Origin of the sequence: Paraburkholderia sp. DD10 (genome assembly GCF_049177125.1) — a bacterium.
Taxonomy (GTDB): Bacteria; Pseudomonadota; Gammaproteobacteria; order Burkholderiales; family Burkholderiaceae; genus Paraburkholderia; species Paraburkholderia terricola.
The window spans coordinates 57,672-508,429 of the sequence record NZ_CP185392.1; the positions used below are offsets into that span (position 1 = coordinate 57,672).

Genomic DNA, 450,758 nt, shown 5'->3' on the forward strand with positions numbered 1-450,758 from the left:
CTAACGCTATCAGGCCGGCTTTGCTTTGCCAGGCCCGCCAGGCGTTGGGCGCACGCCGCAGTGGAGCGGTTGCCGCCAGGCGGCATATTGGCTGCGCGCGCGGCAATGCGCGGCAATGCGCGGCAATGATTACACGCTGCACCGGATTATCGGAACCCTTAAACTACGTGGTCCTGCGGCGCGGTTTCGCGGCCGCATTACAGACTGGAATCGAGGCTCGCTGGATGGACGTCGATCAATACGAAAACTTTCCGGTCCCGAGCGTGTTGCTGCCGAAGGCGCTGCGCGCGCCCGCCGGCATTCTCTATCAGGTGGTGCGCACCGCCGCCGACATCGTGGACGAAGGCGACTGGAGCGCGGCCGAGCGGCACGCGCGCCTTGCCGACTTCCGCGCCGGTCTCGACGCGGTGGCGGCGCGCCGCGCCGCTCGCGTGCATCCGCTGCTGTTCGGCAAGCTGGCCGGCGTGGTGGCGCAATACAGGCTGCCGCTTGCGCCGTTGTACGACCTGCTGCTTGCGTGCGGGCAGGACATCGACGCCAACCGTTACGCCGACCGCGCCGCATTGCTCGATTATTGCCGGCATTCGGCGAACCCGATCGGGCATCTGCTGCTGCATCTGATGGACGCCGCCACGCCGGAGAATCTCGCCGACGCCGACGCGATCTGCACGGCGTCGCAGTTGATCAGCTTCTGGCTCGACGTCGCGGCCGACTGGAAACAGGACCGCCTGTATCTGCCGCTCGCCGACCTGCAGCGCTTTAACGTGACCGAGGCGCACATCGCCAACGGCGTCGTCGACGACGCGTGGCGCGAACTCATGGCGCACGAAGTCGCGTTCGCGCGCGAGATGCTGGTGCGCGGCGCGCCGCTCGCGTTGCGCATTCCGGGGCGGCTGGGTATCGAGCTGTGCGGCGCCGTCCACGGCGGTCTGCGTTTTCTGGAGCGCATCGAGGGGGCGGGCTACGACGTATTTCGCGCGCGCCCCGAACTCAACACGTTCGACTGGTGCGTCGTCGCGGTACGCACGGTGGTGATGCGCCTGTCGCGGCGCGTCGGCGGGCAAGCGCGTTCAATCGAGGGTAATGCTTAATGGCGGCGGTTCTGTTTCTTCTTTCGTGTCTTTCGCTGTTGATCTGGTGTGTGCTGCTGTTCGCGCGCGGCGGTTTCTGGCGCGCGCGTCCCGCCGCGCCGCTCGCGCTCGCGCCGCGCGAAACCTGGCCGGCGGTCGCCGCCGTGGTGCCCGCCCGCAATGAAGTCGACGTGATCGCCCAGGCGGTCAGCACGCTGCTTCAGCAGGACTATGCGGGCGATTTCCACGTGATCGTCGTCGACGACCACAGCACCGACGGCACCGCCGACGCGGCCCGTGCCGCCGCGCTGCAACTGCAATGCCCCGACCGCTTGACGGTGCTCGCCGCGAAACCGCTGCCGCCTGGCTGGTCCGGCAAGGTGTGGGCGCAGTCGCAAGGCATCGAGGCGGTGCGCACGCTCGGCGTGCCCGCCGATTTTCTGCTGCTGACCGACGCCGACATCGGCCATCCGGCGGATGCGCTCGCGCAACTCGTGGCTCGCGCGGATGCGGAGCAGCGCGACCTCGTCTCGCTGATGGTGCGTCTGCGCTGCGATTCGTTCTGGGAAAAGGCGCTGATTCCGGCGTTCGTGTTTTTCTTCGCCAAGCTGTATCCGTTCGCATGGGTCAACAACCCGCGCAATCGCACGGCGGCGGCGGCGGGCGGCTGCATGCTGGTGCGCCGCGGCGCGCTGGAGGAAGCGGGCGGCATCGAGTCGATCCGTGCCGAGCTGATCGACGACTGCAGTCTCGCCGCGCGGATCAAGCATCGCGGCACGGGGCGTCATCCGATTCGTCTGGACGTGGCGGCGCGCAGCGTGTCGCTGCGTCCGTACGATAGCTGGCGTGACATCTGGAACATGATCGCGCGCACCGCCTTCACGCAGTTGCATTACTCGCCGCTGCTGCTGGCGGGCACGCTGGCCGGCATGACGATCATTTACCTGATGCCGCCCGTGGCCGCGCTCGTGCTCGGTCCGGTGGGCTGGCCCGCGTGGCTGGCGTGGGCGGCCATGTGCTGCGCCTACGCGCCGATGCTCGGCTACTATCGCCGCTCGCCGTTGTGGGCGCCGTTTCTGCCGCTGGTGGCATTGTTTTATGTCGGCGCGACGTTCGCGTCGGCGGTGCGCTACTGGCGTGGCAAGGGCGGGCAATGGAAGGCGCGCGTGCAGGCGCCGGTGCAGGAGCGTTGAGGCGTCGCGCCGCGTGTTGCGAAGAACGGCTTGAACGAAAAGCGGCGCCCGGGAGCGCCGCTTTTTCATCTCAACCCTTGGTGAGCATCATGTAAAGCTGGATCACCATGTCGGGCGAGAACGTGAACGGCACCCAGCCGTGGCCGGTGTGGCGCATGACCAGCAAACGGTCGCCATTCGACTGTTTTTGCACCGCCATGACCGGATTCCTGGTCGACACGAAGCGCCAACCCGGCGGGATGCCGGGCGGCGGCTCGGGCGTCATCGACGCGCGCGCGTTCGACAATTCCTCGATCAGCTTGCCGATCTGGTCAGCACGCAACGCGACTGTCTGGCCGCCGATCGTCATGGTGATCTCGTTCTGCGCGGGGCGATTGATTTCGAGCGTGGGCTGAAGCTGCGCGGCGGACTCCTCCACGGACGCCGGCGCTTGCTCCACGGCGGCAGGTGCGGGTGTCTCGGGGATGTTTTCGGCCTGCGGGGCCACGACAGCCTGAATGAGCTGATCGACGCCCGTTTCCAGTGCGCCGAGCTGTTCGTGAAGGTTCATGCGAGGTTTCTCTGGTAAGACCCGCGATTTTACCTGCTGCGCGTAGGCTTTTACCTGTCGCAACCACGTTGACGTTGTAACAAAATGCTGACGCCCGCGCCGGGTCGTGCGGCGCGGGCGTGATCGTTCATGCACGCGTCAGCGCGTTTGTCAGGGCTTCAGGAAGCCGGCTTGCCGGAACCATTCGAGCGCATCACTCAAGCCTTCACGATAGGGCCGCGCGCGATAGCCGAGTTCGCGTTCCGCCTTCGCCGATGTGAAGTACATCTTGTTCTTCGACATCTTCAGGCCGTCGACGGTGACGAACGGTTCGCGCTTCGTGAATCTCGCAACCGCTTCCGCGCCCATCGCGAGCGGATAGAGCGGCCAGCGCGGCAAGCTCAGCGTGGGCGCCTTGCGGCCGGTCAGCGCCGCGATGTCCGCGAGCATTTGCTGAAGCGGCAGATTCTCGCCGCCGAGCACGTAGCGCTCGCCGATCTTGCCGCGTTCGAGCGCGAGAAAATGGCCGGCCGCCACGTCGTCCACGTGCACGAGGTTCAGCCCCGTATCCACGAACGCCGGAATCTTGCCGAGCGCCGCCTCCACGATGATGCGCCCGGTCGGCGTGGGCTTCACGTCGCGCGGACCGATCGGCGTGGACGGATTGACGATCACCGCCGGCAGGCCGTCCTCGGCGATCATGCGCTCCACCGCGCGCTCGGCCAGCACCTTGCTGCGCTTGTACACGCCGATGGCCTGATCGGCCTTGAGCGGCGAGGTCTCGTCCGCGGACTGGCCCGAACTGGTGACTTTCAGCGTCGCCACGCTGCTCGTATAGACGATGCGCTCCACGCCTTCGTGCAATGCCGCGCGCATGGTCGCTTCGGTGCCTTCCAGATTCGCGCGCTCGATTTCGCTTGGGTCCGGCGCCCACAGGCGATAGTCGGCGGCGACGTGCAGCAGGTAACGCACGCCGCGCAACGCGACGCGCATCGACGCTTCGTCGCGCATATCGCCCACGACGATTTCCGCGTCCAGCGCCTCGACGTTCTTGCGCGGACTGGTGGCGCGCACCAGCACGCGCACCTTGAAACCCTTTTGTTGCGCGATGCGCGCCACCGACGAGCCGACGAAGCCGGATGCGCCGGTCACGAGCACGAGATCGCGATTCTGTTCGGACATTCTGTTTCCATTTCCCGCGTGACAGTCGACGGATTGTACGTGGCGCGCGCGCCGCGTGTCGCGCGATGCGTGCCGGGCGCGTGCCGGGCGCGTGCGCAAGGCAAACCCGCAAGCCGCCGAGCAAGCTCGCCGCGACGCGACTAGAATGCCGGCTTGAAAGTTTCGTGTAGCGAGGACGGCATGGCCCCGGATCTGGATCAGCGGATCGAAACATATTACGTGCGGGTGCGCGGCATCGTGCAGGGCGTCGGTTTTCGCCACGCGACCGTGCGCCAGGCTCACGCGCTCGGTATCAAGGGATGGGTGGCGAATCTCGACGACGGTTCCGTCGAAGCGATGCTGCAAGGTTCGGCCAATCAGGTTGACCGGATGCTGTCGTGGCTGCGTCACGGCCCGCCGGCGGCGCGCGTGACCGAGGTGGCCGGCGAGGAGCGCGCGACCGAAAAACGCTTTGAGCGTTTCGAGCAGCACTGAGCGGCCATTACGAAGATCCGTAAAGGCAAAGGCGGCGGGCCATCGGGTTGATGGCCCGCCGCCTTGCTGTTTGTGCGTCTCGCGTCTCGGGGCGCTGACCGCTTATTGGCCTATTGCGCCACCAGCAAACTCTCCGCGAATCCCCATTCCTTTTCGACCCACTGATGGGTGCATGCAAAGCCGGCGTCGTCGGCGATCGGGTGCATTTCTTCCGCGCGATATTTGTGGCTGCTCTCGGTCCAGATGGTTTCGCCCGCCTTGAGCGACACCGTCAATTCGGCCGCGCCCACGCGCACGATGAGGTCGCGTGTGGCGCGCAAATGCATCTCGATGCTGCGCGCGTCCGGGTTGAAGCGCGCGACGTGCTCGAACGCATCGAGCGGGAAATCGCCGTCGAGTTCGCGATTGATGCGCGCGAGCAGATTCAGATTGAACGATGCCGTCACGCCGATCGAATCGTCATAGGCCGCGATCAGCACCGGCGTCGGTTTGATCAGATCGGTGCCGAGCAGCAACGCGTCGCCGGGCGCGAGCATGGTGCGGATGTCGCGCAGAAAACGCGTCGCCGCGAGTCTGCCGAAATTGCCGATCGTGCTGCCCAGAAACAGCACGAGCAGCCTTTCGTCCGCCGCGCGTTTCTTGCTGACTTCGGCGAGACCGGCCAGGTAATCGCGTTCATAACCGACGATCGAAATCCGCTCGATGTCGCCGAGTTCGCGCCTGCACAACTGCAACGCGCTGCGAGAAATTTCAATCGGGCAGTAAGAAGTAGGGCGCTTTTTACACAGTGCTTCCAGAATGCGCCGTGTTTTACGGCCGCTGCCGCTGCCGAGTTCGGCGACCGTGACGTCATGCGGCAAATGGGCGACGATGTCGGCGGCATGCCTCGCGAGCAGTCGCTCCTCGGCGCGCGTCACGCCGTATTCGGGCAGCACGGTGATGACTTCGAACAGCGCGGAGCCTACTTCGTCATACAGATACTTCGACGGCAGCTCTTTCTGCGGCGTATGGGTGAGTCCCGCGCGAACCTCGGCGGCGAAGGCTGAGCGCAGGTCGGGGGATGCGTCGTGCGAGAGGGCTGGCTGGGTCATGCTGGCTCCAGTAGTCACATTCGATGAGCAGGATTGCTGGCCGGGCGGCGGCATGCGGATTCGACGAAACGTTGATGCATGCCGCAGGGAAAGAAGGGGGCTCGGTCCGTGTTGACCATGTTGTAGCCGGCCCGGCTCGTTGAGGTGGCAAATGCGTTCAAACGGCGTTGCAAACGAAGTCGAGAAGCGTGTCGTCGGCAAACGATGCCGCGACAGACCGTCTAGCAAGATTCGCGCTTGAGGCATGGCGCGCGACGTTGCGGGTGAAATGTCTCCGATTCGCCCATCGCGCGTGAAGTTATGTTCTAGTGCATCGACGCGCGATGCGCACGAAATAAATTGCGGCCTGCGGCTCGACAACGCGCGAAGCGGCAAGCGGATAACCCGTCTAGAATGCCGCTTGCCTCGTGATCTGTCGAATACATCCAATGACAACAATAGCCGCCGCACCGCGCGATGTTGCGCTGCACACATCCGCATTCGCGCCTGCGTGCGCATCGCATGCGCAACGGTTCGCGCGATGAACCAGTACGACCTCAGACGCGGTATCGCACTGTCGGTGGGGGCATCGGCAATGTTCGCCTTGCTCTCGGTTTACGCGAAACTGCTCGCGCCGCTGAGCGGCCTCGACATATTCGCGTGGCGCATCGTGTGGACCGTGCCCGGCGCGCTGTTGCTGATCGTGCTACGCCAACGCATGCCGATTTTCCGGCAACTTGTTTACCGCATGGTGACGGAGCCGAAGATTGCCGCCGCGATGGTCGTGAGCGCCGCGCTGCTCGGCGCGCAACTGTGGGTGTTTCTGTGGGCGCCGTTACATGGCCGCATGCTCGAAGTCTCGCTCGGCTATTTCCTGTTGCCGCTTGCGATGGTGCTGGTGGGGCGCTTCTACTATCGCGAGCGTCTCGACGGCTTGCAGTGGCTCGCCGTTATCTGCGCCGCCGTGGGCGTGGGTCATGAACTGTGGATGACACGCGCTTTTTCGTGGCCCACCTTGCTCGTCGTGCTCGGCTATCCGCCGTATTTCGTGTTGCGCCGCAAGATCCAGCACGATTCGCTCGCGATCTTCACGGTGGAGATGGCGCTTCTGTTGCCGGCGGCGGTGGTGTTTATCCTCAGCGGCGATTCGCTGACGGTGATCGGCAGCCGCCTCGACATGTGGTGCCTGTTCTTGCCGGGCCTCGGCGCGCTCAGCACCCTTGCGCTGGCTTCCTACCTGAAGGCGAGCCGTCTGTTGCCGGTCGCATTGTTCGGCGTTCTCGGCTATGTCGAGCCCGTGTTGCTCGTGCTCGTTTCGATCACGTTGCTCGGCGAAACACTGCGCGCCGAGCAATTGGCCACCTATATTCCGATCTGGATCGCGGTCGCGCTGACCGCCTTGCATAGCGTGCGGCTCGTTCGGCTCGCGCCGACCTAGGACTTGGCCGGGTCCTGCTGCGTTGCTCAACGATGCGCCGCCGCATGATCCGCATTGATGCGAGTTGGGCCGACTTGCGCCTCGATCGCTTCGCGCAGCGCAGGCCGCCAGCCGAAAGCGAACAGCGCTTCGGCGAGAACGAATAGCGGGCCGATCAACAGGCCGATTACGTCGTCGACGAACGCCGGCTTGCGATGTTCGTAGGCCACGTGGCCTACGAACTGAAATACCCAGCCGATCACGAAGAGGCCGATGCCGGTGGCGAGCCACATGAGCGTGGATTGCGCGCCGAGCCACTGGCCGAACGCAACGCACAGCACTGAAACGAGCGCCATCATCGCGCCGAGCGGCGCGTCGAGCACGAGGTAATAGACGGTCGCCGCGCCAAACAAGATCCACGCCGGCGACAACGCAAACGGCAGCGCGCCGGCGGCGAATGCGGGCCGGCTCGACAACACCCCGAGAGCCAGCACGATTAGCGGAATGCCGATGAAATGCGTGGCGATGTTGCGCCGGTCGCGGTGATAGGCCGCGTATTGCGTAAGCTGTTGCGTCAGCGTTCTCATGGATGCCGCTCCTTTGTCAAAGTCAGCATAATCGCGGGCGGCGGAATTTGAAACCATCGGTTAGCCGACAATCGGACAGGATGCCGTCGCATGACTGCGAGTTTTGCATCGAATGAGCTTGCCGCGTTGCTTGCGCGCAGCGCGTGGTTTCGCTCCGCGCCTGCCGCCATGCGGGCACCGTTGCTGGAAGCGGGCCGCGTCGAATATCTTGCGCCGGGCGAGCGGCTCTTCACACGCGGCGATTCCGACGATGGCCTCTATTGCGTGCTCGACGCCCTGATGAGAATCGGCGCGGCCAGTGCGAGCGGCAAGGAAGCGTTGCTCGCCGTGATCGAGCCGGTGAACTGGTTCGGCGAGATCGCGTTGTTCGACAATCGCGCGCGAACCCACGATGCGTATGCCGAACGCGATTCCGCGCTGTTTCATGTGCCGTGCGCCGCGCTCGGCGCATTGCTCGAACGCACGCCCGAGTACTGGCACGCGTTCGGTTTGCTGCTGACGCAAAAGCTGCGCTCGCCTTCGATGCCATTGAAGAGGCGGCCTTGCAGCTTGTCGCGTGCCGTGCCCAGACGTTCGATGAGTTGCGCCGAGGCGCGCGTGATCGGCATGCGCGTTTCGTCGGTGAGCGGGTGATCGAACGCGAGCATCGCCTTCGTCAGCGCGCCTTTGCGAGCGTGCGCTGCCTCAACGGTCCGATCAGTGCTGCCGGAAGCGTCGAGATCAGCGTATGCAGCGTGAAATCGACGTCGTCGAGCGCAATGTCGAGCTCCACGCGAATTTCTTCGCGGACGGTTTCCATGCCGACGACATACACGCCAAGCGGGGAGTGAAGCAGTGCACGCAGAAGCGTTGCTGGAAGATCGCGCGACGAGTGCGGCAGCGTTACCTGCAAGCGGGCGCGCGACGAGCGGAAGGGAATGACGTTGTTATGCTGAACCGGCGGCGCGCTGAGCGGCTGCGCGGCGAAGCTGTTGTTCGATTGGGTGAGAGCCATATGACGCGGCATGGGTTGACGCCGTGGTGAGTCGAGACAGTGTCAGATTAGATGCATGCGAGTAAACGCAGCGCAAAAATTGCGGGGCTCGCCGCAAAAATCATGCGGTCGCCGCGTTGGTCGGCTTCACGGAATTGCGTGTCGAACGCGCATGAAAAAAGGCGAGTCGTCAGACTCGCCCCTCCCTGAACGGCACAGCTCAGCCTGAGTTATTTACGTCTGCGTGGCCGCTGCGTGCCGAAACCGTACACGTGTTATTGCGTTTTCGTCGTGTCGGTCGTTGCGCCGTCGGTTTTTACCGGGGCAGTGCTGGCCTCGTTCGCGCTCTCCGTCTTGTCCTTGGCAGCGCCGGTTTCAACGGTCTTCTTCGTGGCTTTATGCGTCTTTGCCTTGTGCGTGGTGGAGGTCTTTTTCACATGCGCCTTGCTCGCGGCCTTCGTGGGCGCTTTGCTCGTGGCGGTGCTTTCGTCCGCGGCGCCGGTTTGCGCGGCGGTGTTCGCCTTCAGATTCGCCTGACCGGCGGCTTGCGTTTGCGCGGGTTGTGCGGATTCGGTGGTCGACGGTGCGGCCGTTTGTGCAAAAGCGGTCGACACGAGCAGGGCGGAAGCAACAGCGGCGAAAAGCGTCTTCATGGTGTAACTCCTGTTTTAACCGATCTAACCGATTGGTTCTTCGGTCTTACGGTGGTTTCGTCTTCGGCGGCCGAACTGGAATGTTCAGCGCTGCCGGTTTAACGTTGACCGGAAGACAGGAGTTGACGGCGCCGTGGTGACAAAACGTAAGCTATGAAACAGGTTGGATCAGGGCGAAGGCGGCGCGCGTCTTTCCGCCTTCGCGTGACAGCCGCGGCGGGCGCCTTATTGAAACGGATTCCGCACGACGCCCGGTTTCGCATCCGGCTCGTCTTTCACTTTCGCGGGCAATTGGCTGTCCGCCTGCAATGCGGCGACGATCGCGTCCACCGCGTCCTTCAGCGCGAGCGCCGCCTTCAGTCCACGCTGGTCCCTGGTCAGTTCGAGCGTGCCGTTCACGACGACGCGCGTGGTGCCGTTGCTCACGGTCAGCGCGTCGCCCTGAATGTTGAGCACGTCGTCATCGTTCGAATAGGGTTTAAACACCTTTCAGTCCTCCCGGTCGCTGATCCTTGAGATTCTCCGGTATGCCCGGAAAGCGGATGCCCGATGCCGCTTCGAGTTCGTGAATCGTCCTGATCTCGTAACGGCTGGTCGAGACATTCTCCACCACCACGGCGAACGCCAGTTGCCGCGAAGGCACGTAGACGGCCTTGAATAACTGCGTCGGCACGAACACGCGCGTCGGCCCGATGGTCTGCAACTGCTGGCCGCTGAAAATCGGCCCGGTGACCACGTAGGTATCGTCATACGACATGGCGATCTTGCGCACCGCCGTTTCGATGCGCGACCACAAGCGCTGATTGTTCTCACGGTTTTGCGGCACGACGTTCGCCAGCGAGAACGATTGTGCCATCGCTTGCTGATTCCAGCGATTGCCCGCCGGACTCATATGACCACGATCGAAGCCGCTGCGTTTGTAGTCCGCGAGCGTTGCGCCTTCGCCGTCGGGCAGACGCCTGTCCTCGAAGAATTTGTTGGTGCGCACCATGTCTTTCGCGGCTTCGATGTGGTCGCGCGTCAAAAGCTCGGCGGACCACAGCGGACCGTGCGTGATGCCCGAATGCAGAACCGCGAAATCGCTATAGCAAAGCATGCGCGCTTTCGGCGCCATCTTCTGATTGATCAGAACCGGCCATTGCGCATTCGGTGTGAACTGGGTGCAGGAAGACGCCGCGCTCGCGTGAGCGGCGACGGCGAATAACAGACAGGCAAACCACTTCTTCATGTGTCAGTCAGTCAGGGGGATTGGGGGCGCAAGTATAGCGTCGCGACTCCGAATCGAGCGGCGCTGAACGCGGAAAAAACGCGGGGGGACGCGGTGGCGGCGAAGGGAAGCGGGCGTGCGGCGCGAACAATCCCTGCGCATGCGCCGCACAAAAAAAACGGGCCGCTTTTCAGCGACCCCAATGCGTGGATTTCCGACTCTACGCACGTCAGCTTAAGTCGAGCTTAAACACGTGGAGAACGGAGCATGACGTATCGGCCGGCGAGCGAATGCGCGCGCTTGCGCGCATTCGTGTACGTGAGCGGGAATTTCGACCGAATGGAAGAAAGCGCCGGATATTAATTTCCGAATACGCTGTGTTCAGCGTGGACCGTTTGACGATCGACCGCTTGCAGGCGCCAGAAGCCGCTGGTTTTTGCGCGCGTCGGCAAGGCAGTCCATGCGGCGGCGCCTTGCGCCGCGCTCACGCGCTGCTTGCGGTCGACGTGCAAGCCGCGCAGCGTGCACAGCGGCGCATCCGTGCTGGGCGCACAGAGCGTGGTGACGCCGTCTTCATCGTGCAACTCGCCCCACGGGGGCAGATCGATCCCCTGATGTGCTTCTCTCGACCACCGATGTTCGTCGGTATCGAGCCATAGCACAGCGTAATCGTGGTTCACGGTGGGATCGGAACCGTTGATCAGGATGGTCAGTCGCATGGCAGTTCCGTGCAATTACAGAGTGGGGCTTTAAGAGTCTATGTCGCTGCGCGTGTTATGCAAGCCGGGTGTGTGAGCGGCGCACAAAAAAATGCGGACGCCATGAAGCGCACGGCTGTACGATTGCCGCGCGGTCATCGTCGTTCGCGCAGCCGAGCCATGCGGCATCGATTTCTACAACTCGCGGCATGCATGGGATGCCTGACTACGGCAACGTTCTGCGCGCAACGGACAGCGCATCGGTGCATGCGGCGGCTCAGCGATTCGCGGCGGTTGGCGGGACTCACCAGCTAGCCGCGGCAGAGCCGCCGCCAACTGCGAGCGGCTCCGCGAACACACTGCGCGCGACGAGCGCTTAAAGCAGATCCAACGGCGCGGTCAAATCCCCGAGCGGCGCGAGCCCGTTGCTCGCAAACGCCCGGTCGCGCGCGGCCACGCCTTCGAGCGGCGCCAGTCCATGCACGCGGCTGATCAGGCGAAGAATCGAGTTGGTGTCGTACACCGTGTGATCGACATACCCCTTCCTCGCCAGCGGCGAAATCACCAGCGCGGGAATCCGCGACCCCGGACCCCAGCGGTCGCCTTTCGGCGGTGAGACCGGGTCCCACCAGCCGCCGTTTTCGTCGACGGTGACGATCACCACGGTATTCGCCCACTGCGGGCCGCGCTGAACATGCTCGATCACGTTCGCGATGTGACGGTCGCCCGATTCGACGTCCGCGTAGCCGGCATGCATATTCAGATCGCCTTGCGGCTTGTAGAACGTGACGGCCGGGAGACGTCCCGCGTCGATGTCCGCGATCAGGTGATTGCTCGACGCGTCGTTGCCGAGGCCCGCGTCGCGCAGATATTTGCGGCGTGCCGCCGTGCCCGGCGCGTAATTGGCGAAGTAGTTGAACGGTTGATGGTGATACTGGAAGTCGGGCACCGCGCCCGTGTCCTGATGCTCCAACGCGTATTGCCACGCCCCGCTGTACCAGGCCCAATCGACGCCCTTGTCCGTCAGACGGTCGCCGATCGTCGCATAGCGTTGCGGCGGCAGCACGCGCGGATTCGAGAAGTCCGCAAGGGCCGGATTGCCGCCTTCGGCCGGCCGCACGTTGCTCGGCTGATAGGGCGGCGCCATGGTATTGACGGCATAACCGTCGGCGGTGAACGTGCCGTCATTGACGAATTTCGGCGGGCCGTCGAGCGCGGAGGCGGGCGAGTCGGCCGCCTGCTTCAGCCGCGTGCCGGTCGGATCGTCGCCTTCGATCACCGACACCAGTTTCTTCGCCGGGCTATTGTGGATGTCGGGATAGAACGGCGCCTGCGCCGAGATCAGAAAGATGTGATTGAGCCACGAGCCGCCGAAGGCCGCCATGAAGAAGTTGTCGCACAGCGTGTACTGCTGCGCGAGACTCCACAGCCGCAACGTGTCGGCGGAATTGCGGTAGTGCCCCATCACGAGGCCGCCCGAATCGCCCCATGCGGCGAACTGGTTGTTGCGGCCGGCATTGATCTGCATCTGGTTCTGATAGAAGCGATGCACGAGGTCGCGCGTGATTACGCCGGCCGGCAGCGGCGCGCCTTGCGCGTCGGTGAGATGGAACGGCCCGTTTTGCAGATTGCCGATGTCCTTCTGGCCGATCATGTAGCGCTTGCCGTCCACTTCCTGCGCTTGCGGCACGAGCCCGCCCCAGATGGCGGGCAGGCGCGGCAGCGGTGTTCTGCCGTCACGGTCGAGTTGCAGATAGCGCTCGGCGCTGACCGCATCGAGCGGATGCTGAATGCCTGGAAAGTTACCGTACAGGTTCGCAAAGCTGCGGTTCTCGGCGTAGATCACCACGATATGCTTGACCTGATCGCGCAACGCCGCGTCGAGCCGCAAGTCGGCGGCACTGCGTGTCGCGTCGCCCGCCGCGGTTTGCCCGGTCTTGCAGCCGGTCAGCGCGAGTCCGATGCCGACTGCCGCGAGACCGGTCAGGACGCGGCGGCGTTCGGGATCGTTGGGGGCGTCGTCGGGGTTGGGCGGCAGGGTGGAGTCGTTGTCGTTCATCGGTAGGTTTCGAATTGTGCGTGACAGACATCGATCGCCGCCGGGGGCGGCGCGCCTGGTACGCGTTGCGGGTTCGAGAGGTGGCCGGAAGACGCCGGCGAGGGGTAGGCCAAGCGAACAGCTAAGGCAATCGACGCTTCACGCGCCAACTGTTGTGCGTTGCGTCAACGGCGAGCAGAAGCCAATGTTTTGCGTCGACGGGATGGCGTTTTTGCGTGGCGTAACCGTCCACGGATAATTCGAGTTCGTCGAATGCGCGCCGATGGCAGGTGGCATGCGCGCCGGACCCGTCCGCGAATTCGACGATCGCCTCGGCCGCACGGGCCGGCTCGGGCAGATGCGCGATGCGCACCGAGCAGCCGGGGTAAAGGTGCGAATCGGCAACCTGAACCTGAATGGATGCGGACATGGGCGTGGCCTCCAAACGCTGGTGAGCGAAAGCGCGGCGGTGAGACCTCGCGCAACCGACCGGAGGAAAGAATAGCACCGGGACCCACGATTGTTGTGCATCCGTGACGCGAATTGCAACGTCGCACGCGAGGCGTGATCCATGATTCCTTCGCGCTATCATGCTGATCTAACGACGATGACAGTAGAAACGGCAGCCAAGATGGCAAAAGAAGAGCAGACAGGAGCGGGACGCAAGCGTGCGAAGCCGCGTAACGCGGCGGCCCCGGCTTCGCAGGATGACGTGGCGATGTCCCATTCGGAGCGCGTCGCTTCCACCGATGCCGCCGACTCCGCGGAGGAAGACAACACTGGTGGCTCGACCTACCTCGTGCCGGGCCTCGAGCGCGGCCTGCGCATCCTCGCCGAATTCAGCGCGCGCGAACCGGTACTCGGCGCGCCCGAATTGTCCAAGCGCATCGGCATTCCGCGCACTACCACCTTCCGTTTATTGCAGACGCTCGAAGCACTCGGCTTTCTCGAACGGGTGAACGGCGACCGTTATTTCCGCCTGAGTGTCGCGGTGCTGCGGCTCGGCTTTGAATACCTGAACTCGCTGGAACTGACCGACGTCGGCACGCCGATCCTCGAACGCTTGCGCGATGCCACCGGTCTGAGCACGCATCTGCTGATTCGCGACCAGCGCGACGTGGTATTCGTCGCCAAGGCGCAAACCCACGCGCCGATGTTCAGTTCAGTGAAGGTGCATGTCGGCACGCGTCTGCCCGCGCACGCCACCGTGCACGGCCAGGTGCTGATGGGCGATATGAGTTTCGAGGAATTGCGTCAACTCTATCCCGAGCCGCAACTGGAGCGTTTCACTGAACGCACGCCGGCCACCGTCGAAGAACTCTATGGACGCGTGCGCGAAAGCGCGGCGCTCGGCTACGCGTTGAGCGAGGCATCGTTCGAGCGGGGCATTTCCGTGGTGAGCGCGCCAGTGCGCGATCAAAGCGGCAAGATCGCGGCCGCGTTGACCGTCACCATTCCGCGTTCGGATATCGGCGAGGCTGAAGAGCGCGAACCGCTCGTCATCGCGGTTTGCCAGGCGGCGCTCGAACTGTCCGAGCGACTCAGTTATCGCCCGCGGCCGGACGATCCGACCGCGGTTCTGGCGCGCCGCAAGCCGGTCGCGGCGCACTGATTCCGCTGGATGTCGTGCAACGGCCCGGCGGTTTTCACCGCCGGGCCGTTTGCCTGGCCGGCTTCGTTCACATCAGAACGAGTGATGGATGCCGGTCAGAACGATCGTCTGGTTCCGGCCGCTCGACACGCCCGCCGTGAAGAACGCGGCATGCGCATTCGAATTGGCATGCTGGTACAGCGCATTCACGTAGAGCTGCGTCGACTTCGACAGCGCATAGATATCGCCGATCTCGAACTGCGTCCAGCGACGGCCGGCCAGCGTCGTCGTCGCGGCGCCGCCGGAAACGCTGTTGAACGGCGTGAACTGATAATTCGCGCCCACGTCGTAGCTCTGATAGGTGTCCGAGTGTCCCGCCGATTCCAGCTTCACACGCGTGTACAGCCCATGCACCAGCAGTTTGCCGAACTGGTATGACGCGCCCGCGCCCATGTTTTCGACCTTGCTGGCGCTGTAGTTCGCTGCCGCCACGCCCTGGAAGTTGGTGATGCCGGTGGTGACGATCGACGGCGTGCGGTTGTGCTCGTTCGCATACGTGGCGCCGGCCTTGAACGGGCCGTTCGCATAGCTGAGCGCGAAACTCAGCGTCTTGCCCGTCGAGAAGTTCGTCGTGTTGCCGAGACCCATCATCGCGCCGACCGTGAAGCCGTAGAAACTCGCCGAGCGGAATTTCATCGAATTGTCGAACGGCACGACGCCGGTGTCGGCGAGCTCGTCGATATTGCCGGGGTGAAACGCGTACCAGCTCGCCGCCAGATAGGCCGTGCTCAACGGACCCAACACGTCGAAGCTGAACGGCGTTTGATGGCCGAACGTGACCGTGCCGATCTTGTCCGAACTCAGGCCGACAAAAGCGTGGCGATTGAACAGCGTGCCGGATTTCGCAAAGTTGCCGGTGTTCGTATAAAAGCCGTTTTCCAACTGGAAAACCGCCTTCAAACCGCCGCCCAGATCTTCCACGCCTTTCAGGCCCCAGCGGTCCGGCTGCATGTTGCCTTGCTCCATGATCCACTTCGAATGACCGCCTGCATTGCTGATATACGCAACGCCGGCATCCAGGCTGCCGTATAGCGTCACGCTGCTTTGCGCCCATGCGCCTGTCGTTGCGCAGGCTGCCGTCAAACCGGCTGCAATGATGTGCTTCACCGTTGGTCCTCCTGATCGCGCGGCGGATGGCGCGCGCCGATTTCGCCGTCCCTGATCCGTGCTTTTGGATTGAATGCAGCTCTGGCTCATACGCCAAACTACTGCGCTATTTGTTCCATATATGGGCGTTTGTATCGCCTATGGAAAATTATAGTGACTCAAACAGCGGTCAAAATAAAATTTTCGGGCTCGGGATAAACCCGCATGAAGGCTGTCGCAAGGAGTGCGGGAGTCACCGTAAAGCCAAGCCCATCAAGGCACACAGCCACAAATGGCGTCTTCGCAATCCACGCGGCGCAGTGTTCCGGGGTGTCACGCTCGGTGTTTTCCCCTACCAGTGGAAATTTTTATTTCTTCTCGTCGAAGCCGTTTCTATACTTATCCATACACGAACCACTGTTCCTTATATGGAACATAAGGCTTCAGGAAAAAGGCGAGAAATGACTGACCAATGGCGCTGCGCCGGCCATGCCGGCGATCTGTCCGAAGACGCGCCGCTCGAGTTCAAGCTCGACGGCACCGAGATCGGCATCTACAAGGTGGGCGACGCGCTGTACGCGCTCGAAAACGTCTGCCCCCATGCGTATGCGCTGCTCACGCAGGGGTTTGTCGACGGCGACACCGTCGAGTGCCCGCTGCATGAAGCCGTGTTCCATATCCCGACCGGCAAATGCCTGAAAGAGCCCGGTGGCCGCGACCTGAAGACGTACTCGGTGCGTCTCGCCGGCGAAGAAATCCAGATCAAGGTGGAATGACATGCGAGAGGTAGCCGTGAACTTCAATCCCTTCCTGAAGCCGTGGCTCGCGCCGCAGCCCAACAACGTGGCCGGCAAGGGCGTAATCGAAAAGCCGGGCGAGAGCGAGAACTTCATCTGGCAAACGCGTAAGGCGGAGCCGACCCAGTACGAGAACGACTTCGGCGACGCGCTCGAAAAAGTTTTCGAAGCCGGCGCGACGGAATTGCACGAGGTGGTCGACGGTTTGAATCGCGTGGGTTTCCGCACGCCGGAAGGCAATGCGTGGAACGCCGAACGCCTCGCCGCCGAATTCCGCCTGCTCGCCGAATAGGCGCGCTTTCCGAACACGTCTCACCGCTTTCGCATCCGGAGTCTTTTCATGACGTCCCCCAATACAACTCAGGGCGCGGCCGATCCGATCCAGTCTTATCTGGACAAAGGCTTGCGCAATTACTGGTATCCCGTCGCACCGAGCTGGCAAGTCGGCGACGCGCCCATCGGCATCACGCGACTGGGCGACCAGATCGTGCTGTGGCGCGACAAGGAAGGCAAAGTCCGCGCGCTCGAAGACCGCTGCCCGCATCGCGGCGCGCGTTTGTCGCTCGGCTGGAATCTCGGCGGCAGCGTCGCGTGCTGGTATCACGGCATCGAAGTCGACGGCGGCGGCACGGTCGTCAAGGTGCCGGCGGTATCGAACTGCCCGCTCGAAGGCCAGCAGTGCGTGAAGTCGTATCCGGTCGAAGAACACGCCGGCGCGATTTTCCTGTGGTTCGGCGACGACGCGCACAAGGAACCCGCGCCGCTCAAGTTGCCGGATGAACTGGTCGGTGACGAATACGCGAACTTCGTGTGCATGTCGAACTGGAAGTGCAATTACCAGTACGCGATCGACAACGTGATGGACCCGATGCACGGCGCGTATCTGCACGCGACGTCACATTCGATGGCCGAAGGCGACAAGCAGGCCGACATGCGCGTGCGCAAGACCGAGACCGGCCTGATGTTCGAAAAGATCGGCCAGCGCGACGTGAACTTCGACTGGGTCGAACTCGGCGAAACCGGCGCGCTGTGGATGCGCCTCGCGATTCCGTACCAGAAGAAGTTCGGCCCCGGCGGCAGCTTCGGGATCGTCGGCTTCGCCGTGCCCGTCGACGAAAACAACTGCCAGGTTTACTTCTGGCGCGCTCGCAAGGTGTCGGGCTGGCAGCGCGACGCGTGGCGCTTCCTGTACCGCAACCGGCTGGAAGGTCTGCATTGGGCCGTGCTCGAACAAGACCGCTACGTGCTCGAAAGCATGGCGCCGAACGCGCGCGAACATGAATTCCTTTATCAACACGACGTCGGCGTGACGCGTGTGCGCCGCATGCTGCGCCAGCGCGCGCAACAGCATTTCGCCGAACTCGACGCCTACCGCGAACAAGCGGCCGGCGCCGCGTCCGCCACCTCTGCCACGGGCCACAGCCATGCATGACGAAGCGGTCGTCGCACTCAACGGCCGGCGCGTCTTCGTGACGGGCGGCGCGCGCGGTCTCGGCGCGGCGTTCGTCCGCGCGCTGGTGCAAGCCGGCGCGCGCGTGGTGTTCGGCGACGTGCTGCACGACGAAGGCGAAGCGCTCGCCGCATCGCTCAACGGGCAGGGCCGTGAGGTCACGTATCTGCCGCTCGATCTCGCCGAGCCCGCCAGCATCCGGCAATTCGCCGAGCAGGGCGCGGCGCGGCTCGGCGGTCTGGATGCGCTGATCAACAACGCGGCGATCACCAACTCGGGCGGCAAATCGGCCGACGAATTGTCGGTCGAGACATGGGACGCCGTGATGAACGTCAACGTGCGCGGCACCTGGCTGATGAGTACGGCCGCGCTGCCTTATCTGCGTGACTCGGGGCGCGGCAGCATCGTCAACATCGCGTCGGATACGGCGGTATGGGGCGCGCCGAAACTGCTCGCGTATGTCGCGAGCAAGGGCGCGGTGATTTCGATGACGCGTTCGCTCGCGCGCGAATTCGGCGCTCATGGCGTGACGGTCAACGCGGTCGCGCCGGGCCTCACCGAAGTGGAAGCCACCGCCTACGTGCCCGCCGAGCGTCACCAGTACTACCAGCAAGGCCGCGCGCTCGCGCGCGCCCAACTGCCCGAGGACGTAACCGGGCCCGTGCTGTTTCTGTTGTCCGACGCCGCGCGCTTCGTGACCGGCCAGTTGCTGCCGGTCAACGGCGGCTTCGTGATGAATTGATCTTGCCGAATCGAAAGGAGAAAGAGATGGCGGATGTCGATATCGAACGCAAATCGTGGGACCAACCCGCGGACAAGACCTTTACCCAGTGGCTGGACAGCCGCGTCGCGCGGCTCGCCACGCGTCGCTATGACTGGGACGCGCTGAAGTTCCAGGCCGACTACGACCCGAAGTATCGCCGCGCGCAAATGCGCTATGTCGGCACGGGCGGCACCGGCGTCGCGAAAGACGTGAACACGGTGCCCGCGGGCGGCTTCACGTTCTCGACGATGTTGATCCCCGCCGGCAACATCGGCCCGAGCCACATCCACATGGACGTCGAGGAAATCTTCTTCGTGATGCGCGGCAAGATGAAAGTGATCTGCGAGAAAGACGGCGAAACGTGGGAAGCCGTGCTCGGCGAACGCGATCTGATTTCGGTGCCGCCGGGCGTGTATCGCACGGAAATCAACATCGGCCAGGAAGACGCGTTGATGTGCGTGATGCTCGGCTCGCCGAAGCCGGTCACGCCGACGTATCCGCCGGATTCGCCGTTGGCCGCGCTCAAGCGCTAAGCCGTCAACATAGTGCGTATTCACTCGCGAAGGAAACCATGTCCGCAGTCCCGTCCGCTACCGCCGATCAGAACGCCCCGCTCGAAGCCCGTCTTGCGCGCTTTCCCGCGCGGCAGATCTGGCTCGCGTCGCGACGCGCGGTGAGCTATCGCGAAGCGAACAGCGCCGCAACGAACGCGCTGCCGCTCGTGTTGCTGCACGGTATCGGTTCGGGCGTGGCTTCGTGGGTGCAGCAATTCGAAACGCTCGGCGACACGCGCCGCGTGATTGCGTGGGATGCGCCGGGTTATGGCGCCTCCACGCCGGTCACGCCTGAATCGCCCGCGGCCGCAGATTACGCAGCGGTATTGAACGAATGGCTCGACGCGCTCGGCATCGAACATTGTGTGCTGCTCGGCCATTCACTCGGCGCGATCATCGCGGGTGCGTTCGCCGTGACGTATCCGCGGCGTGTGGCCGGTTTGCTGTTGCTGTCGCCGGCGGGCGGTTATGGCGCGGCATCCGCGGCGGTACGCGAGACGAAACGCGCTCAACGCCTCGCGATGATCGAGGCGTTGGGCCCGCAAGGACTCGCCGAAAAACGCAGCGCCGCTATGTTGTCCGCTTACGCGAGCGACGAAGCGCGCGCGTGGGTGCGCTGGAACATGTCGCGCGTGATTCCGCATGGCTACGCCCAGGCGACCCATCTGCTCGCCAACGCCGATCTCGCCGCCGACCTCGTGCGTTACAGCGGCCGCGTCAACGTGGCCGTCGGCGCCGACGACACCATTACGACGCCCGCAGCCTGCGAACGACTCGCACTGGCGGCGGGCACCCCACTGCAAGTCGTGCCACGCGCGGGGCACGCCGGCTATATCGAAGCACCCGCCGCGTACACCGCGATCATCGACACGTTCTGCCGCGCGAGCGACGGACAACGGAGCCAATGAATGAAGCCCGACCTGCCCGACACAACGAACGTCAGCCGCGCTGCGGACGACGACCGCATCGGCAACGACAGCGATACCAACAATGACACCGGCTATCGCGTGCCCGGTCTCGAACGCGGCCTGAGGATTCTCACGGAGTTTTCGCCGCGCGAGCCCGTTCTCGGCGCACCGGAACTATCGAAGCGCCTGAAGATTCCTCGCACGACGGTGTTCCGTCTGCTGCAAACACTCGAATCGCTCGGCTTTCTCGAGCGCGCCGATAAGGACCGCAACTATCGCCTCGGCGTCGCGGTGCTGCGGCTCGGTTTCGAATATCTGAGCTCGCTCGAATTGACCGACCTCGGCCTGCCGATCATCGAAGCCTTGCGCGACGAAACCGGCTTGACCAGCCATATCGTGATTCGCGATGGACGCGACGTCGTGTTCGTCGCCAAGGCGCAAAGCCACGCGCCGATTTTCAGTTCGGTGAAGGTCAACGTCGGCACCCGTTTGCCGGCTCACGCCACGACGCATGGTCAGGTGCTGATGGGCGACATGACGCTCGACGAGTTGAAGAAGCTCTATCCCGAGCCCGAACTCGAACGCTTCACCAAACAGACGCCCGTTACCGTCGACGATTTATACGAGCGCATTCGCGACGACGCACGGCGCGGTTTCGCGATCAGCGAGTCGTCGTTCGAGCGCGGCATTTCAGTGGTCAGCGCGCCGGTGCGCAACGACACGGGCCGCATCGTCGCCGTGATCACGACAACGATTCCGCGCCACGAGATCGGCGCGTCGCTGCTCGACAGCGGGTTGATCGACAAGGTCCGCCGCGCCGCCGGCGAACTCTCGCAGCGGCTCAATCACCGGCCCAAGAGCGGGCCGGATGCGGGCAGCAAATACATGAAGGCATTGGGGCTCCGATGATTGAAATCGATTTGACCGGGCAGGTCGCGGTGGTGACGGGCGGTTCGTCCGGCATCGGCCTCGCAACCGCCGAACTGTTTCTGCGCTCAGGCGCATCGGTTGCGATTTGCGGCCGCGACACCGAACGTCTCGCGCAAGCGGAAGCCGCGCTGAACACCCGGTTCCCGCAAGCGCAACTGCTGGCGCAAGCCTGCAACGTACTGAATGCCGGCGACGTGAACGCGTTCGCGCAAGCCGTGCAAGCGCGCTTCGGCCGCACCGACATGCTGGTGAACAACGCGGGCCAGGGCCGCGTGTCGACCTTCGCCGACACCACCGACGAAGCCTGGCGCGAAGAGCTCGATCTGAAGTACTTCAGCGTGATCCGCCCGACTCGCGCGTTCCTGCCGATGCTGCGCGACGCGGCCAACCCTTCGGTGGTGTGCGTGAACTCGCTGCTCGCGCTGCAACCGGAACCGCACATGGTCGCGACATCGTCGGCACGTGCGGGCGTGCTGAGCCTCATCAAGTCGCTCGCGGCGGAACTCGCGCCGCAACGCATCCGCGTGAATTCGATTTTGATCGGCATCGTCGAATCGGGGCAATGGCGCCGCCGCTACGCGAAAGAGGCGCAGCCGGGCCAGAGCTGGGACGACTGGACCGCCGAACTGGCGCGCAAGAAAAACATTCCGCTGGGCCGCTTCGGCAAACCCGAAGAAGCCGCTCAAGCGCTCTTTTATCTGGCTACGACGCTGTCGTCCTATACGACGGGCAGCCACATCGATGTTTCTGGAGGCGTTGCACGACATGTCTAACACAACCACCGTCGGCGAACTGATCGCCGCTTTTCTCCAGCAGTGCGGGGTGCATACCGCATTCGGCGTGATCTCGATTCACAACATGCCGATCCTCGACGCGATCCATCAACGCGGCCAGATCCGCTACGTCGGCGCGCGCGGCGAAGCGGGCGCGGTGAATATGGCCGATGGTCTTGCGCGCGTTTCCGGCGGACTCGGCGTCGCGTTCACCAGCACGGGCACGGCCGCGGGCAACGCAGCGGGTGCGATGGTCGAAGCATTGACCGCGGGCACCGCGCTGCTGCACATCACCGGTCAGATCGAAACCGAATACCTCGATAAAGATCTCGCGTATATCCACGAAGCGCCGGACCAACTGTCGATGCTGCAATCGATCTCGAAGGCCGCGTTTCGCGTGCGTTCCGTTGAAACCGCGTTGCCGACCATCCGCGAAGCCGTGCGCGTCGCGCAAACCGCGCCGAGCGGCCCGGTCAGCGTCGAGATTCCCATCGACATTCAGGCCGCCCAAATCGAATGGCCCGCCGATCTGGCCGCGCCGCACGTCAGCACGCTCACGCATTCCAGCGAGCGCGTCGCGCAACTCGCCGAGCAACTGGCGAAGGCGAAACGTCCGCTCCTGTGGCTCGGCGGCGGCACGCGCCATGCACGCGCGGCGGTCGAGCGCATGGTCGCGTTGGGCTTTGGCGTCGTGACCAGCGTGCAGGGCCGCGGCGTGCTGCCGGAAGATCATTCGGCAACGCTCGGCGCTTTCAACGTGCATGCCGCGGTCGAAAGCTTCTACAAGACGTGCGACGCACTGCTGGTGGTCGGTTCGCGTCTGCGTGGCAATGAAACGCTGAAGTACAGGCTCGCGCTGCCGCAGCCGCTGTATCGCATCGACGCCGACGCGCTCGCCGACAACCGCGGCTACCGCAACGACATGTTCGTGCACGGCGATGCGTCGGCGGTGCTGGAGGAACTCGCGACGCTGCTCGAAGGGCGCGTGAAGGTCGATCCGGCCTTCGCACAGGATCTCGCGGCGGCGCGCGAAAGCGCGCTCGCCGATGTGGCGCGAGGGCTCGGCCCGTACAAGCGCCTCGTCGACGCGCTTCAAAAGGCCGTGGGCCGCGACTACAACTGGGTGCGCGACGTGACGATCTCGAACAGCACGTGGGGCAACCGCATGCTGAAGATCTTCTCGCCGCGCGCGGGCGTTCACGCGCTCGGCGGCGGTATCGGCCAGGGCATGCAGATGGGCATCGGCGCGGCGCTCGCGGGCAGCGCCGCGAAAACCGTGTGCCTCGTCGGCGACGGCGGCTTGATGGTGAACGTCGGCGAACTCGCGACGGCCGTGCAGGAAAACGCCAACGTGATGATCGTGCTGATGAACGACCAGTGCTACGGCGTGATCCGCAACATTCAGGACGCGCAATACGGCGGCCGCCGCTGCTATGTCGATCTGCACCAGCCGGATTTCGCGCAGTTCTGCAAGAGCCTGAAGCTCACGCACTACCGCATCCAATCGCTCGATCAGGCCGAGGAGATCATTCGCGAGGGCATGGCGAAAACCGGCCCCGTGCTCGTGGAGGTGGACATGCTGTCGGTCGGTTCGTTCGCCAGCGCGTTCGCCGGTCCGCCGGTCAAGGAACAGGAGCCGCAGCATGCGTGAGGCCGATTACGCCGGGCGCCACGCTCCCGTCGATGTCGCCATGATCGGCTTCGGCGCGATCGGCCAGGCGGTGTACCGCTCGGTTGAAGCCGACCCGGCCGTGCGGGTGTCGCACGTGATCGTGCCGCAGCGGCACATGGCGGCGGTGCGCGAAGTGGTGGGCGCATCCGTGGATGTGGTGGCGTCCGTTTCCGCATTGAGCAGCCAGCCGCACTTCGCGCTCGAATGCGCGGGACATGGCGCGTTGATCGATCACGTGGTGCCGTTGCTCAGAGGCGGCACGGACTGCGCGGTGGCGTCGATCGGCGCGCTCTCCGACATGATGCTGCTGGACGCGTTGTCCGCCGCCGCCGATGAAGGCGACGCAACCTTGACGCTGCTCTCCGGCGCGATCGGCGGCATGGATGCGCTGGCGGCGGCCAGGCTCGGCGGCCTCGACGAAGTGCTGTACACCGGGCGCAAGCCGCCCACCGGCTGGCTCGGCACGCCCGCGGAACAGGTCTGCGATCTGCATGCGCTAAGCGAACAGCAGGTGATCTTCGAAGGCAGCGCACGCGAAGCGGCGCGCCTGTACCCGAAGAACGCCAACGTCGCCGCAACGATTGCGTTGGCCGGCCTCGGTCTCGACCACACCTCGGTGCGGCTGATCGCCGATCCGAAGGTGACGCGCAACGTGCATCGCATCGTGGCGCGCGGCGCATTCGGCGAAATGTCGCTGGAAATGTGCGGCAAGCCGCTTCCGGACAACCCCAAGACGTCCGCGTTGACCGCGTACAGCGCGATCCGTGCGTTGCGCAATCGCGCGGCGCGCTGCGTGATTTAAGACCCTGGCTGAAGCAAACCGGAACGACCGACATGACTCACTTCGATACCCGTCTCGTGCCTAGCGGCGATATTTTCATCGGCGGGGAATGGCGGCAAGGGCGCGGCAAGCCCTACCAAAGCCTGTATCCGGCGGATCAGTCGGTCAACATGGAAATCTCGACGGCCAATGCCGACGACGCCCGCGAAGCCGTGGAAGCCGCCGACGCCGCGTGGCGCAAGGCGGATTGGTCGGGCTTGAAGCCGCATCAGCGTGCGCTGATTCTGTACCGCATCGCCGATCTGATCATGGCGCGTCACGAAGCGCTCGCGCAATTGCAGCGTCGCGACAACGGCAAACCGATCGGTGAAACGCGTGTGCTGGTGGCAAGCGCGGCCAACACGTTCCGCTACTTCGCCGCATGCCTCGAAACGCTCGATGAGGAAGTCACGCCCTCGCGCGGCGACTATCTGACGATGAGCATTTACGAACCGATCGGCGTGATCGCCGCGATTACGCCGTGGAATTCGCCGATCGCATCGGATGCGCAAAAGCTCGCGCCGGCGCTGGCCGGTGGCAATGCGGTGGTGTTGAAGCCCGCCGAAGTGACGCCGATGGTCTCTTTGGCGCTGGCTCGCCTCTGCGAGGAAGCCGGTGTGCCGAAGGGCGTCGTGAGCGTGCTGCCGGGCAAGGGCTCGGTGATCGGCGACGTGCTGGTGCGTCATCCGCTGGTGAAGAAAGTGTCGTTCACGGGCGGCACCGAAGTGGGCCGCGGCATCGCGCGCATTGCGGCGGACAAGCTGATGCCGGTGTCGCTCGAACTCGGCGGCAAGTCGCCGACCATCGTGTTCGACGACGCCGATTTCGATCATGCGGTGAACGGCGTGCTGTATGGCATCTTCAGTTCGTCGGGCGAGGCGTGCATCGCGGGATCGCGTCTGTTCGTGCAGCGCTCGATTTACGACGCGTTCATGAAGCGTCTCGTCGAGGGCGCGCGCAAGCTGCGCGTGGGTGATCCGTCGCGTGCGGAAACGCAGATGGGGCCGCTCATTACCGCGGCGCATCGCGAAACGGTCGAGCGATACGTCGCGTTGGGCCTGGAGGAAGGCGGCCGCTTGTTGTGCGGCGGCGAGCGTCCGGTCGGCGAGGGCCGCGAGCAAGGCACGTACTTTCAGCCGACCATTCTCGAAGGCCTCACGAATCACGCCCGCATCTGCCAGGAAGAAATCTTCGGCCCGGTGCTGGTCGCGATGCCGTTCGACGACGAAGCGTCGCTGCTGGAAGAAGCGAACGACAGCGTATTCGGTCTCGCCGCCGGCATCTGGACGCGCGATTACAAGCGCGCTTACCGGGTCGCCCGCGCGCTCGAAGCCGGCACCATCTGGATCAACACCTACAAGCTGTTCTCGATCTCCACACCGTTCAGCGGCTGGAAAGAGAGCGGCATGGGGCGCGAGAAGGGCCGTCTCGGCATCCGCGAATACATGCAGCAGAAGAGCCTCTACTGGGGCTTGAACGACGCGCCGCTGGCGTGGGCGAATTGAAGACGCAAGATACGCAAGATACGCAAGAGGCACGTTATGACGATTCTCGGCATTGAACAGATTATTTACGGCGTGACGGATCTCGCTACCTGTCGCCGCTTTTTCGCGGACTGGGGCTTGAAGGAAGTCGCGCACGATGAAACGCATGCGCGCTTCGAAACGCTGAACGGCTGCACGGTTCTCGTGGCCGATGCGAACGATCCCTCGCTGCCGCCCGCGTTCGAAGAAGGGCCGACGCTGCGCGAAGTGACGTGGGGCGTCGCGACGCAAGCGGAACTCGACGAACTGCGCGGCCGCTTCGCCGGCCAGCCCGGCCACTTCGAAACCGGCGACGCCGTCGGTTGCATCGACCCGAACGGCATGGCGATTCGCGTGGAAGTGACTCGCAAACGGGTGCTCGATATTCACGGTTCGCCCTCGAACGTATGGGGCCAAACGCTGCGCGTCGATCAACCGTCGCCGATTTACGAGCGTGCCGAACCGGTCGAAGTGGGTCACGTCGTGTTCTTCACGAACTGTCTCGCGGAACAGGAAAAGTTCTACCAGGACCTGCTCGGCTTCGAGACGTCGGATCGCTATCCGGGCCGCGGCGCATTCATGCGCTGCGCGCCGCACGGCGGCCACCACGATATTTTCCTGCTGGCGCTGCCGGGCGGCAAACGCGGTTTGAATCACGTCGCGTTCACCGTGCGCGATATCCACGAAGTATTCGGCGGCGGCATGCACATCAGCCGTTGCGGTTGGGATACGCAACTCGGGCCGGGACGTCATCCGGTTTCGTCGGCGTACTTCTGGTACTTCCAGAATCCGGCCGGCGGCCTGATCGAGTACTACGCCGACGAAGACCAGCTCACGCCCGAATGGCAGCCGCGCGATTTCGAACCCGGCCCGACCGTGTTCGCCGAATGGGCGATCGACGGCGGCATCGACGGCAATACGCGTCGCCAGAAAAACGCGCAAGCGCCGGAGGGCAAGTTCATGACGGAGCGCAAAAATGACTGACGCTGCCACGGAAAAGGCCCAGGCCGCGCACGCCGGACTCGAAGCGCCGCGCACCATCGTGGTGATCGGCGGCGGCCAGGCGGCCGGTTGGGTCGTGAAGACATTGCGCAAGGAAGGCTTCGACGGCCGCCTCGTGATGATCGCCGACGAGGTTCATCTGCCGTACGAGCGCCCGCCGTTGTCGAAGGCCGTGCTGGCGGGCGAGGCGGATATCGACACGGTGCGGCTCGTCAAGCCCGACGATTTCGCCGCGCTCAACGTCGAGGCATGGCAACCCGATCGCGCGACGTCGATCGATCGCGAGCAACGCATCGTGCGCACGCAAGCGGGCCGTGAAGTGCAATACGACCGTCTGGTGATCGCCACGGGCGGCGCGGCGCGCCGCTTGCCGGACTCGCTCGTCAAGACCTCGCACATCGCCTATCTGCGGACGCTCGACGAAGCCGTCGCGTTAGGCGAACGGCTGCGCGCCAGCAAGCGCGTGCTCGTCGTGGGCGGCGGCTGGATCGGTCTCGAAGTCGCGGCCACCGCGCGCAAGCTCGGCGTGAATGCAACCGTGGTGGAGGGCGCGCGGCGTCTGTGCGCCCGCTCGTTGCCGCCAATGGTGTCCGACTTCCTGCTCGACCTGCATCGCGCGAACGGCGTGGACGTGCGTTTGCACGCATCGCTGGTGTCGATCGCGGATCATCCGAACGACGCCAGCCGCATCCGCGCGACATTCGCGGACGGCTCGACCGTGGATGCCGATTTCGCGGTCGCCGGTATCGGTCTCACGCCGCACACGGCGCTGGCGGAAGCCGCGGGCGTGAAGGTGGAAGACGGCATCGTGGTCGATCATTTCGGCGCGACCGACGACCCGCGCATTTTCGCGTGCGGCGACGTCGCCAATCATCCGAGCGCGTGGCTCAAGCGCCGCGTGCGGCTCGAATCGTGGGCCAATGCGCAGAACCAGGCGATCGCCGCAGCGAAGGCGCTGCTCGGCGCGTTCGAACCGTATGCGGACATTCCGTGGTTCTGGTCCGATCAGTACGACGTGAATCTGCAAATTCTCGGCGACATTCCGGGCGACGCGCAACTGGCTGTACGCGGCGACCTGCCGGGCAAGCACGCCACGCTTTTCCATCTGGAAGACAACGCGATTCGCGGCGTGATCGCCATCAACAATCCACGCGAACTGAAGCTTTCGCGCAAGTGGATGAACCAAGGCCGGACCATCGACCTTGCCACACTGACCGACGCCACCACGGCGCTTGCCTAACTACACCTACGGACGGGACAACGGCATGAGAACCATCGACAACATCATGGGGGACCGCAGCAGCGCCGGTGTCTCCGGCCCTGTGACCCGGGGCTCGATCATCGCGCGGCTCGAGCGCCTGCCGAGGAACGCGATGCAGGTGCGCGCGCGGATTCTGATCGGGCTCGCGACGTTCTTCGACGGCTTCGACGTGATCGCGATCGCGGCCACGCTGCCGGTCCTGATCGCGAAGTGGCATCTGACGCCGTGGCAAATCGGCTTTCTGATCGGCTCCGGGTCGGTCGGCCAATTGCTCGGCGCATTCCTGTTTCCGTGGTACGCCGAGCGCAAGGGCCGCGTGCGCGCGATTGCATTGAGCTCGGGGATCATCGGCATCACCAGTATTGCGTGCGGTTTCGCGCCGACCTTCGCGGCGTTCGTGGCGTTGCGCGTGATTCAAGGCGTGGGACTCGGCGGCGAATTGCCGGTGGCCGCGACGTATATCAACGAGATCAGCCGTGCGCATGGCCGCGGGCGTTTCGTGCTGTTGTACGAGATCGTGTTTCCGGTGGGCCTGTTGGCTTCCAATGCGTTGGGTGCGTGGATCGTGCCGCGTTTCGGCTGGCAAGCCATGTACTGGATCGGCGGCATGCCGTTGATTCTGTTCTTCGTATTGCGCAAGCTGGTGCCGGAATCGCCGCGCTGGCTCGCCGAGCGCGAACGCATGGCCGATGCCGACGCCGCCGTGCACGCGTTCGAACGCACCGCGAAAGGACCGCTGCCGCCGGTGACCCATTCCGCCGAATTCGAAGCAATGGCGAATCGCCATCCGAAGCGCCGCATGCGCGATCTGTTCGGCCCGGCTTATTTGAAGCGCACGCTGGCGGTGGCGATGCTGTGGATTACCTGCGGGTTCATTCAATACGGTCTCTCGACCTGGCTGCCGACGATCTATCGCACGGTTTATCACGCGCCGCTGCAACTGGCGCTGAATCTGGCGGTGGCGGCTTCGGTGCTGGGCGTGCTGGGTTCGCTGACTTGCGCGTTGCTGGTCGATAAGGTGGGGCGCAAGCCGATCATCAACCTGTCGTTCCTTGCGTGCACGCTTTCGTTGCTGCTGGCAGGCGTGTTTCATGAATCGTCGGTGTATGTGGTCGCGACGTTCTGTGCGTTTTCGTTGGGCTTTCTCGCTTGCGGCTTTATCACGGCTTATGTGTACACGCCGGAGTTGTATCCGACCAGTATCCGAGCGACGGGCTGCGGTATCGGCGGCGCGTGGCTGAAGGTGGCGGCGATCTTCGCGCCGGCCATCGTGTCGAAGACGATGATCGGCGGCAATTTGCAGGTGGCGTTTTATGTTCTGGCGGCGGTGCCTTTTCTTGCCGCGGTGGTGGTGCACTTTCTTGGGATCGAGACCAAGGGCAAGGTGTTGGAGCAGTTGGAGGCTTGATGTTTTCGGCGCGAAGGCGTTGGTGGTGAACTGCGCCCCAAAGATCGGATCGGTGTTCGACTTTTGGGGTGCGGGTCAATCACAACCCCTTCCGATAAATCACAAACCCCGACCGTTCAGCAACCTGGTCATAAAGCTTCATCGCCGTCTGATTGGTCTCATGCGTCTGCCAGTACACGCGTTGCGCACCGTCGGCCTTCGCCCGCGCATACACCGCTTCGATCAGCGCGCGGCCGATACCTTTGCCGCGCTCGGTTTCAAGCGTATAGAGATCCTGCAGATAACAGGTCGGTCCCGCCATCGTCGTGTGACGGTGATACAGAAAATGCACGAGGCCGAGCAATTGGCCGTTGCGTTCGGCGACCATCGCGTGCATCGGCTCATAACCGTCGAAGAAACGGCCCCACGTAATCAGCGTGATCTCGCGCGGCAATGCGGTTTCGCCGGAGCGTCCATAGAACGCGTTGTAAGCGTCCCAGAGCGGGAGCCATGCGTCGAAGTCGTCGGGCGTGGCGGGGCGGATTTGAATCGAGTCGGACATCAGCGCGGTTCCTTGTGGGTGATGGTGGCGGGCAGCCGCCGCATGCTTCTGCCAAGGGCGAATTGAGCGGGCGCAGACGTAGACGGTCGCGCTCAACGCTTCCTTGCGCCCTTCAGCGCCTTCGCGCCTGGCGGTATCCAGGCGACGGCTTTAGCTCCGACAGCATAAGAAATTTGCGGCGCTATTGTTAGCTCCAGCATGTGCTGGAAACTTGGAGCCACTATCGCCGGGGTTCACGCTCAACTACGCGGGCATCGAGCCGCACAAAGCGCATGCGTTTCGCGGTACGCCGACTGATCCGCCAACACGCCCCGCCACCATGACCTAAACCCTCTCCGCTCTCAACCACCGCGCGAGCATCGCATCATCACCCGTCTCCAAGGCCTGCGCGACGCGCCGCCCCACCGCCGCGCCGAATTTATAACCGTGGCCCGAGCATGCCGACACCACCAGCGTATTGCCGATGCGTTTCGAAAAGAAGCGTTTGTCCGCCGTGAAGGTGTACGCGCAGGTTTTCACTTCGGCAACGGTATATTCGTCGATCCGACTGAACGGCGGCGCAAACAGCCTAAGCAAGCTGTCGCCCTCGCCGGGCCCCGCCACACGATCGACGTCAGGGTCCGGCGCGCGCACCTTATGCACGCCGGCGCCGATTTTCAAACCGACGCCATCGACGGGCGGCAGCACATAGCCGTCGCTATCGCCGCCAATATCGACGATCGCCGGCGCATTCGACCACGCGTCCTCCAGATCCGCGGGCGGTTCCAGATACGCGACGGCATTGCGATAGGTCACGAGTTCTTCCGCAAGCTCCGGGAACAGTTGCAGCGTCCAGGCACCGGCAGCAACCACGAGCCGGTCGGCGCGCACGACGGTCTCATCATCGAGCCGCACGCAAGCGCCATGCGGATCGACGGAAAGCGCCTTGACGTGCATGCGAATATCGGCGCCGCGCATCTTCAGCCACGCTTTCATGTCGCGCGCGATGCGTTCGCTAAAGAGCACGCCGCCTTCGCGATCGAGGTAGCCGTAGCGAAACGTCTCGGGGTCGAGAAAGGGATAACGCTCGGCTGCTTCGCGCGGTTCGAGCCGTTCGTATTCGAATTCCATCCGGTCGAGGCCGGCGCGGCATCGTTCGGCGCCATCGCCCGCGTATTGCGAAATGCCGAGCACGCCGCAATTCGCATAGTGGGACACGCCCAGGTCGTTCCACACCAGATCCCAACTATCGAATGCCTCGGCGAGGTTGCGCGCATAACCATCGGCATCGCCATATGCGCGGCGGATCATGCGATGCCGGTCGCCCGACGCGGCGAGCGGATTGGGAATCGAGCCTTGCTCGATCAGCGTGACGTCGTGTCCGAGTTTTGCGAGCGACCACGCCGTGCTCAAGCCGGCGATGCCCGCGCCTACGATTGTCACTCGCATACCAGCTCCCCCGAGTCGATGGTTCCGGGTCAGAGTCTAGCAGCGGAAAATAAAGAATCGGTGCGCGTTCGTGCGAATCGGCACTCGAATGAACCAGCCTGGTGCAAACACCAATCGGGCAGGCGGTGGTCTCCGCGCGCCGCCGTGTCAGTGCTTGCGATTCGAACCGTGGCGCAATTGGTCGCGCACTTTCTTCGCCGCGAAGAGCGGCACGTAATCGAACACGCGGGCGTCGTGCCGATAGTCGGCGAGCGTGTCCGCGTACATCTTCGAGACGGTTTCCGGGGGCGTGTCGGTTTCCTCGGCGATGCTTTTCACCACTTCGTCAACGTTAGGCTCGGGTTGTGACATAGGACTTCTCCACGCAAGGGAGGCGGGTTGGACACCAGGACGCTCGGACACCAGCAGTCATTAGAGGATGCGATCGGCGGCGATGCAAATTGAATCGGTCTATCGCAGGACTCATTCCACAGAGATTTTTGTCTTGCAGTGCGGCAAACGCGCGAGCCACGCGGTGACGCGGAAAATCAATGGGTGTGACGATGATGTATGTCAGGAAAATGCGCATGCGTGTGCGTAATCGGTGCATGCCGATGCGGATGGCTGTGCGGCTCTTTGCCGTCCCAGGCGAAGTCGTGCTCATGCTGATGATGCGCGTCGTGCCGATGCCGATGCGTGTGATCCAGCGCGTGATGCGTGTGCGGATGCTCGTGCCGTTCGCGGATATGCAACCAGACGCCCAGCGTCATGAGCGCGGCGGCGACCCAGAACAGCGGCGGCGGCATGTCCGGCCACAGCAGCCACGACAAGGTCACGCCGAACAGCGGCGCGACCGAGAAATAGGCGCCGGTACGCGCGGTGCCGAAATTGCGCAGCGCGACGACGAACAGCACGAGGCTCACGCCATAGCCCGCAAAACCGGTCAGCATCGCGAGCGCGAGGGTCGGGACATTCGGCCAGGCGGCGCCGAGTGAGAGCGCAAGCGCGACGTTGACCGAACCGGCCACGAGTCCTTTCACGCAGGCAATGAACATCGCATCGTGGGTGGACACCTTGCGGGTGAGATTGTTGTCGACGGCCCAGCACGCGCATGCGCCGGCCAGCAGCAGCGTGCCGGGCGGCAGTCCGGCCGCGCCCGGCTGCCACGACAGCGCCACGCCGCCCGCGACGATCGCGGCCATGCCGAGGAACACCTGCACGTCGACGTTCTCGCGGAACACGATCCACGCGATCAGCGCGGTAAAGACGCCTTCGAGGTTCAGCAGCAGCGAGCCCGTGGCGGCCGGCGTGGTTTGCAGACCCAGCATCAGCAGGGCCGGCCCCGCGACGCCGCCCGCCACGATCGCGCCGGCGAGCCACGGCACTTCGCGCAACGGAAAATGCCCACCATCGCTCTGCCGCGCGGCGGCGCTTGCCTTGAGCCGGCGCGCCAGGATCACCGCGGCGAGACCGATGCCGCTGCCCAGGTAGAAAAGGCCGGCGAGCAGAAACGGCGACAGCGAGCCGAGCAGCGCCTTGGCGAGCGGGGTAGTCGCGCCGAACAGGGCGGCGGCGAGCAAGGCGGTGAAGGCGGCGTTGGAACGGCTAGGCATAAGCGGACGATTCGAGTGGAAACGGGCGATGCCGACACGATACCGCTACCCGGAGCGCGATGCCTGGCGCTCCCGCGCCGGGCGACCAGAGCGCGCCGCGGCGCGCGTTCGTGGCGGCGCGCAAAGCGGCAGGCCGACGCGCTCGCGCCAGAAGCAGGCGCGGCCAAGGCTGGCCCGCGCGGTCCGCATCGACCCCATGCCGCTTCCGGTTCGAGTAGACTGTGCGACGATGCCGCCCGCGACTAGCAGGGCGGCAACCTTCTACCCGCTCGTGCACGGAGGCTCCGTTTATGCATGCTGTTCCCCCGCTCGAACAAGATGCGGTCGATGCACCGGCTGACGCGACGCTCGCTCATGCGGGCGCGCCGAATTCCACCCACGCACCCGCGAACGCCCACGCGCCGGGTCAGGCGGCCAATCAGGCGCCGGTGCGCGATCTGCGCCGCGTCGGTATTCACCCTGACTATTGGTATCCGCTCGCGTGGTCGCATGAGGTGAAGCGAGGCAAGACGCATGGCGTCACGTTCGCCGGCGATCCGATCGTGCTGGCGCGCACCGAGGGCGGCAAGGTGTTCGCGCTGGAAGACCGCTGCGCGCATCGTCAGGTGCCGTTGCATCAGGGCGTGGTGGATGGCGAGTCGATTCGCTGCGGCTATCACGGCTGGACCTACGACTGCTCGGGCAAGTGCATCGACGTGCCGTATCTGGGCCGCGAGCGTCTGCCGAACGGCGTGCGTTCCTATCCATGCCGCGAAGTCGAGGGGCTGATTTTCGTGTTCCCCGGCAATGCCGAGCTGGCCGATGAAAGGCCGCTGCCCGCGTTCGGCTCGGTGTCGGACAAGAAGTACAAGACGCGCCGTTTCGGCCGTCCGGTGAATTGCCACTACTCGTTCATGCACGAGAACCTGATGGACATGAACCATCAGTTCCTGCATCGCCGGCAAATGGGGCAGATGCGCGCGCGTTCGTTGGGGCGGCGGCACGGCGACGGCTGGGTCGAGGTCGATTACACGTTCGCGCGCATGGCCGGCCAGCAGCCGATCGGCGAGGCGATCGTATTCGGCCAGAGCCGCAAGACCGGCGGCGACAACGACAAGGACGTCATGACGATCCGCACCGAGTATCCGTATCAGACGCTGCAAATCCGCACGTCGGAGCAGACGCTGGTGATGGATTTGTGGATCGTCTACGTGCCGCTCGATCGCGAGCAGCGCACCAATCGCACGTTCGGGCTGCTGTCGATCCGCAAGCCGGGGATTCCCGGTGTGCTGAATCTCGCGTGGCCGTTGCTCGTGTGGTTCACCGAGCGCATCTTCAAGGAAGACCGCGAGATCGTCGAAGCCGAACAGCGCGCGCACGATTTACAGGGCGCCGACTGGAATCACGAGGTGTTTCCGGTTATCAACGAACTGCGGGCTTTGCTGCGCGAGCGCGGCGCGCCGGATCAACGGGTGGGCGCCGGCACCGGCGATACCGCCGTGATTCGCTTCTGGGATTCGCGTCAGGGCAGTCCGCTGGCGAAAAGCTGATAGGTGGTTTCGGCGCCGCGGGCCGCGGCGCCACGCCAATGCAATGAATAGCGGCAATCGCGCATAAGCGAACGACAGCGAACTTTGCACCCCGCGATGAATTAATCCATCTCCGTTCGGTAGGCAATCGGCCACCTTCGGCCACCTTCGGGCAGCGATAATGGCATCTCATGCGTGAAGGTTTGCGCCATTCGACATCCGCAAGCCGCGCGCCCGTGTACCATTTCGCTTTTCCTCATTTTTCAAGAACACCTCGTGACGACGCAACACATCCCCACCGCCTCCCGCAAATCCCTCACTCTGCTGCAAGTGCTCGGCATCATCGGCGCCGCCGGCCTGATTGCTTCCATCCTGCTGAATCAGCTGCTCTAGTCCACGCTTAAGACGCACGCCGGCACGCGCTGCCGGCTTCATCGCTATTCCGATTTGCCATGTACAAGAAGGGCGTAGCCGTCGAGATCCAGTTTTCCCCCGAGCGGCTCAACGACGGCGCCGGCGATCCCTACTGGATCGATCTGACGCGGGCCGAAGCGCAGCGGTTGCTGCAGAGCTTGCAAGCGCGCCTTGCGGAAAGTGGCGCGGGCACTGCCGCGCCGCTCGTGGTGAGCCTCGATGAGACGCCCGCATCGCAAGCAGCCGATGCGCCGGATGCAGCGGGCGAAACCGCAGCCTCGGCGGATGACTTCAAGCAATGGGTCTGTGTGATCTGCGGCTGGGTCTACGATGAAGCCGCGGGCCTGCCCGATGAAGGCATCGCGCCCGGCACGCGCTGGGCGGATGTTCCGGCCGACTGGCGCTGCCCGCTCTGCGACGTGGGCAAGGAAGATTTCGCGCTGGTCGAGTTTTGAACTCGACCAACATAAGGCATTAAAGCCGGCACTCACCGCGCCCGCACGGTGCGCGTGTACGACGCAATCATCGTCGCCAGTTCCTGCGCGGCGGGCGTGAGCGGAATGGCCGCGCGTTGCAGCAGGCACACGTTCTGTTCGACCGCGCGCTCGCGCACATCGATCGACGTGAGCGTGCTTGCGAACGGCCCGCGTTTCGCGACGACCGACGCTTCCAGCGACAGGCAATCCGTCGCGCCGACCAGATGCAGCGTCTCGTACAAACCTTCCACGGTCGCGACGATTTTCGGCGGCGGCAGGCCGTGGCTTTCAAACAGATGACTGAGCCGGTTGATTTGCGGATCGTCCGTGAGATTCGGCGAGCGCGTCGCCGCCCACGTGCAATCGACCAGTTCGGCCAGCGACGTCGCACCGGCTTTCGGATGACCCTGGCGGCAAACGATCACCGGATCCGACGCATAAAGCGGCGTCACCGACAGATCGGCCGTATCGGTGTGCTTCGACACCAGCGCGACCGCGAAGTCGAGCGAGCCTTCGCGAATCCACGAGATCATCATCCGCGAGGTGCCGGTACGCAGATGCACCGCGACCCGCTCGAAGCGTGAGCGAAATTCCATCAGCACCGGCGCGAACGCGTCGACCAGCGGCTCGGTGGTCATGCCGAAGGTGACCTCGCCGATGTAGTCGCCACGCAATTGCCGCACTTCCTGCTCCGCACGCTCGCATTCGCCGATGATGGCGCCGGCCCGCTGCAACAGGCGCTGGCCGAGCGCGGTCAACGCGATGCCGCGATTCGTGCGCGTGAACAAGGTCGCGCCCAGCATCGATTCCAGGTTCTGCAATTGCTGCGTGATGCCGCTCTGCGCGATGCCGAGCGCTCGCGACGCCGCGCGGATGCTGCCGTGCTCGGCAATGGCGGTGAACGCGCGCAGTTGTGATAGGAAACAATTAAGGCTGTCGAAGCCCGAGACGAAGTGTCAGCTCCGATGAGCGCGCCGTCCGTAAATTGAGTATCGGTCAAAAATTGACAAACTGTGCCGAAAGTCTGTCGAACCCCTCTTTGCCGTAGGGCGCGCATCGAAATATTACGTGAAAGTCTGTCGCGGCTCGGCCAACATTGGTTTCGGCGAGACCTCGCTGCTTTACGTGGTGGCCAGGCCAAGTCAGCTAGTGACTGCGCATTACACGTATCAAGCTATGCGACGTTACGGGGCGGCGAGCACTACAGCTTGTCTGAAAACCAAGAGTTGTTTTCTCGGAGCCGTTCGGCATCAGCTTTCTTGGTACGCATCAAAGCAACCTTTGCCTCGCTCCGCTTGATGCAAGAGGCCACGGGTTTCTTCGATAGCCCGGCCAGCGCGTTGCGTTCGTTGACAGTCATGGAGTCGTCCAACGCTTTGTTGTCCGCGCGCGTCTGCCGTTGGCGTTGCCAGTACACGTCTTCGCTCGGGTTCACCACTGCATCAATCGGGCACCAGAGGTCCTTGCGACTATTGCGAAACGCACCATACAGTTTAGGGAGAGCTTCCACATCGTCGCGGAACGTCGCGTATCCTTGGCTCTGATAAGCCTTTTCCAAGACTGAGTAATCGACAACTCCGCCCTTCGAAAATGCCAATGAAAAACCAATTCCCAGCAGCGATGCGACGTGACGCTTTACACCTGCGGTCAAAATATGTATCGCCTCGGCGTCACTTTCAGGGTCGAAGGTGAACACGTCTGGAGCAATGTCCCGATACCAACTAAGCAGGATTCGCCAATCCTCGCTAGTGTGGGCATCTGGATGTAGTTTTTTAACCTTCCCGAGTAAACGATGTCGTTCCTCCTGATTGCGCGCGTTAAGCTTATGCAGCAAACTGTAGTTTGCAATGTAGATAGCTGGAACTCCTATGTAACACATTGCCAAAATCATCTGCGTAACCCGGGTGCTGGCTTTTTCACTCTGTGTGGCGAACTGAAACTCATCTTGCAATACGAGTGCCCAGCCGTCCCTGTACGCCAATCGACGAAGGAACTCTGACAATAGCCGGGCACTTTTTTCGCGTTGAGCGAACTGCGTAAGGATGTCTCTGGGCGTGCTACATGCGCGCACCGTGATTGCTCGGTAGCTCACCAGTGGGAATTCAGTCCCGTCGGAAGCTATCACTGTGCTGGGTTGCGGCATGAGACGTGAAAGTGCGCTGAGTAACGCGCTTTTTCCCGTACCAGCGAGGCCTGTCAGGCACCAGGGGAAGCAAAATTCCGGAAGCGGCGATTCGTGTTGATACACTCCTTGCACAAAGACGCGATGGTTCTCGTACATTTCGAGACTGTGAGCCCACGCTATCCTCACCCATTGCAACAGAAACCCTAGGCACTGAGTGCTAGGATAGAACACTCGCTGTAGAGCCTTTTCAACGCGCTCGCACGCCTCTAGCTGTGCCATATTGCCTAAGTTGGGAATGGGCTCGGGCCGCACCTCCACCCGGTCACGGATTACTTCGAGATTCATGAGTGCGGTAAAGCGGTTAACCCACGGGGTTTCAATAGTGGTCATGATGCCGATTTCCTCTTGGACGTATGTTGATTGGCCTCACGTGCCTCCTGACGAGCCGCAGGAGTCTTTTTGGCACGACCAGGCTTGCGAGTCCCGCTGTCCCAGCTCTTCCCAGTTTCGGTCTCGAATCGTCGCAACGAATCCGCATAGGCAGCTACCTTGTGTTCCCTGAATATCGAGCCGACTTTCGCCCGTGCGGCGTTCCACTCGCGGAGCTCGGCGATGGATACGAAAAGCAGCTCAGGGTCGTCGCGAATTGGCAGTTGTGCATCTAACTGAATAATTTTGCGCTCCACCTCAACCCATACGTGCCGAAGGCAGAGGTCTAAGATATAGCCGTCAATGGGCATCTTTCCTTGAGATGAGCGCGCAACCCGATTAAGCAGCCCGCACGCTCTTAGTTCGTTCGAACTGTATTTCCTATCATCGAGATAGACACCGTCTTTCTTGGCCGTCATGGGAACCTGTCTCAGGAATGCCCGTACCGCATTGGGGATGCTCATCGGTATCCCTGAACTACGTAGTTTCCCTGCATAGTATTTCCACAACTCATGAGGTGTCGGCAAAACAGAGGCCAGTTCCCTATCCATTGGCATGCGCGCCGACATATCCGCTGTATGGTTGTATCGGATAAGTGCGTATATCTCTCGCTTCGCTAACTCGACGGGAGTTAAGTTGCTTGCTATGTAGTGTGGTTCACCCTCGGATTTGCACTTGCGAGGATGCGAAGACTCCACAGTCGCTTTCGACTGCCCTGCATACGCGGGTGTCATGTTTCGGATGGGCAGTCGGTCCTCGTCGGATGCAATCAGGGCTTCACTCGAGCCCGCGCCGCGGTCTACCTTGTAATGGGGCGGCAGACCTTCGCATTCCCACATATCGGACTCAAGCTCAATCCCAAAGAGACTCAAGAAGTAGCCTTTTGGGACGGCCATGCTGAACAATGCCATCAGATAAGCAGTCATCCGCTCCGCCCCGAAAGAAAAGCCAATGCCTACCTTTGCTCCAGACAGCACGTCACGTGCTACCACGACACATAACGGGGGCAAGACGCTGCCTTCCAAATATCCGCGTGGCCTTTCTTCGGTGAAGTAGGCATCGAACTCTACTTTCTCTAACAGATAAGCTACGTCTTGAGAGAATCGACCTTGGGAAGGTGCAAGGCTTCGTCTGTGTCGCGTCGACCCGTAGCGGTTCAATTGAACTGTTTCGACTCCAATGGCTTTTTCGACTGCATACCGAAACTGTCTTAAACTCGGAAACGGCTTTCCTTGTGGATGGTGGAATTCTTTGGCGTTGGAGCGTCCGGTAATGGATATGCACCCGAACACCTTGTTCATCGTGTCCGAGTAGATATGGGTCATCAGCTTGCCTTGCAAGACGAACTTGTAGTAACCCTTCACGCAACGTTCGGACATTTCGCGGGTCATCTTATAGCCGTGTCCCTTTCCGTAAGCTAGGGATGCGGCTCCTTGCTTTTGCCTTGCGTGTGTTTCTCTGTCCCAGCAACCAGAGCGGTGGAACGTCGGTAACAGGGTCCAGAGATTGCGTCCAAAGCAAAGGTAACTGAGAAGCCATGTCCGGAACCGGGTCTCATTTTGTCGCGGCGTGCAACGCTTTGCCCAAGCATTGATGGAAGACTGAACATTTTCAGCCGAAAGAATTTCGTCAAGATTGTCTACGGCTGGCTGGATGTGTAAGAGCCGGGAATCGACGTAGTCTCGATACGGCCTCTTTGCTTTTTGGCGTTCGGCATCACGCTTGTCGAAGTGCGTGCCGTCTAGTTGCGCCAGCCATGGCGGCAAATCTTGGTCGCGTTTGGAAGCGACAATTCTCCCAAGAGCCAACCCGTTTTCAAATTCGTCACGCTCCATCGTGAAAGCGAGAGAGAGTGGTTGTCCAGGCTTAGTCCAATCGAAGTAAGCGAGCGCAATAAGATTGGGCTGCTTAACATTTCCTAAAAAATAGTAGATGGTTCCCTCGCGCAGCGGGCCAAATCCATCTGGGGATCCGATTTGCGCGCCGGTTAGCACGGTGACTCCGAAAACCAGTCGGCGTATCTGACAAGAATGTCTTGCGTCTCCGGCTTCAGCGGTCGATTAATCAAGATGGGCCGGAAGAGGTCTACTCTAAGCTTCCTAAACCAGATGCCCTGAAACAGGACGTTCTTGCAATCATCTTCGGAGTACTTTCCCGCGCCGGTCAATCGGACAATCAATTCAATGGGTGGCACCCCTGTCTCGAGACAATGATGGAATCGGGCCAGTAGCTCCTCTTGCTCTTCGTCGGGAAGCTCTACGATGCGGCTGTGATGACCAAACAGGTGACGAAGGTTTGAGCGAACGTCCTCGTCGATGCCATCGGCCGCTAAAGGAATTGTGCGGATTCCAGCATCCGCGTAATAGGTGCATTCCATCTCATGCCGCGGGAGCACACTTATCGGATGTTGCTCGCGTGCTTGAGTGAAACGCTCGGTCATGAGCGGACGCTTGAATGCGATTTCGCTATCCTTAACCGACCAATTGACGCAGTAGAAGCGGCCGCGGTCCCCGCGGATTGCCCAAAGCAAGTCTCCGACGAAAGGAAAGACCAATTCGCGTCGGCCTCCCGCATATTCAGTGTCCGGTGCCCACACCCGCGGTAGCCTGTCCAGATAACCAAGGCGCTGTGCAACGTCAATCATTCCCCTGAGTGGCGACAGCGTGCCGGCGATAACGCCCGGGAAGTTATGTAGCGGGTGGGGGCTCACGTCAGGCATGAGCGCGCGTTGCTCTTGCAGTCCCACGACGTTCGGGTGGTAAAGGCCAAGAAACGCGGCGAAGCTTTCTTGCTGTGATAGCAGGTGAATATGGCGCCCCGGCACCTTGCTCGCACTAAGAAGCTGTTGCGAAATTAAGTTTTGGGTCTGTTAACTTTTCTGACTTGGTGTTAACTTCTTGTCTTGTTTTGCCTGACAGGAAGCAATGCCTAAAGAACTCATAGACGACGAATTGTGGTCACTCATCGAACCGCTTCTGCCCGCGCGAGCACCGCGCAATCGCCAGTACGCGGGCCGCAAACCGACGCCAGACCGAGCAGTGCTGACTGGCATCGTGTTCGTGCTGCGCTCGGGCATTGCGTGGAACCTGCTGCCGCAGGAAATGGGTTGCGGCTCAGGCACCGCCTGCTGGCGACGGCTCGTCGCATGGCAGAAGGCCGGTGTCTGGCAACGTATCCACGAAACGCTGCTGGCCGAACTGCGCCGCCGTGGCGAAATCGACTTAACGCGTGCCATCGTCGACAGCTCATCAATTCGCGCCATGCTGGCGGGAAAAAAACCGGCCCGAATCCCACGGACCGGCGCAAGCTCGGCAGCAAGCACCACCTCATCGTCGACGCGCAAGGCATCCCGCTCGCGGTCATCCTGACCGGCGCAAACCGCCACGACATTACGCAGCTCGATGCACTGGTCCAGGCCATTCCACATATCCGGGGCAAACGGGGACGTCCCCTGCACAAGCCGCAAATCGTTCAGGGCGACCGGGGCTACAGTTCCGAGCCACATCGGCAGCGCTTGCGCGAACGTGGCATCACGCCCGTGCTCGCAAAAATTGGCTCGCCCCATGGCAGCGGACTCGGCAAAACGCGTTGGCAAGTCGAGCGCTCGATTGCCTGGCTTCACTCGTTTCGACGCCTGAAGATTCGCTATGAACGCTACGCCCATATCCACGAGGCTTTCCTCTCGTTAGCTTGCGCCTTGATTTGCTGGACGCGCCTCAAGCCTTGGTTTAACTAATTTCGCAACAGCTTCTAAGTGTGAAGGCATGGGAGAACTTGGGGGCTTCCCCACGAACCGCTCGTATGGCAGGTTCATAGTCGCTTCCCCAACCGGGGTTGGTCTGGCGCTTCAGGATGGCCCTGAGTCGCTCGAGCGATGGACCACGGGCTCGTCCCATGTCCGCCCCCTGCGTCATCCCCGACGAAAAACACAAGCTTGACTCGTCAGTCAAACTTGCCCTCAAGCGACTGAGCAGGCCCAATATTGACGGATGCGCCATTGTATGGTATACAATGCATATATCGGTCCATGCTGCTGGCGTTTGTATTTATTTTCATGCATTCTAGCACAAAAATGGCGGAAACGGTAAGCTTTGCCGGTGCCCATGCTGACGGCACCGAGGGCGTGCAAGCGATTCCCGATGGCTTTGGAGGGCGCCTGCGTGAGGAACGAAAACGCCTGCGGCTCAGCCAGACCGAAGTCGCGACTGCGGGCGGCGTCAAACGGCTCGCGCAGGGTCAATACGAAACCGGAACAAGCATGCCCTCCGTGCGTTACTTGCAAGGTGTCGCGCACGTTGGCATCGACCTCAGGTACGTTCTATTCGACCGTCGCGGTGATAGCGGCTTGCTCTCGGCCGCTGAAGTGAGACGTATAGAGGCGCGCGCGTTTGAGTTGCTGGAAGACTTCGTTAGCACGCAGCCTGAAGCGACGTATGGCGCTGAAGGGCGATTTGCAATGTTTCAGTTGCTCAGGGCGAAGCTGACCGAAGAGGCCCGGCTTATTTCATTTGAGAGCGCCGACGGATGATTTGCAATAGGCGAGCTGTGGCAAATAGATTTCCTGGAATTTTTGCCCTGACAACGTTGTGAGCGACGTCAATGGCCCTGTCTTCCATTGGTCTTGCGGTGCAGCCATCCGGCAAGGTTCCCACGGCTTGACTCATGCTCATCCTGCCCAAGCCGGTTGACGACGAATTTGTCCTGGGCTTCATCGGCCGAATCACCCATGTAAATTTGGAAAGTTCTTGCTTCGAGACATTGCGTAACCTCGTGGTCCATTTCGCGCTAGACCAGGAGGAGATGCCGTATCGAAAGCACTACTATCAGGCAGAGCGGCACCTTCAGGCTCTCGCTTTTGTGTCCGGCAAAACCGTCGATGCATTTCTTTTCTACCATTCCAACTTTCCAGCTGAGGGGCTGAGGCCGGAAGCCGCGCCCGGTTGGCTAAATTGGCGGATGCGTCGAAGCAAGGGAAAGCACGCTTCAGAGAGCAAGCGTCCCTACCTTTGTCGCGAGTGCATTTCGCAGCAAACGCTCGACTTCGGCATCCCCTTTTGGCATAGACAGCATCAATTAGACGGGCTTTATTGGTGTCCTGTTCACAAGACTGCGCTGCTGGCTCTCGACGATTGGCTTACCAAAGATGCGCTGGTTCCGGTGGCAGCTGTCGCATCATTGCGAACGCCAGCCACGGCGGACGATTATGAAAATTATCCGGTTCTTCGAAGCTTCTCTGAAATCATGATTGGTTTCTTGCGGCGTCCCTTATGGCGGAGCGTGGAGCGAATTGAGGACTGCCTTCGACGTCAGGCAATCTTGAGAGGTCTATATACCAAAGATGGCGATGTGCCTAGGGTACCGGACGATTCGCCATTTCTAAGTGACCTTGCTTTTGGCGAATGCCCTGCGTGGTGGCTTGACGAAGTCTTCGGTCTGCAAAGTGCGACGGCCGGTAAGGGCCGTTCGGCCCTCAACCGCGTGTTTTCACGTGGCGGACGGGCACCTTCAGTAAGTTACGCATTGGCGCTCTCTTTGTTGCTTTCGCCTCGAGAGCGAGCTGAAGTATTGGATGAATCTACACATCGGTCCGGGCGATAGTTACAACGGGAAGTCGTGGAGTTCTTGCGGCGAGAGCTCCCTGCGACCAAGCGTTGTCGTTTTCGTGAAGCCCTGGAATCGCCTGCGCGGAACGCGTTGCATGGCACTATTTTCCAGGCAGGATGCCGGCGTAGCGCGTTGCCGAGTCCTTGTCGGAGAATGTCTCAGTGCTAAATTCGGCTTATCACGCTCCATCCGGTATTCGGTCTGGGCGTAGTTGCCAGATAGGTCTTGATGAAACTCAAACTGACGCCGGCAACGTTCGCGATTTCATTGCGGGACCGTCCCGATTGCAACTTGTCACAGATTCTATTTTACTTGGCAGTGCAAATGATGAGAATTGGTCGTCTTTTCCCAGTGTGTCTTGTATGCCTATATTCAGGTACGCAATGTTGAGCCGCAGCCGGATGGTCGCCGCCGTTGACCAGTTGGACTAGCACGCTGCCCTGTCTCGCAGCAATGACCGTACTGCCAAGTCGCCGCCACTCGCATGCACGGCCATGACCTTTGCTTGGACGGCCATAAAATCCTCTGGTGTCTCGAAAAGGAAACTCAATAGCAACAGATGTTTCATCGGATGATGCAGTGGAGAATTTTTTGTGAGCAAGGTCGCAAGAAATCCTCCGTTGACCCCCGCAAGGTCTCCGAGGAACCTCTTAGGGAACAACTGAAGGATGTCCCCATAGTAAGCAAGGAATGCGTCCCGAAGCTGCTGCGGCCGAATATACCCATCAAAGGTGACCCACCTGCGGGTCTTGGCCTGAAGCCGATAGGTTTGGCGTAGCAATTCGCCGGCTAACTGTAGATTCTCTTGCTGACTTATGTAGTTTCCCCACTTATCAAGCCGTATCAACTGACTGCAGCGGCTCATCCTCCCATGGAGGCCATTCGCCACGCTTACGCTGGCGAGCAGTTCAGGCAAACAATACGTATCCGTCAAACCCGGTCGCAGCGATATGTCGCCCAACCTTAGCCACTGGTAATGGGCGCGACAGGAAAAGCTAAAGGGCGGCTGATGAGATGCTATCCACCACGCGAATCCCAGCTGACGCTGTTGCTCGCTGACGCAATCAGCACAAAACTTGAGACGGTTGGTGAGGCCGAGTCCGGCCCTCGACAGCCCAAGTGTCCGGTGAATCTCGCCGGAGCGTCCGCCGTAGAGCAGATAACGACGAATATCGTCTCTAGCATGAGGGGGCAGAAATGGCGCGCGAAAGCCATACAGTGTACCGCGCATGAGCAAGTCGGATAGCGTACCGACGCCCCCACGCGTTAACTCATGGAGGTGGGCCAAATGAAATGGGAAATCGTTCCGCAGGCCTGCGGTGCGGTGTCCAAACAACAATTGACTGGTGGCTTGAACGTTGCCGCCGCCGTTTAGACGGTGAAAGCGGGCGCACCAGCTATAAACCGTCTCATCAGGCAGAATGGCCGGAGCGCAAGATGTTGCGAAAAGCCCAGCAGCATCAGTAGCGACATCCATTGTTAGCATTTCCCGGTATATCCCCGGTGGCTATCACTTTGCAGCGTAAGAATTAATATAGTGCGACGTTCCATCGAATATCGACGCCCGCGCTGACGACGTGGGCGCTAGAGATTCGTCGCGAGTACGGCAGTTTTTTGCCGTGATATTGCGACATTTGTCGCGTTAATGGTAGCTCATTTCGTCAAGAAAACAAGGGACTTTTTGTGAGCGAGACAGATACGCTGTGGGCTGACCTGGCTTCCCGAATTATCCGTGTCGCGCTCGAACGAAAGGGCGTCAGTTATGCGGAGCTTGCTGATACGTTGACGTCCATCGGCGTGAAGGAAACGGAGCGCTCGCTCATCTCGCGTGTCTCGCGCGGGACCGTCAAATTGACACTGCTGTTACAAATTATTGATGTGACCCGCGCGCTTCCTCCTCACTTGTGGATAGACGCAGTTAGGAATCGAGGCTCATGGGAAGAGCGCGCCCAGTTGGTCCTGGCAGCAGAGCTCGGGCGAAAGCCATGGGTTACCCCGAATAAGCTGTTGGCGCTCCTTGCCGACATCGGCGTTGACGTCAACGCGAAGACGCTTCTCTCGCAACTGTCTTCGGGCGCAATACCCCTCTCTCTTTTTCTCCAGTGCGTCGTAGTACTGGGAAGTTCGAGTCTTGACCGGTACATTGACTTCCCGGACCTCGCATCCGCAGTTCGTCAGACGCGAAACTTCGACACGGCGGATTGAGATTGCCGCCTGTTGAACTTGCCTTTTTGCAGCGCCTGACTAGACTTAATTATCGCTACATTTGTATCGATATAGGAGGCCGATTCCGTCCCTGCCCGAGATTGTCAAATCGTACGGCTCCCGGCGCACGGTGCGCCTGGCCGCGGTCAGAGCGCGGATTCTGCGGCCAAGGCCTGAAGGAGCTGTGTGATGGTCGTCGGCGAGATGAGATATTGTCTGCGCATCGACACGTGCACCGACATGTGCATCGAATCCGACACTGCCTGCTATAACCACGCCAATCGACCTTGCGTCGACCTGACTGTTCGACAAGTGGAGGGTAGTCATGCCTGTTGGAGTGTTCCGGGCGTAGGTGCCGAGCCTGAAATGTCACTTTCCGATTGGCAAATCCTAGAGACGCAGACAGGCTCGAGGCACTTTGTTGGCAACGATGTACGCGACTACACAGGACGAGTCAGCACTGCGATTCAACAGTTTGACCCCACCGCGCTACGTGGCGTCACCTCTTCCGGTCGCGTCTATCAATTGGTCGGCCCTCGCGGTTGTTCAGAGGACGGTCAATACATCTGGGAGCGTTGGTGCGTCGTCAACGGGGTCGCGTCATACGCCGACGTCACGACGCATGTGCTCGTGGAGGGAAAGACATGACAACGCCAGCGGACCGAACGAAGGCTGTGGTCGATACGCGCGAATTTCTGCAAATGCTGAGCGTTGCAGAACAGGTCACAATACGCGGCCTGGTGCAATCAGTCGCCATTGGTCTTCTTAGGCACTACCCCTCGGACGTCGACTTGAACAGGTCAGCGAGCGCGCTTCCGGGAATCTGGGCGCAGCCGACCGTCGAGCGGACTGACGAACTGACAGCGCGCGCTCGCGTCGTTCCGTTGTTCGTGACGCGGACTGACGAATAGCGTATCGAGCGAGGAAGACCATGGTGCGCCGTCGAAATAGCCCAACAAGTGAACCTTCGTCCCCTGATGCCCACGTATCAGAGCTTTTGCGGAGCGCCGCGGTCGCGGTGACCCTGTTCGACCCTGTGGGAGCTCGCGCGCTTCTTGAAATTCCGGCTGCCGAACTCGGGCGCCGGTTCAAACGTGCGCTTGTGAGAGTTGCGGGGCTAGCCACAGTGCTGAACATAGAACAACGTTCGATTCGCGAAGAAAGCGCCCAAGGGCGGAAGGAGCTTGATTCAAATCGAGGGGAGCCGACGCCGGCACGCCTGGTTGCCAACGCAAAATTACTACAAAAGTCTCATTTCTGTGCAGCCATTGGGTTCACCCCCCAAAGGGTCAGCAAAGAAGTCGCTGCGCAGCGCATCTTCAGTGTCGACATCGAGGATGAACCGTATTTCCCGGCATTCTTCCTGGTCGAGCAAATTCGCCGAAAGGACCTGGCGAAGGTTGTGCGAACGCTCGGTGACTTGGCAGGCTGGAACAAGTGGCATTTTTTCACAACGCCCAATGGTGCGTTGGAGGACCTGACACCGTTGCAGGCACTTTTTTATGGCGACAGGAAGCAGGTGTTGCGCGCCGCTGCGGAATTCGCCGAGCGGTGAGAATCCGTTGCCGTGCGCTGGCTGCGACAGGTTCACACCTATAGAGACCATGGAAGCAATCTGGCAATTAGCTCTCAGGAATCCGGCGTTGCTGGTCGTGCCGGCGTGCGCATTCGTCCTCGCGCTGGTCGTGTTGCGCGTCAAAAAGAGATATGTGAATGAGGGAATCTTGTTTCGACGCTCACCGCGTCAGCGTGACGACGGCGCCGTCAAATCGGCGGAAGAGGATGAAATGAAACCGGAAAGGACATTCGACCTCACGGTTGCTCTTCGTACGTTCGACCAGTTGGGCCTAGAGAACGGGGGCTCAAGATATACCTACTGGAACGATGTGGGGCAGCTACTGAAACGAGCGGCCGGCATGCAAGCGCAAATAGACGCGCTCAGCAAGGAGTTGGAACAATGTCGCGCGAGGCTCAGCAAAGCGAATTGATACGAAAGCATCGCCAGGCGCGAGGAGGCTTCAATGAAGGAAGGACTTGGTGTGGAAGAGCGACTGTTCCGGAAATCGGACAAGCCCTCTGAGGACTATAGTTGCAACTGGCACTACAAGAAATCTCCGAGCTACAACGAGTTTGCTTCTGTAGTTGCGCCAGGGAAATGGTGCATCTTTGTAAGCCCCGCCGAAGTGGACGAGGAATGGAGCAAAATTAGAGACGCTATCGAGAACGACCAGCTAATGTGTGCAAAGGTGTCTACCGCCCTGCGCAGCATGAGCCGCGATGGGCACGTCATCTGCGTCTACACGCGCGATTGGGCCGATAGGCGCGACCTCATGCGTGCCCGCGATGTGTTGCGGTCACTGGGCTTCGTGGAAGAACTGGGCTACAAGCGAGACATTGATACCCGGAGCGGGAAATACGGCCTCGATGAGTGGCACTTGCGAGCGTAGCTACCCGAGCATTCAAGGGGAAGTTCATGGCTGAATCGCGACTGACAACCGCAGGCCGTACCACCGTGCCTGCCGAGGTCAGGAAAGCGTTAGGCATGAAACCGGGCACGCTGCTGGTATGGCATGTCATGCCCGATGGCGAAGTCCTGGTACGGGCAAAGTCGAAGTCGCTTCTGGAGCTGGCGGGAACCGTGGAATCCCCGGTCCAAGGGGTGACCATCGAGGACATGAAAGAGTGGCGACGGTACCGCGCGTAACATGCGTGTGCCGAAGCGACTGAGGACACTGCCGACAACCACCAGAGACGTAATTCTCGCGGTCGTGGCCACGAGCGATAAAGGGCGCTTTCCGGTTTCACCGGATGGCAAGCGAATACGCGCGGCGCAAGGCCGCTCGGTAGGTGTGGACCTTGGCTATGCCGCGATGGCCACCGTCTGTTTTTTATCACGGCACCACCTGGAGCAACTGGGCGAGTATCGCCGATGAGGGGTTGACGCCTCGGACCAGGCACGCCGTCCATCTGCGCACAGACGTGGAAACGGCAACGCGCGTAGGTGCTGGCCACGACCAACCATTGGTGTTGGTCGTGGAGGCAGCGCGGATGCGTGCTGTGGACCGGAGCCGCCCATGACGGCGTATCGAACGATTCCTCACTCACCTCATCCTAAAACTCACTAGCGCTCCGTTCGTTCAGATACTTTTGCCAGCGCTGCGTGAGCACGACCATAGTGAAGGAGGCTCGATATGGAACTACCGGAAGTTCGGCAATTTCGTCGGACTGCAAGGGGCCGCCCTCCGCCAATGCGACCATTCCATCCCAGATAAAAAGCGTCTGGCTTCTCTCCCTTGCCAAACCACCCGTGATATTCGAAAGGGTGAGTATCCGGCGGCATGTCAAATGCGCCTAACGTGAGACATTCCTGACCTGCGCAGCCAGTCTCGAAGAGTATAGGAACGCACCCCGCCGTTTTCCACATGTCGATGGCTTCCCAGACTTCCGGGTCAGAAATGTCGACCAGCCAATAAAGTTCTACGTCTCTTACCCGCAGTCGGATGAAAACGCTTGCAGCGAACTCATAAGACCCAAACGTCAGATGAGCCTCTTCCTGGCCGTCGGCCAGGAGGTCCGTTATAGAAGCCGGCGCTAAGCATGTGAGAACTGGCGTGTTTTCTCCCAATTTTTCCAGCTTGCGTGGTCTGGGCTTAAAAATCCCAAGAGGCACCAACGTACCGAAGTTCTCACCCCGACCATGTATATCAATCTTGCTCACTCGTTCTCTCTCCATTGCTGTCATATCCTGAAGGAATTCCATCCCGTATAGTGTTTTTTATAGGTGATGATTTACTGGACGAACGACAGAGATTCGACTCAGGACTTCGCGTTGTGACTAAGAGATTTTGACAGTTAGAGCCGCTCACGACGGATGACTCCTCCGGCGGCAAGGCGGCCCCGGTATGCACAAGCCGCGCGCGGGTCAAGAGGACGAGCTCAAAATCAAAGGCATTCTTGGGTGCATGCGCGCACGGCACATCGCGATACCGGCCGGTCGAGTATTCAGTATTCGAGGGTACGATTCCACGCAGGCAATAAGGCGCAGGAACGTGATAGTTTGGGACCGGAGGATGTCGCGATGCTATGACCGATTCAGGCCAATCACAAACGCGAGACGCGCTGCCGTTAAAGTCAATCAACGCTCATTGCGCTGGATTGCTAGTCAGCACTACCGACCTGCGGCCCGCATGACTGCCTGCCCGGAGCCGCCCCGATGCTGGGTGAGGAGTTCCGCCACCACGCGCAGCACTTCCGGATGGTGGACCATGCCTAGATGGCTCACGTCCGCGACCTCGACGTTGCGATGGTTGGTTGACTCGGCCGAGACGCATCCTTCCCACGCAACAATTCCGTCCGTTTTCGAGTAGACCGACGCGCACGGGACAGAAGTAGTTGCATCCGAGCGCCGCGTTGAAACGTGGTTCATTGGAGAAATGCCGCTGCTCAGCATGTTCAGCAGCCATCCGGCGTGCGTGGCGTCTGAGTTGTCTGCCACAGGTGTCGCCAGCGTGATGACCTGGCGCACAGTTTTGCATACTTCGCGGCCACCTGACGGGCACAGATACCGCCAAAGCTCCAGCCGACCAGCGACACCGAATGCCGATGTAGCGCATGTATCTGCTTCAGATGGTCACCCAGGCGTTCGAGCATCATTGCCACGTTGAAGCTGGCGCTGACAAAGCGCTTGACGATTGCAACTTCGGCCATCGTCACGATTAGCGTCGGTGTCGCTGCAACGCAGGCCGGACAGGACAGCGACCCTGCGATGCTCGTCGGAGCCGCCGACCGCGCGCTGTATGTAGCCAAACAGCAAGGCAGGAATTGCATATGCGTTGCAGGCGTCGATGCGCAGGAGCCGACAGAGCCTGATTGCGCGTCAAGCGAGGCTAATCGTCGTCGACCGCGAACGGCGGAACGGTCACCACCTCCCTATTCACCTCTGGGCCCCTCAACGTGGGGTTGAAGCGTGATGGTGAGCGTCGCACTGACTGATTTTGTGGCGTCGCCCCAGGCCGTCGCTGTCCCGTTCAACACGATGTATCCGCCCAGCGTGCCAATGTTTTTTTGAACACAATTGCAGGTCGTAGCCTGGCGTCGATAGCGAGGCGTTGAATGCATATAGTTCGAATCCCGTCGTCGACAGGCTATTGCTGTTTGCAGTGTACGAGAAGTTATCAATGTAGCGTGTCTGCTTGGGGCCGTCGTTGTTATAAATTCGGACGACCCTCGGGGGCTTCCCGCCGACACGATAACTGATAGTGCTTCAGGCATCCGGCGACCGGGAGCACCTACGGGTCAAATTGATGAGACGATGCACAGCGGAGAAATCGCTCAGCTACCGAAGAAGATATTGCATTGCGGGTCAATCCTACACTTCTCCGCGGCGCGCCTGCCGCTTTGTGTGTTTGTGGCGGGCACTCCACCATACGACTGCGAGTTCATGTCAGAGGACGCGGCCGGCGTCGCGGGGTTCTGCTGCTGCTGGGCCTGCGGCGCCGGCATCGTGTCCTGGGCGTTTGCGAGCCCCGGCATGACCAGCAATCCGCCAGCAGCAAGCACGGCCATCAACCGTGATTTCATGATTCACTCCTTGTAACCACCTTCAGTAATTCCCCGAGGGTTTGCGCTATTCGCGCACCCTTCCACCGGATTCACGCCCCTGGGAGGGCGACGAATACGGTCAGGTGCGGGCACTATTGGGTAGCTGATGCTGAGCTGATGCGCAATGCGCCGAGCCGCGGTACGGAGCGCAGTTCATCGGGGCGCGAAATCGCGATATCGACGGGGCTTGTGAACTCGCCGACGCATCTCGCCCCTGCAGGTTTGTTATAGGGGATGGGGCTGACAAACCGCCTGCTACACAAGGTGTAATGCGAAAAAACCTTGTACTGCCCCGGCCCGGACGACGGCGGCTAACCGAGCCGGAACCGACATGTAACTGGTTACCGGCTACCTGCGGCTGAAAGGTGCCTCAAAATAGGCGCCGCGTATGCGTGGCCCTACCGCAAGCGTGCCGTCGAAGATTGCTGTACGAAATATTTTCCGGCATCTCGTTTGACATCCCGCGGGAGACGGTTCCTCCTGGACCACAGTTATGGTCTCAGCGCGCGACCCGACATCTCCACCTCTTTCCCGCTACAGGAAAATGCGGGACTTCCGGGTCACGCCCGAACCCGCGCCGTCGGCTGCGTACGCATCCGTCGGTCTCGGACATGCGGGTTTCGTCGTGCAGAAGCACTGGGCAAGCCGGCTCCACTACGATTTCCGGCTCGAACTCGACGGCGTGTTGGTTTCGTGGGCATTACCCAAAGGGCTCTCCTACGACCCGAAGGAAAAGAGGATGGCCGTCCACGTGGAGGACCATCCGGTTGAGTATTCGACGTTTGAAGGAATGATTCCACCGAAGCATTACGGCGCCGGCACCGTCATAGTGTGGGACCGGGGGACATGGGAGGCGGTCGGCGACCCGCGCGAGGGAATGAAGGCCGGCAAGCTGGTCTTCCGCCTGCATGGCGAAAAGCTCGCCGGTTTGTGGGAACTGGTCCGAATATCAAAGCCTGGGGACAGGCAAGACCAGTGGATGCTCTTCAAAAAGCGCGACGAGTGGGCACAAGCGCTGGCGAAATACGATGTCATCAGGGCGCTTCCCGACAGCGTCATCACCAATCCGCTCGGGCCTGTTGAGGAACGCGAGCCGAAAAGCGTGCGGCCCGTGCGCGGTAATAAGGTTGAGCTAGACCTCAGTGCCGCACTTAGCGCGGCGCTTCCCATCAAACTTGAGCCGCAGCGCGCGACCCTTGCGTCGTCGCTCCCGACGGGTGGTGACTGGATAGTCGAATCGAAACTCGATGGTTACAGAATGCTCGCCCGCGTCGACAAAGGGCGCGTGCGGCTGTTCACGGGTGGCGGCCACGACTGGACGAAGAAGCTCGCAACTCTGGCTGCAGATGTTGCGAAGCTGCCAGTCTCGAGTGGCTGGCTGGACGGGGAAATCGTCGTGCTCAGAGACGGCCTGCCCGATTTCGGCGCTCTCCAGAACGCTATAGATAGCGCGAGAAATCAGGAAATCATCTATTTTCTGTTCGACGTCCCGTACTTCAATGGGAAGGACCTCAGGAACGTCCCGCTGTGGGCGCGGCGGACGCTGCTTTTACAACTGCTCAAGGATGAGGGCGACCGCATCCGGTTCAGTCAGGACTTCGACGCGCCGGTGGCCCAGATATTTGAGGCGGCGGCTGGGCTGGGTCTCGAAGGCCTGATGTTGAAAGCTCGTGACGCGAAATACGAGTCAGGAAGGACTCAGACATGGTTGAAGGCGAAGTGCCGGCTGCGACAGGAACTGGTTATCTGCGGCTTCACCGCTCGGGGCGGCAAGGACGGCGAGGTTGGCAGCCTCCTGCTTGGATACTATGTCGGCAACCAGCTCCATGACGCCGGCAGCGTCGGCACCGGTTGGAACGCCCGCACGGGCCGGGACCTATGGATGCGCCTGACGCCGCTTGAGCTGAATGCATCTCCGTTTGACGTAGCCGTATCGAAGCCCAGCCGCTGGTCGAGGCGTGCGGCGGGCACCGAGCGCTGGGTTCGGCCCGGACTCGTTGCCGAAGTCGAATTTGCCGAGTGGACCGCGGATGGTGTTGTGCGCCAGGCGTCGTTCAAGGGTCTGCGTGTCGATAAGCCCGCGCGCCTTGTCGTCCGGGAAGCCGGTGAGACTCTGACGCCAGCGCCCACTTCTCAGGTGAAGGTCACGCACCCTGAGCGTATCGTCGACCCGACAAGCGGCCTTACAAAGCTGGACCTGGTTCGGTATTACGAAAGCGTTGCCCCATGGATGCTTCCGCACCTCAAGGAACGCCCGCTGGCCATGGTCCGCGCGCCCACCGGCATCTCAGGTGAGCTGTTTTTCCAGAAGCACGCCGAAAAGACTGCCATGCCGGGGCTGAAAGCCCGTGACCGCGATTTGTGGCTGAACCACCCGCCGGTGCTGACCGTCGATACCGTTGACGCATTGATGTCGGCGGTCCAGATGAATGTCGTCGAGTTTCACACCTGGAATTCCACGGTCCTGCAAATCGACAAACCAGACCGGGTCATCTTTGACCTGGACCCGGGCGAAGGGGTCAAGTGGAAGCAGATTCAGGAAGCGGCTGTGCTTGTGCATGCGCTGTTGACGGAGCTCGACCTGAAGGCCTGGCTAAAAACGAGTGGAGGTAAAGGACTGCATGTAGTCGTGCCGCTTACGCCCCGCCTGGACTACAAATCGGTAAAGGCATTTTCGCAGGCCTTCGTCCGGCATCTGGCGAAGACTATCCCCGACCGCTTTTCGGCGACGTCGGGAGCAGCCAACAGAATTGGCAAAATCTATGTTGATTACCTGCGCAATGGAAAGGCGCAGACGACTGCCACGGCGTTTTCTGCGCGGGCACGGCCGGGAATGGGTGTGTCGATGCCAGTGTTGTGGGAGCAGTTGCCCGACCTGAAAAGCGGCGCGCACTGGACGGTGCAAACGGCGAGAGAGTATCTTAGCTTCCAGACGCAGGACCCATGGGCGGAGTATTGGACAACGCGCCAATCGCTGGCGTCAGCCGTGAAGCGCCTGCGCTAGGAAGTCCGTCCGGCTGAACACGGTCTCGGGAAGTGCATGGCGAGAACCCGTCGGCGACGGGCACAGCTCATGCTGTGCGACGCGAAGGGCTGTCCCTTCGAAGCGGATACTGTGTAAGCAGCGCCGCGACGGTTCGCCCGCCGCTATCAGGAGAATCACATGGCTGCCCGTTCCATTGCATCGCTGACGCTTTCCTTCGGTCTGGTATCCATACCGGTGAAGCTTTATTCGGCTACGGACAGCGCTGCTGGCGTGGGCTTCAATCTGCTGACGCCGGAAGGCGGCCGGGTCAAGCAGCAATACATATCCGAGGCTACTGGCGATGTCGTCGCCCGCGCTGACATGAAAAAAGGCTACGAATTCGAAAAGGGGCAGTTTGTCGTTTTTGCTCCTGACGAATTGAAGGCGCTCGAGGAAGGGGCGAGCCACGTTGTCGAGATTGTTTCCTTCGTCCCGGAAAAGTCGGTGGACCCGCTTTACTATGACAAGGCGAACTTCATCGCCCCGGACAAACGGGGAGGCAAACCCTATAGCCTGCTGCAACAGGCCATGCGAGAAAGCGAACGTTGCGCGCTGGCAAAATGGTCGTACAAGGGAAAGACCCGAATCGTTCAGATAAGGCCGGCTGAAGACGGGATGGTCTTCCAGCAACTGCTGTTTGCCGACGAGGTGCGCGCGCTGAGCGATTTGCACATCGAACAGGTGAGTGTCAGTGATACGGAGCTGAAGCTCGCCCTTCAAATCATCGACCAGGTTTCGGAAGACGCATACGACCCGACTGCGTACGAAGACGAAGAGAAGAAGCGGATTCTCGAAGCCATCGACCGGAAAATTGCTGGCAAACAGATTGTGTCACCAGAGACGCCAGCAGAGGAATCCGGTGGCCAGGTGATTGACCTGATGGAAGCGCTGCGAGCAAGTCTGAGCACCAGCAAGGCAAAGCGAGCCGCACCTGCCAAATCGGTTGCAAAGACGGCTCCGGCAAAAAAGGCTTCGGCAGATGACGTTGAAGGACTGTCAGCCAAACCCCGACGGCCTGTCAAACGAGCCGCGCCGAGAGCTGACGTGAAAGAAGCGCCGCCGGCAAAGGTTCGAGCTCGCAAGTGAACAGACGAAATCTGTCACACGACTATTCGCTGCGGAGCCTCCAGTCACTGCTGGGCGTTTCGCGCAGAGTTCTATCTGGACTGATTGACGCGGGGTTTGTTCATCCCGCGCGCGGCCGGCGGAACGAACTTCGTTTCTCGTTCCAGGATGTCGTGGTCCTTCGCACCGCATTCCAACTGCAGTCCGCGAAAGTCTCATCACGGAAAATTCTGAAGGCGCTTGCCAAGCTGAAAGCCGAACTCCCTGACGAACTTCCGCTGTCTGGAATCCGAATTACATCGGTCGGTGAATCGGTGGCTGTCAGGTCAGGACAGTCTCAATGGGACGCGGCCTCGGGCCAGCACCTGCTCGATTTCGAGGTTGCACCTATCCGAGGTGATGTTGCGTTTCTGGACGCGGCACCGCGAAACCTGGCGAGCCGGGAAGAGCAGGCAGAAGAATGGTTCGCACTTGCCGAGCAGCTTACCGAAACAGATGCGGTCGGTGCGGAGCAGGCCTACCGGAAAGTGCTTGAGCTTGCGCCATCACCGCACTACGACGCATATACCAATCTGGGCGTATTGCTATGCGAGGCGGAAACGCGTTGCGATGAGGCGCTGTCCGTTTTCGATGGCGCACTCGAGCATTTTCCCGACGACGCGTTGCTTCACTTCAACCGCGCAGTCGTCCTGGAGGAACTGAAACGCAATGACGCGGCGGCAGCGGCGTACCAGCGGTGCATAGAAATTGACCCGACGCATGCCGACGCTCACTTCAACCTGGCTCGCCTGAGCGAGATTCGCGGCGACAAACAGGGGCTCGTCCGACACCTGAGTGCCTATCGTCGGCTGGTTGGTTGAACGCGGCATCGGACATGCCTTTTCCCCCGGGCGGACCGAGTAAGCCTCGACGGCGCCAGCGTTAACCAATGGCGGATTGTCTGTCGAGATACTAGTCTTTCGGAGCTAGCCGTGGTTATCGACCCACGTACGACACCATGAAAGGCCTGCTGATTCTGCCTGTTCGTCGGTATCGAATACGCCAAGCACCCCAGATGCCACTGCAACCTTCGAGTCACGCATGATTGTGCCGCTTCCGGCGAATCGTTCTGGGCGCACGACGTCTTCGTGCTGGGGGATGGCATGGCCCCACAACGTATATCCGCGGTATTGGTCAAGTTGCATCTGTCGACCTGGTCCTCTATCGCTCTTTATTAATGATTGGCTCCGCTTGGCCGGCTTGACAAGCGCTTGCTGTTCAGTCGCGTAGTGTCGACTCCTGCCATTTTCAACGTAGCGTCAATCACGTTCAGTTCCTGGGAAAAATCAAGCGCCCACTCCTCGCCGTCGCACCGCACGGTCATGCCGTTGTGCATCGAAATCAGATAACGGGCCTTGTAAAGGGCGTCGACAAGTTTCGACTCTGCAGCCCTTGCTTCGGATACACGACTTCAAGGCTCCGCCTCGGTCGATAGGGCTGCGGCGTTTCAATCCAGTTTGCCTTGCGCGGCCAACTCCACTAACGTGTCGACGACATGCCGCACCTTCGGTCGAAGATGAGCCACCTTCGGCCAGACCGCGTGCACGTCAATGAAGTCACTCGAAATTTCATCAAGAACTGAAACTAGCGCGCCTGACTCCAGATGGGGTCGCAGGAGTGACATTGGCATTTGGCAGAGGCCCATGCCGGCGATAGCAGCCTCTACAATCGAGTCACCGTCGCTGATTTGATGGGTCGCAGGCGGCGAAATCCGACTGTGTTCGCCATTGGCGTTGACTCGCCACGAAAGCGGCTGGCCACGGCGATAGCCGAGGATGCATGAGTGCCCTTGCAGGTCCTCAAGCGTGCGGGGCGTTCCGCGCTGCGCAAGATAGCTGGGTGATGCGGCAATCACCATGCGCTGGCTCGTGAGGCGACGGGCGACGAGACCACTCGAGCTTTCGAGTTCGCCGAAGCGCACGACAAGGTCAACGCCTTCTTCAATCGGGTCAATCAGATGGTCCGAGAAAGTCATCGTGAACTGCAGGTCAGGATGTTTTTTGGCGATGTCCAGCAGGATTGGAACAAGTATCCGTCGTCCGAAGGCCGCGGGCATGTCAATCCGCAAGCGACCTACAGGCCGCTGAAGGCTTGGGCCAAGAGCGGTTTCCGCCACGGAGATTTCGTCAAGCGCAGAAGCGCACGCAGCGAAATATGCGTCGCCGTCGGCCGTGAGGGAGATGCTTCTGGTGGTGCGGTGGAACAATTGCGCGCCAAGGCGCTCTTCCAGTTTTGCGATTGCCTTCCCAACTGCCGACTTGGTCAGCCCAAGCTGTTCGGCGGCATCGGTGAAACTGCGCGACTTCGCGGCGGTGACAAAAATAAGTATTCCGCTGAACGACTCGACCTGCGCCACTTTCTGCCCCATTGAAGAATTTTACTCTTCATATAGGACAGAAATTTCCTTACTGTCAACTCAGAGTTGCACTAGGCGATAGCCGATAGATTAGATTTTGACGGCGCCACCTTGATTGGCGGCTTCGAGTGCGCAATTCGCGATTCGCAAAGCGCGAATTCCATCTCGGGGCGTCGCAGGCATCGGAGCATTGGTTTCGAGTGCGTTCAGGAAGCGGTCCAGTTCGACCTTGTACGAGTCCGCATGGCGCTCAAGAAAGAAATTGAGCAACGGTTCACGTGCCTCGGTCCTTTCGCTCGTCCAGCGACGCAGGCTGGAGGGGCGATGGTTTTCGTTCAGCACCATCCCCTTCGAGCCGAACACTTCGACACGCTGGTCGAATCCATACACCGCCTGTCGGGAACCGTTGATATGACATTGTTTCCCGGACGCAGTGCGCAGCAATACCATCACGCTGTCAAAGTCCGGAAGCTCCTCCAGGCCCGGGTCGACGAGCCGACTTCCCATAGCCATCACTTCTACGGGTTCTTCGCCGAGTAGCCAGCGAGCAGTGTCGAAATCATGGATGGTCATGTCACGGAAGATTCCGCCGGAGTGCCGAAGATACTCACGTGGCGCAAGGCCAGGGTCGCGACTCGTGATGACGACCTGGCGAACGTCGCCGACCTCACCCTCTTCGATGGCCTGCCTGAGCCTCATGGCGTCCGGGTCGAAGCGTCGATTGAAGGCAAGCATCACGCGCCCGTTGAGACGCTCGATTTCTTCGACCGCGGCGAGCGCACGGTCCATGTCCAGGTCGATGGGCTTCTCGCAGAGTACCGGCTTGCACAGCCGGACCGCCTGCAGCGTCAGGTCGATATGTGTGTCTGTCGGCGTGCCGACGATGATGGCGTCAACATCTTCTCGGTCAACTACAGACTTGCAATCAAGAGATGAGTCGCAACCGAGCTCTGCTGCGAGCGCCTCGACCGCTTCCTTGTTCGGGTCTGCGACCGCGACGAGCTTCACTCTCCGGTCGGCGGCAACATTGGCCGCGTGAATTTTTCCGATGCGTCCAGCACCGAGAACAGCGATACGCAACATCTTAGTCTCCTATATCCCGTCGGCACATCAAAACGCCAACGATTCACTCTTGATTCAGAAAGCGTCGATACGGCCTTCGCCCGTCGACACTCGTTATTTGCATCTCCGGTGGAGAAGCGGTCCATTTGCTCTTACCTGGTTCGGCAGAAGGAGCCTCGCAAATCAGTCGGCTGAGCCGCAAGATGTCGTCCAGACCAAACTCCTGGACTTCCGGCACACGGTCACCGCGCGCTTTCGCTACGGCCGTTGCGATGCGAAGCGCGTTTGAGCGCTCGCGCATCAACAGCTCGAGCGCCTCGACTAGAAAAGCGCGCTCTCTCTGCGATACCTTCGCTCCAATCACCCGGTCGTAAGCAGACATACGCTGGTCCTCAGAACAATGCGGCAATCAAAGACATCCCTACGCGGTCTGTCAGCCCGATTTGTCGCCCTCGTGGAAATGAAGTGCCAGCCAGGGCTGGCAGCCTTCAAATCAGGCTGCGGATACTGCCACCATCGACGCCCCAGACCGCAGAGGTCACGAACGACGCGAGGTCGGAAGCCATGAAAACAATCACGTTGGCCACTTCGTCCGGTTGGCCGAGGCGCTTCAGCGGCAACTGGCGCAGAGAAAGTTCGTGCTCGACCGCGTCTTTCGGAGCCATGCCGTGAAACTTGCCCATCGTGTCAGCAAATCCCCCATCTTTCGTCCAGAACGGTGTCCAGACTGGCCCCGGCGCAACAGCATTCACACGAATCCTGGGAGCTTCGGCTCGGGCGAGACCCTTTGTCAGCGCGAGCACCGCCGCCTTGGATGCGGAGTAGTCAATCGGAACAGGCTCCGGCTGGCGGGCCAGGTCCGATGCGTTGTTGATAATCACCGACTTCTCACGAGCTCGCAGCACCGGCAGGAGGTATCGACACGTCCGGACGTAGCTCATGAAATTGAGATTCATCGTGAAATCCCATTCCTCGTCCGAGAGTTCTTCGAACGTGCGAACCTTGCCTGCGCCAACGTTGTTGACGAGGATGTCCACCTGGCCGTTGTGTGACTGCAGGGCCGAATCGATGCCAATTTTGACGCCATCGGCCGTGGACAAATCCGCCTGAGCAATCGTGACGTTAGTGCCGAGCGAGCGCAATTCCGATTCGGTTTCTTTGAGAGCGTTCGCGTCGATGTCGATGAGGCAAAGACGCGCGCCTTCACGTGCGAAACCCAATGCTGTCGCACGTCCGATGCCTTGCGCCCCGCCCGTGATGAGCACAATCTTTCCTTCGAGGCCTGTCTCCATGATGTCTCCGTTTGATGTTGTGTACTTTGCGAGCGCTCAAAAAATCGACAACGTTTTCCTTTATTGATGTCGTCTGCTTTTTGAGGCCGAGCGCGAGCCGCGCCACGCGGTTGCAAGGCAGCAATTAAAAGATGCCGTGATACGACGGATTTAGCGGTTGTCGACCCGTTTGATGAACGGCCGGATGTCGACCGTGTCCCAAATTCCTGCCTTGTTAAACGGGTCCGCCTCTACGAAAGTCTTGATTTCTTCGATGCCGTCAGCTTCGTAGAGAAAGAAGCTGCCAATCATCGTCTGGCCGTCAGCTTTCGTCAGCGGGCCAGAGATGAGAGTTTTTACAGGTGCTGTTTGTAGATAGGCCTTGTGTGCGTCATAGTTCTCAAGGCGGCGTTCGACCATATTCGGGTGGTCAAGACAGTAGACAGTGAAGTTCATTTTCGTCTCCTTGTTTCAATTCAGGGGTTCGAACCACTTCTCCCTTCTTTCGGGGCATCAGGTCGTCACCGCGCGCGGCGCGACGCCATCAAAGGCATCCTGCAGAAGCTCAAGTAAGGCTTTACGCTCAATTTGACGGGGATTCCAGTACGGATTCGAGCTGGCAATATCAGCAGCCTTCGAAACGTCTTCAGCGGACATGCCGATGTCTTTCAGCGCGAGGGGAGCCCCGCAGCGCTTAGCGAGCTCGTACACACCCAGTGCAGCATCTTCAGAACCAAGAGCGCGTGCAATCCGCTGCATCGCCTTCGGAGTGGCCTGCCGGTTGTATGCGAGCGCATGGGGCAGAACGATGGTATGTGTCTGGGCATGCGGCAGGTTGAAACTTCCGCCGAGCGTATGACACAACTTATGGTGAAGCGCCATGCCCACGCTACCCAGCACCGTTCCGCAGAGCCAGGCACCGTACTGCGCTTCAGCGCGAGCTTCCACGTTTTGGGCGTCGGCAACGATAGCTGGTAAAGCACGCGCCAGAGCAGCGATACCTTCTTCCGCCATCAAGCTTGTTACGGGATTCTCATCCCGCGAGTAGAGCGCCTCAGCGGCATGGGCAATTGCGTTGATGCCGCTCGTGACCGATAGCGCGACCGGAAGTGACATCGTCAGGTCCGCATCGTAAATCACTGTCTTTGGCAACACGCGCAGGTCAGTCCCTGTCTTCTTCAGGCCCGCATCAGTGATGCCATAGATAGGCGTCATTTCGCTGCCGGCATAAGTCGTCGGTACGGCGAGAATCGGCAGGTCTGATTCGAGCGCGATTGCCTTGCCCAAACCTATTGTCGAGCCGCCTCCAACAGCTATGGCGCAATCGGCCTTCAGTTCCCTCGCCAGTGCGCGAGCTTCTTTGGCCAACTCGAGCGGCACATGCATGACCGCGCGGTCGAAAACAGCGGCGGCTCGTGACCCCAAGCGCGCAGCGAGGGCTTCGCCCGTCTCTTTTTGCTCTGGGCTACACAGAATGAGTGCTCGTTCCGAATTCAGCTGAAGCACTTCACGCTCAAGGTGCTGCAAACTGCCCGGGCCAAAGACAACTCGACCAGCACGTGCCTGATAAACAAACTCACGCTTTTGCATTAAGTAACTCCGCTGTACGCTCGAAACTCAGCCTAGATTCCAACTGGTAGTCGACCTGGAACCGCGCGGTGCGAAGGTCACCGAGTTCGTTTCGCACGCGCAGATGTTCGGGATGAGACGCATATGCTTCCAACGCTTCCTGCGAGTCGAACTCCGTGATGAGAACGGCGTCGCACGCGTAATCGACCTGGCTGTAGTCAAGTCCGACTTCAAGGTGCCGCATCCCGGGGATACAGCCACGCAAGCCCTCGAAACTGGTCTTAACAAGGTGGGAAGCAGCTAGCCGCTCCGCAGGCGAGTCACCTCTGACTCGCCACATGACGATATGCCGAATCATGCGTGGACCTCCGACGGGTTAAGCACAAAGTCGTATTCGAGCGAGTACCAGGGGACCGTCATTTCCCGGCCGTCCGGTGCCACGCCCGGCTCGTGACGCTTCCACTCGGAAATCAGCGATGAGCGGACTCCGAATACGACGTCCGAGTCGAGATACTGGTCTCCATCACGAAACACATGCGTGATGAGCGTTTCGTAACCGGGCGCTTCAATCATGAAGTGAAGATGGGCTGGCCGCCACGGATGACGACCGACAGCGGCCAGCATGCGACCAACGGGCCCGTCGTGCGGGATGGGATACGCCTCGGCAAGAATGGAGCGGAAGTTGAAAAACCCTTCTGCATCCGCCTTCAATCGGCCACGGCCGCGATGAATGGCGTTGCCTGCCTCGTCGAGGTTCTGGACATCGTAGAAGCCATCTTCGTCCGATTGCCAAACGTCAATTTGTGCGCTCGCGATGCTCTCGCCGCCCGCGCCGCGAACCTGCCCGTTCACATAACAGGGCGCGCCTTTCGCACCGTTCGAAATGTCGTCGCCGTTGTTATAGAGGGGCGCTCCCTCGACATAGAACGGCCCGAACACGGTTGCTTCCGTGCAATTTGAGGGCTTCCGATTGTTCTGCGACATGACCAACATCGAAAGGCCAAGCGTGTCAGACAGCAGAATGAACTCCTGCCGTTTGTCATCGGTGATGTGTCCTACTTCCGTCAGAAACTTGATTGCTTTGAACCACTCGTCCTCAGTGAGATGAACGTCGCGGGCAAAAGCGTGGAGATGTTGAACCAGGCTCGTCATTACGGTCCTCAGTCTCGCGTTCTTGCAGTCTGCGAGCGAGGCGATAACGGCTTGAGTGATGGTGTCTTCGTTGATGTTGCGCATCGTGCGTGTCTCCGTTGTGCGCTCAAGGCGTCTGAAAACGAAAGGTAATGGGTCGCCCGAGTAAATAAAATGCCCCGAAGTGAAATGACATTTCCTCCCCCCGGAAGAATCGAGCTGTAAGCGCGCAATTCAGTCCTCTAAGGCCCACAGAATCGCCCACTGACACCTTTTTATTGTAGAAATTTATTCTACAAATCGGCGATTCCGAGTCGGTTTATCAATCACCTCTTCTACGGCATATTGGGCTCCGAAGGGGTGGAAGAATCCCTTTCGATTTTTCCGACTGGATGCGAAGAGGTAGACGATGGACCGCTGGACGCAATTGCAGTTGTTTGTGCTCACTGCCGATTTGGGCAGCCTGTCGAAGGCGGCCGAGCAACTCGACATGTCGAACGCTGCGGCCAGTCGCACTCTGAGCTCGTTGGAAGAGCGCCTCGGCGCACGGTTGATAGAGCGGACGACCCGGCGCATGTGGCTCACTGACGCCGGTCGTGAATATCACCGTCGCTGCACTGCAGTCATTTCTGAGTTGTCCGAGGCCGACTCGATTGCCTCCGAAGAGGCAGTCAGTCCTCGGGGCGTGCTTCGCGTGACCAGCTCGGTGTCGTTCGCGATGATGCACATCGCGCCGGCGCTCTCCGAGTTCCTCAAACGCTATCCCAACCTCTCTGTTCAAATCGTCGCGACGAATCAGTATCAGAACTTCATCGAAGCCGGAATAGACGTTGCCATCCGTACCAAAGAGCATGAGGGGGACTCAGGCATCACCATTCGACGTCTTGCTGAGACCCGGCGAATCCTGGCTGCATCGCCGGCCTACCTCGCGGCTCACGGTCGTCCTCGGAACCCGGAGGACCTGGAGCAGCACAAGATGCTCGTTTACAACCTCGCCGTTGACCCGTACCTGCTTCATCTACGTCGAGGAGAGGAAGAACGCAATGTCGCCATCACGAGTGCCCTCGATTCAAACGAAGGTCAGGTCATCGTGGCTGCGGGACGCGCGGGACTCGGGATTGTTGCTCAGCCTCTTTACATCATCCACGAGGACATCGTGTCGGGACGCCTCGTTCCAGTGCTCGAGGACTGGCAATTGCCGCGTCTGACCATCAACCTGGCTTATCAAAGCAGGCGTTACCAGCCAGCGAAAATTAGAGTTTTCACGGAGTTCCTCATTGAACGCGTGAAAAGTCTCAATCTCGAAGAACGCTGGATGACCTTTGCGACTTGAAGAAATCACACAACAGAGGCCTCGCCGTCATGAACAGCGTCGACGCGCACCGATATTTCCGCTCAGCGGAAATATGATTTCGGCTTAGCGCATGTTTTTCTATAGAGGACAGCCATACCCTATAAAAACAAAATCCCGCTCAGGGAACCGGAGCCCATGATGCCGAGGAGACACCTCTGAATTACCCATCTTTATTGCCTCGACACCGAGCGCTTCCTCTTCGACCCTTCCGCCAGTAAGTGGTTTGGTAGCACATCTACAACCGAACGCGTTGCGATTGCGGAAGACCACTTCGGTCTTGTCGGCATGGCGATTTGTTGTCTTGAATTTGAGGATAAAGATGAAAGCCGTCCGATTCCATGGCAAGCACGAGCTTCGCATTGATGACGTCGAAGAGCCGGGCGAACTGCGTCCCGACCAGGCCCTTGTACGTCCAACGTTCTGCGGGATTTGCGGCACGGACCTACACGAGTATGACCACGGACCCACCCGGACCTCCGCGGAATCAAATCCCTACAGCGGCGCCGCGCTTTCCGCAAATTCTTGGCCATGAATTCTCTGGTGAGGTCCTCGCGGTTGGCAACGCCGTGACGAGCGTCTCACCGGGCGACCGAGTTTCCGTACAACCCAGATTGGTCCCCGCGAAGACTATTTCGGACGCCGCAATCTGCCTTTCCTTGGCCGAAATGCCCCAGTCGTCAGTCTGAGCTGGCCGTGGGGTGCATGGCGAGAAAAGCCGTCATCCTGTGAACTAAGGATAAAGGCTAGGTACCGGCACACTTTTATTTCGCTTCTCCAGTGCGCTGCAGCGGTACATTTTTACAGTGCGATTTATAACTCTACAGGGCTGGTTAACAATAATGGGCAATACCGCGGCTCAGGAGCGAATCGAACTGACAGGCGCCTGGTGCCCGGAGCGGAAATCAGCGTGGACTATGCTGCTGGATGAGCTTCCCGAACCGCCGCAGACCGATAGCGTCGGCAGCAGACGGCGACACGGCGTTCACGAGCGTAAGCATCCTGAGCAGCGAGCCGCCCATGATGTGGGCCCGACGTCGCTGGCGGATGGTGGCGAGAATATCGCGCGCGACCGCATCAGGCTCGCAAAGGACGACGCCCATCTTGCGCCACATGTCGAAATATGCGGACTCCGACTCGGTGTTGGAGGGCGCAGGCCCGAAAAAAGAAAGCACCACGTCGGTCCCGGCAAGCTCTCGGTTGGCGCCTTGCACGTAGCTCGCCAGCGCGCCGCGGGTCGCCGCGTAGGCGCTCATAAACGGCAGCGCCACCCGGCCGTCCATGGCGCCGCCGATGTGGACCACCACTCCGCCGCCGGCTTGCTTGCGCAGCCCCGGCAGGAATGCCTGGGTCACGCAAATCGGCCCCTTCACGTTGACCGCGAGCAGCGCGTCGAGGTCGGTCGACGTGTAGTCCTCGATGGCCTTGCGCGGCGAGATACCCGCGAGGTTCACCACCGCATCGATTCGGCCGAGGTGCTCAAAGGCCCCCGCCGCCAGGTTCTCAAGGCTCGCCGGGTCGGTGACGTCCGCGCGCAGGTAAATCGCCGAGCCGTCGTTCCGACCGGTCAGCGCCGCAGCGTCGTGCTCGCGCCGCGCCGCGAGCACCATCCGAAAGCCCTCGGCCGCGAGGAGCCTGGCCAAGGCGTGACCAAGTCCTCCGGTCACCCCGATGAGCACGGCGGTGGGCGGCTCCATGCCCCGCTCTGCTGCGGCGCGGCCGATTCCGGCGGCGTCGCCGCTGGTCCTAGGGTTCTTTCCATTCAGCTTGGTCATTTTGTATCCCTTTCGCTGTATATTGGCTACTATAAAAGTATCTATTTAGGTTAAAAAAATGCTACCCGGACATGGCCCTGATTTTGGACACCACGTCCGCCAATGTCGTCTGCCTCAGCTCACTACGGACGGCCTCCTGAGTACCAGCCAGCACGTCGCTCATGACTTCTTTGATGTTACAACTCACGACACACTCGTCCCTTTTGGGATAGGCATGGATGGCAAAAGCATTTGGAGGGTCTACCGCAGAATAGATGTCCAAGAGAGAAATACTCTTTGGGTTTCGTGCCAGGCCATAACCACCCGACTTACCAACAGTCGTCGTAACCAGCTTCGCCTTCGAGAGTTTAACGAGGATTCTCTTAACGAAAACCGGGTTCGCATTCACGCTGCCTGCGAGAACTTCCGACGTGAAGATTCCTTCGTGATGTACGATTGCCGCCAGTACGTGGACAGCAATCGAAAACTGAGTGTTTACTGAAGCCATTAATGGATACTATATTAGTATCCATAATGAATGCAAGAAGAAAACGCATAGGCTCGAGAATAAAAACAGAGCAACGCACTTTCAACGGCCATTGCCGGTTCCCCACCCGGACGCGAGCTCAGCGCAGACATTGAAAAGCTGGATACCTGGCGAAGTTCAATCCTGGAGAGAAGTAAGCAGCTGCGCGCCGCTACGTCCTGATGCATCAATTTTGCTGAAAACGATTGCGGCCAAGGCGTTTCTGACGCGTCGGCCGTATCAGTACATGTGGTCAGTCAAGTCGTAGGGGTTGCCTTTCTCCCGGCAAATCGCTCGAGCGGCGACGCCAGGACTGCGCCCAGGCGCCCATCAAGCAGAACCACAATCAGCAGCAACAGGCCGTTGACGAGGAGAATCTGGGTAGACGTAGCGCTCAGCAGGCCTAGCCCATTGTTCAGCACAGTAAGAATCAGAACGCCCATTGCTACGCCGAGCGGCGAACCGATACCTCCACCCAACGCAACACCACCAACAATCGCAGCAGAAGCCGCCTGCAGCAGGATATTGCTTCCCATCGTTGCGGACGCAGTCGCCAGGCTCAGCGAGAGAAGGCCGCCGCCCAGTGCCGACAGTCCGCCCGAGATGACGAAACCGACTGTCAGCGCCTTACCTACACGCGCGCCACTCTGAATTGCTGCCTTCCGATGCCCACCCGATGCGTAGATGTCACGTCCGAGGGTGGTGTAACGCAAGAAAAGCGATACGACGACGAAGCAGACAATTGTGATGAGGCTACGGGGAGAAAAGATTGCGGCAATGTTCTGGTCAAGGAAGTCGCTGACATCAAGGTTGGCGTAACTCAACACGCGACCACCCGCAATCCAGTAACCGATGCCGGTAAGGAACATCATGGAGCCGACCGTCGTCACCAGCGAAGAGACACCGAGCCAAGGCAGCAGCGCCGCGTTAGCGATGCCGACCACCACGCCAAAGATGATTGCGTAGAGCATGCCGAGCATCGCACTATCGCCACCGAACTTCACAGTGATTAGGCCGGCAACTGTCGAGATTGCAGCAACGCTCAGGTCGAACTCACCCGCAATCATCGTGACTGAAAGACCGAGCGCAATGATGCCGAGGAACGCAAACGCCTGAAAGATTGCGTAGAGGTTCGCCTGCGAGAAATAGTGGTCGACGCAGAGGCCGAAGATAACTGGCATTCCCACGAGCAGTACGAGGCGAATGGCCAGATTGAGAAGTCGTTGAGACTGTTCCATTTTCAAATCTCCTGTTATTTCCGGCCCGGACCGAGTCGGGCAAGCAACGCTCCAAACACGACTGCCGCGAGAACCACGATGCCCTTCGCTACCAGCTGGTACTCGTAACTCACGCCGCTGACCAGGAGGATGTTGCTGATAACGGCGAGGAAGATTGCGCCCGTGACCGCGTCCGAGATTTGTCCGCGTCCGCCACGAATCGAGATTCCACCGACGAGCACGGCAGCGATTGCGTTAAAGTCCAGGTCAATGCCGTAGGTCAGGTTGCCTTGGGCCGACGACGAAGCAATCAACGAACCGGCCAGCGCAGCTGCGGCGCCCGCGAATCCGTAGCAAACGAGCGTTGCTGCCATCAACCGGAGTCCTGCGATGCGTGCCACTTCCGCTCGCATGCCAATCAGTCGGATTTCCCGCCCGATACGGGATTTCTGCAGGATGAAGCTTGCAATGGCCGCAAAGATTGCCAGCACCAGGATTTGATTCGGCAGCCAGCCAAACAACCGTCCCTGACCGAGCCACGTCGCGTCCCCCTTTCCGATGACTGTCAGCCCTCCGGTGTAGATGACGCCAGCACCAATGATGATTGACGAGGTAGCAATCGTTGTGATGATGGGATTCGCTTTACCCAATGCGATGATTCCACCCTGGACAGCCCCCATCAGAAGGCCACTCAACACGACGAGCAGCAGCGTTGCGCCGAGACCCAGATGAATGAGCGCAGCGAACATCACCGTGGAGACTGCCGCTGTCGCGCCCATCGACAGCATGAACAGATTTCCACTGAGGGTCACTAGCGCCATCCCGATAGCGCCAATGCCGACCGCGGCCACCGAGTACATCAGGGACTGCAAGTTTCCGAACTCGGTGAAGTGCGGAACAATAGCCGCAGCGACTACGATAAGAGCAAGGGTTGCGATGCGAATCGACGCAGCGTGAATACTCGTCGTGCCAAACAATGCTGCGGCCCAACGTCGTAGCGCAGTCGTTGATACCTGCGCGGTCGGCTCGAGAGCTGTCTTATGCATTACCCACCTCCACAGTCTGGTCTCGGAAAGAGACATGGCCATGAGATGCATCGCCGTCGCCTGCCACGATGTCGTGCAGGAGCGTGTCGCCGTTTATCTCGAACCGCGGCTTGTGACGGACCATCCGGCCTCTGAAGACCGTCAGAACCGTATCCGCGAGCTCCAGGATTTCTTCGAGGTCCGTCGAGTAGAAGACAATCGCTAGCCCTTCATCCGCCATCTTGCGCAGCGTCGCGTAGATTTCGCTGCGGGCGCCAATATCAACGCCCCGGGTGGGTTCGTTCAGCAGCAACAGACGAGGAGCCAGTGCCACTGCTTTCGCGAGAGAGACCTTCTGCTGGTTGCCGCCGCTGAGCGTGGATACTTCGTGCGGAAGACGCTTCGGGTCGATGGTGAACATCGAGGCCAGGCGTCGGGCCTCTTCCTGTTCACCGGCTCGTCGCATGATTCCCGCTCGGGTGAATTTCGCCATGACGGACGCTGTGATATTGATGGCAATTGGCGCATCCAGGAAAACGCCTTTGTCAGCGCGGTCTTCTGCCACGTACGCGATTCCCGCTCGCAGCGAGTTCCGAATGCTGTCGAGCTTGACGGTTTGGCCGTCCACTTTTACAGCGCTGGAAATGTCACCGCGAAGGCCAGCAAGGGCCTCGACAAAGACTTCCGCTCCAGAACCCAACTGGCCGACCACAGCGAGGATTTCACCCGGCGCGACGTCGACTGAGAGTTCCTTGACCTTGTCCGCGACCGTCAGGTTGGAAATCGAAAGACGCGGCGCCACGTTGGCGCGGTTCTCCGGCGGCATGACCTTGCTATGCACCAGCTCGCGACCAATCATTGCCTTGACCACCTCTGCGGTCGTCATATCCGCGGTGCGCTGCGTGAGCACATGCTGTCCGTTGCGGAAGACCGTTACCCGGTCCGTAAGCGCAAACACTTCGTCGAGTCGATGGCTGACGAAAATCATCGCGGTTCCTTGGTCACGCAGTTTGCGCGCAACGTCAAATACTCGGACAATCTCCGCATCCGACAAGGTCGCGGTAGGTTCGTCCAGGAGCAGGACCTTCGCTTGGCGCGACATGCCCCGAGCGATTTCGACGAGCTGGCATTCGGCGAGGCTGAGCCGCGAGGCAGGCGCATCGAGCTTGATATGCGACAGTCCGACCGAATCCAGGTGCTCACGAACAGAGCCCCGGTATTGGCTGCGACGGTAGATTTCGCTCTGGTCCGCACCACCGAGAAGGATGTTATCGAGCACCGACAGCGTCGGGACGATAGCAAGCTCCTGGTGAACGATGGAGATAAGTCTCGGGTCGGTACGATGCCCGAGTTTCAGTTGATGTCCGTCGACGGTAATTTCACCGTCGTCCGGCTGCACCAGACCACCGAGAATTTTGATAAACGTGCTTTTGCCTGCACCGTTCTCGCCACACAGCGCGTGAATCTCACCAGGTGCCAACTCGAGGCTGACACCGGTGAGCGCCTTCACGCCACCATAGTGTTTGGTTAGATTGCGAGCGCAGAGCAGACTCTGAGTGGCGAGCGTCTCGCCGCCTGTTTTAGCGTCTTGCAGCATTGTCTTCCTCCATACGCGGACACTCTCCGGTCGTCCGCTGCCACGGGTCGATGCCCGTCACCGTCACCTGGCTCATCCGCGTGATTGCTCACACTGGGTGACGCATACATTTCGAATAACGAAGCCTTGCATCGAAGCTGAAGCGGACGCATTGCCATGGTTCGCGACGAACCGTGGGGCGTTGCCGCATCAGTGATGCCGCTGCTGTTGGTCTACCAGGAGAGGATTCGAAAAGAATCGCTGCGTGCGCAGGAATGCATGTCGTCTCCAGCAGAAACTCGCTTCAGCGGCTTCGTTATCGTTGAGATACAGGTTATTCGTTCGCCAGGAAAAGAAAAATGCGTGGCCGCGAAATGATATTTCCAGTCACCGGAAATATCAGCGTCCGGCTGCAGTCGAAAAAAACGCGCGGAAGTCAGGACGTGATGCCTGCCAAACCGCGCGCTAACCTTGGAGCCTGCTGGTCTGTTACAGAGAGACTCGCTGTGCCTCGGCCGAAGACCGGATGGCGGCGTCGACAATCCGTTGGATTTCCCACGCTTCCCGGAAGTCCGGGAACGTAGGCGTCCCATGTTCAATTGCCGCGATGAATTCCGCCATCTCAATGGTTTTCAAATCGTTGAAACCCAGTTGGTGCCCGCCAGCTACCGTGAAGTTTTCATAGGGGGGATGAGCGGGTCCGGCTTCGATTCGAGCGAATCCCGATGTCCGAGGGTCGCCGCCGGCGTTGAAATAGCGGAGCTCATTGAAGCGTTCCTGGGAAAAGCACAATGCACCCTTTGTTCCATAAATCTCGAACTCAAGCTGCATCTTGCGGCCAGTTGCGGTCCAGTTTGCTTCGATTGAGCCTGAACACCCGCGGTCGAAGGTCACCATCAATCTAGCAATGTCATCGACCTTGACCTCCCGGCGCTCGGGCGAACCAGGCGACACCGGGCGCGACTTGTTGACGGTCTCGAGTTGCGCGTTCACATGGGTAACCGGACCGAGAAGGAATCGCGACATTCCGACGATGTGGTTGCCGATTTCAGCCAGCGCGCCTGCCCCGTTTTGAGGGTCGACACGCCAGCTGTAGGGAATCTCGGGGTCGGCCATGTAGTCTTCCGCATGGATGCCGCGAAAGCTTGTGATTTCGCCCAGTTCGCCACACGCAATCATCTCTCGCGCCAGTTTGAGAATGGGATTCTTGATGTAGTTGTAGCCCACTTGCGTGACGACGTTCGCGGACTCGGCCGCCTTCATCATTTCGTGAGCGTCAAATGCGGATGGCGCGATGGGCTTCTCGCAATGCACATGCTTCCCGGCAGCGATTGCCGCCAATGCCATCTCCCGATGCAGACTGCATGGCGTCGTGATTGAGACGACCTGAATATCGCGGTCGTCAAGGAGCGACCGCCAGTCGCTTGTCGCACGGTCGAAGCCAAATTGCTCTGCCGCTTGCCTCGCGCCCGTCTCGCTGACATCGGCAACGGCCACCAATCGTGGCGTCAACGAGTTAGGGAAAGCATTCGGCACCGCTCGGTACGCAAGCGCGTGCGCTTTTCCCATAAAACCAGTTCCAATCACGGCAACGCCAATCTCTCGTCTCATTCCTGTCTCCGTTTCAAAGCGAAAGCGACCCCGCAGGGTCGCCGTTGCGTCCTGCCGGCTACGCAGTAACTCGGTAGCCGACGCGCGACCTACTTCTTCTGGGAATAGCAGACGTTGATGGTGGCTTTGGTAGCCGCCGGATTCGGCAGGTACTGCACAGCTTTCGGAGCCTTGCCGGAGGCGAGTTCCTTGGCGGCCTTCGCGGCATAAGCACCATCGTCAAAGGGAGATTGCTCGACTGTTGCGTAGGCTTTACCTGCCGAGATAGCCTCGACGCCTCCGGAGTCGCATCCGTGTCCGACAATCACCAGCTTCGAAGGGTCGAGTCCAAGTCTTTGAGCGGCAGTCACCGTGCCACGAAGTTGAGAATCATTCTCTGTATAGACGCCTTTCACATCCTTGAACTGAGTGAAAAGCGCAGACGCCGCTGCTTCCGCCTTCACCGCGTCCCAGTCCGCAGGTTGGGAGCCAACTACCTCGATACCAGGTGCATCCTTTTTCAGCTCATCAACGAAGCCTTGGTAGCGTTGTATCTGGGGGGGCGTACCCATTTGTCCGTTGATGACGATTACCTTCCCTTTGTCTCCGTAGCCCTTGTCCTTGAATCCCTGAATCATCGCTTTCGCGGCAACCTGACCGTTGCTGATGTCGTTCGGCCCAGTGAAGACTTTCCAGTACCGGGAGTATTTCTGGTCGGGCATCGAGTTAGAAATGACGAGCGGGATTTTCGCCTGGTCAATCTTGCGAATCGAGGGGACCATCGCGCTTGAGTCCACAGGCACGAGGACGATGACATCTGGCTTCTGCGCGAGCGTCTGGTCGACCTGGGTTGCCTGCTCGTTCGGGTCATAGTTGGTGACCTTCACATCAAGCTTGATGCCTTGTGCCGCAGCTTCTTTTTCGAAGCCTTTGACGTAGAGCGCCCAATATTCAACGCTCTGCGTCGGCATAAGCAACGCGACGCGCGGCTGGTCTGCGGCTTGGGCACCACTGCAGAAAGCGCTGGCGATAGCGCTGAGAGCAAGGCAAGAAATAACGGATTTGCGGATGTTCATGCTGTGTCTCCTGAAGGCCCCTGAGATGGGTGAGCCGGGTTTTAGTGTTCTCGAGGAGGCACAGTAAGGCTTGGTATGCGAAAGAAAAATGCGACAGAACGAAAAGTTATTTCCGCTCACCGGAAAAATTGCGGCTTTCGGACTGCGATAGCCCGCGGCTTCCGAACAATCAAGCTGCGTGCCGCTCTAGCGGGACTTCGACACGCCCGGCAACCCGCAAAACGCCGAATTGTAGATTTAAACTCTACGGTGAGGCGATTGCAGGGCTGTTTATCCGCTGCCGTTTCTACGTGATAGTTCGGGACATGGTCTTCTTGCGACGCCCGTCGGGGCTGGTCGCTGCTTCCTTAACGAGGGTTCTCATGTCCAAATCTAAAGTCGAACTTGTTGCTGCTTACTTCACTCTGTCGGGCGACGTCTTTCCGTTTGGGCCGACCGAAATCAGCCCATTCAGCTTCAAGGACCGCGTTGAAGCGGCAGCAAGAGCAGGCTGGGACGGCATCGGCCTGATTCATTCGGACATCTACGCTACGGCCGACAAGATTGGCTTCCCGGAAATGCGCCGAATCCTCGAAGCCAACGGCATGAGGCACGTTGAGTTCGAGTTCCTGGTTGACTGGTATCAAACCGGCGAGCGCCGCCGCACGTCGGACAGCATGCGGTATTACTACCTGAAGGCTGCGGAAGAACTTCGTGCGCGCATCGTGAAGGTCGGTCCGGGCATTGGCGAAGAAACCGCCAACGTCCCCCTCATGGTCGAAGAATTCGGCAAGCTGGCAGATGACGCTGAGAAGCGCGGTACGCAAGTCATGTTGGAAATCATGCCCTTCAGCAACGTGCGAACAATCGAAACCGGCAAAGCTATTGTCGAAGGCGCGAACAAGGCCAATGCGGGCCTGCTGCTCGACATATGGCACCTGTGCCGCGGCAATGTCGACTTCAAGGAAATTGCCACGATTAAGCCGGAATTCATCAAGGGCATCGAACTCGACGACGCAGACCGGTACGCAATCGAGCCGCTGTGGATGGACACCTGCCACAAACGCCGTCTGCCTGGCGAAGGCGTACTCGACGTGCAGGGCTTCATCAAGGCAGTCCAGGCGACAGGCTTTGAAGGTCCGTGGGGCGTGGAAATCCTGTCCGAAGTTGAGCGCAAACTGCCGCTCGAAGAGATGGCCACGCGTGCGTACAACGCGACGATTCGCCAGTTCGATAATTAAATCGAAGCACCGGGAATGATTAGCCGAACAGCCGCGACCAAGTGTTTGCGGCCGTTTTCTTTCGCGCAGTTGGTCACGCCGCGCGCTCGCGAGACGTATCTCCGTGACACGCGCGCAACGTGACACGCTTGCAATGCAACGACACCAGGGCAGACCGATGTTATCTCTCTACGTCCGTTTCAAGCTTTTTCCGTCGACGAAGGCGCTATTCGTGCCGCACCTCGCCGAGCTCATGAAGACGATGTCGGAAGAGCCAACTTTCGTGCGCGCCGTGCTCAGCGAAGACCCGGACGCACCAGATGATTTGGTTCTATTCGAAGTATGGAACGGCTCCCTGGATGAATGGCTCAGCGCGCAGCCGCAGAAACCATACCGAGCCGTCTATGGCGATGCAACCAAAGACTTCGTTGCCGATAAGGAAGTGCGATTTCTGACGCCCATTGCGCTTCAGAATTAATTGTCTCGCCGCATAGCGCTTCGGGTCGCTGCGGGTACCTGCTCATTCACTCGGGATGCGGTTCCCTACTTCAAGTCACTTGGCGCTAAAGCGCACTGCCTGGCTGCCCTGTCGATAACTGAAGGGCATGGGCCACTGCTCCGCGTCTGCGCATGACATCGCGTATCTGCTGGCTGGGGCCGCTGCCCGACGTTCGCCAAGCGGATTGCTGCTACGAGCGATTGAATATATCGGAGGGGAGCGCTAGCGACATCCATACTGTGGCGGCTTGAGCCCACGTGCAGCACACTACCTCTTCCGCACGACCGGGTGTTCTTCATGCGGTGGGGACGGCTCGTCAGTCCAGTGAGAGGATGGCTGGCCCGCCGACTGCTCGGTGGACGCTCCCACTAGACCTTAGTGCTGTAGTCCATGCGCTACCGTTCCGTCAGTGCGTAAGGAAGTCCAGCACCATGCGATTGAACTTGTCGGCGTGTTCCCACTGCGCCCAGTGCCCGCAACGATTGAAAATACGGAGCTCGGCGTTCGGCATGCCCCACAGCAGCCGCAAACCAACGTCCATTGGGACGAAGCGGTCGTCGCGCCCCCAGACGATGAGAGTCGGCGCCTTTACTTCGGAGAGGCGGTGGCCAACATCAGGAAACTGCTTGGGATTTGCGACGAGACTCGTCGTAAAGTTTTCAAGATGCTCTTTCTGCGCGAGCATGTTGTCGAGTCGCGCCTGGAACAGCTCTTCAGTCAAATTGCTCGTGTCGTACACGAAGACGTTCATCATCTTCTTCAGGTTTTCAATCGTCGGCTCACGATACAGACCCTGTAGCAGCTTGATGCCTTCGGTCGGCATCGGAACGAACTGACTCGGCCCACCTGTGCCGCCGCCCATCAGGATGAGTTTGCCGACGCGCGAGGGATTGGCCAGTGCGAACGCAACCGCACTGTGACCGCCCATCGAATTGCCGATGATGTGTACAGGACCCTGCACGTCGATTGCATCGAGAAGACCCTTCAGTGCGCGGGCATTGAGCTCCGAACGGGAGCCCGTACATACGATGGGGTCGCTCTTGCTCCAGCCCGGACAGTCCATCAGGATGACCCGATAGCCTTGCTCGACCAGCGGCTCCAGATTGCGATTGAAGTTAGCCCAACCACTCGCGCCGGCCCCGGAGCCGTGCAGCATCACCACGGTTTCGCCGCCTTTGCCCATGTCGTTGTAGTGAATCTGAAGGTCGAGGTCGCCTTCCTTGATTCGCACAAGCTTGCTGGTTCCCGCTTCCGTCAATTGAGTGTTCGCGCTCATGGTGAAATCCTTGCTCCTACAAAATGATTAAAATCGCTCGAAATGCCTGGTTCAAACCGCGTGTCCAGCGACCGACTTCATGCTGCCGAGAACGGCTGAAAGTGCGGACTGAAGAAGTTCTTTCGCCATCGCGGCGTCGAATACGTTCTCGCCTTGGCGCCACGCGATGTAACCATCGGGACGAACGAGAAGCGCTCCCGCTTCAGAAATTTCGCGAACACGCTGCCAGTCGCAGTAAGGGTCCTGCGTATCATTCGCGCCGGTGACAACCGTTTGCAAGAAAGGCAAATCGAGCTCGTCGGCGGCCTTAACCCATGCGCCGCCAGACAGGCCAGTAACAAGCGTGAATTTGCCTTTGCCCGTAACGTCAAGGGTGGACAAACGGTGCCCGGTTTTATCAATGAGCCACGCGTGCGGAATCTTGGCGCCCGGCCGGCTGGTCGCCTGTAGATAAAGCTCCTGGTCGCGCTTCCATTCCTCCTCGCCTACCTGCCCATCCGGGATGACCGCCGAGGAGTTGTATCGCTGATTCATCTCAACGCCTTGCGCGTTGAATTCACGGTTCTTGAGTTCCAGAGCTTCCTGAGCCGCCTGACGCGCCTTGGCGCCTTCGGGCCCGGGGTCCTTGAACCGGGCGATGCCGGCTGCTACCGGATTTTCTGCGCCTTCGACGCTGAATACCGCCTTGATAGGTGCATAGTCGAGACGCGACTGGTTCGCGCGCAAAACAATCTGCTTGCCGACCGGCGCCCGCTCAGGTGAATATGTCTCGAGCAATGTGTCGGCCGCGTAGCCTTTCAGCACATATGCAAGCTTCCAGGCGAGATTGAAACCATCCTGCACGCAGGTATTCAGCCCGAGCCCGCTGGATGGCGGGTGGCGATGCGTGGCATCCCCGCCGCAGAAGACGCGACCTCTTGAATACGTCGTCGCGTAGGCCTGATTCACATACCAGACCGATTTGCGAACGATTTCCACCTCGAGGTCCGGGTCGCCGACCAGGATTCGAATCTTGCTGAGTACCGTTTCTTCGCTGAGGTCCGGTTCACCCTTGGATATATCGAATCCCCAGCCGGCAATCCACTGGGTCCACGGTTTAACTGCGCGGAGCAATCCGAGGCCGATTTCGCCGAATGCAGCGTCCGGGCTGACAATCCAGTGCAAAATGCTCGGGCGATGCTTCACGTAACGCGTCAGGTCAGCATTGAATATGACATAGGCGGTTCCTGCTCTTGCCATCTGACCTTCGATTTGCAGGCCTAGCTCCTCGACGACTTTAGAGCGCGCACCGTCGGCACCTACGAGGTACTTGGCGCGCATTGAATATTCGCGCCCGGTAATGCGGTCCTGCAGTTGCACAGTCACGCCGCTCTCGTCCTGCTCGTGCGACAGATACTCGGTATTGGTCGAAAACGTAGCCCCTCGCTGTGCGGCGTTTTTAAACAGGATTGGCTCCATCTCCGGCTGGATGATGTCGACGACGTTGCAAGGGCTCCCTTGAACATAGTCACCGTGGCGTGCATCACCAGTACCCCACGCACGCAGGCGAATCAGTTCCTCGCCGGCCAGACTTGTGGCGAAGAGGCTATCGCCCATCTGGTCCCACGCCGTGGCATGGCGAAGCACTTCCTCTTCAATCTGCAGGTCGCGGTAGACCTCCATCGTTCGCTGATTGGTAATGTGCGCGCGTGGTGTGTCGGCCAGCCAGTTGAACCGCGAAACGATATGCGCGCGAACCCCGTACGTCGCCAGTGCAAGTGCTGTGGTGGCGCCCATCGGGCCAGAGCCGACAATGGCCACGTCGGTGTCGAATTCAGTGTTGGTTCCCATAATTGCTTCCTAGGCTTTTAATAATCAAACAAACAGCATCCATGGGCACTGGCTGCGGGCCGCGCACCCGCTTTTCGGGCGCCGGGACGCGGAGACCACTTCGGCCACCACGTCCGTTCCAGTGCAATCAGATTTCGGCCCGACGTAGTCGAATGTCGCCGACCCGTTTCACTCACGCCGCTTCAATGGCGTCCTTCCGGGCAACTCGCACAACGCGCTCCGGGAACGCGAAGGCAATACAAATTGCGCCGACCGCAGAGAGAGCAGCAATCAACAACACGCCATTGGTCAGGCTGCCCGTCGTGGTCTTGATGTAACCAAGCAGCGGTGGGCTCGCAAAGCCGGCAATGTTCCCGAGGGTGCTAATGAAAGCGATGCCAATGGGCGCAGCCTTCTTGCCGAGATACGCGGGCGGGATGGCCCAGATGAGCGGCCCACTGGCGCCGGTCGCGAAGCTCGCGACCGCGAACGAGATGAGCATCAACGGCAGCGAACGGGTCGTAGTGCTGGCAATCAGGCCGAGTGCAATGAGGCAAAAACACAGCGCGAGGTGCCAGCGACGTTCCTTCAACCAGTCCGAACTCCAGCTCAGAACGATTGCACCGATGAATCCCATGGCGAGCGGAATGGCAGTCAGCAATCCGACGTTCACGAGCGACGCAACACCACTTTCCTTGACAATCGTTGGCAGCCAGAAGAACAGCAGATAGTTGCTGCAGATTGCTGTGAAGAACAGGAAGGCGACGAGGTAGTTCACCGGGTTACCCAATACCTGGCGAAAGACGCCGAAGGAGTGGTCGGGCGAGACCACAACTTCAGAGGCGAGGTCCGCCTTGACCGCTGCCTTTTCTTCAGCGGTCAGCCATTCAGCGTCATCCGGCTTGTCGCGCAACGTGAGGAAGCAGACAATGCCGAGCACGCACGCTGGCAAGCCCTGCACGATGAACACCCATTTCCATCCTGCCAGGCCGAGGGCACCGTTCAGCGACGTCAGAATCCACCCGCTTAATGGTGCGGCGATAGAGCCCGCAGCGGCGTTGGCTACGAAAATGACAGCTGTCACTCGGGCACGCATGCTGGCCGGAAACCAGAACGTCAGGTACAGAACAATGCCCGGCAGGAAGCCAGCCTCAAATGCGCCAAGGAGCAGGCGCAGCGTGATGAGGTGTCCCACTGTCAGAACAAACGCCGTGGCCGCCGTAGCGAGGCCCCAGAGGAACATGATGCGGACGAAAGTGCGGCGGGCGCCCCACCTGGCGAGAAGGATATTGCTGGGCATCTCGCACAGCGAATAGGTGATAAAGAATGCCCCCGCCGCGATGCCATACCACGTGGGATTGATGCCCAAGGCATCGCTCATCTGCAGCTTGGTAAAACCAAGGTTGATACGGTCGATGAATGCAATCCCGTAACACACGAAGAGCAACGGGATGATGCGCCACCAGATTTTTCGGTATGCCCGCTTTTTTAGCAGGCTGGAATCGGAATTCGAAGCGAGATATTCGTGCATGTCTTCCTCCAAACGTGGATAGATTATTTTTTTGTTGGTCGTCACCGGGCCATCAAGGGCCCGGTGAAGTATTGCCGTTGCTTCAGACTGCTTCCTTCTGCCGCGCAACCAGGTCGAGCGCAACGTCGACAATCATGTCTTCCTGGCCGCCGACCATTTTTCGCTTGCCCAACTCGATGAGGATGGTTCGCGTATCGAGTCCATACTGCTTTGCCGCCGTCTCGGCGTGTCGCAGGAAACTTGAGTAGACGCCTGCGTATCCGAGGCTCAGCGTCTCCCGGTCCACGCGGACCGGACGGTCCTGAAGCGGACGCACCAGTTCCTCGGCTGCGTCCATCAGCGCAAACAGGTCAGTGCCGTGTTCCCAGCCATAAACATCGGCCGCAGCAATGAAAACTTCGAGCGGTGCATTACCAGCGCCTGCTCCCATGCCGGCCAAGCTTGCATCGACACGAATTGCGCCGTTCTGAACGGCAACAATCGAGTTCGCCACACCAAGCGAGAGGTTGTGGTGTGCGTGGATGCCACGCTCCGTTTCGGGTTTGAGCACTTCGTCGTACGCGCGAAAACGTGCCGCGGTGTCATCCATGGTCATGGCTCCGCCGGAGTCCGTGACGTACACGCAATGCGCACCGTACGATTCCATGAGCTTCGCCTGCTGGGCGAGCTTGGCCGGTTCCAGCATGTGCGACATCATCAGAAAACCCGAGACATCCATGCCGAGTTCACGGGCGTATTCGATGTGCTGCTTCGAGACGTCTGCTTCGGTGCAATGCGTGGCGACGCGGACCGAACGGACACCCGATTCGTATGCGCGCTTGAGGTCATGAGTAGTCCCGATGCCCGGAATGAGCAACGTGGTCAGCTTGGCGTGCGTGATGACTTCAGCGGTTGCCTCAATCCATGCCCAATCGGTGCAGGCGCCGAAGCCGTAATTGAAGCTCGAGCCGGAAAGACCGTCACCGTGGGCGACTTCAATGGCGTCGACCTTTGCCGCATCCAGCGCGCGGGCGATTGCACGGACGTGGTCAAGACTGTATTGATGGCGCACGGCGTGCATACCGTCGCGCAGCGTTACGTCCTGGATGTACAGCTTGGATTTGACTTCCTTGTTCATACAGCCTCCTCGGCGGTGCTTTCGTGTTTCTGGCGACGGACAATGCTCTCGGCCGTGGCCAACGCTGCCGAAGTCATGATGTCGAGATTGCCGGCGTAGGCAGGCAGATAGTGGGCGGCGCCTTCGACTTCGAGGAACACCGTGACCTTCATCCCGGTGAACGAGCGGCCGAGTTCCGCGATGAAGAGCGGGTTCTCGTCGGTGTAATGCTGGTACTGGACCTTCTGCTTCATCCGGTAACCAGGGACGTACGATTTAACCTTGGCGACAGTTGCCTCAATCGACGCAGTGACTGCATCTTCGTCCGTGCTTTCGCAGAGGCAGTAAACCGTGTCGCGCATGATGAGCGGCGGCTCTGCCGGATTGAGGACGATAATTGCCTTGCCGCGCTTTGCGCCACCAACCTTCTCGATTGCCTGTGACGTCGTCTCTGTAAACTCGTCGATGTTGGCGCGAGTACCGGGGCCTGCCGAACGCGACGAAATCGATGCAACGATTTCTGCATAGGGGACGTTCGAGACGGCGCTGACGGCAGCAACAATAGGAATGGTTGCCTGGCCGCCGCATGTCACCATGTTCACGTTCGGGGCGTCGAGATTCTGTTCGCCATTCACGCACGGCACAGTGAAAGGCCCAATCGCCGCCGGCGTGAGGTCAATGACGCGTTTCCCGAACGATTGCAGTACCGCGTCGTGCTTCTTGTGAGCACCAGCCGAAGTCGCATCAAAAACGATTTTGATTTCTTCAAAATTGGGCAGACGTGTCAGTCCGTCGATGCCTTCTGCCGTGATGGGCACCCCCATACGTTCTGCACGCTTCAGGCCGTCGGACTCGGGGTCGATGCCAACGAAGGCGCCCATTTCAAGAACGTCAGACAAGCGAAGCACTTTTATCATCAGGTCAGTGCCGATATTGCCGGAACCGATGATGGCTACCTTGGTTTTGGACATAGAAACCTCTTAAACGAATTTCGCCGTGACTTCGCCGAGTCCGGACAGTTGGGCGACAAACGTGTCACCAGCGGTGACCGGGACCATGGGACCCAGTGCGCCGGTCAGCACGACATCACCGGCTTTGAGAGGGCGGCCGCGGCGGGCGATTTCGCCTGCGAGCCAGACAGCTGCGTTGAGCGGATGGCCGAGACACGCTGCGCCGCAGCCGGTCGATACAACGTTCGGCCCGGTCGTTACACCATCGTGTTCGCGACGCATCGTCATCTGCAGGCCACGCAAGTCGAGGTCTTGAATACGACGTGCGGGGCCGCCGAGCACAAACATTCCGGATGAAGCGTTATCAGCCACCGTGTCAAAAAACCGGATGTCCCAATTGGAAATACGGCTCCCAACGATTTCCAGTGCCGGCAGGACATACGCAGTCGCGCGAATCAGGTCGGCAACCGTAGGCGTCTCAATGTCGAGGTCCTCGGCCAGGATGAGCGCCACCTCCGCTTCCACCTTCGGCTGATGCAGGCGGCTAACCGCGATAGGCTCGCCTTCCCCCGCAGCCATGTCAGCGAACAGCATTCCGAAGTCGGGCTGGTCGACGCCGAGTTGAGCTTGCACGACCTTCGAGGTCAATCCGATTTTTCGACCGATGAGGCGCCGGCCTTGTGCCTCGAAGAATTTCGTATTTGCGTCCTGAATCGCGTACGCCGTGTCGACATCGTCAGACGAGGTGCGCGAGCGCAGGGGGGCAATCGTCTGCCCGGTTTCGTAGCAGTTGCGAATCTCAGCTGCCAGCGCTTCGATACTTGTCGCGCTGGCTGGCTGTCGCTCAATGGTTGCGTCAGACATGAAAACCTCTTCTCAATGCTTGCGTTGGTGGCGACTAACAGACAGGGTCGACCTCAAGCGGGTGATAGCAGCCGCGCCAGTGCACCAGCGGCGATTTGTCGGCCACTCGGGTACGCATCACGCGCCCAACAAAAATGGTGTGGTCGCCGGCTTCGATGTCGCGCTCAAGGCTGCATTCAATCCAGCCAAGGCAACCCGCTACGAGAGGCAAACCTTCTAGGCCGACCAGCGTTTCCACTTGGGAAAATCGGTCAATCGGCTTGCAGAAAGTGCGGGAGACGTCTTCCTGGTTGGACGCGAGAATGTTCACCGCGAAGTGCTTCGCCTGACTGAAGATGGGATACGAATACGACTTCGTCGTCAGACTCCACTGGATGAGTGGCGGGTCGAGCGACAGTGACGAGAACGAGCTGACCGTCGCCCCGTAAGGCTTGCCTTGAGCGTCGACCGCGGAAATCACCGTAATGCCAGTTGCGAAATGGCCAAGCGCGTGGCGAAAGGCGTCTGCTGGGACGCTTGCTTCTGCCGGTTGCGGGTCGGCGACCCGGTTGGTTTCTGACATGATTAAATCCTTAATCGCAGGCTTTGGTCGTTGGCTTGTGGTCCTGTCGATGGGACCACCCACCTTCACTTGTCGAGCAGGAAATCAATATGGAGTCGATTGAACAGCTCGGCATCTTCGAACTGAGGCCAGTGACCGCACTCATTCATAACGACGTATTTACAGTTCGGAATCATTTCCGAGATTTCCTTACCTTCCGCCGGTGTTGCCGTCGGGTCATGCGAAGTCCACACCACCAGCGACGGAGCCTTGATTGACCGGTACTGCTCTTCGGTAATCATGTTCGGGCGGCGGATTTCCATCTCCTGCAGGCACATGATTCGCTTCATCGTGTCGGCGAACCCAGGCTGCGAGTAGATGCTGCGGCGGGTTTCGATGAGGTCATCGCTGACCGTGCTCTTGTCGCACATCAGGAACTCGAGGCGGGTCTTGATACGTTCCCAGCTGGGGTCTTCAGCAGCCTGGTTCGATAGGCTTTTCAGGCGAGCCATGACTTCGGGGTGTGCCGTCCAGCCGCCGGCGGTGTTCAGCACCAGGTGGTCGACAACCTCGGGGCGGTGCACCGCAAGATACGTCGCAACCCAACCACCGAGCGATTCACCGGTGATATGCGCACGCTCGCGGCCGAGCGCCTTCAACACCGCAAGTACGTGGTCGGCGTAATCTTTGACCTGGTAATTGATTTCCGGCTTGTCCGTCCAGCCGTGGCCGAGCATGTCGATGGCCACGACCCAGAAGTGCTCACCATGCGGCCCAAAATTCCGCGAATAAGCTTCGGCATGGCCACCAACCCCGTGCAGGCAGAGCAGCAACGGCTTATCCGGTGAGCCAGACGAGATATACCGGGTCTTGATACCGCCAGCGTCGAGGTAGCCTTGACTGAAAGTGACGCCGCGCAGGTCGGCCCACACGCTCGAAAAATTGGAGGGGCGGGTATCGCTCATGAATTCACTTCCGTTGCGAGTTCGTTGTTGGTTGGCTCTGCAACTGTCGCCGGAGCATTCGGGTCACCGGCGAGCGCAAGTGCCTTGTCGACCAGACGTTGCATGTCGGGATTGCGGTTGCTGAGATAGTTCAATGCGAGATTGCGAACCGGGTCGCCCGCGTAGTAGCGCTCGTATTGCACGAGGCGCTGGCCGAATGCCTCTCCGGCAAGGTCCCATGCCAGCTTGAAGAGCTTCACGCGCTCGACCGACGGCATACCGCCGGCGCCCTGGTAATACAGCGCGAGGTCGTCGGACAGCTCCGGCGCGCGGAAGTCGGCTCCGCTCGGCATCAGCATGAAGCCACCCGCACCGATGGTTTGTAGCACTTCGATGACGCGCGGATATGCGGTAGGAAGCATCGTGCGGATTGCCTGCAGCGGTGCAAGGCTCGGGCGTACCGTGCCGACTTCGGTCGGTTCCGATTCATACTCGGACCGCACGAGGGCGCTCTTGACCTGTTCGATGTAGCCGAGCAGTTCGCCCAACATCTGCTGCACGTGCAGGAACTGGTCAGCCTTGATGGACTTCGCTACTGCGATGGCCAGACCGACCGAGAACTGCATCTTGATGAGCGCGCGGGTGTTCGTCTGATGTGCGGTGTGATTCCGTACGCCGGTGTGCGTGTACAGCTGGTTAGAGAGTTCAACCTGGCGATAGCAAAAGACACGGTCCCAAGGGACGAAGACGTTATCGAAGATGAGAAGTGAGTCGTTTTCTTCGAAGCGCGTCGACAGCGGATGGTCGTAGCTCTCATGCGCTTCGACGTAATACGGGTCGCGTGAAATCTGGCGCATACCCTTTACGTCAGTCGGGACGGCAAAGATGAGCGCATGGTCTTCGTCGCCTGCCTTGAACTGCGGCAGGTTGTACATAATCATCTCGTCCGACACCGGACCCAGCGTCGCAATCATGCGAGCGCCGCTTACGTAAATGCCTTCGTTGGTTTCTTTCACGACGCGCAGGTGCATGCTGGCCTGTTCGGACGACTGCTTGGAGCGGTCGTTCTGCGGCGTGATAAGCGCGTGGCTAAGGAACAGGTCGTTGTCGCGGATGTACTCGTAATATTTCACGATGTTGTCCGCGAACTTCTGGCCGCCCTTAGCGAAGTCGTGGCGAGCTTCCCAGAACGCGAGCAACGTGACATTCATGAAATCCGGCGAACGGCCCATCAGGCCGAAATTTGTCTCAGCCCAGATGCGGTAGGCTTCACGACGCTTGCGAAGGTCCGCAGCGGACTTCGCGGGCATGAATGCGAGACCGGCACGTTCACCTGTTTCCGGTACGACGTATGTGACCTTGTCCTGCAACTCCGGGTCATGCTGGGTGTCGTACAGCGCAGCGAGCTGCTCAACAGCACCTTTGAATGCCGGATGCGTTGTCACATCGTCGACCCGTTCGCCGCGTACCCATACGTCGCGAGGGCGATTTTTCAATCCTTCGATGAACTGCTTGCCGGTTCTGATACTCATGACTCAATCTCCTAAAATCGCATCGACGTTAAACACGCGAAGCTTTTGATTCGGCGAACATCATTGCCATACCGGCAATCCATCCTTGAATTGCCTCGTAATAGATAAGGTCGGCCTTGTAGTCGCCATTCACAGCAAGAGCTGCGTGAGCGGCGACCCACGCCAGAACCTCGGGACCACCACGGCCTGCTTTTTCGCGGACTTCTTTGGTGGTCAAAGCATCAAAATCTCTCAGGTTCCCGCTCTGTAGGCGCTCAATGAAGGCTTTGTCCCAGTCAGGGTCAACCGGAAGAATTTCCGGGGTTCCGTGAACTGCGCGCGCTCCTGCTGCGAGTACGCGCTCGATTCGGGCGCGCTGCATCTCTTGAGATGGATGACGGCCGCTGATGAGTCGCTCCTTGACCTCATCGGGGGCGGTGATGATGCTCGGAGTTGGCGGGTCATGTGACAAACCACCGGAGGCTGAAATCAGCACTCGCTTGCCAGTCGCGGCGGCCCAACGTCCCACCGCTTCGCCAAGCAATCGGGCGCGTTTAAACGTCGGTAGCGGCGGAGCTGCGCAGTTGATGAAAATGGGAATCGTCGGGAAGCGGCTAAACGAGCCGTACATACGCTCCCAGATTTGAACGAATCCGTGGTCGACCTCCATGCGGTAGGAAACCGCGATGTCCAGGCCGTCTTCAATCAAAGCCTCGCTCAACTGCACGGCATCCTCGGAGGCGACGGGCAGGGGGCCGGTCGCCGTGTCCCAATCGCCAATCGAAGTCGCGTTCATGCCGATGCAGAAGCTCGGCATGAGCTCATAAAAAAAGCCGTTGAAGTGGTCTGGGGCGAACTGGATAAGAAGGTCAGGCGCGAATTCTTCTGCTCGCTTTGCGAGAGCTGCGAATCCTCGCTTCACTTCCGCCCGGACTTCGTCTTCAGCGATTCCGTCTTGCATCAATGGGGTATGAGATGCGCTCAGCACAGCCAGTGGCACGTCTGTCTCCTTTAGTCAATCGTCCGTGCGGCCTACACGGCCAGCTCAACGGCTGGTCATTCCGCTCCCTCGTGCCCTGCGATTTGCATCGGTGTCGGCGAAGCGTTGAACGAATGTTAGCGAGACGGTCGTTATCCGGATAATGCGTCTTTTCTATAGACTCCATCCGATTTCTGTTTATCGGGTGCAACCCTAGGTTAGAAATAATTTGTCGTTACAATTCATAGGCTTATGACCACTCAAAGGGTACGATTCCGGCGAAATCAGGTCTTAGGGAAAGCACTGATGCAAGCCATTGCACCGTTCAGCCATATAATCGTTTTATGGATAACCTAGGCCAATGTTGAACGAAAAGAGCCTAACGGAGACGAATGTGGACTCGCGGCTGATTGAATACTTTCTGCGCGTTGCGGAGCTTGGAAGCATCAACAAGGCCGCGACAGATTTGCGGCTGTCCCAGCCTGCGCTCTCGCGTCATATCGCTTTACTGGAGCATCAGGTGCGCGCGAAGTTGTTCACGCGGACGCAAGGTGGCGTGATGCTCACCGACGCCGGGACACTATTGCTCGAGCGCGCGCGCCCGATTCTGCGTCAACTTACGAAGCTTGTTGAACAGGTTGGTGACCGCGCAGCAGGCCAGCTGTCCATCGGTATTGCGCCATCGTGGCGGTACCTGTTCACATCGAAATACGTTCCTCGTCTGGTTGCCGAATATCCGGGCGTCACGTTGCGCGTTCACGAGGGTGCCAGCCACGAACTTCGCGAAGTCATGCATTCAGGAATGCTGGACCTCGCTATCGTTCCGTTCGAAGGGTCGCCTCCGCAGGGATACGTGCACACGCCTCTCATTCGTGAGCCACTCATCGTTGTCGGGCGTAAAGAGGCGGGGTTCCAGCCAGATAAGCCTGTGGCCCTCTCCCGGCTCGAAGAGTTGCAGTTCGCGCTGCCGGGAAAGCCCAACGTGATTCGAACGACCATCGAGAATGCTCTTTCGCGCCGCGGGCACGATTTAAAGACCCTTTTCGAAATCGACGCTATGCATCTTTCCATGGAGCTTGCGCGCCAAGGAGTGGCTGACACCATCACTCCGTGCTGCGCCGTCAGTGGCAATCCATATTGGGAAGAGTCTTTATCGTGGAGCCCAATTCGCGGCGCGTACATGTCGTGGGCATTGTGCGAGAACACCGCGCGCTCCCACTCTCAGGCGGTGCGCGAAGGGCAGCGCCTGATATTCCAATTGGTTGACGAAATCGTCGGCAGTGGTGTCTGGCTCGGGGCGGAGCGACTCAAGAAGACACAGGAAACTTCTGCAGAAGAGCTTCTCGAAGAAACGTAATGAAGGCGCGGATGAAAAAAATCGCGGGACGGAGCTCTGGCGCAAGGCCGTCCTCGCCGACGCATTTTAGAAGAGGGTTCGCATTCCAAGTCGGAGAACGGTCTGGTTCTGTCCCGATGACGTTGCGAATGTGCCGTTGACTGATGCGACTGCGCCGGTTCCGCTGGCGCGCTGATAGATGGCGTTCACATAGACGTCGGTGCGCTTCGAAAGCAGATAGTCGAACGTCAGCCCGCCCTGGTTTGAGTGGCTATTGTCGACCTCCTCATTACCCTTTGCGTAGATGTAGTTCGCGTATAGAAACAGGTCTGGCGCGAACGTGACCAGGCCGCCCACTTCGTAGCTGTCCACGTGGCCGTTGGTAAATGTGTTGCGCGTGTTCGTGTACAGCACATCGAGAGCGAATCGGCCAAAATCGTAGCGACCGCCTGCGCCAAAGTTTCGAATGCCTGAGTGGCCATCGTCGATGCCATCTTCTTTCGAGTAGGTGTAGGCAGCATTAAGGCGCAGCGGACCGCTGTCGTAATTCGCGCCAAAGCTCATGAGATTGTTGCTGCCCGTTGCGCCGGCAATATTGCTGAAACCGTACATCGCGCCAAAATTAAAACCCGCGTAATTTTTTGAAGTGAACTTGACTGAGTTCGGCGTAGCCTCGCCGCCGGCGATACGTGTGTAGTCGAACGTACCAAGCGGTGTACCGAGCTTGGAAAATGGGCCTCCCGGCAACTGGTAAAGGCTGACGAACGGTATCTGATGTCCCCAGCGAGCCACGGAAAGGTTGTCGAACATGTAGTCGAACTGACGCCCCATCGACAACGTTCCGTAAGGAGATGCGAGACCGACATACGACTCCCGGCCAGTGAATGCGCCTCCGTTCTGCTTGCCGTTATTCAGGTCCGGCTGCGAGTCCAATACGAAAAAGGCGGTGTAACCGCCTCCGAGGTCCTCGACACCTCGCAGACCAAGCAGATTCGGCGCCTGAATGCCAGATGCCATCTGTACGAGCGAATGCCCACCTGCGTTGCTAACGTATGTAACCCCTTCGTCGAGAAGCCCGAATAACGTTACGGAGCTCTGCGCGTGAGACTGCAGTGGCATTGCAACCAGCGCGACGATAAGTAATCTCTTAACCATGGACTTTCCTTTTTATATTGGGCACAGACGTGGCTAAGCCCGCCACATGAGAAGTGGAGGCACTAATTCCGATGAACTTGGGGCGAATTGGAACTGCCCGCGCTGGCGACTACCCCGAACGTCTCTACGTCCGGGGTAGGTCTGGCGTTGGACTTTAAGAAGCTGAGCCCATTAAAACGAACAGGACAGTCGCTGCACTTTTGCCGGGATTTCGCCATGCATGGCGCGTTGCACGCTGGACGACGATGTCATTAGCCTTAAGCTCGCGAGTTTGTCCGTTATCAAGCTCAAGCACGATTGACCCTGAAAGCACGACACCGTAGTCAAGTGTTTGAGTTGTATGCATGCCGGGGTTATCGGCCTCGAAAGCCTCGGCGAGCCCCGGAATTTTCTCCATCTGCTCGCGGTGCGCAGCCGTCCCATCGAAGCCGTCGGACGCCATGACGCTGTCCGGCGGAAAAGTGACAAGCAGCAAGCGACTGCCGCCCGAAGCAGGCACCCATGAATCTGGCCACGCACCCGCATCGGGAAGCACGTCGGACGCACGAACAGCGGTGCCGTTAGTCGCCCACAGCATGGAGACCTGAAAGCCCGGAATCGAGCTAAATGAAGCACACCACGGGGACTCGCCATCACTGATGATGGTCGAAGCTCCATTAGCGTCGTGCCCTGTAACGATACGTCTGGTCATTGCAACCTCCCGCTTAAATCAGCGTCGGGTTGATAACCACGTTTGTGAAGCCGCCATGACGATGGTCAACCGCATGAAGCGCCTCATTGATTTGCTCCAGCTTGAACACCTCGTGCTCAAAAACGGAGAGGTCGAGCGTCCCCGAGTCGGCCATTGCAGCCATATTCTCGCCCTCTGCGGGCGTGAACCACAGCGAGCCAATGAGTGACTTCTGTTGGCACATGAGCGGGAACGGCTCAAGGGGAATCGGGTCGGATACACCACCTATGGAGACAGCCTTGCCTCCGCGGCGCAACGCAGAAAACGAGTCGAGCACGTTGGACACTGGCGCATTAGGTCCGAGACACTGCAGGACGGCATCGACGCCATATCCGTCAGTGGCTTCCATCACTACATCATGAACGCTGCGTTCACCGAGCGGGACCGGGTGAATCCGGTCAGGTGCCAGGGCTTTGAGCTGCGCGAGCAACTCACGGTTGCGTCCGGTTGCGAAGATTGTCCGAGCGCCCATCGCGAGTGCGCAGAGCGTACCGCCCAAGCCGAGCGTGCCGGTTGCGCCGTCGATGACGAGTGTCTGGCCCGCCTCCAGGGATGCGCGACGCAATCCCGCGTAAGCAGTGCCGATGTAACCGAATCGGGCGCCTTGCTCGAAAGAAATCGATTCGGGCAACTTGACCAGATTGGTGGCCGGGGCCGTCATGTATTCGCTGAATCCACCGTATGGATAGTCCTCGAAAAGGCCCTGCGAGCCGGGGCCAAAGCCGAAGTACCCTTGGAATGTATACGCAGGACAGTTTGTATTGTCGCGCCTACGGCAAGCAGGACAGCTTCCGCAGGAAAGTCCGGGGTTAACGTATACGCGGTCGCCCGGCTTGATGCCGATGACGTGGCTTCCTACGCTTTCGACGATACCAGCAGCGTCCAGCCCATAGATTGCAGGTAGCTTGGGCAGCGGCAAGAATGGAAACCATTCGGGGTAGTAGGCAACGACATTGTGCAGATTCGGAACCACACCACATGCTTGTACCTTCACGAGGACGTCATTGGGGCGAGGTTCCGGGACCGGGATTTCATCAACCTGAAAAGGTTGCCCGACTTTATGCAAACGCGCGGCGCGCATTGTCTTCATGCTTGTCTCCTAAGCAGTCAACGAAGATATTTTTAAAAATCAATCTTTTCGTTTTGTTTGCTCTGCGCGGGTACGCGGCGGCAAGCTAAGCTGCATCCGCAACGAGGTCCGCGGCAATGTGCGGGCGCCGAGTCGCAAGTGTCGTTCGCACCCGTCAGGCTATGGGAGACAAGTTACAGCAGGACAGTCCGTGCCAGTTATGCAATCAATCTATATCAGTTATCCAGCATCAGCCGATTCCGGTCACGGTTTACCCCTTGGTTACCGCTACTTTGAAGTAAGCTGGCCATGGAGGACCATTTTCTCAACGCACAGCCGTCCATGCTTTTGCGTTCAACCTGCGCACGCCGCATGCAACTGCTGAGCGCACATCGCGGAACATTTTTTCGGCACATCGAACTCCGATAGCGAGTGTGCAAACTTCGCAGCCTCTGGAGGCTTCAATGCATCGAGCGGTCGTTAAAGCATTCGAAAGTCCACCTGTCATAACTCTCGAAACGGCCGAGAGGCCTGCTCCGGCGGAAGGCGAGGTTGTATTGCGCGTGACTGCCACGGCGCTCGGCTTTGTTGACGGACTGATTGTCCAAGGTAAGTATCAGCTGAAGCCCGACCTTCCGTATGTGCCTGGATGCGAAATGGCCGGAGTCGTCGTCGATGTGGGCGAGGGCGTGACAGGCATCGCTACAGGAAGCAGGATTGCGGTTTGGCAGTTTGGTGGTGGCCTTGCCGAGTACGCAGTCGCGAAGGCCGACGACGTAATTGCTCTGCCCGATGGGATTGATGACAGCATGGCAGCTTGCGCTCTCGTCGATTACCTGACGGCTCACTATGCTTTGTTCGTGCGTGGTTGCCTACGGCCCGGCGAAACGGTGCTGGTGCTGGGAGCCGCAGGCGGAGTCGGGCAGGCTGCGGTTCAGCTTGCATCCTCAAAATCCGCCAGAGTGCTAGCCGTTGTCTCGTCGCGAGATAAGGCGGCGAGGGTTTTGGAACTTGGTGCCGCCGAGACCGTTGAGCTGGAGCCAGACGGTCCTGCATTGCGTGACCAACTCCGCGCAATGGCTGTAGATGGGGCAATTGACGTGATTGTCGACCCTGTCGGAGGCGCATCTTCGGAGGCGGCGTTTCGTTCACTTGGCAAGGGCGGTCGACATCTCGTTGTGGGCTTTGCGTCTGGGACCATACCGAAGCTGCCGACGAATCTTGCGTTACTTAAATCGGCGAGTCTCATCGGAGTGGATGTCCGGCATTTTTTCGGCGCTCACAAACAGGAGGCGCTTGCCGCGGCCGGCGCGTTGTTCCAGCAATTTGCGAATACGTTGTTGCAGCCCGTGGAGTACATCGAGCATTCGTTGGACGACGCGCAACAAGCATTTGCGATGCTCGGTGAGCGGAGCAGACTTGGCAAAGTCATGGTCAAGCCATAGGTAGCTATCACTGTTGCTCGTGGCGAGGGACGCTCATCAACGACCGCGCGAAGTTTTCGGGCCTTACTGCCGGCTTCCGGCGAGCGCACTTGGCGGAGGCGTTGCTTGCGCTGCTTTCAGTCGTGCAGGCGCTCGGGCACAAGTCCTCGTGGTCATTGACGAGCTCGCTCGTTTGTCGGACTAAGAGGCTCGGGGTCCAGGCCTCAAATATCAGGCGTCGGATGGTCTCGTGATACTCGGCTCCAGACGCGCGCTGTCGCCAGAGACGGCGAAGTCTGGTTGCGTCCCGACCCGAGGGAACTCGCGTCGCCGAAGGCTACCATGGACGCGGCACCGGCCGAAGTGCTGGCATGGTCTCGCGGCGCGAGCGCTCCAACGCCGTAAGCCTCTTGTTTCACTACGTTTGCGCATTCTCTCTAGCGTGCATCTCTTGTTTTTGAGAATGCCCCTTGGTGAAGTTGAGCCTCGCCTTATCCTGAGCGAGGCCTTCAGACACGTTCCGAAGCATCGTTAGATGCCCCTCGGAGCCAGCGTCGCCGGTCAGCCGTTCGCCTCAGGGCGCTAACTTCGCCACCCTGTCCGGTATCTCAAGACTATCCCACAGTACCGGTTGTCCCATGACCGCTGCCGTTGATGTCCGACCAGTCGCGCGGCTGCACCGCGGAGCGGGCAGCAAATATGTATACCGCGCGGTAGGGGTGATGATTTAGCATCGGACACGCTGCGAGCAGAAATCTGGCCGCGAGCGTGGGAGATTTGCCTGAAAAAAATTTGCTGGGATGCGAATTGCGCGAAGCAGACGGTTTTCTCATCGCCGCGGGTGGGGACATGGGCGTCGATTCGGGCCTTCCCGACTTCAGTGGCCGAGACGGCTTCTGGCGCGCCTATCCGGCGCTTCACCACGGCCTATCGTTCGAGGACATCGCAAACCCCGCAAGGTTTGCTGAACATCCGAAGCTTGCGTGGGGCTTCTATGGAAGCCGGAGAGGTGCGATATTTCCGGTATTATGGAAGTGTCGTCCAACTGACCCGCTCCTGCTATGCCCGATAACAACAATTCGGCGAGTGTTTCAATCGACGTCGCGATTATCGGCGGCGGCCAGTCAGCTCTTGCGACCGCGTATTTCCTGCGCAGAGCCGGAATCGACTATGTGGTGCTTGATGACCAGCCCGCCCCTGGCGGAGCATGGCAACATACCTGGGACTCGCTTAACCTCTTCTCGCCGGCACAGTGGAGCTCACTGCCCGGATGGTTGATGCCCGCTACATCAGAGCAATATCCGTCGCGAGACCATGTCATTCGCTACCTCACAGAATACGAGAAGCGCTACGAAATTCCGGTCCGTCGTCCTGTGGACGTGACGTCGGTGTCGCGCCGCGAAGGCGGGCTGCTTGTTTCAACGGACCGCGGCGAGTGGCTTGCAAAGACCGTGGTCAGTGCCACCGGAACGTGGGCGCGCCCATATATCCCGGACTATCCGGGACAAGCCTGCTTCGAAGGCGAGCAGCTGCATTCAGCTCACTATAGAAAACCCGAGGTATTCCATGGAAAGGATGTACTCGTTGTAGGTGGTGGAAACTCAGGTGCGCAGATACTCGCCGAACTGTCGCAGGTCTGTCATACAACATGGGTTACGTTGGAAGAGCCCACTTTATTGCCGGATGATGTTGACGGACGCGTGCTCTTCGAACGTGCAACTGAACGCTGGAAAGCCCGTGCGGAAGGTCGCGCGGACCCCGCGCCTACGGGCGGCCTGGGCGACATTGTGATGGTCCCGCCCGTGCGCGAGGCTCGTGAGCGGGGAGTGCTGCATTCTGTGCGACCGTTCTCGCATTTCACGGTCGATGGCGTCGTATGGAAAGACGGCTCGCACGCACGTGTCGACGCCGTTATCTGGTGCACCGGATTCCGCCCGGCACTCGAACATCTGCGGCCTCTACACGTCCTTAACGACGCTGGCCGCGTCGACGTACTCGAAGGTCGTGCGGTGCTGGAGCCGAGGCTCTGGCTGGTCGGATACGGCGAATGGTGCGGCTTCGCATCCGCGACGCTCATCGGCGTGATGCGCTCTGCCAGGTCGACGGCAACACAGATTGGCCAATATTTAATTTCTCTTGAGGACTCGGCACCATGAACGTCACGATTTACCACAACCCGGAATGCGGCACCTCGCGGAACACGCTGGCCATGATTCGCAACGCCGGTATCGAACCGACCATCGTTGAATACCTGAAGACACCACCAACGCGCGAACGACTGGTGGAGCTTATCGACAGGTCCGGCCTCAGCGTGCGCGAAACATTGCGACAGAAAGGTACGCCTTACGCGGAACTTGGTTTGGATGACCCCTTGCTTGGCGACGACAAGCTTCTGGATGCAATGTTAGAGCACCCAATACTCATCAATCGCCCATTCGTGGAGACTCCGCATGGCGTCCGGTTGTGCCGTCCGTCCGAGGTCGTTCTGGACATCCTGCCGGAGGCCCAGAATGTGCCGTTCACGAAAGAGGACGGAGAGGTTGTTATCGACGAACACGGGCGTCGCGCGAAGTAAAACCTGAAGCGGTGACCGGACGGTGAGGCGGTGCCGTCATTCCCAATGGACAAAGAACGGCCGTAGGAATGGCATCAACCGCCGATGAACGACATTTCGACTTTGGACTGGTCAAGCGTGATGCTGCTTTCATCACGTTGCTCTGAATAGCGGTCAGCCCTCCGCGTCCACAGGTCAGCAACCAGTTGGCATAACGCACCATCGGTGCACCCGTTCCGCAATGGTTTGCGGATGTCCAGACCGCGAGAGGCGAACAGACAGGTGAAGAGTTGGCCGTCCGCAGACAGCCGTAGCCGGGTGCAGTCGCCGCAGAAAGGCTGCGAAACGCTCGAGATGACGCCGATTTTTCCTTGGTCATCGGCGTACCGAAATCGAACCGATGTGTCCGACGGCTTTTCCCGCCCCGTTGGTACCAGCGGAAATACCGCATCAACCCGACGAACAATCTCGGACGACGGGACTACTGACTTCATGTTCCAGCCGTTGCTCGCACCCACATCCATGAACTCGATGAAACGGACTTCCACGCCAGTTCCCCGGAAGTGGCGTGCCATTTGCAGAATCTGCGTGTCGTTCACGCCGCGCTTGACCACCATGTTGACCTTGACCGGAGCGAGGCCGACGCGCAGTGCTGCGTCAATTCCCTCCAGCACCAGCGCGGCGGGAAAGCCAACACCATTCATCCGCTGAAACACAGCCTCGTCTATCGAGTCGAGACTGACTGTGATGCGTTTCAGTCCCGCATCCAGCAGAGACTGCGCTTTACGAGTGAGCAGCGAACCGTTGGTCGTCAGCGTCAATTCGACATCCTCGCCACGAGGTGTCCGCAACCTGGCCAATAGCTCGACAAGAAATTCAAGGTCTTTCCGCAACAGCGGCTCTCCACCCGTAAGTCGAATCTTTTCAACACCGAGCCCAACGAACGCGCGGGCAATGCGCTCAATCTCCTCGAAGCTGAGCAACTCGCGACGAGGCAGGAACGCATAGTCCTTGCCAAATACCTCCTTCGGCATACAGTAGACACAACGGAAATCGCAGCGGTCCGTGACTGAGATACGCAGGTCTCTCAACGGCCGCAGACGCGTGTCCCGAAGCGGCAACTCAATCACCGCGGAGTCTGACGCAAGCAAATTGCGCTCAGCCGGGTCAGCGGCGCTGACTTCGACAAGCGGGATGACTCGCCCCAGCGTAAATGCCTTCATCGCAGCTCCACTCCTACGTGCGGATAGTCGCCGGCTCAGGAAGAGAGAATACGGCCGGCAATGCGCCGGCCGTCGTCACCTATGTATAACGGCGACTCTTGAAGCTGACCGTTTGCTTGTAATCCTCCATTGAACCAACCCGCCGGATATTCGCCCACGTGCCTTTGTAGTACGGAATGATGTTGCGGTCCGTCCATGTAGTCGTGACGTTATCCTGGATGCCATTGATGTGGCCGAACACCATGAAGGTCTGGTCATGCTTCTGTTCCGCGACCGGGTACGCCATCGCGTACGTTGACCCGAAGTCATTGAAGACCTCGACGATGTCGCCGGCGCCAATCCCGAGCCCCTGCGCGTCGGCGGGGTTGATTTCGATATATGCCATCGGGTCCCGGGCACGGACGAATTCGTTGTACTGGTCGTGGTACACCGTCTGCCATACTTCGTTTGTGCGGCCGTTGTTAATCCAGAAGCGGTATTTCCCCTTCTGGTCGGCGACTGTCTTCGGCAGACCGGGCCACGGCGAAGGCTTGAACTGGGCCTTGCCGTCCGGCGTATCGAATTTGCCATCCATGTACATCATTTCGGTACCGACCAGCTTGCCTCCTTCCCACGCCTTGGCCGGCAGTTGCACTCCGTTGTTAGCCATCACCTTGAGACGTTCATAGGTAACCAGGTTTCCGGTGTCGCCGCCCTGACTGTCTATCTTTTCCACTCCCGGTTGCCCGGCTCTACGGAATCCATCGTTGAAAGCGTCTTCCTCGGTCTTCCAGTCGAAACCGTCAAACCGCGCGGCCATCTTCGTGTTCCCGTCCTTGCGGTACATGTCGCGCAGCGTGTTGGCCACGCGCGCGGCGATGAGGCAATCAGGCATCGCGGTTCCCGGCGGGTCCATGAACCTCTCGGACAGGCGCATGCGGCGCTCGCCGTTCATCGACGTCAGATTCATTTCGCCGGGGTGTGTCGCTGGCAGCATGAGGTGCGCAGCTTCCTGCAGCTTTGTCGGATAGATGTTGATGTTCGTCACGAACAGACCACCCTTGCTGGTCGCGTCGTAGATGATGTCGACCATCTGCTCCGTGCTCGCACCACGGGCGCCCTGCATCGCATCTTTCACAATCTGCGAGCGACGCAAGACTACTTCGCGCAATCCCTGCGCGTTGTTGCTCGTCTGGAAGTTATTGCACGCCCACCACGTCATCATCCGCCCCTTGCCGTGGATGAGTTCCTGGTCGATGTATATTTTCGTGTTGCCGGGATACGGCGGCCTCGTGTATCCCTCCTGGTGTCCGCCCATCCGCACGCAACCCGTACCTCGCCGTCCGACATTGTGAGTGGCCACAGCGACGTCCAGTAGCGACGACTGAATCAGATAATTGTCGTTGCCCCAGATGATGCCCTTTTCGTAGGTGTGCATCGTTCTCGGAAGCTGCCCCGGCCCCTTCGGTTTATATGACCATTCCGCTGCTGTCTGAATTTTCTCAACAGGCACGCCTGTGATTTTGCTGCACTCGTCGAGTGACAGCTTGTTGGCCTGGACAGCCGCATCAAAGCCATTCGTATGGGCGGCAATGAAATCTTTGTCAATCCATCCCTGCTGGACCACGTAGGTAAAAATCCCGTTGAACAATGCGATGTCAGTGCCCGGCTGAATGTCCAGATGCAGCACGTTGTCCTTGCCGGCTACCTGCTCGGCAATGGCAACAGTTGGCGTACGTCGCGGGTCCACGAATACGACCTTTGTCTTCGGGAACGCCTCACCTGGGAAGCGTTGTTTTTTCTTGTCGAGCGTCCCGCCCTGCAGGTTCGGCACCCAGTGGTTGAGGAAGTAGTTCGTCTGTGTTTCGTACGAGTTCGCGCCAATGGACCAGATGACATCGGCCAGTTCAGCGTCCTCGTACGAATTGTTCAGCTCGCCGATACCCATCTCACGGGTGGCGTGGCACTCGGAGTTGTAGGCCGGCCGGTTGTGGATTCGCACCATCGGCGTTTGCAGCGCCGTAAACATCAGCTTGCCGGAACCCCACGTGTTCTCGAACCCGCCACCCGCACCACCATGGTCGAAAGCAGAAAAGACAATACCGCTCGGACCATCCTTGTCGAGCACCTTCTTCATCAGGCCCGCGTAGAGCGCCAAAGCCTGGTCCCACGTCGTATCGACCCACTGGTCGCTAAGGTAGATGCGCGGTTGTCTCAGCCGTTCCTGGGTGATTCCGTCTGGCGTGTACATGTACGTCGCCATCTTGCCGCCACGCGTCGAACTCAAGCCGCTGTTCACAACGCAACTCTTGTCCGGAACAATCATGATGGTGTGGCGCGAGCCGTCGCGGTCGGTGACCACGTTTTCCATGGCAGGCGTCATGATGAGCGTAAGCGGTGGCAGCTGCTTGCGGAAATCAACACCGAGCGCATTCTGGTTCGGCGCGCGGCCACCTTCCTGGTCTTCCGGCCATTTGTACACGTGGTAACCACATCCAACTATGCAGAAATGGCAGGTCATGTTGGTTCGCTGGGCCGTGACCGGCGGTAGCGCAATGCGGTCCTTATCGGTAGGCATTTTCAGCTCCTCGAACTCAAAGAACGTTAGCCTGGCGGCCGTATATCAACCCTTCCACGCCGACTGCTGACACGGTGCCCGTCTTCTCGTCATAGTGAAGCCGCACGCGGGGCAGATTTTCGGTGGCCTGTCCGGCAATCATCTGGCCGGCTTTCTCCGCATCGAACATGCTGAAGTGGCAAGGACATTTGAAGACCTTCGTCGTGGGCTCGTACATGACAGGACACCCCATGTGGGTACACATGGCGCTATAGGCGACGATGTCCCCATCCGGTCCGACGCCGCCCGGTACCCGGCTCCCTAGCTTGAGTGCGGTGCAGGGCGACGCGGCATCGGGGTAGGCAAACGAGACTGGTGCGTTGAGCGCCATACCCGCGACATGGGCTACGGGTTTTCTCGGATACGGAAGTTTTGTCCTGCTTGTATCCGTTGTGTTCGCAGCAGAAGCCACGTTCGGAGCAAGCGCTGACGCGGCAGTCGCCGCAATCGAGCCGCCACTGATTTTCAGAAATGTACGGCGTGCGACTTTTAAGTCTGACATGGTCTCCTCCTCGCTTGAATCTTGCTCGCGTTGTCGTTAGCATCGACTTAATGGCAAGACGTATGCCATGCGGTCAAACGTCCGCCGAGAGCCTTGCGCACTGCGGATAGGAATTCAGCAGACCTGATGGACGCCATTACCATCCGGTAACGGTTCGTGATTGGGGGAGAGCCGTTATGTCACCAATTCGTAACATCGGGCGGCGGCGGGTTCTGCGCTTCGCGCTAGGCGTTCCACTCCTCTCGTCTTTCAGACTTCCATTAGCAAGCGAAAGCCCGGCGGTTGCGTTTGGTACGACTGCCGTGTTCCTCGATAACGAAATCAGCCTGCTCGACCGTTGGAGCCGGGAGCTCGGCGAGGTGTGCAACACTGATGTGAGGTTTGTGCAGCGCAATAGCTATCGTGAGATTGACGACCTGCTGGCTGAGAACCGGCTCGATGTGGCGTGGGTCTGCGGGTTTCCGTACGTCACCAACTCACAAACGATGCGGTTGATGGCGATACCGGACTACCAGGGTAAGCCGCTTTATCGTTCATATCTCATTGTCCCCAGAAGCGATACGCAGACGACCCACATCTCGCAGCTTCGAAACCGCGTGTTCGCCTTTAGCGACCCACAGTCCAATTCGGGGTTTCTCGTTCCGACGACCGAACTGATACGTGCGGGTATCCGGCCGACCCGCTTTTTCAAGAAGTCCTTCTTCACGTATGCGCACAGAAAAGTCGTTGACGCAGTGACGACCGGACTTGCGGATGCGGGCGAGATTGATGGATACGTCTACGACACTATCGAGAAGCAGTACCCGGAACGCACCCGCGACGTCCGGGTGGCGTGGCGTTCTCCCCAGTATGGCTTTCCACCGATTGTGGCGCGCCGCTCGCTCGACGACGAATCGTTTCTTCGCATCCAGCGCGCCTTGCTTGGGATGAAAGACAGGCCCGCAGCTCGGGATGTGCTACAGCGATTGAACCTGGACGGCTTCGTGCCGGACGACGACAAGGTGTTCGACGGCATACGCCGCCTGGTTGCCATCCTGAACTCCGGGCCGGTTTAGGGCCGCGCAGATGCTGTCCCATCTCAGCTACCGCTACAAGATTCCGCTTGCGCTGAGCGCAGTCATCCTGCTAACGGAAATACTCGTGACCTTCGCGCTTGTAAGCGTAGCGGTTTCGGACGCCAGAAACGACCTTGAAAGCAGCGCCCAGAATCTGTGCCGCGTTCTCGCACTGTCGGTTCGGGACCCAATGGTCAAGGACGACCTGTGGCGCGCCTTCGAAGTGATTCGGACGCCGGTGGCGGTCAGGGAGCCCTCGAATCCGCTGAAGGAAATCGTTCTGTTCGACTCGAAGGCTCGGGTGTACGCCTCGACCTCTCCCCGAAAGGAACCTGTCCAGCGGCCGGTCGCCCAGCTTCCTTCCCAGTTCGGTACGGTCATCTCCCATCTGGGTGGCGCCGGTGACCCGTTCTTTTTCGACTTTCCGGGATTACTCGCGAGCCGCGACGTCACCGCCGGCATGCCGGTGAATTCGGATGACGGAAGCCGCCTCGGCTATGTGGTGCTGGTCTATGACGCCAATACCTTTTACGACCGTGTACGGTCGACGTTGCTCAAGCTAGCCATGGCTACGGTGCCGGCCTTGCTACTGCTCATACCGCTGGGCTGGGTCTGGGGCGACCGGATGGCGAAACCGCTCCTACGCCTCGCAGCCGCCATGGGCCGCATTGGGAAGGAGCACCCTGAAAAAGTCGGCGCGGGTATCACAGCCCAAGGGAACGACGAGATAGGTCAACTGGAACAGCAGTTCCAGGCCATGCTCGCCGAACTTGCGCAGAAACAGGCATTGGAACGTGAAGTGGTTGTCTCCGAGAGACTCGCGGCGGTAGGCCAGGTAGCGGCCGGCATCGCGCATGAAATCAACAACCCGCTGGGCGGCATGCTGAACGCCATCGATACACTCAACACGCATGGTGAACCCGACGCCCAAACCAGAAAGACGTTGGGATTGCTCGAACGCGGTCTCGCACAAATCCGCGCCACGGTCGGCGCGTTACTGTTTGAGGCTCGCCTCGACTCGCCGGCAATGAGCCTGTCGGACTGGCAGGATTTGAAGCTGTTGATTGCGCCGCAGATACAGGCAAAGCAGGCAGCGTTTCATTGGGAAATAGAACTGGACGAGGCGATTGGACTGCCCGCGCATCTGGTGCGCCAGCTCGTTCTCAACCTGCTGCTCAACGCAGTGAAGGCCGTAGAGGTTGGCGGACGGGTTGACTGCCTGGTCGCAGTCAACGGACTTGGACTGCAAATCGCGGTATCGAACACCGGTCAGCACATATCCGGCGTGGCGATGGAGCACCTGTTCGAGCCTTTTGGGTCGGTTGCCATCGCCGAGGGCCGGCGCTCGTACAGCCTCGGCCTGTGGGTAAGCTATCAAATCGCGACCCAACTTGGTGGCACAATTTCAGTAGATAGCGCACCGGGGCGAACGTGTTTTGCTGTGCTGTTACCGGTTACTTCTCCATGAAGCAGGAGAGCATCATGTCGACCACGCTTATCTGTGTCGTCGAGGACGACCCCATCATGGGGGAGTCGTTGGCCGACCGCTTCCGTCTGGAAGGTTTCGACGTGGACTGGCATACCGACGGCGAATCCGCCTTGGATGCCTTTCGGAACCGACCGTATCAGGCCGTCATCAGCGACATCCGGCTACCCGACATATCGGGTGAAGACCTGTTTTCACGTTCAATGGCCACGCACGTATCCGTGCCGCCATTTGTATTCATCACAGCCTACGCTTCAGTCGACACGGCAGTGTCTCTCCTGAAGAGCGGCGCGGCTGACTACATCACCAAACCGTTCGACATTGGCGCATTGGTCGACAAGGTCAGACTTCTTACAGGAACGGGCATACCCGACCAGGCCATGCCCGCACAGAGCGAGCTGGGTGTGTCCGAAGTGATGCGGCGCCTTGCGGAACTGGTGCCGAGAGTCGCGGGTCGAGCCAAATCGATTCTAATTACAGGTGAGTCTGGCGTCGGTAAGGAAGTGCTCGCACGCTTCATTCATCGCCACGCGCCCGGTGACGCCGTCCCGTTTGTTGCCGTCAACTGTGGTGCCGTCCCGGAGACGCTTCTCGAATCCGAATTTTTCGGCCACGAGAGAGGAGCCTTCACCGGTGCGGAGCGGCAGAAGAAGGGGTACTTCGAGCAGGCCGAGGGTGGCACGCTCTTTCTCGATGAGATAGGCGACTTACCTCTGTCGATGCAAGTGAAGTTGCTGCGGGCGCTGCAGGAGCGACACGTCACGAGAGTCGGCGGTGAGAGAGGGTTCGAAACCACCTTTTGGCTGGTCTGCGCAACGAATCGGGACCTCGCGGAACTGGTCCGGGTCGGGAAGTTTCGGGAGGACCTGTTCTATCGCATCAACATCCTGCAGCTACGCGTCCCGGCACTTCGCGACAGACCCGACGATGTCCTCTGGCTTGCCCATCGTTTCGTACGCGACATAGCGGGCCGGCTTGGTGAACCCACGAAACTGTTTCATCCGTCGGCCGAAGCGCGATTGGCGACCTACGGCTGGCCCGGGAACGTGCGGGAGTTACAGAATCGTCTTGAGCGCGCATGCATCGTGTGTTCCCGCAACATGCTTTTTTCGTCAGATATTTTTGAGGAAGACGGGGCTCAGGTCGCAGCGGCACTGGATATGGACGCGCCGCTCGATGGCTACATGGCAGCGTGCGAAAACGCGTTCATCCGCGCGGCGCTGCTGCAGCACCAAGGGCACATTTCCGAGACGGCCCACGCCCTTGGCATCTCCAGAAAGAGTCTTTGGGAGAAGATGCGCAAGCATGCGATTGGAGCCGGGCCGCTTCATTGAACTACCCTCGCAAGCGCATCAACCTGCAACCGGAGTACGCCCATGGAATCTCACGAAAAGGACGAGCCGCTTGAGACCCGGCTGGTCCAGGTACGTGGTCAGGTACAGGGCATCGGCTATAGGGAGGCCTGTGTACGCCGGGCGACAGCGCTAGGCGTCACAGGCTGGGTTCGCAACCGGATGGATGGTTCGGTAGAGACGATGCTGCAGGGCTCGCCGGAGCAGCTGGCGGAAATGTGCGCCTGGCTCAGCGAGGGCATGTCCGCAGCGCTTGTCGAAGCGCTTGAGGTAACCGAGGTGCCGCTACCGTTTGCCCGCTTTGACAACTTCGAGCGTTTGCCCACGCTATAAAGGCAAGCAAACCGCTCCGATGAAAGAAGCCGTCCTTCCGCATTCACGCGGTGCCGTCTTCGCAGCGGAAAGCGGCTGAGTCAGTCACGACGACCGTTGATACCAGTTACGGGACGAGTTGACGACCTTGACTACGACCAGCATGACGGGCACTTCGATGAGCACGCCGACCACTGTTGCAAGTGCAGCACCGGACTTCAGACCGAACAGGCTGATGGCCGTTGCAACAGCAAGTTCAAAGAAGTTGGACGCACCAATGAGGCAGGACGGTGCAGCAACGTCGTGCGATACGCCCAGTTGCCGGTTCGCCAAGTAGGCGAGCGACGAGTTGACAATCACCTGAATCAGGATAGGCACCGCGAGAAGCAGGATGACGAGAGGCTGAGCAATGATTTGCTCACCCTGGAACGCGAAGAGCAGCACAAGTGTCAGTAGCAGCGCAGCGATGGAGAACGGGCCAATCTTCGAGAGCGCTTTCTGGAAGGCCTGCTCGCCCTGCCGCAGGAGAGTCTTGCGAATAACCTGCGCAATGATGACGGGGATGACGATGTAGAGCACCACCGAGGTCAGCAATGTATCCCAAGGCACCGCAATGTTCGAGATGCCGAGCAGCAGACCTACGACCGGGGCAAACGCGAACACCATAATCAGGTCGTTCAACGCGACCTGGGACAGTGTGAAGTACGGGTCACCTTTCGTCAGTTGACTCCAGACGAAGACCATCGCTGTGCAAGGCGCTGCAGCCAGAAGAATCAGGCCGGCGACGTAGCTGTCGAGCTGGTCAGCGGGCAGCAGCGACGCGAATACGTGCCGCACAAAGACCCATGCCAGAAACGCCATCGTGAACGGCTTGACCGCCCAGTTGATGACCAGCGTCACGCCAATGCCTTTCAGCTGGGTGCGAACCTTGCCGAGCGATGCGAAGTCAATGCGCAACAGCATCGGAATAATCATGACCCAAATCAGAATCCCGACGGGGATGTTGACGTGGGCGAACTCCAGCGTGGATACGGTGTGGACAGCGCCGGGCAACAGCTTGCCGAGAACGATGCCGACCACAATGCACAGCGCGACCCACACGGACAGATAGCGCTCGAAAAAACCGATGCCGCTCGGTGCCCGCCGAGCGGCCTTCGCGGCCGTTTGACTGCCTGCCATTGTTACTCTCCCTTCTCGCGCAGCGACGTCCCGATGTTCTGCATTTCCTGCTGGACCGCAACACGGTCCAGCTTTTCGAGCGGCAGATTCGCGAAGAGCTCGATGCGCTTCTTCATCTGCACGTAGGCCTGCAGGAATGCCTTGCGCTTGGCGTCGTCAGAGCCTTCGACCGTCGAGGGGTCGGGTACGCCCCAGTGTGCTTTCGCAGGGTGACCGGGCCAAATCGGGCACACCTCGCCGGCTGCGTTGTCGCAGACAGTAAAAATGAAATCGATTTGCGGTGCGCCGTCTTCAGCGAATTCGTCCCAGCTCTTGCTGCGTAGCCCTTCGGTCGAAATCCCCTGTGAACGCAGCAGGTCAAGCGCAAAAGGGTTCGGAGCATTGCCAGGGTGACTGCCTGCGCTGTACCCCACGAAGCGGTCGCTCGCGAGTTCATTCAACGCCGCTTCCGCCAGAATGGAGCGTGCGGAGTTGTGGGTACAGAGGAATAAGACATTGTATTTTCGGTGTTCGGTCACAGACTTCTCCTGGCGACGTTTGGTCGAGGCGGTTTCGAATTACTCCATATCTCCAATATAATGGAAACGTCGTGACGCAGCAAGCACGGGCGCGCTCTGTCGTTCGTCGCTGGCAGCGGTGAAGTCTGGGGTCGACTGTTCCACCCCCACCGGCGCCGCCGCGTTAGAATCGGCACATAACCTTGAAGACAGAGCCTTATGAAGGAAAAAGACGCCATCAAAGCTTTGGCCGCGCTCGCACAGCCGACGCGCCTGGCTATTTTTCGCCTGCTCGTCACAGCCGGGCCGGAGGGTCTCAACGTCGGAGTCATCCAGGAGCATCTTGACCTGGCTAGCGCGACGCTCTCCTTCCATCTCAAGGAGCTGACGCATGCTGGCCTGGTTACGTCTCGCCAGGAAGGGCGCTTCGTGTACTACGGGCCCGAAATCGAGCACATGAACGACCTGGTTGGCTTTCTGACTGAGAACTGCTGCCAGGGAGTGGACTCGGCTGCGTGCAAGCCCGCCAGGAAAGTGAAATGCAAGCCCGTGACCGCATGAACAGGCGCTTAATGCGGTAAGTCGCGCAGGAACACACTTGCATCATCCGCATCAGTATCCAACTGCAACGGCCGCCTCGTAACCCTGGGCGGCCGTTTTCTTTTGTCGCGAATCAGCAGCAGCCGACTTTTTTCTCAATCGCAGCCGGAATCGAGGTTACCGGGGCACAGCAGGCCCCGCCCGCTTCAGTAGCGGCCGACTCCCGGCTGTCCGCTCCGAACATCGGGATGCCGCCGAGAGTGTGGTACGTCTCCCAGGGCACACCGGCCGGGTCCTGCGTCCAGTACTTGTTCGAGCTGGCGTAGCAGCACTGCGCGCCAGGTTGGTCCTGTACCGCGACACTACCGGCAACGACCTGTTCGCGAAGAGCAGCCAGCTCTTCGTCACTGTCGACCTGAAAGCCGAGGTGATTGACGCCAGTTTCACCGCCGCGCGCCGAAATGGCGAAGTTCATGCGCGGGTCCTCGAGCATCCACTTCGCGTAATCGTCCTTGAGCACTGACGGTTCCGCGCCGAACATGCTGCTATAGAAACGCACGCTTTCGTCAAGCTTCGGGACAACAACGTGCACGTGAAATCGCTTCATTTACGCCTCCGTTTCGTTGGTCGCGCAGCCGCATTGCTCTGCTTGCTCCGCCGCGCAGCAGTTTTCCATCAGGAAATCCATGAGCGTCTGCATGTGGTCATAGCTGGCGCAGTAGATGATGAACCGGCCCTGACTCTTGCCTTCAATGAGCTCCGCGTGGGCGAGCTCCTTCAGGTGAAATGACAGCGTGGGCGCCGGGAGCCCAAGCTTTTCAGCGATGGCGCCAGGACTCATGCCCGAGCGTCCGGCTGTCACCAGAAGGCGAAAGACCGCGAGACGGGTCTCGTGTGCAAGCGCCGCGAGCGCCTTGACTGCCAGCTTCGAATCCAGAGTTGCCATCACAATCCTTTATTGGTTACCCGCCTTCGCTTCCTTCACGGAATAGTCGGCAATTGCCGCGGAGGCCAGGTCGGTCGCTGGGTCGAGCGGACGTTCGTCCTTCACGCGTTCGCTGTATCGGTCGACGAGATAGTCGGCGCGGCCGCGGAGCAGCAGCGTGAATTTGATGAGTTCCTCCATCACGTCGACCAGCCGGTCGTAGTAGGACGAAGGCTTCATCCGGCCGTCCTCTTCAAACTCCTCAAAGGCCTTGGCAACAGACGACTGGTTGGGGATGGTGAACATGCGCATCCACCGTCCAAGCTGGCGCAATTGATTGACAGAGTTGAACGACTGCGAGCCGCCACTGACCTGCATGACGGCAAGCGTGCGCCCCTGCGTCGGCCGGATACCGCCGCTGACCAGCGGCAGATGGTCAATCTGTGTCTTTATCAGGCCAGTGATGGTGCCGTGACGCTCAGGGCTGCACCAGACGTGTCCTTCCGACCAAAGGGACAGCTCGAGCAGCTCTTTCACTTTCGGATGGTTCTTCACGTCAACATCGTCGGCGTGCGGCAGACCGCGCGGGTCGAAAATTCGCGTTTCGGCGCCAAACGTCTGCAGCAGGCGCGCGGCTTCTTCAACGAGCAAGCGCGAGTACGAACGCTCGCGAAGGGAGCCGTAGAGCAGGAGTATCCGGACGGGCTGCTGTCCGTCCATGCCGAGGCGCGCGGCAATGTCTGTGTCGAAAAAATCCGGCTTCGCGGCAGGGAAGCTGGCGTCGCCGTTGATTGCATGCACTGTCATGTTGCGTTCCTGCGGTTTGATATTTCCAATTATATGGAGGTATTGAGCCTGTTCGAGACGAGGTTCCAAGGTTTTTCGAAAGAGGCCCTCACTCGACACTTGCATTCTACTACATTTCCGGTATTCTGGAAATGTGAAATGATTGATGTGCGTGCCTGCCCTTGGGTGGCGCCCGCACCCTAACGATGAAGTTGAAAGGCCAGATAAATGAGCACGATGTCGAGTCGAACCGAGAACGCCAGCGAAGATAACGCGCCGGCAGACAGCCGTGACCGACTGGTTACATGGGCCTTGGCGCTGGCGCAGCTTGTCTCATGGGGCTCCGTCTACTATTCCTTTTCGCTCCTCGTTGTGCCGATGGAGCAGACAATGGGTTGGAGCCGGACAGCCACGAACGGCGCGCTTTCCGTTGGACTCTTGGTTTCCGGCTTCGCCGCTTACCCCATCGGCCGCTGGATTGACCACGGACTCGGGCGCCGGGTGATGGCTGTCGGCTCGGTTATCGCGGCGACGATGCTGCTCCTTTGGGCTGACGCGCAATCCCTGACCGCGCTCTTCGTCGCGTGGATAGGTCTCGGCATTTCAATGGCGGCCACGTTCTACGACCCGGTCTTCGCCGTTGTGACGCATCGGTATCCGCGAAGCTATCGAACCAAAATTACGCTCATCACGCTGGTCGCCGGATTCGCCAGCACGGTCTTCATACCGCTGACCCAGGTACTGGTTGGCTCGGTCGGATGGAGGACGTCGCTTGTTGTCCTCGCGGCGCTGAACCTGACTATCTGCTTGCCTATTCATGTGCTGGCAATCCGCTCCTCACGCGCGGACCCGGGCTCCCGGCCAACCAATGGTGCAGTAAAGCTGGCCAACGACGCAGCCACGAGTCGCGCGCTCCGTTCTCCAATTTTCTGGGCGCTTGCGGTGTGCTTCACAGCCTACTACGCGACGTTCGCAGCGCTCACATTTCATCTGGTCCCGCTGATGGTCGAGCGCGGTGTATCGAACGCCGTGCTGGTCACAACCATGGCGCTTATTGGCCCGGCTCAGGTTGCCGCCCGTGCGGTGTGGTTCACTTTCGGTCGGACCGTTCACGTGAGCACGGTTGGCATCATCGTCGTGACGCTCTTCCCGCTGTCGACCATTGTCCTCATAAGCGCTGGTCACACGGCCGTGCTGCTGTGGTTGTTTGCGCTCTGTTATGGCGCGGCAAACGGGATGATGACAATCCTGCGAGGCACAATTGTCCAGGACCTGATGTGGACTGAGGGATATGGCGCAGTCAGCGGCATGCTCTCGTTCCCGTCGAATGTCGCCAAGGGAATAGCGCCGATTGCGGCGGCCAGTATCTGGACCTTCACGCGCGGTTATTTAGCTGTTGAGTGGACCGTGTTCCTTGTTTCGATATTGTCAGCAATCGCGTTCTTCGTGGCTGTTCGGGTCAGCCGTCACACGGCAACTAGAGCCGCCTGATGTCGCGTCCAAATCGTAAAAGACAACACCGACTATGAAGCTACGTGCCGCGCGAACCGAAGACCTCGATGCCATTGCGGCATTGCTCGCAGAGAACGAGTTGCCGGCTTCCGATGTAACACCCGACCTGTTGCGCGATTTTGCCGTCGCAGAAGATGCCCACGGGTCAGTAGTTGGCGGCGTTGGCCTAGAGCAGTTTGGAGCTGAGGCGCTGCTGCGGTCACTGGCGGTTGCGGGGCCTGAGCGCAAGGCCGGTTTGGGAAGCAAGCTGCTCGCACAAGCGGAATACATGGCGCTCACCTCGGGCGTATCAGAGCTATGGCTGCTCACGACGACGGCCGCAGACTTTTTTCGGCGGGCTGGCTATTTACCCGTCGCTCGTCCGAGCGCGCCGACCGGACTTCAGGCCAGCACGCAGTTCGCGCAGCTTTGTCCAAGTACTGCGGTCTGCATGAGAAAGAGCCTGAAATCCAATCGCGCGAATACCCGCCGACGACAAGACGGCGAGGCACTACCCGTGGCTATCGACCCACGCGCGACACCATGAGAGACCTGCTAATTCTGCATCTTCATCAGTATCGCATGCGCCAAGCACACCGGACGCCTCTACCACCTTCAAGTCGCGCATGATGGTGCCGCTTCCAGCAAACCTTTCTGGTTGCAAGATGTCTTCCTGCTGCAGGATGGCATGGCCCCACAGCGTGTATCCACGATATTTTTCGGTTTGCATCTGTTGACCCTGTAGGTCTTCCGTACCGCTCCCTACCACTATTTCGCGCGGCTCGCCTTGCATAGCGACACGTGGTCGTTGCGACTAGACCGTCTTGTTCACGATAGGGCTCATGGGATGGTGGTCAATCATCGAGCGAGCCAATTCGGCAAGGACGCCACTGGTGCCGAGAAATATGTGAGCGGTCCGCGGCGACAGTGTGGGATTCCGGAGGTCGCCGGGATAAACAATGGCCTCCTGGCGAAACCCATAACCCGAATTGTCGACGGCGGACAGCGTTAGCCCGATTTTGGTGTCTTTTACGAGCTGGTAAATCTCCTGCTGCTGAGGGACAGGTGTCCGCTCGCCAAGCGCGACCGAAACGATGGCTTCGCGAGGAATATCTGCGGTGAAGACGGGGAATCCCCTTATGTCGGTCTTTTCCGTCTTCTTGCAGTCTTGCAGGAAGCGCACAATCCGCACTTCTCGCTCGTATTGCCACTCCATAGACTTCGCGCAAAGCTCTGCCAACGGAACAGGCTCAGACTTATACGAGTCGATGTGTTTCTTCGGGCGCTCTTCAACGTACTCGACCTCGATTTGGCCGGCGAAGAACTCGTGGTCGGCGTCGAAGGCGATGACCGCGCCTTGATACTGGTCAGCGTAATGCGACCACATCAAGATTGAGTTGGGGGCACGAGACAGACAAAGAATGCCTATCCGCTGATTGAGAACATCCAGTATTTGCCGTGACGTGATGTCGCTGGCCTCCTGTCCATCAGTGAGCTGAACGACCGCGGTCAGCGGAGTCTCGCGCCGAGGCGCGTGTATATCGAACGACAAGCTGATTGGGGAGCGGGCGAATGACAAGGTTCGGTGCGCCAGACGAGAATGCTACAAAAGGGTCAGCTAAGGCCACGCCTAAACCCTGTGCGGCAAGTTCGCAGGCGATGAGGCAGGGACCTCGAATGAGTCGCGAGCAGCGGCAGCTCCAGAATGTAAAAGCTCTCCCGAATGGTGTGCGGCTATCCGCACACTCTTCCATCATTGACGCATTCAACATCGGGTAGGTCGCTCTCACCGATAGAGCAATCCCGAGACCGCGACTCTCTGGATTTCTGAACGACCAGTCGATTGCAGCGCGAGCGTTGTCCAGTTATCGAGTCGCCGCGCAGGCTTCTCAATGACGACGACCTTGTCCCTATTCGCGCTTCGCACGGCAACTCACGAGCACGCTGCGAGGTTGTCTGGAATGGCCCAGTTTGTCGGATACACCGGTGCTTCACTCGGACCAGTTCTGTTCGGCCCGCTCCATGAGGCTTCGCTTCGCTGGACGTACTCGCTAGGGACGCTCGTAGTAGCGGAGCGCGCTGGTTACCGTGTTCGCGGTTCTTGCTGGTGGAAACAGGACGATGGACTAAGTGCCGTTGCGTGGAAAAGCGTAGGCGGGTTGCGGAGCAACGCCTGCCCATCGCCACACTCACCTTGTTGTTCCACGCGAAGCCTTTCCTAAACGCTTGCTCGAAAATAGGCCCGGAAACGAGGGGCGCGAGCTGGTAGCACTAACGACCTTTCCGTCCATCCTTGATTGCGACCTTGAAACCGTGGGCAAGCATCGCGACAGTAACCTGTTCAAATTTCGCCAGCATCGCGCTTTCCGCTTCCTTAAATGTGGCGGAGAGATGTGCGTTCACTGCCTGTTCGACCAGACATTCTGGATGGTCAACAGCCACAAGATTCGAAAATAGAGGCGGCTCGCCAACGGCTCGATACACATCGAGCAGGGTAATCTCCGCGAGGGGTTTGGCGAGCACCCAGCCGCCCCCGTGGCCTTTTTCCGAGGTCACATAGCCGCAATCCCGCAAACCACTGAACATCCTGCGCACCACAACCGGGTTAGTGCGAAGCATCTCTGCAAGCGTCTCCGACGTCATGGGCCCATCGGCGTACTCCATATGCATCAGCGCGTGCAACGTCCGGGACATCCTGCTATCGGGTCTCATTCCGTTCAACCGTCTCAAATAACTTATGAAGTTGCGTAAAAGCATACCACATGGCTATCATGCAACCTATGTTGTTACGTGATGGGCACCGGTCACCAGCACCATGGGAGCCAGAGGCCGTGTGTCGTTGACCCAAAGGAGAGAAAATTGAACACTCACTTCGACGTTATCGTGATTGGCGGCAGCTTCGCCGGATTATCGGCGGCTATGCAACTCGCACGGGCAAGACGGCGGGTTCTCGTGGTTGATGGCAGGCGTCCCCGAAACCGGTTTGCCGCGCACTCGCACGGCTTCTTCAGCCAGGACGGAAAGACTCCCGCTGAAATCATTGGCGAGGCCACCGCGCAACTGTCCGTCTATCCAACCGCGGAAGTGCTGACGACCGACGCGCTCTCTGCGCGAAAGGCCGATGCTCGTTTCGAGGTGACGCTAGCCGATGGACGCGCGGTAACCGGAAGCCGGTTGATACTTGCCACAGGTGTGCGCGACGAACTGCCCTCCCTGCTCGGCCTGCAGGAGCGCTGGGGCGTCAGCGTCCTCCATTGCCCGTACTGCCACGGGTATGAGGTTGCTGACCGGAGGCTGGGCGTGCTCGCAACACATTCTTTGTCAGTCCATCAGGCGCTGCTTGTCTCAGATTGGGGGCCAACGACATGGTTTACTCAAGGCATCACCGAGCCGAGCCAGGAGGAAGCGGCGTTGCTTGAAGTTAGGAATGTGGAGATTGAGCGAGTACCCGTCGCAGAGGTCTTGGGCGACGCGCCGTCAATAACAGGCGTGCGTCTCGTCAATGACCGGGTGGTCGCAATCGACGCGCTCTTTGTTGCTCCTCAGACTCGTATGGCGAGCAGCTTCGCCGAGCTACTTGGATGCGAATTTGATGACGGGCCTATGGGGCCGGCGATTCGTGTGGACGAGTGGAAACAAACTAGCGTTCCAGGCGTGTTCGCGGCAGGCGACGCGGCATCCTTCTGGACCAATGCGACGTTCGCATCAGCGGCGGGCGTTGCGGCTGGTGTCGCGGCGCACCGGTCGCTCATTTTTGGCCTTTGAGCGCCCAGCATCTTGATTGGAGGGAGAGCCTTGACCTCTCCCAGAGGTAACGCCAAGGGGACCCGTTGACTCATAGGTCCCTCAACCCGTGACAAGGTCCGCGCGCAACTCGACCAGGGCGCTTCCATCCGTATATCGCTCATTGAGCAAGCCGCAAATACCCAGTCTCGGGTTGGATTCCACACATTGGTGCCGATGTACGCCTCGTTGCGAAGAATCTGCAGAATGTTTTGGCCGTGCCCCCAGGCACAAAAAGTAAAAAGCCCCTCAGACTTCCGTCGCGAGGGGCTCCCTTTCCGGTGGTCAGGTTTAGACCGCGGCGTCCTTCAGCTTCTTCAGCGGGCGCACTTTCAGACGCACCGAAGCGGGCTTCGCGGCAAACCATTTTTCTTCGCCCGTGAACGGGTCCTTGCCGAAGCGCTTCTTCTTTGCCGGCACGTCCTGAGCAACAACCTTCAGCAGACCCGGCAGCGTGAACTCCTTCGCACCCTTCTTGTGGACCGATGCGAGCACTGTTTCTTCCAGAGCGGCCATCAATGCCTTCGCCGCTTTCGGCTCGACACCTGCGCGCTCGGCAAGATGGGTAGCAAGCGAAGCCTTCGTGAACGAATCCTTGATGGGCTTCAGCGGCGTGGCAGCGACCGCCTTCTTGGTGGCAGGAGTCGCCGCCTTCGCCTTTTTCTCGACCGGGGTCGTCACCTTCTTCGGAGCCGGCTTTGCTGCAGCTTTCGTTGCCATAGATTCCTCGTCATTGGTCAAAGGTTGGCCCGGGGCCCTTGCCTTTGCGTAGTCACCGACAATGCGCAAAGGTCCAAATCCTCAGGCTGGCGCTAGCGTAGCAATTCGCATTTGAATCCGCAACGGGCGAGGCCATAAAACAAGGGGTTTTGTGCAGAAGGAACGCAAAAACGGCGACCTGTAGCCCTCCAGAGGAGGCTGCACTCACGAAAACGGCTACGCGACAGGGTTTGACGCAGGGACAAGAGGGGTAAACCACTCGCGCGAGTCCAGCGTCGGGTGCCGGAATCGGCAATGATGCATGCGAGCGCTTAAGGTGATTGGTGTTTGCTAAGGATGTTTATCTTCCTATGGCTTGAGCGCAGGGTCACCCTCCGGCAACCCTGCATGCACACCTCGAGTTTACTCAGCAGGGTCAAACAGCGCTGTAATTCCGACGTAGGCGGTCACGTCGCATTCGGCATTGCCTAGCTTCCGAAGAGCATTATGGTGACGGTCTGTGAGCCACCGGTCGCCGCCAGCTTCTCGTAAGACATGGCGGAAAGCGCGCACATCTTCCTTGCCTGCAAAAATCTGCTCGATGTATTTGTCTGCATCCAGTCGGCCGGCTTCAGCCACGGCAGCGAGGCTATCCATCACCCATGACAGACCCGGGTTATGAGGTCTTGCCAGCAGTTCCGCAAGCTTGATTGGCGTCAGCGTTTTGTTCATGTGGTCCCAACCGCCGTACTCGATGCAAGCGCTGGCCATCCGCTGCCCTTCTTCGGTTTCAAACATAAGCGGGGTGACCTGCGGGATGTATCCGTTAATCGTTGCCATCAAAGTCCTCGATTTCGATTGTTGTTTTCTAGCGGTCTGAGCGACCGGCTAGCGTTGATTACGGCATCAACGTAGCGGTCCTTGAGCGACAAACGTGAATGGCGGTTTCTACGACTGGAATGCGCCGTGCAAAGCATCGACTTGGATGCATCACAAGTCATAGCGCCTGCGAAACTATCTCGTCCAGTTGGGGACGTTGCGTGCGTCGACCCTTGAAGACAGTACTGCTATTTGAACCTTCCGCCAATGCTCCTCAAGACGTAATCGACAACAGCTAGCGGACGGCTGATACGCATGGCATAGTGCGGACATCTCAAAGGGAGAGAAAAAATGACAACTTTGGAATCTATGCAGGCAAAAATTAAAAAGCTTGAGCAGCAAGCCGAGGCTCTGATTGCGAAACAGTCATCGGGCGTCATCGAGAAAATTCGCAAACTGATGGCAGAACACGGCCTGACGGCTGCGGATATTGATGGGCATGCTGGCGGCAAGCGAGGTGAGAAGAAGGTTGGAGCGAAGACTGCCGACAAGACGCGTGATGCCGCTGCGAAATACCGCGACCCAAAGAGCGGAGCTACGTGGTCTGGCCGTGGCCGCGCCCCCGGTTGGATTGCGACGGCAAAGAATCGCGACAGGTTCTTGGTGGACGGAGGCACGGTGACGGCGAAGCCGGCTCCTGTCAGCAAAGCGAAGGCTGCTGGCAATTACGTCCGCGGTCCGCAGCCTGCGCTTTATCGTGACCCAAAGAGTGGCGCGACATGGAGCGGCCGCGGGAGAGCGCCAGCTTGGCTTGCTAACGTCAAGGACCGGTCGAAGTATTTGATAGTTTGAACGGTCGATGACTTTATCGTAGTCCGCAGTGACGGCCCGTCGAATCGGTCGGAACGTCACCCGCAAGATGTCACGAGTCCGCATTCGATTCGGTCCCGATGCCCCGCTCCCGTTTCCCGGGCAGTAGCCGGCGCTTTACGGTGACCCCAAGAGTGGTGCTACTTGGAGCCAACGGGCGCCGGGGTGGTTGGCACCAGTGAAGGACCGTTCGGTTCGAGCGTTGATGGGCGAAGTCCATTCGGAAGCAAACGAACAATGAAGAGAACAATAGTCCTTGTCGCACTGGCAGCACTAGCTTTAAGCGCTTGCGACCACAATCTCAATGACATCAAGGACTGCGTCGCGGGTAGACCGCGGCCAGTCCCGCTTGATGAAGCCGTCTCCATTGTGAAGGCGGCAGGTTTTGAGGTCAGGAAGCAAGCTGCGGAGGCGCCGAAGCCGGTCGAAATGGCCCCGCCGCGTCAGTTCGCACTTTTGTGCGATGCGACGGTGCGAGGCCAGCGAATCTCGGAGAGCTTGTCGGTCGACTTGGATGCTAGGACTGTGAACGGTGTCAGGGCGCAAGTCTCGCCTACTGACTTACGATGGAGTACACCGTACCGCAACCCCGGAAATGGTGTCGCGAGTGGGGAGGTGCACACATTAAATCGACTGAATGGAGACTACCGCTTCTACGTCGAAGGCGCCATGTATGCTGAGCCGCCGCCGACCTATCGCTGTCAAATGGCTCCGAGGCCGGTCTTCTAGCGAACCTAGTGATGCTAGAGTTGGTACGTCTCAACCCTGACGGTCGTCCGGAGTTCAGCAAGTTTGCACCACCTGTCGAGCCCGAGATACGCGAGTCTTTGATAGTCAGCCGCAGCCTGCCGAGGCGTAACTCACCCGTAGGTTTGTGGGGCAAGAGATTTGCCGGCGTATGCGCAGCCATTGCGCGCTTCGTACAGCCCCTTTGATTAGCGCCGTAGCCCGCTATTCAATTTGCATGTCAAGTTTCACCGAACACCGCATAATTCCATCGGCCCGAAGCCCCTGCGCGTTTCGTCGGTGCGCCGGCGCAACCAAGACATCATTGCGATGGCCTTCCGGTTTCGCGACCTGCCGCCCTGCGGCGTGCTTGTCGCGCGCTCTGGCTTCGAGCCCCCACGCCGCGAGAAGCCTCTGCAACTGCGCCAGCGTTGGTAACAAAAGCTCATGCGCTAGGGTACTCGAGCTCGTGTGACATTGCTCTGGCTCGGCATCGGCTAACGGTTTATTGGCCAGTCCATCTAGGCAGTCGCGCGGGGCCGCGCCGGAAGCCGCGGTTGCTTAAGCGACCGTGAAAGCGAGCACATAGAGCTCGCTTTTCGTTTGCGGGTGCGATTGACGTGGCTTACCTCGACCGTGTCCGCAATGCGTCCAGACGGGCGGCACATTTTGCGTTCGAACCACCGCGCCTGTGCCGCCTTCGTACTGTCGGGGACGACGTCGCCGGGAGCACTCGTCTCCCAGTGTCCCTCCCAGTACAAGCCGCAAGTTATATGCGGCCGACCGGTGTCCAAGCTCCAGTGCCGTGGCATACATGCCCTTGGCAATCTCGAGGACGAGCTCCATGCCGCGACCAAGCCGCGTACTGTCCGCAATAGCCGCTGCGGCCATGCCGCGCAGCGGCTCGCTCGCGGTATCGTCCTTTCAGCACGTCGCCCAGAATGACGTGTCCGCCTTCGTAATCCGCAGGCCCACCTGTCTCCGTGACAGAAGACAGTGCAAGCGCGACCCGAAGGGAGGGATGGCGGCCAGGGCCAACCCGTTCAAGCAGACGCCGTCCGAGGTAAGGCGCGCCCAGAAGCGGGCTTGTGAGCAAGCCATTCGCAATAGCCGCGATAGATTCAAGTGAACCAAACTTGTTTGCTGATACAACGTGCCGGAAGAACCTTTCCATGTCGAGTGACGGGTCGTTCCGCCGAAGTAGTGCCCACTCTCGCGTTCAATTTGGCCCAACCAGCTGGAATCTACCGACATCAGATTTCGCGTCCTTTGGTGAGTGATGAGGACGATGATACCTCACCGTTACTGTCCCGCGCATGGTGAGGCCTTTGTTCGGCAACGCTAACGTCGGGAGCGCCAGCGGGCATCTCGACTTTCGGCAATGGCCACATCGGGATGGAACTGGGCAAGTCGGAGAGAGGCGATATGTTGGCTTGAGCGCACGATTGAATTCGCTGTTCGCGAGAGGAGATAGGGCATGGGGTTGGAGAAACCATGACTGAGCCATAGAAGATGCCGTCGGCTGTCTCATTTACTCCGGGGGCGGCTACCCGGCCGGCCCGACAATGCATGTCACCGTTCTATCGCAAATCTGCGTATAAGAGTGCCTGCAATATAAATTGTAGTGCTATCCAAGGTACGCGCTGCCCGCCAGCGCCAAACCCTAACAATAGAGACCCTTGGTCGGGCGTTGCGGCGACGGAGCGCTGTGTGCCGTCGTGACATCGGTACCGATGGACTCAGGCTGGTACTCATCCTCACCTCGTTTCTAGCTGTAGGCACGCAAACCATCAATCAACTTTAGAAGCAAATCATGGAAATCGCCTGCGCAGAAAAAGACGGCCGAAGGCTAACCGACTACCTTATTTCGACGACTGGTTGGCAGAACGGTTATGGGTCAGAGACCAGCTATAGAACAGTCTGCGGCTTGACGCAAGTTGAGCTGGAAGCAGTGAAAATGGGTACCACAGTGTATTTCCGCGCTGCGCGCGGCAGTCTTGGCGGCAAAAACGGGACTTTCTGGCGCAAAGTGCTTTTCTATAAAAGCGGCCGGGGCACATTTGCGCCGCGCGTGCCTAGCGAAATTGAGGTGGAAATGCTGCGCAAAAAAACAGGACTGCAGTGAGCGCGTAGTCGCATAGGCAGCGGGCGAACAGCGAGCGGGGTCTTCCTCTCGCTTGCTCAAGTTCGCGACGTAGCTGCCGATATTCAGAGTGCCGTCTTTGCATTTAACCAGGAAAAACAAAAATGCGCACTCTCGTCTTCACTGCCGCCGCTGTGTTGGCGCTCGCCAACCTTTCCGGATGCTCCACAACTCAAAGCGTCACTGCTGGTCCGCAGGCGAAAGGCTCGCCGATGACCACCGCATGCTTTACCGCGCTGGAGGCAGGTCGGCGGATATGGACGCAGCAATCCAACGCAATCTGGAAACCCACGGCGTGTCCGTGTCGCTTGCGCCCGCGTGCGACAAAGCCGACATGAACGTCACCTACACCGACAGTTGGTTCTGGGACATCGTCATGTACCTGCGGTCGATGGACATCCGCTTTTACAAGGCGCCAAGCGGAGGCCTTGTCGCTTCGGGGCACTGGAAAAATTCCGTGTTGCATCAATTTCCAAATGCCGACGGCGTCGTCCAGGGCTTGATGGACGACATGTTCAAGCAGACCGGCGAACCCAGTGCGGTCAGGACTAAGGCGGCTTCAAATTAGACGGCAACAGCCTCGTCCAGGCAATGACCCACCGCTTGACCTCATCACGCTGTGGCGGAAAGACGAGAGATGGGCGCCGCCCGGAGCGATGCCCGGCCCCGAGTGAGGGCGAGGTGGCGCTCGTGTCGGGCATCGCTCCGACGTGAATCCGCGCGGATATCTAATCGGCATATCTGGGCGCATGGCCTGTTTGGACAGCAAAATCTCGCTTGCGTCGTCAGTTCACGGGCCGCAATGGTAAGGCGGTTCCGGTCTACAATATGAGGCACATACAACGGACAAGCGACCCTGTGGGCAATGGACACGGGGAGGTCGTTAGCGAGTGCTGGCCGAGAATTTACAATCAATTGAGCGGCCGCACAAAAAGAGTATCGGGGGACCAGATGGAACAAGAGCCGCTATTTGACGAACGGTTTCTGAACAACTACGCGGGGGCTATTGTGTCCGACCCGCCGACCGCCATTGTTGAACTGGTCGCGAACTGTTGGGATGCCTACGCCACAGAAGTTCGCATTACTCTCCCAAGCGCGAGAAATGAACGCCACTTCAGGATTGAAGACAATGGCAACGGTATGACGCGCGACGAGTTTGAGTACATCTGGCGGACTTGGTCGTACAACCGCATTGCGGCTCAAGGGAAAAAGTCCTTGCCGCCCCAAGGTACCGCAGGCCTTCCGCGCGAGGTTTTTGGGAAGAACGGAAAGGGCAGGTTTGCTTCATTCTGCTTCGCTTCTGAATATATTGTCAGGTCCCGTAAGAATGGACAGGAGTTTGTTTGTCGCGTCGGGCGAACCAGCACCAAGCCCCTCGTTCTTGATGAAATCTCCTTTACCGCTCAAGGTGTGGAGGGGCACGGGACGATAATTGAAGGTGTTGGTGACATCCCGCAACTTCTCTTCACGGATGAGAAGGCCCGGGAGATTATCGGCAGCCGATTTCTCGCAAACCCCGCGTTCAAGGTGTCCATCGACTCAAAGCAGATAAGCTTTAATGACATCCCGACCTACCTGTCGCAAGAAGAGTTCAACGTAGAGGACCTCGGAATCGTTCGAATCTTGCACATCGATACAAAAAAAGCCGACAAGACGACGAAGCAGCACGGTATCGCTTGGTGGGTGCGGGGCCGTGCGGTTGGCCAGTGTAGCTGGAGTCCGAGCGACTACGAGCGTGTGCTTGACGGCCGTACTTCCGAGGCGAAGCGCTACACATTCATCGTCCAGGCGGACTTCTTGAACGACCACGATGCGGTGACTGAAGACTGGAGCGGTTTCGATGAGGACAATCCGGCTTGGTTGAGGACTCGCGAAGCGGTTCAAGACCGAATCCGAAACATAATCCATGAGGCGAGTAGAAGTGAGCGTGAGGCAACTAAGAGTGCAGTTATCGAGCGGGTCGGTAATGCCATCAACGCCCTATCTCCTGTAAGCAAGGACCGCGTCTCGTCTTTCATCGAAGAAGTGGTCGAGACGTGCCCGAATTTCGGCGAGAACGAGCTTGTCCAGCTTACGACGATTCTGACCAAGCTCGAAAAGTCAAAGTCCCGCTATGGGCTGCTCGACGTCCTGCAGAAGTGCGACCCGAGCGACTATGACAGCCTGCACGAAATCTTGACGGAGTGGAGCGTCAGCATGGCGAAGCTCGTCTTGGATGAAATTCAGAATCGACTAAAGCTCATCGGCGAATTACGCACCAAACTTAAGACGGTAGGCATCGACGAGGTTCACGAACTGCAGCCGCTGTTCGAGCGCGGTCTCTGGATGTTCGGCGCACAGTTCGAGTCCATTGATTTTACGTCGAATGTCGGGATGACGCAGGTCATCAAGACGATATTCAAAGACGTCGCGGGAAAAGGAAGTCGCAATCGACCGGACTTCGTAGCTCTCCCGGACGCCAGTGTTGGCTTTTACTCCCGTCCGTCCTATGACGAGAATCACGATGAGGACGGGGTTGACCACCTGGTCATCATCGACCTGAAGACAACCGGTTTGCCTCTTGGAAGCAAGGAGAGAGACCAGGTCTGGAAGTACGTGAAGGAGTTGCGGTCACGCGGCTATATCAAGAAGTTCACGAAGGTCGATGGTTTTGTTCTCGGTGACAAGATTGAAGAAGGTGAGAACGAACCTACCAAGCATGGGGACGAAGTAAAGATTTCCCCGTTGCTCTACGACACCATCTTGGTCAGGGCGGAAAAGAGGCTGCTGAACCTGCACAGTCGTGTAAAAGACGCGCCGTTCCTAGTTTCGCAGCAGAAGGAGCTCGAGAAGTTCATGGAACCGCTGACCGTGTTGCAGATGGACTTGGTAACTGATAGTAGCGAATGATGGCGGCACGCGTCGCGAATGGCCTCATCAGAGTTTTCAACGAATTGCGGTCGGCCCTCCAACGGCGAAAGCGCGCGGTACTCGGCAGCAGATAACGAACAAGTGATTTGGTGAATCGAACGCGCGAAAACGGTGCACTTCCATCACCGGTTCCGTCACAACGATATCCCACTCCCTTTTAACCAGAGAATTCAACGCTGATGTCGACAGTCAAAACTGAGCACCTTGAGCGCTTCGCCACCTCTGAGCAAGGGCCCACACTTATAGGCGAACTTATTCGCCGATTAGTGCATTGCTGGGTTCCTAATCGGCTCGCAACGATGGGCTTCCATTCAGGTACCGCTAATAACCTCCCCGGGTGGGATGGCCACGTTCAGCTCAAGGAGACCCTAGGGGAGCCGGCGTTCTACTCGCTTTGGGAACTGAGCACCCAGAATGCGACGCGAAGCAAGATACTCGCGGACGTGAAAAAGTCATTCAAAAGGGACGTACCTCCGGGATGGAGTAAAGAGCGAACAGTCTACGTGGCCGTTACGTTGAGGAAGTTGAAGAGCGTTCAAAAGCTAGAGGAGGAAATTTCGAAGCTGCGAGGCAATCCTTGGGGAAACGTACGGATTATTGACGCCCCAGCTCTGGCGCAGTGGATTGAGAAGTGTCCGGCGGTAGAGGCATGGTGCGCCGAACACCTGGAGATTGGCTTAGGCGTATACGGCGTGTCGCTGACGTCGTTTTGGACGACTTGGTCAAGCAAACACTTGCCGCCGATATCCGTCCAGCTGCTGACGGCTGGAAGGCCTAGCAGCGTAATGGACGAACAGTTTAAGCCGGTTAGGAGTGGAAGGGTCACTCTACTCACCGACTCTGCTTCGGAAACGGCAGCATATCTGTACGCATATTTGGAGCAAAGTAGTGACCGCGCGGGCGTACAAAATGTGTTGGACAATTGCCTCGTTGTCTCGACGCTTGAGGCAGCAGAGAGGTTAGCGTTGCAACCAGTGTCAGAGTCTCAAGTCCCGGTGACGGTGCTGCTACCGCCCGCGAACGAGGCAATGAACGCGCTGGTGAGCAAAGGGCATTACGTCATTAGCGCGATTGGTTACGCGGCGCCGAGTCATAAGCCGACAATAATCAAGCGAGCGCTGCGACGAGACTTCGCGCATGCACTTCAAGAATCGATGGGAATGGACGCCGAACGTGCAGAGCAAGAGGCGCGTGCATGTGGCGCTAGCGTCTCTGTCTGGTCTGTGTGGAACCGGCTTGAGGGAAATGCACTCGGCAATCTCCCTTCATGGTGCGATGCTACGCATCTCTCGAGGACGCTCCCCGCAGTATTGGCCTCTGGATGGGATGAGCGTGCTCAAGAGGACCGGGAGATTCTTCAGGCGCTGAGTGGTGTCGACTACGATATCTTCGTTCAAGGAGTCTGCGAGCACATGCGTAGCGACCCACCGTTCGTCGAGCGGGTTGATAGCGTACTGTCAGTCGTCGCGCCGACGGTCGCTTTCGCCTTATCTGCGAAGAGGATTCCACAGGCGCTGCTCAGAACGCTAGAGAAGTGTATCGAGACTGTTTTTGCACAGATGGACCCCGACATTGTTTCCGGATGGGACGGGTCTCTAAAGTATCCGACTTCGGCGATGGTGCAAGACCATTCGGATTGGCTTCGAGAAGGTCTTCTGGAGACGATACTGAGAATCTCGGCCTTCAAGGAGGTCTTGGATTCGCAACATGTCGCCTACGAATATGGTGGATGCCAAGCTTTTGTCGACCGTGTCGTCGAGAAAATTGCGCGTTTTCGAGATGAGCCTCGATTCTTTGCGGCGCTCTCGTCTAATCTGCCCACCATGGCCGAGGCTGCTCCTATCCCTTTTGTTGAAGCCCTGGAGCAAGCCCTCCAGGGCTATTCATCGGCACTGAAACCGCTGTTCGAGGACAAGGGATTCTTTGGCCCAATCCTTCACACTGGGCTCTTGGCATCGCTCGAATGTCTCGCGTGGGAGCCGTCCTATCTAGCTCGCGTTGCCACATTGCTTGCGCGTCTGGTCCAATTTGAAGACGACGGCAAAGTCATCAACAGACCGTCAAATAGTCTCCGTGCGATTTTTCTGGCTTGGAGTCCGGGTACAAGTGCAACCCTGTCACAGCGTCTCGACGTTCTGCGTCTACTCGCGAATGAGTATCCGTCGGTCGCTTGGAAACTTGCTTGCGCGATTCTGCCCAAAGCATACGACACTCATTTTTCAAGCCGCGAACCGGTTTGGAAGGACTTTGGACGTTCAACGCGCTTGCCACTGAATGATGCGGCCATCCGGGAAGCGCTTTTTGCATACGTGACATTTGCACTCGAGATGAGCAATGGTGACACTGTGCGGCAACTGAATCTCGTTGAGAGTTATCCGATGTTCGCGCTGGAGCATCGCGACATCCTGCGGCAACAGCTGACGGAGACCGCAAACGACCCTCTTTTGCCTTCTGCAACGAAGGACGCTATCTGGAATGAAATACGGCAACTGGTCGGCAAGCATCGGCGATTTTCGAATGCTGTCTGGGCGATGCCAGCGAATGAAGTGGACTCGCTTGAGGAGGTGGGGCGCGGATTCCAGTCGAAGTCGGCTGTGGATGAGGTCCAATGGCTTTTTGACGAATATCTTCCTGACCTTCCAGACGTCGATACCGATGTTTCTGCAGCGCTAGAAAGAGCGAACGCCTTGCGCGACCAAGCACTTCGTAAGGTCATGAACGGCGGAGTCGGTTCGGTCGACGACCTCTTCGGTAAGGTACGCCAGCCACACCTGGTTGCGCAGCAAGCCGCAGCGAGTATGGACGACACTGAGCAGCTGCTTACTCTGATTGACCGATGGTTCGAACGGCGTTCGGCTCGTGATTTGCGAGGCATTCCCGTTTTATGTGCCTCCCGCTCCAATATTGCAGGTGACATTTGGACGATGGAACTCTTGAAGGCCGCTACATCCAGAAAGTGGCCAGATTGGGCTCTCGGACTTTGTTTGGCTGACTTCGCTGACAGTCGAGCGCTACTCGAGACTCTAGACAAAGTATCGCCCGCCGCAGTGACCCGCTACTGGGAAACTCGCAGCCCATACCTCCGTTCTTCGGACCAAGAGCTGAATGACAGAATCGCGACAGAGTTCGTCGCGCACGGCCGCGGACTTGACCTAGTCAATCAGAGCATCAAGCTGCTAAGCAGTGCCGTCGCAATGAATGTGATGAAAGCCGCAGTTGCAGACTTGTCGGAACAATCGAAGTTGATACCTCTATTGGGCTATAACGTTAAAGAAGCAATAAGTTGGTTGAAAGAGCAGGATGGTGTCTTACATGGAGAGATAGAGGATATCGAGCTGCGTTGTCTGCCAGTATTGTTGGCCGAGCTTCGCGACGGCGAGCAATTGTCCTTTCATCGGACAATGGCCGAAAGGCCCGATGCTTTCATCGATGTCATTTGCGTAGCTTACGCTCCGGCAAAAAGTGTCAACGAACAGCAAGCGCCTGACGGCGTCAGTTCGTCAGACCAGGCGAGGGCAATTGTCGCTTGGCGTGTGCTTCGGGCGTGGCGTACGCCACCGGGCCTGAGTCAGTCAGGCGTGATGCGCGAGGGGCCATTGATGGAGTGGATTCTGAAGGCGCGAAAGCTTGCAGAAGAATTGGACCGGACTGCAGTCGCTGACCAATATATCGGAGCCGTACTCTTACATACGCCGGCTGAGAAAGATGGTCGTTGGCCCGGTGACGCAGTAGCGGGTGTACTCGAGAAGTTAGGTTCGCGAGATATAGAAAGTGGACTGGCCATGGAGGTTGTCAATAGTCGCGGAGTAACTACACGCGGAGTATTTGATGGCGGAGAACAGGAACACGCGCTCTCGGGAGAGTGGCTTCTGCGCGCGCGGATACTGCCTGAACGATGGCAACGAGCGAAGCAACTATGCCGGCGCATAGCGACCTCGTGGAAACAGATGGCGGACGAACTTGACGTGCAGGCGGCGAAGCGCAGGATAGGACGTTAAGCGTGGTTGCATTGGACGACGGTACACGTGCGCAAGCCATGTAGGCATCGACCAGTCACGAACACGAAAAGAGACTGCGCAAACACAGAAGCCCCAGTCGAACTAGACGAACCAGAAGGTAGAGAATAAGTCGGATACCGAGACTGCAGCGCCTGAAAAAGTTGTATCTCAGCCGAGCGACCAAGAGTAGGTGGTGTCTTTCTGTGCGGACTATTCGAAGAAGGGGATTTCCCGGCTTGCTACATACTCTGCGTATGCCGAGACCGCATGGCATCGAGTGCACTCGACACGTCTGGTCCATTGGGCACGGTGCAGCGATGAATCTGGCGATTGAGCGCAACATCTATCACGAAATCGCGGTCGACGAAGAGCGATTGCAACATTATAAGGGTCAACGATGAGTGAAGCCGGACTGCGGGACATACGTTCGCGCCTATTCGAGCGGACTGTGAGAGGCGAGAATTTTCCCACAACTAAGCCACTTATTTCCCACTATTGCTCGACATCCACCCTGGAGTCGATACCGAAATATCGGCAAATCTGGTTTTCGAACCCGCTGCTGATGAACGACCTCGAAGAGCTTCGGTTCGGCATGCTGGCCGGCCGTGAGCGATTTCGCAGTAACGAGGAGCTGAAAAGGGCGCTAGGTTCACAGACGCGATACAACGACTTCAAAAACCTCCTGGAGAATTTTTTTGACGGGTTCGCACGGGAGGGCGCATTCGATGTATATATCGCCTGCTTTGCGCAACACGAGCACGAAGACAATGACGGTCTGCTGTCAATGTGGCGTGGTTATGGCGCCAACGGAAATGGCGCATGCATTGTTTTCGACACTAGTGAGCTAAACGAGGTCGGTGATTCACCTCTCATAATCGGTAAAGTCGAGTACGCGAGCCGCGATGAGCGGATTGAACGGATAGACGGAATCATCTCGGTCTTCTGCGAGTTGCTGAAAGCAATTCACGTTCCGGACGAGGAAATACGATTCGCTGCTTGGACTTTGTTTGAGAGGTTGTTGATTTTCACGTTGTACACAAAACATACCGGCTTCCATGAGGAGCAGGAGTGGCGAATCGTCTATATGCAGCATCGCGACCAAGAGGGATTGTTGTCCAAGATGCTCGACTATCACATTGGTCCGCGCGGTGCTGAGCCGAAGTTGAAGTTTGACATCGCACCTCTCAAGGGAGTGACGGACGAGACGGTGCTAATCGACAAGATTGTTCACAAGATTATTCTTGGACCAACCTCTGCTGCTGATATTCACCGACTATCGGTGGCACGTATGCTGGAGCGTATTGGACGAGGAGTCCTCGTGCCGAAACTCGTGTCGTCCACGATTCCGTATAGACCAACCTAGTTATTGCAGTCGCCGCCTGTCAAGCTGGCTTTCGGCCAGAGCGCCCGCTACGGACAGGAGGGGAGCGGACTGCGACGCACGGCGTCGCAGTGGGTGAGCCTTGAACGGTCAGGAAGAAATAGTCTCGTAGCCGATTCCGGTCAATGCGCGAATCCGGTTACCGACCCGCATGCGTCAGCAAACAAGTTAGCGCCCACTGACATAGAGAGTCGTGCGATTGAACGGCTATCGGTTCTGCTGACCGACGTCGCCAACGACACGGGCGTAGCGGCACGAGACGCTGGGATTTCTGACGCCAGCTTCGTGCGCTTACACCGGGCGATGGACCGGGTTGGTTGCGCGCAATCGGTTTTTGGGCCAATGAGGGCAGAAAAATTCGGTGCAAGTGATGGCAAAGCGCTGCGGATGCGCATTGGGGAAACGGTAGAGTTGCTGCCAAGGAAAGCGGCAGCGTTACACTACTCAAGAGCTGGGTTACACCATCCTTTGGTCGCGGAGCCTGACCAGCATGCCGGAAGAAGTCATCATGTTTGAAGAGGCGGCGCAGTTGCTCTTCGTTGCCCGCCCGCACATTGCAAAACTCATCGCGGATAAAACCCTGACTGCGACGGATGGAATGCTTAAAAAGTCCGATGTGCTCGAATATAAGTCGAAGCAGCAGGCTGCGGCGAAGACCTTCCTATCTGGCCAGACCGAGGATTATTGGTCGAGATGGCTTGCCAGCAGATGGGCACGAGCCGCCCAAGGGCTGATAACCTCCCTCACTCCTTCGCTCAGTCGGATAAAGCGTTCCGCTACACAGCGGATGGACTCGCTACCCCTCAACAGCAACGCTGCAGACCTGCCCAACTCAGCCCGGGCACCACGCCAGCGGCAACTACTAGACCTTTTGATATCAGGCGCTGGGAACGACGTCGAGGTCGTTTCGCGAGAACTCGGCCTGCGAGGAGAGATGCGTGAGCGCCTGCGACGTGCGCTCGACCGGATGGCCTGCGCACAAAGCGTCTTGGAATCAATGAGGACAGATGGCACAGCGGCAGGAATCGACGGCTCAGCGGCCGAGTTGCGGATGAGGGAAGCGGTGGGATTGCTGGCAAGAGGGTGGTGGCCGGAGGACTATCCCGCCGGGGCGGTGGAGTGGCTGCTTCTGGACGGTCGCAACCTATAGCAAATACGCGGGCAGCTAAGTTGTTGAGCCAAGTCGACTCTCTGTGCCGTCCGCGAAGAGAATACGACCGCCAGACTGACCATAAGTTTCGCTTCGCGCCAGCTCCGACGGTGCTGGCAAGCAAAATCGACAAGCGCCTTAACCGATAATTGGAGCACGAATTAACCGAAACTAATCGTGCTGTCCAGCAATGACAAGTCGGTAGTAAGTCGGTGCAAGAAATTTTACGCCCAGATACACTCCGGCTACCTAACGCGATAACAACGGAAGACCAAAACGACTATGGCCAGGTCCGCATTCCAAACGAATCCGATTTTCCTCCGGGAACTCCTCGACGATTGCCACGATGGCGCCTTGCAACTTCCCGACTTTCAGCGCAGTTGGGTCTGGGACGAGGACCGCATCAAGAGCCTAATCGCTTCAATTTCACGCGCATTCCCTGTCGGAGCCCTGATGACATTAGAAACCGGGGGCGACATTGAGTTCAAACCGCGGCCGGTTGAAGGGGCGCCCGATGAGGCAAAACCGGCTCGACCACGCTCCCTATTGCTTGACGGCCAGCAGCGCATGACGTCGCTCTATCAAGTCACACTGCGCGGTAAAGTCGTGGAGACAGTGACACCTAAGAACAAGAAAGTTAAACGTTGGTTTTACATCGACATCGCCAAAGCGATGGACCCGTCGTGCGACCGGGAAGACGCAATTGTCGGCGTTCCGGAAGACCGGGTGATTCGCAAGGACTTCGGTCGCTCTGAGGTTCTCGACCTGACGACGCCATATCGAGAGTACGAAACTCTCATGTATCCGGTTTCTCAAGTCTTTGACTGGGATTCTTGGCAAGACGGTTTCGACGACCACTGGAAAAACGACGCAAACGCCGACACCCAGAAGGCGTTGTTTCGTGCGTTCAAACAGACAATTCTGGAAAACTTCAAACAGTACCGTGTTCCTGTAATCGCGCTCGACAGGTCAACCTCCAAGGAAGCAGTGTGCGTCGTGTTCGAGAAAGTGAACACAGGCGGAAAGCCGCTCGACGCGTTTGAGCTTGTCACTGCGATGTACGCTGCTGACGGACACGAACTCAGGAGGGATTGGTTCGGCAAGGACAAGGAGAAGGGTCGGCAGAGTCGCTTCGCGGAGACTCTCCGTCCAGCCGGTGCGACATCAGGCATCATCGCCAACGTCACCAACACCGACTTCCTCCAGGCCATCTCATTGTTCTACACACGCGAGAAACGTAGAGAGGCTGAGAGGGCCGGCAAGTCCGGGAAAGACCTCCCTGCAGTCAGCGGCAATCGTCAGGCGCTTTTGAGCTTGCCGCTCGACGCATACAAGAAATACGAAGCGCAGGTCGAGACTGGGTTCGTTCACGCAGCGAAGTTCCTGCACATGCTGCATATCTATCGCCTGTTTGACCTTCCGTACCAGTCGCAAATTGTTCCGCTCGCGGCCATCTTGGCAGATATCGGAAGCGCATGGGAGCACGACACCATCCGTGCGAAACTGGTTCAGTGGTATTGGAACGGCGTCTTTGGCGAGCTGTATGGCTCGGCGGTTGATTCACGCTTCTCTCGTGACTTCCTAGAAGTGCCAGCCTGGCTCAATGGAGGACCCGAGCCGACGACGGTCAGTGAGACTACGTTCCGCGCCGACCGGCTAAAGACAATGCGCATGCGCTTGTCAGCCGCGTACAAGGGGGTGAACGCGCTCCTGATGAAGAAGGGCGCGGAGGATTTTCGTTCCGGTCAGAAGTTCGACCACATCGTGTTTTTTGGGGAGAATGTTGACATCCACCACATCTTCCCCCAAGACTGGTGCAAATCCCAAGGCATCAAGCCAGCCGTCTTCGATTCGATTATTAATAAGACGCCATTGTCGTACCGCACGAATCGCATCATTGGCGGAGTTGCTCCGTCCCAGTATCTTGGGAGGCTCGAGGCCGGAAACTCGACCAGTCCGTCGATTAGCGCCGCACGCATCGACGAACACCTTCGCTCCCATCTGATTAACCCGGAGCTTCTACGTACCGACTCGTTCGAGCCTTTCATGGCTGACCGGCAAACTCAATTGCTCGGGTTGATTGAAGATGCGATGGGCAAGCGGGCCTACACGGGTGACGCTCGTGAAGAAGGCGAAGACTACGAATCGGAAGAAGCAACGGACGAGGCAGACTTGACCATCGCCGTGGCCTGAAATCCGCGATGGAAAGGTCCGACGCGGGGTGCCGGAAGGCCCCGCTGTCGAATTCCCACCGGCAGTCAATTGATAAGAGGCCTTCGGCACTTCGGCCGCACCGCATTTGGCGCCTTTCGGCCCGGCCCCCAAACCGCTCAACACGTAAATTGAAAGGTTGGTAGCGAGGAGAATTTTTCACTCAGCAATGCCTTGCGCAGCAAGTATTTTTGCATCTTCAGGCTGCATCATCCCAGCATGCGTGGAGAAACCGCTGCAAGTCGCCTTCGGTTACGGGATACTGCGTCAACCATTTCTTGATATCGGATTGAGTCGCGAGCTTGACGTTATTGTGAAAAGCTCGCTCCATCGCTGTAGCATTGAAGTACTGATTCGTCGCAGCCCATTTTGAGAAGTTGATGCCGGGGTGTCGCAGTCGGTATTCGGCTTCCGCCGTCACCACGTCCTTGATGCCTTCGTCATTTAGGCTCGCGTTTTCGGTACCAGAACTCTTGCACTGGATGAGCTCGCCCGTATTGCCCGTGAACGCAACGACGTCAACGCCGCCGTCTTTCGCCGGTGTCCGATATACACCACGAAATCCCTTCTTCTGCCAGACGGCCGCAATGTACGCCTCGAAGTAGTCCCATTCCATGCGGAGTACATCGTCCAGCGTCAGCGCGCGATTGAACACCGGGTCGTTCGCGCCACCGGGGGTGATGTCCTGAAGGTTCCAGTCGCTCGGCATAACAGAGCCGGAGCCGTTGAGCATGTCGCTGGCAAGTTTGCGTTTGGCTTCGAGCAGCTCGTTCAGCCGCACCTCGAACGTCTTGAAGTCGTCGGCGCTGACAATCGGCAGATGCACCCAAACTTCGCGTTTCTGGCCAATACGGTACGCCCGGTCGGTGGCCTGGTCTTCCTTGGCCGGATTCCAGTTGCGCGTGTAGTGGATGACGTGATTAGCTTCCTGCACGTTTACGCCAAATCCGACAGCCACGGGTGAAAGGATGATGACACCAAAGCCGAGCTTATCCTGGAATGCGCGGATACGCTTTTGACGGCTGGCAATGTGCTTGGCCGATGCGGTCACATCACCGTTGATGATGTCCGGCCGGAACCCGAAGACCTCTTCGATGTAATACGCGAGCATCTGCTGCGTTTCGCGGAACTCCGCAAAGACAATTGCCTTCTCCCCCTTCGTCTTGATATCACTGAGAGTATCGAGCAACCACGAAAGCTTCGGCGCCTCGGTTCGAGCCTGCTCAAGTGGCTGGGCCTTGAAGCGGCCAAGCCCCGGCGCGTGCGGCATCGTGCAAATGGAGCGCAGATATTGCAGCAGTCCAAGATGATTCTTGAACGGCGAGACAACAGGCTCCTCTCGCTTTTTGTCCTTGCTGGCTGTGAAAAGGTTGACCGCGCTCGTATAGTAGGTGCGCTGCAGGTTCGACATTGGGATGAGGCGCGAGACCACATGCTTGGGGGGAAGCTGTGCGACGTCGGTTTTCATGCGACGCAAAATCTGTGGCTCGATGAGCTGACGCAATTCTTCCACGCGCGCCTTTTCTTCGTCGGTTTCAGCCTCGATGGGTTTGCGGTAGCGCTTGCCGAAGTCGTTCAGGGCACCTAGAAAGCCCGCCTGCACGAGGTCGAAGAGGCACCAGAGGTCGACGAGCGTGTTCTCGACAGGAGTGCCCGTACACGCAATCTTGAACATGACGTTCTGCTTCTTGGCCGCGCGCGTGACCATCGCGTTCGGATTCTTGATTTTCTGCGCTTCGTCGCAAGCCATGATGGACCACTTTTGCGCCGCAAACGAAAACTCGAGGTCACGCAACGTCTCGTAGGTCGTCAGTACGATATTGGCGTCGCCGAGCCAGCCCGGCCGCAGAAAGCGTACGAGATTTTCGTTGCGTAACTCTTCATCGATGGCCGCGCGCGGCACCCGTAGGTTCGCGAGATTGTCACCATAGGCAATGAGCGGGCGAAAGGCGTCCTGCCTGAAGAATTTACCCACCTCTTCTTCCCAGTTTTCAAGAAGCGAGACGGGGGCGACCACGAGCGCGGGTGGCAGCGAGGGGTCGTCTTCGAACGCGCGCGCGATGAAAGTCAGGAGCTGCAGCGTTTTGCCCAGCCCCATGTCGTCAGCGATGACCGCACCCCGGCAGTGGTTAGGCGCGTGCTGGAAGAGATGCTGAAGCCAGGCCACCCCCTCGTTCTGGTGCGGCAGCAGTTTCGTGGAGGCCAGGAAACCTACCGGGAGCGCCGGTACCGCCGAGAAGGTCGTCAGGATGTCGCGACGGATTTCTTCATAGTCGAGCGCGTCGACATTCGGCTTGATGAGCAGACGCTTCGCCGTCGGAAGCTTGACCAGGCCGCCGTCACCATCTTTCGTGCGAGGGGGCTTGTCGTGTCCGTCCCTCACGCTTTTGCCGAATTGGTCGAACGCGTCGAGGATGTCACGCGCTTCGGCGAGCGGTATGGGTTTCTGAAACCCGGGCAGTTCAATAGCGGTTTTGCCCGAGGACGAGGCTTCTTCAACCTTGGCGCGAAGCTCATCGCGCACATCATCGGTGATAGGCACCGCAACCGATTCAATGCTGCCCTCCGGCGTGTACACGATGACGTTGACGAGGTTTTCGGGCCACCACTCGTCGCCTTTCTTGGCGATATAGGGCGAATAGTACGGCTGCTCAAGCCCGATTTCGTTGACCCGGTTCGTGTAGGCGCTCAGGTCGTAGATGTCTGCGTGTCGGACCAGAATGCGAGGCTTCTGACGCTCAGCAAGGGCAACGGCGAGAAGTTCGAGCTCGCCGGCGCTGTTGCCGAGGAATTCAAAGTCGTACCCCTCCCAGCCATAGAGCTGCCGCTCTGCCGTGAGTGCCCGTTCTGCGCCACGGATGAAGCTCTCCAGCTCCGCATCGTCTGCAAAGAACCGTTCTTCTGCAGACACCCCGTCCCGAAGATTCGATTCGATGATGAGGCCAACGCTTTCGGGATACGCCAGCGCGTCCCTGCGAACAAGCGCCGTGAAGTGGTCAAAGAAAATGTCTGCTTCAATGCGGGCACGCTCGAACTGCGCCTCATCGATAACCGCGTTGGCGTCTTCGCCAAGCGCCGCGTATGGATTCAGCAGGAAGGCTTCCGCGCGCGACCCGGCAACTCGCCGGCCGTCGAGCTTGCGCAAGTTCGAGAGCACCGTGCGCACTTCGGGTGTGATGAGCACCTGAACAATGCCCTCCGGCGCGCTGATATCGTAACGGGTTGGCACTGTCCGGTACGAATCGAACACCTCGAGCCAGTTTTTCGGGGCGCCTTCGAAACCGGGCATCACTTCAATGACGCGCGTGCCGTCGATATCCGTCTTGCGGAGCTGGATATCAATCGTGTCCGGCGTGAGCACAACGCTCTTGTACAGAAACTGGTCGAGGCGAGCATTGGCCGCCATGGCGCTGCGACGAATTTGCCCCCACCTCATGCGTTGGGCGTTTTCATCGCGCTCAGTTTGAGGGCGCGTCTGGAAGCGGGCCACCTGCTCTGCTGTGTCCCATGCGCGCCGGCGAAGCAACCGATGTTGCCCATTAACCGTCAGTAGTGCGCCGTTGCGCGTGACCTTGGGAGGCACCGCACCGTCCGGGTCCCGCCATCGGGCAACACGGATGGAAAAGTCGCTGTCAATGAGCGAATTGTGGCTTTCCAGTTCAGGCACGAGGTCGCAGAGCACCGGCAGTTCAAGCTGAGCGAGACTTTCCCGAAAAGTCGGTGCTTCAAGCAGGTTGTAGAGGCTGTCCCATGGCAACAGGGCTTCGCCCTCGCTGCTCGCGAGTGCATAACCCTCGTCATGAAGCTGGGTGACAAGCGCCGGGACGGTCGGCGTGCCCAATGGAGTCGACCCGGGAAGCGACCCAATCGTCTCGAATGTCCCCAGCTGCATACCTTGAGGCCCGAAGGCCCGCCATACTTCCGCAACTTCGGCGCCCCGACCTTCCCGCCCCTGTGTCCCCGATGTCGCTTTCTTTAGCCACTTCAACATGCGTCACGTCCTGTTCTGTTTTTTGAGCGTCAGTTCTTTAGCCACCAGCCCCGGCCGGGTCTGTATTGAAACCCGTACGACTGCAACAGGGGCGTGAGTCGCGTGTCTTCAGCTTTGTCCAGCATCACGAGCAGGTTGCCCTCCTGCTTGCGCATGTCGCGCACGACGATGCCCAGACGGCGACACTGAGCCAGCAGCTGAGCCTCTTGGTTAGGTCCGAAAGGAAAACGCACGCCAGAGTGGTTGCTGTTATGCGTAGAGCTTTGTGTAGTGGTTTTAGTATCACGCCCGGCGTCGCTATCAATCGGTTGACGCATGACCCGCGACTCTGCGTCTTTTTTGGCGGCGGCCTCTGTCGCCCAGCGTGCGTTCGAGTCGGCCGAGCGGCGCTCAGGGAAGATGCCTCGTTTGCCCATCTCCCGGGCAATACGGTATTCCCAGGTTCCCTCGCTGGTGTCGTCGTGCCGCATCCGAAGGGGGTCGCGCGCAGAACGAGGCACTTCCCGAATATGCCCTTTGATTGCCGTCGCGGAGATGGTGTCTCCTTTCGGGTCGAAAGGCAGGTCGTCATTGCGGAAGAAGAAACAGGCGTTGCCAGTAAACCCGAACTCGACCAGCACCCATTCGCCAAAGCGCATAATAAAGGCATTGTTTTTGGCCGTGCCGCCGTTTGCAAGATGCACCATCAGCTCTTTCATGTTCCGGCGGACATTTTTCATGTCTTCATCCTGGCTCGAGCGCGCATGCGAACCCAGCGCGAACCGGACATCGTCCACGGCGTCGCTGTATTTTTCCCAGAATTTCAGGCGTCGCATATCCCCTGCGCCTTCCTGCGCCAGTACTCCGAAGAACTTCTGGATACTGTCGAGCTTGAGCCAGGAGACGACCATTTTGCGTACGTTGGGCTCAACAAGGTCCCATTCATCAAGACCACCATGAAGCCACGGGTTTCCCCAGTGCCGAACCGAAAAGTCCCGTAGTCCAGAATGGACTTCAATCGGCGGCGTGCTCTCGTAATACGTGAGCATCAGGCGCAACGCTTCATTGAATACGGTGGCATTGTGACTCGTGAGCTTTTCGAGCAGCGTGAAGAGCTTAGGCAGGCTGCGTGTGAGTATCGGATTGCCTGCCTTGCCCGCGATGTGAACCTGCTGGAGCACAAGCTGTCCGATAAGCCACGACGTTTCCTTGATACCGACCGCCTGCTTGAAGCGCGCAAACGAGGCCTCCGCACCGTCGAGAAGCTCACGCCCGAAAGCCTGCACGGGGTTATCCGAGAAGAGCGCGAGATTGTCCTTGATTTCAGAAACCCAAGCGACGTCTACCCCCTCTGGCTCCTGCGCGCTAATGAGATTCGACCTGAGCCACTCGCGAAGATTGGTCCAGTTCAGTCGCGCACCGGACTTGGCCCCGTGTTCGTCCGGGTGATAGCTCAGATACGTTTCAAGCAACCCCTTGTAGCAGCCACGAAAAACGGGCCGGTGCTTGCGAAAGCTTTCGACGCCGCGCAATACGAGGGGAAATTTCTCCGTGTCCTCAATGAGGCGGTACTGGCTGCGCCCAATCGGTTCCTCGCACCCGAACGAAACCAGCTTCGCATCCCGGGAATCCTGGAAACGTCCCGTCTGCCTGAACAGCTCGACCGCTTCAATGATGGCGTCCATAGGGGGTCTGATATTGGCGTCGCGTCCTTTCAGACGGCTCGTCAGCGCAACTTCCTGCTCTTCGAGTTCCGTGCAGGGATACTGGTGGATGACGAGCTCAGGTCCGAGCCGCAACTTTGCAAGAAGCCGCTCCAGCGAAGTCATCAGCCCGCTCCCAGCGCACAGGTGCCGAAGTTTCCGCGCGGTACGTTTGAGGTCGACGGACGGTGTTCGCCAATCCCGAGGAACTCGAGCCGCAACTCAACACGCCGGCTGTCTTCGTAGGAGGCTTTTGCCGCATTAAACGAATAGCCGCCGACAAGGAACAGGTCCCGTATCTGCTCAAGGTCATCCTGCGTCATGGTCTGCTCATCCGCGAACGGTTTCGCGAGCAGGACACACAGCACGCGCTGGCTGCGCTGGAGGCTCAGATTCAGGTTGTAAAGATAGTCGCCTTCCGGGCTGGAGAACCCTTCCACCACAATCTGCTTGAGCCACTTCTGCCCGAGCGGGTCGCGCGCAATGGTAAGCACTTCAGGAACAAACGCGCGAAGCAGACGGGCCTGCTCAGGTTTCAGCCCGGAACTGTTCTTGTCAAAGTGAGCCTTGTCACCGAAGTCGATAACGTTGCGCTCGCGGTCGACCTTGATACCGGGATACTTCGACGCGGCGACCTCGACCCGACGGAGCAGTTCGCTGATGTCCTTGTCACGCTGGGCCTTTAACCGCTCAGCTTCGCTTACCTGCTTGGTGACCGCGAGCAGCGTCACGGTCATCGTGACCAGAAAAAGCACCATCAGCGCAGTCATGAGGTCGGCATAACTAATCCAGAACGGTTTCTCTGCCTCGGATTTGCCGCCCCGCTTTGAGGTTACCCGGACGGTTAGCATCAGGCCTCCTGACTCGGAACAACGAGTTCAACCGCGCGCTGCAGTTCCTCGATAGTCTGTCCGAGCAGGCCCGTCACCCGGGTCGTGCCACCTACGAGCTCGCGCAGCGCTTCTGACATGGAATGCGTCAAGCTCTGCTGGAACTGCTTCTGCGATGTGCTCAGGACGTCCGTGACCCCTTCCATGAATTCCTGGGCATCGACTTGTGCATTATTCAGCGCACGCGTCGCATCTGCGATACGGGACAGCACGTCGCTTGTGAGTGAAGCGTCGGTACGGGCGTTTTCCACGACACGGGTAAGTTCGGTGAGCATCTGGCCCATCTGGTCCCGCGATGCACGGTAGTCGTTGACCACGCTCTGCATGGCCTGCGAGGCCGTGCCGACATTTCCGGCGGCTGCCGCGAGCTTGTCCGTCGTGTTCGTGGCCTGTTGCAACACGCCTGCCACCGATGTGCCCGCCTTTGAAAACTCGCTCGATGCGACATACATCGTTTCGGCACCTGAGTTCATACGGGTGACCGTGTCGGAGGTGACGGTGCGCATCGAATCAACACCGGAGCGCATCGAATCGACGCCAGTACGCATTGAGTCGACGCTCAGGCGCATCGTGTCCACAGCGGTGCGGGTGCCGGCTATCAAAGTCCTGATTTCGCCCGTCAGGGTGTCGACGGCCGAGCGTACGCCGTTCGCGGCGGCCTGCGCCTGTGCAGAGAGTTCGTTCTGGCGCGCAAGATGCGCTGCATCTGCGGTGGCCGCCTGGTCGCTCAACCCGGAAACCAGCGAATTGACTGTCTGGCCGACGCTGGACACCGCCTCTTGCAGCTTGCTGCTGGCTTCGGCCTGCGTGTTAGCCACCGACGTCGACAGTCCGGAGACGAGTGTCTGAACCGCATTGCTGACGTTCGACATCGTTTCCTGGAGGTGGCCGTTCGTTTGGTTCTGCGCCGTTGCCACGTTTTGCGAGAGCGATGCAACCAGCTCTTCAACCGTTTGGGTCACGCCGGCGAGCGTGCTTTGAAGCTTGTCATTCGTGGTGTCCTGCGACGAGGCGACCGATTGGGAGAGTGTCGAGACAAGTGTCTCAATGGTCTGGCTGACGCCCGCGAGCGTGCTCTGCAGTTTCTCGCTTGTGGAGTCTTGCGAGGTAGCCACGGTCTGTGACAGCGTAGCCACCAGCGATTCCATCGTCTGGCTCACACCGGCAAGCGTGCTTTGCAGCTTCTCGTTCGTGGCGTCCTGCGAGGTGGCTACGCTTTGAGACAACGTCGCGACCAGCGTTTCGATGGTTTGCGTAACGCCAGTCAGTGCGCTCTGGAGTTTCTCGTTCGTCGCGTCCTGCGAGCTCGCAACCGATTTCGAGAGGCTCGCGATAAGCGCTTCGATGGTTGTGCTCACACCCGTCAATGCTTCGTGCAATCGCGTGTTGGTCTCGGTTTGCGAGGTTGCCACCGACGACCTCATCTCCTCGACAATGCGCGCCATGTGCTGCGCCATCAGCTCCTGACGCGTATTCATCGACGTAATGGCTTCTTCCAGCTTCTTCGCCATCGTGTCGGTAGCTCGCGTGCCGGCCGTCTCAAGCGAGGCCGACATCTGTTCCATGCGCGCGACGGCGCTCTGCAAGGCCGAGATGGTCTGCTGCTGCATGGTGTTGATGCCTGCAATCTGGTCCCCGAACAGGTCCTTTAGACTCTGGCTCAGCCCCTGGACAACTTCGGTCAGCAGCGAATGGACTGCGGTCGAACGGTCGCCGGCAGCGCCCTTAAGCGCGTCTGAGATGTCCCTCATCGGCTCTTCCAGCGCGGTTTTGATTCCTTGCGAGACCTGCTCGCCAATCTGCTTGCCCAGTTCTTCGCTCGTGCGGCTTTGGGCGGCAATCTGCTTCTCGAGAATGGCCTGTTGCGCCTGAATCTGGCTTTCGGAAAGCGTTGTCAGGATGCCCTTGAGGTCAGTGACAAGAGAGTCCTTGAGTACTTTGCTATTGGAGACATACTCGCGTGTAGAGTGCACGAGATTTTGCAGCATCGCCTCGCCCGCTCCTGCCTGGTAGCGCTTGTCGATTTCCACGACAAGGTCTTCAGTCTTCTTGTAAAGACGTGAGAGCAGCGCCTTTTCAAAAAACGTGATGACAATTGCGCTGGTAATCGCGCATGCCGAAACGAGGAAGGCTTCCGACACGCTTCCGAGCAGTCCGCCAAGGCTTTTACGAACAAGGTCTGCGTTATCGCTGATGTTGAATGTCTGCAGACCATGCAGGATGCCAAAGAACGTACCGATAATACCGATGCCCGTCAGGATACCGGGCAGATGCTTGTAAAACTCCGCCCACACATACGAATCAACGACAGCCTGATTACTGAAATACTGCTCGGCAGGTAGCGTTGCGCGCATTTGCGTGACCTTGTATTCACCGACGGTCGAGTCGAATTCCGTCTCTGCGAGCAGGGTTTCGTCGAACTCTTTCCAGAGGTGCTCGAGGTCCGGATAACGGGAAAAAAGCGTCCCCGGGTCATCGTTGGGTCCAAGCTTTTTCAGGCCCCGGATAATTTCATCCAGCGTAAGGCGTCGGGTGCGGCTTCGCCATCCGAAATGAAAAAAGAAAAGACAGACAAGCAGTGCAATAAAGCCCGCACAGACGCGCGCAATCAGCGGCGCATGAAGAATGGTCTCAATATTCATTTATGTTAACGTCCGCTTAATCTTTCTGGAGGATTGGTTCGGCCGGAACCTCAATCCCTTTCTGGCGACAGAAGTCGAAAACAAGCGTTTCAATCAGGTTTGATTGACTCCTGTTTTCGAGCGCAGCCGCCAGTGTCAAGGCGAGCTTGAATCGAGCTGACGCCCTGAAACTCATAGGCGTGTCTTTTTTTTCTTTCATGGCATTCCCCATTAGCCGCTTTGTATAGTAATTGTATTGCGCGAGACAGTGCAATTGGATTTTTACATCTAGTTGCCATGAATGCGTATTTCACACCAAGCTGGACAGCGATTTCGCGCCAAGCTGGACAGGCATTTCACGCGAAGGTGGGCACGGATTTCACGGCAAGCTGGACAGCGATTTCACGCGAAGCTGGACAGTAGCCGCATGAGGTAGCGACGCGGGTCAACCGTGGCACGCTCGACACTTTGTCGGGAGCCACATGGCATACCCAAAGTTGACCATGCGTAAAATTCGTGAAGTGCTGCGCCTGCATTTCGAAAGCGGCTTCAACCATCGGGAGATCGCCCGAGCTCTTGGCGCGTCGCCGACCACAGTCGGACAGTACGTTCGGCGCATGCAACGCGCCGGACTCAGCTATCCGCTGCCCACGACTCTCTCTGACGACGAACTCGAAGCGCTGCTGTACCCACCGCCGCCCCGGGTTGAAGGGCAACGCCCCGAACCCGACTGGCCTACTGTGCGGCGCGAGCTGTCGCGCAAGGGCGTCACGCTTGACCTGCTGTGGAACGAGTACAAGGCCGAACACCCCGACGGCTACGCTTACACGTGGTTCTGCACCCACTACAACCGGTGGGCGAGCGCATTGCCGCTGACCTTGCGCCAGACGCACGCGCCCGGCGAGAAGCTGTTCGTCGACTACTCCGGCGACAGGATCGCCATCATCGACGCGCAGACCGGCGAGATCCGCGACGCCGAGCTGTTCGTTGCTGTTCTCGGCGCGTCGAATTACACGTACGCCGAAGCGACCTGGACGCAGCAGTTGCCAGACTGGATCGGTTCGCATGTGCGCACGTTCGAATTCATTGGCGGCTGTACAGAAATTGTCGTGCCCGACAACCTCAAGTCGGGCGTGCACAAACCGAGCTTCTATGACCCGATCGTAAATCGCACCTACGGCGCGATGGCTTCGCATTACTCCGTGGCAGTCATCCCCGCCCGCAGTAAAAAGCCCCGGGACAAGGCCAAGGTCGAGCAGGGAGTGCTCCTCGTACAACGATGGATTCTCGCCCGGTTGCGCAAACAACGCTTCTTCAGTCTTGCCGAAGCCAACCGGGCGATCGCCGCGCTGCTTGTGAGCCTGAACGACAAGGCATTCAAGAAACTACCCGGTTCGCGGCGAACCGCCTTTGAAGAACTCGAGCGCGCAGCACTCAAGCCGTTACCGGCGCACCCTTATCAATACGCCGACTGGAAGGTCGCCCGTGTCGGCATTGACTATCACATCGAACTCGTCGGCCATTACTACTCGGTCCCTCACCGCTTCGCGCGTGAACAGGTTGACGTCCGCTACACCACAGCCACCGTCGAAGTCTTCCGTCGCGGCACGCGCATCGCCGCGCACGCAAAGAGCGATCGCCGCGGCGCTCACACCACGCTGACCGAGCACATGCCGGCCAATCATCAGGCCATCACCGGCTGGGACCCGCAGCGCCTGCGCAACTGGGCCGCCACGATCGGCCCGCACACAGATGCCGTCATCCAGCATCTGCTCGGCGGCCGTCAGCATCCGCAGCAGGCCTATCGCACCTGCCTGGGCGTACTGCGACTGGCCAAAGACTACGGCAACCAGCGGCTGGAAGCCGCCTGCAGCCGCGCCATCGATCTGAAAGCGCCGAGTTACCGCTTCATCGACTCGACGCTGAAGAATGGACTGGACCAGCAGCCATCGCCGGTTGCGGTACAGCCCGACCTGCCGCTTGCGCACGCCAATGTGCGCGGGCCCGATTACTACCACTGAGGAAGCACTATGCTGAAACACCCAACCATTAACAAACTGCACGAACTGCGCCTGAACGGCATGGCTGACGCGCTTACCGAGCAGCAGGGACTCGCCGACGTCGAGGCGTTTAGTTTCGAAGAGAGGCTGGGGCTTCTCGTCGAACGGGAGGTCAGCGTGCGCGAATCCCGGCAGACTGCGGCGCGGTTGCGCCGGGCGAAACTCAAGTTCTCCGACGCGGTGCCCGAAGACATCGACTACCGATCGGCACGCGGCCTGGATCGTGGACTCGTCAGCCAGCTTCTCACCGGCACCTGGATTCGTGAGCGCAACAACGCCGTGATCGTCGGCGCCACGGGCCTGGGCAAGACCTGGCTGGCGTGTGCGCTGGCGAACCAGGCGTGTCGTCTTGGTTACTCCGCGCTATACCTGAGAGTTCCCAAACTGAACGAGGAGCTCGCCATCGCACACGGTAGTGGTCGCTATGCCCGGCTGCTGGCGCAGTGGGCCAAGACCGACGTGTTGCTCATGGACGATCTCGCGATGGCGCCGATGACTGACAGCACACGGCGTGACCTGCTTGAGATCCTCGATGATCGCCACGGCCACCGCTCAACCCTGGTAACCAGCCAGATTCCAGTTGATAGCTGGCATGCCGCGCTCGGCGATCCGACGCTCGCCGATGCCATTCTCGACCGGCTCGTGCACAACACCTATCGCATCAATCTCAGCGGTGATTCGATGCGAAAACGCAAAAAGAGTTTGACCGAAAACCAGCAGTCAGAGTAAATATCGAAACCCCCGCGTCGCTGCGCTCCGAACGTCCAGCTTCGCGCGAAACCGCTGTCCACCTTCACGCGAAACGCGTGTCCAGCTTCCACGAATTACGCACCATGAAAAAATTCTTATTGCCATTCCTCCTGACCCATGCTCAGGACTTAGTCCTTGTCCGCATGAATCTTTGAACCATTACATTTTTCTGGATAGTCCCTTCAGAAAGCAGAAGATTGAGCCGTTAACAACGAAAGACCAAAAAACGGGGCAAACAATGGGATTATTTGGCAACAAGCTTTCCTCGCTTGGCAGCGGACTGAAGAACTCGCTTGAAGAAGCCAAGAATAAGGTCGTCGCGGTGGCCGAGCGGGTGGAAATGCCGGCGGCGTTATCGGACCTGAGAGAGACCGCGACCAGTCGGGCTGCGGACTTTTACGCCAGCAGCAAGGAACAAGCAGCCCGGCTAACGGAAGCCGCTAGCGACAAGCTCAGTAAAATCGACTACGACGCGCTCAGGCGCGGTGACACGTACGTCACCAAGTTCCAAGAGTACAAGGACCTCGGCGTTGAAAAGGTCTCCGCGTACTACCGCTCCACGTTCGAGGTCGACAAGACGACGTCCGACATGATTTCGGACCTGCGCAACCGATTGCCCGCACGACCGAGGGATGTGGACGACATTTTCGAGCGCATCAAGCGTGAAGCATTCCAGCGTGCAATCTCAGCTTTCTGCCTCGCGCCTATCATGCAAGGGCTCGACAACAAACTGGAAGGCCGGTACGCCAACCTGTCGGTAAGCTACCGGGACTACAGCAAGCAGACAGTCCTCGACGACGACCCGAACTATGCCAAATTCGAAGATATCCGCGCAGAATCAATGCCGCTGCAGCCGGTCGAAAACGGCTACAACAGCAGCGAGGCTCTGTATCCAGCAGACGCGCAAATCGACCACATCGTCTCGAAGAAGGAATACTACGAAGACTTCCTCATTCGCGTGTCGACTAATGATGACGAGTTTATCGCCGTTATCAACGCTGACGACAATCTGACGTTTGCCAACGGGGCGTTCAACGGCGGCAAGAGTAGCCGCGACCTCGTGCAGTACATCGATGACTACGGCACGCCGGACGAGTTCGACCCGAACATCATCCACTTCCAGTACGAGAAGGGCGGCCACGTCACCATCAACAAGGCCGAAGCGCAGGAGAAGTACGAGCAGGCTCAGGAGCGCATGCGTCAGGCACGTCTCAGCGCCGCGAAGGAAATCGGGCTCACGGTAGCCAGTGCTAGCGCGCGCATGGCCGCGCAGCAGGTTGTCGGCCTCATCGTGGTCGAAACTATCGACATCTTTGTGGATGAAATCAGGGACATCGCCGTCAACGGCAAGTTCTTCGACGAAAACGGTCTCTTGGCCAATATCAATCAGCGCCGCAAGAATATCGCCGACCGACTCGCGCACCGGTTCGAGGAGCGCCAGATTTGGGCGCGTGCCCGTGCGGCAGGCATCGAAGGTGGCGTGGCCGGCGCGCTCGCGGCCATTCCGCAAATTCTCATCTCGCTCATCGTCAAGATGCCGGCGTTCATGCTATCCATTATTCGCGAATGCACCTTGTCCGTGGTGCGCAGCGTGCGCGTGCTGATTAGTGACGATGAGAACAAGTTCGACAGCATTAAGGTGGTCATGCTTGGGACGGCCTCCGCCGTCTTGGGGGTGTATGTAGCCAACGTCATCTCGAAGGCGATTGCGCCGGTTCCGATGCTGAATGTCTTCAACCGTCAGGTGACCGATGTCCTGAGCGGTATGGTAGTGACAGCCGTGCCGTTGTCAGCGGTCTACGTGTTCGACAAGTACAAGACCAAGTTCGTCTTTGCTGCCTTGGGTGCTGGCTCCAAAGCGGCTTGAGCCCGACTCGCGGTTGCCCGCCACCCGTTTGCCCTCCTTTTGCTGCGCGAAGCGGTGGAATTGCTGGCAAGGGGGTGGCCAGAAGATTATCCGGCCGGGGCGGTGGAGTGGTTGATTCTTCAATCGCCGGTGACGCTAATCAAAACGGCATCCAGCCAACATACCTCCAAGCTAATCAGGTAGCTCCATCAAGGGCAAAGCCCTTCGCCGGTAACCTCGCCGCCGCCTTTTGCTGCTGCCATATCATCGACCCACCGAGAGTGAACATCGGCAAGCAGTTCTGGTGGCAGATGGGGCCCATGGGCAGGACTTGCCTTTCGCGACGCACGACGCCATGCCGGGTAATCTGGGTTTTGGCTTAAATCGCAGGCGCCAACGCTCAACGAACGGCGCCGAGCATGTGCTTCATCCAAGGCTTCAGTAATAACCGAGTTCCACCTTGCATAGGCAAAGCCAGTCGAGGGATGGTGCACCCTTGCCAAGGGCACTTCGCCACACAGCGGTATCAGAATCCGGCCGAGGCGCTTACTGAAAGCAATGACAACATCTGGCCGCAGAGTCGCGAGCACATCAAGGAAGGCCGCTTTCCCAGCGCTCCATGATTCAGCCGGTGGAGCGACGCGCGCAGCAGGCACGAATTCCTGAAGGAAATTGTAATAGCAAACGCGCTCCCAAAAGTCCGTCCGCTCCTGCGTCGTGAATACCGATGCACTTGCTGCACCGCTCACCGCGGTGACGATTCGCGCAAAGTGTGGGTGCTTACGAAGTCGCGCTGTTGCGTCCGGATGCTTGAGCCGTTGACCAAGCGCTTTCACAAGCTCCGGCGTTGCTGTGGGGCGTTCGCTTCGTTTGCTTCCATAGTGGGACTCTGCAACGATAAGCACCCGCAATCCACGAAACCCCTCTGCCTCGTACTTGGAGCCAATCCACGGCATGAAAATCACGTTGCTCATTCAATAACTCTCACCAATCCGCACCGGGACCCGTCGTCCAAATTTACTGTCGTAGTCTGCGCCTGTCGCTGGCGGGCGGCTTGAACGCGGGGATGATTGCGGCAGCGCCGACATCTAGTGGTGACGCAACGCCATCAGGGGGCGTATCGTCCCCTAGTATCCAACGACCAGCTTCGAACGGTCTCGTTGGAAATTAGACGGGCACCCGTGAGCAATTCAAGCTCCGCCTCAAATGCCGTCTTCCGGTTGCTCGGGATAGTTTCGACCCATCGCTTCAATATCGCCTGAAAATCCTCGCCCCCGCACGCGTCGTACGGATACTGGGCTGTCTTGAGGCGGATTTTTAACTTCTCGAACGCCACTTGTAAAAGATTCGCGCTTTGGCGACTGTCGGTATGCGCGAGAGCCACCAGCTTGCGAAAGACAACGTTGCGCGAAGACGAGTCGACGCTTGTCGCCATCAACAGAATGTGCTGAAGGTTATGGTAGTTCGTGCGGGTGCTTCCCCGACATATGCGGGTCCAAAGCACATTCCTACGCTCTCCAATCTCCGCGATGCCGCATGGACCTTCCATCAAACAGCGCAAACGCACCGTTTCCCTATCGGAGAGACCGGGTAGCGGCTCGCCGTCGGCCACAAGGGACGATAGTTCAAGGAAACTTTTGTTTCCCTTGGCTTTGTTTGCGCGCGTGCTCATGACAATGAGGTTGCCGTCAGCATAAGCGGCGTCATTGTTCACACGGTCCACGGACCAGTCAGTGTCTTCGCCGGTACCATGGGTCAATTCGACCAGCGTCACCGGGCATGTCGGGTAATCAATGAACTCAATGTATGCAGGAGTGACGGCCTCGTGAACGACTCGGCCTCGTCGAAGCGCGTTCTGACGTAGTTGCAGCCACTTACGCTCAAAGCGCGTCGGGTGCTTGCGCTTGCCGCCAAAGTGAGCATTGCCAGCGGTGTGCCCTTCGATTACATCAATGGGTGCGTCTTCCCTAGGGTTCCAGCCGTAACAGGCCAAGTCCCAGCCAAGCGCGCGGCCGATTTCTGCGTTGTACTCCTGCGCCATTGTTCTCTCTTTGTGATTGCCCCGGCTACGATAACGGCAGACCGTGACGCTTACTTGAGAGCCCGGGCCAGTCTCCGACCCACCTCTTGTTGCCAGAAGGCGCTGCGTTCCCGCGGTTGCCGCCGGACTTCGCGCCGGTAGTGCTTGGCCAGTTCCCGCCGACAAACCCGTTGGGCGCACGGCCCCCGCCGGGGCTACCTGCCTTTGAGCCGCTGCCTGCCGACTGGTTGCTGCCGGATTGCCCACTTTTGCTGCCGCTACTCTTGCTCATAGCCCACCCCACGAGTGCGTTGACCATCCTCGACGGAAGCAGCATCCGCCTGACATACACCTAAGGTCATCGGCGCGTCGCAGTCAAAGAGGACGCCCGAGGGGCATGTCCCCGACTGCGGTACTGCGCGACGCCGACGTTTAAATGACGTCGCTTCACGGGCAATGGATTCTCAAAACGCCACCACGCAGTTGCACGAGCGAAAGTTTGCGCCCACTTACATTGAGCGCAGAGTGGTTGAGCTGCTGTCGATTCCGCTGGCAGACGTCGTCACCGACACAGAGGTAGCGGCACGAGACGCAGGGATTTCGGACGCCAGCTTCGTGCGCCTGCGCCGGGCGATTGACCGGGTCGCTTGCGCGCAATCGGTTTTGGAGGCAATGGGGGTGAGAAGCGCTGGGGCAAGCAGCGTCACAGCAAGTCGCGGCGAGACAAGGGTGCGGCAGATGGCGACGCGGGATGCGGTGGATTTGCTGGCAAGGGAGTGGCCGGCGGATTATCCGGCCGGGGCGGTGGAGTGGTTGATTGCCGCAAGCAGCGGTGGCGCAATGTCAGTTGCCTCGAAGGCTGGCAGGTAGACAAAGCGCCGTGTCCGTCAACAGCCGCTTGCAGTAGCGGTATGGCGAAGCGCTTTTTTCAGCTACCTATACCCCTGCACCGTTGGTACAAACTTTTATATACAAGTCGGGTTTAGTACAAACTTTTATGCACAGGTACAGACTTTTATGTACATGGAAAACAACCGCCCCAACCGCCTCTCTCACTCCACCGTCACCGACTTCGCCAGATTTCACGTTTTGGCTACATCGACTTGGTCAGCAATCCGGCTTAAGCCGCCTTGGCAGACGACCCGTCCGGAACCAGCTCGGTTTTGAGCATGTCCCGGAACTGCAGCCACAGCTCCTGCAAAAGCCTTTCGCCTGGCCGCCAAGGTCTTTTCCACGAAATCCGTGGTTGAACCGATGGATTCTTCGGTGCAGATGTCAATGAGCATGTGGTGAAACCCCTACACGGCGCTGAGTTTGCTTCGCAAGACGGGACGCCTGCCGAACACGCTACGCTTCCGTGGCCTTGTGACGCACAGTTGTCCGGAGCACCTGATGACCCAGGAATTCTTGCACCTCCTCCGGCGTATACCGACCGCAAGTCAGTGCGGTTCGTGCGAAGCTATTGCGCAGGATTCCCGCACCCTGACGTCGGCTTTCCACGTTGGCGTCGTCGAGCCAGCCTGATACTCTCCGAAACAGCCCTGACGGAGAGTAGGCCGTTCCCTTAAGCGTGGCCGGGCACATCAGTGAACCAGGTATTGACCGCCCGACGCGCTCGACGCGCCATTCACGCAGCCATTTACGCCAAGGCCCCTCCGGCAGCACGAGCGTCGTGTGCGCGTGATGCACGCCCATTGGCTCGACTCGCACTTTATGGCTCTCGCTCAACGAATTCACCGGGAGGTGAACCAATTCATTCGTCCGCAGCCCGGCACCAAGAAGAAGCGCGGCCATCGCCCGGTCGCGCATCCCCTTCCACCCTTCAATGTCACACAGCGTACGAATCAAGGCCTCCTGCGCTGCCCCGTCCAACCCTGCCGGCAGCCGGAATTCGAGCGAGCGCTCCTTTGCGAATTCGAGCTGAAGGGGGTCCTGCCGCTCCAGTCCACATGAGCGAAGATGGCAATAGACCTTTTCTAGCAACTGGAGGTAACGGCGACGCGAATTAGGTTCAAGCCTCTGCTCGGCGAAGAAGTCGGTAGCGTCCATGGGGGTTGCCTCTAACAGGCTCAGTTGCCGGTCCCCCAGATGCCGGACCCACGTTGCGAACATAGCGGTGTATGTCTCCCGCGACGATTCGCGGAACTGCCCGTCAGCGATGCGCTGGCCCCAGAGCCAGGAAAGGAAAGTTTTCGCTGGCTCCTGTTCCCAAGAGGCAAGGCTATTCGCAGGCCAGAAATCCAAAACATGCGACGGTGCCGACACATCTGCACGCGGACCTTCGTACATTGCATCCCCAAAAGTGTATGCGCATCGGCCAAGAAGGAAGGACGGCCATGGACGCTGCACATTTCATATAGAACGATACTGCCGTCTCGGCGCGACATTTACGCGGACTTTAAGTCAGTGACGATAGCAAGTACAAAACGTCTCGCGCGTAATGCAGACGCGACGGCCGGAGGGTACTCCGATGTGAGCTATCAATAGGCCTAGGGTATTGAGAATCTCGGGCAATAGGTTCGTTATTTGGTACGAGTCCGACCGACTTAATTGTCCACCGACAGACTTAATTGTTTCCTATCAGTTGGGAAATCGTCAGCGCCATGAAAGCTTCTGTTGGTGATCGGGAAAGGTGATCATGATAGTCCGGATGGGACTGTTTCAAAGCGCGGGTGCGGCATAGGATCGGTTTGTCGTCCTCCACCCCATCCACTTTTCCCGTCCATGAAAATTCCGCTGATGATCCTGAGCGCCGCGCTGATTTTTAGCGGCGGCGCGTTTGCCGCCGAGCCCGACACGCTGCGCCTCGGTATCGATCCGAGCTATCCGCCGATGGACGTCAAGGCGCCTGACGGCACCTTCAAAGGCTTCGACGTCGATCTCGGCAACGAAATCTGCCGGCGCATCCACGCGCGTTGTGAGTGGGTGGAACTCGAATTCGCGGGGATGATTCCGGCGCTGCAGGCGCGCAAGATCGATGCGATTCTGTCGTCGATGGCGATCACCGAGAAGCGCGAACAACAGATTCTCTTTTCGTCGAAGCTCTTTCAATTCAAGTCGCGCTTGATCGCCCGAGAGGGTTCCGCGCTCGCGGGCGGCTTGAATGCGCTGGCCGGCAAGCAGATCGGCGTGCAGTCCGGCACGCAGTTCGAAGGCTACGCGCTGAAAAACTGGGCGCCGATCGGCGCGCACGTGGTCGCCTATAAGAGTCAGGACGAAGTATTCGCCGACTTGCGCAATGGCCGGCTCGACGGCGCGCTGCTCGGTTCGGTGGAAGCGGACATCGGCTTTTTGCGCACGCCGGCGGGCAAGGGTTTTGCGTTTGTCGGCGAACCGCTTTCGATGGGCGACCGCGGCGTGGGCATCGGTTTGCGCAAGGATGAGACCGCGGTGCAGGCGTCCATGAACGCGGCGATCGCTTCGATGCTCAAGGACGGCACGTATGCGCGGATCGCGAGGAAGTACTTCGACTTCGATCCCTACGGCAACTGATCGTTTAGCTTCTTACTCTTTCTATCTTCTTCAGATCATCCGCTCATGAACAGGCAATCGATTCCGCTCTTGTCGCCGGCTATCGGCACGCACCGCGAACTGGTGTCGTTTCACTTCGGTCCGGCTGGGAGCGGAGAGAAGATCTATATCCAGTCGTCGCTGCATGCCGACGAAACGCCCGCGATGCTGACGACTGTTTTGCTCAAGCGTCGATTGCTAGAACTCGAAAAGCGGGGCGCGCTGAATGCGGAAATCGTGCTGGTGCCGGTGGCGAATCCGGTTGGACTCGGCCAGTACCTGCTGGGTCAATTTCTTGGACGATTCGATTTAGGCAGCGGCAAGAACTTCAATCGGCACTTCATGCAGTTCCCGAAACTGATAGCGCGGGCGAAGGAGATTCTCGGTTCCGACGCGAAAGAAAATCGGCGGATCGTTCGTGAACTGATTGCGGCTGAGTTGACGGAACAGAAGCCGTTGACTGAATTCGAGTCCTTGCAATTGGCTTTGCTGAAGCTCTCTTTCGACGCGGATGTCGTGATCGATTTGCATTGTTCCCTGGAAGCGGCAATGCATCTCTATACGAGCGAAGCAGCGTGGCCTGAGTTCGAACCATTGGCCCGGTATCTCGGCGCGCAAGCTTCGCTGCTTGCCACTAACTCAGGCGGCGAGTCGTTCGATGAGACGCATGGCTTGTTGTGGTGGAAGTTGCAGCAGGATATGCCGGCGGATAAACCGGTGCCGAATGGAACGATTGCGGTGACGGTTGAATGCCGCGGGCAGCGCGATGTTTCTTATGAAACGGCGCAAGAAGATGCCGACGCGCTTGTCGATTATCTCGCGTGGCGCAAGGCGATTCTGATCGACGCGAAGCCGCTGCCCGAACTGCCGACGCCCGCGACGCCGCTCGCCGGCAGTGAGCAGTTTTATGCGCCGGTGAGCGGAATCCTGATTCATCGCGCGAAGATTGGTGACAGGATTCGCGTCGGCCAGGCTTTGTTCGATATCGTCGATCCGTTGACCGATGAGACAACCACGGTGTCGAGCAATACCGAAGGCGTGTTTTATATGCGGCGGGCGATCCGGTTCGTGACGGCCGGCGCGCCGCTGGGGCGTGTGACGGGCACGCGGCCGTTCACGACGGGGGTTTTGCTGGGAGCGTGAGGGTTTTGCGTCCCCCAGCGCTCCCAACGCGACTTAACCTGTAACCAGAACCGGCGCGACCGCAGCCGGATCGCTGATACTCGGCCGCCCATTTTCGACGTGACCCGCCAAGCGACGCGAGAAACTCGCGTCGTCGTTACTCGTCACCGTCAAGTCGTACCAGTGATGGCTCGAGGCCAGCACCCACGCCTCTTCGATATGCGCGCCGGCGGGCACCAGCACCGGACGCACGCGCGCACCGTAAGCGTTGTCGGTCACCGTCAAGCGAGCCACGCCACCGCCCTTGTTGCTGAAACTCAGAAACACGTTGCCGTTCGCCACGTCGTATTGCACCTTCACTTCAGGCTGCGCCGGCTTGTCGTTGCCGCGAGAACTCGCGGCCTTCTGCGTGTCGCCCGCGAACTTCCGAACGAAACCATTCGGCCCGAACACCTCGAACGTATAGGCGCCATTCGTCGTCGTCAGGTCGAACGTCTCCTTGAGCGACTTGCCCGCCTCGACCGTGTAACGCCACGGACCATCCGTGCGGTTCGTCGCGTACACGTAGAAATGCGCGCCCTGGTCGCCGGAATTCCCGAACGAAATCTCGAACGTGTTCTTCTTCACATCCGCGTGGCCGTTTACATGCAACTCATACGGCAACGCGCGCGCGAAACGAATCCCGCTTTCCTGCGGATCGATCGCGCCAGGCGCAGCGGGTACGGTCGGCTTCGGCTGGGTCGCGCACTGGTTGTCGGCGATGCTCTTGTAGTTGCTCGTGTCCGGCAGCGGCGGCACCTTGGAGTCCGGCGTGCGGAAATCGAATGCAGCCGTCAGGTCGCCGCACACCGCGCGGCGCCATGCCGTGATGTTCGGCTCAACCACACCGAACCGCGTTTCGATGAAGCGAATCACCGACGTATGATCGAACACCTGCGAGCATACAAAACCGCCCTTGCTCCACGGCGACACGATAGTCATCGGCACGCGTGGTCCGAGGCCATACGGCAAACCGTCGGCGGTATAGCTGCCGCCGCGCGCGGGATTCACCACGTTGTGAATTTCGCCCTCGGTGCTCACCGTCGACTTGCCTTGCGCGGGCGTCGTCGCCGGTTGCGGCGGCACGAGGTGATCGAAGAAGCCGTCGTTCTCGTCGTACATGATGAACAGCACGGTCTTGCTCCACACCTCGGGATTCGACGTCAGCGCATCGAGCACCTGCGACGTGTACTCCGCGCCATACGCGGGCGTATAGCTCGGGTGTTCCGAGTACGCGGCGGGCGGGCACAGCCACGAGACTTGCGGCAGCTTGTTCGCCAGCACGTCGGCCTTCAGATCGGCGATCGTGCGAACGGTTTGCGCGCGCTCATACAAAGGCGAGCCCGGCTGCGCGTTGATGAAGTTCGTGAAGTTCTGCAAGACGTTGGTGCCGTAGTTGCCGTTCAGCGGATCGGCGCCCGTCAGACCCTGCTGATACACCTGCCACGAAATGCCCGCGGCTTGCAGGCGTTCCGGGTACGTGGTCCACGAGAGCAACTGATAATTCGGCGGACCGTCGCCGTCGACGAAATCGTTGTTGTCGAGCAGCGGACCGCCCAGCGTGCCGGTCGGATCGACCATGCCGGTCATCAGATATGAACGGTTCGGGTGCGTCGGTCCCGGCAGCGAGCAGAAGTAAGCATCGCAGACGGTGAAGGCATCGGCCAGCGCGTAGTGGAATGGAATGTCGCTGCGCAGGTGATAGCCCATCGTCATGTCGGTCTTGGTGGCCGGCCACTGGTCGTAGCGGCCGCCGCCGATCGCGGCATGGGTCTTGTACCAGGAGTGATCGAGATCGCCGACGCATTGCGCGCTGGTCGTGGACGTATCCAGATGGAACGGCAGCACCGGCTTCGTGGGGTCGGCCTTCGACGGCTGATACCACACCGGCTTGCCGTTCGGCAGCGGAATCGGGAAGCGGTCGTTGTAGCCACGCACACCGCGCAGGTGGCCGAAGTAGTGGTCGAACGACCGGTTCTCCTGCATGAACACGACGATGTGCTCGACGTCGCGAATCGTGCCCGTGCGCGAAAACGCGGGCACGGCAAGCGCATTGCGAATCGACTCGGGCAGCGCGGTTAGCGCGGCGGCAGCGCCGGCGGACGATGCCACGGTCTGCAGGAAACGGCGACGGCTATTTGATGTCATCGAATATCACCTTCTGCGGGGGGAAAGAATAGCGCGCCTCGCGCGCCGGGGGAATGGGCTTGGGGAGTTAGTTGCTGCCGGCGCTGTCGCCTGGTGCGTAACGCATCACGGGCGCGACTTGCCGGCTGTCGGCGGCGAGACTGGCTTGCATGTTTTGCGTGATTGCGTCGGAAGCGGCGAACGGGTTCTCCGCGAGCGGTGTGGACGCCGCGGATGACGTCCCCGCGTTTTGCGCAACATCGTTGTTGTTCGCAATCGTGGGCGACGAAGATGCCGAGGTTGTTGAAGCAGTGGCAGCCGGTGGCGAATCATCCGCGCCGCAGCCGCTCAACGCATACATTGCAAGCGCGATAAACAGCGCACTCGCGAGGCGTTTGTCTCTTCTCATGTCCGCATCCGGTTTCGTGAAAGCGGATGCAGTCTCTAATCCTTCCGAGAAATATTTGTGAAACGTTTGAGAGTCAGTGAAACTTGTTCGATGCGTCGGTTCTTCGAAAGGCGATGGAAAGCGATCAGCAGGACAATGTTCACCGCAGCGCCATATGTCCGGTCGTTTTGGCGTATCGAAAGATCACGGCTTGGCCTATTCCGGTAAATTCATGACACGCATCGAAAGACCTTTCGACATCACGCGTCTCGAAGACGAATGGCTCGAAGCGGATGGCTTCGGCGGATTCGCATCGGGCACGGTCGGCACGCTGCGCACGCGCCGCTATCATGCGTTGCTGCTCACCGCGACGCGAGCGCCGGGAGGGCGCATCGCGCTCGTCAACGGCGTGGAGGCGTGGCTCGAAACCGATGGCACGCGTTATCCGCTGAGCATGCAGCGCTATGTGCCGGACGTGGTCTATCCCGACCTGGCGCCGAGCCTTCTTCAATTCGACACCGTGCCGTGGCCGACGTGGCGGTTTCAGCTCGATACGCAGGGGGTGCTCACCGCCGAGGTATTCGTGACCAAGGCGACGCGCGAAACGGTGTTGCGTTGGCGGCTCGACGGCGCGATCAACGGCGTTCAGGCGTTACCCGCGATGCGCGCATTCACCTTGAAAGTGAGACCGTTGCTATCGGGCCGCGACTATCACGCGTTGCACCACGAAAATCCCGCGTTCAATTTCAACGCGCGGATCAGCAACGGCGACGCATGCGTGAGTTGGCAACCCTACGGCGACGTGCCGCTGATCAGCGCAGTCACGAACGGCGTCTACACGCACGCGCCCGATTGGTATCGGAACTTCTGCTACGTTCGCGAGCGCGAGCGTGGCCTCGACTTCAGCGAGGATCTCGCGACGCCCGGCGTATTCAGCTTCGATCTGGCGGCGAGCGAGGCGGTGATGATCCTCAGCGCGCCGAGCGTCACGGCCGCGTGCACGGCCGCATCCGCCAGCGAGCCGACAGCGCAGCCAGGCGCGCGACCACCAACCGCGCATGCCGCGGAGTTGGCGCGCATCGAGGAGCAACGCCGCGGCGCACTCGGCTCGCGGCTGCAACGTTCCGCCGATGCCTACGTGGTCACGCGCAACGAAGGCCGCACGATCCTCGCGGGCTTTCCGTGGTTCACCGACTGGGGCCGCGACACGTTCATCGCGATGCGCGGCTTGCTGATCGCATCGGGCCGGCTCGACGAGGCCGAAGCGATCCTGCTCGAATGGTCGGGCACGCTATCGCAAGGCATGCTGCCGAACCGTTTTCCCGACTATGGCGACGCGCCCGAATACAACTCGGTGGATGCGTCGTTGTGGTTCATCGTCGCCCTGCACGACTATCTGGCGACGGGACACGCGAGCGCCGCCACGCGAACGCCCTTGCAGCGAGCCGCCGAAGCCATCCTCGCGGGCTATACGAACGGCACGCGCTTCAACATCCAGGCTTCCGCCGCCGATGGCCTGTTGAACGCCGGCGTCCCCGGCATGCAACTCACGTGGATGGATGCCAAGGTCGGCGACTGGGTCGTCACGCCGCGCATCGGCAAACCGGTCGAAGTACAGGCGCTGTGGATCAACGCATTGCGCATTGCAGCAACGTGGAACCCGCTGTGGCTACCGCCCGCCGAGTATGTGTTGCAAGCGTTTCGCGAGCGCTTCGTCGATTCGTCCACGCAGGCGCTGTTCGATAACGTCGACGTGGATTTCATTGAAGGCCGCGTCGATCGCTCGATCCGCCCGAATCAGATTTTTGCCGTGGGCGGTCTGCCGTTTCCGTTGCTCGAAGGCGCGGCGGCGCGCGCGGTGCTCGACCAGGTCGAGGCGCATCTGCTCACGCCGCTTGGCCTGAGAACGCTGGCGCCGTCCGATCCCGCCTATCGCGGGTATTACGGCGGTCCGCCGCTGGAGCGCGATGGCGCCTATCATCAAGGAACCGTATGGCCGTGGCTGCTGGGCCCGTTCGTCGAAGCATGGCTGCGGGTGCGCGGCAATGCGGCGGACGCTCGCGCCGAAGCCAAGGCGCGTTTTCTCGATCCGCTTCATGCGCATCTCGACCACGCCGGCCTCGATCATCTCTCGGAGATCGCCGGCGGCGACGCTCCGCATGCGCCTGGCGGCACGCCGTTCCAGGCGTGGTCGCTCGGCGAGTTGCTGCGCGTGGAGAAGCTGCTTGCCTAGTTGAAGCCCAAGGTTACGCAAACCGCGCTAGGATGTGAGTCCCACCGCAAGCCTGATGCAAGGACGTCGTCATGCCACCGCTTCGCGCCGCCAATCTGCTCGCCACCGTTGAGGGTTCACGCCTGCATTCGGCCGACTGTGCACATTGGCAACGCTGGGGACCGTATCTCAGCGAGCGTCAGTGGGGCACCGTGCGCGAGGATTACAGCGCGGACGGCACCGCCTGGGATTACTTTCCGCACGACCATGCGCGCAGCCGCGCCTACCGTTGGGGCGAGGACGGCATCGCCGGTTTCGGTGACGACACGCTGAGCTGGTGCGTGTCGCTCGCGCTGTGGAATCGCCGCGATCCGATCCTGAAAGAGCGTCTTTTCGGCCTCACCAACGCGCAGGGCAATCATGGCGAGGACGTGAAGGAGCTGTACTTCTACCTCGACGGCACGCCCACGCATTCGTACATGCGAATGCTCTACAAGTACCCGCACGCCACGTTTCCGTACCAGGACCTGATCGAGGAAAACGCGCGCCGCGGCGGCGACATGCCGGAGTATGAAATCCTCGACACCGGCGTATTCGACGACTTGCGTTATTTCGACGTGCAGGTCGAATACGCGAAACATGCGCCCGACGATATTCTGATGCGCGTGACGATCGAGAATCGCGCGGACGAGGCGGCCTCCCTCGACGTGCTGCCGCAAATCTGGGCGCGAAATTCGTGGTCATGGAAGGAAAACAAGGAGAAGCCGTCGCTCGCCATCCGCACGGATCACAACGGCGAAGCGCATGTGCTCGGGCATCATCGCGTACACGACCCGATCGTGGTGACGGCATGGTCGAAAGACGCGCCGCGCATCACGTGGCTGTTCTGCGAGAACGATACCAACGTCAAGCGCCTTTTCAACATGGAAGGCACGGGCCCGTTCAAGGACGGCTTCAACGATTACCTCGTGCACGGCGACGAACAGGCGATACGCCGCGACGCCGGCACGAGGGCTGCGGCGCATGCGCCGATCGAACTCGGGCCGCATGGGCGCGCCGTGGTGTACATGCGCTGGTGTCCGCAGGGCAACCTGGGCGACGCGCAACTCGACGCCGATGCGGTGTTCGCGCACCGCATCGCCGAGGCCGACGAATTCTACGGCGCGTTGCAACACGAGATCCACGACCCCGACGCGCGTCTCGTGCAGCGTCAGGCGCTCGCCGGCATGCTATGGTCCAAGCAGTACTACCAGTACGACGTGCAGCGCTGGCTGGACGGCGATCCGCTGCAACCCAAGCCGGCCGCCTCGCGCAAACACGGCCGCAATGCGGACTGGCGGCACCTGTGCAATGCGGACATCGTGTCGATGCCGGACAAGTGGGAATACCCGTGGTACGCATCGTGGGACCTGGCGTTTCATGCGGCCGCTTTCGCGCTGATCGATCCGGCGTTTGCGAAGCGTCAGTTGCTGCTGCTGGTGAAAGACCGCTATCAGCACCCCAACGGCCAGTTGCCCGCCTACGAATGGGCCCTCAGCGACGCCAATCCGCCCGTGCATGCGTGGGCCGCGTGGCGTGTCTACGAGATCGACCGCGCGCTCACGGGCAAGGCGGATCGCGATTTTCTGGAACTGGTCTTTCACAAGCTCCTGCTGAATTTCTCGTGGTGGGTAAACCGCAAGGACGCCGACGGCCGCAATATTTTTCAGGGCGGCTTTCTCGGGCTGGACAACGTCGGCATCTTCGACCGCTCTTCGCCTTTGCCGACCGGCGGCCACATCGATCAGGCCGACGGCACCGCGTGGATGGCCGCCTACGCGCTCGACCTGATGCGCATCGCGCTCGAACTCGCGTATGCGAATCACGTGTTCGTCGATATCGGCGTGAAGTTCTTTGAGCACTTTCTGTATATCGCCGAAGCCGTGAGTTGCGACGACGGCTGCGATACGGGCCTGTGGGACAGCGAGGACGAATTCTTCTACGACAAGCTGCGCCTGCCCGACGGCAGCAGCGTGCCGATGCGCGTGCGGTCGATCGTCGGTCTGATTCCGCTCTTCGCCGTGCACGTGCTTGAAGAACACTTGCATGGCCACTTGCCGTGTCTGCGCGAGCGGCTCGTCTGGTTCCTCGAACATCGCCCCGATCTGGCGAAGCTGGTCTCGCGCTGGAACGAGCCGGGCAAGGGCAATGCGCTGCTGCTCTCAGTATTGCGCGGACACCGCATGAAAGCTTTGCTGCGCCGGGCGCTCGACGAAAGCGAATTCCTCTCCGACCACGGCGTGCGCGCGCTCTCGCGATTCCATCGCGACCATCCGTTCGTGTTCAACCACAACGGCAACAGCTTTTGCGTCAAGTATCTGCCGGCTGAATCGGATACGCGCGTGTTCGGCGGCAACTCGAACTGGCGCGGTCCGGTGTGGATGCCGGTGAACTATCTGCTGATCGAATCGCTATACGAATTTCACCGCTATTACGGCGACGAGTTTCGTGTCGAGTATCCAACCGGCTCGGGGCAAAAGTTCTCGCTCAGCGAGATCGCCGACGAACTGGCGCGCCGTGCCACCACGCTGTTCCTCAAGAACAGGGACGGCGAGCGTCCGGTGATGGGCGCGTATCCGCTGTTGCAAGCCGACCCCCGGTCGCGCGATCTGATTCTGTTCCACGAGTATTTCCACGGCGACAACGGGCGCGGCGTGGGCGCTTCGCATCAAACCGGGTGGAGCGGGCTCGTCGCATTGTTGCTGCAACCGCGCGCCATGGCGGCGTCGGGCAATGTGCCGCTGGCGGGCGAACCGGAGCGCGCGCCGATTCCGACCGCGCCCACGCCGGCCATGCCGGAACCGGAGCCCGAACGTGAGCCGGTCCTGGCTTCCGCATCGGCGCCTGTATGGCGTGCCCGGCTGCGCACCTGAACGCCGGCTGCGGCCGGGTTCAGGCGCGGTCTTTCCTGTATCGCCAGGTTCTTTTCATTGCTTTTCGAACGTGAATCCCATGTCGACTACACCGAATACCCCGCCATCCGATAGCCCCGGCCGCGAACTTAGTTGCAAGATCAGCGCGCGGGCGCACGATGCACCCGCCTCGCCGGCCGGCAAGCGGCCCGCGCCGCCTTGCACGCTGGTGATCTTCGGCGCGGCCGGCGATCTGACGAAGCGGCTCCTGATGCCCGCGCTGTACAACCTCGCGGTGGACGGCCTGCTCGACGGCGGCATGAAAATCGTCGGCGTGAATCATGGCGAGCGTGGGACGAGCAGGTGGCGCGACGATTTGCACGCGTCGCTGCGGCAGTTCGCGGCGGACAAAGCGAGCACCTTCCACGCCGGCAAGCTCGACGACACAGCGTGGGACTGGGTCGCGCAACGCCTCGACTACATGGCCGGCGAATTCGAATCGGACGAGACGTTTGCGATGCTCAAGCGGAAGCTCGATCACACGCCGGGCGGCAACGTGATCTTCTATCTCGCGGTCGGCTCGCGCTTCTTCAAACCGATCGTCGAGCATCTCGGCCAGGCGGGCTTGCTGAAAGAAGGCGAGGGAGCTAGCGGCGGCTTTCGCCGCATCGTGATCGAGAAACCGTTCGGCACCGATCTCGCCTCGGCGCGCGATCTGAACGCGCACATTCTGTCGTATGCGAGGGAATCGCAGGTGTATCGCATCGATCACTTTCTCGGCAAGGACACCGTGCAGAGCATTCTCGCCGTGCGCTTCGCGAATGCGCTGTTCGAGCCGATGTGGCGGCGCGAGTACATCGACAGCGTGCAGATCACCGCGGCCGAGACCCTCGGCGTGGAAGGGCGCGGCAAGTTCTACGAGCAGACCGGCGCGTTTCGCGACATGGTGCCGAACCATCTGTTCCAGTTGCTCGGCATGGTCGCGATGGAACCGCCCAATTCGTTCGACGCCGAAGCCGTGCGCGACAAGAAGGCCGAGATCTTCGACGCGATCCAGCCGCTGAAGCCGGACGACGTCGTGTTCGGTCAATACGAAAACGGCCCGGCGGGCATCGGTTACCGCGAGGAGCCGGACGTCGCGCCGAACAGCACGACCGAAACCTACGCGGCGGCCCGCGTGTTCATCGAGAACTGGCGCTGGGCCGGCGTGCCGTTCTATCTGCGCACCGGCAAGCGGCTCGCCGCGCGCCGCACGGAGATTGCAGTGCAGTTGAAACCCGTGCCGTTCCGTTTGTTTCGCGACACACCCGTCGACGCATTGACGCCGAACGTGCTGGCCTTGCGCATCGATCCGGCGCACGGCACGAGCTTCGACTTCAACGTGAAAACGCCGGGGCCGGTGATGCGGATCGGCGCGGTGCAGTCGTCGTTCGATTACGGCGACTTCTTCGCGGAGCGTGCCAACGTCGGTTATGAAACCTTGCTGTACGACTGCATGCTCGGCGACGAGACGTTGTTCCAGCGTGCGGACAGCATCGAAACGAGCTGGTGCGCGGTGGACGACGTGCTGCATCCGAAAACCGGCGGCGCGCTTGCGGTGCACGGTTATGAGGCCGGCAGCGACGGACCCGCGCAAGCGGATGCGCTACTGGCGCGCAACGGCCATGCATGGCGGCCATTGAAAAAGAACGCAATCGAGAAGAAGTGACGCGATCCAACGCTTCAATACACGATACAACCGGGGGACACCGTGGCGACACGTAAGGCGAAAGTAAAAGACAGCACCGAGCGGATTCTCGCGATCGACGTTGGCGGCAGCGGCCTGAAAGCCGCAATCATCGGTGCCGACGGTCAGATGCAAACCGAGCGCATGCGCGTGGCGACGCCGCATCCGTGCACGCCGGATCAACTGGTGGATGCGCTGGCGAAACTGGTCGAGCCGCTCATCAAACAGGCGCCGCCTTCGCTCATGTCGATCGGTTTTCCCGGCGTGGTGCGTAATAACCGCATTCTCACGGCGCCGCACTTCGGCATCGAGGGCTGGCACGACATTCCGCTCGCGGATGCGTTGGCGCAACGCCTGGGCGGTTTGCCGGTTCGCATGATCAACGACGCCGAGATGCAGGGCTTTGCCGTGATCGAAGGCCACGGCATCGAATTCGTGCTGACGCTGGGCACGGGCGCGGGCACGGCGCTCTTTCGCGACGGCGAGCTGATGCCGCACCTGGAGCTTGCGCATCATCCGGTGAGCAGGAAAGGCGTCGCATACGACGAGTACATCGGCGAGGCCGCGCGTGAACAGGTGGGGAATAAGCGCTGGAACCGGCGCGTGCAGAAGGTGATCGGCATTCTGGACTCGCTGGTGAATTACGACAGGTTGTGGATCGGCGGCGGCAACGCGGCGCGTCTCACGATCGAGTTGCCGGCGAACGTCGCAACCGTTTCGAACGATGCGGGTATTCAGGGCGGCGCGCGGCTATGGCATCCGAAGTCCGTGCGCGAAACGCGGCAATTGCCCGAGGCGAATGAACGGACCGGGCGTTTCAAATGACCGGTTCCACAAGCGGCACCTGGCGGAATAAGAACATGTCGACGGAATAAAGCGCTCGGTCTAAACGTTTGCCCTCGACGGGCACCCCACTTTCCAACGGATCAACAAATGAAAACATCGCGCCGTCATTTCCTGCTGTTGAGCGTGGGCGTGGGCTCATCGCTCGTGCTGTCGCGCGCCGCGTTCGCCGACACCGCCAACGCGCTCAGCGAAGCCGATCCGAAGGCGCAAGCCGTCGGCTATAAAGAGGACGCGTCGAAGGTCGATAAAGCGAAATTCCCCGGCTATGCCGCCGGGCAAACCTGCGGCAATTGCTCGCTGTTCCAGGGCAAAGCCACCGACGCCTACGGCGGCTGCACGCTGTTCGGCGACAAGCAGGTGGCCGCGCGCGGCTGGTGCGGTTCGTATACGAATATGTGAGCGGCGCGTTCGTTGGTTGAACACGCGCTGCGTGCGCGCGGATTCGGCGCGCTTCAGCGCAACGCGCCCAGCGCCAGTTCGTGCGAATGGCCGATCCATACCGCGGCGTCGCGATGATCGCGCAGGGCGTCGCCGGTATTCGGATGCAGGAAAACATCCAGCGCGCCGTGATTCAACGCGAGCCAGCCGACCAGTTCGGCGAACTGCTCGTGCGCGAACGCGAGCTGATACGACCACATGGGATGCGGTCCGACAGGCCGTTCGTGGAAACGGCCCATTTGCAGCTTGCCGTTCCAGCGCGCTTCGATTTGCTCGCGAAAGGCCCACGCGGCGTCGCGGCTGCTCGAATCGAAATAAACGTGAGCGTGCCAGTTGGCAATTACTGAGGGGTCGCGAAAGGTCATAACAAAGTCCGTTGGGTTCGACGCGTCGGGGCAGTCCTTATCCGCCATTTATTCTGCTTCGGTTTCCGCCGACGCGCGCGGCGCACGCCTCATGTGAAACTGTCTGTCATCTTCGCCGATGGTTTCGAAGCCCAGGCGCTCGTACAGGCGCTTCGCGGGATTGCCTTTGAGCACCTTCAGCGCGACCGGCAGCGCTTCCTTCTGCGCGGCTTGCAGGACGGTATGCAGCACGCGTTCGCCGATGCCGCGCCCTTGGTGTTCAGGCGAGATTTGCAATTGCATGACGACCCATTCCGTGTCGGTGCGGTGTGCTTTGAGCAAGCCGGCCGGCGCGCCGTCGATGCAGATCACGCGTGCTGCGTCGTAACGATGCAGCACGCGCGCGCGATGTTCGGCGTCGTCCGAAGCGTCGCCGGCGCGTGCGAGGTGTTCGGTCATGGTCGCCTTGCGCAGGTCGAACAGAAAGGCCTCGTCGGCGCTCAGCGCCGGGCGCAGGGTGAGGGCGGGTTCGTGATCGGACATGTTGGTAACGTTTCCGGCGAGGGCGACGGTCAGTAAAAATTGGCGTGAATTGTCGAGCCAGCAGCGCTTTTTTACCACGGGGTCAGGTTGTCGCCTCTGGACTTCATTGCTCGAAGCACACGCCGATGTCATCGACCGATGCTCTTATCGATGCGGATCAGCGTTATCGCCGCGCGCGCCGCCTCAGGCACCGCCGGACTTTGCAGCTTGTGAGACGAGGTACGGCCTCAGTGGGCGTCATCAGGCGCAGCGACCCGCCGCGCCTTGGTTTGCAAATTGGCATGCGCTTTGCTTTTGTCTCACCCGCGAACCGGCGAGTGCGCAATTTCGATGCCTGCTCGCGCAAGGCGGCGAACCGCCGCGCGGCCGGCGTTTCGTTCAGTTTCTTCCGGCGTCGTTCGTTCAACACGGCGAATGGCTTAATGAACTTTGCGAGGTGGGCTATGGAGATTATCGAGCTTGAACCTAGCGTCTCGGCAGACGGACGCGCGGTGATTTTCCAGCTTTCGGCGCGAGGGCGGGAGCTCGAATGCGCTGTGACGCGCGAGGCGCTGGAACAGCACTTCTGGCTGCAACGCGACGCCGGCGAGGAACGCGTACTGAAGACCTTCGCGGACGGACGCAAGCGCATCATCGCCGTCGCCGAACGAAAGATGCTGGCGCGGCCCGGCGAAAAAGTCCTGTTGACGATCAGCGACTTCGCCGCGCGAGGTTGACGTCTTTCGCCGGGTCGAGCGTCGCTCGGCACCGGCCCGTCCGCCAGATAACTCACCACACTCACCACGGCGTAACCGGCCCGCACGCCTCTGACATCGGATCAAAGCGCCGCGTTACGCCGATTCGTCAAATTAGCCTGCCAATTCCCCTCGCTTCGGCCAATTGCCGTCGCATGCTCTCGCCTACACTGTTTTCCATGGAGCGACAAAACACCGAGCCCCATCGACGCGGTCTCCCCCCGCGTTGTTTTGAACCGTACCGTTGATGGCAGTGTGCCGCGTTGTCGAATGCGGCAGGGCAGTAAAGCAGTAGGAAGTAGAAGCAATGCAAACGGCGCGCGATCCACGCAAGAAGCGCGCGAATCAGTAGGGGGTTGCAGCCAGGCGTAGTTGAAGGCGAAGGACCCGGCTGCGATGCAGTCGCAGTACAAGGCAGCACCCGCTTTTGCAGTAGCAGTAGGAACAACAAGCACGGCAGCAACAGCAGCAATAGCAGTTCAGTCGGTAATCGCTTTTTGCAGCAGCAGTTGAGGTAGCAACAGCTTGATTGGTTTGCGGTGGTGACAGGTCGGCAGGCATCCACGCGCATGCACGACCCTTCCATCCTGTCCGGCCCTGTTCTCTCGCGGGAACAGGGTCTCTTTTTCGTTTGAACCACTCCTCCGACGTTTAAGCCGGCCTTAATAGTTGCTTGCCATGATGGCGACACGGTCTCGCAGTCGAGCCCTGTCAAGCCGCCGGCGTTTCGGCGGCGCTTATCGCCGAAGTCGTGCAGAATTCGGTGGTCGAGCTGAAAGTCAGCGAAGGAGGTTGAACGATATGTCCAGTAAGTCGCGAGTCCGCAAGCACAGCCAGTCGGCCATGTCCCCGCTGTTGCGCGCGCTGACCTTTAGCCGCACCGCACACGAGCCAGTCACCACGGCGATGGTCCTGCAGGCCTATAGCGCGCTCGACGCGTTCCGGCACAGCCACGGCTCGCGGACGCTCCACACGACGTTGAGCCGGCATTTGCTGGTCTCGCAAGAGCTTGCGCGGCTTGGGCTTGGTGAGGACTTGCTGGCCGACATCGAAAGCGCGCATGCCGCGATGGTTCAGGTCGACGCCCGCGAGCATCGCGACGGCGCGTGGACCGTCGAGGACGACGAATACGCCCGCCTGTGCGCGGCGCTGGCGATTCTGGACGGGCAATTGTCCGTCGCATCGTTGAGTGAGATTGCGAGCGCCGAAGCGCGAATGATCGAAGGCTTGATGCGCTCCGCGCAGATGCGGGCGATCGCCGAAGCGGCGGTCTGATCGGTACGGCAGTCTCGCTCCGATACTGCGCCAACGAAAACGCCCCGCATGGGGCGTTTTTGCATTGCAGCGGCTTCGCGCCGTGCAGCGAAAACCGGCGATCGACGCAAAAAAGCCTCTCCGTGCCGCGCGGAGACGACGAGTCTCCGTAAAGATCCCAATCGACCGCCACGCCGGCGTCGGGCAGCGTTTGCCGGAGTGATCCGCGCTTGCTAGACTGCCTCACCCTACCTACCGCAAGCGCGTTGTTTGCGTTCATACGCGTACCGGGCGTTCACGTCCGCGGCGCGATCAATCGGAGACGCCATGTCTTACATGCTGCTCATCGTCGAACCCCCGCATCAACGCATCGAGCGCGGCGAAGCCGCGGGGCGCGAAGTCTACGACCAGATGGTGCGTTTCGCCGCCGACCTGAAAGAACGCGGCAAACTGCTCGCCGTCGAATCGCTCACCTCGACGAAAGACGCCGTGCGCGTGCAGGTGCGCAACGGCCAGCCGAAACTGCTCGACGGCCCGTTTGCCGAAGCCAAGGAAATGATCGGCGGTTTCTTCCTGCTCGATTGCGAAAGCCGTGACGAAGCCGTGGCGATCGCGCAAGCCTGTCCGGCGGCGTCGTGGTGCACCGTCGAGGTTCGCAAGCTCGGACCTTGTTTCGCGTAAGCGATAGGCGCATCCGTTGGCATTGACCGGGGGTTTTCCCTGGCGCGTCGCTAGGGTGTCGATCCGGTCGTGCATCGCTCGTCGTGTGAGTAAGGAGCCAGCAAGGCTGCACGGCTCTCCCTCTCACCACGAAAAGGAGTAACGGCGATGCGATTCATGATCCTGGTCAAGGCGACGGCCGCCAGCGAAGCCGGCGACATGCCCGACGAAGCGCTGCTGGCCGCGATGGCGACCTACCACGAAGAACTGGCCAGGGCCGGCGTGCTGCTCGACGCCACCGGCTTGCAACCGAGTTCGAAGGGCTGGCGGGTTCACTACAGCGGCGGCAAGCAGACCGTGGTGGAAGGTCCGTTCGCGGAAACGAAGGAACTGATCGCCGGCTACACGTTGATTCAGGTCCGCTCGCGCGAGGAGGCGATGGAATGGGCACGGCGCTTTCCGGCGCCCTTCGGTGAGCAGGCCGAGGGCGAAATCGAAGTGCGCCAGCTATTTCAACTCGACGACTTCGAACCCGGCCCGCAAGTCGAGCGATTCCGCGAACTGGAAGCGGCCAGGCGCTGAGCCGCGCGTCGATCCGAACGCCGCGCCGCATGCGCGGCGGCACCTGCCCCAACGCGCGGTCGCCGCGCAGCACCACCTGACCAACGGATGCTCATCATGCACAAGCAGATTTACGTCAATCTCGCCGTCGACAATCTCGAACGGTCGAAGGCCTTCTTCAGCGCGATCGGTTTCAGCTTCGAGCCGCGATTCACCAACGACCAGGCGGCGTGCCTGATCCTCGGCGAGAACCTCTACGCGATGCTGCTCGTCAAGGCGCTGTTCAAGTCGTTTACGCATAAGGCGCTTTGCCACCCGAAGGAAAGTACCGAGGTGCTGGTGGGCCTGTCATGCGAACGCCGGGGCGAGGTGGATGCGCTGGTCGCGAGGGCGCTCGCCGCGGGCGGCACGGCGCCGCGCGCGCCGCAGGACTACGGCTTCATGTACGGCCACGGCTTCGAGGACATCGACGGGCACGTGTGGGAGCTGATCTACATGGACCCGAACGCCCAGGCGGCGGGCTGAACTCGTGACGATACCGGCCACCCATCGTGCCATCGAGGCCGTCTGGCGGATCGAATCCGCCAAGGTCATTGCCCACGTCGCGCGGATCGTGCGCGACGTCGGGCTCGCCGAGGAGCTGGCGCAAGACGCGCTGGTGGCCGCGCTCGAGCATTGGCCGGAGGCCGGCGTGCCCGACAATCCGGGAGCTTGGCTGATGGCCACCGCGAAAAACCGTGCGCTCGACCGCTGGCGGCAGGAAGCGCTGCATGCCCGCAAGCGCGAAGAGTTGGGCCACGATCTCGACGCGCTGGAGGCTCACCTCGTGCCCGATTTCGTCGATGCCCTCGATGCCGCGCGTGCCGACGATATCGGCGACGATCTACTGCGGCTGGTGTTCACCGCGTGTCATCCGGTGTTGTCCACCGACGCGCGCGTCGCGCTCACGCTGCGGCTGCTCGGCGGCCTCACCACCGACGAGATCGCGCGGGCGTTTCTCGTGCCCGAGCCGACCATCGCGCAGCGCATTGTGCGGGCCAAGCGCACGCTGTCGGCGGCCAAGGTGCCGTTCGAGGTGCCGCAGGCCGATGCGCGCGCGCCGCGGCTCGCGTCGGTGCTGCAGGTGATCTACCTGATTTTCAACGAAGGTTATTCGGCCACCGCCGGCGACGACTGGATGCGTCCCGCGTTATGCGAGGAAGCGCTGCGGCTTGGGCGGGTGTTGAGCGGTCTCGTGCCCGACGAAAGCGAAGTGCATGGCCTCGTCGCGTTGATGGAGATTCAGGCGTCGCGCACGCATGCACGCACCGATGCCGAGGGCCGTCCGGTGCTGCTGCTCGATCAGGATCGCAGCCGCTGGGATCCGCTTCTGATTCGCCGCGGACTGGCCGCGCTTGACGCCGCGCATGCGCTCGGCGGCGCGAGCGGTCCCTATGCGTTGCAGGCGGCGCTGGCCGTGTGTCACGCGCGCGCGCGCCGCGCCGACGACACCGATTGGGCGCAGATCGTCGCGCTCTACGACGCGCTGGCCCAGGTGGCGCCTTCGCCGGTGGTCGAACTGAATCGGGCGGTGGCGGTGGGCATGGCGTTCGGGCCGGCTGCCGGTCTGGAGATCGTCGACGCGCTCGCCGCCGATCCCGCGCTCGCCAACTATCACTGGCTGCCGAGCGTGCGCGGCGATCTGCTGGCGAAACTGGGGCGCACGGAAGAGGCGCGCGCCGAATTCGAACGCGCGGCCACGATGACGCGCAATGCGCGCGAGCGCGAGTTGCTGCTCGAACGCGCACGCGGCGGTGCGCATTGAATCGTATGAGCCGCTAGCGAATCAACTGACGCACGCCCAGCGCGACGATCAGGCCGCCGCACACGCGGTCGATCCACGCCTTGCAGCGCCGGTACGCGGTTGCGATGCGTGCGTGCGACAACGTCAGCGCGACGAATCCATACCAGCTGCTCGCGACGACGCCCACCATGCCGAGCATCGCGGCAAAGGTTCCCACGCTCACATGCGCCGGCGCGGCCGAAGAGAACACGGCGGCGAAGAACGCCATCGACTTCGGATTCGCGATGTTGGTCGCGAAACCTTGCGCGAAGGCCTGCCGGAAGCCGCCCGCCGACGCCTTCACGGTTTGCGCCGGCTTGCCCGCCGACGCGTTGACGATCAGCCGGCCGCCGAACCAGATCAGATAAGCCGCGCCTGCCACTTTCACGACCAACGCGAGCCACGGAAACGCGGTGAATACAATACCGACACCGAGAATCGCGCAGCTTGCCCAGAGCAGGTTGACCAGCACGATGCCGGCGACCATCGCGAGCGCCTCGACGCGCGTGGCCGACGCGGCCTTGTGCGCAACGGCGACGAAGTTCGGCCCGGGGATCACCACGCCGGCCACATACACGGAGAAAACGCCTAGAACGGCAGAGCCATCAATCACACACCACTCCTTATCGCGGACAGTACGGCGCGGCGCAATCCGAGGATGCGTCCGCTAGCCGTTGTTGCATCGAATCAAGCCGAGAAAAACGCCACCGCGCCCATCACCACGCCGGCCGTCGCCACCACGAACGACAGATTGCGCAGCCATCTCTTGCGAGTCAGCAAGGTGATCGCGCAAAGGGCGATCGCGACCTGGATCAACGTCGTGGCCTGCGCCCAGCGATGGTGGCCATGCAGAAGGGCTTCACTCTTGGCGTCGTTGTCCAGCACTTCCTTTTCGATCGCCTCGGCCTTCGCGCGGATCGGTTCTTTCTGCTGCTTGTACTTGTCGACATCCGCGGCGAACTTCGCGTGGGCATCGGTGTTGCCGGGCGAGAGCGCCTCGCCGAGTTCGGCGAGGTTCTGCTTTTCGCCCTTGGCCTGGTAGTAATTCCATTGGTTCGACGCTTCGGTCTTCTTGATGGCGGCTTCGTTCTTGTAGTACAGCGCCAGGTTTTCGCTGTTGCCGCTCTGATAGGCGCACAGCGCGCCGATCGTCGCGAGGACCGCCGTTATCACGGCCATGCGGCCCGCAAAGGGGTCCGCGTCATGATGGCCGGCGTGTTGGACGGCATGGTCGTGCGGACCGTGGACTTCATATTCTTCAGACATCCGATTCTCCGAGGCAGGGCTTTTCTTTTGATGTGCGGGCGGCGCGCGTGCTGGCGACATGCGTGCAAGCCGCGCTGCGATGCGCGGGTTGCGGGGCCGGCGGGCCTCAATCTTAGCGTGTGGCGAGGGGGGAGGGGGAAGGCGTTGGGTTGGGGCCGCTGGGCATACGCGCACAAAATCTGCGATCATCGCTCGCACTCTCAACGCTCCTTAACTTTCAGGCGTTCCCGCACCTTCGCCCTTCAAATGTCCACTCACTCCACCCACCTCACCACCGACCGCCTGACCCTGCGTCCGCACACCCGTGACGATTTCCTCGATAGCTATGCGATGTGGTCCGATCCCGAGGTGATCCGCTATATCGGCGGCAAACCGTTCACGCGCGAGGAAGTCTGGGCGCGTCTGCTGCGTTACGCCGGACATTGGGCGATGCTGGGTTACGGCTACTGGGTGGTGCGCGAGACGCAGAGCGGCCGGTTTCTCGGCGAGGTCGGCTTCGCCGACTATCACCGCGAGATCGAACCTTCGTTGGGCACGCCTGAAATCGGCTGGGCCCTGGACCCGGCGGCGCATGGCCGCGGCTACGCGACCGAAGCCGTGCGCGCCGCCTTGCGTTGGGCCGACACGCACTGGCCCGGCGCTGAAACGGCCTGTATCGTCGCGCCGGACAATCAGCCTTCGCTGCGCGTCGCTGACAAGTGCGGCTATCGCGAGCACCTTCGCACCACCTACAAAGGCAAGCCGACCATCGTGCTGCGTCGCGCGGCAGACGCGGCTTGAGCCGGTGGCGCGCGGTGGGCGGTGGGCGCGTCGGCGGTTGAGCGCCTCGTTGCAATCCGGTCGACGGCTCGATGCATCCAACTCGCGAGCGCTTATCGATCGCCTTCGCTAACTTGCCGCCCGCTGCTGCGCGATCAGATCCACCAGCCGCTCGACCTGCTGGCCCTGCGCATCGAAGTTGCCCGCATCCAGCCAGCGCGTGTAGCTCGAACGCAGCGCCGGCCATTCGCTATCGATGATCGAAAACCACGCGGTGTCGCGATTGCGTTCGCGATACACGATCGCCTGGCGAAAGATGCCTTCGAACGTGAAGCCGTAGCGCAACGCGGCGGCCCGCGACGGACCGTTCAGCGAATCGCACTTCCATTCGAAGCGCCGATAGCCGAGTTCGTCGAACACGTGCTTCATCAGCAGAAACATCGCTTCGGTGGCGATGCGCGTGCGCTTCAGACGCGGCGAATAAATCACGTGGCCGACTTCGATCACGCCGTTCGCGCGATCGATGCGCATCAGCGCCAGCGTGCCGACCGCCTTGCCGGTCGCCAGATCGATCACCGCATAGTGCAGCGGATCGGCCGAAGCGGCGGCGCGCGTCAGATACTCGCGATACGCGTCGAGGCTGTCGAACGGGCCGATCGTCAGATACGTCCAGTCCCGGCCATCGGCCGCCGAGCGGTAGGCGTCGTGCAGGTCCGCGGCGTGGCGCTCGACGTTCACCGGTTCGATCCGGCAATAGCGGCCCGCGAGCGGCTCGCGGCCGGGCGCCCCGGCGCCGTTCCAGTCCGGCACGGGTGTGCCGATGGGTTGTTCGAACGCGTTACGTCTGGGTTCCATCTCTACTCTCCAAAGCGGGTCGTTAGCTTACGAAGAACGATACGGCAAACGTGGTATGTTAAAAAGATCCAAGACAAACATATTTGATGGGTCCAGCCGCGATGATCGAGATCATTGGCCCGCTCGCCAATCCAGCCGCCGCGAATCGTGCTCGCAGCGCCGAAAAAACCGCACCGCTGCAAAAGCAGTTGATCGAGCGTTTGCAGCAGGCGATTCTCGCCGGGCGTCTGCCGGCTGGTTCGCTGCTGCCTTCGTCGCGCTTGCTGGCGACCGAAATGGGCGTCTCGCGCAACACGGTAGTGATCGCTTACGAGCATCTGGCCGCGGTCGGCTATGTCGTGGCCGACAAGAAAGGCACCCGCGTCAGTCCGCTGTCGAGCCCCGCTGCGCGCGGCGAACCGTCCGCCAACCCTGCCGCCTACGAGGCGACTTACGCGGCGCGAGTCGGGCAGTTCGCGGCGGCGCACGCCCCGGCCGACAACAGCCTTCCTCTCACGCCCGGCACGCCCGCGCTGGACCGCTTTCCGCTGTCCGCGTGGCGGCGCGCGCAGGAACGTTCGATGGAGCGCGCGTTGCCCCAGGCGCTCGGCTACGGCACGCCGGCGGGCGAACCGGCGTTGCGCGACGCGATCGCCGCGCATCTGCGGATGGCGCGCGGCGTGCGCTGCGAGGGCTCGCAGGTGGTGATCACCGAGGGCGCGCAGGAGGCGTTGAGCCTGTGCGTGCGGCTTTTCACCAATCCCGGCGACGTCGCCTGGGTCGAGGATCCCGGTTATCGCGGCGCGAAGGCCGCCTTCAACCTGGGCGATCTCACGACGCTGCCGATGCCGGTCGACGCGGAAGGCATCGTCGTGCCGCCCAAAGCATGGGCCGCGCATCCGCCGAAGCTGATTTACACGTCGCCGGCGCACCAGTATCCGACGGGCGCGGTGTTGTCGGTGGCGCGGCGGCTGGACTTGATCGCGCAGGCGCGCCGCAGCGGCGCCTGGCTGATCGAGGACGATTACGACGGCGAGTTCCGGCACACCGGCGAGCCGATCGCCAGCATGCAAGGACTGGTCGACGACGCGCCGGTTCTCTACGTCGGCTCGTTCAGCAAGACGATGTTTCCGGCGCTGCGCATCGGCTTCGTGGTGCTGCCGCGCGCGATCGCGGAGCGCGCGGCCGTCGCGCTGCACGAGATGCTGCGCGGCGGGCATCGTCTGGAGCAACTGGCGCTCGCGCATTTCATCAAAAGCGGCGAGTTCGGGCGGCACCTCGGGCGCATGCGGCGGCTGTATCGGGAGCGCCAGCAGGCGTTGCGCGACGCCCTCACCGCGCATTTCGCGCCGGCTTCCATTCTGGGCGGCGAGTGCGGCATGCATCTGACGCTGTGTTTGCCGCCGCGGATCGCCGATCGGTCGCTGGCTGAACGCGCGCTTGCGCAAGGGCTCAACCCGCGCGCGCTGTCCGGTTTCGCGTTGCGGCCGCGCGCGCAGACCAACGGGCTGGTGATCGGCTACGGCAATACGCCCGCCGAACAACTGGCGCCGGCCATCCGCACGTTGTCATTGATCGCGCGGCGCGGCCGATAAGTTTTGCGTTTGTCCGCGTGGCCCATGTCGCGCTATCGTGTCGTTTATGCGCGGCTATCCTGAAATGCGCGACGTGGACGGATCGCCCGCAGGTCATACTCGACGCACCGCACTGCACAACTTCGCGCGGACATGCCGCGCGCCGCTCGGGCCGTGGTCGCGTGAGTATGAAGAATGCCTTTGTTGTGGTTATCTATGACGATTTATCCGACCGGAGACGACATGAAGGAAATCGAACCGACCCCCTGGTTTGAGCTTGCCGACCACACGCCCGTCCGCGAAGGCTGGTACGAGGTGCAACTGACGAGCGGGGACACGGCATTTGCGAAGTTTGGCGACGGCGCATGGACCGAGAAGCCATTGCTGACGTTCACGCACTGGCGCGGCCTGACCGCCGATCCCTCGGAGGCAGCCGACGGCGAATCGCAGTCGGTCCAGGCCGAGGCCACCGCGGCTCAAGGCGTACGCGCTGCCTGGAACGCTTTCTTCCCCGGCCTGGGCGAGGAACAGCACAAACCGCTGGACGCCGTACCCAACGGTAAAGCGCCACATTGATGCGCGCCTGGGCGGCGGCTCTTACCGGCTGCCGCCCTGCATCTTCGTTGTGAATCCCTGCCTTGATTGCCCGACTTTCCGCTTGAGCGCCTGGGCACCCTCGCTTGCCCGCACCCGCTTCGCGCAGCCTCGCTACAATCGCCTTCATCCCTTTGAAGCGGAAACGACGTATGAAAGTCACACGAGAACCCGTGGCGTTGTCGCGGGCGACGCAGTTGCTGAATCATGGACCGGTCACGATCATTACCAGCGCGCACGGCGGCCGCGCGAACGTGATGGCGGCATCGTGGGCGATGCCGCTCGATTTCAATCCGCCGAAGGTAGTCGTCGTGGTGGACAGCCGCACGCTCACGCGGCAACTGATCGAGGCGAGCGGCGTGTTCGGGCTGCAATTGCCGAGCCGCGGATTCGCCGCGCAAACGCTGGCGGTGGGCACGAACGCCGGCGCGGAACTCGACAAGTTCTCGGCCTTCGACCTCGAAACGTTCCCCGCGCAAAACATCGACGTGCCGATGCTGGCCGGCTGCATCACGTGGATGGAGTGCAAGGTGATTCCGGACGATAGCCAGCGGCACGACCTGATCATCGGCGAAGTGGTGGCCGCGTATGCGGACAGTCGCGTGTATTCGAACAACCGCTGGCATTTCGGTGACGATCCCGATCTGCGCACGTGCCATTACGTGGCCGGCGGGACGTTTTTTGCCACCGGCGACGCGTTCGAGGCGGAGCCGGTGGGAGCGGGGCGATAATCGACGGCTGGCGCGTCCCGACTATTTCCGCCGGAGAAATTTGCCGGCTTTCTGTTCCAGCAGGGCGACAAGTTCGGGCTGCATGAAGGCGTAGTCGTCGGGAATGTCGAGGCAAACGACTTTCTTGCCGTTCAGGCATGCGCGGAATTTCGCGGACAGCCTCGCGCGATGCGCTTTTTCCATCACGAAGACAATGTCGGCCCAGCGAACCTGCTCGGAGGAAAGCGCGACGTCGGCGTCCGCGCCGAGACCGGCCGAATCGGTCTCGACGTTGGGCCAACTGGCGAAGACCTGCTCGGCCGTCGGGCTGCGCAGACGGTTCTTGCCGCAGATAAAAAGGGCGTGTATCACGGGCGATTACCGATCGAGCGGCCATGCGGCCATGCATCCGTTCGGACGCGAGCCTCGCTCATGCGTCACCCGCGGCAAACGCCTTGAGCGCGTCCCCCGCCAAGCGGTAACGCACCCATTCGCTTTGCGCGCTCGCGCCGATCGATTCATAGAAGCCGATTGCCGGCTCGTTCCAGTCCAGCACGCTCCATTCGAAGCGGCCGCAGCCGGTGTCGCAGGCAATGCGGGCGAGGTGGCGCAACATCTGTTTGCCCGCGCCGCTGCCGCGCGATGTCGGCGACACGTACAGGTCTTCCAGATAAAGCCCTTGCTTGCCGAGCCACGTCGAATAGGAAAAGAAGTAGACGCAAAAGCCGATCGGCTCGCCGTTCATCTCGCAGATCAAAGCCTTGGCGCTTGAACTTGCGGAGAACAGACTGGCCTCGATGTCTCGAACGGTTGCGACGACTTCATGCTCGGCTTTCTCGTACACCGCGAGTTCGGTGATGAAGCGCAGAATCAGCGCGGCGTCGGATGCGTGAGCGGGGCGGATGTGAATAGTCAAGGTAGATGCTCAATCGGTTAAACGGCGAATCGAAGTTTGGCGGAAACGCGACGGCTTCGGATCAGAGATGCATCGTATCGTTTATCCTGCTGTACTGGCGAGCGGACTGCCGCTCACCACTCCATTTGACGAAACAACGCCCGAGGGTTTTCTATGAAGCGAGTGTCGATTCTGGCGGTGACGTCTCTGTGGTTGTGCGGCAATGCCTACGCGGAAAAGATCGATTGCAAGAAGGCGTCGGACCAGAATTCGCTGAATCGTTGCGCCGACCTTAGCTACCAGGCCGCCGACAAAAAGCTCAACGAGACCTACGGCAAGCTGCTCGCAAAAGTGAGTCTGCAGGGCAAGCCGCGCTTGCAGAAGGCCGAGCGCGCGTGGGTTGCTTATCGTGATGCTCAATGTGATTTTTTAAGCTCATCGGCTGGGCCGTATAGCGCGCAGCCTATGATTCATTCGTCCTGTTTGAGCCGGCTCACGCAAGCGCAAACGAGACTGCTCGACGAACAGTTGCATTGTGAAGAAGGGGACGTGGGTTGTGGGCAGCAGTGAGGCCGGCGCCGACGCATTGCAAGCTCCGGCGTTGCTGCGCCGCCTCTTACGCGCCAGGGACCGCATGGACGCCGCCTCGCACGAAGCCTGGCCCGTCAAGCGGCTGGCCGCGGTCAGTGGTGTGTCCGAAGCCCATTTCGCGCGGTCCTTCAAGCAGGCCTTCGGCATCCCGCCGCATCGCTATTTGCTGACGCGGCGCATCGAGCAGGCCACCACCTTACTGCGCGACACCGAACTCAGCATCACGGAAATTGCCTTCGCCACCGGGTGGGAAAGCTTGGGGACCTTCGGCCGCACTTTCCGCGACATCACCGGGCGAAGCCCCAGCGCCATGCGCGTCGAGGCCCGGGCCGACATGCCTGAATTCGACCGCGTGCCCGCCTGCGTCCTGAGGGCCGCGCAGCGCCCCGACCTCACCACCGCAGTTTTGGAGAAGCGCCGCCGCGTGGGCAAAGGTACATTCCGCCCATCAACCAGGGAGGTGTCATGAATCAAGGTATCAATGTAGTGGGCTTGTACGTGGATAACCAGGACGAAGCGCTCGCGTTCTACGTCGAGAAACTCGGCTTTCGCGTCCACACGGACGTGCGCAACGGTGCTTACCGCTGGCTCACGGTCCAGCATCCCGATCAGCCCTCGTTCCAGCTCGGTCTTTTCACGCCGGGCCCGCCGATCCACGACGAAGCCACCGCGCAAACGCTGCGGGCGATGGTCGCGAAGGGCGCCATGCCGCCGCTGGTGCTTACTGTGGCCGACTGCCGCGCCAGCTACGCCAGGCTGAAGGCCAGCGGCGTGGAATTCACCCAGGAGCCGGTGGACCGCTACGGCAGCGTCGATGCCGGTTTCCGCGATCCCGCCGGCAATGGCTGGAAGATGATCCAGGCTGCGGCTGCGGGAAATATTAACGAGGCATGAGACAGGTGAACCCGACGCTCGCGAGCACAACGCACGACGACATCGAAACGCTGGTTCAGATGCGTATCGACGCGATGCGAGAGAGCCTTGAGCGTATCGGCCGCTTCGAGCCGCGGCGTGCACGCGATCGTTTCGTGTCGTCGTTCGATTCGGCGTTGTGCAAGTTCATTGTGGTTGACGGCGTATCCGTTGGCTTCGTGCAAATAAAGCCCGCGGCCGATCACCTGTTGCTCGAGCATTTCTATGTTCTACCGGAGTACCAGGGCAAAGGTATTGGTTCGACAGTACTCTCGGCGATTCTCGCGGACGCGGACTCCCAGTCGGTTTCGATCAGACTGGGAGCGCTTCGCGATAGTGACTCGAACCGTTTCTATCAACGACACGGGTTTTTGAAAACGACTGAGTCGGAGTGGGATATCTACTATGTTCGGGAACCGCACCGGGCATGAGTTTCCACCGGATATTTGCCTCGGCCTTCCGCCAGGCGGTGTCGAACGAGGCAAGGAGGATAACGGTAATGGGAAAAGCAGTCACGGTGGGTCTGGTTGGTGACTTTGACCACTCGGTGCCGGCGCACCAGGCTATTCCGCTTGCATTGAAGCGAGCGGCAGATGTGAAGCAAGTCGAGATCGAATTTGAATGGGTTCACACTGGGGAAATCAATTCGGTTTTGCGAATTTCCCATTTCGACGGAATTTGGTGCGTCCCCGCGAGTCCGTACCGGAGCATGGACGGCGCGTTGCTCGCTATTCGTCATGCGCGCGAAGCGGCAATTCCGTTCCTTGGGACATGCGGAGGGTTTCAACATGCCGTCATTGAGTATGCCCGCAACGTTCTCGGTTGGACCGATGCGGAGCATGCTGAGACAGCGCCAGATGCGACCCGCGCAGTCATTTCGCCACTTGAGTGTGCCCTGGTTGAAGCTGTGGATCTTGTCCAGCTGCGTCCGGGGACTCGCGTTGCGACGGCCTATGGAGTCAGCGAAACCTCGGAGGGCTATCGGTGCCGCTATGGACTCAATCCCGAGTTCAGAGCGTCGCTTGTTTCGGGGCCGCTGCGCGTCGCCGCGGATGATGAACGGGGAGATGTGCGTGCCGTCGAGATGGACGGACATCCGTTCTTCGTTGCAACGCTTTTTCAACCGGAGCGGGCGGCTTTGAGAGGGGAGTCCGCGCCACTCGTCGATGCGTTTGTGGGGGCGTGTGCGGGTGAGGCGGGTCGGTAGTTTCGGCGGTTCTTGTGTCTTTGTGTTGGTATGGTTCGATGGTTGAATGTACGGTGCCTTTCTGACAGTGCCATTCGATCGCTCTGCGTTGCATATGCCGGTCGCGTGGATCGATCAGAATCTCGGAACAACGCAAACCCGGCTCGAAACCACACAAATCCATGACGCAAAAACCCCGCTGAAAGATCTCCATTTCCAACTTGCTGGATCGGCTCGGGGTTGGCTAACAAGGAAACCTCATCAACTCGAAATTGGGGGCGATTTCTTCTTCAACGACTGTCGGAGAAATATCTTTGCCCCCCTCACGTTAATTGGACGCCGGTTCAAGCGAGGCAGGTAACTTCCGGATCCCACTGGTAATATCCATATTTTCCAATATTCCCCGTTCTGCGATCCACCTCCATTGCCAAAAACACCACGATATACTGATCTGTGCCGGTCCCGACAACAGCAGCATCGATGCGATTATCCAAAAAACCCTTAATATCGTAAGGTTCACCCTTGTCAATGTTGTAACCCAAATAAGATCCGGGGACATCATACGGGGGCGGGAGGAATTTAAGGACTCTTGGGGTTCCATTGGGCCTAATCGAAACCAGGGCTCCCGCATGGTTGATGTTTCCGCTGAAGGAGAGGCCGCGCCAACGAACGGTATCACCGGTAAGGCCATAAATCGAGATATCCGGCGTTGCGTTTGTTTTAGGCTCCACATAGTCCTCGGGAGCGACCATATAGGCATATTTCACTGATGCCGGCCCGTGTTCGATCCACGTTGCAGTCTGAGGAGTTTTATTATTCGAGGGCGGGTAATCGTGCAGAATCAACTCGACGTCAAACAACGTGACAATTTCGATTATCGCCGGCCCGCCAGCGAGAATTTCTCGATGTCCCATGATTTACTCCGAAATAAAATAATGTGCCAAGTGGAGGCGCTTGCGGCGCCTGCTCCTCTTCTAGATTGAAAATCTTCTCTGAAGAATTAATCTTGTTGAGGAGTTTTGACAGCGTAAGCGGAAGTGGCGTACGAAGCGATTACACGCGATTACAGCCCGATGCGGACGATGGCCGAGAGAAGTGCATTGTCTGCCAAAGCAGATTCTGTCGGCGAGCCTGAGTGGGCCAATCCTATCAATGCAAGGATTGCTAGATGACGGTCTTGGCGGCGAAAGCCGCGCGTTTGCGCCTTCGTTCAGAATGACCCCGCCACGAGGTCAACCTCAACACCCTGGCTAGCCCCCGATCACCGCTCTCTCGACAAAGAACCCCGCTTCGATCCAAGGCCGGCGCACCTCATGGCGCCAGGATCGCCATACCGCGTCAACGGGATACCCAGCCTCGGCGGCAATCGCTTCCACCGACGCCGGCAGATCCCGGGTCCGTCTCACGAGCGACAGGAATTCATAGTGCAGGCGAGTGACCGGATAAGTGTGCGTCAGAAAATCGCGGCGCAGGATCACCGCGTAGGAGCGCATGGCAACCGGTAACTGTGGCGAACGCCCGGCGCGAACCTCGTGGTAATACCAGGCCACAGGATAGCGGTACGCGACCAGGGCCAGGCAAGGCTGGAGGACCAGTGCGCCATCGTCGGTTGACACATCGGGCCAGGGCCGTCCCTCGTGGCCCTGTGCGTCGAACAGGCGATACAGATCGCGCTCATAACTGGCCAGGTCCACCATGAAATCGATCCATGACTCGCGTTGTTCCGGCGGCTGGTCCCGATCCGGGCGATTGTCCTCGAGCCATTCCGGAAAACGCCGGCCGAGCTCGTGCAGCGTGTAGCTGTCGGACGGGCAGGCCCGCAGATATTCGTCGGCGAAATCGGCGAAAAGAGTCGCCCCCAGCGCGTGGTAGCTGGCGGGGAACTGCTCTTCCAGGCATTTCCGCAACCGCAGGATATAGCTGCGCTGATAGATGGCCAGGCAAGCCGAGGCGGACAGCTTCGGCCCCGGCAATAAGGTGGCGGCGATGGTGTCGGCGTCGACGCCATCCGGCGCGATCAGTGCCTCGATCATCCAGCGTTGCAGCGAGTCCAGCCGATTTTGGTCGACGCTCATGACGAGCACACGACGCTGTTGCTCATGATCTCGGGCACCAGGAACGCGACTGGCGTGGACACCGCCTCGGCGCTGTCCGGCCGCGGCCGCGGGGCGGCTTCGACTTCGGCGGGCGCGTCGCCATCGATGATCTGTCGCGCCCGCATCAACTCGGCGTGCACGCGCTCGAAGGCAGGCACATCGCCATCCCATTCGAGCAAGGTCGCGGCCTGTTCGCTGCGCTGCCAAGCCAGGCGGAACAGTTGCCACACCGCCGCGGAAACCGGACGATCGTGAGTGTCGACGATATGGGTGCCGCAATGCTGATGTCCGGCCAGATGCAATTGCACGACGCGATCGAATGGGAACTGATTCAGGTAATCCAATGGATCGGTGCCGGCATTGAAGCAACTGACATAAACATTGTTGACATCCAGCAGCAGCCAGCAACCCGTCACGCGGCTCAGTTCGCGCAAAAAGGCCGGCTCGTTCAGCGTCGACTGGCGGAAGCGGACATAGGTGCTGGGATTTTCCAATACCAACGGCCGTCCCAGTAACTCCTGCGCCTGGGCGACCCGGGCGCTCACATGGTCCAGTGTCCTTTCGTTCAGCGGCAGCGGCAGGAGGTCGTGGCTGTTGACCCCCAGCGCGCCGGTCCAGCACAAATGGTCGCTGACCCAGCGGGCCGATACCTCGTCGGCTAGCCGCCGCAAGCGGGCCAGATAGTCACGATCGAGCGGGTCGGTGCTGCCGATCGACAGCGAAACGCCGTGCAGCGCGACCGGATAATGTTCGGCGATCCGGCGCAGGACGGCGCGCGGCCGTCCTCCCGAATCCATGAAATTCTCCGAGATGGCTTCGAACCAATCCACCGGCGGCCGCGTTGCCAAAATATGATCGAAATGCTGATTGCGCAGCCCGACGCCAAACCCCAGCCGATGTCCGGCTGCGTCCCCTCGAAGTTCAGTCATGTCCTGGCATTCCTTAGCTGCAGCTACCCGCGCCGCTCATGCCGCTCGCTCCGCAAGCCGTCATGCCATGACCGCTATATTCCTGGATCCACTCGATGGTCGGACCGTACTTGAACAATTCCGCATGCGGCGGCTCAGGCGGCTGGGCCGGCAGCGACGGGTTCTTTTTGCGCAGTTCCGGCCAGGTTTGCTCGGCGAACACTTCGCGCGCACGCAGCCATACGCTCTTGCCGCGGTTGCGGCCGTCGGTGCTGAAGCGCTCCGCATTGATCGGCGTGGCGCAGCAGCCTTGCGTGGCGCAGGCATTCGCGCCCGGCGCTTCCTGCTCGTGTCCCGTGCCATACAGGCCGCAACCACCTTGACCGGCGCAAGCGTTCTGCACGCGGCAGGTGTGATCCGATATCAGCGGCGAGGCCGGGTCAGCGAAGTTGAATTCCAGCGCGGTAGAGCAATAGCCTTGGCCGGCGCATTCGTTATCGCGGCTGCGGCCTTGTCCCTTGCATTGGTTCAGTCCCATGCATGCGTGCCGCACCTCGCCAGCCAGTAGTACGCCGGGCGCGGGCGGCAGTTCCGTGAACATCGGAATGCCCTGATATTGACTGACGTCGCAGCCAGGCGTGCCCAATGTCGGTTGATCGGGCGGCGTCTGCCATAGGCCGCTCACCTCCGGCAAGGAAGGGATCATCTCGACGAAATATTGCGCGTCGCTGCTGTACCAGGACTCGCTGCCGTATTTGGCGTTCATGCCGTTGCACATGGCGACCAGGGTAGCGAAGGCCTGGTGGCGCGGGCCCAGATTGATGTTTTCGAAAGTGGGCGCCAACTGGAGGGTACTCGGGTAGCCATCGGTGCCGTACAAGGAGACTTTCCGCATGGCCTGGATCATCTTGTCGAGGATCCAGATCATCGATCGGTGCAGCGTCTGGTTGAAATACAGCTTTTGCTGACTCGGTTCGATGAGGAAGATGCTCTCGGTCATGATCAGCATGTACTGGTACAGGCCGCTGACGATGTCGGCGAGTTCGCGGCGTCCGGGCGGGTAGGCGGCGGCAACCGGGTTGTCGGGAAAATCGAACATGATTCTCGCCAGTTCTTCCCGGCTGAACTGACGTGCCGCCGCGGGCGGCGGGGGCGGCATGTTCCGCAACTTCTCGTCCTTGGGATCGTAGCCGGCCAGTTGCGATTGCAGCGTCAGGAATTTGTAGTAATGCGAGAGTTCGTGGTGTGACAGATCGTCGAACTTGTGAGGGCCGAAGCCCTCGCCTTCCGCGTCGATCGTCTGGATCGCCTGCATGGCGTTTTCGCGCGAGGCAATCGTCATCAGCGCGCTGCGGCTCGCATGGCTATCGCCGCGGCTCGCATAGGCGGCCGTGGCGGCCGCCGAGCCGTTGACCGGCGCCGGTACCGGGCAGCCGTAATTGAAGCCGGCAGTCGGATACACCGAGTCGATGTTGTTGGGCGAATAGTTGGACGGCTGGATCTGGGCTGGCGCGCGGCCCGCCTTGAAGTCGTCGTCGGTGATGTGGCGCGAGCTGATGATGCAGCGCAGAAACGAATATATCTGGCCGATCGTCTGCCAATTATTCAGCTCAGGCGGGGCGTCCGCCGCTGCGGGGTATTCGATTTCGAGGAACTGCCATAACTGCTCGGACGAGAACTTGGCCAGCGGAAGGGCCATCGGCTTGCTGTCCGGCCCGAGCCTCGCATGACCGGGCAGATCGGTCGGATACGGCGAGGGCGAGCGCAAATAGAGCTGGGGCTGCACGCCGAGCGAAAACAGCATGTTGGACGACAAGGACAAGTGAAGCATTTCCTCGACAGCCACGCTCATCATGATGCCCCCCGCCTGATCGGCGAAGCGGGACAGATCGGTCGCCGGGAATCCTTGAGGGGTACGGTTGATCGAGTAATAAGCGAAGAGATAGAGCGGCACCGTTGCCAGTTCGATCTCGACGGCGGTCTGCAATCCGTCGCGCAATTCCGTCAATGCGCGGGCGCGATCCCAATGCTCGTCGATATGGCGCACCAGGCGTTGCTCTGCTTCGGTGAGGGGGCGGACGGGAAGACCTGCGTTTCTGGAATCGTGCTCGGACATGTTCGTTTTTCCTGATCGGGCGGTCACGAAGATTTCTTCGTCGACGTGTTGACCGTCACATGGGGGAGGGACACGGGGCCGCCACGTACTCGTAGCAGCAGCGCGATGGTCTGACTGGTTTGCGCCCGCCAGGTGAAGTCGTAGCGGGTGACATTGCTGACTGTCGTTCGAAGCCGATAGTGCTGAGCGCACCGATTCCGTTGGCGATGGAAATCCCCGTGCATTTGCCCACCATAAAGGCTGGTTACCGGTGTTGGATTGAATGATCTGGAGCCAAGCCGCACACTCACGGCCATTTCCATTCCACTCGTTACAGGGATAAAAATGTAGCTATCAATATTGATAGGTAGCTGTACCGGGAGGCGATTATCACGGCCTCGCGCAGACGCTAGTGCGTTGCATCAATCGGTTGAATGCGCCTGACGTGTTTGTGCCCGTCTATCGCGGATCCTGTTGGCAAGAATGTATTTGCACGCCGACCTGAAGTTTCGGCCTACCATGGTTGGCACAGGATGCTGTGCTCCGTTAAACGCAACGGCGCCAGCAAGGGCGCTCGTCGGTTCGGCAGCGTGCGCAGCGCAGCATGCCGATCGGACGGGAAGCAAGGAGCGGTCACGATGCGCACACCAAGCGTGAGCCGGGGACGGCGCGATTTTCTTCGCAGGTCGGCTGCGGTGCCGTCCACGTTGCTGCTGTTGGCCCTCGGAAAGGCAAACCATGGCCGGGCCGAGGAAGTGTCAGCGACACCCGCCTGCACCGACGGACAGGAACCGACCCGGCGGCAGACGGCAGGTCCGTTCTTCCTGCCGCACTCGCCGCAACGCGTATCGCTGCTCGAACCCGGCATCAATGGAACAAAGATCGTCCTGACCGGACGGGTGTGGTCGACACGATGCAGGGCGGTGTCCGGGGCGTTGCTCGATTTCTGGCACGCGAATGACGCCGGGGAGTACGACGTCGACGGGTTCCGGCTGCGCGGCCATCAATTCGCCGACAACGAGGGACGCTACCGCCTCGAGACCATCGTGCCGGGGCTCTATCCGGGACGCACACGACACTTCCATGTGACGGTGCAGCCGCCCAACGGGCCGATGCTCACCACCCAACTGTACTTTCCCGGCGAGCGGCGCAATGCTCGCGATTCCCTGTTCGATGGCCGGCTGCTGATGACGATCGACGACGACGGCGAGCGAAAGTCGGCCCGGTTCGATTTCGTGCTCGCGTTCACCTAGCGCAAGCCGTCGTGAAGCCGCGGCGCGTTGAGAGTCGAGGCTTTCTGCGCTGCCATCGATCGACGTTGCGCAGCGGCGGCGCGGATGCGCTCCGCGGTGAGCGCGTCCAGCGGCGTGTACACGAGCATGCTGAGGTCCGGCCGACCATCGACAGCGAACAGCGAATACTCCATCTCGATGGACCCAAGCGAGGGATGCAGCAGGCGCTTCACGTTCTCGCCATCCCCGTGGCTCAGCACCTGGTTTTCGCGCCACATGCGGTCGAAGTCGGGGTTGGCGCGGCGCAGATCGTCCACGAGATCGCCCACTTCAGAAGCGAGCCCCGCGCGCGCCACGTCCGCGCGGAATGTCCCCACGACGAAGCGCGCGACGCTCTCCCAGTCGTGCTGTTTCGCGCGAACGGCCGGGTCGCCGAACAGAAAGCGCAAGATGTTGCGCTGGCCGGCCGGCAGGGTGCTGTAGTCGGTGAGCACGACGGCCGCGGCTTGATTCCACGCCACCACGTCCCAGGTCGCGGTCTTGACGATCGACGGGCTGGCGTCGAGCGAATCGAGCACGCGCTGCAACCGTGGGTTCACGCCATCGACGGACCGGTAGCGCACTTCCGGCGGCCGCCCGAGGCCCAGCATGAAGAGGTGTTCACGCTCGGCATCCGTCAGCATCAGCGCTGCGCAGATGCGCTCCAGCACCACCGCCGAAGGCGCGCCGCCGCGGCCCTGTTCGAGCCAGGTGTACCAGGTGGAACTGATGTTGGCGCGCTGAGCCACTTCTTCGCGGCGCAGTCCGGGCGTGCGCCTGCGGCCCGAGAAGCCGAAGCTGGCCGGATCGAGCCGCGTGCGACGGCTGCGCAAAAAGTCCCCGAGCGTTTGGGCGGCGTTCACTGACATGCTGAGCCTGTTAGTCGTTTTACCGGGATAACGTCACTACTTCAACAGGATAGCGGATGATCGCATAGTGCCGGGGTGATTAACCCAAGGAGACTTCACGATGCGTATCTTCCTGACGGGCGCAACGGGCTTCATCGGCTCGGCTCTGGTGCCCGAACTCATCGAAGCCGGTCATCAGGTGATCGGCATGACACGATCCGATGCGGGCGCGCAAGCGCTGAACGCGGCGGGCGCCGAAGTCCATCGCGGCACGCTTGAAGACACCGACAGCCTGCGCAGCGGCGCCGCGAAGGCGGACGCCGTCATCCACCTCGCGTTCGACCACGACTTCTCGCACTTCGTGGACAACTGCGCGAAGGACAAGCGCGCGATCGAGGCTCTCGGCTCGGCGCTGGCCGGCTCCGATCGTCCGCTGCTCGTCACCTCGGGCACGGGCGCTGGCAGCCGCGGCGACGGGCAACCCGCGACCGAGGACGTGTTCAACACCGCGCACCCGAATCCGCGCCTCGCCAGCGAGCTGGCCAGCAATGCGCTGCTGGAGGCAGGCGTCAACGTCTCGGTGATGCGCCTGCCGCAAGTGCATAACCCGTTCCGCCAGGGCCTCATCACGCCCCTCATCCAGATCGTGCGCGAGAAAGGCGTGTGCGCCTACGTGGAGGAGGGCCGTAACCGCTGGCCCGCGGGGCATCTGTCGGACGTCGTGCGGCTATACCGGCTCGCGATCGAGAAGGGAGAACGCGGTGCGCGCTATCACGCGGTCGGCGAAGAAGGCGTGAGCGCCCGCGAGATTGCCGAGGCGTTAGGGCGCGGCCTCAAGATGCCGGTCGTGTCGATCGCGCGCGAGCAAGTGCAGGCGCACTTCGGATGGATGGCGATGTTCGCGGCACTCGATATGCCGGCGTCGAGTGCGCAGACACAAGCGCGTTTGGGCTGGCAACCGACAGGCCCGACGCTCATCTCCGATCTCAACGAAGCGCGTTACGTCGAAGTGTTGACGTAGCCTCGGCCATCGCTGTCGGCCCGGACTGCCGCAACCTGGCATTCGGCGCCGCGCTTCGCTCACGTCTGCTCGAAGCCGCTCCCTATCACGCACGCTCCGACATATAGCGCGCGGGCGGGGAGCCAAGGTTTTTGCGGAACATCGAGACGCAGCTGCTTGCGCTTTCATAGCCGAGGTCGTCGGCCACCTGCTGCACGATGCCCCCGCGCCCAGCCATCTCACGGCCAGCATGAGCGGTAGCTGCTGTCGCCAGCGGCCGAAGCTCATGCCCGTTTGACGGGTGAGCACGCGCGCCAGCGTGCGCTCGCTCATACCTACTCGCCGCGCTCGGCGGGACTGGCCGTGAAGGCGGCAGTTTCGCCATGGTTCCAGTGGATCGTTCCGGCGACTGCCAAAGGCAAGCCGGCCACCCTCGAATCAAGCCTTCAACGGCAACCAGATCTCGAGCCCACCCATTCCACTGACCGGATCGAACTTCTCGTCATAGCGCTCGAAGTTCGGCGCATCGGCGGGAATATGTCCCGATGCCGGCAGCCACTGATTCCAGATCGTGTTCCAGGTGCGCCGCACCGTCGAGATATGCTCGCGGTGGCTGAACACCGCATAGCGCTGCGCGGCAATGCGCAAGCGGCTCATCTCCGCAGGCAGCGCCGAAAAGTCGTTCACTTCGACACCGCACAAATAGTCGATGTTGCCGGCGTCGTCGGCGTTGTAGCAGACGCCATACGCCACGTTGCCAACCTGTCCCGGCACTTTGCCGAACCAGTCGTTAAAGCGCTGCCACTGCGACGGAATCGCGGCGGAGGTTTCGCTCGTATACCGTTCGCTGAGGCCCGCGACGAGAAACGCTTTGCCGTCTTCAAAGCGCGGCGGTTCCAGATGGGTGAGAAGGGTTTCGTCCATTTTGATCGGCTCCACGATGACGATAGTGTCGAGATGACCACGCGCGCGCAGCGCTTCGGGTGTGATGCCGAATTGCTCGCGAAACGCACGCGTGAATGCTTCGTGAGAACCGTAACCGGCGTCGAGGGCAACCGCCAGGATGTCGGGTGCGCCGCTGGCGAGGCGGCGCGCCGCTTCGCTCAAACGGCGCGCGCGAACGTAGCGCATGACCGAAAGCCCCGTAGCCGCTTCAAAAGCGCGCGCCAGATGAAAGCGCGACACGCATCCGCAGTTGGCGATATCGTCGAGCGTCAACTCGCCGGCAAAGTGGCTTTCGATAAACCAGAGCGCCTTTCCAACGGGGTTCATATCGGGTCTCAAGTCAGCACGAAGCCAGCATAGCCAGCCGCGAACCGGCCCATTTGATCGCGCTTGCGGTTTTACGGCAAACCTCGATCTTGAGCCGCCGCGGCGGGCATGAGCCTTGGTCGCGCAACACTGCGAACCGCCGCAGACGGGTCAGTAGTTTTCCGTCGCCGCCTCGTTGCCGGTCGCGCGACGCTGTTCCGACGCCGCTGCATCATGCGCGTGCGCATCGGCCCCGCCCTGTTGCCCCGGACGCAACAGCAAGCCACCGAGCACGCCCGCCGCCGCCGCGAAAATCGCACCGAACAGAAACGCCACGTGATAGCCGCTGTTGAGCGCCGCGATGGCGCTGCCGGAAGCCAGCATCGCGTCGCTGCGCGCGGCGGCGAGACTGGCGAGCACCGCGAGACCGAGCGCCCCGCCCATCATGAACGACGTATTGACGATGCCGGACGCAAGGCCCGAATCCCCCGGATCGACGTCGCTCATCGCGGCCAGCAACATCGGATTGAAGGCGATGCCCGCGCCGAAGCCGAGCAGGACCATGCCGGGCAAGACGTCGACCACGAAACTGCCATTGACCGGTGCGCGCGCGAACAGCGCGAGCCCCAGCGCGGCGACCAGCAGACCGACGGCAAGCGGAACACGCAGCCCGAAACGCATCACCACGCGCGCCGACAGCCCCAGCGAAAAGAACGCCATGATCAGATTGGCGGGCAGGAACGCGAGCCCGACCTGCAACGGCCGGTAGCCGAGCACGCGTTGCAGATACAGTGCGGAGATGAAGAACCACGCGAACATGGCCGCGGCCCACAGCACGCCCACCACATTCGCGGTCGCCACGTTGCGCAGGCGGAACAGCCCGAGCGGCATCAACGGATGCTGGACGCGCGCCTCGATAACGAGAAACGCGCCGAGCAGCGCGAGTGCGGCGAACAGCAAGCCGAGCGTTTGCGCCGAGGTCCAGCCGGCCTCGTTGCCGTTCACGACCGCATAGACGGCCAGCATCAGCGAGGCGGTGACCGTCACGGCGCCGGCCACGTCGAGCCGCTCGCCGTGAGCATGGCCGCGCGCGGACGGCAGCAGCGCGACGCAAAGCGCATAGACGGCGATGCCGATCGGCAGATTGACGAGAAAGATCCAGTGCCAGCTCAGCAGGTTGGTGAGCAGGCCGCCGAGCAATACGCCGATGCTGCCGCCGCCCGCGCACACGAAGCCGTACACGCCCATTGCCTTGGCGCGCTCGCCGGGTTCGGTGAACAGATTCATGATGAGCGACAGCGAAACAGCGGAGACGATCGCGCCGCCCAAGCCCTGCACGGCGCGCGCGCATACCAGCAGGATTTGCGAGTTCGCGATGCCGCAGGCGAGCGACGCCACCGTGAACAGCGTGATGCCGCCGAGGAACAGCTTGCGGTGGCCGTACAGGTCGCCGAGCCGTCCGCCCAGCAGCAGACAGCCGCCGAACGTGAGCATGTACGCGTTGACCACCCACACCAGCGAGGTTTCGGTAAAGCGGAGATCCGCCGCGATCGACGGCAACGCGACGTTCACGATCGTGGTGTCGAGCACGATCATCAGCACGCCGAGGCAGAGAACGATCAGCGCCAGCCAGCGTTTGTTGCCGTGGATGGAATGGGTCATGCAGTGCGCTCCTTTGCATCAATCGATCGGTTGCCGCTCCGCTTCCTGCCGCCGTTCGGCGCGATCTTGCCGGCCTGGTTGGCGAAGCGGTTGGCAAAGCGGTTTGCAACCCGTTGATGGCAATGAATTTTCGAGTCTAGCACCCGCGACTTTTGGGGTACAACTACGAGTTCCTGGGCGGGCACGCCGCTCAATCTCCGCCGACGATTTCGTACTTGCCGCCGCGCTCCAGCGCCCGTTGATAAGCCGGCCGCGCATGAATGCGCTTCAGAAAGTCGGCGATCGCGGGAAGCTTGTTTTCCATGCCGCCGCGCGCGGTGGCGGCTTCGAGCGGAAAGCTCATCTGCACGTCGGCCGCTGTGAAAGCGTTGCCGACAAACCAGCCGGTCGCGCTCAGTTCCTTGTCGATATAGCCGAGGTGCAGCTTCAACTGCGGATCGACAAAGCTCGATTGCAGCGTGGCGGCAATCTTGCGCGCGATCGGCTTGGCGAAGAACGGCATCGGCGCACCGGCGAAACGCAGCGCAATCAGCTTCAGCAGCAACGGCGGCATGGCCGAGCCTTCCGCGTAGTGCAGCCAGTAGGTGTAACGCGGCCGCTCCGGCGTGCCCATTGCAGGCGCGAAACGCCCTTGGCCGTATTTGTCGATCAGATACTCGATGATCGCGCCCGACTCGGCGAGGGTCTGCCCGTCGTCGGTCATCACGGGCGACTTGCCGAGCGGATGCACCGCGCGCAATTCGGGCGGCGCCAGCATCGTTTTCGGATCGCGCTGGTAGCGCTTGATCTCGTAGGGCACGCCGAGTTCTTCGAGCAGCCACAACACGCGTTGCGAGCGCGAGTTGTTCAGGTGATGGACGGTCAGCATGGGCGAGGGAAGTTGGCCTGTGAAGTGCCACATCATAGAGATGTTGCGCCGAGGCGTGGCTCTAGCCGCCCCTCTACTTCAACGAACGCAACTCGAAGCGCTTGAGCTTGCCGGTTTCCGTGCGCGGCAGCGAGTCGACGAACACGATTTCACGCGGATATTTATACGGCGCCACGCTGTTTTTCACGAAGTTCTGCAGTTGCGCGATCAGTTGGTCGTTGGGTTCATGACCTGGATTGAGCACGACGAAGGCCTTGACGATCTGCCCGCGTGTTTCGTGCGGCGCGCCGACCACGCCGCATTCGGCGACCGCCTCGTGTTGCAGCAGCACGCTTTCCACTTCGGGGCCGGAGATGTTGTAGCCGGCCGAGACGATCATGTCGTCGGCGCGCGCCTGATAGAACACGTAGCCGTCCTCGTCCAGATAGACGGAATCGCCCGGCAGGTTCCAGCCGTCGCGCACGAACTTCACTTGCCGTTCGTCGGCGAGGTAGCGGCAGCCGGTCGGACCGCGCACCGCGAGCTTGCCGATCGTGCCAGGCGGAACCGGCTGCATGGCGTCGTCCACGGCTTGCACGACGTAACCCGGCACCGCGCGCCCGATGGCGTGCGGGCGAATCGCGTCATCGGCCGCCGAGATGAAGATATGAATCAGCTCGGTGCCGCCGATGCCGTCGATCATCTCGATGCCTGTCGCGTCGTGCCACAGGCGACGCGTGGAGTCGGGCAACGCTTCGCCCGCCGACACCGTCTTTTGCAGGCTCGGCACGTCGTGGCGCGCGACGAGCGGCGCCATTTGCCGGTAGAAGGTCGGCGCGGTGAACATGATGGTCGCGTGAAAGCGTTCGACGGTGTCCAGCAAGGTCTCGGGCGTGAGCTTCTCGATCAGCACCGTGGATGCGCCCACGCGCAGCGGAAAACACAACAGGCCGCCCAGGCCGAACGTGAACGCGAGCGGTGGCGTGCCGCAAAAAACGTCACTGGACGACGGTTTCAACACATGGCGCGGGAACAGATCGCACATGGCCAGTACGTCGCGATGAAAGTGCATGCAGCCTTTCGGCGCGCCGGTCGTGCCGCTGGTGAAGGCGATCAGGCAGACGTCGTCGGCGGCGGTGTCGCACGCGGCGAAGCGGTCCGGTTTGTTGATCGCGAGCGTGTCGATCGACTCGGCGTCGTCGTCGTGAAACAGGCGCGTTTGCTTCAGACCGGCGCAGTAGAACTCGTTCTGAGGATCGTTGCAGCGCGCCAGTTCCGCGATCAGACGGGCGTCGCATAATGCCGCGCTCACCTGCGCTTTCTCGATGATCTGCTTCAGTTCCTTGGCGCGCAAAAGCGGCATGGTCGGCACGAGAACGAGTCCGGCTTTCAGCGCCGCCAGCGCTATCACCGCCATGTTCAGGCTGTTCGGTCCACGCAGCAGCACCCGGTTGCCAGGCTGCAAGCCCATTTCGTCGACCAGCACGTGCGCGCTGCGATTAACCAATGCAAGCAGTTCGCCGTAGGTGGTGGCGCGTGGTTCGCCGTCCACATCGGACCAGATCGCCGGATGGTCGCGATGACCCGCTTCGATGGTTCGGTCCAGCAACTCCGTCGCGCAGTTAAAGCGCGACGGGTACGCGACGTCCGGGTTGTCGAGAAGCAGGACAGGCCATTGATCCTGCGGCGGAAGATTGTCGCGCGCGAAGGTGTCGACGTGTGCTGACGGTTCCATCATCCTCTCCCCCGGCGTCGAGCCGGCTGCATTGCGGTTGGCTTGCTGTATTTATCGTGGAATCACTGCTGCGGAATCACCGCGGTCGCTTCGATTTCCACCTTCGCTTCGTCCTCGATCAACGCAACGACCTGCACCGCGCTCATCGCGATGTCGTAGTCGCCGATCAGCTCGCGAAACCCGCGGCCGATATCTCTGAGCGAGGCCAGGTATTCGCGCTTGTCGGTGACATACCAGGTGAGACGCACCAGATCGCGCGGTTCGCCGCCCGCTTCGCGCAGCACGGCCACGACGTTTTTCAGCGCCTGAATGGCTTGGGCGGCGAAGTCGGTGGTCTGGAAACGCGCCTGTTCATCCCAGCCGATCTGGCCGGCAATGAACACCTGCGTGCCGGTGGCCGCGACGCCGTTCGCATAGCCGCGCGGCTTGATCCAACCGTTGGGGAGAAGAGCTTTTTTCATGAGCGATGCGTCTCGATGGATTCGGCTTGTGGGGCGAACGTCGCGAGCGCGCTCGCGATGTCCACGGGAATTTCAATCGACTGTCCGCTTTCGATCGACGTGGTGACGAGCACCTGTTTGGCGCGAAAGCGGGTTTCGCCGCAGCAATGACCGACGATCTCGATGCTGATCGAGCGCCGTCCAATCGCGACGACACCGAGCGTCAACGTGATCGTCTCGCCCATCTGGCTCGGCCGCGAAAACTCGCAGTCGAGCTTGACGATCGGCAGGCCGACGCGGCGCTGCGCGATCATCTGCGCGTAGTCGATATGCAGGCCTTCGTTGAACCAGTCTTCGACCAACGCGTTGGTCATCACCAGATATTGCGGAAAGAACACGAGGCCCGCGGGGTCGCAGTGCGAGAAGCGAATGCGTACCTGCCTGTCGAACGAAGGCGTGCTCATTTCGCGTTGCCCCCGATCGCGGCCGCGTGCGCTTTCAGCAAATCGCGCCCCACGATCAATTGCTGCACTTCGGTCGCGCCTTCATAAATGCGCAGCGCGCGAATCTCGCGATACAGCATTTCGACGGCCGTGCCGCTTTGCACGCCCATGCCGCCAAAAAGCTGCACGGCGGCGTCGATCACCTGTTGCGCGCCTTCGCTGGCATGCCACTTCGCCATCGCCGCTTCACGCGTGACGCTTTCGCCCTGGTCGCGCAGCCAGGCGGCGCGATAAACCAGTAGCGCGCTGCTGTCGATGGTCAACGCCATCTGCGCGAGCTTCGCCTGCGTCAGTTGAAAATCGCCGAGCGTCTGGCCGAACATCTTGCGCGACGCGGCGCGCGCGAGACCTTCCGCCATCGCGTGACGCGCGAATCCGAGCGACGCGGCCGCCACCGACGTGCGGAAAATATCCAGCGTGCGCATCGCGAGCTTGAAGCCTTCGCCGGGTGCGCCGAGCATCTGGCTGCGCGGCACGCGCGCGCCCGCAAAATGCAGGCGTGCGAGCGGATGCGGCGCGATCACGTCGATGCGTTCGGCAATTTCAAGCCCCGGCGTATCCGCGTCGACGATGAATGCCGTGATGCCGCGCGCGCCCGGCGCTTCGCCGGTTCTGGCGAACACGACGTAAAAGTCGGCGATGCCGCCGTTGGAGATCCACGTCTTGTCGCCGTCGAGCACATAGGCGTCGCCGTCTTCGCGAGCGGCGAGCGTCATGGCGGCGACGTCCGATCCCGCTTCCGGCTCCGACAACGCAAACGCGGCAATGGCCGTGCCGTTGGCGACGCGCGGCAGGTAACGCGCCTTCTGCTCGTGCGTGCCGCCGAGCGAGATCGCGCCGGAGCCGAGCCCTTGCATGGCGAGCGCGAAGTCCGCGAGGCCGGAATGCTTGGCGAGCGTTTCGCGCAGCAGGCAAACGGCGCGCGTGTCGATCGTGTCGCCGTGACCGCCGTAAGCGACACCGCCCACGCCGTATTTCAGCCAGCCCGCCGCGCCGAGTTCGCGCACCAGACGACGGCAGGTCGCATCGACGTCCTTATGCCCGCCGTCGTGCGAAAGATTCGCGCGGCACCATGCCTCGATACCCGCCGCGAGTTCGCGGTGGCGTGGCTCGAAGAACGGCCAGGCCAGCGCGCCATGCAGATCCACATCGCTGTTGGCGTTCAACTCAGTCTCCCTCGAACACGGGCCGCGACTTCGCGGCGAATGCCTTGTACGCCCGTTCGAAATCGCGTGTGCTCATGCAGATGGCCTGTGCTTGCGCTTCGGACTCGATCGCTTCGTCGATGCTCATGCTCCATTCCTGATGCAGCATCTTCTTCGTGATGCCGTGCGCGAAAGTCGGGCCGGCGACGAGATCGGCGGCGAGCTTGTGCGCTTCCTCGAGGAGCGCCGCGGGGTCGCACAGGCGGTTATAGAAGCCCCATGCGTGGCCTTCGTCGCCGCTTGCGGAGCGTCCGGTGAAGAGCAATTCGGCGGCGCGCCCCTGCCCGATGATGCGCGGCAGAATTGCGCAAGCGCCCATATCGCAGCCCGCCAGGCCGACGCGCGAGAACAGAAACGCGAGCTTGCTGCGCGCGGTGCCGAGCCGCATGTCGGACGCCATGGCGAGAATCGCGCCCGCGCCGGCGCAAACGCCGTCGACGGCGGCGATCACCGGTTGCGGACAGTGGCGCATGGCCTTGACCAGGTCGCCGGTCATGCGCGTGAAGAGCAGCAGTTCCGGCATCGGCAAATCGATCAGCGGCGCGATGATGTCGTGCACGTCGCCACCGGAGCAGAAGTTGTCTCCCGCGCCGTGAATCACGACGGCCTTGATGTCGGTGGCATACGCGAGTTGCCGGAACAGATCGCGCAACTCCGCGTACGATTCGAACGTTAGCGGGTTCTTGCGCTCCGGGCGGTTCAGCGTGATCGTCGCGACCTTGCCGGCGACCGACCAGCCGAAGTGTCGCGCCTCGTAGCTGGCGAGCGTCAGGCGGTTGCCGTCCAGCAGCGCGTGGGCGTTGGATCGTGTCATGAGCGCTCCATGCAGGATGGTGTTGCGGTTCAGGGCGGATCAGTCTTTCAGACTGTCGAGCAGATGTTTCTTGAGCTTGCCGAGGCGCTGATGGGTGCGCGATTTTTCATCGAGACTCAAGCCGCCGAACAGTTCGACCACCCATTGCTCGTGCGCCACCGCCATCTTGTCGAACGCCTTGCGGCCCGCAGGCGTGAGGCATACGCTGATCGAGCGGCGATCGTTCGGATCGTTGTCGCGCGAGACGAGGCCTTCTTTTTCGAGCTGATCCGTAATGCCGGTGACATTGCCGCCCGTCACCATCAAACGGCGCGATAGCTCGGTCATCTTCAAGCCTTCGGGATGGCGCTCGAGTTGCGCCATCAGATCGAAACGCGGCAGCGTGGTGTCGAATTCGTTGCGCAGACGCTTGCGCAACTCGGCTTGCACGAGATTGGTGGTGGTCAGCATGCGCAGCCACAGACGCAGGCCCATGTGACTATCGGCGCCGGTGCTCATTTCCAAATCCACGACGTTCTCCGCGGGTTTCGCGATGCCTTTGCGCGGCGGTTTTGCGTCGAGCGCCACGGGTTTTTTGATGTTCGATGATTTCGTCACATTACTTCTCCACCGGAGATGGAAATGGATTGACCCGTCACGGCCTCCGAGCCCGGCTGGCAAAGCCACAGCACGGCATTGGCGACCTGTTCGGGGCTCACGAAGCGACGCTGCGGATTCGAGCGCAACAGGGTTTCGCGCGCCTGCTGTTCGGTGCGTGAGGTCTTGCTGGTGATCTGTTCGAGGGATGCGTGCAGCAATTCGGTTTCCGTGTAGCCGGGACAAACCGCGTTGACGGTGACGCCTTTGGTCGCGACTTCGAGCGCGAGCGAACGCGTGAGACCGATCACGCCGTGTTTCGCGGCGCAATACGCGGCGACGTAGGCGTAGCCGATTTGTCCCGCCGTGCTCGCCACGTTGACGATGCGGCCATGACCGCGTTCGAGCATGCCGGGCAACACCGCACGCGTGCCGAGGAACACGCCGGTGAGGTTCACATCCAGCATGCGCTGCCAGAGCGCCATGTCGGTGTGTGTGAACGGCGCGGCTTGCGCCTGGCCCGCGTTGTTGATGAGGATGTCGACCGCGCCGGCCTGAGAGAACGCATTGGCAACGGAGCTTTCCTGCGTGACATCGGCGCTGATACAGCCGACCTCGCCGAGCGCGGCGAGTTTGTCGCGTTGTGCGTCGAGCCGCTGCGGGCTGCGGCCCATCAACGTGACGCGCACGCCGGCGCGCAGCAGCGTTTCCGCCACGGCCGCGCCAATGCCACTGCCGCCGCCGGTGACCACGGCGTGTTGTCCCGCGAGCGATGAGTTCAGCGTGTTCATGTGGTTCCTTCCGCGCGTTGCGCGCGTTCTTGCGGCGACAGGCCGGCGTTGGCCGCCGCCTGCGCGCGCTCGCGTTCCAGGTTGCGTTCGAGTTGGGACTTGGCGGCGATGTAAGGCTTGGGCCAGGCCACATCGAGGTAGCCGATCCTGGCGGCTTCATTCAACGTCCACGACGGATTCGCCAGATGCGGACGCGCGATCGCGCACAGATCGGCGCGGCCCGCCGCGATGATGCTGTTCACGTGGTCGGCCTCGGAGATCGCGCCCACGGCAATCGTTGCGATGCCCGCTTCGTTGCGCACGCGGTCGGCGAACGGCGTCTGGAACATGCGGCCGTACACCGGTTTTTCCTCCTTGCTGACCTGACCCGACGACACGTCGATCATGTCGGCGCCCGCTGCCTTGAAAGCGCGCGCGATCTGCACGGCGTCGTCGGGCGTGGTGCCGCCTTCGACCCAATCGTTCGCGGAAATGCGCACGGAAATCGGCTTGTCTTGCGGCCATGCCGCACGGATCGCCTTGAACACCTGTAACGGATAGCGCAGGCGGTTTTCGAGCGAACCGCCGTATTCGTCCGTACGATGGTTGGTCAGCGGCGACAGGAAGCTCGAGAGGAAATAGCCATGCGCGCAATGCAGTTCGAGCCAGTCGAAACCGGCTTCGGCGGACATATGCGCGGCGCGCACGAATTGCGCTTCGATCTCGCGCAATTCCTCGCGAGTGGCTTCGCGCGAATGCTGGCTGACGCCAGGCAGATATTGTTGCGGCGAGGCTGAAACGAGCGGCCAGTTGCCTTCGGCGAGCGGCTGGTCGATGCCTTCCCATGCCACTCGTGTCGATCCCTTCGCGCCGGAGTGGCCGAGTTGAATGCCGATCCTGGCATCCGACTGACGATGCACGAGATCGACGATACGTTTCCACGCCGCCAGATGCTCGGGCGCGTACATGCCAGGACACCCGGGCGTGATGCGCGCCTCGGGCGATACGCAGGTCATTTCCGTCATGACCAGCGCGGCGCCGCCCATCGCGCGCGCGCCGAGATGCATCAGGTGATAGTCGCCGGCGATACCGTCGACGGCTGAGTATTGCGCCATCGGCGAAACCACCACACGGTTCTTCAACGTGACGCCGCGCAGCGTGAAGGGCGTGAACATGGGCGGAATCGAGTGCTTGTGCGGTGCTGGTTCGACGCCGGCGCGCTGCGCGAGCCAGTTTTCGAAGCCGGACAGATAGCGTGCGTCGCGCTCACGCAAGTTCTCGTGTGAAATGCGCTGCGAGCGCGTGAGCAGCGAATACGCGAACTGTTCGGGTTCGAACGACGTATAGCGGTCGACATGCTCGAACCATTCCGTTGAATTGCGCGCGGCGTTCTGGATGCGTAGTACGTCGACGCTGCGCACGTTCGTGTAGTGCCTCAGCGCGGCGGGCAAATCGCCGGGATGCGCGCCGATGCTGTTCGCCAGTTCGATGGAGTCTTCAAGCGCGAGCTTGGTGCCGGAGCCGATCGAGAAGTGCGCGGTGTGCGCGGCGTCACCCATCAGAACGACCGGCGTTTGCGTGCCGTCGGCGTTGCGGCGCCAATGCACCCATTCCTCGTTGACGACACGCGGAAAGCGGATCCATTGCGACGACCCGCGCAAATGCGCGGCGTTCGACAGCAACGCGTTGCCGTCCAGATACTTGGCGAACAGCTTTTCACAGAAGGCGATGCTGTCTTCCTTGCTCATTTCGTCGAGACCGGCGGCGCGCCATACGCGCTCCGGCGTTTCCACGATGAACGTGGACGTTTGATCGTCGAAACGATACGCGTGTGCCTGAAACCAGCCGAACTCCGTTTCCTCGAAGGCGAACGTGAAGGCGTCGAAAAGTTTTTTCGTGCCGAGCCAGACGAAGCGGCAATCGCGCATGTCGATGCTGGGCTTATACGTAGCCGCATATTTTTGGCGAATCGCGCTGTTGGCGCCGTCGCACGCGACGACCAGGTCGGCTTCGTAGACGGTGTCGTCCGTGACCTGGGTTTCGAATACCAGCTTGACGCCAAGCGCTTCGCAGCGCGCTTGCAGGATGTTCAGCAGACGCTTGCGGCCGATGCCGCAGAAGCCATGACCCGACGAACGGATCTGCCTGCCGCGAAAATTGATTTCGATGTCGTCCCAGTGATTGAAGGCGTCGAGGATGGCGTCGGCGCTGGGGGCGTCGGCGGCGCGCAGATTGCCGAGCGTCTGGTCGGAGAACACCACGCCCCAGCCGAAGGTGTCGTACGGACGGTTGCGCTCCACGACCGTAACGTCGTAAGCCGGGTTGCGGCTCTTCATCAACAAGCCGAAATACAAGCCGGCAGGGCCGCCGCCGATACAGACAATGCGCATGCTGAGTCTCCAAAGTGGATTCTGCTTTGGAGTTAATTTAGGCATAGATAATTTAGATGTCAAGTAAACATCGACGCGGGGGGGCGCGTGCATGCGGGTGCCCTATTCACTCGAACGAGCATCGGTCATGGGGCTCCTGGAACGTAAGGCAGGAGCGGGTGTTCGCTCGCCAGCAGGCAAGCCGTATTTCGATGGGACTTGCCCTGAACGGGCATCCGTATCAGCACGTCGTCAAGAGCGGCCAACGCCGTCAGGCTCTTGTGTGCAGCAAGAACCATGCGGGAACGTGGACGGATGTATATAGGCGCCTAGCAGGCTGCTGAAGTATCGGCGGTAATGTCATCGCTGAAGGCCCCTGAAGCGTTGATGGAAGACCCCCACTTGCCCCTTGGAGATCATGCGCGGCGCCGACACATTCACCGAGAGTTTGTTTTCCATGCGCAAGCTGGACGACTTCGTTCCGAAGTCGCATCCGTTGCGTTCGATCCGGGTGATGGCGAACGAAGCACTGGTGAAGATGGATCGGTTGTTTGCCGGGATGTACGAGGCCGACCTCAAGGGTGGGCGGCCGAGCATCGCGCCGGAGAAGTTGCTGCGAGCCATGCTGATCCAGGTGCTCTACAGCATCCGCTCGGAGCGCCAATTGATGGATCAGGTGCAATACAACCTGCTGTTTCGCTGGTTCATCGGCCTGGCGATGGATGACGAGGTTTGGGTACCGACGGTCTTCACGAAGAACCGCGAACGCCTGATCAAGCATGATGCGGTGATCGAATTCTTCAACGAAGTGGTGGCGATCGCTGAGAAGAAGTGCCTGCTCTCGGGAGAGCACTTCAGCGTGGACGGCACGCTGATCCAGGCGTGGGCGGGGCACAAGAGCTTCGTGCCCAAGGACAGTGACGATCAGGACAGCGACGGCGGCAACGCAGGCGACTTTAAAGGCGAGAAGCGCAGCAACGAGACGCATGAGTCCCGGACCGATCCCGATGCACGGCTCTATCGCAAAGGCAATACGGCCAGCGAATTGCGTTACATGGGCCACACGCTGACCGACAATCGACATGGTCTGGTGGTCAACGCGTGCGTGACGCGCGCTGACGGGCACGCCGAGCGCGAAGCGGCCAAGGTCATGATCAACGACGCGCGGCAAGCGGCAGAAGATGCGAGCGCAGAAATCACGCTGGGCGCAGACAAGGGTTACGACGCACAGGAATTCATCGAGGCGTGCCAGCAGATGAAGGTCACACCGCACGTTGCGCAAAACACCTCGGGGCGGCGTTCATCCGTGCCCGATACCATTGCCTCGAGCGTGGGCTACGCCATTTCGCAGCAAAAGCGCAAGTTGATCGAACAAGGCTTCGGGTGGGCCAAGACCGTGGGGCGCATGCGCCAGGTGGTGGTGCGCGGGTTGAAGAAAGTGGACCAGATGTTCGTGTTGAACATGGCTGCCTACAACCTCGTGCGCATGCGCTCACTGACACAAGTCCGTCTGTAGCAGCGAAAAACGCGGCAATGAAGCCAGAAATTGGCCTCAAACTGCCGAACAAGCGTGGAATTCACGTTGAAATTGCACAATGCGATAAACCTTGTGGCGAGAGCCGCGTAAGTGCAGAAAGGCTGCTTCTGTCGGACTGTATTTCAGCAGCCTGCTAGGGACGGCCGCGGCGGGCCGACGAAACCTACCAGATCGACTCGAGGCCGCATGGGGGTGGGAGCATGGGGTGGGATTCCGACTCCCAGTGCATCAGAAATCGTTAATTGGATAAATTGCCAGAATTAATCTGTCAATTAACGATTGCATGCATCGGTTAATTATAAATGCATTTTTCTGAAAAAACGAATCCCTCCCAAAACGCATCGAAGGTAAAGCCCGGCATTGACCTTGCACGCCAACATATTGGCGAATTCAGACGCCACTTAGCAACGTCATTAATGCTTATGTAGGATCGGACCGAACAAATCCGGTTCCAGGTCAGCCGGAATATTGCGACCAATTCTGAGGGAAAACTACGATGGCGTGTTCTGCGGAAGTTCACAGTGACAAGGCGGTGAGCCCGGAAGCGCTACTCAGTCCTCGACCGGTCGGACATATCGGCATCGTTTTGTTCGATGGTTTCGCGCTCCCGGAGGCTGCCGCGATCATCGAGGTATTCCAGTCGGCAAACGCGCTTGCCGGAATCGAGCGGTCTGGCCGAACACCTTATGACGTGGGTCTTTTATCGGCTTCCGGTGGCAGAGTCGCAAGTTCGTCTTCGGTGTTCGTCTGGAGTGAGAGCATTGAAACGTTCCGCCCCGCCGACAATTTCCGGGCACTATTTGTCGTAGGCGGTACGGAGGCGCACAACGCACTGCGTGACGAGCGACTGATTACCTGGCTGCGTTTGGCCTACCTGCGCAGCGAACTGGTCTTTCCAACCGGCGAAGGGCGCGTTGTTCTGGAAGCCGCTGGATTCGGACAAAGCTTCAGCGCTCGCCACTACGGCGAAAGTCATTATCAAACCGTGCGGAACGCGCCGGTTGCTGGCGTTTTGACCGTTCCGTTCAGCCCACTGCAAGCTGCATTGAGCGTTGTCGAAGCCGATTTGGGTACCGCAATCGCGGGCCAAATCGCAGGCTGGGTGGCGCCGCCCGCCGAGACACAGTTCACCGCGATTTTAAGTAAAAGTGCGTCGGCGTCCGTCAGCGAAAAAATTCAGGCGGCAGCGCGATGGTTGGAGGCAAACGGTGATCGACCGATCGTGATCGACGAGGCGGCGCAGGTCGCGGCCATGAGTGAGAGAAATTTTCTTCGGCGCTTCAAGATCGAAATGGGCGTCACGCCCTCCGACTATCTTCTGTATGTGCGACTAAACATGAGTTGCAGACTGCTTATTGAAACCAGTCTGCCGGTCGACAAAATAGCGCGCCGCAGTGGAATCGGCAGCGGCGGCCGACTTTCGAAACTTTTTCGCAAGTATCTAGGGAAAACACCTACCGAGTACCGCTCCAGCAAACGGCATTCACGGATGTCGTCATAACCGCTGATTTAAACGTATGCGTTGCGCTTTATCGGAATATCGGCCGGTCGGGCTGCGGACAATGCGCGGCCAGCACTACGCGCGAAGCGCTCAATCCAGAATCGACAAAAGATCGGCCATGGTCATATCGGGCAAGCGCTTGACGATCATGTCCCAAAAGATCACGTCGTGCATCGCGCTGGCATCTTCGACCGAATTCCACTCTCTCGCGCCTACAATGGTATTGGCGGTTTCGAGGGCGGCATCAACGATTGCCTGAATGTCTTTTTTGTGCATGAATGCGTTAACGGCTGCGCGTCCGGCTTTTTTAGCCCCGCGCGCAATCGTTTGCTGAAAGTATGGCGGCCCCGATAAATCCTGTCTGAACGAGACGTTCAGCCCGCAACTCGATGCTAACTGACTGGCAGTCGCTCATATAATAACGGCGGCATCTGTCAGTACAAACTCAGGAAAGCCCTACCTCCAAAATTCCGAATCGATCTTGAGGTGAACAAACGCCGCGCCGGAATGCTTCGGCTTCGATTCCTCAACGCCTTCTTTATATCAAACCGCATATAACTCAATTTGAATCAGGTTATATACATTCCGTCTCAGTTTTTCGTTTTCATCTGGAAGCGTCGCGCCAGGTGTCGTGGTTCAATGTCCTGAGCGGCCAATGTGTTGGCTATTTCGGCCATGTAATAACGGCGCGAGAGTCATTTGTATAGGATGGGCCAAAAGAAAATGAAACAGTCTTCAGAGAGTTTTGCAGGCCACAATATTCCGGGGGAAAAGAATGGAACTGGTTCATAGTCCGCCGCCGTGCTGCTCGCGGCAAGCAACCGTGCCGGAGCAAACGAGCGAAACGACACGCGTCGACGTAGCGTTGTTCAATGGCTTTGCGCTGCCAAAGGTCGCAGCGATCATCGAGATCTTCCAGAAGGCGAACGCGCTCAGCGTCTCTCCGCGATCGGGCTCCGCACGCTATGACGTCTCGCTGCTGTCCGCTTCGGGTGGCCGCATCGCGAGTTCGTCGTCGATGTTCGTCTGGACCGAGGGCGTCGAGTCGCACCGCGGCACGAATGACACGCACCTGCTGTTCATCGCGGGCGGCGCCGGCGTGCAGCAGGCGTGCCGCGACGAACGCCTCGGCAACTGGCTGCGCCGCAGGCATCCGTTCAGCGAGATTGTTCATCCGATCTCCGAAGGACAACTGCTTCTGGAAGCGGCCGGGCTTCCCAGCCGATACTCTCCGCTTCTCTACGGCCGCAATGAAGCGCGCGGCCTTCATCCGGCACTGCCGCTGAGCGAAGCGCCCGATGCGGTGGCGACGGCACTGCGCATTGTCGAAGAGGATCTCGGCTTTGAACTGGCGCGGCGGGTTGCCGAATCGGTCGAGCCGCGGCACGAGACGCCCTTCGACTCGTCCATTACACGCAGCGGGGCGCATCGGGTCAGCGAGAAGATCCTGGCGTCGGCGCGCTGGCTGGATGCGAACGTCGATCGGCCTATCTCGATCGACGACGCCGCGCAAGTCGCGGCAATGAGCGAGCGCAATTTTCTGCGCCGCTTCAAGAGCGAAATTGGCATGACGCCCTCCGAGTATCTGCTTCGTGCGCGTCTGAACATGAGCTGCCGGATGCTCGTTGAATCGCGTTTGCCAATCGACAAGATCGCGCGGCGCTGCGGAATCGGCAGCGGCGGTCAGTTGGCCAAGCTGTTCAGAAAGTATCTGGACACGACACCTACCGACTATCGACTACGCGAAGAAGCGTCTTCAGGCAATTTGTCCTAAGCGCGGATTTCTCAAATCTGCAGGCGGATCGCCGCGCCTCGGCGACAGAGTTGGACCGGCGATCGTTAATGCCGGGTCGGGGCGAGGTCGCCAAACGATTAATAGAAGTCGACGTTATTGGCCGAACCGATGAAGCCGCAAAAGCGTTGGTCGATCCGCTTGCCGCCAGCGCTTCGGTGGTCTTGAAGCAGGTATCGGTGGTGGTTTGAATCGCTCCGTCCCGGCCGTGAGATCGGTGGCTGTGGATCAGGAAACGATGGCGGATGCGATGAACGATGCTATGCCGATCGGCACTAGAAAAATCGTGGACAGTCTCATCCGCTTCATCCATCTGGTTCTCGCAGCCTCCCACGATCCACGCGCCCGACGCGGCTGAAACTCGAGGAATACCAGCCTTTGATAGTGTCGCCTTCCGACCTCCAAGGCGGAGAAGAAGCTGAAGATCAGATAGACGAGGGTCCACGCGAGACAAAATTTGGAAAGAAGCGAAAGAGCGATCACCATATTGCCGTCCGTTTTGCCTAACGATATTTGAAATTCAGATGAGTGGAGACTACAGAGCGACACAGTGAATTTCTTGACAAACGTTTGTCTTTATCCGCCGTCTCGTGTGTGACCTGTAGGCGCGTCTGGCTTGGGGAGCCGGCAAATCGGTGAACCGCGACCGTTTTAGCGGCCGAAGCAAAGCCGGCAACATCCCTCGCGCGACTTGCTATTGAATGTTGATTCGCCGCAGCGTCACTCGCGCAAAGTGGCGAAAGAAGCCCCGCTTTTTGGCTAGAGCAAATGCACGCCGCCTTCCGAAGGTAACGTCGCGCGTCGTGTCACGTGTGCGTTACGAATGGTTTGCGTGAACGCTCGGCGAGCCCGTCACATCTCGGCTTCGAACTTGCGATATACGGAAATTATGTTGGCGAAATCCGCCAGATAAATCTCCTCGCCGGAAGATTCGTGAAGAATGGCACCGATCGAGTGTTAACCATCGTGAGGCGTGCAGGCATGTTTGTCGCCGCTACGCCGTCTATTCTCACTTCCTGATACGCGGATCAATGAAAGTCACCATTATCGGAACCGGATACGTCGGCCTCGTCACGGGCGCGTGCCTGGCAGAGCTGGGCAATGACGTGCTATGCCTCGACGTCAACGAAGCAAAAATCGCGATGCTCAACAACGGCCAGGTGCCGATCTACGAGCCGGGTTTGGCAGACGTGATCGAGCGCAATCGCGAAGCGGGCCGGCTGACGTTCTCGACTGACGTGGCGTTGGCCGCCGCACACGGCGACATCCAGTTCATCGCGGTCGGCACGCCGCCTGACGAGGACGGGTCCGCCGATCTACAGTACGTGCTTGCTGCGGCGAAGGGCATCGGCAAGTACATGAGCGCCTTTAAAGTGATCGTCGACAAATCGACTGTGCCGGTCGGCACCGCCGACAAGGTTCGCGACGCGATTGCAAAAGAACTGACCGCGCGTAATGCCGATTTGCCGTTCGCGGTGGTGTCGAATCCCGAGTTCCTCAAGGAAGGGGCCGCTATCGACGACTTCATGCGACCGGATCGCATCGTCATCGGCTGTGATGACGATGTCTCAGGCTTGCGCGCGCGGAGCCTGCTCGAGCATCTCTATGCGCCGTTCAATCGCAATCACCAGCGCACGCTGTTCATGGACGTGCGCTCGGCCGAATTCACGAAGTATGCAGCGAACGCGATGCTGGCAACACGCATCTCCTTTATGAACGAGATGGCCAATCTCGCGGATTGCGTGGGCGCCGACATTGAAAACGTTCGCCGCGGCATCGGCTCCGATCCACGCATCGGCTATAGCTTCCTGTATGCGGGGTGCGGATACGGCGGCTCGTGCTTTCCGAAAGATGTGCAGGCGCTAATTCGAACCGCCGCGGAATACGACATGGAACTGAATATTCTCGCTTCGGCCGAGTTCGTCAACGAACGTCAGAAGACCGTGCTCTTCAACAAGGTGCGCAAACATTTTGGCGGCGAACTGGCGGGCAAGCGTTTCGCGGTGTGGGGTCTGTCGTTCAAACCGAATACCGACGATATGCGAGAAGCAACGAGCCGCCGCCTGATCGCCGATCTGCTGCGGCACGGTGCGACGTTGAGCGTCTACGATCCGGTCGCGACAGAAGAAGCCCGCCATTGCCTCAGCACGGACCTCAATGCGGAAAGCTTTTCGCGCATCGAATTCTCGCACGACCGTGACGCAGCGCTTGTCGGTGCCGATGCGCTCGTGATCCTCACTGAATGGAAGGAATTTCGCAGCCCCGATTTCGAGCAGATGAAGGTTGCGCTCAACGACACCTTGATCTTCGACGGACGCAATCTGTACGACCCGCATGCGATGAGAGAGGCCGGCTGGGCCTACTACACGATTGGCCGCGACGCCGCGCTTGCAGCAGGTTAAGCGCGACGAGCAATGCGCGTAACGCGTGTGCCGGCTGCATCGTGCCGCCGGTACGCGCATCTTGAATGGCGATGCGATGTTGAGAAAGATGATGAATCTGGCACTGGCGCGTGTTCGTCCCGGCAAGCAGATCGCCAATGAAGTGGGTGGCGTGGATCTGATGCTCTATCTCGCGGAACAGAGCTGGAATGCTCTGCGAGGCACGCTGCTGTCGCTGCGTTGCAAACGGGCGGGCGTGTGCTTTGTCGGCCGGAACGTGCGGCTGCGGTTCGCGAGGAATATCGAAATCGGACGCTACGCCACCATTGGCGACGGCGCGATTCTCAGCGGACTGGGGCGTGATGGTTTGCGGCTTGGTGCACGGGTCAACATCGGCGCGTATTCGAGGCTCATTGTCGGCACGGACGTGGCGCGGCCCGGCAGCCATATTCATATCGACGACGGATGCGGCATCGGCGAGTATTCGAGCGTCGGCGGTTCAGGGGGCGTGTCGATCGGGAAGAACACGATCATCGGTCAGTACTTCAGCGCGCATCCGGAAAATCACAATTTCAAAGATCTGTCGCGGCCGATTCGGGAGCAAGGGACGACTCGCAAGCCGATCGCCATCGAAGAGGATTGCTGGCTGGGCGCACGCGTTACCGTGCTGGGCGGGGTGACAATAGGGCGGGGCAGTGTTATCGCGGCGAGTTCGGTGATCACGCACGACGTGGCGCCGTTTTCGATCGTGGCGGGTATCCCGGGGCGTGTGGTGGGCAGCAGGCGTGGGGATGACCATGACCGCACTTGATATCTTCGTCGTCCTGTACCGATGCGATCCGGAGGCATCCGAAACTCTTGTTTCGTTGAGCCGTATCGATTTCGCCGCGCTTGGAATCGACGTCGAGGTTCATATCTGGGACAACGCGCGCTCAGTGCCTGCGCCGCCGAATCCCAACTTTCTGCCGTTCCTCTGGCGCTATCTGGCTTCTCCGGATAACGAGCCGCTATCGAAGGTGTACAACCTGCTGGTGCGTGAGTCGACGCGTCGGCATGTGGTTATCTTCGATCAGGATTCCAATGTGGGCGCGAATTTCTTCGAAAAACTGACCAACGGCATCGACAAGGTCGAGGCGGACGTATTCGTGCCCGTCATCCGTCACGGCGAGCGTTTGATCAGCCCGGGGCGCTTGCGGTGGATCAAGGGCGAGGCGTTGCGCAGCGTCGCCACGAACGCGATGTTGCCGCGACACTTTACCGCGATGATGAGCGGGCTATGCATCAGTAGCGCCTTGCTTGCACAACTTGCACCGCAGCCGTTTGATGAGCGGCTGCGTCTTTATGGCGTCGACACGCGGTTCTGCCGTGATCTGGCGCGGCACGGTGCGAGGGCTTACCTGCACGACGCGGAACTCGGTCACGATTCAGCGCTGCGCAGCACGACCGACGCGCGAGCGGCCCTGCAACGTCAGATATGGCTATGGCAGTCGTGGCTGCATGTGTTCGACCGTAACCTGCTCGAAGTACTGGCGATACGATGTTATGTGCTGTGGAAGGCCTTGCGAGTGTCGGTTGGTCCGCGCGCGCCGGGAAAGTTCTTTGACGTGATTGCCGAGGTGTTTCGATGAGTGCATCGCTTGCCATTTTGATGGTTCATCAGGGCGCGGAACTGTACGGATCGGATCGGAGTTTCGCGTCGGCGTTGGAGGCGTTGCGTGAACGGCATCCGCAGGCGGTGATCGATGTGGTGTTGCCTGAGCAAGGCCCACTGGTCGAACTGGTTCGGCCGTACGCGACGCGCTGCCTTTTCAATCGACGCGGCATACTGCGCAAGGTCGAACTGAAGGCGCGGCCGTGGCATACGTTGAGCATGCTGCTGGCCGGCTGGCGGGCCTACCGGGATATGTTTGCCTCATACGATGTGTGCTACGTGAACACAGTGGTGTGCGTGGCGGCCATTGCAGCGCTGCGTGGCCGGCGCGGTGGCGCTTATGTCCATGTGCGGGAAATTCCATCGCCCGGCGTGCGTTGGGTGTTCAAGGCGCTATTGCGGTTTTCCGGCGCAACCGTGATGTACAACTCGGGCGCGACGGCTGCTGCGTTCGGGCTGCCTGGAGCCGTGATCTACAACGGCGTTGGTGCGCCGGCCTACATGTCTGAGCCCGGCTATACGGGCGCTCGCGAATTGAGGATTGCGATCATCGGTCGTATCAATCCCTGGAAGGGTCAGCAGTTCGTCCTTGAAGCGCTGCAAACCGTAGGCCGTGCGCTGCCGGTACAGATTCGCATCATCGGCGATGTTTTCCCGGGCTATGAAGCGTTGCTCGACGCTTTGCGCGCGGCAGCCGGCGCATGCGACCAGATCGTCGAGATCGAGGGCTTTACGAATCATCCTGAGGCTCATTTTGCATGGGCCGATTTCGTGCTCGTGCCGTCGATCCTGCCAGAACCGTTTGGAAGGGTGGCGATCGAGAGCTTTGCTGCTGGGCGACCAGTGATCGCGTCCAACGCGGGCGGCTTGCAGGAGATCGTGACAGACGGGGCGACTGGTTTGCTGTTCGCTCCCGGCGACGCGGAGGATCTCGTGCGCGTCTTGCAGCGTGCCGTTGCACTCACTCCGGAGCAGTATGGCGCGATGGCGGAGGCGGCGCGACAGACGTACGAGCGCCGCTTTACAGTGCGTAGCTATATGGACGCGATAGCCGAGCACGTCAGCGCGCCGCACGTGCTGCAACCGGTGCAGCCGCAGCCTTCACCGCATTCCACGGGACAGTCCTGATGACGGGTTCGACGGAAAGAGTGGTGCCGCGGGCGGCGGGCTCGAGCCTGATGCGCAACCTGTCGTATAACATTTTTGGGCAACTACTGCCGCTGATCGTCGCCGCGGTCAGCATTCCGATGTTGATCCGGCACATCGGCAACGACCGTTTCGGCTTGTTGACGATCGCGTGGATGGTGGTGGGCTATTTCAACCTGTTCGATCTCGGGCTGGGGCGAGCCTTGACGAAGCTGGTCGCCGATCGGCTCGGGGCGGCACGGGCCGCCGAGGTGGCGCCGCTTGTCTCGACGGGACTCGTTTTGATGATCGGTCTCGGCACGGTGGGCGCCATCACCGTCGCATTCGCGACTCCCGCACTGACAGCGCTGCTGCGTGTGCCGGCGCAGTATCGCGACGAGACCGTGAACGCATTTTATCTGCTCGCGCTGTCGATTCCCGCCGTGATCCTGACAACTGGGTTGCGTGGTGTACTGGAGGCGTATCAGCGTTTCGACATCACCAATGCGGTGCGGACGCCGCTGGGCCTGTGGACCTTCGGCGGCCCGCTTTGCGTGCTGCCATTTTCCACGCGGCTCGACTGGATTGTCCTGTCGCTCGTGGCTGGACGTCTCGTGTCCGTGTGCGTCTATTGGCATTTCGCGGCACGTCAACTCGGCACGCGGTTAATCGGTGCAGCACCGGATCGCACCGTGTGCAAGGAACTGTTGTCGTTCGGCGGCTGGATGACTGTGTCGAATATCGTCTCGCCGTTGATGGTCTATATGGATCGTTTCTTCATCGGCGCATTGCTGGGCACTTCGGCAGTGGCGTTTTACACGACCCCGTATGAAGTGGTGTTCAAGCTGAACATCGTATCGGAGGGATTGTTCGGCGTGTTGTTTCCTATGATGGCAAGCCGTTTCGTGGTCGACCGCTCGCAGTCCGCCGCGATGCTGACGCTAGGCTCGAAATTGATCGCCGCCTGCCTGTTCCCGCTGGTGCTGGGGATTGTCGCGCTGGCTGAACCATTCCTCGGCTTATGGGTCGGGCCGGCCTTCGCGTTGCATAGCGCGCTGGTAATGCAACTGCTGGCGATCGGACTGTTCGTCAATGGGTTTTCGAAAGTCGCGTTCAACCTGATTCAGGCGCACGGTCGCGCCGACGTCACCGCGAAGCTGCATCTGATCGAATTGCCTGTGTATGTGCTCGCGCTGGTTCTGCTGACGCGTCACGCCGGCATCGTCGGTGCGGCCGCCGGGTGGGCGATGCGGATGCTGCTCGATGCCGGCTTGCTGTACTGGATGAGCGCGCGCGTCGCGCACGTCGGGCCGCGCGCGATACGCGATACCGTGGCGCTCGCGCTTGGAGCCGTTGCGTTGCTGTGCGGCCTGCTATTTGTGCCGATGCTGACTGCGAGAATCGGATTGGCAGCCGTTGCGCTAAGCGTATTTGGCTGGGTTTTCTGGCGCACCGTGATGAATGACGATGATCGCAGTGCGGTGATGCAGATAGCCACGCGGTCGCGGTTGCGATAACGGAGGTAAAGAGGAGACGTGTGGAACGATGCCCGATGCTGCGGCTCGGCGTGGCCGAAACCGCACACCGGGACGTAGGAGCGGCGCTTAACGCTGGGTCACGATCTCGTAACTGGCCGCGAACGGTTGCCCGGCGCCGTTCACCGAAAACGTGATGCGTTCGCCGTCGGTATGTGCTTCGATTGTTGAAATACGTTGCCCGTAAGCGTCCAGTGCATAGACCGATACATGCGCGCGGTGCACGTAGAGCGCGATGTTGGCGGGAATCCGTTCCATTTGCACGGGCGCGCTGACCGCATATAGGTTTGACGATGGCGCATTGCCGGTGTCTGGCGGGATCGTCCACCACGCATCGCGGAAGCCGGTTGATTTGAGCTGTTGTGGACCTTTGGTCGCCGTTCCCATTGTTGAGCCGGGCAATGACAACAGCATCCGTGTGGACTGCATGAGCGGTGCACTGTCGATGCTTGTCAAGAAAGCGGTGGCGAAGCCACGATTGCGCGGAGCTAGGGTCAATTCCAGCATCGAGGAGCGCACCGGCTGGTTTACCGACAGATAGCCGGAGAGTCCTGCGGCGTATGACGAACCAAACACGATCTGGCGCGCGTTCCGGTCATACGACAGGTAGGACGACGATTGCTGCGGGCCGTCTGTCGACTGAACGCCGAAGCGCGCGGCATCGCCGATCTGGATCTGCTTATCCATCGCAATCGAGGATGGCACATTGAAGTGTGTCGAAAGGTAGGAAGCGAGATTGCCCGACACGTTGTTCAGTGCTGCGGTGGTCCTTTCATCGCGCGGCAATGAAATTATCGCGCGGGGCAGCGCGGTTGCGGGGACGCCTTCGCGAAAGTAGCGCGCGCACTGAGCGAACTGCACCAACTTGGTCCAGTCGCCTTTCAGGCTGAAATCCGATGGCGTGGCCGTGTCCCACTGCTGGTCATGCGAATACGAATAAAGGATCAGCCCGTCCCAGTCCTGCGAAAGGGCGAACTGCGTGACAACCGGCAACAGGTCCGAGCCTTGCTGATTTGGCCATGGCTGGTTGAACTCGCTGACGACGAACGGTTTGCCCTGTGCGCGCGCAAAGGCGACATTGAGCAGCGTGTTCTCAAAGGCGTCACCGAGCCAGCTATTCGAAATGCGCCAGTTCGACCAGTCCCATTGACGGGCGGGAAACCAGTAGTGGTCGATATAGAAATGAGCGTCGATATAGTTCGCCGCTGCGTTGACGTCGAAATTGGCGAAGCCACCGTGCTTCCAACGCCCCGAATGAATGATCTGCGTGCCGGAGACTGCCACGCCGTCGCCGGCGACGGCGTGCACCGCCTTGGCGATGCGGGCGATGTAGCGCTGGTCGAGCGAGACGAAGAACTCCGCGGCGTGGCGGGCATCGTCGGGTGCGAGGCCGGTTCGTGCGATCGGCAGCGGCCTGCCTGCCAGTTCATGTGTCTGCTCGTATAGCGCCCACTGTTTGGCCAGTTCGTCGCGATATCGGCCGGTCACGAGCGTGGGCAGGCGTCCTTCTTGCCAGTTGTCGATTAAGGTGGATTCATTGTCGATTTCCACCAGCGCGAGGTTGAATGTATTTCGAAGATCGAGCGCGGCCGCCAGATTCCGTGTGTACTGCTCCTGCCAACGCACCATATCCCCATCGAATATCTGCAACGGTTTGCTTTGCGGCGGAATGGCATCGCCGCTCCTCAAGGCAGGAAAGGTATGGTTGACGTGAAGATTCAGGTCGGCGTAAATGCCGTGCCGGCCGAGTTGGGCAATTAAACGCTTCAACGTCTGTGCGGCACCTTGGTCTAGATCGGGGCGGGAAGCATCGACAAGAATCCCGGCGGGGTACACATCGGCATGATGAGCCGGTTGATCGATCGCATGCAGCCGTACGATGTTGACGCCGAGTGCGGCGAGGCGGCTGGCGAGTGCTTCACCGGCAGCTTGGGAAGGAAAATTGGCGGAAAGCGCGAGACTGACGCCGAAAAAGCGAATCCGTTTATCGTCTGCCGAGCCGGCTTTGAGGTCCGCGCCGACTGTGTAGAAATGTCCGTCTTTGACGAACACGCGATCCTCGGGACCGAGCGCTGGTTGGGGCGACGTCGCGACGGACTGTGCGCCGGCTAGGGCCGGCCCGGCGGAGCGGGTGGACGCGAGGGTAGCGCCGGGCATTGTCTCGTACCAGATCGCCTTGGGCGCCGGTGATGACGAACACGCGAGCACAGAGCCGAGCACAAGCAACGTGCAGCCCCGCGCGACAAGCCGGTTCGATCGCCTGTTCATCGTTCGAGCGGCGCTAATCCCGGCGCTCCGTGGTTCAACGTAGGCGCGCGCTTGGGCGAGGCATTCCGTAATCCATAGGCTACTTGAAACATAAAGATTTGCAGTAGGTAGAGGTGAGAGAGGCCGGTCGAGTAGTGAAAGCCAAACACATAGAGCTGCGCACAGAAAAAACCAATCGTGCCGACGGCAAAAGCATAGGCAGTGCGGTCGCTTTTCAGTTCGGCACGATGACGGACCCTCAAATGGGCGAGGGCGTCGATCAACGGGCTGAACATGAGCCATGCATAACCGATCGATGCGATGCCGAACACCATCAGAACCGAGATGTACCAGGAGTCCTTGTAAGTTTCGCCGTTGTTTGTGATCGCGCCGAGGCCATAGCCCTCCGGTCTGAACGCGGACGGCACCGACGCGTACTGCGCAAGCCGACCGACCGACGACGCGTCGAGATCAGCTTTGCTGACGATAATTAAAGCAAATGACAGGAGCAAAATGACAACCGGCGCGATAGCCAGTTTGCGAAACGATCTTGTTCCGAAGAAATGGACTTGGGTTGCGCAAAGCAGCGCGACCGCAAAGACGATCCAGCCGATCCGGACATTCGCCACGATTTCTCCGCCCGCCAGCAGAATCGAAATCAGTGAAAAATGAAGGCGTCCGGAGAAGCTACGACTGGTATAAATCGAAATCACCGCATAGGTCAACGCGAGTGCATTGAACAGGCTGTACTCGATTGCTGAGATAAAAAATCCGGTTGCTCTCAGTTCGTCGCCACGCATGAACTGGTATTGCAGCAGGTGCGTGTCCGTATTGATGCTTTCCTTGGCCTGGGCGACGAAGTCGTAGTACCAGAGCTTGGTGAAATCGCCGGAGAAGGTCAAATTCTCGTAAATGGCATAAACGGACATGACGCATGCCATTGACAGTAGCAGTCGCATCAGCGTACGTGCGGAGGCTCGCCTTGCGAGGCCGGACGACGTCAGCAGCACAGCGAGCAGGATCGGGACAAAGTAGCGACGCCATTGCTGAATGGCTTCGCCGAGCCCGCTGCGTGTCAAACCGACCGCGAAGCCGAGCGCCGACAGCACGAGGATCACGCAGACGATTCGCGCCGTATCGCTCGACAGCGAGAGCCGGTTATGCTGGTTGCTGCGCATCAGGTTGAGCAGCAGCAGGCCGGAGATGAAAATCTCCTTCCACGCCTTTGAGACGACCAGCAACGTGGGGCTGAGGGTATCGCTCAGCGGCACGAATACCAGATCGTTGACGGTAACGAAGAATACCGTGATGTAGAAGACGTAGTGGCGTTGTTTCGTGAACAGCAGACACACACATCCCGTGTATAGCGATAGAAAGAAGAGCGTTAACAGCGTATCCAAAGCGGCCTCGAGGTTGATCGTCATGGGCGCGTCAGCGTCATATCCGGCGCTGCGCGTTATACCTCGGTCTCCAGCCGGTCTTGGCCTGCCGCATTGCTGGCACGTTGCGCGGCAAGGGTCGCTGGCATGAGCGTGTCGGGCGCGGCCTCGCGTTGCGCCGTTCCCAAGGCCGGCCGGGGAGTCTTGTTCGGCAGGCGCGTCGCGCCCTTGTCCAGATGCCGATACAACAACGCCTCATACTGAGCCAGCACGCTATCCCAACGAAACGAACTCTCAAACCGATGCGTGCTCGCCTCGCCCATCGCCCGAGCCGTAGCGGGATCGCCTAGCAATGCCGAGATGTGCATATCGCAGTCCGCCTCCGTGGCGAAGAACCGCGCGTCGGGCCCCGCTACCCACCGATTGAATACGTTGTCATGCGCAATCACCGCGCTCCCGGCGCCAAGCGCTTCGACGAGAGACGGATTCGTGCCGCCCACGCGATGCCCATGCAGATAGAAATGGGCATGCCGCCGTAGCGACCGCACGGCCGATTGATCATAGATCGCACCGGGAAACATGACCTCGTCGCTTGCCGCTTCCAACACGTCGCGATGGTAGCTATGGACTTCAGGATCGTATTTTCCCAACACGACGAGTTTGGCCTGGCGTGGCCTGCGCGAAAAGGCGGTGACGATTTCCAGCACCGAGTTCTCCGGCTCAGGACGTGCGATCACGAGCCCGTAGAAAGTGTCTTCGAGCCCATGCTCCTTGAGGGGCGCAAGACTGGCCGCGCCGACCGGATCCGCGCCATATGGAATCGTCGTGATCTTCCTGCGATTGACGCGCGTTGCCAGGTGCGCTGCGATGGCAGGGTGATCAGCGATCAGATGATTGCCCGTCCAGCACCCGACGCGCTCGTTGAGCCACAGCCACACACGCTCATGGAATTTCCACTTCTCGCGCCGCCACTCGAGCCCATCCATGTTGATCAGGTTCGTAATGCCGTGCCAACGCAAATACGTGCAGAAGACGGCGGTGTTATAGCCGAGCGTCAGCACGAGCTCGGGCTTGCGTTCGGTCGTGTCGCGAACCGACTTCCAGTCGAATTCCATCGTGCCCATTGCGCCCTCGCGCGTGACGGGGACGATGATCCGATTTATGCCGCGCCATATGTCCTCGATGGTCTCAGTCTGGCCAGCTTCGCCCTGGCAATACACGGTCACTTTCCAGTCCCGCTGCGTGAGATAAAGCGCAAGCCTCTCGGCAAATGTTTCGAAACCACCGTGGCGCGCCGGAATACCTCGCGTACCCAAAATGAAAAGTTGCCTGACTGGCATATCGTTCGATCCCGTCGTGATTCGCGCGCCGATAATGCGCTGAACAAAAGCTACCAATGCGATAGCGTAGGGCAACAGGCATGGTGAAATCGGTCACTGTCGTCGTCGAATCCGCCAAAGTGATAGGCGCGACTTCTTTGTAGAACCATAATGGGCCAATACGGTCAGCGCACGCCCACATGTCCTTGGACGATGTCGGAATGCGCCAACGATTTGACCGAATCGGCTACTTCAACGCTCCTAACATAGCGTTCCTCTAGCCGCGCTTTTTCGTGCGGTGCGTCACTGCGTGAGTGACACAGGACCAGTGTCGGAATAGGACCTATGCAGGACCGACTATGGCCGTTATCTGTCTTCACTTCTTTCTACGGTTTCGCCATGCCAATCAACGTAAAGCACACTGCCATTCACGATGTGAAGCTAATCGAACCGAAGATTTTCGGCGACGCGCGCGGCGCCTTCTTCGAAAGCTTCAATCAGAACGAGTTCGAAGAAAAAGTTGCTCGTGGCTTCCGGTTCGTGCAGGACAACCATTCAGTGTCGGCGCGCCATGTGCTGCGCGGTCTGCACTATCAGATCCAGCATCCGCAGGGCAAGCTGGTGCGAGTGGTGGTCGGTGAAGTGTTCGATGTTGCCGTCGATCTGCGCCGCTGGTCGCCCACCTTCGGGCGCTGGGTCGGCGCGCGCGTGTCGGCTGCTAACGGGCACCAACTCTGGATTCCGCCGGGTTTCGCGCACGGTTTCGTGGTGCTGTCCGATGTTGCCGAAGTTCTTTACAGGACGACCGACTATTACTCCCCCGACCACGAACGCACGCTGTTGTGGAACGACCCGGATATCGGCATCGAGTGGGGTGTCGACGGCACGCCGCTAGTCGCGCCGAAGGATGCGGCGGGCGTTCTCTTCAGTTCAGCGGAAGTTTATTGACGTGGGCCGATGCGAGGCATGCAGGTGAAAACCATCCGGAATCGTGACGCCTGCACCGGCAGCGGTGCGACGGCTCAAGTAGTCAAGGATCGACAATTGAATAAAAGAAATGCTTTCATTCATGGGCCGTTCAAGGCGCGCCTCGCGAATCGGGCCAACGCCACGCTCGGTTTCTCACTGGCACTTCTGGCCACGCTCAGCGGTTGCGCTCTGGCGCCCGGGTCTTACATGGGCGCCCCTCCCGCACAAACCGCCAACGCACAGTCCGGTTCAGAGCCGCAGGTGACCGAAGTGGTGCAGGACGGCATCACGTTTCGTCTGCATTCACTCAACGGCGACCTGATTGCGCGTCTGTCGTCGCAGCCGGATGGTGTGGTACCGACTTCGTTGCGCTTGCCGGCGGGTACGCCTTCGGCATACCGCGTTCGCAGCGGCGATTCGTTGCGGGTGATCGTGTGGGATCGGCCGGAACTGAACAACCCCGGGTTTTCGGCGTTGAATACATCGATCGTCTCGATCGGCGGGACGGAGAGTGCAAGTGTGCCGTCAGCGACCGCGGGAGGTAACCTCGATCCCGTGGGCCGCGTCGTGCAGCCGGACGGCTCGATCTACTTCCCATACATCGGGAAGGTGAAGGTCGCCGGCGAGACGATCGATGCGATTCGCGCCGATCTCACCAGCCGGCTGAACAAAGTCGTGAAAAACCCGCAACTCGATGTGACTGTCTCGTCGTATCGCAGCCAGAAAATATATGTGTCGGGCGCGGTGAGGGCCCAGGCTCGCTGGCCTTGACCGATACGCCGGAGACGGTCGCCGATGCCATCTCGGGCGCCGGGGGGTATAGCGCGGGTGCGGACCTTGCAGGGGCGACGCTCAATCGGGGCGGCAAAGTATTTCCGCTCGACCTGTACGCGTTTTTCTACAACGGCGATCTTTCGCAAAACGTGCTTCTCAAGGACGGTGACGTCGTCAACGTGCCAGAGCGCCGCTTCAAGAAGGTGTTCGTACTCGGCGAGGTCACGAAGCCCGTATCGCAGGTGATGCCGGTCGGGGTCCTCACTTTGTCTGAAGCGATCTCGGACGCCGGCGGCCTCAATCAGTTGTCGGCCAATGCATCGCAAGTCTACGTATTCCGGCAGGGACCCAACCGCACAGTGGACGTGTTCCATCTCGACGCGACCTCGCCGGGCATGCTGGTGCTGGCCGATCAATTTCTCCTGCAACCACGCGACGTGATCTTCGTCGATGCCGCGCACGTAACCCGCTTCTATCGCGTGGTTTCGCAGATTTTGCCGTTCGCGAGCGCCCTGTACCTTGGAGCCGAGGCCTTCAAGTAACGCGCGCGACGATCATGAACGACTGACGGAGGCCATGTTGAATCTGCTGCTGATCTGCTATGCGAACGTGTGCCGGAGCCCCATGGCCGAGTGCGTGTTCCGCGAGGCGTTGTCCGATGCGTCGGGCGCATCTATCCAGTCAGCGGGACTGGAAGCGCTGAGCGGAGTGCCGATCCATCCGATTGCACAAAAGGTTTTGACCGCAAAAGGCTACGCGGTCCCCGCCGACTCTTCCTCGATGCGTTTGGCGTCGCCGATGCTGCACTGGGCCAACCTCGTACTCGTCATGGAGATGTCCCAGCGGCGCGAAGTGCTCAGACGCTATCCGTTCGCCGCCGGCAAGGTCTGGACGCTGGGTCACTGGCTCGGCCGCGAAGTTCACGACCCGGTCGGCGGCGACGAAGCGCTGTTCGATGAGTCGTTGACGCTCATCGAGCGCAGTGCGAATAGCTGGCTGCCCGCGCTCACCATGCAACCTGCCCTATGAAGGCGACATTTACCATGAAGTCAGAATCGACTTTGCATAACATGCCGGTCCCTAACATGGCGCCCAATCAGGTGGATGAGGACGTAAGCCTTCTGATGCTCTGGCATAACGTCCGGAGCCATGCGCGGCTGTTCGCGGGCGTGGCTGCGGGGATCGCCGCTCTGGCGGTGCTCTACATACTGGTCGCGGCACCGGTGTACAAAGCAAACGCACTCATTCAGGTCGATGAACAACAGGGCTCCGCGCTCGGCGCGCTGTCGGATGTTGCCAGTGCGCTCAGCCTGAACAAGCCGATCGACGGCGAACTCGACATTCTCTCTTCGCGCGCCGTGTTGGGACCCGCCATCGATGCCACGCAGGCGCGGACCACCATAGCCGTGGCCAACCGCGTACCGCTGCTGGGGCGTCTCTATGGACGCTTCGCCACGCCGCCAGATGGCGTGGCCGATGCGCCGCTGGGGCTCACGCAGTTTGCGTGGGGCGGTGAGCGCATGGAACTGACCGTCTTCGAGGTGCCGAATACGCTCTACGGCGAGAAGTTCCGTTTGCAGGTTCAGGCTGGCGATCGCTGGACCCTCGAAGATCGCGATGGCGTGAACGTGGCGTCGGGGCGCGTCGGTCAACGCGTGGAATTCACAGTGCAAAGCGACTATGGCCCCGGCAAAGGCGTTATCGAGGTGCGTTCCTTGCGCGGTCGTCCCGGCACGTCGTTCAAGCTGATTGAAGCGTCGCTCCAGGACACGATCGAGTCAATATCCAAGCGCATGAAGGTGGAGGAAACGACAAAGGAATCGTCGATGATCGCGCTCTCCGTCAAGAACAGCGACCCGGAACGGGCCGCGCGCTTTGCCAATGAGGTTGCACGCGCTTACGTGGCGCTGAACATCCGCCATCGTGCGGAACAGTCGCGCTTGAGCCTGCAATTCCTCAACCGCAAGCTGCCTGCGTTTCGCGAGGAACTGGAGCAGTCCGAGGACCGCTTGAACGCCTATCGCATCCGCACGAAAACGATCGACGTCGAGCAGCAGACGGAGGCGCTGCTCACGCGCGCCGTGGATCTGACGAAACAGAAGACGCTGGTCGATCTTAACCTGCAGGCGACACGCGAGCAGTTCCGTGCGGGCCATCCGGCTGTCCAGACGCTGCAGGCTCAGTCCGCGGCGCTCGATCAAGGGCTGCATGAGATCGAAAAGCAGGTGCAGGCGTTGCCTTCGACGCAACAGGACTATCTGCGTCTTGCGCGTGACGTGGCGGTGAATACGCAGCTTTACACGGCGCTGGTAGCGAACGGACAGCAGCTCGAGGTCGCCGAGGCTGGCACCACGGGTAACGTGTCCATTATCGATCTGGCGGTTCCGCCCGAGTCAATGGACTGGCCGAAGGTTCCGGTTGTGATCGGTGGCGGCGTATTCGGCGGATTGCTGATCGCGTTCGTCCTGGTGCAGGCGCTGGCTGCGATCAAGGACGCGCTGCATGATCCGCTCGAGGCGGAGCGCGTGGGACAAGTGCCGATCTTCGCGGTGGTTCCGTCCAGCTCCGCCGAGTTGGAGACCGCCAAGGAAAATCACAAAGGCGGCAAGGGGGTGATGGCGCTGCTTGCGGGTAAGGACACGTCCGATCCGAGCGTGGAAGCCCTGCGTTCCCTGAGAACCACGCTCAAGTTCGCGCTGCTTGGCAAGGAGGGCGGCTCGATTCTGTTCACAGGGCCGACGCAAGGTGTCGGCAAGACGTTCGTCGCGGCGAACTTCGCCTATCTGTTGGCAATGAAGGGGCTGCGTGTGCTGATCGTGGATGCCGACATGCGGCGCTCGGGACTCAAGCGGTATTTCTCGCTGGCGCCTTCGCACGCCGGACTGGCGAATGTTTTGGCGGGCGACGTGACGCTCGATGGCGCGATTGTCAAGACCGGCCACGACGGATTCGATCTTTTGCCTGCAGGTGGCGTGCTACCGCCCAATCCTGGTGAGTTGCTCGAGCGGCCCGCATTCGCAACCCTCCTGAAAGACGCCGAAGCGCGCTATGACTACGTGATCATCGATTCGCCGCCGGTTCTGCCGGTTAGCGACGCGGTGACACTCTCACAGGTCTGCGGCGCGGTGTTCGTGGTGTCGCGCGCCAACTTGACGAGCCGGCATCAACTGGTCGAAACGATGAACCGTTTGAACCAATCGGGCACCAAGGTTACGGGGCAGGTGTTCAACGGCTTTCACGCGACACGCTACGGCTACGGCTACGGTTACCGCTATCGATACAGTAACTGAGGCCCGGTAAAGAAACGACTGCGACAGTGTCACGCGTGTGCTGCGTCCGGCTTCGCTTGAGCGGGAAACACGCGCCTGCGGCACAAGGTCGAGCAGACGCTGCAAGTTCGAAAAAATCTCGCCGCTCGAATGATGTGGTTAGCGTTCCGGATGTTGATGGGAAACGCATAAAAACCAGATTTCCTTGAACGGTCAAGATGTGGCTTCATTCGGCCACCATGGTACTTCGGTGGTTCTCCTTTCGTAACATGAACTACTTGAACGATGGCGTCGGTGTTCCGCTGTCGTGGCGTTCGTTCGCACGAGACCGCCGCAGCAGATATCGGACGCAGTCTACCCAACACTGACACAGTGAAAACAATAGGCATCGCACTATTTGATGGCTTTGCGCTCCCAGAGATCGCTTGCATCATGGAGGTGTTCCAGCGCGCGAACGAAATCGCCAGATCCGATCAACGTAACTCGGCGCACTTCGACGTTTGCCTGCTTTCTACCATCGGCGGGCGCATCGCGAGCTCGTCCTCTGTCTTCGTCTGGACGAGGAGCCTCGAAGCGCGACAGTACCCGGACGGCTTCCATGCGCTCTTCGTCGCGGGCGGTGCGGATTTGAATCAGGCGTTGCACGACGCGGAACTGCTCGCATGGCTGCGCCGTATATGTCCGATCACGGAACACGTGTTTCCGGTCGGCGAAGGGGGTTTGCTGCTGAAGGCGGCGGGATGCGGGCGTTATGCCGCGAGTGAATCGGCTGGCGACAAAGCGTCTTATCGTGGATCGGAAGGCAGGATCACGCTGGCGCCGCCGCACGGTGTCATGCCGAATTCGCTGCGCGCCGCACTGGCGATGATCCAGGAAGAGTTGGGGGCGCATGCGACCCGTCAGATCACGGACCTCGTGTCGCCGGCCGCGCCAAATCAGTTCGCCGACATCGTCCACCGCAATGCGACGCGCAAGGTCAGCGAAAACATTCAGGCCTCGGCCCGTTGGCTCGAAGAGAACGGGCACCGGCAGGTAAGCATCGACGAAGCGGCGCGGATCGCCGCAATGAGCGAGCGGCATTTTTTGCGGCGCTTCAAGGCTGAGTTTGGCGTGACGCCTTCCGATTATCTGCTCTACGTTCGGCTCGACATGTCATGCCGGCTGCTGGCGGAAACGACGTTGCCAGTCGACAAGATTGCGCGGCGTTGTGGCATCGGCAGCGGTGGGCGACTCGCGAAGCTGTTTCGTAAACACCTGGGCAAGACACCAACCGACTATCGCGCCAACCATCGACCGGCATTTCGACCCAATTAAGCCAATGTTCCTCGGGGGTTCATCATGTTCTCCGTTATCCTGAACCTGACCTATCTCGCGTTCGCCGCCATCGGCGCGTCGCTGGTGGCAAAGGCTGCATTCGTCAAATTGGCGAAGCTGGGCGGCGGCGCGCCGCGCGATCGTTCGCCGGTCGCGATCGCTCTCGGTCCCGCTTCGGCCACGCTGTTTGAGCATGTGCTCGCGTCCTCGGCGGGACCCTACTCGCCCGCGATCGTGTACGACGAGCACGCGCCGGAAGCGGGCATCATCGCCGGTTTGCCACTCGTCTGCTCGCTTGAAACGCTGGGTGCCCAGATGCGGCGGCGTGGCATCGGTGAACTGTGGCTGCTCGGCTATCCCATGCGCCAGCCGTCAATCGAATGCTATGTTCGCGAGTTCCGGCATGATTTCGTCAACATTCGTCTGATACCGGACCTGCGCGAGTTTGCGCTCGCGAAGCCGGCTTTCGTCGACGTGCACGGCTTGCCGGCGATCAATCTGGTGGCCTCGCCCTTGACGCCGGGCGCCGAGTGGCCCAAGCGTCTATTTGATTGCCTGTTCGCCGCACTCGTACTGCTGTCGATCTCGCCCTTGCTGGCGGTGATCGCGATTGCCGTACGTTTTTCTTCACCTGGCCCGATCCTGTTCCGTCAGATGCGCAAAGGCGTGGGTGGCCGCGAATTTGCGATCTACAAGTTCCGCACGATGCGCCAGCACGTCGAGGAAACCGGCCGCTTGACGCAGGCGCGCCGCGGCGACTCGCGCATCACCCGGGTTGGTGCATTCCTGCGCAAGACGAGTCTCGACGAGCTGCCGCAGTTCGTCAACGTGCTCAAAGGACAGATGTCGGTAGTGGGACCGCGGCCGCATGCAGTCGAGCACGACGAGTTGTACAAGGATCTCGTCGACGACTATATGTACCGGTATCGCATCAAACCGGGGATCACCGGATGGGCGCAAATCAACGGCTTGCGTGGCGAAACCGATCGCGTGGAGAAGATGGCAGCGCGCGTGATGTTCGACCTCTACTACATCCAGAACTGGAGCTTCTGGCTGGACCTCAAGATCATCGGCATTACGATGCTCAAAGGCTTTTTCGGCAAGACCGCTTATTGAGTCCGCGTATGACGACGGCGTCTACCGTTTTTAATTGAGACCGCACATGACAACTTCTGCAAAGTACCTTCGGCACTGCGTGTTCGTTTCGGCGTGGCTTGCGATGCTTAGCGCTCCCGGCGTACTTCATGCGCAGCTAATGAGCGACTCTGAGGGGCTGCGCTCGGCGTTTAGGTCATCGCTTTTGCAAACGACACAACAGAAGCATCGCCGACACACGTCGTCCGATCCGTACATGGCGCTCATCGAGCAGAGCGATCCGACGCGGCGGTTGCGGGTGATCACCCAGAACTCGGACCCGCTGTCGCAAACAATGCGGATCACACCATCACAAATCGCATTGGCGGGCAGCGCCGGGTTGAGCCTCGGCGCCGCGGGCGCGCTTTCAAATCGGATGGTTCGTGGGAGCGGCGCTGGCGCGTTGAGCGGCATGATGCCCATGCCGGGTGCCGCGCCGTCGTTCGGCGTGGGCGCCGCGTCGCTTTCGCCCGCAGCCATGGCGGGAGCATTGAGCGCCGGTTGCTCAGTGTCCGTGCCGAGTATGGCGATGACGCTGCCAGGCTCGGGTTCGTGTCGCTGATCCGCACTCGCCGACCTGGCCATTCACGCCAGTCAGCAGGATAGTCGCGGGTTTCCGTGTAGTCATTCAACCGTCCTCACGCGAAATGCTCGGCATCGGCCAACCGCTTGCCCGCCGCATCCTTCGCGGCCAGCAACGGCTCGGCGTCGATCGGCCACTCGATGCCGATCGCCGGATCGTTCCAGACGATGCTGCGCTCGTGCTCGGGGAACCAGTAGTCGGTGGTCTTGTAGAGAAACTGCGCGGACTCCGACAACACCACGAAACCATGCGCGAAACCCGGCGGCACCCACAGTTGCCGGTGGTTGTCCACCGAGAGCGTCACCCCCACCCACTTGCCGAAATTCGGCGAGCTCCTGCGGATGTCGACGGCCACGTCGAACACCTCGCCTTCCACCACGCGCACGAGCTTGCCCTGCGCATGCTGGATCTGGTAGTGCAGCCCGCGCAACACACCCTTCGCCGAGCGCGAATGGTTGTCCTGCACGAACGTCACGCCGGCTTCCACGTGTTCGGCAAACTCCAGCGCATTAAAGCTCTCGTAGAAATAGCCGCGCGCATCACCGAACACCTTCGGCTCGATGATCTTCACTTCAGGCAGCGCCGTAGCGGTTACTTGGATGGCCATGCGACTTGATCCGTAAGAATGTTTTGCAGATATTGCCCGTAGGCGTTCTTCGCGAGCGGCCTGGCGAGCGTCAGCAACTGCTCGCCGTCGATCCACTGCTGGCGGTAGGCAATCTCCTCCGGACAGGCGACCACGAGGCCCTGGCGCTTCTGCAGCGTCGCGATGAAGGTCGCCGCCTCGATCAGCGAATCGTGCGTGCCGGTGTCGAGCCACGCATAGCCGCGCCCCATGATTTCGACATTGAGCGCGGCGTCCGCCAGATAACGCGAGTTGACGTCGGTGATTTCAAGCTCGCCGCGCGGCGACGGCTTGATATCCGCGGCGATATCGCACACCCGCCTGTCGTAGAAGTAGAGACCCGTGACCGCGTAGTTCGAGCGCGGCTTGAGCGGCTTCTCCTCGATCGACAGCGCGCGGAATTGCCGGTCGAATTCGACCACGCCGTATCGCTCGGGATCGTGCACGTGATAGGCGAACACGGTCGCGCCATGATCCTGCTGATCGGCGCGCTCCAGCTGCTTCGCGAGATCGTGGCCGTAGAAAATGTTGTCGCCGAGAATGAGCGCCGACGGATCGTTGCCCACGAAATCACGGCCGATGATGAACGCCTGCGCGAGGCCGTCCGGCGAAGGCTGAACCGCGTACTGGATGTTCATGCCCCACTGGCTGCCGTCGCCGAGCATGGCTTCGAAGCGCGGCGTGTCCTGCGGCGTGGAGATGATCAGCACGTCGCGGATGCCCGCCACCATCAGCGTGGACAGCGGGTAGTAGATCATCGGCTTGTCGTACACCGGCAGCAGCTGCTTGGAAACGACGTGCGTGATCGGATACAGGCGTGTGCCCGATCCGCCCGCGAGAATAATGCCTTTGCGCGCCATTGCCGTGCCCTTACGCGCGCTGCGCGTAGTTGGTTTCAACCCACTTGCGGTATTCACCCGACGCCACTTCGTCGGACCACTCCTGATTGTCCAGATACCACTGAACCGTTTTGGCGAGACCCGTCTCGAACGTTTCCGCCGGTTTCCAGCCGAGTTCGCGCTCGAGCTTGCGGGCGTCGATCGCATAACGGCGGTCGTGGCCGGGACGATCCTTCACATAGGTGATCTGGTCGCGATACGAGCCGCCCGCCTTCGGACGCAGTTGATCGAGCAGGTCGCACAACGTGTGCACCACGTCGAGATTCTTCTTCTCGTTCCAGCCGCCGATGTTGTACGTCTCCCCCGGCGTGCCGCGCGCGAGCACTTCGCGGATCGCGCTGCAATGGTCGCCGACGTACAGCCAGTCGCGCACGTTCTGGCCGTCGCCGTACACCGGCAGGGGCTTGCCGCCGAGCGCGTTGGCGATCATCAGCGGGATCAGCTTCTCGGGGAACTGGTACGGACCGTAATTGTTCGAGCAGTTCGTGGTGAGCACCGGCAGACCATACGTGTGATGGTAGGCGCGCACCAGATGGTCGGAACCGGCCTTGGTCGCCGAGTACGGGCTATTCGGCGCGTACGGCGTGGTTTCGGAGAATTGCGGATCGGTGGCGGAGAGCGAGCCGAACACTTCGTCGGTCGAGACGTGCAGGAAACGGAAGGCGGCCTTCTCATCGCCGGCCAGCGAGTTCCAGTAGCTGCGGGCGGCTTCGAGCAACGTGAACGTGCCGACCACGTTGGTCTGCACGAAATCAGCGGGGCCGTGAATCGAACGGTCCACATGGCTTTCGGCGGCGAAGTGCAGCACGGCACGCGGCTTGTGTTCGGCAAAGAGCGCGTCGAGCGCGGCGCGATCGCAGATGTCCGCGCGCACGAAGACATGTTTGGGATTGCCCTGTTGCGACTTGAGCGTACCCAGATTGCCGGCGTAGGTCAGTTTGTCCACATTCAGCACCGCTTCGTCCGACGCGTTGAGCCAGTCGAGCACGAAATTGGCGCCGATAAAGCCGGCACCGCCCGTTACCAGGATCATGAGGCTTCCTTTGGACGCTTACGTCCGTATTCGTTTGCTTCTCTGGAACGTCTTGGCATGACTTGTTCACCGATTAAAAAAGCGCTTCGAGGTAGCTACTCTGCGTTTGGAGTTCGATATTCAAGCTGAAGCGCTAACAGGCTGCTGAAATACAGTCCGACAGAAGCAGCCTTTCTGCACTTACGCGGCTCTCGCCACAAGGTTTATCGCATTGTGCAATTTCAACGTGAATTCCACGCTTGTTCGGCAGTTTGAGGCCAATTTCTGGCTTCATTGCCGCGTTTTTCGCTGCTACAGACGGACTTGTGTCAGTGAGCGCATGCGCACGAGGTTGTAGGCAGCCATGTTCAACACGAACATCTGGTCCACTTTCTTCAACCCGCGCACCACCACCTGGCGCATGCGCCCCACGGTCTTGGCCCACCCGAAGCCTTGTTCGATCAACTTGCGCTTTTGCTGCGAAATGGCGTAGCCCACGCTCGAGGCAATGGTATCGGGCACGGATGAACGCCGCCCCGAGGTGTTTTGCGCAACGTGCGGTGTGACCTTCATCTGCTGGCACGCCTCGATGAATTCCTGTGCGTCGTAACCCTTGTCTGCGCCCAGCGTGATTTCTGCGCTCGCATCTTCTGCCGCTTGCCGCGCGTCGTTGATCATGACCTTGGCCGCTTCGCGCTCGGCGTGCCCGTCAGCGCGCGTCACGCACGCGTTGACCACCAGACCATGTCGATTGTCGGTCAGCGTGTGGCCCATGTAACGCAATTCGCTGGCCGTATTGCCTTTGCGATAGAGCCGTGCATCGGGATCGGTCCGGGACTCATGCGTCTCGTTGCTGCGCTTCTCGCCTTTAAAGTCGCCTGCGTTGCCGCCGTCGCTGTCCTGATCGTCACTGTCCTTGGGCACGAAGCTCTTGTGCCCCGCCCACGCCTGGATCAGCGTGCCGTCCACGCTGAAGTGCTCTCCCGAGAGCAGGCACTTCTTCTCAGCGATCGCCACCACTTCGTTGAAGAATTCGATCACCGCATCATGCTTGATCAGGCGTTCGCGGTTCTTCGTGAAGACCGTCGGTACCCAAACCTCGTCATCCATCGCCAGGCCGATGAACCAGCGAAACAGCAGGTTGTATTGCACCTGATCCATCAATTGGCGCTCCGAGCGGATGCTGTAGAGCACCTGGATCAGCATGGCTCGCAGCAACTTCTCCGGCGCGATGCTCGGCCGCCCACCCTTGAGGTCGGCCTCGTACATCCCGGCAAACAACCGATCCATCTTCACCAGTGCTTCGTTCGCCATCACCCGGATCGAACGCAACGGATGCGACTTCGGAACGAAGTCGTCCAGCTTGCGCATGGAAAACAAACTCTCGGTGAATGTGTCGGCGCCGCGCATGATCTCCAAGGGGCAAGTGGGGGTCTTCCATCAACGCTTCAGGGGCCTTCAGCGATGACATTACCGCCGATACTTCAGCAGCCTGCTAATGCACAAAAGTAGCTCGTTGCTGCCCACGGTGATGCAGGGCGGAATCCGCCGTATCCCTATGTGGCTGCTCGTTGAGCATGCATCATTACCAATCGATAGTCACTGTAGGGAGATGTGGCGAAGAACGACCAGATAATTTCATTTTTCGACAACGCCGGATTGAACTGCCCAGGTTCTTGGAAAGCTGTCAACGCTCAAGGGTATGGAATCACGAAGGTTGCATGCACCGTCTGAACTGGCGTCTACTGGGCATATATCGGCCGGCTCGGCATTCTTATCATCACGCTTTCCTATCTCCGCCAAAGTGTTGGCGTATCAAGCCGCAAAAATCGGAGTTCGGCATGAGGTGTGTAGGATTGGTCAACCGTAAAAAACTAATAGAGACAGTTGGAACAATAGACTAGTCTTCGATGGACAGTTTGATGAAAAACTATTCGAGAGACTATCGTCGCTATGCGACGCAGCCTCGCGGCTTGACTGACGAACACACCGTTAGGCGTGTCGGACTTACGCTATTTAACGGCTTTTCGTTACCGGAAACCGCCTTGGTATTGGAAGCTTTCCATTGTGCGAATGCGATCATCAAGGCTGATGGAATCGATGGGTTGCGCTTCGATGTCTATCTGTTATCGGTTGCGGGAGGCAAAATTGCCAGTTCGTCAGCGGTCTCGGTGTGGACCGACAGTGTCGATTCGCATGTTCAGGCAGGCGATTTTTACGCACTGTTTGTCGCTGATGGCGCGGGCGTACAAAATGCGCAACAGGATGACCGCCTGATCACCTGGTTGCAGAGAGTCCATTCTCGTAGCGAACGAATATTCTCCATCTCTGGGGGACTGCAACTCCAAGCCGCAGGTTTCCACCCAGGCGACAGCGACCCACTCCAAGCCGCGCTCTCACTAATTGGGAATGATCTCGGCGTTGAAGCCGCGCGTCAAATCGCCCAGCGACTCGAGCAGCGGCTCGAGGACCAGTCGCTCGCTATAGTACGCAAAGATACCTCGATCATTGTCAGTGACCAGATCCGGGCATCGGCGCGCTGGTTGGAAATGAACGCCTACCGTCCGATTGCAATGGAAGAGGTCGCCCAGGTAGCCTCGATGAGCGAACGGAACTTCTTGCGGCGCTTCAAACTGGAAATGGGCAAGACACCTTCGGACTATCTCCTGTTGGTGCGCTTATCCAGATGCTGCCATCTACTCGCCGAAACGGATCTACCGGTCGACAAGGTCGCGCGGCGTTGTGGAATCAGCAGCGGCGGCCGTCTCTCCAAGGTTCTGCGCAAACATCTCGGCGTAACGCCCATTGAATACCGCGCAAGCAGGCGCAAATCAACTGATTCGAAATGACCTCTCTTTCCGTTCAGGGTATGCCGGCTAATGGTGAACCGCCCGGCATGCGGCGCTTAAATGACTTCCATCGGATTAATTGCCGCTGCACTGCATAGCGCATCCTCTTGTCGAGATTTGAAATTACTTAACAATTTCAAAAGTCGCATTCGGGTAGACTTGCCCGCGCGACGCGCATTCATCCTGATGGGCGTTACCCGTCAATCAGCCGACTGGTCCCTCATTAACACCTGTCTTCGCTACGCTGGGCGAACCTACCTGCCCATTCGCTTACATGAGAATCGCCGTCCTCGAACCCGATATTGTGGCGCTAGATCATGCGCTCGAAGTACTGTCATCCGCAGGGCATTTCCCTTTCGGTGCGCTATGCGACAAAACGCTTCGGGTACTACTCGCAGAAGTGTCTGTCGATCTGGTCATACTCGATTGGGCGAATCCAGATGCGCTCCGATACGATACTTTGCGCGTTCTGTGCGGGCATGAACCCGCGATACCCGTCATTCTGTGCGCGATGCCTCATACACAGCAGCACGTGATTAACGCCGGGCTAATGAGTGGCGCGAACGTCTGCCTGGAAAAGCCGATCGGCGGCGCGCGGTCGCTTGCGCACATTCATGCGTTGGGACTCATCGGGCGGTCGTTTCTTCCACAGTCCTGTTCCGCACAACCCGCGTATCAGCATTAAATGACATGCCGGCATGCGCAAAAAAAGGCCGACACAAAGTGTCGGCCGAAAAACCTCCGGCTTTTCCGAGGTCATTGCCGGAAGCCAAAGAAGATATTCGCCGATAACCGCTACGTGAATCCGACATCCTGTTGTACCACCCCGCCAAAGTGAATTGCCGAGGCGCCTTATCCCCTGTATCGGCTGTCAGGTTGCGCTCGATTTGCCTGGGAATGAGAGCGTGACATGGGCCATGCAGGCGCTGTAGACCTCGACGACGGCAGGCGATTTATAGTCGAGGCGAGGATAATCGGCAAACGCGTCTGCCAAGGCTTTGACGTCAAATCGTATCTTCGACACTCGTATCACATGCGCCGCCAGTTCTTGTGCCCTGCTGGCCAGCGCTACGCGCTGCAGCAGATTCAACTCGCCGTTGACATGCATCCATAGATGCGTTGATTCGACCACGTGCTGCGTCGTGAGCCACTTTCCAATCAGACGGTGCCTCAGCAATTGAGACACGACCAGATAGGTCAGCAGATCGACGCGCGCATTAATGTCGGGATAACTTGACCAGGGCATCGGAAATGTGGAGAGAGGCGAAGTTCCGCGCGTTGCGCACGACGAGCATGCTTAGGCTGGAAGAGCGCACAAAAATGGTCACCCCTTTCGAAGGACGGCCGCAGAGGACATCATCATGAGATCGGATAATCCTCAAAGCATATGATCCTCGCTCCAATTTATCCGTTCCGTCAAAACCGTGGCGGATTCCGCTGAGTGCTACTCGCCAGCCGAGGGGTTTCGAGCACTCGCGAGCGCGATGCGGCTCACGCCATCATGTTTGCTCATACGCGGAAACACCAGCGTCCTGATGATCTCGTGAAGCGTGTCTTCTTCCGAGAGCGGCCCGGCCATTGCCCATAGGCCGTGGCGCGGCGTGGGCAGGCGGCGGGCATCACCGGAAAAGAGGGCGACGTGCAACGCAGGTCCGCCTTGCGCGCGGCGGATTGCTCGATTTGCGCCGACACAATTCCAACAAAACGGACTGAGCGCGTCGGCGGACGATCTCACGAGATGGATCATCATGTCGGCGCCCTCGCCATCCCGATCGTGCACGATCTGCCACGATAGGCGTGCGCCCAAAGTCGGAAGGTTCCCGATCCAGCGTTCCACTTCATGTTCGGCAAATCCCCACAATCGCAAGCCGACTCGAAGCTTAGAATGCGTGGCACGCAACACGTCGCCGTGTGAGCGAGAGCTTGTGCTGACCGCGCGAGTGAGGGGTCTAAACGTGCTGTCGTGGCTCATGATGGGTATTGGTTAGATCGCCGCGTCCGGGGATTCGTGAAGCGGACCGACGCTCGGGTGAGAGTGGATGCGAACGCGCGTCAGCAAGCGAATTCAACCGAAAGCGCGCGCAGATACGCGTCGAACTCCGCCGACACTTCCGGATGACGCAGCGCGAATTCCACCGTCGCCTTCAGGTAGCCGAGCTTGCTGCCGCAGTCGAAACGCGTGCCGTGGTACTTGTACGCCAGCACCTGTTCATCGGCCAGCAACGACTGAATCGCGTCCGTCAGCTGCAATTCGCCGCCGGCGCCGGGCTTGACCGAGCGAAGGTGTTTGAAGATACGTGGCTTGAGCACGTAGCGTCCCACCACGCCGAGATTCGACGGCGCCACGCTCGGCTCCGGCTTTTCGACGATGCCCGACATCTTGATGATCGACTTTTCCCACTCCTTGCCGTCGACAATGCCGTACGACCTGGTTTCGTGCGCCGGGATCTCTTCGACCCCGATCACCGAGCTGTGATAGTGGTCGAACACCTCGATCATCTGCGTCATCACGGGCGGCTTGCCGTATAGCAGATCGTCCGCGAGAATCACGGCGAACGGGTTGTCGCCCACCAGCTTTTCCGCGCACAGCACCGCGTGGCCGAGACCCAGCGCTTCCGCCTGGCGCACGTAGAAACAGTCGACGTGGCTCGGCTTGATGCTGCGCACCAGTTCGAGCAGCTTGTCTTTGCCGCGCGCCTCGAGTTCCGCCTCGATCTCATACGACTTGTCGAAATGGTCTTCGATCGCGCGCTTGCTGCGGCCCGTCACGAAGATCATTTCGGTGATGCCGGCCGCCATCGCCTCTTCCACCGCGTATTGGATCAGCGGCTTGTCGACGATCGGCAGCATCTCTTTCGGGCTCGCCTTCGTGGCAGGGAGGAACCGGGTGCCGAGACCCGCGACTGGGAATACCGCCTTGGTAACTTTAAGCATGAGCGATTCCGGTGTTCGTCATAGCGACGCAAAAAAGGGAGCCTGAGCTGTGGAGAAGGCGGGCGGTAGTTCGAAGTCGATCCAGGTGCGCTCGCGCGAGCCAACGAGATCATCTTTTGGCATGCCCGAAAGCAAGCATAAGAGAGGACGACACTGCCTGACGCGAGGTGGCGGAAGAAGCCCCGTTTTTGTCTAAAGCGAATACATGTCCGCTTTTTATTTCGCAAGAAGGGCTGCGCCGTTGCGCGAAAAAAAAGCCTGCCACCCGAGGGAGCGGCAGGCCAGAAAGATCGAGGGTGGGGTTGCCTCCAGGAGGCGGCCCTCGAAGACCGAAGCGGAGTTTAGTCTACGGAAGCGGTCGGCGGATGGCGGTGGCGGATTGGATCAAGCTGTTGACCGAACTGGACCCGACATGTGTTGGTGAAAGCGTTTCGCTGGCGCAAGCGACCCGTCGACGAAGCTCGCGAATCAAAAAGACCTGCGTCCGCGTAAAGGGTCCATGCGGTATCTCCAACCAGATCGCGCATGTTGGCGACGTCAGCGGCCCCCATCGCGTCTCAATGTTGAAACAGGTTTTGCGGCACATCACTTCCTGTTCGTTTCCGCCTCGCCGCGCCTGAACATTCGACGGACCCGCGCGTCAGCGCTCGTGCGCGCTGGAGGTGCGACTGTCAGCAGCGCCATGCCCCCTTTGAAAGACGCGCATTTCCAACCAGATCGTCCCCCGCGCGTGTAACGGTTGCGAAACATCGGGAGCCTTTCCAGCATTCGCCGGCAGCAGTGGAACAACGCTGTTTGTCGCGTAGCAAGCGTTTGCGTCCTGATGGCACAGTCGTTGCAGTATGAGATTCACGATCAAACCATGAAAGACCGACAGGTGGTTTGCATTAGATATTAATTAAAGAGGGTGAGAACGGCCGATCAGGCTGTTTTCAGGGGGGACTCGTGAAAACGATATATCGGACTGGCATTGCTTGCGCAATGCTTGTGGCGACTTGCGCCTTGTCTTTATCCGCGCACGCCACGCTTGGCGAGAAGGTCAGCAGCGTAGGCAGCGACCAGGTTCGAATGCGTGCCACCGCACACAGCGTCACTTCGCAGGCCGCCTACACCGTGCATTTGATTACGCTGCCGTCCGGCACCGTGGTGCGCGAGTATGTCGCGGGGAACGGAATCGTATTCGGCGTCGCATGGGAAGGACCGACCTTGCCTGATCTGAAGGCCACGCTGGGTGAAGCTTTCGATCGATACGTCGCCGCCACCGCGATGCGCCGGACAACCCCGCTCGCCGTCTCGACCGATGCCCTGGTGGTCTTCTCGGCCGGCCATTTACGTGCATTCGCGGGCTACGCGTATTTGCCGCAAGCGGTCCCGGCTGGCGTCGACGCCAGCGTCATTCAATAGCGGGGCAATCATGCGCGATCCGGATTCGCTCCTTGGCTCAGGTCCGCTTCTCAAGTTGCTCGCGGCCACATTGCTCGCGGTGTTAATGGCAGGATGCGGGGGAGGCGGCGGCGGCGGCGGGAGCAGCAATTCATCCAGCGCAACGGCGCCAGCGCAGTCGCTCACGAGTACACCGCCCGCGTCGCAACTGCCGGCATCTAACACCACCGCGGTGACCGTCGATTTCGGCGTGATCGGTGTGCCGAATATGCCCTTCGTCAGCATCACGCTGTGCGTGCCGGGCACGACGCAGTGTCAAACCATCGATCACGTCCAGGTCGACACCGGCTCGTCGGGGCTGCGCGTGTTCGCCTCGCAACTTCCGCCCTCGTTGGTACTGCCGCGGCAGAAGGACGGTGCGGGTAATCTGCTCGCCGAATGCATGCAGTTCTTCGATGGTTATACGTGGGGTTCGGTACAGCTTGCCGATGTACTGATCGGCGGTGAAAAAGCGGCGTCGTTGCCCATTCAGGCAATCGACCCGAACTATGGCGCGATACCGTCCGACTGCAGCAGTCTCGGCGCGTCACGCAACTCACCCGTGAGTCTCGCAGCCAACGGAGTGCTCGGCATTGGCGTGTTCAAGCGCGATTGCGGTCCGGCTTGCGTGCGCAGTGCCGTGCCGGCGACCTATTACGGCTGCGTCGAAAACACTTGCACGTCGATCGCGGTCGCGGAAAACCTGCAGGTTGGCAATCCGATTCCCTACTTCGCGACCAATAACAACGGTTCGATCTTGACGTTGCCGGCTGCGTCGCCGAGCGGCGAAACCTCGCTTACCGGGCAACTGGTGTTCGGCATTGGTACGCAGAGCAATAACGGCTTGGGCAGTGCGCAGGTGATCGGGCTCAGTCCGTCCAACGGCACGTTCAGAACGGTGTTGAATGGCACGAGCTATTCGAGGGGCATGATGGACAGCGGCTCGAACGGGCTATTCTTTCAAACCAGCGCGCTGCCTGTCTGCGCGAGTCCGAACGACTTGTATTATTGCCCCTTATCCACCCAGCAATTAAGCGCGATGATTGAAGGTGTAAATGGCACGACGAGCGCTGTCTCGTTTGCTGTCGGCAATGCCGCGGAGCTCAAGCTGAGTCGCGGCGGCAATTCAGTGATGCCGCTGCTCGCCGGTCCGGCATTCGTCTCCTCGACGATCTTCGTTTGGGGCATGCCATTCTTCTACGGGCGTAGCGTCTATGCCGCTGTCGAGCAACAACCGACGCCCGGCGGAGCGGGTCCCTATATCGCGTATTGAGAGACGCCGCGATCATCTGGCGTCTTGCGGCGGATCGATCATTCAATGCCGATACCTGGTTGGCTCGATTGAATACCTTCAAGAACTAAAAAAAGCCAATTAGCATTCCACCGATTACCTGTACACGCGACGCAACGATGCGCCGCCCTCACGCATGACTGCATTCGCCAACATTGGGTCTCATTCGGACACGCGGTGTCGAAAGTTTTAATTGTTCTATAGGATCGACTCTGATGACGAAAGCGCTTCAGTGTGAAGTTCCAGACAGTTAAACGATAAAGATGTGATGCGGGCGGCAGATCGGGAAGCAGGGACGAGTGGCGGGCGGCGCTTGAATCTTTTTGCGGAAGCGCTTCGTTGCAATCGTGCAATCGTGCGTGAAGCAAGTCTGCGGTGGTGAGCAGGTGTTGTGGGCCGATGGGCACCGCCGCGCTCAACGCAAGGCAATTGCGAATCGAAAAGGGCGGCGTGCCGATACGAAGACCGCCTTGCCGCTGCTCGCCGTCATTAGATGCGCCGGGACGCTCATGGCGATCTTCCACCTTGCCAGCAGAGTCTGCCCGACACCGCTCATGCGGATTCCGTTGGTGCTTCATGCGGGCACCGCATCTTCCCAGCCCGTACAGCATTTGTCTATTTGCAGAGCAACAGTCGCGCGAGGCTGGGTTGCACGCTTTCGCGCGTGCTGACGAAATTCTCTGATTCGTCGAGAGAAGCTGATTGTGTGGAGAAGTCCAGGGAGTCGATCGGTCCTGTCATGTGATCCCTGTTTGGTTAAACCATCCGTCAACGGCTTCATCACAAAAGGGACTGTGGACATTGCGCGCATATCGACCTCAATTCGCGCCGCAAGCGCTGGCACTCGGCGCGGCACTGGCATTTTCGGCGTCGGCGCATGCTGTCGACCCGGCACTGAACTCGCTCGGCCAGGCAGGCGGCCTGGTGATTCCGTATGCGTTCCCATTGCCGGAAGGGGTCGGCGAAGGACAATTCAACAACTACATCGACCCCCGGTACGGTGCGCGGGCGACGGGTTCCCAGATCTACTGGGGTGCGGTCGGGCTCTTTCCGTATGTCGAGGTGGCCGGTGGGCTGGCGAACTATCCGGCGGAGGTGTCGTCGCGATTCGCGGGACAGGACCATATCGTCCTTCGTCATTTGATGGCCGATGTCAAATTGACCGTGCCGAAGTTCTTCAAATATCAACCGGCCATTGCGTTCGGCATGACCGACGTCGGCGGTCAAACCCATTTCTTTCGCTCGAAGTATGGCGCGGTATCACAACCGTTCGGGCCGCTCAACCTGACAGTCGGCTATGGACAAGGCGACCGGCTCGATGGCCCGTTTGGCGGCGCCCAGTTGTCGCTTTGGCACACGGGGCTCTCGCTGCTGGCGGAACACGACTCGAAGACGCCCTACGTAGGCATGCGCTATCAGTCGCCTCGCATCAGTTGGCTGGCGGATGCCAACGTGATTGCCACGATAATGCGCGCGGTCAGATCGACAGACGGCGTGTCGCCGCGCACGTCGATCTCGGTCGGGATTCAGATACCGTTCGGCAAGCGGTTTGGTTCAGAGCGCTGCGCAGACGGTTTGTGCGACGGAACCAGCGCTCCAGTTCAACAGGCGCAAACGGACCCAGGCGCGAGCGAAGCGATCGCGTCGCATGACGTGCAGCCGCATCACGAGCCAGAGACGGCGGACCAGGCGCATCCGCTTGCGGGAGAGGCGGTTCCATTTGCGCCGCCGTCGCGATCCTACGCGTCTGTCGTCATGGCGAATGCAGCGGCTGCGGTGTCCGCTAAGGACGCGCCGGCTATCTCCGAGCCGCTGGACGCTTCCGCGCTCGATTCGATTGCCGCGCAGCTCTTTGCCGCAGGCCTCGAACGCGTGCGCGTGGGGATCAGCGGCCGGGATCTCATCGTCGAATACGAGAACCACCGGTACAACCAGAACGAGGCTGACGCGCTTGGCATCGTGCTGGGCGTGGCGAGCATCAATGCACCGCATGGCATCGAGCGGATACGCGCGGTCGTCAAGAAGGCCAATGAGCCGCTCGCCGATATCGCCGTCGATCGTGAAGCGTACCAGCAGTTCCTCACCGGTGGATCGCCCACAACGGCGAGCGCATCGATGACGATGCGAACGCGACCGACTTATGACGCGGACTCGATTGCATGGCACGGCGACGATCGGCGTCACGGCCTCACGCGCATTCAGATCTCGCCCGTGACGAGTTATCTCTATGGCACCGAGTACGGCAACTTCGATATTTCGTTCGGGGCGAATATTCAAGGATTCGTGCCGCTCTGGCGGGGCGCTGAACTGTACGCAAGCTACATCGCACCGTTGTACAACACGAAGAACATGGACAACGGCCGGGTGTTCAGCCAATACCGTCTGCGCGGCGGGCTGGCCACCGCGGCGTTGGCACAGAGTTTCTGGATCATGCCGGGGGTGCTGAACGTGGCCGCCGTAGGCCGGTTCAACTACCGCTACGTTGGCATCGAGAACGAAACGACTGCATTCGTTCCCGGCCGCCCGGACCTCGTTCGACTACGTCTCGCGTATCTACGCCAGCAACCGGGTGAAGATTCGCTGCCGCACCAGGAAAACGCAATGCTCACCTACCGATGGGTTCAGCCATCGTGGAACCTATGGATCGAGGCCGGGGTGGCGCGCTATGTGGGGGGCGACAAGGGTCCCCTGATCACGCTGACCCGCTGGTTCGACGATGTCTCCGTGAGTGTGCATGGCGAACACAGCGGCCGGGCCAGCTTCGTGGGTGCAAGCATCAGCTTCCCGCTCACGCCGCGTCAAGGTATGAAGCCGGGCATTACCCAGGTCGATGGGCCTCAGTCGTTTGCATTGGATTTCCGCACGCGCGTTGGATCGACCAACTACCTCTCGCCTGGTGTAACGCAAAACATCAGTTTTCCCTATAGCACCGGGCAATTGCTGCTGAACCAGGGACGTTTTAGCGCGGCCTATTTTTCGACGCAGATGTATCGCATGCGTGACGCGTACGTCCGTTATGCGCGACCGGACGACAGGCCGTCGAAGCAGGATTGACATGGCGAACCAACCGGTTCTTCCACTGCCACAGAAAGCGCCGCGGGTTGTTTGCGAAGCCAGTTTGCAGGAAGTAGCGACAGTGCAGGCTTATCCGCCTGTGAAATTGTGAGTGACTTTCTCTCGGAGAGAAACCATGAAGCTAGTTAACACCCGCGCGTGGCGCGCGTTGCAGCTTGGATCGATTGTGCTTGCGAGCGGCGTGCTCGTTGCATGTGGAGGCGGCGGCGATTCGCCGACTGCCACGATCAAGGGAACGGCGGCGGTCGGCGATCCGGTGGCCAACGGGGCGATCCGTATAAGCTGCAAGAACGGCTCCAGTAACGTGAATTCCGATTCGAACGGAGCATTTTCGAGTACCTTCCACTTCGACGGTCCATGTCTGCTGACGGTCACAAGTGGCTCGATCTCCCTCAATTCATTTGCCATCGCCGCGGGCACTTATAACATCACGCCGCTTACCCAACTGCTTCTGACCTACCTGGCCGGACAGCTCGGCACGACGCTCAATGGTTTGATTAGCGGCATTACGACCAATTCGACTTACCAGAGCGCACTGACGAATAGCACGGTAATAACGAATGCCGAGAACGCGGTGGCGCAACTGATAAAGAGTCTGTATGGCGTGACGTTGTCCACGAATTCGTTCTTGACTGTGTCGTTCACGCCGGGCCAACCTGGGGCGGACGCGGATCTCGACGCGCTGCTGGCCGCCGGAGCGATTACGAATAATGGTCAGCCTGTCGCATCGCTCGCCACCGCGGCGCTTGCCGCTGGCGCGGCAGCACCCATTTCGGGCGGCGGCGGCTCACCTACGCCGACTGGCGGTACGGGTGGCACGGGCGGAACAGGCGGAACGGGGACGTAGCCAGCTTTCGTCGGCGGAGGCCGGCAGGTTCATTCCGATTGGACTCGTTCAATCAGGAGGGCCTGCGGGTGCCGTTTATTGTGCGTCGAAAGGCAGCACAAAGCCGACGCCGCCTTGTCCTGCCATGTCGAAGTACAGCCTCCCGGGCGGATGCCTATCCACGATCCCGAACGCGCCAGTGGGATTAAAGAAGATCGTATGGGCCACGAGGCGGATGCATATCGATCCGTCCGGATAATGCACGGCTGACTCGTCAGTCAATTCTGGCACGCTCCAGTTGTCGAGACTCGCCCGTGCCATTGCCTTGATGATTTCGTCGCGCGCCTCCTCTGAACTCGATGGCGAAGGATTGATCTGGCCGAGTTCGTGGCGCAAGCGATGAAGCCGCTGCCGCGTCTGCAGTGCGCGCATGAGCTTTGGCCGGTCCATCGAGGACGGCTTGCGGTGCGCGGCTGTCGACTTCAAGTCGTCCAGTCCTTGACCGATCCTTGCCTTGAGATGCGCAGGCGACCGTGTAGCAGTTTCCTCGGGGGTTTCTGCTGTTAGAGAGTCAGTCAGCGCCTGGGTGCCGCTTCCCGCCAATACCTTCGACATGGTGAATTCTTAGCTACCGTTGCATACGCTATGGCGCGGCCATACGCGGCCAAGCGAAGGAGGCGGCGAGGCCGGGCCACTTCCCTGGGCGTTCGGGCGTCGCGAACCGGCCCGAAACGCACATCGTCGAACCGTCTAGTGACGTTCCGTGAAAAACGCGACGCCTTGATTAACCGCGCACGCGTAGTTGATCTCCGGCATCAGCCGGCTATACGACGGCAGCGAAAACAGATCGGTCGAAAAGGCGATGGTCTGGTCGGGCTTCACGCGATAGCGGATGAATTGCCAGATCGGCTGACCGCTGGAATCGACCGTGGCGTGCTCGTCGGCAAAGCTGAGGGTGCCGTCCGGGGTGATTCGGAAGGCATTGATCTTCAGGCCGCCGCGCGTGGTACCGGGAGAAGTCGTGGTGCCTGTAGGGGCGCACTTCGTCAGGTCGACCGTTACCGATACGTCGGCGCCCCGGTTCAGGGCGTTTTCCACATCGTCCAGGCTGGATAGCTGGACGGTCTGCCCGGCATGCGCAGAGAGAGTGGGAGCGATGAGCGACAGCACAACAAGCAGCTTCTTCAAGTTCAAGATAAGGACCTCGCAATCGGAATGGATGAAACGAATTGGCGATGATTCGGCTGTAAACGAACTTCTTTGGCCCGGGAGAGGAAGGTTGAAAGTGGGCGTCGCCGAAGAGTTTACGGTGCGCTTCATCGTCGGGTGTCACGTTAAACAGAACCGGTGTCCTCGCAAACGAAGAAACGGGCCATAAAAGTCAGCGGTTCGTTCCAGCGGCCGGTCGGAATCCGCGAGACCATTTTCTGTTTCGCCACCGGCTCACTCGTTTCGTCCCGTCGAGGCCCTGCATTTCATCCGTGCCGCTACGATGCGCAACTCATCATTAAGAGAGAGTGCGTCATGGGTAGCCGATTCCACAGTAACTTGCCGTCGATACGAGTACTTTTATCGGGGCTCGTTATTTCCGTGGCGGCACTGTCCGCGCATGCCGCCGAGATCAAAAAGGTCGACGTGCTGCTGGTCGGCGGCGGCATCATGAGTTCGACGCTCGGCATCTGGCTTCATGAACTCGAACCCGAATGGTCGATGATGATGGTCGAGCGACTCGACGGCGTGGCGCAGGAAAGCTCTAACGGTTGGAACAATGCGGGCACTGGACATTCGGCGCTCGCCGAGCTCAACTACACGCCGGAGAAACCGGACGGCGATATCGACATTTCGAAAGCCGTCGAAATCAACGAGGCGTTTCAGGTATCACGGCAGTTCTGGTCATGGCAAGTCACGAACGGCGTACTCCGAAACCCCCATTCATTCATCAATTCGACGCCGCATATGAGCTTTGTGTGGGGCGACGACAATGTGCGTTACCTCAGGAAGCGCTACGACGCGCTGCAGGCAAGTCCGCTATTTCGCGGGATGAAGTATTCCGAAGACGTCGAGCAGATCAAGCAGTGGGTGCCGCTGATGATGGAAGGCCGCGATCCGCAGCAGAAGGTCGCGGCGACCTGGTCCCCGGTGGGTACAGACGTGAACTTCGGCGAGATCACGCGTCAGTTCGTCAGCTACCTGCAAAGCCAGCCTAATTTCAGTCTGTCGCTGTCCAGCGAGGTTCGAAGCATCACGCGCAACGGTGACGGCAGTTGGCGGGTGTCGTATGTGACAACCCATTCCGATGGCCCGCAACACGACGTCGACGCGAAATTTGTGTTCATCGGCGCAGGCGGCGGTGCGCTGAAACTGCTACAGGCATCCGGCATTCCCGAGGCCAGGGACTATGCCGGGTTCCCCGTCGGCGGCTCGTTCCTCGTGACGGAAAATCCCGAGGTCGTGAATCGGCACCTGGCGAAGGCCTACGGCAAGGCGTCCGTGGGTTCGCCGCCGATGTCGGTTCCTCACCTCGACACACGAATCATCGACGGCAAGAAAATCATTCTGTTCGGCCCCTTCGCGACCTTCTCGACGAAGTTCCTGAAGAATGGCTCATACCTCGATCTTCTGAAAAGCACTAACACGAACAACGTCATGCCGATGGCGCACGTAGGCATCGATGAATTTCCACTCGTCGAATACCTGGCGGGCCAGCTCATGCTCTCGGACGAAGACCGCTTCAATGCGTTGAAGGCGTACTTTCCTCTGGCGAAGAAGGAAGACTGGCGCCTATGGCAAGCAGGACAGCGCGTGCAGATCATCAAGCGCGATAGCGCGAAAGGCGGTGTGCTGAAACTCGGTACGGAGATCGTCAGTTCGAAAGACGGCAGCATTGCCGGCCTGCTCGGTGCGTCGCCTGGCGCATCGACTGCGGCGCCGATCATGCTCGGCGTGCTGGAGCAGGTGTTCAAGGACAAGGTCTCCACGCCGTCATGGCAGGCCAGGATTCGTCAGATCGTCCCGAGCTACGGCACGAAACTCAATGACAGTCCGGCGAAGGTCCATGAGGAATGGACGTACACCAGCGCCGTGTTGCAGCTCGCGCCACCGCCTGCGATCGGCGTCGCGGCGAAGCCCGCATTAAAGCCCGCATTAAAGCCCGCTTCGAAGCCCGATTCAACACCCGCCTTAAAGCCCGATCCCGCGGCATCGCACGCCGCCAAGGCCGCAACTGACGTGGCGCTATAAACCACAGCAAGCGTTCATAAAAGGTAAATGATGAAATCATGGTCGATGGCGGCTGTCGCCGTCCTTATCTCCATCGCAGGTGCGTCCGGCGCGGCGCGGGCAGAACCCTCCGCACTGTCGGGCTCGTGGCATCTGATTTCCTACGAGGTCGAATCGAAGCACACCGGCGGCAAGATCCCGGCGATGGGCGAGCATCCGAGCGGTCGAGTGATTTTCGCGGCCGACCATCGTGTCGCGTTCGTATTGACCGGCGACGGTCGCAAGGCCGGCAAGAGCGACGCGGAGAAGGCGGCCCTCCTGAACAGCCTCGTGGCCTACACCGGCGTCGAGCGTACCGAGAACAATCAGTGGTGCACCAACGTCGAGGCGGCCTGGAACCCCGAGTGGGTCGGCACGACGCAGTGTCGTGAATTCCATCTCGCCGGCGACCGCCTGGAAGTGCTGACGCCGTGGCGGCAGATGCCGAACTGGCCCGGCACGACACGGTCGATTATTACTTTCGAGCGCGACATATCGATCACGCCATGATCGACTGCATAGAGCAGCGCAGCGGTTATCAAATGCAGTAGTCAAATCCGGACTGCGCCGTCTCCGCCTTCGCCGCACGACGCATTCCGATGAGCAACGCGAGTCAACGGCCCCTCACTTTATTTGCGTCCTTGTTCGATCGTTTGATTATCGGATGGTCGAGCGCGGACCGCTATTCATTAGCCGCCCCCGTGACCGCGCTTGACAGGTCTTTCTGACAGGCGCAGCGTTAATGCTGCATTGCAATAACCAAAATTCAAGTCGAAGCCGGCACATCGGAACGGGTCAATGGCAGGGGGCGCTCACGGGTCGAAGACCTAATTTTTCAAAGTCTCCTGCGAGGCGAATCATGTTCAAAACCGCGGTGCTTTCTAGCATCTTCGTTGTATTGGCGGCTCCGACGCTGAGCTATTCACAGGCAGTAGTCACCGAGTCGCGCGTCATTGCCGTCACGGCCAGTGACTCGCGGCCGGTGGGCGTCGACGACGACATGCCTGGTCGGCCGACCATCTCATCTCCGGCCGCGCGAGCGGTACATATCGACTACGAAAGCGCATGCGATGGCCGTATGCACCGAGTGCAAGTCGACATGCGCGGTTCCATAGACGGCGGCGCAAGATGCGGGGCCTTTCCAGGCTGAAGCCATTTTTGCAGGGCGGTCGAACCACTGCCCTGCAATTCCGCATTCATCGTGGTGCGTGAAGTCCCTTAGCATCTTCGCGGAGCGAAACCCACCTCACGTCTAATGTTTACGTAATAATTGCTGCGCACCATTTCGACTCACTAACCGTCAAAGATGCGCAGGTCATGGCTTTCAGCGAACCAAGGTCTCCATTTTTCAAGTGGGTCGTTTCTTCCGCCCAGCATCTGAGCGCGGACAACCGGCAAATATTGCTGGCCAATCTATTCACGCGAACCGCGTCCATCGTCTTCGCGTCGATTTGCGAAATCAGCGTCTGCGTTACCGCTTACTACCTTTATCCCACTGCGCTTTATGCGGCGTGGGGCAGCGCCGTTGTCGCGTTGCTGACAGCGCGTCTGCTATTGATCTGGCTATGCTGCCGGCGCAGCGCCGAAGGGCGGCCCACGCCCACGTCCGCGTTTCTGTTCGCGAGCCTGCTGTGGAGCGCGCTATTCGGCTACGGTGCTTTTTTGTGCAATACCAGCGGAGACCAGACGCTCTTTCTACTCGGCAACGTTTGCGCGGTGGGCGTGATCGGCGGGCTAGCCGGACGCAATGCCGGCATACCGCGGCTCGTGTTGCTGCAGATCAGCTTCATTCTCGGGCTATTAGGTTTAGGCGCGGCGCTTTCGCCCGGCTCCGGCAAACTGGTGCTGTTATTTCAGGCGCCCTTTTGCGCCGCCGGTTTTTTTGCGGTCGCACTGCGCAGCAATCGCGACACGGTCGCGTTGCTCCTCGCGCGCGAAAACAGTCATCGCCTTGCCCGCCAGGACAGCCTGACCGGCCTGCCCAATCGCGCACGCATCAACGAACTGCTGCTGGAGCGCACGGAAGCGGACCCGTTGCGCCAGAATCAATCGTTTGCCGTTCTGCTGATCGATCTCGACGGTTTCAAGGCCATCAATGACAGTCTCGGCCACGCCGCGGGCGATCGGATTCTGCAGGAAGTCGCGATTCGATTGCGCGACGTCCTGCCGGAAGGCGATGTGGTCGGACGCCTGGCGGGCGATGAATTCGTGGCGATTTGCGGCACGACTGGCGAGGCCCGCGACATACGTCTGCTGGGCGATCGCGTCGTGAAAGAACTGGCGCGTCCATTCACGTTGAGCGACGCGCTGGTGCATATCGGCGCGAGCGTGGGCGTCTCGCGCTATCCCGAACATGCACGAACAGGCCCGCAACTGCTGATTTGCGCCGATCGCGCGTTGTACGCGGTCAAGCGTAGCGGCAAGAGCGCGTTCACCCTCTTCGACGCCGAGAAGCACGTATCCGACGAAAGCCTGAGCCTTTTGCGAAGCGATCTGGAGGGCGCGCTGAGGTCGTTGACCGGTTTGCGCATGGAGTATCAGCCGATCGTCGATCTCGGCAACGGTGCGATTTCCGGCCGCGAGGCGCTGATGCGGTGGACGCACCCGACTCGCGGCGAACTCGCACCGTCGGCGTTCATTCCCACCGCCGAACGTACCGGGCTCATCCTCGCATTGGGCGAATGGGCGCTGTTGCAGTCATGCAAGGAAGCGGCGACATGGCGCGACCGCGTGCCGGTCGCCGTCAACGTATCGCCGGTGCAATTGCGCGAGGAAACGTTCGCGTCGAGCGTGGCTGCGATTCTTCGCAAGACGAGGCTCTCGCCCACGCGCCTGAATATCGAGGTCACGGAAACCGTGCTGTTGAGCGACGATACCGTCACACGCCGCAACGTCGCGAGGCTGCGCGCGTTGGGCATCGGACTCGCGCTCGACGATTTCGGCACCGGTTTTTCGACCATGTCGACGCTGGTGCGTTTCTCGTTCGACAAGCTGAAGATCGACAGCTCGTTCGTCAAGGAGTCCGCGCATCGACGCGAATCCGCCGCAGTGGTGCGCGGGATCGTGGCCCTCGCGCGAGAAATCGGCATGCCCACCACGGCCGAAGGCATCGAGACACAGGAGCAACTGGATTTCGTGCGCGCGTGCGGATGCACGCATGCTCAGGGTTTTCTTCTCGGCAAGCCGGTACGCAGCAGCGAGATTGCGCAGATCGAGGAAAAAATCGCCGCCCATTCCGCCAATAAGGCTTGAGCGGCGGCGAACCTACAGGCTGCTTTTCTTCACGGCACGCGGCGCGCGTGCGGCACGCGGCTTCGTTTTGGTTTCGGCAGCCGCGGGCCATTGGCTATCGTCGAGCAGGCGATCGAACAGACGGCCGCGCTCTTTCTCCGAAAGCGGGCTAAGCCCCAACAGCGTCGTAAACACAAGACCGCGGGCCGCCGACCAGCGCAGCAGCGCCAGATCGGGATCGGCCGCCTCGGCCTTGATCCGCTTGACCTTCTGTGCGCTCATTTCCTTCGTGACGGACAACAGCGTGGGGTCCTCGACCAGCGCGGCGAGAACGGCAAACCCGCCGGCCTGGGGATTCTCGGCGGCTTCGCGCATGGTCGCGATCTCGGCGGCGAGATTGGCCTCGGGCGTCGTGTCGCCGGCTTGCGCGAGGTAGCGCTGCGAGAAGTTTTCGAAATGCGCGATGTCGTGCTCGAGCAGCGCCTTCAGCACGTCCGTCTTGGTGCGGAACTGATGCATCAACCCGCCCTTGCTAATGCCGCTCTCGCGCGACATCGCGTCGAACGTGAGCTGACCCGGACCGTCGCGAGCGATGATGGTGAGCGCCGCCTGAAGCGCCGCTCGGCGGGAGCGTTCGGAACGAGTGGGGTTGTCCATGAAGTGTGTGGTGCGTGGTGCGGATGTGCGCGGTTGATGTTGTAGTGATCGACGGTCTTCTGCCGGGCCGCGATGTCGGTTACTCTTTATTTTACAGTCCATGAGCGTGCCGACTGCAGGTCGCTCGATTCCGACACGGAGGTAGGCATGGAGCCCGCATGGCAATTCCAGTTGAGGATCACCGTCTCGCCCGAACTGGCGGACGCCTTGCGCCGCGAGCCTGCGAACCCGCCGCACGCGGCGCTTCGCGGGATTCTACGCAGGCATGACGCGACGTTGAAATGCCAGTTCGACGCGTTCGCCGACTACGTGAGCGAAGCCGAAAGACTGGGCACCGAAAACTTTCCGCTGCATCAATGGACGCGGGCGACCATCGAGAATCCGGAGAAAAAGGCGAAGTACTTGCAGTCCTTTACCGTCTACGTGAATGGCGAGGAAGTCTACGACAAGGAAGTCGCGGACGTCATCGAAGCCGAATTGCTCGCGTTGACGGGCGAGGGCGCGATTCGAAGTGTATCGAGGTTCGATTCCAATCCGGCGAATAATCCGCAGCCGCCCCAACGTTAAGGTCCGCGCCAGGGTCCGCTTACATCGACCTTTCAGCGCCCTTGTACAACTCGCCCGCCGCTCGCTTCAACCCGCGCACGACCTGCGCCGCCGCCGGCGACAACAGCTTGCCGGTGCGCGTGATGATGCCGAAGTCGTCCATTCGCAGCGGCATGCGCAGCGGCAGGATCGACAGCATGCCGTGCCCGGCATAGTAGTGAGCGACTTCGGCGGCCAGCACCGCGACCATGTCGCTTTGTTCCAGCAGACTCGTCACGACCAGCAGCGCCGCGCTCTCGACCACATCGGATGGGGGCGCCAGGCTTTCCCGCTGAAACATCAACTCGAAGCGATGCCGCAGCACGCTCTGCGCGGGCGGCACGACCCACGACGCGCCGGCCACGTCGGACAAGGCCAGCGACGCCGCGCCGAGCAAAGGATGCCCCGGCCGCACCACCGCGCAAACCTGTTCGTCGGCGAGCGGTTCGTAGCGCAAGTGCAGCTTGTCGTGCTCGGCGGAAAGCCGGCCGATCACCAGATCGAGCTTGTCTTGCGCGAGGCTTTCGAGCAGCACGTTGCTGTTCTCCATCTCGACGCTCACGCTCAGGCCCGGATGCTCCAGCTTGATTTGCGCGATCGCCGCCGGCAGCAGGCTGACGGCCGGCGACGTAATCGTGCCGACCGCGACGCGCCCGAGTTGGCCCGACTTCAACGCGAGCACTTCTTCGCGCGCCTGATCGAGACTGCCGACCACCGCGCGCGCGTGGCGGATCATCACGTCGCCGTAAAGCGTGGGCCGCATGCCGCGCGGCATGCGCTCGAAGAGCGGCGCGTCGACCATCTCTTCGAGTTCGCGCAGCAGCTTCGACGCGGCCGGCTGCGTCATATTGAGCGTGGCCGCCGCGCGGTGAATGTTGCCTTCCTCGTCGAGCGCGACGAGCAGCAGGAGTTGCCGCGTCTTCAGGCGGGTTCGCACATACCAGGGATTCGATTCGAGCATAGGGTTTACATCAATCCATAAAACGATATCGGTTCGGCTCAAAGTTTCATTAGAAGGATATCAGGCCGATCCGTACACTCGTCATTCCAGAAGCGCCCCATCCACGAATAAGGGGCGGCAGTCGAGCAGGCACCAGCATTCAGGAAGCGAGCATGTCGGATAACACGGATAAGAAACACAAACTGCGCTCCGCGCAATGGTTCGGCACGGCCGACAAGAACGGCTTCATGTACCGAAGCTGGATGAAGAATCAGGGCATTCCCGATCACGCGTTCGATGGCCGTCCGGTGATCGGCATCTGCAATACCTGGTCCGAACTCACGCCGTGCAATGCGCACTTTCGCAAGCTCGCCGAGCACGTGAAGCGCGGCATTTACGAAGCGGGCGGTTTTCCCGTCGAATTCCCGGTGTTCTCGAACGGCGAATCGAACCTGCGGCCCACCGCGATGCTCACGCGCAATCTCGCGGCCATGGACGTGGAGGAAGCGATTCGCGGCAACCCCATTGACGCGGTGGTGCTGCTCACCGGCTGCGACAAGACCACGCCCGCCTTGCTGATGGGCGCGGCAAGCTGCGACGTGCCGGCCATCGTCGTGACGGGCGGGCCGATGCTGAACGGCAAGCTCGACGGCAAGAACATCGGCTCGGGCACGGCCGTCTGGCAACTGCACGAATCGCTGAAGGCGGGCGAGATCAATCTGCACCAGTTCCTCTCGGCGGAAGCGGGCATGTCGCGCTCCGCGGGCACCTGCAACACGATGGGCACGGCCTCGACCATGGCCTGCATGGCCGAGGCGCTCGGCACCTCGCTGCCGCACAACGCCGCGATTCCCGCCGTCGATTCGCGCCGCTACGTGCTCGCGCATATGTCGGGGATTCGCATTGTCGAGATGGCGCATGAAGGTTTGACGCTGTCGAAAATCTTGACGCGTGAAGCGTTCATGAACGCGATTCGCGTGAACGCCGCGATTGGCGGCTCGACCAATGCCGTGATCCATCTGAAGGCGATTGCCGGCCGCATGGGCGTGCAACTCGATCTGGACGACTGGGTGCGCGTGGGCCGCAATACGCCGACCATCGTCGACCTGATGCCCTCGGGCCGCTTCCTGATGGAAGAGTTCTATTACGCGGGCGGCTTGCCGGCCGTGCTGCGCCGCCTCGGCGAAGCGGACCTGCTGCCGCATCCGGGCGCGTTGACGGTGAACGGCAAGGCGCTGTGGGACAACGTGAAAGACGCGCCGATCACGGATAGCGAGGTCATTCGCACGCTCGACAATCCGCTGCTCGCGGACGGCGGCATTCGCGTGCTGCGCGGCAATCTCGCGCCGCGCGGCGCGGTGCTCAAGCCCTCGGCCGCGACGCCCGCGCTGTTGAAGCATCGCGGGCGCGCCGTGGTGTTCGAGGACTTCGATCACTACAAGGCGCGCATCGTGGACGAGACGCTCGACGTCGACGCGGACTCCGTTCTCGTGATGAAGAACTGCGGGCCGAAAGGCTATCCGGGCATGGCGGAAGTCGGCAACATGGGCCTGCCGCCGAAGCTGCTGCGCCAGGGCGTGAAGGACATGGTGCGCATCTCCGACGCGCGCATGAGCGGCACCGCCTACGGCACGGTCGTGCTGCACGTCACGCCGGAAGCGGCGGCGGGCGGCCCGCTCGCCGCGGTGCAGGACGGCGACTGGATCGAGCTCGATTGCGACGCCGGTTCGTTGCACCTCGACATCAGCGACGCCGAACTCGCGCGCCGTCTCGAACGTCACACGCCGCCGCCGGCGCCCGCTGAAGGCGGCTACCAGCGTCTTTATATCGACCACGTATTGCAGGCGGACGAAGGCTGCGACCTCGACTTCCTGGTCGGCTGCCGGGGCGCCGCCGTGCCGCGCCATTCGCATTGAGAAGAGCGCGGCGAGCCCGACGCGCGCGCTGCTGATTCGCGACTAGACGCGACAACGGATAACGGGCCGCGTGGGGTCGCGTGGGGCCGCATGGAAGCCGCGCAAGCGCATTGAAAAAACAGACGCCACGGGCGGCGGTGTTCGACGCTGCCGCCTTGCACGGCGCAATCCGCCCAACCGGAGACATGCTCATGACAACACAAACCGCCCATGCGCAGCACGCGGCGCCCGCTCCCATCGCGGGTGCGCCGTCGAGCGATGCGACGCGCGACGAACAGCGCATCATCGGCCTGCTGACGCGGCGGCTCATTCCGTTCCTCGCGTTGATCTACGTGGTCGCCTATATCGACCGCTCGGTCGTCGGCTTCGCGAAGCTGCACATGAACGCCGCGGTCGGCCTGAGCGACGCGGCTTATGGCCTGGGCGCGGGGCTCTTCTTCATCGGCTATTTCCTGTGCGAAGTGCCGAGCAACCTTGCGCTCGAACGGTACGGCGCGCGCGTGTGGTTCGCCCGCATCCTGGTCACGTGGGGCGTCATCACGATGGCGATGGCGTTCGTGCGCGGCCCGGCGAGTTTCTACACGCTGCGTTTTCTGCTCGGCGCCGCCGAAGCGGGGCTGTACCCCGGCATTCTTTATTTCCTCACGAAGTGGTTTCCGATGCGCCATCGCGCGCGCATCATCGGCTTGCTGGTGCTCGCGCAGCCGATCGCCGGCATCATCGTCGGGCCGATTGCGGGCCTGGTTCTGTCGACGCATGGCGCGCTCGGCATGTCGAACTGGCAGACGCTGTTCGTGTTGAGCGGCTTGCCCGCCGTGCTGCTGTGCGTGCCCACGCTGCGTCTGTTGCCCGAGTCGCCGGCCAATGCGCGCTGGCTCGAACCGGCGGATCGCGCATGGATCGAACGCGAACTCGCGGTGGACACGGCGTCGTATGCGTTGAAGCCGCATGGCAATCCGCTTGCCGCGCTGAAGGACAAGCGCGTGTTGCTGCTCGCGCTGCTGTTCCTGCCGTTTCCGCTGAGCATCTATGGGCTCTCGCTGTGGCTGCCGACGATCATCAAGGCGTTCGGCGTCAGCGACTCGACCACGGGTTTGCTGTCCGCCGTGCCGTATCTGTTCGCGGTTGCCGGTTTGTTTCTGGTGCCGCGTCATTCGGACCGCAAGGGCGAGCGTTACTGGCACATCGTCGTCGTCTCGACGCTGGCCGCGATCACGATGGCCGCGAGCGCATGGACGCATGTGGCCGCGCTGCAATTCCTGTTCATCTGCTTGACGGCGTTCTCGCTGTATTCGATTCAGGCGGTGGTGTGGGCGCTGCCCGGCCAGTTCCTGACGGGCGCAAGCGCGGCGGTCGGCATCGCGACGATCAATTCGCTCGCGAACCTGGGCGGCTACGTCGGGCCGTATGGCATCGGCCTCATCAAGGACGCGACGGGCAATCTCGCCGCCGGTCTGTACTTCCTGGCGGCGACGCTGCTGTTCGCCGCCGCGATGACCTTCGTCGTGCGCCGCGCGTTGCCGGCGCCGAAGGGATCGATATAACTTTTTGCGCTGTGCGGCCCATGTTCGCGGCGTCTCCGCTCGCCGCAACGCTCTGGTGTTTGCATCGCTCGCCTCGCCTTGCTTGAGAGGTTGGGCCGTTTCATCCGCTTGTCATGGCTTCGCGACTAGGATCAACGGTCACATCCGTCGCGCACGAGTAGAGCGATGCACTCGCGGTCCATTTTGCACGGTGCAGCCGACGTACGCGTCGACCTCCTTCCACCACCGTACAAAACACCAGACATGTCGAACAGAAAAACCGATAAGGCTTCGGCGGCCGATCAGGGCGCCAGCATCGTTTCGCGACGCGGGTTCTTGAAGCTGGCCGGCGCATCCAGTCTCGCCACCGCCGCGGGCACGCTTTCCTCGACGGCGCGGGCCGCAGGCGGCACACCCGACGGCACACCCGAGCAGGTCCATCTCACCTGGGGCAACGATCCGACGCGCGAGGTCACCGTGTCGTGGGCGTCGCCGGCGCAGGCGGTGAATCCGCATGTGCGCATCGGCGCGGTGGGCGAGGCGAAACGCACGGTGCATGGCGTTCAAAGCACGTATACCGATGGCCTCAACGGCGAGGTCGTGTTCACGTATCACGCGCGTCTGCACGATCTGAAGCCCGATACGAGCTACGAGTACGAGGTGACGGCCGAGAATGCCGGCAACACGGCGCAGCCTTTCACCGCGAGTTTCCGCACCGCGCCGCGCGGCCGCGCGCCGTTCCGCTGGACGAGCTACGGCGATCTCGCGACGCCCAACACCGGCTGGGTGCTGTCGTCGCCGCAAAGCCGTTTCGCGGTGCAGGCCGTCGAGCGTTTTCAGCCGCTGTTCCACCTGCTCAACGGCGACCTGTGCTACGCCAATCTGAACCCGGCGCATCAGCCCGAGGTGTGGCGCGACTTCGGCAACAACTGCCAGACGTCCGCGTCGAACCGCCCGTGGATGCCGTGCCCCGGCAATCACGAAATCGAATTCCACAACGGCGAACAAGGGCTCGCGTCGTATCTCGCGCGCTACACGCTGCCCGACAATCACACGCGTTTTCAGGGGCGCTGGTACAGCTTCCGCGTGAGTTCGGTGCTGTTCATTTCGCTCGACGCCGACGATGTCGTCTATCAGGACGCGGCGGCTTTCGTGGCCGGCCCGAGTCCGCTGGTGCCGGCTGCGAGCACGGGCAATCCGCCGATTCAACCGGGCACGTCGCTGTACGTGCGCGGCTATAGCGACGGCGAGCAAACGCGCTGGCTCGAAAGGACACTGCGCCGCGCGGCCGAAGACGAGGAGGTGGACTGGATCGTCGTGCAGATGCACCAGGACGCGCTGAGTTCATCGAAAACCGGCAACGGTTCGGACAAGGGCATCCGCGAAGCCTGGCTGCCGCTGTTCGACCGCTACGGCGTCGATCTCGTGTTGTGCGGCCACGATCACGACTACGAGCGCAGCTATCCCGTGCGCGGTTGCCATCACAACAAGGGCACCGATATCGCCACGGGAAGGCCGGTCGATACGTTGCAGCCGAAGCCGGTGATGTCGGCGGTGTCGCCGGGGGCGTCCACATTCGATACGAGCCACGGCACGATCCACCTGATTCTCGGCGGTGGCGGAACCAGCGCGCCGCTCGACGTGTACGGCGTGAATATCGGCACGGGGATGCCGCAAGCGCGGATTTTCACGCGGCCCAACCGCCCGGCTCCCGGCACGACGGCGGGCACCTTCGTGCGTGCCAGTGCGGACGCGGTGGAAGACGCGATCTGGTCGGCGCAACGCGATACCGGAACCGGCTACGGCATTGCGGTGTTCGATCATGATCCGGGGCAGCCTGGCGGTGAGACGACGATCACGATGAACTACTACCACGCGCCCGGCGCGGATCAGACGCCGACGCAGAGCTATGAACTGTTCGAAACGATCGAGTTGAAGAAGAAGCGGCGGCGCTGAAGTCTGGTCGAAGCGCTGCGGGCCGCTGCCGCTGCGTCAAGGCGGCGGCCCGCCGATGCCCCGAACCGGGCGCCAGGCAGGGCGCGAGCCGACCTGGTCGCCCGATCATTTTTGTTACACCTCTTACGGACCCAGACGCGGCAAGTTACAGAGGGCTTTCGAATGGCCGGTTATACTCGGCGCCATCCTAAAAAACGAAAGACCTAACTATGTCGAACAAACTCATCCAGATGGTTGCGATTGCAGCGCTCACCGCTGCGGCATCGATGTCGGCCGTGGCCGGCGATTTGAACAATGCGCTTGGCGGCGCGGTCGGCGGTGTCGCTGGCGCCGCACTGGGCGGCGCGGTGGGCGGCAGCACGGGCGCTGTCATCGGCGGTGCGGTGGGCGGCGGCGCCGGTGGCGCGGTCACCTCGAATCGCCGCGAACGCACGGGCGCCATCATCGGCGGCGCACTGGGCGGCGGCGCGGGCACGGCGGCAGGCAATGCGATGGGCGGCCGCACGGGTGGCCTGGTCGGCGCAGCCGTGGGCGGCGGCGCGGGCTCGGCGCTCGGCGGCAACATCTCGCGCTCGAACTCGTACGCGGACGACTATTCGCGCGGCAGCCGTTCGGGCAAGCGCCGTCACAAGCATCGCCACTACGATTAAGCAGCACGTGAAGGCGGCGCGGTTGGCTCGAGGGCAAACCTCGGGCTCGCTGCAAATGTTCAGCAAGTTGGGGCGAACGCGCTGCCGTTACCGAATTCCGCATTCGCAGCGGACTGTTTTCGTTTGAAAAGAATTCAGCGGGACGATGCGTTGGTTGCGATGAACTATCTCCCGATAGTTGACGCGTCGCGGCCATCCCACGGCGGCGTCGGCGCTTCGAACGGTAGTCAGGCCGGTTTCTCTGTTCCGGCGAAGCGTCTCTCAAGCAGAGAAAAAATCTGCATCCCAACCAGCATGGCGGCGACGAACAGCACCGCCTTGGGCTCGCCGCTGCCCGCGCTCACAAGCGCGGGGCCAGGGCAGAAACCCGCCAGCCCCCAACCCGCGCCGAACAGTGCGCTGCCCGCAAGCAGGCGACGGTCGATACGCGTTGCCTTCGGCAACGACATCGGCGCACCCAACACACTGCGCTTGAGCCGGCGCGCAATCGCGAAACCCACCACGCCGATAGTGATCGCACCGCCCATGACGAACGCCAAGGACGCGTCCCAGTTGCCGGCGAGGTCGAGAAAGCCCAGCACCTTCGCGGGATTCGCCATGCCCGAAACGATCAGACCGACGCCGAATATCAGCCCGGCGAGCAGCGCGTTGAGAATCAGCATGTCAAAGCCCCAGCAGATGACGGGTGACGAAAACGGTGAGGAAGCCCGCGGCCATGAACGTCGCGGTGGCGGCAAGCGATCGCACCGATCCGCGTGAGAGGCCGCATACGCCATGACCGCTGGTGCAACCGGACGCATAGCGCGTGCCGATGCCGACGAGCAGGCCGGCCACGATCAGCACAGGCGGCGATGCCGCGATGGTGACCGCCGGTAGCGACGCGAAAAACTTGAATGCCCAAGGTGCGGCGAATAGTCCGAGCACGAATGCGGCGCGCCACAAGCGATCACGAGACGTCGTGTCGAGCAGACCGCCCAGAATCCCGCTGATACCTGCAACGCGGCCGTTGCCGAGTACGAGCAGCGCCGCCGAGAAACCGATCAGCAAGCCGCCGACGAGGGAAGGAAATGGCGTGAAGTGGGCGAGGTCGATGTTCATTTCTGGCGTCGTTTGAATTGGCCGCTGGAGAGGCTGGAAAGCAATCTAGTGTATTCCAATGTGCCGGTGCGAACGGGCGATATCGGTCATAGTCAATGTGGCGTCGGCTGCGCGCGTGCGCTCCTATAATCGGTGTCTTCGAAGGGACCGCCTGCCGCCGGTCTCGATCATCCCTCAAGGAGACGTGGAAGATGCCACGAGCCTATTGCGCCGGCCCGCTCTTCAATGCCGCCGAGCGCGCGGAAATGGATTCGATCGCCCGCACGCTGGAAGCCGCGGGTTATGCGACCTTCCTTCCGCATCGCGACGGCCTGGAGTTCGCGAGACTGAAGCCGGAACTGGAGAAACTCGGCGCGTCGGCTGACGAAGCCGCGCGCATTCTCGACCGTGCGATTTTCAGTCTCGACACGTATCAGTTGCTCAGGCGCTGCGATGTGGTCGTCGCCAATCTGAACGGACGCGTGGCCGACGAGGGCACGGTGGTCGAGGCGTCGCTCGCCTGGCATGCGGGCAAGCCGCTCGTGCTCTTCAAGGCCGACGCGCGGTCGATGCTCGGTGGTTCCGACAATCCCATGCTGACCGGCTTGGGCGAGTTCGACGTGATCGATCGACTGTCGGCGTTGCCGCAAGCCGTTGATGAAGCCATTGCGCGGGATCGCGCGCGCAGAGTCGAGGAAACGTTGAGGAGAGGCGCCGAAATTGCATCGCTTCGCGAGGGCGGCGATGACATGACCGCGCTCGCGAAGACCTTGTACGGCGCTTTCAGGAACGCGATGCCGACGTGAAGGCGATCACGGCGTCCTTGAACCGGGCGCTGCCGTAGACCTCTTCGATCAGATCTTCGTCATCGAGCCGCTGTTCAACGACGATGCGGCGCACGCTTTCCTTCACGGCCTTTTGCGTGACCGGCGAAAGCGCGATGAGCCGCTGCGCGAGCGCATGAGCGGCGTCTTGCAATGCGTCTTGCGGGCACACGTCATAGACGAAGCCGCATGCCGACGCCTCTTGCGCCGTGAGGTAATCGGCGAGCAACAACATCTTCTTGACGCGCGGCACGCCGAGCGCCGCCTGCAACCGCGCGATGTTGCGCGACGACAGCGTGTTGGAGAGCGTCTTTGCGATCGGCGCGCCGAAGCGCGAAGCGTCGGTGCAAAGGCGGAAATCGCACGCGGTCGCGAGTGCGAGGCCGCCGCCGACGGCCCATCCGTCGATCACGGCGATCGTCGGAATCGCAATGCGTTCGACCGTATCGATCACGCGTTCGACGAACGCCTCGTAGGCGACGCCATCGCGTCCGTCGCGGAAGTTTTTGAAGTACGCGATATCGGTGCCGGAAATAAAAGACTTGCCGCCCGCGCCGCGAAACAGAAGGCAGCGCACGTCGCGGGTTTGTTCGCACTCGCCGATCGACGCGAGTAGCGACTCGTACATGTCGAGCGTCATCGCGTTATGCCGCTCGGGGCGGTCGATTAGGATCTCCGCCGCGCCTGACGGATGCACTGTGAGTTTGATTAGATCGCTCATGACGCCGTCCCGTTGATTTCGGCAAAGATCTCGTCGTTGTGCTCGCCCAATAGCGGCGGATGACGACGCACTTGCGGCGGCGTGCCGAGCAGTTTGACGGCAAAGCCGATGTTCTTCACCTTGCCTTCGTTGGGATGGTCGATCTCCATGCACATGCCGCGGTGCCTGGCGTGCTCGCTTTCGAACGCCTCGGGATAGGACAGAATCGGGCCAGCCGGAATGCCGGTGGCCAGCATCGCATCGATCCAGTCGGCGCTGTCGCGCCTGGCGAATTCGTGCTCCAGTACTTCGATCATTGCTTCGCGATTCTTCAGGCGCAACGACACGGTTGCATAGTCCGCGTGATGGATGAGGTCCGGGCGCTCCAGCAGTTCACACAGCTTCGTCCAAAGCTTCTGATTCGTCGCGCCCATCACGAAGTAGCCGTCGCGCGCCTTGACCGCCTGATAGGGCGCGCTCATCTTGTTGCTGGTGCCGAGCGGCGTCGGCGGCACGCCGGTGCCCCAGTAATCCGACATGTCCCAGATCGAGAAGGCCATGACCGAATCGAACAGCGACGCGTCGATGTGCTGACCCTCGCCCGTTTTCTGCGCGCCGATATACGCCGACAACAGACCGTACACCGCGAACAGCGCGCAGCCGATGTCCGCGACGGGCACGCCGGCCTTGACGGGTTTGCCGCCCTTGTAGCCGGTCACGCTCATGACGCCGGACATGGCTTGCGCCATGAGGTCGAAGCCTGGGCGCGAGGCCCACGGCCCGCTTTGTCCGAAGCCGGAAATGCTGACGTAGACGATCTTCGGGTTGATTGCCCTGATCGTTTCGTAATCGATACGCAGGCGCTGCACCACGCCGGGCCGATAGTTTTCGATGATTACGTCAGCGGTCCTGGCGAGCTTGTAGAAGAGTTCGCGACCTTCTTCGCTCTTGAGGTCCAGCGTCACCGAGCGCTTGTTGCGGTTCAGGTTCAGGAAGCCCAGGCTGTCGGGCCCCTTCATCTTGAAGCCCATTGCGCCGCGCGTCTGATCGCCTTCGGGCGGCTCCACCTTGATGACGTCCGCGCCCAGGTCCGCCAGCAGCATGCAGGCGAACGGGCCCGCCATGACCTGGCTCACGTCCAGCACGCGGATGTCTTGCAGCGGCAGATGCTTCGATTCGCTCATTGCGGGGTTCCTCTGTAGGGCAGTGAGTTTCGTGAACCGGTCGATCACGCTTTGGACGCGGTCGCCGGCTCTTTGCCTCACTGTCCGCTACTGACAGGGTCGCCGCAAGAATGGCTGGGTCATGTCTGGTTTCGTGGCTCGCGAAACCGGAGAGGGTTTGTCGACTACGCGGGTTTGCCGAGCAATTCGGCGACGACGTTGCGCAGCGTCTGTTCCTGCGCGTGCCCCTCGACGAAGGAGAGAACGTAGCCGCGCTGGTGCCAGTCGCCCTGGAGTTCCGCCGCTGCAAGCGCTTTCTCGGGATGGAAACTGCTTAAGACGTCGGGCGGCATCAAGCCGACGCCGAGGCCATGACGCACCATCGCGAGCATGGTGTCGAAGCCGCTGACGGTGAAATTGTCGGGGAACAGCCGCCCGCGGCTGCGATACGCGCGTTGCACCGCGGATAGAACCGCCGAGCCTTTGCCGAGGCTTACGATGGGAAGGTCGAGGATATCGTCGATGCCGACCGGGTCGTCGTGAAACTGGAAATGCGCGCGGCTATAGACCAGCACCAGGCGGTCTTTCTTGTACGGCGATTTGGCGAGATCGAGAAAGCCGCTTTTCTTTTCGTAGATGCCCACGTCGATCACTTTATCGCGCAGCAGTTGCTGCACGATCTTGCTGTTCTCCTCGACGATCTTCAACGTGATGCCGGGATACTTGCGCTGAATGTCGGCAATCTCGCGCGCCAGAAACTGGATGACGACGGCCTTCGGCGCGCCGATGATGATGCGCCCGTCGAGGCCATGATTGAGCGCTTGTGCGTCGCCTTCGAGGCGGTCGATGAGGTTGTCGATTTGCCGGACGTATTGCAGCAGCTTCGCGCCCGATTCTGTGACTTCGACGCCGTGCGGCACGCGCTTGAACAGCTTGGCGCCGAGTTGTTCTTCGAGGTCCGACACGCGGCGGGAGGCGGCCGCTACCGCGAGGCCGAGCTTGTCGGCGGCGCGGGAGATGCTGCCTTCTTCCACGATGGCGAGGATCAGTCGGACGGTGGTGGTGTCGAATTTCAACGGGGGCTCCGGGCGTGGCTTTTCGGGCTTGGGCGTTGGGTGGTTTTGGTGCGGCGCTGGACGCGCCGGGTGTTGTTCCGCGATGCCGCGTTTTGCACATGATAGCCGGGGGTGGAGTTGGGCTGAGTGCGTGGGCATTGGTGAGCCCGCGTCGATAAAGGGGGTATCGATCCGCGGGCTGTTTTGCGGTTTTCTCGCCGGCTTGAGGTCTGGACGGATTGGCGTTTGTCGCTTCTCTTTCGTTTGTTTGTCCGGGACGTTGGGCGCGGGTGGTGCGTTAGTGCTTGAGTCGGATCGGCTGACGCGCGATGTCCGCGCTCACGCTCGACGCGCTTTTGACTTTGACGGGCGTGCGTTTGCGTGGCGTGGTTTTGGCCGGCGCCGGGGTTTCCGCCGCTATCTTCGACGCGTCCGCGAGTAGGCGCGTGGCCTGGCCGGCCGTGATGCGCGTGTGAGCGATGCCCTTGGCGTCCAGGGCGATGACCTGAAAAAGTTCGCGGTCGCAGGCAAGTTCCTGCTGGTATTGCTCGCCTGTTTGGACGAGTAATTCGAGCATGGTTCGCTGGCGGCGACGTTCGTCGCTGGTGATTGCCGGGTTTTTACAGAGCGTGGCCGCGAGGGCGACTAGCGTTTCCAGTTTGCTCATCTGCCGGTCGCATAAGTCGAAGGCGGATAGGGCGAGCTTTTCGTATTGGAGTGCGTCGACTGGCGGGCGTGATGCGGGTTGTCGTTTTGTGGTTTTGGTCATGATGCGATCTCCCTTTTTGACTTGCTTTGGGGTGCCCGACACTCGCTTTAAGGTGGTGAGCGGGCACGTGATGGGATTGGAAGACCGGTGTTCTAACGAGCCGGCGAGCCTCGCGGCTCTCCCACCACGGCCCGCCCATTGTTGAGGACGTGCAGGGTAGACGCACGACCCGCGTGGGCGGATGTGCGGTTAGAACAACAGGCTTCCAAACCCGGCCCTTGGGTGTTTTTCCGAGGGCTTGGTGATTATAAGCGGGGTGAGAGGGTAATGTTCAACTGGGTGGGATAAATGGTCGGGTTTCGCTGATTGGATAAGGATTTGATTGGCGGGCTCGCGTCAAAAGCACTGCATGCTCGGATGCCGTATTTCTTAAATAATCCCAGTTAGTTCTCAAGTTTCTAAGAAAAGGTACTGCTGCGCGTCCTATTGGCCTCGGCTAACTGTGCCGGTCTTTTGGGCATCACGAGGATTAGCCCGCTTCTGGATTGGTTGTACAGCGAGAACGGCTATCGGCTACTCGCGCCGCTTTTCCGCCTATTCGGCGCCGTGGGCGTTGAAGGGCATGAAAGACGTAATAGTGGGCGTGCTGCTCGTGGCGAGTTTCATCATCGCGTTGTTCATCGCATGGATCCTCATTGCCTTGCTGAACCGCTGAAAAACGCGAGACCTTCAACCACGGCAATAAAGACCCCTACTTCACCCCTCCCAACGCCAACCCCTTAACCAAATACCTCTGCAACCACGCAAACACCACCGAGACCGGCAAAGTCGCACAAAGCGTGGCGGCCATCACAAGATGCCACTCGACAACATACTTCCCTGCGACCATATCAGTCACTTGCACGGTAAGCGTCTTATTCTCCGGCGACCGAATCAACGTATAAACAACAGCAAACTCATTCCACGCATTGATAAAAGTAAAGATCGCTGTAACGACAATCGCAGGCACGGCTAACGGCAAGAACACCTGGAAAACAGCCCTCGTCCTCCCGCACCCCTCGAGCCAAGCCGCTTCCTCGAGATCTCGCGGCACAGTCTGAAAGTAAGAAGACAACATCCAAACAGCAAATGCGATATTAAAAGCCGCATAAGAAACGATAACCCCAATCTTGGAGTCAACCAGATTCCCATCGCCATAAGGAATCATCGCGGCGAGCCGGAACAGGCCCACCACCAGCAAGATCGGCGACAACATCTGCGTCACCAGAAGAAACTGTCGATACAACCCTCGCCCGCGAAACGGAAACCGCGCCAACGCATAAGCCGACGGCAAGCTCACCGCCAGCGCAAGCAACGTCGACAGCAAACTGATCACGGTGCTGTTCCGCAAAGCCACACCGAAATTAGCCGCCTTCCACATATCGACAAAATTGCTCCACTGCCAATGCACCGGCAACCACCGCGCCGGATAAACAAAGATTTCCGAAGCCGGCTTCAACGCAGTAAACAACATCACGGCAAACGGAAACAACACCACCACAACCAGCGGCGACAACGCCAACCAGCACCACAGCGAGCGCTTGGTCTTCAAGCTGAGGCTCATATCGGATCTCCTTCTTTCGCGGGCTGCAAGCGCAGATAGGCGATCGAAAAAACGAACAGCATGACGAGCATGATCAGCGACACCGCCGCGGCTTCGCCGGGACGCCCCAGCCGGAATCCTAGCTCGTACAGATACGTGACGAGAATATGCGTGCTGTTATCCGGCCCGCCTTGCGTCATGACCCAGATAATCGGAAACGAGTTGAACACATAGATCACGTTCAACAGAATCGCCATGTTGATGAACGGCCGCAACAGCGGCATCGTCAGCTTGCGAAACTGCTGCCAGGCGCTCGCGCCATCCATGCGCGCCGCTTCGTAAATATCGCCCGGCACCGACGACAACCCGCCCAGCAGAATCGTCACCGTAAAGGGAATCGACACCAGAATGCCCACCGCGATCTCCACGGGAAACGCGAGCTCCGGCGTCGCCAGCCAATGGATCGGGCCGTTGATCAACCCCAAGCGCTGCAACGTCACGTTGACCATGCCGTAGTCATCGTTGAAGGACCAGCGCCACACGACGGCGGTCATTGTCAGCGAGACGGACCACGGCAGCATCACGATCGTGCGCGCCACGCCGCGTCCATGGAAATCCTGATTCAGCACCAGCGCAACCGGCACCGAAATCAACACCGTGCCGCCCACCACGAACACGGTCCAGACAATCGTCCGGCGAGCCGCCGAGAGAAACGTGGGATCGGTAAAGACGGTGTAGAAGTTTTGCAGACCGGTGAAGCCGCGAATCGCGCCGAAGCGCGATACCTCGTGCAGCGATTGCCACACGATGTTGAAAATCGGATAGCTGATGATGAACAGCGCCAACACCAGGCTCGGCGCAATCAGCAACCAGGGCGCTTGCAGGCGCGAAGAAGCGGAACGGCTCATGCGTGCTCGATCGTAAGAGGCGTGCGTCAATCAGCGCACGCGACGGGATGGGCCGGATACTGCATTCGTGCAATACGAGCGAAACGCGCGCCGCCTTCGCAACGGCGGCGCGCGTTTCGTGTTCAGCAACTTACAAAGAAATCGCTGCGCAACCACACAGCGATCAATGACCGAGCGACTTGTTCGCTTGCGTGGCCGCCGCGTTCAACGCATCCGCCGGTTTCGCCTTGCCCAGGTAGACCGATTGCATCGCATCGGTCACGGCCTTCGCGGTGTCTTCCCAGCCGGTCACGGTCGGTGCGAAGCGGGCCGTCGGCAGCAACGCGACGAAAGCCTTGGTGTCGGGATCGTTGAACGCCGGATCGCTCGATTCCGCCTTGGTGGTCGGCAGGAAGCCTTCGGTCGTCGTGAACTCCACACGCGGTTCTTTCGTGAACAGATAGTCGAGGAACTTCCACGCGGACTTCTTCACCTTGGAGTTCTTGAACATCACGATCGAGTCCGTCACCGCATAGGTGGCGTGCGTCGTGCCCATCGGAATCGGATCGATGCCGTACTTCAGGTTCGGCGCTTCCTTCTTGATCTGCTTCGCGAGGAACGGCGCGGAGATCATCATCGCGACGCGGCCCTGCTTGAACAGGTTCTGCACGTCCTCGCGGCTGAAGCCGGTCACGCCCGGTTGCGTCAGACCCTGATCGATCATCGTCTTATAGAGCGTGGCCGCCTTGATGCCGGCCGCCGAATTGAACGCGGCCTTGCTGTCCTTGCCGACGACGTCGCCGCCGTTGGTCCACAGCGCGTAGTAATAGTAGACGTCCGTTTCGATTTCCTTGCCTTGCAGGCCGAAGCCGGCAACGCCTTGAGCCTTCAGTTTCTTCGACGCTTCTATCACGTCGTTCCAGGTTTTCGGGCCGTCGGGATAGCCGACCTTCGCGAGCAGGTCTTTGTTGTAATAGAGCGCGCGCGCGGATGCGGCGATCGGCAAGCCGTACACCTTGCCGTTGATTTCGCCCGGTGCGAGGAACGGGCCGATGAAGCGGCCCTTGAAGCTCGCGTCCATGTAGCCGTCGAGCGGTTCGGCGACGTCGTCCTTCACGAAGTCGAGCAGCCAGCGCGTGCCGACGATCGCGAGGTCGGCGTTGGCGCCACCGGAAATGTCGGTTTGGAGTTTCTGTTGCAGCGTGTCCCAGTTCACGTCTTCGATCTTGATGGTCGTGCCGGGATTGGCCTTCTCGAAGTTGCGGGCCATTTTTTCGAAGTACGGCGCGGTGGCGTCGCTGTAATGCGCGACGGTGACGCGGACCGTGTCGGCATGAGCCGCCACGGCGATACCTGCAAACGCGAGCGCCACGGCAACTTTGCCTAGCGCGAGGGAAGCACGGGCATGCAACGACATTCTCTCTCTCCTGTGTCGATCGGAGTTAGCGCTTTAGCGCTTACTCCGGTCCCAACCAGCGGTGTCGATCGGAGTTAGCGCTTGAGCGTTTACTCCGGTCCCAACCAACGTGTCGATCGGAGTTAGTGCTTTAACGCTTACGCCGGTCCATCCAACGATGGTTGGGGGTGGTCCGCTGCCGTCGCCGGCCGCTGCGGTTGAATTGTTTGAAAAAATCCTACAGGACGCAAAATAGCTTGTCACGTAGGGTCTGCGATATTTCTTCTCAGCCGTGTTTGTGCATAAGATGCTCTAAACCAAGGGGTATTCTGTATTGCGCGAAGTCACGGATACCCAATCTTCGGGATGGCTAGGCAACCGCATTGAAAGTCAGTGTGTAATAAATTTACAGGCCAGATGCGATCCCCGGCAGCGAATCAGGAGCGAGGGCAGACATGAATCGTGTGGTGTTGGTCACGGGCGCTTGCGGCGGCATCGGCAGCGTGTTGTGCAGGCGTTTCGTGGAGCAGGGCGATACGGTGCTCGCGCTCGACATCGACGCGGTCGCGCTTCACGGCTTGGCCGCGCAACTCGGCGCGGCGCACGTCACGCCGATTACAGCCGATCTCTGCGACGCCGCCGCGGTGCAGCAAGCGGTGGCCGGCGCGGTCAAGTCGCGCGGTCCGGTGGACGTGCTGGTCGCCAACGCGGGCGCGGCGGAAGGGCTCACGCTCGCCACAACCGATGCCGCGAGCTGGCAACGCGACATTCATTTGAATCTGAACGGCACGTATCACACGGTGGAAGCGGTGCGCGCGTCGATGATCGAGCGGCGCCAGGGCGCGCTCGTGTTGATCGGCTCGGTGAACGGCATGGCCGCGCTCGGTCATCCGGCGTATAGCGCGGCGAAGGCCGGGCTCATCAGTTACACGAAGGCGCTCGCGGTTGAACTCGGCCGCTACGGGATTCGCGCGAATATCGTCTGTCCGGGCACGGTGAAGACGCAAGCGTGGCAGGCGCGCGTCGATCGAAACCCGCAAGTGTTCGAGGATCTGAAGAAGTGGTACCCGTTGCGCGACTTCGCGACGCCTGACGATATCGCGGATGCGGTGTTGTTCCTTGCGTCGCCGATGGCGCGGGTGATTACCGGCGTCGCGTTGCCGGTCGACGGCGGCCTGATGGCGGGCAATCGTCTGATGGCGGAAGAACTGACGCTCGAATCGCTGTAAGAGGTTTGAGCACGTCGAACCCCGCGCGAAGTGGAACCAACGAAGCACGACGATGAGGACAGCATGGCAGCAGTGCAACTGAGCGGCATCTTCAAACGCTATGGCGACACGCAAGTGGTGCACGGCATCGATCTGCATATCGACGACGGCGAGTTCGTCGTGCTCGTCGGTCCGTCGGGCTGCGGCAAGAGCACGCTGATGCGCATGGTGGCGGGGCTCGAGGAAATCAGCGGCGGCGATCTGATGATCGGCGGCACGCGTGCGAATACGCTGCCGCCGCAGCAGCGCAATATCTCGATGGTGTTTCAGAGCTACGCGCTTTATCCGCATCTTTCGGTCTACGAGAACATTGCTTTCGGGCCGCGGATTCGCAAGGAAGCGGCGGCGAATTTCAAGCCGCGCATTGAAGCCGCCGCGAAGATGCTGAACCTCGGCGGTTATCTGGACCGCTTGCCGCGTGCGCTTTCCGGTGGTCAGCGGCAACGTGTGGCAATGGGGCGCGCGGTGGTGCGCGAACCGTCGCTGTTCCTGTTCGACGAACCGCTGTCCAATCTCGACGCGAAATTGCGCGTGCAGATGCGCACGGAAATCAAGGCACTGCATCAGCGGTTGAAGAACACGGTGATCTACGTCACGCACGACCAGATCGAAGCGATGACGATGGCCGATCGCATCGTCGTGATGAACGCGGGGCGGATCGAGCAGATCGGGCGTCCGTTGGAACTGTATGACCATCCGGCGAACCTGTTCGTCGCGAGCTTTCTTGGTTCGCCGTCGATGAATTTCGCCGAAGGCGTGCTGGAGCGTCGCGCGCAAGGGCAGGGCCTCGCGTTGAAACTGAACGACGGCGGCGAGATCGTGCTGGAGGGCGCGCCCGCGTCGGCGGTGGTCGGCGCGAAGGTCACGCTCGGCGTGCGGCCCGAACACATCGAGACCATGACGCAAACGCCGGACGCCACGATGGCAGTGGAAGTCGTCGAGCCGACTGGCGCCGAGACCCACTTGTACGGGAAAATAGGCGGCGGCATGTGGTGCGTGACGACTCGCCAGCGCTCGAAGGTCGAGCCCGGTCAGCGCGTCACGCTGCGTCTGCCGGCCGAGCATATTCATCTGTTCGATACGCAGAGTGGACGCAGGCTGGTCTGAACCGCGCGTTGCCGCTCGAGCATGATTCGAGCCGAATGAAAGTGATTGAAGCTGCGACGCGACGCGGATTCATTTAACCCATAAGGAACACCGGGTGTCCGCACCGAACTTGATTCCTCACATCCGCAGCGCACTGGCTAATCTGCGGCCCGCCGAGCGCAAGGTCGCCGAGATGGTGCTGAGCGATGTCGACTTCGCGATGCGCGCGAGCATCACTGAACTCGCGCAGCGCGCGGAGGTTTCCGAGCCTTCCGTTACGCGGTTTTGTCGCGCGATCGGTGCGCATGGTTTGCGCGACTTCAAGATGCAACTGGCGCAGAGCGTGGCGGGCGGGGTGCCGTATGCGTCCACGGCGGTCGCGCGTGACGACGATGTGAAGACGTTGATCGACAAGGTCGGCGAGGCTGCCGTCGATGGAATCACGCATGCGCAAGCTGCGCTCGATCCGGCGGTGGTCGAGAGTGCGATTGCGGCGTTGTCGAGCGCGCGGCGGGTGTTTTTCTTTGGCGTCGGCTCGGGGTCGGGGCTCGTTGCGCAGGATGCGGCGTTGAGGTTCTTGCGGCTCGATATCGCGTCGACGGCTTTTACCGACGGCCATTTGCAGCGGCTTTATGCGGGGCTGATGGAGCCGGGCGATGTGGCCTTTGCGATTTCGCATTCGGGGCGCAGCGTCGAAGTGAATGAAAGCATTCAGATCGCCAAAGAGCGTGGGGCGACCACGATTGCGCTGACTAATGTCGGTTCGCGGTTGGCGTGGCTGGTCGATATTCCGCTGTTATTGCGCGTGCCGAGTCCGATTGATCCGAACACGCCGGGCGTGTCGCGGCTCGTGCATTTGTGCATCATGGATGCGCTGGCTATCGGCGTCGCGCTTAAAGCGGGTCCCAAAACCCTGGAGAAGGTGCGGCATGCGAAAGCGCGGTTGGCGTCGCATGAGCCGGAGGCGGCGGGGGATTGATGCGGTGAGTGGCGTTTAGTCGGTTGTTCGGAATGAGCGAGCCAGCCGTGTGAGAAGGGTGCGGTTTACGCCATTCGATTATTCGACTGCCAAAACGATTGTTTCCGCCAGCCGCCGCCTGCCTGGCAAGCGTTCACCCCGCCCCCGCCATCCACCCAAACCGCCGCGACAACCTCGACGCCGCCGCCCGCAACGTCTGCGCTGGCGCACCGGCCGGCTCGCTATCGAAGCTGCCGCTCGGCCCCATCAGCGCGAGCACGAGGCAAATGCTGCCGGTATGGTCGAACACCGGCGCGGCCAGCGTGTCGATACCAGGCACAGGGCGGCTGAGAGCAGTATCGATGCCGTCCGCGCGGATTTGCGCAAGGCGCTGCGCGTAGGCTTTGCTCAACTGCGGCAGCGGTGGCGCGGCGTTCTTACGACCTGCGCCTTTCAGCGCCGCCGGATCGTCAAGCACCTTCCCCACGAAAACCTCGGCAGCCTGAGCCCCCGCCAGCCGCAAATGATCCTGCGCCAACAGCCCAACGCGCACATCGTCCGCGACATAGGCCGCGAACACGCGTCCAATCGCCGTATTCACCAGCGACATCACGGTGCCGACCCGCAAGCTCACATGCAGCGGCCGCGCCGATTCCTCGAGCCGCACGACGGTTGGCCCGAGCGGCCCGAGCACGGCCATCGCGACGCTCATCGCCGTCGACGCCGCCAGTTCCACCACTTCCGGCTCGGCCTCCCGCGTCGGCGACAAGCGCTGCAAGCCGATCAACCCAAGCTCCAGCGCAAGCGGCCCCGCCAGGAAACAGCCCGCCGCATCGCGATCGAGCAAGCCGATTTTCAGCAGACTCACCAGATGCGGAAACGCCTTCGCCGGCGGCATGCCCGCAGCCGCCGCCAGGTCGCGCAAGGTCAAGGGCCGCGCGGCCGCGACCAGCGCCGCGAGCAGCTCGCCCGTGCTATCGAGCGATTGAATGCCGCGCTGCGGTTTCGTATCCGTGGAAGCGGCGGCGGTGTGCGAAGTGTCGAGAGAATCAGTCACGATGCGGAAGTAGCCAATAAGGAAGGCGCTGCCGCCAACTCGGCGCCGATGTCATGAGCCGCGGCGAGCAACGCGCGAGCGATCGCACCATCGGCCGCGACGTCGATCGCGCCGGTCGAGCCGATCACGGTCAACGCGAGCGATAAGCGGCCGTCGGTATCCAGCACCGGCGCACTCAAACTGCTGATGCCCGGACTCGGCGCATCCACGCTGGTTTCCAGTCCGCGCGTGCGAATCGCGACCAGCGTCGCCTCAAAAGCGGCGCGTTCATCGGCCGGCATCATGGCCGCGATTTTCCCTGACGACGCCCCGCCCGACTGATTCGCCCACATCGCCTCAACCGCCTCGCGCGGCAGATAAGCGCAAAACACGCGACCCGTCGACGTGGCCGGCAGCGACATCACCGTGCCCACATGCAGATTCACGTGCAACGGAAACCCCGCATGTTCATAGCGAACGATGGTCGGCCCTTGCGGTCCCGCAATGCAAATCGCGACGCTCAAGCCGATCGCTTCGGCCAACGCCGCCACGCGCGGCACGGCGGCGCGAAACGCCGGCTGATTCTCCAGATGCAGCAAACCGAGCCGCAAGGAAAGCGGCCCCGGTTCGTATCGGCCGGATAACTCGTCGCGTTTGATCAGACCTAAGCGGCTCAAACTCACCAGATACGCATGCGCCTGCCCCGGCGCGATCTGTGCGGCGGCGGCGAGATCCGACAACGCCAGCGGACCGCGCGCCTGCGCGAGCGCCAGCAACACGCGGCCACCGACCTCGACGCTCTGAATGCCGCGCTGCGTCTTGCCGCCGTCCGCCGTCTCGTTGCCGCCGGCGTTTTTGCCGGTGGCTGGTTTCGCTGCTTTGCTCACACCCGAGCTCGTCTGTGAAAAAGGGTTCATGTTAACCGAAGGCGTGCGTCTTCCTGTCCTCATCTTTAGTCCTCGATGAATTTGCGTATGGCGATACACTTCGCTATTGACAAATAAACGGACGCAGCCATAAGATGCATTCACCCCGACATACCGGCGCAGTCACAGAGTCAAAACGGGGCGAGACAATCCTCCAATACCGCAGCCAGCGCAGTCGCGCGCGGTCGGCCGTCTCGCCTCATATCCAATTCTCGAGGGAGACAAGCATGGCAAAGGCATTCGCATCCCAGGCCGATCTGGAAGTCAAGAAAGTCACATGGACGCAATTGTCCGAGAACGCCTACGCGTACACCGCCGAGGGCGATCCGAATTCCGGCGTGATCATCGGCGACGACGGCGTGCTGATCGTCGACACCACCGCCACGCCGGCGATGGCGCAAGACCTCATCGCCCGCATCCGCAGCGTCACGGATAAACCGATCAAATACGTCGTGCTCTCGCATTACCACGCGGTGCGCGTGCTCGGCGCCTCCGCGTATTTCAAGGAAGGCGCGCAAGAGGTGATCGCGAGCCGCGGCACCTACGAAATGATCGTCGAGCGCGGCGAAGCGGATATGAAGTCGGAAATCGAACGCTTCCCGCGTTTGTTCGCCGGCGTCGAAACGGTGCCCGGCTTGACGTGGCCGACGCTCGTGTTCGAAAAGGAAATGACACTGTTCCTCGGCAAGCTCGAAGTGCGCATCGCGCATCTGGGCGCCGGCCATACGAAGGGCGACACGGTGGTGTGGCTGCCGTCGCAGAAGGTGCTGTTCTCCGGTGACCTGGTCGAGTACGACGCGGCGTGCTATTGCGGCGACGCGCAGCTCGAACAATGGCCGGCCACGCTCGAAGCGCTGCGCGCGCTAAAAGCGGACAAGCTGGTGCCGGGCCGCGGCCCCGCGCTGACCACGCCGGAAGACGTCGACAAAGGCCTCGATTACACGAAGGACTTCGTCACCACGCTGCTGCAACAGGGCCGTGAAGCCGTCGAACAGAAGCTCGATCTGAAGGCCGCGATGGCGCACACGCGCAAGGCAATGGATCCGAAGTTCGGCCATGTGTTCATCTATGAGCATTGCCTGCCGTTCGACGTCTCGCGTGCGTTCGACGAAGCCAGCGGCATCACGCATCCGCGCATCTGGACCGCGCAGCGCGACAAGGAAATGTGGGACGCGCTGCAAGCCTGATAAGAAAAGCGCACCAGAGTAGAGAAGGACGGAGACACAACATGAGCACCAACTACCAGACGCTGTCGTTCGAATACAAGCCGTGCCGCGAGCAGTCCGAGCGCGGCGGCGCGGGCCAGGCGGCCTATCCCGTGATCGTGGTCGGCGCGGGCCCGGTGGGTCTCGCCACCGCGATCGACCTTGCGCAGCAGGGCGTGCCGGTCGTGCTGGTCGACGACGATTGCTCGCTGTCCACTGGTTCGCGGGCGATCTGTTTCTCGAAGCGCTCGCTCGATATCTTCGATCGCCTGGGCTGCGGTCAGCGCATGGTGGACAAGGGCATTAGCTGGAATGTCGGCAAGGTGTTCCTGAAAGACGAGCTGGTGTACACGTTCAATCTGCAACCGGAGGCGGGTCACAATCGGCCCGCGTTCATCAACCTTCAACAGTATTACGTCGAAGGTTTCCTGCTCGAACGTGCGCAGGAAATGCCGAACATCGAGATCCGCTGGAAGAGCAAGGTTGTCGGTGTAGCGCAGAACGGTGCGCCGGGTGCTCGAGACGCCGGCGTCTCGCTGACGATCGACACACCCGACGGTCCATATGATCTGCGCGGCCGTTATGTCGTCGCCGCCGACGGTTCGCGCAGTCCAATCCGCAATCTGCTGGGACTCGACAGCAAGGGCGTCACGTTCAAGGATCGCTTCCTGATTGCCGACGTGAAAATGGAAGCGGACTTTCCGACCGAGCGCTGGTTCTGGTTCGATCCGCCGTTTCATCCGAATCAGTCGGTCTTGTTGCATCGTCAACCGGACAACGTGTGGCGGATCGATTTCCAGCTCGGCTGGGACGCTGACCCTGTACTGGAAAAAACGCCGGAGCGCGTGATTCCGCGTGTGCGCGCCTTGCTCGGACCGGACGCGAAGTTCGAACTGGAATGGGTGAGCGTCTATACGTTTTCGTGCTTGCGCATGGAGCGTTTCCGGCACGGCAACGTGCTGTTCGCGGGCGATTCCGCGCACGGCGTGTCGCCGTTCGGCGCGCGCGGCGCGAATAGCGGCGTGCAGGATGCTGAAAATCTCGCCTGGAAACTGGCGATGGTGCTCGAAGGCAAAGCGCCGGACACCTTGCTCGATACCTATGCAAGCGAGCGCGAATTCGCCGCCGACGAGAACATCCGCAACTCCACGCGCTCAACCGATTTCATTACGCCGAAAAGCCCGGTGAGCCGCGTGTTCCGCGACGCCGTGCTGAAGCTCGCGCGCCATCATCCGTTTGCGCGGCAGTTGACGAATAGCGGCCGGCTCTCCGTGCCGGCGGTGTTGCGCGATTCCCCGCTGAATACCGCGGACAGCGACAGCTTCGAAGGCGCGATGGTGCCGGGCGCGTCGTGCGTCGATGCGCCTGTGCAGCAGGAAGGACAACCGGCGTGGCTGTTGCAGCAACTCGGCCAGCAGTTCACCGGCGTGTTGTTCCGCGGTGAGCAAGGCATCGATCACGCGACGCAGGCCGCGTTGGATGCGTTGCAAGCGAGTCCGATTCCGTTGAAGCTCGTTGTAGTGACGAGCGGCAATGCAAAGGCCGCGTCCTCCACCGGCGTGCAAATCGTGCACGACGCCGAAGGTCTTGCAAGCGCGCGCTACGACGCGAAACCCGGCACGTTCTATCTGATCCGCCCGGACCAGCACGTCTGCGCGCGTTGGCGGCAACTCGACGTGGACGCCGTGGCGCATGCATTGAAGCGCGCATTGTGCGTCGAAGGCACCGCCTGAAAACAGCACGCAAAAGCACGAATAGAAAATAGCAGGAGACGAACATGGCACTGAACACGCGACCCAATCTCGAACGCCCCGACGATTTCTACGAGGCGCTGATCGACATGCATCGCGATCTGGACGACGCGCAGAGCCAGTCGGCCAATGCGCAACTGATCCTGTTGCTCGCCAACCATATCGGCGATCACGCGACGCTGCTCGAAGCCATGCGTTACGCGCACGAAGGCGCGGCAGACACGTCGCCGCGCGGCGGCGAAGCGCATCCTTTGGCGGCGTAAGCCGGCAACGTAGCGACCAGGAGAGCAAGCACGCGCGTGGCCATTTCAAAGCTCACGCGCATTCCACCACGGCAGCGCTGCGCATCCGCGCCAACGCCTGCCGTTCCAGCAGAAGACACAACGCGGCGCATCAAGACGCCGGACCCAGCGGGTCCGTTGGACCCTCACGTTTGGAGATAACCGATGAGCCAATCCCTCGCCCCCGCGCTCAAGCCGGGCGCATCCGCTGCTGCGCACGACGATCTGCTGTATCGCAAGGTCTCGCTGCGGATCATTCCGTTTCTATTCGTCTGCTACGTGGTGTCGTTTCTCGACCGCATCAATATCGGCTTCGCGCAATTGCAGATGAAGCATGACCTCGGTTTTAGCGACGCAATGTACGGTCTCGGCGCGGCGGTGTTCTACGTCGGCTACGTGCTCTGCGAAGTGCCGAGCAACTTGCTGCTCGCGCGTTTCGGCGCACGCCGCACGTTCACGCGGATCATGCTGCTGTGGGGCGTCGCGTCGGTCGGCATGATGCTGGTGTCGAAGCCCGCGCACTTCTATTTGCTGCGCTTCATGCTGGGCGTATTCGAAGCGGGCTTCTTTCCCGGCATCGTGCTGTATCTGACTTACTGGTATCCGGCGCGCAGGCGTGCGGCGGTGCTGTCGATCTTCTTCGCGGGCGTCGCGGTGGCCGGCGTGCTCGGCGGACTGGTGTCCGGCTGGATCATGCGCGACATGGGCGGCGTGTGGGGCATGTTCGGCTGGCAGTGGATGTTCATCATCGAAGGTGCGCCCGCCATCGTGCTGGGTCTGATCGCGGCGTTCTATCTGGTGGACGGCCCGCAGCACGCAAGCTGGCTCAACGCCGAGGAAAAAGCGCAACTGATCGCGCAACGTGACGAGGACCGCCGGCCGATCTCCGGCGCGCATTCGTCGCGTGCGCTCATCCAGGCGCTGCGCAATCCGCGGGTTTATCTGTTCGCGTTCATCTATTTCTCGCTGACGTGTGCGTCGTTGACGCTGAGCTTCTGGATGCCGCTGATGATTCGCGACTTCGGCATTCACGACGTATTGGCGATCAGCCTGTATAGCGTGGTTCCGAACGCTGTCGGCGCGGTGGGGCTGATTCTGATTGCGCGTCACTCGGATCGCCGCGGCGAACGCCGCCGCCATTTTGCGGCGTGCACGATCGGCGGTGGCATCGCACTCTCGCTGTTGACGCTGCATCTGAGCAGCTTCCCGGCGATGCTCGCGATTCTCTCGCTGGCCGCGGTGTTGATCTTCGCCGCGCTGCCGATCTTCTGGACGGTGCCGTCGAGCTATCTGTCGGGCACCGTGGCCGCGGCCGGGATTGCGTTGATCAGCAGCATCGGCATTACGAGCGGCATCGTGAGCCCTTGGGTGATCGGTCTCATCAAGACGCACACCGGCAGCATGGATAACGCGCTTTATGTGTTGACCGCGTTGCTGTTCGTCAGCGGCGCTGCATTGCTGATCGGCGTGCCGAAGGAGATGAAGCGCATCTAAAGATCGAGTGGCTTCGGGCGTCAGTTCGGGTAGAGTCGCGATTATTGCCTTGCGAGCGCGTGTATCACGTCCGAACCTTTGCGATGTATTCGATCGAAGCTGTTCCATTGCCGCACGAGGGCCCGTCCGACATGATGTTGTGGCGGGTCGATTTCGCTTTCGCCGCGTCGCTGGATGACGCGGCCTTCGCGCCGCTCAGCGGCGACGAGCGCGCGCGTGCCGGCAACTTCCGCCGCCATGAGGATGCGTTGCGCTTTGCGAGCGTTCGCGTCGCGCTGCGTGAGCAACTTGCGCCGCGGCTCGGCATCGCGGCTAACGCCGTCCGTTTTACGCCCGATGCAAACCACCGTCCCCGTCTCGCGGATTCCAATGCGTACGACTTCAACGTATCGCATGCGGGCGCGCATGGGCTCATCGCGATGTCGGCGGTTCGGCGCGTCGGCGTGGACATCGAGCAGCGCAGCGATGAATTCGATTGGCGTTCGATTGCGTCGTTGACGCTCGCGCCGGACGAGGCCGCATGGATCGAGCGTCTGGACATGAGCCAGCAGATCGACGCCTTTTACGACGCCTGGGTCGCGAAAGAGGCGCTCGTGAAAACGACGGGCGTGGGCGTCACGCGCGGGTTGCAGCATTTGACGGTGTTGCCGCGCGAGCGTACTCAAGTGACGCTGCGCAACCGGATTGCGGACGACATGCGCGAGATCGCCGCATGCTGGATCGCGGCGCCGGATGGATATGCCGCGTGCGTGGCGTGGTCGACGAAAACGCGCGGCTAGGCGCTCGCCGGATCGAACGCCGAAGCCTTCGGCCAGCCAAAGGTATGCACCTGCGTGACTGGTTGCGCGAGCGCGACCGCCGCGCGAATCTTGCCGGGCATCGGCAGATCGAGCACATGCCAGCGGCCATGCTCCGCGAGATCGAACGCGTGCGCTGTGGCATCGCTCAGGAGCAGGTCCGCATCCAGATCGACGGGCGCATGGCGCAACGCATTGCACAGGCTGCTGTAGCGCACGTGTCGGCGTGAGGCTTCGGGCAGCTCGCCAATCGCATTGCCAGGCGACGGCGCGATCACGCTCAGTCCCAGCGCCGTCGACGCAATGCCGACGACGATCCAGATACCGCCATACGCAATATCGATGACGATGCCGCGGCCATCATGCGGATGACGCGCGCGCAGCTTCTCTTCGCCGTCGTCCAGGAGATCGATGCTGCGAGGCTCGCAGTCGAACAGATTCCCGACGATCCAGCGCGCCACCACGCGCGCGACGATAAAGCGTTTGCGCAGCGCGGCGTTCGGATGCAGCCGCGCGCGCTCGCGCTCGGTCTTCGAGAGCCAACTGTCGCCTTCCTGCACCGGCACGGGCAGCCATTCACAGCGGAATCGCCACAGATGCAGCTCGCCCGCGTGCGGCGCGGCAAGGCTGCGCGGATAGTGGCGCGTCAGCGGGTGCGATACGAATGCGGGCGCGGCCGCGGAGGCGATGACGCGAGCGATTCGCGCGGGCTGCGCGATGCGTTCGATGCTGGCATCGGCGGACGCCTCGTCCACGTCGGCCGCGCGTGGGTTGCCGCTGTCGGCGTCCCGCGCATGCTTCGACACGGGCGGCGCCGCGGACGCTAATTCCGGTTCAAGTTCCAACGGCATGCGCTCCGCTCCTCAATGCATATACGTGACGCGGCGCGCTTGCACGTCGAGTTCCACGCCGGCGTCGAGCAGATCGATCGCGAACCAGCGGATCAGCTTCAACACGCCGCTGACGGCAGGCCCAGGCAGCCACTCGCTCAGCATGCGCAACGCGGCGCCGCTATGCGTTTTTTGCAGCAGCGCGATGGTTTGCAGAATCACGGCTTCGTCCTTGCCGAGGTCGCTTGCGCAGCGGCAGCGCATGTCGAGCGGACGATACGACACATGCATCAGCGAACGCATCAGCAGGTCGAAGTGTTCGATGCCGTCTTGCCGCAAGCCCACGCCGCTCAGAATGTCGCGCCAGTGCACGCCGCCGCGCGCGGTTTCGCAAGCCGGCCGAAGCCATGTGCGTACCGCGCTGAGGACCGTGCGGTCGGGGGCGTTGGTGCTGTCGGCCAGATGATCGTCGATCAGTTCGGGACGGCTGCTGTAGTGAGAGCGGAAGTTCATCGATGCTCCTGAATGGACACGGTCCAATGCGTCGCGCCGGCCTGAGCGGATGAGTGCCGCGTCGCAGGCCAGCGCTTGTTGCGTGCGACGGATAGGCGATGACGCGGCCTCTGTTCAGCTGCTTGCGGCTACCGCTGCAATTGCGCGGCGTAGGCGTTCGGCCTCGGCGCGGCTGACGTTCGGCGTGGTCATGAATTCGTGTGTTCGGTTTGCGGCAAGGGCTTCATGATGGAGTAATTTGCGTCTAGATGCAAATCATTCTCATTTGGAGGGTGTTCGACGGCTCGTTGCCCTGCAACTAACTGTCAGCCCCGCCAGGCGTCCACGGATATGATGACGAAGCGGCCGTTCCACACGCCCGCCGCAATCGGTCTGCAGACAATCGTTGTCTATCGCGCCAGCCAATGCCGACAAAATCAATCGACACCGCATCGACCTCCACCGCCATCGAAACGGCCCAACGTCTGCCGACGCTGGCGCTCGCCGCCGCGCTATCGCTCGGCAGCGCGATAGCGCTCGGGTTCGCCCGCTTCGCTTACGCACTGCTGTTGCCGTCGATGAAACTCGACCTCGGCTGGAGCTTCGCCGAAGCCGGCGCGATGAATACGGCCAATGCGCTCGGCTATCTGCTCGGCGCGCTGGCTTTTCCACGGCTTGCGCGCCGCTGGTCGGCCGGCGCATTGTTCGGCGCCGGTTGCATCGTCACGGCGTTGCTGATGGCCTGCAGCGGCCTGCTCGCCGATACGCATTCGCTGCTCGTCTTGCGCGTGATCACCGGCGCAAGCAGCGCGGCGATTTTCATCAGCGGCGGCGTGCTGGCGGCGCGGCTCGCATCGGCGAGACCACGCGATGCGGGGCTCGTCCTCGGCTTGTATTACGGCGGCACGGGATGGGGCATCGTGGCTTCATCGCTGCTCGTGCCGCTGACGATCTTCAACGTCGCGCACGGCTGGCAGTTCGCCTGGTTCGCGCTGGCCGCGGCGTGCATGGCGTTCTCGATCGTGGCGATAGGCGCGGCCAAAAAAATCGAAAGCGTGCACGCGACAGTGCATACGGCAGCGCAGTCGGCCAACGCCGCGGATGCGCCGCGTTGGCCGCGCTTCATTGCCGCGCTGGCGGGCTACACGTTGTTCGGCGTCGGCTATATCGGCTACATGACCTTCATCGTGGCGCTCCTGCGCAACGCGGGCATGAGCGCGTCGGTCGTGACCGGCTTCTATCTGCTGCTCGGCGTGGCGACGGTGGTCTCGGCACGCGTATGGTCGGGCTTGCTGGACCGCATGCGCGGCGGCCAGGCGCTCGCGGTGCTCAACGCACTGCTCGCGATAGCGACGCTGTTGCCCGCGCTGTTCGTGCAGCCGTGGGTGGCGTTCGTCTCGGGCGTGCTGTTCGGCGCGACGTTTCTCTCGGCCGTTGCATCGACCACGGCTTTCGTGCGCCACAATCTGCCCGCGAGTCACTGGGCCAAGGGCATCAGCGCATTCACGATCGTGTTCGCGTTCGGACAGATCGTCGGGCCGATGGTGATCGGTTGGGTATCGGACGGTGCCGGTCTCGCGCGCGGTTTGATCTATTCCGCGCTGCTGCTCGCGGCCGGCGCGGTGCTCGCCGCGTGTCAAAAGCCGTTGCGTGAAGTGTGAGCCGTCGTTTCAAACCTGCACGGAAGGAATGCTCTTCATGCAGCGCAGCGCGAACATCGAGCGGCTGTGACGAATGCCGGCGATCTTGTAGAGCTTCTCGCGCAGAAAGCGCTCATAGCCCGCTGTGCCGTCGACCGCCACTTTCACCAGATAGTCGTAATCGCCCGAGACGAGATACGCTTCGAGCACTTCGGTCAGCGTCGCCAGTTCGGCGCCGAAGCGGGCGAGGGCGTCATCGTCGTGGCGATCGAGCGTGACCTCCAGCAGCACCACGTCCGCGAAACCGAGCTTCTGCTGATCGAGCAACGCGACATAGCCGCGGATATACCCCTCGGTTTCCAATTGACGCGTGCGATTCCAGCACGCGGTGGTCGACATGCCGACCAGTTCCGCGAGTTCGGCATTGCTCAGGCGCGCGTTCTTCTGCAGCTCGCGCATGATCTTTCGATCCTGGTTATCCAGTGGACGATTACGGGCAGTCATGGCATTTTCGGAAGCTTGTTCAGATAAATGCCATTCTAGCGGAAGATCGTTCTAATACCCGCCGATGCGTCAACTGCTTTAAGAAGCCTATCCAGCCCGCGTCCAGGTATATTTTCAGGGTGCATTCGTGCTCGGAACAACCAACTGGTCCGCAAGGCGACAAGCCTGCGGCGTCGCGGCCACAAGCCGCGCTCCGGTGTTCTCGCTGCTTTTACCCAAGGCGGCACGCGGGCGAATTCCGGCATCGACCCTCGCCTGAAGACGGCGCTCGCCGGGCATGGACGCATGTTCCTCGCCGCTGTATGCGGAAGGAAACAGGAGAAGAAACGCCCGCATGCGGACGTCGAGAAATGCGCGGCGACGTAAAGACGTGGCGCCGCGCCAGGACCCTCTTCGGACCCACTGCGTGGGTCGAGCGTTAATGGAAAATGAGGTACAGGATCACCAGTACGATCAGCGGAACGCCGAGAAGCCAGCCGAGTAGATAAGGCATGATGGTTCTCCTTGTGGAAGTTTGAAGACGCTCGTAATTCAGCATCTGTCGTGCCCGACATATCCGCGCCCACAAACCCTTCTCGTACAAGAAGCGAAAGCCTCGCACCTCAAGGCAAATTCTCCCGTAGAACGATACTGAATTGCACGGGCTTCACATCGCTCATCGCCTCGCGTTTGTCCCGCACGTTGCGGAAAATCCGCAGACAATTTCCCACCATCGCTTGCGGCGTTTGCGTAATCAACGCGTCCATCGTTCCGTCGATCAATAGCGCTCGCGTATCGGGCGTCAAGCCGTGACCGACGAACAGAATCTTCTGCTCGGAACGCGCTTCGACAATTGCGCGCGCAACGCCATCCGATCCCCCGCCGCTGTTGTAAATGCCGGCGAGATCGGGATGCTGCTCCAGTAGCTTGCGCGTCTGCATGTAGTTGCGCTCGCTGTCGTCGTGTCCTTCGCGCAGTCCGATCACGCGCACTTGCGGAAAGGTCGATTCGATCAGATGCAGAAAGCCGATCTCGCGTTCTTCATGCCCGCGATAGTTGAGGCTGCCCGCAAGCATCGCAATCTTGCCGCTCGGCCGCGGCCCCATGAAACGCCCCAGCAGCAACGCGGCCGTGCGTCCGGCGGAACGATTGTCGATGCCCACATAAGCGAGCCGCCGCGCATTCGATAGATCCGAAATCAACGTGATCGCCGGCACGCCCTGGTCCGCGAGCGCATTCACCGCGTCGCGCACCACGGGATGCTCGAGCGCCATGAACACCACGCCGTCCGCGCGTTGTCCGTAATGCAGCAGACGGTCGGCCAGTTCCCTGGGATTGAAACTCTCGACGTAATGCACCCGGCACTTCATGTCCAACGCGTTCCACTGAGCGTGAGCGAAGTCGATATAGTCGCCGAGCATGCGCAAGTAGCGATTGGTGCCGGCAGGCAGCAGAAACGCTATACGCATCGGTTTGGAAGCGGACGCGGCAGGCGCGCCAGGCGCGAGCAGATAGCCGAGTTGCGCGGCCGCGTGCATCACGCGTTGCGCGGTGACGGCGCGCACGCCTTCGCGGCCATTGAGCACACGATCCACGGTGGCGGTCGACACACCGGCGGCGCGCGCAATGTCGGGAATGCGGGCGCGCGCGGCGGCGGTGAGGTGAAGCGGTTCGGACATGGCAGTCCTTCGCAGGGGAAGTCCATCAAAAAACATCAGGTTCGCGGTTTGACAGCGGTTGCCGCGCACGCCTAGTCTTGCAGCTATCACGCGACGACTCAACACCAGCGACAGGAAATCAAGGCGTTGTTCAGAGCGATGAGGGTTTTTGATGGATTCGACAGTCACATCAATTATAAGCAAGGAGACACTCAAATGACCAATCTCGCGAGACGCACGCTGCTGCGTGCCGCGGCCGCCGTACCGGTGGCGGGCGCGCTGGGCTTTCCGTCGATCGTGCGCGCTGCGTCCGGCCCGGAGTTCGTGTTCAAGTACGGCAACAACTTGCCCCTCACGCATCCATTGAACGTGTGCGCGCAGGAAGCGGCGAATCAGATCAAGGAGGCGTCCAAAGGGCGCATGGAGATCCGCATATTCCCCAACAACCAGTTGGGCGGCGATACCGACATGCTCGCGCAGGTGCGCAGCGGCGGCATCGAGATGTTCACGCCGTCGGCGCTCGTGGTGTCGACGCTCGCGCCATCCGTTGCGATCAACGCGGTCGGCTTCGCGTTCAGCGACTACAACCAGGTATGGAGCGCGATGGACGGCAAGCTCGGCGCCTATGTGCGCGCGGCGATGCAAAAAGCCGGTCTCGAATCGTTCGAGAAGATGTGGGACAACGGCTTCCGTCAGACCACCACCAGCAACGGCCCGATCACGAGCGCGCAGAACATGCGCGGCCTGAAGATTCGCGTGCCGGTGAGCCCGCTCAGCATCGACATGTTCAAGGGTCTCGGCGCCGCGCCGACCAGCTTGCAATTCAGCGAAGTGTATTCGTCGCTGCAAACGCATATCGTCGATGCGCAGGAGAACCCGCTGCCGATCGTGCAAGTCGCGAAGCTCTATGAAGTGCAGAAGTACTGCTCGCTGACCAATCATATGTGGGACGGCTACTGGTTCGTATTGAACCCGCGCGCCTGGCAACGCTTGCCGAAAGACCTGCAAGGCATTGCGAGCGACGCCTTCAATCAAGGCGCGTTGAAACAGCGCGAGGATGTGCGCAAGCTCAACGACGCGGCTATCGCCGATCTGCAAGGCAAGGGCCTTGCGATCAACCGTACCGCGCCGGATACGTTCCGCGCGGCGCTGCGTCAAGCGGGCTTTTACGCGCAATGGAAGGGCAAGTTCGGCAATGAGGCGTGGGACCTGCTCGAACAATCGGTCGGCAAGCTCGCTTGAGTTCGGCTTACGCCAGCGAGCACGAGCGGTGAGTGCGCAAGAGACGAAGCGCGGCGGCCCGTCGCGAGGAGACTTCAGGATGTCGAATCACGCATTGAATCCAGCGGATGCAGCGGTTGCGCTGCCCGCGGCGAGCACGCCGCGCCGCTGGCTGAGCAGCTTCGATCGCGGTTTGATCGCGCTGGTGGAAGCCTGTGCGGCGGCGCTGCTCGCGATGGAAATGGTCGTCATGCTGGCGGGCGTGGTGAGCCGTTACGCGCTGCATCAGCCGCTGGTGTGGTCGGATGAACTGGCGGGGATTCTGTTCCTGTGGCTCGCCATGCTCGGCGCGGTGCTGGCGTTGCGGCGCGGCGAACATATGCGAATGACGGCGCTGGTCAGCCGCTTGTCGCCGCGGCGGCGCGCATTCGTCGATACGCTGGCGATCGCGGCGTCGATTGCGTTGCTCGCGCTGTTGATCGTGCCCGCGTACAACTATGCGTCCGGTGAGGCGGCGATCGTCACGCCCGCCTTGCAGATCAGCAACGCGTGGCGCGCGCTCGCGTTGCCGGTCGGCGCCGCGCTCATGCTGCTGGTCGGCATGATTCGTCTCGCGCAGGTGAGCCGCGCGCGCGACGTCGTGATCGTGCTTGCGATTGCCGCGCTATTGGGTCTCGTCGCCGTATTCGCCGGGCCGTGGTTCCAGAGCCTTGGCAAGATCAATCTCGTGATCTTCTTCGTCGGCGTGGTGGCGATCGGCATTTTTTCGGGCGTGCCGATCGGGTTTTCTTTCGCGCTGGCCACGTTCGGCTATCTCGGCCTCTCGACTTTCACGCCGCTCGAAGTGGTGGTCGGCCGCATGGACGAGGGCATGTCGCATCTCGTGCTGCTGGCCGTGCCGCTCTTCGTGTTCCTCGGCTTGCTGATCGAAATGACCGGCATGGCGCGCGCGATGATCGAATTTCTCGCGAGCCTCGTCGGTCACGTGCATGGCGGTTTGTCGTTCGTGCTGATCGGCGCGATGTATCTGGTGTCGGGCATCTCCGGTTCGAAAGTGGCGGACATGGCGGCGATTGCGCCGGTGCTGTTCCCGGAGATGAAAAAACGCGGCGCGTCGGAAGGCGATCTCGTCGCGCTGCTCGCCACCACCGGCGCGCAAAGCGAAACGATTCCGCCGAGCATCGTGCTGATCACGATCGGCTCGGTCACGGGCGTGTCGATCGCCGCGCTCTTCACCGCGGGCATGCTGCCGGGCGCCGTGCTCGCGCTGATTCTGTGCGTGGTGGTGTGGTGGCGCTACCGCAACGAAGACCTGAGCGGCGCGCAGCGTTTCAGCAAGCAGCAGATTGCGCGGCTATTCGTCGTGTCGCTGCCGGCGCTGGCGCTGCCGTTCGTGATTCGCATGGCGGTGGTCGAAGGCGTGGCGACGGCGACCGAAGTATCGACCATCGGCATCGCCTATTCGATGCTGATCGGTCTGCTGGTCTATCGCCGTTTCGAATGGCGGCGGCTCGGCCGCATGCTGGTGGATGCGGCGACTTTGTCGGGCGCGATTCTGTTCATCATCGGCTGCGCGACCTCGATGGCGTGGGCGCTCACTCAATCGGGTTTCTCGCAGGACCTCGCGCAATGGATCGCTGCGATGCCCGGCGGCGCGTACGGTTTCCTCGCCGTGTCGATCGTCGTGTTCGTGATGCTCGGCAGCGTGCTCGAAGGGATTCCCGCGATCGTGCTGTTCGGTCCGCTGCTGTTTCCGATCGCGCGGCTCGCGGGCGTGCATGAAGTGCACTACGCGATCGTCGTGATTCTGTCGATGGGCGTGGGGCTTTTCTCGCCGCCGTTCGGCGTCGGCTACTACTCGGCGTGCGCGATCAGCAAGGTCAATCCCGATGCGGGCATTCGCCCGATCGTCGGCTACATGGGCGCGCTGATCGTCGGCCTGATTCTGGTCGCGGCGATTCCCTGGATTTCGATCGGGTTTCTCTAGGCTTTCTTCACAGGTTCGACACTCGGGCGCTGCATTGCCGCCGCGCCGGGGCGTCGCTCGTCCTTTAAAAACTGGCAGCAGCGGGAGAGTTTCATGAGTCGTTTCTTTGGCGAGATTCGTCAGGCCGGGTACGTGGTGCGCGATATCGAGGCCGCGATGGACTACTGGAGCCGCGTGCTCGGCGTGGGCCCGTGGTTCTACAACGAACGCGTGCCGATCGAGAACTACATGTATCGCGGGCAATCGTACGAGGTGCACAACTCCGTGGCGTTGGCGAACTCGGGGCCATTGCAGGTCGAACTGATCCAGACGCGCAACGACGCACCCTCGATGTACCGCGACTTTCTCGCCGCCGGCAACACCGGCTTGCAGCACAACGCATACTGGACCACCTCGTTCGACGCGGACCTCGCGCGCTTGCGGGAGCAGGGCTTCGAGGTCGCGATGAGCGGCGAGGTGGGCCGCAACGGGCGCTTTGTCTACTTCGACACCGAGGATCATCCGGGTACCGTCATCGAACTCTCGGAGATCGCCGGGCCGAAAGGCAGGCTGTTCGACATGATCTACGCGGCGTCGCGCGATTGGGACGGCCGTGAGCCGGTGCGCCGCTTTCCTGATCTGAACGCGCTATGAACGCCACGCTGCAACGGAACACCGTTCACGACGACACGCTCGAAGCCGACTACCTGATCGAGACGCCGCTCGATCCCGCCCGCGTTGCCGACGTGATGGCGGGCGAGCAGTCGAGCGGCACGTTCGTGCGGGTCGCCAACGAATCGGATGCGCTGCGCGCACGCAGCCGCGCGGGCGTGCTGCGCATCGAGGAACTCGAACCCGCGTCGCAACCCAGCTTGCCGAGCGCATGGCTCGCGCGCCAGGGCACGCCGGGACCGTGGCGTCGCGCGCGCGTGACGCTGTCGTTTCCGCTCGCCAACATCGGCGCGAATCTGCCGACGCTTGCCGCCACCGTCGCCGGCAATCTGTACGATCTGGGCGAGGTCACCGGCATGCGGCTCCTCTCGCTGCGCTTGCCTGTCGCCTATCGCGCGCGTTTCGAACTGCCGCGTCATGGCGTGGCGGGCACGCGCGTGCTGACCGAAGTGACGGGCGGGCCGATGATCGGCACCATCATCAAGCCGAACGTGGGCTTGAGCGCGGCGCAAACGGCGGCGCTGGTGCGCGAGTTGTGCGAAGCGGGCGTCGATTTCATCAAGGACGATGAAGTCTGCGCGAACCCCGCGCATGCGCCGCTCGCCGAGCGCGTGCGAGCGGTGATGGCGGAAGTGCGCCGCTACCGCGAGCGCAGCGGCCGCCGCGTGATGGTCGCGTTCAATATCACCGACGGACTCGACGCGATGCGCCGTCATGCGGAACTGGTCGAGCGTGAGGGCGGCACCTGCGTGATGGCGAGCATCAACTGGTGCGGTTTTTCCGCGATAGAGGCGCTGCGCCGCGCCACGCCGCTCGTGCTGCACGCGCACCGCAACGGCTACGGGATGATGTCGCGCGATCCGGCGCTCGGCATGTCGTTTCAGGCTTATCAGACGCTATGGCGTTTGACCGGCGTGGATCACATGCACGTGCACGGCCTCGCCGGCAAATTCGCGCAGAGCGACGCCGAAGTGATCGAGTCGGCGCGCGATTGCGCCACGCCGCTTGCGTCGGGTTGCGACGACCCGGTGCTGCCGGCGTTTTCCTCGGGCCAGTGGGCCGGCACCGCGCAAGCCACGTTCGACGCGGTGCGCTCCACCGACTTGCTGTTCATGTCGGGCGGCGGCATCCTCGCGCATCCCGATGGTCCGGCGGCAGGCGTGACGAGCGTGCGTCAGGCATGGGCGGCCGTGCAGGAACACACGCCGTTGCCGGTGTTCGCGGAGCATATGCCGGAACTGCGGCGCGCATTGGCATTTTTCGGCGGGCGAGCGTGAGCGAGGCACAGGTCATCAAAGAGAGCAGCGACTCGCGCCGGTTGCATGGCAACGGTCCGCATTACGCCTTCTATGGCGACGACTTCACAGGCGCGACCGACACGCTTGCGCATCTCGCCCGCGCCGGTCTGCGCACCATGCTGTTCTTCGCGCCACCCGATGCCGCGCGTCTTTCGACGCTAGGCCGTCTCGACGCGCTCGGCGTTGCCGGCGCGGCGCGGACGATGTCGCCGGCTGAACAGCAAGCGGAGCTGTCGCGCGCCGGCGCCGCATTTGCCGCGCTCGGCGTGCGCGTGATGCACTACAAAGTGTGCTCGACATTCGATAGCGCGCCGGAGATCGGCAGCATCGGCGTGGCGATTCGCACGCTGCGCGCGCACTGCGCGAATCCGCTCGTGGCGGTGGTCGGCGGGCAGCCGAATTTGCGGCGCTATTGCGTGTTCGCCGAACTGTTCGCGGCGGCGGGCGCGGACGATCATCAACAGTCGATCTACCGGATCGACCGTCATCCGACGATGAGCCGTCATCCGGTGACGCCGATGCACGAAGCGGACTTGCGTGTGCATTTGCAACGGCAGGGCGTGGAAAACGTGCAATCGGTCGATTGGCGCTGCTACACGGCCGGCGATGCCGCGTTGCAAACCGAGGTGCGGCGTCGGCTCGATTCGAAACCCGACGCATTGCTGTTCGACGTGCTCGACGACTCGCATCTGCACGCGATTGGCCGCGTGATCGCGCATCACGCGGCGGAATCGGCGCCCTTGCTCGCGGTAGGCGCGAGCAGCGTCGCGCAGGCTTATTCGCTGGCGCTGGATCCGCGCGCTGAACATCAACACGCCGAAGCGCGCGAGCACGTAACGCTGGCGCGCGCACAAGGACCGGTGTTCGTGCTGGCAGGCAGCCTCTCGCCATTGACCGAAGTGCAGATTGCCGCCGCGCATTCGTATCTGCGCGTGGAACTGGACCCGCTGCAAATGACCGGCGATAGCGCGTCCGACTATCTGGCAACGCGCGCCGCGGCGATAACGGGACCATTGCGCGACGGACGCAACGTCCTCGCCTTCACGACGCGCCGTGCCGAACACACGGCAGGCGCGTTGCCGCGGCTCACGCACGCATGCGCCGCGCTGCTGCAACAGGTGCTCGGCAACGCGCACTTGCGACGCATCGGCATTGCGGGCGGCGATACGTCCAGCTTCGCCGTGCGCGCGCTCGGCGCCTGGGGCTTGTCCTATCTCGCGCCGCTCCCGGCAGGCGTCACCGTATGCCGCCTTCACGCCGACCGTGCTGAACTCGACGGCATGGAGATCATGCTGAAAGGCGGACAGATGGGCGACGCGGATCTTTTCGAGCAACTGCTCGCCGGTGTCGACGGCGAGAAAGCACCTGGACGTTAGCCGTTGTCGGCGAACTCCGGATAAAGCGTCATGCCGCCGTCGACGAACAAGGTCGTGCCGACCACGTAATCGCTTTCATCGGAAGCGAGCCAAACGGTGGCCTTGCCGATATCGTCCGGGTTGCCGACGCGACCGTAGGGAATCAACTGAAGCAGCCTGTCCTGCTCGGGCTTCGACTCCCAGGCGTCCTTGTTGATCCGTGTGCGAATCGCGCCCGGCGCGATCGAATTGACGCGAATGCGCTCGGGCGCCACTTCTTGCGCGAGGGATTTCATGAACATCAGCACGCCGCCTTTGGACGCGGCGTAATTGACACGCCTCGCCCAGGGAATCACTTCGTGCACCGAGCTCATGCAGATGAGCTTGCCGAGCGCTTTTGACACGGGCCGTGGCCCGCGTCGCCGGAATTCCTTCACGGCTGATTGCGCCGTGAGAAATTGCCCGGTCAGATTGGTCGCCAATACCGTTTGCCAGTCTTCCAGCGTCATCTCGGCAAATGCGCTGTCTCTCTGCAAGCCCGAATTCGCAACCACGATATCGACGGTGCCGAATCGCGCGCGGCACGCATCGAACATGCTCTCGACCTGATCGCGATCGGCCACATCGGCCCCAACCGCGAGCGCTGCGCCACCCGCCTTTTCAATCTCGTCGGCGAGCTTTTCGGCTGATTCGGCATGGGTGTGATAGTTCAGGACCACCGCCGCGCCCGCGTTCGCAAGCGCTTGTGCAACGCCGTATCCAATGCCGGAACTGGCGCCGGTCACCAGCGCAACCTGATTCTCGAGTAGCTTTTCCATCGCATTCTCCGGCTTCGCCATGTGAATTCAAACCGGCAATCGACATGGCAAAGCCGCCGGATATCGATGCGGCGACCTGCATCGACAGCGGCGGCCGGCCTGGTTCGAAGTATCGAACCGGGCGTTTCGATCGGGCTATATCACCCCGGCGACCAGCAGCACGATCACGACGATGAGCACGACGCCGATACCGCCGGTAGGCGCATAGCCCCATGAACGGCTATGCGGCCAGGTCGGCAGTGCGCCGAGGAGGAGAAGAATCAGCACAATCAGAAGAATGGTTCCCAGCATGTTAAAGACCTCCGCTTGGTTGACGGACCTTCTTTCACGACAGCCACGCAAGGCGCGCCCTCGGGGCGCCTGGCGAAAGGCGGCATCGATGTCGTGATTGAGCAAGGCGCGTGCCCAGGAGGGATGTCAAAACGGAGCCGTTTGAAGTCGATACGCCGCGACATCCATTATTGACGGGCGGTCTGACGCCCCTGCGCGTTTGCTGGCGCAGGGGTGTTTCCAATTGCGGACATCTCGCGCGTCCTACAGGTAGGACCCTTTGATGCGGCCTTCGAAGATGGCGGTGTTGATTTCCCAATCGTCGACCTGGCCCAGGCCGCCCTTGTCGACGGTGACGACAACCGAACGGCCGCCGTGCAGCGCTTTCATCTGTTCGGCGGTGAGCGTGTCGTCGTGGGCGGGGTCCGCTGAACGCGGCAGGTCTTTGATGATGACAGTGGATTTCATGGCGTTACTCCAGAAAGTGGACGGGCGAGCACGATGCGGTGCTCAGCCTGACTTCTGCAAGGGCTATGCCATTTTGCGTGCGGCCGGCGCGGAAAACACGGGCGGTTCGGCAACGCGCGTCCTGTCTGGGCGGCGCGAGATGACCCCGTCAAACGCCGCGTTCGATCGACCCGGGATTGAATCGGAGTGTGCGGCGCGGTCCCACAGCTCGCGCGCCGGTTGTTGGCTGGCGGCGCTCCATGCGGCGGTTGCGGATGGCGACCGGATGCGAGGGATGCGAAGGATGCGAGGAACGCGGGCGCACACGCGCCCGCCGCTCAAAACGCGAACGGCACGCGCATCGAGCGCGTGCCGTTGCGGACAACAGTGGAATCGAAGTCTAGTAGCGGCGCAATGCCCTGCGCTGCATCGCCGCCGTGACAACCGTCTGGTGCGCGGCGGGAAAGCCGGGCGGATATTCGACGACGCGCGCCGAGGCCGGCACGAGTGGCACCGCGCCATTCAATCGCGCACCGATGCGTGCTCCGCCAACAATGGCGGCCATCGCCTGGCGGTCGAGTTCGACGCTGTCGGTGAGATCCTTGATCATGAGCTTGGCCATGAGGGCTCCGGAGAAATGCCGAGCGGGCGGCCGGTGCGATTGTCCGGTCGCCGCTTCGATATGTCGTTAAGTGTGCGGTGGTCTCGTCGCACTATGAGTATAGGAAATCTGCTTGCAGCGCGCCGCTTCATTATGAAGAGGCGGCAGTAGGGAAGCCCCCGGTCCTTCGCTACCGCACGCCGTCACACGGCAGCGAAGTTGCCGCCAAAGAGTTCCGGGCTGACGTTCAGGTGCAGCGGCACCACGCCCGCGCCGATCACGCCGATGTTGTTGAGCGCGGCGACGTTGACGGTCTGGAACTGGGTGAGGTTCTGGTTTATCGCGACGTTGACGTTGGCAATGGTGCCGAGGCCGGCCACGGACGGCAGACCGGGCGTGCCGGTGCCGCCGGCCACCGCCGACATGGCACGGCGGTCGAGATAACAGGTGCGAGACAGATCGCGAATCATGAGGGATGACATGGTGAATCTCCAAGGGTGCGCGGAAGACGGGCGTGGACGACGCGAGGCGAAGAGACCCGTGAGCACGGGCGCTTCGCCTCGTCGTGCTTTACACGTGGATGTTGTTGCTCGACGTGATGCTCGGATCGATCGTCGAATGGATGCCGGCGGCGAACGCGACGTTGTTGCCGTTGGCGTTCTGGATGTCCATCGACGTGTTGATCAGTTGCGTCGCGTCGACCTTCTTGCTGTTGTTCGGGGCGAAGACCGGGCTGAAGTTGTAGTACGAGGTCGAGGGACCGAAACCGCCGCGCACGGCGCTCATGGCTTTGCTGTCGAGTTGTTCGGTGATGGACAGGTCTTTGATCATCAGTGCGTTCATGGTAAATCTCCTGGAAGAAAAAATGAGAGTTTTGCGATTGGGTTCGAGCAACTTGTCTGCTCGAGTGTCACTAATGCACGGCCTGTGCCAGTTTTATTCTGGCATCCAAAGAAAGTTTGCGCAGGCTTGCTGCATGGGGCTTTCGAGCCGCACTCACGCGTTCGAGCCGATCCATGGACGCGCTTCCGCCTCTCGCTACTGGTGGGAGGCGCCCGACAGACCACCGCATGCTGTTGGATGCCGCGCGACACCGTCACGGCGCGCACGCAGCGGGGCAATCCTGGTTTGCGAAAGCGTGGGCCGGGGGCTAGTATCGAAGCGGCACATGTAACTGGTTACGACAGGTTTTCTATCAGCCCGAGCGGTTTCGGTCGCATGCGATCCGGCCCAACGGCAGCGGCGGCGCTTCGCACAAATGGCTAGCCTTGCGCGTGTGATTCACGACTTCCAGAGCGGCGAGCTGTCGCGTGACGAGCTCGTCGCTCAACTCGACAGCACGTTGACGACCGAAGGTCTCGGTCCCACGCAGCTGCTGGAGATGCTCGGCACGGCGCATCGCAAGACACCGCTCCCCGAGGATCTTTACGCGGAAGTGCGGCGGCGCATCGAGCAGTTGCGCGTCTCGAACGTGGCCGCGGGCGGCGAGGAAACCGGCATTCAGACCACGGTCGATATTCCGTCGGCACGCTCCGCAGGCGCGGGCCAAAAGCCGGGTGGCGCAAGTACGCCGGGCGCCGCGAATCCTCCCGGCCACGACCAGATCAAAGGCACCGGCGACACGTTGAACAACCGCTTCGTGCTGGAGGAATGTCTCGGCGTCGGCGGCATGGGCACGGTGTACAAGGCGCTCGACTTGCGCAAGCTGGAGGCGTCCGATCGCAAGCCGTATCTCGCGGTCAAGGTGCTCAACGTGCAGTTCCGCGGCAATCCGAATTCGCTCGTCGCGCTGCAACGCGAGGCGCGCAAGGCGCAGGTGCTCGCGCATCGCAACATCATCACGGTGTACGACTTCGACCGCGACGGCCCGATCGTCTATCTGACGATGGAGTACCTGAGCGGCAAGCCGCTCAGCCAGTTGCTGCGCACGCCGGGCTATCAAGGCATGCCGGTGCGCGCCGCGCTGCCGATCGTGCGCGGCATGTGCGGCGCGCTCGCCTACGCGCATGAACGCGGCTTCGTGCACTGCGATTTCAAACCCGCCAATGTATTTCTGACGACGAACGCCGAAGTGAAGGTGATCGACTTCGGCATTGCCCGCGTGTTCCAGCGGCCGGAGGAGGAGAGCGACGCCACCGTGTTCGATCCCGGCAGCCTCGGCGCGCTGACGCCGGCGTATGCGAGCCCGGAAATGATCGAGCATCGCGAGCCCGATCCGCGCGACGATATTTATGCGCTCGGCTGCATCACCTACGAGTTGTTGACGGGCCACCATCCGTTCGACCGTTTATCGGCGACGCAGGCCCGCAACGCCGACTTCAAGCCGCAACGGCCGCCGAACCTGGACGCGCGACAGTGGCGCGCGTTGCGTGCCGCGCTCTCGTTCGACCGCAACACGCGCATGCCGAGCGTGGTGCGCTTCATCGCGGAGTTCGACAACGAAGCGCGCGCGGAGAAGTCCGGCAAGCTGGCGAAGGTGGGGCTCGCGGGTTTCGCGGTGGTATGCGCGGCGGCGGTCGGCGTGTTCGCGCTGCGCTCGGCGCCGGATCGGCAGAAAGGCGCGCAGCCGGTCGAGGGTGCTTCGCAGGCGTTGGCGGATCGGGCGGCTTCGTCGTCGTCGAGTGAGGCTGCAGGAGGTAAGGTGGAGCCCGCGCCAGCGGCGACGGTAGGGTCCACTGCGGGGTCCACCGCGGGGTCCACTGCGGGTTCCACTACGGAGCCCACCGCTGGGTCCGCCGCCGCACCGGCCTCGCCACCCGTTGCAACACCACCCGCTCCCAAACCGGCGCTGACGCTCGCCGCCGTCACGCCGGTACTCGCGCAAGTGCCGTGTTCGGCGCTCGCCGCTTCCGCGCAGGACCACGCGTTGACCGTGCGTGGCTACGTGTCGCAACGCCATGGCGCTGCGCGTCTGAAGGACACCCTCAGCGCCTTGCCAGGCGTCGATACCGTCGCGCTCGAAGTCGAGCCGGTTGCCGACGACAAATGCGACACCGTCAAGGCGCTCGCACCGTACTGGATTCACAACTGGCAAGCCGGCCGCGTGGCGGCGCTGCATGTGCGGCCGCCCGGCGGACAGTTGAGCGAAGGCGACTCGCTCGTCGTCGACGTCACCACGCCCGCCTACGATTCCTACGTGAACCTCGACTACTACCAGCTCGACGGCAACGTCGTGCACATGGTGCCGAGTCCGCGCGCGAAGGATAATCAGGCGCCGCCGCGCTATGCGGCGACGGTCGGCAGCGCGGGCGACTGGGTGATTTCGAAACCGTTCGGATCGGAGATGGTGGTGCTGCTCATCACGCCGGCGCCGCTATTCGACAAGCCGCGTCCGGAGAGCGAATCGCGCGCCGATTATCTGCGCGCGCTCGATGCGCGGCTCGCGCAGATCGCCGGCAAATATGGGCAGGAGCGGATCGTCGCCGACTTCGCGCCGATCACGACGAAGCCGCGTGCGCCGTGAGCAAGCGCGAACCCGGCGCGCCCGGATTTCGCCGCGCGCCGATGATTCGAGCCGCAAATCGCCCGCCTCACTTGAGGTCTTTCACGACCCGAAAGCCATCCTGCGATTGCCGCACGCCCGCGCTGTATTTGAAGCGCGTCGCGCTCAGCATGTAGCCGCCGCCTTCACGCCACGAACCGCCGCGAATCACGCGCATGTCGCAAGCGGGGTTCTCCCACGCGCGGCCATCGGCGGGCGCGCCCTGGTAGGAGTTGTGCCAGCAATCGGCCGTCCATTCCCAGACGCTGCCGTTCATGTCGTACAGGCCGAACGGATTCGGCGCGAACGAACCGGCGGCCTCGGGTCCTTCCTTATGCCACGGGTCGCCGCAGTCTTTGCAATTGGCGTTGCCCTTGCGCATCTGATCGCCCCACCAGTAGGCGGTCGCCGTGCCGCCACGGACCGCGTATTCCCATTCCGCCTCGGTCGGCAAGCGGTACGGTTTGCCGGTGGTCTTGCTCAGCCACTTCACGTATTGCTGCGCGTCGTCCCAACTGATGTCGCGTGCCGGCGCCGCTTTGTTCGCGTTGCTCTCGGGTGTCAGCTTCGGACAGGCGTTGGCGGCGACGCACGCGTTCCATTGCTCCACCGTCACCTCGTATTTGCCGATGGCGAACGGCGCGCCGATGTTCACGTGATGCACGGGTTTTTCGGAAGGATCGTCGGTGCCGCTGCCCATCGGGAACGAGCCGGCCGGCAACGCGATCATGATCGGGCAGGTGGCGCAATCACGGCTCTCGCCCGCGCTCGGCGGACGCGTTGCGGGCTTTTGCGCGGCCGATGCAGCGGGCGGAGCCGTAGCCGGCGCCGCGCTTGCGCCTGGCGTGGGCGTCGCGCGCGGGCGTTCTTGCGGTGGCGCGCTGGCCGGAGCGATTGGAGCGGTTGGGGCGGTTGGACGCGCGGCTTGCGGCGCGGGCGCGGTAGCCGGCGCATTCGACGCCGCCGCGCGCAACCGGTCGATGCGTGCATGCGCGAGCGTGGCGAAGCGGCCGTTCGGATACGCCTTCAGGTAGGCCTCGTAATCGGCGGGGTAGTTGCTGTCCTTGATCGAATTCCAGAACGTGATTTCGTATTGCTCGCTGCTGTCTTTCGGGAGAATGCCTCGGCTGCGCAGTGTCACGACGTGGTCGGTTTCGTTGACGGCCAGGAGCGATGCGGGAAGGACATTCCCCGCGAGGCGAAATGGCTCGGTCAGCGACGAAGCCATCCACGGCTGTTGCTCGCCGCCGGTCACGTCGCGGACCCGAGCGGCGACGCGCTCCAGCAGCGCGGAAAAATCCTGCGACGAAGCGCCGTCGAGCGCGCGCAGCAATGCGTTGGTGTAGACGCCATGACGCATGCCGTCCGCGGCAAAACCGCCGGGCGCGGTGGCATAGGCAACCAGTGTGTTGGCGGAAAGTGCCGGTCCGGCGAACGTGACGTCAGTTGAAAAGGGATTATTCAGGCAGGCATCGAGGATCGCGAGATTGAATCCGCCTGTATGCATCGCCTGAAGCACGCTATTCAGGTCGACACCTTCGTTGATGAGCGAAGCGGGCGAGCGCGCATCGAGTCCGGCGGGAATGAGCAGCGTCTGCCGGCCGACTTGCACGCCATGCCCGGCGAAATAGAACAGACCGGTGCCGCCCGCGCTCAAACGCTGATGGAATTCACCAATGGCCTGCTGCATTTGCCGAGGTGTCGCATTGGTGCGCAAGATCACATCGAAGCCGAGCGCGCGCAATGTATCGCGCATGGCTTCGGCATCGCGCGGTGCGTTATCGCGAAGCGGGTCCGCCCGATCGCCATACGCGCCGTTGCCGATCACGAGCGCGACGCGGGAAGAAGCCGCATTGTTCTCGTGTGGCGCGAACGCGGAGACCGCCATGCCGGGCGCCGCCGCAACATGTTCCGCCCGGACATTTGGCGCAGTCGCGCAAGCACTGCCCCAATGCGCCTGCATGACCCCGGCCACGCACACCAGCACGAATATTCGCCACATCTTCACATCCTGTTTGTTCCGGACAGAACCCAGGCATTCGAGCACCGCGCCGCTCGCGGCAACCGCCAGAGTGAACCGGAGAGAAGTATCGACGCCGCCACGACTATCCATCTGCAACCTGCTAACAACGATAGCACGCGCTTCGAGCGCCACAACTGTCGCTTATCCTCAGTGCGTTATACGGTTAACGAGCATTGCGTATCTTTTTGGCAAGTTACGTCCTAAGCTGATTCACAAAGTAACGCGGCATGTCGTTTTAATCAGGCGGCCGTTCAACAACGCGCGCGCTCGCGACATCCAGCAGGACGCCCGGCAGCCTTGCGGCCGAGGCGGCCATGACCACTCTTCGGGAGAGTGCGCAATGAGAAGAACCCACACACTCGTCGTTCTCGCGATGCTAGGCGGCGCGGTGTTCTGCGGGCCCGTGCTCGCCGAGCAAACCGCCTCGCCGCAGACTGCCGAGGAGTACATCATCTGGCCGCCGGACGGCGCGGTGATTCACGGCGGCAAGCTATGGGTGCGCATGGGACTGCGCAACATGGGCGTGTGCCCGAAGGGCGTCGCGTTTCCGAACTCGGGGCATCACCATCTGCTGATCGACACCGATCTGCCGCCGCTCGATCAGGAAATTCCGTCGGACCGCAATCACCTGCACTTCGGCGCGGGCGAAACGGACGCGCGCATCGAGTTGCCGCCGGGCAAGCATACGTTGCAACTCGTTCTCGGCGATCACAACCACGTGCCGCACGCACCGCCCGTGCACTCGAAAAAGATCACCATCACCGTGCAATAAGACCAGCGCGAGCCGTTTATTCAAAACGGGTCCGTCAGGACGGAGAGACCAATATGTACAAGATCATCGCGGCCGCCGCGTTCATGACGCTGTCGGCCCTGGCGTCGCCGACTCTCGCCACAGCCGGGCCGACGGCGGCGCCGGCCGGCGCGTATGCGTATATCGGCTATCCGAACGACGGCCAGGTGGTGCCGGCCAACAGGCCGTTCAAGGTATGGTTCGGCTTGCGCTACATGGGCGTCGCGCCGAAAGGCGTCAAATTTCCGAACACCGGCCACCATCATCTGTTGATCGACGCCGATCTGCCGCCGCCGGATCAGGAAATTCCCTCTGACCGCAATCACCTGCATTTCGGCGCGGGCGAAACGGAAACCACGATTCAACTGCCGCCGGGCAAGCACACGTTGCAACTGTTGATGGGCGACGCCGCGCATGTTCCGCACAATCCGCCGGTGTACTCGAAGAAAATCACGGTCATTGCGCGGTGAGCCGGCGCGAGACACGACTTGCCGATGCCGCTGTCTCGCCGCAGCCAACAAGTTCTCACACGTTGTTGGCTGCAATCCACCACTCGCGGCTGATCGTTTCCCCCTCGTTGTATCGGCGCTCGCGGCGGATCGTACCGCAAGCCCTTTATCTAAAGCATTCCGGCAAATTTCTTAGGATCGGGAAGCAAGACTGGCACAGCCCATGCGTTAGTGACACTCGAGCAGACAAGTTGCTCGAACCCAACCGAAGCACTGTGCAGTGACCCCTTCCAGGAGATTTACCATGAACGCACTGATGATCAAAGACCTGTCCATCACCGAACAACTCGACAGCAAGGCCATGAGCGCCGTGCGCGGCGGCTTCGGCCCCTCCTCGTCGTACTTCAACTTCACGCCGGTGTACGCGCCGAACAACAGCAAGACCGTCGACGCCACCCAGCTGATCAACACGACGATGAACATCCAGAGCGCGAACGGCAACAACGCAGCGTTCGTCGCGGGCGTCTCGACCACGATCAACCCGCATGTGACGTCGAGCAACAACATCTTCGTGTCCTGAACGGCGCACGCCGCCGCGGAGGCTTTAAGGCCTCCGCGGATCGCGCACCGGTAATAGCTGAAAAAGTTCTCGCACCAATCGTTCTTTTCATACGACCTCGCGTCACCGCCGATCCCCGCGCTTCATCTTCCTGCATCGCTTCGATGGTGAAGCCGCGCGGGAGATGCTTTACTTGAAGCGTGCGTTCTCCTCGTGCAGCGAAGCCGGTGTCATCGGAGAAAATCGTGTCAGCGTTGCTTGATTCATCGGTTCGTCAGCGCTTCTTCGCGACATCGGCGCCATGCTGTCCGGCAATGCGGCCGGCGAATTCAAAGCGCGCGGTTCAGGCGTTTCGCGGGCTCTGCGCGGCAACGCTATGCGCGCTCTCGCTGTCTGCGTGTGTCGATGTCAGCATGCCCGATTACAAGCGGCCCGACACGCCGGAGAAGACCTCGTGGTCGGATCGGCAAGGCGCGCCCGTGTCGGCCACGGCGACCATCGAACCGGATTGGTGGAAGGGCTTCCACGATCCGTATCTCGACACGCTGATCGGCAAAGCGATCGCCGGCAACTTCGACATCAAGGTGCTGGCCGCGCGTATCGAGGTCGCCAGCACGCAGATCGGCGAAGCGAGAGCCGGCGCGTTGCCGACCATGGACCTCGGCGCCGGCGCCAGCTTCCAGAAGACCACCGGACAAACCTTCGCCAAGCAGTACAACCTCGGGACCCAGGTGAACTGGGACATCGACATCTGGGGCAAGGTCGCCAAGGGCGTGCAGGCGCAAAAGGCCGAATTCCACGCAAGCGAGGCGGATTGGCGTGCCGGCTATCTGGAACTCGTGTCGAATGTGTCCAGCACCTATTTCCAGATCCTGCAATTCGACGATCAGATCGAGCAGCAGCAGAAAACACTCGTCACGAACCGACAGATTCTCGCCATTTACGACGGCCAGCGCCGCAGCGGACTCGTGCCGCAAACTCAGGTGTTACGCCAGCAGGCGGAAATCAACCGCTTGACGAATCAGTTGCTCGAACTGCGCCGCTCGCGCGACCTTGCCAACAACGCGCTCTCCACGCTGCTCGGCGTGCCGGCGGGTGAATTCCAGCTACCCAAGGGTCATTTGCAGCAACGTGTGCAACTGCCTCCCGTACCCGGCGGCTTGCCCGCGCAACTGCTCGCACGCCGTCCCGACGTGGTGGCCGCGGAATTCAGAGTGCTGGAAGCCTACGACCTCGTCGGCCAGGCCAAGCTCGCGCAACTGCCGACCATCAGCCTCACCGGGCACGGCGGCACCGCCAGCTTCGCGTTGACCGACCTGCTGAAGTCGTTCACCTACGGCTTCATGCCCAGCATCAACATTCCGTTGCTCGATCCTGGCGTGAGGGCGCATGTGAAGGTCACGAAAGCGCAATCGACGGTTGCCGAACAGCAATATCGCGTGGCCGTGATGGGCGCATTCGAGGAAGTGGAAAACGCGCTGGTCAATCTGAATTCGCACAAGGCGCAGCGCGTGGAGTTGCAGGAGGAAGTGTCGCGTCTGCAAATCGTCGCCGATCAGATTCAGTCGCAATTGCGCCTTGGCGTGGTGTCGCAACTCGAAGTTTTCGAAACCGAGCGGACGTTGCTCGAAGCGCAACAGCAACTGCTTGCCAATCACCAACTGATTCTGTCCGACACGGTGCTGCTTTATAAGGCGCTGGGCGGCGGCTGGCCGAGCGTCGATGTACAGGCCGAAGTAAAGGAACACTGAGGGAACACCGAGGAAACACCGAGCCGACCCGCGATGCGGCGCGCAGCGAGAGCATGTCGGCTCGATGTGGCGCGCTCGTCGCTTTCATCAACCACATTCGAAATTGACTCTTGCGATGCGTGACTTACAATCATTGAGGGGCCGAATTGTGTTCGGCTCACACCAACAACATTGTCTTTTCGCCGTCGTCCCTTATTCCGTTTTCGCCGCGTTCCTCACGCAGCGCGAAGACGATTAGCGATCCGCATAAAATGGCCGCCGGCGAAGCTCCGATTGCTGAGATGCGCGCGACAGTAGACGCTGCGTTCGACGTGGTGTTGTCGCCGGTTGCGTGCGCGCAGCGTCCGCCGCTCGACGCGATCCGTATCGTAGACAGTCTGTTCGCGATCGGCCGCAGCGAGGCGCCGTTCACCGACTATCCCACTGAACGGATCGCGCGCCTGTCCCGCCGCCATGCGCGGGTTTTCACGGAGCATGGCGCGGTATACGTCGCCGACCTCGGCAGCAAGAACGGCACGACGTTGAACGGCAACGCCGTGCGGCAAACACCGGCCCGCGTGCGCGCCGGCGACGAATTGTGCTTCGGCGGCGAGCTTTGCTACAGGGTAGGCATCGAGCCGCGCGCGCGCATCGTGGCGGCGGCAAGTTCAGCGCCCGTGCCCGGCTTGCTGCTCGTGCCGCAGCGTGACGATCTCGGGCTGCAACCGGTCGAGGTGCATGCGTTTCCGTTCCTCGTCAGCAAGGCCGATGAGATCTTCTCGCGCTATAAAGAGCGCTATCCGCATCAGGTCAATTACATCTCGCGGCGTCACGCGCACATCTTCATGAAGGGCGGCGAGCTGTACGTCGAGGATCTCGGCAGCACCAACGGTACGTTCGTTGGCGGAAAACGCCTGGACGAATCGGCCGTGCCGCTGGCGGAGGGCGACGTCGTTGCATTTGGCGGCGACCACTTCGTCTACAGGGTGTCGCTGCACAAAGCGCCTGAAGTCGAGCCCACCGTGACCCAGCTATTGCTCAACCCCGCCGTCGAAGAAGCTGCCGATGCCGACAAGACAACATTCGTCGGCGCGGCGCATTCGTTCCTCGATATCTTTTGCGTGGACCCAGGGCTGCAGCGCGAGGACGAAGTCAACGAGGCGGCGCAGTCCGTCTCCGCGCATGCGAAGCGTGACGCGCCGACCGGCGCCGCGCGAGGGGCGCACGGCACGAATGGCGCCCACGATGCCAAAAGCCCGGGTGGCGCGAACGTAGCGAACAGCGCGCACGCTGGAAAAGGCGCAACGCGGCGCTGGCGCTTGCTGACGGGCGAACTCGCCAAGGCTTTCGCTGGCAGCGATCGGGCGATGCTGAAGCGCATCGCGGGATGGGGCGGCGTGGGCGTCGTCGTGCTGCTCGCGATATCGGCGGCGCTGTACATGCGCGGATCGTCGGAGCGGGAATTGAAGAACCTGCTGGCGAGCGGCGACTATACCAGCGCGGTGGCGGCGGCGAACGGCTATCTCGCGAGCCATCCGACGGACACGAAAATCAGCGCGCTCGCGAGCGAGGCGCTGCTGAAGGCGAAGCTCCCCGCCTGGCTGAACACACTGCAAAAGGCGCAGTTCGACGAGGCCGACGCACAGTTGAAGCAGATGAGATCGTTGAGCGCGAACAATGCGGACGCCGCATCCCTCGTCGGCGAATTGCAATGGGTGGGCGATCTCGAACGCTTCGTCGCCGGGCGCGGCGGCGTGGATGCGCCGATCCGCATGTACGCGGACGAGACCGTCATTAGCGGCCTGCTGCAACGCTGGGAAGACGACGCGAAGAACCATCAGCGCACGCTCGACCGGATCGCCTCATATGTGCCCGTGTTCGCGGAGCCGTACGCGCAGGCGCTGAGCCATCTGCGCAAACTGGAAAGCGACGATTCGGTGTACCTCGCCGCCATCGACCGCTTGAACGGAACGATCCACACCGAACTGGCGCGCGACAAACCCGATGCGCTGCCGCCTGTGCTCGACGATTATGCGCAGCGCTATCCGCGTCTCGCGGGGCTCGACCGCTTGCGCGAGGACTTGCGCGTCTACACCGACTTGCTGAACGCGGCGGTCAGCCGTCAACTGACACCCTTGCTCGCGATGTTGAAGAAGGCTCGCTTCAGCACACCGCCGTTTCAGGCGCAGTTCGCGCAACTGTCGGCAAGCCGGCTGCCTTCAGCGGATGTCATTGCGCGTCATGACGCGTTGAGCGCGGCGTGGCAGCGCGGCGACGCGCAGCAGGCATTGAACGGCTTGCAGGCGATGCCCGCCGGTCAGTGGTCGGACGTGCTCGCGGCGGAACTGGCGCACAAGAAAGCGCTGCTCGATCAATTCGCGGACTTGCAGAAAACGCGCGGCGGCAAGGATTACGACCAACGCCTGCTGTCGTTTTACGCGAGTCTCGATCCGACGACGGACGCGTGGTTCGTGCAGTCGATCCAGAAAGACGTCGCCGCGTTGCACGACAAAGCGCTGGCTCGCGCGCAAGATCTGCTGCTGCGCGCACAAAGTCTGTGGAAGCAATACCGCGCGAGTGGTTCGATTGGCGGCACGCAACGGCTTGAAGCCGGGATTTCAGCCGGTTTCCGCAACGAGGCGCGTCTGCTCTCGGAGGCGCAGGCCGCGGCGCAGCAAGGCATGCGCATCTACACGCAACTGAAGGCCGACCATCCCGCCGACTTCGACCGCCTGCTGGCTGACGTCGAAGCCGAAACGAATTTGCAGCGCCGTTCACTGACGGAACTGCGCATGGTGCTGGACCCCGGACTGTTGAAGGCGAAGCTGGCGTTGATCGGAGGCGAGCAGAGTGAAACGCGACAGTCACCCTAGACCGTTGTCGGAGGCGCTGGAGGATCACAGCGTCGAAGGCATCGCCATTCTCACCGCCGAACCGGTGCGGCTCGCGCGCGCGCTGATCTGGGCGATGGTCGCGCTGGTGCTGGCCGGCTTGCTGTGGTCGTTCGTGGGGCGCGCGGACGTGATCGTCAGCGCCCAGGGCACGTTGTCGCCGGAATCGGAAGTGCGCCGCATCTATGCGCCGATCGACGGCGAACTGGCCGACCTGTATATCGCCGAGGGCCAACCCGTGTCGAAAGGCGACGTGCTGGCGCGGCTGAATGCGCGCGGCGCGATCGAGGCGGCCAGCAACGCGCTGCAAGCGCAGTTGAAACTCGAGGACGCCGAGCGCGACTGGAAACAGTTTCCCGAGAAGAAGGCGCTCATGGAGCGCAAGGCGGCCGCGCTGAAAGCGCAGTTGGAAGTGGAGGCGCGCCAGCACGAAAACCGTCTCTCCGAAGGCACGACCAAGCTCGCCGAAGGACAGAAGGCCGAGCTCGACGAAGCGCGCAGCGTGCTCGACAACGCTCGCCGCACGCGCGAGGCGGCGCGTCAGGAACTGGACCGCTACTCGCGGTTGTTCGCGCAGCCAGGCGGTGGCGGCATCGCCGAATTGCAGGTGGAGCAGAAACGCACCGCCGCGATGGAAGCGGACAACGCATACCGCGTCGCGCAATCGAAACTCGCGGAACTGGATTTCCGCCTGAGCCATCAATACGCGCAGGCCAACGCGCAACTCGAAACCAGCGGGCAGCAAACCGTCGATCTGCAACTTCAATACGACGCGGCGGTGCGCGACATCACCGACGCGCAAGACAAGCTGCGTCTGCAATTGCAAACGGCGCGCCTCGTGTCGGAGGCCGCCGCGCGAATTCGCTTCGAGAACATCGACAAGGACAATTTTCTGCTGATTCTCGCGCCGGTCGCGGGCGTCATCACCGACGTCACGTCGACCCAGCGCGGCGACAAGATCCAGGCGAACGCGCCGCTCGGCGGCATTGCGCCGAAAGACGCGCGGCCCGTGCTGAAGATCGAGATCGCCGAACACGACCGGGCCTTTTTGCACGAAGGTTTGCCGGTCAAGCTGAAATTCAATGCGTTTCCGTACCAGCGTTATGGCTTGATCAGCGGCACGCTCGCCTATATTTCGCCGGCCACCAAGCCGTCCTTGCAGGACAAGCAGCCGGTGTACGAAGGCCGCGTCACACTCGAAAAGAACTACTACCAGATCGCCGACACGCGTTATCCGTTGCGCTACGGCATGACGGCCAGCGCGGAGATCGTGGTGCGCGAGCGCCGCCTGATCGATCTGGGTCTCGATCCGTTCAGACAGGTTGCGGGTTGACCGCGCGGATCACACGTCAATTAAAGGAGCGGATGACATGACCGAGATAGTGCGAATCGATGACGAGGTGGTGTGCGTGGGCGAATTCATCCGTCTTTTGAAATTGACCGGCCAGTTCGAGAGCCTCATCGAACAGATCGTGCGCGACAAGCTCACGGTGCATGCGGCAAAAAAGCAGGGCATTGCCGTGAGCGCGGAAGAAATCCAGGAGCGCGCCGATCAGTTTCGCCGCGTGCGCGGCTTGCATCGCGCGACGGATATGAATCAGTACCTCGATGCGCTGAATGTGAGTCTCGATGAATTCGAGGCGTTCATTACCGACGGGCTGTATCAGGAGAAGATGCTCGACCAGGTCGGCAACGAGGCGGCGATCAGGGATTACTTCGCGCTGAACTCGCCGAAGTTCGATGCGATCGAGGTGAGCCACATCGTGCTCGACAGCGAGGGCAAGGCGAAGGAAATGATCTCGTATCTGCGCGACGATCCCGATAGTTTCGCCGACATGGCGCGCGAGCATTCCATTGCGGATACGCGCGAAGCGGGCGGCGTGATCGGCAAGGTGCTGCGCGGCTCGTTGAAGCCGGATATCGAGGCGAAGATTTTCAATGCGGCGGTGGGCGATCTGCTTGGGCCGTTTCCGTCGGCGGATCGCTCGTGCTTCGAGATTTTCGCCGTGACCGCCAAGTACCCGGCCACGCTCGATGCGGACGTCGCCTCGGAGGTGAAGCGGCTGTTGCGCGAAAGCTGGCTGATCGCGCGCGCCCAGGAACACGTGATCGAAGCGCGCTAGCCGATCCGCGCGCTTTTTAAACAACGACGCAACGCAAAGCCGAATCGAGGTCCGCAAGCACATGGATGCACCCCAGACCGCGCCCTCCGCCGCGGAGTTTCTCACCTCGGTGGAAATTCTCTCGCCGTTTTCGCGCGACGAAATCGAGCGTCTTGCCGAATATGCGCAGGCGCGCTTCTATTCGTTCGGCGAAACCGTGTGCTCGGCGGGCGAGACGGCCGATGGTCTGTACGTGGTTCGCTCGGGTTCCGTGCGCATCTTCACCGAGGAACACGGCAAGGAAACCAGCATGGGCGTGCGCAAGGCCGGCGAGATTTTCGCCGACATCGCGATGTTGCGCGCCTATGTTCACGAAGCGTCGGTGCGGGCGTCGGCGAAAACCGAGTTGCTGTTCATTCCGCGCGCCGCGATCGAACCGGTGATGGCGGGCAATCCCGCCGCGCTGGCGTTTGTCGCCAGCTATGTGGCGATCAATTCGGCGGGCGGCTTCGTCGCGCAGTTGTTCGACTTGCGCGGCAAACTGAACAAGGCGGAACTCGAAGAGTATGTGCGCAGTGTCGGCGTGAAACGGGTATCCGCGGGCAAGGAGATTCTCAAGCAGGACGGACGCGACGACCGGCGGCTCTACGTGGTGCGGCAAGGCGAAGTGCGCATCGTCCGTCATGAGGAAGGCCACGACTACACGCTCGCCACGCTCGGCGAAGGCGAGATTTTTGGCGAGAAGGCGTGTTTGATGCGCCAGGAGCAAATGGCCTCGGTGGTGGCGAGCACCGATACGCGCTTGCTGGTGATTCCCGAGCGCACTGTTCATTTCATTCTCGAACGCAATCCGAAACTGCGCGAAGTACTGGACGAGCGGATTCGTTACGGCGACCGCGAATTGCAGCGGCAAAAGCGGCTCGAACAGCGGCGCAAGCTGCCGCTGATGCTCGATCTGCAAAGCAAGCCGGAATTCGGCGAGAAGGTGATCAAGCGTTTTGCGCTGGTCGAGCAGGCCGAGGAAATGGACTGCGGCGCCGCCTGCCTTGCCATGGTGTGCCGGCACTACAACATTCCGATGACGCTCGGCAAACTGCGCGAGCTCGCCAATGTGACGACTCAGGGCGCGACGCTCGACAGTCTCGCGCGCGCGGGCGAATCGCTCGGCTTCACGGCGCGCGGCGTGCAGTGCACGTTCGATTCGTTGCGCGGCTTCGATCTGCCGTTCATCGTGCATTGGGAGGGTTACCACTACGTCGTGGTGTACGGTCTCTCCAAGGAATACGTATGGGTGGCCGACCCGGCGATCGGCTTCAGAAAAATGGCCGTCGAGGATTTCGAGCGCGGCTGGAGCGGGACGTGCCTGCTGTTTACCGGCGGGCCGCATCTGCTGCAAATGTCGGCCTCGCGTTCGCCGTGGATACGCTTTGTCGGTTACCTCAGGCCGTACAAAAAAATTCTGGGTCATCTGTTTCTCGCCACGTTCGTGATTCAGGTACTCGGCGTGATTCCGCCGCTGATCATCCAGAACATTCTGGACGGCGTGATCGTGCATCAGAACGTGAGCCTGCTGCATCTGCTGATAGGCGGCTTGATCATCGCCAACGTATTTTCGCAACTGATGTCGACGATTCGCGCATATCTCGCGAACTTCATGGTGCGCAACATGGACTTCGCGATGATGTCGCAGTTCTTCAAGCACACCATGTCGCTGCCGTTTTCGTTCTTCGCGAAGCGCAAGACCGGCGACATCTTCGCGCGCTTCCAGGAAAACCAGACTATTCGGGCGTTCCTCACTGAATCCACGGTGACGACCGCGTTGAATCTGCTGATGGTGTTCATCTACTTCACGATCATGTTCGTCTACAACGTGAAGATGACGCTGGTATTGATCGCATTCGTCATTCCGATCATGGCGCTGACCTTGCTCGCCACGCCGAAGATCAAGAACTATGCGCGCGAGGTGTTCACCGCGTCGACCGATTCGAAGTCGTTCCTGATGGAAGCTTTAGCGGGCGTTGAGACCATCAAGGGCATGGGTATCGAGCGGCCGGTGCGATTGCGCTGGGAGAAGAAGTACGCGAAAGCGCTGGAAGTGCAGTACCGCGCGCACGCCTTCAACATTCTCGTCGGACTCGGCAGCCAGTTGCTGAATGCGGCGACGACGATTGCGATTCTCTGGGTCGGCGCGAATCTGGTGCTCGCGCGCGAAATGACGATCGGCCAGTTGATCGCGTTCAATGCGTTCATGGGCAGTGTGCTGGGTCCGCTGATGGGACTCGTCGGCTTATGGAGCATGCTGAACGACGCGGGTGTGGCGATGGAGCGCCTGGGCGACGTGCTCGACATCGAGCCCGAGCAAAAGCCGCAGGACTTGCCTTCGCGCGTGATGTTGCCGGAACTGCAAGGCGAAATCAGCTTCAGCGGCGTCTATTTCCGTTACGGCGACAACGATTCGGCCTACGTGCTGGAAAACATCAGCTTCGACATCAAGCCCGGCGAGCTGGTGGCGATCGTCGGCCGCAGCGGTTCGGGCAAGACGACGCTCGCCAAATTGCTGGTCGGCTTCTACACGCCGAGCGAGGGCAAGATGAGCATCGACGGCTACGATCTCGGCGTGGTCGATAAAAGTTATTACCGCGCGCAGATCGGCTATGTGATGCAAAGCAATCTGCTCTTTTCCGGCACGATCGCGGAGAACATCGCGAGCGGCGACGATTCGCCCGATCGGCGCCGCATCGAGGAAGTGGCGAAGATGGCCGACGCGCATGCGTTTATCAGCAAGATGCCGCTCGGCTACGAGCAGATCGTCGGCGAACGCGGAATCGGTTTGTCCGGCGGACAGATTCAGCGGCTGTGCATTGCGCGCGCGCTGTATCACGATCCGCGTCTACTCGTATTCGACGAAGCCACCTCCGCGCTGGATTCGCAATCGGAAAGCAATATCCTCGGCAATATGCACGACATTCTGAAGGGCCGCACGGCCGTGATCATCGCGCATCGGCTCAGCACCATCATGCGGGCGGACAAGATTCTCGTGCTATACGAAGGCGCAATCGTGGAGCAGGGCCGTCACGAGGAACTGATTCAACGCGGCGGCATGTATTACCAACTGGTCCAGAAACAGTTGAGTGCATGATGATGAAGATACTCGACCAGATTGAGGAGGCCAGCCCCGCGATTTCGTACGCGGGCCTGATCGAGCGGATCGAGATTTTGCGCTCGACGCTGCGCTGGTCGTCGCGGCTGGAGCGGGCCGATATCGACAAGCTGCTCAGGCAAGCCACTTCGCTGCGCGACGAGGTCATGCAGCTTTCGCACAAGGAGCGCTTCGTGCAAGCGGCGGTCGCCGCCGAACCCGAGGAACGCGTCGACCAGTCGCGCGGCGCGCGCAGGAAGGCGCTGCTCGAACGCAGTTTTATTTTCGAAGGGACGTTCGGCGACAATCCGCGCCTGCTCGAATCGCTCGAAATCGCCGAGAAAGCCGCGCCCACCGATTTGCCGGTGTTGATCGACGGCGAAAGCGGCACCGGCAAGGAGTTGATGGCGAAAGTGATTCACGCGAACGGCTCGCGTTCGGACAAGCCGTTCATCTCCGTGAACTGCGGCGCGATTCCTGACAATCTGCTGGAGTCGGAGTTGTTCGGGCATCGCAAGGGTGCGTTCACGGGTGCCTCGAATGACCGCAAGGGCAAATTCGAAAGCGCGCATACGGGTACGATCTTTCTCGACGAAATCGGCGAGTTGCCGTTGGCCGGCCAAGTGAAATTGCTGCGCGTGTTGGAAGCGCACGAGATTCAACGCGTGGGCTCCGACGAAACGATTGCCGTCGATACGCGCATTGTCGCGGCGACCAATCGCAATCTGCGGCAGCTCAGCGAAGAGGGAAAATTTCGCGAGGACCTGTTCTACCGGCTCAGCGTGATCCACGTTACGTTGCCGCCGCTGCGCGAGCGTCGCGACGAAATACCGCTGTTGATCGCATGGTTCGGCGACGAGGCCGCCGGCACGTTGAAGCGCCGGCCCGTGCGATTAACCCCGCGTCTGCGCGACTTTCTGCTGAATTATGCGTACCCCGGCAATATCCGCGAACTGCGCAACGTGATGTATCGCGTGTCGTGCCTGGCCGGCGACATGGCGGATGTCGATCATCTGCCGGTGGATATGCGGCCCGCGGCGCCGGGTTCGGCTGCTGCTCTATCGAATGCGTCGGCGGCCGGTCAGCAGCCGATCAGCGTGGCGAATCTGATGTCGTTGAGCGATGCCAAGCGTGCCGCCAGCGACGACGCCGAAAAAGCCTTTCTCGAACGCGGCCTTCGCGAAGTGAGCGGCACCGTGGCCGAACTGGCGCGGCGCATCGACATGAACCGCTCGCACTTGCAGATGCTGCTGAAGAAGCACGGCCTGCATTCGAAGGACTTTCGCAATCGGAACATGCCATCTACAGGCAGGAACGGCGTTGATGAAGGCGACGAGGATGACAGCGAGAGTTGAAGCCTGGAAGCGGCGCATTCAAGGCGCGGGATTCAACAAGGTTTTGTCGGATGCATACGGATCTTCGGCCCGCACCACGACGGCGGTGATGTTATCGCGGCCGCCTCGCGCGAGCGCCAGATCGACCAGTTCCTCGCACGCGTTTTCACACGCCGCCGCCGTCAGCACCGCCAGCATTTCGTCGTCGCTGACCTCGTTGCTCAGACCGTCGCTGCATAACAGAAAGACATCGCCGTCCGCGACTTCGATCACGTCGTCGTCGAGTTCCAGCAGGTCGGTGGCGCCCACCGCGCGCGTGATCATATGCTGCGCCGGATGATGCCGCGCCTCTTCGTCGGTGATGACGCCGAGCGACTTCAGCGCTTCCACCTGGCTATGATCGCGCGTCAATTGCCGCAAGCGTCCTTCGCGAAAAAGATAGAGGCGGCTGTCGCCGGCCCAGACGTAGGCGCAGAAGCGGTCGCACGCAAGCAGGACGACAACCGTGCTGCCGATGCGCTGCACCTGGCGGCGCGCGGCTTCGTCGCGCAACTGGCGGTTGGCCTTTTGCAGCCGCGTGCGCGCGTCGGCGACGAAGCTCTTCGTGCTGAGCGGCGGCGCGAGCCGGCTTAGCGAATCGATCACGAGCCGGCTCGCCAGATCGCCAACCGCGTGACCGCCCATGCCATCGGCGACGGCCCAGCGTCCGAGTTCGGGCTGGTCGAGGCAGGCGTCTTCGTTGATTTCACGAATGCGTCCCGTGTCGGAACGCGCGGACGACGTCCAGCGAAATTGGCTCGCGCAGGTCACAACGGCTACACCATATCGTTTCTACTGCGGGCGTCGGGAGAAACCGTGATGTTCGAGTTCGCGCCGGTGTTGCGGACGTCGACCGACTGGAACTGGTTGATCATCTGGTTAGCATAGAAGTTGTTGGAGACCTCGTACAGGTTGACGACCGGCCCGATGCTAGGCGTTTCCCGCACATAGGGTTGAATCCAGCCGTATACCCACGGCGCACCGCCGCCGCCGCGAATCGCCGCCATCGCCTTGCGGTCGAGCGCGAGGTTCACTGAAAGGTCGCTTACTGTAATCGAAGCCATGTCGTTCTCCGGTTGCCGCGTGCGCAACGCGCGCGGTCTAAATGGATCTGAGCATGATGGTGCAAGTGCCATGCCAATTCGCGGCTCACGTCCCCGCGTTTTCGCAACACGTTGATGGCAAGGCGATTGCGCGCGCCGACGCACGCCGCGCAGGGTCATGGCGGCGTTCACAGGTTGGCCTGTAGCCAACACGATCCAACTCGAAGCGGTGCGACACCCAACACATTCAGGCGACTCGCGGCTTGTCATCCCTAGACGAAAAGCGCCGACGCCGATTGCAATGAATGATCGACGTTCGCCAACACATCGGCGCGAATTCTGTCGGCTTGCAACCCACACCCGGCTCGCCCTGAGCGCGTCATTCTCTCTCTCAGCCCTTTAAATCAAGGCTTTCCGGCGCATGGCCCGGATGATGCAAATAACCTCGCAACAGTGTTGGAAATCGAAGCGAGGCCAGCCATGAACACCGATCTTCTTCAGACGAGCAGCGAAGGCGGCGATGAATCGACCATCGACCTGCCGATCGGCGCGCACCTCGTCACGCAACGGCGCGGTTACGAACACCACGGCATTTATGTGGGCAATGGCCGCGTGGTGCATTACTCGGGCTTCGCAGGTTCGGCGCATCGCGGCCCGGTCGAGGAAGTGGAATTGGAACGCTTCGCCGCCGGTCATCCGCTGGCGGTGCGCGCCGCGCCGAGCGCTCGCTACGTCGGCGATGAAGCGGTGCGCCGTGCGCGCTCCCGTCTCGGCGAAAACCACTATCGCCTGCTGACCAATAACTGCGAGCACTTCTGCGCATGGTGCCTGCTCGGCGAAAGCCGCAGCGAACAGGTGCATTGCTGCTTGCGGCATCCGCGCGTTGGCGTGCTCGCGCTGGTGTGTCTCGTGAAGGCTTTTGTCGAAAGTGGAGCGAAGGGCGCTCACGGTGCTCAGGTTGCCGCTCAGTTGATGTGAACCAGCAGGAAAGCATTCAGGCATTCAACGATTCAAGGAGAACGTCATGTCAGCAGCGGAAAAAACCTTGCACTGGGCCGTCGATAAATGGCTCGCACCGACCCCCTCGATGCCCGCGCGCGTCGTGCAGTTTTGCCACCGCGCTTCGCAACATCAGCGTTACGTTTGCGTGGAAGCGCTGCGGCCGGGCGGCTTGCTGTCGATCTTCTTCTTTCGCCATGACGACGGTTCGTGGAACGTGTTCCCGCCGCAAGCCGAGCGGCCTGCGATGAACGGCCATCTGCGCAGGGCGCTTGCCTAAGCGCTTTGCGGGTATTGCGGGGTTTGCCGGATTTGCCCATCCGAGGCCGCTTCCCCGATGATCCACTGACTGAACTGCAGCATGGCCGGCGTCATCGGTTTGCCCTTCAATCCTGTGAGCCAGTAACTGCCTGCATGCACTTCGACCTCGAACGGGCGCACTAGCCGCCCGGTGTTGATCTCGTGATCGAACATCAGTGCGGGCGCGAGTGCGATACCCGCTCCTTGCATCGCCGCTTCCACCATCAGCCGCGACGAATCGAACACGGGTCCGCGAATCGGCCGCGGCGGAATGCCGGCTGCGGTGAACCAGCTCATCCAGTCGTCGGCGCGATAGGAACGCAGCAAGGTTTCGTTGATGAGGTCCTCCGGCGCCGATAGACGCGCGGCGATTTCAGGCGTGCACAGCAGCGCGAGCGGCGCATCGAGCAGCCGGGTCGCGAGCGAGCCGGGCCACGTGCCGTCGCCGAAGCGGATCGCGAAGTCGAGACCCTCGGTGGCGAGGTCGACCCGATTGTTATTCGTCAGCAGCCGCAATTCGACGAACGGATGCGCGTCGCGAAACGATTTGAGGCGCGGCATCAGCCAGCCCACCGCGAACGTGCCGACCACGCCGACCGTCAATACTTCGTGAAAGTGGCCGCCTTCGAAGCGCTTGAGCACGGCCTCGATGCGATCGAACGCGTCGGTGAGGACCGGGCGCAGCGCGAGTCCTTCGTCGGTCATCGCGAGGCCGCGCGGCAGGCGCTTGAAAAGCGCGGTGCCCAGGCGCTCCTCCAACGCTCTGACCTGCTGGCTGACGGCCGCCTGGGTGACGTTCAGTTCAAACGCGGCGCGCGTGAAGCTCAAATGCCGCGCGGACGATTCGAAGGCGCGCAGCGCGTTCAATGGGAGGTAAGGTCTCATGGCAAAGGCATAAGATTTTCTTGTGAGTCGGCTAACTTATCATCGTTTGTCAGCGGCTCGCGGAAAACCGATAGTTGCGGCTCACACAAGGAGCGGCAAATGATAACCAGACGGAAATTCGCGGGTGCATTGCTGGGTGCGTCGATAGCTGGGGTTGCGGTTGGCAGTGCCGGCGCGTTCGCGAAAGTGGTGAAGACAGGCGCGACGGCGCCGGGGCGTGGCTTGGCCAAGGCGGATCTGATTCGTCAACGGCTCAAGGACATCGAGGCGGAAAGTGGTGGGCGACTGGGCGTGTCGATTGTCGATACGACGTCGGGCTTGCATGCCGGCTTGCGCACCGATGAACGCTTTCCGATGTGCAGTACGTTCAAATTGCTGGCGGCGGCGGCCGTGCTGGCACGCACGGATCGCGGGCAGGAGGATTTGCAACGGCGCATCGTGTTCTCTCAACGCGATCTCGTGTCGTATTCGCCGGCCACGAGCCAACACATCCGCGAGCGTACCGGTGAGGCCGGCATGAGCGTCGCGCAATTGTGCAAGGCGGCGATCACGCTCAGCGACAACACGGCGGCCAATCTGTTGCTGGCGAGCATGGGCGGTCCGGCGGGATTGACGGCATTCGCGCGCAGTCTGGGCGACGGCATCACGCGACTCGATCGCAACGAGCCGACCTTGAACGAAGCCATTCCCGGCGATCCGCGCGACACGACCACGCCCAACGCGATGCTCGGCAATCTACGCGAGCTTGTGTTGGGCGAGCGTTTGTCGTCGTCGTCGAAGGCGCAATTGCTGGCGTGGCTCGCCGCCAACGAGACGGGCGGCGCACGGATTCGCGCGAAGCTGCCGAAGGATTGGGGCGTCGGCGACAAAACCGGCACGGGCGATCGCGGCACCGCGAACGACGTGGCGATTCTGTGGCCGCCGGGACGCGGTCCGGTTCTCGTGGCCGTCTATCTGACCGAAACGAGCGGCAATGCGGCGCGCTGCAATGCGGCGATTGCGAATGTGGGCGCGCTGGTGGTGGCGTCGGTTCAGGCTTGACGGGCGAACGGGCCTATCAGGCGTGCAGCGAACGTGCTTGCTTTAGACGGCCCGACGCAAGCAGCACGCGGTTCCGTGCTGATGAGCCAATGTGCGCCAGCGCGTGCTGCTGTTAAACGCCCGCCAGCGCCGGCAGTTCCACGCCGTACGACAGGTGCTCGCGGCGGTTGGTCGTTTGTGACGGACGTGTCGCGTGGTTCACATGCTGTGCGTTTTCGACTCGCGTCGCCAGGCACGCCGGATAGCGCGCGTTCTTTTTCTCGAGAATCGCGCGGCTCAGAAACTCCGCGCTGTACGCATTCAGCAAATGGGCATGATGCGCTTCGATGTAAGCGGCGATCCGCGCCTGCTCGCCGTCGATTGCGGCCAGCGACGTCAGCGTGTGGACGTCCCAACGAAAGCGCAGGCCGAGTTCATCGAAAGCGGTGTTATAGGCGCACAGTTGCGCCTGGATGTCGGCATCGAGCGCGCTGTCGTGAGCGTCGAATTGAGAGGGGTTCATGATCGTCTCCTTCAGACAGGTGGCATGAACCCAGAATAAAAGCGACGGTGAATAAACAACAGTTAAAGTTATTGTGAATGACGATAGTGTTTTGTTTATGCAGCCCGAAATGCGCGCCCTCTAAACCATCGCCCTCAAGACACTTTCGGACTGCCCATGCAGCAGGTTTGCGTCGATGTGAGTGATCTGGGCGATGCGCGCCGCGCCTTCGCTGATCAAAAAGTCCTTGAACGCCGCGGCCACCGGCGGCAAGCGCTTGTTCTTGCGATGCACCACGTACCAGTCGAGCATCAGAGGAAAGCCGACCACATCCAGCACCGCGAGATTGCCGACCTGCAATTCGAGGCTGATGGTATGCGCGGAGAGAAACGCGAGACCCATGCCGGCAATCACGGCCTGCTTGATCGTCTCGGTGCTGCGGATTTCCATGGCGATGTTGAGGCGCCCCATGCCGCCGGCAAAACCTTCTTCCATTGAATGCCAGGTGTCCGAGCCCTTCTCGCGAACAATGAACGGCTCCTTGCAGAGCGTCGAAAGCGCAATGCGCTTCTTGCCGACCAGCGGATGCCTGGGCGGCGCAACGATCACATAAGGATGCGGCGCGAACGATTCGTTGCGCGTGTCGAGATCGAGCGGCGGACGCACCATGATCGCCAGATCGGTCAGGTTGTGCGTGAGTTGTTGCAGCAGTCCCTCGCGATTGTGCACTGCGAGGTTGAGCCGCACGCCTTCATTGCGCCGCGTGAATTCGCCTAACAGGCGCGGGAAAAAATAATCGCCCGCGCTGATTACCGCGATGTTGAGCTGACCGCCCGCGATGCCTTGCAAGCGGCCCATCGCTCCGTCCATTTCCCGGAACTGTTCGATGATCGAGCGCGCGTAGTGAAGCATTTCCGAGCCCGCCGGCGTCAGATAGATTTTTTTGCCGAGTTGCTCGAATAGCGCGAGACCGGCATGCTCTTCGAGTTGCTTGACCTGGGTGGAGACGGCGGGCTGCGTGAGGCACAGTTCATCGGCGGCACGCGAAAAACTCAGGTGCCGGGCGACCGTCTCGAAGATCTTCAGTTGGCGCAGCGTCGCGTTTCTCATGGACGTTACTCAGTAAGGGCAAACCCCACGTATTAGGGATGCCTAATGCAAACCATAAAATGTTTTAACTTTCGCTGATTGCTGTTCTCGCGCAGCATGCCTTCAGACCTGCTGCCCGCGCAACTCTTTTATTCCAGTCGCCGCGCGGTCAACGGGGACAAGGGTTTTCATCAATGCAATTCCTCTGGCCGACCATTGGCGTCTCATCGCAGCAGATCAAACGGCGATGAGGCAATTCGATCAGTCAGTCCAACGCGCCGATCGAGCGCGACGGAATCTACAGGAGAGACGGAGACATGGGATATCCCAACGTAGCCCAGCGAGGCACCGCGCCATTCACGCATAACCGCTGGGTGCAACTGGCAATCGGCATCGTGTGTATGGGGCTAGTCGCGAACCTGCAATATGCGTGGACGCTGTTCGTCGTACCAATGGACAACGCGCACCATTGGGGCCAGGCCGCGATTCAGACCGCGTTCACCATTTTCATCGTCACGGAAACGTGGCTCGTGCCCGTTGAAGGGTGGCTCGTCGACAAGTTCGGGCCGCGCCCCGTTGTGATCGGTGGCTCGTTGTGCGCGGCGCTAGGCTGGATCATCGACGCGCATGCAAGCAGTCTCACCGAGCTTTACGTCGCGGCGGTGATCGCCGGTATCGGCGCAGGTTGCGTGTATGGCACCTGTGTCGGCACGGCGCTCAAATGGTTTCCCGACAAGCGCGGTCTCGCGGCCGGCTTGACCGCGGCGGGTTTCGGCGCGGGCGCGGCCGTCACCGTGATTCCGATCGCCAACATGATTCAGCGCTCGGGCTACGAGCACACGTTCATGTTCTTCGGCATTTTCCAGGGCGTCTGCATTTTGCTGCTCGCCACCATGCTGATACGCCCGAAGCCGCCCGCAACGGCAGTCGCGGCCAAGCGCGTGGTCGCCACCAAGATCGATTACACGCCCGGCCAGATGATCCGTTCGCCGCTCTTCTGGGTGCTGTATCTGATGTTCGTGTTCGTTGCCGCCGGCGGCATCATCGCGACCGCGCAGCTTGGACCCATCGCGAAGGAATACGGCTTTGCCAAGCTGCCTGTCAATTTGATGGGCATCACGCTGCCGCTGTTGACGATGACGCTGTCGATCGACAATCTGTGCAACGGCTTCACGCGTCCGTTGTGCGGTTTTCTGTCGGACCGAATCGGCCGCGAAAACACGATGTTCATGATCTTTCTCGGCGAAGGCGTCGCGCTGCTCGGGCTGATGGAATTCGGCCATAACCCGTACGCGTTCATGTTCTTCGCGGCCGCCGTGTTCCTGTGCTGGGGCGAGATCTTCTCGATCTTCCCGGCGACCTGCGCGGACACGTTCGGCAGTAAATACGCCGCCGCTAACGCGGGCACGCTTTACACCGCGAAGGGCACCGCATCGATGCTGGTGCCGATCGCCTCGGTGCTGTCGGCGAACGGCGGGTGGAGCACGGTGTTCATTTCAGCGGCGGTGGTGTCGATCGCGGCGGCCGTGTCTGCGAAATTCATCCTCGCGCCAATGAGAAAGCGCTGGATCGAGAACAGTTCCAGCGCGTCGGCCAGCGTGGTCGTCGCGGAAGCGCGGTCGTAGCCATTGGCTGCTCTCGCCTGGGTCAACGCGTGAGCCTGTAGTCGCTCGCTCACGATTCAACGGAAGGTGATGTCCCATCGTGGCGTGAGCTGCGGCGGCGACAACACACCCTCCACGGCGTTATTCGACAGCGCCGCGTCGCGACCTTTGCAGCTTCGCCTGCAAGGGTCGCTTTCCGCATTCCCTCTTCATATAGGTAAAGCGCGGGCCGCGCGGCATCCGCACGTCTGTCGATACGCGTGGATCGCACTCACTAGACTTATGTAGATATGTGATATATGGTATATAAAAAGCCCAATGAGTAGCACAGGTGCCCCGGACAACGGCCACCTTGAACCTGGAAAGCACTGTCAATGGCTGATACGCAAACCGATGTTCGCCCAATGGCGTTGCCATTGACGCTCGAGCCGATCAACGCGACGGCTTCGCTGCGCGACCAGGCCTACGCAAAGCTGAAGCAGGCGATTGCCGAAGCCGACATCTATCGCTCGCGCGAAGAGATCCGGCTCGACGAAAGAGAATTGACGGAGGCGCTCGGCGTAAGCCGCACGCCGGTTCGCGAAGCGATGACGCTGCTCGAACAGGAAGGTTTTCTGCGCACGGTGCCGCGCCGCGGCATCTACATTCAGCGCAAGACGAAGAAAGAGATCGTCGACATGATCTACATGTGGGCGGCGCTCGAAAGCATGGCCGCGCGCCTGGCGACGCGGCGCGCATCGGAGAGCGAGATTGCCGGTCTCAGGCGCATGTTCGACGACTTCCGCGATACCACGCCGGCCGAGCATATCGACGAGTATTCGGAAGCGAACATCGCGTTTCATCAGGCGATCGTGCAACTCTCGCAATCGCAGATTCTGCTCGACACGATGAAGAATCTGTTCGTACACGTGCGCGCGATCCGCAAAATGACCATTTCGCAAAGCAACCGGGCATCGCGCTCGATTGTCGATCACATGCGCATTATCGAGGCGTTGGAGCGGCGCGATACCGAGTTGGTCGAGAGCCTCGTGCGCCAGCATTCGCTCGAGCTGGCGGCGTTTGTCGAGGCCAACTGCGATTTCCTCGACTGAGCTTCCGGCTGGTTGGTGGGGCGGCGTAGCCGCTAGCTGTATCAAGCCAGCAGTCGGCACGTACCTATAAGAATCCCTGAAGAGCATCCCTAAAGGCACTGTCACGCGTCGAGCGTTGCGGTGCTTTTTTGCGTCCACGGGCATGGCGTTCCTCGGCAACCAACGCAGCCTGCAAATTTCTTTCATCCGGCGCTCGCCCGCCGGCGCTACCGAGAAAAACGCCGTCTTTGTGGTTTGTGCAATGCAAACCTTCTGCCCCGAATACGCCTTAAATCCAGACCTCGCGCACAAGCTGCAACGCAGCAATCCCATCTCTTCCGCAAAATAGGCTTGAACTAATACTGTGTGTGGAATATTGTATATCACGAACCACACAACGCCCCGTCACGGAGGAGAGACGTCATGGCAGAAGCCGACAGCACGACAGTAGAAGAGACATTGAAACAACAGGCGACCGAGACGACCGACGGATTCCATCTCGTCATCGACGCGCTGAAACTGAACGACATCGACACCATCTTTGGGCTGGTCGGTATCCCCATCACCGATCTCGCACGGCTCGCGCAAGCGGAAGGCATGCGCTTCATCGGCTTTCGTCATGAACAGCACGCGGGCAACGCGGCGGCGATCGCCGGCTTCATGACGCAGAAGCCGGGTATCTGTCTGACGGTGTCGGCGCCGGGCTTTCTGAACGGCCTCACGGCGCTCGCCAACGCGACGACCAACTGCTTCCCGATGATCCTGATCAGCGGTTCGAGCGAGCGTGAAATCGTCGATCTGCAGCAAGGCGATTACGAGGAAATGGACCAGTTGAACGCGGCCAAGCCCTACGCGAAGGCCGCCTATCGCGTGCTGCACGCGGAAGACATCGGCGTCGGCGTGGCGCGCGCGATTCGCGCCGCGGTGTCCGGGCGTCCCGGCGGCGTGTATCTCGACCTGCCGGCCAAGCTGCTCGCGCAAACGCTCGATGCGGTGAAGGCCCAGCAGTCGCTGATCAAAGTAGTCGACGCCGCGCCGCGCCAATTGCCGGCGCCTGACTCGGTCAAGCGCGCGATCGATGTGTTGAAGAGCGCGAAGCGTCCGCTGATTTTGCTCGGCAAGGGCGCGGCCTATGCGCAGGCCGACGCGGAGATTCGCGCGTTCGTCGAGCAAAGCGGCATTCCGTATCTGCCGATGTCGATGGCCAAGGGCCTGTTGCCGGATACGCACGAGCAATCGGCGTCGGCGGCGCGCTCGTTCGTATTGCAGGAAGCGGACGTGGTCGTGCTGATCGGCGCGCGCCTGAACTGGCTGCTCTCGCATGGCAAGGGCAAGACGTGGGGCGCGGAGCCGAAGAAGTTCGTGCAGGTGGATATTTCGCCGACCGAAATCGACAGCAACGTCGCGATTGCCGCGCCGGTGATCGGCGATATCGGCTCCTGCGTGGCGGCGCTGCGCGCCGGGCTCGATGCGGGCTTCAGGAAGCCGGGCACGGAATGGACGGGTGCGATCGCCGAACGCAAGAACAAGAATCTCGCGAAGATGGCCGCGACGCTCGACAAGAATCCGTCGCCGATGAATTTCCACAGCGCGTTGCGGGCAATCCGCGATGTGCTGAAGACGCGCCCCGACATCAACGTCGTCAACGAAGGCGCGAATACGCTCGACTACGCGCGCAGCATCATCGACATGTACGAGCCGCGCAAGCGCTTCGATTCGGGCACGTGGGGAATCATGGGCATCGGCATGGGCTTCGCGATCGGCGCGGCGGTGACGAGCGGCAAGCAGGTCGTCGCGATCGAAGGCGACAGCGCGTTCGGCTTCAGCGGCATGGAACTCGAAACCATCTGCCGTTACGACTTGCCGGTTTGCACGATCGTGTTCAACAACAACGGCGTGTATCGCGGCACCGACGTGAACCCCACCGGGGGCAAGGACGTCGCGCCGACCGTGTTCGTGAAGGGCGCGCGCTACGACAAGATGATCGAGGCATTCGGCGGTATCGGCCACAACGCCACCACGCCGGAAGAACTGACGAAGGCGCTGCTCGAGGCGATCGCATCGGGCAAGCCGACCTTGATCAATGCCGTCATCGACGAAGCGGCGGGCACCGAAAGCGGCCGCCTGACGAATCTGAATCCGCAAAGCGCGGCGATGAAAAAGTAACCCAGAGCAACCACGGAGATACAAAGTGACCAAACCTCTCGAAGGCATCAAGATCATCGACTTCACCCACGTCCAGGCGGGTCCCGCGTGCACGCAGTTGCTTGCCTGGTTCGGAGCCGACGTGATCAAGGTTGAAAGGCCGGGTTCCGGCGACGTGACGCGCAACCAGTTGCGCGACATTCCCGACGCCGACGCGTTGTACTTCACGATGCTCAACAGCAACAAGAAGTCGTTGACGCTGGACACGAAAAAACCCGAGGGCAAGGAGATCCTCGAAAAGCTCGTCCGCGAATCGGACGTGCTGGTCGAGAACTTCGGCCCCGGCGCGTTGGACCGCATGGGCTTTTCGTGGGAACGCCTGAACGAACTCAATCCGAAGATGATCGTGGCTTCGGTGAAGGGCTTCAGCGACGGCCATCATTACGACGACCTGAAGGTCTACGAAAACGTCGCGCAATGCGCGGGCGGCGCGGCGTCGACCACCGGCTTCTGGGACGGTCCGCCGACCATCAGCGCCGCGGCGCTGGGCGACAGCAACACCGGCATGCATCTGGCAATCGGCATCCTGACCGCGCTGATCGGCCGCGACAAAACCGGCAAGGGCCAGAAGGTCGCGGTGTCGATGCAGGACAGCGTGCTGAACCTGTGCCGCGTGAAGTTGCGCGACCAGCAGCGTCTCGAACGCGTGGGCTATCTTGAGGAATATCCGCAATATCCGCACGGCGAATTCAGCGACGTGGTGCCGCGCGGCGGCAATGCGGGCGGCGGCGGCCAGCCGGGCTGGGTGCTCAAGTGCAAGGGCTGGGAAACCGATCCGAACGCGTACATCTACTTCACGATCCAGGGCCATGCATGGGAGCCGATCTGCAGGGCAATCGGCAAACCCGAATGGATCGACGATCCGGCCTACAAGACCGCTGAAGCGCGTCAACCGCATATCTTCGATATCTTCGGCACCATCGAAACCTGGCTCGCCGACAAGACCAAGTTCGAAGCGGTCGACATCCTGCGCAAGTTCGACATTCCCTGCGCGCCGGTGCTGACGATGAAGGAACTGGCGAACGACCCGTCGCTGCGCGCGAGCGGCACGATCGTCGAGGTGCCGCACAAGAAACGCGGCACGTATCTGACGGTCGGCAGCCCGATCAAGTTCTCGGACCTGAAGCCGGAAGTCACCGCGTCGCCGCTGCTCGGCGAACACACCGACGAAGTGCTGGCGAGCCTTGGCTACAGTCAGCAGGAAATCTTCAATCTGCGCGAAGTGAAAGCGGTTTAACGGTGTCACGCAGGGCCGGCTTCATGCCGGCGCCTGGCGGATACGGCGTCTGTCGCGGACGCCGTATCCGGCTCAACGATCAGCGTCATAACTTGTGAGGGGAGCGCCAACCATGCAAACAACAACCATCGACTTCGAGCAGCTCGTCAACGCAATCGGCGACGCGATCATCATCTCCGACGCCACCGGCAGCATCACGTTATGGAACCCCGCGGCCGAGCGCATGTTCGGCTTCACGCAAGCCGAGGCGTTGGGAAAGTCGCTGGATCTGATCATCCCCGAGCGTTTGCGCGGCCGTCACTGGGACGGCTATCACAAGACCATGACAACGGGCGAAACCCGTTATGGCAACGACGTGCTACGCGTTCCCGCCGCGCATAAGGACGGCCGCTCGCTGTCGATCGCCTTCACGGTTGCGTTGCTGCATTCGCCGCAAAACGAATTGACCGGCATCGTCGCCGTGATTCGCGACGAAACCAGTCGCTTCCAGGAAGATCGCGCGCTGCGCAAGCGCCTCGCGGAACTGGAAGCGTCGGCAGGCGCTTGAGTGGTCGCACAGGAGAATTCCGATGCACGTAGAAGTATTGGGCAAGTACCGGCTCGAGTTGTCCGCGATGCAATGGATTCACAACGGCGGTTGGGCCGCCTACGTGGCGATTCGCACGGTCGAGGAAAACCATTCGGCGCAGCCCGATCTGCTGCCGTATCAGCAGGTGGTCGACGAAGCGATTTTTGAAAGCGAGGCGGCGGCGATTGCCGGGGCGCGCCGTGTCGCGATGGCATTGCTCACGCCCGCCGCCCGAAAACGCTAAGCCCGCATTGCATACGACGTCGCGGCACGCGCCCGGCCGGCTCGTCCAGAACAACCACGATTAATTCAGGGAGACCCGACATGGGCAAAGCATTGGAGGATGTGAGAATCCTCGACTTCACGCATGTGCAGTCGGGCCCGACCTGCACGCAGTTGCTGGCATGGTTCGGCGCCGACGTCATCAAGGTCGAGCGGGCGGGAGCGGGCGACATCACGCGCGAGCAATTGCGTGACATCCCCGAAGCGGACAGCCTTTACTTCACGATGCTCAACCACAACAAGCGCTCGATCACGATCGACACGAAGCATCCTGAAGGCAAGCTGGTTCTCGAGGAACTGATCCAGTCGTGCGACGTGCTGGTGGAGAATTTCGCACCCGGCGCGCTCGACCGGATGGGCTTCACCTGGGAGCGCATCCAGGAACTCAATCCGCGCATGATCGTCGCCTCGGTGAAGGGCTTCGGCCCCGGTCCCTATGAAGATTGCAAGGTGTACGAGAACGTGGCGCAGTGCGTCGGCGGCGCGGCCTCGACAACCGGTTTCGACGATGGCCCGCCCGTGGTGACCGGCGCGCAGATCGGCGACAGCGGCACGGGCCTGCATCTCGCGCTCGGCATCGTCACGGCGCTCTATCAACGCAAATCGACGGGACGCGGCCAACATGTGCTGGCCGCGATGCAGGACGGCGTGCTCAATCTGTGCCGCGTGAAGTTGCGCGACCAGCAGCGGCTGGAACGCACCGGCGTGATGAAAGAGTACCCGCAACATCCGAACGGCATATTCGGCGAAGCGGTGCCGCGCGCGGGCAACGCATCCGGCGGCGGTCAGCCTGGCTGGATTCTCAAATGCAAGGGCTGGGAAACCGACCCGAACGCGTATATCTACTTCATCGCGCAGGCCCCTGTATGGGCCAAAATCTGCAACGTGATCGGCCGTGAAGAATGGACCACGGACCCGAACTACGCGACGCCCGCCGCGCGCCTGCCGCATCTGAAAGACATTTTCGCCGAGGTCGAGCGCTGGACCATGACCAAGACGAAGTTCGAGGCGATGGCCATCCTCAACAAATACGACATTCCGTGCGGCCCGATTCTCTCCATGAAAGAGATCGCGGAAGAGCCGTCGCTGCGCAAGACCGGCACGATCGTCGAAGTCGATCATCCGGTGCGCGGCAAGTATCTGACGGTCGGCAATCCGATCAAGCTGTCGGACAGTCCCACTGAAGTCACGCGCTCGCCGCTCCTCGGCGAACACACCGACGAGGTGATGGCCGAACTCGGCTACACCGCCGACCAGATCGCTCATTTGCGCACCGTCGGCGCGATTTGAGCGCGTCGGCGGCGACCGCCCACGGCGTTCCGACGCACGCATAACAAGACCTTGCGGCGCGACCTTTCCGGTCGCGTCATCGCAACACCAATATTGCAGGAGACAATCCGATGACAGCGTGGATACGTTTTCGTCTTGCCGATGGCCATACGCGCTTCGGAATACTCGATGCGGAAAGCGTCACTGAATACGCCGGCGACATGTTCGGCGATGCCATATCGACCGGCCACGTGCACGGCGTCGATGAACTGACGCTGCTGAGCCCGTGCGTGCCGACCAAGGTCGTCGCGTTGTGGAATAACTTCTATGCGCTCTCCGAGAAACTCGGCAAGGCGCCGCCCGCGCATCCGCTCTTTCTGATCAAGCCGCCGACCTCGGTGATCGGTCAACGCGAACCGATCCGGCGGCCGCCTGCATACGGCGGCAAGATCGCCTACGAAGGCGAGCTCGCCATCGTGATCGGCAAGCGTTGCGGCAACGTATCGGTCGAAGCGGCGAGCGACCACATCTTCGGCTACACCTGCATCAACGATGTCACCGCCGCCGAACTGCTGAACGAAGACGTCAATTTCGCGCAGTGGTGCCGCTCGAAGGGCTTCGACACGTTTAGCTGCATCGGCCCCGCGATCCAGCGCGAGTTCGACTGGCGCGCGGCGCGCGTGGTGACGACGCTCGACGGCGTCGAGCGGCAGAACTATCCGCTCGCGGACATGATCTTTTCGCCCGCCGAACAGGTGAGCCTGATTTCGCAGGACATGACGCTGGAGCCGGGCGACGTGATCGCGTGCGGCACGTCGATCGGCGTGGGCTCGATCAAGGACGGCGCGACGGTCGACGTAGCGATCGACGGCATCGGCGTCCTCTCGAACACGCTCGCGCTGGAGAGTTGACATGCCGATGACGATTGCCGTGCCGCGCGAGATCCGCGACGGCGAAAGGCGGGTGGCCGCGACGCCCGAAACGGTCGGGCAGTTGCTGAAGCTCGGCTTCGCGGTGAATGTGGAAACCGAAGCCGGCGTGCGCGCGTCGTTCGATGACGATGCGTACCGCGCGGCGGGCGCGCAGATCGTGAGCGACACCCGCGCCTTGTGGGCCGATGCCGATATCGTGATCAAGGTGCGCGCACCGGAATATCACCCCGCGCTCGGCGTCAGCGAAACCTCGCTGCTCAAAGCGGGCGCCACGCTGATCAGTTTCATCTGGCCCGCGCAGAACGCGACGCTGCTCGAACAACTCGCCGAGCGCGGCGTGAACGCGATGGCGATGGACAGCGTGCCGCGCATCTCGCGTGCGCAGAAGCTCGACGCGCTGAGTTCGATGGCGAACATGGCCGGCTATCGCGCGGTGATCGAGGCGGCGCAGCACTTCGGCCGCGTCTTCACCGGGCAGATCACCGCGGCGGGCAAGATGCCGCCGGCGAAGGTGATGGTGATCGGCGCGGGCGTCGCGGGGCTGGCGGCGATCGGCGCGGCGCGCGGGCTCGGCGCGATCGTGCGGGCGTTCGATACGCGCCCGGAAGTCGAGCAGCAGGTCGAAAGCATGGGCGCTGAATTCCTCAAGCTTGACGTCGAGGAAGAAGGCAGCGGCGCGGGCGGCTACGCGAAGCAGATGAGCGCGAAGTTCATCGAGGCGGAAATGGCGTTGTTCGCCGCGCAGGCGAAAGAGGTCGACATCATCATCACGACCGCGCTGATTCCCGGCAAGCCGGCGCCGAAGCTGATTACTGCTGCGATGGTCGCGGGCATGCGGCCGGGCAGCGTGATCGTCGATATGGCGGCGGAGCAGGGCGGCAATTGCGAACTGACGCAGCCGGGCGTCGTGGCCGCCGTCAACGGTGTGACGATCATCGGCTACACCGACTTGCCGAGCCGGATGGCGACGCAATCGAGCCAGCTTTACGGCACCAACATCCGGCATCTGCTCACCGATCTGACGCCGCAAAAAGACGGCATCGCGCGTATCGACATGAACGACGATGTGATGCGCGGCGCGACCGTGGTGTACGAAGGGCAAATCAGTTGGCCGCCGCCGCCGCCGAAACAGGCGGCGATCGCGGTGCACAAGCCGGCGCCCGCGAAGGCCGCCGCCATTGCCGCCGATGCGAAGGAACCGGCTCGCGGCTCGCGCTCTACGTCGCTGATTCTGCTCGCGGTCGCCGCCTTGGGGCTGCTCGCGTTGGGCGCGGTCGCGCCGCCCGCCTTCGTCGCGCACCTGACCGTGTTCGTGCTCGCGGTGTTCGTCGGCTATCAGGTGGTATGGAACGTGACGCCCGCGTTGCACACGCCGCTGATGAGCGTGACCAACGCGATCAGCGGAATCATCGTGATCGGCGCGCTGCTGCAACTCGGCACGCCGAACGCGCTGGTCACGGTGCTCGGCGGCATCGCATTGCTGGTCGCCACGATCAACATCGCCGGCGGGTTCCTCGTGACCCAGCGGATGCTGAAGATGTTTCAGCGCAACTAAGGAGAAGTCATGCTGAACGGAATCGGCAACATCGCGTATCTCGGCGCAAGCACGCTGTTCATTCTCAGCCTGCGTGGCCTGAGTCATCCAAGCAGCGCGCGGCGCGGCAATCTGTACGGCGTCGCCGGCATGCTGATCGCGGTCGTCGCGACGCTTCTGATCGCGCAAGGCGCGGGCATCGAGGTCGTGCTGGCCGCAGCCGTGATCGGCGCGGCAATCGGCGCATTGCTCGCGCGCCGTGTCGAGATGACGCAAATGCCGCAACTGGTCGCGGTCCTGCACAGCTTCGTCGGACTTGCCGCGGTGCTGATCGGCGTCACCAATTATCTGATGCCCGCCGGCGAACTCGGCGGAGCCGAACGCGCGATCCATCTGATCGAGATCTACCTCGGCGTGTTTATCGGCACGGTCACGTTCACCGGTTCGATCGTCGCGTTCCTCAAGCTGCAAGGCACGGTGAGCGGCAAGCCGCTCGTCATTCCGGGCCGGCATCTGCTGAATCTCGCGGTGCTCGTGCTGTGCATCGCGATCGGCTATCGCTTTCTTGCGGTGCCGGCGGGCACCGACGGCGTCGTTGCGTTGCTCGCGATGATCGTGCTGGCCGGCGCGCTCGGCGTGCATCTGGTGATGGCGATCGGCGGCGCGGATATGCCGGTCGTCGTCTCGATGCTGAACAGCTATTCCGGCTGGGCGGCGGCCGCCACCGGCTTCATGCTGAGCAACGATCTGCTGATCACGACCGGCGCGCTGGTCGGCTCTAGCGGCGCGATTCTCAGCTACATCATGTGCCGCGCGATGAACCGCAGTTTCATTTCGGTGATTCTCGGCGGCTTCGGCGCGGCAAGCGGCACCAGTTCGGCGGATATCGCGGGCGAAGTCGTGCCGACCACCGTCGATGAAGTCTGCGCGATTCTGCGCGACGCGTCCGAGGTCATCATCGTGCCGGGCTACGGCATGGCGGTCGCGCAGGCGCAAACGACGATCAGCGACATCACGCGCAAGCTCGAAGGGCTCGGCGTGCGCGTGCGCTTCGGCATCCATCCGGTGGCTGGGCGCTTGCCGGGCCACATGAACGTGCTGCTCGCGGAAGCGAAAGTGCCGTACGACATCGTGCTCGAAATGGATGAGATCAACGAGGACTTCACCAACACGGACGTCGTGCTCGTGATCGGCGCGAACGACATCGTCAACCCTGGCGCGCTCGAAGATCCGGGCAGCCCGATCGCGGGCATGCCGGTGCTCGAAGTGTGGAAGGCGCGCACGGTGGTCGTGTCGAAACGCAGCATGGCGACCGGTTACGCGGGTGTCGACAATCCGCTCTTTTACAAGGACAACACGCGGATGCTGTTCGGCGATGCGAAGGGCAGCGTCGACGCGTTGCTCCGGCAATTAGAGGCGGCTTAAAGAATCCATCGAGGAACGCAGCGAAAACAACACGGGAAGCGGTCCGGAAAGCGGCCCGAGAAGCCCCACCGCCGCCAACGACGGAGACAAAAAACGTGCCTAAAAAAAACCTGGCCTCTGCCGCGGTGCGCTGGCTGCTGAGCTTCGCGCCGCATCCGGTGACGGCGAAATGGCCGGAGCGTTTCCGATCGTGTGTCGGCGCGCTCTTCGGCATCGCGTTCACCGGCGGTTCGATGTATTTTCTGGTCGGCGCGGACGCGGCGATGCCGCTGCTGGTCGCGCCGATGGGCGCATCGGCCGTGCTGCTGTTCGGCGTGCCGGCGAGCCCGCTGGCGCAACCTTGGTCGATCATCGGCGGCAATCTGGTATCGGCCGTGGTCGGCGTTGCCTGTGCGAGCTGGATCGCCAATCCGGTTGTGGCCGCGACGCTCGCGGTGTCGCTCGCGATCTGCGCAATGTTTGCGCTGCGCTGTGTGCATCCGCCGTCAGGGGCGGTTGCGTTGACGGCGGTGTTGGGCGGTCCCGCGATCCACGCAATGGGCTACCGCTTCGTACTCGAGCCGATTGCGATTCAGTCGATCGCGCTGCTCTGCGCGGCGCTCGTGTTTCATGCGCTGACGGGGCATCGTTATCCGCACGTTCCCGCGCAGAATCCGCAGCCCGGCGCGGCCCCGACGCCGGGTTTCACACGGGCCGATCTGGATGCGGTGCTCGCCAAACGCAGCGAATGGCTCGATATCGACGCCGACGATCTCGAAGCGCTGCTGCACGAAACGCAATTGCAGGGCTATACCCGCGCGCTGAACCAGTTGACGTGCGCCACCATCATGTCGCGGCCGACAGCGGCCAGCGCGGCCAGCGCGGCCAGCGCGGCCAGCGTGGCAAGCGCGCACGCCGAGCCGCGCGCGGCCAGCGTGAACACGCCGATCGCCGAGCTCGTGCCGCTGTTCGCGAATCACGGCCATCATCACATTCCGGTGCTGGACGCCGAGCGGCGACTCGTCGGGATGGTGACGCCGAGCGATGTGATCGCCGGCTTGCATCGTCACGCGCAACGCTCGCCGCGACGCGCCGCGTAGGCTCGAATGCGAACCCCGCGCGGACAGCGCAATGGATCGGATCAGACCGCCATGCGCCGAAGCATGTTCAGCAGCGTGTCGAATGAAAGCGGCTTGCGCGCGTATTCGATGACGGGATTCGGCTGCACGGGAATGTCCGCCGCCGCGCTGCACAGAATGATCGGTATCGCGCGCAGTTCCGGGTCCTCGTACAGCGCCGCGCACAGTTGCAGCCCCGACATGACCGGCATCATGCAGTCCGACACGACGACGTCGGGGCGAGTCTTGCGTATCTGTTCGAGCGCGGCGGCGCCATTCGACGCCGTCAGCACCGTGTAGCCGTGCCGCTCCAGCAGCAGTCGCCAGACCGTGAGAATGTCGAACTCGTCGTCCACGACCAGGATGGTTTTCATGAGCGGCTACGTCATGCGTCGCGGCTGTAGCGTGGCGGACAGGCCGGGACTCGAATACACGCTCGCGGGACTGAGCGCGCACTCCGCCACGTCGAGGCCTTGCGACGAAATCACGAGCTCGCGCAGGGACGTCTCGTGCGCGCTTTCGCGCTGCTTGACCACCGAGATCATGCGCCGCAACCCCGACTCGGTTTCGGCGTAACGCAACAGCACCAGGTTTTCGGTCAACGCCGAAACCCGCACGCCTCTCGCATGGCCGGGGTCGGCGTAAAGCGGCAGCTCTTCTGTCACCAGCGTGGTGACGGCGGCTTCGCGAAGCTGATGCTGCAGGGCGTTGAGAAACAGCCCGAAGCGTTCGGTGCGCAACGCCGAATCGCGGAAACCTTCCATGCCGTCGATCACGATGCGCGACGCGCCGATCTTCCTGACCGTGGCGAGCGCGGTCGCCGCGAGTTCGTCGACCGCAAGCTCGATCGCGGGTTGCCATTGAATGACGAGACGGCCGTCGTTGTACGCGTCGGTCAGCGCGATCGATACCGCCTCGGCTTTGCCGATGAGCCGCTGCGGTCCTTCGTAAAAGCCGAGATAGACGCAGCGTTCGTCGCGCGCCACGCCGGCGGCCAGAAACTGCAGACCGAGCAGGGTCTTGCCCGCGCCCGACGGTCCCATCAGCGTGGTGGTCGAGCCTTGCGCGAAGCCGCCGCCGAGCAGGCTGTCCAGATGCGGCAAGCCGAAACCCAGGCGCGCTTTCAGATCGACCGGACCCGGCTGCGCGGCGCACTGCGCTTCGAGGCGCGGGAACATCAGCAGCCCGCTTTCGGCGATGCGAAAGAAGTGCCTGCCCATCAGGTGATTGCGGGCGCGCATCTTGTGCACTTCGATTTCGCGGGCGCGGCGCATGCCGTCGCCATGGCGGTTCAGTTCGATCAGGCCGTCAACGAGCGTGTGTTCGGGATGCGGCTCGTTGCCGGAGAGCGGCGCGAGCAGCAAGGTCGTGCAATTCATGGCCGCGACCAGCGCGTTCAACTCGTGAATGAACTTCGACAGCGCGAGTTCGGTTTCGCTGAATTCACGCGCGCTGCGAAAGCCGTCAATGATCATCAGGCTCGGGCGATAGTCGTAGATGCTGGAGGCGATCAGCCTGAGAAAACCGTCGAGACCGTCCTGCATCAACTCGTGATAGCCGGAGATGAACAGCATTTGCTGCGCGACCGCTTTCTCGTCGAAGAAGGCGAGGCCCTTGAGGTGCGCAAGCAGCTTGTCATGCGACTCCGCGATCAAGGTCATGTACAGCACCTTCTCGCCCCGGCTTACACGATGAAAACCGATCTGGCTCGACAGAATCGTCTTGCCCGCGCCGGCCATGCCTTCCAGCAGATACACGCCGCCGCTCACCAGACCGCCGCCAAGGATCTCGTCGAAACCGGGCACGCCCGTTTCCACGTTGGAGCGGGAAGATGTCTGCGATTCGTGAATGGTCATGGCGCGGTGTCGTTCAAAGGGCGGCGAGGCTGCGGCTCGGGGGGAGCCGTCGATCGCTCAAACGAACACGAGTCAGCAATCGCTGTTCCCGCGTTGTCGGAGATCGCGCGTGACCGGAGTGGGCTCGCGTGGGGATGGTTCGCCCGGCTGCGGGCTTCGCTGTGAACGGGCAATGGGCGTGGCGCGCGGTGCAAACGATTCGCAGCGGGCGCGCTGTATAGCGAAGGAATGCGGGCTTTCAAACCCGACGCTGCGAAGGCGTTGAGGAAGTGCGCGGGAAAGAAAGTCTCCCCGCGCAGGCAAAACTACAAATCATGCGCGAGCGATGTGTTTTTGCGTGTTCATCCGCGCTCGCGGTCACCTCATCTCAACTGCAGGCGAAACTGCTCGCGGCGTTGATGTCGCCGCCTCGATAGCGGGCCACCTTCGGATACGGACACAGCGGCCGCGTGCGTCCCGCGCCCCAATCCGCGGGGACGTCCGTGTTCGGCGTCACATTGCTCGCGTCGCGCGCCGTGGCGATCACGCTGTCCGGCGCCTTGCCCTGCTCGACCCACGCGATCATCGGCGTGAGCATGTCGAACTGATCGGCGCTCGGGCCGCCGCTGCAATGGTTCATGCCGGCGATCGTGTAAAGGCGCGCGAAGTTCGACGCGTCGCCGCCGTTGGCCGTCATGAGCCGCTGATACCAGTCGGTGGTGTCGTTCGATGAAAACACCGGGTCGCTCGTGCCGTGATAGACCATCAGCTTCGCGCCGCGTTGCTTCAGCGCGCCGAGGTTGGTCTCGTCGGGCGGCGTCATGAACGACCACGACGATTCGCCGTAGGCGCCGCTGGTGGCGAAGATCTTCGGCGCGTCGGTGTCCATGCTGAAGTTGAGCGCGTAGGCGGACAGTTGGCTCAACACCGAGACACTCTGCGGCGGCGTGGTGAACGTGAAGGCCGCCGCGGCCGGATCGAGCGTGATGGAGTTCGACTGCTTCCACGCCGACCAGCCCTGGCCGAGACCCGCATCGTAGGGAAAGCTCGCGTACAAAGCGGTGCCCGCGCTGTTGCGCGCGCCGGAGAACACGTTGCCGATCGCGTCCTTCTGCGCGCTCGTCAGACAGGTTCCGTCGCGTGCGTTGCTCGCGCAGCTCGGGACGTCATTGGCGAGGCTGAAATTGGCCTGGCATGCCTTGATGTCCTGGATGAGGCCGTCGCTCGCGCCATCCAGCGCGTCGCATTTCGCCAGTATCTTCGACGCCGCCATCTGGCGTTCCGTGGCGGTAAAGCCCGTCGTGATGTCGGGTAAGCCGCTTGCCGTCGTCGCGGTCGCCACTTTCGCCAGTTGCTGCGCGCCCCACATTTCGCCGATGGCCGCTTTCGGCAAATGGAAACCCGGGTCGCCGGCAATGATCCCGTCGTATTCCGCCGACGAACGCGCCGCCGCGACCAGGGCATGACGGCCGCCGTTCGAGCAACCGTCGAAGTAACTGCGATCGGGCGCCTTGCCATAGGCCAGCCGGATCACCTGCTTGGCCATCGGCGTGAGCGTGGCGACCGCGTTGTAACCATAGTCGAGACGCGCTTGCGGATCGAGGCCGAACAGCGGATTCTGCGACGCGCTGTGCCCGGCATCCGAACTGATCACCGCGAAGCCCATGTTGAGCGCGTCGTTGGTCGGACCGCCGCCGCCGATCTCTCCCTTGGCGGTGACGACGTTGCCGTCCAGCCCGCCATTGGCCTGATAGAAGAAGCGCCCGTTCCATGCAAGCGGCAGGCGCATCTCGAAGCCGATCGCATAGGTCTTGCCGTCCACGCTGCTCACGCGCTGGTTCATGTTGCCTTGAATCAGGCAGTGTTCGGCGATCGGCTTGCCGGCCACGCTGAGCGTGCCCGCGGCCACATCTGTCACCGACGTAAAGACCGTGTTGGTGAACGCGAGCTTCGCGCCGAGCGTCGTGCAATTGCCCGCCAGTGTGCCCGGCGTGGCCGCGCTCAGTTGCGGCAGCGCGTTGGCGTTGGTGCTGGAATTGCCGGCGCCGCTGGTATCGTTGCCGCCGCACGCGGCGAGTGTGAGTGCCGCGGCTGCGGCGAGCGCAATGGCTGTGTGCTTCATGCGATGTCTCCTAGAACGAGTGCCGGACGCCGATCATCGCGCCGGTCTGGCCGGTGCCCGCGGTGGGCGTCGTGCCGCCGCCGCCCGAGCTGACGGAGTAGCGCGCCTTCGCGCTGTTGGCGAGATACGAGGCTTGCGCGTAGACGGCGGTGCGCTTCGAGAGCAGATAGGTGGTGCGCAAGGTGCCCATCGTGGCGCGCGTGTCGTGCTGGGTGTTGACGATGCGATAGACCTCGCCGTCGACGATGAAAGCCGGCGTCACGAAGTACGACGCGCCGACGAAAAACAGATTCGAGCGCACGCTCGCGACCGTGCCCGCCGACGGCTCCACGCGTCGATTGAGCCAGCCGGCGCCGAGCTTCGCTTTGCCGATGTTCGCGTAGGCGCTGACGTGGGTGCGGATGTCCTTGTCGGCCGCGTTGACGATGCGGGCCGGCGTCACGCCGTCGAAGAAATTCGCCGCCGCGGTGCTGCCGCCGCGCTGCTCTTCATACGAGGCCGCGACGCCGAACAGCGGCGCGTCGTACTTCAGCATCACGGACCATTCGCGGCATTCGGTTGCATGACCCGCGACGGAACCGGTGCAGGTGCCTTGTCCCGGCGAATTGCCGGTGCCCGCCGAGTCGCGGCCGAACGAATAGTTCGCGCCGAACGTTACGCCCGCATAGTTGCCCATGTAGACCACCGAGTTGTCGGCGCGGGCGTTCGGCACGTAGGCGTCGAGCGAGCCGAGGCCGTAGATGTCGGGGCCGATCAGGTCCGCGCCCATCAAGGCAAGGTACGTCATCGTGTATTGGCGGCCGAACGAAAGCGTGCCATACGGACTCTTGATGCCGACGAACGCCTGGCGGCCGAACAGTCTGCCGCCCTGGCCGAGATCGCCACCGCGCACATTGAAGCCGCTTTCCAGCGTGAATACCGCGCTGTAGCCGCCGCCCAGATCTTCATTGCCGCGCAGTCCCCAGCGCGACGGGAATTCGCCGGTGATGCCGGGCATGCGGAAAACGCTCTTGCCCGCGGCGTTCGCGTGCGAGACGTATTCGATGCCCGTGTCGATGATGCCGTAGAGCGTCACGCTCGATTGGGCCGTTGCGGCGCCGCTGACGGCGCACAACGCGCCGCAAAGAAGAACACGTGCGGATGCTTGCATGAAGGGTGTCTCCAAACCGTTGATTGAATTTGTGTTGTTGTCGTTGATCGTTGCGCCGGCTTGCGCCGGATTGCGCGGCCGCTCAGTCGGCGCGCGGGCGGCGCAGCAACAGCAGCGCGGCCGCCGCCGCGATCAGCGTGACGGGAATGCTCGCGCCGATCACCGTCGACGAACTGCGGCCCATCGCCAGTAATTGACCCGCGGCGAGCGGGCCGACCACCGAGCCGATGCGGCCCACCGCGACCGCCGCGCCGACGCCGGTGCCGCGCATCGCCGTCGGATAGAACGCCGCGGACAGCGCGTACAGCACCGATTGCCCGCCGATCACGAACATGCCGGCGAAGAAGGCGGAGGCCGCGAGCGCGCCGAAGCCGGGCGCCATCGAGAGCGCGGTGAGCGACGCGATGATGCCGACATACATGCCCGCCACCACGGCGCCCGAGCGCATGCGATCCATCAACATGCCGATGCACAACGCGCCGATCCCGCCGCCGACGTTGAAGAAGATCTGCACGTAGCCGACCTGTGCGCGCGTCAAACCGCTCGCCGCCATCAGCGAGGGCAGCCAGTTGAGCAGGAAGTAAAGGACGATCAGCGTGCAGAAGTAGCTGATCCAGATCTGCACGGTGGACAAACCACGCGTGCCGCCGAACAGGACTTCGCCGACCGGCGCGGGCTTCGCGTGTCCGTCGTGCGAGGCCATCGTGAACGCTTTGGAATCCGCGAGAAACACCAGCAGCAGCGGCACCAGCAACAGCGGGCCCGCACCGCCGACATAGAAGATGTGACGCCACTCGGCATCGCCCGCGCTCATCAGGCCGATCACCGAGGCGATCACGCCGCCGAACGGAATGCCGCAATACATCACGCTGACCGCGGTGCTGCGCGAGCGCGGCTCGACCGCTTCCGACGACAAGGCGATCAGGTTCGGCAACGCACCGCCGAGGCCGATGCCCGTCAACACGCGCACGATCACCAGCATGTGGAAGTCGCTCACCAGCGCGGTCATGATCGAGAGCAGGCCGAACAGGCACGCGGAAATCACCAGCACGCGCTTGCGGCCGATGCGATCCGCGAGCCGTCCGCCGAACATCGCGCCGGGCAGCAAACCGAAAGTGCCGGCGCTGAACGCAAGCCCCATCTGCCCGACCGACAGACCGAACTCGCGCGCCATGCGCGGCGCCGCGACGCCGACCGATTGCAGGTCGAGCCCTTCGAGCAGCGCGACGGCAAAGCACAATCCGAGCGTGACCAGGGCGCTCGTCCGGCTGGATGTGGCGGGGGCGGCGGCGCCGTTGGTCGAAGGTAGTGTTCCGGCTCTTTTCACGTTAGCGATCCTTATCAAGATGCGTGGTTTTCCGGGTTCATTGAAGGACGGCTGCAATGGAGCGCCGTCTTGCTTGCCCGATAGAGGCATGAGCGGTACGTTTGCCCGCGTCGAAGTTCGCCTGGATCTCAGGCGGCTTCGGCGAAGCGGGATTCAGTTCACTGTCGAACTCGCGATGGCGTGCGCGTCGGCATACCCGTTGTGCACACCGATACGCCGCGCAGCGAACACCGCAGCGCGCAACGCATCGAGTCGATGCCCGCGTGGCTGTCCGATTGTTTCGAGGCGATGCGGCGCGTCTCCAAACGCTGCATCGTGGAGTGGATTTAATATCAGGTAGGCTGATAACACAAGCGCAAATCGTTCGGTGAAAACACCTAGCGATCTGGCGGCGCGGTTAATTTAACCGCGTAGATTACGAACGAAAGTTTCGAGGTGGGTTTGCAGGGCGCCGGCCGCTTCGAGTTCGATGCCCGCCATCATCTGCTTCTCGATTGTCTTGACGGCCTGCTCGCATTCGCGCAGCACGGCGCGTCCTTCGTCCGTCAATCGCAGCAGCACGATGCGGCCGTGGGTCGGGTCCGGCTCGCGGCTCACCCAGTTGCGGCTCGCCATCGCGTTCATGACTTCATTGGCGGATTGCGGCGTGATGAACGAGCGTTCGGCCACTTGCGCATTGGACGCCTGGCCCTTTGCCTCGAGTACGGACAGCGCGGTGAACTGCGCGAGCGTCAGACCGAGCGGCGCGAGCGCTTCGGTCATGCGCCGCCGCAGGATGCGGTCGAGACTGCCGATCACATAGGCGAGTCGCAGGCTGGGTCGGCGAGTGCGGGTGACAGCGGGCTCCGCGGGCGAATTCTGTTTTTTGCTCATTGTCGTCAGGAGATTCGGTCTATGCCGCATCTTAGCGCGCCTCGCCGCCGATTCCGCCGCTAGGGGTTTGCACCGAGCCGCCGATTTTCCGCTTTACATATCAGGCAGCCTGATATTAAATAAGCTCATCGGGCCGCTGCGGCGGTCAACGTTCATGGAGAAAACAGATGGGTTACGAAGGTCGCTGGAAAACCGTCAAGGTCGATGTCGCTGAGGGAATCGCGTGGGTGTCGCTCAATCGTCCCGAGAAACGCAACGCGATGAGCCCGACGCTCAACAAGGAAATGATCGAGGTTCTGGAAGCGGTCGAACTCGACGCGGAAGCGCAAGTTCTGGTGCTGACGGGCGAGGGCGACGCATGGACCGCCGGCATGGACCTGAAGGAGTATTTCCGCGAAGTCGACGCCGGCCCGGAAATCCTGCAGGAAAAGATTCGCCGCGATGCATGCCGCTGGCAATGGCAGTTGCTGCGCATGTACGCGAAGCCGACCATCGCGATGGTCAACGGCTGGTGTTTCGGCGGCGGCTTCTCGCCGCTGGTGGCGTGCGATCTCGCGATTGCCGCCGACGAAGCCGTGTTCGGCCTCTCCGAAATCAACTGGGGCATTCCGCCGGGCAATCTGGTGAGCAAGGCGATGGCCGACACCGTCGGGCATCGTCAGGCGTTGTACTACATCATGACGGGTGAAACATTCACGGGCCAGGAAGCGGCGCAGATGGGCCTCGTCAACAAGAGCGTGCCGCGTGCCGAACTGCGCGAAGCCACGCGCGTTCTCGCCGGCAAGCTGCTCGAAAAGAATCCGGTGGTGCTGCGCGCGGCCAAGAACGGCTTCAAGCGTTGCCGCGAACTCACGTGGGATCAGAACGAAGACTACCTGTACGCCAAGCTCGATCAGGCGCAGCATCGCGATCCTGAAGGCGGCCGCGAGCAGGGCCTGAAGCAGTTCCTCGACGACAAGGCGATCAAGCCGGGTTTGCAAACCTACAAGCGCTGATCGAGCGCGCGCGGATGCGCGCGAGAAAAGACAAGCGAGGAGACGAGCAACATGCATGAAGTGACGTTATTGATCGGCGGCGAGAGCCGCGGCGCGTCGGACGGCAAGACGTTCGAGCGCATCAATCCCGCGAGCGGCAAGCCTGCCTCGCGCGCGGCCGCGGCAACGCTCGCCGATGCCGACGCGGCAGTCGCCGCAGCCGCGCGGGCATTCCCGGCATGGTCGGCGCTCGCGCCGACGGAGCGCCGCAAGCGTCTGTTGGCCGCCGCCGATCTGATGGATGCGCGCACCGCGCAATTCATCGAAACCGGCGTCGCCGAAACCGGCGCGATGCCGAACTGGTACGGCTTCAATGTGATGCTGGCCGCCAACATGCTGCGCGAAGCCGCCGCCATGACCACGCAGATCGACGGCGACGTGATTCCCTCGGACGTGCCCGGCAGTCTCGCGATGGCGGTGCGTCAGCCGTGCGGCGTGGTGCTCGGCATGGCGCCGTGGAATGCGCCGGTGATTCTCGGCACGCGCGCGATCGCCATGCCGCTCGCGTGCGGCAATACAGTCGTGCTGAAGGCGTCGGAAGGCTGTCCGGGCGTGCATCGGCTGATTGGCGGCGTGTTGCAGGAAGCGGGCCTGGGCGAGGGCGTGGTGAACGTCATCACGCATTCCGCCGAAGACGCACCGGCGATCGTCGAGCGGCTGATTGCGCATCCGGCGGTACGGCGCGTCAACTTCACCGGCTCGACGCGGGTGGGGCGCATCGTCGCGCAACATGCCGCGCAGCATTTGAAGCCGGCTTTGCTCGAACTCGGCGGCAAGGCGCCGGTTGTCGTGCTCGACGATGCGGATCTCGATGCGGCCGTCGCCGGCATTGCGTTCGGCGCGTTCTTCAACCAGGGGCAAATCTGCATGTCCACTGAGCGCGTGATTGTCGACCGGAAGATCGCCGATGCGTTAGTGGAAAAGCTCGCGGCCAAGGCGCGCACTTTGAGAGCGGGCGATCCCGCTGCGGCGGATTCCGTGCTTGGCGTGCTCGAAAGCGCGGCTGCGGCGGGGCGCATCGAGGCGCTGGTCAAGGACGCGCATGAGAAGGGCGCAAGGCTGCCGGTCGGTTGTCATGTGGAGGGCGCGGTGATGCAGCCTGCGATAGTCGACGGTATAACGCCCGCGATGAAGCTATACGCCGAGGAATCCTTCGGTCCCGTGGTCACGGTGCAGCGTGTCGACGGCGACGATGAAGCGATTCGCGTCGCCAACGACAGCGAATACGGTTTGTCGGCAGCGGTATTCAGCCGCGATGTGTCGCGCGCGTTGAACGTGGCCAAGCGCATCGAATCGGGCATTTGCCATATCAACGGACCGACCGTGCACGACGAAGCGCAGATGCCGTTCGGCGGCGTGAAGAAGAGCGGCTATGGGCGCTTCGGCAGCAAGGCGTCGATTGCCGAATTCACGGACCTGCGCTGGATCACGATTCAAACCGGACCGCGGCACTATCCGATCTGATTCGCGTGCGGCTGATACGCTGCAATCAGAGCCGTATCAACGCATGGAGAAGGTGGCTCCGCCGCATGACGCAGAGCGCCCCCCGATGCCGTCATAGGCGGCGCGTAACAGGAGACAGGCTTTGCATTCCGAGCCAAAACAATCGAATGCCCCCGGCACGCCGACGCGCTATCGCGCCACGGCGATCGGTACTTCGTCGGTGCATGCGCAACGGCGCGGCGATACGTGGTATCTGCGCGCGGCCGAGCCGCTCGGCGAACATCCGCGGCGCATGACAGACCGGCTCGCGAGCGGTGCGCAAGCGCATCCCGAACGCTGGCTGGCGGCACGCCGCGGTATCGACGGCGAATGGATCGGCGTGAGCTATGCGAAGGCGTTGCAAAGCGCTCGCGCTATCGGGCAGGCTCTGCTGGCCCGCAATCTTTCCGTCGAGCGGCCGGTCGCGATTCTCTCCGGCAACGATCTCGAGCATCTGCAACTGGCGCTGGGCGCAATGTGGGCCGGCATTCCGTATGCGGCGATTTCGCCGGCCTATGCGCTGGCTTCGGGCGACTTCGGCAAACTGCGTCATACGATCGATCTGCTCACGCCGGGACTCGTTCTCGTCAGCGACTATGATGTGTTCGCCAGGGCCATCGCGGCGGTGGTGCCTGCCGACGTCGAAGTCGTATCGGTCAACGGACCACGCGAGGCGCGCGCGGCGCATAGCGTGACGTCGTTCGACGACCTGCTGAACACGACGCCCACCACCGTCGACTCGGTTCACGCAACGGTGAGCCCCGACACCATCGCCAAATTTCTCTTCACGTCGGGCTCGACCAAACTGCCCAAGGCCGTGCCGACCACGCACCGCATGCTGTGCAGCAACCAGCAGATGCTGCTCGAAACCTTTCCCGAGTTCGCGCGGGAAGCGCCGGTTCTGGTCGACTGGCTGCCCTGGAACCACACCTTCGGCGGCAGCCATAACGCCGGCATCGCGCTCTACAACGGCGGCACGATCTATATCGACGACGGCAAACCCGTCAACGGCAAGTTCGAGGAAACGTTGCGCAATCTGCGCGAAATCGCACCGACCATCTACTTCAATGTGCCGAAGGGTTGGGAAGAACTGGCGATCGCGCTGGAGCACGACGCGCAATTGCGTGAGACGTTTTTCTCGCGCGCGAAGGTGTATTTCTTTGCGGGCGCCGGCCTCTCGCAAGCCGCGTGGGACCGGCTGGAGCGGGTCACGGAAAAATACTGCGGCGAGCGCATTCGCATCATGGCGGGACTCGGCATGACCGAAACGTCGCCGTCATGCCTGTTCACCACGGGGCCGATCATGCGCGCCGGCTATGTCGGCTTGCCCGCGCCTGGCTGCGAGGTCAAGCTTGCGCCGGTCGGCGACAAACTCGAAGCGCGCTATCGCGGCCCGCACGTGATGGCCGGCTACTGGCGCGCGAACGCCGGCGAGTCGGACAACGCATTCGACGAGGAAGGCTACTTTTGCAGCGGCGACGCGTTGCGCTTTGTCGATGTCGAGCGGCCGGAACTCGGCTTGCTGTTCGACGGACGCATTGCCGAGGATTTCAAGCTGAGTTCGGGCACCTTCGTGAGCGTCGGTCCCATGCGGGCGCGTGTGATTTCCGAGGGCGCGCCCTATGTGCAAGACGTGGTGGTCGCCGGCATGAATCGCGACGACGTGGGCTTGCTGGTGTTTCCGCGACTCGCCGATTGCCGGCGTCTAGCGGGACTGCCCGAATCGGCGAGCGCGCGCGAAGTGGTGGAAGCGCCGGCGGTGCGGGCGCATTTCGCGGCTTTACTGGCGACGCTCAATCGCGGCGCGACCGGCGGCGCGACCACGATCGCGCGCCTGCGGCTCATGGACATCGCGCCGTCGCTCGATCTCGGCGAGATCACCGACAAAGGCTCGATCAATCAGCGCGCGGTGTTGACGCATCGGGCCGCGCTCGTCGAGGCGATGTACGATGCGGCGCGGCGCGATCCCGCGGTGATTTACGCGGTCGCGGGTGGCGCGGCGTAGTGCATGCGCCGGCGTGATCGGTGATCGGCTTGCGTTTCAGGGAACAAAAAGTGGCAGCCGCTGGTTCTGAAAGAGAACGGTCTACTGGGGTAGAAAAAGGCACTTAAGCAGAAGTGCTCGCAACAAAGTTGGCGCGGGTCAGCGTCAATCCGCTGCCGCGCGGCGAAAGCGCTTCGCCGTATACAATTCGGCAGCGCCTGATTTTTGCCCCTACTGACCTGATCCCACTCATGCCGAATCCGACCCGGGCCTTCCTTCTCGGTCCGCTCCTGAAAGGCGTTTCACGCTCCTTCTACCTTACGCTGCGCGTGCTGCCCGCCGGCATGCGCGACCCCATCGGCCTCGCGTATCTGTTGGCGCGCGCGGCAGATACGATCGCCGACACCTCGCTCATTTCGCCGGAACAGCGCCTTGCGCTGCTGCTGTCGTTGCGCGACCAGGTGAACGGCGCAGCCGACGACGGCGCGCTGATCCGGCGCATGGCCGCGGAAGTGGCGGGCCAGCAGGCGCAGTCGGATGAAAAGGTGCTGCTCGAATCGCTCGGACCCGCGCTCGAAGTCTTGTCGCAACTCAGCGAGCCCGATCGCAAGGCGGTGCGTGAGATCGTATCGACGCTGACCGAAGGCATGGAATTCGATCTTCGCACCTTCCCCGACGAACGTTCCGGCCGGATCGCCGCGCTGCGCGAATACGACGAACTGGATCGCTATACGTATCTGGTGGCGGGTTGCGTCGGCGAATTCTGGACCACGATGACTTATGCGCACATGCCCGGTACGCTGAAGGAACGGCCCGAGACGATAGCGCGCCGCGGCGTGCGTTTCGGCAAGGCGTTGCAGATGACCAACGTGCTGCGCGATTGCGGCAAGGACTTGCGGATCGGCCGCTGTTATCTTCCCGAGACGCTGCTGGTTCGCCACGGGCTGAGCGCGCAAGATCTGCTGCTGCCGGGCAACTCCATACGCGCGCGTCCGCTGCTGGTCGAACTGCTGCGCAAGACGCTCGATCATTTTCGTGACGCGCTGGACTACACGCTGGCGATTCCCGCGTTCTCCGTGCGTTTGCGGCTCGCCTGCTTGTGGCCGATTCTGATCGGTCTGGAGACGCTGCTGTTGCTGGTGGATAACGACGCCTGGCTCGATCCGCAGAAGGTCTCGAAAGTGCGACGCAATCGGGTGTATCAGATCATCGCGTCGTCGCTGTTCATGGTGCCTTCGAACGCGCTGGTGCGGAACTCGATCGAGCAGCGCATCAGACGGATCGAAGCGCGGCTCTGAACGTGGCGACATGAAGATGTAGCTAGCCCGGTGCGGAAACACCGATACGATGTGCACCCGGCTACTCGTTGAAAAATGAATCTTGGCTGGATGGTCGCCTAAGCCGCCGACAACGCCAGCCCAATCGCGCCGCAATCTCACTTGATTTAATCTGCATCATTGAAAGGCGATCGATCGGGAAACCCCTAACACCGTGCATCGGTGGTTCGCGTTAGTCTCTTCGACAGAGGAGGCGGACATGAGACAGGCTTTCAATATTGCCGTGGTGTTGCTGCTGGGCTATCTGCTAGCGGATAGGGCATTGATGCGCGCGCAAGCGGGCGAGACGGGAACGATAACCTGTCACCAGGGCGCGGAGATGGTCAAGGCTAACGCGTTGAAAAAAGGCTTCGGTGACGTCGGCGCCAGCAGTCAGGGGGAAAATTTCCTGTCGAGCTGTCTTGTCACCGGCCGTGGCGAAGTGGGCGGTCTGGTCGCACGCGACTGAGCGGTTCATTACACAGTGCATCACGGAGACACGCAGGCGGGCATCGCCAAAGATGCGCCGCGAAAAAGCGCCTGGACCGTGGAGATCCAGGCGAAGTCACCGGGAGCCCGATGACGGAGGTATCGAATAAACCGCTGGCCCGCGATCGCCATGCTCGGTCGCGGGCCAGTTCGTTTGAGTCAAAGCGCGCGTTTCATTAGCGCTCGCCTGGCGCAAGAGCTAGCGCTTATTGCCCGAAGTAAATCGACTTCTGTCCATTGGCGGCAGCCGCGCGGCCCACTTGCGACGAGCCGCCTGCCACACCACCGTAACCGCTTTGCGCCGGCTGTGCGGTGCCGTTTTGCGCATCGACGCGAGCTTGCGCGGCCTGAATGTCAGCCGGGTAGTGCGGGTCGTCGCGGCCCGGTTGATAACCGGCCTTTTCGAGTTGAATCAGTTCGGCGCGCACTTGCGCGCGGGTCACGGGCTGGTTGGACTGTGCAAACGAGGCAACGGGAGCGGCCAGTGCAGCGGCGATAACAACAGCTTGAATGAGCGATTTCATGATGAACTACCTCCAGTTCGGGTCTTTGTCGCGTTACGAACGGTGTTGTTCGTAACCAGTGAGTGCATTGTAGGTTTGCGACTTCGACGGAGTAACCACCGACTCAGGTAATCTTTGTTGCTGGATTTGAGACAAACCAGCGGCATCTTGTGATGGCAGGGCAGAGGCACGCGACAAGCTGCTGCGTCCTCGCGTGCTGTTTTCAATCGCCGCCTTCCACGCTGCAAAAACAAAAATGCCGTTCAGTCAGAGACCGAACGGCATTCGCTCACAATGCCCGCGTTCCACGCGGGCTCAAACCTGAAACCGATCGCTCAAACCACGGCCGGCCGCCACTTCAACAAGCGATGTTCGACGGCGGTCAACAGATAATCCGCGGCGAGTGCGACCACCGCCAGCACGATCATCGCCGCGAACACGCCGCTTGCGTTGAATGCGCCTTGCGCGGTGGAGATCAACAGGCCGATGCCCTGCTTGGAGCCGAGAAACTCGCCCACCACCGCGCCGACGAGAGCGAAGCCGAAGCTCACATGCAAGCTCGCAAGAATCCAGCTCAACGCCGACGGAATCACCACCGACGTCGTCACCTGGCGGCGCGACGCACCGAGAATCTGCGCATTGGCGATCATGAACCGGTCCGCTTCACGCACGCCCTGGAACGCGTTGGCGAACACGACGAAGAACACCATCACCACGGCAAGCGCCACTTTCGACGCCATCCCCAGACCCAGCGCGATCACGAACACCGAGCCGAGCACCACGCGCGGAATCGAGTTGGCGATCTTGATGTAGAGGCTGAACACGTCGGAGAGCAGCTTGTTGCGGCCAAGCACGATGCCGCAGAACACGCCCGCCACCGAGCCGATAAGGAAACCGAGCGCGGTTTCCTCGAGCGTCACCCATACCTGCGTCAGCAGCGGCCCTTGCGAAGTGCCGTTCACGAACCAGTCGACGATCTGATCGAAGATCGCGCTCGGCATCGAGAAGAAGAACGGGTCGATCCACTTCAGGCGCGCGGACAACTCCCAGCCGCCGAGCACCACCACCAGCACGACGATGCGCAGCGAAATCACCAGTGCATGGCGCTGCCGGATGCGTTTTTGCGCGACGCGTTCGACATGAGCGAGCGACGCGGCGTCGATGCCCGAAGGCATCATCTGTTCAGAGGTAGTCGTAGACATGTTTGCCGTTCCTTGATTAACCGATCTGCACTTCTTCGCGCAGGTCATGCCAGATGTCGCGCGAGATTTCGATAAAGCGTGGGTCGTAGCGGACCTCCGACGTGACGCGCGGACGCGGCAGATCGATTTCATACACTTTCTTCAGCGTGGCGGGGCGCGCGGTCAGCACGAACACGCGGTCGGCGAGCGCAATCGCTTCCTCCAGATCGTGCGTGACGAACACCACCGAGCCGGCGCCGGCCCACAGTTGCAGCAACTCGTCCTGCATCAGCGTGCGGGTTTGCATGTCGAGCGCCGAGAAGGGCTCGTCCATCAGCAGGATTTCGGGCCTGTTGATGAAGGTTTGCGCGAGCGCCACGCGCTTTCTCATGCCGCCGGAGAGTTGATGCGGGTAGTGCTTGCCAAACTTGTCGAGGCCCACGCGGCGCAGCCATTCATTGGCTTCGTCGTACGCGGCGGATTTCGAACGACCGCGATACAGCGGACCGGCCGCCACGTTGTCGAGCACCGAGCGCCACGGGAACACGGCGTCCGCCTGAAACACGAAGCCGATGCGCGGATCGATGCCGTCGACCGGCGCGCCCATCACGCGCACTTCGCCGGTGGTGGGCTTCAGCAAGCCGGTGATCATGCTGAGCGTGGTCGACTTGCCGCAACCCGTCGGGCCGACAATCGCGACGAATTCGCCGCGCGCCACCGACATGCTGAAGTCGCGCAACGCGATCGTCGCCTTGCCGTCGGGAGAAATGAAACGGCACGATACGTTGCGCATCTCGATAGCTGGCGTATCGCGTGACATGGATGGATTCATCGGCTGGGGCCTCGCTGTTCTCGTGATGTGTCTCGTGATGTCGAAGGGGTGTTACTTCGCCGCGGTTTTGACCGGCGCCGACACGTAGTCGTTGGTGTACGTCTTGGCGAGGTCGATATGCTTGCCCTTCACCGACGGATTGAATGCCGACAATACTTTCAGCACCGTGTCGGGGCCGTCGGCGGGCATCTTGCCGTCCTTCGTGAACATCGGCAGCGACGCCTTCAGCGCGCCGACATAGAGGTCCTTGTTGTTGCCGTAATAGTCCTTCGGCATCTTCGCGGCGATCTCCTCGGCGCTATGCGTCGCAATGAAGTTCAGCGTCTTCGCGAACGCATGCGAGAGTTTCGCGGCGTCGTCCTTGTGCGACTCGGCCCACGCGCGCTGCACGTAGAAGCTCGAAGCCGGATAGGTTCCGCCGAGCGCGGCGCGCGTGCCTTCCAGCGTGCGCATGTCGACCAGCACCTTGGCGTCGCCGGTCTTCAGCAGTTGCGAGACGGTCGGCTCGGTCGTCATGCCCGCGTCGATGCGGCTTTGCTTGATGGCCGCGATAAAGCTGTTGTCCGCGCCCACCGGCAGCAACGTGTACTGCGAGCTCGGCACGCCGCCGCGTTGCGCGAGATATTGTGTGAGGAAGCTCGTCGACGAACCGAGGCCGGTCACGCCGAGCGTCTTGCCCTTGACGTCGGCCATGCTCTTGAGCGTGCCCGCGGCCTTGGTGGAGACCATCTCCACCTCGCCCGGCACCTGGCCGAAAATCACCAGCGCCTCCACTTCCTTGCCCTTGCTCTGCAGATCGATGGTGTGGTCGTAGAAACCCACCACGCCTTGCACCGCGCCCGCGAGCAGTTCGTTTTCCGCGTCGACGCCCGCCGGTTGCGAGAGGATTTCGACGTCGAGGCCTTCGTCCTTGAAGTAGCCGAGCTGCTCGGTGAGCTTGGCCGGCAGATAGATGATCTTGGTGGCGCCGCCGACCATGATCGTCAGCTTCTCGGCATGAGCGGCAGCCGAGGCGGCGGCAAGGGTGAACGCAACACCTGACACAGCGGCAATCTGGCGCAAGGTACGCATGAAGCAGTCTCCGTAGGTTTGTCGCCGCTGGGTGGAAAATGCGGCGCTTTCTGGGTGAATGGAGGCGAGTATAGAAATCGCAAACCTTCTGCCAGCTTTCGGGGACGTGGCTAAATCATGGGTGTTAACCCGAAAACCCGCCGAGAACCCGCCGAGAGACTTGCCGCGAATACTCGAAGGCCTGCCGCGAACCCCATGCGGTGCGCGCAAAGCCCTTGTTTTACGGCACAATCGACGATCTGACTTTCGCGTTCCCGCCATGAAGCTGCTGCTCATCGAAGACAATCCCACGCTCGCGCACTGGCTCGCCAGGATGCTGGAACAGGAGGCGTTCGCGCTCGACGCGGTGCAGGACGGCGACTCCGCCGACCGTCTATTGCGCACGAATCATTACGACGTGATTCTGCTCGACCTCAATCTGCCGCAACTGTCCGGCAAGAACGTGCTGCGCCGTCTGCGTCAGCGCGGCGACTCGACGCCGGTGCTGATCCTGACGGCGAGCGGCTCCATCGACGAAAAGGTGGAACTGCTCGGCGCCGGCGCGGACGACTACCTCGTCAAGCCGTTCGAAGTGCGCGAGCTGGTCGCGCGCATCAAGGTGGCGATCCGCCGCCAGTCACCCTCGAAGGCGAGCGAGGTGGTGTGCGGCGATCTCGCGTTCGACATCGACACGCGCCAGTTCACGCTGAAGGGCGCGCCGCTGAACGTCACGCCGCGCGAGCGTTCGGTGCTCGAAACGCTGATCCTGCGTCTGGGCAAAACGGTGACGAAGCCCGCGCTGGTCGACGCGATCTTCACGCTCGCGGACGAACCGAGCGAGGACGCGGTGGAAATCTACATCTCGCGGCTGCGCAAGAAACTCGACGGCAGTTCGGCGGCGATCGTCACGTTGCGCGGGCTCGGCTACCTGTTGCGCAAGAAAGAAGATGACCAATAGCTTGCGCGTGCGTTTGTTGTGGTGGCTGCTCGTGCCGCTCGCGCTATACGTGTTCGTCACCGGCAAGGCCGAATACGACAATGCGCGGCGCACCGCGGATCTGGTGCAGGATAACCAGTTGATTTCGTCGGCGCGCATGATCGCGGGCGAAGTGCAATGGGTGGACGGCTTCCTGCGCGTGGACGTGCCGCCCGCCGCGCTCGAAATATTCGCGTCGCCTTATCGCGACCAGGTGTTCTACAGCGTGAGCGTCGACGATGGCCGCCTGCTCGCGGGCACGCCCGACTTCCCGCCGCGCCCGGCGCAGCGCCCCGATACCCCCGATCATTACGACGCCGCTTTGCAAGGCCGTGCCGTGCGCGCGGTCGGCCTCGTTCGTCTCATGTACGACAATGGCGTGACGCGCCGCGTGCGCGTGACGGTCGGCAAGACCGTGCGCTCGCGCGATGCGATGGCGCAGGAATTGTGGCAGCCGCAACTCGTGCGGCAGATCGAAATGATCGCGCTGGCGGTGGCGCTGGTTTGCATCGGCCTCACGTTCGAATTGCGGCCCTTGATGAAAGTGAAGGACGAGGTCGCCGACCGCGATCCGATGCAACTGGAGCCGATTCGCGTCGAGCGCCTGCATACGGAGTTGCGGCCGATCGTCGAGGCGATCAATCAGTGCATTGCGCGGCTCGGCGTGCAAGTCGCCGCGCAACGGCGCTTCATTGCCGACGCCGCCCACCAGTTGCGCACGCCGCTCACGCTGCTCGGCACGCAATTGCAGTTCGCGCGTCAGCAGGACGGCTTGAATCCCGCACTCGACGAAGCGCTCGCGGCCATGCATCGCAGCAATCGTTCGATGGTCGGGCTGACCAACAAGCTGCTGTTGCTGGCGCAGGCCGAAGCCGCCGACAACACGCAACTGGCCGTTGAAACCGTGGACCTCGTCGCGCTCGCCATGGAAGTGGTGGAAGACCTGGCGCTGCTCGCGCAGGCTCGGGACATCGACCTGGGTGCGGAATTGAGCGGCGTTGCGCCGGTGGCCGGGCATCGCGGCATGCTTCAGGCGCTGATCGCCAACCTGGCCGAGAACGCGATCCGTTATACGGGCAGCGGCGGCCATGTCACGGTTGCGGTGCATGCCGGCGCCGATACGGTCAGCGTGAGCGTGCTGGACGACGGCCCCGGCATTCCGGCCGAGTCGCGCGGCCGCGTGTTCGAACCGTTCTTCCGCGCGTCGACGGATACGGAAGGCACGGGGCTCGGCCTCGCGATCGTGCGCGAGATCGCGGACGCGCATCATGGCGAGATCACGCTCAAGCCGGGCGAAGGCGGCAAGGGCGTGCACGTGACGGTGTCGTTTCCGCGCGCCAAGGCGCAGCGGGCGGAGAAGGTTTAAAAGTTTGAATCGCCCATCGAGCGCTTCTCGCGGATGCGCGATAGGAAGGAGACACTCACACAATGCGCAACGCTTCACTGAGCTTTTCGCGCGCGTTCCATGCGGCAGTCGCGGCGTTTTTCACACTCTTTCTGCTGGCTCCGGCGGCGTCCGCGCAGGACGATGCGCCCGGGAAAGTCGCGATCATGGTGGGTGGCATCACCAAGCTCATCTATCTTCCCGTGTACCTGACGGAGCAGCTTGGCTACTTCAAGGCCGAAGGTCTCGACGTGGAACTGCTGTCGCAAACGGCGGGCGTCGACGCGGAGAATGAATTGCTGGCGGGCGCGGTGCAAGGGGTGGTGGGTTTCTACGACCACACCATCGTTTTGCAGAGCAAGGGCAAGGAGGTAAAGAGCATCGTCGTGCTCGGCCAGGTGCCCGGCGAAGTGGAAATGGTGTCGGCGAGAGCCGCCGATTCGATCAAAAGCATGGCCGACGTCAGGGGCAAGACGCTCGGCGTGACCGGGCTCGGTTCGTCGACCAATTTTCTGACGCAGTATCTGGCGAGACTCGAGGGCGTGCCGAACTCGCAATACACGGTGCTGCCGGTGGGCGCGGACAACAGCTTTATCGCGGCGATCAGGCAAGGCCGCATCGACGCGGGCATGACGACCGAGCCGACCGTGTCGCAACTGCTCAAATCCGGCGATGCGAGGATTCTCGTGGACATGCGCAACGTCGAGGGCACGCGTGCCGCGCTCGGCGGCACGTATCCGGCTTCCAGCCTGTACGTGCAGAGCGCATGGCTCGATACGCACCCGCGGGAAGCAGCCAAACTCGCGCGTGCTTTCGTGAGGACGCTGCAATACCTGCATACGCACAGCGCCGAGGAAATCGCCGCGCGGATGCCGAAGAACTTCATCGGCAACGACAAGGCGCTTTATGTCAGCGCATTGAAGGCGTCGTTGCCGATGTTCACGGTCGACGGCAGGATGCCGGCCGACGGCCCGCGCACCGTGCTCAAGGTGCTGTCGGGTTTCAATCCCTCGGTGAAGGGGCGCCATGTCGATCTGTCGAGAACGTTCACCAATCAGTTCGTCGACGAAGTGAAGCCCTAAGCTGGATGCGTGCGTATCGCGAGACCGCGGCAACGCCCGCCTTGTAATAACGCCCAGCGCGAGATCAAAACGCGGCGCTGTAAATCGCCAATGCATCGTCCTCGGTGAGCGACCGGGGATTGTTGACCAGCAGCCGCGTTTGCAACATGGCGTCGCTCGCCATCCGTTCGAGTCCGCTGCGTTCGATGCCGACATCGCGCAGCCGCGCCGGAATCGCCGTCGCGGCGATCATCTGTTCGAGCCGTTCGATCAGCGCCTGCGTCTTGCTGGCGGCGCTGCCGGTCGCGCCCGGCATGATCACGTCCGCGAGTTCCGCATACAGATGCGCCGCCGCCTCGGCGTTAAACCGCAACACGTGTGGCAGCACGAGCGCATTCGAAAGACCGTGCGGCACGTGGTAAATGCCGCCGATCGGATACGCGAGCGCATGCACCGCGGCCACCGGCGAATTGGCAAACGCCTGGCCCGCGAAGGTCGCGCCGAGCAGCATGGCTTCGCGCGCCTCGCGGTTCTGGCCGCTCTCGCACGCGGGCAGCAGATTGCGCGACAACAGTTCGAGCGCTTTCACCGCGAGCATGTCGGAGATCGGGTTCTTCAGATGCGCGGACGTGTACGCCTCGATTGCATGCACCATCGCGTCGATGCCGGTTGCGGCGGTCGCGGCCCTGGGCAGGCCGAGCGTGAGTTCGGCGTCGAGAATCGCCAGATCGGCGATCAACTGCGGGGCGACCACGCCCATTTTCTTCGCCTCGCCAACCGTCACGATCGACACGGCCGTCACTTCCGAACCGGTGCCCGCGGTGGTCGGCATCTGCACGAGCGGCAGGCGGGAGACCACGATCTTGTTCACGCCGTACATGTCGGCGAGTGTTTGCTGTTCCTGTGGAGCCAGCACGGCGATCAGCTTCGCCACGTCCATCGACGAGCCGCCGCCCAGGCCCAGCACGATCTGCACACCCGCCGTCCGCGCGCGCGAAGTTGCTTCGAGCACGATGTGTTCGGGCGGATCGGCGATTACGTCGTCGATTACGGTGGCGTTCCAGCCGTGCGCGGCGAGGTCGGCGAGCGCGGGATTCAGGAGCCCGCTCTTGTGAAGGAAAGCGTCGGTGACGACGCACAGGCGCGTAAGCGCTGGAAATTGCGCGCGCAATAGAGCGCCGAGCCGGCGCGCGGCGCCGAACTCGACCAGCATGGTCGGCACGGTCTGGAAGCGGAATGCGTTCGTCATTTAGCGTCTCCTTGCATCGCATGGCTCGCGGCGTGGCGCCGATCGGGCTGCGGAATGGTGTTTTTTGCGGCGGTAGAGGCTCGCAGCCTCGCGGGAAAAATGCGGGAAGCGAGAGCCTGAGCGCAGGCGTTAGTTGTACCAGATTCGGATCGGCTGCTCGCGTGCCTTTGATGTTGCGCGGTTGGATTAAGCGGGCAAACGAGGCGGGCGAACGAAGCGGCCAACTACGGCGGTGAAGCGCCCAAACACAACGAACGCGGCCATATAAAGCCGACGGGCGAGCGCCAAAACCATGCGATTCAGCAGGACATTCGAGGTCTTTGTTGAGAACGGTTCGCATTTGGGCTAGATTGATGCCCTGTCCTTTGAGAACGCGGAGCGAATTCATGGCCGAAGTGCTGATTCGACGGGAGCCTTGGGCAACGACACCCACGCCGGTTCTCGATGCCGGAACCGCCTGTCCGCCCGCGTTTCAAGCCGGCTCGCGCGACGCAGCCGGCACGAGCGGTCCGCAAGCCGCATGCCTCGCTTGTTTCGGCGCGCCGCCGACCCCATCGCTCACGCAAAAGGATCCCCTATGACCACGCTTTCGATGCCGCAGCCCATGCTTGCCGATCTCTCGATCGAGCCGGGACTGCCGACCGTCGTCTCGCCGCGCGCCGGCGCGGAGATTTCTCTGCAAGCGGCTGCGCCGCTGCTGCATGCGATCGTCGACGACACGCTCGAGCACGCGGGCGGCGTGCTGTTCACCGGCTTTCGCGTGGACTCGATAGATACCTTTCAAAGCTTCGCGGGCTCGTTCGGGCATCCGCTGATCGGCTATGAATTCGCGTCGACGCCGCGCAGTCAGGTGGCGGGGGCGGTCTACACGTCGACCGAATATCCGCCGCATCGCTCGATTCCGTTGCATAACGAGCAGTCGTACACGCGCGAATGGCCGCTGCGTATCTGGTTTCACTGCGCGCTCGCCGCGCGTGCGGGCGGCGCGACGCCGATTGCGGACAGCCGCGCGATCCACGGCGCGCTCGATCCGGCGCTCGTCGCGCGCTTTGCCAAACGTGAGCTGCTTTACGTGCGCAACTTCGGGCAAGGGCTCGATCTGCCGTGGGAGCAGGCTTTCGGCTCGGATGATCCGCGCGTGGTCGAGCGCATTTGCCGGACTCGCGGCATCGAATGCGAATGGCGCGACAGCGACGACGGCGAACTGCTGTTGCGCACGCGCGAACGCTGCCAGGCGGTGGCGCGTCATCCGCGCACGGGCGAGCTTGTCTGGTTCAACCAGGCAAATCTGTTCCACCTGTCATCGCTCGACGAGGACATGCAGGAGGCGCTGATCGATTCGGTCGGGCTCGAAAACGTGCCGCGCAATGTCTATTACGGCGACGGCGAGCCGCTGGAGGCCGAGGCGCTTGCCGAAATCCGCGGCGTGCTCGATCAGCAGCGGATCGTGTTTCCCTGGCGGACGGGCGACGTGCTGATGCTCGACAACATGCTGACCGCGCACGCGCGCGATCCGTTCGAAGGACCGCGCAAGGTCGTCGTGGCGATGGCGCAGAGTTACAGCGAAGGCCGGGACCGGGGATAAGCGGTCACGCGGACGGCCGCGCCAGCGGCTCGAAGCGCTCGTCGTGGGATTTCGCGGGACTTGCTCCGCTGGTCCGGGCGCGGCTCGGAACGCCCCCGGCGCGACCAATGGCCCAGGCGGCCAATATACGAGCAATTCGCAGCCGGGCATCGGTTTCACCGCCCAAGTCCTCTATAAGACATCTGAATTTCGGCATAGGGTATTCGCCTGAAAGCCTTATCTGGCGGGGCTTTGGCCTGTCGGGCATGTTTCCGGGATATGTTTGTTTAGCAGCGAGTCGAGGAAAACGCGCATATACTCTCGGTCGGGCCGTAAAAAGTAGTGCTGCGGGTTGCGCTGCGTTTTTGCTGCTTCGTCGCGAATTCGCTGGCTCAGCGCTACCCACGCTCTGTCCCTCACTTCACCTAGCAAAGCATTGAACATGTCCACACCGCCGAAGATCATCTACACCCTGACCGACGAAGCCCCCGCGCTGGCGACTTACTCGCTGCTGCCGATCGTCAAGGCGTTCACGCGCTCGTCCGACGTGATCGTTGAAACGCGCGATATCTCGCTTGCCGGCCGGATCATCGCTGCATTTCCGGACTACCTGACCGCGGAACAGAAGGGCTCCGACGATCTGGCGGAACTGGGCGGACTCACCACGCGTCCCGAAGCGAACATCATCAAGCTGCCGAACATCAGCGCGTCGGTGCCGCAACTGAAGGCGGCGATCACCGAACTGCGCGATCAGGGCTACAAGCTGCCGTCCTATCCTGACGAAGCGAAAACCGACGCGGAAAAAGACGTCAAGGCGCGCTACGACAAGATCAAGGGCAGCGCCGTCAACCCGGTGCTGCGCGAAGGCAATTCGGACCGCCGCGCGCCGTTGTCGGTGAAGAACTACGCGCGCAAGCATCCGCACAAGATGGGCGCATGGTCGGCTGATTCCAAGTCGCACGTCTCGCACATGAGCGGCGGCGATTTCTACGGCAGCGAAAAGTCCGCGCTCATCGCGGCAGCGGGCAGCGTGAAGATCGAACTGGCGGCCGCGGACGGCAGCAAGACGGTCCTGAAAGAAAAGACGGCGGTGCAGGCGGGCGAGATAATCGACGCTTCGGTGCTCTCCAGGAATGCGCTGCGCAGCTTCATCGAAGCGGAAATCGCCGATGCGAAGAGCAAGGGCGTGCTGTTCTCGGTGCACCTGAAAGCCACCATGATGAAGGTGTCGGATCCGATCATCTTCGGTCACGTGGTCTCGGTGTTCTACAAAGACGTGCTCACCAAGCATGCCGACGCGCTCGCGCAAGCCGGCTTCAACCCGAACAACGGTATCGGCGATCTGTACGCGCGCCTGAAAGACCTGCCGGCGGAAACGCGTGAAGCGATCGAGGCGGACATCAAGGCGCAGTACGAACAGCGCCCGCCGCTCGCCATGGTCAACTCGGACAAGGGCATCACCAGCCTGCACGTGCCGAGCGACGTGATCGTCGACGCCTCCATGCCGGCCATGATTCGCGAGTCGGGCAAGATGTGGGGCGCGGACGGCGCGCTGCACGACGCCAAGGCGGTGATTCCGGACCGTTGCTACGCCGGCGTCTACCAGGCTGTGATCGAAGACTGCAAGAAGAACGGCGCTTTCGACCCGGTCACGATGGGCACGGTGCCGAACGTCGGCCTGATGGCGCAAGCCGCCGAAGAATACGGTTCACACGACAAGACGTTCCAGATTCCGGCGAACGGCGTGGTCCGCGTGATCGACGCAGCCGGCACGGTGCTGCTCGAACAAGCGGTGGAAGCCGGCGACATCTGGCGCATGTGCCAGGTCAAGGACGCACCGGTCCAGGATTGGGTCAAGCTCGCGGTGAACCGCGCGCGCGCCACCAATACGCCGGCCGTGTTCTGGCTCGACTCCGCTCGCGCCCATGATGCGCAGATCATCAAGAAGGTCGAGCAGTACCTGAAGGACCACGACACCAGCGGTCTGGACATCCGTATCATGACGCCGGTCGAAGCCACGAAGTTCTCGCTGGAGCGTATCCGCGCCGGCAAAGACACGATCTCGGTGACCGGCAACGTGCTGCGCGACTATCTGACCGACCTGTTCCCAATCATGGAACTTGGCACCAGCGCGAAGATGCTGTCGATCGTCCCGCTCATGGCCGGTGGCGGCATGTTCGAAACGGGCGCGGGCGGTTCGGCGCCGAAGCACGTTCAGCAACTGGTCGAGGAAGGCTTCCTGCGTTGGGATTCGCTCGGCGAATTCCTGGCGTTGGCTGCGTCGCTCGAACATTTGAGCAACGCGTACCACAACCCGAAGGCGCAGATTCTGGCGAAAACGCTGGATCAGGCAACCGGCAAGTTCCTCGACAACGACAAGTCGCCGGCACGCAAGGTGGGCGGTCTCGACAATCGCGGCAGCCACTTCTACCTCGCGATGTACTGGGCTGAAGCGCTGGCCGCTCAAACCGAGGACGCCGCGCTGCAGGCGCAGTTCGCCGGCGTGGCGAAGGCCATGGCCGACAACGAAGCAAAGATTCTCGTGGAGTTGGCTGCGGCGCAAGGCAAGCCGGTGGATATCGGCGGTTACTACCGTCCGAATGTCGAGCTCACGAGCAAGGCCATGCGCCCGAGCGCCACGCTGAACAAGATCGTGGATGCGGTTGCCTAAGCCGTGAAGTAACGCATTGAAGCAGGCAGTAGATATGACGATGGCGCTCTCGAGCGCCATCGTCGTTTCAGCCTTCAGGTGATGGCCGGTCATGCCGGGCATCACACGTGAACGATTTCCCAGTCGCTGAGTTTTTCCGGAATTTCCAGCGTCGACGTGTCCACCTCGGACAGATGCGGGCAGGTCAAGCCGCGGGCGACTTCATCGGCAGCCTGTTGCGGGCTGGAAAACTCTCCGAGCGTCTCGTTGCCGTAGGTTGCTTCCCAACCGCCGTGCCCCGGCAAAATGTAGAACGCTCCCTGGGTCGAGCCAAAGCGAAAGCCTTTCATTTTTAGTCTCCCAATTGCCAATTAAAAACCGCGAGGTCGGGGCGGCTTCCTGCGTTCGGCCGGAGACGGCGTGACTGCGCTTTTGTCTCGTCTACCCGGCTTGACCACTTGAACCGCCGACTCATGTAAAGGAGTCTACGTCAGCGGGCAGCGGCGCAAGCCGGTGTTCGACGGCTAATTCCATCTAAAAATATCGTTTAAAAATAAGGGTTTGCAGGCTTTGTTCCGCGATGTGCAACGTGGGGCGGCATTGCGAAATGGCCGGTTTGTGCCACGCACCACGATTTTTTACGAAGCAATGGCTCATGCCGCATCGTGAAATATTGGCGTCTTGCGGGGGAAGCGTTGCAGCGCGAAAGCAAAGCCATGCGGCTTGCCATCGCCGTCCGCGATCAGAAAAGCAAACGGCGCAGAAAGCCGAGCATTACGCCGTTGAATTGAGCCGGCCTCTGTAGCGGCGCGAAATGGCTCACGCCCGGCAACAGAACGAACTCCGCATCTGGAATGCTCTGCGCGAGATAGTCGGCGTGTTCCCGCTTGATGAACTCGTCGTGCTCGCTCAGCACGACCGCGACGGGCACCTCGATCCGAGCCAGATCGTGAGCGCCGTAGTTAGGTTCGGTCTTCATCATCTCGCTGACCGCGCCGACGAATGCGTCGAAGTCGCGAGGCGTCGCGGAGAGTTGCGCATAGTCCTTGGCGTGCCGGCTGAAGCAGCGATCGATCACCGGTGTCGGCACGAATTCCTTCGTGCCGCTCGGGTCCATGTTGCAGCCGAAGAAGAACACCCCCGCAACGCGCTCGGGAGCCGTGATGCCCAGCACCATCGCGATGCAGGCGCCGTCGCTCCAGCCCACCTTGGCGGCGCGCGCGATTTGCAGCGCATCCATGACGGCGAGTACGTCGGATGCCATCAACTCGTATTTGTAAGGCCGCGCGTCGCGCGTGCTGCGGCCGTGGCCGCGGCTGTCGACGACCACCACACGATGTCCCGCGCCTAGCAGCGCCGGCACCTGGTAGCCCCAGTTGCCGCTGTGCCCCAGGCCGCCGTGCAGCAGAATCACCGGCGCGCCGACGCCATATGACGCGTACCAGATGCGCGCCCCTTCATGCTCGACGTAGCCATGATCGTTCGAGACGGGCAGCGGCGGCGCGCCGTGTGCTTCGAACTGCTCGAGGTTGTCGTCGTGGGATTCCGTGGTGGGTTCCATCGCTGTTGTCTCCGCTGCCGTTGGAGCCGCCAGATAATCGCGCGGAACGACTTATTGCCCGCCCGGTTTGCTCAACTCGTGCGCGCGGCGCAGTCTTTCGCGGCTGTTGCTCAAATGCATGCGCATGGCGGCGCGCGCGTCGTCCGGGTCCTGACGTTCTATCGCCCGATAAATCATCTGATGCTCGTTGAGTACGTTGCGCAGGTGCTCGATATGGTCGAGCTCCGCGATCTCCGCCGAGCCGAGCCGCGTGCGCGGACTCACGGACCGTCCGAGTTGACTGAGCACATCGAAGAAATAGCGATTGCCGCTGGCGCGCGCGATCTGCAGATGGAACTCGATGTCGTGCGCGAGCGTGTCGGTGCTGCCGCGCTCGAGTTCCGCTTCGAACCGCTCCAGCGCGCCGCGGATCTGCTTGAGATTCTGCTCGGTGCGGCGTGCCGCGGCGAGCGCCGCCGAGGCGGCCTCCACGTCGATACGGAATTCGATGATCGCCATCGCGTCCAGCATGTTGGACAGATCGGCGGTGGGCAACTGCATGGTTTTTTCCGCGGACGGCGCCAGCACGAATGTGCCGATGCCGTGACGCGTCTCCACCACCTTGGCCGCCTGGAGGCGCGAAATTGCCTCGCGGACCACGGAGCGGCTCACCGAGAGCTGCTTCATCATTGCGACTTCGGTGGGGATGCGGTCTCCCGGCCTCAGCGCGCCGCGGCGGATTTCATCGGAAAGGGTGGCCACCACCTTCTCAGTTAGGCTGCTCATTGCTGGGACTTGTTGGCTAATCGACTGGAAATGCGCAGGACGCGCGGGCGAGCGGCGTCATTGGACGGCTCAACGTCGCCATCATAACTGGGAACGACGCGTGCATCGCGACGCGGGTTCTCGGCTGGAAATGAGCCGAGGGGCTGCAAAGGCCCGAGGGCGGATGGTAGCAGAATCGCAAATGTCATCGGACGTCTTAGTTCGAGGTGTTTTCCATTGTCGCGTGTCGCAATAGGGAGCCTTAGCCCGTATGAAGGCAGGGTAAACACCGCATTGGAATCGTTGTATCGAAAATTGTAGACTGTCGTCGGACAACGTATCACGAATTCGGCGAGCGCCATTTCCACCAGGACACCGGCCGCGTGACGTGACATCAGGCCGCTTGACGGCCCCAATCGGAGACCACCCTTGACGCCAGCTCCCACCACGACGAACCCGCTCGACTCCGCGGTCTCGAAGGTCAAGCGGCACGTGCTGCCGCTTTTCCTGATCATGTTCATCGCGAACTACATCGACCGCGTGAACATCGGCTTCGCGAACGCCCACATGCAGACCGATCTCGGCATTGGCGCGGCGGCCTATGGTTTGGGGAGCGGTTTGTTCTTCATCGGCTATGCGTTGTTCGAGGTGCCGTCGAACGTGTTGATGCAGAAGTACGGTGCGCGCGCATGGCTGACCCGCATCATGGGGACATGGGGGCTCGTCGCGGCCTGCATGGCCTTCGTATGGAACGACACGTCTTTCTACGTGCTGCGTTTCCTGCTCGGCGTCGCCGAGGCCGGCTTCTTCCCCGGCGTGGTTTTCTACTTCACGCAATGGCTCCCGCAAAAAGAGCGCGGCAAGGCCATCGCGGTGTTCCTTGGCGGCTCCGCGCTCGCGTCGGTGCTGTCGGGACCGATCACCGGCAGTCTGCTGTCCATTCGCGGACTCGGCCTGCACGGCTGGCAATGGATGTTCCTCATCGAAGGCGGTTTCTCGGTCGCGCTGTGCGCCGTGAGCTGGATGCTGCTGAAGTCGCGCATTCGCGACGCATCGTGGCTGACCGCTGACGAACAACACGCGCTCGAATCGTCGATCGCGGCGGAGCAAGCGGAACGCGAGGCCGCCGGCAGCGCGCATCTTCCCGCGATAAAACTGTTGAAGGATCCGCAGATCCTGCTGTTCTGCTTCCTCTATTTCTCGATTCAATTGACCATTTACGCGGCCACGTTCTGGTTGCCGACGATCATTCGCAAGATGGGCGGGCTGTCCGATTTCCAGGTCGGGATGTTCAATGCGATTCCCTGGCTGATCGCGATGGTGGCGATGTACTGCTTTGCGATATTGTCGGCGAAGTGGCGCTTTCAGCAGGCGTGGCTGGCGGTGGCGCTCGTCATCGCGGCGTGCGGGTTGTTCGCGTCGACCTCGGGCAATCCGGTTCTCTCGTTCGTCGCGATCTGCTTCTCGGCAATCGGCTTCAAGGCGGCGGCTTCGCTCTTCTGGCCGATTCCACAGGGCTATCTCGATGCGCGCGTGGCCGCCGCGGTGATCGCGCTGATCAACTCGGTGGGTAATCTCGGCGGGTTTTTCGCGCCGGCCACGTTCGGTTATCTCCAGCAGCACACCGGCTCGATTACCGGCGGCCTCTATGCGTTGGGCGTGGCTTCGCTGATCGCGGCGGCAGCCGGTTTCCTGACGCGCAATCGGCGGGTCAATCGCGACGTGCTGCCGGAGGTTCTCCACAGCAAGGCGCATTGACTACCATGATCTTTGGAACCGCCGATCATGAAGCGCGCACTTTCCCTTCCCGTCCGGCACGGGTGTTGAACGCGAAGGCGAACGCGAACGCGCGCCGCAATGATCCTCGCCCTGCCGCCCCACCCATTCAACCGTTTCCATTCTTATGCCAACGAACACAACTCAATTGAACGCCACACCCACGGTCACCGAATTGCGCGTCGTCCCCGTTGCCGGCCGTGACAGCATGTTGATGAATCTGAGCGGCGCGCATGGCCCGTTCTTCACGCGCAACATCGTCATTTTGCGCGACAGCGCCGGGCATACCGGCGTCGGCGAAGTGCCCGGCGGCGAGAGCATCCGCAAGACGATCGACGATGCGCGTCCGTTCGTGGTCGGCCAGTCGATCGGCAATCTGCAAGCGATGTTGAACAAGGCGCGCACGCAGTTCGCCGACCGCGACGCGGGCGGGCGCGGCCTGCAAACCTTCGATCTGCGCACCACCATTCACGCGGTCACCGCGCTCGAAGCCGCGCTGCTCGACCTGCTCGGCCAGCATCTCGGCGTGCCGGTTGCGGCCCTGCTCGGCGAAGGCCAGCAACGCGACGAAGTGGAAATGCTCGGCTACCTGTTTTATATCGGCGATCGCAACAAGACCGATCTGCCGTACGCGAGTGGCGCTGAAGGGCGCGACGACTGGGAGCGCGTTCGCACCGAGGAAGCGATGACGCCCGAAGCGGTCGTGCGTCTCGCCGAGGCGGCGCAGGCGCGTTACGGCTTCAACGACTTCAAGCTGAAGGGCGGCGTGCTGCCCGGCGACGCCGAGATCGAAGCCGTGACGGCGCTCGCCGAACGCTTTCCCGATGCCCGCGTGACGCTCGATCCGAACGGTGCGTGGTCGCTGGCGGAAGCCATTCGCCTGTGCCGCGACAAGCACGACGTGCTCGCTTACGCGGAAGACCCATGCGGCGCGGAAAACGGCTACTCGGGCCGCGAAGTCATGGCGGAATTCCGTCGCGCGACCGGCTTGCCGACGGCCACCAACATGATCGCCACCGACTGGCGTCAGATGGGTCACGCAATCCAGTTGCAGTCCGTGGATATTCCGCTTGCCGACCCGCATTTCTGGACCATGCAGGGCTCGGTGCGCGTGGCGCAGATGTGCAACGACTGGGGTCTCACGTGGGGCTCGCATTCGAACAATCACTTCGACATTTCGCTCGCGATGTTCACGCACGTCGCGGCCGCGGCGCCCGGCAAGATCACCGCGATCGACACGCACTGGATCTGGCAGGACGGCCAGCGTCTGACGCGCGATCCGCTGCAAATCGTCGGCGGCAAGGTGAAGGTGCCGCAGGCGGCGGGACTCGGCGTCGAGATCGACATGGACGAGATCGAAAAGGCGCACGCGCTGTATCAGCAACACGGCCTGGGCGCGCGCGACGACGGCGTCGCCATGCAGTACCTGATTCCCAACTGGAAATTCGACAACAAGCGCCCCTGTCTCGTGCGCTGAGTCGCCGGCGATTTGAACGGCGGCGCTTATCTACGTTTGACCTTAATCACACCATGACCTCACCTCAAGAACTCAAAGCGATTGTTTCCGAAGGCCTGTTGTCTTTCCCCGTGACCGACTTCGATACGAACGGCGATTTCCGTGCCGACACCTATGCCGCGCGTCTCGAATGGCTCGCGCCTTATGGCGCTTCGGCGCTGTTCGTCGCGGGCGGCACGGGCGAATTCTTCTCGCTGACCAGGAGCGACTACACGAACGTGGTGCGCACCGCGACCGAAGTCTGCAAGGGCAAGGTGCCGATTCTTGCCGGCGCGGGCGGCCCGACGCGCGTGGCGATCGAATACGCGCGGGAAGCGGAGCGTCTGGGTGCGAACGGCATTCTGCTGATGCCGCACTACCTCACGGAAGCGTCCCAGGAGGGCATCGCCGCGCACGCCGAGGAGGTCTGCAAGTCCGTGCCGAACATGGGCGTGATCATCTACAACCGCGCGAACTCGAAACTGAACGCGGACATGCTCGAACGTCTCGCGGAGCGTTGCCCGAACCTGATCGGCTTCAAGGACGGCGTCGGTGAAATCGAAGCGATGGTGACGATCCGCCGCCGTCTGGGCGATCGCTTTTCCTATCTCGGCGGCCTGCCGACCGCGGAAGTCTATGCGGCGGCTTATAAGGCGCTGGGCGTGCCGGTGTATTCGTCGGCGGTATTCAACTTCATTCCGAAGACCGCGATGGAGTTCTATCGCGCGATTGCCGCGGACGATCACGCGACCACGTCGCGACTGCTGGATGAATTCTTCCTGCCGTACCTCGCGATCCGCAACCGCCGCGCGGGCTACGCGGTGAGTATCGTGAAGGCGGGCGCGAAGCTGGTGGGCCGCAGCGCCGGTCCGGTGCGCGCGCCGCTGACCGATCTGACCGAGGAAGAAATGGACAAGCTCGACGCCCTCATCAAGAAGCTCGGCGCGCAGTAAGCGGGCCGGTCGCTATCTCTGGACGCGCCGCGACGAAACGTCCGGCGCGCGTCACGCCGCCGCAATGGCGTCGCGTCGACCTGTCGTAGCGAGACGTGACCGCAAGCGCTTAGCCGCTCAACCGCAGCGGCCAGTCCATCACGCTCAACTCCGTCGAAACACGACGTGCGAGATCCGCTGCACGAGCAGCGCAGCGGCAAGCGCCGCGACGGCGGTGAGCCAAACGCCGATATGAATCGACTGCACCAGCGCATCGCGAGCCGTATCGATCAAGGCGAGCGTGTTGAGCCCCGAAGGCTTCATATCCGCGATCAGCTTCAGGCGCAGTTCCTCATCGATCAGAATACGCAGATCCACAAAACGCGGCAGCCATTGCGAGGTGGCCGGCTCGCCGAGCACGCTCATCGTGCGCGTGACCACGTTGCGGTAATGATGCGACACCACCGTCGCGACAATGCTCGTGCCCAACATGCCGCCCACCATTCGCGTGGACTGCAGCAGCGCGGTCGTGATGCCGAACCGCTCGCGCCCGGCAATCTCCTGCCCGAACACATTCAGATTGTTGAGGATGAAACCCAGACCGATGCCGACCGCCGCCATCGGCAATTCGAGCCACAGGTGCGGCGTGTCCGGATTGGCGAACGCCAACGCAACCGACGCGAACAGCAGCAACGCGAAGCCGATCGACAGAATGCGCGTGGGCTTCTTCATGTGAATGACGATGCGCGTATTCAGCAGACTGCCGAGCGCGATGCAGGCGGCAATCGGCGTGGCGAGCAAACCGGCCTGTTGCGGCGAGAGGCCGAAGCCGCCTTGCAGCAGCAGCGGCGCGAAGAAGATCAGCGAGAACATCACGAAGCCCGACAGCATGCCGAGCGTGAAGAGCGTGACCAGTTGGCCGTCCTTGAACAGGTCGAGCGGAATGATCGGATGCGTGGCGCGCTTCTCGCACACCAGCAATGCAATCGTGCCGACGATCACGCATGCCGCCAGCGTGAGATTGCCGGCGGTCAGGCCGTCTTTCGGCACCGCTTCGATGAAAGCCTGCAGGCCGCCCAACACGGCGGCGACGAGCGCCGCGCCGAGCCAGTCGATCTTGACCTCGCCTTCGTGCGGACGCCGGAAGCTCGGCAGATGCGCCCAGATGAAATAGAGCGCCGCGGCGCCCACCGGCAGATTGATCAGGAAGGTGGAGCGCCAGCCCCAGTGCTCGCTCATCCAGCCGCCGAGCGACGGCCCCGCCGCGGTGCCGATGCCATACGCGGCCGCCATCACCACCTGCCAGCGAACCCGCGCGCGCGGATCGGGAAAGAGATCCGGTATCGACGCGAACGCCGTGCCGACCATCATGCCGCCGCCGATGCCTTGCAGGCCGCGCGCGATCACCAGAAACAGCATGTCGTTGGCGACGCCGCAGAGCACCGACGCCACCGTGAACGTGATGACCGCGGCGATCACGAAACGCTTGCGGCCGAAGTAGTCGCCGAGCCGGCCGAATACCGGAACCGTCACCACCGACGCCAGCAGATAGGCGCTGGCGATCCACGCGTAGTACTCGAAGCCGTGCAGCTCGGCGACGATCGAGGGCAGCGCGGTGCTGACGACTGTTTGATCCAGTGCGACCAGCATATTGACGAGACCGATGCCGAGCATCGCGAAGAGGGCGTTTCGGAAAGGCAGGGCAGTCGCTGTTGGGTTCACGGATCGGGAGAATAGTTTTTCAGGGAAGACGCTGCGGGGCCAGGCTCGGCCCGCGGTCTCGACGACTCGCGTCTTCTTGTTGTCTGACTTCTTGACAACAATTATACGGGTTATCCCTTATCTGAAACTATTCAGTCTGAGGAAACAGACAACCGCGTTGCGCCAATGTGAAAAGCAACAACGCGGTGACCGCCGCGCCACCAACCCGCGCTTGGCCGTCGAGCGAACAGACCTGCTGCCTGCCTACGCGCCTCGCCTCGGCCGGCGAACGGCTCTCACCTTTCCGCTGCTTCCGCCGCCGCAGAAGAACCGGTCGCCGCCATCGGATTCGAGCCCCGAGATGCCCACGCCGGCCGGCATCTGAACCTTCTCCTCGACCTCGCCCGTGCGCGGATCGATTCGCCGCAATTCGCTCTCGTCGCCTTCCCACGTGCCGTGCCAAAGTTCTCCGTCGACCCACGTCACGCCCGTGACGAAACGGTTCGACTCGATCGTGCGAAGCACCGCCCCTGTCTCCGGATCGACCTGATGGATTTTGCGCTCGCGGTACTGCCCCACCCAGAGCGTTCCTTCGGCCCACGCAAGCCCCGAGTCACCGCCGCCGCCGGGCGCCGGGATCGTGGCGAGCACGCGGCCGGTCGCCGGATCGATTTTCTGGATGCGGCTCTCGGCGATCTGAAACAGATGCTCGCCGTCGAAGGCCGTTCCCGCATGCGCGGCGACCTCGAGCGAGCGCACCGTCTTGCCGCTCGCCGGGTCGAGGGCGTTCAGCTTGTCGCCGGTGGCAAACCATACGTGCTGACCGTCGTAAGTGACGCCATGCACGCTCTCTACGCCCGGAAAGGGCCCGTATTCATTCACGATTTCAGCTGCGGATCGGTTCATGGTTTCATCCTCGTCGACGGTTGCGGGTGGTTCATGTGGCCATCCTAATCGCCCGGCAACGGAGCCGGGAGTAACAAGGTGGTCGTGAATCCCGGCATGGGCGGCGTGATCCAGCGACGCGCGCGCCCCTTTCCGAACGACTGCGCCTTGCCCGCCGCCGCGAGCGAATCGAGCGCCCGCTGCGCACTGCGCTGGCTGGCGCCGAGCGCCAACGCGAGCGCTGAACTCGACCACGATTCGCCGTCGGCGAGCAAGGCCAGCGTCGCCGCGTGCTTGTCCTCGACGGGCCGCGCCAGCACCACGACCTCGCGCGCGTGACGCGGCGCCAGCGCGAAGCCTCGCTTGGTCGCGCTTACGCCGGCCACCGGTCGAAGCAACGAGCGCAACCGCCCGAGTTCCACGCGCAAGCGCGCGCGATGTGATTCGTCGGCGAGCTTCGCCCTGAATGCGCGGGCGACGAGCGTGTCTCGCGACACGTCAGCCGGCCACGCTTCGGCGAGAGCCCGGGCAAGCACGAATAGCACCGGACGGCTTGCCAGCGAGATCACGGCGTCTTCATGGCGCACGACGTGACGGCATGCGTCCACGACGAGCGCTTTCGACGCCAGCAACGCTTCGACTTCATCGAGCAGCAGCGGCCGCTCTTCGCCATGCGCGAGCAGCCGCGCGGCCGGCGTGTTCAGCATGCGCGACGCGCTTTCCGCTTCCGCCGTCAGCGCGGGAATACCTGCGCGGTGCGCAGCCTGCACGGCGCGCGCGAGGGCGGCGCGCGCCGCCTGCGTGTGGATGCGCCGCATCGCGATCCCCGCCACGACCAGTTCGTGGGCGGCTCGCAACGCGGGCGGGAAGGGTTCGGGGTCGAGCGCGGCGAGCGCACGCTCGGCGTCGTCGAGACGGCCGATCAGTAGAAGGCGTCGCACGTCCAGATACCGCGCATGCGCGGCGTTCACGCGGTCGCCGTGCGCTTCGAGCGTGACGCGCGCCGCGTCCAGCGCTTTGGCGGGCCAGGCCAGGTCACGCGAAGCGAGCGCGATTTCGGCTTGCGCGACGACGCAGCGCGCACGCGATACCGGCTCCCTCGCGCCGAAGGCGCGCGCCGCGCTTCGCAATAGCGCCTTCGCTCGAACGAGATCGCCGAGCTGCGCCATCGCGATGCCTCGCAGCGCGAGCGCGGGTGCGTCGTCGCGCAAGGCAACCCGGTTCAGCGCGCCGAGCGGATCGCCTGCGGCGAGCGCGCGCGCCGCGGCCGTGACTAGCGAGTCCATGATTTATTCGAATCGCGCCACACTTGTCACTCCCCGTGTCCGAAGCCGGCGACTAATCTAGCACGACCCCAACCCGCATTTCGTGGCGAGCACCGCGCGAACGGCGAAGGACATCAAGGAGAGACGCATGACGACGAAACACATCACCGGGACACGAGACGAGTGGCTGGCCGCGCGGCTCGAATTGCTCGAAGCGGAAAAGGCGCTGACGCGGCAAAGCGATGAACTGGCGCGGCGGCGTCAGCAATTGCCGTGGGTGCGGATCGACAAGGCGTATCGCTTCGAGACCGATGAAGGCAGCGCCTCGCTGGCGGATCTCTTCAGAGGACGCTCGCAACTGCTGGTCTATCACTTCATGTTCGGGCCGGACTACAAGGCGGGATGTCCGTCGTGTTCGGCGATCGCGGACGGATTCGACGGCCTCGTCGTTCACCTCGCGAATCACGATGTCGCGCTTGCGGCCGTGTCGCGCGCGCCGCTCGCGAAGCTGCAGGCGTACAAAGAGCGAATGGGATGGACGTTTCCGTGGGCGTCGTCGCTCGGCAGCGACTTCAACTTCGACGTCAACGTTTCATTCACGGAGGCGCAGCAGCGCGAAGGCAGCGTCGAATACAACTATCAGCGCGGCGGCCATGCGATGGATGCGACGCCGGCCCCGGAGCCGGTCGTTCAGTTCGCGGCCACCTGCGGAACCGACGCCCCGACGTATTCGCGCGACCGGCCCGGCATGAGCGCGTTCGTGCTGGAGGATGGTGTCGTCTATCACACGTATTCCACTTATGCGCGCGGCCTGGACGGGCTGTGGGGCATGTATCAGTGGCTCGATCGCGCGCCGCTGGGGCGCAACGAGACGGGCGTGTGGTGGCGTCGGCATGATGAGTATGAGCGGCGTTGAGTCGTTCTCCGATCTGCGGTCGGTGCGCGGCGCGGCAAGCACACGTTTTCGCAACTGGCGATTCAGGCGATTGCGATGCTCGAAGCGAGGGTCTTGCCGCTGTACGGGAAGAGTTCATAAAGCGCGCTTCCAAACCCGCGCTTTTAACCCCCGCGTCTAAAACCGCTCGACCCTGAACGGCCGCGTGTCCACCAAGGTATCTTCGCCGGTCATCATCTCCGCGATCAACCGGCCCGTGACCGGACCCAACGTCAGCCCGTGGTGCGCATGGCCGAACGCGAACCACAAGTCCTTATGTTTTCGCGCGGGTCCGATTATCGGCATCATGTCGGGCGTGCAAGGGCGGCGCCCCATCCAGGCTTCGTCGTCGAGGCGCTTGTCCAACGGGAACAGCGTGCGCGCGACCGGCTCGACCGCGGCGAGTTGCGTCGGGGTCCTGGGCGCATCGCAGCGCGCGATTTCCGCGCCTGTGGTCAGGCGAATGCCTTTTGCCATCGGCGCGAGCAGGTAGCCCTTCTCGGCATCCAGCACCGGGTGATTCAAACGAGCCTGCCCACGCGGCGCATAGTGCATGTGATAGCCGCGCTTGACGCCAAGCGGCAGCCGGTAGCCGAGCCGCGAACTCACGCGATCCGACCACGGACCCAGCGCAACCACCGCCGACGAAGCCGCGATCGTGCCGTCGTTCGTGTCGACTTCCCAACCGTCGCGCAGCGAACTCGCATCGCCAATCAAAACCCGCCCGCCCAGCGACTCGAAATGCCTGGCGTACGCGGTGACGAGCGCATGCGGATCGCTCACCGAATCGGAGGCCGTATAGCGCAAGCCGCCGAGCAAGGTCGTGTCGAGATCGGGTTCCATCTGTTGCAGGCGGGCGGCGTCGAGCGATTCGAAATCGACGCCGTATTCCCGATGCCACTGTTCAGCGAGCCGCGTTTCCGCATCCCGCACGGCTTCGCTGCGAAACACCTTGATCCAGCCGCTTGGCCGCAATAACGCGCTTGCCCCGGCATCGGCCGCCAGCGCGCGGTGCTCGCTGACGCAGTGTTCGATCAGCGTCGAGTACGACTTCGCGATCGCGGCGTGCCGCGCCGGATGCGAATTGCGCCAGTATTGCCACAGGAACGGCGCGGCTTGCAGCATCGCGTCGGCATGGTAGCAAACATCCGGCGACCGATTGCGCGCATAGCGAAGCAAGCTGCCGAGTCCGCGAGGAAACGCATACGGATAGACGCCTTCGCGCTGGATCAACCCGGCGTTGCCGAACGAAGTCTCGTTGCCGGGCAGCTTGCGATCGACCAGCGCGACCTGGCGTCCGCGCTTCTGTAGATGCACGGCGACGCACACGCCCACGATGCCCGCGCCGAGTACCACGGTGTCGAATTTCATTCTCGTCATCAGCGAACTCACACGTTGCCGGTTATGCCGCGAGCGCCGTCACCGCGACTTCGACATCGCAACCGGGCTTCATCAGCAAGGCCTGCACGCAGGCGCGGGTCGGCGCATGACCTTGCGGCACCCACGCATCCCACACCGCGTTGAATTCGGCGAAGTGCTTCGGATCGCTCAACCAGATGTTCGCGGACACGAGCCGCGTGCGATCCACGCCCGCCGCTTCGAGCAACAGGTCGATCCGCGCGAGAACTTCGTTTGCCTGTTCGGTGATGGACACGTTCGCCGTGTCGGGCACCTGGCCGGCCAGATGAACGACGCCGTTGGCGATCACCACCTGGCTCATGCGCGCATTCGTTTGCAGACGTTTGATTTCGTTCGACATGGTTTTATACCGTTGAAACGCCGGCGCCTTGCGCGCCGGACTCGTTGAAAAGAGGCGGCGAAGTCACGATCGACTTCAGCGACGGATTCGGCTGCGCGAGCTTTGACAGATCCGGGCACGGGCGGCGCAGCACCGGCGACTGGTCGAAGACCTGCTCCATGGCGTGCGCGACGGCGAGCGTCTTGCGGTCGCCATGAAACGGTCCGACGATCTGCATGCTGAACGGCATGCCCGCCTGATCGACGCCGCACGGCAGCGACAGCGCCGGGTGCGTGGTCAACGTGACGACGTAGGTCAGCGCGAGCCAGCGGTAATAGTTGTCCTGCTCGCGCCCGCCGACCTGCGCCGCGTACAACTGCTGCCACGGAAACGGCGACACCGGCGTGGTCGGCGAGAGGATCACGTCGTATTGATCGAACGCGCTCTGGAAGCGCTTGAAGATGCGCGTCTGCTCGGCTTGCGCCCATGCGCTGTCCGCGAGACTCATGGCCGCGCCCAGTTCGTAGTTCGAGCGCGTGTTCGGGCCGAGCTGGTTCGGGTCGCGCGTGTAGGCCTCGTGCAGACCGGCGACGAAACTCTCGGCGCGGATCACGTCGAAGCAGCGGTGCACGTCGCCAAGATCGAAGCGCACTTCGTCGCAGGAACGGAACGACGGCGCGATCAGCGCGATGCGTTCGCGGAACAGTTGGCGGATCTCGTCGTCCACGTCGCAACTGCCGAAGTCTTCCGTCCAGCCGACCCGCAGCGCGCCGAGGTCGATGTTCTCCGGCATCGCGAAGCCAAGCGGATCGACCGGAAAGCTCAACGGATCGCCCGCGGACATGCCGGCTGTTGCCGCGAGTTGCAGGCACGCTTCGGCGACGCTGCGGCCCATCGGCCCGACCACCGAAATCGGCGTCCAGCCCACCAGCTTGCGCGAGTTCGGCACGAGTCCGGGCGTCGGACGAAAACCCACCACGCCGCATTTCGACGCGGGAATGCGCAGCGAGCCGCCGGTGTCCGAGCCGGTGCAAACCGGCAGCATGTCGCAAGCGAGCGCCGCCGCGGAGCCGCCCGACGAGCCGCCCGCATTCAACGCGGTATTGAACGGATTGCCGGTCGCGCCCCACACCGGGTTGCGCGTGTTCGCGCCCGCGCCGAGTTCCGGCACGTTGGTTTTGGCGGTGACGATCGCGCCGGCGGCGCGCAGCCGTTGCACGAGCACGGCGTCCTGTGTCGGCACGTTGCCGCGCGACATCGGCGAGCCGTAAGTCGTGAGCAGGCCGGCTGTGTTCTCAAGGTCTTTCACGCCGACCGGCAAACCGTGCAGGAGCCCAAGCGGCGCGCCGTCGAGCACCTGCTTTTCGGCGCGCTTCGCGGCTTGTCGGGCAGCGGGAAAGTCCGTCGCGGTGACCGCGTTCACCGCGGGATTGACCGCCTCGATGCGCTCGATGCAGGCTTCGAGCAACTCCACCGGCGAAATCTCTTTCGCGCCGATCATCCGGCGCAGTTCGACCGCGCTGCGGCCCACCAACTCATGGTTGTGACTCATTGCATCCTCGTTCATCGCATTCGATTCATTCGGCGAGCGCTTCGCCGGTACGGTCCCGCAGCCAGATCACCGGCACCAGCGAAATGACGCACGCGGCGGCGACGTACCAGGCCGGCGCGAGCGGATTGCCGGTCCGTGCGACCAGCCAGCTTGCAATAAAAGGCGAGAAGCCGCCGAAGAACGATGCGCTCACGACATACGTCAACGCAATGCCGGTCGCTCGCACATGCTTGGGAAACAGTTCGGGGATCATCACCAGCACCGGCACGATCTGCCCCGCGACGAACACCGCGAGCAGCCCCGAGACGACGCACAGCGCCGTGATCGACGGATGCGCGCTGAGAAACGCGAACGCGGGATAGACGAGCAGCAGCATGATGACACGCGATGTCACCAGCACGCGCTTGCGGCTGAAGCGGTCCGCGAGCATGCCGGCGAACGGCGCGGCGGCGAACAGCACGAGCGAGCTGACGATGCCCGACGTGACCGAAGCCGTGGGCGAAAGATGCAGCGAGCGCACCGCATGGCTCGGCAGAAAAAATGCGGTGATGTAGACGGACACCGAGCCGCCCAGTTCCGCGAAGGTGCCGAGGATCGTCAGCTTCAGATGCGTGGTCAGCGCCGCTTTCAACGCGCCGCGCGGCGCGGCCTCGCCGGGCTTGCGCTCGGCCAGCGTTTCCTCGAGCCGCTTGCGGATCAGCATGCCCGCGGGCGCGGCGACGATGCCGAGCAGAAACGGAATGCGCCAGCCCCAGTCGAGTACCGCCTGCTTCGGCAGCAAGCCGTTGACCAGCGTCGCGACCACCGCGCCGAGCACGAGCCCCGCCGCCGTGGCCGCGAAGTTCCAACTGGCGAAGAAGGCGCGCGTGCTGTCGGTTGCGTATTCCACCAGCAGCGTGGTGCCGGGGCCGAATTCGCCGCCGGCCGCGAAGCCCTGGATCAGACGCGCCGCGAGCACGATGAACGGCGCGACGAAGCCCGCCACCGCGTAAGTCGGCGCGAAGGCGATCATCGCGCAACTGAGCGCCATCAGCATGATGGTGAGCACCATCGCCTTTTTGCGGCCGGCGCGGTCCGCATAGGCGCCGATCACGATGCCGCCGAGCGGCCGCACCACGAAACCGACGCCGAACACGCCGATCGACAGCAGGAACTGATTGACCGGCGATGCGCCCGGAAAGAACAACTGGCCGATCTGGATCGCAAAGTAGCTGTAGATCGTGAAGTCGTAAAACTCCAGCGCGGTGCCGATCGTCGTGGCGGTGATGACGTGAGTTTTCGTCAGGCCGGACTTGCTGAGTGCGAGCGTGGACACAATGAGCTTCCCACAGGAAAAGGGTGGAATCGACGTGAGTTATCATATACGAGAAAAAATAAATTCTCGTATGCGAGAAAATTTCCGCGTGGAATCCAGCAAGATGGCCAAGGCAGTGATGAAACAACCGGACGCGAACGCGCATGAAGCGCCGCCCGCGCTCGACCACAAGCTGGTGGGCGGGCACTTGCGCCAGGCGCGCAAGGCGCGCGGCATGACGCTGAGCGAATTGTCGGAGCGCTCGGGCATTGCGGTGTCGACGATCTCGAAGGCCGAGCGCGGCGACATCGCGCTGACCTACGACAAATTCGCGGCGCTCGCGCATTCGCTCGAACTGGAGTTCGACGCGATTTTCGGGCGGCGCCGCAAGCAGGCGGGCGGCGCGATGAAGCCGTCGTTCACGCCCGCCGGCAAGCAGGAAATCTACGACACGCCGAACTACGAGTACGGCATGCTCGCCAACAACCTCACCGGCAAGCGAATGGTGCCGATGCGCGCGCATATTCACGCGCGCGCCGTGTCGGACTTTCCGGAGTACATCCGGCATTCGGGCGAGGAGTTCGTGTTTCTGCTGAGCGGCAAACTGGAATTGCGCTTCGAAAACGGCAAGGCGTTCAAGCTGACGCCCGGCGACAGCCTGTACTTCGACAGCTCGGTCGGGCACATCTATCTGAGCCTCGGCAAGGAGGATGCGGAGGTGCTGGTGTGCTGCGTCGATACGGACGAGCATCGGCCGAAAGGCGCGATCTGACTGGCGGAACGAGGGCGGAACGAGGGCGGATCGGGGCGAACCGGCCGGATATGGCAGCGAGGCTGAAGCGCCTAAACGCATCCGCTATGCTAGCGATTCGGTCTACCTCAAGGAGCAAGTGATGACACAGGCACACGGTTCGATGATCACCTTCAGCCGCCCCGACGGCAAGCAGGTTCAGGGCTATCTCGCCAAGCCGGCGAAGCTGGAGGGCGCGCCCGCCATCGTCGTGATTCAGGAGTGGTGGGGGTTGAACGACCAGATTCGCGGCGTGGCCGACCGGCTCGCGCAGGCCGGCTACCTCGCGCTGGTGCCCGATCTCTTTCGCGGCAAAACGACGGTGGAAGAAGAAGAGGCTCACCATCTGATGAGCGGCCTCGATTTCGGCGACGCCGCCAGTCAGGACGTGTACGGCGCCGTGCAGTATCTGAAGCAGCACGCGGCGAAAGTCGGCGTGACCGGCTATTGCATGGGCGGTGCGCTCACGTTGCTCGCGCTATGCAATGTGCCGGATGTTTCGGCCGGCGTGGTGTGGTACGGCTTCCCGCCGCTGGAATACATCGACGCGTCGAAGATCAAGGCACCGGTCATGGGTCATTGGGCCACGCAAGACGAGGCTTTCTCCATTGAAACGGTCGACGCGTTGGAGAAAAAGCTGATCGAGGCCAAGGTCGACGTCGAGTTTCATCGCTATCTCGCGCGTCATGCGTTCGCGAACGAAACGGCGGTCGGGCCGGGCCGTATCGCCGTTACGCAATTCGATCCGGTCTGGTCGCAGCAGGCCTGGGATCGCACGCTGACTTTCTTCGGCCGCACGCTCTGGAAGTAAAACGGCGCGCGAGCCGGTGCGCCGCTGGCCGCGTCGCTTTTGTCCGTTGGTCCCGTTGGTCCGGTTGGTCCCTTCGTCCCTTCGTCCCTTTTGTAAGGCCGCCTCGTCGCAGCAAATACGAACAAGACGGAGCCTCACATGGCTGTAGCAATGCGAAACGCCGCTCTCGGGCTGTTGACGTGCTTCATGCTGGGCGCCTGTGTTCACGTGCAGGCCGGCGCCGGGTGCGGTAAGGGATGCAGCGACAAGACCCGGGGTCAATTGCTCGATCACCACGTCACCGCGAAGCTCAGCGCGGCGGCGTTTGCAAAATTGCTCGAAGCGAATCCATCCGGCCGGCGACTCGCGCAGATCGCCGGCGCGCCCGTTTGCGGCGTCGAGGTCGTGTACTTCCGCTACCGGACCATCGGCGGCGCGGGCGAGCCCACCACGGCAAGCGGTGCGTTGATGATGCCGGACGGGCCTTCCGCTGCTTGCGGCGGACCGCGTCCGCTGATGCTCTATGCGCACGGCACCACCGCCTACCGAAACTACAACCTCGCCGACATTACGCAAACCGATCCGGGCAATCGAGGCGGCGCGGGCGAGGGCCTCGCCATTGCCGCCACCTACGCGGCGCACGGCTATATCGTGGTGGCGACGAATTATGCGGGCTACGCCGGCTCCGATCTGCCGTATCACCCTTATCTGAACGCCGATCAGCAATCCGCCGATGTGATCGACTCGCTTCGCGCGGCACGCCTCGCGATGAGCGATGCGAAACCGGCAAGCGGCGTGCGTCAGAATGGCAAGCTCTTCGTCACCGGTTATTCGCAAGGCGGTTTCGTCGCGCTCGCGACGCACCGCGCGCTGCAAGCGGCCGGCGTCGAGGTGACGGCGTCCGCGCCGGGATCGGGTCCGTATGCGCTCGCCGCGATGGCCGACGCGCTGATCGAAGGCGACGCGAACCTGGGTTCGACGCTGTTCACGACACTGACCGTAACGGGCTACCAGCGCGCTTACGAGAATATCTACCGCGCGCCCGGCGATTTCTTCGAAGCGGCTTACGCACCGGACATCGAAAAGCTTCTGCCCACCACGCAACCGCTCGATACCTTATTCGCCCAGCGAAAGCTGCCGTCCGCGCAGCTCTTCAGCCGTGTTCCTCCCGCGCCGCAGTTCGCCTCGATGACGCCGCCTGCTTCACCGCCGCTCACGCCGCCCGCGTTGACACCCGTGTTCGCCGGCGGATTCGGCGACGCGAACCTCGTGCGCAACGCGTACCGTCTGGGCCTGTTGCAAGACGCCGCCGCCAATCCCGATGGCGCGTTCCCCAATGCGACGACGGCCATGACGCCGGCAGCGAATCCGGCGCATCCGCTGCGTCGGGCATTCAAGCGCAACGACCTGCGCAACTGGTCGCCGCGTGCGCCGGTTCTGCTGTGCGGCGGCGAGGCGGACCCCACGGTGTTTTTCTTCAACGCGCGCATCGAACAGGCGTACTGGCTGAACGCGAACGTGCCGGCGGGGCTCACTTCCGTACTGGACGTGGACTCGGCCGCCACCGGAGCCGACGATCCCTACGCGCCCGTCAAGCAGGGTTTCGCGAATGCAAAGGTGGCGCTCGCGAGCGAGGCTGTCGCCGGGGGCGCGACGGACGGCGGCGCATCCGCGGTGCTGCGCTCGTATCATGGTGGACTGGTCGCGTCGTTTTGCATGATTGCCGCGCGGGCGTTCTTCGCGAAGTTTTGAACGGGCGCGGTGCTTCAACAGCGCATCGGATTTCAGCCGCGCGTTTCGCCGGGCCTATGACATGTCGCCGAGCGATTTCCGGCATCTCACGCGATAGAACATGCAGCGGAAAACCCTGTGTTTCAAGAACGAGGCAATCATGACCAGCATGAACGAGCAGAATGATTTCATCGTGCGCACGATGTCGGCGCACGAGGTTGCATTAGCGGTCGAATGGGCGGCGCTCGAAGGATGGAACCCCGGCCTGCACGATGCCGAATGCTTTCGCGCGGCCGATCCGCAGGGTTTTTTCATCGGCGAGTGGCATGGGGAGCCGGTCGCGTGCATCTCCGCGGTCGCCTACGGCGAGGACTTCGGGTTCATCGGGCTCTATATCGTGAAGCCGGAGTGTCGCGGCAAGGGCTTCGGCATGCGCATCTGGCGCCACGGCATGGACTACTTGCGCAATCGCAACGTCGGTCTCGACGGCGTTGTCGCTCAGCAGGCGAATTACGGCAAGTCCGGCTTTCGGCTGGCGTATCGGAACATCCTCTTTCAGGGCGTCGCGCGAAAGATCGACCAGCGCGCGGCGGCGCGTTCGACTCTGCTGAATGCTTCGGCGCTGCCCTTCGAGCGGCTGCTCGATTACGATCGACAGTGCTTTCCCGCCACGCGTGAGCGTTTTCTCGCGGCATGGCTTGCGCAACCCGATGCGATTGCATTGGCTGCAATGCAAGCAGGCGAGATTGCGGGCTACGGTGTCATGCGCCGCTGCCGGACAGGCTGCAAGATCGGCCCGCTCTTCGCCGATAGCGACGACATAGCAGGCGATCTGTTCGACGCGCTGGCGGCGCGCATGCCGGGTGAGGCGATTTTTCTCGACGTGCCCGAGACCAACCCGGAGGCGGTTGCGCTGGCCGAACGGCGCGGCATGACGAGCGTGTTCGAAACCGCGCGGATGTATACGCGGCAAGCTCCGGCGCTATCCATTGAACGCGTGTTCGGCGTGACTTCGTTCGAACTCGGATGATCGGCGCGCGGCGGTTCGTTTGGACTTGCGTTGCCGTCGGCGGCCTATCACATGGTCTCAAACGAACCGCGGACGGCAAGCGCATGACGCTGTGCGCGGTCGACGCCGCGGTCCATGCTATTGCCATTTCGTGCCGAGATTCTCCAGCCCGGATTTCATGAGATCGGCTGACAGCATCGCGATCCGCAACTCGCAGTCGGCGTTGAATTTCAGAAACCACGGTTCCGCGAATGCCGGAATCTGCGATGCGTCGTCGACGTTCACCACGAGCACCGCGCCGCGTGCGCCGTTCTGTTCGGTGAAATAGGCGGCCTCCGGTTTTGCGTCCTCGAGTATTCTCGCCAGCACCTCGCCGGCGGTGCCGTCGCGCACCATCGTGTTGAACGGTTCGTGCGGAATTCGTATGTTCAGAAGCATGCGCATGTCATCCTCCTTGTGGATGCCCAAAAGGGCTTCTTAAGGATAGAGGCTTTATACGCTGCTGGCGGCGGCGATGGCCGAGGCTGTCTTTGTGTTGTCGGGTGCTCGATGATTCATCGCAACGGCCCCGCCGCGCGTGGTCAGTTTCCGAACAACGAGGCCTGGGTTCCGCGACCCGGCGCCGGGCGCGCGGGTTTCTTCGGCGCGTGTTCCGCTTGCGGTGTTTGCGGTGCGTGGCGATTGCCTTCCACGGTCTCCACGTTAGCCGCCGCTTCCAGCGAAGTCTGCCCGGCTTCGAGCGACAGCAGCAGCATCTTGTTCGCCAATCCGCCGGCGAAGCCGGTCAACTCGCCGGACGCGCCGATCACGCGATGGCACGGCGCGATGATGGAAATCGGATTCCTGCCGTTCGCCGCGCCGACGGCGCGCACCGCGTTGAGGTTGCCGACCTGCAGTGCGATTTCGGTGTAGCTGCGCGTCTGGCCGAACGGGATCGTCAACAGCGCTTCCCATACTTTCTTCTGGAAGTCGGTTCCCTGAAAGTCGAGCGCGAGGTCGAACTTCCGCCGCGTGCCGGCAAAGTACTCGTTCAATTGACGCTCCGTGTCGATCAGGATCGGGCGGTCGTTCGCTTCGATCATCGCGCCGAGACGCACGCGGTTCGGCTTGTCGTTCTCCCACAAAATGGCGGTCAACCGCTCGCCGCTGGCGACGAGTTTCAACTGGCCGACGGGCGAGTCCATCAACTTGAATGCGTAGGTCACTGCGCGCTCCGAATATTGCCGTTCAATTCTTGCGACCGCCGCGCATCTGCTCCTCGCGCGGCGCATTTGTCCGTTCATTGGCCGATTATGCGCGAAAAGCCTTGTCGATTCCGCACGTCGGTTCTTGCGCCGGCCGCGACTCAGTAGAATTGACAGCTTCGCTACGACACGCAGCGGCAACCGGACATCTCTTCCACGACTTTGAACACGACACTCGAACAACTGCGGGCCGGACAACTGGCGGGCACGCGTCACCTGAAACTAGCGTGCGGACTCAGCGAATTTCCACGCGAGATTTTCGATCTGGCCGACACGCTGGAAGTTCTCGACTTGTCGGGCAATGCGCTCACCACGCTGCCCGACGATTTGCCGCGACTCGCCAGGTTGCGCATTCTCTTCGCCTCCGACAACCCGTTCACCGAGTTGCCCGAAGTGCTGGGCCAGTGCTCGCAATTGAGCATGGTCGGCTTCAAGGCGAACCGCATTCGCCAGGTGTCGGGCAAGGCGCTTGCGCCGCAACTGCGTTGGCTGATCCTCACCGACAACGAGATCGATGCGCTGCCGCCCGAAATCGGCGGCTGTGCGCGGTTGCAGAAGCTGATGCTGGCCGGCAACCGGCTGCGCGCGCTTCCCGATGAACTGGCCGCCTGCACGCGGCTCGAACTGCTGCGTCTCGCGGCGAATCGACTCGACGGACTGCCGGCGTGGCTATTGCGTCTGCCGCGGCTGTCGTGGCTGGCGTATGCCGGCAATCCGTTCAGCGAAGCGCTGGAGACGGCGGCGTTGAGCGACACGCCGATCGCCGATATTCAATGGGACGCGTTGAAACTCGAACAGCAATTGGGCGAGGGTGCGTCGGGCGTGATCTATCGTGCGGCGCTTCTCGATCAGGAAAGCGGCGCGCCGCGGCCGGTCGCGGTCAAACTGTTCAAGGGCGCGGTGACGAGCGATGGTTTGCCCGACTGCGAGATGGCCGCCTGCATTCGCGCGGGCGATCATCCCAACCTGATTCCGGTAGCGGGAAAAGTGCAAGACCATCCGGCCGGCTCGCATGGTCTGGTGATGGAATTGATCGATCCGCGCTTCGGCAATCTCGCCGGTCCTCCGAGCCTTGATTCATGCACACGCGACATTTATGGCGCGCACACACGCTTCGACCTCGCCTGCGCATGGGGCATCGCATACGGCATCGCGTCGGCGGCGAGTCATTTGCATGCGCGCGGCGTGATGCACGGCGATCTGTACGCGCACAATATTCTGCACGGCGGGCAGGGGCGCGCGCTGCTGGGCGATTTCGGCGCGGCATCGTTTTATGCCGCCGACGATCGCGCCGGCGGCGTCGCGCTTCAGCGCCTGGAAGTGCGGGCGTATGGTTGCCTGCTCGAAGAACTGATCGACCGCTGCGACTGGCGAGATGCGCAGGCGCACGCCGCAACGAAGCTGATCGAACTGAAGGACAATTGCCTGAGCGAAGATATCGACAGCCGCCCGTTGTTCGATGAAATCGCTTCCGCCTTGCTGGCGCTGCAAGTTCAATGATGAGCGGAACGCCGCGGCGTGGCGGACAGTTAAAGCCGCTTTCGCCCCTATGCAAAACGGCCGTTCACCGGCTGTGCCGACGAGGAGAGAAGCCATGATGCAGAGAATGCGCCGCCGCGTGGTGTTTGCCGGCGCGCTGGCTGCCGCCGGCGTGACTGGCGCGGCGCGTGTCGGCGCGGTTCCGGGCGGCAAGGCCAACCTCGCGCTCGTGTTGAAGTCGCTCGCCGATCCGTTCACCGTGGCAATGGAGCAGGCCGCGCGTAACTACCAGCAGCATTTCGCTTCGCAGTTCAGCTTGACCGTGCGGGGCACGGCAACCGAGACCGACACGTCCGCGCAGGTTCAAATGGTGGAGGAGATGATCAAGGCCAGGATGAGCGCGATCGTCATCGCGCCGACCCACTCGAAGGCGTTGACGTCGGTCGTCGCGCGGGGAATCAGGGCGGGCATCATCATGGTCACGATCGACAATCCGCTCGACGACGCGTCGCAGCAGGCAGCCGGCATTTCCGTGCCGTTCGTCGGTCCGAACAATCGCAAGGGCGCGATGCTGGTGGGAAACTATCTGGCAAGGCGGCTCGCGGCGGGCGATCAGGTCGGCATCATCGAGGGCAGTTCGGCGGATCGCAATGCGCAGCAACGCACGGCCGGCTACAACGATGCGATGCGAGCGGCAGGCGTGAACGTCGTCGCCGTCGAGACCGGCGAGTGGGAATACGGCAAGGGACGGGACGCCGCGTCGAAAATGCTCGGCGCCTATCCGCGCATGCGCGGCCTCTTGTGCGGCAACGACAACATGGCGATGGGCGCGGCCGACGCCGTTCGCGACGCCGGCAGAACCGGCAGCGTTTATGTCACCGGCTATAACGACATCGCGGCGATCAAGCCGCTGATCGCCGATGGCCGCGTACTCGCGACGGTCAATCAGTTCGCCGACAGGCAGGCGGTGTTCGGCATCGACGTGGCGTTGAAGGCGGTGACCGAACTGAAGAAGCAGAACGAGTTGTCGAGGACGATCGAAACACCGCTGCAACTCGTCACCGCCGCGAATCGCGAAACGCCTCCGCAAACCACGCCCGGCACTAGCGGCGCAGATTGACATGCGTATGAACAAACCTATTCTTTTCGTATGAAAAAACGTGACTAGGGAAAACAACTATTCTTTCTACAATCGCCGTCACGTACTTTGAGACTGCTGGTAAATCCCATATAGCGGAGCCCGAACGCGGCTGTTTCCGCATCCTCTTCTTCAGGATGCGGTGGACGCGCGCGCGAGGTGCCGCCACCTTGTTTTATTTTCGAGCGCGCGGGCAACAGGTTTCGGCTTAGCGCGCCTGTGGTTCTTGGCCCACGTACTTTCAGGGAAGCGATGACCACCGGAACTCGTCAAAGCGGTTTTTCCGCGCTTGGGCCCATTTCCTGGGGCACCCATCTGTGTCACTTCTACGAATCGCGTAGCGAATTACTCAGCGTCACGGCGGATTTCCTGCACGCGGGACTCGCCAATCACGAAGTCGGCGTGTGGGTCGCGCCCGCTTTGCTCGGACCCGACAAAGCCCGTTACATGCTCACGCGAACCGAGCCCGCGCTCGCGGACTATATCGATGCGGGTCAACTGCAAATTCTCGACGGCGCGCAACTCTACGCGCGGCCTAAAAGCGGCTTCAATGGCGGCGCCACGGTCGGCTTGTGGTCGGCCGCGATCAACGAGGCGCTGGGGCGCGGCTTCGAAGGGCTGCGGGTGGCCGGCGACGCCGTCTGCGACGAAAGCACCGATTGGATCGCGCTGCTCGACTACGAAGCGTCATTGAAAGACAGGCTCGCGTCGCGGCCGATCATCGGCTTGTGCACTTACTGCGTGCAACGGCTGCGCAGCGCGCAGAGCCAGGAAATCGCGCGCCTTCACGATGCGACCATCGAGCCGCGCGCCGAACCCCTGGAGCGTTCACGCACGCAGGCCGCGAGGCAAGGCGTGCGGCAGCCGCCAATCGCATCCTTTGGCGCCGCGCGCGATGAAGCGAAAGACCGCGCCATGGGTCCGATGATCGGTCATGAGATTCGCAATGCAATCACGCCGCTTGGCTTGCTCGCCCATTTGCTGAACACGCAGTACGGCCACGACGACCAACTCAAGCGCTATGCGCTGCTGCTATCGCGGCAAGCCAGCCTGCTTGGCGAACTGGCCCAGCAATTGATGGAGCCGGCTCAAGCCGAATTCGCCAATGTGCACGCGCCCGCGCTGGCGGAGCCGCCGCGCGCGTCGCCGGAGACAGGAAGCGCTCAGCCCGAGCCTGTGGATATCGACGATCTGATCGCGCATTGCATTCAGGTCGCCGAAGCGGGGTTTCCCGACCATGCGCCGATCCGTCTGGTGAAAGGCCACGCGCCGCTCGTCGTGCAGGGCCACTTCGGCAAGCTCACGCAGGTGTTCGGCAACCTGATGGTGAATGCGCTCAAGTATTCGGCGGCGGAGCATGCCGTCGACGTCGCGGTGTCTCGCGCCGGACGTTACTGCTATGTCCGCGTGCGCGATCACGGCATCGGCATCGCGCCCGGCGAACTGGCGAGCATCTTCGAGCCATACGAGCGCGGACTCGGCGCTTGTGCGTCGGGCGCCAACGGTCTCGGGCTGGGATTGTCGGTGGTGCGCGACATCGTCGCGAATCATGGCGGCGCCGTCGAGGCGTTCTCGGACGGTCCCGGTTGCGGCGCGGAGTTCGTGGTGCGCTTGCCGTTGGCGAGCACGACAACCTCAGCCGATGCGGCCGTGCATGAGGCAAACGAACGCCAGGCGGTTTGCGCCGCGCCGGCTGTCTGAGATCGCTTGATTCCAGGTGCCTGCCGGCGCGCCGATTCGCGGCGCCTGGCGCTGGCCGGTACCGCTTCCAGCACGGGCATTCACATTCGGGATTTCCTGACACCAGATTCAGGAGACCGCCTGCGCATTTTTCCGGCGTTCCTTACTGTGAGCGGCTCTTGGCCCCTCTAGGATGGGCTATCGAATTTTCTTTTCGGCGGTCCCGTTATGACCGGTCACCCGGCAGACCACGACGATGCAGTTGCGCAGGTCAACAGCGCATGCCTGCGGCTCTTCGACACGTGGTGCGAAAGCAGAAGCGTCATACCGCTTGGCTATCTGTTGCACTGCTGGCCCTTGCCGGACAATCAACCCGCCTCCTTGCGGCGGCTGGCCGACGGCTTGCGCGAACTGAGCAGGGCGCACCCGGGGGCATTGGACGGCCGCATCTGGCCGATATTCTGCGAACTGGCTTTATGTATCGACGAGATTCTGCCGAATCCCTCGCTGCGCATGCCGAACATGCTGCACTAGGCGATAACCGTCACCCCGCGTCTTTGCTGGCGCGACGAGCGGCGTGCATGGACTCCGCTTTGGCAACGAGTGCAGAATAGACGAGACAAGAACCGTAGCACTCGCGGGGACGTATGGCAGACAGCATGTTCGACGCATGGTGGAATTCGGTTGGCCGCTTCCGAAGCAGCGTCGTGTTGCGGCTCTTCGCAACCGTGCTGCTCTTCAGTTGCGCGGTCACGCTATTGCTGACCGGATTGCAGCTTTACCGCGACTACCACCGCGGCGTGGAACAGATCGAAAACCGCCTCGCGGACATCGAGCGCAGCAATCGCGACAGCCTCGCCGAAGCGCTATGGCGGCTCGACAATGCGCAACTCCAACTGGAACTGAACGGCATCTTGCGCATGGCCGATGTCCGCGCGGTGGAGATTCGCGAGACGGGCAAGCCGCACGGGCCCGCTTTCCTGAGCGCCGGGCGGCGCACCGCCGGTCCGGTGATCGTGCGCGAGTTTCCGCTCGTCTACAGCGTGCAGGGCAAGGAGCGCGAGATCGGCCGGCTTTACGTCGAGGCGACGCTTGCCGATCTTTATCACGAGCTGACCCACGCCGCCGTGACGATTCTGCTGACCCAGGCCGCCAACACGTTCCTCGTTTCGCTCTTCACGATCTACATTCTGTCGCGCCTCGTCATGCGGCATGTCGCGGCGATCGCGCGCACGGTGGGACGCTACGATTTCCGCGAGCCGCATCGGCCGTTCACCTTGCCGCGCCGCGGCCCGCGTGAGCCCGACGAACTCGACCGCATGGTGGCCGCGTTCAATGCGATGGGCGAGCGTCTGCATCACGCGTATCTCGACGAACGCGACGCGGCGGCCGAGCGCGAAGCGCGCCACCTGGCCGAGGCGGCCAACCGCGCCAAGGGCGAATTCCTCGCGAATATGAGCCATGAACTCCGCACGCCGCTGAACGGCATTCTCGGCTATGCGCAGATACTCGGACGCGACACGACGCTCAACGAGTTGCAGCAGCAGCGTGTCGCGGTGATCCGCCGCAGCGGCGAACATCTGCTGACGTTGATCGAGGACGCGCTGGATTTCGCGCGGATCGAAGCGGGCAAGCTGCGCGTGGAGATTTGCGACGTGCCGCTGGCGGCGCTCGTCGACGTGATTCGGGACATCATCGGCGTGAAGGCGGAGCAGAAGGGGCTCGCTTTCGTCTGCGAAATCGACGCCGACGCGCCCGCCGGCGTGCGTGCCGACGAGCGGCGCTTGCGGCAGGTGTTGCTCAACCTGCTGGCGAACGCGGTGAAGTTCACCGATCGCGGCGGCGTCAGCCTGCATATCTCCCAAGCCGCGTCGGGTCGCGTTCGTTTCGACATTCGCGATACCGGCATTGGAATCGGTCCCGACCAGTTGGCGAGCATCTTCGAGCCGTTCGAGCAACTGGGCGCGCCTGAGCGGCGCGCCGGCGGGACCGGCCTCGGCCTCGCGATCAGCCGGCAGTTCGTGCGCGCGATGGGCGGCGAGATCGCGGTCGAAAGCGAGCCAGGGCGGGGCAGCGCCTTCTGGTTCGAACTGGAGCAGGCCGGCGTTGCGGCAATCACGTTCCCGACGATAGCGCCCGCGCCGCTTCCGCATCGGCTCACCGGTTACGACGGTCCGCGCAGGAAAGTGCTGATCGTCGACGACGTGGAGGTCAATCGCGCGGTGGTGGTCGATCTGCTAGGCCGCCTCGGCTTCGACACCGTCGAGGCGCACAGCGGCCGCGACGGGTTCGAGAAGGCGCAACGCGAACGGCCCGAACTGATCCTCACCGACATCGTGATGCCCGGCATGAACGGGCTCGAATTGGCGCGCAGCCTGCGTCGGCTGGACGACTTCGCGAGCGTTCCGATCATTGCGATGTCCGCCAGTTCGTCGGGCAGCGACAAGGCGATGAGCGTCGCTGCCGGCGTGAGCGGGTTCGTCTCGAAGCCGGTCGAGTTCGACGCCTTGTTGACGCAGATCGCCACGCTGCTGCGCCTACACTGGATTTATGCGCCGCCGTGCCCGTCCACGTGCGAGGAGGCGTTCGCTCATTCGTCATCGTCGTCGTCATTGCCTGTGCCGCCCGAGCAGATGAGCGAACTCCATCGACTCGCGCGCCTCGGCGACATGCAGGCCATCGTCGCGTGGTCCGAGGGCATCGCGGCGCTCGATGGGCGCCATCGACCGTTCGCGGCGCAACTCAGCGCGCTCGCGAGGGGGTATCAGTCGAGGGCGATCCTGCAACTGGTGGAGCGGCATATGAGCGGCGAGCTACAGCCATGAGCGAGCAAGGCGCGGATACCGGCGAGCGGCCGACGATTCTCATCGCCGACGACACACCCGCGAACTTCGGCGTGGTGGTCGACAGCCTGGTGAACCGCGGCTATCGCGTGCTGGTTGCGCTCGACGGCGAGGAGGCGCTGGAGCGCGCATTGTTTTCGCAGCCCGATCTGATCCTGCTCGACGTGACGATGCCCGGCATCAACGGTTTCGAGACTTGCAGGCGGCTCAAGGCGGATGAGCGCACGCGCGACATCGCGGTGATTTTCATGACCTCGTTGACGGGCAGCGAGGACATGATCGAGGGCTTTTCGGCCGGCGGCGTCGATTATGTGACGAAGCCGGTGCAGGTCGATGAAATGATGGCGCGCATCGAGACGCATCTGGCGCTGCGCGGCATGCACCGGCAACTGGTCGAGCAGAACCGCCAACTGCTGAGCGAAGTGGCGGTGCGCATGCGGGCGGAGGCGGCTCTGTCGCGCGCGCGCGATGAACTCGAACAGCGGGTCGAGCAGCGCACGCAGCAGCTCGCGCAGTCGAATGCAAGGCTGTCCGCCCAGGTCGACGAGCGCCGCCGCGCCGAAGCGAAACTGCTGTCCAGCGAGGCGCGCTTTCGAACGATTGTCGAGACGAGCCCTATCCCGCTGTGCATCACGTCGATGCCGGAAGGCGTCATCCTCTATGCGAACGAGCCGCTGCGCGAACTGTTCGGGCTCGAGGTGCGCGCCGGCACGCTCGTCAATATCGTCGACTTCTATGTGAATGCGAGCGACCGCGACCGGCTGGTGACGCATTTGCGCCGCGAGGGCAGCTTTCGCAACTCCGAGGTCCATTTGCGGCGCTCGGACGGCACCGAGTTCTGGGCGATGGCGACCGCGCGTGTGGGAACGTTCGGCGACTCGCCCGCGATCTACGTGGGGCTGAACGACATCACGGCGCGCAAGCGCATCGAGCAGGAACTGCTCGAATCGCGCGAGCAATTGCGCGAATTGTCCGCCTACATGGAAGCGATTCGCGAGGAGGAGCGCAAGCGCATCGCGCTGGAGATTCACGACGAACTCGGGCAGTTGCTGACCGCGCTGAAGATGGACGTCTCGTTGCTGAAGATGCGTCTCGGCGCCGATCCCGACGCGATCCGCAAGGCGGACGACATGCGCGAGCTGGTCGAGAAAACGATCTGGATGGTCCGCAATGTCGCTAACCATCTGCGGCCCGCGGCGTTAAACTTCGGCATCGTTTCCGCGCTCGAGTGGTTGATCGAGGACTTCGGCCGGCGCAACAGCATTCCGTGCCAGTTGCACATCAACGGCGGCGAGCCGGTGCTGCCGGATGCCTACGCCACGGCGGTATTCCGCATCGTTCAGGCTTCGCTCACCAACATCGGGCGCCATGCGGACGCCACCCGGGCCGACGTGACGCTGACCAGCACCGAGGCGACGCTCGACCTTCACGTAAGCGACGACGGCTGCGGTTTCGAGCCGGAGAAGGCGCACATGGGTTATTCATACGGCCTGCTCGGCATGCAGGAACGCGCCCGGCTGATCGGCGGCGAGATGACGATCGACAGCGCACCCGGCATGGGCACGGCCATTTCCATCCACATTCCGCTCGCAGGCGGGACCCAAAATGATCCACATCCTGATTGCTGACGACCACGCGATTGTGCGCGGCGGCCTGAAACAGATCATCGCGACGACCACCGATATCGTCGTCGCCGCCGAGGCCGCGCAAGGCTCCGAAGTGCTCGAACGTCTGCGCACGGGGCAGTTCGATCTCATGCTGCTCGACATGACGATGCCGGGCATCAGCGGGGTCGATCTGATCCGTCGGGTGCGCGCCGAGGAGCCGCGCCTGCCGGTGCTGGTGCTGAGCATCCACAACGAGGCGCAAGTGGTGTCGCGCGCGCTGCGGGCCGGCGCGACCGGCTACGTGACGAAGGACAGCGACCCGGAGGTGCTGCTCACCGCGATCCGCAAGCTGGCCGCCGGCGGCCGCTTCATCGATCCCAAGCTGGTGGACGCAATGGTGTTCGAGACGCATTCGGGCGATGCGCCGCCGCACGAGATCCTGTCGGACCGCGAATTCCAGGTATTGCGGATGCTGTCGGCGGGCCAAAGCATCAACGACATCGCCGAATCGTGCTCGCTCAGCGCCAAGACGATCAGCACCCACAAGATGCGTCTCATGCAGAAACTCGGCCTCACCAACAACGCCGAGTTGATCCGCTATGCGATCCGGCATGGCCTCGTTGCGGAGTGACAGACGCCTTTAGGGGAATCCTGAACCTTTAACCAGCATTTCCTGACTTCACAATCCGCCGCCGCCGACTGAAAAGCGTCTTGCATTGGCTCACGATGATTCAATGCGAATCGGATGGTCGAGGGGGCGGACGTGGTTGCGACGACAAGCTTACTACGCGGGCTGCGCGAGAAATTGCAGGCCATGGCGGGCACCCTGCCGGTCCGCGTGCTCTCGCTGCACGGTTCGCAGGACGGCCTGACATGCCGGGCCTGCATCGAGATCAGCCGGCCCGACGGCCCGTTGGTGCTGTTCTTCTTCAGACATGACGACGGTAGCTGGCATGCCTTCCCGCCGGAACTCAACCTGTGCAGGATGAGCTTCGAACCATTCGTTGCGTGACATGAACATTCCGCCACAAGGGAGATCATGGATGACCGCGGACAACTGTGGAGAACTGTCGAACTACGAGACGCAATTGCGTGCATGGATGAGCGAATGGTATGACCACGCATTCGCGAGCGGCTTCATCCAGCCGCCGTTCGTGCTCAATCATGCAACCGCGGTGAGGCTCGAAGGCTACTTCAACGTGGGCCTGACTCCCGCTGAAGGCGCCAACGTGATCTTCGGCGTGGTGCATTGATCTGCCGGCGGCGTCCTGCCGCCGTCGTTGCATCAGCGGGATATTACGGTTTGTCAGGATAGGTGGCGCGTGGCACGATGGGGAACCGCACAGGCTCGGTGCCTGTGCGGAGATGCGCCAATCCCGGCGCGGCATTCCTCCCGTGTCGAGACGCTATCCATCCATGCATCGCAGGCGCTTCCTGCTGGCCGCGCTCGGCGCAACAGGCGTCACGCTTGGCGCGCATGCCGCGCCGGCCGGCCACTTCGATATCGTCTATCCGCGCATTCGTCCGGGCGGCGACGTGCACGCCGCGTTCGCTCTCGCCGTCCTCGACCTGGCGTTGAGCACGGCGAACGTCTCCTATTCCGTGCGTCAGGCCGAAATCGTCATGGAGCGCGGCCGCGCGCTCGCCGAACTGGCGAACAGCAACGGTGCGATCAATCTGCATTGGACGAGCATGGAAGCGCGCGCCGAGCGCGGCCTGAATGTCGTGCGCATTCCGATCCATCGCGGGCTGATCGGCTACCGGTTATTCATCATAAGGAAGGACCGGCAACGGGATTTCGACCGCATCGAGCGCTTGTCGGATCTGCAGGCGTTCACGGGCGGGCAGGGACTCGGCTGGATCGACACCGACATCCTCAAGGCGGCGGGTCTGACGATTCAGAGTTCGACCTACGAGACGATGTTCGAGATGACGCAGAGCGGCCGCGTCGATTACTTTCCGCGCGGCATCGTGGAAGCGTATGCCGAGCTGGACGCACGCGGGCGCCGCGAGCCTGATCTCGTCGTCGAAAACAGGTTGATGCTGAGATACCGGTCCGATTTTCTTTTTTACGTCGCCACAGGCCAGGAAGCCCTGGCGGGGGCGATCGAGCGCGGACTCGTCCTGGCGTATCGCAACGGCGCCTACATGCGGCTCTTCAACTCGCATCCGTACATTCAGGACGCGCTGGCGCGCGCGAGGCCCGCGTCGCGCAAGACCTTCGAGCTGGACAATCCCTATCTCTCCGACGCCGACCGCCGCATACCGGCCGCGTACTGGATGAGCTGACGTTCCACTACCCGTTGTGCGCGGCCCATGTTGCCGGCGCGGAGGGGACGAGCAGATCGTCGACGCAATCCGACAACTCGCACAGTTGCTGGAAAGATGCGCGGTCCAAACCGTGCAGCGGATGCCGCCGCAATTCGCGCAGCGCGCCGCCGAGGCGGCGGAACGCTTCCGCATCGCTGTTGATCAGCGGCCAGCCTCGCAACAGATACGTAAGCGGCATGAGCCGTCTGCTTTCGCACCACCGATCGAACAGGCGCGTACAGATCGCGTTGATGTGCTCGACCGCATTTTCTCGTTCGGACAGATAGGGGACCATGGCGGCACGCGCAAGCAGGACGATTGATGTGTGTCCATCGTATGTGGACAGTTATCGCGGTGCTGTCAGGACATGAAGAAAAAAGCTCAGGTCGATGCTGATCTTCGGGTAGGGAAATCCTTAAACGCGGCTTGCACCCCGATGCGGCCGTTTTGCCCCAACTGCCGCCATTGAAGCCGCCACCTGCAAATCTTCCTGGGCTATGCTTGCCGGGTAAGCCGCACCGTGCCCTCGGCCTTTCCGCTGACCAATACTCAACTGGCGCGCCGGCCCGATGAATGTCCGGGAGACGCCCGTCGGGAGGGTGTTGCGCAGCATGGCGCGCATGCGGCGGCGGTCGTGGATGATCGCGCAATCTCTGACCTGATATGCACGGAACTCGATGAAAAAGATCAGCCGGGAGCCGCCACAGGGGCTGGATGCCGTAACGCGGCGGGACGATGGGCGCGTCGAGCGAACCGCGGCCGAGCCGGATGCGCTCGCCTATCTGAAGAATCGCGCGCTCAATCTGGTCCGCGAGGCGGCCTATCTGATCGACCGGAACGCGCGCTTCATTTACGCCAACGACGAGGCTTGCCGCACGCTGGGTTACGACCACGCGCAACTGCTGCGAATGCGTGTGATGGACGTCGATCCCGAGTGGAGCCTCGAGCGCTGGCAAACGGCCTGGGCGGAGTTGCGCGAGAAGGGCTCGCTCCTCGTCGAGTCGACACAGCGGCGCCAGGACGGCACCACCTTGCCGGTGGAAATCAACGCAAGCTATTTCGAGTTCGACGGCGAGCCGTACAACCTGGCGCTCGTGCGCGACATTACCGAGCGCAAGCGGACCGAGGCGCTGCTGATCGGCCAACTTCAGATGGAAGCGCAGTTCCGCCGGCTCGCGGAAAGCACGCCCGATATCATCTGCCGCTATGACCCGCAGTGCCGGCTCGTGTACGCGAACTCCGGACTCGCCTCGATACTTCGCCGTCCGTTGCAGGATCTGCTTGGCGGCACGCCGACCGAACACAGTGCCGATCCGCAGTTCGCCGTCTATCAGCGCGCCCTGGCGGCGACGCTCGAAACGGGCGCCGAACGCACGCTCGAACTCGCGCTGCAAGACGGCGCGAGCAGCGTGAGCTATCACCATGTCCGCATCCTCGCCGAGCGCGGACTGCGCGACGAAATCACGAGCGTGCTGGCGCTCGGACGCGACATTACCGAACGCAAGAAGGCGGAAGCGCATCTGCACGCAAGCGGACAGGCGTTCCGCGCGCTGGTCGAGCATTCTCCCGACTACATCGCCCGCTACGATCGCGAGTGCCGGCGCGTCTACGCGAATCCGGCGCTGCGCGCGCTGCTGCCGCAAGGCATCGACGAAACCGCCGACGCGGGCACGGTCGACGACTCGCCCGTGGTCGACGTGCCGCGGTACCGCGACCGGCTGCGCCGCGTCGTCGAGACCGGCACCGAACGCATGGACGAAATCCGCTTCCGCAATGCCAAGGGCGAAGTGCGCTGGGGGCATATGCGGATGGTGCCCGAGTTCGCCGCCGACGGCCGGGTGGCCACCGTGCTCGCCATCTGCCGCGACATCGACGAACTGAAGCGCAGCGAGCAACTGTTCCGCACGCTCACCGAGAGCTTTCCGGACTTCATCGCCCGCTTCGATCGGGAGGGGCGTCACACCTATGTGAATCCGCGTGTATCGAAGGCATTCGGTATGCCGCAGGAAGACTTCATCGGCAAGCAGCTTCACGAATTGCAGACGGGCGGCAGCAGCGCGCAGAACGAACTGCTCGAAGCGAGCGTTCGCCGCGTGGTGGCGACCGGTGAACCGGCTGACCACGAAGCGCTATGGGCGACCGATGAAGGCTGGCATGTCTTCGAGGTGCGGCATATTCCCGAGAAAGACGCGGAGGGCGATGTGGTCAGCGTGCTCGGCGTGGCGCGCGACGTGACGCGGCTGCGAACCACCGAACTCGCCTTGCGCGCGAGCGAGGTGGCGTTTCGCACGCTGGCCGAGAACGCGCCGGAGATGATCGTCCGCTACGACCGCGACTGTCGCTATAGCTACGTCAACCCGCGGTTCGAACAGATCAACGGGATTCGCGCGGCGGATGCCGTCGGCAAGACGCCCGCGGAGTTGTCGGCCGCCGCGATGCCCGAGTTGCAAATGATCACCGCGACGCTCGATCAGGTGATGACGAGCGGGATCGGCGCGAAGGTGGATCTTACGTGGGAGCGCGACGGCAAGCCGGTCGGCTGGCACGTGAGCGCCGTTCCCGAGCACGACGCCGACGGCGAGACGCGTGGCGCGCTGACGATCTGGACCGACATCACGGCGCGCATGGAAGCCGAACTCCGCTTGCGCGAATCGTATGCGCTGTTGCAGGAGTTGACCTCGCTGCGCGAAACGGCGCGCGAGGAGGAGCGCAAGCGCATCGCCCGCGAGATGCACGACGAACTGGGCCAGCAACTGACGGCGCTGCGGCTCGGCGTGTCGGCGATGCGCATCGAGTTCGCCAGGGATAATTCCGTCCTGGCTGAACGGTTTCAGGATCTGCTGAGTCTCGCGGACGGCACCATGCAGGTGGTGCGCAACGTGGTGGCCTCGCTGCGGCCGGCCGCGCTCGATGCGGGCATCGTCGCCGCGCTGGAGTGGCTCGCGGCCGAGTTCTCGCGCGACGGGCGCGTTGTCTGCCGCCTGCGAATTCCCGACGACAATCTGGTGCTCGACGAAGAGCGCGCCGTGGCGCTGTTTCGGATCGTGCAGGAAGCATTGACGAATGTCGCGCGCCACGCCGGCGCTAGCGAGGTGACGATTTCGCTCGAACAGGTCGAGCAATACTGGAACCTCGAAATACGCGACGACGGGCGCGGCTTCGATTTGACGGCGCCGCGCGCCAAATCGTTTGGGCTGGTCGGCATGCGGGAGCGGGCGCTGATGCTGGGCGGCGAGATATCGGTGCATAGCGCGCCGGGCAGCGGCACGTCGATCGCGGTGCGGATACCGGCGGATGACGAGGCTTCGGGGAGGCGCATGGAGTGAGTGGGGCGCATGGCTGTTTGAGGCACGTCGAGCGTGGGAGGTGCGCCGCGGCGTGCGAGGCGACCGCCCCCCGCATCTCACTTGCGCTTCGCCTTGCCTTTATTGCCCTTGCGCTTGCCAGGCTGCGACGGCCCCGCCGCCGCCGCCGACGGCTGCTGCGCCGCCGCTTCGCGCGCCGCATGGCGAGCGCGTTGCGCTTCCTGCCGCGATTCCAGTTGCTCCCTGCATTGCTGCACCCCCCGTCCCAGCGCGACGTTTTCTTGCATCAACGCCCTGCATCTATCCTTGTCGCCCGTTTCCGTGGCGTAGTAAAGCAAACCTTGCGTGCTGATGGAGAGGTCCTCGTTGAGCAGGTCGAGCAAATCGTTGGCGTCCTCCGGCAGGTTGCTGCCCGTGTCCATGACGACGGCCTTCAGCGCATCCAGAGTGACGCGCATCCACTGACGTTGCGCCGTGTCGACTTCCAGCGTCGCGCGCCATTCGAGGCTGTTCGCGAGCTGGTCGACGACATGCTGCTCCACCCGGGCTCCGCCGGCCATGCCGGGCTGGTCTTTTGAGGCGTCGATCTGCTCCGTCAGTCTTGCATGGACCTCGCGAATCTTGCCGACGGTGTCCTCATTGAGGCTGACCAACGCATCGCTTTGGAATTTATAGCTGCCGGCATCCCGCGCCGGACGTCCGGCAAGATTGTGCACGCGGTTATGCATATCCGCGAACCGGCCCAGCACATCGAAGCTCAGTCGCATGCATTCCGCCTGGCGCTCGCTGCGCGATGCCAGGGAGCCGAGAATCTGGGCCAGTTGGTCCGCCGTGCCGGCGCCCAGGTCCAGCCTCAGCGTCGCGCATTGACCCAACACCGCGCCCGCATTCACACCGGCCGCGCGTGCGCGCTCGGCAAAGCCGTGAGTCACTTTTGCGCGCCGGGACAAGGGCGCGTTGCCGATGGCTTCTCGCGCTTCGCCGTAACACTCGGTCAGGTCAGCCGTGAGGCGGCAGGACATGGCGAGACCGCTCAGCATCAGCACGGTATTCGCCCGCTCGTGCACCATCGTTTCCGGCGCATCCGGGGGCAACTGGAGCACGGTCTCGCGATAGGCATCCACCCGACTGGCCAAGGATCGTGCAAGACCGATGAATTGCGCGTCATCGCCAGGGTTCGCGATGGCGCTCGCGGGCGCGTCGTCGCGCAGCAGGTCAGGAAGTTCGCCGAGGATGTCCTGGAGACGCGCCGCTCCGCTTTGCCGCTCGGTTGCCACGCGAACGCAAAGCGATTTTACGTCGGCCTGCTGAGTGGCGTATGCGGCTCGGATCAGCTCTGTTCTGAGCGCGGAACACAAGTTCAAGAATGCACGAAACGTATCGTTCAACGCGGATGCCGCGTTGGTGAGCGCGCCTCGCGCGAGTCCGGCTGCCTGTTGGATGCGGTCCGCCGTGGACATCAACCGATGCATGTCAGCGGGGCGGTTTTTCGTCGCGTCGAGAAAATCGGCCAGTGCCGCAAAGGGCGTGCTTAACCGTTCCACGTCGATATCGGTCGCTCGTCGAAGGAAAGCCGAGTCTTCGGCCAACGCGAGCAGTGCACGGCAGCGGCCCGCCAGGTCCTCGATGAACGGCTCGGCTGATCCGCCCGTTATCGCTCGCGGTTCGCCGATGCCGATTCCACCGCGGCTTCCCGTGAGTACCTGCGGAATATCGCGCCACAGGGTCGCGAATGCCGCGCCAACCGCCGTCTGCATCTGCGTGATGGCCGTGGCGCGACCCTGGCGAATTTGCGCATGGAGCGCCTGCGGTTCGGGCGTCTCGCGCGCTTCGGGGGACCATTCCGCGGTCGCGCTATCGAATGTATGGGCCGCGTCGTCGTAGGCTTCGGCGGCGTCATGCCACGCGACGATCGCCTCAAGAGCGCTGTCGACAGACTGCGCCGCGGCCTCGTGATTTGCGCTCGCCGAGAGGGTCGCGCCTTCGGCGCGCGCGAGGAGCGGCGCGAGGCCGGTTTGCAATGCGACAAGCCGCGCAACCTCGGGCGGTTCGGCCATGATGGCTTCCACGGCGGCTTCCTGCTCGGGAGCGATTGGCTCCGCAACCGGCTCCGCGGCAACCGTCTCCGCGACAGCCTCCACAACCGCCTCCACAACCGGCGCCTGTACGAACTCGCCTCGCAGCGCCAACGTCAGGTCACCCGTGAGCTTTTCCAGTTCGGCACAGCGAGCGAGGAGTCTCGCCCGCAACGCCTCACGTTGGTTCGGACTCGCCTTCAGCAGCGCGGTGACGCGGCGCTCCGTTGCAGGCGGTGGAGCACGCCCGTCTGCGTCGATGCTGGGCAGTTCCACGTCCACGCCCTCGACAGATGGATCATGCGGAGGCGGTGCGGCCGGTTGTTGCGCAAGGCGGTGTATCGCCGTGGACAGATCATGCGCGCTGGCGCCGATGTTGCGCAGTTCCACGTCGAGGCCTTCGATCGGCGCGTCATGCAACGGCAGTGCGGCCAGTTCCTCTGTCCCGCAGCGCGCGAGTGCGCGGCGCAGCGGCTCGATGGTCAGTTCCAGCGCGCGCACGTAGCCTTCGCCGAACGGGGTTTGCTCGCGCTTCACGCAAAGAATGCCGCGCAGCACGTCCCCTTTGATGTCGAGCCGCGCGACATGAGCATCGCACTCCTCGACCGCCTCGTTCAGGCGAGCGATGTCCCGAACGGGCAGGCTGATTTTGCTGGCGACCTCGACTGCCGCCTGGTAATGATCCGCCGCCGCCTGCCAGGCCCGCGCGGCATCCTCGCATTGCACCACGGCTCGGCCGAGCAGAGAGAAGTTGCTTTTGAAGTTGTCGTCGGCCGGTACGAACTCTTTGCTAAACCGTGTCGCGGAGGTAATCGGGTGGTGCGTGGCTGCAATCGATCGCAAGGCCTGCGCGTCGCGGACGAGCGCCGCGACATCGGCCGGCGAATTCGATCGCTTGCCGACTTCGGACAGGCGGTGCAAGCGCCGGGTACGTTCGTTCGGATCGGCGTTGACGAGCACGGAGAAGTCGTCACTGGAATCCGATTCGGCGTCGCTGACATCATCCGGCGAGGCGTCGCCGGATTGCGCCATGCCATGCGCGGCCGATGACGTTTCGGCGGGCCACATCGCGCGAAGCTGCTCCGCGAGCGCACGGGTCGACGGAGGGGGGGAGCGCCTCGGTGGCGGCGAGCCGGAGGGGCGGCGCGTGCGCGCTTCCGGCAACGCTGCCAGCGAGCCCGCGCGCGCGGATGCGTGCGAGCGCGATACGCCGGGTGTGTCGCTCATGCCCGCGGTGCTGGTGGCGGCGGCAGTGCGGCGGCTCTCTTCGGAAGCCGACGCGGCCGCGTCCGTCGAGGTGGGCGAGATGGGCGATGCGGGAGTAGAGCGAGGAATCATGGTGGGCGTGTCCGCATGGCGGGCATGCTGCCCGCGTTCGAAGACGCTCACCGTACCGCGATGACATCGCGCAAGCGCCGAGCCAGCCGAAATTCATGGTTGCCCAGCGAAAGCGCCAAACCCAGCCTCGCAAGGTGCGAGGCTGGATGCAGGCCGCGACTTATTCGACCTCGGACGCCGCTCCATATCCGCCACCGCCAGGCGTCTGAATCACGAAAACATCGCCGGCCTTCATCTGCACCTGATGACGCGCGCCGAAGGTTTCACGCTCCGCCGAACCGGCTCGTTCGACCCAGTTCACGCCGACCTTGCCCGGCGATCCGCCCGCCATGCCGAACGGCGCAACGCGCCTACGATTCGACAGGATGACGGCGGTCATCGGTTCGAGAAAGCGGACGCGCCGCTCGGTGCCGTCGCCGCCTCGCCATTGCCCCGCGCCGCCGCTGCCGTGACGCACGCGGAAGTCGTCGAGGCGAACCGGGAAGCGCCATTCGAGCACTTCGGGATCGGTGAGCCGCGAGTTGGTCATGTGCGTCTGCACGGCGCTGCAACCCGCCGCCGACGCACTCGCGCCCGAGCCCCCGCAGATGGTCTCGTAGTACTGGTACTGCTCGTTGCCGAACGTGAAGTTGTTCATCGTGCCCTGGGCGCCCGCCATCACGCCGAGCGCGCCGTAGAGCGCATCGGTCACGACCTGCGACGTCTCGACGTTGCCGGCCACCACCGCGGCCGGATAGCGCGGGTTGAGCATCGAGCCTGCGGGAATGCGAATGTCCAGCGGCTTCAGACAACCGGCGTTGAGCGGAATGTCGTCGTCGACGAGTGTGCGGAACACATACAGCACGGCCGCCTTGCAGATCGCGGAGGGCGCGTTGTAATTGTTCGGCTGCTGTTCGCTCGTGCCTGCGAAATCGATCACCGCCGAGCGCGCGTCGCGGTCGATCGACACCGCGACGACGATCTTCGCGCCGTCGTCAAGTTCGTATTCGAAGCGTCCGTCCTTGAGCACCGACAGCGTGCGCCGCACGACTTCTTCGGCGTTGTCCTGCACGTGCCGCATGTACGCCTGCACCACGTCGAGTCCGAACTGCCCGCACATGCGGTCAAGCTCCTGCGCGCCCTTCGTGCACGCCGCGACCTGTGCCCGCAAATCCGCCATGTTCTGTTCGACGTTGCGAACCGGATAGCGGCCCGAGGTCAGCAACTCGCGCATTTCGCCTTCGAGAAAGCGGCCCTGCGCGACCAGTTGCACGTTATCGAGCAGCACGCCTTCCTGATCGACGTGCGTCGAGTCGGGCGGCATCGAGCCCGGCGAAATGCCGCCGATATCCGCATGATGCCCGCGCGCCGCGACGTAGAACGTCGGCGTCGCATGGTCCTCGACGAAAACCGGCATGACCACCGTCACGTCCGGCAGATGCGTGCCGCCGCCATACGGCGCGTTGAGCACGTAGACATCGCCGGATTGCATGGTGCCCGCGCGCCGCTCGATGATCGTCTGCACGCTTTCGCCCATCGAGCCGAGATGGACCGGCATGTGCGGCGCGTTGGCGATCAGGTTGCCGTCGGCGTCGAACAGCGCGCACGAGAAGTCGAGGCGTTCCTTGATGTTGACCGAGTACGACGTGTTCGCCAGCGTCACGCCCATCTGCTCGGCGATCGACATGAACAGGTTGTTGAACACCTCGAGCAACACCGGATCGGCTTCGGTGCCGATCGCATGACGGTTCACGAGCGCGCTCGTGCGGTTGACCACCAGGTGATTGTGCCGGCTGACCTCGACTTGCCAGCCCGGCTCGATCACGGTCGTCCCGGTCTTTTCGCTGACGATGGCCGGGCCGTCGATACTCGCGCCGGGCGCGAGCGATTCGCGGTCGAACACGGGCGTGTCGTGCCACTCGCCGCCGGAAAACACGCGTGTCATGGCGAGCGGTTCGGGATTCGCGGAAGCACCCTCGGCGAGCGGCCAATGTTCGTCCTCGGCCTCGTGCGCCTGGCCGATCGCTTCGACGGCGACGGCTTCGATCACCAGCGCCTTGTTCGGCATCAGGAAACCGTAACGCGCGCGGTACAGACGCTCGAACGTCGCGACGATCGCGGGCGCGTCGTTGCTGAATTCGATTTCGAGCGCGGTGTCGGTGCCGTCGTATTTCACGTGAAGCGTGCGGCGCAGCGTGATGCAGTCTTTCGCGATGCGCTGCTGCGCGACTTCGTCTTGCGCGGCGCTTTCCAGCGGCGCGAACGCGTCCTCGCAAGCGGCGAGCGACGTGCCGTCGAGCCGCGTTTCGACGGCTTGCTGACGCAGCGCGCGCACGTCGGCGAGACCCATGCCATACGCCGACAGCACGCCCGCGAGCGGGTGGATGAACACGCGCGTCATGCCGAGCGCGTCCGCGACGAGGCACGCGTGCTGACCGCCCGCGCCACCGAAGCAGGCGAGCGTGTACCGGGTCACGTCGTAGCCGCGCTGCACCGAGATCTGCTTGATCGCATTCGCCATGTTCTCCACGGCGATCTTCAGAAAGCCCTCGGCGATTTCTTCCGGCGTTCGTTGCGCGCCGGTCGCCTTTTCGACCTGCGCCGCGACGTCGGCAAACTTGCGCTGCACGACGGCGGCATCCAGCGGCAAGTTGCCTTCCGGTCCGAACACGTGAGGGAAAAACTGCGCGCTGATCTTGCCGGTCATCACGTTGCAATCGGTGACGGTCAGCGGGCCGCCGCGCCGATACGACGCCGGCCCCGGATTCGCGCCGGCGCTCTCCGGGCCCACACGCAAGCGCGCGCCGTCGAAGCTGCAAATCGAGCCGCCGCCCGCCGCGACGGTGTGGATTTTCATCATCGGGGCGCGGATGCGAACGCCCGCCACTTCGGTGGCGAACTCGCGCTCGTATTCGCCCGCATAGTGCGTCACATCGGTCGAGGTGCCGCCCATGTCGAAGCCGATGATCGACTCGAAGCCCGCGAGCTTCGACACTTGCGCCGCGCCCACGATCCCGCCCGCGGGACCGGACAGGATGGCGTCCTTGCCCTGGAAGCGGTGAGCGTCGGTGAGGCCGCCGTTGCTCTGCATGAATTGCAGCGGCACCGCGCCCAGATCGCTTTCCACCTGCTGAACGTAGTGGCGCAGAATCGGCGACAGATACGCATCCACGACGGTCGTGTCGCCGCGCGACACCAGCTTCATCAGCGGGCTGACCTCGTGGCTCACGGAGATTTGCGTATAGCCGATGTCCTGTGCGATTTCCTTGAGCTTGCGTTCGTGTTCGGCGTACCGGTAACCGTGCATCAGCACGATCGCGCAGGAACGGATGCCGCTCTCATACGCCTGCCGCAATGCCGCGTAAGCCTGCTCCGTATCCAGTTCGCGCACCACTTCGCCGCGCGCGCCGATCCGCTCGTCGATTTCCACCACGCGCTGATACAGCAGCGTCGGCAATTCGATGTCGCGCACGAACAGCTTCGGACGGCTCTGATACGCGATTCGCAAGGCGTCGGCGAAACCCTTCGTGATCGCCAGCACCGTGGGCGCGCCCTTGCGTTCGAGCAGGGCGTTGGTGGCGACCGTCGTGCCCATTCGCACGCTGTCGATCAGATGCGCGGGCACGGGCTCGCGGGCCGCGACGCCCAGCAGATCGCGAATGCCTTGCACCGCCGAATCGCGATATCGCTCGGGATTCTCCGACAGCACCTTGTGCGTGACGATCTGTCCATCGGGGCGGCGCGCGACGATGTCGGTGAACGTGCCGCCGCGGTCGATCCAGAATTGCCAGCGGCGATCACGCGGTAGCTGAGTGTCGGCTTGATGTGTCATCAGAAGAGTTCTCCGGTGAATGTTGAGGTGCTCACGATTCGAGTTGCGCGCCGCGCGTTTCGGGCAGCGTCAGCGCCGCGAGAATCACGACGCCGTAGGCGGCCGCAGCGAAGGTGCCGATCGCGACGCCGAGCGCCATTTTTTGCGCGACGAAACCGATCAGAAACGGGAAGGTCGCGCCGACCGCGCGGCCGAAGTTGTAGCAAAAGCCTTGGCCCGAACCGCGAATCCGCGTGGGGAAGAGTTCGGTCATGAACGCGCCCATCCCGGCGAAGATGCCCGAGGCGAAGAAGCCGAGCGGAAAGCCGAGCACGAGCAGCAGCGCGTTGCTCATCGGCACGCGGGTATAGACGAGAGCGATCGCCATCGAGGCGATCGAGAACGCGATGAAGTTCAGCTTGCGGCCAAAGCGGTCGCTGAGAAAAGCGCCGCACAGGTAGCCCGCATACGAGCCGGCGATGATGACCGCGAGATAGCCGCCCGTGCCCACCACGCTCAGGTGCTGTTCGGTCTTGAGGTAAGTGGGCAGCCAGGTGGTGATCGCGTAGTAGCCGCCTTGCGTGCCGGTGGCGAGGATCGCGGTGCGCAGCGTCGTCAGCCAGACGCCGGGGCCGAAGATCTCGAAGAACGAACTCGTGTTGCCGGCTTCGGCGTCACGCTGCTTCTGTTGCAGATGAACTTCCGGTTCCTCGACGAAACGGCGGATGAAGATCACGAACGGCGCGGGCAACACGCCGAGCGCGAACAACGCGCGCCATGCGATATCGCCGGGCAGCAGCGAAAACACCAGCGTATAGAGTCCCGCCGACGCCGCCCAGCCAATCGCCCAGCCCGCCTGCACCATGCCGACCGCCTTGCCGCGATCGCGCGGCCGGATCACCTCGCCGATCAGCACCGCGCCCGCGGTCCATTCACCGCCGAAGCCGAAGCCCATCAAGCCGCGCGCGATCAGAAGCTGGCTGTAGTTCTGCGCGAACGCGCACAGCAGCGTGAAAAACGCGAACCAGACGATGGTGATCTGCAGCGTCTTGACCCGGCCGATGCGGTCGGAAAGAATGCCCGCGACCCAGCCGCCGAGCGCCGAGGTCAGCAGCGTGACCGTGCCGATCAGGCCGGCTTCGCCCTTGGTGAGACTCCAGGTCGCGATCAGCGTCGGAATCACGAAGCTGAGGAATTGCGTGTCCATCGCATCGAGCGCATAGCCGACCTTGCAGCTCCAGAATGCCCGCCGCTCGCTCGCGTTGGTGTGCCGATACCAGCCGAACATGCCGCGGCTCGCGGTGGTGTCCGCCGTTGCGTCGTCGGCGGGCGTGCTTGCGTATTGCGCTTCCGTAGTCATGCGTTTCTCCTGAGATGCGTCAGAACACCGCGAGCGATGCGTTGGGGATGTCGGTGACCAGCATGTGGCCAGGACGATGCGCGATCGCGAACGGCAGCCGCGCGCTTTCAATGGCGCTTTGAGGCGTCACGCCGCAGGCCCAGAAGACCGGCAGTTCGTGTTCATGGATCGATACCGGATCGCCGAAATCCGGGCTCGACAGATCCTCGATACCGAGCACGGCGGGGTTGCCGATATGCACCGGCGCGCCATGCACCGCCGGAAAGCGGCTCGTGATCTGCACGGCGCGAATCGCGTGGGCGCCGCTCATCGGCCGCATGGAGACGACGAGCCGGCCGCCGAACCGGCCCGCCGCCTGGTTCGCGACGTGGGTGCGGTACATCGGCACGTTGACGCCTTCATCCACGTGGCGCAGCGGAATGCGTTCGCGCGCGAGCATCTGCTCGAACGAGAACGAGCAGCCGATCGCGAATACGACCAGATCGTCGCGCCATACGTCGCGGATATCGGCGGGCTGCTCGCACAACACGCCGTCGCGATAGACGTTGTAGCCGGGCACGTCGGTGCGGATATCGAGGTCGCGGCCCAGCATCGGCAGATCGAATTGCCCCGGTTCGCCGACGCCGAGCAGCGGGCAGGCTTTCGGATTGCGCAGGCAGAAGCGCATGAAGTCCTCGGCGTAGGCGCTCGGCAGAATGGCGAGGTTGGCTTGCGCGAAGTCGCCGCAATAACCGGCCGTGGGCCCTGAAAATTCCTTGCTGCGAACTTGCTGGCGAAAGGTGTGCGGCATGACGGCGATTCCGTTCGTGAGTGCGATGGGGTGCAGAGTAGGACCAACAAAATAGCTGCGCCAGCGAGTTATTCGTGCCGCTGGCGTTCAGGTTTTCTTAACGGTTTCGTGCGGGTTTTTACGTAGCGGATGCTTGGGGGCGCGTCGCGGCAAGCGCCTGCTTGTCGCCCCGAAAGCATTGATGAACGGGCAATATGGGTGGACAAGGTCGAGGCGTTTCAATGCATGGCGAATACCTCGCGTCGTTTCGTCATACCGGCCACAAAAGCGGCCGGTTTCGTATAAACGGCGCTTTTTGTTAAGGCATACTGCAAGCCGGAAACAATAAAAAAATCCGCCAATCTTCAGACCTGCCCCATGAACACGCGCTTTCTCGAAACCTTCGTGACGCTCGCTCAACTCGAAAGCTTTCGAGCGACGGCGCGCGTGCTGCACGCGACCCCGGCGACGATTTCGCTGCGCATCCGCTCATTGGAGGACGAGCTCAAGACCGAACTCGTCGACCGTTCGACAACGGGCTTCCGGCTGACGCCCTCGGGCCAGAATCTGCTCGGGCCCGCGAAGAACGTCGTCAACGCGGCGCGCGCATTGCGGGAGGCGGCGGGCCAGGAAGTCGTGGTCGGCGGCAAGCTGCGGTTGGGCGTCATCGAAACGGTCGTGCATAGCTGGCTCGCGCACTACGTCACGCAGTTGAACGCGAGCTTTCCGCGGCTCGAAGTGGACCTGACCGTCGATTCGAGTTCGGTGCTGCAACGGCGTCTCCTGAGCGGCGATCTCGACCTCGTGATACGGGTCGAGGGCATCGACAGCACGAAGATCGTCTCCCGCGCGATCGCCAGTTATCCGGTTCGCTGGATCGCGAAACGGGGCTTGCTGTCGAAACGCGCCGAAGGGCTCGCGCTGCGTGTGCTGGAGCGTCCGGTGCTGACCTTTGGGCGCGGCACCGCGCCGCAAGTCGCGCTCGAAAGCATCGTTCATGCGCTCGCGCAGCAGCTCGGCATGCCGGCCGGGCAAACGCGCATCACCTGCTCGCCGTCGGTCGCCGCGATCGTTCAACTGGTGCGCGACGGCTATGGCGTCGCCGCCATTCCGGGCCTGTTCGTCGCGGAGGCCTTGCAGAGCGGCGAATTCATCGAGTTGCCGCTCAAACCCGTGCCGCCGCCGATCATCGTGTCGATTTGCAAGCCGGTGGACGCGAGTCCGATGATTCATGCCGCCGCGAATGCGGCGCAGCTTGCGTGCTCGGCGTATTGTCAGACGCGGCGCAAGGATCTGGTCGAGGCGCTTTGATCGCTTTGGTCGAGCTTGAGCAGCAGGTTCATTTCACGCGGTGAGAAAAGCGTTTCGTCTCGCGCCAACCCGATTCGCTATCGGCGCGGTGCGGATGGGCCATCGGTACGAGGATGGTTTTTTTCAACCGTGAGCGGGATTCGGAATGTTGCTGCTGCGTTCACTCAACCTGACCGCGGGCGTTGCTTGCGCATTGTTGCTCGCCTCCGCGAATGCGTTTTCACAGCCTTGTTCAACGGCTGACGACTGCGCGAGCTTGCTGCGCGTCAGCACCCACGACGACAATGTGCGGGCCGAACGTCACCGGGAAGAACAGCTACGCGAGGAACGCCTGCGCTCCGAGCGCTTACGTTCCGAGCGGTTGCGCTCGGATCGCCTGCGCGAAGAGCGGCTACGTTCGGACCGATTGCGCGCCGATCGCTTGCGTGAAGAGCGCCTTCGCGAGGATTAACCAACGCCGCGTCGCCGGGGTCGCCGCATCGCCGCGTTCCCGTTCAACGGGCCGCCTCCACGCACGTGTGACGAAGCGCCTCGACCGCCCGGCATGCGTTGATGACCCGGACATGCTGCCGGCTCGGACCGCTCGTCTGGTCGAGCAACGTTTCGATCGAGCGCGCGTCGAGGTTGGGCTGCAAGCCGAGCAGCAACGCGATGGTGCCCGTCACATTCGCTGTCGCGAACGACGAGCCCGAGACAAAGTCGTAATGTCCGCCGGGCGTGAGCGTCAGGATGTCGTGGCCGGGCGCGTAGAGCACGCGCGCGGTGGAATCGGAGGCGGGGCCATTCGTCGCGCGTGCCGACGCGCGTGCGGAGTCCACCGCGATCACGCCCGGCACGCCGACCGGAAACGCCTTGAGGTTGCCGTCCGGCAGCACCGCGCCCACCACGATCACTCCTTTTCTCACCGACAGTTCGATCAGTTGAGTGAGCAGCGGATCCTTCGGCCCGCCCAGGCTCAGATTGATGATCTGTGCATGCGCTTCGAGCGCCGACTGGATCGCCTCGGCGAGCGTGAACGAATTGCAGCGCGAAGGTCCGCTGCGATTGTCCGCTTGCCAGCAGGCCTTGACCGCGATCAGTTTCGCGTGCGGCGCGACGCCTTCGATGCCGGCCTTGCCGTCCGCGCCGCCCGCGCGATCCGCCGCGATGACGCCCGCGACCGCGGTGCCGTGCAGGTCGCGATTGAATTGCGTCCAGTCCTCGTCAACGAAATTGCGTGTCGAGACAATGCGGTCGTGCAGATCGGGATGGGTGGTGTCGACGCCGGTGTCGATCACCGCGACCCGCACCGAATCGCCGCGTGTGACCTTTTGCGCCGCGCCCGCGCCGATTTCGCGGAAGCCCTGTTGCAAGTCGGTGTAGTCGTTGTTGCCGGCTGGCGCGTCGGCGAGCAAGTCGAAGGTCTGCAACGGCTGCGCGAGGCTGACGCGGGAATCGGCGGCGAGCCGCGCGACGACTTCCTCGCGCGGCGTATCGCCGATGATCTCCAGCATCGCGCAATGCACCTTCAGCGACGGGATCGGCCAGGCCGACACCTCACGCAAGCCGTATTGCCGCGCGAGCGCCGCGACTTGCGCCCGCGCGCTGCCGCTCGGCGAATAGCCGCCGGCCGCGCCGTATCCGGCCGCGGTCGAGCCGGCGCGCAGCATCAGCGTTTCGGGCGGATTGGCGACGGCCAGCACGATCATCCGTTCGGGACGCGCCTTCATCTGCTGCGTCGCGACAGCGGGGTCGGGCGTCGCGGGCACGAGCGCGCAGGCGGACATCGCGAACGCGGCGCACAGGGACAGCCAGCAGAGCAGCGTGCGCCGCGCCAGGGCGGCCCACGTGCCGCGCTCGTCGCCGTTCGCTGCCGGGCTCGCGTCGTACGGCGGGTGCGGGGCGGAGCGGTCCTTGGGCGTCATGGCAACTCGATTCATGATGGAAATAGCCGTAGGTGCGCGTCGTCGTGTAAAAAGTTACGCCGCCGCTCAGAAATGCCAGATTGCATCGGCGATCCAGCGATTGGATGCGCCCGGTCCGAGGTGCGCCTTGGCTTCGTTGTTGGTGGCGATATACGACACGTCGAATTGCCACGCGCGATACTGGTAAGTCAGTCCGACGTTGCCGTAGACGTAGCCGATGCCGAGCACCGAGTGCAGATCGTAGTAACCGATGCCGGCCGTCGCGGTCCAGCCGTGCACGAGCGGCAGGCGGCCGACCAGATCGTAGGCGACGGCGCGCGAACTCGGCGACGGCCCGAAGCCGGTGTTCGGCGAGAGCGCGACGGATGCGAATACGGAGTCGCGCCAGCCCGCGGTCAGCACCAGTTCGTCGTAGTTGAAGCGCGTTGTGTGCGCCCCGCGGATGAACTGGTAATGCCCCAGCATCGCCTGGGCGCTCCAGTCGCCGGCCAGGCGCCAACCGTATCCGCCGTTGAGCACCGTTTCCACGCCCGTGCCCGACGAGCCGACGAACCGGAACGACCCCGCCGACGCGCCCGCAAAGAAGCCGTTGCCCGGATACCAGTTGGCCCCTGCGCTGACTGACGGCTGCCCGTCGCTGATGTCCATGCCGCGCGTGACCTTGTCGGTGGCGAGTCCCGCCTCGAACTGCCAATCGTCGCTCATGGCCGCGGCCGGCGCGGATAAAACGGCAAGCGTGACGAGTACCGCGCAGCATCGGATCAGGCCGGGCAAGCTGGCTGCCCCGCGACAAGGCGGGGACAAAGGACGCCGCAACTCCATATTGATCGTTCACGTTCCGGTGGATCGGGGACGGTGACCGTAAAGTCAAGCCATCTGGATGACCCGGCGCGACGACGATGCGCCGCTACCGGGTCGTGCCAATCCTAACCGATAAAGGTGACCGGACAAATCTCGGGGAGCCGGCGAAAAAAATCGTCTCGAAGGCGGTGACGATGCGCGTTTGCTGATGCCGCTTCCTGAGCCGAAACCGTCGATACCCGCGAATTCGCGGGACAGCGCCGCGCCCGCGCGTGCCGGGCGCTATCCCTGCGTGACTGCTCAGGCGCCGCCGACAGGCTCCGCGAAGCGGACTTGCGGTGCCGCCCGTAACGCCGACAACTGCGCGGCAACGTCCGCATGTCCGGCGCTCGGCGCAAGCGAATAGACGCCGTTTTCACCGGGGCCGCCGACGATCTGCAAATGCAGCGGTGCGAGCAGCGCCTGCAACCGGCCCACCGGCATTGCCGGATCGGCGACGAGCCGGATCGTTGCGCGCGTCGCGGCGGCGGGCTCGGACAACGTGCGGTAGTTCGCCGGCGCGCCGACGTCGTCATGCTGAATGCCGAGCATCGCGAGTCCGCCCGCTTCCAGCAGCGCGAGCACCGCGAGCCCGGCGGCCAGCGCCGCCATGCGGCTTCGCCGCGGTGCGGAAGCCGCGCCGCGCGCGGCCGGCGCTTCGGCCTCGTCGAAGCGCTCCCACAAACGCGCGAGACCGCGCTCGATATCGAGATCCCCGGCATGCTCGTGCGGCGTCATGGCCGCGTGCAGCCGGCGCTGCGCCGCCAGTTCATCGCGACACTGTTCGCAATCGCGCACGTGTGCGCCGACGAGGCGCTCGTCGGCCTCCGACGCGCGCCCGTTGACGATCCACGGCAGCAGTTCCCACGCGTGGAGATGAGTGAGTTCGCCTTTCCCTGACATGTTCATAGACCGTCCCCGGCAAGGCCGGCAAGCTCCGGCATGAGGTTGCGCAATTTGACCCGCGCGTGAAACATCCGCGCTTTCACCGTGCTGACCGGGCAGTCGGCGATCTCCGCGATCTCTTCGAGCGAGTGGCCCATCACGTAGGCCAGCTCCATCACGGCGCGCTGCTCGGGAGAGAGCCGGGTAAGACCCTTGGTCACCCAGTCGATGAGTTCGTGCGCGACGAAAGGCTCGCTCGTCAGCCCCTCGTGATCGTGCGACGGCGGCGCCGACGGCAAGCTGCCCTGGCGCAGCGCCTTGAGCGTGACGCGATAAGCAATGCCCATGAGCCACGTGGAGACGCGCGCCTCGTTGCGAAATTCGCCCGCTTTCTGCCAGACGATCATGAAGGTGTCGTTGATGACTTCCTCGATCATGTCGTCGCGCCGCGTGAAGCGGCCGAGAAAGCGCGCAAGGCGGCGGTGATACTCGCGATAGAGCGCGGCCAGCGCGGCTTTGTCTCCGTCGGAGACGCGTTTGAGCAACGCGGCGTCGTCCGCGTCGACGGTGCGCGCGGCATAGGGGACGCTGCTCTTGGCGATCGGGTCAGGTGACATGAGGTCGTGCTCGTAATCCGCCGGAGTGAAATTGGAAAGATGTCCGTAAGTGACGTCGAGCGCGAGCAAAGTTGCGAACGAAACAAAAGATTTGCCGGGGCGCCGCGATACGTGATGCGGATGCTGCAACCATGCCGGGGCGGTCGCCAGAATTCGAGTCAGGAAGCGCGGGTTCTCGTGTCAGCACATCCTGAACGTTCGGTAAGGGCGCGCCGACGCGTGCGCCGCGACGCACCGTGGCTGCGAGGGTTCAGCGATATGCGGCGGCCGTGCCGCGCGGCGGCGTGCCGGGCAACGGGGCGGATCGCCCGCGCCGGGGCGCATCCGGTTTCGCTTGGAGCGACACTTACCGGAACCGGGAGTGAGAACTTTGCATCTCGTCCGTATGAACGATTGATCGACATCAGGCCGACCAGGAGAAGACATGCGATTCGCCCTAGTGACCGAAGACCCCCTATTGACTCGCGATCTGGCCGGCTGTTTTGCCGCCGATTCGATCGCCGTCGAATCGTTTGACGGCGAACTGCCGCTCGTGCGTGCGATGCGCGCCACCGCCTACGACCTCGTGCTGATCGACGCGAAGAACGGTTCATTGCTGCTCGATTCGTTGCTGTCATGGCGCAATTGCAACGCGACCGCCTGCACGCCCGTGATCGTTCTCACGCCGTTCCCGAACTGGACGGCCATGCTGGGGTGGATCAACGCGGGCGCCACGGACGTGGCGTATCGCTTCGATCTGGAGCAGACGCGTCTGCGCGCCCATGTCGTGCTGCAGCGTGAAAATCATCGGGCGGGGGCGGACACCGTCACGCTGGGCGGCTACGTGTTGAGAAGAGACCTCGGCGTGCTGACCCTCGACGGCGTCGAGATACCGCTCACGCCGCGCGAATTCACGATGGCGTGGCTGTTCTTTTCGAATCCGGGCAAGTTCGTGACGCGCGCGCAGATCGCCGGCGGCGTGTGGGGTTCATGCGAGGACGTGGCCGCGCGCTCCATCGAGCAGCACATCTACAAGCTGCGCAAGAAGCTGCGTTTGTCGCCGGAATCGGGCTTGAATCTGAAGACCGTCTATGCGCTCGGCTACAAGCTGGATTGCGTTGCGCCGGTTGGCGAATCGACCGACGCATTGGCGCGCGTGGCGCAACCCGCCTAGATCACCGCCTCGAGTTCCAATGCCTTTTCGCAATCCGGCGCTTCGCCGCCGTGGCGAAAAAATACCCACGAAGACGCGGGCATGCCAGTGGACGCTTCGAGCGCGGCGGCTTTCATTTTCAGTTGCTGCATATCGATGACCGGCGCGCGCTTGAAGCAGATGAGCACGTTATTGGTCTCGCACGGCAACAGCAGAACGGCGTCGAATAGCTCGGACAGCCATTGCAGGTTTTGCCGCGTCAGCGCCGCGAGATTCGGGCCGAAGATGTTGATCGTCATCATGCCGTCCGCCGCGAGGCTTTCACAACAGGCCCGATAGAATGCGCGCCCTTGCCCCGCCGGCCCGTCGCGTTCGCTCAGATAAAGGTCCACCTGCAAGATGTCGATCGATGCACGACGCTCTTGCGCGCTGACATAGTCCAGCGCATTAGCCTCGATGATGCCGAGGCGCTCGCCCTCGGGCGGCATGCGGAACATCTCGCGGCATGCGTCGATTACCGCGGGATTGATCTCGACAGCCTCGATACGCGCGAGCGGAAAGCGCGCGTGGCAGAAGCGGGCCAACGCCCCGGCGCCCAATCCGAGTTGCGCGATGAGACGCGGCTGCTCGTAAAAACGCTCGGCGAACAGCATCCACGACATCATTTTCTGCGGGTACTCCATCCAGAGAAACGCGGGATGGCGCAGCACCATGCAGCCGAACGTGGAGTCCCATTCATCGCCGTTGTGCATGTAGAGCAGCCCGTCTCTCTTCGAAAAGGTGAGCGGCGCGAAGCGTCCTTCTCGGGCGGCGTCAATCTCTTCCGGGTTGTCGTGTTTCAGCATGTCGTTCGCGATGGAAAGGTCAGGGGCGTATTGCGTGCTGACTCATCATAAGCGGCGCGATCGGCCGCGCTGACACGACGCCGAAACGACAAGGCTTGGGGCGAACGTTTTCCACGACGATTGCGCCACCGCGAGCAGGGAGGATGGAGAGGGTGCGGTATTCAGCCGCCGTCAGGCGGATCGAGATCGCTTTCGCTCGCAAGCACCGCCTTGCGGTTTCCAGGCGATGTCGCGCCGCGTTCAGCTACGTTTGGCCTTGCCAAGTATGTCGATCGTTTCCCGCAGTTTGGCGCGCGCGCGATGCATGCGCGCCTTGACCGTCGTCACCGGGCAAGCCGTGATCTGCGAAATCTCCTCGACGGAATGCCCGAGAACGTAAGCCAGCGCCATCACGAGGCGCTGTTCGGCCGGCAACAGATCGAGCGCCTTGGAGAGCAGGTCGGAGAGCTCATGGTCGTGCCAGTACTGAACCAGGGTATCGGCGTGATCGGCATCCAGCAGCTCGAACTCCGAACGGCGCTGATCGCGCAACGAACGCAGGGCGGAGCGATACGCGATGCCGATGATCCATGTGGACACGTTCGAATCGCCGCGGAACTCGCCCGCCTTTTGCCACACGATCATGAAGGTATCGTTGACGATCTCGTCGATCACCTCGTTCTTCCACGTGAGCCGGTTCAGAAAGCGCGCGAGCCGCCGATGGTAGAGCCGGTACAGACGCGAGAGGGCGGAGGCATCGCCGGCCGCTATGCGATCGAGCAGGGGCCGGTCATGATCGACCGACGACGGGAAGCCGTTGCTTTTCCACGCATTCGCGGACATGTGCCGCGTGACTTCGTCGATTTCCAGGCGCGCGGCTTCGTGGCCGCGCTGGTTGCCGATGTCGTGCATCGCGCCGACGATGCCGGTGATGCGCCCGCTGTCGTCATGAACCACGCCTTTATAGAAGCGCACGGTGCGCACGAGGCCGGCCGCATGGCGCACGCCGGCGGTATAAACCTGGGTGCCGCCTTCGGACGCGAGGTCGAGATCGGCCTTGTGATAGGTGAGCGCCAGATCCGAGGGCGCGATGTCATAGACCGACTTGCCGAGGATGCCGCCGCGATCCAGGCCCAGAAAGTTTTCGAATACGGGGTTGCAGCCGGTGTAAATGCCGTTCGCGTCCTTGAAGAAGACGGGGGAGACCATCCCGTCCGCGTGACGCTGCAAGGCGGGAAAATCAACCGCGCCGTCGCGCGCGAAGGAGAGCAGCCGGGTTTGATCGAGAGCGCGCGCAATGATCGGTTCGGGGTCGAGCAGGTCGAGGTCGTCGGCGGCATCGTTGGCGCCCCGCGCGATCAGCGAGACGATGCGCTCCGCCGAGCGTTCGGGCAGCACCGGAATCAGGTAGTGCTCGTCGCCGTTCTCGATGCGCAATTTCTCGATCTCCGCGCCGGCCTCGACGCTGGCGCAATCGACGAACACCACCGCCGGCGACGGGTCCGCGATCAGATGGGGCGGCCGTAAAGCCCGCGCCCCATGACGCTGCATGACAGCCGGCATCGAACGGCCCGCGGAGCTGGACCAGAAAACGCGCGTGTCGTGGGCTGGGGTTGGCGCCATCAGCGTTCCTCATTGTTTTCCTCGTTGACTCTCGCACGCCGAACCGAAGAACGGCTGTGCGTCATGCGGGCAAGCGAGGCGCGGATTCAAGGGCTGGTCGCGTAATACGCTGCCGCGCGGCCTGCATGCTTGCGCCCGCGCTTGCCAGGGTATGAGGATACCGCCTTGATAGCCGGAAAATTATTGCAATCGTTTTGTAGGGAGGTGGAGCGTCGTTTTCTCGTTCCAGATATCGGGAAGTATATGACTTGTTGATGAATCGCGTCGCTAACTGCCGGCGCAAACCTCAAAAGGCGCGCTTAATCGCGCGGCGGCGCCGGCCGGTTCGGGACATCATTTTTGAGCGGCGTGCTCGGGCTGCCGCAGTTGATGCCAGCCCCCGAGAATCGCGGCGATATGGCGCGCGTACACGTCGCGCTCGGCGGGCGTCTCCGAATGGTAGGCCCCTATCGCGGCCCACGTGTTGCCGTATTTATCCATCTTGCCGCGCAGATGCCAGGCCGCGATGTACACGTTCTTGCACGGCTGCATCAGCGCATCGCGATCGATGTGGTAGCGCGACAGTTCACGCAGGTGAATGGAGTTGATCTGCATGACGCCGTAGTCGAGCGAGCCGTTTGCATTCAGATGCGTCGCGTTGGGCCGGTTATGCGACTCCTGCCATGCGATCGCGCGCAGCACCATCGGATTGACACGCTGATACGCCCCGGCGTCGTCGAAGCAGTCGGCCCATGCGGATTGCGCGGCGAGCGCAAGCGCAAGGTCGACGGCGACGGCGATCAGCGCGCGGCGCGCAAGCGGCGGACGATAACGGCTGGCGTGGTGCATGACGGTCTCCTCGAATGCGTGCCGGTACGTACCGGTGAACGGCGCGATTGTGATCGCCTTCCGTATGGGCTTCGAAGCGGCGGCGCGAAAACATGAGGTCGCGTGCGAACCCTGTTGCGCGAGGCGCGCGTATCGATGGTTGTCCCAGTATTTGCGCGGTCGTGAAGGACGTTGGCGTGGGCGTTCATTCGCGCAAGGGTTCAGCTTTTCGCAAGGCAATGGCGGCGCGGTGCCTGGCGAATCGTTCAATACGGCTTCAGTCAGGCTTCAATACCGCTTCAAGTGACAGGCTCCATTGCGAGGGTTCTATGACGATCAACCGTCTTTCGCGTTTCTTCCACGGAACCCGTTCCAGCGCGGACACGGCCACGCTGCCGAGGGCAGGCGTCAGCCCGAGGCCGGTTGCCCGCAGCCTGACCGCGCCCGGCGCGCTGTTGCTGCCGCGACGTCCGGCGAGCGCCGCGGCGTCAGCAGGCAAGACCTCGATGCCGCCGCGTGCCGCGCATGTGCAAACGCGTGCGGCGGACGAGCCGGGCCGGCACAACATCGATTGGCTCACGCGACGTCATTTGCTGGCGGACAGCGGCGCATCCAGGACGGACTCGCTTGGCAATCCGGAACAGTAAGCATGCGTGTGCATCAACAGCGGAATCCACTATTGCGCAGCCGTCGTGACGGATTCGTGGTTCGCGTGGCGTAAGGCAACGGTCATCAACACTACAAGAGACTTTCAGTCGCCATAAAGGCCGTGATTTTTTTCGCATGACGCCGCGCCAGCCGGTTCATGACTGTATCGCGTGGAATGGCACGCAATTCACGAGAGTTGTCGGAAGATGCCTCGGCTCGCGAATCGAGTTCCGGCGCCTCGCATGAAAATATCCGCGTCATGCGCATCCACCGCGTGCTCCCGATGCACTAACGGAGAGAGAGACCTCGCTCGATACGATCAATGCCGGTGGCGCAATGCAATGGGTCTTGCATCGCGCCGCTAAGGCCATTGACTAAAACCACGACGACCAGACGAGCGAGGCAATAAAAAGTTGTGCTTTGGGGAAACGCCGCCGTCTCCGCTGGAGGGGTGACGGCTGGAATCGAGAAGCGTGGATGCTTTTTTGGATGCGAACCGCCGTGAACAATAACCTGCTATTTGCCATTGCAACTGACGACCGGCTGCTTCGACGGACTGTTTCTGAAGCCTTTGCCGGAGACGGGGTCGTCATCGAGTCGTTCTCGAATGAACTCGATTTGCTGCGCGCAATGCGTGCGAACCGTTATGACCTGGTGCTGATCGACGCCAAGACCGAGCCGACGCCAACCAGCGCGTTGCTGTCGTGGCGCGACTGCAATGCCGATGTCTGCACGCCCGTGATCGTATTGACGAACCAGTCGAGCTGGTCGGGTCTGTTGCGTTGGATCGATGCGGGCGCGACCGACGTCGTGAATCGCTTCGACATGGAGCAGATCCGCTTTCGCGTCCACCTGGCGTTGCAGCGGCGTTTTTCCGATACCGTCACGCATCAGATCCAGATCGGCCGCTATGTGCTTCAGCGCGACCTCGGTCTCGCGACGATCGACGGCGTCGAGATTGCGCTGACAGCGCGCGAGTTCTCCATCGCCTGGATGTTCTTTTCGAACCCCGGAAAATTTCTTAGCCGCGCGCAGATCGCAGCCGGCGTGTGGGGTGCGACGGAGCAGATCGCCGCGCGCACGCTGGAGCAGCACATCTACAAGCTGCGCAAGAAGCTGCAGCTATCGCGCACCGCCGAGCTGAATCTGAAGACCGTGTATGCGCTCGGCTACAAGCTCGATGTCGCTCAGGCGGCGCAGTCCGGCTTCGACGCTGGCGCGCAGCCGGGGTTCGACAGGTTGCCGGCAAGCCTGGGGCAGGGCGGCACGCGGCGCGCTGGCGACGCAACGCTGCTCGAGCGCGCGTGCGATTCCTCCGCGCAGTTCGTCGTGACGGCGGCGTAGCGGCCGTCCGCTTGCGTCGCGCCTCGCCTGTCGAGGCGGCCGGCGCCGGCGGGTCGCCGCGTCACGACACATGACGCGAGCGGCCCGCGCTCACGCGCTCAGGCGGCGTCCTCGTCCTCCTCGCGGTCCTCCGCCCGGCGTTCCTGCTGGTCCTGGAAGATCTGCATCATCACCTGCGAGCCGAAAGCCTGGATCGCCGCATCCAGGTCGCTCTGACTGCCTCCCTGGTCGTCTTTCTTGTCCTTGCTCTTCGTGTCCTTGTCGTCCGTCTTGTGGGTCGACGGATTGCTGGTCGTGCTGTGATTGTGGCTGACTTGCGTCATTTCATTCTCCGTTGAAAAAAGGGTTCATGCGCGGATCCACACGTAATCGCCACGCGCGAGATTCTCGAACATGTCGTCTCGCGCGACGAAGATGTTGTCCCGCCAGTAGCGGCCATGCTCGACATAGTGCTCGATCAGCTCCAGCATCCACTGCCCCGTGATTTCCTCGCTCAACGCCACGCGCGCGATCAGCACGATCGCGCCGGTATCCGCCTCCAGGCCGAGCTGCGCCTGGTCCTGCGCGTAGACGGCGAGATTCGCCTCCAGCAACAGGCGAAACACGCGCAACGTGCGCCCCGCCGTGACGATGCCGAACTGGAACGTCATGTACAGCGCGTCCGGATCTTCCTCGAAATGGTCGATCGCCGCGTCGAAGCCGTCGATCTCCAGCACACCGCGTTCGAGCGCGGCGTCCGGCGCGGGCATGTCGCGCAGTTCGCAAATCTCGCGGATCAGTTCATCACGTCTTTCGATACTCATCGCTATGGTCGAATCGCTTCACGAGCCTATGTCCGGCGTGTAAGCCCACGCCGTGGAGCAAAAAAAAAGCCGGTCAGGAACCGCGGACGGTTCCCAACCGGCGCACCATGCGCGGCCGGATGGCGCGCCGGAGCGCTTAGCCGACGATGTCCTTCGCGGCCTTCAGACCCATCGTCGCAATCTTCGCGAGCGTGTTGGCCTTGTTGATTTCGTTTTCTTCAGCCATTGCCTGATAGATCTCGGAAACGGAGCTGCCGGTTGCTGCTGCGCTGGAAACAGGTGCACTCATGATGAATATCCTCGAAAGAGACAGTTGGTACGGCATCTAAACATTCCGCCCCATGCGGAACGTCGGGGAAAAAGTGCGTGCCCGCTGGGCTGCGCACGACTGCTCGCGTGCAGCGCACCGCGTGTATCAGGTGCGCCGCGCTGCACGCGCACTGCTACATCGCGCTGCGGCACAACTGCGCCGCGGCGCGAAATCCGTCTACGACGACACGTCCGGCCTGGGCTTCCGTGCTGCCCGTATCGGTCGAGCGCGATGCCACGGTGTTGGCCACCGTATCGAGTGCGTCCGCCAGTTCGCGCACTTCCCCCTGACGATGGGGCTGCGCCACGGCTTGCGGCAGATCGGCAAGCACGTCGATCAGTTTGTCGGTCATCGCTTCGTACATGTTGGTCATCCTCAATGAAGGGTGGTGTTGCTGGGCAGTTCGGCCATGAAATTCTTGGTGCCGTCGCTCGATTCCACGTATTTCACGCTGTCCGCGGACAACACCGAATCGATGTCGCCGGCGACTCGCAGATCGTCGGTGCGCGTCACGTCCACGTCGATGCGCTCGACGAGCGGCGCCATGTCGCCGCGAAACCGCTCGACCACCTGGCTCACTTCGCCGGGATGGCGCGCGCTGCCGGTCACTTCCAGGCGGCCTGCGCCGGCGTAGCGCACGCGCACGTTCGCTTCGTGCAGCGATTCCGCGAGCGACCCGGCGATCTCGTCACCGGAGCGCACGCTCCAGTTCAGGCGGTTGCCCGCGAGTGCCTGAAGCGCGGCGCGCGTTCGGCGGGCGTCGGCGGTGTTCGATGCGATGCCCGTCACGAGAAAGCCGTCCGCTTGCCGCGTCACCGTGATATCCGGCTGGTGCAGCTGCGCGAGCGCCTGTTGCACGTCGGCGAGCGTGGCGCGCGCTTGCGGCCGGTCGGCGGCGAGCGTCGTCTTGCCGGCCGGCAACACCACGGCGGCGGCGCCCATCGAACCGATCAGCAAGGCCGCGACGCCGGCATGCACCCACGGCGCGCGGCGCGCACGCATGACGATCGGTGTCGAGGGCGGGCCGGCCGGAAACACGCCGTCGCTGGCTTCGCCGTCGTACTTGCGCCCTTCGTGATGCGCCGCCAGCATCGACTCCATCAGTTGCAGATCGGACGGCCAGCGCGCGTCGGCAGGGCCCGCGCACAACACGACTTCACCGAAGCGTCGCGGCATGAAGTCGTCCATCGACATGACGTCGGCGTCGTCCGGCACGCCGATCGTCACGTTGTCTTGCGCATCGATTGCCAACTGCATAGTGCACTCGCTCCAGTCGTTGATCAGGATGTCCGCATCGGGTTTGGCGCCGATCGACATCGTTGTTGTACTCAACTCTATTTGAGCGCCGGCATGGAAGCCGGTCAGTACGCGAATTTCTTTGGACATGAACGAAACCTCTTCGATTGTGATTGACGGGATGGCGCCCGCCGTCACCATCCGCGTCCGCGGCGGATCAGTGCAGCAAGCGCGGACATGCCCATCGCGCGGCCCGCGCGGGTGCGGCTGCGTCCGAGGTTGAGCAGCGCGATGGGCAACAGCAGATTCATCGATTCCTCCGCGGCGGAGAGCGGGCGTTGAGCGGCCCCGCGCATGCCGTTGTGCGTTTCACGTCCTGCTCGCGTCGATGCGGACACGAGCTCGTCGCGTATCTGGGCGAGGGTGGCGCGCGAGGTGCGTTTGTCGTCCGGCATCTGCAGGAATTCGCGGACGATGGCGAGCACGGCATAGGTCGGGCTCGCACGCGCGGCATCCTTGCCCGCCGGGGCCGGTTCGTCGATGCGCGTCGCCGTTTGCACGCCGATGAGCGCCGCCCCGGTTCGATCGGTATGCAGGCGTGCCGGTCCATGAATGGCCGCGCGCCAGTGCTTGAGCAAGGCCGTTTCGTCACGCGCCATGCGCGGTGCAAAGCGCATCGGCAGCGCGCGCGCTGGCAGGTCGCGGGTGTCGTCGGAACGTGCCCGTTTGTCGTTTGGCCCCGCGCTCGCGGCATGCTCGTCCTGATCGAACGCATGCTGATTGCCGCCCGACTCGCGCGCCTCGACCCGGGTCAGGCCGGTTTCGCTTCGTTTCAGATGCTGGTCCAGCATCATCAAGAGTTCTTCACTCTCGGCGGCCGGGTCGTTCGCATCGGGGCTTTCGGCGCTGCGTCGCTTTCTCAGCGACTGACGCTTGGCGCGCGACAGTCCATGCCCATGATGGTGAGGCGCGGGGACCTGCACCGCCTGCTGCTGGGCGGCGGCATCGGCATCCGCGGAAAGATCGGCGGGCGGCGTATAGCCGCCGCCTATGCGTGAAATGCTCATGTGAACATCACCTGCACGAGGTTGCGCGCGAAGTTCTGGATCGCGGCCGCGCCCCACGGCGCGGCGATCACGATGACGACCGTGACCACCACCAGTTTCACGCTTTGCGAAATGCTCGAATCCTGCAATGACGTGACCGCTTGCAGGAACGCGATGAGCAGGCCGGTCACGGCCGCCACCGCCACCGGCGGCAACGACACGAGCAGGCACAGGGTGAGCGCCTGGGTGGTGAAATGAGTGATCGCGTCGTATTCCACGGCGTTACCTGTAGGTGGAGATGAGACCGTGAATCAGCGTCGACCAGCCATCCATCGAAACGAACAGCAGCAGCTTGAATGGAATGGCCACGTTGGTCGGATTGACCTGCGACAGCCCGAGCGCCATCAGCACGTTCGCGATGACGAGGTCGATCACGATGAAGGCGAGATACAGCAGGAAGCCCATCTTGAAGGCGGCGGTCAGCTCGCTCAGCGTGAAGGCGGGCGCGAGCACGATGAGGTCGTCCTGCTTGAGTTCGGCGGCGCGCTCGGGCGGCCAGATTTCGCGCGCCGAGCGCAGGAAGAAGGCCTTCTCGCGCTCCGACGCATGACGTTTCAGAAACACGCGAAACGGCTCGCGCGCGGCGTCGAGGAGCGGCATCACCTGCATGCCGGAACCGGCGTCGTTGGAGAGCTGCGCGCGGTGCATGGCTTCCATGCCGACCGGCGCCATGATGAAGCACGACACCATGATGGCGACGCCGTTCAGCACGGAAGTGGGCGGCACCTGCTGCAAGCCCAGCGCGTTGCGCAGCAACCCGAGCACGACCACGATCTTCGTGTAGGACGTGACCACCATCGCGGCGAATGGCAGGACGGCCAGCGCGAGCGCCGCGACGAGCAGCGAGGCGATTTCAGGTGTGCCGTTCATCGGAGTTCGCAATGTGCTGGATGAGGAGGCCGAGGTTGTCCCCGACCGCGACGAGTTCGCCGAGCGCGAGCGTCTGCCCATGCGCGACGAGACGGATCTCCGCATCGGCGAGTTTGAGCGGCAAGGTCAGGATGTAGCCGGGCCGCAGCGCGGCGATTTGCCCGAGCGGCAGATTGACGGTCACCACCTCGATATGCACGGGCAGTTCCATATCGTTCAGATCGACGGTGCGCTCCGCGGCGGCGGTCTCGCCGGTGGACCCGGCAGTGCTCTCAAGGGAAAGATCGGGATCGTGGCTCATCGTCTCAGGGAACGTTTCAAGGATCAGGTGGTGGCCGTCGATGCGGGCCTGCGCGCAGGCGACGCGGCCATCCGCCGCGCCCCATAGCGCACTCGCATGTTCGAGCGGCGCGCCTTGTGCATGGCCGCTCGCACGCGGCCAGCCGAGCAGCACGTCGCCCACGCGCAGCGAAGCGAGCAGCGCCGTCGTGCAACGGCGGCTGCGCAAGCGGATGCGGGTCGGCACGGCGATGGCGGCAAGCGCGTCGGGCAGCGCGGCGGAAGCCGCGCGCGTGCCGGTTATGCGGCGCTCCAGCGCGGCCGCGAGCGGCGCGGGAACTTCCAGCAGCGCCGCCGTGTGGGCGGCGGTGTCCGCGTGTCCGAATTCGAAGTGGAGCGCGCTCGCGGTGTCGTGGTTGCCGGGCTGTTCGGCATCGAGCGAAATGTCCAGCACCGAGGGTTGCGCGACGCCGTGACCGGCAAGCGTGTCGAGCGGCGCGGCGAGCCACAGATTGCCGAGCGCCGCGCGGCGGTCCTGGTCCGGCTCCGAGGCAATCGCTTCGAGCGCGGCATGACCGCTCACGTCGACACGCACGCACAGTTCGCCATGCGCGCTGCCGATACGCAAACGCGCCGTGCGGGACGACGAGGATTGCGCCGCAGCCGGTTTCACGCCAAACCGGCTGCGCGCATCGAACAGTGCGCGCGACACGCCGGCGAGCGCCGGTGTATAGCAGCGCAACCGGTCGCCGATGCTGGTGCAGCCTTGAGGCATTGACATGATCTCGAACCCTTCAGATGACCGTGACTTCCACCGCGATACGACCGCCGAGACGCGTTTCGAGGCGGGTCTTAAGCTCGTTGCTGTTGTCACAGATTAGCTGCCGCGCCCGCGCGTCCCGGCTATCGAAACGAAGCGATAAACCCCAGCCCGAAAGACTCAAACGCAGCTCCGTGCGCGGCAAAATGGACGGGTCGAGTTCGACGGCGACGTCCCACTGGCCCGTGCGTTCGACGGCGGGACTCGTGCAAAATCCGGCGACACGTTCCGCGAGATGCTCGGCGAGAAGATCGCCTTCGATCGCCTGGGTGCAGCGGCGAATCATCTGCGTGTCGAATGAAGGTTCGGCGGCCACGTGCCGCGTATCTTGCGCGTCTTGCGTGGCTTGCGCGGTCTGCCGGCCGGATGCGCTCGTCGCGCCGCGCACGCCGGTCTTGCGCGCCACGCCTTGTGCGTCCGACGCGGACGTGCGGCGTTGCTCGCGGATGGCGAGCAATGCGCCGTTCAGCGCATGCAGGGGCGGAAGCGGAGGCACGGCGGGCAGCAGGGACAGGGGAGCATCGGTGGCGTCGATGCGCTCGGCCGCTTCACGATCTTGCGTGTCGTCGCTGGAACCGTCGTCGTCAGGCGTGGAATCGTCCGGTGCTTCCTGGTCGGGCATGTCATCGCGTTCGCCTTCGCCGACGCGCAGCCGCGCGGTCTCGAAGAGCGCTCCGAAGCGTTGCGCATCGGCGTCGGCCTCGGCGGTTTTGCCGCTTGCTGCGCTAGTTGCGCTCGTGGCCGATGCACGCGGCGGAGCCGGCGGCGTGATGCGCACTTCGCGCGTGGAGCGAATTCGTGTCATCGCGTCGCTCCCGATCAGAAGGCGACGCGCCCGACCGGCCGCAGATCGACGTCATCCCCCAGTTCCTGGAACGAATACACCTGCAGCCACTTCATCCGTTGCTCGATCATGCGGCGGAAGTAACGGCGAATATCCATCGACGTGACGATCGCGAGGTTGGGCGGCGGCTGCATGCCGACCAGTTCCTCCAGCGTCTCGAGCAACTGTTCGACCTGTTGCGGTTCGAGCGTGAGAAAGTTGCCGGCCGGCGTCTGCTTGATCGATTGACGGATGGTCTGCTCGACCTCCACGTCCAGCACGATCGCCGGCAACTGCCCGGTGCCGCCCGTCGCCCGATGCGCGATGAAGCGGCCCAGATCGCCACGCACGTATTCGGTGAGCAGCAGCAGGTCTTTTTCCTTGGCGCCCCAGTTCACCAGGCTTTCGAGAATCGCGCGCAAGTTGCGGATCGGCACGTGTTCCTCCAGCAGCCGCTTGAGCACTTCGGCGATGCGCAGCACCGGCACCACCTTCTGCACCTCGGCAACGAGCCCCGGATATTCGGTGCCGACGCGTTCGAGAATCCATTGCGTCTCCTGCAAGCCGAGAAACAGATGCGCGTGTTCGCGCACCGCGTTGCCCACCGCGTCGGCGAGCGCCTGTTCGCGGCCGCTGCGCGCGGGCGCGAGTTCGACCGGCGCTTGCGGCACGTCGTGCAGCAGGATCTGATAGGAAGCGTCCGGCACCGCCGCAGCGGTCCAGACCGCGGTGCGCGGAAACGGCAGCCCCAATTCGTCGACGAGCGCGCGGCGCGCGGCGTCGAACGCGCGGTTGAGTTCGGCCGTGTCGAGCTTCGTCGCCAGCTGCGGCGCGAGGCGCACCGAAAGCGGCGCGGCGAACGAAGGCGGATGCTCGCCGATGGTCGGCGGCTGTCCCTTGTAGCCGTCGGTACGCAACGACGACAGTTCCGGCCCGGCGTGCGGCTGCTTGTCCTTCAACTGCTTGCGCAGCACGTGGCCCGCGCCGAACAGCGCGACCGCGAGCACGACGAACAGCGCGGACGGAAAGCCCGGCACCAATGCGAAGCCGCCCAGCAGCGCGGCGGCGCTATACAGCGCGCGCGAACTGGTGGAAAGCTGGCGCACGATCTCGGTGCCGAGCGAACTGGGCTTGCTGTGCTCGTCGGCGACGCGCGTGATGAGAATGCCCGCCGCCACCGAAATCAGCAGCGAGGGAATCTGCGAGACCATCGCGTCGCCGATCGACAGCACGGAGAAGCGGTTCGCCGCTTCGCCCGCGGTCATGCCGTGATAGCTCACGCCGATCACGATGCCCGCGAGAATGTTGACGAGCGTGATGACGAGGCCGGCGATCGCGTCGCCCTTGACGAACTTCATCGCGCCGTCCATGCCGCCGTGCAACTGGCTTTCGATCGCCAGCATGCCGCGGCGCTTTTGCGCGTCCTCGGCGGTCATGTTGCCGGCGCGCACGTCGGCGTCGATGCTCATCTGCTTGCCCGGCATCGCGTCGAGCGTGAAGCGCGCGCCGACTTCGGCCACCCGCTCCGAGCCCTTCGCGATCACGATGAATTGCACTGTCGCGATGATCAGGAACACCACCAGGCCGACCACGAGATTGCCGCCCACCACCAGCTCGCCGAAGCTCTCGATGATGTGCCCGGCTTCCGCATGCAGCAGGATCGACTTGGTCGACGCGATGTTCAGCGACAGCCGGAACAACGTGGTGAACAGCAGCAGCGACGGAAACGAATACAGCGAGGTCGCGTACGGTATGTACATCGTCACCATCAGCAGCACCACGCTGATCGTGATGTTGAGCCCAAGCAGCGCGTCGATCAGAAACGGCGGCAGCGGCAGGATCATCAGCGAAATCACGGCGACGATCAGCGACGCGATCGCCACCTCGCCGCCGAACTCATTGAGGCGGAGCGTCTTCAACATGGCCTTCTCCATCGGATGTCAGGGGGTTGCCTCGGTGCCGTCGCGCCGTCCGCCGATGCTTTCCACCCAGGCGAGCACCGAGGCGACCGCATCGAACAGCGGTTCGGGAATCGCGTCTTCGAGCGCCACGCGGTAGAGCGCCCGCGCAAGCGGCGGATTGCCGACGATCGGTATGCCGCGCCGCGCCGCTTCCTCGCGGATCACGCGCGCTTCCGCGTCCACGCCCTTGGCGATCACGCGCGGCAAGCCGGATTCGGAGGGCACGTAGCGCAGCGCGACCGCGTAGTGCGTGGGGTTCACCACCACCACGCTCGCGTTCTTGACCGGCTGCTGCTGATCGGACGAAGCGAACTCGCGCGCGAGCTTGCGGCGCTGACCCTTGATGTGCGGATCGCCTTCGGAATTCTTGTTCTCGCGCTTCACTTCGTCCTTGCTCATGCGGTGGTCGCGGATGAACAGCCAATGCTGCACGCCGTAGTCCGCTGCGCCGATCACGAGATAGAGCGCGCCCGAGATGCCGAGCACGCGGCACAGCGTGCCCCAGGCAATGCTGTCGATGCTGCCGATCGGCTCATACACCACGCCGACCATCAGCGGCACCAGCAGCACGAGGGTTTTCCAAAGCACCGCCGTGATCACCACCGCCTTGATGACGGTCTTGGCGAGATCGATCAGCGAGCGCACCGAGAAGATGCGCTTCAGACCGGACGCGGGATTGATCGCGTCGAACTTGGGTTCGAGCGGCTTGAGCGAAATCTGCAAACCGACTTGCGCGGCGATCGCGGCGATGCCGACGAGGGCCGCGCCCAGTGCGATCGGAAAGACCAGCAGCAGCGCGTGCAGGCCGGCTTCGGCGAGCAGGTCGTGCAACGGCGCATCGGGCGTCTGCAAGTGCGCCACGTCGAGGCCGTTGCGCATCACGATGCGCAGTTGTTCCGCCATGCGCGGGCCGCCGACGCCGAAGCCAACGGCTGCGGCGAGCAGGATCGCCGCGAACGGCAGGTCCGTGCTCTTCACGGTCTCGCCGTCCTGGCGCGCGTCGCGCAGCTTTTTGTCGGTGGGCTGTTCGGTCTTCTCGTCGGACATCGCGAAGCCTTCGTGCGGTGGATTGCGGTGAATTGCAACGAATTGCAGTGGATTGCGGCGGATTGTCATCGGCCGGCGCCGCCGTGATCCGCGCGCGCGGCGAAGCGATGGGTCCGGCGCCGAACCCGCCTCCGGGCCGCTTGCCGGCGAAGCGTCCTGTTCGTTCGGCGCGCTCGCGGTTCGGCGTCCCGCGCCGCCGCGGCAAGCACCCCGCGTTACGGTTCGCTCACCGCCGGCCACAGCGTTGTCGTCCGCCATCTCGGCAGACACGCGGAACTACGGCGTTCTGATCACCAAAGGAGTGCTCCATGTCCCTGACGAAATGCAGTAACCGGCTTGTGTCGGCATTGATCGAGGCGCTGATGTTCGGCGCGAAGCACGGCCATATCGAACAGTCGGAGCGGCTGCTTGCCGCGCTGCACGTGCTGCGTCCCGACTTCGTCGAATTGCATGCTTACGACGCGTGGCTGATGATCCGCCGGCGCGATTTCGCCGAGGCCGTGCGCCTGCTGCGTCCGCTCGAGCAGCGCACGCTGCGCGGCTCGTTCGGTCCTTACGTCGCCGCGCTGCTCGCGGTGTCGCTATGCGGTCTCGACGATCCCGCATGGCGCGTCTATGCCAACGAGGTGGCGACGCGCAACGAGGACCCGGATTCCGTCGAGCTCGTGATGACCTTGATGGGCAAGCAGGGCTCGGCCGCGAAGCCCGCGGCCGAAGTGCAAATCGACCGCGGCGAGCTTCAGAAGTTGATGCAGCACCGCCATCTGCGCGCCTAGTGCAAGGAGTACCGCGATGAACGCAACGATCCCACCCATTCCACCGCTCGACGCCGCCTCCGCGGTGCGGCCCGACGAACCGGTCGGCCGCGCGGGAGCCGGCGGCGCGTCGGGTCCGGGCGCGCTGCCCGAGCCCGCCTCGGAACTCGTCGACCTGTTTCGCAGCAAGCTCGATGCGGCGCGTCTGTCGCCGCCGAGCGCCTCGCACACGCATGGTCCGTCCGCGTTGTCGGAAGTCGTGACGCAGGAGGACCATGCGGTGGCGAGCCTGCGCGGCGAGGTCGACCGATTCGCCGGCGAAGCGCCGATGATGACCGTGCAGGAAGCGGCGGCTCAGTCGATTAAGGTGCAGCTTCAGGTGTCGGAGATGGTCGGCAAGCTCTACGTCGGCGAGGCGGTTGCTCAGGGCACCAAGGGCTCCGTGCAGACGCTGATGAAGAACCAGTAGTTGGCGTGCGAACGACAGGACGGACTCAAATGGCTTCCTATTCAAAACTGGCGCGCACGGTCGTGCTGCTGTGCTGCGTGACCGCGTTGATGACCGGCTGCAGCAAGCAACTGTTCGCGCAACTGTCGGAGAGCGACGCGAACGACATGCTGGCCGTGCTGCTCGACGCGCGGGTCGACGTCTCGAAGCAAAGCGACGACGGCGGCAAGACCTGGAGCGTGGCGGTCGAAAGCGGTCAGTTCGCCCGGGCGATGGACGTGCTGCGCGCGCATGGCTTGCCGCATCAGCGCTTCCAGAATCTGGGAGACATGTTCAAGAAGGACGGACTGATCTCCACGCCGACGGAGGAACGCGTGCGCTTTATCTACGGCGTGTCGCAGCAACTCTCCGAGGTGCTGTCGCGAATCGACGGGGTGGCGTATGCGAACGTTCAGATCGTGCTGCCGAATAACGATCCCCTCGCCGCGACGGTCAAGCCGTCGTCGGCTGCGGTGTTCATCAAGTATCTGCCGGGCACCGATGTGTCGACGCTCACGCCGAATCTGAAGAACCTCGTCGTGCATGCGGTCGAGGGGCTCACCTACGACAACGTCAGCGTGACGATGGTGCCGGGTTCGGCGGCGCCCGAGCCGCCGCCGCCGGTTGCGCCGGGCGTGCCGCAGGAGTGGTTGTGGGCCGGCGGAATCGCCGGGGCTGCCGCGCTGGCCGCCGCGCTGGCGTATCTCGCCCGCCGCTTCGGCGCGGCGCTGAAGGGCATGGGCACGCGCTTGCGCGGGCGCACCGGCGGGGCGGCGACGTGAGCGTGAGCGGCGCGCAGGCAGCGGCGGCCGCCATCGAGACCGGCGTTGACATGCCGGACCCGCGGCGCCAGCTTCGGTGGCTGCATTCCTACGAAGCGCGTGTTGCCGACGCGGCGGCCCGCTTCGGCGAGCGGCAATGCCGGCGTTGGGGCGTGCCGTTCACCGGCCGCGCGCGCCGCGACGCCTACGCGGCGCGCGACCTATGGCTCGGCTCGCCGCTGCCGCTCAGCGCCTACGCGCCGCGCGCGAACCGGCTTGCGTTGCTCGACGCGGCGTCGCTGCGTCCGGTGCTCGCTGCGCGCGCGATCTATCCGTCGCGCGGCACGCTGCGCCGGATCGTGTCGGGCGCGCGGCGTCGCGCGCTCGCCGATGCGTTAGGGGAACATGCGCTGGCCGCGCTCACGCAGTTGGGCGTGAACGCATCGACGGCCAGCGCGCCGCTTCCCGCCGATCTGTCCGTCGATGCGCTGGTCGGCGCCGGGCGCGCGCTGTTCGAACGCGACGAAGCCTGGCCGCTTGCGCCGGCGCGCAGATTGATCGGCTTGACGTTGGACGCCGACGCCGATGATGGGACCGATTACGCCGATTCCACCGATTGCGCTCGTCCAGGCGAAGCGCCGACGTCCGATGCCGGGCTCGCGGCGGAGGACCAATCCGAAGAATTTCTATACGCGGCCTGCATGCTGTTTCCGGAGCTGACATGGTTATTTGGCTAAGAGCGCAACAGGGCGGCATCGGCATCGAGCGCGATGTCGTGCGAGCAGCGGAACTGGCGCAGTTGATCGAACTGGATCGCGCGTCAGGCCACTTCGAACGGCGTGCCGACGAACTGCTCGCGAGCGCGCGGCGCGAGGCCGAAACGATACAGCGCGCGGCCGAGGAAGAGGCTGAGCGCGTATTGCGCGCCGCGCAAACGAAATACGACAACGCCGCGCGCCTGGGTTACGAGGCCGGACGCCGTCGCGCGATCCGCGAAGCGCATGAAGCGATGCTGCACGGCGCGGCGTCCGAGCGCGATCTGCTGGTGGCGTTGCGCGAGCGCATTGCCGACATCGTCATGCGCACCGTCACGCGGGTGTTGGGCGAAGCCGAGCGCGACGCGTTGTTCGCGCACATCGCGGTGGGATTGTCGCGCAGCCTCGAAGGCACATCGTTTCTCACCGTGCGCGTCGCCGAATGCGACCTCGACGAGGCGACGCGCGCGTTTCGGCGCGTGTGCGACGAGCATCGCTGGCCGGTGAATCCCGAGGTGGTGAGCGACGCCGAGGCGGAGCCCGGCAGTTGCGTGTGCGAATGGGACCACGGTCTGATTGAAGCGGGACTGCCGATGCAGTTGCGCGCGATTGCAAGCGCGATACGACGCGTGACGCGCACCGACACCGAGCCGCAGACCGCCGCCGCCGTGAACATCGCCGCCGACGAACTGCTCGACGATGCGCCGCATTTCGACGATCGGCAAATCGACGACCCGCAGTTCGATGTCCCGCATTTCGCCGACCAGCCCGCCGGAGCGCCGCAATGAACGAAGTCACCGCTTTCATCGACGCGTTGACCCAGGAGCTCGCCGTCTCCGACGGTACGACGCGTCACGGCAAGGTGGTCGAAGCCGTCGGCACCTTGCTGAAGGTCGGCGGGCTCGACGCGACGCTCGGCGAGCAATGCGAGCTGCGCGATGCGCGCGGCGTGCTGCTGCAACGCGCCGAAGTGGTCGGCTTCACGCGTCAGTTCGCGCTGCTCGCGCCGTTCGGCAGCGTCGCCGGCCTGTCGCGCACCACGCGCGTCACCGGGCTCGGGCGTCCGCTGTCGGTGCCGGTCGGCGAGATGCTGCTCGGACGCGTGGTGGACGGCCTGGGCGAACCGATCGACGGCCTTGGGCCGTTGCACTGCGACGCACCGCGCCCGGTGATGGCCGCCGCGCCCGATCCGCTGAAGCGGCGCATGGTCGATACGCCGCTGCATACCGGCGTGCGGGTCATCGACGGGCTCATGACGGTGGGCGAGGGCCAGCGCGTCGGCATCTTCGCGCCCGCAGGCGTCGGCAAGAGCACGCTGCTCGGCATGCTCGCGCGCGGCGCGGCCTGCGACGTCAACGTGATCGTGCTGATCGGCGAGCGCGGCCGCGAGGTGCGCGAGTTCATCGAACTGATTCTGGGCGAAGCGGGCATGGCCCGCAGCGTGGTGGTGTGCGCGACGTCCGATCGCTCTTCGATCGAACGCGCCAAGGCGGCTTATGTGGGCACCGCGATCGCCGAGTACTTTCGCGATTGCGGCTTGCGCGTGCTGCTGATGATGGACTCGCTGACGCGCTTCGCGCGCGCGCAGCGGGAGATCGGCCTGTCGGCCGGCGAGCCGCCGACGCGCCGCGGTTTTCCGCCGTCGATTTTCGCGGAACTGCCGCGCTTGCTGGAACGCGCCGGCATGGGCGAGGAGGGGTCGATTACCGCGTTCTACACGGTGCTCGCCGAGGACGAGGAAGGCAACGATCCGATCAGCGAGGAAGTGCGCGGCATTCTCGACGGACACCTGGTGCTGTCGCGCGCGATCGCGGCGCGCAACCGTTATCCGGCCATCGACGTATTGCACAGCCTGAGCCGCGTGATGACGCTGGTCGCGAGCCCCGGGCATTGCAGCGGCGCGGGGCACGTGCGCAAGCTGCTCGCCCGCTATGACGAGGTCGAATTGCTGCTGCAGATGGGCGAATATCAGCAGGGCGCCGACCCGCTCTCCGACGAAGCGATCGCGCAGCATGAGACCATCGAATCGTTCCTCGGCCAGAGCACCGAGGAACTGACCGAAGGCGAGGACAGCCACGCGTTCATCTCCGGCTTCGCGCAGTCATGAGGGCGCTCGTGATTCGCAAGTGGCGCACCATCGTCGCCGCCAAGGTCCGGCGTTGCGAGCGCATCGAGGCCGATCTCGCGCGCGAACGCGCGGCGCTCGCCGAGCGCGAGGCGCAGTTCGACGAAGCCGCGCAGGCGCATGTCGAAGCGCGGCAAAAACGCGCGGAGCACGAGGCGCGCATCGTGGCCCTGCTCGACGGCGAGGCGCGCGTCGCCACCTCCGACTATCTGTGTCACGACGCCTGGCGCGCGCCGCTGAAAGAGGCGCTGGAAGCCGCGCGCGCGGCGGAGCAAAAGCGCCGCACGGCGCTGGATCGTCAGCGGCAGAAGGTGGCCGAGGTGCAAGCCGCGCTCGCGCGCGCGCAAGCCGCGGTGGACGAATGCCGCCGCAAGCTCGATACCCTGGTGCGGGCCGCCGCCACGGCCGCCGAACTCGCCGCCGACGAGGAAGCCGCGGAAAACCTGCTGGCGCGCCGTTACGCGAGGTAGCCGATGACACATGATTTTCACGCGTGGTCCGAGGCCCTGCTCGGCTTTTTCGAGGCGTATCACAACCTCATCATCATGCTGATGCTCACGGGCATCCGCATCATGGTGACGTTCATCCTGCTGCCCGCGACGAGCGATACCGCGTTGCCCGGCACCGCGCGCAACGGCGTGGTGTACGTGCTGACGATGTTCGTCGCGGCGGGCCAGGTTCCGCAGGCGTTCGATTCGCTCAACAGCGCGGCGCTGCTGGTGCTGGCCTGCAAGGAAGCGTTTCTCGGTTTCGCGTTCGGCTATTGCGCCGCGCCGGTGTTCTGGATCGCGCAGTCGCTCGGCACCTTGATCGACGACCTCGCCGGCTTCAACAACGTGCAGATGACCAACCCGTTGCGCGGCGATCAAAGCACGCCGGTTTCCACGCTGCTGCTGCAACTCGTCGTGACGCTCTTCTATGTCGGCGGCGGCATGCTGTTCGTGCTGGGCGCGCTCTTCCAATCGTTCAAATGGTGGCCGCCGTATGTGTTGTATCCGTCGCTCTCCAATTCGGCCGAGACGTTTCTGATCCAGCGCACCGACACGATCTGGACCGCGCTCGCCAAGCTCGGCACGCCGGTGATGCTGGTGCTGGTGCTGGTCGATCTCGGCCTCGGCATCGTCGCGCGCGCGGCCGACAAGCTCGAACCGAGTTCGCTCAGTCAGCCGCTGCGCGGCGTGATCGGCGTGCTGATGCTGATCGCGCTAGTCGCGGTGTTCGCTTCACAGGTTGTCGGCGACGTGCAACTCGGTGGTCTATCGGCGGCATTGGCGAAAGGCATGCTGCCGGAACCGGCGCACTGAACATTGTTGTGAAGTCCCCTGCGGATTGTTGAGTTTTGTTGAGCACGATGTCTCTACCATGGTTTCCGTGCCCGGCGAATTGTCGGGGCCACAGGTTCTCAGGGCGGATCGCATGGTCCGCCACATCGGTCACTCCTGAGGTGGAACCATCATGTTTTCGACAATCTATTTCGCTCTGTCGTCGGGGCTCGCGCAGAAGAACCGTTTGCCGGCGTATGCGGCCGCCATGCTCGACGGCGCGTCGGAACGCGGCTATTGCCTCGTCGACGACGTGCTTGAACGCCCGTCGCACAAACTGGACGACGCGGACGTCGCGCGTCTCGTCGCCGTAGCCGATGCATCGCTTCTGCTCGGCTACGAGCAGGATGCCGAAGAGATGTACCGGCGCGCTCAGAAGACGATCGTCGGCGACGACGACCGTCTGCGCATCATGTCGTGCCGCAACACCGGCTGGCAATTGATGATGCGTGACCGCTACGCGGCCACCGCCAAGTGCTTTGCGCGCATCGTCCAGGACGAGGCGGCGAGTCCCGCGGAGGTTCTCGAAGCATTGATCGCCTCGGCCATGGTGCAACATCAGGTGGGACGTCAACGCGATGCGGACGACGCGCTCGTGCAAGCCGCCGAACTCGCCGACATGCATGAGGAACCCGGCTGGCGGCTCGTGATCGCGCTGCTCGCCCGCGAATTCGACGTGCAATTGCGCATTCGCACGGCGACCACGCTGAGCGATCACGCCTTCTGGAGTTCGGCGCACGTGACGCGTGCGCAAAGTGCCGGCGACCGCGCCGAAGTGACGCGCAAACTCACCGAGACAACGGTCCTGATGTCGCCGATGCCCGCGCTTCTCGCGCAGCGCCACGAGTATCTGGAACAGCTTGCGGCGCTCGCGCGCGGCGAGCGCATTGCGGCCGCGCCGCTCTTCGACGCGATCAGCCGGCCGCAGCATTTTCGCGGCGCGGGCCAGGCGTTTCTCGCGAAGCTGGACATCGTGCTCGCCGGACTGGCCGGCGGACTCGACGATGTCGCCGACTCGGTGCTCGCCAAGATCAGCCGCGCCGAAGCCGATACCGGCACGCGCCGCTGCAATTTCGACTACCTGTATTGCGTCTCGAAGATCGCGGTATGGCGCGGCAATCCGACCGAGGCGCTCAAGCTTTACGCGAGCTACGCGTCGGAAGCGTTGCGCTGCCTGCGCAGCGAGACGCCGGGCCTCGGCGCGATTCAATCGCCGGCGAGCCGCGCGCTGCCTGCGGACGACGTTTCAGCGCGCCTGCCCGCGAAGTATCGCCGCGCGTATCGCTACATCATCGAAAACCTCGATCGCGCCGATTTGAATACGCGCGAAATCGCCTCGCAGATCGACGTCACCGAGCGCGCGCTGCAACTGGCTTTCAAGCGTTCGATCGGCATGTCGCCCGGTGCGCTGATCCGCAAGCTGCGGCTCGAAGGCATTCGCAACGACCTGTTGAACGACGAGCGCATGCAAGGCTCGATTTTCGATACGGCAAGCCGCTGGGGTGTGAAAAGCCGTTCCGCGCTCGCGAAGGGTTATCGCCGCGAGTTCAACGAATCGCCGTCCGAGACGATCCATCGTTAAGCGGAGCCGCCATGAAAGCTATCGTTTCCGCCCGTCGCGGCGCGGCTCTCCGTGTGCGCACGCTGTGCGCGGCCCTCGTCGCAGCCGGCGCGCTGGCTGCGTCGTTGCCGGCTCATGCAGAACGTGTCGCGTGGCAGGGCACACGCTTCGAATACGTCGCGGACCATAAAGACCTGAAGGACGTGCTGCGCGATTTCGGCGCGAGCCAGCATGTGATGACGTGGATCTCGCCGCATGTCGAAGGCAGCGTGTCGGGCCGGTTCAACGCCGCGCCGCAGCGCTTTCTCGATCAGATGGCCGAGTCGTTCGGCGTGCTCTGGTATTACGACGGCTCCGTGCTGCGCATCTACGGCGCCAACGAAGCCCGCAGCGCGACGCTCGGTCTGACCCACGCGGGCACCGAGGACTTGCGGCGCGCGCTCGGGCGCTTGCAGATCGACGATCCGCGCTTTCCGGTGCGCTATGACAGCGTGTCCGGCACGGCGGTGGTGTCCGGGCCGCCGCGCTTCGTCGAACTGGTGACCGATGTCGCGCATCTGATCGATCACAAATCGGTGTCCGGCGCGAAGGTGGTCGTGCAACGCTTTCCGCTGCACTACGCATGGGCGACCGACCGGACCATCACCATCAACGGCCGCGGCGTGACCGTGCGAGGCGTCGCGTCGTTGCTGCGCACGCTGTATGGCCAGGGGGTGCCCGCCAACGGCGACGCGGGCGGCGATCCGCCGCCGGCGCGGCGCGACGCCTACCGCGTGCCGAGCGTGCGCGAGATGCAGGACGACGGCATGACGACCGGCGCGACGCGAACGCAAGGGGGCTCGCACCTGCCGCCGTTGCCGACGCTGCCCGGCCTCGGCGCGGCGCAGTCGTATGCGGGCTCGGGCGACGGCGCGGTGCCGCCGCCTGCCGGGAATATCGCGGATGCCGGCATGGAGCCCGCCTCGGCGCGCGACAACAACGGCACGGCGCTGTCCACGGCGGGCCGCGCGAGGCAGAGTTCCGCTGCGCGCGGCGCGCCGACCATCGAGGCGGATTCGCGCAGCAATTCGATCCTGGTGCGCGACCGCGCGGAGAACATGGCCGCGTTCGGCACGCTCATCGAATCGCTCGACACGCGGCCGGGCATTCTCGAAATCGACGCCAGCATCATCGAGATCACGGACAACGCGTTGCAGGAACTCGGCGTCGACTGGCGGCTGCATTCCGGGCACGTCGACATTCAGACCGGCAATGGCCAGCAATCGCAGACCAGCAACCCCGGTTCGCTCAATCCGCAGGGCTTTGGCAACCCGCTCGACGCGGCCACCGCGGGCGTGCTGGCGACGCCGGCGGGCGGTGTGCTGACCGCCGTGGTCGGCGGCGCGGGACGCTATCTGCTGACTCGCATCAGCGCGATGCAGCAGACCGACCAGGCGCGCATCACGGCGAGCCCGAAAGTCGAGACGCTCGACAATGTCGAGGCGTTGATGGACAACAAGCAGACTTTCTATGTGCAGGTGTCCGGGTATCAGTCGGCGGACCTGTATAGCGTTTCAGCGGGCGTGTCGCTGCGCGTGCTGCCGTCGATCGTGAGCGCGGGCAATGGCGAGCAGATTCGCATGGACGTGCATATCGAGGACGGCAAGCTCACCGACCAGCAAGTCGGGCAGTTGCCGGTCGTGAGCAACAGCACGATCGACACGCAGGCGCTGATCAACGAGGGCGACAGTCTGCTGATCGCGGGCTATTCGGTGGATCAGGACGATCACACCGAAACGGCGGTGCCTGGGCTTTCGAAGATTCCGTTGATAGGCGGCTTGTTCCGCTATCGCAAGCATCAGGGACAGCGGTTTCAGCGGCTGTTTCTGTTGACGCCGCGGGTGTTGTCGGCGGCGGCGGGCGGGCCTGCGAACGGGGCGCCGGGTGGTGCGGATGGCGTGCCTGGCGGTAACGGGGATGGGGCGGGCTTTGCGCCGCCACCGCCGCCGCCCTCGGGTGCGATGAATCTTCCTGGTCAGTCTGGTGCGGCTCGTGTCGCGCAACTCGTCGGGTTGCCGCCGCGGCGAATGGGCGGTGCGGGCGGTGCGGGCGGCAACGTCAGCACGGCTTCGGACGACAAGCATTGAGTCGATGCGGTCGGCGAGACGCGTGGGATTGTGGGGGCTCGCCTGAGTACGGCGGGCCGGCCAAGGTTGTGCCGGTCAGTTTGGGCTGGCCCCTAACGCTTGCTTTGCATTGCGCCGCTCGAACGAACCTTTGAAGATCAGATAGGTGCTGGAACAGGTCACGCCCAAGGAGAGGAACAGGAGCGTGCTCCAGTGGAATGCTCCGCCCAATGCAAGCTCGAATCCATAGGTGGCGAGAGGAACGACGCTGAGGCATAGCATTGTCGCAATCGGTTCGCAGCGCTGCATGCCCAATTGCAGGAGATACATGGGACCAACGACGCCGAAGCAGGCGATCAGAAAATCGCGCGCGAGATGGCTTGCATCGATATGCACGCCGCCATGGAACATGAGCAAAGCCAATGCGACGAGATAGGTGCCGTGAAATCGGTGTGCGAGGATGATTTGAGGCGAAATGCCCAACGCGTCGGCTTTCCGCGACCAGATCGCTACCAGTGCCGCACCGCCGCCCGCCATGAGCGCAAGCGCGAGTCCGAGACCGTCTGCAATCGTGTACGTCTGCATAGTCGTTGTTGCGGAAAAAACCGCGCACGCCAGGACGATCGTCGCCACTGCCAATTCTCGCCACTGACCGCTGCCGTTCCGCAAAGATCGTGAAAAGATCACGATCCACAGCGGGCCAACGGCAGCCTCGACCAGACTCGCTACCGAAGCCTGGGTGAGGGAAATAGAGGCGTAGAAGGCAACGAACGCAACGGCTGTCCCTATGTTCAATAACGCCAATGGTGCGATGTCTTTTTTCTTGATGTTCTGTTTTTGTTTCCTTGCCAGCAAGAAGTAAAAGACCGTGCAGGAGAGAAACGCGAGGATGACGAATAGCAGGTTCGACGGTCTGTCCATTGTTCTGGATACGTAGCCGTATGAGAAGGCTTGCATGACGACCGAGGCGATGATGTACAGGAAATATTTCATTGGTTTTGTCTCGTGTTGCGCAAATGCCGTGGATGCCTTGCTCGTCATCAATTGCGTGCGGCGGGAACGTGAGATTCGCGCTGCGGCCGATCAAAACCGTTGCAATGAACTACTTTGACTTCACCGATTTTCATAAACAATCAGGCGCTCCTGCTTCTCCTGTCGGAGAGCATCACATAACCGGTAGTAGAACCGGCAGTCGCGTAAATACCGCGAAATATGCCTTCCGTTTTCCCAAACGAATGCGGCCCGCACAATGTGCGGGCCGCATTCTTACTACGACCTGAAAAACCCCTATCTATCTATCGTCAGGCAATACGCCGATGGTTGTCGGCGAGATAACTGAGCAACAGCGTATCGAGCGTGTTCGGCGGCGGTCCCGCCTGCTGAGTCTTCTCGTCCTTTTCCTTCTCCTTCGAGTCGTCCGTTTTTTCCTTGGAGTCGGTCTTGGTTTCGGTCTTCCCGTCGCGCTCGTGCCCGTCGGCCCCGCCGTTCTTCGGTGTTTCACCTTCCGCCGAACGGGTTTCATGCGAGCCTTCCGAGCCGCGACGTCCACCGCGCCGGCCGGTGCCGCCAGGCACCATCGAGGCAAGCGCCAGCACGTCGCCGCCCGTGGTGGCTGCCGTGGTGGGGTCGCCGCCGCTGCTCATCAGCTTCTCGCCGACTTTCTGCGCGCCCTGGCCCACTTCCAGTTCGGTGACCGACTTGACGACCTTGCCGACGCCGCCATGCATGGCGGCCGCGATGGTTTCATCGAGCTGGGCGTTGCCGATATGCGCCGCGGCGAGCGTCGAGGCCACGACAGTCGCCCCCAGCCCTTCGGGCGTCAGGTCGGCGGCGACCTGGATCGCATCCTCGCCGACCTTCGCGAGGTCGTTCATCATCCCGTGGAGGTCGCCATGCGCGAGATCCTTCAATGCGCTCACGGAACCCGACACGACACCTTCGACGGACGACACCAGGTCCTCCGCCGCGGCATCGAGGCCCTTGTTGACATCGCTCTTGACGGTCTCGACTTCCTTTTCGACGCTATTCAACACCTTGTCGAAACCCTTGCCGAGATGCAGTCCCTGCAAACCCTCGAGCGTGGCCTCCGCGCTCGCGGTGGCCGCGTCCGTCGCCGTCTTGCCGACATCCTCGGCCGTCTTCAGCAGGTCCTGCATCGCCAGCTTCAGATTGCCCTGCATCAACGCCTCGGTCATTGCCAGTGCATCCTGGAACACCTTCTTGAGGTCGTTCTCCAGCGAGTGGGCCACATGCTCGACGCCGTGCACGACTGCCTTCGCAGCCTTCTCGATATCGTGGCCAAGATGCTGGAACGCATGCTTGATCTTTGAAAATATACTCATTGTTTGCTCCTCAATGCGCGCGGCCCACGCGAGCGGGGCCGTTTAGCTGGCGTCGTGGCGAGGCCGCGCGACGAAGTGGATGAAGGTGCTTCAGGTCTTCGACGTTTGCTCGTTCATCGCCTTGGTGAGCAGCGGCAGCAATTGCGACAGCAGCTTGAGCAACTCGTTGGTGAGCGTGCTCGGATCGGTCGTGCCGTTCGTGTTGTTGTTCGAGCCGTCCGTGCCGTTCGTGCTGGTGTTGCTCGGATCGGTGCTCGGATCATTCGTGCTGTTCGGATCGGTGCTCGGATCATTCGTGCTGTTCGGATCGGTGTCGCCGCTGTTCGAACCGTCGGTTTGCGACGACCCCTGAAGCTGTTGCAACAACTGGATCACTTCGGACAGCAACTGCTGGATCTGCGAGGTCTGGTCGCCGCCGCCCTTGCTCGGGTCGCCGCCGCCGCCGGCCTGGTTGCCGCCTTGCGCGCCTTCGATCTGTTGCAGCAGCTTGAGCAGATCATCGACGATCTGTCCGGTCTGCTTGTCGAGCCCCTGGCCGTTTTGCGACGACTGTTGCAGCATCTTCAGGATCTGCTGCAACAGCGACATGATCTGGCTTTGCACGTCGTTCGAATTGTTGCTGGAATCGACGGTGTTATCGCCCGACGTATCCTGCGTCGAACTCGGGTCCTGGGTCGAGCCCGGATCTTGCGTCGAGCCCGGATCCTGTGTGGAGCCCGGATCTTGCGTCGAGTTATCGCCGCCGCCCGTGGACGTGTTGCCGCTCTGCGAGCTGCCGCCCAGCTTCTGTTCGATGATCGCGAGAATCAGTTCGAGCAGCTTCTCGATATCGTTGTTGCTGAGCTTGCCGCCGCCTTGCAGATCCGACTCCAGTTGCTGGATATCGGCCTGAATGGCACTGTTGCCCGAGTCGTTGGTAACCTTGCTCATGAATAGCCTCTTACAGTAGACGATGAGAGAAGCGCAGCGGCTTGAGCACGCTGCGCGTATGAAATCCTGGTGGCCGCGCGACGGTCGCAGCATGGCAACCGTCCCGTAACCAAGCGTAAGAGACTCGATGGGTCGGGCTGTTTCGGTAAACGAAACACCAAGCGTGGCGGCGAATTGGCGGCGAATTGGCGGGGATGGCGTCGCAGGGCAGAGGAGCCCACGGGGGGAGAGACGATGCGGCGCCGCGCGAAACGCGCGGCGCCGCCATGACCGGTGAACCGGCAACCGATCAACGATCAGGAACGTTCAGGAACGTTCAGGAACCCTCGGGCTCCGGCGGCGCGACCGGCCGCTCCGCGCGCAGCACGCTCAACTGACGCGGATGGGAGACCTCGGTGACGCGTTGCAGCGTCGCGAGGAAACTCGGTCCGAGCGTGCGCGACGTGCCGTTCGTTTCGAGCGTGTACAGGAAGCGGTTATCCCAACTGTCGTCCGCCTCGAGCAGCGTGGCGATCTGCGCATTGCGCGTGTTGATTTCCGCAGCCTCGCGCGCGTCCGGCCTGGCGCCAGGCTGAACCACCGCGTCGCGCAATTCGCGCAGCACGTTGATCTTGCGCGCGGCGTCGGGCTTGAGCCAGACACGCTCCGCAAAGAGCTGATTGCCGCGGTCGGCGTCGTGCTCGGCGCGCGCGAGATACTCGTCGATCGGCTCGGGTTGCGCGGCGCCCGCGGGCTGCCTGTTGTACGTGTCGTCCCAGGAGGCGCGGCGGCTGTCCACATAGCGCTTGAACTCCTTCATGCTCGTGAAGGTGGTGTCGCGATAGCTGAGCGATGCGTCGATGTGACCGTCTTCCTCGGCGATTCGCCATGTCGAGCCGGTTTCCGATTGCAGCACCGTGGTGCCGAAGCCGACGATCGAGACATTGGGCAGCACGACCGATTTCACATGGCCGGTCTCGTCGGAGAAATTGCCTTGCGGCGCGAGGCCGGCGACGAGCGTCGCCGATGCAGCCGCCATCCGCGAGCTACTGTTGCCCGCGAACTCGGCTTTCAAGGGACCGGTTTCCTGGCGGCGCGTGCGCGTGAACCAGGTCTTCGTGCCGCCCGCCTGCAGCGACGGGCCGATCTTGTATCCATCGTGTTCGTAACGGGCACCGGTTGACGCGCTGACCGTCGTCGAAAGCGATTGCGCCTTGGAGTCGAGCCAGTTCACCGACACGTCCGGGTCCTTGTAGAACGAGTGAGCAATGGCGTCCCACATCGACCCCGCGTCGCGCGGCAGACCGTGGTTCGATCCGCTCGCGGTTGCCGCGTCGATCACGCCGAGCATCTTCGCGCGCCACGGGTCGGGCTCGCCCGCGGGCTGCTGCCCGGCCGGCAACGTGCCGGTCGGCTGAAGCCGCGCGCGCACCATCACGCCCTTCGGCTGCGACATGTCGAACACGGCCGGCAGGACTTGCGCCGAACCGATCACCTGGAAGCTCTTGTGAAACAGATTGACGCCGCCTGCCGCGCTCACGCCCGCATGCGACGCCCAGCGTCGATCGCTGCCGACGAACAGTTGCCCGTGATTCGCCGACGAACCGCCGTTGATCATCGCGTGGCGGCCGTGGATGACCTTGACGTCGGGCCCGGCGAGCACGAACGGCAGCTTGCTCGCGCCCGGCAAGTTGAGCAGTTCGGCCACGCCGGTGTTGATGCCGAACTGGCCGCCGTCCGACAGACGCACGTCGTAGGTCATGCGCGGTTCGGTGATCACGCGCTTGAAGTTATCGAGCACGGTTTGCGGCGTGGACGTGTCGGGCGACGCCTCGCCGTTTCGTTCGAGCGTCTTGAGTTGCGTCAGCGCGGTTTTCAGCCTGGCGGCCGTCGAGGCCGCGCTCTCCCGCGAGGCGGCGATCTGGCCGCCCGGGCCGGATGCCTCATGCGGGTCGTTCGCGATGTCTTCCAGCTCTGGGTCCAGCATTTCTTCCGGGACGATTTGCAGTCTGCCGGACGGGATGGCTTCGCGCGGCTGCCTGGATTCCAACTGGTCGATCAAGCCTGTCAGCGTATCGGTCGTGAGCCGCGAGCCGGCGCGTGATTTCAGTGCGGCATATTCCGGACTGAGCTTGATCTCGCCTTCGCTCACGCCCGCCAACGCGGCGGCGCGCGCGGCGATCGCGTGCCGCATGTGCTTCGGCACCTTCGTCTGATCGCGCCAACCTTTGTGCGCCACGCGCTGATACCAGGCTTCCAGCGTGGCCGCTTGCACGGCGTCGGCAATGCGCGGCTCGAGCGGTCCCGCGCTCCGCGTTTGCGCGCGCTCCGCCAGCGCGCCGGCCAACTGCCAGATCACGTCGGCCTTCTGCAAATCGTCCTCGGGATGGCGCAGGCTCGCGCCGCCGGTGCCGAGCGCAAGTGCGGACATCGGCGACTTGTTGAAGCCGAACATGCGCCTCAGATTGGCGAGCATGCCCGGCTGGCTCGCGCGCCGCGCGTAGCGCGACAGCTTCATCAGGCGGTGCTGGGTGCGCGCGAGCGGCGTGCCGGGTCCCTCGTGGGTGAAGCCGCAGCGCCAGGTGAAATAGGCGGACTTCAGGTGTCCCTGCGGTTCGGCGGCGGGGTCCTCGGCGAGTTGCAGCGCCGCGATCAGCGCCTTCGCCGGCACGCTCACGTCGCCGTTCATCCGCAATGGCGCGGGGACGCCCGTGATGCCCGTCGGACGCTCGTGCTCGGGGAGCGCGGCGAGAGCGAGGCGCACCACGTCGTCCATGTTGCTGGGAGGCGGATGGCCTTCGGGCAGCGCGGCGATCAACGCGTTGGCCGCGCGCAGCGACAGTTTGGTCGCGTCGTCGCGCACCGCTCGCGCGACCGGGTCCGCATCCGTCGCGATGCCGCCGCGCAGTTCACTCAACGCGCCGTAGCCGAGCGATGACGCGGCGAGCCGGCGCGCCAGTTCGAACGCTCCGCCTTGCACTTCCAGCAGCGACTCGGCGCCGGTGAGATCCTGGAGCGCCGCGCGCGCGGGCTCGGCGTTCGCGCCGAACGCCTGATGCAGACGGCGCAGCACCAGTTCCTGCCGGGCTGACGCTTCGAGTTGCGCCCCTGCATCGGCGTCATCAGGTGCGCCGAGATGCTGCCGCAAATAGCCGGCGATGTCCTGCGGGAGCTGGCGTTGCGCTGCCGGTCCAGCGGGATTGAACAGTTGGGCCGCAGTGGCTTCCGCGCCGCCCATGCCGACGATATTCGCGACCGGCGCGCCCTTCGTCGCGCCGGCCAGCGCGAGGGCGGCGTTGTGCTTGTGCTTCGCGACGGCCGAGGGCGGCGTCGCATTCGGATCGGGCTGATGCCGCTGATCCGGCGTCACCCCGACGCGCGCGCGCGCGGGCGTGGGCCGCGTGCGCGTGATGCTGCCGAGCAGCGAGTTCGAGATCGTGACGGGCCGCGGCGCGAGCTTGCGTTTCATGTTCGCCCAGAAACTATCGTTGCGCCGGCTCGTGGCGGGCCGCGTCGGCTCCGGTCGTGCGGGAGAGGTGGCGTTCGGCGCGGTGTCGACGCTGACTTCGTCGGTGGCGACGGTCGAGTGCGCGCGGTTCGAACTGGATACGTTAGGAGGGTTCATGGGCGTCGTGTTGAAGAGTGGACGTTGCACGCAGGCGGCCGCGGCTTGCGCGAGTCTCGCGGCGGCTCGCAGGAATGCAAGGTCGAAGCAAGGGCGCCGGGGTATCGACAGGGTAGCGGCGTGAAGCATCGACCTTGGGCCGGCCGCTGCGAAATGCCGTGCGTGCTGGCGAAATCACGCGCGATGCGCTGGCGCGGCCGAAAAACCGGAAGTTTCGTTGCGGTCGATATGGTTTCGCCGCTGGGCCGGGCGTGACATATACGGTCCCGATAATCGGCGAGATTGGAGGAGGAACGACGATGGACTTCAGGAGCTTCGTGAGGAATACGACCGCGGTGCTGCGCGGCACGCCGCACACGTCGACCACAGTGGTGCCGACCGCGAGTCCCGTTGGATCGACGGGAGCGGGCGCGCCGCCACCGTCGTCGTCGGGCGGCGCGCGCGCGGGCATCAAGGCCGGCTTCTCGGCCACGCGCGAGCGCTTCAAGAGCCTGCTTGGATTGAGCCGTCCGCCCTACGCGTCACCCAAGGTGCCGACGGATCGCCGCGCGCTCGTGGAGACCGAGTGGCGCATGCCGTTCGTGCGCGCGAACAGGTTCGGCCGCTCCTTTCCGGCACACGCCGTGCGGATCGCGCCGCAGAAACCGGCTAGTCCGCTCGATCCGTCCGGCGCGTGGGGCGAGGCGAGCAAGACGGGCCCGGCGCCGGGTACGAGCGCGTCCGCCCAGCGGCGCGCGTCGAAGGCGCAGCGCATGCTGGCCAAGACCATCGGCAAGTTCACGGCGAAGCGCGCGGACAAGTCGGCGAACGTCGACGCCGCGCACGCAAATCGACGCCCGCGCGATGCGGCCGAACTCGAGCATTGGCTGAATCATCGGGAGGGGCTGGATAGCTGGGTGCGGGAGTATTTCAGCGCGGCGCGCGGCAGCGGGGCGGGGACGGCAAGCGGGGTGCGCGAGGAGGGTGATGTTAACGAGGGGAGTGAAGTCGACGGGGGTGACGACATTCACGGGAGCAACGACGTTCACGGGGATGATGACTTACACGGAAGCGATGACGTACACGGGGACGATGACGTACACGGGGGCGACGACGTACACGGGGGCGACGACGTACACGGAAGCGATGACGTACACGGAAGCGATAACGTACACGGGAGCAACGACGTACACGGAAGCGATGACATACACGGGGACGATAACGTACACGGAAGCGATGACGTCAACGGCAGCAACAACGCCAACGGTAGCGACGAGCTACACGTTAGCGATAACGTTCACGACACCAACAACGTCAACCAGAACAACAACGCCAACCGCCCTCCCGCACCAGCCGATCCAGTCGCCACCCTATCCGCATTGCTGGCTCAGGCGGCGCAGTCAACGGGGTCCGTCCACGCCGCCACGGGCGACGCCATCGAGCCAGCCGATCCATCCGCAACCGAAGGCACGCACCGATTCGCGCCTTCGCTGATGCTCGGCTACGCCGTGCTCTCCGCGCTCGGCTCGAACGAACCCGCGCGCGCGGCGGCGGCATTGCAGGCGTTGCCCGAAGTAGTGAGCATCCAGGAGATCGCGCAGCGGGCCGCGGCGTTCGACCCGAACGCCGAGCACGCCTCGGCCACGACGACGCCCCCTCAGTCACCGCGGAATGGCAACCCTCTCCCGCTGAGCTATGCAGCCGACGCATCCGCCGAGGAAATCACGTCGGAAGACGCAAGCGAAATCACGCAAGACCACGGCAACGTCCGCGTGGCCGATACGCTCGATCCCACTTCGTCTCACGCGCCGGTCAATCAGGCGCACGCGGACGCGTGGCGCATTGCCCGCTCGCTCGCGAACACCCACCTGGGCTTCGACCTACTGAAGAACCTCACTCAAAGCGGCGCATCGGGCGCCGACAATGCGGCCGCGCTCGCGGTGCTGCAAGCATGGCAGGCGTTGCCCGAGCCGCCCGCCGACCTCGATGCGGCGCTCGCCGCCGCGCACGCCACGGTCGACGACAAAGGCAACCTCGCTCCGCGCGTGCTGCGTGCGCTGTCGGGTTCGAGCACGCCGCGCGACGCCGCGGCGCTGTTCGCGTGGCGCCAGGCGTTTCGCAGCGACGCGCCGGGCAGTCCGCTGAAGCAGGCGCAAACGCGGCTGAATCGTTTCGTGACGCGCGGGATGTTGCGGCTCGACAAGGCCAACTGGTTTTTTCAGCGCATGTGGGGCATGAAGAAGTCCGCGTTGCGCAGCATGATGCTCGGCACGTCGAGCGCGGCGCTCGCGTCGTACACGAAAGAGGCGAGCCGTTACGCCGGCGCGCTCAAGGCGGCCAGCGCGACCCTCGCCGCCTCGCTGCGCAACCCGCGTCTCGCGACCGGCGCGCCGGACGGTCCCGAGGCGCGCGCGCGCGAAGCCGCGGCGGCGGCGCTGGAGGCGATTGCCGCGCGGCCCGCGGCGCACATCGGCGATCTCGAACTGGACGAAGCCACCAGGGCCGCGCTGGAAAATCGCGAGCCGGTGCCGAGCGTCGCGCAACGCGACGACGCGCCCTTGCTGCTCGACCTCGGCGCGTTGCGCGACTGCGCGAAGCGCTTTCAGGTCCATCGCTGGCAAGACGTGAAAACCGCGTTCGCGCAAGCCGAGAAGGTCGGCGAGGCCAAGGCGCTCAAGCCCGAGAAATTGGGCCGCGCGGAAGTCAGAACCGTGCTGCGTCAGTTGATCAACGATCTGCAGCAATCGACCCAGGTCGCCTTCGCGGACGGCGCGCGTTACGGCTTCAGCACGCGCGGTCTGTCGGTCTCGGCCACCAAGGGGCTGCATCACCACTTGCCGTTCGGAGGCGAACTCACGGTTGGGCATTACCGCGGCCGCCGCGCTCTCGTGACCCTGCAGCGCAATAACGTCGGCTTCGATATCTTCATCGGCACCGAACATATCAAGCGCTCGCAACTCAAGGTGGGCGCGCGCATCGGCTACGCCAGGCGTCTCGACTGGCTCTGCGGCTTGCGCCTGGGCGGCTCGCTGCGCATCGCGCCGGTCGATCGCGAGTTGCGCGAGCCGCGCGGCGTGATGATCCGCGTCGCGCGCGAGCGTCTGACCGACGAGAACCTCGACTGGGTCGCGATGAAGTACGACGATCCGCGCACCACCGAAACCGTGCTCGACATGGTCGACTTCCTGTTCGAGGAAGCGCGCGAACCGGTGCGCGAGAAGGGCGCCGAAACCTCGCTGTTCGAGCGTCTCGCGGCGCGCATCGGCGATCGCACCGATATTTCGATCGGCTGGCAGGACGGTAAGACCAAGGCGTCGCGCCAGGGCATTCAGGCGACGGGCGGCGCGTCGGTGTCCGGTCCGCAGTCGAAGGGACGCGGCACCTTAGGGCTCGACGGCACGGTGACCGTGGACCTGAACAGCCGCAACGACACGGCCGTCAACGAGGCAACCGGTTCGCTCCGCTACGACCGCCGCACCGTGACATCGAGCGTGCGCGTCTCCACGCAGGGCACGGTCGGCGTCGGCCCGGCGTGGCACAAGGGCGATCTGACGGGCGGGTTGCCGGGCGCGTCGCCGCTCGGCATCGGCGGCGCGTTGCCGGAGCGGCTCGTTGCCGCGCGCGTGATGCTGCCGGAGCGCGAGGGGCGGCTGCTCAATCGCGGCTGCTACGCGGACCAGCAGTTCGCGTCGTTCAACGCCTTTGTCGCGGCGGTCAACAGTTCGCGCGAAGAATGGATCGAGATGTACCGGAACAATCACAACTGCGACTATCCGACGGCGGTCGTCAAGATGAACGCCGACCTCGCGATGCTGCAGAGCCATCAGCGCTCGAATCACACGTTCCTCGTGCGGCGTCGCCTGAAGCCGGAGTACGCGCGGCGCGGCGACGTCTATCGCGCGCTCGAACGCATGCACGATGCCGCCGCGCAAGGGGCGGGCGGCAAGGGCGAGGACTGGTCGCGTCCGCTCGACGCCATGTTGCGCGAGCGCGCGTCGTGGCTGCCGGAGCGGATCGCGGTCAACGAAGTGGCGGGACGCGTGCACAGCACACCGGGCGTGATTACGCCGATCGGCGGCGTCGCTTCGGCAAGCGTGCTCGCGCAGCGTGAACTGCTGCGCTCGAAAGCGTGAGGTGTCGAAGGGCCGGATATCGATGAGTCTGCACGGGTTTCCTCGAAGTGGCGCCGGGTTGCGTCGGCGTTTCTTCGGGTTTCGCGGGGTTGCGCGAGGTTTCGCGAGGTTTTCGTTAAGGGATGCCATGTTTCGCTGCCGCTGCGAAGGAGAGCACCGGGTGACGCCTAGCATGCTTTCGCGCGCCACCCCGAAACTCTCTTGGAGAAAGACATGACTCGCATCAATTCGGCTCATACGCCGGCGACCGATCACACCTCGGAGGCCGGCTCGTCCGGCGCCGGCCAACCCGCCGCGCGCCGCGGCGGCACGTCGCGCAAGCGCGGCGCCACGTCGCTGGGCGGCACCGGCAGCCCGCAGCCGTCGGCGCCCAAACGCGCCGCCACCGGCGGCGGCGAGACCGCCAATCCGCCGGTGCGGGCCGGCGCGGACAAGCTGCTGCGCGCTCACACACGCTTTTTCGACGACAACAGCGTGTCGGTGCGGGGCTTCGACGTGTCTCCCGCGGGGCCCGGCGCGGCGGGGCAGAAGCGCGCGGTTTCGCAGGCGCTGCGCGGCACGCCCGAGCTGTCCGCCATGCTGACCGCCACCGTCGACACCCTCGCGCAGCATCCGCTGGAGAATGCGCACGCGAGCCGCAACGCGACCGGCGACTGGATGTCCGATTCGCACTTCCACCCGACGAACTACGTGCAGCAGGGCATGGTGCCGCGCGAGATGCTGAAGATGATGGACGAGGTCGGCATCCACCGCAGCGTGATGTCGCCGATCCCGACGGACGTGATGCCGTGCGGCAGCCATGACGAGCACACGCACGCGCCGAACCACAACAAGATTCCCGCCGAGTCGTACTACGTGCAGCAGAAGCACACCAACATTCAGCCGCATGAATTGACGCCCGAGGTCGAGAAGGAAATCACGCAGGGCGCGCACTTGATGCTGAACCAGCAGGTGGACGCCGACACCGCGTTGTTCATGCAGATCGCGCAGCTCTCGCATGCCGAACGCGACCGCCTCGACCCGATGGTGACCGGCCTGCACCTCGGTTCGCCGCTGAGCCCGCAAGCGCTGCTGCTCAAGCTCGCGACGCATCCCGGCATGTTCACCGGCGTGGGCGAGGTGACGATCCACAAGGAACTGGTGCAGCAGCAATACGAGGGATCGCGGCAGGCCAACCTGACCAACAACGTGCAGTCGTTCAAGCAACTGGTGGCGACGGCCGGCGTGATCGGCATGCCGGTGGTGCTGCATTGCGACGTCGATTCGACGGAGAACCAGCGAGCCAACGGCATCGGCCAGCCGCAGTATCTGAACGATCTCAAGAAGCTTTTCGCGTCGCCGGAGACCAGCAAGACCACGCTGATCTGGGCGCATTGCGGCGGTATCGGACGCTTCGTGCGCAAGCCGATCGACCACGCGAACAACCTGCGCACGATCCTCTCCGATCCGCAGATGAGCCACATCCACATCGACATTTCGTGGTCGCGCGTGGCCCGTCAGATCGTCATGAAGACGCAGCCCGACGGCACCGAAGTGCCGGATCACGAATCCGTGCATGCGTGGGCGGCGCTCATCAACGAGTTTCCGGATCGTTTCCTGTTCGGCTCGGACGCGCTCAATCCGCAGGTCAAGGACACCTGGGCGGAAACCGGCAACATGTATAAGCCGCTGCTCGACAAATTGACGCCGGAAGCGCGTGTCGCGGTGAAGACGGGCAACTACGATCGCGTGCTCACGGAGGCGCGTCCGAAGGTGCGGGCTTTCGAACAGCACGTGCTGACTCGCGACTTCGTGGAAAAGGGCTTGCGTTCGTCGGGCGACGGCCGCGTCAACGACGGTCCGCATATCGATCCCGAGGCCTTGCGCGCCGCGCGCGATGAAGCGTATACGAACGCGGGTGTCGATCACAACGGGCGTCCGCTGGACGCCGCGGTGCACTGAGCGTTGCCTGGCTGACCGGCGCTCGCGCGTCGGCCGGCGTCGATGAGAAACGCGCCCCGCGGGGCGCGTTTTCTCGTCTTGAGCCCTGCAACGATGAAAGACGCGGTGAGCTTCAGCCTACATTCGCTCGCGGCGTCTCTTCCAACGACGCGCGAATGGCGAGCGCTTCCATTGCGCTTTCGTAGGCCGCACGGAGTTCGAGGAGTGCGATCTTGCCGCTGGCCGTCTCCGGGTTCAGCACACGCTTCTTGCTGAAATAGCGCCGCGTCACGAACTCGACCGTCGCTTGATCTTGTGGCACACCGAGCACCGTGTGCCAAGGGCGCGCCGCATGTGTACCGGCGGTGTGACCGGCGACTTGCGCCGGTTCGCCTTCAACGCGCTGGTTCGAGGCCGCCGACGACGCTCCGCTTGGAGCGTAAGCCGCATGATGGGCATGCGCGGCGGGACCGTAGTGATACGCGGGCGGCGTGTGCCACGGAGCCGCCGAGGGCCAGGCAGGCGGCATCGCGTTCATGCGGCCGCTTTGCGTCGAGACGAAGAACGGCCGCGTCGCGCTCGGATAGAGCCCGAAGCTCAACGTGCGAAAGCGCCCGTTGAAATGGAAGCCGATGTGCATCTGCTTGCCGACGGGACCGTCGCCGGAGCCGTAGCTGAAGCCGAACCGGCTGTTCGCGCCGACTACCCGGCTGTGATAGGAGGGCATGCCCCAGGTCGGCTGCGGTTGCCAGTGCTGCGGTTGCGTGTAGGCCGCGTATCCGTGCGGCGAGAACGCGGACGCCGTTGCGGGATGCGTATGCTGGGCCGTCCAGTTCCAGTTCGAATGATAGGGCGCGTGGTACGGCGCCGCCCACGGTTGCATGTGCGGCGCGTACGCATAGGACGCGTAAGACGCATAGCTCGGCCCGAGATGCGGACCGAAATACGGCACCGGATACGGGTAGGCGGGAGCGTCGTGGCCGCTTTGAGCCTCATGCGAGCCGGCGGTGGTTTGGCCGGGCGCGGCAGGAGTGGTCGCCGTGGTCTCCGTTGTGGTCGCGCTGGTTGCGCTTGGCGGATTGCTCGCGTTGCCGGTCGACGACGCCGTTGCCGTTGCCGGGTGCTCCACCGCTGCATCCCTCTGCGTTGGCGGCGCCGGCCGCTCTTCTGCCTCACGCGCGCGCGCGACGCTGAACCGCGCGGCGGGCGGCGTTTCCTGATCCGCCTGAAAGCGGCGCGAGAAGGCGGCGACGCGATTCGTGATGTCGCTATGCGACAGCGTGCGCCGCAACGTGCGCGGCGCGGGCGCACCCTGCGTTCGCCGCTGCAACGAAGCCGCGCTTCCGGGCCCCTCCTGCAAGCCGGCGCTCAAGGCGCGCGAAGGCCGATTGCCTCGCGCGGCGGCGTGGTCCTGAGCCGGCGCCGTGTCCGGTCTATCGACGGTCGAAATGCTGGGCGAGGAAGTGATTCGATCGGGCATCGGATGCTCCTTGTGCCGCGGATGCGCGCATTCGCGATGTGATGAGCGGCCGGTTTGCGGCTCGCGCGGATATCGGAGCGTAGACCCGCGCGGCCCGCGCCGCCCGCGCGCGCGGCGACGCCGTGGCGCCGCAAACGAAGCGTCGTGACGACTTCGCTGCCGGCGCAGCCGTTTCGCCGCCGTGTCGCGCGGACAAGGGTCGAACTGGCTAACGTCGCGCTATTCATAGAAGCGATTCCAGCCGGATACGGCAAGGCGAGGTCCGATGACAGCAATAATCCAACCGCGCGCGCAAGCGCTTGTCGACACGATTCGCGAGCGCATTGCCGAGGCGGCGCGCGTTTCGGGACTGGCGGCGCGGCACGAAGCCATCTTCGACATCGTGCCCGCGTTGAAGGCGCAAATCGACGCGTCGCTGGCCGGCGACACGCTCGCCGCGGGCCAAGCCCTGCAGTCGCTGCGCGAAGCCTTCGAAGCGTTCAAACGCGACCACGCGATTGCGCGTCTGCCGTACTCGCCGCAAATCGACGCGCGCTATCCGTATCGCGATGAGTTGGCGAACCCGGTTCACATCGTCGCGCTGCGCTCGAAGCAGGGCACGACGGATGCGACGGCGGACTCGCGTCTCGCCGCGGTGCAGCCCTATATCGATCCGGCTCTGCCTGATCGCGTGCGCGCCGAAGCCTATGCGAACGCAATGCACTGTCGCACGATCAGCCCCGCTGACTTGCGCGATGCGCGCGAGCATGCGCTGATCGGCGAGCGCGGCGCGTTCGCGGTGCGGGCGATTCGCGCGGGCGAATGTCTCGGGGTCTACGGCGGACGCCTCATGAGCGCGGCGATGTTTTTTTCCTGCGTCGAGGAGTCGTTCGTGCTCAGCGCGAATTCGGGCGATAGCGTCGCTTTCATCGACGGCGAGAACATTCTGGCGATGGCGAACACGTCTCTCGCCTACGACGCCGAGGGCGTGCCGGTTGCCCAGGCCGATGACGACGGCTACAACATGGAGGCGCAGACGTTCGATGCGTCGTCACGCTGCGGCCGGCACTTTTCGATCCGCGCGTTCTTCGCTCGAAGAGATATCGAGCCCGGCGTCGAACTGAGGTGGAACTATCGCTATTCGCCGGAAATCGTCGAGCATGTCTTTGGCGGCGCGCGGCGGCAAGTGCAACGAGTGCGCGCGAGCGAGCTCTATTCGGGCTGACCCGCGGGCATGCGTGTTCATTCGTGGAAGCGTTGCTGCCGGCCGCCGTGCTTCGATCCGGCGCGTCGGCCGATATAAGGCGCACGCGCCGAAGCGCGCGTGCGTGAAACGATGCGTCAGTCGGAGCGGTCGCGTTTCGCCGACCGCTCCGCGAGCGCTTCCTTGATGGCGACGCACAGACGGAAGGCGACGATTTGCGCCTCGCCGCCGGCCCGCTCGACGGCGTCGGCCTCCTGGCGTTCGAGCGCGCGTTCGTATTCGCGCAACACGGCGATGTCGTCGCCCGATGTTCCGAGGCATTGCGCCGTGCCCGTGAGTTGGCGAGCGATCGACAGCGCATCCGCATAGCGGTGTTCGGACAGACACAGGTCGAGTTGCGCGCAGTAGCCGCGAATCTGCTCGAAGTGTTTTTCGAGCAACGCGGCAAACTGCTCCGGCGGATAAGTGAGTGCGAGCCGGGGCGCATCGCCGTCGACGTCGCGCGGTTCGCCGGCACGGGACGAGCGCTTCAAAGGTTTCATGTATCGAAGAGTATTCAGCAATTCATCATATGTAACGGGCTCGGCTCGCAGTCGACGCGACAGCCGACAATCGACGTAACGATACATCGGTTGGCCGCGCCGCGCAGCTTGCGTGCCCGCGAGAAGCCCCGTTCGCCGCGCTGCAATGCGAGGTTCATCAACGGCCTGGCGCCGATGCGCCGCGGCAGCGCAAACCTCGATTGTCCCATCGCATCACTGGCATCCGCGCCACGGGGACCGAACCCCCGCGCATCCAGCCGAACCGCAAGCACGACGCGCCGCGCCGCGCGTCGATGTCGATGTGGCGCTCCGGCAAGGATGCGTTCCGCGATCCGCACCGTTTTATTTTTGCCGCGCCGCAACTTTAGGGGCGGCGGCGGGCACTTACGTCCAAACATTGGGATCAGGACGTTCGAGGACAGCCGCATGCCGAGCCAGGGAGTCAACCAGAGCCGCGTTTTAGCCGCCGCGCGCGGCGCGGGAAAACCGCTCGACCGCCGGCCGGCGCGGGCCGGTTTCAGGAGGAGCGACAAGTGAATCCTCCGGTCGATAGGGACGCTGTGCATCGGCACGCATGGGAGTTGATTCCCTGGGTGCTCAACGGCAGCGCGTCGGAACACCAGCGCCGTGCCGTCGAGGCGCATCTGCGGGAGTGCGCGCGGTGCCGGGCCGAGTGGGAATTTCAGCGCAAGGTTTACATCGCGATGTCGACGGAGGAACAGTCGACGGACGCGGCCGCCGACAGTGCCGCCGAGCGCGGTCTTGCGCATTTCTGGCAGCGTTTCGACGATGCCGGTCAACACTCGCCCGCGCCGTCGGCGAAACTGGCCGGCTGGGCCTCGCGCGGGCGCCTCGCGGTGTTGTCGTATGGGCTCGCCGCCGCAGTGCTGCTCCAGGCCGGCGCGCTGGCCGTGTTGGGCGGGCAATGGTTCAGCCGGCTGCCCCCTTCGCAATATCGCACGCTGTCGCAGGCCGAGGACACGAGCGCGGCGCCGACCGTGCGGCTCGTGGTCGATCCGGCCATGCCGATCGGTCGGCTGCAGTCCGTTCTGGCTCAGTTGCAATTGCAGATCGTCGCGGGGCCGAGCGAAGCCGGCGTCTATTCGCTCGCGTCGATGCAGGCCAATGCCGATACGTCGAAGCAGATCGCCGTGCTGCGCGCCACCCCCGGCGTGCGTTTTGCCGAGCCTGTGGGACGAGCCGCCGCCACGCCTTGACGACGTGAACGCTTGGCCCGCGCGGGTTCCGGTGCGGAGCCTGGCGCCCGCGGTGCAATGGCGCGGCGCTTTGCAGCCGCTTCCTGAGCGCTTCCCCCTCGCGCCTTCAGATGCAGGGTCCGGCGGCCGTCCGGTCCCGCCTGACGGGCGCTCTCCCGCCGCGCGTCGTTTCAATCGCCTGTTTCAGCGAAGATCCGTAGTTTTAATTCCGTCGCAAAGATGTTCAGATGATGCGTTTCGGAGACGCTTCTCCCCGGCGGGTTGGGCGCCATTCATCACCAAAGCCACTTAATCGGGCCGGTTTTCTTCGTTTGTCCGTCCCGCGCTCCGGCCATACCCTCTACGCATCGGGCGACGTCGTCGTCCCGACCTCGGTGTCTTCTTTCATCCCAGGAGCGGAGCGTAACGTCATGGCCAAGCTGCTGTACATCGAATGCTCGCCGCGCAAGCAGCATTCGGCATCCATTGAAGTGTGCAATGCGTTTCTCGACGCGTACCGAGCCGCGCATCCCGGCGACGCGATCGAGACGCTGGACATCTGGGCGCTCACGCTGCCCGAGTTCGACGGCGACGCGCTGGCGGCCAAGTACGCCGGTCTGCGTGGCGACGCATTGACGCCGCAGCAGGCGTCGGCGTGGCGGCAAATCGAAGCGCTCGCGGCGCCGTTTCACGAGGCCGACAAACTGCTGTTCGGCGTGCCGCTGTGGAATTTCGGCATACCGTACCGCCTCAAGCAACTGATCGACGTGATCTCGCAGAAAGACGTGCTGTTCACGTTCGACGGCGCGGGCTTTAGCGGCAAGCTGGCCGGCAAGAAGGCGGCGGTTGTTTACGCGCGCGGCCTGGATTACGCGTCGCCGGGGTCGTTCACGCCGGCGCGTGAGTACGACCTGCAACGGCCGTACATGGAGATGTGGCTGAAATTCGTCGGCGTGACGGACGTGCAGCCGATCGTGGTGGAGAAGACGCTTTTCGGGGCGGACGGCGAGCCCGACCGCGCCGCGGCGCTCGGCGCCGCGCGCACGTTGGCGCGCGATTTTTGACGCGGCATGCTGGCAGCTTGCGCTCGCGTGCTGTCGGGGCGAACTTGCGTTAGTTCGGATCGCCAGGAGTAGGCAGCACCGCGTTGCAGATTTCATCGACGGTGGCGGGCGCGGCATGGGGCGCGGCGAACACGGTGAATTCCACCTTCGGCAGCGCCGGCAGCCGCGGCTCGCCGGCGAGCGTCTGGAGTCCGCCTCCCAACTGGCCGCGCACGGCCGGCATCACGGCGAAGCCGGCCAGTGCCGCGGCGCGCAGCCCCGCGCTGCTCGGGCAGACCATCGCGATGCGGCAGCTTACGCCGGCTTGCGCGAGCGCGGTGAGCGCCGCTTCGCGATAGGGGCAGGGCTCGGGAAAGAGTGCCAGCGGCACCGGCAGCGCAGGGTCGAGCGCCGCGCCTTCGGCGAACGCCCAGACGAGCGGTTCGCGCCACAGCAGGCGGCCGGGGCGCGCGTCGTGGCAGCGGCCGCCGATCACGAGATCGAGTTCGCCTTCGTCCATGATTTGCAGCAGATGCGCGGGAATGCCGACTCTGACGTCGACCGTCAGGCCGGGGCGGCTGGCGGCGAATCGCTGCAGCGCCTGCATCAACGCGGCGCTGACGATGTCCTCGGAGAGCCCGATGCGCATCGGACCTCGGGGCGACACGCGGGTCAGTTGCGTGAGCGCGTCCTGATTGAGCGCGAGGATGGCGCGCGCGTAGCCCATCAGCAATTCGCCGTCCGATGTCAGCGTGACGGAACGCGTGGTGCGAAACAGCAGGCTTTTTCCGGCCTGTTCCTCGAGCCGCCGCAAGTGCGCGCTGATCGCGGATTGGGTCAGATGCAAACGGTTCGCCGCGCGCGTGAAGCCGCCTTCCTGAACGACGGTCACGAAGGATTGCAGAAGCACGGTATCAAACATGGTTCACTCGAAACGCTCCCTGAAGTCCGACGATGTTACTTTCAATTCACGAAGACAGGCTGGGATAGTGTGACGAGGACGGATCGCTTACCGCTTTACTCTCACGTTCACCGGAGCAGTCCAATGCATGGCTTTTCGGTACCGTTGATCGACATGGAGCGCCGCCAGGCCGGCGGGCAACCCGCCGCGGCGGGAGCCGCGCAGACCGCCGACGCGCCGCCGGAATTGATCTGGCATACGGATCGCGATCTCGCGGCGGATTCCACCGCGCGCCGCCCGGACGCGCAATCGCATCTGATCCGGGAACTGGCGTCGGCGGCCACGCCGGCGGAGCGCATGCGGCTTTTCGCGGGCTTGCTGCGGATCATCGGCTTCAATACGGTCGCTTATGTGACGCTGCAGGTCGTCAACGAGCGGGTGGCGCGCGCGTTCATGGTGGAGGGCCTGGTGCCGGCGCAGTTTCGCGGCAATTACTTCCACGAACGTTATTTCGAAGTCGATCCTCGCCTCGCGATCGGCCGTGCGCATGCGCCGCCGGTCGTGTGGGACCTGTCGCAACTGAACAAGGCGTGCAGGAGCCGCGGCCGCGATCCGCGCGCGAACCGCTTCCTGCAGGAGATGGACGCCGACGGCATGCGCTCGGGCATCATGCTCGGCCTGCCGGTTCCATCGAGCGGTTTCCAGGTGATCGTCAGTTTCACGTCGATGAACCCGAGGAACAAGTGGATCGACAGCAGCATCCTCGCGCAGACGCTTGGGCTCGGTTTATCGCTGCATCAGCTTGCGGCCGCGTACCGGCGCACGATCGCGCGGCAGTCCGTGGCGGCGACGGTGTCGGAGAGGCAGCGGGAGATTCTGCTGTGCGTGGCGTCCGGTCTGTCGGACAAGCAGATCGCGTTGCGGCTGCATACGAGCGTGCATAACGTCGACTATCACTTGCGGCTGCTGCGCAAAACGTATGGCGTTCGCCATCGCTCGGAGCTGGCGTATCTGGCGGGACGTTTGCGCTTGAATGGATGAACGCGAACGTCCGTGCGCGATCGTGCTGCATGGCCTCCTCACGCGCCGCACGAGCGCGCTGACGTCACGAGGTCGGCATCTGCCCCGCCAGAAAAGCCAGTTGCGTGCGGTTGGTCACGCCGCATTTCTGGCGCAGCCGCCGCAGATGGTAGTCGACGTTGTGCGCGGTGATATGCATGCGCAACGCGATTTCCTTGTCGGACAGGCCGGCCGCCAGGAAGCCGAGAATGCGCATCTGCGGCGCCGATAATTCGGCTGCCGATTCGCGCCGGTTGATCGCGCGCACATACGCCGAAAAGCGCTGATGCACCGACAGGCCCAACGTCAACGACTGCACCACGACGCTGTCGGTGATCCATCCCGCCTGCTCGCTCGGCGCGGCGAAACTGATGATCGAGCGCAGCCGCGTGTGCGGAATCGGCAGGCCGAAGATCAGGCCGCTGCCGATGCCGCCGTCGCGCATCTCGTCGAACATCGCGCGCATGCCCGGCGGTGAGCCCGCGCGGCGCCACGCTTCGACGAGCCGCCGCCGGTCCCAGACGTGCGGCGCGCTGCCTGCCAGCGCGGCGGCGAAGCGCGGATCATGACGGTGATAGCCGGCTTCGAAATAGTGCGGCGCGAGATTCGCCGACAGATAGCTGCGCGGAAAATAAAGACGCTCCGGGCGGCCCTGCGCGTCGAGCTTCACCGTCAGATAGCCGAGTTCGCTGAAGCCGACGAGGCGCAGCATGCCGCGCACGAGGCGCATCCGCTCGTCGGTATTGCGGGCGGCGCCGAGGTTGGCGGCGATATGGGTTTCGCCGCCCAGTTCGTCGCGGCGGATCGTGCCCAGCAGTTCCGCTTCGTCGAAGTAGCTGATGTCAGGCGTGTCGACGGCTCGCGCCGTGACCGCCGCCTCGCTCGCCGAGGCCGACGGCTTGCGGTCGTAGCCGCTCATCGCCATGCGGCGCACCGCGAGGCCCGCAGGCTCGTTCAGAACCTCCGTTCCGTATGTCATACGCTCCCCCTGTTGTCGTTATGGACACACCTCGGCCCCGGCGAATCGTGTCGCCGGATGTCCCGTAGCCAGGTGGTGGTGCGGCCGTCCGCGTGACAGCGGCCGCGAGCGTACAGCGTCAGTCGCCGAGAATGCAGCCCGCGATATACGCGAGCTGCACGCGGTTCTGCGCGTTATAGATTTTCTTCAGTTGCCGCAAGTGATAGCCGACGTTGTGCGCCGACATCGACAGGGATTCGGCCATTTCACGATCGCTCAAGCCCTGCGTGACGAAGCGCAGGATCGAACGCTGCACGTCGTTGAGCGTATCGGCCGTCAGCGAGGGCAGCAGACTGCGCGCGCGCGCCTCGATGAAGGTGTGCAGGCCCACGCCGATTGCGTACGCTTCGCCGAGCGTGGTGTCCGCGATCCAGCCGCGACCCGTTTGCGTGCTCGACAGCGTGATGATGCAGTGCTCGAGCGGATTGCCGGTGGCGAGGCCGACACTCACGCCGCTCTGCAGGCCCGCCTGCTTCGCCGCATGGCTGAAGCGGCGCGCGAAGGCTTCGCAGCGCTCGGCCATCGGCGTGGAAAACATCGATTCCAGATCCCACGCGAACGGCCATTCGAAACGGCACGCATAGGCCACGCGCGGATCGATTTGGAAGAACTGCTCGCGCCCATAGCGCTCGGCCCAGCCGGGCGGCGAGTAAGTGTCGAACCAGGCGGCGCGGCTGACGAATTCGCCAATCCGCACGATATGGCAATAGCAGAGCGAGTCGAACCCCGCGCGCTGGATCACTTCACGCATGAGCGCTTGCCGTGCCTCGCTGCCCGGTGCTTCGAGCAACTGCCGGCCGATACCGGCCAGCCCCTGCCCACCGGCGCTCAGCGCCGTGTCCGGCGCCGCCTGTGCGCCCTCGTGATCGAGTTGGGTATCGCCGAAGGTGAATAAAGCGGTGTGCTCTTCGCCCGTTTCGCTCATTGATTGATTTTCCGCTGGAACTTCGTGTTCCGTTTTGCCGCTCCGCAAGCGCCCGACAGGCCTACGCGGAGCTGGCTCGCGCTCGCGCCGATTCGGGCAAGCGAGCGCCGGGACGTGGCTCAATTCTAGAAGCGAATAAATCGTCCGACAATTGGCACTCGCGTAGTTTTCGGAGTGTGCAGGGGTTTCGGGTGACGTAAAACTACGAACTCGCGTGACGAAACCGCAATGGCGAGTTAATTCGAAGGCGCCGCGGGAACGATATGCCGATTGATTTAACGAAAGCCGTTAATTCGGCAGATTTTACGGTTTGCCACATTTTTATTAAAGCATTCCTGGTTTCAGGTATGACGCGTGCGGTTCGTGCCTTCAGATGATCGCGGTTGTGCGATCGCGGTTTCTTTAACTCATTGCGCTCGAAATGGAGCCTGTGATGTTCGTTGTCTATTGGCTCGAAAGTGGACTCGACAGCGCGAGCGGCAACCCCGGACAGGAATCCGCCCGCTTCAGGCGCTTCGACCCTGGCGCGCTCGCGGAAGCGCTCAAATTCACCGAGGTTTTACGCAATGCCCAATTGCAAGGCGGCGGCGTCAGCTTTGTGACGTTGTGCAGCGAGAATCCGCAATCGGTTGGACGCTCGGGCGCAGCGGACCCACCCGCGGACTATGCATGGAAGAAGCGCCGTTCATAGCGCGAGTGGAAGCCTGTGCCTTCTCCTCGCGGCTTCGCGGCGGCGCGCAAGCGCGCCGCTCATTCGATGGCGAGGTTGCCCGCGGAACTGGTTCCGGGCGCATCGGTCGCGACCGCGAGCCCCGTTTCGTACGCAAACCGGAACAGATCGGCGTCGCGGTCGATACCGAGCTTGCGCATTGCCCGCGTCTTCTGCGAGCTGATGGTCTGCTTCGTGCGATGAAGCCGCTCCGCGATTTCGTTGACGGACATGCCGGATACAAAAAGCCGCACCACTTCCATTTCACGCGTGGTCAGCGTGCGCGTGCGTGCACTCGCGTTAGGGGCGAGTTCGGCATGTGCGCCCTCGGGCGCGCGCGACGTGAGGCGGAAGTACGTGGCGCCCGCGTACACGGCATGAATCGCCGAGATCAGGTGACCGGTGTCATGCGATTTGCCCAATACCCCATGCACCCCCAGGTTGGCGATCTCCTGAGCGATAGCCGGGTTTTCTATGGTCGTGAAGACCACGATCTTGAGCGTCGGATAAGTCCTTCGCAGATAAGCCAGCAGGGTCATGCCGTCGCCATACTCGCCGCCGGGCATTGCGTAGTCGGTGATGACGACGTCGCAGGGCACCGCGTTCAGCAGCCTGATACGTTCGCCCGAATCTCCGGCGGTACCCACGACGTCCAGCGTGGGAAGCACGGACAGCGCATGTTTGATACCCGAAAGCAGTGCCGGATGATCGTCGGCGAGTACGACACGAATCTTCATCGTGCTCATGTGGACCCCCGCAGAATATAAGAATGAATGTAGGCGGACTGGCTCGTGACTGTACCCGAAATTGACCCTCAGATGAACGACCGTGTGTCGAACATCGAAAGCGGCGCGTCGGGTGGCGGCACGATCGATCCGTCGCTGCCGGGCAGCGGCGATGGCAGTGTGCAGGTGGGCTCAAACGCGAACGCGTCGGGTTCGAACAGCACGGCGCTCGGCAACGGCGCGGTGGCAACGGGCATCAACAGCACGGCCACGGGTGTCGGCGCGACGGCGTCGGGTAGCAGCAGCACGGCGAACGGTGCGGGCGCAATGGCATCGGGTGAGAACAGCACGGCACTGGGCGCGAACGCCAGCGCGAATGGAAACAACTCCGTCGCACTGGGCGCGGGTTCGGTGGCGGATCGGGACAACAGCGTCTCGGTGGGCTCGATCGGCAACGAACGCCAGATCACCAACGTCGCGGCGGGCACCGCACCGACCGATGCGGTCAACGTGCAGCAGATGAACGACCAGATCGGCAGCGTGCGCTCCGACATGGAAGGCTATCGCCGCGACTCGAACGCGGGAACGGCGTCCGCCGTCGCACTGAGCATGCTGCCGCAGGCACCGGCTGCCGGAAAGAGCGTGGTGGGCATGTCGGGCGGCACATATGGCGGACAGTCGGCAGTCGCATTCGGTCTGTCGACCTACACGCCTAACGGCAAGTGGATCCTGAAGGGCGGTGGTTCGACCAACTCGCGCGGCACGGTAGCGGTCGGCGCTAGTGCCGGGTATGTCTGGTAATTCGCCGATGACCTGACTGCTGCATGCAGTCATTGCAGGGCCAAGGACGTTCGAGAAATCGGCGTCCTTTTTTTATGGAGTCGAGGTTTTGTCGCGGTGCCGGCAATGCTCCCCTTGTTTCCCGCGTTACCTGCTCGTGCATTCCCTCCACCTCCTCGACGTGGCTGGCACTGCTGACTTCGTCGTTCAAAACGTGACCACGCCGCCGCGTGTTTCGAAGCAGGCGCGGACACTTCGTCAGCACCATTAGATGCGCCCCGCATTGGTGCGGCATCCTGCCTTCGTCTATCGGCAGCCGCACGATTGATCTAGGTCACAACAGACCAAAGCCGCACGCGTACGCTGCACGAGTTGCATGCGTTATCGGTGCGCGCACGAATCATCGAGCCCGCCAGCAGCCTGCGGGGCAGCCGCTAGCGCGGCTCAATCAATGTAGCAACGGAGGACGGTGTCATGGACGCAGCCACGCAATTGGCGCGCAGTCAGGAAATTGCCGGGAAAGTCGCGTGCGTGCTGGAAAAGCGCACGCAGAACGCAATGGAGCAATACGGGAAACGGTTGCGCGCAGCCGTCGACGGCGACGCCGGCAGCGACCAGAGCGTGACCTCATTCGCGGCGCAACTCAACCCCTTGAGCGCATGGCATTACGCCGTCGACGTCGCACAGCGCTCGCTGCTGTTCTGGGACACGATGCGCGAGCGCGGCACGCAATACGTCGAACGCGCTTCGCAGGAACTCAAGCCCGCGCTTCATTTCGACTACGACATCGTGCTCGACGCGAGGCATTTCCCGCGCCCCGTCAATTACGCGCTGCTGTATATCAAGCCGCCCGAAGGCGTGATCGTCGACGCGAAAAAGCGGCCTTATCTGATCATCGATCCGCGCGCCGGCCACGGTCCGGGCATTGGCGGCTTCAGAGACGATTCGCAGGTCGGCGTCGCGCTGCGCGCGGGCCACCCCGTGTACTTCGTCGTGTTCTTCCAGAACCCCGAACCCGGCCAGACCCTGCTCGACGTATGCGCCGCCGAACAGGAGTTCGTCAGGAAGGTGCGTGCGCTGCATCCCGACAGCGCGAAGCCGGCCATCATCGGCAACTGCCAGGGCGGCTGGGCCGCGATGATGCTCGCGAGTTCGTCGGCGGAGGATACCGGTCCCGTCGTCATCAACGGCGCGCCGATGTCGTACTGGAGCGGCGCGTGGAGCGACGGCGCAGGCGACAATCCGATGCGCTATGCGGGCGGGATACTGGGCGGCACGTGGCTCGCGTCGTTTTCGTCCGATCTCGGCAACGGCAAGTTCGATGGCGCCTATCTCGTGCAGAACTTCGAGAACCTGAACCCGGCCAACACGTTGTGGGACAAGTACTACCACGTCTACGACAACATCGACACGGAGCCGCCACGCTTTCTGGAATTCGAGCGCTGGTGGGGCGGCTACTACCTGATGAACCGCGAAGAGATCGAGTGGATCACGCGCAATCTGTTCATCGGCAACAAGCTCTGGTCGGGCGAAGTGCGCGGCGTTTCGGGCAAGGCGTTCGACCTGCGCGAGATCCGCTCGCCGATCATCCTGTTCGCCTCGATGGGCGACAACATCACGCCGCCGCAGCAGGCCTTCAACTGGGTGACCGATCTCTATGGCAGCACCGAGGAAATCAAGGCGCGCGGCCAGGTCATCATCGGGCTGATGGACCAGGAGGCCGGACATCTTGGCGTTTTCGTGTCGGGCAAGGTGGCGAAGAAGCAGCATGCGCAGATTGTCAACGTGCTCGAGATGATCGAGACGCTCGCGCCGGGCCTCTACGCGATGCTGATCGACGAGGTGAACGGCGCCGACGGGAAGGTCGCTTACGAGGTGACATTCGTCGAACATCGTCTCGAAGAAATCGCGCAGCATTTCAACCGCTTCAAGCGCGAGGACGAAAAGCCGTTCGAAGCCGTTGCCGAGCTTTCCGAATTCAACCAGCGCGCCTATGAATTGTTCATGCAGCCCTACGTTCAGTGGATGTCGAACGAGACCACTGCGCGATGCCTGCGCCAGTTTCATCCGCTACGCTTTCAGCGCTGGGCCTTTTCGGATCTGAATCCGTGGCTTGCCTGGCTGCGCCCGGCGGCTGAAGCGGTCAAGGCGAACCGGCAGCATGCCGACGATATCGCGCCGTGGCGCGCGCTCG

The 450,758-nt window shown here is 62.1% G+C and carries 413 protein-coding genes and 3 pseudogenes (1 of these 416 only partly in view); 214 read left to right on the forward strand and 202 right to left on the reverse strand.

The window, feature by feature from the left end:
* Positions 1–224 precede the first annotated feature (224 nt).
* Positions 225–1,091 carry a squalene synthase HpnC gene (gene hpnC / locus ACOCG7_RS00290; protein WP_073429662.1) on the forward strand — a complete coding sequence of 289 codons (867 nt, stop codon included), beginning with the start codon at positions 225–227 and terminating at the stop codon, positions 1,089–1,091.
* Positions 1,091–2,263, forward strand: coding sequence for a glycosyltransferase (locus ACOCG7_RS00295; protein ID WP_073429663.1), 1,173 nt, complete (start codon positions 1,091–1,093; stop codon positions 2,261–2,263). The genes hpnC and ACOCG7_RS00295 overlap by 1 nt, the downstream gene beginning before the upstream one ends.
* Positions 2,264–2,333: 70 nt before the next feature.
* Here ACOCG7_RS00295 and ACOCG7_RS00300 read toward each other — a convergent pair whose 3' ends face one another.
* On the reverse strand, positions 2,334–2,813 hold the full coding sequence (locus tag ACOCG7_RS00300; protein ID WP_073429664.1) for a hypothetical protein: 480 nt from the start codon (positions 2,811–2,813) through the stop codon (positions 2,334–2,336).
* Between the two features lie 150 nt (positions 2,814–2,963).
* Positions 2,964–3,974, reverse strand: a complete 1,011-nt coding sequence (gene hpnA / locus ACOCG7_RS00305) for a hopanoid-associated sugar epimerase (RefSeq protein WP_073429665.1) — start codon at positions 3,972–3,974, stop codon at positions 2,964–2,966.
* Between the two features lie 180 nt (positions 3,975–4,154).
* Here hpnA and ACOCG7_RS00310 point away from each other — a divergent pair, with 180 nt between their 5' ends.
* A complete protein-coding gene (locus tag ACOCG7_RS00310; RefSeq protein WP_073429666.1) occupies positions 4,155–4,448 on the forward strand; it encodes an acylphosphatase in 294 nt (97 codons plus the stop codon).
* 110 nt (positions 4,449–4,558) lie between these two features.
* On the opposite strand, the gene egtD is transcribed toward ACOCG7_RS00310, so the two are convergent.
* On the reverse strand, positions 4,559–5,539 hold the full coding sequence (gene egtD / locus ACOCG7_RS00315) for an L-histidine N(alpha)-methyltransferase (protein WP_073429667.1): 981 nt from the start codon (positions 5,537–5,539) through the stop codon (positions 4,559–4,561).
* Between the two features lie 520 nt (positions 5,540–6,059).
* Between egtD and rarD the strand changes: the two genes are divergently transcribed.
* On the forward strand, positions 6,060–6,956 hold the full coding sequence (gene rarD / locus ACOCG7_RS00320) for an EamA family transporter RarD (protein WP_421376275.1): 897 nt from the start codon (positions 6,060–6,062) through the stop codon (positions 6,954–6,956).
* A 26-nt stretch (positions 6,957–6,982) separates the two neighbouring features.
* On the opposite strand, the gene ACOCG7_RS00325 is transcribed toward rarD, so the two are convergent.
* Positions 6,983–7,522, reverse strand: coding sequence for a DUF962 domain-containing protein (locus ACOCG7_RS00325; RefSeq protein ID WP_421376277.1), 540 nt, complete (start codon positions 7,520–7,522; stop codon positions 6,983–6,985).
* A 90-nt stretch (positions 7,523–7,612) separates the two neighbouring features.
* Between ACOCG7_RS00325 and ACOCG7_RS00330 the strand changes: the two are divergent.
* Positions 7,613–8,085: pseudogene (locus ACOCG7_RS00330) on the forward strand (Crp/Fnr family transcriptional regulator); the annotation flags it as partial.
* A gap of 92 nt (positions 8,086–8,177) precedes the next feature.
* Here ACOCG7_RS00330 and ACOCG7_RS00335 read toward each other — a convergent pair.
* The 7 genes from ACOCG7_RS00335 to ACOCG7_RS00365 all read right to left on the reverse strand — a co-directional run bounded on the left by ACOCG7_RS00335 (position 8,178) and on the right by ACOCG7_RS00365 (position 13,521).
* Complete coding sequence (locus ACOCG7_RS00335) at positions 8,178–8,516, reverse strand: hypothetical protein (RefSeq protein WP_421376279.1); 339 nt, start codon at positions 8,514–8,516, stop codon at positions 8,178–8,180.
* Positions 8,517–8,770: 254 nt separating this feature from the next.
* Positions 8,771–9,148 carry a hypothetical protein gene (locus ACOCG7_RS00340; protein WP_083081898.1) on the reverse strand — a complete coding sequence of 126 codons (378 nt, stop codon included), beginning with the start codon at positions 9,146–9,148 and terminating at the stop codon, positions 8,771–8,773.
* A 225-nt stretch (positions 9,149–9,373) separates the two neighbouring features.
* Positions 9,374–9,634 (reverse strand): hypothetical protein, encoded by a 261-nt coding sequence (locus ACOCG7_RS00345; RefSeq protein WP_073429671.1) that lies wholly within the window; start codon positions 9,632–9,634, stop codon positions 9,374–9,376.
* A complete protein-coding gene (locus ACOCG7_RS00350) occupies positions 9,627–10,376 on the reverse strand; it encodes a DNA/RNA non-specific endonuclease (RefSeq protein ID WP_073429672.1) in 750 nt (249 codons plus the stop codon). The genes ACOCG7_RS00345 and ACOCG7_RS00350 overlap by 8 nt, the downstream gene beginning before the upstream one ends.
* A gap of 338 nt (positions 10,377–10,714) precedes the next feature.
* Positions 10,715–11,074, reverse strand: coding sequence for a DUF3564 domain-containing protein (locus tag ACOCG7_RS00355; protein WP_073429673.1), 360 nt, complete (start codon positions 11,072–11,074; stop codon positions 10,715–10,717).
* Between the two features lie 355 nt (positions 11,075–11,429).
* Complete coding sequence (locus ACOCG7_RS00360; protein ID WP_421376282.1) at positions 11,430–13,112, reverse strand: acid phosphatase; 1,683 nt, start codon at positions 13,110–13,112, stop codon at positions 11,430–11,432.
* A 121-nt stretch (positions 13,113–13,233) separates the two neighbouring features.
* Positions 13,234–13,521: a hypothetical protein gene (locus ACOCG7_RS00365; protein WP_083081902.1), complete on the reverse strand. Its 288-nt coding sequence runs from the start codon at positions 13,519–13,521 to the stop codon at positions 13,234–13,236.
* A gap of 201 nt (positions 13,522–13,722) precedes the next feature.
* On the opposite strand from ACOCG7_RS00365, the gene ACOCG7_RS00370 reads away from it, so the two are divergent.
* Complete coding sequence (locus ACOCG7_RS00370) at positions 13,723–14,703, forward strand: IclR family transcriptional regulator (RefSeq protein ID WP_083081903.1); 981 nt, start codon at positions 13,723–13,725, stop codon at positions 14,701–14,703.
* Positions 14,704–14,775: 72 nt separating this feature from the next.
* On the opposite strand, the gene ACOCG7_RS00375 is transcribed toward ACOCG7_RS00370, so the two are convergent.
* Positions 14,776–15,849 carry a porin gene (locus tag ACOCG7_RS00375; RefSeq protein WP_421376284.1) on the reverse strand — a complete coding sequence of 358 codons (1,074 nt, stop codon included), beginning with the start codon at positions 15,847–15,849 and terminating at the stop codon, positions 14,776–14,778.
* Between the two features lie 440 nt (positions 15,850–16,289).
* On the opposite strand from ACOCG7_RS00375, the gene ACOCG7_RS00380 reads away from it, so the two are divergent.
* From ACOCG7_RS00380 to ACOCG7_RS00445, 14 genes are read left to right on the forward strand one after another with little or no spacing between them, the layout of a single operon-like run.
* Positions 16,290–16,604, forward strand: coding sequence for a non-heme iron oxygenase ferredoxin subunit (locus ACOCG7_RS00380; protein ID WP_073429678.1), 315 nt, complete (start codon positions 16,290–16,292; stop codon positions 16,602–16,604).
* A gap of 1 nt (position 16,605) precedes the next feature.
* Entirely contained in the window at positions 16,606–16,917 is a 312-nt protein-coding gene (locus ACOCG7_RS00385; RefSeq protein WP_073429679.1) for a recombinase-like helix-turn-helix domain-containing protein, read from the forward strand.
* A gap of 48 nt (positions 16,918–16,965) precedes the next feature.
* Positions 16,966–18,057, forward strand: coding sequence for a Rieske 2Fe-2S domain-containing protein (locus ACOCG7_RS00390; RefSeq protein ID WP_421376287.1), 1,092 nt, complete (start codon positions 16,966–16,968; stop codon positions 18,055–18,057).
* Complete coding sequence (locus ACOCG7_RS00395) at positions 18,050–18,817, forward strand: SDR family oxidoreductase (RefSeq protein ID WP_421376289.1); 768 nt, start codon at positions 18,050–18,052, stop codon at positions 18,815–18,817. The genes ACOCG7_RS00390 and ACOCG7_RS00395 overlap by 8 nt, the downstream gene beginning before the upstream one ends.
* Before the next feature lie 26 nt (positions 18,818–18,843).
* Positions 18,844–19,371, forward strand: a complete 528-nt coding sequence (locus ACOCG7_RS00400) for a cupin domain-containing protein (protein ID WP_073429682.1) — start codon at positions 18,844–18,846, stop codon at positions 19,369–19,371.
* 38 nt (positions 19,372–19,409) lie between these two features.
* Entirely contained in the window at positions 19,410–20,300 is an 891-nt protein-coding gene (locus tag ACOCG7_RS00405) for an alpha/beta fold hydrolase (RefSeq protein ID WP_083081908.1), read from the forward strand.
* Positions 20,301–21,209 carry an IclR family transcriptional regulator gene (locus ACOCG7_RS00410; protein WP_227470504.1) on the forward strand — a complete coding sequence of 303 codons (909 nt, stop codon included), beginning with the start codon at positions 20,301–20,303 and terminating at the stop codon, positions 21,207–21,209. It begins immediately after the preceding gene.
* Complete coding sequence (locus ACOCG7_RS00415; protein WP_083081910.1) at positions 21,206–22,003, forward strand: SDR family oxidoreductase; 798 nt, start codon at positions 21,206–21,208, stop codon at positions 22,001–22,003. The genes ACOCG7_RS00410 and ACOCG7_RS00415 overlap by 4 nt, the downstream gene beginning before the upstream one ends.
* Positions 21,996–23,654: a thiamine pyrophosphate-binding protein gene (locus ACOCG7_RS00420; protein WP_421376293.1), complete on the forward strand. Its 1,659-nt coding sequence runs from the start codon at positions 21,996–21,998 to the stop codon at positions 23,652–23,654. The genes ACOCG7_RS00415 and ACOCG7_RS00420 overlap by 8 nt, the downstream gene beginning before the upstream one ends.
* Positions 23,647–24,477 (forward strand): aspartate dehydrogenase, encoded by an 831-nt coding sequence (locus tag ACOCG7_RS00425; RefSeq protein ID WP_421376295.1) that lies wholly within the window; start codon positions 23,647–23,649, stop codon positions 24,475–24,477. The genes ACOCG7_RS00420 and ACOCG7_RS00425 overlap by 8 nt, the downstream gene beginning before the upstream one ends.
* 32 nt (positions 24,478–24,509) lie before the next feature.
* Complete coding sequence (locus ACOCG7_RS00430; RefSeq protein ID WP_421376297.1) at positions 24,510–26,000, forward strand: aldehyde dehydrogenase; 1,491 nt, start codon at positions 24,510–24,512, stop codon at positions 25,998–26,000.
* A gap of 36 nt (positions 26,001–26,036) precedes the next feature.
* Complete coding sequence (locus tag ACOCG7_RS00435) at positions 26,037–27,002, forward strand: VOC family protein (RefSeq protein WP_421376299.1); 966 nt, start codon at positions 26,037–26,039, stop codon at positions 27,000–27,002.
* The gene (locus tag ACOCG7_RS00440; protein WP_083081917.1) at positions 26,995–28,260 is read left to right on the forward strand and encodes an NAD(P)/FAD-dependent oxidoreductase; all 1,266 of its coding nucleotides are present in this window, start codon (positions 26,995–26,997) and stop codon (positions 28,258–28,260) included. The genes ACOCG7_RS00435 and ACOCG7_RS00440 overlap by 8 nt, the downstream gene beginning before the upstream one ends.
* Positions 28,261–28,285: 25 nt before the next feature.
* A complete protein-coding gene (locus tag ACOCG7_RS00445) occupies positions 28,286–29,689 on the forward strand; it encodes an MFS transporter (RefSeq protein WP_421376301.1) in 1,404 nt (467 codons plus the stop codon).
* Between the two features lie 79 nt (positions 29,690–29,768).
* Here the strand turns inward: ACOCG7_RS00445 and ACOCG7_RS00450 are convergent, their stop codons facing one another.
* The 4 genes from ACOCG7_RS00450 to ACOCG7_RS00465 all read right to left on the reverse strand — a co-directional run bounded on the left by ACOCG7_RS00450 (position 29,769) and on the right by ACOCG7_RS00465 (position 33,250).
* Positions 29,769–30,230 carry a GNAT family N-acetyltransferase gene (locus ACOCG7_RS00450; RefSeq protein WP_421376303.1) on the reverse strand — a complete coding sequence of 154 codons (462 nt, stop codon included), beginning with the start codon at positions 30,228–30,230 and terminating at the stop codon, positions 29,769–29,771.
* Between the two features lie 324 nt (positions 30,231–30,554).
* A complete protein-coding gene (locus ACOCG7_RS00455) occupies positions 30,555–31,658 on the reverse strand; it encodes an FAD-dependent oxidoreductase (protein ID WP_154872427.1) in 1,104 nt (367 codons plus the stop codon).
* 147 nt (positions 31,659–31,805) lie between these two features.
* The gene (locus tag ACOCG7_RS00460; RefSeq protein ID WP_073429693.1) at positions 31,806–32,009 is read right to left on the reverse strand and encodes a DUF3562 domain-containing protein; all 204 of its coding nucleotides are present in this window, start codon (positions 32,007–32,009) and stop codon (positions 31,806–31,808) included.
* A 176-nt stretch (positions 32,010–32,185) separates the two neighbouring features.
* Positions 32,186–33,250, reverse strand: coding sequence for a DMT family transporter (locus tag ACOCG7_RS00465; protein WP_421376306.1), 1,065 nt, complete (start codon positions 33,248–33,250; stop codon positions 32,186–32,188).
* 290 nt (positions 33,251–33,540) lie between these two features.
* Here ACOCG7_RS00465 and ACOCG7_RS00470 point away from each other — a divergent pair, with 290 nt between their 5' ends.
* On the forward strand, positions 33,541–34,779 hold the full coding sequence (locus tag ACOCG7_RS00470; protein ID WP_083081925.1) for an aromatic ring-hydroxylating oxygenase subunit alpha: 1,239 nt from the start codon (positions 33,541–33,543) through the stop codon (positions 34,777–34,779).
* A 431-nt stretch (positions 34,780–35,210) separates the two neighbouring features.
* Positions 35,211–35,627, forward strand: a complete 417-nt coding sequence (locus ACOCG7_RS00475) for a rubredoxin (protein ID WP_073429697.1) — start codon at positions 35,211–35,213, stop codon at positions 35,625–35,627.
* A gap of 32 nt (positions 35,628–35,659) precedes the next feature.
* On the opposite strand, the gene ACOCG7_RS00480 is transcribed toward ACOCG7_RS00475, so the two are convergent.
* From ACOCG7_RS00480 to ACOCG7_RS00495, 4 genes are all read right to left on the reverse strand, one after another.
* Positions 35,660–36,559, reverse strand: coding sequence for a LysR substrate-binding domain-containing protein (locus tag ACOCG7_RS00480; protein WP_421377653.1), 900 nt, complete (start codon positions 36,557–36,559; stop codon positions 35,660–35,662).
* 290 nt (positions 36,560–36,849) lie between these two features.
* Complete coding sequence (locus tag ACOCG7_RS00485; protein WP_421376308.1) at positions 36,850–38,163, reverse strand: hypothetical protein; 1,314 nt, start codon at positions 38,161–38,163, stop codon at positions 36,850–36,852.
* On the reverse strand, positions 38,160–40,196 hold the full coding sequence (locus tag ACOCG7_RS00490; protein WP_421376310.1) for a hypothetical protein: 2,037 nt from the start codon (positions 40,194–40,196) through the stop codon (positions 38,160–38,162). The genes ACOCG7_RS00485 and ACOCG7_RS00490 overlap by 4 nt, the downstream gene beginning before the upstream one ends.
* On the reverse strand, positions 40,190–40,921 hold the full coding sequence (locus ACOCG7_RS00495; protein WP_421376312.1) for a hypothetical protein: 732 nt from the start codon (positions 40,919–40,921) through the stop codon (positions 40,190–40,192). Before ACOCG7_RS00495 ends, ACOCG7_RS00490 begins: the two co-directional genes overlap by 7 nt.
* Positions 40,922–41,126: 205 nt before the next feature.
* On the opposite strand from ACOCG7_RS00495, the gene ACOCG7_RS00500 reads away from it, so the two are divergent.
* The 3 genes from ACOCG7_RS00500 to ACOCG7_RS00510 all read left to right on the forward strand — a co-directional run bounded on the left by ACOCG7_RS00500 (position 41,127) and on the right by ACOCG7_RS00510 (position 43,800).
* A protein-coding gene (locus ACOCG7_RS00500; protein WP_114161924.1) for an IS5 family transposase occupies positions 41,127–41,938 on the forward strand; the annotation gives its coding sequence in 2 pieces (ribosomal slippage) (positions 41,127–41,466 and positions 41,466–41,938; 813 coding nt in all).
* Positions 41,939–42,229: 291 nt separating this feature from the next.
* Positions 42,230–42,730, forward strand: a complete 501-nt coding sequence (locus ACOCG7_RS00505) for a helix-turn-helix domain-containing protein (RefSeq protein ID WP_421376314.1) — start codon at positions 42,230–42,232, stop codon at positions 42,728–42,730.
* A gap of 134 nt (positions 42,731–42,864) precedes the next feature.
* Positions 42,865–43,800, forward strand: coding sequence for a TniQ family protein (locus ACOCG7_RS00510; protein ID WP_421376316.1), 936 nt, complete (start codon positions 42,865–42,867; stop codon positions 43,798–43,800).
* Positions 43,801–44,233: 433 nt separating this feature from the next.
* Here ACOCG7_RS00510 and ACOCG7_RS00515 read toward each other — a convergent pair whose 3' ends face one another.
* A complete protein-coding gene (locus tag ACOCG7_RS00515; RefSeq protein ID WP_421376318.1) occupies positions 44,234–45,283 on the reverse strand; it encodes a TnsD family Tn7-like transposition protein in 1,050 nt (349 codons plus the stop codon).
* Between the two features lie 206 nt (positions 45,284–45,489).
* Here ACOCG7_RS00515 and ACOCG7_RS00520 point away from each other — a divergent pair, with 206 nt between their 5' ends.
* From ACOCG7_RS00520 to ACOCG7_RS00555, 8 genes are all read left to right on the forward strand, one after another.
* A complete protein-coding gene (locus ACOCG7_RS00520; RefSeq protein WP_421376320.1) occupies positions 45,490–46,011 on the forward strand; it encodes a DUF6471 domain-containing protein in 522 nt (173 codons plus the stop codon).
* A 701-nt stretch (positions 46,012–46,712) separates the two neighbouring features.
* A complete protein-coding gene (locus ACOCG7_RS00525; protein WP_421377655.1) occupies positions 46,713–46,922 on the forward strand; it encodes a hypothetical protein in 210 nt (69 codons plus the stop codon).
* 107 nt (positions 46,923–47,029) lie between these two features.
* Entirely contained in the window at positions 47,030–47,566 is a 537-nt protein-coding gene (locus ACOCG7_RS00530) for a hypothetical protein (protein ID WP_421376322.1), read from the forward strand.
* Between the two features lie 49 nt (positions 47,567–47,615).
* Entirely contained in the window at positions 47,616–47,999 is a 384-nt protein-coding gene (locus tag ACOCG7_RS00535) for a hypothetical protein (protein WP_421376324.1), read from the forward strand.
* A gap of 33 nt (positions 48,000–48,032) precedes the next feature.
* Complete coding sequence (locus ACOCG7_RS00540) at positions 48,033–48,458, forward strand: putative phosphothreonine lyase domain-containg protein (protein WP_421376326.1); 426 nt, start codon at positions 48,033–48,035, stop codon at positions 48,456–48,458.
* Between the two features lie 26 nt (positions 48,459–48,484).
* Positions 48,485–48,715: an AbrB/MazE/SpoVT family DNA-binding domain-containing protein gene (locus tag ACOCG7_RS00545; RefSeq protein ID WP_421376328.1), complete on the forward strand. Its 231-nt coding sequence runs from the start codon at positions 48,485–48,487 to the stop codon at positions 48,713–48,715.
* 1 nt (position 48,716) lies between these two features.
* Positions 48,717–48,944 carry an RNA 2'-phosphotransferase gene (locus ACOCG7_RS00550; RefSeq protein ID WP_421376330.1) on the forward strand — a complete coding sequence of 76 codons (228 nt, stop codon included), beginning with the start codon at positions 48,717–48,719 and terminating at the stop codon, positions 48,942–48,944.
* Positions 48,874–49,089: an RNA 2'-phosphotransferase gene (locus tag ACOCG7_RS00555; protein WP_421377657.1), complete on the forward strand. Its 216-nt coding sequence runs from the start codon at positions 48,874–48,876 to the stop codon at positions 49,087–49,089. Before ACOCG7_RS00550 ends, ACOCG7_RS00555 begins: the two co-directional genes overlap by 71 nt.
* Before the next feature lie 1,374 nt (positions 49,090–50,463).
* Here ACOCG7_RS00555 and ACOCG7_RS00560 read toward each other — a convergent pair.
* Complete coding sequence (locus ACOCG7_RS00560) at positions 50,464–50,724, reverse strand: hypothetical protein (RefSeq protein ID WP_421376332.1); 261 nt, start codon at positions 50,722–50,724, stop codon at positions 50,464–50,466.
* On the opposite strand from ACOCG7_RS00560, the gene ACOCG7_RS00565 reads away from it, so the two are divergent.
* On the forward strand, positions 50,696–50,974 hold the full coding sequence (locus tag ACOCG7_RS00565; RefSeq protein ID WP_421376334.1) for a GGDEF domain-containing protein: 279 nt from the start codon (positions 50,696–50,698) through the stop codon (positions 50,972–50,974). The two genes, ACOCG7_RS00560 and ACOCG7_RS00565, sit on opposite strands and share 29 nt — an antisense overlap.
* 368 nt (positions 50,975–51,342) lie before the next feature.
* On the opposite strand, the gene ACOCG7_RS00570 is transcribed toward ACOCG7_RS00565, so the two are convergent.
* The gene (locus ACOCG7_RS00570; protein WP_421376336.1) at positions 51,343–51,591 is read right to left on the reverse strand and encodes a hypothetical protein; all 249 of its coding nucleotides are present in this window, start codon (positions 51,589–51,591) and stop codon (positions 51,343–51,345) included.
* Positions 51,592–52,105: 514 nt separating this feature from the next.
* Between ACOCG7_RS00570 and ligD the strand changes: the two genes are divergently transcribed.
* The 3 genes from ligD to ACOCG7_RS00585 all read left to right on the forward strand — a co-directional run bounded on the left by ligD (position 52,106) and on the right by ACOCG7_RS00585 (position 56,562).
* Positions 52,106–54,616, forward strand: coding sequence for a DNA ligase D (ligD, locus tag ACOCG7_RS00575; RefSeq protein WP_421376338.1), 2,511 nt, complete (start codon positions 52,106–52,108; stop codon positions 54,614–54,616).
* A gap of 159 nt (positions 54,617–54,775) precedes the next feature.
* Positions 54,776–55,723, forward strand: coding sequence for a Ku protein (locus ACOCG7_RS00580; protein ID WP_421376340.1), 948 nt, complete (start codon positions 54,776–54,778; stop codon positions 55,721–55,723).
* Positions 55,720–56,562, forward strand: a complete 843-nt coding sequence (locus ACOCG7_RS00585; RefSeq protein WP_421376342.1) for a tetratricopeptide repeat protein — start codon at positions 55,720–55,722, stop codon at positions 56,560–56,562. Before ACOCG7_RS00580 ends, ACOCG7_RS00585 begins: the two co-directional genes overlap by 4 nt.
* A gap of 105 nt (positions 56,563–56,667) precedes the next feature.
* Here ACOCG7_RS00585 and ACOCG7_RS00590 read toward each other — a convergent pair whose 3' ends face one another.
* The 9 genes from ACOCG7_RS00590 to ACOCG7_RS00630 form a co-directional block, all read right to left on the reverse strand.
* A complete protein-coding gene (locus ACOCG7_RS00590) occupies positions 56,668–56,886 on the reverse strand; it encodes a hypothetical protein (RefSeq protein WP_421376344.1) in 219 nt (72 codons plus the stop codon).
* A gap of 302 nt (positions 56,887–57,188) precedes the next feature.
* Positions 57,189–58,097 carry a LysR family transcriptional regulator gene (locus ACOCG7_RS00595; RefSeq protein ID WP_421377659.1) on the reverse strand — a complete coding sequence of 303 codons (909 nt, stop codon included), beginning with the start codon at positions 58,095–58,097 and terminating at the stop codon, positions 57,189–57,191.
* A gap of 90 nt (positions 58,098–58,187) precedes the next feature.
* Entirely contained in the window at positions 58,188–59,180 is a 993-nt protein-coding gene (iolG, locus tag ACOCG7_RS00600; RefSeq protein ID WP_421376346.1) for an inositol 2-dehydrogenase, read from the reverse strand.
* Between the two features lie 43 nt (positions 59,181–59,223).
* On the reverse strand, positions 59,224–59,541 hold the full coding sequence (locus tag ACOCG7_RS00605; RefSeq protein WP_410836979.1) for a hypothetical protein: 318 nt from the start codon (positions 59,539–59,541) through the stop codon (positions 59,224–59,226).
* A gap of 106 nt (positions 59,542–59,647) precedes the next feature.
* Positions 59,648–60,451, reverse strand: a complete 804-nt coding sequence (locus tag ACOCG7_RS00610; RefSeq protein ID WP_421376348.1) for an SDR family NAD(P)-dependent oxidoreductase — start codon at positions 60,449–60,451, stop codon at positions 59,648–59,650.
* Positions 60,452–60,601: 150 nt separating this feature from the next.
* On the reverse strand, positions 60,602–60,886 hold the full coding sequence (locus tag ACOCG7_RS00615) for a YciI family protein (protein ID WP_083084423.1): 285 nt from the start codon (positions 60,884–60,886) through the stop codon (positions 60,602–60,604).
* A 57-nt stretch (positions 60,887–60,943) separates the two neighbouring features.
* The gene (locus ACOCG7_RS00620) at positions 60,944–62,020 is read right to left on the reverse strand and encodes a maleylacetate reductase (RefSeq protein ID WP_410836980.1); all 1,077 of its coding nucleotides are present in this window, start codon (positions 62,018–62,020) and stop codon (positions 60,944–60,946) included.
* Positions 62,007–62,357, reverse strand: coding sequence for a Dabb family protein (locus ACOCG7_RS00625; protein WP_421376351.1), 351 nt, complete (start codon positions 62,355–62,357; stop codon positions 62,007–62,009). Before ACOCG7_RS00625 ends, ACOCG7_RS00620 begins: the two co-directional genes overlap by 14 nt.
* Positions 62,354–63,235, reverse strand: a complete 882-nt coding sequence (locus ACOCG7_RS00630; RefSeq protein ID WP_421376353.1) for an intradiol ring-cleavage dioxygenase — start codon at positions 63,233–63,235, stop codon at positions 62,354–62,356. Before ACOCG7_RS00630 ends, ACOCG7_RS00625 begins: the two co-directional genes overlap by 4 nt.
* Positions 63,236–63,539: 304 nt before the next feature.
* Between ACOCG7_RS00630 and ACOCG7_RS00635 the strand changes: the two genes are divergently transcribed.
* Both ACOCG7_RS00635 and ACOCG7_RS00640 read left to right on the forward strand, forming a co-directional pair.
* Positions 63,540–64,463: a LysR family transcriptional regulator gene (locus ACOCG7_RS00635; RefSeq protein WP_421376355.1), complete on the forward strand. Its 924-nt coding sequence runs from the start codon at positions 63,540–63,542 to the stop codon at positions 64,461–64,463.
* A gap of 473 nt (positions 64,464–64,936) precedes the next feature.
* Positions 64,937–65,170 carry an alcohol dehydrogenase catalytic domain-containing protein gene (locus ACOCG7_RS00640; protein WP_421376357.1) on the forward strand — a complete coding sequence of 78 codons (234 nt, stop codon included), beginning with the start codon at positions 64,937–64,939 and terminating at the stop codon, positions 65,168–65,170.
* 216 nt (positions 65,171–65,386) lie between these two features.
* On the opposite strand, the gene ACOCG7_RS00645 is transcribed toward ACOCG7_RS00640, so the two are convergent.
* The 5 genes from ACOCG7_RS00645 to ACOCG7_RS00665 form a co-directional block, all read right to left on the reverse strand.
* Entirely contained in the window at positions 65,387–66,256 is an 870-nt protein-coding gene (locus ACOCG7_RS00645; protein WP_421376359.1) for an SDR family NAD(P)-dependent oxidoreductase, read from the reverse strand.
* A 61-nt stretch (positions 66,257–66,317) separates the two neighbouring features.
* On the reverse strand, positions 66,318–66,743 hold the full coding sequence (locus ACOCG7_RS00650) for an Rrf2 family transcriptional regulator (protein ID WP_421376361.1): 426 nt from the start codon (positions 66,741–66,743) through the stop codon (positions 66,318–66,320).
* Positions 66,744–67,018: 275 nt separating this feature from the next.
* Positions 67,019–67,999, reverse strand: coding sequence for an ABC transporter permease (locus ACOCG7_RS00655; protein WP_421376363.1), 981 nt, complete (start codon positions 67,997–67,999; stop codon positions 67,019–67,021).
* Between the two features lie 14 nt (positions 68,000–68,013).
* Entirely contained in the window at positions 68,014–69,024 is a 1,011-nt protein-coding gene (locus ACOCG7_RS00660; RefSeq protein WP_410836991.1) for an ABC transporter permease, read from the reverse strand.
* On the reverse strand, positions 69,017–70,600 hold the full coding sequence (locus tag ACOCG7_RS00665) for a sugar ABC transporter ATP-binding protein (RefSeq protein ID WP_421376365.1): 1,584 nt from the start codon (positions 70,598–70,600) through the stop codon (positions 69,017–69,019). The genes ACOCG7_RS00660 and ACOCG7_RS00665 overlap by 8 nt, the downstream gene beginning before the upstream one ends.
* Positions 70,601–70,756: 156 nt before the next feature.
* On the opposite strand from ACOCG7_RS00665, the gene ACOCG7_RS00670 reads away from it, so the two are divergent.
* A complete protein-coding gene (locus ACOCG7_RS00670) occupies positions 70,757–70,957 on the forward strand; it encodes a hypothetical protein (protein ID WP_421376367.1) in 201 nt (66 codons plus the stop codon).
* Positions 70,958–71,068: 111 nt separating this feature from the next.
* Here ACOCG7_RS00670 and ACOCG7_RS00675 read toward each other — a convergent pair whose 3' ends face one another.
* Positions 71,069–72,190 (reverse strand): Gfo/Idh/MocA family protein, encoded by a 1,122-nt coding sequence (locus ACOCG7_RS00675; protein WP_421376369.1) that lies wholly within the window; start codon positions 72,188–72,190, stop codon positions 71,069–71,071.
* A gap of 89 nt (positions 72,191–72,279) precedes the next feature.
* Positions 72,280–73,245 (reverse strand): sugar ABC transporter substrate-binding protein, encoded by a 966-nt coding sequence (locus tag ACOCG7_RS00680; protein ID WP_087648180.1) that lies wholly within the window; start codon positions 73,243–73,245, stop codon positions 72,280–72,282.
* 362 nt (positions 73,246–73,607) lie between these two features.
* Between ACOCG7_RS00680 and ACOCG7_RS00685 the strand changes: the two genes are divergently transcribed.
* Positions 73,608–74,465 carry a sugar phosphate isomerase/epimerase family protein gene (locus tag ACOCG7_RS00685; protein WP_421376372.1) on the forward strand — a complete coding sequence of 286 codons (858 nt, stop codon included), beginning with the start codon at positions 73,608–73,610 and terminating at the stop codon, positions 74,463–74,465.
* 157 nt (positions 74,466–74,622) lie between these two features.
* Complete coding sequence (locus tag ACOCG7_RS00690) at positions 74,623–74,922, forward strand: putative quinol monooxygenase (protein WP_421376374.1); 300 nt, start codon at positions 74,623–74,625, stop codon at positions 74,920–74,922.
* 427 nt (positions 74,923–75,349) lie between these two features.
* Here ACOCG7_RS00690 and ACOCG7_RS00695 read toward each other — a convergent pair whose 3' ends face one another.
* From ACOCG7_RS00695 to ACOCG7_RS00740, 10 genes are all read right to left on the reverse strand, one after another.
* On the reverse strand, positions 75,350–76,219 hold the full coding sequence (locus ACOCG7_RS00695; protein ID WP_421376376.1) for an alpha/beta fold hydrolase: 870 nt from the start codon (positions 76,217–76,219) through the stop codon (positions 75,350–75,352).
* 51 nt (positions 76,220–76,270) lie between these two features.
* Positions 76,271–78,049 carry an FAD-dependent oxidoreductase gene (locus ACOCG7_RS00700; protein WP_421376378.1) on the reverse strand — a complete coding sequence of 593 codons (1,779 nt, stop codon included), beginning with the start codon at positions 78,047–78,049 and terminating at the stop codon, positions 76,271–76,273.
* 172 nt (positions 78,050–78,221) lie between these two features.
* Complete coding sequence (locus ACOCG7_RS00705; RefSeq protein ID WP_421376380.1) at positions 78,222–79,691, reverse strand: MFS transporter; 1,470 nt, start codon at positions 79,689–79,691, stop codon at positions 78,222–78,224.
* Entirely contained in the window at positions 79,642–80,676 is a 1,035-nt protein-coding gene (gene dmpG, locus ACOCG7_RS00710) for a 4-hydroxy-2-oxovalerate aldolase (protein ID WP_421376382.1), read from the reverse strand. Before dmpG ends, ACOCG7_RS00705 begins: the two co-directional genes overlap by 50 nt.
* The gene (locus ACOCG7_RS00715) at positions 80,673–81,626 is read right to left on the reverse strand and encodes an acetaldehyde dehydrogenase (acetylating) (protein WP_421376383.1); all 954 of its coding nucleotides are present in this window, start codon (positions 81,624–81,626) and stop codon (positions 80,673–80,675) included. Before ACOCG7_RS00715 ends, dmpG begins: the two co-directional genes overlap by 4 nt.
* A 9-nt stretch (positions 81,627–81,635) precedes the next feature.
* Positions 81,636–82,469 (reverse strand): 2-keto-4-pentenoate hydratase, encoded by an 834-nt coding sequence (gene mhpD, locus ACOCG7_RS00720; protein ID WP_421376385.1) that lies wholly within the window; start codon positions 82,467–82,469, stop codon positions 81,636–81,638.
* A gap of 34 nt (positions 82,470–82,503) precedes the next feature.
* Complete coding sequence (locus tag ACOCG7_RS00725) at positions 82,504–83,031, reverse strand: flavin reductase family protein (protein WP_421376387.1); 528 nt, start codon at positions 83,029–83,031, stop codon at positions 82,504–82,506.
* 65 nt (positions 83,032–83,096) lie between these two features.
* Complete coding sequence (locus ACOCG7_RS00730; protein ID WP_007182624.1) at positions 83,097–83,975, reverse strand: alpha/beta fold hydrolase; 879 nt, start codon at positions 83,973–83,975, stop codon at positions 83,097–83,099.
* The gene (locus tag ACOCG7_RS00735; RefSeq protein ID WP_421376389.1) at positions 83,972–85,486 is read right to left on the reverse strand and encodes a 4-hydroxyphenylacetate 3-hydroxylase family protein; all 1,515 of its coding nucleotides are present in this window, start codon (positions 85,484–85,486) and stop codon (positions 83,972–83,974) included. Before ACOCG7_RS00735 ends, ACOCG7_RS00730 begins: the two co-directional genes overlap by 4 nt.
* Before the next feature lie 28 nt (positions 85,487–85,514).
* Positions 85,515–86,465: a 3-carboxyethylcatechol 2,3-dioxygenase gene (locus tag ACOCG7_RS00740; RefSeq protein ID WP_421376391.1), complete on the reverse strand. Its 951-nt coding sequence runs from the start codon at positions 86,463–86,465 to the stop codon at positions 85,515–85,517.
* Between the two features lie 340 nt (positions 86,466–86,805).
* On the opposite strand from ACOCG7_RS00740, the gene ACOCG7_RS00745 reads away from it, so the two are divergent.
* Positions 86,806–87,801: a LysR substrate-binding domain-containing protein gene (locus tag ACOCG7_RS00745; RefSeq protein ID WP_421376393.1), complete on the forward strand. Its 996-nt coding sequence runs from the start codon at positions 86,806–86,808 to the stop codon at positions 87,799–87,801.
* 66 nt (positions 87,802–87,867) lie between these two features.
* Here ACOCG7_RS00745 and ACOCG7_RS00750 read toward each other — a convergent pair whose 3' ends face one another.
* The 3 genes from ACOCG7_RS00750 to ACOCG7_RS00760 all read right to left on the reverse strand — a co-directional run bounded on the left by ACOCG7_RS00750 (position 87,868) and on the right by ACOCG7_RS00760 (position 90,755).
* Positions 87,868–88,935 carry a porin gene (locus tag ACOCG7_RS00750; RefSeq protein ID WP_421376395.1) on the reverse strand — a complete coding sequence of 356 codons (1,068 nt, stop codon included), beginning with the start codon at positions 88,933–88,935 and terminating at the stop codon, positions 87,868–87,870.
* Positions 88,936–89,089: 154 nt separating this feature from the next.
* Positions 89,090–89,626, reverse strand: a complete 537-nt coding sequence (locus ACOCG7_RS00755; RefSeq protein ID WP_421376397.1) for a cupin domain-containing protein — start codon at positions 89,624–89,626, stop codon at positions 89,090–89,092.
* 13 nt (positions 89,627–89,639) lie between these two features.
* Complete coding sequence (locus ACOCG7_RS00760) at positions 89,640–90,755, reverse strand: alcohol dehydrogenase catalytic domain-containing protein (RefSeq protein WP_421376399.1); 1,116 nt, start codon at positions 90,753–90,755, stop codon at positions 89,640–89,642.
* 443 nt (positions 90,756–91,198) lie between these two features.
* On the opposite strand from ACOCG7_RS00760, the gene ACOCG7_RS00765 reads away from it, so the two are divergent.
* The 4 genes and pseudogenes from ACOCG7_RS00765 to arsC all read left to right on the forward strand — a co-directional run bounded on the left by ACOCG7_RS00765 (position 91,199) and on the right by arsC (position 94,733).
* Positions 91,199–92,179 (forward strand): NADPH:quinone oxidoreductase family protein, encoded by a 981-nt coding sequence (locus tag ACOCG7_RS00765; RefSeq protein ID WP_421376401.1) that lies wholly within the window; start codon positions 91,199–91,201, stop codon positions 92,177–92,179.
* Between the two features lie 747 nt (positions 92,180–92,926).
* Positions 92,927–93,163: pseudogene (locus tag ACOCG7_RS00770) on the forward strand (hypothetical protein); the annotation flags it as partial.
* A 56-nt stretch (positions 93,164–93,219) separates the two neighbouring features.
* A complete protein-coding gene (locus ACOCG7_RS00775; protein WP_421376404.1) occupies positions 93,220–94,314 on the forward strand; it encodes an ArsO family NAD(P)H-dependent flavin-containing monooxygenase in 1,095 nt (364 codons plus the stop codon).
* Positions 94,311–94,733 (forward strand): arsenate reductase (glutaredoxin), encoded by a 423-nt coding sequence (gene arsC, locus ACOCG7_RS00780; protein ID WP_421376406.1) that lies wholly within the window; start codon positions 94,311–94,313, stop codon positions 94,731–94,733. The genes ACOCG7_RS00775 and arsC overlap by 4 nt, the downstream gene beginning before the upstream one ends.
* Before the next feature lie 74 nt (positions 94,734–94,807).
* Here arsC and moaA read toward each other — a convergent pair whose 3' ends face one another.
* From moaA to ACOCG7_RS00795, 3 genes are all read right to left on the reverse strand, one after another.
* Positions 94,808–95,935 (reverse strand): GTP 3',8-cyclase MoaA, encoded by a 1,128-nt coding sequence (gene moaA / locus ACOCG7_RS00785; protein WP_421376408.1) that lies wholly within the window; start codon positions 95,933–95,935, stop codon positions 94,808–94,810.
* Positions 95,936–96,014: 79 nt separating this feature from the next.
* A complete protein-coding gene (locus ACOCG7_RS00790; protein WP_421376410.1) occupies positions 96,015–98,492 on the reverse strand; it encodes an arsenate reductase (azurin) large subunit in 2,478 nt (825 codons plus the stop codon).
* A 16-nt stretch (positions 98,493–98,508) separates the two neighbouring features.
* Positions 98,509–99,033: an arsenate reductase (azurin) small subunit gene (locus tag ACOCG7_RS00795; protein ID WP_408190539.1), complete on the reverse strand. Its 525-nt coding sequence runs from the start codon at positions 99,031–99,033 to the stop codon at positions 98,509–98,511.
* A 176-nt stretch (positions 99,034–99,209) separates the two neighbouring features.
* Between ACOCG7_RS00795 and ACOCG7_RS00800 the strand changes: the two genes are divergently transcribed.
* The 4 genes from ACOCG7_RS00800 to ACOCG7_RS00815 are packed head-to-tail and all read left to right on the forward strand — an operon-like array spanning position 99,210 to position 103,259.
* A complete protein-coding gene (locus ACOCG7_RS00800; protein WP_421376413.1) occupies positions 99,210–100,088 on the forward strand; it encodes a PhnD/SsuA/transferrin family substrate-binding protein in 879 nt (292 codons plus the stop codon).
* A 10-nt stretch (positions 100,089–100,098) separates the two neighbouring features.
* Positions 100,099–101,556 (forward strand): ATP-binding protein, encoded by a 1,458-nt coding sequence (locus ACOCG7_RS00805; RefSeq protein WP_421376415.1) that lies wholly within the window; start codon positions 100,099–100,101, stop codon positions 101,554–101,556.
* Positions 101,557–101,570: 14 nt separating this feature from the next.
* On the forward strand, positions 101,571–102,908 hold the full coding sequence (locus ACOCG7_RS00810) for a sigma-54-dependent transcriptional regulator (RefSeq protein WP_421376417.1): 1,338 nt from the start codon (positions 101,571–101,573) through the stop codon (positions 102,906–102,908).
* 42 nt (positions 102,909–102,950) lie between these two features.
* A complete protein-coding gene (locus ACOCG7_RS00815) occupies positions 102,951–103,259 on the forward strand; it encodes an acylphosphatase (protein ID WP_421376419.1) in 309 nt (102 codons plus the stop codon).
* A gap of 84 nt (positions 103,260–103,343) precedes the next feature.
* On the opposite strand, the gene arsB is transcribed toward ACOCG7_RS00815, so the two are convergent.
* Together arsB and ACOCG7_RS00825 are read right to left on the reverse strand one after the other, a co-directional pair.
* Positions 103,344–104,417, reverse strand: coding sequence for an ACR3 family arsenite efflux transporter (gene arsB / locus ACOCG7_RS00820; protein WP_421376421.1), 1,074 nt, complete (start codon positions 104,415–104,417; stop codon positions 103,344–103,346).
* Between the two features lie 2 nt (positions 104,418–104,419).
* Complete coding sequence (locus ACOCG7_RS00825; RefSeq protein ID WP_421376423.1) at positions 104,420–104,935, reverse strand: arsenate reductase ArsC; 516 nt, start codon at positions 104,933–104,935, stop codon at positions 104,420–104,422.
* Between the two features lie 198 nt (positions 104,936–105,133).
* Between ACOCG7_RS00825 and ACOCG7_RS00830 the strand changes: the two genes are divergently transcribed.
* Positions 105,134–105,475 (forward strand): ArsR/SmtB family transcription factor, encoded by a 342-nt coding sequence (locus ACOCG7_RS00830; protein WP_041730777.1) that lies wholly within the window; start codon positions 105,134–105,136, stop codon positions 105,473–105,475.
* A gap of 112 nt (positions 105,476–105,587) precedes the next feature.
* On the opposite strand, the gene ACOCG7_RS00835 is transcribed toward ACOCG7_RS00830, so the two are convergent.
* Genes ACOCG7_RS00835 through arsH form a run of 3 tightly spaced genes read right to left on the reverse strand, consistent with a single transcriptional unit; the run spans position 105,588 to position 107,186 of the window.
* The gene (locus tag ACOCG7_RS00835; protein ID WP_421376426.1) at positions 105,588–106,061 is read right to left on the reverse strand and encodes an ArsI/CadI family heavy metal resistance metalloenzyme; all 474 of its coding nucleotides are present in this window, start codon (positions 106,059–106,061) and stop codon (positions 105,588–105,590) included.
* On the reverse strand, positions 106,062–106,400 hold the full coding sequence (locus ACOCG7_RS00840) for an ArsR/SmtB family transcription factor (protein ID WP_087645399.1): 339 nt from the start codon (positions 106,398–106,400) through the stop codon (positions 106,062–106,064). It abuts the gene before it with no gap.
* 9 nt (positions 106,401–106,409) lie between these two features.
* Complete coding sequence (gene arsH, locus ACOCG7_RS00845; RefSeq protein ID WP_421376428.1) at positions 106,410–107,186, reverse strand: arsenical resistance protein ArsH; 777 nt, start codon at positions 107,184–107,186, stop codon at positions 106,410–106,412.
* A 216-nt stretch (positions 107,187–107,402) separates the two neighbouring features.
* Here arsH and ACOCG7_RS00850 point away from each other — a divergent pair, with 216 nt between their 5' ends.
* Both ACOCG7_RS00850 and arsN2 read left to right on the forward strand, forming a co-directional pair.
* A complete protein-coding gene (locus ACOCG7_RS00850) occupies positions 107,403–108,656 on the forward strand; it encodes an MFS transporter (RefSeq protein ID WP_421377661.1) in 1,254 nt (417 codons plus the stop codon).
* A 34-nt stretch (positions 108,657–108,690) separates the two neighbouring features.
* On the forward strand, positions 108,691–109,203 hold the full coding sequence (arsN2, locus tag ACOCG7_RS00855; RefSeq protein WP_421376430.1) for an arsenic resistance N-acetyltransferase ArsN2: 513 nt from the start codon (positions 108,691–108,693) through the stop codon (positions 109,201–109,203).
* On the opposite strand, the gene ACOCG7_RS00860 is transcribed toward arsN2, so the two are convergent.
* From ACOCG7_RS00860 to ACOCG7_RS00870, 3 genes are all read right to left on the reverse strand, one after another.
* Complete coding sequence (locus tag ACOCG7_RS00860; protein ID WP_421376432.1) at positions 109,168–109,386, reverse strand: hypothetical protein; 219 nt, start codon at positions 109,384–109,386, stop codon at positions 109,168–109,170. The two genes, arsN2 and ACOCG7_RS00860, sit on opposite strands and share 36 nt — an antisense overlap.
* Positions 109,387–109,470: 84 nt before the next feature.
* Entirely contained in the window at positions 109,471–110,235 is a 765-nt protein-coding gene (locus ACOCG7_RS00865) for a DUF2971 domain-containing protein (RefSeq protein WP_421376434.1), read from the reverse strand.
* Between the two features lie 692 nt (positions 110,236–110,927).
* On the reverse strand, positions 110,928–111,368 hold the full coding sequence (locus ACOCG7_RS00870; RefSeq protein WP_421376436.1) for an Rrf2 family transcriptional regulator: 441 nt from the start codon (positions 111,366–111,368) through the stop codon (positions 110,928–110,930).
* A 147-nt stretch (positions 111,369–111,515) separates the two neighbouring features.
* Between ACOCG7_RS00870 and ACOCG7_RS00875 the strand changes: the two genes are divergently transcribed.
* Complete coding sequence (locus ACOCG7_RS00875) at positions 111,516–112,421, forward strand: NAD(P)/FAD-dependent oxidoreductase (RefSeq protein ID WP_410832566.1); 906 nt, start codon at positions 111,516–111,518, stop codon at positions 112,419–112,421.
* 309 nt (positions 112,422–112,730) lie between these two features.
* On the opposite strand, the gene ACOCG7_RS00880 is transcribed toward ACOCG7_RS00875, so the two are convergent.
* Positions 112,731–113,159: an HU family DNA-binding protein gene (locus ACOCG7_RS00880; RefSeq protein ID WP_421377663.1), complete on the reverse strand. Its 429-nt coding sequence runs from the start codon at positions 113,157–113,159 to the stop codon at positions 112,731–112,733.
* A 402-nt stretch (positions 113,160–113,561) separates the two neighbouring features.
* On the reverse strand, positions 113,562–113,978 hold the full coding sequence (locus ACOCG7_RS00885) for a hypothetical protein (RefSeq protein WP_421376438.1): 417 nt from the start codon (positions 113,976–113,978) through the stop codon (positions 113,562–113,564).
* 330 nt (positions 113,979–114,308) lie between these two features.
* Here ACOCG7_RS00885 and ACOCG7_RS00890 point away from each other — a divergent pair, with 330 nt between their 5' ends.
* The 8 genes from ACOCG7_RS00890 (at position 114,309) to ACOCG7_RS00925 (ending at position 129,328) form a co-directional block, all read left to right on the forward strand.
* Positions 114,309–114,809, forward strand: a complete 501-nt coding sequence (locus ACOCG7_RS00890; RefSeq protein WP_421376440.1) for an H-NS family nucleoid-associated regulatory protein — start codon at positions 114,309–114,311, stop codon at positions 114,807–114,809.
* Between the two features lie 2,557 nt (positions 114,810–117,366).
* Positions 117,367–117,678: a hypothetical protein gene (locus tag ACOCG7_RS00895; protein WP_421376442.1), complete on the forward strand. Its 312-nt coding sequence runs from the start codon at positions 117,367–117,369 to the stop codon at positions 117,676–117,678.
* 274 nt (positions 117,679–117,952) lie between these two features.
* On the forward strand, positions 117,953–118,264 hold the full coding sequence (locus tag ACOCG7_RS00900) for a hypothetical protein (protein ID WP_421376444.1): 312 nt from the start codon (positions 117,953–117,955) through the stop codon (positions 118,262–118,264).
* A 383-nt stretch (positions 118,265–118,647) separates the two neighbouring features.
* Positions 118,648–120,585, forward strand: a complete 1,938-nt coding sequence (locus ACOCG7_RS00905) for an ATP-binding protein (protein ID WP_421376446.1) — start codon at positions 118,648–118,650, stop codon at positions 120,583–120,585.
* A 1,049-nt stretch (positions 120,586–121,634) separates the two neighbouring features.
* Complete coding sequence (locus ACOCG7_RS00910; RefSeq protein WP_421376448.1) at positions 121,635–124,604, forward strand: hypothetical protein; 2,970 nt, start codon at positions 121,635–121,637, stop codon at positions 124,602–124,604.
* Between the two features lie 562 nt (positions 124,605–125,166).
* Entirely contained in the window at positions 125,167–125,967 is an 801-nt protein-coding gene (locus ACOCG7_RS00915) for a DUF2971 domain-containing protein (protein ID WP_421376450.1), read from the forward strand.
* Between the two features lie 508 nt (positions 125,968–126,475).
* The gene (locus tag ACOCG7_RS00920) at positions 126,476–127,135 is read left to right on the forward strand and encodes a hypothetical protein (RefSeq protein WP_421376452.1); all 660 of its coding nucleotides are present in this window, start codon (positions 126,476–126,478) and stop codon (positions 127,133–127,135) included.
* A gap of 282 nt (positions 127,136–127,417) precedes the next feature.
* Entirely contained in the window at positions 127,418–129,328 is a 1,911-nt protein-coding gene (locus ACOCG7_RS00925) for a GmrSD restriction endonuclease domain-containing protein (RefSeq protein ID WP_421376454.1), read from the forward strand.
* A 217-nt stretch (positions 129,329–129,545) separates the two neighbouring features.
* Here ACOCG7_RS00925 and ACOCG7_RS00930 read toward each other — a convergent pair whose 3' ends face one another.
* From ACOCG7_RS00930 to ACOCG7_RS00950, 5 genes are read right to left on the reverse strand one after another with little or no spacing between them, the layout of a single operon-like run.
* The gene (locus tag ACOCG7_RS00930; RefSeq protein ID WP_421376456.1) at positions 129,546–133,337 is read right to left on the reverse strand and encodes an SNF2-related protein; all 3,792 of its coding nucleotides are present in this window, start codon (positions 133,335–133,337) and stop codon (positions 129,546–129,548) included.
* Between the two features lie 29 nt (positions 133,338–133,366).
* Positions 133,367–135,145 (reverse strand): EH signature domain-containing protein, encoded by a 1,779-nt coding sequence (locus tag ACOCG7_RS00935; RefSeq protein WP_421376458.1) that lies wholly within the window; start codon positions 135,143–135,145, stop codon positions 133,367–133,369.
* Positions 135,145–135,870, reverse strand: a complete 726-nt coding sequence (locus ACOCG7_RS00940; protein ID WP_421376460.1) for a flagellar motor protein MotB — start codon at positions 135,868–135,870, stop codon at positions 135,145–135,147. Before ACOCG7_RS00940 ends, ACOCG7_RS00935 begins: the two co-directional genes overlap by 1 nt.
* Positions 135,870–138,551 carry an anti-phage ZorAB system protein ZorA gene (gene zorA, locus ACOCG7_RS00945; protein WP_421376462.1) on the reverse strand — a complete coding sequence of 894 codons (2,682 nt, stop codon included), beginning with the start codon at positions 138,549–138,551 and terminating at the stop codon, positions 135,870–135,872. The genes ACOCG7_RS00940 and zorA overlap by 1 nt, the downstream gene beginning before the upstream one ends.
* Positions 138,552–138,567: 16 nt before the next feature.
* Positions 138,568–138,750, reverse strand: a complete 183-nt coding sequence (locus ACOCG7_RS00950) for a hypothetical protein (RefSeq protein ID WP_421376464.1) — start codon at positions 138,748–138,750, stop codon at positions 138,568–138,570.
* Positions 138,751–139,012: 262 nt separating this feature from the next.
* On the opposite strand from ACOCG7_RS00950, the gene istA reads away from it, so the two are divergent.
* From istA to ACOCG7_RS00965, 3 genes are all read left to right on the forward strand, one after another.
* Positions 139,013–140,551, forward strand: a complete 1,539-nt coding sequence (gene istA / locus ACOCG7_RS00955) for an IS21 family transposase (protein WP_244744558.1) — start codon at positions 139,013–139,015, stop codon at positions 140,549–140,551.
* A 9-nt stretch (positions 140,552–140,560) separates the two neighbouring features.
* On the forward strand, positions 140,561–141,319 hold the full coding sequence (gene istB, locus ACOCG7_RS00960; RefSeq protein WP_114164456.1) for an IS21-like element helper ATPase IstB: 759 nt from the start codon (positions 140,561–140,563) through the stop codon (positions 141,317–141,319).
* Between the two features lie 172 nt (positions 141,320–141,491).
* The gene (locus tag ACOCG7_RS00965; RefSeq protein ID WP_421376466.1) at positions 141,492–143,207 is read left to right on the forward strand and encodes a hypothetical protein; all 1,716 of its coding nucleotides are present in this window, start codon (positions 141,492–141,494) and stop codon (positions 143,205–143,207) included.
* A 188-nt stretch (positions 143,208–143,395) separates the two neighbouring features.
* On the opposite strand, the gene ACOCG7_RS00970 is transcribed toward ACOCG7_RS00965, so the two are convergent.
* Both ACOCG7_RS00970 and ACOCG7_RS00975 read right to left on the reverse strand, forming a co-directional pair.
* Positions 143,396–144,160, reverse strand: a complete 765-nt coding sequence (locus ACOCG7_RS00970) for a hypothetical protein (protein WP_421376468.1) — start codon at positions 144,158–144,160, stop codon at positions 143,396–143,398.
* A gap of 134 nt (positions 144,161–144,294) precedes the next feature.
* Positions 144,295–145,227: a hypothetical protein gene (locus tag ACOCG7_RS00975; RefSeq protein ID WP_421376470.1), complete on the reverse strand. Its 933-nt coding sequence runs from the start codon at positions 145,225–145,227 to the stop codon at positions 144,295–144,297.
* A gap of 435 nt (positions 145,228–145,662) precedes the next feature.
* Here ACOCG7_RS00975 and ACOCG7_RS00980 point away from each other — a divergent pair, with 435 nt between their 5' ends.
* The gene (locus ACOCG7_RS00980) at positions 145,663–146,076 is read left to right on the forward strand and encodes a hypothetical protein (protein WP_421376472.1); all 414 of its coding nucleotides are present in this window, start codon (positions 145,663–145,665) and stop codon (positions 146,074–146,076) included.
* 212 nt (positions 146,077–146,288) lie between these two features.
* Here the strand turns inward: ACOCG7_RS00980 and ACOCG7_RS00985 are convergent, their stop codons facing one another.
* The gene (locus ACOCG7_RS00985; RefSeq protein WP_421376474.1) at positions 146,289–146,492 is read right to left on the reverse strand and encodes a hypothetical protein; all 204 of its coding nucleotides are present in this window, start codon (positions 146,490–146,492) and stop codon (positions 146,289–146,291) included.
* A gap of 61 nt (positions 146,493–146,553) precedes the next feature.
* Entirely contained in the window at positions 146,554–147,255 is a 702-nt protein-coding gene (locus ACOCG7_RS00990) for a tyrosine-type recombinase/integrase (RefSeq protein ID WP_421376476.1), read from the reverse strand.
* A 675-nt stretch (positions 147,256–147,930) separates the two neighbouring features.
* Between ACOCG7_RS00990 and ACOCG7_RS00995 the strand changes: the two genes are divergently transcribed.
* The gene (locus ACOCG7_RS00995; protein WP_083081929.1) at positions 147,931–148,698 is read left to right on the forward strand and encodes a transporter substrate-binding domain-containing protein; all 768 of its coding nucleotides are present in this window, start codon (positions 147,931–147,933) and stop codon (positions 148,696–148,698) included.
* A gap of 45 nt (positions 148,699–148,743) precedes the next feature.
* Positions 148,744–149,859, forward strand: a complete 1,116-nt coding sequence (locus ACOCG7_RS01000) for a succinylglutamate desuccinylase/aspartoacylase family protein (RefSeq protein ID WP_421376478.1) — start codon at positions 148,744–148,746, stop codon at positions 149,857–149,859.
* 33 nt (positions 149,860–149,892) lie between these two features.
* Here ACOCG7_RS01000 and ACOCG7_RS01005 read toward each other — a convergent pair whose 3' ends face one another.
* Both ACOCG7_RS01005 and ACOCG7_RS01010 read right to left on the reverse strand, forming a co-directional pair.
* Complete coding sequence (locus ACOCG7_RS01005) at positions 149,893–152,025, reverse strand: phosphocholine-specific phospholipase C (RefSeq protein WP_083081933.1); 2,133 nt, start codon at positions 152,023–152,025, stop codon at positions 149,893–149,895.
* A 67-nt stretch (positions 152,026–152,092) separates the two neighbouring features.
* Positions 152,093–152,413: a hypothetical protein gene (locus ACOCG7_RS01010; RefSeq protein WP_083081935.1), complete on the reverse strand. Its 321-nt coding sequence runs from the start codon at positions 152,411–152,413 to the stop codon at positions 152,093–152,095.
* 211 nt (positions 152,414–152,624) lie between these two features.
* On the opposite strand from ACOCG7_RS01010, the gene ACOCG7_RS01015 reads away from it, so the two are divergent.
* From ACOCG7_RS01015 to ACOCG7_RS01035, 5 genes are all read left to right on the forward strand, one after another.
* Positions 152,625–154,625, forward strand: a complete 2,001-nt coding sequence (locus ACOCG7_RS01015) for an amylo-alpha-1,6-glucosidase (protein WP_421376481.1) — start codon at positions 152,625–152,627, stop codon at positions 154,623–154,625.
* A 71-nt stretch (positions 154,626–154,696) separates the two neighbouring features.
* Positions 154,697–157,516, forward strand: coding sequence for an MGH1-like glycoside hydrolase domain-containing protein (locus tag ACOCG7_RS01020; protein ID WP_421376483.1), 2,820 nt, complete (start codon positions 154,697–154,699; stop codon positions 157,514–157,516).
* A gap of 79 nt (positions 157,517–157,595) precedes the next feature.
* The gene (gene zwf, locus ACOCG7_RS01025) at positions 157,596–159,203 is read left to right on the forward strand and encodes a glucose-6-phosphate dehydrogenase (protein ID WP_421376485.1); all 1,608 of its coding nucleotides are present in this window, start codon (positions 157,596–157,598) and stop codon (positions 159,201–159,203) included.
* A gap of 42 nt (positions 159,204–159,245) precedes the next feature.
* Positions 159,246–160,046, forward strand: coding sequence for an ROK family protein (locus tag ACOCG7_RS01030; RefSeq protein ID WP_083081940.1), 801 nt, complete (start codon positions 159,246–159,248; stop codon positions 160,044–160,046).
* A gap of 108 nt (positions 160,047–160,154) precedes the next feature.
* Positions 160,155–160,466, forward strand: coding sequence for a high-potential iron-sulfur protein (locus ACOCG7_RS01035; RefSeq protein WP_083081942.1), 312 nt, complete (start codon positions 160,155–160,157; stop codon positions 160,464–160,466).
* A 53-nt stretch (positions 160,467–160,519) separates the two neighbouring features.
* On the opposite strand, the gene ACOCG7_RS01040 is transcribed toward ACOCG7_RS01035, so the two are convergent.
* Positions 160,520–160,870, reverse strand: a complete 351-nt coding sequence (locus ACOCG7_RS01040) for a DOPA 4,5-dioxygenase family protein (RefSeq protein ID WP_083081944.1) — start codon at positions 160,868–160,870, stop codon at positions 160,520–160,522.
* Positions 160,871–160,918: 48 nt separating this feature from the next.
* Complete coding sequence (locus ACOCG7_RS01045; RefSeq protein WP_083081945.1) at positions 160,919–161,392, reverse strand: GNAT family N-acetyltransferase; 474 nt, start codon at positions 161,390–161,392, stop codon at positions 160,919–160,921.
* Positions 161,393–161,835: 443 nt separating this feature from the next.
* Here ACOCG7_RS01045 and ACOCG7_RS01050 point away from each other — a divergent pair, with 443 nt between their 5' ends.
* The 6 genes from ACOCG7_RS01050 (at position 161,836) to ACOCG7_RS01075 (ending at position 166,405) form a co-directional block, all read left to right on the forward strand.
* Entirely contained in the window at positions 161,836–162,108 is a 273-nt protein-coding gene (locus ACOCG7_RS01050; RefSeq protein ID WP_083083025.1) for a DUF1488 domain-containing protein, read from the forward strand.
* 819 nt (positions 162,109–162,927) lie between these two features.
* The gene (locus tag ACOCG7_RS01055; RefSeq protein ID WP_073429710.1) at positions 162,928–163,401 is read left to right on the forward strand and encodes a hypothetical protein; all 474 of its coding nucleotides are present in this window, start codon (positions 162,928–162,930) and stop codon (positions 163,399–163,401) included.
* Positions 163,402–163,707: 306 nt separating this feature from the next.
* Positions 163,708–164,061, forward strand: coding sequence for a YciI family protein (locus ACOCG7_RS01060; protein WP_083081947.1), 354 nt, complete (start codon positions 163,708–163,710; stop codon positions 164,059–164,061).
* Between the two features lie 147 nt (positions 164,062–164,208).
* Positions 164,209–164,622 carry a YciI family protein gene (locus ACOCG7_RS01065; RefSeq protein WP_083081949.1) on the forward strand — a complete coding sequence of 138 codons (414 nt, stop codon included), beginning with the start codon at positions 164,209–164,211 and terminating at the stop codon, positions 164,620–164,622.
* A 96-nt stretch (positions 164,623–164,718) separates the two neighbouring features.
* Complete coding sequence (locus ACOCG7_RS01070) at positions 164,719–165,126, forward strand: VOC family protein (protein ID WP_421376489.1); 408 nt, start codon at positions 164,719–164,721, stop codon at positions 165,124–165,126.
* A gap of 4 nt (positions 165,127–165,130) precedes the next feature.
* Entirely contained in the window at positions 165,131–166,405 is a 1,275-nt protein-coding gene (locus ACOCG7_RS01075) for an RNA polymerase sigma factor (RefSeq protein WP_421376491.1), read from the forward strand.
* Between the two features lie 13 nt (positions 166,406–166,418).
* Here ACOCG7_RS01075 and ACOCG7_RS01080 read toward each other — a convergent pair whose 3' ends face one another.
* Both ACOCG7_RS01080 and ACOCG7_RS01085 read right to left on the reverse strand, forming a co-directional pair.
* Positions 166,419–167,036, reverse strand: a complete 618-nt coding sequence (locus ACOCG7_RS01080) for a LysE family translocator (RefSeq protein ID WP_421376493.1) — start codon at positions 167,034–167,036, stop codon at positions 166,419–166,421.
* Between the two features lie 74 nt (positions 167,037–167,110).
* Positions 167,111–167,689 carry a DUF4337 domain-containing protein gene (locus ACOCG7_RS01085; protein ID WP_073429715.1) on the reverse strand — a complete coding sequence of 193 codons (579 nt, stop codon included), beginning with the start codon at positions 167,687–167,689 and terminating at the stop codon, positions 167,111–167,113.
* A gap of 246 nt (positions 167,690–167,935) precedes the next feature.
* Between ACOCG7_RS01085 and ACOCG7_RS01090 the strand changes: the two genes are divergently transcribed.
* The gene (locus ACOCG7_RS01090; RefSeq protein WP_114164021.1) at positions 167,936–168,469 is read left to right on the forward strand and encodes a GNAT family N-acetyltransferase; all 534 of its coding nucleotides are present in this window, start codon (positions 167,936–167,938) and stop codon (positions 168,467–168,469) included.
* Between the two features lie 108 nt (positions 168,470–168,577).
* On the opposite strand, the gene ACOCG7_RS01095 is transcribed toward ACOCG7_RS01090, so the two are convergent.
* Entirely contained in the window at positions 168,578–169,303 is a 726-nt protein-coding gene (locus ACOCG7_RS01095; protein WP_310122123.1) for a GNAT family protein, read from the reverse strand.
* Between the two features lie 101 nt (positions 169,304–169,404).
* On the opposite strand from ACOCG7_RS01095, the gene ACOCG7_RS01100 reads away from it, so the two are divergent.
* The 3 genes from ACOCG7_RS01100 (at position 169,405) to ACOCG7_RS01110 (ending at position 172,181) form a co-directional block, all read left to right on the forward strand.
* Positions 169,405–170,877, forward strand: a complete 1,473-nt coding sequence (locus ACOCG7_RS01100; RefSeq protein ID WP_421376496.1) for a PLP-dependent aminotransferase family protein — start codon at positions 169,405–169,407, stop codon at positions 170,875–170,877.
* Between the two features lie 222 nt (positions 170,878–171,099).
* On the forward strand, positions 171,100–171,432 hold the full coding sequence (locus ACOCG7_RS01105) for a hypothetical protein (protein ID WP_073429740.1): 333 nt from the start codon (positions 171,100–171,102) through the stop codon (positions 171,430–171,432).
* Between the two features lie 170 nt (positions 171,433–171,602).
* Positions 171,603–172,181 carry a flavin reductase family protein gene (locus ACOCG7_RS01110; protein WP_083081962.1) on the forward strand — a complete coding sequence of 193 codons (579 nt, stop codon included), beginning with the start codon at positions 171,603–171,605 and terminating at the stop codon, positions 172,179–172,181.
* Positions 172,182–172,202: 21 nt separating this feature from the next.
* On the opposite strand, the gene ACOCG7_RS01115 is transcribed toward ACOCG7_RS01110, so the two are convergent.
* Together ACOCG7_RS01115 and ACOCG7_RS01120 are read right to left on the reverse strand one after the other, a co-directional pair.
* Positions 172,203–172,532 (reverse strand): low molecular weight protein tyrosine phosphatase family protein, encoded by a 330-nt coding sequence (locus ACOCG7_RS01115; RefSeq protein ID WP_143326530.1) that lies wholly within the window; start codon positions 172,530–172,532, stop codon positions 172,203–172,205.
* A gap of 58 nt (positions 172,533–172,590) precedes the next feature.
* The gene (locus tag ACOCG7_RS01120) at positions 172,591–173,076 is read right to left on the reverse strand and encodes a GNAT family N-acetyltransferase (RefSeq protein WP_073429720.1); all 486 of its coding nucleotides are present in this window, start codon (positions 173,074–173,076) and stop codon (positions 172,591–172,593) included.
* A 153-nt stretch (positions 173,077–173,229) separates the two neighbouring features.
* Here ACOCG7_RS01120 and ACOCG7_RS01125 point away from each other — a divergent pair, with 153 nt between their 5' ends.
* Genes ACOCG7_RS01125 through ACOCG7_RS01145 form a run of 5 tightly spaced genes read left to right on the forward strand, consistent with a single transcriptional unit; the run spans position 173,230 to position 175,765 of the window.
* Positions 173,230–173,625 (forward strand): lysozyme inhibitor LprI family protein, encoded by a 396-nt coding sequence (locus ACOCG7_RS01125; RefSeq protein ID WP_421376499.1) that lies wholly within the window; start codon positions 173,230–173,232, stop codon positions 173,623–173,625.
* Positions 173,612–174,115 (forward strand): helix-turn-helix transcriptional regulator, encoded by a 504-nt coding sequence (locus ACOCG7_RS01130; protein WP_227470507.1) that lies wholly within the window; start codon positions 173,612–173,614, stop codon positions 174,113–174,115. The genes ACOCG7_RS01125 and ACOCG7_RS01130 overlap by 14 nt, the downstream gene beginning before the upstream one ends.
* The gene (locus tag ACOCG7_RS01135) at positions 174,112–174,540 is read left to right on the forward strand and encodes a VOC family protein (RefSeq protein WP_421376501.1); all 429 of its coding nucleotides are present in this window, start codon (positions 174,112–174,114) and stop codon (positions 174,538–174,540) included. The genes ACOCG7_RS01130 and ACOCG7_RS01135 overlap by 4 nt, the downstream gene beginning before the upstream one ends.
* Before the next feature lie 5 nt (positions 174,541–174,545).
* Entirely contained in the window at positions 174,546–174,989 is a 444-nt protein-coding gene (locus tag ACOCG7_RS01140; RefSeq protein ID WP_421376503.1) for a GNAT family N-acetyltransferase, read from the forward strand.
* Complete coding sequence (locus ACOCG7_RS01145) at positions 174,986–175,765, forward strand: CTP synthase (RefSeq protein WP_421376505.1); 780 nt, start codon at positions 174,986–174,988, stop codon at positions 175,763–175,765. Before ACOCG7_RS01140 ends, ACOCG7_RS01145 begins: the two co-directional genes overlap by 4 nt.
* A 323-nt stretch (positions 175,766–176,088) precedes the next feature.
* On the opposite strand, the gene ACOCG7_RS01150 is transcribed toward ACOCG7_RS01145, so the two are convergent.
* From ACOCG7_RS01150 to ACOCG7_RS01170, 5 genes are all read right to left on the reverse strand, one after another.
* Entirely contained in the window at positions 176,089–176,658 is a 570-nt protein-coding gene (locus ACOCG7_RS01150; RefSeq protein ID WP_083081967.1) for an AidA/PixA family protein, read from the reverse strand.
* Positions 176,659–176,994: 336 nt separating this feature from the next.
* Positions 176,995–177,819, reverse strand: coding sequence for a putative DNA-binding domain-containing protein (locus ACOCG7_RS01155; RefSeq protein WP_421376508.1), 825 nt, complete (start codon positions 177,817–177,819; stop codon positions 176,995–176,997).
* Positions 177,816–178,769 (reverse strand): DUF692 domain-containing protein, encoded by a 954-nt coding sequence (locus tag ACOCG7_RS01160; RefSeq protein WP_421376510.1) that lies wholly within the window; start codon positions 178,767–178,769, stop codon positions 177,816–177,818. Before ACOCG7_RS01160 ends, ACOCG7_RS01155 begins: the two co-directional genes overlap by 4 nt.
* A 13-nt stretch (positions 178,770–178,782) precedes the next feature.
* Positions 178,783–180,864 carry a ferritin-like domain-containing protein gene (locus ACOCG7_RS01165; protein WP_421376512.1) on the reverse strand — a complete coding sequence of 694 codons (2,082 nt, stop codon included), beginning with the start codon at positions 180,862–180,864 and terminating at the stop codon, positions 178,783–178,785.
* A gap of 23 nt (positions 180,865–180,887) precedes the next feature.
* A complete protein-coding gene (locus ACOCG7_RS01170) occupies positions 180,888–181,166 on the reverse strand; it encodes a hypothetical protein (protein ID WP_421376514.1) in 279 nt (92 codons plus the stop codon).
* A gap of 372 nt (positions 181,167–181,538) precedes the next feature.
* Between ACOCG7_RS01170 and ACOCG7_RS01175 the strand changes: the two genes are divergently transcribed.
* Entirely contained in the window at positions 181,539–182,096 is a 558-nt protein-coding gene (locus ACOCG7_RS01175; protein WP_421376516.1) for an intradiol ring-cleavage dioxygenase, read from the forward strand.
* Here ACOCG7_RS01175 and ACOCG7_RS01180 read toward each other — a convergent pair.
* Positions 182,093–182,983, reverse strand: coding sequence for a helix-turn-helix transcriptional regulator (locus ACOCG7_RS01180; RefSeq protein ID WP_421376518.1), 891 nt, complete (start codon positions 182,981–182,983; stop codon positions 182,093–182,095). The genes ACOCG7_RS01175 and ACOCG7_RS01180 overlap by 4 nt on opposite strands.
* A 100-nt stretch (positions 182,984–183,083) precedes the next feature.
* Between ACOCG7_RS01180 and ACOCG7_RS01185 the strand changes: the two genes are divergently transcribed.
* Complete coding sequence (locus ACOCG7_RS01185) at positions 183,084–183,983, forward strand: SDR family oxidoreductase (protein WP_421376520.1); 900 nt, start codon at positions 183,084–183,086, stop codon at positions 183,981–183,983.
* A gap of 417 nt (positions 183,984–184,400) precedes the next feature.
* Here ACOCG7_RS01185 and ACOCG7_RS01190 read toward each other — a convergent pair whose 3' ends face one another.
* The 11 genes from ACOCG7_RS01190 to ACOCG7_RS01240 form a co-directional block, all read right to left on the reverse strand.
* Positions 184,401–185,234: an AraC family transcriptional regulator gene (locus tag ACOCG7_RS01190; protein ID WP_114164007.1), complete on the reverse strand. Its 834-nt coding sequence runs from the start codon at positions 185,232–185,234 to the stop codon at positions 184,401–184,403.
* Between the two features lie 150 nt (positions 185,235–185,384).
* Positions 185,385–186,875: a DHA2 family efflux MFS transporter permease subunit gene (locus ACOCG7_RS01195; protein WP_421376522.1), complete on the reverse strand. Its 1,491-nt coding sequence runs from the start codon at positions 186,873–186,875 to the stop codon at positions 185,385–185,387.
* 190 nt (positions 186,876–187,065) lie between these two features.
* Positions 187,066–187,743: a glutathione S-transferase family protein gene (locus tag ACOCG7_RS01200; protein ID WP_421376524.1), complete on the reverse strand. Its 678-nt coding sequence runs from the start codon at positions 187,741–187,743 to the stop codon at positions 187,066–187,068.
* Positions 187,744–187,816: 73 nt separating this feature from the next.
* Positions 187,817–189,457: an AMP-binding protein gene (locus tag ACOCG7_RS01205; protein ID WP_421376526.1), complete on the reverse strand. Its 1,641-nt coding sequence runs from the start codon at positions 189,455–189,457 to the stop codon at positions 187,817–187,819.
* Between the two features lie 62 nt (positions 189,458–189,519).
* On the reverse strand, positions 189,520–189,918 hold the full coding sequence (locus ACOCG7_RS01210; protein WP_073432892.1) for a RidA family protein: 399 nt from the start codon (positions 189,916–189,918) through the stop codon (positions 189,520–189,522).
* The gene (locus tag ACOCG7_RS01215; protein ID WP_421376529.1) at positions 189,915–190,361 is read right to left on the reverse strand and encodes an acyl-CoA thioesterase; all 447 of its coding nucleotides are present in this window, start codon (positions 190,359–190,361) and stop codon (positions 189,915–189,917) included. The genes ACOCG7_RS01210 and ACOCG7_RS01215 overlap by 4 nt, the downstream gene beginning before the upstream one ends.
* Positions 190,358–191,566, reverse strand: a complete 1,209-nt coding sequence (locus ACOCG7_RS01220) for an acyl-CoA dehydrogenase family protein (RefSeq protein WP_421376531.1) — start codon at positions 191,564–191,566, stop codon at positions 190,358–190,360. Before ACOCG7_RS01220 ends, ACOCG7_RS01215 begins: the two co-directional genes overlap by 4 nt.
* 1 nt (position 191,567) lies before the next feature.
* Entirely contained in the window at positions 191,568–192,419 is an 852-nt protein-coding gene (locus ACOCG7_RS01225) for an enoyl-CoA hydratase family protein (protein ID WP_083081993.1), read from the reverse strand.
* Between the two features lie 39 nt (positions 192,420–192,458).
* Entirely contained in the window at positions 192,459–193,016 is a 558-nt protein-coding gene (locus ACOCG7_RS01230; RefSeq protein ID WP_073432896.1) for a MarR family winged helix-turn-helix transcriptional regulator, read from the reverse strand.
* Positions 193,013–193,786 (reverse strand): SDR family NAD(P)-dependent oxidoreductase, encoded by a 774-nt coding sequence (locus tag ACOCG7_RS01235; RefSeq protein ID WP_421376534.1) that lies wholly within the window; start codon positions 193,784–193,786, stop codon positions 193,013–193,015. The genes ACOCG7_RS01230 and ACOCG7_RS01235 overlap by 4 nt, the downstream gene beginning before the upstream one ends.
* A complete protein-coding gene (locus ACOCG7_RS01240) occupies positions 193,783–196,155 on the reverse strand; it encodes a bifunctional salicylyl-CoA 5-hydroxylase/oxidoreductase (RefSeq protein WP_073432898.1) in 2,373 nt (790 codons plus the stop codon). The genes ACOCG7_RS01235 and ACOCG7_RS01240 overlap by 4 nt, the downstream gene beginning before the upstream one ends.
* 397 nt (positions 196,156–196,552) lie before the next feature.
* On the opposite strand from ACOCG7_RS01240, the gene ACOCG7_RS01245 reads away from it, so the two are divergent.
* Both ACOCG7_RS01245 and ACOCG7_RS01250 read left to right on the forward strand, forming a co-directional pair.
* Positions 196,553–197,650, forward strand: a complete 1,098-nt coding sequence (locus tag ACOCG7_RS01245) for an IS5 family transposase (protein WP_073432981.1) — start codon at positions 196,553–196,555, stop codon at positions 197,648–197,650.
* A gap of 517 nt (positions 197,651–198,167) precedes the next feature.
* Positions 198,168–199,172 carry a GlxA family transcriptional regulator gene (locus ACOCG7_RS01250; RefSeq protein WP_073428811.1) on the forward strand — a complete coding sequence of 335 codons (1,005 nt, stop codon included), beginning with the start codon at positions 198,168–198,170 and terminating at the stop codon, positions 199,170–199,172.
* Between the two features lie 90 nt (positions 199,173–199,262).
* Here ACOCG7_RS01250 and ACOCG7_RS01255 read toward each other — a convergent pair whose 3' ends face one another.
* A complete protein-coding gene (locus tag ACOCG7_RS01255; protein WP_073428810.1) occupies positions 199,263–199,448 on the reverse strand; it encodes a hypothetical protein in 186 nt (61 codons plus the stop codon).
* Positions 199,449–199,947: 499 nt separating this feature from the next.
* Here ACOCG7_RS01255 and ACOCG7_RS01260 point away from each other — a divergent pair, with 499 nt between their 5' ends.
* The 6 genes from ACOCG7_RS01260 (at position 199,948) to ACOCG7_RS01285 (ending at position 207,638) form a co-directional block, all read left to right on the forward strand.
* A complete protein-coding gene (locus ACOCG7_RS01260; protein ID WP_073428809.1) occupies positions 199,948–200,946 on the forward strand; it encodes a GlxA family transcriptional regulator in 999 nt (332 codons plus the stop codon).
* 1,049 nt (positions 200,947–201,995) lie between these two features.
* Complete coding sequence (locus tag ACOCG7_RS01265) at positions 201,996–203,366, forward strand: UDP-glucose dehydrogenase family protein (protein WP_073428807.1); 1,371 nt, start codon at positions 201,996–201,998, stop codon at positions 203,364–203,366.
* A gap of 61 nt (positions 203,367–203,427) precedes the next feature.
* Positions 203,428–204,156 carry an acyltransferase gene (locus tag ACOCG7_RS01270; protein WP_090518749.1) on the forward strand — a complete coding sequence of 243 codons (729 nt, stop codon included), beginning with the start codon at positions 203,428–203,430 and terminating at the stop codon, positions 204,154–204,156.
* Positions 204,143–204,973, forward strand: coding sequence for a glycosyltransferase family 2 protein (locus ACOCG7_RS01275; RefSeq protein ID WP_421376538.1), 831 nt, complete (start codon positions 204,143–204,145; stop codon positions 204,971–204,973). The genes ACOCG7_RS01270 and ACOCG7_RS01275 overlap by 14 nt, the downstream gene beginning before the upstream one ends.
* Positions 204,970–206,124: a glycosyltransferase family 4 protein gene (locus ACOCG7_RS01280; RefSeq protein ID WP_073428805.1), complete on the forward strand. Its 1,155-nt coding sequence runs from the start codon at positions 204,970–204,972 to the stop codon at positions 206,122–206,124. Before ACOCG7_RS01275 ends, ACOCG7_RS01280 begins: the two co-directional genes overlap by 4 nt.
* Positions 206,124–207,638: a flippase gene (locus ACOCG7_RS01285; RefSeq protein WP_073428804.1), complete on the forward strand. Its 1,515-nt coding sequence runs from the start codon at positions 206,124–206,126 to the stop codon at positions 207,636–207,638. Before ACOCG7_RS01280 ends, ACOCG7_RS01285 begins: the two co-directional genes overlap by 1 nt.
* A gap of 87 nt (positions 207,639–207,725) precedes the next feature.
* On the opposite strand, the gene ACOCG7_RS01290 is transcribed toward ACOCG7_RS01285, so the two are convergent.
* The 3 genes from ACOCG7_RS01290 to ACOCG7_RS01300 all read right to left on the reverse strand — a co-directional run bounded on the left by ACOCG7_RS01290 (position 207,726) and on the right by ACOCG7_RS01300 (position 212,622).
* Complete coding sequence (locus tag ACOCG7_RS01290; protein WP_143031928.1) at positions 207,726–209,813, reverse strand: hypothetical protein; 2,088 nt, start codon at positions 209,811–209,813, stop codon at positions 207,726–207,728.
* A 107-nt stretch (positions 209,814–209,920) separates the two neighbouring features.
* Positions 209,921–211,327 carry a hypothetical protein gene (locus ACOCG7_RS01295; RefSeq protein ID WP_073428802.1) on the reverse strand — a complete coding sequence of 469 codons (1,407 nt, stop codon included), beginning with the start codon at positions 211,325–211,327 and terminating at the stop codon, positions 209,921–209,923.
* 32 nt (positions 211,328–211,359) lie between these two features.
* Complete coding sequence (locus tag ACOCG7_RS01300) at positions 211,360–212,622, reverse strand: DUF1972 domain-containing protein (protein ID WP_073428801.1); 1,263 nt, start codon at positions 212,620–212,622, stop codon at positions 211,360–211,362.
* Positions 212,623–213,000: 378 nt separating this feature from the next.
* On the opposite strand from ACOCG7_RS01300, the gene rfbC (ACOCG7_RS01305) reads away from it, so the two are divergent.
* The 8 genes from rfbC (ACOCG7_RS01305) to ACOCG7_RS01340 all read left to right on the forward strand — a co-directional run bounded on the left by rfbC (ACOCG7_RS01305) (position 213,001) and on the right by ACOCG7_RS01340 (position 220,623).
* Entirely contained in the window at positions 213,001–213,549 is a 549-nt protein-coding gene (rfbC, locus tag ACOCG7_RS01305) for a dTDP-4-dehydrorhamnose 3,5-epimerase (RefSeq protein WP_073428829.1), read from the forward strand.
* An 18-nt stretch (positions 213,550–213,567) separates the two neighbouring features.
* Complete coding sequence (locus tag ACOCG7_RS01310) at positions 213,568–214,341, forward strand: polysaccharide biosynthesis/export family protein (RefSeq protein WP_421376542.1); 774 nt, start codon at positions 213,568–213,570, stop codon at positions 214,339–214,341.
* Positions 214,338–214,886, forward strand: coding sequence for an SLBB domain-containing protein (locus ACOCG7_RS01315; RefSeq protein WP_421376544.1), 549 nt, complete (start codon positions 214,338–214,340; stop codon positions 214,884–214,886). Before ACOCG7_RS01310 ends, ACOCG7_RS01315 begins: the two co-directional genes overlap by 4 nt.
* Positions 214,887–214,920: 34 nt before the next feature.
* Positions 214,921–215,373 (forward strand): hypothetical protein, encoded by a 453-nt coding sequence (locus ACOCG7_RS01320; protein WP_073428800.1) that lies wholly within the window; start codon positions 214,921–214,923, stop codon positions 215,371–215,373.
* A gap of 41 nt (positions 215,374–215,414) precedes the next feature.
* Positions 215,415–217,634, forward strand: a complete 2,220-nt coding sequence (locus tag ACOCG7_RS01325; protein WP_159442555.1) for a polysaccharide biosynthesis tyrosine autokinase — start codon at positions 215,415–215,417, stop codon at positions 217,632–217,634.
* Positions 217,635–217,898: 264 nt separating this feature from the next.
* Positions 217,899–218,927 carry a GlxA family transcriptional regulator gene (locus tag ACOCG7_RS01330; RefSeq protein WP_073428798.1) on the forward strand — a complete coding sequence of 343 codons (1,029 nt, stop codon included), beginning with the start codon at positions 217,899–217,901 and terminating at the stop codon, positions 218,925–218,927.
* Positions 218,928–218,951: 24 nt separating this feature from the next.
* The gene (locus ACOCG7_RS01335) at positions 218,952–220,043 is read left to right on the forward strand and encodes an undecaprenyl-phosphate glucose phosphotransferase (protein WP_421376548.1); all 1,092 of its coding nucleotides are present in this window, start codon (positions 218,952–218,954) and stop codon (positions 220,041–220,043) included.
* 46 nt (positions 220,044–220,089) lie between these two features.
* The gene (locus tag ACOCG7_RS01340) at positions 220,090–220,623 is read left to right on the forward strand and encodes a hypothetical protein (protein ID WP_421376550.1); all 534 of its coding nucleotides are present in this window, start codon (positions 220,090–220,092) and stop codon (positions 220,621–220,623) included.
* 76 nt (positions 220,624–220,699) lie between these two features.
* Here ACOCG7_RS01340 and rfbC (ACOCG7_RS01345) read toward each other — a convergent pair whose 3' ends face one another.
* The 4 genes from rfbC (ACOCG7_RS01345) to ACOCG7_RS01360 all read right to left on the reverse strand — a co-directional run bounded on the left by rfbC (ACOCG7_RS01345) (position 220,700) and on the right by ACOCG7_RS01360 (position 224,590).
* On the reverse strand, positions 220,700–221,251 hold the full coding sequence (gene rfbC, locus ACOCG7_RS01345) for a dTDP-4-dehydrorhamnose 3,5-epimerase (RefSeq protein WP_073428795.1): 552 nt from the start codon (positions 221,249–221,251) through the stop codon (positions 220,700–220,702).
* Complete coding sequence (gene rfbA, locus ACOCG7_RS01350; protein WP_421376552.1) at positions 221,236–222,129, reverse strand: glucose-1-phosphate thymidylyltransferase RfbA; 894 nt, start codon at positions 222,127–222,129, stop codon at positions 221,236–221,238. The genes rfbC (ACOCG7_RS01345) and rfbA overlap by 16 nt, the downstream gene beginning before the upstream one ends.
* Before the next feature lie 10 nt (positions 222,130–222,139).
* Positions 222,140–223,201: a dTDP-glucose 4,6-dehydratase gene (gene rfbB / locus ACOCG7_RS01355; RefSeq protein ID WP_421376554.1), complete on the reverse strand. Its 1,062-nt coding sequence runs from the start codon at positions 223,199–223,201 to the stop codon at positions 222,140–222,142.
* Between the two features lie 291 nt (positions 223,202–223,492).
* A complete protein-coding gene (locus ACOCG7_RS01360) occupies positions 223,493–224,590 on the reverse strand; it encodes an IS5 family transposase (RefSeq protein ID WP_073432981.1) in 1,098 nt (365 codons plus the stop codon).
* Between the two features lie 512 nt (positions 224,591–225,102).
* Between ACOCG7_RS01360 and ACOCG7_RS01365 the strand changes: the two genes are divergently transcribed.
* Positions 225,103–226,029, forward strand: a complete 927-nt coding sequence (locus tag ACOCG7_RS01365; RefSeq protein WP_073428827.1) for a GlxA family transcriptional regulator — start codon at positions 225,103–225,105, stop codon at positions 226,027–226,029.
* Positions 226,030–226,900: 871 nt separating this feature from the next.
* Here ACOCG7_RS01365 and ACOCG7_RS01370 read toward each other — a convergent pair.
* The 3 genes from ACOCG7_RS01370 to galU form a co-directional block, all read right to left on the reverse strand.
* On the reverse strand, positions 226,901–227,275 hold the full coding sequence (locus ACOCG7_RS01370; RefSeq protein WP_073428791.1) for a hypothetical protein: 375 nt from the start codon (positions 227,273–227,275) through the stop codon (positions 226,901–226,903).
* 198 nt (positions 227,276–227,473) lie between these two features.
* Positions 227,474–227,779 carry a hypothetical protein gene (locus ACOCG7_RS01375; protein ID WP_421376557.1) on the reverse strand — a complete coding sequence of 102 codons (306 nt, stop codon included), beginning with the start codon at positions 227,777–227,779 and terminating at the stop codon, positions 227,474–227,476.
* 302 nt (positions 227,780–228,081) lie between these two features.
* On the reverse strand, positions 228,082–228,963 hold the full coding sequence (gene galU / locus ACOCG7_RS01380; RefSeq protein WP_114163997.1) for a UTP--glucose-1-phosphate uridylyltransferase GalU: 882 nt from the start codon (positions 228,961–228,963) through the stop codon (positions 228,082–228,084).
* Positions 228,964–229,944: 981 nt separating this feature from the next.
* On the opposite strand from galU, the gene ACOCG7_RS01385 reads away from it, so the two are divergent.
* Both ACOCG7_RS01385 and ACOCG7_RS01390 read left to right on the forward strand, forming a co-directional pair.
* Entirely contained in the window at positions 229,945–230,367 is a 423-nt protein-coding gene (locus ACOCG7_RS01385) for a DUF2844 domain-containing protein (RefSeq protein WP_083082019.1), read from the forward strand.
* Positions 230,368–230,377: 10 nt separating this feature from the next.
* Positions 230,378–231,658: a DUF3443 domain-containing protein gene (locus tag ACOCG7_RS01390; RefSeq protein WP_083082021.1), complete on the forward strand. Its 1,281-nt coding sequence runs from the start codon at positions 230,378–230,380 to the stop codon at positions 231,656–231,658.
* A gap of 38 nt (positions 231,659–231,696) precedes the next feature.
* On the opposite strand, the gene ACOCG7_RS01395 is transcribed toward ACOCG7_RS01390, so the two are convergent.
* Positions 231,697–232,254, reverse strand: a complete 558-nt coding sequence (locus ACOCG7_RS01395; RefSeq protein ID WP_143326534.1) for a hypothetical protein — start codon at positions 232,252–232,254, stop codon at positions 231,697–231,699.
* A gap of 223 nt (positions 232,255–232,477) precedes the next feature.
* Here ACOCG7_RS01395 and ACOCG7_RS01400 point away from each other — a divergent pair, with 223 nt between their 5' ends.
* Positions 232,478–234,730, forward strand: a complete 2,253-nt coding sequence (locus ACOCG7_RS01400; RefSeq protein ID WP_227470521.1) for a YjbH domain-containing protein — start codon at positions 232,478–232,480, stop codon at positions 234,728–234,730.
* Between the two features lie 112 nt (positions 234,731–234,842).
* Positions 234,843–235,598 (forward strand): carboxypeptidase regulatory-like domain-containing protein, encoded by a 756-nt coding sequence (locus tag ACOCG7_RS01405; protein ID WP_318557855.1) that lies wholly within the window; start codon positions 234,843–234,845, stop codon positions 235,596–235,598.
* Positions 235,599–235,673: 75 nt separating this feature from the next.
* On the opposite strand, the gene ACOCG7_RS01410 is transcribed toward ACOCG7_RS01405, so the two are convergent.
* Both ACOCG7_RS01410 and ACOCG7_RS01415 read right to left on the reverse strand, forming a co-directional pair.
* Positions 235,674–236,192: a hypothetical protein gene (locus tag ACOCG7_RS01410; RefSeq protein WP_143326535.1), complete on the reverse strand. Its 519-nt coding sequence runs from the start codon at positions 236,190–236,192 to the stop codon at positions 235,674–235,676.
* Positions 236,193–236,327: 135 nt separating this feature from the next.
* On the reverse strand, positions 236,328–236,771 hold the full coding sequence (locus ACOCG7_RS01415) for a VirK family protein (protein ID WP_159442554.1): 444 nt from the start codon (positions 236,769–236,771) through the stop codon (positions 236,328–236,330).
* 330 nt (positions 236,772–237,101) lie between these two features.
* Between ACOCG7_RS01415 and mqo the strand changes: the two genes are divergently transcribed.
* The 3 genes from mqo to ACOCG7_RS01430 all read left to right on the forward strand — a co-directional run bounded on the left by mqo (position 237,102) and on the right by ACOCG7_RS01430 (position 242,087).
* Positions 237,102–238,817: a malate dehydrogenase (quinone) gene (gene mqo / locus ACOCG7_RS01420; RefSeq protein ID WP_421376562.1), complete on the forward strand. Its 1,716-nt coding sequence runs from the start codon at positions 237,102–237,104 to the stop codon at positions 238,815–238,817.
* A gap of 45 nt (positions 238,818–238,862) precedes the next feature.
* On the forward strand, positions 238,863–239,345 hold the full coding sequence (locus ACOCG7_RS01425; RefSeq protein ID WP_083083033.1) for a lipocalin-like domain-containing protein: 483 nt from the start codon (positions 238,863–238,865) through the stop codon (positions 239,343–239,345).
* Positions 239,346–240,152: 807 nt separating this feature from the next.
* Positions 240,153–242,087, forward strand: coding sequence for an EAL domain-containing protein (locus tag ACOCG7_RS01430; RefSeq protein WP_154872358.1), 1,935 nt, complete (start codon positions 240,153–240,155; stop codon positions 242,085–242,087).
* A 12-nt stretch (positions 242,088–242,099) separates the two neighbouring features.
* Here the strand turns inward: ACOCG7_RS01430 and ACOCG7_RS01435 are convergent, their stop codons facing one another.
* The gene (locus ACOCG7_RS01435; RefSeq protein ID WP_073428781.1) at positions 242,100–242,723 is read right to left on the reverse strand and encodes a TetR/AcrR family transcriptional regulator; all 624 of its coding nucleotides are present in this window, start codon (positions 242,721–242,723) and stop codon (positions 242,100–242,102) included.
* Positions 242,724–242,870: 147 nt separating this feature from the next.
* Here ACOCG7_RS01435 and ACOCG7_RS01440 point away from each other — a divergent pair, with 147 nt between their 5' ends.
* Positions 242,871–243,290 carry a hypothetical protein gene (locus ACOCG7_RS01440; RefSeq protein ID WP_083082032.1) on the forward strand — a complete coding sequence of 140 codons (420 nt, stop codon included), beginning with the start codon at positions 242,871–242,873 and terminating at the stop codon, positions 243,288–243,290.
* Positions 243,291–243,309: 19 nt separating this feature from the next.
* Here the strand turns inward: ACOCG7_RS01440 and ACOCG7_RS01445 are convergent, their stop codons facing one another.
* Positions 243,310–244,269 (reverse strand): LysR family transcriptional regulator, encoded by a 960-nt coding sequence (locus ACOCG7_RS01445; RefSeq protein ID WP_083082034.1) that lies wholly within the window; start codon positions 244,267–244,269, stop codon positions 243,310–243,312.
* A gap of 152 nt (positions 244,270–244,421) precedes the next feature.
* Here ACOCG7_RS01445 and ACOCG7_RS01450 point away from each other — a divergent pair, with 152 nt between their 5' ends.
* From ACOCG7_RS01450 to ACOCG7_RS01465, 4 genes are all read left to right on the forward strand, one after another.
* Positions 244,422–246,164 (forward strand): IlvD/Edd family dehydratase, encoded by a 1,743-nt coding sequence (locus ACOCG7_RS01450; protein WP_083082036.1) that lies wholly within the window; start codon positions 244,422–244,424, stop codon positions 246,162–246,164.
* A gap of 191 nt (positions 246,165–246,355) precedes the next feature.
* Complete coding sequence (locus tag ACOCG7_RS01455; protein WP_083083035.1) at positions 246,356–247,708, forward strand: MFS transporter; 1,353 nt, start codon at positions 246,356–246,358, stop codon at positions 247,706–247,708.
* Positions 247,709–247,951: 243 nt separating this feature from the next.
* On the forward strand, positions 247,952–249,643 hold the full coding sequence (locus ACOCG7_RS01460; RefSeq protein ID WP_083082038.1) for a purple acid phosphatase family protein: 1,692 nt from the start codon (positions 247,952–247,954) through the stop codon (positions 249,641–249,643).
* A gap of 209 nt (positions 249,644–249,852) precedes the next feature.
* Positions 249,853–250,293, forward strand: coding sequence for a hypothetical protein (locus tag ACOCG7_RS01465; RefSeq protein ID WP_083082040.1), 441 nt, complete (start codon positions 249,853–249,855; stop codon positions 250,291–250,293).
* A gap of 227 nt (positions 250,294–250,520) precedes the next feature.
* On the opposite strand, the gene ACOCG7_RS01470 is transcribed toward ACOCG7_RS01465, so the two are convergent.
* Positions 250,521–250,955 (reverse strand): YeeE/YedE family protein, encoded by a 435-nt coding sequence (locus ACOCG7_RS01470; protein WP_083082042.1) that lies wholly within the window; start codon positions 250,953–250,955, stop codon positions 250,521–250,523.
* A gap of 1 nt (position 250,956) precedes the next feature.
* Positions 250,957–251,391: a YeeE/YedE family protein gene (locus tag ACOCG7_RS01475; protein ID WP_083082044.1), complete on the reverse strand. Its 435-nt coding sequence runs from the start codon at positions 251,389–251,391 to the stop codon at positions 250,957–250,959.
* 191 nt (positions 251,392–251,582) lie between these two features.
* Between ACOCG7_RS01475 and ACOCG7_RS01480 the strand changes: the two genes are divergently transcribed.
* The gene (locus ACOCG7_RS01480) at positions 251,583–252,176 is read left to right on the forward strand and encodes a nucleoside 2-deoxyribosyltransferase (RefSeq protein WP_421376568.1); all 594 of its coding nucleotides are present in this window, start codon (positions 251,583–251,585) and stop codon (positions 252,174–252,176) included.
* On the opposite strand, the gene ACOCG7_RS01485 is transcribed toward ACOCG7_RS01480, so the two are convergent.
* The 7 genes from ACOCG7_RS01485 to ACOCG7_RS01515 form a co-directional block, all read right to left on the reverse strand.
* The gene (locus ACOCG7_RS01485) at positions 252,154–252,915 is read right to left on the reverse strand and encodes an enoyl-CoA hydratase (RefSeq protein WP_421376570.1); all 762 of its coding nucleotides are present in this window, start codon (positions 252,913–252,915) and stop codon (positions 252,154–252,156) included. The genes ACOCG7_RS01480 and ACOCG7_RS01485 overlap by 23 nt on opposite strands.
* The gene (locus ACOCG7_RS01490) at positions 252,912–254,078 is read right to left on the reverse strand and encodes a CaiB/BaiF CoA transferase family protein (protein ID WP_421376572.1); all 1,167 of its coding nucleotides are present in this window, start codon (positions 254,076–254,078) and stop codon (positions 252,912–252,914) included. The genes ACOCG7_RS01485 and ACOCG7_RS01490 overlap by 4 nt, the downstream gene beginning before the upstream one ends.
* A 164-nt stretch (positions 254,079–254,242) precedes the next feature.
* The gene (locus tag ACOCG7_RS01495; RefSeq protein ID WP_421376574.1) at positions 254,243–255,133 is read right to left on the reverse strand and encodes a LysR family transcriptional regulator; all 891 of its coding nucleotides are present in this window, start codon (positions 255,131–255,133) and stop codon (positions 254,243–254,245) included.
* A 277-nt stretch (positions 255,134–255,410) separates the two neighbouring features.
* Complete coding sequence (locus ACOCG7_RS01500; protein ID WP_421377666.1) at positions 255,411–255,881, reverse strand: hypothetical protein; 471 nt, start codon at positions 255,879–255,881, stop codon at positions 255,411–255,413.
* 691 nt (positions 255,882–256,572) lie between these two features.
* On the reverse strand, positions 256,573–257,424 hold the full coding sequence (locus tag ACOCG7_RS01505) for a carbohydrate ABC transporter permease (RefSeq protein ID WP_421376576.1): 852 nt from the start codon (positions 257,422–257,424) through the stop codon (positions 256,573–256,575).
* Positions 257,421–258,311, reverse strand: coding sequence for a carbohydrate ABC transporter permease (locus ACOCG7_RS01510; protein WP_083082056.1), 891 nt, complete (start codon positions 258,309–258,311; stop codon positions 257,421–257,423). The genes ACOCG7_RS01505 and ACOCG7_RS01510 overlap by 4 nt, the downstream gene beginning before the upstream one ends.
* Before the next feature lie 163 nt (positions 258,312–258,474).
* Positions 258,475–259,707 carry an ABC transporter substrate-binding protein gene (locus tag ACOCG7_RS01515; protein ID WP_083082058.1) on the reverse strand — a complete coding sequence of 411 codons (1,233 nt, stop codon included), beginning with the start codon at positions 259,705–259,707 and terminating at the stop codon, positions 258,475–258,477.
* Positions 259,708–260,141: 434 nt separating this feature from the next.
* On the opposite strand from ACOCG7_RS01515, the gene ACOCG7_RS01520 reads away from it, so the two are divergent.
* The 3 genes from ACOCG7_RS01520 (at position 260,142) to ACOCG7_RS01530 (ending at position 263,019) form a co-directional block, all read left to right on the forward strand.
* Entirely contained in the window at positions 260,142–260,915 is a 774-nt protein-coding gene (locus ACOCG7_RS01520; RefSeq protein ID WP_083082060.1) for an SDR family oxidoreductase, read from the forward strand.
* 63 nt (positions 260,916–260,978) lie between these two features.
* Positions 260,979–262,061, forward strand: a complete 1,083-nt coding sequence (locus tag ACOCG7_RS01525) for an ABC transporter ATP-binding protein (protein ID WP_083082061.1) — start codon at positions 260,979–260,981, stop codon at positions 262,059–262,061.
* Positions 262,062–262,155: 94 nt separating this feature from the next.
* The gene (locus ACOCG7_RS01530; protein WP_083082063.1) at positions 262,156–263,019 is read left to right on the forward strand and encodes a MurR/RpiR family transcriptional regulator; all 864 of its coding nucleotides are present in this window, start codon (positions 262,156–262,158) and stop codon (positions 263,017–263,019) included.
* A gap of 133 nt (positions 263,020–263,152) precedes the next feature.
* Here ACOCG7_RS01530 and ACOCG7_RS01535 read toward each other — a convergent pair whose 3' ends face one another.
* Together ACOCG7_RS01535 and ACOCG7_RS01540 are read right to left on the reverse strand one after the other, a co-directional pair.
* On the reverse strand, positions 263,153–264,055 hold the full coding sequence (locus ACOCG7_RS01535; protein ID WP_083082065.1) for an IclR family transcriptional regulator: 903 nt from the start codon (positions 264,053–264,055) through the stop codon (positions 263,153–263,155).
* Complete coding sequence (locus ACOCG7_RS01540; protein WP_083082095.1) at positions 264,052–264,951, reverse strand: IclR family transcriptional regulator; 900 nt, start codon at positions 264,949–264,951, stop codon at positions 264,052–264,054. Before ACOCG7_RS01540 ends, ACOCG7_RS01535 begins: the two co-directional genes overlap by 4 nt.
* A gap of 236 nt (positions 264,952–265,187) precedes the next feature.
* Between ACOCG7_RS01540 and ACOCG7_RS01545 the strand changes: the two genes are divergently transcribed.
* The 5 genes from ACOCG7_RS01545 (at position 265,188) to ACOCG7_RS01565 (ending at position 270,470) form a co-directional block, all read left to right on the forward strand.
* Positions 265,188–266,147: an MBL fold metallo-hydrolase gene (locus ACOCG7_RS01545; protein ID WP_083082097.1), complete on the forward strand. Its 960-nt coding sequence runs from the start codon at positions 265,188–265,190 to the stop codon at positions 266,145–266,147.
* A 41-nt stretch (positions 266,148–266,188) separates the two neighbouring features.
* Positions 266,189–267,898, forward strand: coding sequence for an FAD-dependent oxidoreductase (locus ACOCG7_RS01550; protein ID WP_421376581.1), 1,710 nt, complete (start codon positions 266,189–266,191; stop codon positions 267,896–267,898).
* Between the two features lie 44 nt (positions 267,899–267,942).
* The gene (locus tag ACOCG7_RS01555; RefSeq protein ID WP_083082100.1) at positions 267,943–268,179 is read left to right on the forward strand and encodes a DUF2783 domain-containing protein; all 237 of its coding nucleotides are present in this window, start codon (positions 267,943–267,945) and stop codon (positions 268,177–268,179) included.
* Between the two features lie 183 nt (positions 268,180–268,362).
* On the forward strand, positions 268,363–269,691 hold the full coding sequence (locus tag ACOCG7_RS01560) for an MFS transporter (RefSeq protein WP_421376583.1): 1,329 nt from the start codon (positions 268,363–268,365) through the stop codon (positions 269,689–269,691).
* Positions 269,692–269,774: 83 nt separating this feature from the next.
* A complete protein-coding gene (locus tag ACOCG7_RS01565) occupies positions 269,775–270,470 on the forward strand; it encodes a 4'-phosphopantetheinyl transferase family protein (protein WP_310122254.1) in 696 nt (231 codons plus the stop codon).
* Here the strand turns inward: ACOCG7_RS01565 and ACOCG7_RS01570 are convergent.
* A complete protein-coding gene (locus ACOCG7_RS01570; protein WP_421376586.1) occupies positions 270,467–271,339 on the reverse strand; it encodes a hypothetical protein in 873 nt (290 codons plus the stop codon). The genes ACOCG7_RS01565 and ACOCG7_RS01570 overlap by 4 nt on opposite strands.
* Before the next feature lie 12 nt (positions 271,340–271,351).
* The gene (locus tag ACOCG7_RS01575; RefSeq protein WP_421376588.1) at positions 271,352–271,831 is read right to left on the reverse strand and encodes a hypothetical protein; all 480 of its coding nucleotides are present in this window, start codon (positions 271,829–271,831) and stop codon (positions 271,352–271,354) included.
* A 404-nt stretch (positions 271,832–272,235) separates the two neighbouring features.
* Here ACOCG7_RS01575 and ACOCG7_RS01580 point away from each other — a divergent pair, with 404 nt between their 5' ends.
* A complete protein-coding gene (locus ACOCG7_RS01580; protein WP_421376590.1) occupies positions 272,236–273,471 on the forward strand; it encodes a YbfB/YjiJ family MFS transporter in 1,236 nt (411 codons plus the stop codon).
* A gap of 9 nt (positions 273,472–273,480) precedes the next feature.
* Here ACOCG7_RS01580 and ACOCG7_RS01585 read toward each other — a convergent pair whose 3' ends face one another.
* Both ACOCG7_RS01585 and ACOCG7_RS01590 read right to left on the reverse strand, forming a co-directional pair.
* Positions 273,481–273,954, reverse strand: a complete 474-nt coding sequence (locus ACOCG7_RS01585; RefSeq protein WP_073428750.1) for an Lrp/AsnC family transcriptional regulator — start codon at positions 273,952–273,954, stop codon at positions 273,481–273,483.
* A 602-nt stretch (positions 273,955–274,556) separates the two neighbouring features.
* Positions 274,557–275,612, reverse strand: coding sequence for a LacI family DNA-binding transcriptional regulator (locus ACOCG7_RS01590; RefSeq protein ID WP_421376593.1), 1,056 nt, complete (start codon positions 275,610–275,612; stop codon positions 274,557–274,559).
* A gap of 195 nt (positions 275,613–275,807) precedes the next feature.
* Here ACOCG7_RS01590 and ACOCG7_RS01595 point away from each other — a divergent pair, with 195 nt between their 5' ends.
* The 5 genes from ACOCG7_RS01595 (at position 275,808) to ACOCG7_RS01615 (ending at position 282,124) form a co-directional block, all read left to right on the forward strand.
* Positions 275,808–276,833, forward strand: a complete 1,026-nt coding sequence (locus ACOCG7_RS01595) for a TRAP transporter substrate-binding protein (protein ID WP_421376595.1) — start codon at positions 275,808–275,810, stop codon at positions 276,831–276,833.
* 79 nt (positions 276,834–276,912) lie between these two features.
* The gene (locus ACOCG7_RS01600; protein ID WP_421376597.1) at positions 276,913–278,799 is read left to right on the forward strand and encodes a TRAP transporter large permease subunit; all 1,887 of its coding nucleotides are present in this window, start codon (positions 276,913–276,915) and stop codon (positions 278,797–278,799) included.
* A gap of 93 nt (positions 278,800–278,892) precedes the next feature.
* Entirely contained in the window at positions 278,893–279,432 is a 540-nt protein-coding gene (locus tag ACOCG7_RS01605; RefSeq protein WP_083082120.1) for a VOC family protein, read from the forward strand.
* Positions 279,429–280,727: a ribulose-bisphosphate carboxylase large subunit family protein gene (locus ACOCG7_RS01610; protein ID WP_083082122.1), complete on the forward strand. Its 1,299-nt coding sequence runs from the start codon at positions 279,429–279,431 to the stop codon at positions 280,725–280,727. Before ACOCG7_RS01605 ends, ACOCG7_RS01610 begins: the two co-directional genes overlap by 4 nt.
* Positions 280,724–282,124, forward strand: a complete 1,401-nt coding sequence (locus ACOCG7_RS01615; protein WP_227470522.1) for a four-carbon acid sugar kinase family protein — start codon at positions 280,724–280,726, stop codon at positions 282,122–282,124. Before ACOCG7_RS01610 ends, ACOCG7_RS01615 begins: the two co-directional genes overlap by 4 nt.
* Here the strand turns inward: ACOCG7_RS01615 and ACOCG7_RS01620 are convergent.
* From ACOCG7_RS01620 to ACOCG7_RS01645, 6 genes are all read right to left on the reverse strand, one after another.
* On the reverse strand, positions 282,121–282,921 hold the full coding sequence (locus tag ACOCG7_RS01620) for a glucose 1-dehydrogenase (protein WP_083083037.1): 801 nt from the start codon (positions 282,919–282,921) through the stop codon (positions 282,121–282,123). The genes ACOCG7_RS01615 and ACOCG7_RS01620 overlap by 4 nt on opposite strands.
* 135 nt (positions 282,922–283,056) lie before the next feature.
* Entirely contained in the window at positions 283,057–283,212 is a 156-nt protein-coding gene (locus ACOCG7_RS01625) for a DUF3309 family protein (RefSeq protein WP_073428744.1), read from the reverse strand.
* Between the two features lie 243 nt (positions 283,213–283,455).
* Positions 283,456–283,659, reverse strand: coding sequence for a hypothetical protein (locus ACOCG7_RS01630; RefSeq protein ID WP_073428743.1), 204 nt, complete (start codon positions 283,657–283,659; stop codon positions 283,456–283,458).
* Positions 283,660–284,038: 379 nt separating this feature from the next.
* On the reverse strand, positions 284,039–284,260 hold the full coding sequence (locus ACOCG7_RS01635) for a hypothetical protein (RefSeq protein ID WP_073428742.1): 222 nt from the start codon (positions 284,258–284,260) through the stop codon (positions 284,039–284,041).
* A 182-nt stretch (positions 284,261–284,442) separates the two neighbouring features.
* Positions 284,443–284,721, reverse strand: a complete 279-nt coding sequence (locus ACOCG7_RS01640) for a hypothetical protein (RefSeq protein ID WP_073428741.1) — start codon at positions 284,719–284,721, stop codon at positions 284,443–284,445.
* A gap of 88 nt (positions 284,722–284,809) precedes the next feature.
* Positions 284,810–285,082 carry a hypothetical protein gene (locus ACOCG7_RS01645; RefSeq protein ID WP_073428740.1) on the reverse strand — a complete coding sequence of 91 codons (273 nt, stop codon included), beginning with the start codon at positions 285,080–285,082 and terminating at the stop codon, positions 284,810–284,812.
* 415 nt (positions 285,083–285,497) lie between these two features.
* Between ACOCG7_RS01645 and ACOCG7_RS01650 the strand changes: the two genes are divergently transcribed.
* Positions 285,498–287,702 carry a serine/threonine protein kinase gene (locus ACOCG7_RS01650; RefSeq protein ID WP_114163982.1) on the forward strand — a complete coding sequence of 735 codons (2,205 nt, stop codon included), beginning with the start codon at positions 285,498–285,500 and terminating at the stop codon, positions 287,700–287,702.
* A 67-nt stretch (positions 287,703–287,769) separates the two neighbouring features.
* Here ACOCG7_RS01650 and ACOCG7_RS01655 read toward each other — a convergent pair whose 3' ends face one another.
* Together ACOCG7_RS01655 and ACOCG7_RS01660 are read right to left on the reverse strand one after the other, a co-directional pair.
* Positions 287,770–288,948 carry a formylglycine-generating enzyme family protein gene (locus tag ACOCG7_RS01655; protein WP_421377668.1) on the reverse strand — a complete coding sequence of 393 codons (1,179 nt, stop codon included), beginning with the start codon at positions 288,946–288,948 and terminating at the stop codon, positions 287,770–287,772.
* Positions 288,934–289,833: pseudogene (locus tag ACOCG7_RS01660) on the reverse strand (caspase family protein); the annotation flags it as partial. The pseudogene ACOCG7_RS01660 and the gene ACOCG7_RS01655, both read right to left, overlap by 15 nt.
* A gap of 283 nt (positions 289,834–290,116) precedes the next feature.
* Here ACOCG7_RS01660 and ACOCG7_RS01665 point away from each other — a divergent pair.
* The 9 genes from ACOCG7_RS01665 (at position 290,117) to ACOCG7_RS01705 (ending at position 302,758) form a co-directional block, all read left to right on the forward strand.
* Entirely contained in the window at positions 290,117–290,515 is a 399-nt protein-coding gene (locus tag ACOCG7_RS01665; RefSeq protein WP_073428738.1) for a DUF4399 domain-containing protein, read from the forward strand.
* Positions 290,516–290,568: 53 nt separating this feature from the next.
* Positions 290,569–291,003, forward strand: a complete 435-nt coding sequence (locus tag ACOCG7_RS01670; protein ID WP_083082152.1) for a DUF4399 domain-containing protein — start codon at positions 290,569–290,571, stop codon at positions 291,001–291,003.
* A 283-nt stretch (positions 291,004–291,286) separates the two neighbouring features.
* Positions 291,287–291,562, forward strand: coding sequence for a hypothetical protein (locus ACOCG7_RS01675; protein ID WP_073428736.1), 276 nt, complete (start codon positions 291,287–291,289; stop codon positions 291,560–291,562).
* 293 nt (positions 291,563–291,855) lie between these two features.
* Complete coding sequence (locus ACOCG7_RS01680; RefSeq protein WP_114163980.1) at positions 291,856–293,292, forward strand: efflux transporter outer membrane subunit; 1,437 nt, start codon at positions 291,856–291,858, stop codon at positions 293,290–293,292.
* A gap of 251 nt (positions 293,293–293,543) precedes the next feature.
* Positions 293,544–296,144: an FHA domain-containing protein gene (locus ACOCG7_RS01685; protein ID WP_083083042.1), complete on the forward strand. Its 2,601-nt coding sequence runs from the start codon at positions 293,544–293,546 to the stop codon at positions 296,142–296,144.
* Complete coding sequence (locus ACOCG7_RS01690) at positions 296,122–297,495, forward strand: HlyD family efflux transporter periplasmic adaptor subunit (RefSeq protein ID WP_073428735.1); 1,374 nt, start codon at positions 296,122–296,124, stop codon at positions 297,493–297,495. The genes ACOCG7_RS01685 and ACOCG7_RS01690 overlap by 23 nt, the downstream gene beginning before the upstream one ends.
* A gap of 37 nt (positions 297,496–297,532) precedes the next feature.
* On the forward strand, positions 297,533–298,285 hold the full coding sequence (locus ACOCG7_RS01695; RefSeq protein ID WP_073428734.1) for a peptidylprolyl isomerase: 753 nt from the start codon (positions 297,533–297,535) through the stop codon (positions 298,283–298,285).
* Between the two features lie 61 nt (positions 298,286–298,346).
* On the forward strand, positions 298,347–301,403 hold the full coding sequence (locus ACOCG7_RS01700; protein WP_083082156.1) for a peptidase domain-containing ABC transporter: 3,057 nt from the start codon (positions 298,347–298,349) through the stop codon (positions 301,401–301,403).
* Positions 301,403–302,758, forward strand: coding sequence for a sigma-54 interaction domain-containing protein (locus tag ACOCG7_RS01705; RefSeq protein WP_083082158.1), 1,356 nt, complete (start codon positions 301,403–301,405; stop codon positions 302,756–302,758). The genes ACOCG7_RS01700 and ACOCG7_RS01705 overlap by 1 nt, the downstream gene beginning before the upstream one ends.
* An 18-nt stretch (positions 302,759–302,776) precedes the next feature.
* Here the strand turns inward: ACOCG7_RS01705 and ACOCG7_RS01710 are convergent, their stop codons facing one another.
* The gene (locus ACOCG7_RS01710) at positions 302,777–303,547 is read right to left on the reverse strand and encodes a PP2C family protein-serine/threonine phosphatase (protein WP_083082160.1); all 771 of its coding nucleotides are present in this window, start codon (positions 303,545–303,547) and stop codon (positions 302,777–302,779) included.
* 5 nt (positions 303,548–303,552) lie between these two features.
* Positions 303,553–303,840: a hypothetical protein gene (locus ACOCG7_RS01715; RefSeq protein WP_073428730.1), complete on the reverse strand. Its 288-nt coding sequence runs from the start codon at positions 303,838–303,840 to the stop codon at positions 303,553–303,555.
* Between the two features lie 459 nt (positions 303,841–304,299).
* On the opposite strand from ACOCG7_RS01715, the gene ACOCG7_RS01720 reads away from it, so the two are divergent.
* Both ACOCG7_RS01720 and ACOCG7_RS01725 read left to right on the forward strand, forming a co-directional pair.
* On the forward strand, positions 304,300–304,797 hold the full coding sequence (locus ACOCG7_RS01720) for a lecithin retinol acyltransferase family protein (RefSeq protein WP_083082162.1): 498 nt from the start codon (positions 304,300–304,302) through the stop codon (positions 304,795–304,797).
* 46 nt (positions 304,798–304,843) lie between these two features.
* Positions 304,844–305,098, forward strand: coding sequence for a hypothetical protein (locus ACOCG7_RS01725; RefSeq protein ID WP_073428728.1), 255 nt, complete (start codon positions 304,844–304,846; stop codon positions 305,096–305,098).
* Here the strand turns inward: ACOCG7_RS01725 and ACOCG7_RS01730 are convergent.
* The gene (locus ACOCG7_RS01730) at positions 305,095–306,003 is read right to left on the reverse strand and encodes a LysR family transcriptional regulator (RefSeq protein WP_083082164.1); all 909 of its coding nucleotides are present in this window, start codon (positions 306,001–306,003) and stop codon (positions 305,095–305,097) included. The two genes, ACOCG7_RS01725 and ACOCG7_RS01730, sit on opposite strands and share 4 nt — an antisense overlap.
* Before the next feature lie 99 nt (positions 306,004–306,102).
* On the opposite strand from ACOCG7_RS01730, the gene bla reads away from it, so the two are divergent.
* Positions 306,103–307,044 (forward strand): class A beta-lactamase, encoded by a 942-nt coding sequence (bla, locus tag ACOCG7_RS01735; RefSeq protein WP_083082178.1) that lies wholly within the window; start codon positions 306,103–306,105, stop codon positions 307,042–307,044.
* Between the two features lie 112 nt (positions 307,045–307,156).
* Here bla and ACOCG7_RS01740 read toward each other — a convergent pair whose 3' ends face one another.
* On the reverse strand, positions 307,157–307,546 hold the full coding sequence (locus ACOCG7_RS01740; protein WP_083082180.1) for a hypothetical protein: 390 nt from the start codon (positions 307,544–307,546) through the stop codon (positions 307,157–307,159).
* A gap of 120 nt (positions 307,547–307,666) precedes the next feature.
* The gene (locus tag ACOCG7_RS01745; protein WP_114163978.1) at positions 307,667–308,635 is read right to left on the reverse strand and encodes a LysR family transcriptional regulator; all 969 of its coding nucleotides are present in this window, start codon (positions 308,633–308,635) and stop codon (positions 307,667–307,669) included.
* Positions 308,636–308,931: 296 nt separating this feature from the next.
* Between ACOCG7_RS01745 and oxlT the strand changes: the two genes are divergently transcribed.
* The 12 genes from oxlT to ACOCG7_RS01805 all read left to right on the forward strand — a co-directional run bounded on the left by oxlT (position 308,932) and on the right by ACOCG7_RS01805 (position 321,819).
* Positions 308,932–310,239 (forward strand): oxalate/formate MFS antiporter, encoded by a 1,308-nt coding sequence (gene oxlT, locus ACOCG7_RS01750; protein ID WP_083082196.1) that lies wholly within the window; start codon positions 308,932–308,934, stop codon positions 310,237–310,239.
* 353 nt (positions 310,240–310,592) lie between these two features.
* Complete coding sequence (locus ACOCG7_RS01755) at positions 310,593–311,309, forward strand: GntR family transcriptional regulator (RefSeq protein ID WP_073428722.1); 717 nt, start codon at positions 310,593–310,595, stop codon at positions 311,307–311,309.
* A gap of 142 nt (positions 311,310–311,451) precedes the next feature.
* Positions 311,452–311,637, forward strand: coding sequence for a hypothetical protein (locus ACOCG7_RS01760; RefSeq protein WP_143326536.1), 186 nt, complete (start codon positions 311,452–311,454; stop codon positions 311,635–311,637).
* Between the two features lie 74 nt (positions 311,638–311,711).
* The gene (oxc, locus tag ACOCG7_RS01765) at positions 311,712–313,454 is read left to right on the forward strand and encodes an oxalyl-CoA decarboxylase (protein WP_083082198.1); all 1,743 of its coding nucleotides are present in this window, start codon (positions 311,712–311,714) and stop codon (positions 313,452–313,454) included.
* Between the two features lie 25 nt (positions 313,455–313,479).
* A complete protein-coding gene (gene frc / locus ACOCG7_RS01770) occupies positions 313,480–314,730 on the forward strand; it encodes a formyl-CoA transferase (RefSeq protein WP_073428720.1) in 1,251 nt (416 codons plus the stop codon).
* Between the two features lie 112 nt (positions 314,731–314,842).
* Positions 314,843–315,277: a PAS domain-containing protein gene (locus ACOCG7_RS01775; RefSeq protein ID WP_073428719.1), complete on the forward strand. Its 435-nt coding sequence runs from the start codon at positions 314,843–314,845 to the stop codon at positions 315,275–315,277.
* Positions 315,278–315,299: 22 nt separating this feature from the next.
* Positions 315,300–315,542: a hypothetical protein gene (locus ACOCG7_RS01780; protein ID WP_073428718.1), complete on the forward strand. Its 243-nt coding sequence runs from the start codon at positions 315,300–315,302 to the stop codon at positions 315,540–315,542.
* 80 nt (positions 315,543–315,622) lie between these two features.
* Complete coding sequence (frc, locus tag ACOCG7_RS01785; RefSeq protein WP_073428717.1) at positions 315,623–316,870, forward strand: formyl-CoA transferase; 1,248 nt, start codon at positions 315,623–315,625, stop codon at positions 316,868–316,870.
* Positions 316,871–316,980: 110 nt separating this feature from the next.
* Positions 316,981–317,760 (forward strand): fumarylacetoacetate hydrolase family protein, encoded by a 780-nt coding sequence (locus ACOCG7_RS01790; protein WP_073428716.1) that lies wholly within the window; start codon positions 316,981–316,983, stop codon positions 317,758–317,760.
* 1 nt (position 317,761) lies between these two features.
* A complete protein-coding gene (locus ACOCG7_RS01795) occupies positions 317,762–319,336 on the forward strand; it encodes a Re/Si-specific NAD(P)(+) transhydrogenase subunit alpha (protein WP_421376610.1) in 1,575 nt (524 codons plus the stop codon).
* A 9-nt stretch (positions 319,337–319,345) separates the two neighbouring features.
* Positions 319,346–320,740 (forward strand): Re/Si-specific NAD(P)(+) transhydrogenase subunit beta, encoded by a 1,395-nt coding sequence (gene pntB / locus ACOCG7_RS01800; protein ID WP_421376612.1) that lies wholly within the window; start codon positions 319,346–319,348, stop codon positions 320,738–320,740.
* 95 nt (positions 320,741–320,835) lie between these two features.
* The gene (locus ACOCG7_RS01805; RefSeq protein ID WP_421376614.1) at positions 320,836–321,819 is read left to right on the forward strand and encodes an HPP family protein; all 984 of its coding nucleotides are present in this window, start codon (positions 320,836–320,838) and stop codon (positions 321,817–321,819) included.
* A gap of 41 nt (positions 321,820–321,860) precedes the next feature.
* Here the strand turns inward: ACOCG7_RS01805 and ACOCG7_RS01810 are convergent, their stop codons facing one another.
* The 6 genes from ACOCG7_RS01810 to ACOCG7_RS01835 form a co-directional block, all read right to left on the reverse strand.
* Complete coding sequence (locus ACOCG7_RS01810) at positions 321,861–322,211, reverse strand: response regulator (RefSeq protein WP_073428712.1); 351 nt, start codon at positions 322,209–322,211, stop codon at positions 321,861–321,863.
* A gap of 6 nt (positions 322,212–322,217) precedes the next feature.
* Complete coding sequence (locus ACOCG7_RS01815; RefSeq protein WP_421376617.1) at positions 322,218–323,693, reverse strand: RAD55 family ATPase; 1,476 nt, start codon at positions 323,691–323,693, stop codon at positions 322,218–322,220.
* 367 nt (positions 323,694–324,060) lie between these two features.
* Positions 324,061–325,794, reverse strand: a complete 1,734-nt coding sequence (locus ACOCG7_RS01820) for a tannase/feruloyl esterase family alpha/beta hydrolase (RefSeq protein ID WP_421376619.1) — start codon at positions 325,792–325,794, stop codon at positions 324,061–324,063.
* A 10-nt stretch (positions 325,795–325,804) separates the two neighbouring features.
* On the reverse strand, positions 325,805–326,944 hold the full coding sequence (locus ACOCG7_RS01825) for a porin (protein WP_114163974.1): 1,140 nt from the start codon (positions 326,942–326,944) through the stop codon (positions 325,805–325,807).
* Positions 326,945–327,026: 82 nt separating this feature from the next.
* The gene (gene mhpT, locus ACOCG7_RS01830) at positions 327,027–328,199 is read right to left on the reverse strand and encodes a 3-(3-hydroxy-phenyl)propionate transporter MhpT (protein WP_244220122.1); all 1,173 of its coding nucleotides are present in this window, start codon (positions 328,197–328,199) and stop codon (positions 327,027–327,029) included.
* A 474-nt stretch (positions 328,200–328,673) separates the two neighbouring features.
* A complete protein-coding gene (locus ACOCG7_RS01835; RefSeq protein WP_374709801.1) occupies positions 328,674–329,153 on the reverse strand; it encodes a MarR family winged helix-turn-helix transcriptional regulator in 480 nt (159 codons plus the stop codon).
* A 158-nt stretch (positions 329,154–329,311) separates the two neighbouring features.
* On the opposite strand from ACOCG7_RS01835, the gene ACOCG7_RS01840 reads away from it, so the two are divergent.
* From ACOCG7_RS01840 to ACOCG7_RS01860, 5 genes are all read left to right on the forward strand, one after another.
* A complete protein-coding gene (locus ACOCG7_RS01840; protein WP_073428706.1) occupies positions 329,312–330,139 on the forward strand; it encodes a p-hydroxycinnamoyl CoA hydratase/lyase in 828 nt (275 codons plus the stop codon).
* Positions 330,140–330,190: 51 nt separating this feature from the next.
* Positions 330,191–331,642, forward strand: coding sequence for an aldehyde dehydrogenase (locus ACOCG7_RS01845; RefSeq protein WP_073428705.1), 1,452 nt, complete (start codon positions 330,191–330,193; stop codon positions 331,640–331,642).
* A 121-nt stretch (positions 331,643–331,763) separates the two neighbouring features.
* Positions 331,764–333,665 (forward strand): feruloyl-CoA synthase, encoded by a 1,902-nt coding sequence (locus tag ACOCG7_RS01850; protein WP_421376622.1) that lies wholly within the window; start codon positions 331,764–331,766, stop codon positions 333,663–333,665.
* A 230-nt stretch (positions 333,666–333,895) separates the two neighbouring features.
* Complete coding sequence (locus tag ACOCG7_RS01855; protein ID WP_421376624.1) at positions 333,896–334,942, forward strand: phytoene/squalene synthase family protein; 1,047 nt, start codon at positions 333,896–333,898, stop codon at positions 334,940–334,942.
* Between the two features lie 238 nt (positions 334,943–335,180).
* Positions 335,181–335,429 carry a hypothetical protein gene (locus ACOCG7_RS01860; protein ID WP_073428703.1) on the forward strand — a complete coding sequence of 83 codons (249 nt, stop codon included), beginning with the start codon at positions 335,181–335,183 and terminating at the stop codon, positions 335,427–335,429.
* 226 nt (positions 335,430–335,655) lie between these two features.
* On the opposite strand, the gene ACOCG7_RS01865 is transcribed toward ACOCG7_RS01860, so the two are convergent.
* The 4 genes from ACOCG7_RS01865 to ACOCG7_RS01880 form a co-directional block, all read right to left on the reverse strand.
* Positions 335,656–335,973, reverse strand: a complete 318-nt coding sequence (locus ACOCG7_RS01865) for a DUF4148 domain-containing protein (protein ID WP_073428702.1) — start codon at positions 335,971–335,973, stop codon at positions 335,656–335,658.
* Between the two features lie 314 nt (positions 335,974–336,287).
* Positions 336,288–337,130: an ABC transporter permease gene (locus tag ACOCG7_RS01870; RefSeq protein ID WP_421377671.1), complete on the reverse strand. Its 843-nt coding sequence runs from the start codon at positions 337,128–337,130 to the stop codon at positions 336,288–336,290.
* A 40-nt stretch (positions 337,131–337,170) separates the two neighbouring features.
* Positions 337,171–337,965 carry an ABC transporter ATP-binding protein gene (locus tag ACOCG7_RS01875; protein WP_073428700.1) on the reverse strand — a complete coding sequence of 265 codons (795 nt, stop codon included), beginning with the start codon at positions 337,963–337,965 and terminating at the stop codon, positions 337,171–337,173.
* Positions 337,966–338,016: 51 nt separating this feature from the next.
* On the reverse strand, positions 338,017–339,036 hold the full coding sequence (locus ACOCG7_RS01880) for an ABC transporter substrate-binding protein (protein ID WP_073428699.1): 1,020 nt from the start codon (positions 339,034–339,036) through the stop codon (positions 338,017–338,019).
* Positions 339,037–339,295: 259 nt separating this feature from the next.
* Between ACOCG7_RS01880 and ACOCG7_RS01885 the strand changes: the two genes are divergently transcribed.
* The 3 genes from ACOCG7_RS01885 (at position 339,296) to ACOCG7_RS01895 (ending at position 342,457) form a co-directional block, all read left to right on the forward strand.
* Positions 339,296–339,973 carry a response regulator gene (locus ACOCG7_RS01885; protein WP_073428698.1) on the forward strand — a complete coding sequence of 226 codons (678 nt, stop codon included), beginning with the start codon at positions 339,296–339,298 and terminating at the stop codon, positions 339,971–339,973.
* Complete coding sequence (locus tag ACOCG7_RS01890) at positions 339,963–341,357, forward strand: sensor histidine kinase (protein ID WP_083082213.1); 1,395 nt, start codon at positions 339,963–339,965, stop codon at positions 341,355–341,357. The genes ACOCG7_RS01885 and ACOCG7_RS01890 overlap by 11 nt, the downstream gene beginning before the upstream one ends.
* Before the next feature lie 62 nt (positions 341,358–341,419).
* Complete coding sequence (locus tag ACOCG7_RS01895) at positions 341,420–342,457, forward strand: ABC transporter substrate-binding protein (protein ID WP_083082226.1); 1,038 nt, start codon at positions 341,420–341,422, stop codon at positions 342,455–342,457.
* A gap of 64 nt (positions 342,458–342,521) precedes the next feature.
* Here ACOCG7_RS01895 and ACOCG7_RS01900 read toward each other — a convergent pair whose 3' ends face one another.
* Positions 342,522–343,685 carry an iron-containing alcohol dehydrogenase gene (locus ACOCG7_RS01900; RefSeq protein ID WP_083082229.1) on the reverse strand — a complete coding sequence of 388 codons (1,164 nt, stop codon included), beginning with the start codon at positions 343,683–343,685 and terminating at the stop codon, positions 342,522–342,524.
* Between the two features lie 577 nt (positions 343,686–344,262).
* Between ACOCG7_RS01900 and ACOCG7_RS01905 the strand changes: the two genes are divergently transcribed.
* Positions 344,263–345,270 (forward strand): TauD/TfdA family dioxygenase, encoded by a 1,008-nt coding sequence (locus tag ACOCG7_RS01905; protein WP_421376629.1) that lies wholly within the window; start codon positions 344,263–344,265, stop codon positions 345,268–345,270.
* 421 nt (positions 345,271–345,691) lie between these two features.
* A complete protein-coding gene (locus tag ACOCG7_RS01910) occupies positions 345,692–347,920 on the forward strand; it encodes an NADP-dependent isocitrate dehydrogenase (RefSeq protein WP_073428693.1) in 2,229 nt (742 codons plus the stop codon).
* Positions 347,921–348,021: 101 nt separating this feature from the next.
* On the opposite strand, the gene ACOCG7_RS01915 is transcribed toward ACOCG7_RS01910, so the two are convergent.
* The 3 genes from ACOCG7_RS01915 to ACOCG7_RS01925 form a co-directional block, all read right to left on the reverse strand.
* On the reverse strand, positions 348,022–348,249 hold the full coding sequence (locus ACOCG7_RS01915) for a hypothetical protein (RefSeq protein WP_073428692.1): 228 nt from the start codon (positions 348,247–348,249) through the stop codon (positions 348,022–348,024).
* Positions 348,250–348,641: 392 nt separating this feature from the next.
* Positions 348,642–349,460, reverse strand: coding sequence for an alpha/beta fold hydrolase (locus ACOCG7_RS01920; protein WP_083082233.1), 819 nt, complete (start codon positions 349,458–349,460; stop codon positions 348,642–348,644).
* Positions 349,461–349,511: 51 nt separating this feature from the next.
* The gene (locus ACOCG7_RS01925; protein WP_073428690.1) at positions 349,512–350,225 is read right to left on the reverse strand and encodes a FadR/GntR family transcriptional regulator; all 714 of its coding nucleotides are present in this window, start codon (positions 350,223–350,225) and stop codon (positions 349,512–349,514) included.
* A gap of 408 nt (positions 350,226–350,633) precedes the next feature.
* Between ACOCG7_RS01925 and ACOCG7_RS01930 the strand changes: the two genes are divergently transcribed.
* The 3 genes from ACOCG7_RS01930 (at position 350,634) to kdgD (ending at position 354,428) form a co-directional block, all read left to right on the forward strand.
* Positions 350,634–351,962 (forward strand): MFS transporter, encoded by a 1,329-nt coding sequence (locus tag ACOCG7_RS01930; RefSeq protein WP_421376632.1) that lies wholly within the window; start codon positions 350,634–350,636, stop codon positions 351,960–351,962.
* Between the two features lie 145 nt (positions 351,963–352,107).
* Positions 352,108–353,457 (forward strand): glucarate dehydratase, encoded by a 1,350-nt coding sequence (gene gudD, locus ACOCG7_RS01935; RefSeq protein WP_083082238.1) that lies wholly within the window; start codon positions 352,108–352,110, stop codon positions 353,455–353,457.
* A 53-nt stretch (positions 353,458–353,510) separates the two neighbouring features.
* Positions 353,511–354,428 carry a 5-dehydro-4-deoxyglucarate dehydratase gene (kdgD, locus tag ACOCG7_RS01940; RefSeq protein ID WP_114163966.1) on the forward strand — a complete coding sequence of 306 codons (918 nt, stop codon included), beginning with the start codon at positions 353,511–353,513 and terminating at the stop codon, positions 354,426–354,428.
* Positions 354,429–354,572: 144 nt separating this feature from the next.
* Here kdgD and ACOCG7_RS01945 read toward each other — a convergent pair whose 3' ends face one another.
* The 3 genes from ACOCG7_RS01945 to ACOCG7_RS01955 all read right to left on the reverse strand — a co-directional run bounded on the left by ACOCG7_RS01945 (position 354,573) and on the right by ACOCG7_RS01955 (position 358,279).
* Positions 354,573–356,081: an MFS transporter gene (locus ACOCG7_RS01945; protein ID WP_073428686.1), complete on the reverse strand. Its 1,509-nt coding sequence runs from the start codon at positions 356,079–356,081 to the stop codon at positions 354,573–354,575.
* Positions 356,082–356,372: 291 nt separating this feature from the next.
* A complete protein-coding gene (locus tag ACOCG7_RS01950; protein WP_073428685.1) occupies positions 356,373–357,014 on the reverse strand; it encodes a DUF6923 family protein in 642 nt (213 codons plus the stop codon).
* 44 nt (positions 357,015–357,058) lie between these two features.
* A complete protein-coding gene (locus tag ACOCG7_RS01955) occupies positions 357,059–358,279 on the reverse strand; it encodes a helix-turn-helix domain-containing protein (RefSeq protein ID WP_073428684.1) in 1,221 nt (406 codons plus the stop codon).
* Between the two features lie 127 nt (positions 358,280–358,406).
* Here ACOCG7_RS01955 and ACOCG7_RS01960 point away from each other — a divergent pair, with 127 nt between their 5' ends.
* Positions 358,407–359,174, forward strand: a complete 768-nt coding sequence (locus ACOCG7_RS01960; protein ID WP_073428683.1) for a DUF899 domain-containing protein — start codon at positions 358,407–358,409, stop codon at positions 359,172–359,174.
* Between the two features lie 156 nt (positions 359,175–359,330).
* Here ACOCG7_RS01960 and ACOCG7_RS01965 read toward each other — a convergent pair whose 3' ends face one another.
* The 4 genes from ACOCG7_RS01965 to ACOCG7_RS01980 are packed head-to-tail and all read right to left on the reverse strand — an operon-like array spanning position 359,331 to position 363,797.
* Positions 359,331–360,563, reverse strand: a complete 1,233-nt coding sequence (locus ACOCG7_RS01965) for an NAD(P)/FAD-dependent oxidoreductase (RefSeq protein ID WP_421376636.1) — start codon at positions 360,561–360,563, stop codon at positions 359,331–359,333.
* A gap of 31 nt (positions 360,564–360,594) precedes the next feature.
* Positions 360,595–360,951, reverse strand: coding sequence for a RidA family protein (locus ACOCG7_RS01970; protein ID WP_073428681.1), 357 nt, complete (start codon positions 360,949–360,951; stop codon positions 360,595–360,597).
* A gap of 4 nt (positions 360,952–360,955) precedes the next feature.
* A complete protein-coding gene (locus tag ACOCG7_RS01975; protein WP_073428816.1) occupies positions 360,956–362,482 on the reverse strand; it encodes an amidase in 1,527 nt (508 codons plus the stop codon).
* Between the two features lie 25 nt (positions 362,483–362,507).
* Positions 362,508–363,797 carry an MFS transporter gene (locus ACOCG7_RS01980; RefSeq protein ID WP_073428680.1) on the reverse strand — a complete coding sequence of 430 codons (1,290 nt, stop codon included), beginning with the start codon at positions 363,795–363,797 and terminating at the stop codon, positions 362,508–362,510.
* Between the two features lie 103 nt (positions 363,798–363,900).
* Here ACOCG7_RS01980 and ACOCG7_RS01985 point away from each other — a divergent pair, with 103 nt between their 5' ends.
* The 4 genes from ACOCG7_RS01985 (at position 363,901) to ACOCG7_RS02000 (ending at position 368,117) form a co-directional block, all read left to right on the forward strand.
* A complete protein-coding gene (locus ACOCG7_RS01985) occupies positions 363,901–364,548 on the forward strand; it encodes a helix-turn-helix domain-containing protein (protein WP_073428815.1) in 648 nt (215 codons plus the stop codon).
* Between the two features lie 121 nt (positions 364,549–364,669).
* Complete coding sequence (locus ACOCG7_RS01990; protein WP_073428679.1) at positions 364,670–365,377, forward strand: dienelactone hydrolase family protein; 708 nt, start codon at positions 364,670–364,672, stop codon at positions 365,375–365,377.
* Positions 365,378–365,515: 138 nt separating this feature from the next.
* The gene (locus ACOCG7_RS01995; RefSeq protein ID WP_083082242.1) at positions 365,516–367,108 is read left to right on the forward strand and encodes an alpha/beta hydrolase; all 1,593 of its coding nucleotides are present in this window, start codon (positions 365,516–365,518) and stop codon (positions 367,106–367,108) included.
* A 148-nt stretch (positions 367,109–367,256) separates the two neighbouring features.
* Positions 367,257–368,117, forward strand: a complete 861-nt coding sequence (locus ACOCG7_RS02000) for a GNAT family N-acetyltransferase (protein ID WP_421377673.1) — start codon at positions 367,257–367,259, stop codon at positions 368,115–368,117.
* A 117-nt stretch (positions 368,118–368,234) separates the two neighbouring features.
* On the opposite strand, the gene ACOCG7_RS02005 is transcribed toward ACOCG7_RS02000, so the two are convergent.
* Both ACOCG7_RS02005 and ACOCG7_RS02010 read right to left on the reverse strand, forming a co-directional pair.
* A complete protein-coding gene (locus ACOCG7_RS02005; RefSeq protein ID WP_073428677.1) occupies positions 368,235–368,540 on the reverse strand; it encodes a panthothenate synthetase in 306 nt (101 codons plus the stop codon).
* A 137-nt stretch (positions 368,541–368,677) separates the two neighbouring features.
* Positions 368,678–369,301 carry a methylated-DNA--[protein]-cysteine S-methyltransferase gene (locus ACOCG7_RS02010; RefSeq protein ID WP_073428813.1) on the reverse strand — a complete coding sequence of 208 codons (624 nt, stop codon included), beginning with the start codon at positions 369,299–369,301 and terminating at the stop codon, positions 368,678–368,680.
* Positions 369,302–369,502: 201 nt separating this feature from the next.
* Here ACOCG7_RS02010 and ACOCG7_RS02015 point away from each other — a divergent pair, with 201 nt between their 5' ends.
* The 10 genes from ACOCG7_RS02015 to ACOCG7_RS02060 all read left to right on the forward strand — a co-directional run bounded on the left by ACOCG7_RS02015 (position 369,503) and on the right by ACOCG7_RS02060 (position 380,376).
* The gene (locus ACOCG7_RS02015; protein ID WP_073428676.1) at positions 369,503–370,840 is read left to right on the forward strand and encodes a leucine-rich repeat-containing protein kinase family protein; all 1,338 of its coding nucleotides are present in this window, start codon (positions 369,503–369,505) and stop codon (positions 370,838–370,840) included.
* A 94-nt stretch (positions 370,841–370,934) separates the two neighbouring features.
* Positions 370,935–371,939: a substrate-binding domain-containing protein gene (locus ACOCG7_RS02020; protein ID WP_083082245.1), complete on the forward strand. Its 1,005-nt coding sequence runs from the start codon at positions 370,935–370,937 to the stop codon at positions 371,937–371,939.
* 270 nt (positions 371,940–372,209) lie between these two features.
* Positions 372,210–373,658 carry an MEDS domain-containing protein gene (locus ACOCG7_RS02025; RefSeq protein ID WP_421376639.1) on the forward strand — a complete coding sequence of 483 codons (1,449 nt, stop codon included), beginning with the start codon at positions 372,210–372,212 and terminating at the stop codon, positions 373,656–373,658.
* Positions 373,659–373,865: 207 nt separating this feature from the next.
* The gene (locus tag ACOCG7_RS02030; protein WP_073428673.1) at positions 373,866–374,171 is read left to right on the forward strand and encodes a hypothetical protein; all 306 of its coding nucleotides are present in this window, start codon (positions 373,866–373,868) and stop codon (positions 374,169–374,171) included.
* Between the two features lie 113 nt (positions 374,172–374,284).
* Positions 374,285–376,462 (forward strand): ATP-binding protein, encoded by a 2,178-nt coding sequence (locus ACOCG7_RS02035; RefSeq protein WP_073428672.1) that lies wholly within the window; start codon positions 374,285–374,287, stop codon positions 376,460–376,462.
* Positions 376,459–378,108 (forward strand): response regulator, encoded by a 1,650-nt coding sequence (locus ACOCG7_RS02040; protein WP_073428671.1) that lies wholly within the window; start codon positions 376,459–376,461, stop codon positions 378,106–378,108. Before ACOCG7_RS02035 ends, ACOCG7_RS02040 begins: the two co-directional genes overlap by 4 nt.
* Entirely contained in the window at positions 378,086–378,718 is a 633-nt protein-coding gene (locus ACOCG7_RS02045) for a response regulator (protein ID WP_073428670.1), read from the forward strand. The genes ACOCG7_RS02040 and ACOCG7_RS02045 overlap by 23 nt, the downstream gene beginning before the upstream one ends.
* Before the next feature lie 114 nt (positions 378,719–378,832).
* Positions 378,833–379,099, forward strand: a complete 267-nt coding sequence (locus tag ACOCG7_RS02050) for a hypothetical protein (RefSeq protein ID WP_073428669.1) — start codon at positions 378,833–378,835, stop codon at positions 379,097–379,099.
* 31 nt (positions 379,100–379,130) lie between these two features.
* Entirely contained in the window at positions 379,131–379,340 is a 210-nt protein-coding gene (locus ACOCG7_RS02055; RefSeq protein WP_073428668.1) for a hypothetical protein, read from the forward strand.
* 163 nt (positions 379,341–379,503) lie between these two features.
* On the forward strand, positions 379,504–380,376 hold the full coding sequence (locus tag ACOCG7_RS02060) for a hypothetical protein (protein WP_083082249.1): 873 nt from the start codon (positions 379,504–379,506) through the stop codon (positions 380,374–380,376).
* A gap of 7 nt (positions 380,377–380,383) precedes the next feature.
* Here the strand turns inward: ACOCG7_RS02060 and ACOCG7_RS02065 are convergent, their stop codons facing one another.
* Positions 380,384–380,596 carry a hypothetical protein gene (locus ACOCG7_RS02065; protein ID WP_310122418.1) on the reverse strand — a complete coding sequence of 71 codons (213 nt, stop codon included), beginning with the start codon at positions 380,594–380,596 and terminating at the stop codon, positions 380,384–380,386.
* Positions 380,597–381,074: 478 nt separating this feature from the next.
* Between ACOCG7_RS02065 and ACOCG7_RS02070 the strand changes: the two genes are divergently transcribed.
* Complete coding sequence (locus tag ACOCG7_RS02070; protein WP_083082252.1) at positions 381,075–383,723, forward strand: PAS domain S-box protein; 2,649 nt, start codon at positions 381,075–381,077, stop codon at positions 383,721–383,723.
* A gap of 77 nt (positions 383,724–383,800) precedes the next feature.
* Here the strand turns inward: ACOCG7_RS02070 and ACOCG7_RS02075 are convergent, their stop codons facing one another.
* Entirely contained in the window at positions 383,801–386,845 is a 3,045-nt protein-coding gene (locus ACOCG7_RS02075; protein ID WP_083082254.1) for a hypothetical protein, read from the reverse strand.
* 79 nt (positions 386,846–386,924) lie between these two features.
* Here ACOCG7_RS02075 and ACOCG7_RS02080 point away from each other — a divergent pair, with 79 nt between their 5' ends.
* The gene (locus ACOCG7_RS02080; RefSeq protein ID WP_083082256.1) at positions 386,925–387,179 is read left to right on the forward strand and encodes a hypothetical protein; all 255 of its coding nucleotides are present in this window, start codon (positions 386,925–386,927) and stop codon (positions 387,177–387,179) included.
* A 96-nt stretch (positions 387,180–387,275) separates the two neighbouring features.
* On the opposite strand, the gene ACOCG7_RS02085 is transcribed toward ACOCG7_RS02080, so the two are convergent.
* From ACOCG7_RS02085 to ACOCG7_RS02095, 3 genes are read right to left on the reverse strand one after another with little or no spacing between them, the layout of a single operon-like run.
* Positions 387,276–390,926, reverse strand: coding sequence for a hydantoinase B/oxoprolinase family protein (locus ACOCG7_RS02085; RefSeq protein WP_083082258.1), 3,651 nt, complete (start codon positions 390,924–390,926; stop codon positions 387,276–387,278).
* Between the two features lie 31 nt (positions 390,927–390,957).
* Entirely contained in the window at positions 390,958–392,265 is a 1,308-nt protein-coding gene (locus tag ACOCG7_RS02090; protein WP_083082261.1) for an MFS transporter, read from the reverse strand.
* 19 nt (positions 392,266–392,284) lie between these two features.
* Positions 392,285–393,055 carry a putative hydro-lyase gene (locus ACOCG7_RS02095; protein WP_073428661.1) on the reverse strand — a complete coding sequence of 257 codons (771 nt, stop codon included), beginning with the start codon at positions 393,053–393,055 and terminating at the stop codon, positions 392,285–392,287.
* 357 nt (positions 393,056–393,412) lie between these two features.
* Here ACOCG7_RS02095 and ACOCG7_RS02100 point away from each other — a divergent pair, with 357 nt between their 5' ends.
* Positions 393,413–394,345 (forward strand): LysR family transcriptional regulator, encoded by a 933-nt coding sequence (locus ACOCG7_RS02100; protein ID WP_073428660.1) that lies wholly within the window; start codon positions 393,413–393,415, stop codon positions 394,343–394,345.
* Between the two features lie 145 nt (positions 394,346–394,490).
* Positions 394,491–394,796, forward strand: a complete 306-nt coding sequence (locus ACOCG7_RS02105; RefSeq protein ID WP_073428659.1) for a hypothetical protein — start codon at positions 394,491–394,493, stop codon at positions 394,794–394,796.
* A 43-nt stretch (positions 394,797–394,839) separates the two neighbouring features.
* Here ACOCG7_RS02105 and ACOCG7_RS02110 read toward each other — a convergent pair whose 3' ends face one another.
* From ACOCG7_RS02110 to ACOCG7_RS02125, 4 genes are all read right to left on the reverse strand, one after another.
* Positions 394,840–396,249, reverse strand: a complete 1,410-nt coding sequence (locus ACOCG7_RS02110; protein ID WP_421376646.1) for a S8 family peptidase — start codon at positions 396,247–396,249, stop codon at positions 394,840–394,842.
* Positions 396,250–396,315: 66 nt separating this feature from the next.
* On the reverse strand, positions 396,316–397,071 hold the full coding sequence (locus ACOCG7_RS02115) for a TorF family putative porin (RefSeq protein WP_114163953.1): 756 nt from the start codon (positions 397,069–397,071) through the stop codon (positions 396,316–396,318).
* A gap of 279 nt (positions 397,072–397,350) precedes the next feature.
* Complete coding sequence (locus ACOCG7_RS02120; RefSeq protein WP_083082869.1) at positions 397,351–397,998, reverse strand: hypothetical protein; 648 nt, start codon at positions 397,996–397,998, stop codon at positions 397,351–397,353.
* Positions 397,995–398,591, reverse strand: a complete 597-nt coding sequence (locus ACOCG7_RS02125; protein ID WP_083083097.1) for an RNA polymerase sigma factor — start codon at positions 398,589–398,591, stop codon at positions 397,995–397,997. The genes ACOCG7_RS02120 and ACOCG7_RS02125 overlap by 4 nt, the downstream gene beginning before the upstream one ends.
* Positions 398,592–399,015: 424 nt before the next feature.
* On the opposite strand from ACOCG7_RS02125, the gene ACOCG7_RS02130 reads away from it, so the two are divergent.
* The gene (locus ACOCG7_RS02130; RefSeq protein ID WP_310122446.1) at positions 399,016–399,744 is read left to right on the forward strand and encodes a response regulator transcription factor; all 729 of its coding nucleotides are present in this window, start codon (positions 399,016–399,018) and stop codon (positions 399,742–399,744) included.
* Here ACOCG7_RS02130 and ACOCG7_RS02135 read toward each other — a convergent pair.
* The 3 genes from ACOCG7_RS02135 to ACOCG7_RS02145 form a co-directional block, all read right to left on the reverse strand.
* Positions 399,741–400,568 (reverse strand): hypothetical protein, encoded by an 828-nt coding sequence (locus ACOCG7_RS02135; RefSeq protein WP_083082866.1) that lies wholly within the window; start codon positions 400,566–400,568, stop codon positions 399,741–399,743. The two genes, ACOCG7_RS02130 and ACOCG7_RS02135, sit on opposite strands and share 4 nt — an antisense overlap.
* Positions 400,569–400,808: 240 nt before the next feature.
* Positions 400,809–402,170: an RNA polymerase sigma factor gene (locus tag ACOCG7_RS02140; RefSeq protein ID WP_083082864.1), complete on the reverse strand. Its 1,362-nt coding sequence runs from the start codon at positions 402,168–402,170 to the stop codon at positions 400,809–400,811.
* 333 nt (positions 402,171–402,503) lie between these two features.
* Positions 402,504–402,998 (reverse strand): lytic transglycosylase domain-containing protein, encoded by a 495-nt coding sequence (locus ACOCG7_RS02145; protein WP_421376650.1) that lies wholly within the window; start codon positions 402,996–402,998, stop codon positions 402,504–402,506.
* A 308-nt stretch (positions 402,999–403,306) separates the two neighbouring features.
* On the opposite strand from ACOCG7_RS02145, the gene ACOCG7_RS02150 reads away from it, so the two are divergent.
* Both ACOCG7_RS02150 and ACOCG7_RS02155 read left to right on the forward strand, forming a co-directional pair.
* Entirely contained in the window at positions 403,307–403,624 is a 318-nt protein-coding gene (locus tag ACOCG7_RS02150) for a hypothetical protein (protein WP_083082860.1), read from the forward strand.
* A gap of 502 nt (positions 403,625–404,126) precedes the next feature.
* Positions 404,127–404,969, forward strand: a complete 843-nt coding sequence (locus ACOCG7_RS02155; protein WP_193615225.1) for a response regulator transcription factor — start codon at positions 404,127–404,129, stop codon at positions 404,967–404,969.
* A gap of 98 nt (positions 404,970–405,067) precedes the next feature.
* On the opposite strand, the gene ACOCG7_RS02160 is transcribed toward ACOCG7_RS02155, so the two are convergent.
* The 12 genes from ACOCG7_RS02160 to sctU all read right to left on the reverse strand — a co-directional run bounded on the left by ACOCG7_RS02160 (position 405,068) and on the right by sctU (position 414,293).
* A complete protein-coding gene (locus ACOCG7_RS02160) occupies positions 405,068–405,292 on the reverse strand; it encodes a hypothetical protein (RefSeq protein WP_083082857.1) in 225 nt (74 codons plus the stop codon).
* A gap of 24 nt (positions 405,293–405,316) precedes the next feature.
* Positions 405,317–405,772, reverse strand: a complete 456-nt coding sequence (locus ACOCG7_RS02165; RefSeq protein ID WP_073431580.1) for a CesT family type III secretion system chaperone — start codon at positions 405,770–405,772, stop codon at positions 405,317–405,319.
* A 136-nt stretch (positions 405,773–405,908) separates the two neighbouring features.
* Positions 405,909–406,061, reverse strand: a complete 153-nt coding sequence (locus ACOCG7_RS02170) for a hypothetical protein (RefSeq protein ID WP_167363307.1) — start codon at positions 406,059–406,061, stop codon at positions 405,909–405,911.
* 154 nt (positions 406,062–406,215) lie between these two features.
* Positions 406,216–406,446, reverse strand: coding sequence for a hypothetical protein (locus ACOCG7_RS02175; RefSeq protein WP_143031993.1), 231 nt, complete (start codon positions 406,444–406,446; stop codon positions 406,216–406,218).
* Positions 406,447–406,457: 11 nt separating this feature from the next.
* Positions 406,458–407,468, reverse strand: a complete 1,011-nt coding sequence (gene hrpD5 / locus ACOCG7_RS02180) for an HrpD5 family protein (protein ID WP_143031994.1) — start codon at positions 407,466–407,468, stop codon at positions 406,458–406,460.
* Positions 407,469–407,512: 44 nt separating this feature from the next.
* Positions 407,513–408,385, reverse strand: a complete 873-nt coding sequence (locus ACOCG7_RS02185) for a hypothetical protein (protein WP_083082855.1) — start codon at positions 408,383–408,385, stop codon at positions 407,513–407,515.
* A complete protein-coding gene (gene sctS, locus ACOCG7_RS02190; RefSeq protein WP_073431576.1) occupies positions 408,382–408,642 on the reverse strand; it encodes a type III secretion system export apparatus subunit SctS in 261 nt (86 codons plus the stop codon). The genes ACOCG7_RS02185 and sctS overlap by 4 nt, the downstream gene beginning before the upstream one ends.
* A 4-nt stretch (positions 408,643–408,646) precedes the next feature.
* Positions 408,647–409,294 (reverse strand): type III secretion system export apparatus subunit SctR, encoded by a 648-nt coding sequence (sctR, locus tag ACOCG7_RS02195; RefSeq protein WP_073431575.1) that lies wholly within the window; start codon positions 409,292–409,294, stop codon positions 408,647–408,649.
* Entirely contained in the window at positions 409,278–410,354 is a 1,077-nt protein-coding gene (gene sctQ / locus ACOCG7_RS02200) for a type III secretion system cytoplasmic ring protein SctQ (RefSeq protein ID WP_083082853.1), read from the reverse strand. Before sctQ ends, sctR begins: the two co-directional genes overlap by 17 nt.
* 13 nt (positions 410,355–410,367) lie before the next feature.
* A complete protein-coding gene (gene sctP, locus ACOCG7_RS02205) occupies positions 410,368–411,198 on the reverse strand; it encodes a type III secretion system protein SctP (protein ID WP_083082852.1) in 831 nt (276 codons plus the stop codon).
* Positions 411,199–411,212: 14 nt separating this feature from the next.
* A complete protein-coding gene (locus tag ACOCG7_RS02210) occupies positions 411,213–413,138 on the reverse strand; it encodes an FHIPEP family type III secretion protein (protein ID WP_083082850.1) in 1,926 nt (641 codons plus the stop codon).
* Positions 413,139–413,156: 18 nt separating this feature from the next.
* Positions 413,157–414,293, reverse strand: a complete 1,137-nt coding sequence (gene sctU / locus ACOCG7_RS02215) for a type III secretion system export apparatus subunit SctU (RefSeq protein ID WP_421376657.1) — start codon at positions 414,291–414,293, stop codon at positions 413,157–413,159.
* A 239-nt stretch (positions 414,294–414,532) separates the two neighbouring features.
* Between sctU and ACOCG7_RS02220 the strand changes: the two genes are divergently transcribed.
* From ACOCG7_RS02220 to sctC, 10 genes are all read left to right on the forward strand, one after another.
* Positions 414,533–415,000: an HrpB1 family type III secretion system apparatus protein gene (locus tag ACOCG7_RS02220; protein WP_073431571.1), complete on the forward strand. Its 468-nt coding sequence runs from the start codon at positions 414,533–414,535 to the stop codon at positions 414,998–415,000.
* Between the two features lie 16 nt (positions 415,001–415,016).
* Positions 415,017–415,448 carry a hypothetical protein gene (locus ACOCG7_RS02225; RefSeq protein WP_073431570.1) on the forward strand — a complete coding sequence of 144 codons (432 nt, stop codon included), beginning with the start codon at positions 415,017–415,019 and terminating at the stop codon, positions 415,446–415,448.
* A 29-nt stretch (positions 415,449–415,477) separates the two neighbouring features.
* Positions 415,478–416,248, forward strand: a complete 771-nt coding sequence (sctJ, locus tag ACOCG7_RS02230; protein WP_083082848.1) for a type III secretion system inner membrane ring lipoprotein SctJ — start codon at positions 415,478–415,480, stop codon at positions 416,246–416,248.
* Complete coding sequence (locus ACOCG7_RS02235; protein ID WP_083082846.1) at positions 416,245–416,964, forward strand: type III secretion protein HrpB4; 720 nt, start codon at positions 416,245–416,247, stop codon at positions 416,962–416,964. Before sctJ ends, ACOCG7_RS02235 begins: the two co-directional genes overlap by 4 nt.
* Complete coding sequence (gene sctL / locus ACOCG7_RS02240; protein ID WP_421376660.1) at positions 416,949–417,770, forward strand: type III secretion system stator protein SctL; 822 nt, start codon at positions 416,949–416,951, stop codon at positions 417,768–417,770. Before ACOCG7_RS02235 ends, sctL begins: the two co-directional genes overlap by 16 nt.
* Positions 417,767–419,089, forward strand: coding sequence for a type III secretion system ATPase SctN (gene sctN, locus ACOCG7_RS02245; RefSeq protein WP_073431566.1), 1,323 nt, complete (start codon positions 417,767–417,769; stop codon positions 419,087–419,089). The genes sctL and sctN overlap by 4 nt, the downstream gene beginning before the upstream one ends.
* A gap of 8 nt (positions 419,090–419,097) precedes the next feature.
* A complete protein-coding gene (locus ACOCG7_RS02250) occupies positions 419,098–419,577 on the forward strand; it encodes a hypothetical protein (RefSeq protein WP_186813999.1) in 480 nt (159 codons plus the stop codon).
* A gap of 3 nt (positions 419,578–419,580) precedes the next feature.
* Positions 419,581–420,411, forward strand: a complete 831-nt coding sequence (sctT, locus tag ACOCG7_RS02255) for a type III secretion system export apparatus subunit SctT (protein WP_073431564.1) — start codon at positions 419,581–419,583, stop codon at positions 420,409–420,411.
* A 151-nt stretch (positions 420,412–420,562) separates the two neighbouring features.
* Positions 420,563–422,011: a helix-turn-helix transcriptional regulator gene (locus ACOCG7_RS02260; protein ID WP_073431563.1), complete on the forward strand. Its 1,449-nt coding sequence runs from the start codon at positions 420,563–420,565 to the stop codon at positions 422,009–422,011.
* Positions 422,012–422,022: 11 nt separating this feature from the next.
* A complete protein-coding gene (gene sctC / locus ACOCG7_RS02265; RefSeq protein ID WP_083082841.1) occupies positions 422,023–424,116 on the forward strand; it encodes a type III secretion system outer membrane ring subunit SctC in 2,094 nt (697 codons plus the stop codon).
* Between the two features lie 75 nt (positions 424,117–424,191).
* Here the strand turns inward: sctC and ACOCG7_RS02270 are convergent, their stop codons facing one another.
* The 4 genes from ACOCG7_RS02270 to ACOCG7_RS02285 all read right to left on the reverse strand — a co-directional run bounded on the left by ACOCG7_RS02270 (position 424,192) and on the right by ACOCG7_RS02285 (position 430,971).
* A complete protein-coding gene (locus tag ACOCG7_RS02270; RefSeq protein WP_161553717.1) occupies positions 424,192–425,088 on the reverse strand; it encodes a DMT family transporter in 897 nt (298 codons plus the stop codon).
* 308 nt (positions 425,089–425,396) lie between these two features.
* Entirely contained in the window at positions 425,397–426,437 is a 1,041-nt protein-coding gene (locus ACOCG7_RS02275; RefSeq protein WP_083082837.1) for a hypothetical protein, read from the reverse strand.
* Positions 426,438–426,527: 90 nt separating this feature from the next.
* Positions 426,528–427,367, reverse strand: a complete 840-nt coding sequence (locus ACOCG7_RS02280) for a hypothetical protein (protein ID WP_421376664.1) — start codon at positions 427,365–427,367, stop codon at positions 426,528–426,530.
* A gap of 316 nt (positions 427,368–427,683) precedes the next feature.
* A complete protein-coding gene (locus ACOCG7_RS02285) occupies positions 427,684–430,971 on the reverse strand; it encodes a hypothetical protein (RefSeq protein WP_421376666.1) in 3,288 nt (1,095 codons plus the stop codon).
* Positions 430,972–431,270: 299 nt separating this feature from the next.
* Here ACOCG7_RS02285 and ACOCG7_RS02290 point away from each other — a divergent pair, with 299 nt between their 5' ends.
* Both ACOCG7_RS02290 and ACOCG7_RS02295 read left to right on the forward strand, forming a co-directional pair.
* On the forward strand, positions 431,271–435,083 hold the full coding sequence (locus tag ACOCG7_RS02290) for a hypothetical protein (RefSeq protein ID WP_421376668.1): 3,813 nt from the start codon (positions 431,271–431,273) through the stop codon (positions 435,081–435,083).
* A 213-nt stretch (positions 435,084–435,296) separates the two neighbouring features.
* Positions 435,297–437,024 carry an amidohydrolase family protein gene (locus tag ACOCG7_RS02295; protein ID WP_083082832.1) on the forward strand — a complete coding sequence of 576 codons (1,728 nt, stop codon included), beginning with the start codon at positions 435,297–435,299 and terminating at the stop codon, positions 437,022–437,024.
* Positions 437,025–437,136: 112 nt separating this feature from the next.
* Here ACOCG7_RS02295 and ACOCG7_RS02300 read toward each other — a convergent pair whose 3' ends face one another.
* Positions 437,137–438,483, reverse strand: coding sequence for a hypothetical protein (locus ACOCG7_RS02300; RefSeq protein ID WP_073431554.1), 1,347 nt, complete (start codon positions 438,481–438,483; stop codon positions 437,137–437,139).
* A gap of 265 nt (positions 438,484–438,748) precedes the next feature.
* Here ACOCG7_RS02300 and ACOCG7_RS02305 point away from each other — a divergent pair, with 265 nt between their 5' ends.
* Entirely contained in the window at positions 438,749–439,687 is a 939-nt protein-coding gene (locus tag ACOCG7_RS02305) for an SET domain-containing protein (RefSeq protein WP_073431553.1), read from the forward strand.
* A gap of 116 nt (positions 439,688–439,803) precedes the next feature.
* On the opposite strand, the gene ACOCG7_RS02310 is transcribed toward ACOCG7_RS02305, so the two are convergent.
* Positions 439,804–440,208: a hypothetical protein gene (locus tag ACOCG7_RS02310; protein WP_073431552.1), complete on the reverse strand. Its 405-nt coding sequence runs from the start codon at positions 440,206–440,208 to the stop codon at positions 439,804–439,806.
* A gap of 14 nt (positions 440,209–440,222) precedes the next feature.
* Positions 440,223–440,741, reverse strand: a complete 519-nt coding sequence (locus ACOCG7_RS02315; RefSeq protein ID WP_143031997.1) for a hypothetical protein — start codon at positions 440,739–440,741, stop codon at positions 440,223–440,225.
* On the opposite strand from ACOCG7_RS02315, the gene ACOCG7_RS02320 reads away from it, so the two are divergent.
* A complete protein-coding gene (locus ACOCG7_RS02320; RefSeq protein ID WP_073431551.1) occupies positions 440,742–441,425 on the forward strand; it encodes a zf-HC2 domain-containing protein in 684 nt (227 codons plus the stop codon).
* Positions 441,426–441,835: 410 nt separating this feature from the next.
* Complete coding sequence (locus ACOCG7_RS02325; protein WP_073431550.1) at positions 441,836–442,468, forward strand: FMN-dependent NADH-azoreductase; 633 nt, start codon at positions 441,836–441,838, stop codon at positions 442,466–442,468.
* Positions 442,469–442,517: 49 nt separating this feature from the next.
* On the opposite strand, the gene ACOCG7_RS02330 is transcribed toward ACOCG7_RS02325, so the two are convergent.
* Complete coding sequence (locus ACOCG7_RS02330) at positions 442,518–443,369, reverse strand: LysR substrate-binding domain-containing protein (protein WP_421376673.1); 852 nt, start codon at positions 443,367–443,369, stop codon at positions 442,518–442,520.
* 123 nt (positions 443,370–443,492) lie between these two features.
* On the opposite strand from ACOCG7_RS02330, the gene ACOCG7_RS02335 reads away from it, so the two are divergent.
* A complete protein-coding gene (locus tag ACOCG7_RS02335) occupies positions 443,493–444,389 on the forward strand; it encodes a helix-turn-helix transcriptional regulator (protein ID WP_161553715.1) in 897 nt (298 codons plus the stop codon).
* Between the two features lie 64 nt (positions 444,390–444,453).
* On the opposite strand, the gene ACOCG7_RS02340 is transcribed toward ACOCG7_RS02335, so the two are convergent.
* Positions 444,454–445,386, reverse strand: coding sequence for an autoinducer binding domain-containing protein (locus tag ACOCG7_RS02340; RefSeq protein WP_421376675.1), 933 nt, complete (start codon positions 445,384–445,386; stop codon positions 444,454–444,456).
* A gap of 118 nt (positions 445,387–445,504) precedes the next feature.
* Positions 445,505–446,350, reverse strand: coding sequence for an autoinducer binding domain-containing protein (locus ACOCG7_RS02345; protein ID WP_073431546.1), 846 nt, complete (start codon positions 446,348–446,350; stop codon positions 445,505–445,507).
* Positions 446,351–446,783: 433 nt separating this feature from the next.
* Here ACOCG7_RS02345 and ACOCG7_RS02350 point away from each other — a divergent pair, with 433 nt between their 5' ends.
* A complete protein-coding gene (locus ACOCG7_RS02350; RefSeq protein ID WP_073431545.1) occupies positions 446,784–447,041 on the forward strand; it encodes a hypothetical protein in 258 nt (85 codons plus the stop codon).
* Positions 447,042–447,100: 59 nt separating this feature from the next.
* On the opposite strand, the gene ACOCG7_RS02355 is transcribed toward ACOCG7_RS02350, so the two are convergent.
* Entirely contained in the window at positions 447,101–447,805 is a 705-nt protein-coding gene (locus ACOCG7_RS02355; protein ID WP_421376678.1) for a response regulator, read from the reverse strand.
* Between the two features lie 72 nt (positions 447,806–447,877).
* Between ACOCG7_RS02355 and ACOCG7_RS02360 the strand changes: the two genes are divergently transcribed.
* Both ACOCG7_RS02360 and ACOCG7_RS02365 read left to right on the forward strand, forming a co-directional pair.
* On the forward strand, positions 447,878–448,585 hold the full coding sequence (locus ACOCG7_RS02360) for a YadA family autotransporter adhesin (protein WP_083082825.1): 708 nt from the start codon (positions 447,878–447,880) through the stop codon (positions 448,583–448,585).
* A gap of 453 nt (positions 448,586–449,038) precedes the next feature.
* Positions 449,039–450,758, forward strand: the 5' portion of a protein-coding gene (locus ACOCG7_RS02365; protein ID WP_073431544.1) for a DUF3141 domain-containing protein. 602 nt of this gene lie beyond the right edge of the window; 1,720 of the gene's 2,322 nt are visible here — the first part of the coding sequence; the start codon lies at positions 449,039–449,041; the stop codon falls past the right edge of the window.

What these genes read in the sequence shown, in the direction of transcription:
- hpnC (WP_073429662.1), top strand. Translation starts at nt 225, where the DNA reads ATGGACGTCGATCAATACGAAAACTTTCCGGTCCCGAGCGTGTTGCTG.
- ACOCG7_RS00295 (WP_073429663.1), top strand. Translation starts at nt 1,091, where the DNA reads ATGGCGGCGGTTCTGTTTCTTCTTTCGTGTCTTTCGCTGTTGATCTGG.
- ACOCG7_RS00300 (WP_073429664.1), bottom strand. Translation starts at nt 2,813, where the DNA reads ATGAACCTTCACGAACAGCTCGGCGCACTGGAAACGGGCGTCGATCAG.
- hpnA (WP_073429665.1), bottom strand. Translation starts at nt 3,974, where the DNA reads ATGTCCGAACAGAATCGCGATCTCGTGCTCGTGACCGGCGCATCCGGC.
- ACOCG7_RS00310 (WP_073429666.1), top strand. Translation starts at nt 4,155, where the DNA reads ATGGCCCCGGATCTGGATCAGCGGATCGAAACATATTACGTGCGGGTG.
- egtD (WP_073429667.1), bottom strand. Translation starts at nt 5,539, where the DNA reads ATGACCCAGCCAGCCCTCTCGCACGACGCATCCCCCGACCTGCGCTCA.
- rarD (WP_421376275.1), top strand. Translation starts at nt 6,060, where the DNA reads ATGAACCAGTACGACCTCAGACGCGGTATCGCACTGTCGGTGGGGGCA.
- ACOCG7_RS00325 (WP_421376277.1), bottom strand. Translation starts at nt 7,522, where the DNA reads ATGAGAACGCTGACGCAACAGCTTACGCAATACGCGGCCTATCACCGC.
- ACOCG7_RS00335 (WP_421376279.1), bottom strand. Translation starts at nt 8,516, where the DNA reads ATGGCTCTCACCCAATCGAACAACAGCTTCGCCGCGCAGCCGCTCAGC.
- ACOCG7_RS00340 (WP_083081898.1), bottom strand. Translation starts at nt 9,148, where the DNA reads ATGAAGACGCTTTTCGCCGCTGTTGCTTCCGCCCTGCTCGTGTCGACC.
- ACOCG7_RS00350 (WP_073429672.1), bottom strand. Translation starts at nt 10,376, where the DNA reads ATGAAGAAGTGGTTTGCCTGTCTGTTATTCGCCGTCGCCGCTCACGCG.
- ACOCG7_RS00355 (WP_073429673.1), bottom strand. Translation starts at nt 11,074, where the DNA reads ATGCGACTGACCATCCTGATCAACGGTTCCGATCCCACCGTGAACCAC.
- ACOCG7_RS00360 (WP_421376282.1), bottom strand. Translation starts at nt 13,112, where the DNA reads ATGAACGACAACGACTCCACCCTGCCGCCCAACCCCGACGACGCCCCC.
- ACOCG7_RS00365 (WP_083081902.1), bottom strand. Translation starts at nt 13,521, where the DNA reads ATGTCCGCATCCATTCAGGTTCAGGTTGCCGATTCGCACCTTTACCCC.
- ACOCG7_RS00370 (WP_083081903.1), top strand. Translation starts at nt 13,723, where the DNA reads ATGGCAAAAGAAGAGCAGACAGGAGCGGGACGCAAGCGTGCGAAGCCG.
- ACOCG7_RS00380 (WP_073429678.1), top strand. Translation starts at nt 16,290, where the DNA reads ATGACTGACCAATGGCGCTGCGCCGGCCATGCCGGCGATCTGTCCGAA.
- ACOCG7_RS00385 (WP_073429679.1), top strand. Translation starts at nt 16,606, where the DNA reads ATGCGAGAGGTAGCCGTGAACTTCAATCCCTTCCTGAAGCCGTGGCTC.
- ACOCG7_RS00390 (WP_421376287.1), top strand. Translation starts at nt 16,966, where the DNA reads ATGACGTCCCCCAATACAACTCAGGGCGCGGCCGATCCGATCCAGTCT.
- ACOCG7_RS00395 (WP_421376289.1), top strand. Translation starts at nt 18,050, where the DNA reads ATGCATGACGAAGCGGTCGTCGCACTCAACGGCCGGCGCGTCTTCGTG.
- ACOCG7_RS00400 (WP_073429682.1), top strand. Translation starts at nt 18,844, where the DNA reads ATGGCGGATGTCGATATCGAACGCAAATCGTGGGACCAACCCGCGGAC.
- ACOCG7_RS00405 (WP_083081908.1), top strand. Translation starts at nt 19,410, where the DNA reads ATGTCCGCAGTCCCGTCCGCTACCGCCGATCAGAACGCCCCGCTCGAA.
- ACOCG7_RS00410 (WP_227470504.1), top strand. Translation starts at nt 20,301, where the DNA reads ATGAAGCCCGACCTGCCCGACACAACGAACGTCAGCCGCGCTGCGGAC.
- ACOCG7_RS00415 (WP_083081910.1), top strand. Translation starts at nt 21,206, where the DNA reads ATGATTGAAATCGATTTGACCGGGCAGGTCGCGGTGGTGACGGGCGGT.
- ACOCG7_RS00420 (WP_421376293.1), top strand. Translation starts at nt 21,996, where the DNA reads ATGTCTAACACAACCACCGTCGGCGAACTGATCGCCGCTTTTCTCCAG.
- ACOCG7_RS00425 (WP_421376295.1), top strand. Translation starts at nt 23,647, where the DNA reads ATGCGTGAGGCCGATTACGCCGGGCGCCACGCTCCCGTCGATGTCGCC.
- ACOCG7_RS00430 (WP_421376297.1), top strand. Translation starts at nt 24,510, where the DNA reads ATGACTCACTTCGATACCCGTCTCGTGCCTAGCGGCGATATTTTCATC.
- ACOCG7_RS00435 (WP_421376299.1), top strand. Translation starts at nt 26,037, where the DNA reads ATGACGATTCTCGGCATTGAACAGATTATTTACGGCGTGACGGATCTC.
- ACOCG7_RS00440 (WP_083081917.1), top strand. Translation starts at nt 26,995, where the DNA reads ATGACTGACGCTGCCACGGAAAAGGCCCAGGCCGCGCACGCCGGACTC.
- ACOCG7_RS00445 (WP_421376301.1), top strand. Translation starts at nt 28,286, where the DNA reads ATGAGAACCATCGACAACATCATGGGGGACCGCAGCAGCGCCGGTGTC.
- ACOCG7_RS00450 (WP_421376303.1), bottom strand. Translation starts at nt 30,230, where the DNA reads ATGTCCGACTCGATTCAAATCCGCCCCGCCACGCCCGACGACTTCGAC.
- ACOCG7_RS00455 (WP_154872427.1), bottom strand. Translation starts at nt 31,658, where the DNA reads ATGCGAGTGACAATCGTAGGCGCGGGCATCGCCGGCTTGAGCACGGCG.
- ACOCG7_RS00460 (WP_073429693.1), bottom strand. Translation starts at nt 32,009, where the DNA reads ATGTCACAACCCGAGCCTAACGTTGACGAAGTGGTGAAAAGCATCGCC.
- ACOCG7_RS00465 (WP_421376306.1), bottom strand. Translation starts at nt 33,250, where the DNA reads ATGCCTAGCCGTTCCAACGCCGCCTTCACCGCCTTGCTCGCCGCCGCC.
- ACOCG7_RS00470 (WP_083081925.1), top strand. Translation starts at nt 33,541, where the DNA reads ATGCATGCTGTTCCCCCGCTCGAACAAGATGCGGTCGATGCACCGGCT.
- ACOCG7_RS00475 (WP_073429697.1), top strand. Translation starts at nt 35,211, where the DNA reads ATGTACAAGAAGGGCGTAGCCGTCGAGATCCAGTTTTCCCCCGAGCGG.
- ACOCG7_RS00485 (WP_421376308.1), bottom strand. Translation starts at nt 38,163, where the DNA reads ATGACCACTATTGAAACCCCGTGGGTTAACCGCTTTACCGCACTCATG.
- ACOCG7_RS00495 (WP_421376312.1), bottom strand. Translation starts at nt 40,921, where the DNA reads ATGCCTGACGTGAGCCCCCACCCGCTACATAACTTCCCGGGCGTTATC.
- ACOCG7_RS00505 (WP_421376314.1), top strand. Translation starts at nt 42,230, where the DNA reads ATGCTGCTGGCGTTTGTATTTATTTTCATGCATTCTAGCACAAAAATG.
- ACOCG7_RS00510 (WP_421376316.1), top strand. Translation starts at nt 42,865, where the DNA reads ATGCTCATCCTGCCCAAGCCGGTTGACGACGAATTTGTCCTGGGCTTC.
- ACOCG7_RS00515 (WP_421376318.1), bottom strand. Translation starts at nt 45,283, where the DNA reads ATGGATGTCGCTACTGATGCTGCTGGGCTTTTCGCAACATCTTGCGCT.
- ACOCG7_RS00525 (WP_421377655.1), top strand. Translation starts at nt 46,713, where the DNA reads ATGCTGAGCGTTGCAGAACAGGTCACAATACGCGGCCTGGTGCAATCA.
- ACOCG7_RS00535 (WP_421376324.1), top strand. Translation starts at nt 47,616, where the DNA reads ATGGAAGCAATCTGGCAATTAGCTCTCAGGAATCCGGCGTTGCTGGTC.
- ACOCG7_RS00540 (WP_421376326.1), top strand. Translation starts at nt 48,033, where the DNA reads ATGAAGGAAGGACTTGGTGTGGAAGAGCGACTGTTCCGGAAATCGGAC.
- ACOCG7_RS00545 (WP_421376328.1), top strand. Translation starts at nt 48,485, where the DNA reads ATGGCTGAATCGCGACTGACAACCGCAGGCCGTACCACCGTGCCTGCC.
- ACOCG7_RS00550 (WP_421376330.1), top strand. Translation starts at nt 48,717, where the DNA reads ATGCGTGTGCCGAAGCGACTGAGGACACTGCCGACAACCACCAGAGAC.
- ACOCG7_RS00555 (WP_421377657.1), top strand. Translation starts at nt 48,874, where the DNA reads ATGCCGCGATGGCCACCGTCTGTTTTTTATCACGGCACCACCTGGAGC.
- ACOCG7_RS00570 (WP_421376336.1), bottom strand. Translation starts at nt 51,591, where the DNA reads ATGAAATCACGGTTGATGGCCGTGCTTGCTGCTGGCGGATTGCTGGTC.
- ligD (WP_421376338.1), top strand. Translation starts at nt 52,106, where the DNA reads ATGGTCTCAGCGCGCGACCCGACATCTCCACCTCTTTCCCGCTACAGG.
- ACOCG7_RS00580 (WP_421376340.1), top strand. Translation starts at nt 54,776, where the DNA reads ATGGCTGCCCGTTCCATTGCATCGCTGACGCTTTCCTTCGGTCTGGTA.
- ACOCG7_RS00590 (WP_421376344.1), bottom strand. Translation starts at nt 56,886, where the DNA reads ATGCAACTTGACCAATACCGCGGATATACGTTGTGGGGCCATGCCATC.
- iolG (WP_421376346.1), bottom strand. Translation starts at nt 59,180, where the DNA reads ATGTTGCGTATCGCTGTTCTCGGTGCTGGACGCATCGGAAAAATTCAC.
- ACOCG7_RS00605 (WP_410836979.1), bottom strand. Translation starts at nt 59,541, where the DNA reads ATGTCTGCTTACGACCGGGTGATTGGAGCGAAGGTATCGCAGAGAGAG.
- ACOCG7_RS00610 (WP_421376348.1), bottom strand. Translation starts at nt 60,451, where the DNA reads ATGGAGACAGGCCTCGAAGGAAAGATTGTGCTCATCACGGGCGGGGCG.
- ACOCG7_RS00615 (WP_083084423.1), bottom strand. Translation starts at nt 60,886, where the DNA reads ATGAACTTCACTGTCTACTGTCTTGACCACCCGAATATGGTCGAACGC.
- ACOCG7_RS00620 (WP_410836980.1), bottom strand. Translation starts at nt 62,020, where the DNA reads ATGCAAAAGCGTGAGTTTGTTTATCAGGCACGTGCTGGTCGAGTTGTC.
- ACOCG7_RS00625 (WP_421376351.1), bottom strand. Translation starts at nt 62,357, where the DNA reads ATGATTCGGCATATCGTCATGTGGCGAGTCAGAGGTGACTCGCCTGCG.
- ACOCG7_RS00630 (WP_421376353.1), bottom strand. Translation starts at nt 63,235, where the DNA reads ATGCGCAACATCAACGAAGACACCATCACTCAAGCCGTTATCGCCTCG.
- ACOCG7_RS00635 (WP_421376355.1), top strand. Translation starts at nt 63,540, where the DNA reads ATGGACCGCTGGACGCAATTGCAGTTGTTTGTGCTCACTGCCGATTTG.
- ACOCG7_RS00640 (WP_421376357.1), top strand. Translation starts at nt 64,937, where the DNA reads ATGACCACGGACCCACCCGGACCTCCGCGGAATCAAATCCCTACAGCG.
- ACOCG7_RS00645 (WP_421376359.1), bottom strand. Translation starts at nt 66,256, where the DNA reads ATGACCAAGCTGAATGGAAAGAACCCTAGGACCAGCGGCGACGCCGCC.
- ACOCG7_RS00650 (WP_421376361.1), bottom strand. Translation starts at nt 66,743, where the DNA reads ATGGCTTCAGTAAACACTCAGTTTTCGATTGCTGTCCACGTACTGGCG.
- ACOCG7_RS00655 (WP_421376363.1), bottom strand. Translation starts at nt 67,999, where the DNA reads ATGGAACAGTCTCAACGACTTCTCAATCTGGCCATTCGCCTCGTACTG.
- ACOCG7_RS00660 (WP_410836991.1), bottom strand. Translation starts at nt 69,024, where the DNA reads ATGCATAAGACAGCTCTCGAGCCGACCGCGCAGGTATCAACGACTGCG.
- ACOCG7_RS00665 (WP_421376365.1), bottom strand. Translation starts at nt 70,600, where the DNA reads ATGCTGCAAGACGCTAAAACAGGCGGCGAGACGCTCGCCACTCAGAGT.
- ACOCG7_RS00670 (WP_421376367.1), top strand. Translation starts at nt 70,757, where the DNA reads ATGGTTCGCGACGAACCGTGGGGCGTTGCCGCATCAGTGATGCCGCTG.
- ACOCG7_RS00675 (WP_421376369.1), bottom strand. Translation starts at nt 72,190, where the DNA reads ATGAGACGAGAGATTGGCGTTGCCGTGATTGGAACTGGTTTTATGGGA.
- ACOCG7_RS00680 (WP_087648180.1), bottom strand. Translation starts at nt 73,245, where the DNA reads ATGAACATCCGCAAATCCGTTATTTCTTGCCTTGCTCTCAGCGCTATC.
- ACOCG7_RS00685 (WP_421376372.1), top strand. Translation starts at nt 73,608, where the DNA reads ATGTCCAAATCTAAAGTCGAACTTGTTGCTGCTTACTTCACTCTGTCG.
- ACOCG7_RS00690 (WP_421376374.1), top strand. Translation starts at nt 74,623, where the DNA reads ATGTTATCTCTCTACGTCCGTTTCAAGCTTTTTCCGTCGACGAAGGCG.
- ACOCG7_RS00695 (WP_421376376.1), bottom strand. Translation starts at nt 76,219, where the DNA reads ATGAGCGCGAACACTCAATTGACGGAAGCGGGAACCAGCAAGCTTGTG.
- ACOCG7_RS00700 (WP_421376378.1), bottom strand. Translation starts at nt 78,049, where the DNA reads ATGGGAACCAACACTGAATTCGACACCGACGTGGCCATTGTCGGCTCT.
- dmpG (WP_421376382.1), bottom strand. Translation starts at nt 80,676, where the DNA reads ATGAACAAGGAAGTCAAATCCAAGCTGTACATCCAGGACGTAACGCTG.
- ACOCG7_RS00715 (WP_421376383.1), bottom strand. Translation starts at nt 81,626, where the DNA reads ATGTCCAAAACCAAGGTAGCCATCATCGGTTCCGGCAATATCGGCACT.
- mhpD (WP_421376385.1), bottom strand. Translation starts at nt 82,469, where the DNA reads ATGTCTGACGCAACCATTGAGCGACAGCCAGCCAGCGCGACAAGTATC.
- ACOCG7_RS00725 (WP_421376387.1), bottom strand. Translation starts at nt 83,031, where the DNA reads ATGTCAGAAACCAACCGGGTCGCCGACCCGCAACCGGCAGAAGCAAGC.
- ACOCG7_RS00730 (WP_007182624.1), bottom strand. Translation starts at nt 83,975, where the DNA reads ATGAGCGATACCCGCCCCTCCAATTTTTCGAGCGTGTGGGCCGACCTG.
- ACOCG7_RS00735 (WP_421376389.1), bottom strand. Translation starts at nt 85,486, where the DNA reads ATGAGTATCAGAACCGGCAAGCAGTTCATCGAAGGATTGAAAAATCGC.
- ACOCG7_RS00745 (WP_421376393.1), top strand. Translation starts at nt 86,806, where the DNA reads ATGTTGAACGAAAAGAGCCTAACGGAGACGAATGTGGACTCGCGGCTG.
- ACOCG7_RS00750 (WP_421376395.1), bottom strand. Translation starts at nt 88,935, where the DNA reads ATGGTTAAGAGATTACTTATCGTCGCGCTGGTTGCAATGCCACTGCAG.
- ACOCG7_RS00755 (WP_421376397.1), bottom strand. Translation starts at nt 89,626, where the DNA reads ATGACCAGACGTATCGTTACAGGGCACGACGCTAATGGAGCTTCGACC.
- ACOCG7_RS00760 (WP_421376399.1), bottom strand. Translation starts at nt 90,755, where the DNA reads ATGAAGACAATGCGCGCCGCGCGTTTGCATAAAGTCGGGCAACCTTTT.
- ACOCG7_RS00765 (WP_421376401.1), top strand. Translation starts at nt 91,199, where the DNA reads ATGCATCGAGCGGTCGTTAAAGCATTCGAAAGTCCACCTGTCATAACT.
- ACOCG7_RS00775 (WP_421376404.1), top strand. Translation starts at nt 93,220, where the DNA reads ATGCCCGATAACAACAATTCGGCGAGTGTTTCAATCGACGTCGCGATT.
- arsC (WP_421376406.1), top strand. Translation starts at nt 94,311, where the DNA reads ATGAACGTCACGATTTACCACAACCCGGAATGCGGCACCTCGCGGAAC.
- moaA (WP_421376408.1), bottom strand. Translation starts at nt 95,935, where the DNA reads ATGAAGGCATTTACGCTGGGGCGAGTCATCCCGCTTGTCGAAGTCAGC.
- ACOCG7_RS00790 (WP_421376410.1), bottom strand. Translation starts at nt 98,492, where the DNA reads ATGCCTACCGATAAGGACCGCATTGCGCTACCGCCGGTCACGGCCCAG.
- ACOCG7_RS00795 (WP_408190539.1), bottom strand. Translation starts at nt 99,033, where the DNA reads ATGTCAGACTTAAAAGTCGCACGCCGTACATTTCTGAAAATCAGTGGC.
- ACOCG7_RS00800 (WP_421376413.1), top strand. Translation starts at nt 99,210, where the DNA reads ATGTCACCAATTCGTAACATCGGGCGGCGGCGGGTTCTGCGCTTCGCG.
- ACOCG7_RS00805 (WP_421376415.1), top strand. Translation starts at nt 100,099, where the DNA reads ATGCTGTCCCATCTCAGCTACCGCTACAAGATTCCGCTTGCGCTGAGC.
- ACOCG7_RS00810 (WP_421376417.1), top strand. Translation starts at nt 101,571, where the DNA reads ATGTCGACCACGCTTATCTGTGTCGTCGAGGACGACCCCATCATGGGG.
- ACOCG7_RS00815 (WP_421376419.1), top strand. Translation starts at nt 102,951, where the DNA reads ATGGAATCTCACGAAAAGGACGAGCCGCTTGAGACCCGGCTGGTCCAG.
- arsB (WP_421376421.1), bottom strand. Translation starts at nt 104,417, where the DNA reads ATGGCAGGCAGTCAAACGGCCGCGAAGGCCGCTCGGCGGGCACCGAGC.
- ACOCG7_RS00830 (WP_041730777.1), top strand. Translation starts at nt 105,134, where the DNA reads ATGAAGGAAAAAGACGCCATCAAAGCTTTGGCCGCGCTCGCACAGCCG.
- ACOCG7_RS00835 (WP_421376426.1), bottom strand. Translation starts at nt 106,061, where the DNA reads ATGAAGCGATTTCACGTGCACGTTGTTGTCCCGAAGCTTGACGAAAGC.
- ACOCG7_RS00840 (WP_087645399.1), bottom strand. Translation starts at nt 106,400, where the DNA reads ATGGCAACTCTGGATTCGAAGCTGGCAGTCAAGGCGCTCGCGGCGCTT.
- arsH (WP_421376428.1), bottom strand. Translation starts at nt 107,186, where the DNA reads ATGACAGTGCATGCAATCAACGGCGACGCCAGCTTCCCTGCCGCGAAG.
- ACOCG7_RS00850 (WP_421377661.1), top strand. Translation starts at nt 107,403, where the DNA reads ATGTCGAGTCGAACCGAGAACGCCAGCGAAGATAACGCGCCGGCAGAC.
- arsN2 (WP_421376430.1), top strand. Translation starts at nt 108,691, where the DNA reads ATGAAGCTACGTGCCGCGCGAACCGAAGACCTCGATGCCATTGCGGCA.
- ACOCG7_RS00860 (WP_421376432.1), bottom strand. Translation starts at nt 109,386, where the DNA reads ATGCAAACCGAAAAATATCGTGGATACACGCTGTGGGGCCATGCCATC.
- ACOCG7_RS00870 (WP_421376436.1), bottom strand. Translation starts at nt 111,368, where the DNA reads ATGAGACCCGATAGCAGGATGTCCCGGACGTTGCACGCGCTGATGCAT.
- ACOCG7_RS00880 (WP_421377663.1), bottom strand. Translation starts at nt 113,159, where the DNA reads ATGGCAACGAAAGCTGCAGCAAAGCCGGCTCCGAAGAAGGTGACGACC.
- ACOCG7_RS00885 (WP_421376438.1), bottom strand. Translation starts at nt 113,978, where the DNA reads ATGGCAACGATTAACGGATACATCCCGCAGGTCACCCCGCTTATGTTT.
- ACOCG7_RS00890 (WP_421376440.1), top strand. Translation starts at nt 114,309, where the DNA reads ATGACAACTTTGGAATCTATGCAGGCAAAAATTAAAAAGCTTGAGCAG.
- ACOCG7_RS00895 (WP_421376442.1), top strand. Translation starts at nt 117,367, where the DNA reads ATGGAAATCGCCTGCGCAGAAAAAGACGGCCGAAGGCTAACCGACTAC.
- ACOCG7_RS00900 (WP_421376444.1), top strand. Translation starts at nt 117,953, where the DNA reads ATGGACGCAGCAATCCAACGCAATCTGGAAACCCACGGCGTGTCCGTG.
- ACOCG7_RS00905 (WP_421376446.1), top strand. Translation starts at nt 118,648, where the DNA reads ATGGAACAAGAGCCGCTATTTGACGAACGGTTTCTGAACAACTACGCG.
- ACOCG7_RS00910 (WP_421376448.1), top strand. Translation starts at nt 121,635, where the DNA reads ATGAACGCGCTGGTGAGCAAAGGGCATTACGTCATTAGCGCGATTGGT.
- ACOCG7_RS00915 (WP_421376450.1), top strand. Translation starts at nt 125,167, where the DNA reads ATGAACGACCTCGAAGAGCTTCGGTTCGGCATGCTGGCCGGCCGTGAG.
- ACOCG7_RS00920 (WP_421376452.1), top strand. Translation starts at nt 126,476, where the DNA reads ATGCCGGAAGAAGTCATCATGTTTGAAGAGGCGGCGCAGTTGCTCTTC.
- ACOCG7_RS00925 (WP_421376454.1), top strand. Translation starts at nt 127,418, where the DNA reads ATGGCCAGGTCCGCATTCCAAACGAATCCGATTTTCCTCCGGGAACTC.
- ACOCG7_RS00930 (WP_421376456.1), bottom strand. Translation starts at nt 133,337, where the DNA reads ATGTTGAAGTGGCTAAAGAAAGCGACATCGGGGACACAGGGGCGGGAA.
- ACOCG7_RS00935 (WP_421376458.1), bottom strand. Translation starts at nt 135,145, where the DNA reads ATGACTTCGCTGGAGCGGCTTCTTGCAAAGTTGCGGCTCGGACCTGAG.
- ACOCG7_RS00940 (WP_421376460.1), bottom strand. Translation starts at nt 135,870, where the DNA reads ATGCTAACCGTCCGGGTAACCTCAAAGCGGGGCGGCAAATCCGAGGCA.
- zorA (WP_421376462.1), bottom strand. Translation starts at nt 138,551, where the DNA reads ATGAATATTGAGACCATTCTTCATGCGCCGCTGATTGCGCGCGTCTGT.
- ACOCG7_RS00950 (WP_421376464.1), bottom strand. Translation starts at nt 138,750, where the DNA reads ATGAAAGAAAAAAAAGACACGCCTATGAGTTTCAGGGCGTCAGCTCGA.
- istA (WP_244744558.1), top strand. Translation starts at nt 139,013, where the DNA reads ATGGCATACCCAAAGTTGACCATGCGTAAAATTCGTGAAGTGCTGCGC.
- istB (WP_114164456.1), top strand. Translation starts at nt 140,561, where the DNA reads ATGCTGAAACACCCAACCATTAACAAACTGCACGAACTGCGCCTGAAC.
- ACOCG7_RS00970 (WP_421376468.1), bottom strand. Translation starts at nt 144,160, where the DNA reads ATGAGCAACGTGATTTTCATGCCGTGGATTGGCTCCAAGTACGAGGCA.
- ACOCG7_RS00975 (WP_421376470.1), bottom strand. Translation starts at nt 145,227, where the DNA reads ATGGCGCAGGAGTACAACGCAGAAATCGGCCGCGCGCTTGGCTGGGAC.
- ACOCG7_RS00980 (WP_421376472.1), top strand. Translation starts at nt 145,663, where the DNA reads ATGGATTCTCAAAACGCCACCACGCAGTTGCACGAGCGAAAGTTTGCG.
- ACOCG7_RS00985 (WP_421376474.1), bottom strand. Translation starts at nt 146,492, where the DNA reads ATGCTCATTGACATCTGCACCGAAGAATCCATCGGTTCAACCACGGAT.
- ACOCG7_RS00990 (WP_421376476.1), bottom strand. Translation starts at nt 147,255, where the DNA reads ATGGACGCTACCGACTTCTTCGCCGAGCAGAGGCTTGAACCTAATTCG.
- ACOCG7_RS00995 (WP_083081929.1), top strand. Translation starts at nt 147,931, where the DNA reads ATGAAAATTCCGCTGATGATCCTGAGCGCCGCGCTGATTTTTAGCGGC.
- ACOCG7_RS01000 (WP_421376478.1), top strand. Translation starts at nt 148,744, where the DNA reads ATGAACAGGCAATCGATTCCGCTCTTGTCGCCGGCTATCGGCACGCAC.
- ACOCG7_RS01005 (WP_083081933.1), bottom strand. Translation starts at nt 152,025, where the DNA reads ATGACATCAAATAGCCGTCGCCGTTTCCTGCAGACCGTGGCATCGTCC.
- ACOCG7_RS01010 (WP_083081935.1), bottom strand. Translation starts at nt 152,413, where the DNA reads ATGAGAAGAGACAAACGCCTCGCGAGTGCGCTGTTTATCGCGCTTGCA.
- ACOCG7_RS01015 (WP_421376481.1), top strand. Translation starts at nt 152,625, where the DNA reads ATGACACGCATCGAAAGACCTTTCGACATCACGCGTCTCGAAGACGAA.
- ACOCG7_RS01020 (WP_421376483.1), top strand. Translation starts at nt 154,697, where the DNA reads ATGCCACCGCTTCGCGCCGCCAATCTGCTCGCCACCGTTGAGGGTTCA.
- zwf (WP_421376485.1), top strand. Translation starts at nt 157,596, where the DNA reads ATGTCGACTACACCGAATACCCCGCCATCCGATAGCCCCGGCCGCGAA.
- ACOCG7_RS01035 (WP_083081942.1), top strand. Translation starts at nt 160,155, where the DNA reads ATGAAAACATCGCGCCGTCATTTCCTGCTGTTGAGCGTGGGCGTGGGC.
- ACOCG7_RS01040 (WP_083081944.1), bottom strand. Translation starts at nt 160,870, where the DNA reads ATGACCTTTCGCGACCCCTCAGTAATTGCCAACTGGCACGCTCACGTT.
- ACOCG7_RS01045 (WP_083081945.1), bottom strand. Translation starts at nt 161,392, where the DNA reads ATGTCCGATCACGAACCCGCCCTCACCCTGCGCCCGGCGCTGAGCGCC.
- ACOCG7_RS01050 (WP_083083025.1), top strand. Translation starts at nt 161,836, where the DNA reads ATGGAGATTATCGAGCTTGAACCTAGCGTCTCGGCAGACGGACGCGCG.
- ACOCG7_RS01055 (WP_073429710.1), top strand. Translation starts at nt 162,928, where the DNA reads ATGTCCAGTAAGTCGCGAGTCCGCAAGCACAGCCAGTCGGCCATGTCC.
- ACOCG7_RS01060 (WP_083081947.1), top strand. Translation starts at nt 163,708, where the DNA reads ATGTCTTACATGCTGCTCATCGTCGAACCCCCGCATCAACGCATCGAG.
- ACOCG7_RS01065 (WP_083081949.1), top strand. Translation starts at nt 164,209, where the DNA reads ATGCGATTCATGATCCTGGTCAAGGCGACGGCCGCCAGCGAAGCCGGC.
- ACOCG7_RS01070 (WP_421376489.1), top strand. Translation starts at nt 164,719, where the DNA reads ATGCACAAGCAGATTTACGTCAATCTCGCCGTCGACAATCTCGAACGG.
- ACOCG7_RS01085 (WP_073429715.1), bottom strand. Translation starts at nt 167,689, where the DNA reads ATGTCTGAAGAATATGAAGTCCACGGTCCGCACGACCATGCCGTCCAA.
- ACOCG7_RS01090 (WP_114164021.1), top strand. Translation starts at nt 167,936, where the DNA reads ATGTCCACTCACTCCACCCACCTCACCACCGACCGCCTGACCCTGCGT.
- ACOCG7_RS01095 (WP_310122123.1), bottom strand. Translation starts at nt 169,303, where the DNA reads ATGGAACCCAGACGTAACGCGTTCGAACAACCCATCGGCACACCCGTG.
- ACOCG7_RS01100 (WP_421376496.1), top strand. Translation starts at nt 169,405, where the DNA reads ATGATCGAGATCATTGGCCCGCTCGCCAATCCAGCCGCCGCGAATCGT.
- ACOCG7_RS01105 (WP_073429740.1), top strand. Translation starts at nt 171,100, where the DNA reads ATGAAGGAAATCGAACCGACCCCCTGGTTTGAGCTTGCCGACCACACG.
- ACOCG7_RS01110 (WP_083081962.1), top strand. Translation starts at nt 171,603, where the DNA reads ATGAAAGTCACACGAGAACCCGTGGCGTTGTCGCGGGCGACGCAGTTG.
- ACOCG7_RS01125 (WP_421376499.1), top strand. Translation starts at nt 173,230, where the DNA reads ATGAAGCGAGTGTCGATTCTGGCGGTGACGTCTCTGTGGTTGTGCGGC.
- ACOCG7_RS01135 (WP_421376501.1), top strand. Translation starts at nt 174,112, where the DNA reads ATGAATCAAGGTATCAATGTAGTGGGCTTGTACGTGGATAACCAGGAC.
- ACOCG7_RS01145 (WP_421376505.1), top strand. Translation starts at nt 174,986, where the DNA reads ATGAGTTTCCACCGGATATTTGCCTCGGCCTTCCGCCAGGCGGTGTCG.
- ACOCG7_RS01150 (WP_083081967.1), bottom strand. Translation starts at nt 176,658, where the DNA reads ATGGGACATCGAGAAATTCTCGCTGGCGGGCCGGCGATAATCGAAATT.
- ACOCG7_RS01155 (WP_421376508.1), bottom strand. Translation starts at nt 177,819, where the DNA reads ATGAGCGTCGACCAAAATCGGCTGGACTCGCTGCAACGCTGGATGATC.
- ACOCG7_RS01160 (WP_421376510.1), bottom strand. Translation starts at nt 178,769, where the DNA reads ATGACTGAACTTCGAGGGGACGCAGCCGGACATCGGCTGGGGTTTGGC.
- ACOCG7_RS01165 (WP_421376512.1), bottom strand. Translation starts at nt 180,864, where the DNA reads ATGTCCGAGCACGATTCCAGAAACGCAGGTCTTCCCGTCCGCCCCCTC.
- ACOCG7_RS01170 (WP_421376514.1), bottom strand. Translation starts at nt 181,166, where the DNA reads ATGGAAATGGCCGTGAGTGTGCGGCTTGGCTCCAGATCATTCAATCCA.
- ACOCG7_RS01180 (WP_421376518.1), bottom strand. Translation starts at nt 182,983, where the DNA reads ATGTCAGTGAACGCCGCCCAAACGCTCGGGGACTTTTTGCGCAGCCGT.
- ACOCG7_RS01185 (WP_421376520.1), top strand. Translation starts at nt 183,084, where the DNA reads ATGCGTATCTTCCTGACGGGCGCAACGGGCTTCATCGGCTCGGCTCTG.
- ACOCG7_RS01190 (WP_114164007.1), bottom strand. Translation starts at nt 185,234, where the DNA reads ATGAACCCCGTTGGAAAGGCGCTCTGGTTTATCGAAAGCCACTTTGCC.
- ACOCG7_RS01195 (WP_421376522.1), bottom strand. Translation starts at nt 186,875, where the DNA reads ATGACCCATTCCATCCACGGCAACAAACGCTGGCTGGCGCTGATCGTT.
- ACOCG7_RS01200 (WP_421376524.1), bottom strand. Translation starts at nt 187,743, where the DNA reads ATGCTGACCGTCCATCACCTGAACAACTCGCGCTCGCAACGCGTGTTG.
- ACOCG7_RS01205 (WP_421376526.1), bottom strand. Translation starts at nt 189,457, where the DNA reads ATGGAACCGTCAGCACACGTCGACACCTTCGCGCGCGACAATCTTCCG.
- ACOCG7_RS01210 (WP_073432892.1), bottom strand. Translation starts at nt 189,918, where the DNA reads ATGAAAAAAGCTCTTCTCCCCAACGGTTGGATCAAGCCGCGCGGCTAT.
- ACOCG7_RS01215 (WP_421376529.1), bottom strand. Translation starts at nt 190,361, where the DNA reads ATGAGCACGCCTTCGTTCGACAGGCAGGTACGCATTCGCTTCTCGCAC.
- ACOCG7_RS01225 (WP_083081993.1), bottom strand. Translation starts at nt 192,419, where the DNA reads ATGACACGATCCAACGCCCACGCGCTGCTGGACGGCAACCGCCTGACG.
- ACOCG7_RS01235 (WP_421376534.1), bottom strand. Translation starts at nt 193,786, where the DNA reads ATGAACACGCTGAACTCATCGCTCGCGGGACAACACGCCGTGGTCACC.
- ACOCG7_RS01240 (WP_073432898.1), bottom strand. Translation starts at nt 196,155, where the DNA reads ATGCGCATTGTCTGTATCGGCGGCGGCCCTGCCGGCTTGTATTTCGGC.
- ACOCG7_RS01245 (WP_073432981.1), top strand. Translation starts at nt 196,553, where the DNA reads ATGCGCGGCGCCGACACATTCACCGAGAGTTTGTTTTCCATGCGCAAG.
- ACOCG7_RS01250 (WP_073428811.1), top strand. Translation starts at nt 198,168, where the DNA reads ATGGCGTGTTCTGCGGAAGTTCACAGTGACAAGGCGGTGAGCCCGGAA.
- ACOCG7_RS01255 (WP_073428810.1), bottom strand. Translation starts at nt 199,448, where the DNA reads ATGCACAAAAAAGACATTCAGGCAATCGTTGATGCCGCCCTCGAAACC.
- ACOCG7_RS01260 (WP_073428809.1), top strand. Translation starts at nt 199,948, where the DNA reads ATGGAACTGGTTCATAGTCCGCCGCCGTGCTGCTCGCGGCAAGCAACC.
- ACOCG7_RS01265 (WP_073428807.1), top strand. Translation starts at nt 201,996, where the DNA reads ATGAAAGTCACCATTATCGGAACCGGATACGTCGGCCTCGTCACGGGC.
- ACOCG7_RS01275 (WP_421376538.1), top strand. Translation starts at nt 204,143, where the DNA reads ATGACCGCACTTGATATCTTCGTCGTCCTGTACCGATGCGATCCGGAG.
- ACOCG7_RS01280 (WP_073428805.1), top strand. Translation starts at nt 204,970, where the DNA reads ATGAGTGCATCGCTTGCCATTTTGATGGTTCATCAGGGCGCGGAACTG.
- ACOCG7_RS01285 (WP_073428804.1), top strand. Translation starts at nt 206,124, where the DNA reads ATGACGGGTTCGACGGAAAGAGTGGTGCCGCGGGCGGCGGGCTCGAGC.
- ACOCG7_RS01290 (WP_143031928.1), bottom strand. Translation starts at nt 209,813, where the DNA reads ATGCCCGGCGCTACCCTCGCGTCCACCCGCTCCGCCGGGCCGGCCCTA.
- ACOCG7_RS01295 (WP_073428802.1), bottom strand. Translation starts at nt 211,327, where the DNA reads ATGACGATCAACCTCGAGGCCGCTTTGGATACGCTGTTAACGCTCTTC.
- ACOCG7_RS01300 (WP_073428801.1), bottom strand. Translation starts at nt 212,622, where the DNA reads ATGCCAGTCAGGCAACTTTTCATTTTGGGTACGCGAGGTATTCCGGCG.
- rfbC (WP_073428829.1), top strand. Translation starts at nt 213,001, where the DNA reads ATGCCAATCAACGTAAAGCACACTGCCATTCACGATGTGAAGCTAATC.
- ACOCG7_RS01310 (WP_421376542.1), top strand. Translation starts at nt 213,568, where the DNA reads ATGCAGGTGAAAACCATCCGGAATCGTGACGCCTGCACCGGCAGCGGT.
- ACOCG7_RS01320 (WP_073428800.1), top strand. Translation starts at nt 214,921, where the DNA reads ATGTTGAATCTGCTGCTGATCTGCTATGCGAACGTGTGCCGGAGCCCC.
- ACOCG7_RS01325 (WP_159442555.1), top strand. Translation starts at nt 215,415, where the DNA reads ATGCCGGTCCCTAACATGGCGCCCAATCAGGTGGATGAGGACGTAAGC.
- ACOCG7_RS01330 (WP_073428798.1), top strand. Translation starts at nt 217,899, where the DNA reads ATGGCGTCGGTGTTCCGCTGTCGTGGCGTTCGTTCGCACGAGACCGCC.
- ACOCG7_RS01335 (WP_421376548.1), top strand. Translation starts at nt 218,952, where the DNA reads ATGTTCTCCGTTATCCTGAACCTGACCTATCTCGCGTTCGCCGCCATC.
- ACOCG7_RS01340 (WP_421376550.1), top strand. Translation starts at nt 220,090, where the DNA reads ATGACAACTTCTGCAAAGTACCTTCGGCACTGCGTGTTCGTTTCGGCG.
- rfbC (WP_073428795.1), bottom strand. Translation starts at nt 221,251, where the DNA reads ATGGCCATCCAAGTAACCGCTACGGCGCTGCCTGAAGTGAAGATCATC.
- rfbA (WP_421376552.1), bottom strand. Translation starts at nt 222,129, where the DNA reads ATGGCGCGCAAAGGCATTATTCTCGCGGGCGGATCGGGCACACGCCTG.
- rfbB (WP_421376554.1), bottom strand. Translation starts at nt 223,201, where the DNA reads ATGATCCTGGTAACGGGCGGTGCCGGCTTTATCGGCGCCAATTTCGTG.
- ACOCG7_RS01360 (WP_073432981.1), bottom strand. Translation starts at nt 224,590, where the DNA reads ATGCGCGGCGCCGACACATTCACCGAGAGTTTGTTTTCCATGCGCAAG.
- ACOCG7_RS01365 (WP_073428827.1), top strand. Translation starts at nt 225,103, where the DNA reads ATGAAAAACTATTCGAGAGACTATCGTCGCTATGCGACGCAGCCTCGC.
- ACOCG7_RS01370 (WP_073428791.1), bottom strand. Translation starts at nt 227,275, where the DNA reads ATGCCCTGGTCAAGTTATCCCGACATTAATGCGCGCGTCGATCTGCTG.
- ACOCG7_RS01375 (WP_421376557.1), bottom strand. Translation starts at nt 227,779, where the DNA reads ATGATGATCCATCTCGTGAGATCGTCCGCCGACGCGCTCAGTCCGTTT.
- galU (WP_114163997.1), bottom strand. Translation starts at nt 228,963, where the DNA reads ATGCTTAAAGTTACCAAGGCGGTATTCCCAGTCGCGGGTCTCGGCACC.
- ACOCG7_RS01385 (WP_083082019.1), top strand. Translation starts at nt 229,945, where the DNA reads ATGCTTGTGGCGACTTGCGCCTTGTCTTTATCCGCGCACGCCACGCTT.
- ACOCG7_RS01390 (WP_083082021.1), top strand. Translation starts at nt 230,378, where the DNA reads ATGCGCGATCCGGATTCGCTCCTTGGCTCAGGTCCGCTTCTCAAGTTG.
- ACOCG7_RS01395 (WP_143326534.1), bottom strand. Translation starts at nt 232,254, where the DNA reads ATGAAGCACCAACGGAATCCGCATGAGCGGTGTCGGGCAGACTCTGCT.
- ACOCG7_RS01410 (WP_143326535.1), bottom strand. Translation starts at nt 236,192, where the DNA reads ATGTCGAAGGTATTGGCGGGAAGCGGCACCCAGGCGCTGACTGACTCT.
- mqo (WP_421376562.1), top strand. Translation starts at nt 237,102, where the DNA reads ATGGGTAGCCGATTCCACAGTAACTTGCCGTCGATACGAGTACTTTTA.
- ACOCG7_RS01425 (WP_083083033.1), top strand. Translation starts at nt 238,863, where the DNA reads ATGGCGGCTGTCGCCGTCCTTATCTCCATCGCAGGTGCGTCCGGCGCG.
- ACOCG7_RS01430 (WP_154872358.1), top strand. Translation starts at nt 240,153, where the DNA reads ATGGCTTTCAGCGAACCAAGGTCTCCATTTTTCAAGTGGGTCGTTTCT.
- ACOCG7_RS01435 (WP_073428781.1), bottom strand. Translation starts at nt 242,723, where the DNA reads ATGGACAACCCCACTCGTTCCGAACGCTCCCGCCGAGCGGCGCTTCAG.
- ACOCG7_RS01440 (WP_083082032.1), top strand. Translation starts at nt 242,871, where the DNA reads ATGGAGCCCGCATGGCAATTCCAGTTGAGGATCACCGTCTCGCCCGAA.
- ACOCG7_RS01445 (WP_083082034.1), bottom strand. Translation starts at nt 244,269, where the DNA reads ATGCTCGAATCGAATCCCTGGTATGTGCGAACCCGCCTGAAGACGCGG.
- ACOCG7_RS01450 (WP_083082036.1), top strand. Translation starts at nt 244,422, where the DNA reads ATGTCGGATAACACGGATAAGAAACACAAACTGCGCTCCGCGCAATGG.
- ACOCG7_RS01455 (WP_083083035.1), top strand. Translation starts at nt 246,356, where the DNA reads ATGACAACACAAACCGCCCATGCGCAGCACGCGGCGCCCGCTCCCATC.
- ACOCG7_RS01460 (WP_083082038.1), top strand. Translation starts at nt 247,952, where the DNA reads ATGTCGAACAGAAAAACCGATAAGGCTTCGGCGGCCGATCAGGGCGCC.
- ACOCG7_RS01465 (WP_083082040.1), top strand. Translation starts at nt 249,853, where the DNA reads ATGTCGAACAAACTCATCCAGATGGTTGCGATTGCAGCGCTCACCGCT.
- ACOCG7_RS01470 (WP_083082042.1), bottom strand. Translation starts at nt 250,955, where the DNA reads ATGCTGATTCTCAACGCGCTGCTCGCCGGGCTGATATTCGGCGTCGGT.
- ACOCG7_RS01475 (WP_083082044.1), bottom strand. Translation starts at nt 251,391, where the DNA reads ATGAACATCGACCTCGCCCACTTCACGCCATTTCCTTCCCTCGTCGGC.
- ACOCG7_RS01480 (WP_421376568.1), top strand. Translation starts at nt 251,583, where the DNA reads ATGCCACGAGCCTATTGCGCCGGCCCGCTCTTCAATGCCGCCGAGCGC.
- ACOCG7_RS01485 (WP_421376570.1), bottom strand. Translation starts at nt 252,915, where the DNA reads ATGAGCGATCTAATCAAACTCACAGTGCATCCGTCAGGCGCGGCGGAG.
- ACOCG7_RS01490 (WP_421376572.1), bottom strand. Translation starts at nt 254,078, where the DNA reads ATGAGCGAATCGAAGCATCTGCCGCTGCAAGACATCCGCGTGCTGGAC.
- ACOCG7_RS01500 (WP_421377666.1), bottom strand. Translation starts at nt 255,881, where the DNA reads ATGACCAAAACCACAAAACGACAACCCGCATCACGCCCGCCAGTCGAC.
- ACOCG7_RS01505 (WP_421376576.1), bottom strand. Translation starts at nt 257,424, where the DNA reads ATGAGCCTCAGCTTGAAGACCAAGCGCTCGCTGTGGTGCTGGTTGGCG.
- ACOCG7_RS01510 (WP_083082056.1), bottom strand. Translation starts at nt 258,311, where the DNA reads ATGAGCCGTTCCGCTTCTTCGCGCCTGCAAGCGCCCTGGTTGCTGATT.
- ACOCG7_RS01515 (WP_083082058.1), bottom strand. Translation starts at nt 259,707, where the DNA reads ATGTCGTTGCATGCCCGTGCTTCCCTCGCGCTAGGCAAAGTTGCCGTG.
- ACOCG7_RS01520 (WP_083082060.1), top strand. Translation starts at nt 260,142, where the DNA reads ATGAATCGTGTGGTGTTGGTCACGGGCGCTTGCGGCGGCATCGGCAGC.
- ACOCG7_RS01525 (WP_083082061.1), top strand. Translation starts at nt 260,979, where the DNA reads ATGGCAGCAGTGCAACTGAGCGGCATCTTCAAACGCTATGGCGACACG.
- ACOCG7_RS01540 (WP_083082095.1), bottom strand. Translation starts at nt 264,951, where the DNA reads ATGAACCCTTTTTCACAGACGAGCTCGGGTGTGAGCAAAGCAGCGAAA.
- ACOCG7_RS01545 (WP_083082097.1), top strand. Translation starts at nt 265,188, where the DNA reads ATGGCAAAGGCATTCGCATCCCAGGCCGATCTGGAAGTCAAGAAAGTC.
- ACOCG7_RS01550 (WP_421376581.1), top strand. Translation starts at nt 266,189, where the DNA reads ATGAGCACCAACTACCAGACGCTGTCGTTCGAATACAAGCCGTGCCGC.
- ACOCG7_RS01555 (WP_083082100.1), top strand. Translation starts at nt 267,943, where the DNA reads ATGGCACTGAACACGCGACCCAATCTCGAACGCCCCGACGATTTCTAC.
- ACOCG7_RS01560 (WP_421376583.1), top strand. Translation starts at nt 268,363, where the DNA reads ATGAGCCAATCCCTCGCCCCCGCGCTCAAGCCGGGCGCATCCGCTGCT.
- ACOCG7_RS01565 (WP_310122254.1), top strand. Translation starts at nt 269,775, where the DNA reads ATGTATTCGATCGAAGCTGTTCCATTGCCGCACGAGGGCCCGTCCGAC.
- ACOCG7_RS01570 (WP_421376586.1), bottom strand. Translation starts at nt 271,339, where the DNA reads ATGCCGTTGGAACTTGAACCGGAATTAGCGTCCGCGGCGCCGCCCGTG.
- ACOCG7_RS01575 (WP_421376588.1), bottom strand. Translation starts at nt 271,831, where the DNA reads ATGAACTTCCGCTCTCACTACAGCAGCCGTCCCGAACTGATCGACGAT.
- ACOCG7_RS01580 (WP_421376590.1), top strand. Translation starts at nt 272,236, where the DNA reads ATGCCGACAAAATCAATCGACACCGCATCGACCTCCACCGCCATCGAA.
- ACOCG7_RS01585 (WP_073428750.1), bottom strand. Translation starts at nt 273,954, where the DNA reads ATGACTGCCCGTAATCGTCCACTGGATAACCAGGATCGAAAGATCATG.
- ACOCG7_RS01590 (WP_421376593.1), bottom strand. Translation starts at nt 275,612, where the DNA reads ATGTCCGAACCGCTTCACCTCACCGCCGCCGCGCGCGCCCGCATTCCC.
- ACOCG7_RS01595 (WP_421376595.1), top strand. Translation starts at nt 275,808, where the DNA reads ATGACCAATCTCGCGAGACGCACGCTGCTGCGTGCCGCGGCCGCCGTA.
- ACOCG7_RS01600 (WP_421376597.1), top strand. Translation starts at nt 276,913, where the DNA reads ATGTCGAATCACGCATTGAATCCAGCGGATGCAGCGGTTGCGCTGCCC.
- ACOCG7_RS01605 (WP_083082120.1), top strand. Translation starts at nt 278,893, where the DNA reads ATGAGTCGTTTCTTTGGCGAGATTCGTCAGGCCGGGTACGTGGTGCGC.
- ACOCG7_RS01610 (WP_083082122.1), top strand. Translation starts at nt 279,429, where the DNA reads ATGAACGCCACGCTGCAACGGAACACCGTTCACGACGACACGCTCGAA.
- ACOCG7_RS01620 (WP_083083037.1), bottom strand. Translation starts at nt 282,921, where the DNA reads ATGGAAAAGCTACTCGAGAATCAGGTTGCGCTGGTGACCGGCGCCAGT.
- ACOCG7_RS01625 (WP_073428744.1), bottom strand. Translation starts at nt 283,212, where the DNA reads ATGCTGGGAACCATTCTTCTGATTGTGCTGATTCTTCTCCTCCTCGGC.
- ACOCG7_RS01630 (WP_073428743.1), bottom strand. Translation starts at nt 283,659, where the DNA reads ATGAAATCCACTGTCATCATCAAAGACCTGCCGCGTTCAGCGGACCCC.
- ACOCG7_RS01635 (WP_073428742.1), bottom strand. Translation starts at nt 284,260, where the DNA reads ATGGCCAAGCTCATGATCAAGGATCTCACCGACAGCGTCGAACTCGAC.
- ACOCG7_RS01640 (WP_073428741.1), bottom strand. Translation starts at nt 284,721, where the DNA reads ATGTCATCCCTCATGATTCGCGATCTGTCTCGCACCTGTTATCTCGAC.
- ACOCG7_RS01645 (WP_073428740.1), bottom strand. Translation starts at nt 285,082, where the DNA reads ATGAACGCACTGATGATCAAAGACCTGTCCATCACCGAACAACTCGAC.
- ACOCG7_RS01650 (WP_114163982.1), top strand. Translation starts at nt 285,498, where the DNA reads ATGGCTAGCCTTGCGCGTGTGATTCACGACTTCCAGAGCGGCGAGCTG.
- ACOCG7_RS01655 (WP_421377668.1), bottom strand. Translation starts at nt 288,948, where the DNA reads ATGGCTTCGTCGCTGACCGAGCCATTTCGCCTCGCGGGGAATGTCCTT.
- ACOCG7_RS01665 (WP_073428738.1), top strand. Translation starts at nt 290,117, where the DNA reads ATGCTAGGCGGCGCGGTGTTCTGCGGGCCCGTGCTCGCCGAGCAAACC.
- ACOCG7_RS01670 (WP_083082152.1), top strand. Translation starts at nt 290,569, where the DNA reads ATGTACAAGATCATCGCGGCCGCCGCGTTCATGACGCTGTCGGCCCTG.
- ACOCG7_RS01675 (WP_073428736.1), top strand. Translation starts at nt 291,287, where the DNA reads ATGAACGCACTGATGATCAAAGACCTGTCCATCACCGAACAACTCGAC.
- ACOCG7_RS01680 (WP_114163980.1), top strand. Translation starts at nt 291,856, where the DNA reads ATGCGGCCGGCGAATTCAAAGCGCGCGGTTCAGGCGTTTCGCGGGCTC.
- ACOCG7_RS01685 (WP_083083042.1), top strand. Translation starts at nt 293,544, where the DNA reads ATGGCCGCCGGCGAAGCTCCGATTGCTGAGATGCGCGCGACAGTAGAC.
- ACOCG7_RS01695 (WP_073428734.1), top strand. Translation starts at nt 297,533, where the DNA reads ATGACCGAGATAGTGCGAATCGATGACGAGGTGGTGTGCGTGGGCGAA.
- ACOCG7_RS01700 (WP_083082156.1), top strand. Translation starts at nt 298,347, where the DNA reads ATGGATGCACCCCAGACCGCGCCCTCCGCCGCGGAGTTTCTCACCTCG.
- ACOCG7_RS01705 (WP_083082158.1), top strand. Translation starts at nt 301,403, where the DNA reads ATGATGAAGATACTCGACCAGATTGAGGAGGCCAGCCCCGCGATTTCG.
- ACOCG7_RS01715 (WP_073428730.1), bottom strand. Translation starts at nt 303,840, where the DNA reads ATGGCTTCGATTACAGTAAGCGACCTTTCAGTGAACCTCGCGCTCGAC.
- ACOCG7_RS01720 (WP_083082162.1), top strand. Translation starts at nt 304,300, where the DNA reads ATGAACACCGATCTTCTTCAGACGAGCAGCGAAGGCGGCGATGAATCG.
- ACOCG7_RS01725 (WP_073428728.1), top strand. Translation starts at nt 304,844, where the DNA reads ATGTCAGCAGCGGAAAAAACCTTGCACTGGGCCGTCGATAAATGGCTC.
- ACOCG7_RS01730 (WP_083082164.1), bottom strand. Translation starts at nt 306,003, where the DNA reads ATGAGACCTTACCTCCCATTGAACGCGCTGCGCGCCTTCGAATCGTCC.
- bla (WP_083082178.1), top strand. Translation starts at nt 306,103, where the DNA reads ATGATAACCAGACGGAAATTCGCGGGTGCATTGCTGGGTGCGTCGATA.
- ACOCG7_RS01740 (WP_083082180.1), bottom strand. Translation starts at nt 307,546, where the DNA reads ATGAACCCCTCTCAATTCGACGCTCACGACAGCGCGCTCGATGCCGAC.
- ACOCG7_RS01745 (WP_114163978.1), bottom strand. Translation starts at nt 308,635, where the DNA reads ATGAGAAACGCGACGCTGCGCCAACTGAAGATCTTCGAGACGGTCGCC.
- oxlT (WP_083082196.1), top strand. Translation starts at nt 308,932, where the DNA reads ATGGGATATCCCAACGTAGCCCAGCGAGGCACCGCGCCATTCACGCAT.
- ACOCG7_RS01755 (WP_073428722.1), top strand. Translation starts at nt 310,593, where the DNA reads ATGGCTGATACGCAAACCGATGTTCGCCCAATGGCGTTGCCATTGACG.
- ACOCG7_RS01760 (WP_143326536.1), top strand. Translation starts at nt 311,452, where the DNA reads ATGGCGTTCCTCGGCAACCAACGCAGCCTGCAAATTTCTTTCATCCGG.
- oxc (WP_083082198.1), top strand. Translation starts at nt 311,712, where the DNA reads ATGGCAGAAGCCGACAGCACGACAGTAGAAGAGACATTGAAACAACAG.
- ACOCG7_RS01775 (WP_073428719.1), top strand. Translation starts at nt 314,843, where the DNA reads ATGCAAACAACAACCATCGACTTCGAGCAGCTCGTCAACGCAATCGGC.
- ACOCG7_RS01780 (WP_073428718.1), top strand. Translation starts at nt 315,300, where the DNA reads ATGCACGTAGAAGTATTGGGCAAGTACCGGCTCGAGTTGTCCGCGATG.
- frc (WP_073428717.1), top strand. Translation starts at nt 315,623, where the DNA reads ATGGGCAAAGCATTGGAGGATGTGAGAATCCTCGACTTCACGCATGTG.
- ACOCG7_RS01790 (WP_073428716.1), top strand. Translation starts at nt 316,981, where the DNA reads ATGACAGCGTGGATACGTTTTCGTCTTGCCGATGGCCATACGCGCTTC.
- ACOCG7_RS01795 (WP_421376610.1), top strand. Translation starts at nt 317,762, where the DNA reads ATGCCGATGACGATTGCCGTGCCGCGCGAGATCCGCGACGGCGAAAGG.
- pntB (WP_421376612.1), top strand. Translation starts at nt 319,346, where the DNA reads ATGCTGAACGGAATCGGCAACATCGCGTATCTCGGCGCAAGCACGCTG.
- ACOCG7_RS01810 (WP_073428712.1), bottom strand. Translation starts at nt 322,211, where the DNA reads ATGAAAACCATCCTGGTCGTGGACGACGAGTTCGACATTCTCACGGTC.
- ACOCG7_RS01815 (WP_421376617.1), bottom strand. Translation starts at nt 323,693, where the DNA reads ATGACCATTCACGAATCGCAGACATCTTCCCGCTCCAACGTGGAAACG.
- ACOCG7_RS01820 (WP_421376619.1), bottom strand. Translation starts at nt 325,794, where the DNA reads ATGAAGCACACAGCCATTGCGCTCGCCGCAGCCGCGGCACTCACACTC.
- ACOCG7_RS01825 (WP_114163974.1), bottom strand. Translation starts at nt 326,944, where the DNA reads ATGCAAGCATCCGCACGTGTTCTTCTTTGCGGCGCGTTGTGCGCCGTC.
- ACOCG7_RS01840 (WP_073428706.1), top strand. Translation starts at nt 329,312, where the DNA reads ATGGGTTACGAAGGTCGCTGGAAAACCGTCAAGGTCGATGTCGCTGAG.
- ACOCG7_RS01845 (WP_073428705.1), top strand. Translation starts at nt 330,191, where the DNA reads ATGCATGAAGTGACGTTATTGATCGGCGGCGAGAGCCGCGGCGCGTCG.
- ACOCG7_RS01855 (WP_421376624.1), top strand. Translation starts at nt 333,896, where the DNA reads ATGCCGAATCCGACCCGGGCCTTCCTTCTCGGTCCGCTCCTGAAAGGC.
- ACOCG7_RS01860 (WP_073428703.1), top strand. Translation starts at nt 335,181, where the DNA reads ATGAGACAGGCTTTCAATATTGCCGTGGTGTTGCTGCTGGGCTATCTG.
- ACOCG7_RS01865 (WP_073428702.1), bottom strand. Translation starts at nt 335,973, where the DNA reads ATGAAATCGCTCATTCAAGCTGTTGTTATCGCCGCTGCACTGGCCGCT.
- ACOCG7_RS01870 (WP_421377671.1), bottom strand. Translation starts at nt 337,130, where the DNA reads ATGATGCCTTCGGGCATCGACGCCGCGTCGCTCGCTCATGTCGAACGC.
- ACOCG7_RS01875 (WP_073428700.1), bottom strand. Translation starts at nt 337,965, where the DNA reads ATGAATCCATCCATGTCACGCGATACGCCAGCTATCGAGATGCGCAAC.
- ACOCG7_RS01880 (WP_073428699.1), bottom strand. Translation starts at nt 339,036, where the DNA reads ATGCGTACCTTGCGCCAGATTGCCGCTGTGTCAGGTGTTGCGTTCACC.
- ACOCG7_RS01885 (WP_073428698.1), top strand. Translation starts at nt 339,296, where the DNA reads ATGAAGCTGCTGCTCATCGAAGACAATCCCACGCTCGCGCACTGGCTC.
- ACOCG7_RS01890 (WP_083082213.1), top strand. Translation starts at nt 339,963, where the DNA reads ATGACCAATAGCTTGCGCGTGCGTTTGTTGTGGTGGCTGCTCGTGCCG.
- ACOCG7_RS01895 (WP_083082226.1), top strand. Translation starts at nt 341,420, where the DNA reads ATGCGCAACGCTTCACTGAGCTTTTCGCGCGCGTTCCATGCGGCAGTC.
- ACOCG7_RS01900 (WP_083082229.1), bottom strand. Translation starts at nt 343,685, where the DNA reads ATGACGAACGCATTCCGCTTCCAGACCGTGCCGACCATGCTGGTCGAG.
- ACOCG7_RS01905 (WP_421376629.1), top strand. Translation starts at nt 344,263, where the DNA reads ATGACCACGCTTTCGATGCCGCAGCCCATGCTTGCCGATCTCTCGATC.
- ACOCG7_RS01910 (WP_073428693.1), top strand. Translation starts at nt 345,692, where the DNA reads ATGTCCACACCGCCGAAGATCATCTACACCCTGACCGACGAAGCCCCC.
- ACOCG7_RS01915 (WP_073428692.1), bottom strand. Translation starts at nt 348,249, where the DNA reads ATGAAAGGCTTTCGCTTTGGCTCGACCCAGGGAGCGTTCTACATTTTG.
- ACOCG7_RS01920 (WP_083082233.1), bottom strand. Translation starts at nt 349,460, where the DNA reads ATGGAACCCACCACGGAATCCCACGACGACAACCTCGAGCAGTTCGAA.
- ACOCG7_RS01925 (WP_073428690.1), bottom strand. Translation starts at nt 350,225, where the DNA reads ATGAGCAGCCTAACTGAGAAGGTGGTGGCCACCCTTTCCGATGAAATC.
- gudD (WP_083082238.1), top strand. Translation starts at nt 352,108, where the DNA reads ATGCCAACGAACACAACTCAATTGAACGCCACACCCACGGTCACCGAA.
- kdgD (WP_114163966.1), top strand. Translation starts at nt 353,511, where the DNA reads ATGACCTCACCTCAAGAACTCAAAGCGATTGTTTCCGAAGGCCTGTTG.
- ACOCG7_RS01945 (WP_073428686.1), bottom strand. Translation starts at nt 356,081, where the DNA reads ATGCTCGGCATCGGTCTCGTCAATATGCTGGTCGCACTGGATCAAACA.
- ACOCG7_RS01950 (WP_073428685.1), bottom strand. Translation starts at nt 357,014, where the DNA reads ATGAACCGATCCGCAGCTGAAATCGTGAATGAATACGGGCCCTTTCCG.
- ACOCG7_RS01955 (WP_073428684.1), bottom strand. Translation starts at nt 358,279, where the DNA reads ATGGACTCGCTAGTCACGGCCGCGGCGCGCGCGCTCGCCGCAGGCGAT.
- ACOCG7_RS01960 (WP_073428683.1), top strand. Translation starts at nt 358,407, where the DNA reads ATGACGACGAAACACATCACCGGGACACGAGACGAGTGGCTGGCCGCG.
- ACOCG7_RS01965 (WP_421376636.1), bottom strand. Translation starts at nt 360,563, where the DNA reads ATGAAATTCGACACCGTGGTACTCGGCGCGGGCATCGTGGGCGTGTGC.
- ACOCG7_RS01970 (WP_073428681.1), bottom strand. Translation starts at nt 360,951, where the DNA reads ATGTCGAACGAAATCAAACGTCTGCAAACGAATGCGCGCATGAGCCAG.
- ACOCG7_RS01975 (WP_073428816.1), bottom strand. Translation starts at nt 362,482, where the DNA reads ATGAGTCACAACCATGAGTTGGTGGGCCGCAGCGCGGTCGAACTGCGC.
- ACOCG7_RS01985 (WP_073428815.1), top strand. Translation starts at nt 363,901, where the DNA reads ATGGCCAAGGCAGTGATGAAACAACCGGACGCGAACGCGCATGAAGCG.
- ACOCG7_RS01990 (WP_073428679.1), top strand. Translation starts at nt 364,670, where the DNA reads ATGACACAGGCACACGGTTCGATGATCACCTTCAGCCGCCCCGACGGC.
- ACOCG7_RS01995 (WP_083082242.1), top strand. Translation starts at nt 365,516, where the DNA reads ATGGCTGTAGCAATGCGAAACGCCGCTCTCGGGCTGTTGACGTGCTTC.
- ACOCG7_RS02000 (WP_421377673.1), top strand. Translation starts at nt 367,257, where the DNA reads ATGAACGAGCAGAATGATTTCATCGTGCGCACGATGTCGGCGCACGAG.
- ACOCG7_RS02005 (WP_073428677.1), bottom strand. Translation starts at nt 368,540, where the DNA reads ATGCGCATGCTTCTGAACATACGAATTCCGCACGAACCGTTCAACACG.
- ACOCG7_RS02020 (WP_083082245.1), top strand. Translation starts at nt 370,935, where the DNA reads ATGATGCAGAGAATGCGCCGCCGCGTGGTGTTTGCCGGCGCGCTGGCT.
- ACOCG7_RS02025 (WP_421376639.1), top strand. Translation starts at nt 372,210, where the DNA reads ATGACCACCGGAACTCGTCAAAGCGGTTTTTCCGCGCTTGGGCCCATT.
- ACOCG7_RS02030 (WP_073428673.1), top strand. Translation starts at nt 373,866, where the DNA reads ATGACCGGTCACCCGGCAGACCACGACGATGCAGTTGCGCAGGTCAAC.
- ACOCG7_RS02035 (WP_073428672.1), top strand. Translation starts at nt 374,285, where the DNA reads ATGGCAGACAGCATGTTCGACGCATGGTGGAATTCGGTTGGCCGCTTC.
- ACOCG7_RS02040 (WP_073428671.1), top strand. Translation starts at nt 376,459, where the DNA reads ATGAGCGAGCAAGGCGCGGATACCGGCGAGCGGCCGACGATTCTCATC.
- ACOCG7_RS02045 (WP_073428670.1), top strand. Translation starts at nt 378,086, where the DNA reads ATGATCCACATCCTGATTGCTGACGACCACGCGATTGTGCGCGGCGGC.
- ACOCG7_RS02050 (WP_073428669.1), top strand. Translation starts at nt 378,833, where the DNA reads ATGGTCGAGGGGGCGGACGTGGTTGCGACGACAAGCTTACTACGCGGG.
- ACOCG7_RS02055 (WP_073428668.1), top strand. Translation starts at nt 379,131, where the DNA reads ATGACCGCGGACAACTGTGGAGAACTGTCGAACTACGAGACGCAATTG.
- ACOCG7_RS02060 (WP_083082249.1), top strand. Translation starts at nt 379,504, where the DNA reads ATGCATCGCAGGCGCTTCCTGCTGGCCGCGCTCGGCGCAACAGGCGTC.
- ACOCG7_RS02065 (WP_310122418.1), bottom strand. Translation starts at nt 380,596, where the DNA reads ATGCCGCTTACGTATCTGTTGCGAGGCTGGCCGCTGATCAACAGCGAT.
- ACOCG7_RS02070 (WP_083082252.1), top strand. Translation starts at nt 381,075, where the DNA reads ATGAAAAAGATCAGCCGGGAGCCGCCACAGGGGCTGGATGCCGTAACG.
- ACOCG7_RS02075 (WP_083082254.1), bottom strand. Translation starts at nt 386,845, where the DNA reads ATGTGGCCCGCCGAAACGTCATCGGCCGCGCATGGCATGGCGCAATCC.
- ACOCG7_RS02085 (WP_083082258.1), bottom strand. Translation starts at nt 390,926, where the DNA reads ATGACACATCAAGCCGACACTCAGCTACCGCGTGATCGCCGCTGGCAA.
- ACOCG7_RS02090 (WP_083082261.1), bottom strand. Translation starts at nt 392,265, where the DNA reads ATGACTACGGAAGCGCAATACGCAAGCACGCCCGCCGACGACGCAACG.
- ACOCG7_RS02095 (WP_073428661.1), bottom strand. Translation starts at nt 393,055, where the DNA reads ATGCCGCACACCTTTCGCCAGCAAGTTCGCAGCAAGGAATTTTCAGGG.
- ACOCG7_RS02100 (WP_073428660.1), top strand. Translation starts at nt 393,413, where the DNA reads ATGAACACGCGCTTTCTCGAAACCTTCGTGACGCTCGCTCAACTCGAA.
- ACOCG7_RS02105 (WP_073428659.1), top strand. Translation starts at nt 394,491, where the DNA reads ATGTTGCTGCTGCGTTCACTCAACCTGACCGCGGGCGTTGCTTGCGCA.
- ACOCG7_RS02110 (WP_421376646.1), bottom strand. Translation starts at nt 396,249, where the DNA reads ATGACGCCCAAGGACCGCTCCGCCCCGCACCCGCCGTACGACGCGAGC.
- ACOCG7_RS02115 (WP_114163953.1), bottom strand. Translation starts at nt 397,071, where the DNA reads ATGGAGTTGCGGCGTCCTTTGTCCCCGCCTTGTCGCGGGGCAGCCAGC.
- ACOCG7_RS02120 (WP_083082869.1), bottom strand. Translation starts at nt 397,998, where the DNA reads ATGAACATGTCAGGGAAAGGCGAACTCACTCATCTCCACGCGTGGGAA.
- ACOCG7_RS02125 (WP_083083097.1), bottom strand. Translation starts at nt 398,591, where the DNA reads ATGTCACCTGACCCGATCGCCAAGAGCAGCGTCCCCTATGCCGCGCGC.
- ACOCG7_RS02130 (WP_310122446.1), top strand. Translation starts at nt 399,016, where the DNA reads ATGCGATTCGCCCTAGTGACCGAAGACCCCCTATTGACTCGCGATCTG.
- ACOCG7_RS02135 (WP_083082866.1), bottom strand. Translation starts at nt 400,568, where the DNA reads ATGCTGAAACACGACAACCCGGAAGAGATTGACGCCGCCCGAGAAGGA.
- ACOCG7_RS02140 (WP_083082864.1), bottom strand. Translation starts at nt 402,170, where the DNA reads ATGGCGCCAACCCCAGCCCACGACACGCGCGTTTTCTGGTCCAGCTCC.
- ACOCG7_RS02145 (WP_421376650.1), bottom strand. Translation starts at nt 402,998, where the DNA reads ATGCACCACGCCAGCCGTTATCGTCCGCCGCTTGCGCGCCGCGCGCTG.
- ACOCG7_RS02150 (WP_083082860.1), top strand. Translation starts at nt 403,307, where the DNA reads ATGACGATCAACCGTCTTTCGCGTTTCTTCCACGGAACCCGTTCCAGC.
- ACOCG7_RS02160 (WP_083082857.1), bottom strand. Translation starts at nt 405,292, where the DNA reads ATGACGCAAGTCAGCCACAATCACAGCACGACCAGCAATCCGTCGACC.
- ACOCG7_RS02165 (WP_073431580.1), bottom strand. Translation starts at nt 405,772, where the DNA reads ATGAGTATCGAAAGACGTGATGAACTGATCCGCGAGATTTGCGAACTG.
- ACOCG7_RS02170 (WP_167363307.1), bottom strand. Translation starts at nt 406,061, where the DNA reads ATGAGTGCACCTGTTTCCAGCGCAGCAGCAACCGGCAGCTCCGTTTCC.
- ACOCG7_RS02175 (WP_143031993.1), bottom strand. Translation starts at nt 406,446, where the DNA reads ATGTACGAAGCGATGACCGACAAACTGATCGACGTGCTTGCCGATCTG.
- hrpD5 (WP_143031994.1), bottom strand. Translation starts at nt 407,468, where the DNA reads ATGTCCAAAGAAATTCGCGTACTGACCGGCTTCCATGCCGGCGCTCAA.
- ACOCG7_RS02185 (WP_083082855.1), bottom strand. Translation starts at nt 408,385, where the DNA reads ATGAGCATTTCACGCATAGGCGGCGGCTATACGCCGCCCGCCGATCTT.
- sctR (WP_073431575.1), bottom strand. Translation starts at nt 409,294, where the DNA reads ATGAACGGCACACCTGAAATCGCCTCGCTGCTCGTCGCGGCGCTCGCG.
- sctQ (WP_083082853.1), bottom strand. Translation starts at nt 410,354, where the DNA reads ATGTCAATGCCTCAAGGCTGCACCAGCATCGGCGACCGGTTGCGCTGC.
- sctP (WP_083082852.1), bottom strand. Translation starts at nt 411,198, where the DNA reads ATGACACGAATTCGCTCCACGCGCGAAGTGCGCATCACGCCGCCGGCT.
- ACOCG7_RS02210 (WP_083082850.1), bottom strand. Translation starts at nt 413,138, where the DNA reads ATGTTGAAGACGCTCCGCCTCAATGAGTTCGGCGGCGAGGTGGCGATC.
- sctU (WP_421376657.1), bottom strand. Translation starts at nt 414,293, where the DNA reads ATGACAATCCGCCGCAATCCACTGCAATTCGTTGCAATTCACCGCAAT.
- ACOCG7_RS02220 (WP_073431571.1), top strand. Translation starts at nt 414,533, where the DNA reads ATGTCCCTGACGAAATGCAGTAACCGGCTTGTGTCGGCATTGATCGAG.
- ACOCG7_RS02225 (WP_073431570.1), top strand. Translation starts at nt 415,017, where the DNA reads ATGAACGCAACGATCCCACCCATTCCACCGCTCGACGCCGCCTCCGCG.
- sctJ (WP_083082848.1), top strand. Translation starts at nt 415,478, where the DNA reads ATGGCTTCCTATTCAAAACTGGCGCGCACGGTCGTGCTGCTGTGCTGC.
- sctL (WP_421376660.1), top strand. Translation starts at nt 416,949, where the DNA reads ATGGTTATTTGGCTAAGAGCGCAACAGGGCGGCATCGGCATCGAGCGC.
- sctN (WP_073431566.1), top strand. Translation starts at nt 417,767, where the DNA reads ATGAACGAAGTCACCGCTTTCATCGACGCGTTGACCCAGGAGCTCGCC.
- sctT (WP_073431564.1), top strand. Translation starts at nt 419,581, where the DNA reads ATGACACATGATTTTCACGCGTGGTCCGAGGCCCTGCTCGGCTTTTTC.
- ACOCG7_RS02260 (WP_073431563.1), top strand. Translation starts at nt 420,563, where the DNA reads ATGTTTTCGACAATCTATTTCGCTCTGTCGTCGGGGCTCGCGCAGAAG.
- sctC (WP_083082841.1), top strand. Translation starts at nt 422,023, where the DNA reads ATGAAAGCTATCGTTTCCGCCCGTCGCGGCGCGGCTCTCCGTGTGCGC.
- ACOCG7_RS02270 (WP_161553717.1), bottom strand. Translation starts at nt 425,088, where the DNA reads ATGAAATATTTCCTGTACATCATCGCCTCGGTCGTCATGCAAGCCTTC.
- ACOCG7_RS02275 (WP_083082837.1), bottom strand. Translation starts at nt 426,437, where the DNA reads ATGAGTATATTTTCAAAGATCAAGCATGCGTTCCAGCATCTTGGCCAC.
- ACOCG7_RS02280 (WP_421376664.1), bottom strand. Translation starts at nt 427,367, where the DNA reads ATGAGCAAGGTTACCAACGACTCGGGCAACAGTGCCATTCAGGCCGAT.
- ACOCG7_RS02285 (WP_421376666.1), bottom strand. Translation starts at nt 430,971, where the DNA reads ATGAACCCTCCTAACGTATCCAGTTCGAACCGCGCGCACTCGACCGTC.
- ACOCG7_RS02290 (WP_421376668.1), top strand. Translation starts at nt 431,271, where the DNA reads ATGGACTTCAGGAGCTTCGTGAGGAATACGACCGCGGTGCTGCGCGGC.
- ACOCG7_RS02295 (WP_083082832.1), top strand. Translation starts at nt 435,297, where the DNA reads ATGACTCGCATCAATTCGGCTCATACGCCGGCGACCGATCACACCTCG.
- ACOCG7_RS02300 (WP_073431554.1), bottom strand. Translation starts at nt 438,483, where the DNA reads ATGCCCGATCGAATCACTTCCTCGCCCAGCATTTCGACCGTCGATAGA.
- ACOCG7_RS02305 (WP_073431553.1), top strand. Translation starts at nt 438,749, where the DNA reads ATGACAGCAATAATCCAACCGCGCGCGCAAGCGCTTGTCGACACGATT.
- ACOCG7_RS02310 (WP_073431552.1), bottom strand. Translation starts at nt 440,208, where the DNA reads ATGAAACCTTTGAAGCGCTCGTCCCGTGCCGGCGAACCGCGCGACGTC.
- ACOCG7_RS02325 (WP_073431550.1), top strand. Translation starts at nt 441,836, where the DNA reads ATGGCCAAGCTGCTGTACATCGAATGCTCGCCGCGCAAGCAGCATTCG.
- ACOCG7_RS02330 (WP_421376673.1), bottom strand. Translation starts at nt 443,369, where the DNA reads ATGTTTGATACCGTGCTTCTGCAATCCTTCGTGACCGTCGTTCAGGAA.
- ACOCG7_RS02335 (WP_161553715.1), top strand. Translation starts at nt 443,493, where the DNA reads ATGCATGGCTTTTCGGTACCGTTGATCGACATGGAGCGCCGCCAGGCC.
- ACOCG7_RS02340 (WP_421376675.1), bottom strand. Translation starts at nt 445,386, where the DNA reads ATGACATACGGAACGGAGGTTCTGAACGAGCCTGCGGGCCTCGCGGTG.
- ACOCG7_RS02345 (WP_073431546.1), bottom strand. Translation starts at nt 446,350, where the DNA reads ATGAGCGAAACGGGCGAAGAGCACACCGCTTTATTCACCTTCGGCGAT.
- ACOCG7_RS02350 (WP_073431545.1), top strand. Translation starts at nt 446,784, where the DNA reads ATGTTCGTTGTCTATTGGCTCGAAAGTGGACTCGACAGCGCGAGCGGC.
- ACOCG7_RS02355 (WP_421376678.1), bottom strand. Translation starts at nt 447,805, where the DNA reads ATGAGCACGATGAAGATTCGTGTCGTACTCGCCGACGATCATCCGGCA.
- ACOCG7_RS02360 (WP_083082825.1), top strand. Translation starts at nt 447,878, where the DNA reads ATGAACGACCGTGTGTCGAACATCGAAAGCGGCGCGTCGGGTGGCGGC.